Below are 461373 nucleotides of genomic sequence, written 5' to 3'. Positions count from 1 at the left end.
AGGGAAATCTCGTGGGTGAAGAGGGGTGGGGTCAGGCCACGGACTTGAAGGTGGCGGGTTGCGCGGCCGTGTCCACCGCCTGGCGCTTGCGCGCACGCAGCGCCTCCAGCGTGGACAGGGCCTCGCGCGCTTCGGGGGTGGTGGCCAGGTCCTTGAGCGCGTGCAGCGCCTTCTCCAGCGCCAACGCCTCGTCCGCCTCGCGCTGGCGGATGCGGTCCACCGCTTCGCTGAAGCGCGCGAAGAAGGCGCGCAGCTCGTCCTTGCGCCGCAAGGGGCGCAGGCGCGGATAACGGCCCGCCGCGAGCGCCGCGACGTAGAGGCTCATGACATGCACCGGGCCCGCCACACGGTGCGTGAAGAGCAGCCCGAACAACCCGAGCGCGATGCCCAGGCCCACCGTGGCGACGCCGGTGAGCCACCAGAGCGTCTCCTCGCCGGACAGGCCCCCTTCGGCGGCCATCCGGTGCACCTGCTGGGCGAGCACGCCGAACAGCAACATGCTCCCCGCGCCCATGCCGGTGAGCAGCAGGATGTATTTGAGCTGGAATTCTCGGTCGAGCAGGTACGTGCGGCGCATGATGGTCGGACGCGACGCGTTACGACTGTCTTCGGCAGGGGCCATGTCGTTGACCAGCGTACCCCAGGAGGTGGGGGAGGTTTGCGTCCTTCGTCAGGAGAGGTCTACACCCGACGAAAGCCCAGACGTTCGGACGCAAAGGAGCCCCATGTCCCGCTCATTCGTCGCCCTCTCACTGGCCGTGTCCTGCCTTGCCCTGGGGGGCTGCAAGAAGGAGGACCCCAAGACACCGGAGTACTGGCAGTCCAGTCTGGAGGGGGCGAAACGGCCCGACGACAAGGTGCGTGTGATTGAGTCCCTGCGCACGTCGGGCAATGTCAATGAACAGTTCCTCCCCTTCCTGCACGCGCGGCTGTCCTCGGAGCGCAGGCCGGAGGTGAAGGCGGCGGTGGCCCGGACGCTGGGAGACCTGCACCACCCCTCCTCGCTGGAGCCGCTGACGGCGGCGCTGGACCCCGGGGCGTCGGACGTGCCCGCGCAGCAGGTGAACAAGGCGGTGGTGGGGGCGCTGGGGCGCATTGGAGATGAGCGCGCGGTGCCGTCGCTGGTGCCGCTCTTGCGCAGCAAGGACAACTACACGCGCATCGAGGCCATCCAGGTGCTGGGCGCGCTGAGGGCGAAGCCGGCGGTGGAGCCGCTCATCCAGCTGGCCACGGACGAGGCCGCGGAGCCGTTCCTCAACAAGAAGGCCATCGAGGCGCTGGGGCAGATTGGAGATCCACGCGCGGTGCCGGCGCTGATGCGCACGCTGACGAAGGAGCGCCGGGGCGTGTCCTTCTACGTGGAGAGCAGCTTCGCGCTGTTCCAGCTGGGCGCGCCCGCGGCGGACGCGCTCCTGCCGGTGCTGGAGGGCAAGGACGCGGAGCTGCTCACGTGGGCGAAGGCGCAGGGGGTGAACCCGGCCAGCTATCCGATGAAGGCCGCGCAGGTGCTGGGCGACCTGCGGGAGAAGCGCGCGGTGCCGTCGCTGTTGAAGCAGCTGTCGTTCACGCACTCGGATCCGCAGATTCAAGCGCTGGTGCGGATGCAGGCGGCGGATGCGCTCGGGAGGATGCGCGCGCCGGAGGCGGTGAAGCCGCTGGCGGGGCTCGTGGGTGAGCCGGATCCGACGGTGCGGGACGCGTACGTGCGGGCGCTGTCGCTGCTGGGCAGCCGCGATGCGATTCCCGCGCTGGAGAAGGCGGCGGGCACCGGGGACTGGTACGCGCGCGAAATCGCGGTGAAGGGCATCGCGCTGCTGGGGGATGCGCGGGAGCAGCCGCTGCTCGCGAAGCTGGCCGCGGCGGAGCCGGCGCGCACGGCGGCGGACTGCAAGGAGACGGGCGAGGAGGGCTGCGAGGACGCGGCGGCGCTGGGCAGGAAGCGCGCGGACCAGGTTCAGGGGTACGGCGCGGTGCTGGAGGCGGCGCAGGCGTGCAGCGGGGATGCGGGCTGCTGGTCGCAGCGGCTGTCCAAGGCGAGCGCGGCGCTGCTGCAGCGCGCGGCGCTGGAGCTGGGGCGCTCCGGCGCGGTGGACCACGGCCCGGCGCTGGCGACCCGGCTCAGCGAGCGCGACACCGAGGCGCGCGCCGCGGTCATCCAGGCGGTGGACTGGCTGGCGGACGCCCCCGGCGCGGCGAAGAAGCTGCGCGAGGCGTCCCTGCCCGCGCTGAAGAAGCAGCTGGAGGACGAGCGGGGCAACTCCAACTTCGTGCGCGTGAACGAGGACCTGCGCCGGCTGATGGTCAAGCTGGAGCGGGCATAGCGCCGTCCTCCGAAGAGCGCAGCGCGGGTGGCATGCGCTCCACCGCGTGGTGGAGCACACGCAGCTGGCGCACCAGCCGCTCCACCTGCGTGCGCGCCAGCGCATCGGCGTCCCCGAAGTCAGGCGCCTCGCGCTTGAGCGCGGACGGCACGCGGCGCGATACCAGCGCCGCGGACAGCTCCTCCAGCGCGTCCGACACGTAGCGCACCACCGGGCCCAGGTCCGCCCCCGGATGCCAGGCTCGGCTCGCCGCCAGCGCCGTCACCGCCGCCGAGAAGCGCCGGGCGTAGGTGATCAACGCCATCCCCGGCTCCAGCTCCTTCGCCGGTCCCTTCCATTCGCTGAGCAGCCGCTGGAACGACGCCTCCGCGGACAGCAGCGCCACGCCCACCTTGCGCCGGGCCTCGCGCAGCGCCACCTCCGAGGACACCGGCGTCCGCGCCACGTCGCGCAGGTAGGCCTGGTCCGCCTTCAGCACGCACGCCACCTCCTCGCCGAAGCGCGCGTGCTCGGGGCTGGGCCAGAGCAGCCGGATGCCCAGCAGCGCCAGCCCCCCGCCCAACAGCGTGTTGAGGATGCGCACGCCCGCGAGCCGCCAGTCCCCTGTTTGAATCTCCGCGAGCAGCACCAGCGCCGGTGCCAGCAGCACCTGGTACACCGTGAAGTTCAGGGGCCGCACGCTCACCGACACGCAGACCAGCAACACGATGGCCGCGAACATCATCCACCGCTCGGGCAGCACGTGCGCCAGCCCCATGGCCATCACGCTGCCCAGGAACGTCCCCGCCACGCGCTGAAGCCCCTTCTCCGTCGTGAGCCCCGCGTACGGCTGCAACACGACAATCACCGAGATGGTCACCCAGTACCAGTGGTTGAGCCCCAGCCCCTCCGCCAGCGCCGTCGCCACCGACGCGGTGATTCCCAGCCGCAGCGCGTGCCGGAAGACCACCGACTCCGGCGTCAGGTGGTCGCGCAGCACCGCCCATGCCGAGCGCTTGCGGCGAGCCCCCTGCCCCAGCACCTCCAGGTCGCGCTCCGGCAGCGGCTTGCCGCTCTCCAGCCGCGCCGCCACGTCCAGCGCCACCGCGCTGTACTCCCGCAGCCGCCCGAGCAGCCCCGCCACGTGCGAATACTGCGAGCGCGCCGGCTCCGGCAGGCCGCCGTCCACCTGGAGCACGCGCGTCACCCGCTCCGCGTCCCACGACGTCGGCGCCGGCACCGAGCCCCGCGCCAGCGCGCCCACCACGCCCCGCAGCTCCACCGCCAGCGCGCCCAATGCATGCTGCGCCTCGATGCGCGCCGCGCGGCACGCGCCCTGTCGCGGCGCCTCGTCCAGCGCCTCCGACATCGCCGTGAGCAGGAGCGACAGCGCGTCCGCGTCCTCCAGCAGCACCAGCAGGTGCTCGCCCCGGCCGCTCTCCTCCTGCCGCCCCTGGCGCGTGGCCCCCAGCATCGCGCGCGCCGCCTCCAGCGACTGCCGCATGCGCGCGGCCCGCTGCACCGACTCCCACGTGCCCACCCGCGAGGGCCCCTCCATGGGCCAGCCCGCCACGGCGTCCGCCAGGTCCGCCAGCTCGTCGTAGCAGGCCGAGATGGCGAGCCGCGCCGGGCGGTACGGCCGCAGCGGCCACAACACCAGCGCCAGGAACATGGACCACAGGCCGCCCGCCACGAACCAGGCCGCCTGCACCAGCGCCGCCGCCGGTCCACGCTGCGGCAGGGCCAGCGACACCACGAACAGGTTGGCCAGCAGCATGCCGACGATGCCCGGCGTGTCTCCGAAGCTGCGCGCGAAACCGCACGCCGTCACCCAGAAGAGCGTCAGCGCCACGTCCACCCAGAAGGGACTGGGCAGCACGATGAGCAGCCCCACCCCCGCGCCCAGCACCGTCATGGTCCCCATGGAGCGCGCACGCGTGCGGTACGGCCCGCCCTTGTCCACCAGCGCGACGAAGAGGCCCGCCATGCCCGCCCACGACGCCGCCGGGTTGCCCAGCAGCGCGGAGACCATCAACGGCACACCCAGCGCCAGCGCCGTGCGGAGTCCCGCGGCGACCGCGGGCCGGCCTGGCTGGAAGCGGAAGAGGCCCGCGACATGGCGGGGCAGGTGTCCCCGCGCCGCCCGCCCCCGGGGGGCCACCCACCCCTCCGCCGCCGTGTCGCCTCCGTCCTCGCGCATCCCCGCTCCTTCCTCCCGTGAACCTCCCTGAAGAATGAAGATGGGGTGCGCGAGCGCCGGATTCCGCCCCTGCCCCCCGGCATGCATGGCGGGCGGGCAGCAGCGGCCGGGCGGGCGTCCAGACACGGGGTGTGGGTGGACGGCCGTGCACAGCCCGGGTGAAAATGAACGGAAATACAACCCCACGCACCTGCCAACCTGCGGGTCGGAATGTGCTTCCGGGGCGGATGTAGGACGAAGACTTCACCTGTGAATTCATGAGGTTGACTCCACTCATGACCGTGTAAGCAGGCACCCACACGCAACAACGGGACGGCTGACACGAGAATCAATTTGTCCGCTTCACCTTCCCCTGAAAGCCCCCCATGGCCCTGCGCACCGACCTTTCGAAGCCCGTTGTTGCCACCCAGAACCGCACCGACACGAAGCCGGTGAACACCGTGAAGCCCCAGGGTCCGGTGGGCATGAGCTCGCAGTCGAGCTTCAGCACGGGCGCGCCGTCCAAGGCGAAGGCCACGGTGGCGCTGAGCGGCGTGGGCCAGAAGCTGACGCCGGGCCCGGTGGACCTCTCCAGCCCCCAGGCGCAGCAGGCCGTGCAGCAGACGGTGGCGTACGTGAACCAGAAGAACCCGCAGCTGACCGGCATCACGGGCGGCACGTCGTTCTCGCCGCGCTCGGTGGAGCGCGACCAGCTGGGCATGACGCACGTGCGCATGGACCGCATGCACGAGGGCCTGAAGGTCGCCGGTGAGCAGATCATCGGCCACCTGGACGCGAAGGGTCAGTTCGACAGCCTGACGGGCGACGTGTCCAACATCCCGGTGGGCCTGGGCAAGGCGCCCACGAAGCTGACCGCGAAGGACGCGCTGGCCGTGGCGCAGAAGGACTTCAACGGCGACACGTCCAAGGCCCCCACCTCCGAGAAGGTCATCGTGAAGGGCAAGGACGGCCAGTACCACGCCGCCTACCACGTGACGCTCACGGACACGTCGCTGTCCAACGGCAAGGAGCCGCGCTCGATGAACTACTTCATCGACGCGAACACCGGCGAGTCCGTCAAGCAGTACAACACCCTGGGCCACCTGAGCCGCGAGGCCACCGCCAAGCGCGGCGGCAGCACGCCCACGCCCACGCCGAAGCCCACCACGCCGGCGCCGACGACGCCCACCAAGCCGGGCACGGGCCGCGTGGCGGATGACCAGACGATGTACAGCGGCAAGGTCGACCTGCAGACCACGAAGAACAAGGACGGCACGTACTCGCTGGAGGACAAGACGCGCGGCAAGGGCATCGTGACCTACGACGCGAAGAACAAGCCCGAGGCGTCCGGCACCACGGCCTTCACGGACAAGAACGACGTCTGGGGTGAGAAGACCGACCCGTCGCGCGCCGCCGCCGCGGTGGACGCGCACTACGGCGCGGAGATGACCTACGACTTCTACAAGGACATCCTCGGCCGCGACTCCATCGACGGCAAGGGTGAGAAGCTCGTCTCCTACGTGCACACCGACGTGAACCTGGTGAACGCGTTCTGGGACGGCGAGAAGATGCAGTACGGCGACGGCGACGGGAAGGAGTCCGGCCCGCTCACCACGCTGGACATCGCGGGCCACGAAATCACCCACGGCCTCACGGAGCGCACCGCGGGCCTGGAGTACGAGGGCGAGTCCGGCGGCCTCAACGAGTCCTTCAGCGACATCATGGGCACCGGCGTGGAGTGGTACGCCAGCCAGAAGAACAGCGCCGTGAAGTTCGACTGGTCCGTGGGCGAGGACGCGTGGACGCCGAAGAACGGCGACAACACGGACGCCCTCCGCTACATGAACGACCCGAAGTCGGACGGCTACTCCATCGACAACTACAAGGACTTCCCGAAGATGACGGAGGTCCACGGCTCCAGCGGCATCGCGAACAACGCCTTCTACCTGCTCACCGAGGGCGGCAAGAACCGCACCTCCGGCATCGAGGTGAAGGGCGGCATCGGCATGGAGAAGAGCCTGAAGATCTTCGGCCGCGCGCTGACCACGTACATGACGCCGCAGACGAACTTCTCCCAGGCCCGCGCCGCCACCATCAAGGCGGCCACGGACCTGTACGGCAAGGACTCCACCGAGGCGAAGAAGGTCGCCGAGGCCTGGACCGCCGTCGGCGTGACCAAGTAATCCCGCGGAAGTTCCAGGCCCGGAGGGGAGCCCCCTGCTCCCCTCCGGGCCTCTTGTCTTTCACTGCTTCGCCAGGGCGACCTTCTGTTCGGTCTTCGTGTCCCGGACGTACTGGCCGGACACATCCACCGTCACCTCGTAGAGCGTGCCGGTGAACTCGAAGGGCGCGCGGTAGCGCTGGCTGACGGAGGAGCTTTCGTCCCGGCCGCACGTGAGCCCGTCGCCCAGGCTGATGGCCAACGGCATGGTCGCGTCGATGGGGCTCTGCGCCACCAGGTCGCCGTTGATGTAGAGTCGGCCACGTCCAGGCGCGCCCCGCCCCACCTTCAGGTCGGGCTTGCCGGTGGGCTCGAACTCGAACTGCAGCGTCGAGTGCCCCTGGGGCACCTCCACCGCCGATTCGATGTGGAACTCCTGTTCGCCGACGAAGTTGTAGACGTAGTGCAGCTTTCGGTCCTGCATGAAGAACGTGTAGCCGCCGGTGAGGCCCCCGTGGGACAGCAGCACGCCCTCCGCGCCGTCCCGCACCTCCACCTGCGCGGTGATGGTGTGGGGGCGGTTGAGCACGTGCACCGCCACGTTCTCCGGTGCGGGTGACGTGTGCGGACGGTAGACGTAGCGCGTGCGGTCCTTCGTCAACTGCGGGCGCTCCAGCGCGAACACCTCGCGCGTCGGCGACGCGAGCGGCAGCACCTGGTAGCGCCCGGCTTCGGCGTACCAGAGGGCGATCATCTCGATGAGCTTGCCCCGGTGTTCCTGCGCCACGTTCTTCGTTTCGGAGCAGTCCTCCGCCACGTGGTACAGCTCCCAGCCGTGCGCATCCAGTTCGCGCAGCCGGTCCTCGTCGAGCATCGACTCGCCGAAGCCCTCTCCGGCCTCCGCGAAGGACGGGCCGGGGAAGGGGCACACCGCGCGCCAGCCGTCATGGTAGATGGCGCGCGAGCTGAACATCTCGAAGTACTGCGTGCGGTGGCGGCTCTTCGCGTTCGCGTCGTTGAACGTGTGCTTGAAGCTGACGCCCTCGATGGGTGACTGGGTGACGCCGCGGATCTCCGCCAGCGGCTCCAGGCCCAGGCAGTCCAGCACCGTGGGCACCATGTCGATGGCGTGCGCGTACTGCGTGCGCACCTCGCCCTTCGCCTGGATGCCCCGGGGCCAGTGGACGAGGAAGGGGTCGGTGGTGCCGCCGCGATACGTCTCCCGCTTCCAGCGGCGGAACGGCGTGTCCCCCGCCCAGGCCCAGCCCCACGGGTAGTGGTTGAAGTACTTCGGGCCGCCCAGGTCCTCCAGCGCCGCCAGGTTCTGCTCCAGGGACTCCGGCACGTTGTTGAAGAACTTCAGCTCGTTCACCGAGCCGTGCGGCCCGCCCTCGGCGCTAGCCCCGTTGTCGGACAGCACCATGATGAGCGTGTCGTCCAGCTCGCCCGTGTCCTCCAGGAACTTGAGCAGCCGGCCGATGTGGTGGTCCGTGTGCTCCAGGAAGCCCGCATACACCTCCATCATCCGAGCGTAGAGGCGCTTCTCCTCGGCGGGCAGCGAGTCCCAGTCCTGCACGTCGGGGTCGTGCCGGGACAGCTGCGTCCCCTTCGGGAGCACGCCCAGCTCCAGCTGCCGCTGGAACACCTTCTGACGGTAGGCGTCCCAGCCGTCGTCGAACTGGCCCGCGTACCTGTCCGCCCATTCGCGGGGGACCTGGTGGGGCGCGTGCATGGCGCCCGTGGCGAAGTAGAGGAAGAAGGGCTTGTCCGGCGCGACCTGCTTCGTGTCCGCGACGCAGTCGATGGCCCGGTCCACCAGGTCCGGCGTGAGGTGGTAGCCCTGCTCGGGCGTGGCGGGCGGGCGGATGGCGTGGTTGTCGTGGATGAGGTCCGGGTAGTACTGGTGCGTGTCCCCGCCCAGGAAGCCATAGAAGCGCTCGAAGCCGCGGCCCAGCGGCCAACGCGAGTACGGCCCGGCGGCGCTCGTCTGCTCCGCGGGGGTGAGGTGCCACTTTCCAATGGCATACGTGTTGTAGCCGGCCTGCATCAGCATCTCGGAGAGGAAGCCGTTCTCGAAGGGGATGGTGCCGTTGTAGCCGGGGTAGCCCAGCGACGTTTCGGTGATGGTGCCCATCCCGTTGGAGTGGTGGTTGCGGCCGGTGAGGATGCACGAGCGCGTGGGCGAGCACAGCGCGGTGGTGTGCATGTTGTTGTAGAGCAGCCCGCCCTTCGCCAGCCGGTCCAGGTTCGGCGTGCGGATGGGCGAGCCGTAGCAGCCCAGGTGCCCGAAGCCCAGGTCATCCAGGATGATGAACAGGACGTTGGGCGCGCCGGGCTTCGAGCGCAGGGGCGAGGGCCACGCGGGTGACGACTGCTCCCAGGTGCGGCCGATGACGCCGGGGAAGGGACTTCCGGGCTTGTATTCCTTGAGGGACATGGGCGAGCGGGCCTCCACGCGGAGAGAAAAGTTCTCGTGCATGAGGTGCATCGTCCGGAGGGGCGGCGGACCTGCCCCCGGGACGGAGGCGCCGGACCCAGGCCCCGGCCGCCTCCCGCTTCACGCCCCGCTCACGTCACGGGGAACGGGTTGCGCTCGGAGAACTGCCGCTGGTGGAAGTACGGGTATGGCCAGGGCACGGTGCTCGCGGCGTCCAGCCTGGCCACCTGCGCGGGCGTGAGGTTCCACCCGATGGCGCCCAGGTTCTGGCGCAGCTGCTCCTCCGTGCGCGCGCCGATGATGACGTTGGACACGGTGGGCCGCTGCAGGACCCAGTTGAGCGCCACCTGCGGCACCGTCTTCCCGGTCTCCTCCGCCACGGCGTCGAGCGCGTCCACGACCTTGAAGAGGTGCTCCTCCGGCACCTGCGGGCCGCCGGCCGCGGTGGCGGGGTTGTTGAGGCGGCTTGTCTCCGGCTTCGGCGCGCCCCGGCGCAGCTTGCCGGTGAGGCGGCCCCAGCCCAGCGGGCTCCACACCACCGCGCCCACCTTCTGGTCCAGCGCGAGCGGCATCAGCTCCCACTCGTAGTCGCGGCCCACGAGCGAGTAGTACGCCTGGTGGGCCACGTAGCGCGCCAGGTTGTAGCGCTCCGACACGGCGAGCGACTTCATCAGGTGCCAGCCGGAGAAGTTGGAGCAGCCGATGTAGCGGATCTTCCCCGCGCGCACGAAGCCGTCCAGCGTGTTGAGCACCTCCTCCACGGGCGTCATCGCGTCGAAGGCGTGCAATTGGAACAGGTCGATGTAGTCCGTCTTCAGCCGGCGCAGCGCCGCGTCCACGGCGCGCGTGAGGTGGAAGCGCGAGGAGCCCACGTCGTTGGGCCCGGCCCCCGCGCGGAAGGTGGCCTTGGTGGAGATGATGGCCTTGTCGCGTCGGCCCTCCAGCGCCTTGCCCAGGATCTCCTCCGCGAGCCCGGCGGAGTAGCCGTCCGCGGAGTCGAACATGTTCACGCCCGCGTCCAGCGCGATGTCCACGAGCCGCGTGGCCTCCTTCACGTCGCTGGAGCCGAAGCCCTTGAAGAACTCACCCGAGCCACCGAACGTGCCCGTGCCCAGGCTGAGGACGGGGACCTTGAAACCAGAACCACCCAGCTGCCGGTATTCCATGTCGTTCACCTCGTGACGGAGTGTGCGGGGAGGCGGCCCACCTAACGGGCCCTGGCGCGGCGCGCAACCGCCGTTTCACGACGCGCGTCGTGCTTGAAGTGGTACTGACGGGCGCCCATCATGCGCGCGCCTTCCCGGGCGGGGAGGCAGGAGTCCAGGTCTTCCGTGAGCACGTCCGCGCCACCCGCATCCGGCCGTCCGCCCATCCTGCGGGCATTGGGTTATCTGCGCCGCTACCGCGTGGATGCGGTGGGCGCGCTCCTGTCGCTGCTGCTCGTGTCCGTGGCGAACCTGGGCGCGCCGCAGATGATCCGCATCGCCATCGACCAGGGGCTCGCGCGCGGGGAGATACGACCCGTCTGGCTGGCGGTCGGAGGCCTGGTCGCCATCGCGCTGGGGCGCGGCCTGTTCAACTTCCTGCAGGGCTACCTGGCGGAGCGCGCCTCACAGGGCGTGGCGTTCGACCTGCGCGACGCGCTCTTCGCGCGCATCCAGCGGCTGTCCTTCAGCTACTACGACCAGGCGCAGACGGGGCAGCTGCTCACGCGGCTGACGAGCGACGTGGAGGCGGTGCGCACCTTCGTGGGCAGCGGCGTGGTGCAGTTCGCCGCGTCGGCGGCGATGCTGGTGGGCTGCGCGGGGCTGCTGCTCTACATGGATCCGGTGCTGGCGCTGGCGGAGCTGAGCTCCGTGCCGCCCATCCTGTGGGTGCTTCGCCGGTTCATGATGCGGATGCGGCCGCTGTTCGGCCAGCTGCAGGCGCTCCTGGGCCAGCTCAACACCACGCTGCAGGAGGACCTGCGCGGGCTGCGCGTGGTGCGCGCATTCTCCGGCGAGGCGCGGGAGCTCGCGCGCTACGGGAAGACCAACGCGGAGCTGAAGGAGAAGAACCTGCGGGTGGTGGACTCGCTGGCCGACAGCTTCCCCTTCGTCGCCTTCTTCTCCAACCTGGGCCTGCTGATGGTGGTGGGCGTGGGCGGCTGGCGCATCCTCCACCAGCGGCTGACGCTGGGAGAGCTGCTGGCCTTCAACAGCTACCTGGCCTTCCTGTTGATGCCCCTGATGACGCTGGGCTTCTTCGCGGCCGGCATGGCGCGGGCGAGCGCGTCCGCGCAGCGCCTCTTCGAGCTGCTCGACACGGCGGTGGAGGTGGCGGACCGCCCGGGCGCGGTGGCGCTGCCCCCGTTGCAGGGCCGCATCGAGCTGCGCGACGTGCGCTTCCGCTACGCGGGCAGCGACCGCGAAATCCTGCGCGGCGTGAGCGTGACGCTGGAGCCCGGGCAGCTGGTGGCGGTGCTGGGCACCACGGGCTCCGGCAAGAGCACGCTCATCAACCTGCTGCCCCGCTTCTACGACGTCACCGGGGGCGCGGTGCTGCTGGACGGGCACGACGTGCGGGACGTGACGCTTTCGAGCCTGCGCTCGCAGATGGGCGTGGTGCTCCAGGACGCGCTGCTGTTCTCCGGCACGGTGCGGGAGAACATCGCCTACGGGCGCCCTGAGGCGACGCAGGCGGAGGTGGAGGCCGCGGCGGAGGCGGCCCAGGCGGCGGAGTTCATCCGCGAGCTGCCCCAGGGCTACGACACGCTGGTGGGAGAGCGCGGCGTGGGGCTGTCCGGCGGACAGCGGCAGCGGCTGGCCATCGCGCGGGCGCTGCTCACGGATCCGCGCCTGCTCATCCTGGACGACAGCACGTCCGCGGTGGACGCGCGCACGGAGACCGCCATCCAGGGCGCGCTGGACGCGCTGATGCGGGACAAGCGGCGGACGGCGCTCGTCATCGCCCAGCGCATCAGCACCGTGCGGGACGCGGACGTCATCCTGGTGTTGGACGAGGGGCGCATCGCCGCGATGGGCCGCCACGAGGAGCTGAAGGCCACCAGCGAGCTGTACAACGACATCCTCGGGTCGCAGCTGTTGCCGCCGCGCCAGGAGGAGGTGGCATGAGGCGCCCGGGAAGCATCGAGGCGATGGCGGAGCTGGAGGGTGGCCGCGCGCGCAATCAGGGGAAGGTGCTGCGCCGGCTGCTGGGCGAGCTGCGTCCGCACGCGCGCACGCTCACCGCGGCGTGGGTCTTCATCCTGGTGGGCGCCGCGTGCCAGGCCCTGGGGCCCTATCTGATGAGCCGGGCCATCGACCGGGACATCGGCTCGGGGGATGGCTGGGGTCTGCTGCGGACGCTGACGTTGCTGTTCGTCGTCTACGCCGTGGGCCTGCTGTCGCAGCGGGCGCACACGTGGCGGGTGGGCCACACGGGACAGCACGTGCTGTCGGAGCTGCGCCAGCGGCTCTTCGAGCGGCTCCAGCAGCTGCCGCTGTCGTGGTTCGACCGCCGGCCGCTGGGCGACCTGATGAGCCGCCTGCTCAGTGACGTGGACACGCTCAACCAGCTCTTCGCGCAGGGGCTGACGCAGCTGTTGGGGTCCGTGCTGGGGCTGGTGGGTGTGCTCGTCGCGATGTTCGCGATGAACGCGCGCCTGGCGCTGGCGTGTTTCTCCCTCATCCCGGCCATCCTGCTGACCACGTGGTTCTTCGCGTCGCGGGCGCGCAATGCCTACCGCAAGACGCGGCAGACGGTGGGCGACGTGACGGCGAATCTCCAGGAGGAGATTGGGGGCGTGCGGCAGGCGCAGGCGTTCAACCGCACGGAGAAGAACATCGAGCGCTTCCGCGACCGCAACGCGGCCAACCGCGACGCGAACGTGGCGGCGGTGGGCATCACGTCCGCGTTCTCGCCGGCCATCGACCTGCTCTCCACGCTGTCCACCGCGCTGGTGATTGGCTACGGCGGCGCGCTGGCGCTGAGCGGCCAGCTCACGGTGGGCGGCGTGGCGGCGTTCCTCATCTACGTGCAGCAGTTCTTCCGCCCGGTGCAGTTGGCCGCGTCCGTGGCCGCGCTGATGCAGTCCGCGCTGGCGGGGGCGGAGCGCATCTTCGCCATCCTCGACGAGGCGCCGGAGCCGCCGGACGTGGCGGGCGCGGTGGAGCTGGGGCCGCTCCAGGGGCAGGTGGTGTTCGAAGGGGTGTCCTTCGGCTACGACGCCGCGCGGCCGGTGCTGCGCGACGTGTCCTTCCGCCTGGAGCCCGGCCAGACGCTGGCGCTGGTGGGGCGCACGGGCGCGGGCAAGACGACGGTGGCCAGCCTGGTGCCGCGCTTCTACGACGTGACGGGGGGCACGGTGCGCGTGGACGGCGAGGACGTGCGCCAGGTGACGCGCGCGAGCCTGCGCCGTCAGATGGCCATGGTGCTCCAGGAGCCGTTCCTCTTCAGCGGGAAGGTGGCGGACAACATCGGCTACGGGAAGCCGGACGCCACCCGCGAGGAGGTGGAGGCGGCGGCGAAGGCGGTGCACGCGCACGACTTCATCACCCGGCTGCCGCAGGGCTACGACACCGTGCTGGGTGAAGGTGGCGCGACGCTCAGCCAGGGCCAGCGGCAGCTGCTCGCGTTCGCTCGCGCGGTCATCGCGAATCCGCGGGTGCTCATCCTGGACGAGGCGACGGCGAACATCGACACGCGCACGGAGGCGCTCATCCAGCTGGCGCTGGGGCAGCTGTTGTCGGGCCGCACGAGCATCGTCATCGCGCACCGGCTCAACACCATCCGCCACGCGGACCTCATCCTGGTGCTGGAGCACGGCGCGGTGGTCGAGCGGGGCAACCACGCGGAGCTGCTCGCCAAGGGCGGGCTCTACGCGGAGCTGTACCATCAACAGTTCCGCGACGTGCCGGAGCTGGCGGTCAAGGCCTCGGGCTGAGCGCGCGGAGGGAGCAGGCCCCAGCGTTTTGATTCCCGGAACGTGCGGTCCGGCTTGCACGTCCGGCCGCCCTTCGTTACCCAGCGGCCGAGGGTGCGGCCCCGGCGGCGTGCGCTTCGCAGCGACAGTCGCCATCTCCAGCATTCATGCGTGGGTGACGGGAGCGCCCCCTCTTCACCCATCCAGGAGCAGGCATGGCAGGCAGTCGAGGGACAGCATTGGTGACGGGCACGTCCGCGGGAATTGGCGCGGTGTATGCCCGGAGGCTGGCGGCGCTGGGGTATGACCTCGTCCTCGTCGCCCGGCGCGAGGAGCGGCTGAAGGCGTTGGCGGCGGAGCTGACGGCGGCGCATGGCGTCCGCGCGGAGGTGCTGCGGGCGGACCTCACGCAGCACGGGGACCTCCAGCGGGTGGCCGGGCGCGCGGCGGGCGAGGACCTCACCCTGCTCGTCAACAACGCGGGCGTGGGCGGCTACGGCCCCTTCGCGCAGGTGGAGGCCGCGGCGCTGGAGGGGCTGGCGAACCTGCACATGATGGCGCCGATGCTGGCCACGCGCGCGGCGCTGCCCGGCATGCTGGCGCGCGGCAAGGGCGCGGTCATCAACGTGGCCTCGCTGCTCGCCTTCTCTGGCGCGATGCCGCCGGGTCCCCTGCCCTACCGGGCCACCTACGCGGGCGCGAAGGCGTTCCTCGTCCACTTCACGCGCACGCTCTCGGGGGAGCTGCGCGACTCGCCCGTGGTGGCGCAGGTCGTCTGCCCGGGCATGACCTTCACCGAATTCAACGGCGGCTATCCCGGCACCATGTCGCCCGAGGACGTCGTCACCGCGTCGCTCGTCGCGCTGGAGCGCCGTGAGACGGTCTGCGTCCCGGGGCTGGAGGCCGCGGAGGCGCTCGTGGCCCTGGAGAAGGCCGAGGCGGGGCTGCTGCGTGGGGCCACCCACAGCCTGGCCGGGCGGTACCGGACGGCCTGAGGCGCGGGAAACCCATTTCCTGCACCTGCATCCATTGGGGCATTCATCTGCACGGAGGAAGCACTCATGAGCGGAACCTCGACACGACCCGCGGAGAAGAGCGGCACCTTCAAGCTGGGCGGGGACCTGCCCATCCACCGGTTGGGCTACGGCGCGATGCAGCTCACCGGCCCTGGCATCTGGGGTCCGCCCAAGGACCGGGCGGAGGCGGTGCGCGTGCTGCGCCGAGCGCTGGAGCTGGGCGTGGACTTCATCGACACGGCGGACTCCTACGGCCCCTACTACAGCGAGGAGATCATCGCGGAGGCTCTGCACCCCTACGCGAAGGGCGTGGTGGTGGCGACGAAGGCGGGCCTGGTGCGCACGGGCCCCAACGAGTGGCACCCGGTGGGCGCGCCGAAGTACCTGCGTCAGGAGCTGGAGATGTCGCTGCGCCGGCTGAAGCTGGAGCGCATCGACCTGTACCAGCTGCACCGCATCGACCCGAAGGTCCCGATGGAGGAGTCGCTGGGTGAGTTGAAGGCGCTGCAGAAGGAGGGGAAGATCCGCCACATCGGCCTGTCGGAGGTGTCGGTGGAGGAGATCGAGCGGGCGCGCAAGGTGGTGGACGTCGTGTCGGTGCAGAACCGCTACAACCTGACCGACCGCGTGCACGAGAAGGTGCTGGACTACTGCGAGAAGCAGAACCTGGGCTTCATCCCGTGGTTCCCGCTGGCGACAGGCGGGCTGGCGAAGCCGGGGAGCACGCTGGACTCCGTGGCGAAGAAGCACAACGCGACGCCCGCGCAGATCGCACTCGCCTGGCTGCTGGCGCGTTCGCCGGTGATGCTGCCCATCCCGGGCACGTCCTCCGTGAAGCACCTGGAGGAGAACCTCGCGGGCGCGGAGGTGAAGCTCACGAAGGACGAGCTGGCCGCCGTGGACGCGCAGGCGTCCGGGCGGTGAAGCCGGGCGTCACTTCCGCCTCAGGTAGCGCAGGAGGAGCGTCACCAACTCCTCCTGGAGCAGCCCCTGGGACAGGGACTCGGGGCGCTCCACCACCGCGCGGTGGATGACCGCGTGGGACACCGTGTCGATGAGCCACAGGGCCAGCTCCGGATCCGGCACGTCCGTCTTGAAGCTGCCGAGTGCCTCCAACATGGGCGCGTCCTCCGCGTCCCACCTCCTGGCCGGTCGCGCGGGCAACTCCTGCGTCAGCGCGTGGTGCAGCTTTGGATTCACCGCGTGCGCCGCGAAGCCCATCGCCACCAGCGTCCGGATGAGCTCCTCCAGCGTGCGGAACTTCCGCGTCGCCAGCACCTCCCTCACGGCGGCGCGCTGCTCCTTCGCGTGCCGGCGCGCCACCTCCGCCACCAGCGCCTCCTTGCCGGGGAAGAACTGGTACAGCGAGGCCACGTTGACGCCGGCCCGCTCCGCGATGCGGTTGGTGGTCAGCTTCGCGGAGCCGTCGCGCACCAGAATGTCAGCAGTCGCCTGCACCAACGCGTCCACCGTCGCTCTCGAGCGCTCCTGCGTGGGCATCTTCCGAGGGGAAAGCTTCGCGCGCGGCATGCCGGACTCCTGGGGTGGGAACGCAAGCTGACAACATAAGCAGTCCCTTACATTCTTGTCTCCGTCGCTCGCGAGCCACCTGCGTCCTCGCGACAGGAGACCATCCATGTCCCATGCCACCTTGCCCGTGCTCGTCATCGGCGCCGGTCCCACCGGCCTGACGCTCGCGTGCGACCTTGCCCGCCGGGGCGTCCGCGTTCGCATCATGGACGCGGCCCCGCATCCCTTCGTCGGCTCTCGCGGCAAGGGCCTTTCGCCTCGCACGCTGGAGGTGCTGGACGACCTGGGCGTGCTCGACGCCGTGCTCGCCGCGGGCAATCCCTATCCCAGCCTCCGCCTCCACTGGCGGCGCTTCGTCGTGGGGCGCTGGACCATGATGGCCCGCCGCGCCGCGACCCCGGACGTGCCCCACGCCAATCCCTGGCTCGTGCCGCAGGCTCGTACCGAGGGAATCCTGCGCGACCGGCTGGCATCGCTGGGTGTCACGGTGGAGTTCGGCGCCGCCCTCACCCGCTTCACCCAGGACACCGCCGGTGTCACCGCCACGCTCACCCGCGACGGCGCGGAGGAGACCGTCCGCGCGGAGTACCTGGTCGGCGCGGATGGTGGACACAGCCGCGTGCGCAAGGAGCTGGGCCTGGCCTTCAACGGCGTCACGCTCGAAGAGGAGCGCATGGTCGTGGGCGACGTGCGCGTGGACGGCCTGGACCACACGCACTGGCACATCTGGCCCTTCGCGAAGGGCGGCGTGGTGGCGCTGTGCCCGCTGCCCGGCACGAACCACTTCCAGCTCGCCCTCCAGGTGAAGCCCGGTGGCGTCATGCCGGAGCTCACCGAGGCCGCGCTCCATCAGCGCATCCAGGAGGCCGCGCGCCCGGGCCGGGCCGTGCGCCTGCATGACGCGAGCTGGTTGTCCGTGTACCGCCCCAACGTGCGCATGGCGGACCGCTACCGCGTGGGCCGCGTGTTCATCATGGGCGACGCCGCGCACGTGCACCCTCCCACTGGAGGCCAGGGGCTCAACACCGGCGTGCAGGACGCCTACAACCTGGGCTGGAAGCTGGGCCACGTGCTCCAGGGCGCGACTCCAGCCCTGCTCGACACCTACGAGGCGGAGCGGCTGCCCATCGCCGCCCGGGTGCTCGGGCTGTCCTCGAAGCTGTTCGACGGCATGCGGCAGGGACGCATGAAGGCCCTGAACCGCGGCGACGAGCTGCGGCAACTGGGCTTGAGCTATCGAGGCGGCCCGCTCGCCCCGGCAGTCCCCGGCGACACGGCCCGCGTACAGGCGGGAGACCGCGCCCCGGACGCGCCCTGCGCGGAGGCACACGGAAAACCTGTCCGACTGTCGGACAGGTTTCGCGGCCCCCACTGGACGCTGCTCGCCTTTGGAGCCGCGCACCCGGAGGTCGAGGCGTGGGCCCACGAATCCGTCCGCGTCGTCCGCATCCTCGGGAAGGGCGCGGCTCCCATCCCCGGGGCCCTGTCCGACAGGGACGGCCACGCGCACCACGCCTACGACGTGGTCCCTGGAAGGGATGCGCTCATCCTGGTGCGCCCGGACGGCTACGTGGGACACGCGTCCCGGCCAGGCGACCTCGCGGCGCTGGTGCAATTCCTGACGCCCCTCCTGCCCCGCCCCACCGCGCGGCCAATCCCATCCGCACCGGACGTAACCGCCAACAGCCCCAGCGCGTAGAGGGAGCAATGCCGGGCTTCGCATTTCCGCGAGGCCCATGGAGACTCCGTCCATGTCCATCCGCTCCTTCCGTGGTGGCGCCGCCTGCGCCGCGCTGGGCCTGCTCACCCTGTCCGCCTGCAACTCCGGCGACGACACCGACCCGTCCTCCCGGCGCTTCCGCGTGCGCATCGAGAACGTGGCGCCCTTCCAGAACCTCAAGTCCGGCCGGTTCGACACGAAGGTGAGCGGCACCTCACCAGGCCCGCTCGCCCCGGGCGACACTTACGAGTTCAGCTTCACCGCGGGCCGCACCCACCGGCTCTCCTTCGCCGCCATGTTCGCGGCGTCCAACGACTGGTTCTTCGGCACGGAGCCCCGGGGCATTCCGCTCTACTCCGCCGACGGGCAGCCGCTGGCCGGCGACATCACCTCACAGGTCATCCTCTGGGACGCGGGCACGGAGGTGGACGAGGAACCCGCCGTGGGCGCGCACACCGGCCCGAAGCAGGCGACCGCCACGGATGGCCCGGGCCTCAAGGACAGCACGCCCAGGGTGCGGCGCGTGGGCACGCAGCCCGTGCTCAGCAACGGCCAGACGTTCACCCTGCCCGCGCTCGCGTTGATGATCCGCGTGCAACTGGCCCACGACGCGGCCACGCACCGCTTCACGGTGCGCATCAGCAACGTCTCCGACGACCGCAACACCCTCAGCACCTCCGAGGGCATCAAGCCCGTCCGCATCTCCCCGGGCGTCTGGGTGGTGGGCGCGGGCAACGAACCCCTCTTCACGGAGGGACAGGAGGACCGTGGACTGGGCTTGGAGGCGCTCGCGGAGACCGGAGACCCCACCGCGCTCCACACGTGGCTCACGCCGCTCAATGGCGTGGCCACGCCGCTGTCACCGGGCGTCTTCGCCGTGCACCACGCCGCCGCGCCGCTCTTCACGGAGGGCGCGCCGGACCGGGGACAGGGATTGGAGGCACTCGCGGAGACGGGCGACACGGCCCGGCTGGCCAACGCCCTCGCCTCGACGCCGCCCAACGGCGTAAGCGCGTCGGGCACCTTCACCACGCCCGTGGATGCGTCCTCGCCCGGTCCCCTCCTGCCGGGCCACGCCTACGAGTTCACCGTGACGGCGCGCCCCGCGGACCGGCTGTCCTTCGCGACCATGTTCGGCCAGTCCAACGATTGGTTCTTCGGCACCGACGAGCAGGGCATCGCGCTGTTCGACAAGGCCAACGCCCCCGTGACGGGCGATGTCACGTCCAAGGTGTACCTGTGGGACGTGGGCACGGAGCTGGATGAAGAGCCCGCCGTGGGCCCCCACCAGGGCGCCCCCGAGTGGACCCTGGACACCGACAAGACCGTGCGCCGCGTGCCCCCGTCCCGCTACGGCACGCCCCTGTCCCAGCACCTCCGCGTCACCCTCACCGAGGCGAACTGAGGCGCGAGGCGTCAGACGGCCTCGCGCTCCAGCGTGTCCTCGTCGTCGGAGTCCACCGGGGGCTCGTCCTGGAAGGCGCTGGGCAGCAGGCTGAAGGGCAGCACCTTGGCCAGCGCCGCCAAGAGCAGGATGCCGCCCGGCGCGGCGAAGATGGCCAGCGCGGGGATGGCCTTCGCCACGTCGATGAGCTGGGCGCGCATGCGCTGGCGCTCGTCGTCGGTGAGCTTCTGGCGCCGCGCCGCCTTGGTGAGCAGCACCGCCAGGTCGCCCGTCTCGCGCGCCTCCTGCATGAGCCGGTGGAAGTTCTTCTCCAGCGTCTCCTGCATGCCGCCCATGAGCTCCTCGCCCATGGCGCCCGCCGCGTCCGACACGGTGAAGACATCCACCAGCGAGCGGTGCCGCGCGTAGAACTCCGCCATCTCCAATTCCAGACGGCGCAGCTCCGCGTGGGGCACGTGCAGCGCGCCCGCCAGCGTGTCGATGAAGGCCCGCTCCCGCCGCGTGCGCCGGCCGTCCACGAGCGCCGCCAGCAGCGCCTGCTCCAGGAGCAGGTGGCGCATGTCCACGCTGCGCACGCGGCGCACCACGTCCCGCACGTCGCGCTTGCGCTCGAAGGACTGACGCACCGCGGCCTTCACCTCGCCCTCCAGCGCGTGTGGAAGCTTCAGCCCCTCCACCTGCCGGAGGATGGCGCGGCGCGCGGGCGGGCTGGGTTCGCGGTCCACGCACGCGAGCGCCGTGAGCACGTCCACCAGCAGCGCCTTCTGCTTCGCCGCGAAGTCCCGCCGCCGCTCCACGGCCACGCGCGACAGCCGGCCGGTCGAGAACAGGTCGATGGCCTGCCGGCAGAACAGCTGCGCGTCCGCGTACTGCGCGCCGTTGTGCAGCACCAGCCCGTACACCGGGTCTCCGGCCAGCGACGGCGCCCGCTTGTCGAGCGCATCCTCCACCCGCCCCACCATCCGCCGGGGCACCGGCAGCCCCGCCGCGAGCCGCGCGTCCAGCGCCATGGCCAGGTCCAGCTCGCCCGCCAGCACCGCGAAGAGCACGAGCAGCTGCTCCACCCGAGGGCCTTCCGGCGCATCCATCACCCGCGCCAGGTCCAACGCCATGCGCGCCAGCGTGCGCACCACGGCATGGAACAGCTCGTCCTCCACGGCGCGCGCGGGGACATCCACGGGCTCACCGCCGTCCACCGGCGGGGGCAGCGGTACGGGCGTGCCATAGACGAGCCCCGAGGCCCGCAGCGTGCGGCGCAGGAAGGCGCGGCCCCGGGCGCGGCCGGAAGCGGAGTCCAGGAGCGGCGGCGTCGTGACAGGCGCGGGGGAGCGCGCGTGCGCGGCCACCACGTCCGCCAGGAGCGTGGCCAGCCAGGTCCCCCTTCCAAAAACCAGCACCGACACCGGTACACCCCTCGAGCGCGTGCGGCCGGAGCTTCCCTCTCGGGCACACCGTGCGGGGAATAACCCAGTCGCTTCCGGGATGCCACCCGACCTCGGGCCTCCGCTCGCGTCCGGCAACAGCGGCTGATGGGTGGCGGAAAAAAATGCGCGCGCGTCCACCCAGGGCGGACGCGCGCGCAGGTGCCTCTCGCCAGGAAGGACTACAGGCGGGTCGCCTTGCCCGGCTCCAGGGTGAGCACCTTGGTGGTGGCCCGGCCCTTCTTCAGTTCGGTGGTGAGCGCCTCCGGGGTGCCGGCCAGCGCGGGGAAGGTGCCGTAGTGCATGGGCACCACGGTCTTCACCTTCAGGAGCTTCGTGGCGACGGCGGCCTGCGGCGGGTCCATGGTGAAGTGGCCGCCAATGGGCAGCATGGCCACGGTGGGCTTGAACTGCTCCGCGATGAGGGCCATGGACTGGAAGGCCCCGGTGTCACCCGCGTGGTACAGCGTGGGGCCGTTGGCGATTTCAATGACGAAGCCCAGCGGCGCACCGGCGTACTGCGACGCGCCCTTCGGGTCCGCCTGGTAGCTGCTGGAGTGGACCGCCTCCACCAGGTGGATGGTGGCGTCCTTCACCGTGAACGTCCCGCCCGCGTTGGCGCCCACGGCCTGGGCCTCCGGCAGGCCCAGGAGGTTCACCAGCTCGAAGGAGCCGTACACCTTGGCGTTGGTCTTCTGGGCCAGGGCCTTCGTCTCACCCACGTGGTCGAAGTGGCCGTGGGACACGAGGATGGCGTCCACCGCCTCCGGCCAGGTGGCGCCCTGCGGCGCCTTGGGGTTGGTGAGCCACGGGTCGATGGCGATGGTCGCGCCGCCCGGCGTCTTCACCACGAAGGCGGCGTGGCCCCACCACGTCACCTCGGTCTTGCCCGCCGCGGGGGCCTTGGCCGCCTTGGATTCCGTCTTGGGAGCCGCCGGCGTCGTCGGCGTGCCCTGCGCGAAGGCCGCGCCCGCGACACCCAGCACCGCGCCCACCACCACTGCCTTCAGCTTGTTTCCCATCGTTGTCCGCTCCAGGAGGGAGGAAAAAAGACGACATGTCGCCGTGCCGCCCGGGGGCGCCGCACGGCTGGGGCGCCACATACCACCCCATCAGGGAGGCGGAAGGGGGCTGGCGCGTCCGGCTGCCTGGGAGAGGACACAGAGGCCTTCATCCCCCCACGGCGGGGGTTTGTGACCCCGGGGGAGGATGCAGCGCGCTACGCTCGACGGCCGCGTGGACCATCGATTCCAAGTCAGCCTCCGTGGGGTCATCGACCTCCTGTCCCACCACCTGTACAGCTCGCCCGGGGTCTACGTGCGGGAGCTGCTCCAGAACGCCACGGACGCCATTCGCGCCCGCCAGCAGTTGGAGCCCCGGGCCACGGGAACGGTGGGGCTGGAGCTGCGGGAGAAGCAGGACGGCGGGCCGCCCACCCTGCTCTTCACGGACGACGGCGTGGGGCTGACGGAGGAGGAGATCCACCGCTTCCTGGCCACCATCGGCGAGTCCTCCAAGCGCGAGCAACTGGAGGCCCGCCGCAAGGACTTCATCGGCCAGTTCGGCATCGGCCTCTTGTCATGCTTCATGGTGTGCGACGAGCTGTTGGTGGTGACGCGCTCGGCGAAGGGGGACGGGAGGACGCTGGAGTGGCGGGGCCGGCACGACGGCACCTATGACGTGCGCGTCTCCGAGCACCCGCTGGACGCCCCCGGCACGCACGTCTACCTGGTCGCCCGTCAGGACATGGCGGAATGGTTCACGCCGGAGCGCGTGCGCCAGCTGGCGAAGCACTACGGCGGCCTCCTGCCCTTCCCCGTGCGGCTCACGGTGGAGGGGCGGACGGAAGCGCTGACCCCGGACGGCCCGCCCTGGCGCCGCTTCTACGAGACGCCAGGGGACCGGCGGCAGGCGCTGCTCGCCTACGGGCGCGAGGTGTTCGGCACGGACTTCCTGGATGTGATTCCGCTGCGCTCCGAGGCGGGGGACGTGGACGGCGTGGCGTATGTGTTGCCGGCGTCGCCGCACTTCAATGCCAGACAGAAGCACCGCGTGTACCTGAAGCAGATGTTGCTGTCGGAGAGCGCGGAGAACCTGCTGCCGGAGTGGGCTTTCTTCGTGAAGTGCGTGGTGAACGCGAACGGGCTGAGGCCCACCGCGAGCCGCGAGTCCTTCTACGAAGACACGGTGCTTTCGAAGGCGCGCGAGGCCCTGGGGCAGTCCCTGCGCAGGTATCTGATGGATCTGGCGCACGACGACCCTCGGGCGTTGCAGCGGTTGATTGCATTGCACGGGCTGTCGGTGAAGGGGCTGGCGCTGGACGACGATGACTTCTACCGGCTGGTCATCCACTGGCTGCCTTTCGAGACATCGCTCGGGGTGATGACGCTCGCGGACTACCGGCGGTCATGGCCGGTGGTGCGCTACACGCCGACGCTGGACGGGTTCCGGCAGGTGGCGCGGGTGGCGGGGGCGCAGGGGCTGTGCGTGTTGAACGCGGCGTACACGCATGACACGGCGCTGTTGGAGAAGCTGCCGCACGTGGTGCCGGAGGCGCAGGTGGCGCCGTTCTCGTCGGCGGACCTGCCACAGAGCTTCGAGGAGCTGACGCTGGACGAGCGCGAGGCCACCTATCCACTGCTGCGTCTGGCGGAAGGCGTGCTGGCGCCATTCCGCTGCGGGGTGGAGGTGAAGAAGTTCTTCCCGGCGGAGGTGCCCACGCTCTACAGCTCGGACGCGGAAGGGGCATTCCGGAGGGACGCGGAGCGGGCACGGGACGAGTCGGACGACCTGTACGCGGGAGTGCTGGACGGGGTGATGGCGGGCACGGGCGGCCAGGACCGCGCGCTGCTCTGCCTCAACCTGCACAACCCGGTGGTGCGAAGGTTGGCGGCGGTGGAGGGGCGGGAGCTGCTGAAGCTGTCGGTGGAGATGCTCTACGTGCAGGCGCTGCTGTTGGGACAGCACCCGCTGAACGCGCAGGAGATGGCGCTGCTCAACCATGGACTGCTGGGGCTCATCTCGGCGCGGTTGGATGAAGGTGGCGGAGGGGGCGGTTCGTCCGGTCCGGGCTCGAGGGGGATGCACTGATGGCCGCGGACTGGCAGCAGCAGGTGGAGGCGTTGCGCGCGCAAGCGGACGCGCTGCCGGAAGGCGACGCGAAGGTGCGCGCGCTGGAGGAGGCGGTGCGGCTGGTGGACGTGCACGGCGACGTGCCGCTGGGGTACGAACTGCGGGACGCGCTCATCGACGCGGCGACATTCGGGGGGTATCCGGACAAGGCGCTGGTGGCGTTCGCGTGGTGCCGGGGCCAGCAGAAGAAGGACCCGCAGCGGTTCGACCCGGAGGACATGCTCTGGAAGCAGAAGTGGGTGGTGGGCCGGCTGGACGAGTTCCCGCACATCAGCCGCAAGCAGATCGCCGACGCGCTGGATGACGTGGAGCAGAGCTTCGCGAAGCTGGACGCGGGCAAGCGCGCGGCGCTGAAGCTGCGCTACCAGATGGCGCGCGACATGGGAGACACGGAGGAGGCGGAGCGCCTGTGGGAGGCGTGGCTCGTGACGCCGAGGGACCACCTGACGGACTGCCGTGTCTGCGAATTGGACGACGAGCTGGACCACCACGTGGACAAGGGCGAGTGGGAACAGGCCATCCAGAAGGCCAGGCCCATCCTGGATGGAAGGCAGTCCTGCGCGGAGATTCCGCACCTGACGCTGGGCACGCTGCTGTATCCGCTCTTCAAGCTGGAGCGGATGAAGGAAGCCAGGGATTGCCACCTGCGCGGTTACGCGATGGTGGCGAAGAACCGCGAGTTCCTCGCCACGGTGGGAGAGCACCTGGAGTTCCTGGCGCTGACGGGCAACCTGTCGCGCGGGCTGACTTTGCTGGAGAAGCACCTGGGCTGGGCGTTGGAGCACTCCAGCTACCGGGACCGGTTCAGCTTCTACACAGCGGCGGCGTTCCTGATGGGACAGGTGGCGGCGGACGGCCGGGACGAGGTGAGTCTGCGCTTGCCGCACGCGTTCCCGCTGCACGCGGTGGACGGGGGCTATGGGACGCGCGCGCTGAAGGACTGGCTGGAGTCGCAGGCGAGAGACATCGCGGCGCGGTTCGACGCGCGGAACGGGACGAAGCGGTTCTCGGGGTTGCTGGCTCGCAATGAGGTGCTGGCGACGGAAGCGCGGTTGTTTCCGTTGGACTGAGTCCTTTGGCCATTCCGTCCAGATACAAAGTGCTCATCGCCCTGGCGGCAGGCATCGCGCTGGGACGGTTTCTCCTGCCCATCCTCGAGGGCCGTGTCGACTACGGCATCCAGGTCCGCCAGGACAAGTCCAGGGGATGTGCCCTGTACGTCTCCGGCAACAAGGAGATATTGGGGCGCCACGTTCAACGAAACGAAGGGGCGGACTTCGTAGACTGCGGGAAGGCCAAGGAAGTAGCGCCTGGAGCGTGGCTCGTGTGTGACTGCTCTGCTTTTCCGGCCAGATGATCAAGGCTGTGCAAAAGATGAAGCAATCGATTCGTCGGGAACTCAGACTGCTGCTCGGCCTGACGATCTTCATCGTGCTCGCAGTCATATGGTTCGACGCCCCACGGAAGCGATTCGTAGAGGGGTTTTTGGAAGCCGCCTTCCGTTAAATCCGGGTCGGAGAGTCGGAGGCGGAGGTCATCCGGAAGCTTGGGCAACCTCTCGCCAGGATCTCCCATGAAGGCGCATCAGGTCACGAGCAGGTGCTGCGCTACTCCGACCAGCGTGGCCCGACCGACAACTACGAAGCATTCCTGGTGATATTAGATGAAGAGGGGCGAGTGCGGGCTACCGAGCAGTTCCTGTACTGAGATTGAGCCGGAAGCAGCCGCGAAGACCATCTCCGCGACAGGCTCGGAGGCACCACTTCGACCACGAGACGCTTGGTCATCTCCTCACCGCCCGCGCCCAGCATCCCTCATCCCAAACGTGTCTCCAATCTTGGACCTGAGCGATGCCCCTCGGCCTGCCACTCGCATCTAGCAGCCAGGCCCATCCAGTAGCTCCCAAGGAAGCAAGCCAGGGAAGTTGGCTTCGAAGGCTCGAACGTCCTTGACGAGCGGCTGGACAGACGCGCCGCGCAGGTACCTCCCCCGTATGACAGGGGGTCTTCACACCGGAGAAGCAACCACTCGATGTCCCCCATGGGGACGCCTAACCTCTTCGAAAGCCCGAAAAGAACTCCGGCCACGTCGCGAACCCATCTGTCCTTCTCACTGCCCGCCATCTCGCATCCAACCCGTGAGCATCCTCACCCACCCACCTCATGCCACCAGCCGCATCCGCAGCGACAAGGCCATGGGTATGCCGAGGTGGCAGGTGGCCCCCCAGGCCGCTCACCGGCTCTGCGATGCCGTCCGTGGCTGAAGCGACATCGCTTAGGCTCCGCACGTGCCCAGGCGCACGCTGACGCGCGCCTGGGCACTGGAGCAAAACCCTGGGACCAGTGCCTCCTGCGTCCCTGGGAGAAAGGAGGCTGGGCACGACGCGGAGGGAGTAACCAACTATAGCCGCCCCCTCATTGAGGCCGCATTCGAGAACTACGAACTGATGTCATTCCACGAGCAGCGCTCGAAGAGCCAGCGCTGAGCAAGATCCACGATGTACTGCTGAGTACCTCCACGCCGACCGTCGAGATCGAGTGACTGGTCGGCGTTGCCGAACTCTCCAAGCAACACCTCGAACTCCCAAGCGCCAAGCGGGTCTTCAACTGGAGTGATGCGGAGGTAGCGAGTCACCCCTTGGACTTCGCGCGAGATCTCCAGGCGTTCGATTCCCGCCAGACGAATGTTTCCGATTCGCGATGGGTTGCCAAATTCGAGCCGTTCGGACAACGAACGCAGCGTTTTCTCCAGGGCATTCAGATTCGACATAGCTCACTCTGTCAGCGGCGAAGGACAACTTCGGCATCCTTATTGAATAGGAGCACATTCTTCAAATGCTGCGCTTGCTCTTGCGCAGCCGCAGCAACTCGGCCGGCTTGGGTCCGCAGGTCTGCTGCAATCCGACTGGGATCGACAGTTCTCAAGTCGAGCCGCATCACCTCCGTACCGCGCCTTCTTGCGAACTCCTCTGCGACCTCGAGCGATGACGTCCAGCTCTCGAATGCGCTGCCCGGTAGATGCGCACCGCACCGGACTGTTGAGACGCCAGATTGGTGTTAACCAGGCCGCCTGCCTCAACTGCATCAGCACTCGCCGGGCCCTGCCTCGGCGAGAGGAGGTTGCGGCGCTCGAGCAGCCAGTGCTCGTTGTACCGGTGAGACTACTCCAGCAGGGCCTGCCGCAGTTCCTCCACGACGGAGGAGGTGTGCATCAAACCCAGGGCTCGATTGATGGGATCGTCGAATGGTGGAGCAAGTCCCGCCGGACGCCTGGGTGCGTCTATCCGCGGGCGCGGGCACCAAGGGCCTACGCGTCTACGACTGGGCGCGCATGCGGCTCAATCGGCACCTCGGATTGTCACGCTGGCTGCTGTTTCGCCGAAGCCTCGCGGACGGGAAGGTGGCCTTCTACGTCGTGCATGCCCGGCGCAATGCCTCGCTGGAGTCGATGGTGCGTGCAGCGGGCAGCCGGTGGGCCTTCAAGGAGGACTTCGAATCCGCCAAGAACGAGGTGGGCCTCGCCGACTATAAAGTGCGCACGTGGACGGCCTGGAATTGGCACATGACGTTGTGCCTGTTGGCCCACGTCTTTCTTGCCGCCGCCTGTGCCGTGGCCAATTCGCAACTCCAGGAGGGCCTGCCCCCAAAAGCGCTCGGCCTGCCGAGGCGCAGAAACCCCATGCGCGCGTTTCTCGCCCGGCGCGGCATCTACGGACGCCCTTCGTCCGCTACTCCGTCCAGGAGGGGCGGGCGCTCCTGGTAGCGCTTCTGCGCCGTGTGGCAACTCCGATTGCGCATGTGCTGGTGTGGAGTCGCTGGCGACGCCACCACCAAGCCGTGGCCATGCAGTGCCACTACCGACCCCGAAAGGCACGGCTCAAACTCCAGCTGTAGGACTAGGGGCTGTCCCTGATCTCGTGTTCACGAATCGACCCGACGGGCCGGTCCTCCGGCACGTTGGGGCTGGGCCCCGAGTCGGAGTTACTGGCTGGGGCCAAGTATGATCAACGCAGGCTGTGCGCCGACATGAACTGAGCGATGCCGAGTGGAGCCGCATCGGACCCCTGCTGGGCTCCAGGAGCGGCCCTCGCTCGAAGCGAGGGGACCGTGACTTCATCAACGCCGTGGTGTGGCGCGTGAAGACTGGGGTGCAGTGGCGGGACTTGCCCGAGCGGTTCGGTCACTGGAAGACGGTCTACAATCGATTCCATCGCTGGGCGAAGACGGGGCGCTGGGAAGCCATCTTCAAGGCGCTTCGGCTCGATGTGGATGAACTCGGCTCCCTCGCTGACGCATCTGTCGTCCGGGCGCATCAGGACGCCGCGGGCGGAAAAGGGGGATCCGAAGCAATGCTTTGGGGCGTTCTCGAGGAGGCTTTTCAACGAAAGTTCACGCCGTCACGACGACGGGAGGTAAGCCGCTCCACGTCGCGCTGACGCCAGGCCAGCAGCACGAGTCCACAATGGCCGAAGAACTTCTGGCGCACGCCGAGGGCGCCGCTTTCATCGCGGATACCGGCTATGACGCCGACCGCATTCGCGCCAACGTTCGAAAGCTCAGGATGAAGCCTGTCATCCATTCAAACCCGAGCCGCAAGCGGGCGTTGCCGTTGGACCGCACCCTGTACCGGCTGCGCTACCGGGTGGAGTGCTTCTTCCACGACCTCAAGCGCTTTCGTGCTGTCGCCACCCGCTATGACAAGACGGCGACCAGTTACCTCGCCGTCCTGCACGTCGCATCCATGCTTCTTTGGCTGCGCTAATCAGGGACAGCCCCTAGTTCCAGGTCGACGTAAAACCGCCCGCGGTGACAGCCTTCCAACCCCCCATGCCCTCGACGGGCCGCGCGTGCTCACTCGCGGCCCGTCCCGGGCTACTCGGCGTCCGTCAGGTCCAGGCCCTTGCGGATTTCCCTCGCCAGATCATACGCGTTGCCCCTCTTCAGCATGTGATCGAAGTAGAGCTGCGGGCGTTCGTCCGTCTCCTGGTTGTAGAGGCAGCCCTGGAACCACCCCTTCTTCAGCAGCATCAGGCGCACCACGGGGTCGGTGAGCGTCAAGGTAGTTGTCGCGTGAGAGGGTTCAGCCGATGTGCTTCAGCTCCTGCACTTCCGATGAGGGGTTGAGGCGCACGGGGCCTGCTGGAGTCCAGTCGCGCGTGTCGCGGCTCCAGCGCTCGGGGTGACGGGCGCGGGCGCGCTGGTACACCTGGTGGCGCTGGGCGAGCAGCGCGGCGTCGAGGCCGAAGTGTCTGGCGTCCGGCGTGACGAAGCGGATGGCGGAGTGCTGGTGCTCGGTGTTGTACCAGGCGACGAAACGCACCACCCATGTGTGCGCAGCCTGCGTCGACGTGAAGGCTCGTTGGGGGAAGCAGGGGTGGTACTTCAGCGTACGGAAAAGGGCTTCGGAGAAAGCTTTGTCGTCCGAGACGCGGGGCCGGCTGAAGGAAGGCGCCACGCCCAGCCATTGCAGCGTGGCCAGCATCGTGGCGCCCTTCATGGGGCCGCCGTTGTCCGAATGCAGTACCAGGCCCTCGGGGCAGCCCGCCTCGCGCCAGCTGTCGCGAATGAGGGCCGCGGCATGCGCGGACGACTCCTCCTCGTGGACACGCCAGCCCATGATGCGGCGGCTGAAGACGTCCACCACGAGGTAGAGATAGAGGAAGGTGCCCTTCACCGGCCCCTTCAAGTAGGTGATGTCCCAACTCCACACCTGGCAGGGGGCGCTGGCCGTATGCTCGGCCTTGGGGCGCGGCGTGGGTGGCTTCGCGGGGCCACGGTGCGCCAGCTGTCCCGCCTCGCGCAGCACCCGGTAGAAGCTCGCCTCGCTGGCCAGGTACTCGCCCCGGTCGGCGAGTCTGGGCACCAGTTGCTTGGGCGAGACGTCGCGGAATTCCTCGCTGTTGGCCACCGCCAGCATGCGGCGCTTCTCGCCTTCGGAGAGTCGGTTGGCGGGTCGGGTGCGCGGTCCGCACCGCCCGTCCTGGGCCGTTTCCGGCTTCCTCCAGCGTTGAATCGTGCGCGGAGCCACCCCGAGCCGCTCGCAGACGGCCTCCAGCCGCACGCCTTGCAGGAGGGCCGCTTCCACGTGCGCGAGCGTCATTTCCCGCGCTTCTCGTCCGCTGCGTCGTCCTCGTCGTCCACGTCCTTCTCGTCCCAGCCCATCGCCTGAAGTTTTTTTTCGAGTACCAGCAGCGCCGCCGTCTCCGCCAGCGCCTTCTCCTTGCGGCGCAGCTCCCGCTCCAGCTCCTTCACCCGTTTCTCCGACGAGGCCAGCCGCCGACGCTGGCTGGCCGTCAGGGCCCCGGCGGCAGCCGTCTGCGCGCCTTGGGAAAGGGCTCCAGCGGCTGCGGCCCGCCACTCCCCCAACTGCTCTTCATGCAGCCCTTCCCGGCGCAGAAGCGCTCCCAGCGTCTCGCCCTCCAGTCCGTGCGCTTCCGCCAGCACGCGCAGTTTCTCCTCGGGCGTCCACTTCTTCGGACCGGCAGGCTTCTTCTCCTCGGACGGGGGCGTCATTGCCGCCAACTTATTCGCCTCGCGCAACCACTGCGACAACGTCGGCTGCGAGACGCCCACCTGGCGGGCCAGCGCCGCGGCACTTACCGCGCCCGGGCCCACCATCCGCTTCACCATCTGCGCCTTGAATGCATCCGTGTACGGCACTGCGTCCTACCGGCTCTCGCCCCCAGGGCGTCGTCAGCTCGGCACGTCAGCCGAGGCGACAACTTCCCTGACACAGGGGGGATCGCATTTCAGGACACTGGAGGACTGCGTCCTGGAACTCCATGGGCGGCACGTACTCGTGCGCGTCGATGTAGTGGACGATCATCGTCGGAGCGATGAAGACCTGCGTCTCCCCGGGGATGAAGACGTTCGCCGTCCCGGTGGCGCCCCCCGCACCGAAGTAAGACGTGCCCTTGAGCCTCCCCGCGAACTGGCAAAGCGAGCACACATGGAAGCCCGCAGACACCACCGGCGGCTGCCAGGGATTCGCACACAGGCGGAGAAGCGCCGCGAAGAACTTCTCTTCCACGGCGCCCCGGGGATACGCGTGCCCCCTTTCAAGCCAGCCTACCGCCAGCGACGACTGCTCCCACTGGCGCATGTAGCTGCAATGGGTCAGGTCTTGAAAGTGGGCCACGTGCGTCAGCGCTTCAACTTCGAGAACGGGTTGTTGAACGGCTCCGGCTTCTTCTGCGGCGGAGCCGGGTTCGCCGGCTTCTGCGCCGGACGCTGCGGAGCCGGTGAACTGACGGGCTTTGCCTGGGCCGGCCGCCCGGACGGCTGCGGCGCTCCACCCTCCAGCACCGCGCGCACGGACAACGCCAGACGCTTGCGCGCCAGGTCCACGGACAGGACCTTCACCGTCAGCCGGTCGCCCACCTTGGCCACCTCCGACGGATCCTTGATGAACCGCGCCGCCAGCTGCGACACATGCACCAGGCCGTCCTGATGCACGCCCACGTCCACGAACGCTCCAAACGCTGTCACGTTCGTCACCACGCCCTGCAACACCATCCCCTCCTTCACATCCTCCAGCGTGCGCAGATCATCCCGCGTCGCGTGCGCCGTGAAGTCACCTCGCGGGTCGCGGCTCGGCTTCTCCAACTCCGCCAGGATGTCCTTCAGCGTCAGCTCGCCCAGCTCCGGCCCCAGGTAGCGCTTCGCATCAATCTGACGCACCAGCGCCGCGTTCCCCACCAGCGACGCCACGTCCACGCCCAGGTCCTTCGCCATCCGCTCCACCACGGCGTAGCGCTCCGGGTGCACCGCGCTCGAATCCAGCGGCTCTGGCCCGCGCACCCGCAGGAAACCCGCCGCCTGCTCGAACGTCTTCGGCCCCAGGCCGCTCACCTTGAGCAGCTCGCGCCGCGTCGTGAAGCGCCCCTTGGCCGCCCGGTGCGCCACCAGCTTCTTCGCCAGCGACGGCCCCACGCCGGACACGTGCTCCAACAACTGCGGCGACGCCGTGTTCACGTCCACGCCCACCGCGTTCACGCACGAGTCCACCACCTCGCCCAGCTTCTTCTTCAACAGCCCCTGGTCCACGTCGTGCTGGTACTGCCCCACCCCGATGCTCTTCGGGTCGATCTTCACCAGCTCCGCCAGCGGGTCCTGCAAGCGCCGTCCAATGGACACTGCTCCGCGCAGCGACACGTCCAGCTCCGGGAACTCTTCCCGCGCCACCTCCGACGCGGAGTAGATGGACGCGCCCTGCTCGCTCACCGACACCACCGGAATCTGCACGCCCATCGCCTTCAGCGTGTCCCGCGTGAAGACCTCCGCCTCGCGGCTGCCCGTTCCGTTGCCCACCGCGATGAGCTCCGGCTTGTGCTTGCGCACCACCGCCTCCAGCAGCTTCGCCGCGCGCGCCCGCTCGTCCGCGCTCCGCTCCGAATAGAGCGTCGCCGTCTCCGCCACCGTCCCCGTCGCGTCCAGCATCACCAGCTTGATGCCCGTGCGCAGCCCCGGATCCAACGCCAGCACCGCCCGAGCCCCCGCCGGCGCCGCCAACAGCAGGTGCCGCAGGTTCTCTCCAAACACACCAATGGCGCCCTTGTCCGCGCGCTCCTTCAGCTCCGCGCGCAGCTCCGACTCCAGCGACGGCCCCATCAGCCGGTCCCACCCGTCCTCTACCGCCGCGCGCAACTCGCCCGCGAACAGCGACTGCGGCCGCGTCACCACGCGCGAGGTGAAGAGCCCCTTCACCTCGTCGTCCGGCAGCCCCAGCTTCACCTTCAGCACGCCCTCCTCCTCGCCGCGCAGCAGCGCCAGCACGCGGTGGGACGGGGCCTGGGACAGCGGCTCCTCATGGCCGTAGTAGTTCTCGAACTTGGTCGTCTCGCCCTTCTTCGCGGGCACCACGTCCGAGCGCAGCGTGCCCCGCCGCGTGCACAGGTCGCGGGCCTCGCGGCGCAGCTTCGCGTCCTCCGCCACCCGCTCCGCGCAGATGTCCCGCGCGCCCGCCAGCGCCTGCGCCACGTCCGCCACGCCCTTGTCCGCGTTCACATAGGGCTTCACGCGCGCGTCCAGGTTCTCCCCGCGCTGGCCCTCCTGCTTCCACACCAGGTCCGCCAGCGGCTCCAGCCCCTTCTCCCGGGCGATGGCCGCGCGCGTGCGGCGCTTGGGCTTGTAGGGCAGGTACAGGTCCTCCAACTCCGCGCGCGTGCGCGCCGCCTGGAGCGCCTTCGTCAGCTCCGGCGTCAGCTTCCCCTGCTCCTCGATGCTGCGCAGGATGGTGTCGCGCCGCCCGTCCAGCTCCGCGCGCTCAGACGCCTTGTCCAGGATGGCTTGAATCTGGACCTCGTCCAGGCCTCCCGTGGCCTCCTTGCGGTAGCGCGCGATGAAGGGGACCGTGCCTCCCTCCTCATGAAGCGCGAGGGTCCGGTCCACCTGCTCCGGCTTGATGCCCAGCTCCTGGGCCAACGCAGCGGCATAGACGTGCATGGCGCCCGTCTATACCCCGGCCCGCCAGCGCCTCCCAGAGACGCGCCGCCCGCTCGTTCCCCAATGAAAAGGGCCGCGCGGGAAGCACTCCCACGCGGCCCTTCGCTTCACATGCTCAACGTCCGGCTCAGGCCGGCTGGATGTCGCTGTTCTTCACGCGGAAGGTCTTCGAGGTGAACTTCGCCTCCAGCTCGCTGCCCGCGCGCTTGGAGTAGTCCTTCGCCACCTCGGCGGCGGGGATGAGGTGGAAGGTGGCGAGCGTCTCGTCCGCCTTCACCTCCATCACCACGAAGCCGTGCGAGTCCGCGTCCGCGAAGCGCAGGTTCGGGTTGGACGCCTGGAGCGTCTTCTCCATCTCCGTCACGGCGTGCTGGTACACCGGCGCGCCCGTGGCGTAGCCCGCGCCAATCAGCGCCAGGCTCGCCAGGCTCTTGATGGAGCCGGAGGTGATGCCCGGCGCCGTCAGCGTGGGCACGCCCTCCTCCACCGACGCGAACGACGCGTGGATGTCGCCGGAGATGAACACCGCGTTGGACACGCCGGCCGCCTTCAGCGTGTTGAGCATCACCTTCTTCTTCGTGGGGAAGCCGTCCCACTGGTCCACGCTGAAGTAGAAGCGCTGGCGCAGCGTCGGGTCGGTGATGTCCGCCTGCTGCCGGAAGTCCCAGATGAGCGCCGACAGCGACGTGGAGCTCACCACCATCTTCCAGGTGTTCGTCGCCGTGGTCAGCGTCTGCTGGAACCACTTCTCCTGGTCCGGACCGAACACGTCCTCGCTCTTGCCCCCGGTCGCCTGGTAGTTCACCGCCGCGAACAGGTCGAAGGTGTCCTTCACCACCACGTAGCGCGAGCCCTGGATGTTGAAGAGCGCCGCCTTGCCCATGTGCGCGTACGCCAGGCCCCGGGGCTTGCCCGCCGGCGAAATCACCAGCTGCGCGTTCACCGCCTTCAGCACCTGGTTCACGTAGTAGAGCGCCAGCGGGCCCTTCACCCACTTGGCGGCCTTCTGCGCGGCCTCCGCGTCCGTCAGGCCCGCGGCCTTCGCCTGGCTCAGGTACACGCCCAACAGCACCTGCTTGTGGTTCGCGTACGCCGCGTCGTCGATGTTCACGTACGCGAACGTGTCCGCCTGGAACGTCTGCTTCACCGCGTCCGGCTGGCCCTGCAGCGCCGCACTCAGGAGCGCCTCGTCCAGCGCCACGGCGCCCGGATACGCGTCCTCCGGGATGAGGTGGTCCGGCCGGAAGCTGCGGTAGTCCGTCACCAGGAGCTTCAGGTGCTTGCCGTACTCGAAGTCACGGTAGATGCGCGAGTGGGGGAAGCGCGGCTCCTTGGCCACGTCGATGGCGCCCTCGGGCGACTGCATCGTGTCCAGCGGGATGTACTCCAGGAAGGCCTGCTCCGCGTTGAGCTTGCGGTCCAGTTGCGTCTCGTCCCGCTTGCCGTCCTCGTAGGTGGCCACGTCCTGCCAGCAGTCGTCGGAGAACTCGTGGTCGTCCCAGACGATGATGAACGGGTAGCGCTCGTGCACCGCCTGCAGCTGCTTGTCGCCGCGGACGGTCTTGTACAGGTCGCGGTAGTTGGACAGCGAGTTCGCCGCGAGGAACGCGGTGAGCCCCGAGCCCTGCGGCAGCGCCTCTTCCGGCGCGCTGAAGCGCACCGCGCGGCCCGCGCCGTCGGACTGGAAGGACGAGTCGCCCGTCGTCTCATAGACGTAGTCGCCCAGGAACACGACGAAGTCCAGGTCCGCGTCCAGCTGCGACAGCCGCTGCCAGGCGTTGTAGTAGCGGCCAATGAAGTCCTGGCAGCTGGCGAACACGAACTTCACCGGCACGTCATCCCCCGCCGCCGGCGCGGTGCGCGTGCGCCCGATGCGCGTGGTGTGCTTCTGGCCGTCCTTCTCGTAGGAGAAGCGGTAGTAGTACGTCGTGCGCGCGGACAGCCCCGTCACCTTCACCTTCACCGCGTGGTCATGCTCCGCCAGCGCCGTCAGGTCCTTCTTGTCCAGCACCAGCGTCTTGAAGTCCTCCGTGGGGGAGACCTCCAGCCGCAGGGGCAGGTCCGCCCCGCCGCGGGCCGTGTCCTCCACGCGCACCCACAACACCACGCTGTCCGGACGCGGGTCTCCCGACGCCAGCGACTGCGGGAAATAGGGCGAGCCATCCGAAGGCGCCGTCGCGTCGTCGTCGGAGCATCCAAAGGTCGTCGTCGCCGCGACAGCAACCACGGCTTGCAGGAACGTGCGGCGTTTGAAGGGGTTGAACAAGGCGATGGACTCCAGCGGGGAGCAGGGGTGAAGGGGCTCCCAGGCCGCGAAGTCTAGAGGCGCTCCGTCCTCCACACGAAACATCCCGGCGACAGCCCGGTGATGACCCCGCGCGTCACGCTTCCGCCACGCGCCTCAATGCCTCTCACGGCGAAGAAAAAAGGGCCGGCCCCAGCACCTGGGACCGGCCCCTTCTCCACTTCACCCGCCACGCCGCTCCCCCCGGAGGTGCGCGACGGGCCCTTCCAGTGGCTTCGAGGGCTACTTCACGGCCTTCACGCGCGGGCGCTTCTCGCCTTCCGCGGGCTCGGAGGCCTCCGCCGCGGGGGCAGCCGCCGCGCCGGCGGCCTTGCCGATGCCGTACTTCTCCAGCACCAGGCCCTCCACCTCCTTGTAGGTCTCCGGGTGCTCGCGCAGGTACTCCTTCGCGTTCTCCCGGCCCTGGCCGATGCGCTCTCCCTTGAAGGAGAACCAGCTGCCGCTCTTCTCGATGATGTTCTCGTTGGAGGCCAGGTCGATGAGGTCGCCCTCACGCGAGATGCCCGCGCCGTACATGATGTCGAATTCCACTTCCTTGAACGGCGGCGCCACCTTGTTCTTCACGACCTTCACGCGGGTGCGGCTGCCCACCACGTTCTCGCCGTTCTTGATGGCGCCCACGCGGCGGATGTCCATGCGCTGCGACGCGTAGAACTTCAGCGCGTTGCCGCCCGTCGTGGTCTCGGGGTTGCCGAACATCACGCCAATCTTCATGCGGATCTGGTTGATGAAGATGACGCACGTCTGGCTCTTGGAGATGGTGCCCGTGAGCTTGCGCAGCGCCTGGCTCATGAGGCGCGCCTGCACGCCCATGTGCGCGTCGCCCATCTCGCCTTCCAGTTCCGCCTTCGGCACGAGCGCGGCCACCGAGTCCACCACCAGCACGTCGATGGCGCCGGAGCGCACCAGCATCTCCGCGATCTCCAGCCCCTGCTCACCGGTGTCCGGCTGGGACAGGAGCAGGTCGTCGGTGCGCACGCCCAGCTTGCGCGCGTAGCCCACGTCCATCGCGTGCTCCGCGTCGATGTAGCCGCACACGCCGCCGCGCTTCTGCGCTTCCGCGACGATGTGGAGGCACAGCGTCGTCTTACCGGAGGACTCCGGCCCGAAGATTTCGATGATGCGGCCGCGCGGCACGCCGCCCACGCCCAACGCGATATCGAGTGAAATCGAACCCGTCGAAATGGCCTGGACGTCCTTCATCATGGGCTCGTCGTTGCCGAGCCGCATGATGGACCCCTTGCCGAACTGACGCTCCACCGCCGCCAGCGCCAGCTCGATCGCCTTTTCCTTCTCCTGATTCACGGCCATTTCTCGTCGCTCCTTGGAAGAGTGGACCACCCCGGTCCACCTGAACGCGCTTTTAGTACGCGATGGGTAGACCCTAGTCCACCCCTCTGACATCCGTTTCGGGTCCTGGCGGTCAGCTCTTGCGCAGGGCAGCCAGGAAGGCGGCCACCAGCCCGCCCAATCCGGCCGCCCAACCCGCCGGAACGTCCGGCACCAGCACCATCCCCAACCCGAGCCCGGACACCACCGTCAGCAGCGCCAGGGCTCCGCGATACAGGGGAGTGCCCACGGAGGCAACCGTCAGCAGGGTCAGCGACAGGAGGGTCAAAAGCCCCTGCAGGATGAGCAGCCCGCCGGGCATGACGACGCCGGTGAGTCCCAGGACCACCTGGAGCGCCAGCGCCCCCAGGCCCACCGCCAGGGCCGGAAACGGGCCGCCCGGGGGCGGTGTCAGCCGGGCGCCCGGGACGGGGGCATTCTTCAGGTGCTCCAGGTCCTCCGGGCGCACCTCCAGGGCGTAGGGGAAGCCCAGCGCCAGGAGCGCCTCCACCGCCGTGGCGCGGCAGGAGCGCCCGTCGGAGTCCACCAGCCCGTCCAGGCTGCCCCCCTCCAGGAGCCGGTGGAAGGCGTCCGCCTCCGTCCGGCCCCCGCCCTGCGCCCCCAGCTCCTCCAGGAGCCGGTTGAGGTTCCAGGCCAGGCGCTTCTGCTCGTCCCCTTCCGCGCGCCGGGCCTGCTGCGCCAGCAGGAACATGGGCAGCGGCGAGTCCGTGGGCGGGGTGGGTGAGCCGCCCCGCGCCGGAGCCTCCGCCGAAGGCTCCCAGGGCGCCAGGTCCGACGGAGGCTCCACCTCCCCTCCCGGGTGGGGAGCCGGTGTGCGCGAACGTGGGCGGAAGGCATCGGACACGGTGAGGAAACTGTAACCGGGGCGGTGCGTGGGGTTCAAAGTGGGAGGGCCCGCGACTTCCAGCGGGCAACGGGGCCCGGCGCCGCGGATGCCGGAAACGAAGAAGCCCGGGCCCCCAGTGAAGGGCGTCCGGGCTCTTTCGCTGCTCAGGCTTGGAGGCCGGGAGGCGCTACTCGACGGTCACGCTCTTGGCCAGGTTGCGCGGCTGGTCCACGTCGTTCCCGCGCATCTCCGCCACGTGGTACGCGAGCAGCTGCAGCGGGATGGTGGCCACCACCGGCGCGAGCAGCGCGCAGGCGGCGGGGATGCGGATGACGTGGTCGGCCAGGGTGTCCGCCTGGTTGTCGTCCTCGTCCAGGATGGCGATGACCTTGCCGCCGCGTGCGCGGACCTCCTCGATGTTGCCGATGATCTTCTCGTAGGCGATGTGCGGCTGCTTCGGCGCGATGACGACGACGGGCATCTTCTCGTCGATGAGCGCGATGGGGCCGTGCTTCATCTCACCGCCCGCGTAGCCCTCCGCGTGGATGTACGAGATCTCCTTCAGCTTGAGCGCGCCCTCCAGCGCCACCGGGTGCATGGGGCCGCGGCCGAGGAAGAGGAAGTCCTGCGCGTTCATGAACTCGCGCGCCACGCGCTTCACCTGCGGCTCGCACTTGAGGACGTCCTCAATCATCTTCGGCACCTGCGTCAGGTGCGTCAGGTGCTCCTGCGCGCCCGCCACCGACAGCGTGCCGCGCATGCGGCCCAGCTTCACCGCGAGCAGGTACAGCGTCACCAACTGCGTGGTGAACGCCTTGGTGGACGCGACGCCAATCTCCGGGCCCGCGTTGGTGAGGACGTGCAGGTTCGCCTCACGCGTCATCGCGCTGCCGATGACGTTGCAGATGGCCATGGTGTGCGCGCCCAGCCGCTTGGCCTCCTTGAAGGCCGCGAGCGTGTCCGCCGTCTCGCCGGACTGGCTGATGGCGATGACCAGGTGGCTCTTCTCCACGATGGGGTCGCGGTAGCGGAACTCGCTGGCGAGCTCCACCTCCACCGGCAGCCGCGCCAGGGACTCGATCATGTGCTTACCGGCCACGCCCGAGTGCCAGGACGTGCCGCAGGCCAGGATGGTGACCTTGGTGAAGGACTGGACCTGCTCCGGGGTGAGGTTCCAGGTCTCGAAGTGGACGTCGCCTTCGGTCAGGAGCATCCGGCCGCGCAGCGTGTCCGCGATGGCGCGGGGCTGCTCCCAGATCTCCTTGTGCATGAAGTGCTTGTAGCCGCCCTTCTCCGCCATCATCGGCGTCCAGTCGATGCGGCGCGTGGGGCGGTTCACCAGCTTCCCGTCGCGGTTGAAGATGTCGATCTTCGCGGCGGTGACGACGGCGAGGTCGCCCTCCTCCATGTAGACGAAGTCGCGCGTGTGCTCGAGCAGCGCCGGCACGTCGCTGGCCACGAAGTTCTGGCCCTGGCCCAGCCCCAGCACCATGGGCGACGCGTCCTTCGTGCACACGATGCGGCCCGGATCATTGGCGCACACCACCACCAGGCCGTAGGTGCCCTTCACCTGCTTGATGGCCGAGCGCACCGCGTCCGGCAGGTCCACGCCGCGCTCCACCTCCGCGGAGATGAGGTGCGCGAACACCTCCGAGTCCGTCTCCGAGGAGAAGACGTGCCCGCGCGCGCGCAGCTCCGCCTTCAGGGCCAGGTGGTTCTCGATGATGCCGTTGTGCACCACCGCCACGTTCTTGTACGTGTGCGGGTGGGCGTTCTCGTCGGAGGGACGGCCGTGCGTGGCCCAGCGCGTGTGGCCGATGCCGGTGGTGCCCCTGGGCAGGTCCTGCACCACGCGGTTCTCCAGGTTGCGCAGCTTGCCCGTCGCGCGCACCACGTTGAGCTGGTTGCTCCCCACCACCGCGACGCCCGCGGAGTCATAGCCCCGGTACTCGAGCTTCTTCAGGCCCGACACCAGGATGGGAGCAGATTCCTTGTCACCGACGTAGCCAACAATCCCGCACATGTTCTTCCTGCCTCTTTCTCGTCCCGTGGCCGCCGGAGCAAACCACGGGCAATCCGTTCACGCCCAACCCCGCCCCGCCGACCGAACGGCAGGCGAGCACCCGACCTACCCCGTCTTCACCTTCGTCTGTCGTGCCTTCCTGGCCGCCACCCAGCCCTCCTTCACCACCTGTGGTGCACGGGACACAGCGAGGCTCCCAGGAGGCACATTTTTCGTCACCGTGGTGCCCGCGCCGACATAGCCGCCGTCACCCACCTTCACCGGAGCCACCAGCTGGCTGTCCGAGCCGATGAAGACGCCGTCGCCCAGCTCGGTCAGGTGCTTGTTCACCCCGTCATAGTTACAGGTGATGGTGCCCGCGCCGATGTTGCAGCCCGCACCGATGACGGCGTCGCCCAGGTAAGTCAGGTGGTTGGCCTTGCTGCCCTTGCCGATGCGGGCCTTCTTCGTCTCCACGAAGTTCCCCAGATGCACTTCCTCTGCCAACTCCGTGGCGGGGCGCAGCCGGGAGAACGGACCGATGATGCAACGCGCGCCGACACGCGCCTCCTCCAGCACGGAGTAGGGCTTGATGTGGGTGCCGTCCGCCACGACCGAGGCCGTGAGCACGCTGCCCTGGCCGATGGTGACGCCCTTCCCAATCACGGTGCCGGCGGTGAGCGAGACCATGGGGCCGACCTCCGTGTCGGTCCCGATGGTGATGCCCTCTTCGATGTACGCGGTGGCGGGGTCCTGGATGGACACGCCCGCGCGCATGTGGGCCTCGTTGATGCGCTGCTGGAGGACGCGGGCGCGCGCCGCCAGCTCCACCTTGTCGTTCACGCCCGCGGTCTCCGTGGCGTCCGCGTCCACCGCGCCCACGGGGCCCACCTTCGCGGCCATCTCCACCAGGTCGGTGAGGTAGTACTCGCCCTGCGCGTTGACGGGCTTGATCTCCGCCAGCGCCTTCCAGAGGAAGGCCGCGTCCACGGAGTAGATGCCCGCGTTGCACTCCTTCACCGCGCGCTGCTCCGGGGTGCAGTCCTTGTGCTCCACGATGCGGGCGACCTTGCCGCCCTCGCGGATGACGCGGCCGTAGCCGGTGGGGTCCTCCAGCGTGGTGGACACCAGCGCCAGCACCCCGCCCGCGGCGTCGTGCGCGGCGAGCAGCGCCTGGAGCGTCTCCTTGCGCAGGAGCGGCACGTCTCCATAGAGGATGAGGACGCGGCCCTCATGGCCCTTCAGCGCGTCCTCGGCCGCCTTCACCGCGTCCGCGGTGCCCTTCTGCTCCTTCTGGAGCGCGAAGCGCAGGGGCGCGTCCGGGAAGTGGGCGCGGATGGACTTCTCCACCTCCGAAGCCTGGTGGCCCACCACCGGCACCACGTGCGAGGCGCCCAGTTCCAGGGCCCGCTTCAAGGGATAGGCGCAGAGGGGACGGCCGAGGATGGGGTGAAGGACCTTGGCCTTCTCCGACTTCATCCGCGTGCCCTTGCCCGCGCAAAGCACAACCGCCGCCAGAGCTGTCATATGCGGCGGAGAATTAGGGACCGCCGATCAACTCGTCAACCGCGCCCGGCCACCAACGCTGATCGCGGAGCCTCCGGGGAGGGGCGTACGCTGACTGCTACACACAACGTGTTGCATTGGACCGTGATGCCGAAGCGCGGCTTCAGGAACGTCGTCAGCCGCGCCGGGGTGGGGGCCGCGGTCGGAACCAAAGCCGGGCTTTCCACGGGGTTCGGAGGACTCATGAACACCACCCGTTGCTGCACATGAGTAAAGATTGCTCCTGTTGCGCTCACAATCCAAGGAAAAAAATGTCGTCCTGTTGAAACCCTGGCCCGGGTGCGGCCCCTGGTGCATTAGGGAACGGCCGGAAATCACAAGGAAAGGCGTCCACAGGTGGGGAAAGCACACATGGGAGCCGCGGGACGGAAGTCGCTCCGCGCGCTGGGACTCGCGGTGTTGCTGGTGGCGACTCAGGCGGGTGCGGCACGTCCCTACCGGGGAGGTGCGGTGGCCACGGCGTATCCGCCCGCGAGCGAGGCCGCGCTCCAGATGCTGGACAAGGGCGGCAACGCGGTGGACGCGGCGGTGGCGGCGGCGTTCGTGGCGGCGGTGGTGGGCCCCTACCACTCCGGCGTGGGCGGCGGCGGGTTCGCGCTGGTGCACGACGCGAAGTCCGGTGAGACACGGGCGCTGGACTTCCGCGAGGTGGCCCCGAAGGGCGCGTCCCGCGACATGTACCTGAAGGACGGCGCGCTGGTGCCGGGGCTGTCCACGGACGGCGCGCTGAGCGTGGCGGTGCCCGGCGCGGTGGCGGGCTACCTGGAGCTCCTGGCGAAGCACGGCAGGCTCAAGCCCGCGGTGGTGCTGGCCCCGGCCATCCGGCTGGCGAAGCAGGGCTTCTGGGTGACGCCCAAGTACCAGCAGATGGCCAGGGGCCGCACGAAGTGCCTGGCCCAGGACGCGGAGGCCGCGCGCATCTTCCTTGTGCCCAACGCGCAGGGGACGCCGGACGTGCCGCCGCTGGGGCACCTCATCAAACAGCCGGACCTGGCGCGCACGCTGGAGCGCATCGCGAAGGGCGGCGCGAAGGCCTTCTATTCAGGCCCGGTGGCGCAGGCGCTGGTGAAGACGGTGCAGGACGCGGGCGGGCTGCTCACGCAGGAGGACCTGACGAGCTACCACACGCGCAGCCCCGCGCCGCTGGAGACCACCTACCGGGAGCACCGCATCCTCACCATGCCGCCGCCCAGCGCGGGCGGGCTCGCGGTGGTGCAGGTGCTGGGCATGCTCCAGCAGCTGCGGCCCCAGGGCCTGCCCTACCGCGATCCGGAGTCGCTCCACCTCTATGTGGAGGCCGTGCGGCGCGCGTACGTGGACCGCGCGAAGTACCTGGGCGACCCGGCCTTCGTGCAGGTGCCGCTGGAGCGGCTGACGTCGCCCGGACACATCGCGGACCTGGCGGGCAGCATCGACCCGAAGAAGGCCACCCCCAGCGCGTCGCTGCTGGCGCCGCTGCAGGGTGGTCCGGCCTCCACGCTGAGCAGGGACGCGCAGCCCCTCACCCCGGAGCCGGAGAAGAAGAACACCACGCACATCTCCGTCATCGACAAGGACGGCAACGCGGTGGCCATGACGACCACGGTCAACTACAGCTTCGGCTCGTGCCTGGTGGCGAAGGGCACCGGCGTGCTGCTCAATGATCAGATGGACGACTTCGCCGCGCAGCCGGGCGTGCCCAACGCGTACGGGCTCGTCACGGGGGAGCCCAACGCCATCCAGGCCGGCAAGGTGCCCCTGTCCTCCATGTCGCCCACGCTGGTGTTCGCGAAGGAGGACCCGAAGCGGGTGATGCTGGCGGTGGGCAGCCCCGGCGGCTCCACCATCCCCACCACCGTCATCCAGGCCATCAGCAACGTGGTGGACCAGGGCATGGACGTGACGCGCGCGGTGGGCGCGGGCCGACTGCACCACCAGTACCTCCCGGACGAACTGTGGGTGGACAAGTGGGGCCTGGAGCCGGCGACGCTGTCCGTGCTGGAGGCCAAGGGCCACAAGATTCGCCGGGTGGACGCCTGGGGCGACGCGGAGGCCGTCTACAGCGACCCGCGCACCGACCTGCGCTATTCCTCCAGTGACCCGCGCAACGAGGGCGCCGCGACGGGCCAGGACTGAAGCGAAGGAGAACCGCTGCCCGTGGCCGAGCCCATCCCGCTCTTCGATGCGCACCTCCACCCGGAGGCCCTGACGGACCAGGACCTGGAGTCCATGCGCTTCTTCGGCGTGGAGCGGGCCCTGGTGGTGGCGCACCACTTCCCGGAGCCCACGGCCAAGGGGCTGCGCCAGCACTTCGACGCGCTGGTGGAGAAGCAGCTGCCGCGCCTGGAGCGGCTGGGCATCCGCGCCTGGGCCGCCCTGGGCGTGCACCCGCGCTGCATCCCGCGCCGGGGGCTGTCGGAGGTGCTGGGCCACCTTCCGGACTACTTCGAGGGCGGCCGGGTGGTGGCCCTGGGCGAGACGGGGCTGCACGTGGGCGGCGAGGAGGAGGAGGAGGCCTTCCTGGAGCAGCTCGCCCTGGCCCGCCAGCTCAAGCTGCGCGTGGTGGTGCACACGCCGCTGAAGGACAAGGAGCGCCACACCCGGCGCATCCTCACGCTGCTGCGCCAGTCGGGGCTGCTGCCGTCGCGCGCGCTGGTGGACCACGCCAACGCGCGCACGGTGCGGACCATCCTGGAGGTGGGCCACTGGGCGGGGCTCACCCTGCACCCGGAGGCGCTCCAGGCGGACCGGGCGGTGGCCCTGGTGCGGCGGCTGGGCAGCGAGCGCCTGGTGCTGGACTCGGACGCGGGCGACGGCGCGGGGGACATCCTGGGGCTCGCGCGCACCGCGAACCTGCTGGGCAAGGCGAAGCTGTCCGAGCGCATCGTGCGGCGGGTCACCCGGGACAACGCCGCCCGCTTCTTCCAGATCCACGACTGAGCGCGCCATTCGCGCGCCGTGCGGGTGGCGCGCGGTGCGTTGAAAAGTGGACGCCCGCCCGCTCCTGTCAGCGCTGTAAATGCAACGGGCCCCGCGCGGTGAAGCGCGAGGCCCGTGGCTTTACACCTTCACCCCTGGGGAGGGGCCTAGTTCACCGTCATGGAGACCGGCTCCTCCGGGTGCAGGGTCAACCCCTGCGCGTCCGGCGCCAGCCGCACCTGCACGGGCACGCCCTGGGAGCGGTACTCCGCGAGGGAGTCCGCCGCCTCGTCGAGCAGCTGCTGATAGCGCTCCTCCAGCTCCACCGCGATCAGGAGCATGGTCTCACCGGCGTCCGTCACGCCCGGCCGGTACACCTGGCACCGCTGGAATCGCGCCCAGCGACCATTCTGCATCTTCACAAGCTCGCCGTCGTAAGCCATGCGCAGGACCCTCTTGAGTGAAATCCGACGGTCGCAATGTAGAGATGAATCCCCCCGCTGTCATCCCCCCACTTGAAAATTCGTAAACCCCTCGGGATTCCGAGTGGTTGCCAACGCTCACGGGCGTGCGCAGGGGCGCCCCGGCGGGCCGGCCGGCGCAAAATGTAAAGTGGTGCACTGTCAACGCGGTTAACCCCGGGCCGGGGCGCATGCCGCGTCGCGCTGTCAACACTCCGTGACCCCCGGGTCCGATGGGGAGGGGCGGCCAGGGGACGGGGCCGGAGTGACGCGTGGCAGCCGCGGGGGGCATCCCTTAGATTCCAGCGGATGAAGTTGCCCCTGCCGTTCCGTCGCGACCGCCCCATCATTCCGTCCGCCAATGCGCAGGACCACGCGGAGCGGTTGATCGCCGAGTCCCTGCGCATGCTCGGCCAGGTGTGCTCGAAGGTCGCGGACGCCATCGAGGCGCAGCGGCTGGAGCGCCAGGGCTACGCGCACAACAGCTACCTGCGGCGCCTGGACGAGGAGGACGCGAAGAAGCCCTCCGGACCGGGCACGGGCGGATGACGCCCCCCCAGACGCCCCACGCCGAGCACGCTCCGGACGAGCACACGCACGGGGACGCCGACGCGCCGGTGCCGTGTCTGGCCTCCTCGCCGGCCGCGACCTGGCGGGAGCGGGGCATCCAGATGCCCATGCCCGCGCTGGCGGACGAGGAAGGGCCCCGCGTGGACCCTGGCCTGCCGCCCGTCGTGGACGCGCACGTGCACCTGTTCCCGGACCGCGTCTTCGAGGCGGTCTGGCGCTGGTTCGACCGGTACGGCTGGCCCATCCGCTACAAGCTGCACACGCCCGACGTGGTGTCCTTCCTGCTGTCGCGGGGCGTCCAGCGCGTGGTCGCCCTGCACTACGCCCACAAGCCGGGCATGGCGCGCGCGCTCAACGCCTTCGTGGCGGAGGTGGCGAAGGCCGAGCCCCGCGTCATCGGGCTCGGCACCGTGTATCCGGGCGAGCCTGGCGCCGTCGGCATCCTGGAGGAGGCGTTCGCCCTGGGACTGAAGGGCGTGAAGCTGCACTGCCACGTGCAAGCCTTCGCGCCGGACGCGCCCCAACTGCACGAACTCTATGAGGCGTGCGCCCGGGCGGGGAAGCCGCTGGTGATGCACTCGGGGCGGGAGCCGTCCAGCGCCCAGTACCCGGTGGATCCATACCAGCTCTGCGCCGCGGAGCGCGTGGAGCGCGTGCTGAAGGACCACCCCACGCTCAAGCTGTGCGTGCCGCACCTGGGCGCGGACGAGTTCGACGCGTACGCGCGCCTGCTGGAGCGCCACGACACGCTCTGGCTGGACACCACCATGGCGGTGGGCGGCTACTTCCCCGTGCCCCTGCCCAGGAAGGCGCTGGAGGCGCGGCCCGAGCGCGTCCTCTACGGGACGGACTTCCCCAACATCCCCTATGCGTGGGACCGGGAGCTGCGGGCGCTGGCCGGGCTGGGGCTGGACGAGGCCGCGCTCGCGGGGGTGCTGGGCGGCAATACACTGCAGCTCTATGGCGAGGGCGGATCACCGTCCCCCGGCGCGTCGAGATGTTGAAAAGAAACGAAGGCCCTTCCGCAATGGAAGGGGCATTCCCATCTTCGTCCCCATAGAATCGCGGTCCCCAAGCAGACGCCGCCACTCCAGAGGCTCAAGCCCATGTCGAACTTCATCCTGGTCGTCGACGACGACGCGAGTCACCGCACGCTCATCTGCGATGCCCTCCAGGAGATGGGCTATGCCACCACCGAGGCCAAGAACGGCCGCGAGGCGCTGGACCTGCTGGAGGACGACATTCCGGGCGCCGTGCTCCTGGACCTGCGCATGCCCGTCATGAGCGGCTGGGGCCTCCTGGACGCGCTCAAGAAGATGCCGCGGGCGCGCAACCTGCCCATCATCATCATCTCCGGCTACGGCTTCGAGTGGGAGGCGGAGCTGGTGGGCGCCGCCGGCTACATCTCCAAGCCGGTGGACCTGGACAAGGTGCGCGCCACCGTGCAGCAGATCGTCGGGCCGCCGGAAGTGGCCATGGTGCACTGAGTCGGAAAGCGCCCGGCGGGCCGCACCCTCCGTCAACCCGAGGATTGTGAGCGGCCCCCCGAGCCATGGTGTGATGGCGTCCTTCATGACGCCCCCTCCTGCTGAACCGGCCGAGCTGGCCATCGACGCCCGCGGCCTCGTCAAGCGCTTCGGAACCTTCACCGCGCTGGACGGCCTGGAGCTGCGGATTCCCCGGGGCGCCTTCTACGCGTTCCTCGGCCCCAACGGCGCCGGCAAGTCCACCTCCATCGCGCTGCTCACCGGCGTGTACGGACCCGACCAGGGCACCATCCGCATGCTCGGCGTGGACGCCGTGGCAAAGCCCCTGGAGGTCAAGCAGCGCGTGGGCGTGGTGCCGGAGGAGCTGAGCCTCTTCGAGCGCCTCACCGGCCGCCAGTACCTCACCTTCTGCGCGCGCATGTACGGGCTGGACGGCCCGGAGGCAGCGTCCCGCGCGGTGGAGCTGCTGGAGCTGACGGAGCTGACCTACAAGGCCGGTGCGCTGGTGGCCGAGTACTCCAAGGGCATGCGCCGCAGGCTCGCCATCGCGGCGGCGCTCATCCACGCGCCGGAGCTGGTGCTCCTGGATGAGCCCTTCGAGGGCATCGACGTGCTCGCCGCGGGCGTCATCCGCGAGCTCTTGCGCGAGCTGTCCCGCAGGGGCGTCACGCTGTTGCTCACCACGCACGTGCTGGAGATCGCCGAGCGGCTGGCCACGCACGCGGGCGTCATCCGGGGCGGGCGCATGTTGGATCAAGGCCCGGTGGAGGCGCTCCGCCAGCGCCACGGCGTATCCACGCTGGAGGCGGTGTTCGAGAAGCTGATCGCCGTGCCGGCCGCGCGCAACGCGAAGCTGTCGTTCTACGGCGAGCCCGCGGCGAACGTGGTGCCGCTGCGCCAGGAGTCCGCGTGAGCCGCCCGCGTCCGAAGGTCCCCGGCTTCTTCCAACACCTGCTGCTGCTCTGGGGCCTGCGCCTGCACCTGGGCCTCAACCAGGGGCCGGGCAAGAGCCGCCTGCTCGCGGTGGCGGCGTTCGCGGGCTCCAGCGCGCCGGGCGTGCTCTTGGGCCTGAGCTTCTTCAAGCTGATGCGGCTGCCGCTCATCGTGCACAGCAACGTGTGGCCGTACTTCATCCTCAACCTGCTGTGCTTCGTCACCGCCGCCACCTGGGTGACGTGGCCGCTGTTGTCCGCGGGCGTGGATGACCACTCGGAACTGTCGCGCTACGCCGCGTTCCCCATCTCGCCGTTCCGGCTCTTGATGGGCTCCACGGTGGCCAGCCTCTTCGAGCCGCGCGCGCTGGTGTTCTACGCGCCGCTCACCGGCGCGGCGGTGGGCTATGCGTCGCGCCACCGGCTGGCGTCGCCGTGGCTGGCGGTGGTGCTCTACGTGCTGTTCGCGCTCTGCTGCGCGGCGTGGAGCCGGGTGGGCCTCTACACGGTCATCAACGTGCTCCGCGAAAAGCACAGCGCGCGCATCATGGGCGGCGGCATGGTGGCGTTCCTCGTCGCCGCGTCGTTCATCCCGCCCATCGACACGTCGTGGCTCACCAGCGTGGGCGAGGCGGGCGTGGGCGCGCTGGACATGAGCCTCATCATCAACGCCGCCGTGGCGCTCAGCCAGGTGCCGCCGGGCTTCTTCGGTGACGGGCTGGGACAGCTGGCGCACGGGCGCGTGGGCATCGCGATGCTGGAGGCCTTCGGGCTCCTGTTCTTCACCGGCATGGGCATGGGCGTGGCGTACGCGCTCCTGATGCGCTTCCACCGGCAGGCGGGCGGCCGCTCCGGCGGCGACCGGGGGGATGGCAGGGACCACGACCCGTTCGCCACCACGGGCTCGCGCTTCGACACGCTCCTGCGGCGCGAGGTGCTGGACCTGTGGCGCAACCCGCGCGCGCGCCTCCTGGCGGCGGTGCCCTTCATCCTGGCCATCCTGCTGAAGCTGCTCTCCGGCCGGGACCTCTTCGTGTTCCTTGTGGGAGGCAGCGCGGACGCGTGGGTGATGGGCGGCCTGAGCATCTACGGCGCGGTGGTCATCGCGTCCACGTTCTCGCAGAACACCTTCGCCTACGACGGCCACGGCTTCGCGGTGTTCCTGGCGGCGCCCATGAACCTGGCGGACGTGCTGCGCGCGAAGAACCGGGTGCAGGGCGTGGCCGCGCTGGGGATGGCGGTGATGGTGGGCGCCTTCTACCGGGTCTACTTCGGCGCGGGCTCGTGGGTGGACTTCCTGTGCGCCATGGCCGCGGTGGCGGCGGTGGTGCCCATGCTGCTGGCCGCGGGCAACTTCCTGTCGCTGTACTTCCCGGTGAAGTTCCACGCGAGCCTGAAGCGCCGCGACCGCATCCCCCTCACTGCGTCCATGCTGGGCATCCTCGCGGCCAGCGTGGGCTGCATGCCCTTTGGCCATGCGCTGCGGACCGCGGGGAAGGACGGACCGGGCTGGCAGTCCGTGGCCTTCATCCTCGGGTGCGCGGTGCTCCACTTCGGCGTGTACCTGGCGACGCGGCCCTGGGCGATGCGGCTGTTGGATCAACGCCGGGAGCTCGTCCTCCGGGCGGTGACCCGCGAGTAGCCAGGCTCAGTAGGCGACGCCGAACTTCGCGGCCTGGGCCTTCACGCTCCGCATCACGTTGGCGTCGAAGGCGTCCTCCCTGGCGGGGGCGTTCTTCGTGAGCCACTGGTCGCGCTCGGCGGCGAGCTTCGCGACCTTCTCCTCCAGCGCCCTTCGCTCGGCGGCCAGCTGCTTCACCTTCGCGGCCTGCTCCTCCTTCTTGAGGCCCTTGAGCTCCTGGGGCAGCTCGTCGTCCTTGAGCTTGTCGAGCGCGGCCGGCTCCTCCAGCAGATCCACGCCGCCCGCGACGGCCGCGGGCGCGCTGCTCACCGCCGCGGCCCTGGGGGCGCTCATGCCCGCCCCCCGGCTCTTCTTCATGTAGCTGATGCGGTCCGCGACGGCCTCCGCCGCCATGCCCTTGGTCGCCTCCGCGCGGGCGACGTTCATGGCCCGGGCCTCCTCGCGGCCGCCGTAGAGCGTCTTCGACGCCAGCTCCGCGTTCACGCGCGACAGCTCCGCGTCATAGGGCGTGGCCACCGCCACCATGCCGCCCGACGCGTCGATGGAGTCGAAGGTGCCGTCCGTCAGCTTCGCCACGTAGCGCCAGGACTCCTCGGTGGTGGGGTCCGAGCCGCAGCGCACCGTGTTCACCACGATGTGGCGCTCCTTCGCGCGCTTGGACCAGAGCTTGAAGTCCCAGGCGGCCTCGCGCTGGGCGGGGGGCGCGTCGCCCACCAGGAAGATGACCTTCATCACCTCGCGGTCCTGGCTCCACTTGAGCAGCGACACGGCCTCCCCCAGACCGCGCCCCACGTGCTCGGGGAAGTCCCCGCCCCCGTTCGCATCGAGCTTGCGCAGCTCCGCGAACATGGCGTCCATGTCGTCGCTCAGGTCGAAGCGCTTCGTCACGTAGTCGTCGCCCTGGTCGCGGTACGCCACCAACGCCACCTTCAGGTGGGGCGTGGGCTTGCCCTTCGCGATGCGGGACGCGATGGAGAAGATCTTCTGCTTCGCGCCCTCCAGCAGGCCGCCCATCGAACCCGTCGTGTCCAGCACGAACGCCACCTCGATTTCAGGCCGTGGCCCCTGGGCCTGCGCCTGCGCGTCCTGCCCCTGGGCCTGCGTGCCCTGCGCCGTGGACGCCTGCGTCCCGGCAGCGGGCGTGCCCGTGGGCTTCGAGGGCTCGCCCTTCACGGAGGGCTTCTCGGCCGTGGGCTTCGCGGTGGTGGGCGACGTCGCGGGGACGGGCGTCACGGCCCAGGCGGAGGTGGCGGACAGACCGGTGGCGAGCGCGGCCGTCAGGACGGCCCGCGAGAGGGGCTTCAGGTTCATGGGTGGGCTCCGGAAAGACGGACCTGCGGGGCGGGCACATCCGCGCCGCCTGCTCCTGTAACGGACAGGCCTTCCGGAAGTTCTACGCCCCCGGTTGCACCCCTCCAGAACGGGAGTTACGCCCTGGGGCCGTGCGCGTCTTCCACATCGACCGGTACTCGGTCCCCCTGCCCGACGGGCACCGCTTTCCCATGGAGAAGTACCGCCTGCTGCGCGAGCTCCTCCTCGCGCGCGGCGTCCTTGCGTCCACCGTCTTCCACGAGGCGCCCCGCGCGGAACGCAGCGAACTGGAGCGCGTCCACACCGCGCGCTACCTGGACGCCTTCTTCGGCGGCACCCTCAGCGACGCGGAGCTGCGCCGGCTGGGCTTCCCCTGGTCGCACCTGCTCGTGGACAACGCGCGCGCGTCCGTGGGCGGCACGCTGGCCGCCGCCCGCGCCGCCCTGGAGGACGGCTTCGGCGCGAACCTGGCCGGCGGCACGCACCACGCGTTCCCCGACCATGGGGAGGGCTTCTGTGTCTTCAACGACATCGCCGTGGCCATCCGCGTCCTCCAGGCGGAGGGCGCCATCCGCCGCGCGGTGGTGGTGGACCTGGACGTGCATCAGGGCAACGGCACCGCGGCCGTCTTCGCGGGCGACCCGTCCGTCTTCACCTTCTCCATGCACGGCGAGAACAACTTCCCCTTCCGCAAGCAGCCCTCGCACCTGGACCTGGGGCTGGAGGACGGCGTGGGGGACGCGGAGTACCTGGCGGTGCTCGACGCCCACCTGCCCCACGTCCTGCAGTCCGCCCACGCCGACCTGCTCTTCTTCCAGGCCGGCGTGGATCCGCTGGAGGAGGACACCCTGGGCCGGCTGTCGCTCACCCACGCGGGGCTGCGCGAGCGGGACCTGCGCGTCATGCTGGCGGCGAAGGAGCGCGGACTCCCCGTGGTGCTCACGCTGGGCGGCGGCTACGCGCGGCCGCTGACGCCGACGCTGGAGGCCCACGTCGGGACTTATCTCTCCGCCTGTTCGTTGTTCCGCTGACGCCCGTCTTCCCCGGAGCCGCTTGCGGGCCCGCGCGCTCCGGCTCCATGCTCACCCCCTGCTTCGCTGCGCCAGGAGCCCCTCATGCCGCGTTCCCTCCCCCGTCTCGCCGTCCTCGTCAGTGCGCTGGCCCTGGGTTGTGGCGGCAACGTCCCCTACTACCACCTGGAGTGGGGAGGCGAGGACACCGCCACCGCCGCGCCCGGCGACTCCGTCCCCTATGACATCGCCATCCAGCGCATCGCGGACAACCTGGGGGAGGTGCGCGTGAGCGTGGCGACCGCCCCCCGGGGCGTCACCTTCGGCCCGGACTTCTCCCTCCCGAAGGGCGAGACCATCGTCAGCACCACCGCCACCATCACGGTGGCCCCCAACGTCACGAGCTACGGCGTGAACGCACTGCAGCTCATCGCGGAGGACCCGGCCAACAACGTCACCACCCGGGGCAACCTCTCCCTGGTCATCCTGGAGCCCCCCGAGCCCAACGCGTCCTTCGCCATCGCCGTGGAGCCCCGCCAGGTGAACGTGACGCCTGGCCAGTCCGGCCAGACGACGGTGACGGTGACGCGCGCGGAGGGCTTCACCGGCGCGCTCACCATCTCACTCGAGTCCCCCACCAAGCGACTCGCCGTCGACCCCATCACCCTGGCTCCGGGAGAGACGACCGCGCAGGTGCGCGTCACCACGGATCGCTCCCTCAGCACCCTGCCCTATCCGGTGAAGTTCGTGGCCACCGACGAGACCGGGCGCACCGCCAAGACGGGCTTCACCTTCAACCTGAACCTCCGCTGAGCCGCGAAGAGCCCGGGGGCCCTGCTCCCGGGTGTCAGGCGCGGGGTACCAGCGGCGTCCCGGCGGCGCTACCTTGAGGACCGCCATGACGCCGCCGACCACCCCCATTGCTCCCGCACGACGCCAGGCCGCCCGGGAGGCCCTCGCCCTGGATGACGAGGCCCTGCTCAAGGTCTGCGACGTGGAGTTCTTCATCGCCTCCGGCCCCGGCGGCCAGCACCGCAACACCACCGCCAGCGGCGTGCGCCTCACCCACCCGCCCACGGAGCTGTCCGTCACCGCCACCGAGCGCCGCAGCCAGTCCCAGAACAAGGATGCCGCCGTGCGCCGCCTGCGCGCCGGCCTGCAGGCCCTCACCTTCGTCCCCAAGGTCCGCAAGGCCACCCGGCCCACCCTGGGCTCCAAGCGCAGGCGCCTGGAGGACAAGAAGCGCACCTCCGAGAAGAAGGCCGGCCGGGGGAGCCGGCTGGGCGACTGAGTGTCCGCCGCTATGCAGGAGGTGCGGACCTCGCAACGTTTGCGTAGTCGCTGATGCAGGCCGCCCACAGCCACACGGTTTCTTTCCAAGACGCTCCCCCGCACGGAAGGCCCCCACGCCGGGGCATACGATGTGCACACGCCGAGGGTAGACCCGGACCCCGACCGGGTCCCTTGAGTCCCCAACCCCCGGTGAACCCTTGGCCCCCTTCTCCTCCAGAGCTTCCGCGGCGCGGCGAATCCTGTTGGGACTGGCGCTGCTGACGGCGCTGCCGGCGTCCGCCACGGACATCGTCACCTTCAGTCAGGGCGCGCTCATCATCCCGGAGCAGGCCACCTTCCAGCAGGGCTGCGGAAGCCTGTCGGCCTACGGCCTGGTGTGGCGCCTCCTGCAGTCCAACGAGGCCGGCGGCTTCAACGCCAACCACCCGGTGACGGTGTACCTGGCCATCGACGACACGAAGCAGTCCCCCAACCGGTGCGTGCCCACCAACAAGCACCTGCCGCCCTCGCCGAACAACGGCCGGTGGAACGACCCCAGCTGGAATGACGGCTGCGACTTCCACATCTCCCGCGCGGACGCGGCGCCCGTGGTGCCGGTGCCGCCCATGCAGACGCTGCCCTCCGGGGGCCTGTTCCCGGAAGCGGCCGTCGACAACTTCGCCACCAGCACGAACGACGCGCGGCCGAACTTCGCGAGCGCGACGCTCACCAGCGCCAACGGCTTCCGAGACGTCCAGTACATGGGCGGCGCCTTCATCATCGACGCGAAGGACGCGAAGAACGCGCTCGACTTCCTGAACTCCTCCGCCGGTCCGGACGCGCCGAACAAGTTCCGCAGGCAGTGCAACTGCGCCACGTTCACCAACGGCAGCGGCTGCTTCTACGTGCGCATGCACCAGGCCACCATCGAGTTCAACGCGCCCATCGGCCGGCGCCTGAACCGCGTGCCGCCCAAGATCGCGCTGCTGGACCGGGACGACCACAACGCCACGGACAGCTCCTACGTGAAGGGCGGCATGCTGGACGACTACCTGCGCAACGCGGGCCTGGACTTCCCGGGCGCGGGCGGCTGCCCCCAGGGCAGCACCAGCGGCTGCACCCTCAACGGCGGGCGCCCCGGCCTCATCTACGACGCGCTCCACGCCAACGCGGACCTCATCTCCACGGCCGCCTTCCCCCACGGCCTGCTCAACGCCGAGGACCCCGCCACCCAGCGCCCGCGCTACCGCGTGTTCTGGGCGCCGCACTGGGAGCTCGGCAACAGCACCCGGCCCGAATACCGGGCCAACGGCGACGGCGCCGCCAACCAGGCGGAGAACGTCCTCAACAACATCGCGTACTTCACCAACCAGCGCGGCAACGGCCTGTTCGCCGAGTGCGCCAGCATCTGGTCCTATGAGCACACCGAACGTCCGAACGGCACGCTGGTGCAATCCTCGCGCTTCCAGGGCGACGGCACCTTCGAGAAGAACCTGCTGTCCGGCGGCGCCACCTGGAACGGCCGCAACTGCACGGACCCGGACTACCGCAACGAGTCCTCGCCCCGCCCCGCGTGCATCCTCTACCCCAACCCGGGCGACCCCTTCTCCCAACTGGGGGACTTCCGCTTCAACAACGTGTCGGGCCACACGGAGAACTACCGCACGACCTTCAAGAACGGCGTGCGGCGGCTGGCGGTGAGCTGGAAGGACTACGCCCCGGGACACCAGTACGACAACCCGGCGCAGGTGGCGGCGAACAACCAGCGCGGCCACGACTTCTTCTCCTTCAACCAGAAGGACAATGATCCGCAGAAGGCGACCATCGTCTACCTGGCGGGCCACGACTTCAAGGGGAGCGTCGCGGGCACGCGCATCGTGCTCAACACGCTGCTCAACCTGGGCAGCGAGCCGCTGCAGAGCGAGCGCACCGTGTCGGCGCCCGTCGCGCTGGACGACACCAACGGCAGCGACAGCAACGGCTCGCGCGCCCTGCTCTTCAAGACCTCGTACAACGCCGTGACGGGCTACCCGCCCGGCGCGGACACGTACACGCCCGCGCAGGGCTCGCACTGGGTGTTCCCCTACTACCCGGGCACGCTGCGCGCGCACTCGCTCATTGGCGGAGACGCGCTCTCCGCGGGGGAGAACTCGCTGTCGGACGGGACCCTGTGGAACGCGGACTCGCGCATGCCCGCGCCCGGCGACCGCAACCTCTTCACCTACTTCGGCGGAGAGGTGACGGAGAACCCGCCCCTGGGCGCCAACCGCACGGCGCCGCACGGGGTGCTGCAGGTGGGCTGGCAGCCGGAGGAGGTCTCCGGCACGCGCATCAACCGCAACTACGGCTCCTCGCCCAACCCCGGCTGCGTGGACGTGCTGAAGCTGGGCCGCGCCACGACGCGCGACGGCAGCTTCCGCTACGACTTCGTGAAGGGCTCGGACGGCATCTGCGACCTGCAGCAGGCGACGCAGTACTCGCCGCAGCTGGCCGGCCCGGACTTCGGCCTCACCAACGAGTTCATCAACAAGACCCAGCTGTCCGTGGACTTCAACGCGGTGGCGATGATGCTCCAGCGGGTGCGCGGCTACTGCTACGCCACGGTGTCCGGCCGGGACGGCGCGGGCGAGACGCCCATCCTCCAGCCCACCACCAGCCAGTGCAACAACGACGCGGCGGACAACAAGGCGCACCTGGGCGGCTTCATCCACTCGTCGCCGGTGGTGGTGACCGCCAGCCCCTACGTCAAGGACCAGGGCGCCGACCGCCCCACGGTGGCGTACGCGGCGGGCCTGGACGGCCAGGTCCACGCCTTCTACGTCTCTGGCGGCGCGCGCTACGAAGGCCCGCTGGAGAACCTCCAGTTCCCCAACCCGGACGCCACCGCCCGCTTCAAGACGGACTTCGCCCAGCGCTTCCGCGCCGGTACTCCGCCCCTGCCAGGCACGGAGCTCTGGAGCTTCCTGCCGGCCACGCAGCTGGCCGGCCTGCGCAACAACACCGCGCGGGTGAACAGCGCGCCCGTCGTCTTCGACGTGTTCGCGGACTTCGTGGGCACCGGCCGCCGCGAGTGGCACACCGTCCTCGTCGCCAACGTGGGACAGACGGGGCGCGACCTGTTCGCCCTGGATGTGACCAACCCGCTCAAGCCCTCGCTGCTGTGGCACCTGGTGGGCAGCCACTACGCCACCTCCGGCGCGCAGTACTCGGCGGTGTCGCTGGCGGACAAGCCCCTGGGCGGCACGGACTGGACGTACACCTGGGACGAGGACTCCAGCCTCTTCCTCCTGCCACCGCGCGCGGACCCCGGCCGTCAGGCGAGCGGCCTCTATGACTACAGCGGCCTGGGCGGCTCGCGCGGGCTGTCCGTGGGCGTGGGCCGGCTGGGCATGGAGCCCGTGTACGCCGTCTTCGTCGCCTCCAACAGCTCCGGCGCGCCGGCGGTGCCGGGCTCGCCGGCCTCTCCCGCCAAGGGCGTGCAGGTGTTCGCCATCGACGTGGCCACCGGCCAGAAGCTCTGGCAGTGGCAGCAGGCCTACAGCAGCAGCGTGGACAACAGCGCGCCCGCCGCGCCCACCGTGGCGCAGGACTCCAGTGGCGCCGCGCGCCTCTACGTGGGGGACATGGAGGGCCGGCTCTGGGAGCTGGACGCGTCCACCGGCATGAACGTCAACGTGGCGCGCATGGGCCCTGTCTGCACGGAGTCCACGCCCTGCAAGTACTCGGCGATGAACATCGGCGGGCTGCCCGTCACCAGCCAGCCCATCAGCACCAACGTCGGCCTGGCGCGCATCCCGCGCGACGCGGCGGACACCTCCGCCTTCGGGCGGTACAAGGGCAACGTGGTGGCCCTGGTGGGCACCGCCGGCATGGACTGGGTGCCGGACACCGTGGGCGGCCGCTTCCACGCGCTGCTGCTGGACGCGGGCCTGCGGCTGCCGCTGGGCGCGGACGGCAAGCGGCTGGACGGCTCGCCCATCGGCGCGAACACGGCCCACACGGAGTCCACCACCTACGGCGTGCTCCAGGAGCCCTCGCCCTTCCCGCTCATCTTCGCCGCGCCCGAGCACGTCTACGGCAACATCACCATCGCCGGGCGCACCGCGTACTTCAGCACCGCCGAGGAGTCCGTGAACGACCCCATGCTGCTGAGCGCGTCCGTCCGCGGACACACGTACAGCATCGACCTGGGCAACACGGCGGCGTCGCAGCAGAACATCCAGCCCATGAGCGGCGCGTCGCTGGCCAACTACGGCGGCGTGGCCGTCTACCACCGCGACAACGGCGGCGCCTCCACGGACTACGTCGTGGGCGCGGAGGTGAGCGCGCTTCGCGTCACGCGCATCGACAACGGCGGCAACACCGGCGCCTCCAGCCCCAACGCGAAGGACTCCGTGGACGGCGAGAACGGCGTGCTCTACCAGCTCCTCAACTGGAGCCAGAGGTTGCTCGAATGAGAACCCTCCCTCGTTCCGCCTCGCGGCGGGGCAGCGGCATCCTGGAGGTGCTCATCTCCATGAGCATCCTGGCGCTGGCCGCCGTGGGCGCGGTGATGGGCATGGTGGCCGCCACGCGCGACGTGAAGGACGGCCAGGTGCTCCAGGGCCGGCGCATGTTGCTGGAGGCGCGCGTGCAGCGGCTGTGGCTCGCGTCCAAGGCGGACCTGGCCGCCCAGGCGGTCACCCGGCCCGCGCTCTTCCCGCCGGACCTGGCCCTGGGCACGGCGCCCTGGACGCTGGACCCGAGCGCCCCGGTGGCGGGTGACGTGGGCACCGGCGCCTACTTCCGCGTGCGCCCCACCGGGCAGGTGGAGCCGGCGCTGGACGTGCCTGCCGGCACGCCCTGCACGGCCGCCACCCCGGACTCGGTGCTGCCCCGCGACGTCTACTGCCGCGAGATACTGGTGACCCAGGGGCTGCCCAAGGACCTGTCTCCCGCGGCGCAGGCGCTGGTGCCCGCGGGCGCCCTGCCCTTCACCTTCTGGACGCGCGCGTACCGCAAGAACGACAGCCCGGAGCGCGCCATCGTGCACAGCGAGGTGTTCGTCCTATGAGCCGCCAGACGAGGGCCCTCGCGAAGGCGCGCGGCATGACGCTGCTGGAGACGATGGTGGCCGCGGCGCTCGCCACCATCATCCTCGCCGCGGCCACGGCCCTGCTGCTGGCGGGCGGGCGCGTGGTGCACAACACGGAGCACGTGGCGGACAGCCATGACAACGCGCGGCTCGCGGGCGAGACGCTGCTGTCCGCCGTGCGCCAGGCCGGCGCGGGCATGTCCGAGGGCCTCTGGGTGGTGTCCGGCGGAGTGCCCCAGCGCATCAACCCCATCTTCGGCGGGGACGGCGGGGGCGCGGGCGTGCTCGCCCCCACCACGACGGGCAACGTGCCGGGCGTGGACGGCAGCGACGACCTGTGGCTGGTGGTACCGGACCGCAACTACCTGGGCCGCGACTGCGCGCCGGGCGCGGCGATGACGGTGGTGAAGCCGGGCACCGGCGCCCTGGAGGTCAACTGCGTGGGCGTGCCCAGCGGCGCCGCGCCCGCCAACCGCATGCTGGTGGCCAGCAACATGAAGAGCGCCGCGCTGCTCACCCAGGCGGCGGTGGCGAGCACCCCGCCCACGGCCACGGTGACCTACCTGGAGACCGGCGTGCCGGGCTTCTCCAACGCGCCCCACAAGGGCGGCTTCCAGCGCGGAGACCTGGTGTTCCCCGTGCGGCTGCTCCATTTCTTCATCGGGACCAACGCCAACACCGGCCGCAAGGCGCTGATGCGCGCCGAGGGCAGGCCCGGCAACGACGCGGCGGGGCGCCCCTTCGTGGACATGGGCGACCCGGTGGTGGTGCAGGACTACGTGGAGGACTTCCAGGTGGCCTTCGGCCTGGACGCCTCGAACACGGGCGACCCCGCCCACTATGCCTTCCAGAACGGCCTCAGGCCGGAGTTCACGCCGGGCCTGCGCTCCGTGCGCGTCAGCGTGGTGGCCACCGGCCGCTCGCCCCGGCGCGACAACCGCAACGAGGCCGTCCTCTCCGAGGACCTGCCCCTCGCGGTGGAGAACCACGCCCCGGCCCCGGGGGCCGCGGACGGCTACTTCCGCAGCCTCTTCTCGCGCCGGGCGGAGTTGCCCAACCTGGCCTCGGCCAGCCTGTGAGCCCGTCTTCCATGAGGACCTCCGCCATGTCCCCGCGCCCCTCGTCCCGCTCCGCCCGCGGCGCCACGCTGCTGCTCGTCGTGCTGCTCGTCACCGTGCTGTTGGGGCTGGTGGCGGGCGTGATGGCCTACGCCAGCAGCGAGCGCACGCGCGCCGTCACCTTCAGCCGCACGGGGCAGCGGCAGGGCTGCGCGGAGAGCGGCCTGCAGCTGGCGCGCGGCTACTTCGGCCGCAACTACGCAAGATGGAACACCTTCCTGGGCCTGCCGGGCGTCTACGACCCCATCCACTCGCCCACCAACCCGGCCCCCGCCGACCCGCGCACCGCCGCCGGACGCGCGGCCATCAAGATGGCCAACCCCGCGCTGTTCGCGGACCTGGACGGCGACGGCAAGGACGACGTGTACATCTACATCCGGGACAACGAGGACGAGTTCAAGCCGCTCGCCCCGGCGTGGGACCGCGACAATGATCAGCAGGTGGTGGTGGGCGCCCTGTGCATCAGCGAGACGCTGATTCCGCGCCGCGGCGACAGCAACCAGCAGGACCCCAACGTGCTCTCCGTGGAGGGCATCCTCCAGTACAACGGCGGCGGCCACGCCTACACGGCGCAGTCCGCGGGCGGCACGGGCTCCGGCAATCTCAACCACTGAGCCGCCCGCCGGGCGTGCGAAGCTCTGGTCCATGCCCACGCTCGAAGACGCCATCGCCCTGGCGGTGGCCGCGCACCAGGGTCAGCGCGACAAGGCAGGACAGCCCTACATCCTCCACCCCCTGCGGGTGATGCTGCGGCTGTCGTCGGACGCGGAGCGCACCGCGGCCATCCTCCATGACGTGGTGGAGGACACGCCGTACACGCTGGAGCGCCTGCGCGAGCTGGGCTACCCGGAGGACGTCCTGTCCGCGCTGGACTGCCTGACGAAGCGCGAGGGCGAGACCTACGAGGCCTTCATCGAACGGCTGCGCCCCCACCCCCTGGCCCGCCGCGTGAAGCTGGCGGACCTGGAGGACAACATGGACGTGCGCCGGCTGAAGGACGTCACCCCCAAGGACGCCGAGCGCCTGTCGCGCTACGTGGCCGCCTGGACGCGCCTGCGCGCGGAGTAGCCGGGATGAAAGACGACGGCCCGGCGACCCTCCCATGCAGCGAGGGCGGCCGGGCCGCGAACCACCGCGTGACGTCCGCGAGGTCTACGCCTTGGCGAGCTGGCGGAGCACGAACTGGAGGATGCCGCCGTTGCGGTAGTAGTCGAGCTCGTTCGGCGTATCGATGCGGCACAGCGCGGTGAACTCGCGGGTGCCGTTCTCACCGGTGGCCTTCACGGTGAGCTTCTTCTGCGGCGCCAGCCCGTCCGCGATGCCGGTGATCTCGAACGTCTCGTGGCCGGTGAGCCCCAGCGACTGCGCGTCCTGGCCCGCCTCGAACTGCAGGGGCAGCACGCCCATGCCCACGAGGTTGGAGCGGTGGATGCGCTCGAAGCTCTTGGCGATGACGGCCTTCACGCCGAGCAACTGCGTGCCCTTGGCCGCCCAGTCGCGGCTGGAGCCCGTGCCGTACTCGGCGCCCGCCAGCACCACCAGCGGCGTGCCGTCCGCCTGGTACTTCATGGACGCGTCGTAGATGCTCATCCGCTCACGCGTGGGGATGTGCACCGTGACGCCGCCCTCCACGCCCGGGACCAGGAGGTTCTTCAGGCGGATGTTGGCGAAGGTGCCGCGCACCATCACCTCGTGGTTGCCGCGGCGCGCGCCGTAGGAGTTGAAGTCCTTGGGCTCCACGCCCTCCGCCATGAGGTACTTCGCCGCGGGGCTCGTCTTGGCGATGTTGCCCGCCGGGGAGATGTGGTCCGTCGTGACGGAGTCCCCCAGGAGCGCCAGCACGCGCGCGCCCTTGATGTCCTGCACCGCCTTGGGCTCCTTCGGGAGGTTCTCGAAGAAGGGCGGCTTGCGCACGTAGGTGGACTTGTCATCCCACTTGAACGTGGAGCCCTTGCTCACCTGCAGCTGCTGCCAGAGCGTGTCGCCCTCCATGGCGTTGGCGTACTGGCGGCGGAACTGCTCCGGCTTCACGGCCGTGCGGATGGTCTCCTTGATCTCCTCGTTGGACGGCCAGATGTCCTTGAGGAACACCGGGCGGCCGTTGGGGTCCGTGCCCAGGGGCTCGGTGTCCAGGTCGCGGCCCACTTCACCGGCCAGCGCGTACGCCACCACGAGCGGGGGGCTCGCCAGGTAGTTCATGCGCACGTGCGGGTTGATGCGGCCCTCGAAGTTGCGGTTGCCGGACAGCACCGCCGCCACCACCAGGTCGCCCTCCACCACCGCGTTGGACACGGACTCCGGCAGCGGGCCGGAGTTGCCGATGCAGGTGGTGCAGCCGTAGCCCACGACGTGGAAGCCCACGGCCTCCAGGTAGGGCAGGAGGCCCGCGTCGCGCAGGTACTCGGTCACCACGCGGCTGCCCGGGGCCAGGGACGTCTTCACCCAGGGCTGCGGCTTGAGGCCCTTCTCCACGGCCTTCTTCGCCAGGATGCCCGCGGCCACCAGCACCGCCGGGTTGGACGTGTTGGTGCAGGACGTGATGGACGCGATGACCACCGCGCCGTGGCCCATCTGGTAGCTCTGGCGGCCCGCCTTCACGGTGACGGCCTGGGCCAGACGCTCCGGGGGCACCGGGGCCGCGGGGGCCTTGGCGCCGCCCTTGGGGCCCTCGTCGTCCTCACCCTTGCTCTTGCCGGCGGCGAGCATCTCCACCAGGGACTTCTCGTAGCCGGACTTCATGTCCTTCAGGGGCACGCGGTCCTGCGGACGCTTGGGGCCCGCGAGGCTGGGCACCACGGCGGCCAGGTCCAGCTCCAGCGTGTCGCTGAAGAGGGGGTCCTGCGCGCCGGCGTCCAGCCACAGGCCCTGCGCCTTGGCGTACGCCTCCGTCAGCGCCACCACGTCGTCCGGGCGGCCGGTGAAGCGCAGGTAGTTGCAGCTCTCCTCGTCCACCGGGAAGAAGCCGATGGTGGCGCCGTACTCCGGGGCCATGTTCGCGATGGTGGCGCGGTCCGGCAGCGACAGCCCCTTCAGGCCCTCGCCGTAGAACTCCACGAACTTGCCCACCACGCCCTTCTTGCGAAGCATCTGCGTGACGGTGAGCACCAGGTCCGTGGCCGTGGCGCCCGCGGGCAGCTTGCCGGTGAGCTTGAAGCCCACCACCTGCGGGATGAGCATCGTGATGGGCTGGCCCAAAAGCGCCGCCTCCGCCTCGATGCCGCCCACGCCCCAGCCCACCACGCCCAGGCCGTTGATCATCGTCGTGTGGCTGTCCGTGCCCACCAGCGTGTCCGGGTACACGGTGCTGCCCTGGCGGAACGTCACCTGCGCCAGGAACTCCAGGTTCACCTGGTGGCAGATGCCGATGTCCGGCGGCACCACGCCAAAGCCCTTGAACGCGCTCTGGCCCCAGCGCAGGAAGGCGTAGCGCTCGCGGTTGCGCTCGAACTCCAGCTCCGCGTTCTCCTTGAAGGCCGCGGTGGTGGCGAACGAATCAATCTGCACCGAGTGGTCGATGACCAGGTCCGCCGGGTTGCGCGGGTTGATCTTCGCGGGGTCACCGCCCATGGCGGCCAGGGCCTCGCGCATGGCGGCCATGTCCACGACGGCGGGCACGCCGGTGAAGTCCTGGAGCAGCACGCGCGCGGGGTGGAAGGAGATCTCCGTCTCCGGGTTGGCCTTGGGGTCCCAGGCGAGCATCTTCTCGATGTGCTCGCGCTTGACGACGCGGCCGTCCTCGTTGCGCAGCAGGTTCTCCAGCAGGACCTTCAGCGAGAACGGGAGGCGGTTGACCGCCGGGTGGGCCTTCGCCAGCGTGGCCAGGCTGAAATAGTCGTAGGTGGCCGAGCCCACCTTGAGCTGGGCCTTGGTGCCGAAACTGTCCGTCATGTGCGTTGCCGTCCTTCCGTGCCGGAATGACGCAACTTCTAGGCGTGTCCCCCCCGGCATGCAAAGGGTTCCTGCACCGCGTTGAAGGCGGTGGACGGTTGGTTCGAACCCCGGACTTACAGACCCGCTCAGAGCACCTTGCGGAAGAAGTACAGCACGCGCTCCACGGCCTTCTGCCAGAGGGGGCGGCGGCGGAAGACGGACAGGTCCACCTCGCGGCAGTTGCCGCAATCCAGGCGGAACGAGTCCTCCAGGTCGCGCCCCAGCCGGGGGTCCGCGAAGACGGCGTTGACCTCGTGGTTGAAGGCCAGCGACAACCGTTCCAGGTTGAACGACCCGATGGTGCCCCACACGCCGTCCACCACGGCCGTCTTGGCGTGCAGCACGCCCCGGCGCCACTCGAAGATGCGGATGCCGGCGCCCATCAGGGGCTCGTAGAAGGCGCGCGTCGCATGCTCGAGGAACGGGTGGTCGCTCTTGCCCCCGTTGAGCAGCAGGCTCACCTCCACGCCCCGCTTCGCCGCGTCCTTGAGCGCGGCCACCATGCGCCGGTCCGGCACGAAGTAGCCCGCGGCGATGAGCACGCTCTTGCGGGCGCGCCGGATGGCGTGCAGGTACGCGCGGTGGATGCTGCGGCGGCTGGACAACACCGCCAGGCCCACGTCGCCCTTCCGGGGCGGGGCGTCCAGCGTCCGGGCCGCGCCGCGGATGCGCCGGCGCAGCCGGCTCAGGCGGTCGCGGAACATCATCCGCCACGTGGCCAGGAAGCGCCGCTCCAGCTCGTGCACCGCCGGGCCTTCGATGCGCAGCACGTCGTCGCGCCAGGCCACGCCCTGCCCCTCCGGGGCCCAGTGCGCCGCGATGTTCACCCCGCCCGTGAAGGCCACCGTGCCGTCCACCACCAGAATCTTGCGGTGGTCCCGGCGCAGCAGGTGGCGCAGCCCGCGCTGGAGGCTGAAGGGCTTGAACGCCCGCACGTCCACGCCGCGCTGGCGCAGTCCTTCGAAGAAGCTCTTGCGGCTGGTCCACGAGCCCACCGCGTCGTAGAGCACCTTCACGTGCACGCCGCGCTCGGCCGCCTCCGCCAGCGCCTGGCCGAAGAGCTCGCCCACCGCGTCGGTGACGAACATGTACGTCTCCAGGCGGATGGAGCGGCGCGCCCGGCGGATGGCCTCCAGCATCTCCGGATAGGCCTCCACGCCGTCGCGCAGGAGCCGGCACGCGTTGCCCTGGAGCAGGGTGTGCTGCTGCGGCAGGTAGTACCGCGCGAGCAGCCGCCGCGACACCCCGGCGCTCCACACCGGAGCGTGCTCGGGCACCGGCCCCGGCGAGCGCGCCGCGGGAACCCAGCCTTCTGTCCGACCCTCCTCTCCCACCCGCTCACGCATCACCCCCTTCAGGGTGGGAACGGGGGGAGGCACCGGCAAGCCGGAGGGGCCCCACCTGCCTCCCAGGCGGGGTTGCACCGTCCGCTAGCGGACGGCTTTGGCTACAGGCCGTACTCGATGCGCTTGTTCTCCGCGCGCGTGGCGCACGGCTGGTCGTACTCGGGGAAGTACTCGCGCATGTGGTCCAGCGTGGAGGCGGCCTGCTTGAAGTGGCCCTGGTTGTAGTAGCCCTCCACCTCCAGCAGCAGCTTGGAGCAGGTGCGGTCCAGCTCCTGCTGGGCGCGCTTCATGGCCTCCTGGGATTCGTAATAGAGGTCCGGCTTCGGATCCGGGTGGGCCTCCAGCATCAGCCACGCCTCGCGGAACGCCTTCCAGGCCTCGTAGCGGTTGCGCGCGCCGATGTCCGGCGTGTCGAAGTTCTTGCGGCCCTTCTTGAAGAGCTCGTTGGCGTTCTGGATGAGCTGCTGCGTGGAGAGATCCTCGGGCAGCAGCGCGCGCTCCACCCAGACGTTCCAGATGCGCCAGGTGTCCTCGCCCGGCGGGTTGCGGGTGTTGTCGAAGATGATGCGGTTGGGCTCGCCCTTGCGCAGCTGCTGGGGCGGGATCATCAGCTCCAGCGAGCGCTCCTGGCTGGCCAGCGTGTCCGGGGGCACCTTGCCCACGTCCACGCCGTTGACGCTCACCACCACCTCGTCCTTGGAGATGCCCTGGGCCTGGTAGTGGAGGATGACCACCGCGCGCGTCGCGGCGACGAACTCCCACTCGAAGACCTTCATGTCCGGCCGGCTCCAGGTGACGCCGTCACCCAGGCCGAACGAGTCCGTGATGGGCTGGTTGGACAGGCGCACGGGCTCCTCGCCCTTCTGCACCTTCTCCTCGCCGCCCAGCACCAGCCAGTACATGAGGGCGAAGAGGCCCAGCACCACCACGCCGCCGCCGGCCATCACGCCCGCGCGGACCTTGGAGTTCGCCTCCGCCCAGAACAGGCGCAGGTTGGCCATCAGGCCCGGCGTCTCGCGGCGGATGCGGGCGCGCTCGGCCGCGGACAGGCCGCCGCCGCTGGAGGCCCCGGCGCGAGGCGTGCGGGCCACGGCGCGCGAGGACTGGGAGCCGGTGCGGCGCGCCGGCGGGGGCGCGGGGGCGGGCTTCTCGAGGGCGGCCGGAGCGTCCTCTTCCGGGGGCGGCTCCTGCGGCACCGCGCGCTGGGCGGAGGAGGTGGGCCGGCGGATGGCGCGCATGTTCATGCGCGTGGACTCCGCCCGGATGCCCTGCAGGTCCTCCTCGTCCGCGCCTTCCGGCACGAGCGCGGCGGCCTTCTTGTTGCGCGACTTGCGCACGGAGTCGATGGAGACGATGCGCGTGCTGTTGGCGCCGTCCTCCGCCGGCTTCTCGTCCTCGCCGGTGGTCGCGTCCTCCGCCGCGAGCGCGAAGAGGAACGTCACCGGGCCCAGCGTCAGCGTGTCGCCGTCCTTGAGGAGCTGCTTCTGCACGGCGGCGCCGTTGACGACCGTGCCGTTGGCGCTCTTCTGGTCCTCCACGGCGTAGCCGTCCGCGTCCCTGAAGATGCGGCAGTGGCGGCGGGAGATACCGGGGTCGTACAGCACCACGTCGCACTCGGAGGTGCGCCCGATGAGAACGGAGTCCTGGTCGAAGACGAACTCCTTGCCGGCGTCTTTTCCCTCGGAGATCGTCAGTTGGAAGGCCATGGGGTCCTAGGAGCCTATCGAGGCATGTACGGCTCGGGCAACGGCGGCGCGCGCGCTCGCCGGCTCCAGCACTTCCGCCTCTCCCCCGAAGGATAGCACCCACTGCGTGAGCCAGCGCTCACTGTCTCCGGCCACCCGCACCTCCACCCCTCCGTCAGCAAGCGGGCGGGCGTCCTGGCCGAAGCGCTCCTTCACGTACGGGGCCGCCGTGGGCGTGAAGCGCACCCGGACGGAGGCCTCGCTGGCGCTCCGGGCCGGGTTGGGCACGTCCGCGCGGGCATCCGGCGGGGGCTGGAAGGCGGTGGTGGTGACGGCCAGGTCCTCCATGCGGTCCAGGCGGAACAGGCGCGCGTCCTGGCGGGTGTGGCAGAAGCCCTGGAGGTACCACTGGCCCCGGTGGCTGAGCAGCTCGTAGGGGCGCACCCGGCGTGGCTCCGTGGGGCGGCCGGGGCTGGCGTAGCCGAACGTGACCTCCAGCCGCTCCAGGATGGCCCGGGTGAGGGGCCCCAGGGCCGGGGGCGCGTCCGCGGAGGCGTCGATCTTCCGGTACATGTCCCGGAAGCGCTCGCGGGCCGCGGGCGGGATGATGCCCTCCAGCTTGGTGAGGGCGCTCTGGAGCGCGTCGCCGGTGGCCGGGCGCAGCAGCTCCGCCGCGGCGGCCAGGGCCGCGGCCTCGCCCGCCGTCAGCCGGGGCGGCGCGAACAGGCGCTGATCCAGGTCCACGTAGACGCGGTCGTTGTCCACGTAGATGTCGATGTAGTCGTCCGGGTTGAAGGGCGGCCGGCCCACGCAGGTGAGCAGGTCCAGCTCCTCCAGCAGGTCCTCGCGGCTGATGTTGAGGGCCCTGGCCAGGGCCTCCACGGTGACGCCGGGGTGCTTGGAGACGTAGGGGACGAGGAACAGCAGGCGGCGCAGCCGCTCATGGACGTTGCTCATGCGCTCACCCGCTGACCTTCCACCGGCGCGTGCTTCGCCAGGATGTTCGCGGCCATCCGCTCCAGGCGCTCGCGCGCCTCCGGCGGCCCCTCCACGCGGCAGTCCTCCCCCAGGGACAGGACGAAGCGCGTCAGCCCGTCCAGGAACGTCACCGGGAAGCGGACCCGCACCACGCCCTCCGACACCGGCTCCAGCGCCGCGCCCGGGAACAGCGAGCCCGCGCGCGAGGCCTGCGGCCCGGTGAGCCGCAGCGTCACCTCCAATGGCTCGTGGAAGCGGTACTGCCAGGGGAAGTACGCCACGTGGGCGTCCAGCGAGAAGTCCGCCGGCACCTCGAAGTCCGGGGTGCGCGGCCGGGCGGTGTTCACCTTCAGCTCGCGGATGCGGTGGACGTGGAAGGTGCGCAGGCCCTGGCGCAGGTGGCAGTAGCCCACCAGCGTCCAGACGCCGCGCCTGAGCGCCAGGCCATATGGGTCCACGCGCCGCTCCGTGACGCCGTCCTTGCGGGGGCTGCCGTAGGTCAGCTGCACCCACTTGTGCGCGGAGCACGCATCCCAGAGCTGCTCCAGGCGGGCGGAGACCTCCTTCTCCTGGCCCTGCTGGCCGGTGCCCAGCTCCATGCGCACGCGCGGGGTGGGCAGGGATTCACCGGCGAAGAAGCCGATCTTCCGGAGCGCGTGCGCCAGGTCGTCGCGGCCGGGGAACGCGCCGGACGCGAGCGCCGCGGAGCCGGCGGCGTAGAGCACGGCCAGCTCCTCCTTCGTGAGGTCCGCCTCCGGCAGGTAGTAGACGTTGCGGTCGACGAGGTAGCCGTCGCGCCGCTCGTCGTCGCCCTGCACGTAGCTCAGCGGGAAGCCCAGCTCGACGAGCTCCGCCTTGTCGCGCTCGAACTTGCGCTCGGCGGCGTCGTCCGAGCCGCCGTAGTCCGCGGGGAAGTGCTCACGCAGCTCGGCCCACGAGATGGGTTCCCGCGCGTCGAGCAGCAGTGCCACGAGATCAAGGATGCGTTCCGTGCGGTCCATTCAGGTGATCAATGACCATGGCGGACAGGACCCGGGAGATCAAGAGACCGGGGACTTCCGGGGTGGGAGAGGGGAGCAGGGCGTGAAACGAACAGAAAAGGAACACGGGAGGGGCGCGCCTCCGTCCAAGGGGGGATAGCCGCCCTCACCTGAACAGGCAAGCAGGTATCGCCATGTACCCCTCGTTTCGTCCGCAAGCCAGCAGACAACCCCCGGCGTGGGGCTCGCACTCGGGCCGCGTCTGGGTTATTCCTTGGACCTTGTCGATTTGGGTGAGAAGCGACAGCGGGCTTCCTGGAAGCTCCGCTGGCCGCCGTGGGGCCGACGCGGCGGACGGAAGCTTTGACGAGGGCTCGACCATGGACCGCACCTCCCTGCTGAAGAAGTGGCTTCCCGGGCTGGCGCTGGTGCTGCTCGCCTTCGTCTCCGCCCCGGCGCACGCCCGCAACGAACCGCTCTACTTCGCGCTGGAGGTCCGGCGCGACGGCCGGCTGATCGCCCAGCCCAAGCTCCTGGGTGAGGCGGGCCGCACGCTGCGCGCCGAGCGCCGCCGCCCGGGCTCCACGGTGCCGGACTACCGGCTGGTGCTCACGCCCAAGGGCGAGGGCGACACGTTCCAGCTCCAGGTGGACCTGTCCCTGCCGGAGGGGGAAGGCCACTCGCAGCTCGCGCTGCTGCACGGCCAGGAGCGCAAGCTCCAGCTGGGCCGGGTGCCCGGGGAGCTGGAGGTCTCGCTGCTCCTGATGAAGGTGGACTCCCCGGAGTTCCGCGCGCTGATGCGGCTGACGGATGAGGCGCCCGGCACGGTGAAGTCCGTCTCCTGCTCCATCTAGCGAAGGCGGCTTTGCCCGGACCGCGGCTACAGCACCGCCAGGTCGTCGCGGTGCACCGCTTCATCCAGGTAGCGGTATCCCAGCACCGCCTCGATGTCCGCGCTGCGCCGCCCGGCGATGCGCTTGAGCTCGTTGGCGTCGTAGGTGGACAGGCCGCGGGCGAACACCGTCCCGGCCGCGTCCGTCAGGTCCACCGGGTCTCCCCGGCCGAACTCCCCCTCCACGCCCGTCACGCCGCTGGGCAGGAGGCTGCGCTTGCCGGTGACGATGGCCTCCTTCGCGCCCGCGTCCACCACCAGCCGCCCCCGGGGCCGCAGGGCGTGGGCGATCCACGCGGTGCGCGCGCTGCGCCGTCCGGCGGGCTCGAAGAGCGTCCCCACGGCCTCGCCCTGGAGCACGCCGCGCAGGCGGCCAGGCACCGCGCCGGACGTGATGACGCAGGGGATGCCCAGCTCCGCGGCGCGGGCGGCGGCGCGCACCTTGGACGCCATGCCTCCGGTGCCCACCGCGCTGGTGGCATCGCCGGCCAGGGCCAGCACGTCGGGGGTGACGCGCGGCACGGCGGGCATCAGGCGCGCATCCGCGTCCTTGCGCGGGTCGGCGGTGTAGAGCCCCTCCACGTCCGACAGGAGGACCAGCGCGTCCGCCTCCACCACGCCGGCCACCAGGCTCGCCAGCGTGTCGTTGTCGCCGAACTTCAGCTCGTCCACGGACACGGTGTCGTTCTCGTTGATGACCGGCACGACGCCCGCGGCCAGGAGCCGCTCCAGCGTGTGCTTCACGTTGAGGTAGCGCCGGCGCTCCTGCACGTCCTCGTGGGTGAGCAGCACCTGGGCCACCGTGCGGGGGGCGTGGCCGAAGGCCTCCTCGTACGCCTGCATCAGGCGGCTCTGCCCCACCGCCGCGCACGCCTGCTTGCCGGGGATGTCCCGGGGGCGCGCGGGCAGCCCCAGCCGCTCCATGCCCAGCGCGATGGCGCCGCTGGACACCACCACCAGCTCCCGGCCCCCGGCGGCCCACAGCAGGTCCTGCCCCAGCGCCTCGAAGTGGGCGCGGTTGAAGCGGCCCGTGGCGCTCGTCAGCGCGTTGGTCCCGATCTTCACCACCACGCGGCGGGCCTCGCGCAGGGCGTTGCGTGCGGTTTCAGTCACGGGAAGCAGCGTAGGCTGGAACGGGAAAGGACGCGCGGCGGCTGGCTGTTCACCAGGCTTCGCGGCGGGCGGACTTGGAGGCCTTTGTCATGAAACGCGGAAGGCCCCAGTCCATCCAATGCCCTGAATGCGGCGCGGGCCGTCCGATGCCCGCGCCAGGAGAAACGGTTTGAAGGAAATCTACGGCAACACCCTGGGCCTGAAGTCGAGCGAGCAGCAGCGGCTGCGCAACACCTTCCGCCGCCGCGTGGATCCGCGCGAAATCGTGTCCGCGGAGCTTGCCCGCCACCTCACCGAGCTGTCGCACGAGCTCAACCGCCAGGTGGGCGTCCTCATCAACCGCAAGGGCGACATCGAGCACGTCGTGGTGGGCAACGCACACAAGCTGGAGCTGCCGGACATCGGCCGTGCGCGCGCCGGTCAAATCCGCCTGCGCGGCCTGCGGCTGGTGCACACGCACCTCAAGAGCGAACCCCTGACGAAGGACGACCTCACGGACCTCGCGCTCCTGCGCCTGGACTGCGTGGCGGCCGTGGGCGTGGGCCACGAAGGCCTGCCCGGCGTGCTGCACTGGGCCTACCTGGTGCCGGAGAACGGCACGGGCGAGTTCTGGCACGTGTCCACCCTGCCCTCCGTGCACGGCGAACAGCCGGACCTCCTGTCCACGCTGGACGCGCTGGAAGAGGAGTTCAACCGCAAGGCCGCCGCGCGCACGGTGTCCGGGAAGGAGCGCGCCATCCTGGTGGCGGTGTGCCTGGACGGCAACCGCGCCCGGGCGGAGTCGTCCCTGGCGGAGCTGAAGGAGCTGGCGCGCACCGCGGGCGTGGAGGTGGTGGACACCGTGCTCCAGATGAAGCGGGAGGCGGATCCGCGCTACCTCATCGGCCGGGGCAAGCTGGAGGACCTGAACCTGCGCTCCATGCAGTCCATGGTGGACCTGCTCGTGTTCGACAAGGACCTCACCCCGTCACAGGGGCGGCACATCGGGGACGCGACGAGCCTGAAGATCCTGGACCGCACGCAGCTCATCCTGGACATCTTCGCGCAGCGCGCGCAGACGGCCGAGGGCAAGCTGCAGGTGGAGCTGGCGCAGCTGAAGTACCGGCTGCCCCGGCTGGTGCAGGGGGATGACTCGCTCAGCCGCCTCATGGGCGGTGGCGTGGGCGGCCGCGGCCCCGGTGAGACGAAGCTTGAAATCGACCGCCGCCGCGTGCGCGAGCGCATCACCAACCTGGAGCGCCGCATCGACGTCATCAGCCGCGAGCGCAGCGTCCGCCGGGCGCAGCGCAACCGGCGCGAGGTGCCGGTCATCTCCATCGTGGGCTACACCAACGCGGGTAAGTCCACGCTGCTCAACGCCATCACCAACGCGGAGGTGCTGGCGGAGGACAAGCTGTTCGCCACGCTGGACCCCACCAGCCGCCGGCTGCGCTTCCCGCAGGAGCGCGAGGTCATCATCACGGACACGGTGGGCTTCATCCGGGACCTGCCCAAGGACCTGGTGGCGGCCTTCCGCGCCACGCTGGAGGAGCTGTACGACGCGAGCCTCCTGCTGCACGTGGTGGACGCGAGCGACCCCGCGCGCGACGACCAGGTGGAGGCGGTGGAGAACATCCTCGACTCGCTGGGCCTGACGGAGAAGCCGCGCCTGATGGTCTGGAACAAGGCGGATCAGCTGTCCGCGGAGGAGGTGGAGTCGCTCCTGCGCTCCAAGGGCGGCGTGGCCATCAGCGCGGTGAAGCGCGAGGGGCTCGCGACGCTCCTGGCCAAGGCGGACACCACCCTGTTCGCCGAGGGTGCGTCCGAGTCCATCGGCGTGGTGTGACGGCGGGCGGGTTGTCGGCGCGGGGGCCCTCCCCGTAGAGTCGGGGGGCCTTGGCTCCCGCGCTGAAACTGCTCATCCCGCTGTTGACGGCCCAAATCGAAGGTCTGCCCGGACAGGACTCCGGGCCGGACTACGACCGGCCCGTCTCGTCCATCACCACCGGCTACATCGAGCTGCTCGAGAAGAACAGCCACATCGTCTACCCGGTGCTCGCCGTGGTGACGCTGCTGCTCATCGGCTGGGGCATCCTGTCCTCGTGGCGGTCGCAGGACCTGGACGGCCTGCAGAAGAACGAGTTCAAGCGCGCCATCATCAACGAGCTGCGCCACAACCTGAGCGGCATGCCTGGCGACCTGCTGGGCCGCAGCATCGGGCTGGACCGGCTCAAGACGAACCGCCTGCTGGAGGAGATGCAGACGGAGGGCCTGGTGCTGAGCCACACCAACTCCGAGCGGCTCACCGTGTGGCGCGTGCGCGGCGCCGCCCCTGAAGCGAAGCCGCGCCGCTACTGAGCCCCGTCCGCCGCGCCCTCTTCAGCCGCCGGACAGCTCCGACTTCGGCTGGCGCGTCATCAGGTCCACCACCGCCATCCTGGCGTTCTTGCCCTCGTAGGCGATGAGGTAGACCTGCTCGCAGATGGGCAGCTCCACGCCCGTCTTGATGGACAGGTCGCGCGCGCTCTTCGCCGTCTTCACCCCCTCGGCGACCTCCTTCATCTCCGCGAGGATGTCCGGCAGCTTGCGGCCCTTGCCCAGCTCCATGCCCACGTGGCGGTTGCGGCTGAGCTCGCCCGTGCAGGTGAGCACCAGGTCACCCATGCCGGACAGGCCGGAGAGCGTCAGCGGGTTGGCGCCCTTCCTCACCGCGAGCCGGGTGATCTCCGCCAGGCCGCGCGTGATGATGGCCGCGCGCGCGTTGTGGCCCATGCCCAGGCCGTCCGCCATGCCCGCGGCGATGGCGATGACATTCTTCAGCGCGCCGCCGTACTGCACGCCCACCACGTCCGTGGACGTGTACGAGCGGAAGGTGTCCGTCTGGAGCGCCTTCTGGCAGCGCTGGGCCACCTTGTCCCAGTGCGACGCGATGGTCACCACCGTGGGCATGCGCCGGGCCAGCTCCTTGGCGAAGCTGGGGCCGGAGAGCACCGCGATGTACGGATGGAACTCCTCCGGCAGGCAGTCCTCCAGGAGCTCCGTCATGGTGAGCAGCGTGCCGTTCTCGATGCCCTTGGACACCGTGACGAGCGGCACGCCCTTGGGCAGGAAGTCCCTGGCGCGCGCGAGCACCTCACGGGTGGCGTGGCTGGGCGTGGCGAGCACCACCATCTCCGAGCCGGCCAGCGCCTCCTGAAGGTCCGTGGTCGCGCGCACGCGCTCGGAGAGGGGGATGCCCTTGAGGTAGGTGGCGTTCTCGTGGCGGGTGTTGATGGCCTCCACGGTGGAGGGCTCGCGGCCCCACAGGCGGACCTCGTCGCAATTCACCGCGAGGACGTTGGCGAGCGCCGTTCCGAACGAACCTGAACCAATGACACTGCCGCGCATGGGATGACCTCGGATCGAGACGTGTGAGGGGGATTTCAGAACAGGGTGGACACCACGCCCACGGACACCGTGGGCATGAACTCCGCGTCGGTGGAGCGGCTGCGGAAGTCGCCACCCAGCGAGACAGCGTAGGACGTCTTCTCTCCCACGGGAATCTCCGCGCCCAGCCGGATGAGGACGGCCGCATCCAGCTTCCACGCGGGCGGCCTGCCGCCCAGTGGATCCCGCTGGACGGGGTCCATGTCGAAGGCCATGAGCGCGCGGACATCCATGTACGGCCTCCACGCGCGCGGGCTGTCGCCCTGGAAGGACATCACCAGCCCCGGGGCCACGTTCCAGTCGCGCCGGCCGCTCAGGTAGCGCGCGCCCCGGTCCTCCGTGTCCGCGGGACGCAGGAAGAACGCGTGGCCGCCGTCCACCACGAAGGCCAGGCTGGCGTTGTCGCTGTCCATCAGCGTGAGGCGGGCGCTGGCCCGCAGCTCGGTCATCAGGCCGTAGACGGTGTCCACGCCCAGCCCCAGGTCCAGGGGCTCCAGGACGCCGTACACGGCGCGCGCGGACACGAAGGGGAAGCCCAGCTCCATGCCCACGCCGATGTGTCCGGAGCCCAGTGAGCGCCCGCCGTAGAGCCCGTAGCGGTTGGGGGCCAGCGGCGGTCGTGGAGGACGGGGGGCCTTCACGCGGCGGGACGGGCGCGGGGGCTCGGCGAGCGGCGGCGCGTCGAACGACGGGGGTGGCGGGGCCCTGGACGGCGGCGGCGGAGGCGACGCGGGGGCCGGGTTGGAGGCGCCGGGGAAGGCCTCCCAGCCCTCGGCGTCGGGGATGGGCGAGGGGACCTCCTCCGCGGGTGCCGCCTGGGGGCGGGGGGGCGCCGCCGGCGCGGGGGGCGGCTCGGCGGCCGGTTGGCCGGGTTCGCTCCAGGACTCGTCAGGGACCGCGCTCCGGGGAGGCGGGGTGGGCGTCTGGGCCCGGGCGGGCATGGCCGGCGCCAGGGCCAGGAGCGTCAGGCTGAGGAGACCGGAGAGGCGCATGGTGGAGGACGGCAGGCAGCCTAGCCCACGCTCCGGCCGTGAACGAGGCCGGCCTGCCCCCCATCCCTCCCGCCATCCGGTCGCGTCAAGAAAGCGGCAGCCCCTCCACAATGCTGATGACGAAGGACGGGCACGGTCTACCATCCGCGCCCGCGCGCATGGCGTCGGTGAGGAGAGCCAACGGGATGAGGGTCGGACGGGGTGCACTGCTGATGGCGCTCGCCCTGGGCGCGTGCACCAGGCCCGGTGCGGGCACGGACGCGTCGGACGCGGGGGGCATCGGGCTGCCAGGGCGGCCGTCCACGCTGGCCATGCCTTCGTGCGAGGAGCTGCTCCCGGCGGACCTGCGCGACCTCACGCTGAACGGCTTCACGATGAAGGAGGAGCGGGCGTGTCCCACGTGCGGACCGGTGTGCTCGCTGCGCTCGGCGGCGCAGGCGGACCTGTCCGTGTCGGTGGCGTATGACTGCCAGCCGCACTACGCGAAGGCGGATGCGCGCGCGTTGCTCGCGCCCATGCTGGACGCGGACGGCGAGGAGATTCCGGGGCTGGGCCGGGCCGCCGCGCGCCGCAACCCCGTGCAGGGCATGACGCAGGTGGTGGCGTGGGATGACGACACGCCATGCGTCGTCGTCGTGACCTGGCTGGGGGATGACCCCGACCGCGCGATGGACGTGGCCCGGCTCGCGGTGACGTCGAATCACGGCGGGGTGGATCCAACGGCGGACGCAGGGACGGAACCTCCGGGCGACGCGGGGGACCACCTGCACCTGGATGCGCCGCTGGAGCCGATGAACAGCCTCACCGCGCCGCGCACGGGGACGACGGATCAGCTCTCCGCGCCTTCGCCCACGGGCACCTTGTTGCCCCCGCCCGTCGCCGCTCCGCGTCCCGCGAACGTGCGGCCCGTGGCGCCGGCTCCGCGGAAGCCCGCGCCTTCGGCGCAGTAACCCGAGACGCGCTCCCCCATCCCCGCCCTTCCCTTCGGGTCCCACGGCGGCGTGGAGGAGACCGACCGGACTTCATCGACCGGCACGACCCGCGCTGACCGCGGGCGGGGCACGGGCGCCGTCGGGCCCGTGCCCCCTTCCCCGCTACAGCGTCTCCAGGTACGCGACCAGGTCGTCCATGTCCGCGTCGGACAGCGTCGACGTCATGCCGTGCAGGTTCGTCTCGCGGCCCTTCATCAGGCGGGCCTTGAGCGTGGGGGCGCTGCCGTCATGCAGGTACGGCGCGGTGCGGCCCACGCCCAGGAGCGACGGCGTGTTGAGCCCCGAGCGGATGACCGCCACCGCGTCCTGCAGCACACCCGAGCGCACGAACGTGCCCACGTCCACGTTGGTGTTGTTCGTGAACGCCGCGCCCGAGTGGCACGTGTCGCACTTCGCCTGCGCGAAGAGCGCGGCCCCGTGCGCCTGCTGCGCCGTCAGCGGCTCGCCCTTGAACGCGTTGTCCGGCGCGGGGATGGCGTCGATGAACGCGCCCAGCTTCGCCACCGTGTCCGTGTCCAGCTCCTGGCCGCCCATGCGGTCCTTCACCGTGGCGCTCATGAAGTCCCCCAGCGCGGAGAACTCGCCGCTCCAGTGGAAGGGCGCCGTGGCCGTCGTCATGCGCCCCGCCAGGCTGGGCGTCTGGCGCGGCCCGTCCGGGAAGCCCCACACGTGGCCGTCCTCGCGGCCCTCCAGGTGGCACGACGCGCAGGACACCGCCACGGAAGGGCGGGTCATCCGCTCATCCACCGCGCTGAAGAACATCCGCCGGCCCGCCGCCGCCATGGGCGACAGCGTGTCGCCCGCGATGGCCAGGCGCTGGCCCTCCTCGCGGATGCCGCCCAGCTCGTTCCCGGAGGACACCAGCGTGCTCACCGTGTGGTCGAACGCGTTGTAGACGTACGCCTTGCGCCCGTCTCGCGTGAGCGCGATGCCGTTGGGCCCCGCGCCCACGTCCACCAGCTGGCGCACCGGGCTCAACGTGCTCTCCAGGTCCGAACCGGAGCGGCGCCACGAGGGCACGACGGCCACGTTGTTCGAGCCCTGGTTCACCAGGAACAGCCACGCGCCCGTGGGGTCCACCACCGCCGCCGCCGGCCCCTGCAGGGACTTCGTGAACGACGGGCTCGCGATGAGCGACGTGGGATAGTCCGGCTTCTCCTCCGGCGGCGGCCTGCACTCGTCCAGGTCGTCCACCACCGGCCGGGGCGATTCGCCCTCCGCGTCGAAGGTGATGAGGCCCGCGGCCACCACGCCGCCGCCCGCCGCCGCGCCGCACGGCGTCCCGCCGCCGTACATGGAGTCCCCCAGCGCCGGATCGCTGCCGTCCACGGGCCCGCCCAGGGGGTCCTCGCGCGACCACAGCACCGGCGCGAAGAGGCGCCGTCCGTCCGGAGCGCCCAACAGGTCCACCATGCCGCGCGACCGGAAGGAGCGCGGACCCGCCTGGGAAGACGGGGGCAGCGGCGCATCGGAGTTCGAGCGAGCCCCGATGGCTCCCGCGGCCAACGGCCGGTTGGCCTTCGCGAGCAGGTCCGTGCCGTCGCGCATCACCCGGGGCTGGTCCGCGTTGGACAGGTCCACCGTCATCACGTCGCCCTGGCGGAACAGCGTCACCGCCGCCTTGCGGCCGTCCTCCAGGAGCGCGATGCCGCGCGGCTCCTCGCCCAGCGGCAGCTCCCAGCGCGCGGTGAGCGAGTCCGTGTCGATGGCGGTGAGGCTGCCCCGCGCGGCGGACTCACGCGTGGCGCTGTTCACCACGTACAGCGTGCGGCCGTCCGGCGACACCGTGAGCCCCGTGGGCTCCACGCCCACCGGGATGCGCGCGGCCTCCACCGCTTCTCCCTTGCGGATGACGGACACGCTGCGTCCGCCCCGGTTCGTCACGTACACGGTGTCGTCCGGGCCCACCGTCACGCGCTCCGGACGCGGGCCCACCCGCACCTCGGACACCTTCTCCCGGCGCTCGGTGTCCACCACGGCGAGGATGCCGTTGTCCGAGTCCACCACGTAGAGCAGCGAGTCATCCCGGCTGAGCGCCACGGATCCGGAGGCGTTGCTCCAGGTGCCCGCCACCTCGCGCTCCTTGCAACCCGACAGCACCAGCGTCGTCACCGCGCACAGCGCGGCCCATCCCTGCCGTCGCATCGGAACTGCCCTCCCCGCGAAGGCGTCGCGCGCTCCTCCGGCCCCAGCATGCGCGCAAGCCCCACGGCCTGTCGGGAGCGTGCCGGCCCAGCTCACACGCCTTCCCGCGGGCCGCATGCTCCCCCAGCCGCCCCCCGGAAGTCGAACCCTTCCACACCCGCCGTGTGTCCCCCGACAGTGTCGGGAAGCATCCCCCTCCCCCCAAAAGCCGCGAGCACCCGGCCGCCGTCGCGTGTAGACACTCAGGAGTCGTGACCCGTCCCGCGCCCGTCATCCTCAGCTTCCGGCGCACGTTCGCGCTGCTCATCCTGCTGGTCGTGCTCCCCTCGGCCGGCCTGTCGGGCTTCGGCGTCGTGGCCATCATCAACGAGCGCGCCGCGGTGGAGAAACGCCTGGAGTCCGCGTGGCGGGGGACGCTGGCGGACCTGTCCGCGGAGGTGCCGCGCGCGCTCAACAGCGGGCGCCTGGTGCAGGGGGGCGACCGGCTGGCGTTCCTCCTGCCGGACGACCAGGAGCTGTCCGACCCCGAGGGCACCTTCCACGTGGAGAACGGCCTGGTGCGCACGAAGGACCCGCAGCTGGCGGAGGCCCTGGCGGCGCTGGTGCCGGAGGCCGCTTCGCTGCCCACGGTGCCCACCGTCTTCTCGCTCGCCACCAGCGGCCGCGCGGTGATGGTGGCCGCCGAGCGCCAGGGCGCCACCGTGCGGGGCGTGCGCCTGTCGAACGCGGCGCTGGACGCGCTCCTGGCGGACAAGGCGCAGGTGCGGGCCACGTCGGAGCCCGTGCGCTTCACGCTGCTGCCCGTGCCGCGCGATACGTCCGGTGAAGGCGGGCTCGTCAACCGGCTGATGTCGGAGGTGGCCCAGGCGCGGCAGAACGCGCTGGGGCCGCCGGTGCTCGCGGAGCGGGTGCTGTCCGCGCCGCTGCAGGACTTCCGCCTGGTGGTGCTGCCCACGGGCGAGGACCCCGTGGCGAGCGCCTCCACGCGCAACCGCGCCGTGTACGGCGTGCTGCTGGGCCTGTTCTACCTGACGCTCACCTTCGGCGTGGGCTACACCGCGCGAGTGCTCTACCGCGAGGCGCGCCTGTCGCGCATGAAGACGGACTTCGTGTCGCTGGTGAGCCATGAACTGCGCACGCCGCTCACCTCCATCCGCATGTTCATCGAGACGCTGGCCCTGGGCCGGCTGAAGGACCCGGCGCAGACGCAGGAGGTGCTCAACCTGCTCACGAAGGAGACCGAGCGGCTGTCGGACCTCATCGAGCGGGTGCTGGACTGGGCGCGCATCGAGAGCGGCCGCAAGGTGTACCAGCGCGAGTCCCTGCCGGTGACGGACGTGGTGGACGCGGCGGTGGCGGCCTTCCGCACGCAGCGTCACGGCGACGGCATGGAGTTCACCGTGGTGGTGGATGACGGGCTGCCCGAAGTGGACGTGGACCGCGTCGCGGTGGCGGGCGCGCTGCTCAACCTGTTGCAGAATGCCTACAAGTACAGTGGGCCCACGAACCGCAGGATCGCCCTCCGGGCATGGAGAGAGGGCGGCCACGTGAATCTGTCGGTGGAGGACAACGGGGTGGGAATCGCCAGGAAGGACCGGAAGCGCATCTTCGAGCGCTTCTACAGGGTGGACAACCTGCTCACGCGCAAGACGGAGGGCAGCGGCCTGGGGCTCGCCATCAGCAAGCGCATCGTGGACGCGCACGGCGGCCGCATCACCGTGAGGAGCGAGCCCGGCCAGGGCAGCTGCTTCACCATCCAGCTGCCGGTGGGCCGCGCATGAGCACGTCCGTCCCTTCCGAGGAGAAGCCCCAGCGCATCCTGGTCGTGGAGGACGACCTGTCCATCCTCACCGGCGTGTCCATGAACCTGCGCTTCGAGGGCTACGAGGTCCTCCAGGCCCAGGATGGCCGCACGGGCCTGGCCAAGGCGCTGGACGAGGCGCCGGACCTGCTGGTGCTGGACCTGATGCTGCCGGAGCTGAACGGCTACGAGGTCATCCGCGAGCTGCGCCAGCGCGGCCGGGACACGCCCGTGGTGGTGCTCTCCGCGCGGGGCCAGGAGGCGGACAAGATATTGGGCCTCAACCTGGGCGCGGACGACTACGTGGTGAAGCCCTTCGGCCTCCAGGAGCTGCTCGCGCGCATCAAGGCGGTGCTGCGCCGGAGGTTCGGGGCCACGGGCACCACGCAGCCGCCGGTGACGTTCGGGGACGTGAAGGTGGACCTGGCGCAGCGCACGGTGGCTCGCGACGGGCAGCCGGTGGAGTTGACGGCGCAGGAGTTCAAGCTGCTGGCGCACTTCCTCGCGCACCCGGGCCGCACCTTCACCCGCGAGGAGCTGTTGTCCGGCGCGTGGGGCTACCACTACGAGGGCAGCGCTCGCACGGTGGACAACTTCATGCGCCAGCTGCGGCTGAAGTTCGAGGCCGACCCGGAAGCGCCCCGGCACTTCCTCACGGTGCGCGGCCTGGGCTACCGCTTCGAGCGCTGAAGCAGCGGCTCACGTCCCGGCGACGCCAATCTGGCGCAGGTCCTCCAGGTCGAAGGGCTTGCCGTCGAAGCGGCCGTAGCGCTCGCGCAGCGTGAGGCCGCTGGCGACGAGGGCGTTCTCCAGCTCCTCGGGGAGGAAGTGGCGCAGCTTGAGGCGGCGGATGGGGCTGGGACCTCCCGCGGTGCGCCGCTCGCGCAGGTGCAGGGCGAAGAGGGGGCGGCGGGGCTCCACCGCGGAGCCGGGCTCGTCGTCATCGCGAGGCAGCACGGGCTCGCGCGGGGCGTTGAGCACGTCGTAGATGAACGTTCCGCCCGGAGCCAGGTGGTGGCGCACGGTGGCGAGGAACGCCTCCAGGTCATCGCGGCCGGCCATCAGGCCCAGCGCGTGCTGTGGGGCGAGCACCAGGGGGAACTGCTCCGGCAGCCGCAGCGCGCGCGGATCCGCGGCGATGAGGCGCGTGCGCTCGGAGACGTCCGGGGCCTCGGAGGCGCGGCGCTCCTCGGCGGAGCGGATCATCGCCTCGGAGGGATCCACCCCCACGGTGGTGAAGCCGTGGCCCGCGAGCGCCCAGGGCACCCGGCCATTGGCCGCGCCCAGCACGAGCACGGGCCCGCCGAGCTCCGAGGCCTGCCGTGTGTAGAAGACGAGGTCCGGCTCCTGTCCCACCAGGGACAACGGGGTGCGGCCGCGTGAGTCGTTCCCAGCCATTGCCCAGGCCCTAGCACGGTTGGGGGGCACACCGGGACTCTGGCGTTCACACAGTGGGTACAAGGTTGCCCACCCCCTGCCGCTCCACGGGCGCGCACTGCCGGTGTTCCGACGGTTGCCGGCCTCCGGGGGCTGGCACCCTCCTTGCCTTGATGCCGGCGAACAATGGGTTCGCGCCGGGGGACCTTCCCCCGGACCGGGGTGAGGTGGCCGTCGATATGAAGCAAGGGTTGCGGTGGGGGGCGCTCCTCCTGGCAGGGGCGCTGGGCTGGACGGGGTGTGGTGGGGACGACAGCGGAACGGGGCGGGTGGACGACCCGGTGGTGCCGGTGACGCCCGTGGAGGACTCGCAGCTGCCGGACGCCGGCACGCAGGTTCCCGATGCGGGCACGCAGGTTCCCGATGCGGGCACGCAGGTTCCCGATGCGGGCACGCAGGTTCCCGATGCGGGCACGCAGGTTCCCGATGCGGGCACGGACGCGGGCACCGGCACGGATGCGGGCACGGGCACCGACGGGGGCACGGGCCCGGCAGAGAAGGTGCAGACCTATCCCCTCCCCTCGGCTCCGGGGTGGACCTTCTACAACCAGGAACAGGGCGCGCCTCGCTACGTGTATGGCATCACGGCCGACCAGGGCGGCAACGTCTGGGTCGCGGGCGGTGAGGAGGGCCTGTTCCTCATCAAGAAGGGCTCCCACACGATTCAGCGCTTCACGATGTCCGAGGGCCTTCGTCCCTTTGGCCGCATGCGCGACGGCGTGGGCGGTGCGCCTCCGGGCGTTCCGTACCTCAAGGTCATCTCCGTGGCGGGCGGCCCCGCGGGCACGGTGTTCGTGGGCTACGCGGGCAAGCCGCCCAAGGCGGGCATGCCCACCTGCGAGGACGAGTGGGATCAGGCGGAGAATGACCACCGCGAGCCGGACGCGAGCGTCTACAAGAGCGGTGACGCGGACAAGGTGACGCTCAAGGCCGACGGCAGCATCGACGTCGTGCACTACGACATCCACACCGGGCCCAAGAAGGTCAGCAACGAAATGCGCGGGCGCGAGAAGCTCTGCACCATCTACCGCATCGCTTACGACCCGGTGAAGGAGGTCGTCTGGTTCGGCGGCAACCACGGCTTCGCCATGGGCAACGCGAAGTTCAACGGCATCGTTCCGTCGTACTGCTGGGATCCGCGGCCCTGGACCACGGAAGGCTTCAAGTGGGAGTTCGAGTGCGCGGGCCTCTACGAGCACGTGCACCCCGCCATCGCGGGCTCCAAGGGCGAGCTGCTGTCGGACCGCTACTTCGGCATCTCCATCACCGAGAACCACGACGTCTTCTTCGGCGGGCAGATCCGCTCCACGCGCTTCCGCTATGGCACCAACGGGGACAACTACTGGCAGGCCCAATCCGAGACGGAAAACAAGGGTTACGACTGGAACCGCTTCGACATCTGGCCTGACGCCGTGCCGAACTACCCGACCGAGGCCCAGCGCGTGGATGACAACGTCTCCGGCATGGCGCCAGCGGCCAACGATGGTGTGTGGGTCAGCTCCTTCTACTACGGCCTCGCGCGCCTGAGCGCCAACGGCACCGTGGAGACCAAGGTGATGAAGGACCTGGTCAACTACATGCCCGCCAACGGCAACACCCCCGCGATGGCGCCCACGTCCGCCGTGGCGACGGACCCGTGGGACGGCAGCCTCTGGGTGGGCGCCAACTGGTGGGGCGGCATCACGCGCCTCAAGGGTGGCAGCACCGTGAAGTACAGCACCGAGGTCTTCGGCAACGTGCTCACCTCCTCCAGCAGCGTGTCCGACATCCAGTTCGACCGATCCTCCAGCACGCGCCGCGTCCTCGTCTCCTTCGAGGGCCTCAAGAACACGAAGACGGGTGTCGTCACCCCGGGCCTCATCGGCATCTACGAAGGCGACTGACGGCGCCTCCACACCGAAGCCCCGACACGGCCGTCCTTCCCATCATGGGGAGGGCGGCCGTTGTCTTTGATGGAAAGGCGGAGGAGGTCTCCAGCACCCACCAGGGCTCGCGCGATGCTTTCATCCTGAAGTACCCCAATCAGGGGTCGCAGCCGTCCCTCTCGCACCGCGAGAAAACCATCTGCCACACACGCTTTTGACGCGCCGAGCCCGGCCGCCCTCCGGGCGGGCACGGTGTGCACCGAGAGACAGCCCGCGCGGGCAAGAAGCCGTCTAGAATCCCCGCCCGCTCATGCCCCCCGTGCCTCCCGCCCCCATTCCCACGCACACCGTCGTCGCCGCACGGGCGCAGGGAGAACGGCTGTCCGCGCAGCGCTTCCACCTGGTGCTGCTGGATACCGAACGCGCCGGCACCGTGTACCCGCTCGCGACGGAGGACCTGCGCGTCGGCAAGTCCACCGACAACGACGTCGTCATCGACCACCCGACCGTCAGCCGCAACCACCTGGTGGTGCGCCGCCAGGGTGACCGGTTCCTCGTGCAGGACCTGGGCTCCACCAACGGCACGTTCCTCGACGGCGCCCAGGTGCGAGAGGCCTACCTGCGCCCCGGCGCCCTCCTGGAAGTGGGCGACGTGCGCCTGCGCTTCAGCCCGCAGATGGCGCCCGTGCAGGTGGAGCCCACCGCGGAGGACCGGCTGGGCGACCTCGTGGGCCGCAGCGTGCCCATGCGGCAGATCTTCGCGCTCCTGCAGCGCATCGCCCCCACGGACTCCACCGTGCTGCTGGTGGGCGAGACGGGCTCTGGCAAGGGCGCGGGCGCCAAGGCCATCCACAAGTTGAGCCCCCGCGCCGCCGGGCCCCTGGTCGTCTTCGACTGCGCGAGCGTGTCCGACTCGCTCATCGAGTCCGAGCTGTTCGGTCACGAGAAGGGCGCCTTCACCGGCGCGGTGGGCCAGCGCATCGGCTGTCTGGAGCGAGCCCACGGCGGCACCCTCTTCCTGGACGAAATCGACGACCTCGCCCTGGACCTGCAGCCCAAGCTCTTGCGCGCCATCGAGGACCGCGAGTTCCGCCGCCTGGGCTCCTCGACGCCCATCTCCTTCGACGCGCGCATCGTCGTGGCCAGCAAGAAGGACCTCTGGGCGGAGACGCAGGCGGGCCGCTTCCGCGAGGACCTCTACTTCCGCCTGTCTGTCTTCACCGTCAACCTGCCGCCCTTGCGCGACCGCAAGGAGGACATCCCGCTGCTCGTGGATGCGTTCGCGGGCGAAGGCCTGTGGCCCCGGCTGCCGGAGAAGATCCAGGAGCAGTTCCTGGGACACACGTGGCCGGGCAACGTGCGCGAGCTGCGCAACGCCCTGGAGCGCGCGCGGCACATGGTGGACATCCCGGGCCTCGCGGGAGACAACCTCCTGCGCGAGTTCACCCGCGACGTGCCCGCGCCCGCCGGCGACTTCCTGCCGGTGGAGTTCACCGGGCCGTTCAAAGTGTGCAAGGACGAACTCATACGTGCCTTCGAGCGCGAGTACCTCACGCGACTTTTGGGCCGTGCCCGCGGCAACATCGCCCGCGCCGCCAGAGAGGCGGAGCTGGACCGCAAGCATCTCTATTCGCTGCTGCACAAGTACGGACTGGTCCAGAGCGAGTCTGATTGATCCTTCATGGCATGGTGCGGCCGCTGTCAGGCGTTGCCCCATTCCCAGGAGAGATTTCAATGCAGATGCGTTCGTCCCGTTGGCTTGGCGTGCTGTGCGCGGGTGTTCTGATGATGCACGCCACGGGCTGCTTCGGCTCGTTCAAGCTCACGCAGAAGATCTGGCAGTTCAACAAGGGCGTCTCCGGAAACAAGTTCGTCCAGTGGCTGGTGTTCCTCGTCTTCGTCATCATCCCCGTCTATGAAATCGGCGCGCTGGTGGACTCGCTCGTCGTCAACAGCATTGAGTTCTGGAGCGGGAGCAACCCGGTGGGCAGCGTGGAGGGCGAAGACCCGAACACGCGCATCGTGAAGCTCAGCCCCACGGACACGCTGAAGATGACCCGCGACCCGGAGTCCGGCGTCATGCGTCTGGAGTTGCAGCGCGAGGGCAAGGAGCCCGTGGTGCGCTACTTCGAGCCGCTGGAGGATGGCATGGTCGCGCGCGACGACGCGGGCGCCCTGCTCATCCGTGCCCAGGGCCAGGCGGACGGCGCGGTGAAGGTGACGGACGCCCGCGGCTCCACCGTGACGGTGCACGCGCGGGACGCGGTGGACACCGCGCGCCAGCTCTTCCAGGACGGCGGCGCTCCGGCGCTCGCGCAGTTCGCCACGCACCAGGGAGAGTTCTCCCAGGGCATGGCCTCGCTCGACGCCTGCACGCCGTGAAGTGAACCAGCAGGGCTTCCGGCAACGCTCGTTACCGGAAGCCCTGGGGCGGACTCAGGGCGCGGGCTTGTCGACCACCACGTCACCCAGGTCCGGCCCGAAGCCCGCGTCGAGCGCCTCGGCCTTGAACGTCCCCTCCATGCTGCGCCCGGCGCCGTAGCCATCACCCTTCTTGAAGGACAGGGAGAAGTCCCCGCGCGTGAGCTCACCCGGGTTGCCGCCCTCGTCCAGCACCAGGTCGCCGCGCTCCACCTGGGTGAAGACGCGCGCCGGTTCGCCCGCGGCCACGTGCACCACCGACGCGCGGTCGCGGCCGGACGGTGTGGTGCCGCCCAGCTGCACCTTCGCGCCCGGCTTCAGGTCCACGCCTTCCGTGTCCACCGTGAGCCGCGCCACCAGGTCCACGTCCAGGCCGCTGTTGCGGAAGTAGCTCACCTGGAGCGCCTCCGGGTTGCGGCGGATCTCCACCCGCGACACGTCGGTGACGGGGAACAGCTCCGACACGCTGCCGGACAGCTCGTTGTCGCCCCGGCACGCGACGGCGCCCGCGCCGCACAGCAGGCCCGAGAGCCCCAGCGCCGCCACGGCGCGTCCCGCGAGGCTCACCGCTCCACCGCCAGCGTCAGGACGCCCGTCGTCGGCACGCGATAGAGCACCACCCGCTGGCCCGTGGACAGGAACGCCAGCTTCGGCGACCAGCCGCCCGCCGTGTCCACCGTCACCTCGCGCCACTGGTCCTCCACGCGCGTGGCGATGACGAGCGCGTCGTCCGACGGCGAGCAACTGCCCTCGTTGCGCCCGGACTCCAGCGAGCAGATGTGGAACGCGATGGACGGGTCGTGCGTCTTCGGATCGAACGCCAGCGACGGATACCAGCCGCCAGAGCCCGTCTGGTACACGGGGTCCGGCGTCGACCAGTCCCCCGCCGCCGCGCACTTCGTCCCCGTCGTGCCGGCGCAGGTGATGAGCGTGAGCCGGCTGTTGGAGCGGTCCACCGCCGCGATGCCGAAGCCCACGGTGGAGTCATACGCCAGCGACGCGCCCAGCATCGTGTTACCCACCGCCTGCACCTGCACCGGCGGCGTCCAAGTGATGCCGTCCGTGTTGCGGCGCTGGAAGTACACGTTCTGCCCCGGTGCGTCCGCGGCCCCGAAGGCCTGGTCGAACACCAGCGCCGGCTGGCTGTCCGCCATCAGCATCTGGAGATGTCCGCCGTACGCGCCCTTCTGGTCGCCACCCGACGCCACCACCCGGTGCTGCCACGCCGTGGGCCCGCCGCTGGCCAGTTCCACGTCGCTGCCCGCCCAGTCCTGCTGCGGGAACTGTCCGTTGTGCCCATCGCGGTAGACGACCAGCGCCTGATTGCCGCTGAAGACGATGGAGGGATTGAGCCCGACGAGGAAGCCCGTGTCGCTCACCGGGTTGCCCGCCACGGCCTCGTCGCCCTTCGTCACGGCGATGTGCTCGGTCCAGGTGCCGTTCGTGTTGCGGTAGGACACCGCCAGGTCGCTCTGGAGCCAGAAGACGGACTTGTCACTGCCGCCGCCCAGGTAGCTCACCGCGGGCTGCCCGGACGGACTGAACGCGAGCGACACACCGTACACGCGCTGCACGGTGGCGATGGTCTCCGCCGTCGCCTGCACCTGGCCATCCTTCACCTCCCGGTAGCGCAGCTCGGAGTCCGTGTCGTTCACCTTCACGAAGTACGCAATGCCGATGCGGTCGTCCGGGCCCACCGCCATCGCGATGTTGGAGATGGCCGTCTGCTCGCTCGGCTCGGTGTCCACCCTCAGCCGCGCGAAGGGCGTCTCCGTCGTTCCGCCATCGTCCTGCGGCTTCGAGCCCGCGTCCGGGTTGGCCGGCTTGCCGCCGCCACATCCCAGCGCGAGCGCCGCCCCCAGTAGCCACGCGTGCCGTTTCATGCGGTTCTTCTCCTTGATTCAGTCGGCCTGGTTGAGGGCGCCATCCTATGTCAGCCGCGCGCGTTGTCCGTCACGCCTCGGGGTGCATTCGCATCGCACGCGGTGGGCGGCCAACCGACCCCGGCGCCATCTCCGGTGCCGTGAAACACTGGCACCTGGGTTAGGCTCGCGCGCCATGGCTCGCGCGCGTTCGCTCCCCCCGAAGCTGTCCCGGCGCACCTTCATCCAGCGGCTCACCTTCTTCGGCGGTGGCGTGGTGCTGCTGGGCGGCGCCGCGTGTAAACGTTCGAAGGAGGCGGAAGCGCCCAAGCCCGCCGAGCCCACCGGCACCACCGCCACCGGGCAGGCGCTGCGCACCTTCTCCGCCTTCGAGTACGCCGTCGTCGCCGCGGCCACCGAGCGGCTCATCCCCCGCGACGAGGACCCGGGCGCCCAGGACGCGGACGTGGCGCTCTACATCGACCACATCCTGGAGACGCAGGGCCTGGAGTCCATGCACCGCGACTTCCTGCAAGGCCTGTCCGCGCTGGAGCACCGCGCGCAGCGCATGTTCCAGAAGGGCTTCGCGCAGGCCACGCCCGCCCAACAGGACGAGCTGCTCACCCTCTTCAAGGACAGCCCGGCCGGCAGCGGCGAGGCCCACTTCTTCGAGCTGCTGATGACGCTCAGCCTGGAGGGCTTCCTGGGCGACCCGTCCTACGGCGGCAACAAGGGCCGCGTGGGCTGGCGCCTGATGGGCTTCGACACCGTGGGCACCATCGCCATGGCGCCCCCGGAGGGCTACGACGGACCCAAGTGCCTGCGCGAGTGCGGAGGTCACCACCCGTGAGCCTCTCCCAGGTGGACGTGTGCATCGTGGGCAGCGGCGCGGGCGGGGCGCCGCTCGCGCTGGAGTTGGGGCGCGCGGGCTTCAAGGTCGTGGTGCTGGAGAAGGGCCGCCACTACCAGCCCAAGGACTTCGTCCACGACGAGATCCTCAACAGCCGCCGCAACTTCTTCATGCCGCTGCCCTGGGAGGAGCCGCACCTGGTGCGCCAGGGCGCCAAGGGCCGCTACGAGCGCAGCAACGCCGCGTGGACCGCCAACTGCGTGGGCGGCGGCACCGTGCACATGAGCGGCTTCTTCTACCGCCTCAAGCCGGTGGACTTCCGCCTGCGCTCCACGCTGGGCGCCGTGCCCGGCACCACCGTGGCGGACTGGCCCATCTCCTACGAGGAGCTGGCCCCCTTCTACGACAAGGCGGAGGCGGAGCTGGGCGTGTCCGGACAGGCCGTCCCCCACCCCTTCGCCGAGCCCCGCAGCGGCCCCTACCCGCTGCCGCCCCTGGACGTGCACCCGGTGGCGGCCGAAATCGACAAGGTGTGCGCGGCCCTGGGCTGGCACGCGACGCCCACCGCGCGCGGCATCATCAGCAAGGCGTACAAGGGCCGCGCTCCGTGCGCCTACTGCGCGCTGTGCGGCAGCTACGGCTGCGAGACGGGCGCCAAGAGCAGCACGCTCGCGAGCCTCATCCCCAACGCCCTCGCCACCGGCAACGTGGAGGTGCGACCGGGCTGCATGGCGCGCTCCATTGAAGTGGACAAGCAGGGCCGCGCGAAGAGCGTGGTGTACCTGGACCCGGAAGGCGTCACCCAGGAGCAGCCCGCGAAACTCATCATCGCCTCCGCCACCGCCGTGGAGAGCGCGCGCCTGTTGCTCAACTCCACCTCCAGCCGCTTCCCCAACGGGCTCGCCAACGGCAGCGGGCTCGTCGGCAAGAACCTCCTCTTCAGCTCCTTCGGCGGCTCGCGCGCGCACTTCCGCGTGTCCAGGCAGAAGGACGCGCGGCCGTGGCTCACGGACCCGGCGCCCTTCGTCAACCGCAGCCTCCAGGACTTCTACGTGATGCCGGACGCGCGCCACGGCTTCCGCAAGGGCGGCACGCTGGGCTTCATGTGGGCGCACCCCAACCCCATCTACGCGGCGGTGGGGCTGGCCGGCAGCGGCAGGTCCGGCGTGTTCGGCAAGGAGCTGAAGGACCGCATGCGCGCGTACCGCGACTCGCGCATCCTCGAGTTCGAGATCTACGCGGAGTTCCTCCCCACGCCCGGCACGTCCGTCACGGTGGAGCCCGGGGTGAAGGACAAGTACGGCATCCCCGTGGCCGCCATCACCCTGGACCGGCACCCGGCGGACTTCGCCGCCACGCGCTTCCTCGTGGAGCGCGGGGAGGAGGTGCTGATGCGCCTGGACCCGGACCGCGTGGAGCGCGTGGGCACGCAGGGGGAGACGACCATCCTCCAGCACGGCACCTGCCGCTTCGGCGACGACCCGGCGGCCTCCGTGCTGGACAAGCACTGCCGCGCGCACGAGGTGCCCAACCTCTACGTGGTGGACGGCAGCTTCATGCCCACCGGCGGCAGCGTGCCCTCCACGCTCACCATCGCGGCCAACAGCTTCCGCGTGGCGGACCATCTGGTGCGCACGCTGAAGGGCTGAGGGCGCCCACACGCCGCTCGCGCTACTGGAGGCGCAGCGGCGTCACGTCCACCTTCATCACGTAGCGCGCCTGCATGTCGGAGTCGAACTCCACCAGGTGGTCCCCCACGCCGGTGACGTCCGCCTGCTGGGTGAAGACGCCGAACTTCTCCATCTGGTCCAACGCCGCGCGGCCCGTGGAGGCCTTGCGCTGGCGGGCGCGGCAGCCCTCTTCATGCACGGTGATGGCCGTCTCCTCGCCCGCCGCCGTCACGTCCTCCAGGAAGAAGCTCACCTTGATGGTGGACGCCTCCGGCACGCGCACCAGCACCTGGCCGCGGCCGGGGAAGCGGCCTTCGGAGTAGCTCTCCGGCCCGAGGATGCAGCCCGCGTATTGATTGCACACGGGCCAGGACGCGTTGCAGGAATCCAGCACACGCGCGCCGATGAAGTCGTCGCGCGAGCCGCCGCACGCGAACAGCATCAATCCCATCACCGCGCACGCCAGTCGCGAGACATTCCGTGTTACAACACCAGACATTCTTCTAAACCTCACCGAGGAGTGGATGTCCATGCGCCTGCGCAACCTGTGGCTGCCCCTCACCATCATCGCCCTGGCGGGCTGCGGGGGCGAGTCCGAGGACCTGCCCAACACGCCGCAGCTGCTCATCGACCGCACGGAGCTGAGCTTCGATACGGAGTTCTCCGCTGGAACCTACGTGGGGACGACGACCTTCAACACGCTCTACATCGAGAACCGCGGCCTCCAGACGCTTGAGATCAAGGAGGCCTCCCTCTCCGGTCCCAGCGTCTTCACCATGAAGAAGCCGGACACCTGGCCGGAGAACGGCCCCATGAAGCTGGAGACCTTCCAGCGCACCTTTGTCGAGGTCGCCTTCAAGCCCAACGCCGCCAAGGAGTTCACCGGCACGCTCACCCTCAAGACCAACGCCCCCAACGGCGAGACGCGCGAGCTGGCGCTCAAGGGCAAGGGCATCGCGCCGTAGTCCCGGCGGTGCCCCGGGAGGCGGCGGAGGCGTGAAGCCCCGCCGCCCGCCCGGCGCAGCTACCGGGTGAACTGGCAACCGCCCACCCACGTGCCGCCATCCTGCGTGGGCGCCGGGCACGCCGTGGGCGAGCCGCCATCCGCCGCCGTGTAGCTGCGCGGGTAGTCGCCGTAGGCGGTGCGCAGCGTGTAGTTCACCGGGGTGTAGTCCGTGCGCTCGGTGGCGCTCACCGCCACCTTGAGCGTGCCGCCCTTGATGAAGCGGCGCTCCAGGCAGGAGCACGCGTAGGGCGCCACCGTGACGCGCGTCGTGGAGGCCGTCTTCTCCAGCTGGTACAGCGCCTGGTAGCTGCTGAGCGGGGCGCTCGCGGAGGTGTGCCACGCGCGCATCACCGAGGAGCTGTAGGCCAGCGTCAGCGCGCCGCCCGTGCTGGTGGCCGTCACCGGCGTGCAGGCGCCGCCGTCCGTGGCGTTGCCGTCGCAGAAGGTCAAATCCAGCGCCAGCCCGTGCGGCGTGCCGCCGTCGGGCAGGTTGTCCACCTCCCACTGCACCAGCCACGCCGCGTCCTCCGGCGCGCTCAGCGAGGGCAGCTGGTACTCGAAGGTGTCCGTGTCGGAGGGCACCGCGTCGTAGTCCGTGGGGCCGCGCACGCCCAGGCCCGTGGCGCGGTCGTTGCCGCGCAGCCGGCCCAGGCCGTAGGACAGCTGGCCCTTCGCTTCGAAGGTGGCGTTGCCCGGCGCCGGCAGGTTGCCCGCCCCCACGCCGTTGAGCACCTTGGCGCGCGGCTGCTCCACGCCTCCGCTGTAGGCGGCGACCTCCTCCGCGTCGTCGTCCGCCCAGGACACCTCCAGCCGGTAGTCGCGGTCATCCGCCCAGTTGTTGCCGTCGTCCTGCACCACGAAGTGGTACGTCACCGTCGCGGCGTGCGCCGGCACCGGCAGCGCGCCCTGGAAGTTGCTCAGGTTGGGGAAGCGCGCGGGGTCCGACTCCTCGCGCAGCGACTGGAGGCACAGCACGGCCTCCGCGTTGTTGCAGTACGCCTGCACCAGCCCCGGCGCGTCGGGGAACTCGCGCACGTCGCGCGGGCACACCTTGGCATCGCTGGAGCAGGTGGCGCGATTCTCCGCGGTGACGGACGTGCTCACCGTGGTGAACACCAGCACCTGCCGGTCCGCCATCTGGCCCAGCGGAAGGGGCAGCGGGTCGAAGCGGGTCGTGGTGGGCACCTCCACCAGCCGGTAGCGCAGCACGCTGGGCTTCGCGTACGCGGGCAGCGTCAGCGCGAACCAGTCGCGGTCGGACACGTAGCCCAGGCGGCCGGTGAAGGACGTGGACGTCCCCGGCGAGCCCACCAGGCTGCGCGAGAAGGCGCGGGCGTAGGCGTCGTTGTCCCCGGACTGGTCGTTGGGGTCCGCCTCGTCCACCACGCGCACCTCCACCTCGTAGGGCTGGCGCAGGTCGCCCGCGGGCACGGGCTCGTTGTTGCCCCGGTAGCCCTTCACCACCAGCACCCAGGTGCCCGCCAGCTTCACCTTGCGCGCGGTGGCCAGCACGCCCGGGTGCACCTTGGGCAGCACGTTGCCCTCGGACTCCTTGTCCGTGCTGTTGGGGCGCAACAGCTCATAGGACAGGCGGAAGTTGGGCACGAAGCCCTGGTCCGGCGCGGTGATGCGCACGTAGGCGATCTTCCCCGCCGTCAGCGGGAAGCTGAAGCGGTCCACGTCGCCGTCCGTGGCCAGGTACCCCTTCGCGGTGCCCACCTGCACGGCGCCCTGCGCCGCCAGCGCGATGGGCGTGGGCGTGACGTCGTTGGGCTCGTTCGTGTCCGGGTTCTCCAGGAGCTCCACGGTGAGGCGGTAGCGGTTGCGCGCATCGTAGTTGGGGCGCGCGGGGTTCGTCGGCGCGTCGCGCACCACGACGATGAGCTGCGTATCCGGCGTGCCGTACGGCAGCACGATGTCCACCGGCCCCGGAGCGCCCGCGCCGTGCTGGTCCGACTTCGCCACCAGCGCGGTGTTCTTGTCCTTCTCCTGCACCGTGATGGACAGGTTCACCGGCGTGCTGGACGCCAGGTACGTGCCGGTGATGTGCACCAGCGTGCGCGCGTTGGCGGACGCCGGGATGCGGATGCTGTACCAGTCCTCGTCGCCCGCCTTCACGTCGCCGGTGAGCGCCAGGAAGCGCTCCAGCGGCACGCCGGGCTTCAACTCACAGTCCGCGTTCGTCAGGGCCTCGTCGCGGCTGTTGCAGAGGTCCTCCACCACGCCCGTGCCAGCGTCCGGAGTGTCGTCCCCGCCGGAGGAACAGGCGGCCAGGAGCAGGAGCGCGAACGGGAGCAGTCGGGTGCGAAGGCGCATGGGGGACCCAGGAGGCAATCAGGGGACGGGCGAGAGGGTCGGGACGACGCCGGGGCAGCCGTCCACGAAGTCCTCGGGGTTCACGCGGACCACGCCATCCGGAGGCGACTTGATGCCGCCCACCGGGTAGCGCACGGAGTCCACGCGGAAGGTGCGCACCAGCGTGCGCGCGGTGGGGTCATCCGCGGGCAGCATGGCCACGGAGAGGTAGATGTCGTTGTAGCCCGCGCCGCGCTGCACCGTGCCGGCGTCCACGCCCCCGTCCACGCCGCCGTCGGCGATCATGGCGATGGTGGGTGCCAGGAGCACGTTGTCCACGCGGAAGCGGTAGCACTGGCGGCCCTGCGCATCCACCGGGCCGTCCGCCTGCATGCTGTAGCGGTACGCGTCCGAGGCCAGGTTCGCGGTGTCCACCTGCAGGGGCCGCATGTGCATGCGCACCTCGCTGCGGTTGACCAGACCGTCCGTGTCCGGATCCTCGTCCAGGTCCTTGCTGGAGCCCTGCGTGCCGCCGCGCCACTCCATGCCGTCCGGGATGCCGTCGCCGTCGCTGTCCTGGAGCGTGGCGTTGGTGCCGATGAACTGCTCGTCGCAGTCCAAGAGGCCGTCGCAGTCGGTGTCCACGCCGCGCAGCGCGGGCGGGCAGCCCTTGTCCAGGCCGCCGCCGTCCGGGAGCGCCACCTGCGTGGGATTGAAGTCCACGCCGCGGTCGCGGAAGTACACCTCCACGCCGTCGCTGAAGCCGTCGCCGTCGGTGTCGCGCAGGTTGGGGTTCGTGCCCAGCTCGTACTCGCGCGCGTCGCTGAGGCCGTCGCCGTCGGTGTCCGCTTCGCCCAGCGGGCTGCCCGGGGGCGCGGAGAAGTTGGAGGCCACGAACTCCTTCACGATGAAGGCGCGGCGCACCTGGCCGAACTGGAAGTTGAGGAAGTTGATGGGCTCGTTGTTGCGGAAGTCGCGGAAGTTGCCGCCGCCCAGCGTGGCCATCTTCTCCAGGCGGTCCGCGTTCTGGTTGATGATGAGCAGCGGGCAGCCGCCGTCCCCGAAGCCGCCGTCCTCCGACACCAGGTCGCACACGGACGGCACGGGCTGGGTGGGGTTGAAGACGTGCACGGTGTTGAAGCGCACGTCCTCCACCAGGTCGCGCAGTTGGCGGATGCGCACCACCGCGTCGCCGCGGATGAGCTCGTCGTCCTGGTTGTTGGTGGGCTTGCCGTCCGACAGGAAGATGACCGAGTAGCGCGCCTGCGCCAGCGCCTCGCCCCCGCTGGGCTGCTGCCGCGCCCGCGCGATGTCCGTGTTGATGAGCGAGTAGATGTCCGACAGCGGCTTGACGAAGTCCGTCGAGTCGCGGTTCGGCGACGTGTCCGTGTTGCGGAAGGTGAGCAGCTTCTCCGTGAGGATGGCCTTCGCGGTGGCGTCCAGCTTCGACACCTGCACGAAGCCGTCCTCCAGCGGCGGTCCCGGGTTCTGCGTGAGGAACGCCGTGGTGCTGCCCGCGAAGAGCATCACCGCGATGGAGACCTCGTCGTCCTGCGGGAGGTTCTCAATCAGGTCCACCAGCGCCGTGGCGCGCGTGCCGTCCGGATCGCTCACGCGCATGGACTGGCTGGCGTCCATGGCGACGATGATCTTGATGGGCCGGACGACCTCATTGGCGCCCAGCGTGCAGAAGCGCCCCTCCAGCGACACGGCCCGGTCCGCGGGCACCTCCGTGTCGCGGCGCGGGTCGAAGAGGTACGTATCCGTACAGGCCACCACCACGACGAGCCCCACCAGGGTGAGGAGCCACCAACGTCCCGCGCGGCTCACGGCGACGCGCCTCCCTGCGACGGCGACACGCCGACGCAACTGCCCTGGGTCTTCCAGGGGTCCACCAGTTGATCCGGCCGGCGGAAGTCACCGTCATCCAGGGCCAGGTCGGGCCCCAGCGGCACGCGCACGCTGGGCGGCGCGTACTGGGCCCACGCGCACGCGGTGCGCCAGACGCCGTAGTCCGTGGCCACGCCGCTCTCCGGCGCCTCCGCGAACCACACCTTGAACAGGTTGTAGCCCTGCTTCACGCCCGCGCGGTCCGGCGGCGTCACCAGCTGCAGGTTGGACACGGTGAAGTCGTAGCAGACGCCGTCCGTGTCGTTGCCGCCCTCGACCTTCTTCACCTCGTACTGGATGCCGTACTTGTCGTGGAAGAGCCGGTCGCGGCGGGTGGGGTCGCTGCCGGCCCGCAGCTCCTCGTCATCCGGGATGCCGTCGCCGTCGGTGTCCAGGCCGGCCACGTTGGACTGGAGCGGGTTCAGGCCGTACTTCGCCTCCAGCCCGTCCGGCGCGCCGTCGCCGTCGCTGTCCACGATGCCCTGGCGCGTCTTGAGGTAGTCCTCGGCGAACTGCGACAGCCCGTCGCCGTCCGTGTCGCGGCAGACGCAGTTGGGCGTCAGCGGGGACTTGGGGTCGCAGCCGCGCGCGTCCAGGTCGTTGCCCGGCTTGAAGCCCTGGTCCATGCGCCGGTACTCGAAGCCGTCGCTCAGGCAGTCCCCGTCGCTGTCCATGATGAAGGGGTTCGTCTTCAGGGTGAAGCTGTTGTCCAGCGCGTCCGGCACGCCGTCGCCGTCGCTGTCCAGCACGCGGCCGTCATCCCCCGGCGCGGAGCTCAGGGGCTCCACCAGCAGCGTCTTCATCACGTTGGGCGACGCGAATGAGGAGTAGTCCAGCGCGCCCAGGCCCAGCTCGGAGATCTCCGCCGTGTCGCTGAACTCCTGGTACACGCCGTTGCCCATCTCCGCGAAGCGCTTGAGCAGGTAGGAGGCGATCTTCTTCGCCGCGGCCGGGTACTGCGCCTCCGGGACGCCCGGGTAGGTTCCGTAGATGTCCTGGCAGATGGGGCCGCACGCGCGCACGGCCTCCTCGTTGAAGAGCAGCACCGTGTGCATGCGCACGTCGCCCACGTTGTACTGCGTCTTGAGCTCCATCAGCCGGCGCACGTAGCTGAAGAGCTGGTAGTTCTGGTTGCGGTCCGTGCCCACCTCGAAGCCGTTGATGGCGTCGGTGGTGCTGGTGGCGTTGCAGAAGCTGCTGATGGAGTCGCGCCAGGTCAGGTCCGGCGTGTCCGGCCCCGCGTAGACGGACAGGTTGTCGTTGGCCGAGCAGCGCGGGTACGGCGTGCCGTCCGTGAGGAACACGACGACGTAGCGCGTGCGCGGCAAGAGCTCCGGCGTGGACTGGGACACCGCCTCGATGTCACTGGCGATGAGGCTGTACGCGTACGCGAGCGCGCCCTGGTAGTCCGTGCCCTTGCCCAGCTGGGACTGCAGGCCTTCGATGTAGCCGTTGATGTTGCCCGGCGGCGCGAAGCGGTCCCCCGTGGAGGCCGGCGGCCAGGTGTTCTTCACGTTCGTCTCGAACGGGGCGATGGCGATGCTGATGTTGCCCTCGCGCCGGTCGTTGATGCGCTTGAAGCCATTGACCAGGTTCTTCAGGGCGCGCACGCGCGCGGGCTCGGTGACGCCCGGCGGGATGATGGCCTGCACCTCCGCGCGCTCGCAGAAGCCGCTGCCCTCCTGCGAGCCCGGCGGATCCGACACGCACATGCTGCCGGACTCGTCCACGACGAGCACCACCTTCACCGGGAAGCCGGTGGGGTTCGCCGGGCGCGTGCACACCCGGCCGGTGAGCTTCAGCCGGTCATCCAACTGGGACTGCTCCTGGGCGCGCGGCTCCAGGAGCGTGTCGGAGCAGGACAGCACACCCAGGGCCAGGAGGCCGGTCGCAAGGAGCGGGACGACGAGCAGACGGCGCATGCGATGCGGGCCTCCTGGCATGGGGGACATCCTTCTTACGCCTTCTTGCGGCGGCGCAGCAGCAGGCCGAGCACGCCGGCGCCCAGGGCCGCGGCGCTGCCACCCGCGGGCAGCGACGTGCAACCGCCGCCGTCGGAGTCCTGCTTGCCCACCGTCACGAAGAGGCTGGACACGGAGCTGCGCTGGTCGGGGAACACGCGGTCCGCGAAGGCCAGACGCGTGGAGACCTGCAGTTCGTACTCACCCTCCTTGTCCGGCTTGAAGTTGGGCACGCTGCCATCCACGTACTGGTACTCCCAGTGGCGGCTGTAGGTGACGGCGCCCTTGGGGTTCTCCACCACCGCGGTGGAGCCGGAGGGACGCTTCACCACCGTCCACGTGTACTCGATGGCCGCGCCGTTGCGGTTGGCGAACAGGGGCGGGCGCACCGCCATGCCCGTCTTCTCCACGTTCAGCAGGCCGCCGGTGCCCACGCTGAAGGGCGCCTTCGGGTCGAGGCAGTCGTTGGGGCGGTCCTTGTTGAGCACCACGCAGTAGCGCGTGTCGCACGCGTCACCCAGACCGTCGCCGTCGTCATCCGCCTGGTCGCGGTTGGCCACCAGCGGGCAGTTGTCCACGGCGTTGAGCACGGAGTCGTTGTCCATGTCCGGGTCGCACGCGTCGCCAATGCCGTCCCCGTCCGCGTCCTTCTGGTCCGGGTTGGGCAGGCCGGGGCAGTTGTCCAGGTTGTCGGAGATGTTGTCGCCGTCCGCGTCCACGCGGCACAGGCTCACGTCCTCCGGCAGCTTCTGGTCCGGGTTGGCGATGAGCGGGCAGTTGTCCACGCCGTCCTTGTACCCGTCGTTGTCATCGTCGTCGTCGCAGACGTCGCCGATGCCATCGTGGTCGTTGTCCGCCTGGTTGGCGTTGGGGATGGAGGGGCAGTTGTCCTCGCCGTCCAGCTTGCCGTCGTTGTCGTCGTCCGGGTCGCACGCGTCGCCGATGCCGTCACCGTCGGTGTCCAGCTGGTTCGCGTTGGAGACGGCCGGGCAGTTGTCGCACGCGTCGCCCGCGCGGTCGCCGTCGCCATCCGCCTGGTCGCGGTTGGACGTGAACGGGCAGTTGTCCTTGTCGTCCGCCTTGCCGTCGCCGTCCGCGTCGTCCGTGTACGACAGCGTCTTGCCGTCGTCCGTGTACGCCACCCAGATGGAACAGCCACAGCCACAGCCGCAGCCGCCACCCTCCTCCTTGGGGCGACCGCACTCGTCTCCGAGGCACTCCGGGTTGTCCGGGTTCTGCTGCTGGGCCTGCACGGTGCGGGGGCTCAGCACCAGGAAGGCGCCGAGCGCCAACAGGGGGGCAATGCGACCGTTCATCATGGTGACTCCTTTCACAACCCGACGCCCTAGCAAGAGGCGATCCCGCGTCTGTAGGAGTTTCAGGGTCAGGAACTTCAAGGGGTTGCGCGTTCGCAAGGGACTGCTACAGGATGGGTGTGGGGGGGACACCCCATTGAGACTGTGGGGGACACCCCACGCCCGGGGCCTGACTCAGGTGCCCACGATGAAGTCGTTGGAGACGAGGGGGACCATGCCCGCGGGGGTGCGGCCCGTGTCCGGGTCGTAGTGCATCTCCTGGATGAAGAGGGAGCCCACGCCGGCGCCGCGCGGATCATTGTCCCGGCCCACCTGGAGGTAGAGGTAGACCTCGTTGGTGCCCGCGGGAATCACCTCGCCGGGAATCAGCGGGTGGGGGCGCTCCAGGGTGGGGACCAGCGAGACGTTCTCCACGCGCGTGCGGTAGCAGGCGCGGCCGCTGGTGCCGGTGGGGGGCAGCGGGACGATGGAGTAGCCGTAGCCGCGCTCGCGGTGGAAGTCGAGGTCGGCGCTGAGCGGGTCGCCGTGGGCCTCCACCTCCTGCACGTTGGAGAGGCCGTCGCGGTCGCTGTCGAGCAGGTCCTCGGCGACGAGCGGGTTCGTCTGGGACAGGGCCTCCACGAGGTCCGGCAGGCCGTCGCCGTCGGTGTCTCCCACGCAGGGGTCGGTGCCGAGCACGCGCTCCTCGCAGTCGTTGAGCCGGTCGCCGTCGGTGTCCTGCACCACGCTGCAGCCGCTGATGACGTCCACGGCGAGCGGGTCCAGGCCCATGCGCAGCTCGACGCCGTCCATGAGGCCGTCCTGGTCGGTGTCGGGGACGGTGGGGTCCAGCCCCATGGCGCGCTCGTCGTCATCCCCCACGCCGTCGCCGTCGCTGTCGATGTACATCTGGCCGTTGCGCACCTGCACGTTGCGGTTGAAGGCCAGGAAGCGCTTGAGCTTGAGCGCGTTGCCGAGCGCGCCGTAGTCCAGCCGCGCGAGCGCGTTGGGCAGGCCCGCGAAGTCCGTCTCCACGGGCGCGCTGCCGCCCGCGTTGGCGATGGCGGCCACCTGGAGGCGGGTGACGGGGTCCGGCGTCTGGCCCCGGACGTAGACGGGCTGGACGCTGACGTCGCCCGCGCCCAGCTGCTCCACCAGCCCCTTGAGCTCGCCCACCACGGCGGTCAGCTCGCACTGGCTGCACGCGGCGTTGCACCCGGCCTGGGCCTCCGGGGTCGCGTTGCAGCCGGCCGCCTGGGACAGCGCGGAGCAGCGGCGGTCGATGCCGATGTTGTACGCCGGGTTGTCACAGCTCACGTCGGAGCTGCGGATGACGGGCGCCACCACGTAGCGCGTGCGCGCGACCTCGCCCTTGCAGGAGGCCTGCATGTCGCCGGACAGGAGGCTCTTGGAGAGCCGCAGCGCGGAGCGGATGCTGATGGGGCCCTGCTGCTGGTAGCTGGCGTAGCGGGGCAGGACGGACTGGAAGGCGGCCGCGTCCGTGAAGCTCCCCTGCAGGCCGGTGGCCACCGAGTGGAAGGCCACGAGCCCGAAGCGCACCTGCGGCCCGGTGAAGCGCGAGGCGAGCGTGGTGAGGCCGTCCACCGCGGAGCCCACGACCTCCGGCTCGACGCCGGTGCCGCCCTGGAGCGCGAACACGACCTTCACGGGGAACGCGTCGCCGGTGGCCTCCGGGACGCAGAGGTCGCCCGCGAAGTTGACGCGGTCCCTGGTGCCGCCCGCGCGGTCGTCAATCGAATAGAGACCCGAGTCGGTGCACGACAGGCACAACGTTGGAATCAGGAACCAGGCGACCCGGGGGGAGGAACGCATCCGTCGGATTGTAGACCTCAGCTCCCCCACCTGACGCAAGCGACGCGAGGGATGGCTCCGCACGAAGTCACGCCCCCGGGCCCACACGGCCCTGCCCGAAGAAGAACAGACGCCGCCAGCCACGCTGGAATGTCCACATCCTGCCTGGAACCAGCTTCAAACAGATTCCTGGTCTTACCGGGATGGTTCCGATTCCTCGAAAAGGAAAGACATTGCCCATGCAGTCCAATCCCCAAGGAGCAAGCCATGAAGAAGACGCACATGAAGGTCGGCGGGACCGTGGCGATGTTCGTGCTGGCGCTGGGCGCGACGGGCGCGATGGCGCACAACCGTGAGGTGAAGAGCCACGACCCGCGCATGGCGGTATCGATGGAAGAGGTCGTCATGGTGTCGAAGACGGGCCCGCTGGCGGGCGGCTCCGGCTCCGGCTGCGGCTGCGGCTTCTTGAGCAACATCCTGGGCAACACCACCGGCGGCCTGCTGGGGAACACGACGGGCACCCTGCTCGGCATCCTCGGCAACGTGCTCGGCGGCGGCACGACCGGCAACTGCGGCTGAATCGGCCCGCCCTCACAACCCCCTGAAGCCATGTAGCGGCTCATTCAAGACACCCCCGACGCCGGAGGCCCATCTCCGGCGCTCGACATTGGAGCCCCCATGCGACACCCCCTGACTCCCAGGCACGGGTTGTTGACCGGCCTTGCCGCGGCGCACCTGCTGCTGGTGGCCTGTGGCGCGTTGCACGTGCCCTTCCTGCAGGTCTCGGACGCGGTGAAGCCCTGGGCGCAGGCGTATGCGCACTGGACGGGCGCGAGCAGTGGCTTCAGCTTCTTCGCCCCCGGGGTGAGCCCCGCGGTGCGCGTCTCCTTCGACCTGGAGGGTGCGTCCGGCGAACAGCTGCACGACGACTTCCGGTCCGACAACGGCGCGGTGAACGTGCGCATCCATTCCATGATGTTGCGCTTCGGCCTGCCGGAGAGCCGGGACGCGCTGGCCCGCGCGTGGGCGGCGGCGATGTTCGGCCGGCACCCGGACGCGCGCTCCGTCACGGTGCGCGTGGACTCGCTCCAGCTGCCTGGCATGGAGGCGCACCAGCGGGGGGAGCGGCCCGTCTGGTCGGAGGCGTACCGCGCGGTGTTCGAGCGCCGTGTGCCCGCGTCCGCCGGGGAGGTGACGCCATGAGCGCCCCGTCCTGGAGGTCCGCCGTGAGGGCCCGGCTGGCGGCGTTCGTCGGCGAGCCCACCTCCCCGCAGCCGCTGGGCGTGCTCCGCATCGGCGTGGCGGCGCTGCTGCTCATCCAGGCGTGGAGCCTGTCGGAGAGCCTGCCGGAGCTGTTGAGCAACCGGGGCTGGGTGCCCTGGAGCGTCTCGGAGGCGCTGGCATCTCCCGCGGTGCCCCGCGTGGACGCGGTGGTGGCCGCGCTGGCGCCGCTGGGAATCTCCCAGGTGGCCGGCCTCCAGGGCCTGGCGTTCGTCTACGTGGTGGCGCTGCTGGGGCTCCTGCTGGGCCTGCACACGCGGGTGTCCGCGGTGGTGGCCTGGGTCATCCATACGGTGCTGCTCAACAGCATCAGCTTCTTCTCCTATGGCGTGGAGACCTTCGCGCACATCAGCCTGTTCTATTGCGTGGTGATGCCGGTGGGCACGGCCTTCTCCCTGGACATGCGGGCGGGGCGGCTCTCCGGCGCGCCGTCCGCGCTGGCCACGCTGTCGCTGCGCGTGTTGCAGTTGCACCTGAGCCTCATCTACCTGTCCACGGGGCTGGAGAAGCTCCTGGGCCCCGTGTGGCGGGACGGGACGGCCATCTGGGAGGTGCTGATGCAGCCCCAGTATGGCCAGTTCGACTTCGCGTGGCTGGCGGCGGTGCCGTGGCTGGTGAAGCTGTCCACGTGGGGCACGCTGGCGGTGGAGGTGGGCTACGCGTTCTGCATCTGGCCCCGGCGCACGCGGGGGCTCTGGGTGGCGCTGACGCTGGGCATGCACCTGGGCATCGCGGTGATGATGGGCCTGTGGATGTTCAGCGGGATGATGGCCGTGCTCACGTTCGCGGCGTTCGGCTGGCCCCTGCTCCACGAAGCGATGGTCACGCGGGTCCGGGCCGCGGTGCTGCTGCCGTTCCACTCCGGCTCCGCGCGCTAAGCCAGCCAGGCCCATCCATCAGTTCCGGCGTGCGCGGCACCCAGGAGCGCCCGGGCGAGGGGCTGCTGCATCCGAAGCCCTCTTCACAGCGTGAGCAGGTACGCGAGCAGGTCGTCGCGCTCCTCCGGGGTGAGGTCCTGCGCGGCGCCGTGATTCAGGCCCGGCGTCTCCAGCAGCGTGCGCAGCGGGAAGCGCGAGCCCACCACGAGCCGGTCCTCCTGCACCGCGTAGCCAGCCGTGGCGCTCGTCAGGAGCGGCCACACGTCCCAGGTTCCCACCAGCGACGGCGGCGCCGCTCCCGTCACCAGCTGCTGCTGCTCCAACCGCAGCGGCAGCGCGATGGGCGTGCCGACGTCCTGGTACTGGCCCCGCGTCGAAGGGTCCTGGTCCAGGGTGAAGAGGGGCGCGGGGTGGCAGGCCATGCACTTCGCCTTCCCTTCGAACAGCGCCAGGCCCCTCGCCGGATGGCCGGTCCTTCCGTCCGGCAGCGTCACCGACTCCAGCGGCGCTCCGTCCGCGCCCCGGTAGGGGTTGGGCGGCGTGGGCAGCAGCGCGGTGTAGAGCGCCAGGGCCTCCACCTCCGATGGCAGCGGATCCGGGTTGTGGTAGCGATTGCGGCCGCCCACCGTCTCCGCCGTCTCCGCGAGGCTGCGCGTGCTCGCGGGCGTGAAGTAGGGCGGCGTGTCCCGGCTGCCCAGCGCCGTCGTCGAGCGGTAGATGCGCATGGGGCGCGTCTTCTCGAAGAAGACGCCGCCGGTGTGGCCTTCGATGTGGCACGCGTCGCAGCTCATCCCGGTGCGACCCACGTCGGTGAAGTAGAGCACCTGGCCCAGCCGGCGCTGCTCGCGTGAGTGCACGTCCACCACCGGCCACTGCCGCACCACGCGCGCCTTGCCCGCTTTCGCCTCGCTCACGTCCACCAGCGCCACCGTGCCCGTGAAGCGGTTGAGCACGTAGAGCGTGCGCCCGTCCGGGGACAGCGCCAGGGAGCGCGGCCCGGAGTGCAGCTCCAGCCCCGCCCGGCCCTTCGTCCCCAGGTCTTCCGCCGGGCGGATGAACGGCGTGCCCTCCGGCGCGGGCACGGGCAGCGTCTGCAGCACCGCCTCGCGCGACGCCGCGTCGCCCTTCACCAGCGCCTTCGCGTCCAGCACGCGCACCTGCCCCAGGCCCACGTCCGCAGCGTAGAGCAGCCCGGCGCGGTCATCCAGCGCCAGCCCCTCCGTCACGCCCGCGCCGAAGCCCCGGTGCCGCACCACCTCCTGCCGGTCCAGGTCCAGCACCGCGACGCCGCTGTTCGCGCTCACCTCCATGCGCTGGGCGTTGGGGCCCACGTTCGGCCCCAGGCTCGACATGAAGAGGCGCTTCAGCCGGTCGCTCGCGACGAGGGCGCGCGGCGCCTTGCCGCCCATCACCTGCGCGGAGAAGGCCTCCGTCGCGCCTCCGATGATGGGGACGCCCGGCTTCGGCACCACGGGCGCCAGCTCGCGGCCATCATCCTGGCGCAGCAGCACCACCTGCCCCGTCTGGAGGCTGCCCACCGCGAGCAACCCCTTCCACCGCGCCATCGCGCGCGGGTTCGGATCCACTGCCGCGCTCCACTGCTCGCGGCCGTCCTCCAGCGCGAGCGCGCGCACCGTGTCGCGGAGGTGCTCGGCGACGAAGGCCACGCCCTTCGCTCCGTCCACCTCCAGGCCCCATACGCCCGCGGGCGCGGGGACGACCCGGGGCTTCCGCTCCGGCGCGTCCAGCGCGTACAGCCAGAGCCCCGCCTCATATTGATGGGCCACGCCCAGCCACGGGTGCCCGCTGGCGTCCCTCCACGTCGCGAGCGCCGACGGCCCGTCCCCCACCGGCATCGCCTCCACGCGCCCCGACGCCACGTCCAGCGCGAACACCGTGTCCGTGGGCGGCGACGCGACGAAGAGCGTGCGCCCGTCCGGGGACAGCGCCAGCGCCCTCAGGTCCGGGAAGGCCGCGTCGTTGACCACGGTGAGCCGCGCGGTGCCCGTGGGCCGCGGGCCGGTCGTCGCCGCGAGCGACAGCTGCACGTCCGTCTGGAAGATGCCCTCGGGGAGCGCGAGGTCCGCCGGAAGCCTCGCGTAGGCATGGCGCGCGTCCGTCACCGTGAGCGGCACCTCCCTCGACAGGGGCGCGCCGAGCACCAGCCGGAGGCCCGGCACCAGGTTCTCACCGTAGAGGGAGACCGGCTGCGAGGTCTGGTTGCTGGTCAGCTTCGGGCCCACGGCATGGAGGATGGAGCGCGGCGCGGCGGGCGCGGCGGGACGCTCGGGAGTAGGCGGCGGGGGCGCGCTCCGGGGCTTCAGCGCGACGACCCCGAGCCCCAGGATGACTCCGATTCCGAGCCCGGCCGCGATCCATCCCCGCTTGCGAGTGACACCCATCACGCGTGTGCATGCCTCCGCGCGCGAGCATCCTCCATTCGCCCACCGTGTCACGATGACTTCGCACCACGTCTGCTCGCATGCTCGGGAGGCTCCGCGCGGAGGGAATCTCACGCGACGTTTTCAGCGTACCGGCACGAATCAGCTCAGGGCGTGGAGTGCCCGCCCCAGGTGAGGTGGACTGCCCCCCACACTTGATCTCCACAGGCCGCGCCATGTGGCCGGAGTGTGCGTTGACAGGTCGGGGCTCGCATCGCTTAACCTGTTGATGATGCGACGTTTCCTCCTCTTCTGTGCCGTCGCCAGCGTGCTCGGCTTCGGTCCCCTCTCCCCCGCGAACGATGCCTTGGCCCAGGGGCGGACACGTGCCCCCAAGGCGAAGGCCGCGAAGCCGACGACGGCCAAGGCCAAGAAGGGCTCGAGCAAGGCGCCGCCGCGCATCGAGACGAAGTCGAGCACGGCCGTGACGGATCCGGTGACGGGAGATGCCTCGGCCACCGCGTCGTCCGCGCCGCCGCAGCGCGGCCCGTCGCGCATCGACTTCGATGACCGTCTCATCCAGGGCCAGACGAACAAGTCCGGCGCTGTGTACTTGTATGACCGCAAGGAGCTGAAGACGCGGTCCATGCTCCGCGAGCGCGACAGCTTCCGCTCGGAGACGCTCGCCACCGTCTACGATCAGTAGGGCCGTACCGCCCATCACCCTTCGAAGGGAGCGTCACCGTTGAGCGGCCAGCCCAGCGTCCTGCAAGTCGTCATCCTCCGCGACGGCCTCCTGGTGGGGACGGAGGTCTTCGTCCCCGGCACCTACGCGCTCGGCTCCGATGCGTCGTCGGATCTGCGGCTGGATGACGCGTCCGTGTCGCCGCGCCATGCGTTGCTGTACTTCCAGAACGGCCGCACCGCGATCCAGGACGCGGGCGGCGGGACCAGCGGCGTCTTCGTCAACGGGCACCAGGTCACCGCTTGTGAGATCCGCTCCGTGGACGAGGTGCTGTGCGGTCCGTTCGTCCTGAAGACGCGGATCCTCAACCAGCGTCCCGTCGAGACCAAGCCGCAGCCGCCGCCCGAGGTCGCCGCGCTCCTCGGAGGTTCCGGGGCTCCGCCCGCCGCGCCGAACGGGTTCGCGCAACAGCAGGCTCAGCAGGCCGCACACGCGCAACAGCAGGCTCAGCAGGCTGCATACGCGCAGCAACAAGCGCAGCAGGCTGCGTACGCGCAGCAACAAGCGCAGCAGGCCGCATACGCACAGCAACAGGCTCAGCAGGCCGCGCTCGCGCAGCAGCAAGCGCAGCAGGCCGCATACGCGCAGCAACAGGCTCAACAGGCCGCGCTCGCACAGCAGCAGGCGCAGCAAGCCGCGCTCGCGCAGCAGCAGGCACAACGCGCCGCGCAGGCTCAGCAGGCCGCGCTCGCGCAACAGCAGGCCCAGCAGGCTGCATACGCGCAGCAGCAGGCCGCGCAGGCGCAGCACGGTGCGCACGCACAGCCCGCGGCGCGCGGTCCGGCGGGCCATGCTCAGCCATCGGGTCACCCCCAGGCCGTCAATGGACACCCCGGAGCCCAGGGCGCGCACGCGCAGCCCGGTGCTCGCGCACAGCCCGCTGCCCCGAAGGCCGCCCCGGCCCCCGCCGTTCCCGCGGGCACCGTCCCCTCCGCCCGGCGCCGTCCTCCTTCGGAGGCCATGCCCAGCCTGCTCGTCGCGGACGACCTGCTCGCGGGCGTGGACACCGACGTCGCCGCTTCCGACTCCGGCCCCCTCGTCCTCGACGCGGCCCCGGCCAGCCGCCCCACGCACGCGCCGAAGATCGGCCCGGGCAAGGGCGCGGCCCAGCTCTACCTGGAGCTTTACTGGGGCGCCGTGCGCCGCGACGCGCGCCGCTTCGCCCCGGACGCGAAGAAGCCCGTGAAGGCCGCCCTGGAGGAACAGGCCCCCATGCCGCTGTGGGGCTTCACCCTCCCGGAAGGCGATGCCTTCACCCTCGCCGAGTCCGTCAGCGGTAACTACCGCCTCTTCGTGCCCCCCGGCACCGACGTGGAGAAGGCCAACGGCGACGGCCGCTTCACCCCCGTCACCACCGCCGCGCTCGAGTCCGACGGCAGCCGCCGCTTCGTCACCCTGCGCGACGGCGCCGCCGCCCGCCTCACCCAGGGCAAGATGTCGCTCGTCGCCTACGCGGCCCCCGCCCCCGAGCGCGTCTTCGTCAACCCGCTCAAGGGCCTGCCCTGGCTGACCCTCTTCTTCCTCGCCATCTTCGGCGGCGGCCTGGGCTGGTTCATCGCCACCCGGCCGCAGGGGCCCGCGACCGCGGACTTCACCCAGAAGAACCTGCCGCCCGTCGCGCTGCGCCTCATCGCCCCCGAGCCCAAGAAGAAGGAAGAGGCCAAGAAGAAGCTCGAGGCGCTCAAGCAGAAGGAGCCCGTCAAGGAGAAGCCCGCCGTCGCGGAGAAGGCCCCGCCCAAGCCCGTCAAGGAGGTCCAGGTCCCCAAGGCCGTGGCCGCCGCGCCGGAGAGCAAGGCCCTCAAGGCGCTCGCGAAGCTGTCCGCCGCGGGCCCCGCCGCCAACGACCTCCTGGCCGCCGTGGACAAGCTGGGCAGCGGCCCGGGCAGCAAGAACGTCAAGCAGACCAACTACAAGCTGTCCGGCCTCATCGGAAAGGCGCCCATCGCCAACGCGGGCCTGGGCACCTTCGGCCTGGGCGGCGGCGGCAAGGGCGGCGGCGCCACCCTGGGCGCGGAGCTCTTGCGCGGCAAGGGCGGCGGCGGCATCGGCGCGCTGGGCGCTGGCAGCGTGGGCAAGGGCGCGGTGGGCGGCACCGTCACGCGCGCCACCGCGCGCAGCATCTCCTCCACGCAGGGCACCGTGGACCGCGAGGCCGTGGCCAAGGTCATCAACAGTCACCTGAATGAAGTGCACGGCTGCTACGAACGCGCGCTGCTCAAGGACCCCGGCCTCGCTGGCAAGGTGGTGCTGGAGTGGGCCATCGGGCTCAACGGCCACGTCGCCTCCGCCAAGACCAAGTCCTCCACCCTCCGCAACGCCTCCGTCGAGGCGTGCATCCTCAGCAGCCTGAAGGGCTGGCAGTTCCCCGCCCCCAAGGGCGGCCTCGTCATCATCACCTACCCGTTCCTCTTCAACTCGGTCGGCTACTGACGCGGGGACTCACCCCCACCCTCGCGTCCGCCCCCGCCTCCTGACAGGAAAAAGTCCCCGTGCGATTCCTCCTGCTCTCCCTCCTGTGCCTGGTGCCCGGCCTCGCGCGCGCCCAGGCCGAGGAACTCGAGAACCCCGGCACCGTCTCCGCGGTGCAGGACCGGCTGTACCGCATGCACCATGAGCTCTCGCTCGGCGTGGGCGTGCTGCCCGCGGACGCCTACTACAAGGGGCTCATCGGCACCGTCGGCTACGCGTACCACTTCAGCGACACGCTCGCGTGGCAGGTGGCCCGTGGCACGTACAGCTACAACGTGCAGACCAGCCTGCGCCGCCAGCTGGAGCGCGACTTCGACGTGTCCCCCGTCTCCGCCGCCTTCGAGGACCAGGTGCAGTGGATGGTGGGAAGCGACCTCATGTGGAGCCCGCTGTACGGCAAGACGTCGCTGCTCAACACGAACGTCATCCACTTCGAGGTCTTCCTGCTGGCCGGCGGCACGGTGGTGAAGGTGGACCGCAGCGACGGCTTCCGCCCCGCCGTCAACCTGGGCCTGGGCGTGCGCGTGTTCTCCAGCAAGAACGTGTCCTTCCGGCTGGACGTGACCAACAACACCGTCTTCGCGGGGGCGTCGCGCATCATCAACGTGCCCACCTTGCAGATTGGGACGGCCTTCAACTTCGGCGCCACGGAATGACGTCACGCCCGCTCATCGCCGCCGCGCTCGCCAGCGCCGCGCTCCTCGTGTCCCCGACGGTCGCCCGCGCGGCGCCGGACGCGGGCACGTTGCCCATGCCTCCCCCACCGGCCGCCGCCACCGCGAAGGCCGCTGGCGCCCCCACGGACGCCGGCACCGCCGGTCCCACGGACGCCGGCACCGCCGCGGGCACGCCCGCCCCCGCCAGGGCCGCCGTCGCGGAAGCGCCGCCGCCCCCGCCGCAGAAGGTGGCGCCGGAGACCTTCGACAAGGCGCTCAAGGCGTACTTCGACGGCAAGCCGCGCGACGCCGCCGGCCCGCTGTACGCGTGGCTCGAGACCACGCCCCGCACGGACGACAACTACGCGTGGGGCCAGTACTTCCTCGCCAGGAGCCTCATCGACCTGGGCCTCACGCACGCGGGCGCGACCTACCTGGCCCGCATCGCGCGTGAGCGCACCAACCCCCAGGTGCTGCCGCGCGCGCTGGACGCGCTGAAGGGGCTGACGGACCGGCCGCACGACGAGGTGATGATCGACGAGCAGGTCTTCGGCGCGCTCGACCTGGGCTTCCTCCCGGACGAGACGGGCGCCTACGCGCACTACCAGCAGGGCCTGGTGGACCTGCGCGTGGGCAACGAGCGCTGGGCGAACACGCACTTCTCCAAGCTGCCGGAGACCAGCGCGGAGGCGAGCCGCGCGAAGTTCGCGCTGCTCGTCACCCGGCTCAAGCAGGTGAAGGATCCGCCGGAGGAGATGGTGAAGGACTTCCTCACCCTGTCCGAGGACGAGAAGCTCACCCGCGAGGCGCGCAACGAGGCGGCGCTCGCGGTGGCCCGCCTGCGCTACGAGAAGAAGGACTTCCCCGGCGCGCTGGACGCGTACGGCAAGGTGAAGCTGCCGGAGCTGGACCCCGGCCGCGCCAGCCTCTACCTGGAGGAGGCGTGGACCCGCTACAAGCTGGGGGACCTGCGCGCGGCGCTGGGCATCCTCACCACGCTGGACGCGCCGTCCTTCCGCGATGAGTTCATGCCGGACAAGTACCTGCTGCGCGCGCTCATCTTCCGCGACCTGTGCCACTACCTGCCCGCCAAGCGCGCGGCGAAGGAGCTGACGCGCCGGTACGCGGACTCGCTGGAGGCCGTGCGCAACCGCGAGGACCTGAGCCAGGACATGCGCCTGCGCCGCGCCGCCAACGCGCACGGCGGCACCCAGCGCGCCGCGAAGTTCGTGTCCCTGCTGGACCTGGAGGGCGAGCGCCTGGGCCGCTACGCCGGCAGCTTCGGCGAGCGGCTCTTCGGGCACCTGACCCGCATGTATGACCTGTCCCACGCGGAGGCCGTGCGCGTGTACGACGCGCGGCTGCAGGACGCCGTGCGCCAGGAGGCGGACACGCTCCTGCGCGCCGCGGAGCAGGTGCGCCTGATGGAGTACGAGGTCGGCCTCAAGCTGTACGAGCGCGTGAAGAAGGGCGCGCAGGTGGTGGCGGCGGAAGAGGAAGAGCTGCTGTCGCCCGCGCAGGTCGCCTTCAAGTTCGACAACGAATACTGGAACGACGAGCTCAAGTCCTACCGGGTCCGCATCGAGAGCCGTTGCATCGAGGAAACCCCATGACCGGCCCGTTCACCGGCCTCATCACCGCCGCGCTGCTCGCGGCCGCGGCCCCTGGCCCCGGCGGCCGTATCGGGCCCAACGCCAACCCCATCGTGTCCAAGGCGAAGGAGCGCGAGGAGCTCATCGCCAAGCTGAAGCGCGACATCTTCAAGGTGGACCGCGCCATCGGCGAGACGGAGAAGCTCATCTCCAAGAGCCGCAACGCGCCGTACCTGCCGGACCTGCAGTTCCGGCTGGCGGAGCTCTACGTGGAGAAGAGCCGCTACGTGTACTACCTCCAGGCCGAGTCCCGGCCGGAGGGCGCCACGGGCGCCATCGTCTCCCCGGAGACGCGCCTGATGAAGCAGAAGGCGGTGCAGATGTACTACCGCCTGCTGCGCGAGTACCCGGACTTCAAGGACGGGGACCAGGTGACGTTCTACCTGGCGCACGAGCAGCGCGAGCTGGGCCAGTTCGACGAGATGCTCAAGACGCTGGGCGACCTGACGCGCAAGTTCCCCAACAGCCCGCTGCGCCTGGAGGCCGAGCAGATCCTGGGCGACCACTTCTTCGACAAGGCGGACCTGGTCGAAGCGGAGAAGCACTACCAGGCCATCCTGGAGCTGCCGCCGTCGCCGGTGCACGACCTGGCCCGCTACAAGATGGGTTGGATCCGCGTGAACCAGGCCAAGCACGCGGAGGCCGTCACGTTCTTCGAGGCGGCCGCCGCCAGCGCGCCCCTGCCCGGCGTGGACGTGAAGAAGGCGCTCAACGTCAAGCGCGAGGCGCTGCTGGACCTGGTCTACAGCTACACGGAGGCCAAGCCGCCCAAGGGCGCGCTCAACTACTTCGAGAAGCTCAGCGACAGCCGCGCCACGTACGCGCTCGCGCTGGACAAGCTGGGCAACCGCTACTTCATCAAGCAGCAGTACGAGTGGGCCATCCCCGCACTGCGCAAGCTGATGGAGGTGCAGCCCGACCCGGAGATGGACCTGGAGCGCGGGCAGAAGCTGTACGACTCGCTCAAGGCCGCCAAGGGCAAGGTGATGCCGGAGCCCGAGGACATCCGCTTCCTCGTGCGCGCCGCGGTGGAGAGCAAGACGGACCCGGAGCTGGCGGAGTCCGAGCGCAAGAAGCAGCTCGCGGAGCTGGAGGAGATGGCGCGCGACCTGTCCACGCAGGTGCACCTGGCCGCGCAGAAGGCGGACTCGCGTGATCTGTACGTGAAGGCCGCGGACGCCTACCGCGAGTACCTGGGGCTGTTCCGGCCGGAGCAGTACGTGCGGCCCATCATGAAGAACCGCGCGGACGCGCTCTTCGCCGCCAAGGAGTTCCCGGAGGCCGCGCGCCAGTTCGAGGAGCTGGCCCGCTACGAGGACAAGGCCAAGGACGAGAAGGCCGTGGACTCCGCCATGTACGGCGCGCTGCTGGCCCACTTCTCCACGCTCAAGCCGGAGGAGGCCCAGAAGCGCAACGCCTTCGAGGTCGCCGACGCGCGCCAGGCGCTGAAGCTCCTGGGCGCGAGCTACGTGTCGCGCTACCCGCAGAGCCCGCACGTGCTGGACGTGAAGTTCAACATCGCGCGCGCCTACTACGAGGACGGCGAGTACCCGAAGGCGGCGGAGCTGTTCACCGCGTTCGCGCTGGCGCATCCGCAGTACAAGGACGCGCCGGTGGCGGGCAACCTGGCCCTGGACAGCCTGCGGCAGGTGAACGACTTCAAGAAGCTGGACGAGACGGGCCGCAAGTTCCTCGCGTCCGCCCTGCCCTCCGGCTTCCGCGGCGAGGTCCAGAAGATCCTCACGCAGAGCAAGGCCGAGGCCCTGGACGAGCTGGCCCTGCAGAGCGCGCAGGAGACAGGCGACGTCATCGAAGGCCTGATGAAGGTCGCGGACGAGAACAAGAACAGCGACATCGGCGAGAAGGCGCTCTACGGCGCGTTCACCGCCGCGCGCGAGAAGCGCGACCTGCCGCGCGAGCGCGAGCTGGGCACGAAGCTGGTGCAGTCCTACCCGAAGAGCCAGTACCTGTCGGACGTGCTGCTGACGCTGGGCCGTCACGCGGCGGAAGCCGCGGCCTTCAACGAGGCGGCCGGCTGGTTCGAGCAGGTGGGCCAGAAGCTGGCGGGTGACGTGGCCTCGGTGGACGGCTGGATGGCCGGCGCCCGCCTGCGCATCGCGCTGGGTGAGTACCCGGAGGCGTCCCGCAACCTGGAGACGGCCGCGGAGACCGCGGGCGCGCGCAAGGGCGAGGTGCTGGCGCTGCTCGCGGAGACGCGCCTGAAGCAGAAGGACTACTCGCGCGCGAAGACGGCGGCGGAAGCCGCGCTCAAGCTGGACAAGAACAACGTGGCCGCCGCGGCGGTGCTCGCGGAGGTGCAGGCCACCACCGCGCCCACGGCCAGCCCGGACGCGCTCATCTCCACGCTCACCACCGCGGTGCAGGGCCCCAACGGCCAGACGGAAGAGGCGGCCAAGGGGCTCTGGTACCTGGGTGAGATTTTGTACCGCGGCTACAAGGACCTGCCGGCGGACAAGGTGGAGGAGAAGGTCGCCGCGCTCCAGGCCATGGAGGGCGTGTACACGCAGGCCGCGTCGCTCGGGTATCCGGAGTGGGCGGTGGCGTCGCTGTGGAAGATCGCCCTCGCGTACGGCCACATCGCGGACGTGGTGGACCAGACGCCGGTGCCCGGCGGGCTGTCCGCCGCGGAGACGAAGCAGTTCAACGACGCGGTGAAGCAGCAGGTGGCGCCGCTCAAGGCCCGCTCCGACGAGGCCTTCAAGGCGTGCCTGTCCCGCGCGGAGTCGCTGGAGGTCTTCAGCGCGGCGGTGATGGGCTGCCGCAACCGCACGGACGTGGCCGCGCTGCCGGTGCCGCAGCCCGGCGCGCCCACGCATCCCGCGGCGCTGGAGGACCTGCGCAAGAAGGCGGAGAAGGTGCTCACCGCGGAGGCGCTGGAGGCCCTGGGCATGGGCTACCTGGACGCGCACCAGTACGGCATGGCGCAGCTGACCTTCGGGCGCGTGACGGAGCTGCAGGACACGCGCGCGTCCGCGCACGCGGCGCTGGGCTGGGCCATGCTCAACCTGGGTGACCCCATGGGCGCCCGCGAGGCATACGCCAAGGCGCTGGAGGCGGACCCCACCTACGACAAGGCCCGCCTCAACCTGGCCGCGCTGCGCTGCCGCTTCGGCGACACGGACGGCGCGCGCCGCGAGCTGGCCGTGCTCAAGGACATGGGCACGCTCAACGGTCCGGACGTGGACGCGGGGTGGAAGGCATGCAAGTGAGCGCGCCCTTCCGCCGCATCGCCCCGGTGCTGGCGCTGCTCGCCGCCTCCGCGTGTGGGGAGGACGGCAGCGGCCGGCTGGAGGGCAGCGTGACGGAGCTCATCGACCTGCGCTACCAGCGCACGGAGGCGGCGCTCGCGGAGGGCACGCTGGCGGTGAGCTTCGTCAACGCGCAGGGCACCGGACAGGACGTGGTGCTGAAGGTGAGCGCGCGGGTGGCGGACATGCTGCCGGACGCCGAGTACGCGGGCTCGCTGGACATCGACCTGGCACAGGCGCTGGCGGACGGCTCGCAGCGGGGCAGCGTGGACCGCAGCGTGCTGGATGAGCCGGTGCGGCCCTTCCCGCTGCTCCAGCGCGGCAACCTCTTCGTGAAGTCCCTCCCGAAAAACCCCGGGGACCGGGTGTCGGGCGAGTTCAACGTCACGTTCGCCAACGGCACCGACGTCTACTCCGGGCGGACCATCTTCAGCCGTTTCGAGGCCACTGCTCCATGAAGCGCCCCCTGCTCCTCAGCCTGACCCTCCTGACCGCCGCCTGCGGCCCGAGCTACGGCATGCGCGTGCCGGACGCGCTGGTGAAGAAGCTGCCGTACGAGACGCGCATCGAGCTGCTGGAGGCGGAGAACGACCTGGCGCTGGCCATCGACCGGGTGGACGAGGCGGACAACGAGGTCAACCGCGCGCGCGACAACATCCGCCGCGCGAAGAGCCGCCAGGCCGCCGCCGAGGACGAGGAGGACCGCGCCCCGGACGCGTCCTCCCGCGAGGTGGCGAAGCTGGCCATCGCGGAGTCGGAGGCCCGCGTGGAGTTCCTGCGCGCGCACCAGCGGCTCAACGTGGGCCTGCGCGAGGTGGAGAAGCTGTCGCTGCGCTGCGCGTTCGCCCGCTTCGAGCTGGCGCGGCTGACGGCGGCGCGCAAGGCGAAGGTGCCGGGCAGTGAGCGCCTGGAGCCGAAGGCGTTCGAGGAACAGGTGTCCAAGTGCGAGGCCGCTGTGAAGGAAGAGCGCGCGAACCTCTCCGGTCACACGAAGGAAGCGCAGACGGCGAAGGAGGCGTGGGAGGCGAAGAAGGCCGCCCTGGCCAAGAAGACCTTCGACGCGCGCGCCAGCCCATACGTGGAGAACCTGTGATGACGAAAGCCGGCGTCCTCCTCCTCCAGTTGTTGACCGCCCAGGCGCCCGCTCCGGAGGCACCTCCGGCGGAGAAGCCCGCGGCGGCGCGCGCGGACAAGCTCCCGGACGACCCGGACGCGCTCTACAAGCTGGGCACGGCCTTCCTGGCGCAGAACCAGCCGGGCCGCGCGGTGGCCCCGCTGACGAAGCTGGTGGGGCTCACGCCCGACGGCGTGCCGGCGAAGGTGGCGCTGGCGCGCGCGCTGCGGCTGTCCGGGGACGCGCCCAAGGCCAAGGCGGTGCTGGACGCGGCGCTGGCGGCCTTCCCGGAGGAGGCCACGCTGCGCTCGGAGCGCGGCCTGCTGGCGCGCATCCAGGACGACACGGACGAGGCAATCACCCAGTACTCCGTGGCGACGGAGCTGGCGCCCAGGGACGCGGAGCTGCGCTTCAACCTGGGCGAGGTGCTCCAGCGCGCCAACCGCACGGACGACGCCATCGAGGCATACCGGGAAGCGCTGAAGCTGGACGGCGGGCTCCAGGTGGCGCGGGTGAACCTGGGCAAGGCGCTGGCGGAGAAGGGGCTGTCGGCGGAAGCGAAGGAGACGCTGCGCGAGGCCATCCGCCAGAAGGACAACGACGCGGAGGCCCACTACAACCTGGGCGTCGTGCTGATGCGGGAGAACGACGTCACGGGCGCGTTCGCGGAGTACCAGGCGGCGCTCAAGGCGGACCCGAAGCACGCGCGGGCACAGAACAACCTGGGCGTGGTGCTGGACGGCCAGGGCAACGCGCGCAAGGCGGCGGACGCGTTCCAGAAGGCCATCACGTTGGATCCGAAGTACGCGGAGGCGCACTTCAACCTGGGCCTCGCGTGCTTCCAGCTGGGGGAGAACGCCCGGGCGACGAAGGCCTTCGAGAAGGCGCTGCTCTTGGAGCCCCGCCGCGCGAGCGGCCCGTACACGCAGCTGGGCCAGCTGTACCTGGCGCAGGGCAAGAAGACGCAGGCGGTGTCCGCGTTCCAGAAGGCCATCGAGAAGAGCGCCGACGACGGCAAGAAGACGACGGAGGCGTACCAGGGCCTGGCGCGCGCGTACCTGGAGCTGGGCAAGGTGGACGACGCGCTGGCCACGCTGAAGACGGCGGTGGAGACCTTCCCGGACGAGCCCGGCGTGCGCGCGGGCTACGGTGACGCGCTCAAGGCCAAGGGCGACCTGGACGGCGCCATCGCGCAGTACTCGGCCTGCGTGAAGCTCCAGCCCACGGTGGACAACCGGCTGATGCTGGCGGACGCGTACGCGAAGAAGCACGTGGGCGCCCAGGCGCGGCCGCTCTATGAGGCCGTGCTCAAGGAGGATCCGAAGCACCGCGCGGCGAAGCTGGGGCTGGCGGACCTGCTGCTCTCGATGGGCGACTACGTCGCGGCGGAGAAGCTGCTGACGCCCGCCGAGGGCGATGAGGCGGACACGGCGGCGCTGGCGCGGCTGGGCATCCTGCACTCGCGGCGCGGCCGGCCGGAGCTGGCGGTGCCGGAGCTGGAGGCGGTGGTGGCGAAGGACCCCGCGCAGCTGGAGGCCCGCGCGGAGCTGGGCTTCCTGTACATGCGAGGCGGTGACGACGCCAAGGCGATGCGGGTCCTGAGCGACGTGCTGGCGGTGGAGCCGCGCAACTCGCTGGGGCTGCTGTACCTGGGGCACACGCTGTACCGGCAGGGCAAGTTGCAGGAGGCGGAGAAGGCCTTCCGGGGCGCGTCGCAGGTGGACGCCAGCGCGGGAGAGCCGCACTACGCGCTCGCGCAGCTGCTGGAAGCCGTCAACCGCAAGGCCGAGGCGAAGAAGGAGTACGAGGCCGCGGTGCAGCTGCAGCCGGACCACGCGGACGCGAAGGCCGCACTGCAGAAGCTGGCCGTGGACACGCCGTAGTCAGGCGACGCCCGCGGCGCACCGCGCGGACCTGTCCGACAGTCGGACAGGTCCGGGCCGCGTCGGCGGCGGCAGGTGCACCGCGGGGATGTTGGGGCTTGGGCCTACTCGCTCGAGCGCATGAGGGCGTCTGGCAGCGGAGGCCCTGTGGGCGTGGGCCGCGGTGGTTCCGCGAGCGCCCCACCGAAGTGGTAGCGGGCCTCCGCGTGGACTCCGAAGGCCCCATCCCCGGCGCTCGCCAGCAGCACGAGGTCGTCATCGGGGCCGCCGCCCTCGGGCAGCCCCAGGGTCCAGGGCACTTCGCGCGTCTCGCCGTCCAGGACGACGGGCGACGTGGGGCCTTCCCGGAGGACTGTTCTCGGCGGCACGCGCAGGGAGACCTGCACGGGCGCGGTGAAGCCCGGGCTCCGGTCCAATCGCGCGACGAGCCGCACCGTGTCCGCGCTGGCGTCCACCACCCTCCAGGAGACGTGCAGCGGCGCGGGGATTCGCGCCGTGGCGGGAAGCACCGTGGACGGTGACCACGGGCTGTCCGTCGCGGTGACGCCTTCCTCCGGGCCCTGCGTGGGCGCGATGGCGCGGGCGGCCGTCGCATCCAGGGGCTGCGCTTTCGCTGGCGTGGCCCGCGAGCCCTGACGCTCGCGCGACTTCAGGCTCCACGCGTCCCTTCCCTCCGCGGGAAGCGCCACCGACCGCGCTGACGCGAGGAGCGTTGGCGAGGACATGGGGCCGGAGTGCTCCTGGGCCCGCGGAGGTGGCTCGGAAGACCGTGGCGGCTTCTTGCGCCGCACGCGCTCCACGCTGGACGCCATGCTCGCGGAGAGTGCACCGACGAGCGCCAGCGCCAGCACGGCCCCTGCCACGCGTCTCCGCATCCAGGGGCGCAGGAGGGACCGCCGGCTTCGCTGCATTGGACGGGGAAGCTTCATGGGCACAGGGGCGCGTGGCTGGGGTACGGGAAGGCGGTGGCGGGTTCGGTGGCCGCGTCCACCAGGGTGCTCGGGAAGCCCCGGCACCTCAGCGCGTCCAGGAAGTCCGCGAGACACGGCGACGGTTTGCCCGTGTCCAGCACGTCCGTGAGCGCGCCCTGCTCATCGCGCTTCCACGTGTGCCGCGTGTAGCCGCGGGCCCAGGGCGACCGGTTCATCGCGGGCGCGGCGAGCGCGTCGTAGAGCGGCTGGCTCGACGGTGTGCCCGCCGCCGTGCGGTAGAGGATGGCGGCCACCTCGTTCTCGTCCACGGTCTGGAGCAGGCCGTCTTCCGCGCGAGGCCGCGTCCAGGGACTGACCGAGGAGGCTCGCGCGGACAGGTCCACCCAGAACATCGTCCCGCCCTGCCGGTCGAAGTAGCGGGGACTGCGGCGCGCGTCCGCGCTGAACCACGTGGCCCAGCCCTCGCTCCAGGCCTGTCCCGGGAGGGTGGGCACGCCCACGTAGTGCGGACCGCCCTCCTCCGGGCTGGTGCCCCGGCTGGCCATCACCCAGTGCCCCAGCTCATGCATCACCATCGCGTCCGACCACCACGCCGCATCCGAGTCCCCCGGCAGCCACACCTGTGACTCCCAGCTCCGGCCCACCGTCGTCACCGGCCAGGGCGCGAAGCACGCGCCGCAGGACCACGTCGTCCCGAAGCCCAGCCACGCGACCACGGACATGCCGTCGCGTCCGTCGTAGCGCTCGCGCATCCGGCGCCACGCCGTGCCCAGCACGTCGAACACCGCGGCCGCGCCGGCGCCCTCGGACTCCGCGAGGTTGAACACGGGCTGTTCGGACAGCTCTCGCGTCGTGCGGGACCAGCTCCAGATGCGGGCCGCGTCCCCCGGCGCCGTCTTCACGGACTGCGCGCCCGGCAGGCCGGGGTCCGCCACGGCGTAGGCCACCGCGCCATCCCGCCCCCGCCCGGCGGCGTAAACGACGACGCGGTCGTCCTCGCCGGGAGAGGCCGACACCGTCAGCGTGAAGCGGCCGGCTTCATCCGTCACCTGCGAGTCCAGCACCTTCGTGCCCTGGAACGACACGATGAGGAATCCACGCGCGGGCACCGGCTCCACGTCCGGCGTCCACGCACGGAACTCCGCATCCGGGAAGCGTCGCGCGTAGCGCACCAAGCCGCTCAACGTGGGCCCGGGCCGTCCACAGAAGCCCCGGCCTGGCGCGGCTTCACAGGCCACGTCACAGGCCCGAGCGGCCCACCGGCCATTCGTGCACACCTGCAACGCGCGCGACTCCGTGCACCGCGAGACGCCGTCGACACACGCCGTGCCCGCGACACAGGCGCCCCCGGGAGATTCGACACAGGTCGTGTCCTCCGCGCAGTCCTCCCGGTGCACGGCACCGCCCTCACAGCGCTCCAGCACCCGGGGCCCCAGGCACCGCGAGGGCGCGGGAAGCTGATCACACGCGAGCGCGGGCCGGGCGGTCTCTTCAGGAAGGGATGTGACACAGGCCGCGCAGGCCGCGCCCTCGCAGTCAGCGGCACAGGGCGTCAGCGCCGCGCCCGAATCGCAGCCCGTGAGCACCCACGCCACGAGCGCCCCGCACCACGCCCAGAACCCACGTCCCACCTGGAGGAAACCTCGTTCGAGCCAGCACCCCACACCGGGGCCGGATGCGGGCGAAAGGACAGCACGCGCGCTCCGACTCCAAGCAGAGCCAGGAGGACGACGGCTCTCCCGCTCGCCCGCCCTGCCAGCCGCGCCGCGGACAGACCTGTTCGACTGTCGGACAGGTTCGGCCGACGAGGCATCAGCCCATAAGTCCACCGTGAGAGACCGGGAGCGGCGGATTCCCGACACGCGTATTCAAGGAGATTGTCGATGAGCGAAGCCCCCAGTCGCCGCAGCTTCTTGTCCACGGTCGCCTTGCTGGGCGTGGGAGCCACGGCCAGCGACGCCCTCGCCGCGGCGCCCAAGCCCCAGAGCAAGTCCAAGCCCGCGGAGGTGAACGCCACCGAGGACCTGATGCGCGAGCACGGCATCATCCGCCGCACGCTCCTGGTGTACGAGGAGATTGCTCGCCGCCTCGGCAGTCCTGACGAGAAGGCTCCCGTGGAGGTGCTCGTCCAGGCCACGCGCCTCATGCGCCGCTTTGGCGAGAACTACCACGAGAAGACGGAGGAGACGGAGGTGTTCCCCCGGCTGGTGAAGGCGGGCCAGCAGCAGGAGCTCGTTCAGGTGCTGCTCGAACAGCACGCCGCCGGGCGCAAGATCACCGAGTCCATCCTCGCCACGACCTCGGGTCGGGACGCCCTCACGAAACCCGAACCCAGGGCCGCGGTCGCGATGCAGCTCACCCAGTTCAGCGACATGTACCGGCCGCACGCCGCGCGCGAGGACACGGTCCTGTTCCCCGCCTTCCGCGACCTCTTCGATGCGAAGCAATTCAAGGAGCTCGGCGAGCGCTTCGAGGAGCAGGAACACAAGCTGCTGGGGAGCCATGGCTTCGAGAACGCGCTCAAGGAGGTGGCTCAATTGGAGCGTGCGCTCGGAATCTTCGAGCTCGCCCGGTTCACGCCTTCGGAGCAGTAGGCTCCGTGCGCGCGAGGAACGCAGCCAGCAGGGCCCGCCGTTCCTCCGCCCCCAGCACCCCATCCAACGCGGGGAACAGGTACGTCTCCTCCCGCAGCGAGTGGTGGTGTTCCAGGTGCTTGAACGTGCTCTCCATGTCGAACACCCGGAGCACCGCGCGGCGGTAGTCCGGGGCGCCCGGGTCCAGCGCGTCCACGGCCTCCTGGCACTTCGTCAGCAACTCCCGCATGCGCTGGTGCTCGCCGGTGAAGAGCTCGGGCGCCGCGCCTCGGATCCGTCCGGCGCGCGGCAGCTCCGGTAGCAGCAGGGCCTCCTCCGCCTCCAGGTGCCGCGTCAGCTCGTCCCGATACCTCGCCAGCCGCTCGCGCGCGGCGGCGAGGTCCATGCCCATCAGCGCCTCCTGGTGCTGGAGGAACAGCTCCTCCAGCTCGCGGTGGAGCGCGCCGAGGCTGACGAAGTCGGTGGGCCCGGACATCCCAGGCCCCTCAGTGCACCTTGTCGTCGCGCACGTGGGCCTCGCGGGCCACGCGCGGACGCGGCGTCACCATGCGGGCCACGCCGGAGTAGAGCTGGTCCTCCGTGTAGACCTTGCGCACGCGGCGGTGCGACGCGCGCGGGTGATAGGCCGGGCCCGGACGCTCCAGCCACTGGAGCACCCGCACCTCGCCCGTGTAGGCCAGGTCCGCGAGCAGCGCCTCCGGGCACAGCTTCAGGTAGCGGCGCACCAGCGGCCGCAGGCGGCGCCCGAACTCCGCGCCCAGCTTCGCGTGGCGCCGGCCCGCGTGCAGCGTGCCGTCGAAGCGCAGCGAGATGTGGAAGAGCTCGTGCATCAGCGTCTCCAGCCGCGACTTCGCGGTGGAGCCCCGGAAGAAGAGCGGCCTGAGCGTGATGCAGTACAGGATGCGGCGGCCCCGGATGCGCACCACCGGCTTGCGCCGCCCCGCCTTGTCGATGCTCTTGCCCCCCTTGAAGCACAGGGGCTTCACCGTGCCTCGCGACGCGCGGCGGGCCTCACCGGCGACGACGAGGATGCGGCCCACCTTCACGTGGCTGAACTCGGGCATGCGCGCGGCGATGTCCCGGATGAGGGAGCGCAGGGTCCGGTTGAAGTTGGGACGTCGGGGAGCCACGGTTGGTGGACAGTCTAGCGGAAATCCCCTTGGGACCAGCGCCTGCCCTCCCCAATATGTCCTTTGTGAATCGCTCGACCTGCCTGCTGGCCCTGGTGTCCGCGCTGTTCGCCCTCAACTCCGGGTGCGCCTCCGCCCCGGTCCGCTCCGGGGGCCCCCCTGCCCTGACGGCCCAGGAGACCGCCGTCGTCTCCCAGGGGCTCACCGACGCCTCCGTGCGCTACACCGGACAAATCACCGGGACCGCCAACGGCGTCGTGGAGCGCGCCGACTACGAGCTCGTCGCCGACGGGAAGGTGGTGAAGACGGGGTCCTCGAAGCTGGGGGTGCCGTTCGCGCCGGGCACGCCCGCGAACTTCTCCATCGAGGAGAAGTCCGCCTACGTGAAGAGCCCCGAGGACCTGGCCCGCCTGAGCGCCCAGGGCGGCACGGTGCTCATCGCGCTGCGCGGCACCCTGGTGGTGCGCACCGACGGCAGCGAGGACACCCTGCCCTTCGCCGCCAGCCGCGCCGTGCGGGTGCCCCGGCTGCCGGAGGTCATCGTGGAGAGCCTGGACGCCGCCCGCTATTCGCCGGAGGAGGTGCAGATGAACCTGCGCCTGGGCGTGCGCAACCCGAACCCCTTCCCGCTGCGGCTGGACTCGCTGACCTACCAGGTCGCCGTCTCGGACCGGCCGCTGGAGGAGGGCACCACCGCCCAGGCGGACACGGTGGATGCGTCCGCCACGGGCGTGTACCCGGTGGAGGTCGCGGTGACGGCCCAGTCCTGGGGCCCGGGCGTCAAGGCGCTCATCTCCAAGGGCGTCCTGCCCTACAGCGTGAAGGGCGAGCTGAAGGGTCCCCTGTTGCAGGTCCCCTACGTCCTCAAGGGTGAAGTGAAGCTCAACGTGTCCCGCTAGACTGGCGCGCACGCGTGCCCATCTACCTGCTGAGTGACGACGAGCCCGAGCTGTTCCCCCCGCCCTCCAAGGCGGACAAGAGCGGCCTGCTCGCGGTGGGCGGCGACCTGCGCCCGGAGCGGCTGGTGGCCGCGTACTCGCAGGGCATCTTCCCCTGGTACAGCGAGGGGCAGCCCATCCTGTGGCACTCGCCCGACCCGCGCTTCGTGCTGGAGCCGGCCAGGATTCACGTGGGGCGTTCGCTGCGCAAGGTGATGAACCGGGGCACGTACACGGTGCGCTACGACACCGCGTTCCCCAAGGTCATCGACGCGTGCTCGCGCGTGCACCGGCCGGGGCAGGACGGCACCTGGATTACGGACGCGATGAAGCAGGCGTACATCCGGCTGCACGAGCTGGGGCTGGCGCACTCGGTGGAGGCGTGGGACGGCGAGGTGCTGGTGGGCGGGCTGTACGGCGTGTCGCTGGGCGCGGCGTACTTCGGGGAGAGCATGTTCGCGCTGGCGCCGGACGCGTCGAAGGTGGCGTTCGCCACGGCGGTGGAGCGCTTCAAGGGCTGGGGCTTCCAGCTCATCGACTGCCAGGTGGAGACGGAGCACCTGGAGCGCTTCGGGGCGGAGTCCTGGCCGCGCAAGCGCTTCCTCGCGGCGCTCGGGCAGGCGCTGCGGGAGCCCACGCGGCGGGGGCCGTGGACGGAGTAGGCTTCCGGGGATGGACATCCACTACACCTGGATTGGTGCTCCTCCGGCGGACCGGAACCGCGACATCAACGGCCCCAAGGCCCTGGCGGCCCGCTGCGCGGGCCAGAGCGTCAAAATCTATTTCTGGTGCCTCGACGCGCAGGTCGCGTCGTACGAGCGGGACTTCGCCGCGCACAAGAACGTCACCGTACGGGGCATGGAGGCGTTCCTGAGGACGGCGGGAGGGAAGGCGTATCGCTGGTACTACTGGTACCAGGAGTCGGACGACTGGGCCGTCGCGGCGATGACGGACATCCTCAATTGGGGTCTGGCGAACGGGACGCCGACTTCGTACCGGGCCTTCGTGAAGGACGCGTGGTCGCTGTTCCTCATGTACACGTGGGGAGGCTACGTGCTGGACGCGGGCGTGGGGCCGCACGGTGCCGGCGCGTTCGCACTGCCTGAGCCCACGGCCTTCATGGCGCCGTCGCTGACGCGGGTGGACGCGCTGATGATGCGCCGCTTCCAGTTCTCCCGGCTCGCGGGTTGGCAGGCGCAGGGTGACGTGACGCTCAACGAGATGCGCGCGGACGAGGTCTGCGCGGCGATGCACTACGGCGCCGCGGACGACGGTGGCACGGAGATGTGCCCGCAGCTGGAGGTGTGGATGCTGGCCAGCCCGCGCTACTCCAAGGGCGCCTGGGCGGCGCTGAAGCAGTACTGCGTGGTCTGGAAGGAGATGCAACAGAACAACGAACTGGTGACCGCGGAGGCGCCGCAGGTGTTCCGCTACCTCATCGCCGGCTCCGTCTACAACGGCGTGACGCGCACGCAGAAGGGCGGCGTCCAGGCACCGCACGATTCATTCTGGTACTGCACGGACAACCAGGACGGCACGGTGGACGTGTCGGACTTGAAGCTGCGCAAGACGTATCACGGGTCCAGCGCGCACTAAGCGGGCTGGAGTCCCAGGGGAAGCTCCGGGAAGGCTTCCGTCCAGACCTTCCGGATCGCCTCCACCACCTGGGGCCCGGTGGCGATCTGCTCCCGGCTGATCTACCGGGCGTATGGCTCGTTGAGCACCGGGTAGAAGATGGGCTGCTCCGGCAGACGCGGTGGAAACCGCCGCATGCCCGAGCGGTAGATCAACAGCAACTCTTGAAGCCCGACGGGACGATAAAGGCGCATGGCGAATCTTGCGATGGGTGACGTCACTTCACGAGCAGCGTGGGGGCTCGGAAAGAAACCACCCGCTCTGCTGGGTAGATCTGCAGGTCTTCCACGGGGAGAGCCTCTTCCCCGGCAACCAGCAACCGTGCACCGAGCCGGGCGATTTGAGCCTCCATGTCGTCCAGAAGGGACAGCACCTGCTCGTTCACCAGCTCCTCGAATTCAGCGAAGAGCGACACGATGCTCGGTGCAGCGCCGTTGAGGTCGACCTCTCCCGACCAACGGCCGCCTTTCGCTGACACACGCACCCTGCCGATGAGGTTGCCTTGTGCATCGACCAACTGCCCTTCGAGGCTGGAGCTTGCCATCACGGGCCTCTCTCCTTCCGGAGCGCTTCACGCGAAAAGCCCCTGGATGCTGTTAGCAGCGTACAAGGGCTTATGAACCCACTGTCTCCTTCACGTTGACAGGTCCCGAAGTCGCAGCAGTTCGTGAGCGCAATGGAGACCTGCCGAGGTGCGCGAGAATGGAGCGAGGCAGGAACAGGGAGTTCGTCGAGAAGTACGTTTAGACCAGGGGGTGCGGTCGAAGAGATGTACGCCTGCCACCGAACACCGTTGCTTTCACGGGCGTCGTGGAGTGGCACGACGTTCGAGGGATGAGGTGCCGCTCATGAGCGTCTCCGGAGATACGTCGCGCGGGGAACGACCGCATCCTCCGGCGCGAGCTGAGCGTACAACTCGTGGAGTTTGGCCCGCAGCAGCTCCTTGGACGGCAGGAATGTCTGGTACTCGGCGACGAGCGTGGGCGCCGTCGTCCGCGCGAGCGCGTACTCGACGACCTCGTCGTCCTTCGTCGCGCAGAGGAGTACGCCTATCGAGGGCCGCTCGTGGAGCTTCTTCACGTCGCGGTCAAGCGCCTCGACGTAGAACGAGAGCTGACCGAGATCGGCGGGCTTGAACTTGTCGACCTTCAGCTCGAAGGCGACGAGGCACTGAATACCTCGGTGGAAGAACACGAGGTCGATCGCGAAGTCCTGGCTACCGACCTGCACCGGGTACTGCGAGCCGACGAAACAGAAGTCGCGCCCCAACTCGGTGAGGAAGCGGCCGAGGTTCCGGAGAAGCGCATCGTGGAGGTCGGCCTCGGAGTGTTCGGCGGCGAGGCCGAGAAACTCAATGCTGTAGGCGTTCTTGAACTCGTCGATTGCCGTCGGGTGCGTTTGTCTCGCCGTTGGCGAGACTTTCTTCGTGGAACGCGCCTCGCGAAGGACGGCGCCCGTTCGGATCTGCCGTTCGAGCTCCCGCTTGGGCCAGCGCTCCTTGATGGCGGCGAGGATGTAGAACTCGCGTGTCTCGACGGGCCTGGCCTGACTGAGGATGATGAGGTGATGCGTCCACGGCAATTGTCTCACCAGCGGTGAGACTTTTCAGTTCGACCGGTATGCCTCGTAGAACTGGCGCATCCGAAAGAGGTTCGGGCGCGTGTAGCCCCGGACACCCGGGTAGCGCCTCGCGAGATCGGCGGCGAGCTCCTAGACGATGCTGTCGCCCCACTCGGCGGTGGCGATCTTCCGGCTGATGTACTCGCCCAGCTCCCAGTAGTGGGCCACCAGCTCCGTGTTCACCGCCTGGTGCGCGCGTCGTCGGGCCGCCTCGATGAGCGCGATGATTTCGGCGAACCGCATGTCTCCGCCGTCGACGATCGCCCGCTTTGCTCGAGGCACGGCGAGCGCCGTCGCCTTGGTCGCGGCGGACTTCGTGCGCGTGAGGCGCTTCTTCGCGGAGGACTTCTTCATCCGAGGACAGGGGCCTTGGCTTCACAGCCTGAGCGCGGCTACTTCCTGCACGGAGACAGCGAGCGCTTCGCGTGGATGAGGTCCTCTTCCGTCGGACTCCCGTAGCGCACGGCCTTCGGCGCGGCCTTCAGCTTCTGGTAGTCGTACGCGTAGAGCACGCCCATCTCCCGGCTCAGGATGTAGCGCGGGCCGCTGAAGTCCCAGAGGCCCCCGAAGAGCTGCCCTCCCGGCTTGAGCGGCGTCAGCGCCGTGCCCTGCGGCGTGCGCACGAACAACATGGACAGGTCTTCCGAGGTCCAGTTGCACGGGTTGCTGCCGTTCTTGTGCAGATAGGACACCGTCAAATCGAACGCGCCCTCGCCCTCGTCGCCCGTCACGCCGAAGTACTCCCACAGCCGCGCGCACTCCGGCGACGCGCAGTCCTGCGGCGGGATGTGCTCCGCGTAGTCCGGCGGAATGCCGTCCGTCTCCTTGCCCGTCAGGCTCCGGTTGGGCCGGCGCAGCACGCAGCCCGTGGGCTCCTCCTTCTGCCGGAGCGCGATGGGCGTGCCCGCGAGCCGCCCGGGCGGCAGCACCTCGCACTCCGTCGCCAGCTCCGCCATCAGGTACGTCTGGCGGTCTTCATCCGTGCCCATCCGCACCGCCCAGTACGCGATGGGCGTGCCCTTGCAGGCCTTCGACTTCTCCTTGCCGAACACCCAGATGGGCGCCTTCGTGGTGTCCAGCGCGCCCAGCTTCTTCGCCTGGTCCATGGGCACCGGCTTCACCCCGGAGCGGCTTCGCGCCCCCGCCTGGAAGAACTTGTCCTTCGAGGACGGGATGATGGCCTGGTGCACCAGCCACCCCAGCCGGTCGATGCCCACCTGCCCCATGGGCGTCATCGGCAGGAACTCCGGCTTCGCCGGGCAGCCCCGGTCCGGCTCCGGCATGTCAATCACCACCGCCGAGCCGTCATCCACCTGCGCCCACGCGGCCCCCGGCCCCACCGTCAGCGCCAACACCAGCGCGAACCCCGCGCGCTTCACTCCGTTCGTCATTCCGTCGGACCTCCACCCACGGTCATACCGCAAGCGGATGCCCTCCGGCGTGCCCCAAGCTCAGCGCGGCTTCTTCGGAGCCGCCTTGCGCTTCACCGGCGGCGGCGCCGGCGGCACCCCGGCGTCCACTGGCACGTCCGACACCGTGGCATCCAGCGCCTCCTGCGTCGCGGCGTCGGCCGGCTTCGGCTGTGGCGCCTCCACCTCCGTGCGGTCCTCCAGCGGCACGCGGCCCACCGCGCGGTTGAACAGCTCCCACAGCGCCTTGCGGTGCCCCTCGCGGTCCGTCTTCCCGGACAGCACCAGCCCCGCGCCGCTGTAGCGCACCGTCAGCCCCGGCGGCATCCCCGCCGCGAAGTCCTCCAGCTGCGCCTGCAGCTGCGGCACCGCGAACGTCAGGTCCAGCTCCTTCGCCAGGTACGCGTGCGTCTTGAAGAACGCGCGCAGCGCCAGCCGGCACGCGTTGTCGTTCACCGTCGCCGTCAGGCTCCGCTCCACGCCCTCCGTGGCCTTCAGGTCCGGACACGCCTTCTTCGCCGCCGCGAGCTGGGCGGCGGTGTTCTGCAGCTCGATGGGGCCCACCATCACCCGCCACACCGCGAAGCGCCCCTCCGCGTACAGCAGCACCCGCGCGATGCCCTCGGTGTGGGGCGTCAGCAGGAGCTCGCCGCTCTGGGACAGCGCCTCCGCCGTCACCACGTTGGGCGCGTCGGACTCCGCCCAGTCCACCGCGGTGAGCTTCTGGAAGGTCTCCCTGCCGGGCTCCAGCGTCAGCGCCTGGTCCACCGGCCAGGCCCAGGCCGACGAGGGCGCCGAGAGCGCACCCAGCAGTCCGCCAATGACGTACATCCGACGTCCCCGCATGGTGCCTCCCGCCAGGGTGGTATGCCCCTCTAGCACGGGTTAAGAACCTTCCCCTATGCCTACCTGGACCCTCTGGGTCGCCTGCCTGGCCCTCTGCTTCATGAGGTCCCTGGTCGCCGCCGCGGAGTCCGCGCTCTACGGGACGTCCGAACTGCGCGCCCAGGAGCTCGCGGAAGAGAGCAGGAGCGTCGCCGCCCGCCGGGTGCTCCGTCACAAGACGGACCGTGAACCCGCCGCCACCGCCCTGCGCCTGGGCATGGTGCTGTCCGGCTTCCTCGCCGCCGCCATTGGCGCCTTCGTCCCGCCGCGCCTCCTGGACTTCAGCCAATACGCCGAGGCCGCCTGGGTGCCCATCGCCACGGTGTGCGCGGGGGCCCTCTTCGTGGGCGTGCTCGCCAGCCTCATCGAGGTGACGCTGCGCGGTCTGGCCAACGGCAACCCGGAGCGCTGGGCCCTGCGTCTGTCGGGGCTCGTGTCCCTGCTGGTGGCCGTGCTCTACCCGCCCATGCGCCTGATGCTGGGCCTGCTCAACCTGGGCGCCCGCACCATGGGCCGGACCCTGCGCTTCGAGCCGCCCCCTCCGCCCCTGGAGGAGCTGGAGAAGCTGCTCGCCGCGCAGGCCGCGCGCAACGAGGTGGACAAGAGCGCCCCGCAGCTCATCCGCTCCATCTTCGAGCTGTCCGACAAGCGCTGCCGCGACGTGATGGTCAACCGCACGGACGTCGTCTCCGTGGACGTCACCACGCCGCCGGACGAGGTGCTGCGCATCCTGGCGGAGGAGAACCACTCGCGCATCCCCGTCTACAAGGATGACGTGGACCACATCGTCGGCGTGCTGCACGCGCGCGACCTCATCCCGCTGCTCCAGCACCCGGAGCTCATCGTCCTGCAGGACATCATCCGCCCCGCCCACTTCGTGCCGTGGATGAAGCCCGTGGGCGACCTCTTGCGCGACATGCAGAAGCGGAAGATCCACATGGCCATGGTCGTCGACGAGTACGGCGGCTTCATGGGCGTCGTCACCCTGGAGGACATCCTCCGCGAAATCGTGGGCGACATCGGCGACGAGTTCGAGGTGGAGGAGAAGCTCGTCGAGAAGCTGGCCGACGGCAGCTCGCTGGTGGACGCCGCCATGGAGGTGGATCAGTTCACCAAGCTCTTCGGCTTCCCGCTGCCGGAGGGCGACTTCGACACGCTGGGCGGCTACCTGTCCTCGCTCGCGGGCCACCTGCCGGACGTGGGCGAGCGCTTCACCTACAACGGCTGGCAGTTCGTCGTGGCAACCAAGGAGGGCGCCCGCATCGACCGCGTGCGGATGTCCCGCCTCAAGAGCACCGCCCCCGGCGCCGGGGATGGCCAGGCAGGCCCGCCGCGCCCCACCGCCGACTCCGGCTCGGCTCCAGACGCGAAGGGCTGAGGCCTTCAGGGCGCCGGGCTGGACTCCCCGCCCGGCAGCCACGCGATGTCCAGCGAGCGCGCGTCCTGGAAGGGCGCGCGCCGCTCGGAGCCTCCGAAGCGCAGCACCACGCCCCCCTGCACCCGCACCCCGTGCGAGCCGCCCTCCGGACGGCCACCGCCGCGCGCCACGGCCAGCGGGAAGCGGACCTCCAGGGGAACTTCGCCGTCGCCATCCACGGGCACGCCCAGCACCTGCTCACCGGTGGCCAGGCGCCGCCCGTCCACGCGCAGGTCGAAGTCCACGCGGACGAGCGTGGCCGCGTCCGAGGACGGGTTCTTCACCTGGAGCTTCAGCGTGAGCGCCCCGGAGCCCTCCCGCGTGAACGTCACGTCCACCGCCTCCACCCGCACCGCCTCGTCGTAGGCGCGCGGGCGGAAGGGCACCGCGCCCAGGCAGCCGGTCAGGCCCAGCGACAAGCCCAGCCCGAGCACCGCCCGCCGCGAGCGCATCAGCCGCCCAGCAGAGGCTGCAGCGCCTCCACCGTCAGGGGCCAGCCCGCGCGGCGCGCCAGCACCTCCAGCGCCTTGATGAACTCCGCCGCGGTCTGGAAGCGGCGGGCCCGGTCCGCGAACAGCGCCTTGCGCGCCACCCGCGCCGCGTAGTCCGGCAGGTCCGGCGCCAGCGAGGACAGCAGCGGCACGCGCGCGTCGCGCACCTGGTGCATCAGCTGCGCCTCGTTGTCGCCGTTGAAGAGGCGGCGGCCCGCCCACAACTCCCAGAGGATGACCCCCACCGCGTACAGGTCCGTGCGCGCGTCCACCGCCTGCCCCAGCACCTGCTCCGGGCTCATGTACGGCAGCGTGCCGCGCAGCGCGCCGGAGTCGCCGCGCATCATCCCCTCCACCTCCGCCACGCCGAAGTCGGTGAGCTTCACGTCGCCCTGGACGCCCAGCAGCACGTTGGCGGGGTTCACGTCGCGGTGGACGATGGTGGCGCCGTTCTCCCCCACCTTGGCGCGGTGGATGTAGTCCAGCGCCTTGAGCACGCACCACGCGATGTAACAGGCGGACTCCGGAGGCATCGCGGCGCCGGCCTTGATCAACAGCTCCTGCATGTAGCCCAGCGTCCGGCCGCTCACGAGCTCCTGCACCATGAGGTAGTCCGGCCCGGCGCGGAACAGCCGGAACGTCCGCACGATGTGCGCGTTGCGCAGGCGCACCGTCAGCTTCGCCTCGTCGACGAAGGCCTTCACATACGCGGGGTCGTTGCGGAAGGACGGGTGCAGCCGCTTGATGACCACTTCCTCGGGCTCGCCCGGGGAACGCTGGGTCGTCTCACGGGCACGCGCCTGATACACCTCGGCCATGCCACCGACCGCCAGCCGGCCGACCACTTCATAGCCACCCAGGTCCGGAGCTTCCGCCACGGCCGCAACTTTAGCGCGGATCCACCAGGGGCCCCACTATTCATCCACCAGGGAGCGGAAGAGGGCTTCGTATTTCCGGGCGGACGCGGTCCAGGAGAAGTCCTTCCCCATGCCCCGCACCCGGAAGTCCCCCAGCCGCCCGGGGTCCGCGTACAGGGAGAGCGCCCGGCGGATGGCCGCCAGGAGCGCCGAGCGGTGGAAGGCCTCGAAGAGGATGCCGTTGCCGTCCAGCCCGCCCTCCACCGTGTCCACCAGCCCGCCCGTGGCCCGGACGATGGGCACCGTGCCGTAGCGCAGTGAATACATCTGGTTCAACCCACATGGCTCGTAGCGGCTGGGCATGAGGAAGAAGTCCGACCCGGCCTCCACCAGATGTGACAATTCCGGGTTGAACCCGATGTGCACGCCCACCTGTTTCGGATAGCGCGCCTGCAACGCCCGCAGCCCCTCCTCCAGCGCGGGGTCGCCGTTGCCCACCGCCACGAACCTCAGGTCCGCCTGGAGCGCCGAGGGCAGCGTCTCCAGGAGCAGGTCCACGCCCTTCTGCCACGCCAGCCGGCTGACGATGCCGAACACCGGCGCGTTGCCCTCCGTGGGCAGGCCGAAGCGCTCCAGCAGCGCGCGCTTGCATACGGCCTTGCCCGTCATGTCCTCCGGGTCGTAGCGCGCCGGCAGGAAGAAGTCCGTCCGGGGGTTCCACTCGTGCGCGTCGATGCCGTTGATGATGCCGGTGAGCGCGTGCGAGCGGCGGCGCAGCAGGCCATCCAGCCCGTAGCCCTGCTCCGGCGTCTGGATTTCACGCGCGTACGTGGGCGACACGGTGGTGAGCGCCTCGGAGTAGACGAGCCCCGCCTTGAGGAAGTTGACGTGGTCGTAGAACTCCACGCCCTCCGGCGTGAAGAGGTCCCACGGCAGCCCCAGGTCCTCCATGGTGTGCTTGGGGAACTGCCCCTGGTAGGCCAGGTTGTGGATGGTGAAGACGCACTTCGCGCGGGCGAGCGGCGTGCCCTGGAAGCCGCGGCGCAGGGCCACGGGGACCAGGCCCGTCTGCCAGTCGTGCAGGTGGATGATGTCCGGGAAGAAGCGCAGGCGCTGCGCGGCCTGGAGCGCGCCCACGCACAGGTAGGCGAAGCGGCGGGGGTTGTCCGCGAACTCACCGCCCGCGGTGCCATAGAACCCCTTGCGGCCGCCGTAGAAGGCCTCGTTCTCCAGGAAGAGGACCTCCAGCCGTTCGGAGAGGCGCGCGGACAGGATGGGGCCGCCCGTCTCACCGAAGGGGAAGCGCAGCACCAGGGACTGTCCCGTGGGCAGCAGCTGTCCGGTATTGCGCACGTCCTGGTAGCGGGGCGTGACGATCTTCACGTCGTGTCCCAGCCCGGCCAGCGCCGTGGGCAGGGCCCCGGCCACGTCGCCCAGTCCCCCCGTCTTCGAGAAGGGGGTGACCTCCGAGGCGATGAAGAGGATCTTCATGAGACCTGCCATTGCGTGCGAGTCCCGACAGGGAGTCAACCGCGAACGTGCGCGGGGAGGCGCGGTTTCCTATGGTGCGCCGCGTGACGACGATCCCTCCCGACCCCATCCAGCGCTTCGCGGACCTCTTCGCCCAGGCGAAGGCCGCAATCCCCGTGGACCCCAACGCCATGGTGGTGGCCTCCGTGGACGACCAGGGCCGCCCCAGCTCGCGCGTGGTCCTGCTCAAGGACTTCGATGCGCGCGGCTTCGTCTTCTTCACCAACTTCCACAGCCGCAAGGGGCAGCAGCTCCGGGCGCACCCGTACGCGGCGCTGTGCTTCTTCTGGCAGCCCCTGGAGCAGCAGGTGCGCATCGAGGGCCGCGTGGAACAGGTGAGCGACGCGGAAGCCGACGCGTACTTCCAGAGCCGCGCGCGCGGCAGCCAGATTGGCGCGTGGGCCAGCCTCCAGAGCGAGGAGCTGCCCTCGCGAGAGCTCCTGGCACAGCGCGTGGCGGAGGTGGAGGCGCGCTTCCAGGGGCGCGCGGTGGAGCGCCCGCCGCACTGGAGCGGCTTCCGCGTGGTGCCGGACCGCATCGAGTTCTGGCACGCGCGCCCCAGCCGGTTGCACGAGCGCAACGTGTACCTGCGTGACGGCGCGGGCTGGAAGACGCAGCTGCTCTTCCCGTGAAGCAGGGGCTCAGGGCACGCGGTGCTCGCGGAAGGTGACGCGCAGCGTGTACGTGCCCGCCTTGGCCTCCACGCGCACGAAGTCCCGCGCGTGCGGCGTCTGCTGCGTGAGCGTGCCGCCCGTGGCCTGCTTCTCCCAGGCCACCAGCGCCAGGTCGTCCACCGCCGTCACGCCCTCGCCGGACTTCGGGGGCGCGGTGTTGAGCGTCAGGTCCAGCGCCCAGGGCGCGTTCCACAGGTCCGGCTTCAGCGGATCCGCGGGGAAGTGCAGGTCCTCCGCCACCAGCGTCCAGTCGTAGGTGCCGCCGTCGTGGCGCAGCAGCGTCTGCTCGCCGAAGAGGGTGTACGACTCCACGGGCAGGTACTGCACCTTCGCAAAGAACGCACCGCCGCCCTGCCCCTTCAGCCACGCCACCGCCGTGAGGTCGCGGTTGGGCGGCCCTTCCGCGAAGCCCGGCGGACGGAAGCGGTTGACCAGCTTCACCGCCGCGCCGCGTGAGTCGCTGGCCGCTCTCCGCTGACAGAGCGCCGCGGCGCCCCGGTGCGGCCCGTCCTGGCACACGTAGCCGGCGTTCGGGCCCACGCTCCAGCGGGCCGCCTCGTTGGCGTCGTCGTCCACGTCGTGGTCCTCGAAGTCGCCGTGCAACAGCACGTCGCGCCCGGCCTTGAGCTTCACGCCCGTCACGTCCGCGCCCGTGAGCGTCGCCACCGCCACGGACTCCCCTTCGTGGCGCAGGGGCCGCAGGTCCACCGTGGCGCGGCCGCTTCCATCCACCGTCACCGGCACGTCCACGGTGCGCTCGCTCACGGACGCGTGTCTGTCTTCAGGGAGCAATTCGCCCCAGGAGGACTGGGGCACCAGCTCCACGGCGCCCTCGCGGGACAGCTCCGCCAGGTTGCGCAGGAAGCTGTCCGCCAGGTCGCCCGCGACGGGCCGGGGGCGGTAGTCCTCGATGTAGACGGGCACCGCGCGGGCGCGGTCCACGCGCGCGCCCGTGGCCTCCACCTCCGCCATCAGGCCCACCATCGTCTCCATGCGGTCCTGGTCGAAGGCGAAGTTGCCCAGCGACTGCGCCATCAGCACGCCTTCGTGGCGCGCGAAGCCCTGCGGGATGTGCGGGTGGTGCGCGATGACGAGCCCCGCGCCCGCGTCCACCAGGTCGCGCATCCGCTGCGCCGTCGGGGTGGAGGGCCGGACGCTGTACTCGACGCCGGTGTGCAGCACCGCCACCGGCACGCGCCCCTGTGCCTTCTCCGCGCCCAGCAGCGCGGACACCCGCGCCATGTTCCGCGCGTCCGCCGCGCCGCCCTGGTTCGGGCCCGCGACGTACTGCTGTTCGTGCGCGCTGCCGGTGATGGAGCACATGGACACGAGGCTGTAGTTCGCCCCCGAGAGCGACACCTGCGCCGGTACGAAGGCCTCGTTCTCGTTCTGCCCCGCGCCGCTGTAGGCCATCCCCGTCGCGGCCACGTGCGAGAGCGTGTCCGCCAGCCCCGGCGCCAGGTAGTCGTAGACGTGGTTGTTGCCCAGGCTCACGTAGTCCACGCCCAGCCATGGCAGCGCGGGCAGCGAGCCGGGCAGCGTGAAGAACGCATAGGCCTTCTCGTCATGCGGCGTCGCCGGGTGGTCCGTCACCGGCGTCTCCAGGTTCACGGCGCGGAAGTCCGCCGCCTGGAAGTAGGGCCGCACGTGCGCGAAGACAGCCTTCGTGCCCGGCAGCGGCTCCGACACGCGGATGAGCGCCGCAGGGTTGTCCCGGGGAAGCTGGTTGCGCGGCGTGGCGTCGTCTGGATCCAGGAAGCGCCGGCCCAGCGACACGTCACCCGCGAAGAGCATCCGCACGCCGTCCTTCGGCGACAGGCGCACCGGCGGCAGCGTCACGCGCGTCTCCGTGAGGCTCTTGCGCAGCTCCACCGCGACCACCGCCGGACGGAAGCCCTCCGCCTCCACCGTGAGCAGCCGGTTGTGCCGGGGCAACACGGGGAAGCGGAAGTGGCCGCTCGCATCCGTGCGCGCCTGAGCGTCCCCCACCTTCACCACGGCATTCGCTACCGGCCTGCCTACCGTCGAGACCAGTGAGCCCTCCAGCGCGATGCCGGTGCAGGCGTAGTCGTGGCGGGCCGCGCGCTCGGACTCGGGCACGGAGGCGTCCGCCGCGGGCTCCGGCGCGCAGGCCGTCAGCACCGGTGGCACCTCCTCTTGCGGGGGCGGCTCCTCCGCCGTCTCGTCGGGAGGCGGAGCCTCGTCCGGTGGGGGCCCGGGCGGCGGAGACGTTTGCTCTTCGGGTGGAGGGGCCGGCGGCGTCACGGGCGTCACCGGAACGTCGTCCGGCGTCACTGCGCCCTGCTTCGGCGTGGACGCGCCCGGACCACACGCCACGAGACACGCCGCCACCCACGCCGTGGGCCCCCACCGCCGCCACGCCATTCCACCCCTCCCCCGCGCACGTCCCCGCGACGAGATGGGGATGAAGGCAGGCAGGCGCCAGCACGGGCCTCACACCCCGGGGCTGCCTGCCTGCTCCCAGGAGCAGGCGGGTGTTCATCCGAGGACAGTGACCCTGTCCCCGAGGAGCACTACCAGGGCACCTCGGCGCCCTCGTAGTCGAAGAAACGGCCGGAGTGCTCCAGCGAGATGCTGTCGATGACCTGCAACATCCCGCGCACGGACTCCTCCGGTGGCAGCGGCGCGTCCTGGCCGCCCATGTCCGTCTGCACCCAACCCGGATGCAGCAGCACGAACGCGAGGCCCTCGCGGCGCAGGTCGTTGGACATGGAGCGCACGCCCATGTTCAGCGCGGCCTTGGACATGCGGTAGGCGTACGCGCCGCCCTCCGTGTTGCTGGAGAGCGACCCCATGCGCGAGGTGACGTTCGCCACCTTCCGCCCCATCCCCTGGCGCAGCGCGGGCAGCAGCGCGGAGGTGATGCGCAGCGGCCCGAGCGCGTTCACCTCCAGGGTGCGCGCCAGGTCCTCGTAGTCCAGCTCATGCAGCCCCGCCCACTGGCCGGCCACGCCCGCGTTGTTGATGAGCACGTCCACCGGCTCGCGGCAGATGCGCTCCGCGAACGCACGCACGCTGTCCGCGCGGGTGACGTCCAGCGTGTGGATCCGCAGGCGGGTGCCTGCCTCCAGCAGCAGCGGCTCCAGCCGGCGCGCCAGCTCCGGAGCCCGCACACCCGCATCCACGGTTTCTCCCCGCCGCAGCAACTGCTGCACGAACTCGAAACCAATGCCACGGCTTGCTCCCGTGATGACATAGCGCATGCCTTTATTAACGCGCCCAGAGGCGCTCCTTGGCAAAGCTCTTGCCTTCGCACTATGGCGCCCAGACTTGCTCACCCCAGGACAAGGGTGGGAGTCGCCCACGACACAGGCAGGAGTCGGATGACATGACGGTCGCGGTCATTGGAGGAGGAATCACCGGGCTCGCCTTGGCCTATCGATTGCGGGCCAGCGGTACTGATGCCGTGGTGCTGGAGTCGACGTCACGCGTGGGTGGAAACGTGCAGACCCATGCACGTGGGGGCTACGTGATGGAGGCGGGGCCCAACAGTTTCCTGGACCGGGAGCCCACGATGCGTGAACTGGCGGAGGCGCTCGGAGTGTCAGCTCGCATCCGTCCGGCGGATGCGGCGGCAAAAAACCGCTACGTCTTCACGCGCGGCGCGCTGCGAGCCCTGCCCACGTCGCCACCGGCGTTCCTGAAATCCGACATCCTCCCCCTCGCCTCCCGCCTGCGGGTGGTGGCGGAGCTGCTCAGCGGGCGCAACCCCACGGGTGCGGACGAGTCCCTGGCGCAGTTGGGGCGGCGCCACCTGGGACGTGAGGCGACGCAGGTGCTGCTGGACGCGATGCAGACCGGCACCTACGCGGGTGACGTGGAGCAGCTCAGCGTGGAGGCGACCTTCCCGCAGCTGGTGAAGTTCGAGCGCGAGCACCGCAGCCTCATCCTGGGCGCCATCCGTGCGCAGCGCGCGGCGCGCCAGGCGAAGACCCCGGGCGCGGCGGAGGCCGGCCCCCGGCTCACCGGGCAGATGAGCACGTTCGACGGGGGCCTGGGCGTGCTGGTGGACGCGCTGGCGAAGGCGCTGGGCGACAGCGTGCGCACGGACGCGAAGGTGGAGGGGCTGGAGCGCTCGGCGGACGGCGGCTGGCGGGTGCGCTTCCAGGAGCGGGGGCAGCCCGCGGAGCTGAGCGCGTCGCACGTGGTGCTGGCGGTGCCCGCGCCCGTGGCGGCTTCACTCGTGCGGCCGCTGGACTCGGAGCTGGCGGCGAAGGCGGACGCCATCCCGTACGCGCCCATCGCCGTGGTGCACCTGGGCTTCGCGCCGGGGACGGTGCCGAAGCCGGACGGGTTCGGGTTCCTGGTGCCGGCGGTGGAGGGCAAGGCGGTGCTGGGCACCATCCACGTCTCCACCACGTTCCCCTTCCGCGTGGAGGGCGGGCGCGTGCTGCTCACGTGCCTGATGGGTGGCGCGCGCAAGCCGGAGGTCGTCGCGCGGGACGAGGACGCGCTGGTGGCGCTGGCGCGCGAGGAGCTGAAGTCGATGGCCGGCCTCACCGCGACGCCGGAGCTGACGGAGGTCATCCGCTGGCCGCGCGGGATTCCGCAATACACCGTGGGTCACCTGGAGCGCCTGGCCGCGATGGAGGAGCGGCTGAAGCGCTGGCCCGGCCTGCACCTCGCCGGCAACGCGTACCGGGGCGTGGGCGTCAACGACTGCATCCGGGAGGCGGCGCGGCTGGCGGACATGTTGGGAGGGCCAGCGGGACAAGCCACCCGGAGCACCTGAGCGACCGCTCACCCCGGCCCCTCGACGGCCGGGGCAACCCTCCCAGCAAGGGCACCAGGTCGCTGCCAGAGTGCGTGGGCATGTTTCACGGACACTGGAGGCGCCCCTCATGTTCTCACTGCGCTCGCCGCTCTTGTCCATGCTTGCTGTCCTCTTCTTCCCCGCGGTCCTCGCCGGGACGTTCGTCCTGGAGTTCGTCCCCGCGACCGTCCCCCAGCGGTAGGACGCGGGGCGGTGTAGCATCCGCCTTCCGCATGCCGGAGACGTCGTCGGAAGGCTCCATCGTTCGCGCCACGCTGCGCGCGCTCGTCGCGCCGTGGCGGTTGGTCCCCATCGTCCTGGTGTCCTTGCCGCTGCTCGCTGCGCAGGTGCGCTGGAGCCTGGATCCGCGCGCGTTCTGGCTCGGGCTCCTGCTGTGCCTCCTGTGCGTCGCGGTGGCGCCCGTGTCGTACCGGGTGCTGTTCCCGGAAGGGCTGGACCTGAGCCACGGGGGCATCCGCCTGCTTCTCTATGCGGCGGTGGGCAGCGGCGTGGTGCTGTCCGTGGGCTACGCCCTGCCGCGCGTCACGCAGATGCAGCCCACGTTCCTGTCGGAGCCATACAACCTGGCCATCTGCGGCGGCCTGTTCCTCGTCGCGGGCTGGGGGCTGGGGCGGGACATCGGCTTCGAGGAGACGCTGGCCCGCGAGCGGGCCCGCGCCACCCGCTTCGCCTGGGAGGCGGAGCAGGCGCAGCTGCTGGCGCTGCGCAGCCACCTGGATCCGCACTTCCTCTTCAACACGCTCAACGCCATCGCGGAGTGGTGCCGCGAGGACGGCGCGGTCGCCGAGGCCGCCGTGCTGCGGCTGTCCACGATGCTCCGCTCGGTGCTCGCGGGCGTGCGCAGCGTCTCCTGGCCGCTGTCGCAGGAGCTGGAGCTGATGCGCACGCTCTTCGACCTGCACCTGTTGCGCGACCCGGACCTGTTCCAGCTGCGCGTGGACGTGGCGGACGGCCTGGCGGACGTGCCCGTGCCGCCGCTGGTGCTGCTGCCGCTGGCGGAGAACGCGGTGAAGCACGGCCCGGCGGCCGGCCACCGGGGCCCGTTGAGCGTGGGCGTGGTCGCGCGCGGGGGGGCGGTCATCGTCTCCATCGACAACCCGGGCGCGTCCAAGGGCCCTCGCGAGGGCAGCGTGGGCCTGCCCATGGTGGAGCGGCGGTTGGCGCTGGCGTATGGCGGCCACGCGCTCCTGTCGCTGGAGAGCGCCGACGGACGCACCCGTGTCACCGTCACCCTGCCCCGCCAGGGCCCCCAACCCGGAGTCCTCACGTGAGAGAGCCCCTGCGCGTCCTCATCGCCGACGATGAACTGCTGGCCAGGAGGCGCCTGGCGCGCCTGCTGGCCGCGCTGCCGGACGTGAGCGTCTGTGGCGAGGCGGTGGACGGCGACTCGGTGCTCGCGGCGGTGCGCGCGGGCGGCGTGGACGTGGTGCTGCTGGACATCCACATGCCGGGCCTGAGCGGGTTGGACGCGATGGCGCTGCTGCCGGAGGGAGGGCCGCATGTCATCTTCTGCACCGCCCATGCGGAGCACGCGGTGAACGCGTTCGAGCACGGCGCGGTGGACTACGTGCTCAAGCCCGTGGAGGCGGCGCGGCTGCAGAAGGCGCTGGAGCGCGCGCGGGCGCGGCTGCCCACGCGGGTGAAGCCCGCTCCGGTGACGGCGCCGGTGGCCTCGGCGGAGAAGCCGGCGCTGACGCGGCTGCCCATCCCGACGCGGCAGGGGCTGGTGCTGGTGTCGCCAGACGCCATCTCCCACGCGTCGCTGGAGGACGAGCTGGTGACGGTGTTCACCGCGCAGGGCGACTTCCTCACCGACTTCACGCTCAACGAGCTGGCGGACAAGCTGCCCGCCGAGCACTTCCACCGGGTGCACCGCCGCGCGCTGCTCAACCTGGCGCACGTCACGCGGCTGGAGCCACTGGAGACCGGTGGCTACCTGGCGCGCACGGCGCGAGGTCACGCGGTGGAGGTGAGCCGCCAGTCCGCGCGCGAGCTGCGCCGCATGCTGGGCCTGCGCAAGGGCGCGGAGGACGAGGGCTGAAGAAAACCAAGGCACAGAATGGCATACTCGGCAAAACAAGGCCATCCATACAGCAGCCCCCAAATCAAGGGGTACTACCACCAAAAGCGCGCATCAACCAAGCAAAGTCGCCCATTACATTCAACACCATCACCCACCCGACCGCCGCCCCCAAAAGCCAATACCACCCAACACAGCCCCCTTCGCCAAAGCCAAAGCGCTCTACACCACACAACAAATCACTCCGCCACCACAAGGCAAGAACACCCCCTAGACTCCACCGCACAGCCAACACTAAAATTCCATCCTCCCCAAAGCGCCCTCACCCCTCGACAAATCAGCCCAATGCACATTCTTGTCGACTTCGACAACATCGCACCTTTGACTCGCAGCGGACCGCTGCTCAAAGCCGTTGACACAATATTTGACGCCGCCAAACCGACACTCTCCACAACAACACGAGTACAGGTTCGTCTTTACGGCGGTTGGTATGAAGAACAAGGCCCTACCCGCCGAGCCCAACAACTGGCAGCCGACGTAGCAGCCAACTTCCCGCACGCCATTAACATCGACACAGCCCCTCAACCGCTAAGGGTCCAAGTCGAACTAGCCTATAGCCTTCTAGCAGAACCCAAAAGGCATCTACTCCATACATATCGCGAGAAAAAACCTCCGCAAGCATTACGAAGCAGGGAACCCACTGAAGCTGGTTGCATGGACTCAAGTTGCGCGCTCTCAGGAATCGCCAAGCTCATCAAGAGCGGAAGATGTCCCGCAACCACATGCACAATCAAAACAAAAGACTTACTCTACAAAGCGGAACAAAAACTCGTAGACTCAATGATCACCGCAGACCTAGTATATTTGGCCACACATGGCGACAAAGAACCAACCATCGTGGTCTGCTCGGATGACGACATTTGGCCTGGAGTCCGAACTGCAATTCAACTTGGCGCAGCAATACTGCACATACGCTCCCCAGACAATGCCAGCCAAGCGGACTACCATTCCGATCTCGGCGCCGGATACCAATCAACCTGGATGAAAAACAATGGACATTGAATCGTTCAAACGAATCGCAACCACATTCGCAGACACGAAGTCCGACATTGAATTTCACAAAGGACATATTGCCATTCAACACGGCGATGACCTCATAACAGGCAAGATGCTTATGCGAGAGGGGCGCCTCCTAATTGAAGAAAACGAATACCAACAACCGGCAGAGCGATGGATCGTACATAGACTCGCAAGACTACCCCTGCTAGCAGATCGCATCCTCTCTCAAATACCACCCGAACAGTTTTTCGTCACACCATCCGCGCGACTGCTTGACCGCCTTGAGCGAGCTCCGGAGCAGAATCCGCAATCAATCGACAACGCCCTAGACGTTACGACCGAGGTGCTTTCTGAACGCCCTGCGGGAATGTGTTCCATACTCTACCTCACTTCCGACGCAGGAGAAGGAAAGACAACCTTAATCAGTCAACTCGCACGCAAACAAGCCCACGCCTTCAAAACCAAAACGGCAGACTGGCTTTTAATACCTGTCTCACTGGGTGGGCGTTCATTCCTGCGCCTTGACGACGTAATCGTAGCCTCATTAGTTAACAGACTTCGATTTCCCGGTCTGTTCTTCGAAGGATTCGTCGAGCTAGTCAAAATGGGCGTACTTGTTCCTGCCCTAGACGGCTTTGAAGAAATGTTTGTTGAGAGTGCATCTGGCGAGGCAGTTTCGGCCCTTGGCAATCTTCTTCAAACATTCTCAGGCTCAGGCTCTGTGCTTGTAGCAGCAAGAAAGGCCTATTTCGAGTATAGGAGTTTCGAAACACAAGGTCGCCTATTTGACGCATTGGGAAAAACGCAGGTTTCGTTCGCTCGGCTTGACTTGATCCGATGGGACAAACAAAAATTCTTAATTTATGCTCAGGAACGCAATATCCCCAACGCCGACCGTCTTTATGACGACGTGAGTGTCGCATTGGGTGCGGATCACCCATTATTAACCAGGGCAGTGCTTGTACGCCGACTTCTGGATGTGGCCTCTTCAGTTGAAGAGCGCGACGAGTTGTTAAAACAGATCAGCCCAAGCGAATATTTCTCACAATTCGTCCGCACAATCGTCAAAAGAGAAGCTGAAGAAAAATGGCTAGATCGAAGCGGCGAGCCACCTCGTCCTCTCCTGACCATACCAGAGCACGAAGAATTACTCTCAATGCTTGCCCAGGAGATGTGGGAAAACCAAGTAGACATTCTCCGGCACGATCTAATCGAAACAGTTGCAGAGGTGTTCTGTGAAAACAAGAATAAAAACCTAACAACCACACGCCAAATTATCGACAGAACAAAACAACACGCATTGCTTTCACAACCAGACTCCTCAAAGCTCGCATTCGGGTTCGACCATGAGGAATTCAAGAACTACTATCTAGGTCGCGCTCTAGCCCAAGTCCTATCCAGCGGTTCAGACGCGCAGATTCGCTCAGTGCTGCGGGCCGGCACGCTTCCCGCACTCGCCGTGGAGACTTGTGTTGGCCAGCTTGCCGCAAGCAACGATCGGGTCGGAATACTCGGCAAGCTACAGACAACGACCAACCTTGAGACACGCGCATCGTTCGTGAGAGAGAATTTCGGAGCACTCGCAATGCGCTTGGTTCAAAACAAAACCGGCCCATTGACTCTTGAGGGGGCTACATTTCCTCAAGATAGCTTCATCAAGTCGCACATCAATCAAATTGACTTCAGAAACTGCACATTCCTTGGCTCATCCCTGCGCGACGCCAAGATCGAAGATTGCCATTTTACGGAATGTGAGTTCGAACGACTTGATATAGACATCGGACTGGTTGTGAAGGGCACCACGCTCGTTTCGTGTCGTATTCATGTCATAGGCCATACTGGAGCGGAGACATCTATTTTCAGCCCAGTGCGCATCCAGCAGGAACTCGAACGGATTGGCTTCACATTTCCTCAAGCACCTCTTCAGCAGACATCTTCTACAGAAGTGCATGACGACGATGAGGAGATCATTCTCATCACCAGGATGTTGCGACTGTTTCTGCGAGCAACGGAGGTCAATGAAGGAGTGTTTCGTGCAAAAATGGGGAAGTCGGGCGGCATATTCTTTGACGAAATTCTACCTGCCTGCTACCGGACAGGTATTCTCCAAGAAGTCACATATCAGGGAGGAGGCCAACAGCGCCGTTTTCGGCTTGGACGCCGCCTATCCGAAATTCAAGACGCACTAACAAAGAGTGGAGGTTCTTTTAAGCAATTCCTTGAGTTCATGCACGCATAACTCAAGAATTCTTGAGCGGCCCATGCGGCGTCGGCTCGCGATATTCCTGCACCAATGCTCCGCTGTATCACAGCGGAGCTTGAAGAAGGTGAACATCTGGGAATGCCCCCTCAAGGGAGGCAATTGACAGCAAAGACTGACCAATCCAGTCGGGACCGCATCATCACAGTCAATGGAGCGCCCACATAGCCACAGGGTGGTTGCTCACTGCGGTCACCCTGTCGTTCAACCTGCATGTGCTACGCACTCAGTTCCAGACGAACAACTGGTGCACCAGCGCCGCGTCGTCGCCCAGCTCATCCCGCAGGGCCTGCTTCGCGGGGCCGGGCAGCTCCACGCCACCTCGCGCGCAGCGGGCCGCGTCCTCCACGGCGAAGGTGGGCGCCTTGCAGTACGCGTCCTGCCAGCGCTCGATGAGCGAGGCGAAGAAGACCTGCTCGTAGCCGCGCAGCTGGCCGTCCAGCCAGTTCTCCTTGTCGGGCCGCTCGAAGCGCTGCGGCCGCACGCCGCCGGGCTCGAAGGTGATGTTGTGCTCGTAGCCGGAGGCCTCCAGGGACCGCTCCGCCTTCACCGCCAGCGGCGCGTGCCGCTCCTGGAGGAGGCCCTGGGCCACCACGGCGAAGTGGTACTCCACGCCCCGGCGCTGCGCGTGGTAGTCGAACGAGCGCTCCACGTCGCGGTACTTCGTCACCTCCACCGTCGTCGTGTACTCCACCTTCTTCGTCTGGTGGACGAGGCGCTTCTTCATCACGCCCTTGTCCTCGTAGGACTCCTCCACCGTGTACGGGACGTCCGCCGTCGCGGTGCGGTCCTCATGGTCCGTGTACGGCACGCGCTCCGTCCACGGCGCCGTCAACGTCACCGGCTCGCTCATGCGCCGCTCGCTCAGGCTGCCGGAGATGGTCAGCGGCGCATGGCGCTGGGACGCCTCCGAGTACCAGGGCGAGGCCTCGAACGCGCCCGACAGCCGCGTCGTCAGGTACTGCACCACGTCGTTGCTGATGCCATCCACGGACACCTGCCACGTGGGCACGCCCAGCGCCTCCGGGAACATGCCCGCGCGGGGCGCTGGCTGCTGGTAGTGCCCGCAGTAGCGCGACACCAGCTCCGCCCAGTGCTGCGCGCCGCCGGGCAGCGACTCCTTCAGCTTCGCGCACGTCGCCACGCCGCCCTGCGCCACCGCTTCCTCCATGTCGCGGCGGATGGGCACCATCTCCGAATGCGCCAGCAGCGCGCGCTTGCGCACCAGATGCGACTCCGCGGTCAGCGCGTTGCCCCGCCTCGCGGGCTCGATGATGAGCTGGCGCAGGTGCTGGTGCGTGCCCGCCATCTCCTCCAAGAGCGAGCTCTCCATGCCGCCATCCAGCTTGGAGTTCCACTTCACCTTGTAGGCGAGGAACTGCTCCAGGTTGCCCTCCGCGTCCTCGTCACGCCCCTCCACCCGCGCCTGGCGCGCCTGGGTGAGCAGCTGCGACAGGCCGCGCCAGCGCAGGTCCTCCAGCGACGCGCGATACTCCGGGTTGTTGGGCTCGTCCTGCAACAGCTTCACGTAGACCTCGGCCGCCTCGACGAAGCGGCCCTTCTCCGCCAGGTCGTTGGCTTTGCCCCGGATGGTCGAGCACCCGGACAGGACTCCCGCGCACAGGAGCGCCGGCACGAGGAGGGACCTCCGGCGGGCGCCGGAGCGGAACGATGAGAGGAGCGAGGCAATCACGGGAACGGAACCCTTCAACACGAGGCGTGTGGCCTCACAGGCTGACCCACGGAGGGCCGCGATTATTCACCGCGCCCTCCCCGTCCCGACAAGGCCCCCGGGCCACGTCAGCGCTCCACCGGCCAGGTGTGCACCGGCAGCCCCTCCTCCGACAGCTCCAGGTAGCGCTCCAGCATGGCCGCCAGCGCGTCCTGACGGGGCATGTGGGCCTCCAGCCGCGCCAGCACCGCCCGCTGCCAGCGAGCCCCCGTGCGCTGGAGCGCCGCGCGCTGCGCGATGATGTCCAGCAGCCCTTCCGCCTCCGCGGCCTCCACCCCGGCCGCCACCAGCCCGCGCCGCGCCACCGGCAGCAGCTGCTTCACCAGCTCCACCGCCGGCATCACGCGGGGGCTGGGCGCGGTCTCCGCCGGCCACAGCAGCGTCGCGCCCAGGCCGTGATGCGCCGCCTGCTTGAAGTTGCGCCGCGCCTGCCAGAAGGGCAGCGCCGGGAGCAGCGCGTCCACCCGCTCCGCGAGCCCCAGCGTCAGCCCCAGCAGGAACGCGCCGTTGGCCACCATGTCCACCGTCGTGGGGCCGGAGGGCAGCGCGCGGAACTCGATGCGCACGTGGCCCTCCCCGCTCGGGTCATAGATGGCCCGGTTCCACGACCAGACCGTCCCCTGGTGCAGCCGCAGCTCCTCCAGCTTCGGCAGGCCGCCCGCGGCCACCACCTCCAGCGGGGACTCCTGCCCCATCACCGGCAGCAGCGTGGGATAGAGCGCCACGGCCTCCGCGAACAGCTCGTGCAGGCCCTCGCGCACCCAGCCGTGTCCGAACGTCACACGCGGGTGCAGCTGCGCGGCCTCGTCGCTCTCGCCGCGGTCGTCGGTGGCCTGCTGGAAGAGCGCCACGCGCGTCTCCTCCCACAGCCGCTTGCCCAGGAACACCGGCGAGTTGCCGCTCGCGGCCAGCACCGGCGCGGTGGCCAGCTGCGCGGCGTTGTACACGCGCGCGAAGTCCCCGGGCGCCACGCGCAGGTGGAGCTGGAGCGACGTGTTCGCCCCCTCCAGCGTCACGTCCTCCCACGCGAGGTTGAGCGTGTCGTCACCCGCGATGGCCACCTGGAAGGGCCCGGCGCGCCGCTTGCGGATGGCCGCGGACAGCGCCCGGTAGCGCGGCTGCGGCGTGAGCGCGTTCTTCCCCAGGTCCGCCTGCCGCAGCGTGGGCAGGATGCCCACCAGCGCCACGCGCGCGCCCTCCGTCGCCGCCGCGCGCCGCAGCTTTGTCAGCAGCTCGTCCAGCTGGGCCTGGAGCCCGGTGAACGGCCGCCCCGCCAGCGGCGAGGGGCGCAGGTTCATCTCCATGTTGAAGCGGTTGAGCTCCAGCGTGAGCCGGTCGTCCTTCGCCTTCGCCAGCACCTGCTGGTTCACCGGCAGCGGCGAGCCCGCGCCGTCCACCAGCGCCACCTCCAGCTCCGCGCCCATCGTCGCGGGCCCCACGCCAAAGCCGGGACGCTGGAGCACCTGCCTCAGCGCCTCCAGGCTCTCCCCGAGCCGCGCCACGAACCGCGCGTGCTCCTCCGGCGTGAACTCCTCCTGCTGGATGGCCAGTCCCATAGGCCCTCCACGATTGGCACGGCGCGGCGCGCTCGCACGCGAGGTGTCACCCGCTGGACGCCGCCACGTTCCAGGGGAGGCGCCAGGCCTCCACGCTCCCCCGTCCGCCCTCCAGGCCGGCGGACCCGGGTGCTCGAGCTTCGGGTGTGTTATCCCAGGTCCCGTCATGCCGGACGCCACCGTCAACCTCTACGACCTGCCCCGCCCCGCGCTGGACGCGCGGCTCGCCGGCTGGGGCTTCAGCCCCCAGTACCGTGAGCGCGTGTGGACGGGCCTGTACCGCGACGGCGTCAGCGCGCTGGGCGACATGGCGGGCCTGCGCCCGGACCTCCAGGCCGCGCTCCAGGAGCGCGCGCACCTGGGCACGCTCGCCACGCACCATGAGAGCTTCAGCAGCGACGGGCTCACCCACAAGCTGCTCCTGCGCCTGCACGACGCGCAGACCATTGAAACAGTGCTGATGCGTTTCAAGGGCCGCGCCACCGTGTGCGTGAGCACGCAGGCCGGGTGCGCCATGGGCTGCGTCTTCTGCGCCACCGGACAGATGGGCCTGTCTCGCCACCTGACGCCGGGCGAAATCGTGGGCCAGGTGCTCCACGTCACGCGCCTCCTGCGCGCGCAAGGAGAGGCCCTGCGCAACATCGTGCTCATGGGCATGGGCGAGCCCCTGCACAACTACGAGCACACCATGGCCGCGGTGGACATCCTCGTGGACCCCAAGGGGCTGGCGCTGGCGCCGCGCTTCATCACCCTGTCCACCGTGGGCGTGGTGCCCGGCATCCTCCGGCTCGCGGACGAGGCGCGCCCGGTGCAGCTCGCGGTGAGCCTCCACGGCGCCACCGACGCCGAGCGCGCCGCGCTGGTGCCCGCGGGCCGCCGCTGGCCGCTGCAGGAGCTGATGGACGCGTGCCGCTACTACGTGGCGAAGCGCAAGCGCCGCATCTTCTTCGAGTGGACGCTCATCTCCGGCCGCAACGACACCGCGGAGCACGCGCACCACCTGGGGCAACTGCTTCACGGGATGGACGCGCACGTGAACGTCATCCCGCTCAACCCCACGGTGGGCTACGACGGCGGACCCAGCGTCCCTGACGCGGTGCGCGCGTTCCAGGACGTGCTCACGTCGCACGGCGTGCCCAGCACGGTGCGCCAGCGTCGCGGCATCGACATTGACGCGGGCTGCGGCCAGCTCAAGGCCGCCGTGGAGCGCAAGCCCCGCCGCTCCCTCCCCGTCACCTCCTGAGCAACGCGCGGGGTCGCGCGGCACACCCCCCGACCTGCCATGTCACCCCGCGGCGCTAGTGTCCGTTGCGCCGATGCGCGCGCGTCACGAGATGTGCGCGGGACGCGGATGTTCGTGGGCCCTTGCGTGGCATGGGCTCGTGGGCACATTCTTTACGACGGCTTCCACGCAACCCCAACGGCTTCTCTGGCGGAGGTGGGCAATGCTTTCCATCCAGGAGCACGGCACGGTGGAAGAGGCGAGCAGCAACCTGCTCGACTTCATCCTGATCCCCGATAACTGGCTCGAGCAGGCGCCCCCGCAGCCCGAGGGCTCCGCCACGTGGCCGGCGCAGGACACCCAGTACCAGCGGCGCGTGGGCCCGCTGCGCATCTGCGCATCGGTGGATGTGGCGCCATCGCTGGACGTGACGCTCCACATCGCCTTCCGCGCGCCGGGGCTCACGCCGCTCAAGGCGGCGGACCACCTGGAGAGCTTCCTCAAGCAGCGCCTGCCGCTGACGCCCAACAGCGAGTGGCAGGTGGAGGTGGACGAGCGCCGGTGGATCCACTTCTCCCGCCGCTACGCGGGCACGCACCTGCTGGCCTGACGGCTACGGCAAGAGCCGGTAGTGGCGCAGCGGCTGCGCCACGTTCTTCACCGGCGATTCCGTGAGGGGGCCGAACTGGAGCTTGCGCACGAAGGGCTCCCGTGACTGCTTCAGCGCCTCGTGCACGCTCTCCATCACCAGCGTCTCACGGAAGCCCGCCAGCGACTGCAGGCGCGCGGCCTGGTTCATGCCGCTGGAGAACGCGGTGTAGCTGCGGTTGGGCCCGAAGAGGCCGCAGTTGGCGGTGGCCAGGTTCACGCCCACCGCCACGCCCAGCCCCGGCAGCTTCACCCGCCGGCACAGCGCGGCCACCTCTTCACGTCCGCTCAGCTCCGCGGTGAAGGCCTGGATGCCCTGCGCCGCGCGCACGGCGGCCTCCGCGCGGCGCACGCGGTCCGTCTGGAAGAAGGGCGGGCCAAACAAGCCGATGACGCAGTCGCCCACCATCTTGTCGAAGACGCCGCCGTGCGCCCAGATGCAGTCCACGGCGCGCGCGCTCCACTCGTCCACGAAGCGGCCGATGCTGCGCGCGCTGTCGAAGCCCTGCTCGCAGATGCGGGTGAAGCCGTTGATGTCCGCGAACAGGATGCCCACCTCCTGCTCCTGCGCGCGCAGGTGCCGCGCGTAGTCCGGGTCCTCCAGCAGCGCGTCGATGGCGTCCGTGGGGAAGAACTGCGACAGGTGGATGCGCTCGCGGTTGTAGTCCAGCAGGCGCTGGCTCAGCGTGGAGGCCAGCACGCGGATGAGGTCCATCGCGTACGCGGAGAAGCCCTCGTTGCTCCAGACGACGATCTTCCCCAGGGGCTCGCTGCGCGTGGCCGCGGAGATGAGCACCGCCTCCGTGGTGCGCCCGTCGAACAGGCGCTTGAGCGCGCCCGCGTCTCCGTTCAGGAGCCGCGCGCCGTGCTGGTGCAGCAGCGCCTCCAGCTGCGCGCCCGGCTGCTCTCCGCTCTCGTACTCCAGCTGCCCATGGCGGTACGTGCGGTAGTGCAGCACCTGCGGCTGCACGGCGTCGCGGTACAGGAGCAGGAAGCCCGGCAGCCGCACCCGCTGCGTCAGCGTGCGCACCGCCTGGTCCATGCCCGCCTCGAAGACGGGGTTGGCCAGGTGCTCGTTGCACTGGAGGATGAGCTGGTGCTTCTCCGACGCGGTGTGGACCAGCATCAGCACCGTGTCCAGCTCCTCCGCGACCACGTCCAGCGCGCGCAGGCGCTTCGCGGTGGTGCCCGCGTCGCCGGGCGGCCCCGCGTAGAGCACGCCCAGCGTGCCCACCGGTGAGCCCGCCACGTCCAGCGTCTGCGTGAGCAGCGTGCCCGTGTCATGGACGCTCATCCCCACGGTGCCCGCCAGCAGCCCGCCGGGGAAGACGCCGCCCCAGTCGCCCTCGCTCCACGTCTGCTCCACCAGCTCCTCGTCGCGCGTGGTGAGGGCGATGGCGCGCGCCCCCAGGCGCTGAAGCAGCGTGGGGAAGCAGCGCAGGAAGCACTGGGTGAGCGTCTCACGCTCCCGAAGGCTCTCCTCCAGGAGGTCGTCCGTGACGCGGCCCAGCTCGCGCAGGAAGCGGTACTCCTCCAGGGACAACTCAGCGGGTGGGGACGGGAGCGCTGGGGTCATGTGCGCCCCTTGTACCGCCGCCCGGGAGAACTGTCACAACGCGGGCACGTGCTGGGTGCCCCCCACCACGAGGCCGTCCTGGACCTCGATGAGCCAGTAACCCTCCTTGCCTGCCTGCGTGGAGGAGCCCGCGCCGAACAGGTGGGGCCGGTCCGCGGTGGCCGGGTGGTGGTAGCGCTGGTGGATGTGGCCATGGAGCACCGCGAAGCGCGGGCCGGGCAGGAGCTTCAGGAGCGCGTCCGCGTCATGCAGGCCGTGATGCCAGCCATCCGCGTGGTTCGCGGCGCTGCGCGGCGCGTGATGCACCACCACCAGGATGGCGCGGCCGTCCAGCCGGGCGTCCTTCAGCAGGGCCGCCAGGCCTTCGAGCTGCGCGGGGCCCACGGTCCCGTAGGACAGGCCGGGCGTGGGCAGCGGACGCGCGGAGCACAGCCCCACCACCGCGGCGCCTCCGCCCACCAGGCGCACGAAGGGGAACGCGCCCTCGCGGCGGTACTCCGGCAGGTCGCTTTCGAGCAGGTCCCCGAAGTGCTTCGCGAAGCGGCCCTCACGCGCGGCCCCGGGCGTGAAGACGTCGTGGTTGCCGGGGATGACGGTGCAGCGCGCGGGCGTCGGGGACAGGGGTGAGAGCGCGGCGCGGGCGGCGCGGAACTCGCCCTCCAGCGCGTAGGCGGTGAGGTCGCCGGAGAGGATGAAGTGGTCCACGCCGTGCGTGCCCGCCTCGCGGGCGATGGTGGAGAGCGTGGCCTGCGCGTCGCGGTAGGCCTTCGCCCGGCCTCCCGCCGTCAGCTCGACGAGCGCCACCCAGCGGCGCCAGCCCAGCTTGTGCAGCGGCAGGGCGAAGTAGTCCCCGGTGATGTGGACGTCGGAGCAGTGCAGGAAGCGCATGGAGGCAGTCACACCCCAAGCAACGGTGGGAAGCAACGGGGCATTCTCTCCCTGCCCCACGGGCGGGGACGTTATGGTTCCCGCCACGATGCGAGGACGCTTCGCCCCCAGCCCCACCGGCCGCATGCACCTGGGCAACGTGAGAAGCGCGCTCCTGGGCTGGCTCCAGGCACGGGCCGCGGGCGGCGCGTTCCTCCTGCGCATCGAGGACCTGGACCGCGCCAGATGCCGCCCCCAGTTCCTCCAGGACCTCTACGAGGACCTGCGCTGGCTGGGCCTGGACTGGGACGAGCCGCCGCTCATCCAGAGCGAGCGCGACGGCGTCTACCGCGAGGCCCAGGCGAAGCTGGAGCGCGAGGGGCTCATCTATCCGTGCTTCTGCACGCGCGCGGAGATTGCCCGCGCGGCGAGCGCGCCCCATGGCCTGTCCGACGAGGGCCCGCGCTACCCGGGCACCTGCGCGCACCTCACCGCCGCGCAGATTTCCGAGCGCGCCCGCACGCGCGCCCCCGCGTACCGCTTCCGCGCTCGCGAGGGCGAGGTGCGCTTCGTGGACGAGCTCATGGGCCCCTACGCCCAGGACGTGCAGGCGCTGGTGGGGGACTTCGTGGTGCGCCGCAACGACGGCGTGGCCAGCTACCAGCTGGCGGTGGTCGTGGACGACGCGGCCAGCGGCATCACCCACGTGCTGCGCGGGGACGACCTGTTGCCCTCCACGCCCCGGCAGCTCCAGCTCTACGCCGCGCTGGGCCTGCCCGCGCCCGCGTTCCTCCACGTGCCGCTGGTCATGGGCGAGGACGGCAAGCGGCTGGCGAAGCGCGACGGGGCGTTCGCGCTCGGGGAGCTGCGGGCGCGCGGCCGGCCTCCCGAGCACGTCCTGGGCCTGCTCGCCGCATGGAGCGGCCTGGGTGACGGCGGCCCGGTGACCCTGCCCGCGCTCGTCGCGCGCTACCGCGCGGACGTGCTTCCGCGTGCGCCGGTGGTGGCGCGCGAGGCACAGCTCCTCGACGCGCTCGGCCTGCGCTGAGGCGCCCCTGCCGTCCACCCCACCCTCCGGCACGGGGCGACCGTGAGGCAGTGGAAAGAGGGGGCGCGCAGTGTGCACACCTTCATCCAGACACGTCCGTCCCGGCTGTGCCCGAGCGCGGCCGGACGGCACACGGGAAGCGAGGGTGAAGTCCAATGGCAGCCATTGTCGAGAGCGAACGCGCCGGCATCATCCCAGCAGTGCCGGGGAGTGCGTACAAGCTGAGCTGGGGCGCCATCTTCGGTGGCACCTTCGCCGCGCTGGGCGTCTGGATCCTGCTCTACACGCTGGGGCTGGCACTGGGCCTGTCGTCGGTGAACCCGGCCAACCCGGGGAGCGCGAAGTCCGCGGGTACCTTCACCGGCATCTGGAGCGTCATCGTCCCGCTCGTCGCGCTCTTCGTGGGCGGCATGGTGGCCGCGCGTAGCGCGGGCATCGTGGACAAGGGGGGCGGCGCGCTGCACGGCCTGGTGCTCTGGGGCCTGACCACGCTCACCGGCGTGGTGGTGGTGGGCATGCTGGTGTCGAACGTGGTGGGCGCGGTGTTCAACGTGGGCAAGGCGGCGGTGGGCGCGGGCGGCGCCGCGGCCGTGGGCGCCGTGACGGGCGGCGGCGAAGCGGCGAAGGCGTTCGGCCTGGACGCCAACGACGCGCTCGGGCCGGTGAACCAGCGCCTCCAGCAGCAGGGCAAGCCCCCCGTCACCGCGAACCAGTTGGAGGCCGCGACCAAGGACATCGTCACCCAGGGCGTGCGCCAGGGTCACATGGACCGTGAGACGCTGGTGAGCAACATCGCGAAGAACACCAACCTGTCGCGGCAGGACGCGGAAGGGGTCGCCGACCGCGTGCAGCAGCAGGTGGACCAGGCCAAGGCCAAGGCCAGCGAGGTGGGCCAACAGGCGCAGCAGGGCGCGCTGAAGGTGGCGGACCGCTCCGGCCGCGTCTTCTGGGGCATCTTCGTGGGGCTCGCGCTGGGGCTCATCGCGTCGGTGCTCGGCGCCACGCTGGGGGTCAGCCGCAGGCAGCGCATCCGCGCCGAGGGCGCGGTGGTGACGCCGCCGACGACGCCCACGCCCACCACGCGGCGCGAGGTGTATCCGTAGCATCGGGCGCTCGCGTGCATCCCCGCTTCACGCTCCCCCCGTGAGGCGGGTATGACACGCGGGCTCCCGGCCCATGGCGTCCTCGAACCGCACCCTCGTCCGCTGGCTCCTCATCCCCGGCCTGAGCCTGGGCCTGTTCCTGCTGTTCACGCTGGGCGCCGCGTGGCTGACGCACTTCATGGACGTCCCACGGCCGCCCGAGCCCGCCCCGCCGCCGCGAGCCCTTCCCCCCCGGGAGGCCGCTCCCATCGCGCCCGAGCTCCCCCGGTCCCCCGCCCCCACCGAGCCGCCCCCGCGCCCCGCCGCGCCCGTGCGAGCGCCGCCCCGCGCCCCGCCGCCCCGCGACGACTTCGACGCGCCGGATCCGCGCCGCGTGGAGGTGGTGGAGCCGGTGGTGGAGTCCTCCGAAGGCCGCATCGACGCAGAGGACCTGCGCCTGGCCATCCAGTCGGTGACTCCGCTCGTGCAGCAATGTTTCCAGGACGCCGCACAACGCAACCGGGGCACACACGAAGTGAAGCTGCGCTTCACCGTGGAGGGCGAGGGCTCCGAGGGAAAGATGAACCGGGGCGTGCTCGTCTCCAGCACCATCCCGGACCCCATGGTGCAGGCGTGCGTGCTGGATTCGCTGCTGGACGCGCGCTTCCCGGCGCCCCACCTGGGCGGGTCCGCGACGGTGCTCTACCCGTTCCGTTTCACGGTGCCTGGGGACGCTGGCCCGTGAGGTGGGGTTGCGCGTAAGGTTCAGGCCCCTTCCGGCTCCCCCGCGCATGCCCGTCACCGTCGAACAGCTCGCGCCTTCCCACACGGACGCCCTGCGCGCGCTCCTGGCGAAGGACCCCGTGCACAACCTCTACCTCCTGGGGTTGCTGGAGGAGTTCGGCATCGCCGCGCCGGAGCGCCAGGCGGCCTTCTCCTTCCACGGCCGCTTCGACAGCGGCGTCCTCACCGCGGCCGTCTTCGTGGGCGGCGAGGGCGGGCTGGTGGTGCCCAGCGCCAGCGACGCCAGCGCCACCGGCGTCATCGCGGACGCGCTCGCCCCCAGCCTCAAGCTGCGCGCCACCGTGGGGGACAAGTCCTCCGTGGACGCGCTGGTGCGCAGCCTCTGTGAAGGCAAGCCGCGCCTGTCTCGCACCCAGCGGCTGTTCAGCGTCTCCGCGGACGACCTGGGCCCCTTCACCAACCCCACGCTGCGCCTGGCCCGCGAGGAGGACGTGCCCCGCCTGCTCCCCCTGGCCCAGGGCTACGTGCGGGAGATCCTCGAACGCGACCCGCTGGCGGAGGACCCCGCCCACTACGAGGCCCGCGTCCTCCAGCGCGTGCGCCAGCGCCGCACCTACGTGCTGGAGGAGGGCGGCGAGCTGGTGTTCAAGGTGGACATCGGCTGCCGCTCGCAGTTCGGCGCGGAGCTGGAGGGCATGTACACGCCCCCGTCCCGCCGCCGCCAGGGCCACGCCACGCTGTGCCTGGGACAGATTTCCCGGCACCTGTTGTCCTCGCTGCCCCGGCTCGCCATGCGCGTGGACGAGCGCGACGAGAGCACCGCCCGCATCGCGCGCAAGGTGGGCTACCACGCCGGCCGCACCCAGCGGCTCGTGCTGGTGGAGTAGCCCCCGGAGCAACACAGGCAACACCGGTTGTTGCTCCCGGAACAACTGGCATTCACCCAAAGAAGCGTAAACAACTGAAAACTCGTCTTCTCGGACGAGGGCATGGTGCTTGCTCCCAGGCGGTGCGGCGCGCGCGTTCGCGTGCCCGGCGGCCCCAATCACCGCCGCATCTCCAGGGAGCAGGTTCGATGAAGGGTTTCCAGACGTTGGCGAAGGTGTGCGCGTTCGGCGTGGTGGCATTGAGCGCGGGGACCGCGGCCGCGTGGCAGTACTACCCGGGCGCCGCGTTCAAGGCCGCCTATGCCTCCGACGCGTCGTGCTTCAACGTGAGCAGCTACTCGGCGCTGACCAACAGCTGTACGACGACGCGTCTGGCGATCGCCACGGTGCCCATGTGGACGGTCGGCTACCACCCGACGACGGTGCAGATCTACGGCAACAACAGCTGGTGCGAGACGACCACGGTCAACGGCGTGGGCAACGGCGCGAACCTGGGCGCGACCACGTACACGGTGGCCGGCCCCATGGCGTGGCAGACCCTCAACACGGGCGACCGCTACGTGTGGGAGGACTTCGCCATCGTCTTCCGCTGCGGCCTGCAGTCGGGCGGCATCATCGGTGGCTTCACCATCGACTGATGCACGCCTCCTGACGTGCGCCGGGTGAGGTGCCCGGCGCACGACGCGGTCCCGATGCCTGGGTCGCGCGAGGGCAGCATCCTTCCTCCCCTTCGCGCGGCCCGTTCCTCCTCCCCGCCTCTTGCGTGAGCGTCCCATGTCCTCCCGGCTCCAGACCGTCCTCGCCCTCACCAATACGGCCGCCATCGCCGGCGTGCTGTTCGCGCTCGTGAGCCATCAGCAGTCGTCCGAACAGGAGCTGGAGGACCTGCGGGCCCAGGTGCGCAAGAGCGCGGCGAGCACGGACGCGAACCAGGCCGAGCGCCGCGCCGCCGCGGAGACCGCGATGCGGCTGTGGGCGATGCAGGCCGCTCAGCCCTCCTCTTCGCGCGCGCAGGCCCCGGCCGCGGCGAAGGCCCCCGGTGCCGCGGAGGCGGACGGCGCGGAGGCTCCGGACGAAGTGCCTCCGCCGCCGCCCATGCGCCCGCCGCCCCCGTCCTTCGAGCAGTCGCGCGCGCGGGTGATGACCGCCTTCTCCGAGGAGCCGGTGGACAGCGACTGGAGCGGACGGGCCACGCAGACGCTCAACGAGACCCTGCGCCAACACCTGCCCTCCAGCTCGCACGTGAAGGCGCTGGACTGCCGCTCCACGCTCTGCCGCGTGGAGCTGGTGCACCGGAGCGCGGCCGACAGCGCGCCCTTCCTGATGGAGGGCCTGCGCGCGTGGCCGGGCTCCATCTTCGTGGCCAGCGAGGTGCAGGAGGGCACGGACTACGTGGTCACCCTCATCGCCGCGAAGGAAGGCACGCGCCCGCCGCTGTAGCCCGTCCGGGTGCGGTGGGCGGCCCCCCACCGTGCCCGGGCTGGCACGTCCCGGGAGGAGGCAGGCCGGGAGGCCCCCGCGACTCGGACGCGCACGGCGCCCGGCGGATGCCCTACAGTCCGCGCCCGAAATGAGCAGCCGCCCCACGCCCTCCCGCCGTCCCCTCTCCGGAGCGGGCCCCGTCATCCTCCACGCGCCCACCGACCCCGGCTGGCTGCCGCTGGCGCTCGCCAACTTCGACGCGGTGCTGGTGGACCACGCCCACTGCGAGAAGAAGGCCGCCGCCAACGCGCTGTCCATGCTCCAGGCCTACCCGGACCTGCCGGGCCTGCCGTCGCAGATGGCCCGCCTGGCGCGCGAGGAGAGCGCCCACCTGGCGCGCGTGCTGGACCTCATGGCCGCGCGCGGCCTCACCCTCACCAAGGACGCCGGCGACCCGTACGCGCAGGGCCTGCAGAAGCACGTGCGCACGCCCGCCCTGGAGCGGCGCGTGGACCGCCTGCTCGTGGCCGCCATCATCGAGGCGCGCTCGTGCGAGCGGCTGTCCCTGCTCGCGGAGGGGCTCACCGACCCGGCGCTCGCGCGCTTCTACGGAGAGCTGGCCCAGTCGGAAGATGGCCACCAGTCCCTCTTCCACCGCCTGGCCGTGACGGCCTCCAACGGGGACGAGGCCGCCGTGGACGCGCGCCTGCGGTACCTCCTCGAGCAGGAGGCGCGCGTGCTCGAGGACGTGGGGCTGCGCGCGGCCATCCACTGAGGCTCACGCCTTAGTGGAAGGGCCACACCACGGGCACGGCGAAGACGAGGAATACCACCACCACCGCGGTCAGCGGCGTGCCCAGCCGGAAGAAGTCGGTGAAGCGGTAGTGCCCGGGCCCGTAGACGAGCACGCAGCTGGGCTCCAGCGGCGTGATGAAGGAACAGCTCGCCGCCAGCGTGACGCCCATGGCGAAGGGGCGCACGTCCACGCCCAGCTGTGACGCCGCGTTGAGCGCCACCGGCAGCACCACCAGCGCCGCGGCCTGGTTGCTCATGGGCGCGGACAGCACGATGGTCAGCACCATCAACAGCGCCAGCACCATGCGCGGCCCGCCAAACGCGCCCAGCCGGGCCACGTGGTCTCCAATGAACTTCCCCGCGCCGCTCACCTCCATGGCCAGCCCCAGCGCCATCATCGACCCGATGAGCAGCACCACCCGCCAGTCCACGCGGAACGCGGCGCGCGCGTCCACGCACCGGGTGGCGATCATCAGCAGCATGCCGGTGAGCCCCGCCAGCGACAGCGGCATCCACCCCAGCGAGCCCGCCGTCAGCGAGCCCAGGAAGATGAGCACCGCGAGCAGCGCCTTCGCGTAGCGCGGCGGCTCGTACTCGTGGCCCTCCAGCACCATCAGCGCATGGCCCGGCTCCAGCTCCGCCACCTTCTGACGCGGGCCACGCAGGAGCAGCACGTCCCCCACGGACAGGGGCAGCGTGGACAGCGAGTGCTCGTCCCACGCGCGCCCCAGGAGCTGCAGCTTGGTGAGCCGCTGGATGGCGGGCCGGCGGTGCAGCCCCAGCGCCAGGAGCCCGTAGCGCTCCACGAACAGCGTCTCCCGCAGGCTGCGCCCCACCAGCGGACTGTCGGGCGGCACGCTCGCCTCCACGAGCATCGACTCCGGACCCTCCAGCTCCGCGTCCGACAGCCGCACGTCCGGCCGCAACGCGAGCCCCCGCAGGTCCTTCACCCGCAGGATGTCCTCGCGCTTGCCCTCCACCAGCAGCCGCTCCTGGCCCGTCAGCACGTAGGACGGCTTCGCGTTGAGCGTCTCGCCGCCGCGCACCACGCCAATCACGCGCAGGCCCAGCCCCTTCGTGAGCTCCGCCAGCGGCTGGCCCACGTAGCCCGAATCCCCGGGCACCACCGCCTCCGTGAGGTAGTCGCGCAGCGCGAAGCCCTCCGTGCCCGGCTTGCCCTCCCTCGAGGGCAACAGCCACCGCCCCAGCACCACCACCACCGCGATGCCCAGGAGCACCACCGGCAGCCCCACCGGCGCCAGCTCCGTCACGCCAATGGGCCGCATCCCGTGCCGCTTCAGCGCCGCGGACACCACCAGGTTCGTGGACGTGCCGAACAGCAGCACCGTGCCGCCCAGCATGGACGCGTACGCCAGCGGCAGCAGCACCTTGCTGCGCGGCACCCTCGCCCGCTGCGCGGCGCCAATGGCCACCGGCAGGAACGCCGCCGTCGTCACCGTGTTGGAGATGAACGCGGAGAACACCGCCACCACGCCCATCATCGCCACCAGGAACACGTGCGGACCGAAGCGCGCGAAGACGGCCATCCGCTGCCCCACCCACTGCACCACGCCCGTCGAGGCGAGCCCCTGCGTCATCGCCAGCAGGGTGAAGATGAAGATGACCGTGTCGTTGCTGAAGCCCTCGAACGCCTGCGCCGGCGTCAGCACCCCGGACAACGCCAGCAGGCACACCACCGCCAGCGAGGTGAACTCGATGGGGATGGAATCCATGGAAAAGAGGACCAACGCGACGACGATGACGGCCAGGACGAGGGCGATGGACATGGGCGCGGACGCCCCCTCAACCTGGGCACGGCACGGTGCGCTGCCAGCATGTGCCGCACCGCGCCGTTTACTGATGAGCGCCCGGGCGCTGATAAGTGGAATTAGGCCAAAGCGGTCGAAAGTCCGGTTGACTGCCGGACGTCAGTTGCTTTTGGGCCCCCGGTCCAGAAGGTTTGGTGTTCCTTCCGCTGTAGGGTTTCCCCCCCTCGCACGACGCGGAATGCGGGAAGACCCCACGCAATGAAACACCCCGAGGAGACCTCCATGGCTTCGACGCAAGCGGCCGCCGCCACCGAGCAGGCGCCCACGAAGAACCCCACGCTGCTGGCCTGGGTGGCCAAGATGGCCGCGATGACCCAGCCGGACCGCATCGTCTGGTGCGACGGCTCCGAGGCGGAGAAGCAGCGCCTCACGGAGCAGGCGGTGAAGGACGGGACGCTCATCCCGCTCAACCCGCAGAAGCGCCCGGGCTGCTACCTGCACCGCTCCAACCCCAACGACGTGGCGCGCGTCGAGCACCTCACGTTCATCTGTACGCCCAACAAGACGGACGCCGGCCCGACCAACAACTGGATGGATCCGGAGGAGGCCTATACGAAGCTGGGCCACCTGTTCCAGGGCTGCATGAAGGGCCGCACCATGTACGTGGTGCCCTACGCCATGGGCCCCCTGGGCAGCCCCTTCACCAAGATTGGCGTGGAGCTGACGGACAGCGACTACGTGGTGCTCAACATGCGGATCATGACCCGCATGGGGAAGGCCGCGCTGGACATGCTGGGCGACAGCGACGACTTCAACCGCGGCCTGCACTCCACGGGCGACGTGAACCCGGACCGCCGCTACATCTGCCACTTCCCCCAGGACAACACCATCTGGAGCTTCGGCTCCGGATATGGCGGCAACGTGCTGCTCGGGAAGAAATGCCTCGCGCTGCGCATCGGCAGCTACCTGGGCCGCGAGGAGGGCTGGCTCGCCGAGCACATGCTCATCCTGGGCGTCACCAGCCCCAAGGGTGAGACGACCTACGTCGCCGCCGCCTTCCCGTCCGCGTGCGGCAAGACGAACTTCGCCATGATGATCCCGCCCAAGGAGTACGCGGGCTGGAAGATCGAGACCGTGGGCGACGACATCGCCTGGATGCGCCCGGGTCCGGATGGCCGCCTGTACGCCATCAACCCGGAGGCCGGCTACTTCGGCGTGGTGCCCGGCACCAACAACAAGACCAACCCCAACGCCATGGAGACCATCTCCAAGGACACGCTCTTCACGAACGTGGCGCTCACCGCCGACGGCGACGTCTGGTGGGAGGGCAAGGACGGCGAGGTCCCCGAGGAGCTCACCGACTGGCAGGGCCGCCCCTGGAAGAAGGGCAGCGCGGAGAAGGCGGCGCACCCGAACAGCCGCTTCACCGCGCCCATGAGCAACAACCCGGTGCTGAGCGCCAAGGCGAACGACCCCATGGGCGTTCCCATCAGCGCCATCATCTTCGGCGGCCGCCGCTCCACCACCGTCCCGCTGGTCATCCAGGCCTTCAACTGGACCCACGGCGTGTTCCTGGGCGCCACCATGGGCTCGGAGACGACCGCGGCGGCCACCGGCAAGGTGGGCGTCGTGCGCCGCGACCCCATGGCCATGCTGCCCTTCTGCGGCTACCACATGGGTGACTACCTCCAGCACTGGCTGGACATGCAGAAGTCCATCCCCCAGCTGCCGAAGATCTTCCAGGTCAACTGGTTCCGCCAGGACAAGAACGGCAAGTTCATCTGGCCGGGCTTCGGCGAGAACATGCGCGTCCTGGAGTGGATCGTGAACCGCGTGCAGGGCCGCGTCCCCACGCAGGAGACGCTCCTGGGCTGGGTGCCGCGCCAGGACCAGGGCCTCAACCTGAAGGGCCTGGACCTGACCGAAGAGGCCGTCCAGGAGGCCACCTCCATCAAGGAGGACGAGTGGAAGACCGAGCTCAAGAGCCAGGAGGTCTTCTTCGAGCAGCTGGGCACCAAGGCCCCCGAGGCCCTGATGCTCCAGCGCAAGCTGCTCATCGCGCGCCTGGACGGCTGAGCGCCGTCTGACGCCAGGGAAGGCCCTGTACGGGGCCGCTTCCGCTCCGGGTGATACGGAGCCGGGGGTGGCCCCGGTGCTTTTTCAAGGGGCCAGTGCTTCGACGGCCGGAATGTTCGGCGGTAGGCTTCCGGCCCCATGAGACTGGTTTTCGTGTTGTCGCTTGCGCTGGCGCTGGCGCCAGGGTCCGCCCTGGCGCAGCGGGGTGGCTCCAAGGTCAACGTGCAGGCCCTCCTGAAGGAGGGCAAGCGCCTCTATGACGCGGGCAAGTACCGCGAGGCGGCGGAGGCATTGAAGCAGGCCAACGAGGCACAGCCGCACCCGCGGCTCGTCTACAACATCGCCGTGGCGCTGGAGTACGCGGGCGAGCCCCGCGAGGCGATGACCTACTACCGGCAATACGTCACGTCCTCCAGCGAGGACACCGACCCCACCCTCCTGAAGAACAGCAACCGCGCCATCGACCGGCTCCGCGTGCAGCTGGACCGCGAGGACCAGGCGGCGGCGGCGGCGGACGCGGAGAAGAAGCGCCTGGAGGCGGAGGCGGACGCCGCGCGGCAGCGGGCGGAGGAGGAGCAGGCCACGGCCCGGCGCGCGCAGGACGAGAGCGAGCGCCAGCGCCAGGCGGAGCTGAACCGGGCCATCAAGTCCTACCGCAACCAGCGCATCGCGGCGTTCGCCACGGGCGGCGTGGCGGTGCTGGGCGTGGGCGCGGGCGTCATCTTCGGATTGCAGGCGCGCGACCAGCGCGAGCAGTTCGACAACGCGAAGACGCTCGCGGACAAGCAGCGGCTGTCGGACAGCACCAAGAGCAAGGCGCTGCTCGCGGACATCGGCTTCGGCGTGGGGCTCGCGGGGGCCATCACCGCCATCATCCTGTACCCCAAGGAAGGCCCTCCCGCGCAGGGCGAGGTCCGCGTGACGTTCGCGCCGCGTGGCACCGGCATTGGCATGGAGGGACGTTTCTGATGCGCGCGCTGGGAATGATGACGTTGGGTATGGCGCTGCTGTCGTCCGGGTGCAGCTTCACCACGGCGGGCGGCCTCTCCGAATGCACGACGAGCAGTGACTGCGGCGCCAACAGCGTCTGCACGTCCGGCTACTGCCTGCCGCAGCCCGCGGGGTGCGACCAGGTGGTGGGCGCCACGTCCGCGGCGAACCCCATCGTGCTGGGCGCGGCGCTGCCGCTCACCAACGCGAGCGGCAACGCGGAGATTGAACAGCAGCGCTTCAACGGGCTGAAGCTGGCGCTGGATGAGATCAACCAGGCGCAGGGCGTGGGTGGCCGCCAGTTCGTGATGTACGTCTGCGACACCGGCGCGGACCCGAACCGGGCCGTGACGCAGGCCAGCTGGATGGTGAACGACAAGGGCGCGGTGGCAATCATCAGCGCGGGCAGCGCGCAGACGCTCGCCCTCTCCGAGGTCACCACGCCCAAGAACGTGCTCTTGATGAGCCACACGGCAACGAGCTCCGCGTTCACCACGCTGTCGGACAAGAACGGCGGCACGGTGGGCCTGGTCTGGCGCACCACGCCCTCGGACGTGCTCCAGGGCCGCGTCATCGCGAACGTGCTCCAGGGCGTCACGCCCATCAACGACCCGGGCGTGACGTTCACCCCTCCGACCAAGGTGGGCGTGGCGTACGTGAGTGACTCGTACGGCACGGGCCTGTTCGACGCCATCCAGAACCGCATCCCCAACAAGGACAACGTCACGGGCGCGCAGTACACGCGCAACGAGTCCGTGAGCGGCGCGGTGACCCGGCTGGTGTCCTTCAAGCCGGACCTGACGGTGCTGGCGGGCTTCCCCGAGGACAACTCCCGCCTGCTGCTGGAGGCCATCGACAAGAAGGTGGGCATGGCCTACGGCAACCGCTGGTTCCTCACCGACGCCAGCAAGGACCGCACCCTGCTGACCTCGCGCAAGGAGGTCGAGACGGAGCTGTCGGGCACGTACGGCACGGCGCCCGCGTCCGCGCGTCCCAGCGACTCCACCTACAAGCTCTTCGCGGACCGCTTCATCACGGCCTACAGCACGGACCCCGGGCAGTACTCCTTCGTCACGCACGCGTACGACGCCATGTACCTCGTGGCGCTGGGCGCGGCGTACGCGGTGGGCGGTGACAACAACAACCCGCAGCCGGTGACCGGCCCCCGCATCGCGGAGGGGCTCACGAAGCTGACGCCCGCCTCCGGCCAGACAGCGACCGTCTATCCCCTGGGCCCCACGCAGTTCACCGCGGCGCGCGAGGCGCTGCGCGCGGGCACCGTCATCGACGTCAAGGGCGCCAGCGGCGAGCTGAACTTCAACAACGAGACGGGCGAGGCGCCCTCCCCCTACGAGCTGTTCAAGGTGACGGGCACCACCTTCAAGACCGTGCAGCTCATCGACCCGCCGACGGACTGAGCACGCGCGTCAGCGGCTCCAGGGCGGCGGTGAAGACCTCGGGCGTCGGCAACAGGGACAGCACGAGGTACGCACCGCCGCCGAAGTCGTGGAAGTACCCTGGCTGCACGCGCACCCCCTCCTCCAGGAGCTTGAGGCAGGTGGCCTCCTCTCCGGGGTGATGGGGGATGCGCAGCACCGCGCTCCAGCCGCCGTGCGCGGGCACCACGTCCCACGCGGCGTCCACCGGGCGCGCCTGCATCAACCGCTCCCGGTTGCCCCTCACCCGCTCCAGCAGCGCCTGCTGGAAGCGCGGCGCGTGGGCGAGCAACCGGGGCAGCGCGAGTTGCACGGGCGTGGCCACCGACAGCGCCGCGTCCGCCACGTCCTCCAGCCGGGCCAGGGCCTCGTCGCGCGCGTGCGCGGGGCCGCCCACGTGCAGCCACGCCAGCTTCATGCCGGGCAGGCCCGCCACCTTGGACAGGCCGGAGAGCGAGAACGTCAGGCACGGCAGGCTCCGCCCCGCCACGCTCGTCACGCGCCCCGGCTCCGCGTCCCACGCGAAGTCGGAGAACACCTCGTCGCAGACGAGCGCCAGCCCGTGGCGCGCGCACACGTCCACAAGCGCGTGGAGCTCGTCCTCGTGCAGGAAGTGGCCGGTGGGGTTGCCGGGGTTCACCACCACCACCGCGCGCGTGCGCGCGTCCACGGCGGCCTCCACGCGGGACGCGTCCAGGCCGAAGCCGTGCACGGCGGGCAGGCGGTAGGAGCGCGTGTGGACAGCCTCCAGGCGCGCCAGCACGTCCACCAGCGGGTAGCCGGGCGCGGGGACCAGGACGGTGTCGCCCGGGTCGCACAGCAGCTTCAGGAGCCAGCCGTAGGCCTCGCTGGTGCTGGCGGAGAGGACGACGTGCGCGGCCTCCGCGGGCGCATCCCGCCGGGACAGGTGCGCGGCCACGGCCTCGCGCGCGGACGCGAGGCCGAAGGGCTCCGGCGCGTAGCTGAAGGGCGAGGGCGCCGCGCTGCCACCTTCTCCTGGCGGAGCCGGCAGGGCGCCGTCACGGGCCTTCGACGGCGCCGGGCCGCCGCGTCCAGCGACGGGCTCCGGTGGATGGGGAGAGGCCGCGCCCGCCAGCAGGAGCTCCGCGCCGGGCAGGGGCAGCCCCACGCGCGTGGGGTTGGTCTCCGCCAGGTCCAGCAGGGGCAGCCCGCGCGCGTGGCGCTCGGCGACGGCCTGGGAGAGCGGGTTGAGGGTGCGCGGGAAGCCGGTGCGGAGCGAGAAGCGGCTCACAGCCCCGTCTGGAGCATGGCGCTGGCCACGCGGCGGATCAGCTCGCGGCGCAGCTCCAGGCGGCAGTGCTCGATGGCCTTCTCGTGAGGCGCGGGCAGCTCCGGGTTCCGGGTGCGGACCGCGGTGCGCAGGACCAGCTCGACCTTCGACGGCTCAATCTGGAACAGCCGCGGACCGTCTTTCTGGAGGAAGTAGGACAGCCCGCGCTGTTCAATGAGCTTCTGGAAGAAGCGCCGGACGTCCGCGAGGAGCGTGATGTCGATGATGTCCGCCATTCGTGCCCGGCTTTCTCGCGCGGAACAAATGTCACGTCCAGATCACGGCCACCACCACGCGAAAACTTGCGCGGCCTGTAGCACGCGGGCCCGGTGGCGAATGCGCCGGAGGCCGATTTATCGGCCCTGCGCGCGTTCGGGCACCAGCGGCGCCAGCGCCCGCCGGAAGGCCTGCCGGCGCTTTCTCGGGTCCTCCACATACGGCACGGGCCCCAGCACCTCCACGCCGTGGCGGGCCTCGAGGTAGCGGCGGTTGTCCCGCTCCGCCAGATCGCGCCCGGGCACCCCGCGCGACAGCACCACCGCCCGCACGGACACCCTCCGCGCCGCGAGCGCCTCCAGCGACAGCGCTACATGGTTGAGCGTGCCCAGCCCCGCGCGCGCCACCAGCACCACCGGCAGGCGGAAGGCCTGGATCAGGTCCACCACGTCGCGCTTCGAATCCACCGGCACGAACAGCCCCCCTGCCCCCTCCACCACCACGGATCCGCCCTTCAGCCGCTTCCACGCGTCCAGCGTCACGCGGAAGTCCGGCTCCCTTCCCAACCGGGCCGCGGCGATGCCCGGGGCCAGCGGCGCCTTGAAGCGGTGCGGACACACGGCGTCCACCGGCAGCGTGCTGCCCGCGGCCTCGCGCATGGACAGCGCGTCCGCCGGGGCGCGCAGGGACGCGCAGCCGCTCTCGTAGGGCTTGAAACCCTGGGGCGCATGGCCCGCGTCCTTCAGGAGCGACAGCAGCGCGCACGACACCTGCGTCTTGCCCACGCCCGTGTCCGTGCCGGTGACGAAGAACTGGAGTGCCTCAGGTGCCACGGGAGACTCCCACCCGGCGCAGGGCCTCCAGCGCCAGGTCGATGTGGCCCGTCGTGTGGGCCGCGGAGAGACAGAAGCGAAGCCGGCTGGTGCCGTCCGGCACGGTGGGCGGGCGGATGGCCTTCACCAGGAGGCCCGCCTCGCGCAGGCGACCGGCCGCATCCAGCGCGCGGGACGGCTCGCCCAGGATGACCGGGAAGATGGCGCTCCGGGGTTCAGCGGGCAGTCCCAGCGCCCGCAGACCCTCGGTGAAACGACGGATGTGCCCCCACAGCCGCTCACGCGGAACGGGGTCGTGCTCCACCAGGTCCACGGCGCGCTCGGCGGCGGCGCACAGGGCGGCGGGCAGCGCGGTGGAATAGACGAAGGGCCGTGCGCGGCTCACCAGCAGGTCCGCCACCGCGCGCGAGGTGGCCACGTACGCCCCCAGCCCGCCCAGCGCCTTGCTCAGCGTGCCCATGCGCAGGTCCACGCGCTCCTCCACGCCCAGCGCCTCGCACAGCCCCGCGCCGCGCGCCCCCAGGACGCCGGTGGCGTGCGCCTCGTCCACCATCAGCGCGGCGCCGTGGGCCTCGCACGCGGCCACCAGCTCGCGCAGCGGGGCCACGTCCCCATCCATGGAGAACACGCTGTCGGTGACCACCAGCTTGCGCCGCGCGGGCGTCTGCGCGAGCGCGTGGGTGAGCGCGGCCACGTCCGAGTGCGGATAGACGACGACGCGCGCGCGCGACAGCCGGCAGCCGTCCACCAGCGAGGCGTGGTTGAGCGCGTCGGAGAACACCGCGTCGCCGGGGCCCACCAGCGCGGGCAGGATGCCGGTGTTGGCCGCGTAGCCGGAGTTGAAGAGGCGCACGGCCTCCGCGCGCTCGAAGCGGGCGAGCCGCGCCTCCAGCCGCTGATGCGGCACCATGTCCCCCACGACGAGGCGGCTGGCGCCGGTGCCCACGCCGTAACGCTCCAGCGCGGACGCCGCGGCGGCGCGCACGGCGGGCGACGCCGCGAGGCCCAGGTAGTCATTGGAGGAGAAGTTGACCAGCCGCTCGTCCCCCAGGCGCACCTCCGCGCCCTGGGGCGAATCGAGCGGCTCCAGCGCGCGGCGGAGGCCCCTCGCGGACAGGGCCTCCAGGTCCTCGCGCGCCCAGCGGTCCGCGACCTGCGTGACGGAGCTCACCGGTCCTGCCGGGGCTCCAGGGGGCGGATGCCCGCCTTCTCCAGGAGCGCCATGTCCTGGGTGTACTCGGGGTTGCCGGTGGTGAGCAGCTTCTCCCCGAAGAAGAGCGAGTTGGCGCCCGCCATCATGCAGAGCAGCTGCGCCTCTTCGTTCATCTGCATGCGGCCCGCGGACAGGCGCACCATGGACTGCGGCATGAGCAGGCGCGCGGTGGCGATGGTGCGCACCATGTCCACCGTCTCCACGCGCTGCTGGTCGGACAGCGGCGTGCCCTCCACGGCCACCAGCGCGTTGATGGGCACCGACTCCGGGTGCACCTCCTGGTTGGCCAGCGTGCGCAGCAGGTTGCAGCGGTCGTCCACGGACTCGCCCATGCCGATGATGCCTCCGCAGCACACGGAGATGCCCGCGTCGCGCACCCGGTTGAGCGTCTTCAGCCGGTCGTCATAGGTGCGGGTGGAGATGATGTCGCCGTAGTGCTCCGGAGAGGTATCCAGGTTGTGGTTGTACGCGGACAGCCCCGCCTCGCGCAGGCGCTTCGCCTGACTGTCGGTGAGCATGCCCAGCGTGGCGCACGCCTCCATGCCCAGGGCCCGCACGCCCTTCACCATCTCCAGCACGCTGTCGAACTGCGGGCCGTCCTTCACCTCACGCCACGCGGCGCCCATGCAGAAGCGGGTGGCCCCGGCGGCGCGCGCCTGGGACGCGGCGGCCAGCACCTCCGGCACCGCCATCAGCTTCTCCGCCTTCACGCCCGTCTTGTAGCGAGCCGCCTGCGGGCAGTACGCGCAGTCCTCGGGACATCCCCCCGTCTTGATGGAGAGCAGCGAGCACAGCTGCACCTTGTTCTCCACGAACACCTGCCGGTGCACCGTCTGCGCCTTGTGCACGAGGTCCAGCAGCGGCAACTGGTACAGCGCCTTCACCTCCGCGAGCGACCAGTCGTGCCGCACCGTCACCCCTTCCGGGACGGGGGCGGCGTGGTGGGCGTGGCCGTGGAAGGACTCGGCGGTGTCGGACATGCGGGCTCCTTGGGGAGGCGTCAGGGGGCCGACGGTGCGTGGCCCGGAGCCTATTGTCAACGCTCTCGCGACATGGGGTTGACGAGTCGCCCTCCCCTCTTGGGGCCCGCCCGGAAAGGCCCGCGAAAACAGAAAGGGACGTCCGCTCCTCACGGACGTCCCCAGGCTGTCTCCCGCCTCATCGGCCGGGGAGCCTCGTGCGGCTAGACGTGGACGCGACGTCCGCGGCCAGCGAAGCCCACGAGGAACAGCACGACCAGTGCGCCCAGGACGGAGAACAACAGGCCCGTGGGGTGCAGGTCGAAGACCCGGCCGTCACTGGAGAACAGAGACCCGATGAAGCCGCCCACGAACGAACCGGCGATGCCCAGCAGCGTGGTGGCGATGAGCCCCATCGACTGGTTGCCCGGCATGATGGCTCGAGCGATCAGACCCGCGACCAGACCAATCACCAGAAAAGCGATAATCCCCATGGCACTCTCCCTGTGTGGGGGGCGCGCTTCCCGCGTCGCCCGTGGTCCAGAAAGTGGGTTGCCCCGCCCTGTAGGGCAACTCGCTACCTGATCCACGGCATGTTGCTTGCCTGCCCTGCTGGCATGGCGCGCGCATGAGGCGGGGAAACGTCAGGGGTCTGGGGTAGACACTCCAACCCATGGCGAAGGCGAAGACGCACTACACCTGTCAGGCCTGCGGCTACCAGACGGCGAAGTGGCTCGGGAAGTGTCCGGACTGCGGGGCCTGGAGCTCGCTCCTGGAGGAGACCGAAGCGAAGGTGGACGACAAGCGCCCGGCGTGGGGCGCTTCGGGGGGCTCCTCCCGGCCGGTGAAGCTGCAGGACGTGACGGCGGAGACGGAGGTGCGCCGCAGGACGGGCATCACGGAGTTCGACCGCGTGCTGGGCGGCGGCGTGGTGGGCGGCTCGCTGGTGCTGCTGGGAGGCGACCCGGGCATCGGCAAGTCCACGCTGCTGCTGGCGGCGCTGGACAAGCTGTCTCGGCACGGGCCGGTGCTCTACGTGTCGGGTGAAGAGAGCCTGCGGCAGACGAAGATGCGCGCGGAGCGCCTGCGGGTGGAGGGGGACGCCATCCACCTGTTCGCGGAGACGGACGCGGAGCGGGTGCTCCAGGCGGCGGAGGCGCTCAAGCCGCAGGCGCTGGTGGTGGACTCCATCCAGACCATGTACCTGCCGGAGCTGGGCAACGCGCCGGGCAGCATCACCCAGGTGCGCGAGGTGGCGGGCCGGCTGATGGCGTTCGCCAAGCGCAGCGGGGTGCCCACCTTCCTGGTGGGGCACGTGACGAAGGAGGGCTCCATCGCGGGCCCCCGCGTGCTGGAGCACATGGTGGACACGGTCCTCTACTTCGAGGGCGAACGGGGCCACCCGTTCCGGCTCCTGCGCGCGCACAAGAACCGCTTCGGCAGCACCAACGAGATTGGCGTCTTCGAGATGAAGGGCGCGGGGCTGGTGGAGGTGGCGGACCCGTCCGCGCTGTTCCTCTCCGAGCGTCCGCAGGGCAAGTCCGGCAGCGTGGTGACGAGCACGCTCAACGGCACGCGGCCGCTGCTGGTGGAGGTGCAGGCGCTGGTGGCGCCCACCGGCTACGGCACGGCGCGGCGCACGGCGATTGGCGTGGACGGCAACCGCGTGGCGCTGCTGGCGGCGGTGCTGGAGAAGAAGGAGGAGATTCCGCTGGTGGGCTGCGACCTGTTCGTGAACGTGGCGGGCGGCATGCAGTTGAGCGAACCGGCGTGTGACCTGGCGGTGTGCGCGGCGCTGGTGAGCAGCCTCCAGAACCGGCCGTTGGACGCGAAGACGCTGGTGCTGGGTGAGGTGGGGCTCGCGGGCGAGGTGCGCGCGGTGGGCCAGGTGGAGCCGAGGCTCGCGGAGGCCGCGAAGATGGGCTTCCAGCGGGTGGTGCTGCCCGCGGGCAGCGCGCGGCGCGTGGAGGCGACGAAGCTCCAGGTGGTGGGCGTGGAGACCCTGAGCGAGGCGCTGGCGGCGATGTTCGACTGACGGAGGGACGTCAGCGCGTGTGCAGCATCCAGGACACGTCTGGCGCGCGCGTGGGCTTCGTGAGGGGGGCAGGTCGAAGAAGGCCTCGCGGCCCGGAGTGTCGACGAGCTGGCCTTCCGCAGCGTCGCTTCAAGGAAAGGACCGGACGTTGGCACGGTTCATTTGCTTGAGCTCCTCGAGCCGCGCATCCAGCGGCGCCGTGAGTCGAATCGCGCCCTCGGGATGTCTGGCGGAACGGATCCAGAGCTCGATGGAGCCACCATACCGCTTCACATACTCCAGCATGGCTTCCAGGTTGCCGGTGAGCGCCAGCTCCTTGCGCCCAATCACCTCGACGAAGTCGTAGGCGCTGCCCCAGACCAGGTCCCCCTCGTGACCTGACACCGCGTCCGGAATGAAGCCCTGGGCCTTGCTCCCCGGCGGCGGCAACAAGGGGTCCGTGTTCTTCGGCAGCTTCCGGCCCTGGAGCACGGACTGTTCGAACGCACCACCCGCGCCCTTGTTCTGGATGACCGTCTGGAAGAGCCGCTCCCACTCCGGATCCACGGCGTAGCTGAAGCGCGGGTACTTGCCCGGGTGGCGGAACTGGTAGTCCACCCACGCCTGCGCCAGGTGCTCCGCGCTGCCCGGCACCAGGCTCGCGCCCTCCGCCGTCGCCCGTAAGCCCACCCGCGCCACGCGGTCGCCCCGGGCCAGCACCCGGCCCGCTTCCGCGAGCGGCACCTCCAGCCGCTTCGCCAGCGCCCGCAACTTCTCCACGTCCTCCGCGGACACGGGCTCACCGCGTCCCGCCGCTCGCAGCACCTCTCTCAACTCCTGCGCCTCCTTCGGCGACAGGTGCTGCACCACCCGCTGCAGCACCCGCACCTCGCGCAGGCTCCGGCCCGTCAGGAGCGCCACCTGCTCCACACCCTGCGCTCCTTCCGGCAACAGGCGCCCCGACACCACCGGCAGCGCCACGCTCACCGCGCACAGCAGCCGCTCGCCGTCCGTCAGCGGGTAGCCCAGGAGGCTCTGCCCCAGCACCGCGCCGCTCACGTCCGACACCTCTCCGGTGACGGGCAGCAGCCCCAGGGCGATCTCCAGCACCAGCTCTTCCGGCGCGATGCCCGGGGGCTCGCGGGCCGGGTCCCAGGTGGGGGACGCGAAGCGGCTGGCCTCCACCGCCGACGCCAGGAAGCTGTCGCGCGCCAGCAGGTAGGCCGCCACCTCGCTGGGGCCCTTGCGCGGGAAGTCCGGGTCCTCCGTGTGCGTGTAGGCCCAGTCCAGCACCGCGTCCAGCAAGGCCTGCTGCGTCTCCTCGTAGCGCGCGCTCTCGGTGAGCAGCCCGTCGCTCCCGAGCCTCCGGAAGTGCGCGTCCGCCAGGACCTGACGGCGCGCGTCCGCCCAGCGGTGGAACTCCTCCAGCTTCGCCTCCACCCGCGCGGAGCGCCTGGCGTCGTCGAGCAGGGCCTGCGCGTGGCGGGCCTTCAGCCGCAGGTACACCTCCAGCGGCTCGTCCTTCGCGAGCTCCTCCTCCGTCCGCGCGGAGGCCCAGAGCAGCAGGTCATCGAGCGCGGCCTGCCCTACCTGACGCTCCGTCTCCAGTTCGGAGAGCTGCTTCAGGGCGGCCCGCTTCTCGCGGATGAACGCGAGGTAGCGCCCCAGCTCCTCACCACTGACCGCGCCGCCCGGACCCGCGTTCCGCCAGTCCATGTCGCGCGTGAACGCAGCCGGTGAAGCGCTGTGATAGCGCCCGTAGCCGTGCATCCCCACCGGCATGGCCCGCGAGCCCGGCGTCCCACAGGCCGTGAGCGACAGGACGCCCATCAGCCCCGCGCTGAATCCTCCCAGCCACCCTGTTCGCATGGCGCGCCCCCTCAATCCCTCTCATCTAGCAGTCGGGTCTGACGCGTTTCGCGAACCCCTTCCTGACGCGCGCGTCCCTGGCATCCGAGGGCACCCGCTCCGGCGCGGAACAAGGACTGGCCAGCGACGGGGGCATGCCGTTTGATGCGGGGGTGCGAGGAGCGCCGCCCGGATGAAGCAACGCCCCCATTCCTCCCGCCTGCGGGACGCGCTGGGCTCGCTGTCCGCGCGGCTCCTGCTGGCGTTCCTCCTGCCCACGCTGCTCTTCCTCACGCTCGCGGGCGCTTCCGTGTACGCGCTCGCCCGCGCGAGCCTGGAGGACGAGCTGGGCGCGAGCCTGTCCGCGCTCGCCGCCGCCACCGCCAGCCAGGTCAGCGGCGAGCGCATGCTCACCATCGAGCCCGGCGACGACGTGTCCGGCACCCGCACGTGGAAGAACCTCGTGCGCCTGCTGGACGGCGTGCGCGCCGCGAGCGGCGTGCGCCGGGTGTACGCCGTGGACGCGCGGGGCCGCGTGCGCGCGGACGCGGGCGGCAACCTGCCCGTGGGCACCGAACTCCCCGACCTCGCGCGCGACCGGCTGGAGCTGACGCGCGTCCTCGCCGGCAAGCGCGCCGCCAGCCAGGTGCTCTTCACCGGCTCCGACGGGCTGCTCTACAAGACGGGCTACGCGCCCGTGGTCCAGGACGGTCAGGTGGTGGGCGCCATCGGCGTGGAGGGCAGCGCGGCCTTCTTCGGACCGCTGCGGCGGCTGTGGCGCACGTTCGTCATGGCCAGCGCCGTGGCGCTCGCCGTGCTCGCCGTCATCGCCGTCCTCACCGCCCGGGGGCTGGCCGGCCCGCTGCGGCGGCTGATGGACTCCGCGCTGCGCATCGGCCGGGGCGACCTGACCACCCCCGTGCCGCCGGAGCCCACCCGTGAAATCGGCGTGCTCGCGCGCGAGCTGGAGGTCATGCGCGGCGCGCTGGAGAGCCGGGACCGGCAGCTCAAGCTGATGCTCGCGGGCGTGGCCCACGAGGTGCGCAACCCGCTGGGCGGCATCGCGCTCTTCTCCGGCCTCCTCCAGGAGGACCTGCGCGCGGGCGCCCACGCGGACGCGCACGGCCACGTGGAGCGCATCCAGCGCGAGGTCGCCTACCTCCAGCGCATCGTCGAGGACTTCCTCGCCTTCGCCCGCGAGCAGCCGCTGGCGCGCGCGCCCATGGAGGCGCCGGTTCTGGTGTCCAACGCGTGCGAGCTGCTCTCCGCGGAGGCGCACGGCAGGGGCGTGGGCCTGGACGTGGCCGCCGCGCCCGCGCACCTGGAGGCGGATGGCAGCCTGCTGACCGCCGCGCTCGTGAACCTGGTCAAGAACGCGGTGCAGGCCGCGCCCGCGGGAAGCCACGTGCGCATCCGCGGCGAGGTGCGCGACGGGCGCTACACCATCGACGTCCAGGACGCGGGCCCGGGCGTGCCCGAAGCCGAGCGCGAGCGCATCTTCGAGCCCTTCTTCACCACCCGCGAGCAGGGCACCGGCCTGGGGCTGCCGCTCGCGAGGAAGATCGTCCGCGCCCACGGCGGCGAGCTGTCCCTGCGCTCCACGCCGGGCGAGACCGTCTTCACCCTGTCTTTGCCATGCCCTGTTCCCGAACCCGGGGCGGCACCGGCACGCTGACGGACTCCGCGTCCTGGACGTCGAACTGCAGCGCCATCTGCCCCACCTCCCCGGAGACGACCTGCAGCGTCCGCGTGGCCTCCTGCGTGGAGGACAGCCGGTGCAGGGTGCTGTCCATCAGCTGCGACAGGTCCGCGATGGCGGTGGTGATCTGCGAGAAGGCGGCGTTCTGCCGCGTCACCGCGTTGGCGATCTTCCGCGCGGCCTCGGAGCTCTCCTGCGAGCTCTGAGACAGCGCGCGCAGGGACTCGCCGGAGGCGCGCATCTGGTCCAACCCCGCGGCCACCTGACGCCCGCCCTGCTCGCTCATGGACGCCGCGTCGCGGATGCCCTGGCTGATCTCCGCGAGGATGTTGCGGATGCGCCGGGTGGCCTGGACGGACTGGTCCGACAGCCCTCGCATCTCCTTCGCCACCACCGCGAAGCCCCGCCCCGCCTCGCCCGAGCGCGCCGCCTCGATGGCCGCGTTGACGGCGAGCAGGTGGGACTGGTCCGCCAGGTCCTTCACCGCGCCGGTGATTTCACCAATCTGGGCCGTGCTCTCCTCCAGGCGTGACAGCCGCTGCTGGATGCCGGACACCGCGCTCCGGATGGCCGCCAGCCCCTCCAGGCTCAGGACCACCGCGGTCTCGCCCTGCTGCCCCAGCGCCTCCGCGCGACGGGCCACGCGCAGGACCTCCTCCGCGGAGTCCGCGGCGACGCGCGACGCCCGCCGCAGCTCCTCCGACGTGACCTGCGCCTCGTGCAGCGCCGCCGCCTGCCGGGTGAGCCCCTGCCGCTGCTCTTCGTTCGACACGCGCAGCTCGGTGCCGGCCTGGCCCAGCCGCTGCGCGGAGGTCTGGAGCAGCCGGGGAAACCTCCGCAGCCGGGACAGCGCGTCGTTCATCCCCGACGCCAGGTCGCCCATCTCGTCCGTGGACACCCAGCGCGGCGAGCGGATCCGCCCGGACGCCAACCCGGAGATGGCCTCGTGCACCGCGCGCGCGCTCGTCGCCTGCCGCCTCGCCAGCATCCACGTGGTGAAGGCCGGCAGGATGAACACCAACGCGCCCACCCAGGGCAGCGCGAAGCCCAGGTCCGCGAACAGCGAGCTGCCCACGTCATCCAACCGGGCCACGGCCTGCTTCGCGCCGTCCGCCAGCAGCACCTCCTTCAGCAGGTTGCGCACGTTCAGGAGCTTCACCACCACCACGCACGCGCTCAGCGCCACCGTGGCGAAGATGGTGGACAGGAACGTGAAGGGCAGGAACCACGTCTGCCGCGGCCAGAAGGGGCCCGAGCCCGCTGGCGCCAGCTCCGGATGCGCGTCCTGCTCGCGCAGCGCCCACGGCAGCGCCAGCCGCTCCAGCCCCAGCGCGATGGGGAACGCCACCACCACGCCGAAGCAGAACGCGATGAGCGTGCCCAGCCCCAGCCGGAACCAGTCCTTGCCGAACCACAGGCACACCGGGAGGCTGAAGAAGAAGCCGCCCAACGTCCACGCCGCGCAGGTGGTGAAGACCATGGAGCGCCAGGGCAACTCCAGCACGCGCCGCAGCCGGTCCCCCGGGCCGTCCCCGGCGTGGTTCCGCAGGGCCCAGCGCGCCAGCCACCGCAGCGTCACGTAGGGATGCAGCAGCCCGAACACCAGCACGATGAACGGCAGGACCGTGGCCGTGACGAGCAGCCCCTCCCGGCTCGACAGCCCCATCGCCATCGCGATGAGGTAGGCACAGACGATGGAGGGCGGCAGGACCCACCGCAGGAACAACCACATCCCACGCCAGGCCAGCTCCCGGATGTCTTCTGTCTCATTCATGTCTCTATGCCCCCCTCCGGTCCAGCGAAAGGCCGGACCGGCATGCCTCGCGACTGCGACTGCGACTGCGACTGCGACTGCGACTGCGACTGCGACATCACCGCCAATGAAGCGGCTGCTTCAGCCCGCGCGGGGACTCACACCTCGCAGCAGGACTCGAAGACGCGCGCCAGCAACGTCAGGGACCGGTGCGCCGCGGTCTCCACGCGCACCGGCTCCCCCGCCGTCACGTCGATGGACAGCTTGATGATCTCCAGCGCCTCGTCCGGGTGCGCGTCGTCGTAGCGGGCGTGCGCCCGGAGCCAGCGCAGCGCGGCTGCGTCCATGCGCACGCCGTCCCGGGCATACGCGGTGAAGGGCTCCACCACGGCGCGCGTCCAGACGCCGGTGACCCCCTCGATGGCCCAGTTGCACGCGGCGATGCCCTCCGCCAGCGACCCATCGCGGCAGGTGGCCAGCAGGTGCTCGTGGAGCGCCTGGACCTCGGGCCTCCACGGCGACTCGAAGGCGCTGGAGGCGTCCACGCCCGACGCCTGCATCCAGTCGATCCACCACTCGGCGTGGCGGGCCTCCACGCTCAGGTTCTGCAGGAGCCAGCGGCGGATGCTCGCGTCGCCCGGACGCACGCCATAGGTCGTCTTCGCCAGCGACAGCCCCATGTACTTGGGGAAGTTCTCGACGATGGGGAAGCAGTGCACCAGGAACCGCTGCCAGGCGTGCAGGGGCGGATGCCGTCCTTCCGCTGTCTCCCGGAACAGCGTGGGCATGCACGCCGCGTCCCACGCGGGCTTGAGCGTGCTCAACATCGTCTCCATCCAGACAGGATGGGGCGTGAGCTTCAAGGCGGCGGGCTGATAGGGCCGGGATGCACTCTCATTTTTCGAGGATGCGTAAGAGAATTCTTCCACGGCGGTGCCATGCGACACGGCGTCCGGCGACGACATGAAACGTGCTCCTGCTCCTGGGTGGACGACAAGCCGTCATGGCCGCCCCCCCTCCACCCAGCGTGTCCCCAGGTTGCCGGGGTGTCTGTGTTTCATCCATGCCCCCCCGGGACATGAAGCCGTCTCAAGCCGGTTTCTGTCTCAAACCCCGCGAACTCCCCGCGCGTGAATCAGGAATCTGGCGCTTGGACATTCATCCAAGAGACACTCATCCGACAAGGGTCATTGACGTTCCGGGCGAGCAAGCGAGCGCGCCTTGAGCAGCATGCGGCGCAGCGGCGCCTCATCCGCGCGCGCCAGCGCCTCGTCCCAACCCAGCCACTGGATGCCGAACGACTCCGCCGGATCATGCGCAAGTGCCTCCGGGTCCTCCGCCACCACCAGGTAGCGGACATCCAGGTGGCGGTGCTCGGGCTCGTCCTTGCGCGCGGGGATGACGTGCACGTCCACGTCCAACGGCCGCGGCGCACTGGGGTGCAGGTGCACACGGCACCCCGTCTCCTCGCGGGCCTCGCGCAGCGCGGTGGCCTCCATGTCGCCGCCGTCCCCGGCCTCCGCGTGCCCGCCGGGCTGCAACCACCGCTTCAGCTTCGCGTGGTGCAGCAGCGCCACCCGTTCCCCCGTCGCGTCCACCACCACCGCGCTGCCGGTGAAGTGCGCCTCCGCCTGCGAGCGGGAGAACGGCGACTCCAGCGACGTGGCGAAGTCGCGCATGCGCGAGAGGTCCTCGCGCTCCTTGTCGTCCGTGGGGACGTGGCGCGCGAGCAGGGCAACGAGGGCAGCGGGGGCATGGGCCATGCGCCGGGATAGACACCCGCCCGGCCCGGGACGCCAGCGCTTTCACGGGGCCGCGCATCCATCCCGGCAGGTCCGGTGTAGGGTGGCTTGGCGTGTGCATTCCGCCGCCGGCCCCTCAGCGGCACCCCACCCTTCCCACCCGAGCAGGCGCATGGCCCGCATCCTCGTCATCGACGACCACGACACCCTCCGCGAGGGCATGACCGTCACCCTCACCCGCTCCGGCCACACCGTGTCCGCGGTGAAGAGCGGGGCGGACGGGCTCGCCGCGTACAAGAAGGGCCCCTTCGACCTGGTCGTCACGGACCTGAAGATGGACGGCCTGGACGGCATCGCCGTGACGCGCGCCCTCAAGCAGGCGGACCCTGGCGCCGTCGTCATGGTGGTGACGGCTTTCGGAACCATCGAGACGGCCGTGCAGGCCATGCAGGAGGGCGCCTACGACTTCATCACCAAGCCCTTCCCGCCGGAGGTGCTGCGCGCCAAGGTGGACAAGGGGCTGGAGCTGTCCGCCACGCGCCGCCAGGTGGAGCGCCTCACCGCCCGCACGGACGCGCACGACGCCGACGCCGCCCTCACCCACCGCGACCTCGTGGGCGACAGCGAGCCCATGCAGAAGCTGCTCGCGCAGGTGCGCAAGGTGGCCGCGAGCGACGCCACCGTGCTGGTGCGCGGCGAGAGCGGCACCGGCAAGGAGCTGGTCGCCCGGATGATCCACCAGCGCTCCCCGCGCAAGGACGGCCCCTTCGTCGTGGTGCACTGCGCGGCCCTGGCGGAGACGCTCCTGGAGAGCGAGCTGTTCGGCCACGAGCGCGGCGCCTTCACGGGCGCGGTGAAGCGCAAGCTGGGCCGCTTCGAGCTGGCCGACGGCGGCACCCTCTTCCTGGACGAGATTGGAGAGATTCCCGCCTCCGTGCAGACAAAGCTCTTGCGCGTGCTCCAGGAGAAGGAGCTGCAGCGCGTGGGCGGCGAGGAGACGCTCAAGGTGGACGTGCGCGTGGTGAGCGCCACGCACCGCGACCTCCAGGCGGAGGTGAAGGCGGGCCGCTTCCGCGAGGACCTCTACTACCGGCTGCACATCGTCCCGCTCACCCTGCCGCCCCTGCGCGAGCGCCCCGAGGACCTGCCCGCGCTGGCGCGCCACTTCGTCGCCAAGCACGCGCCGAGGGTCAACCGGCGCGTCACCGGCATCGACGACGCGACGCTGCGCGCCCTGGCCCGCCACGCGTGGCCCGGCAACGTGCGCGAGCTGGAGAACGTGATGGAGCAGGCGCTCGTCTTCGCCGAGGGCGACACGCTCACCCCGCAGGACCTGCCCCCGCACCTGGCCGGCCAGACGCCGCGCATGGACGCGGGACTGCCCGTGCCCCAGGGCGACCGCCCCCTGCCGGAAATCCTGGAGGACCTGGAGCGCCAGCTCATCGCGCGCGCCTACGAGAAGGCCGGCGGCGTGAAGACGGAGACAGCCCGCCTGCTGGGCATCAAGACCTCCGCGCTGTACTACAAGCTGGAGAAGTACGGCTTCCTGCCCCGCGGCGAGCGCCCCGAGGAGGGATAGCCACCCACGCGGTGCGCGTGGGCCCCGGCGCTTCAGGGCCTCGGAAATCCGTCACCTCCGCCCCGGCGCCATGACTTTCCACCGTCCGGCCCACCCACCCCACCCCACCCGGCCCGTGCAGGTGTCCGGAACCAGGGCGCTTTCCGTCGGGCCCGGGAACGGGGTAGGAGGGAAGGACTGGCATCCGCCTTGCTGACGGTGTCCCCTTGATGATGTCGCGTGTCCTCCCCCTCCTCCTGTGCCTGTTCGTGGCGGCTCCCGCCGGGGCGATGTCCGGCCTGGAGCAGGCGCGCGCGAAGGCCCAGGCGGCGCGCACGGAGGCACGCACCCTGCGCACCCGGCAGCAGGGGCTGCGCGACGAGCTCAACGGCCTGGCCGCGCGCATCGAGTCCCTCAAGGCGCAGCGCCAGGGGAAGCTCACGCCCGGCGGCGAGCTGGAGGCCGCGCTGCGCCGCTCGCAGGAGCTGAGCGGGGAGCTGACGGGGCTGGCGCAGTCGGTGTCCGGCGCGGACGGAGAGGTGGAGCGCGCGCACCTGGCGCTGCACGGCGCGCTGTCCCAGGAGCTGACGCGCCTGCGCGCGGCGTGGGACGCGACGACGGACCGGGCGGAGCGGGCGCGGCTCTTGGAGCAGATGCGCTCCGTGCGCGGCGAGCGGGAGGCCGTGCGCGCGGCGCTGCCCGCCTCGCAGGTGCCGGCGCTGGATGGCGCGGCGCGCGGGGATGATCCGGAGGACCTGCTCGCGCAGGCGGACGCGCTGCGCGACACCCAGGACAAGGTGCGCCAGCGGCTCCAGGCGCTGAAGACACGCATCACCGAGGTGCGCGAGGAGCGCGACCTGGACCGCCGCATGAACGACTTCCTGGGGGAGGAGTCCATGTTCGACGACCAGGACCGCCGCCTGCGCATGCGCACGTCGGGCGACCGGGGCCTGCAGCTGGCGCCCACCCAGCGGGGCAGTGGCCGCCTGCCGTGGGTGAGCGCGGGCGAGTCGGACCAGGCGCCGAACTACGCGGGCGGCCCCGCGCCCGGAAACGGGGGCGAGGTCTCCGCGGGGGGGACACCGCCCTCCGTCACCGCCAGCGACCGCCGTCCCCAGGTGGACCCGGTGCGCGCCCAGGCGCTGGCCGCGGGCGGCGCGGAGGACGTCGGCTTGATGGAGCAGGAGGCCGCGCGGCTGGAGTCCCTGGAGCACGAACTGGACGGGCGCGCGGGCGCGCTGGAGCAGCGCGCGAAGACGCTGGCGCCCTGAGGCCGCGCACGGCGGCCGGCTACAGCACGCCGCCCTCCACCTCCAGCACCACCGTGGCCTGCACGCGCACCTCGCGCTCCGGCAGGCGCCCCGTGCCGCGCAGGATGATGGCCATGCTGGGCGCGGCCACGTAGGACCTCAGGTCCAGGCTGCCATCCGTGTTCAGCTCCACCGTGGGGTTGGGAGGATTCAGGCCAAGCCCCGCGATGCCCGCCCGGGAAGCGAAGCGAGACTCGGAGTTGCCCGCGCGGGCCACGGCCTCCAGCGAGTCCAGGAAGCCGAAGTCCTGGTCGTTGGGGCTCAGGACCTTGAGGGTCATCTTCTTCACCTGCACGCGCGTCACCTCGTCCTTGGTGACGTCGCGGTTCTTGAAGTCCTGGTTCTCGTTGAAGTCCAGCGCGGAGAAGCTGCTGATGGCTGGAAAGGCGTTGAGCAGCGTGGCGGTGCCGGCGGGGCTCGCGGGCACCGTCGCCTCGCCCCGGACCTCCGTGGTGAAGGACGAGGGGGAACAGGCGGTGAGCGACAGGCCGGCCGCCACCGCGAGGAAGGACGCGTAAGACATGGCGGCAATGTACCGGGCGGCCGGGTGTGCCGTCACCGACCGTGGGCGCCCCCCGGATGTCCCCGGGGCGACGCGGTCGGCCGGGACACTTGCGAGCGTGGGGATGCCCTCGGGAAGGGGTATGGTGCGCGCGTCTTGGACCGCCGCCTCCTCCCGCTCCTCGTCGCCCTCGCGTTGCCTTGGGGCGGACGTGCGCGCGCGGCCGAGTGGCAGGGCTCGCTCCGGGGCACCGGCCGGCTGCTCGTGGACAGCAACGCCCCGCGCGACTTCTCCGACCGCCTCACGCCCGGTCCCGGCTCGGACCTGGCCCTGAGCGTGCTGGGCGTGGCGGAAGGCAAGGGCACCGGCGAGCGCGCCCAGGTGGTGGGCCGCTACGAGCTGGGCGCGCGCAAGTACGTGGAGTACGAGAGCGAGGACACGCTGGTGCAGGCGGGCGCGCTGGAGGGCTCGCTCGCCCTGGGCACCGAGTGGGGCGTGGGCGCCGAAGGGCACGCCAAGGACCGGCGGGGTGGCAGCCGCGCGTACTCGGACCTGGGCGCGAGCCTCTTCGCAGAATACGCTCCGGACGTGCGCCTGGCCCTGCGCCTGCGCGCGGGCGCCCGCCGCTTCGTGTACCGCCCGGACCCCACCGCCGACTTCGGCGGCCCGGAGCTGGGGGTGCTGGGCCGCTACCGGCTGACCCCGCGCCACACCCTGAGCGTGTTTGGGGAATGGGGCTCGCGCCGCTACGGCCCCCTCGCCCGTCCCTTCCCGGGCCACACCACGTCCCCGGGGCGCAGGCAGGACGGCGCGCTGGTGGCGGGGGCGGGCTGGGCGTACCGGGGGCCGGTGAAGCTGTCGCTGAGCTACGCCTTCCAGGAGGTGAGTTCCAACAGCTTCGGCGAGACGGCGATGCGCCACCGGCTCACCGCCAGCGCCGGGGTGCGGCTGCCGTGGCGGCTGACGCTGCTGGCGCAGGGGACGCTGGGCTTCTCGCGCTATCCGGATGGCATCTACCTGTCGCCGGAGATCATCCTGGTGGACGAGGACGAGGGGCAGAACTCGCTGTCCCTCAAGCTGGCCCGGCCCGTCTCCGCTCGCGTGGACCTGGAGCTGTCCTGGGGCCTCTGGAGCACGCGCCTGCCGCGCAATGACTTGCACTACACACGCCAGGTGTTCGGCGTGGGCTTCACCTGGCGGGACACGGACTAGGCGCGAAGGCCCGTCAGTCCAGGTCGGCGATGCGCTCGTCGATCTCCTCCGCCAGGCTGGGGTGCTGCTGGGCGAGCGCGTGGTCGCGAGCGGTGGTGAGCACCTCCTTCGCCTTGTCCGTCTTGCCGGCCCCCGCGTAGGCGTCCCCCAGGGAGACGAGGGCGGCGGCGTATTTCGGGTCCAGGCGGACGGCGTTCTCCAGGCTCTGGATGGCGCTGTCGTACTCCTTGCGCTCCAGGTGGAGCTTCCCCAGGGAGAACCAGGCCATGGGGGCGTCGGGGAACTGGACCGTCATCTTCTTGAATTGTTCCAGGCGGGCGTCGCTCATGGACGGATCCCCTTAGAGGAGCGCTGGAAGCTTGCCAAGGGTGCGATAGGGTAGCCGCCACATGGCCACGAAGAAGAAGACCCCTGCATCCAAGGCGAAGGCGAAGACCGGCACCCGGGCTCCGGCCCGCAAGAAGACGGCCGCGAAGAAGGCCGCGAAGACCCGCCTGCGTCCGGCGGCGCGCAAGAAGGCCCCCGCGCGCAAGAAGGCCGCGAAGGTCGCCGCCCCTCCCGCGCCTCCCAAGCCCGCGGAGAACGCGAAGGCGCGCGAGCTGGCGCGCCGCATCGGCAACCTGCTGCTGGACAAGAAGGCCACGGACGTCGTCATCCTCGACATGCGCGGGATGACGTCCTACGCGGACTACATCGTCATCGCCTCCGGCGAGAGCGACCGCCAGGTGAGCGCCATGGCGGAGAACGTCCAGGTGCAGCTCAAGCAGGACCCGCAGCCGCTGCGTCCCATCAGCACGGAGGGCTTTGAGACGGGCCAGTGGGTGCTCCTGGACTACGACGACGTCGTGGCCCACCTGTTCAACGGCGACGTGCGCGCCTTCTACGACCTGGACGGCCTGTGGGCGGACGCGCCCCGGGAGAAGCTGTCCTAGTCCCGTGAAGGTCCGCCTCCTCTCCATCGGAAAGGACCGCTCCGGACTGTTCGAGCCCGCCGTGCAGGAGTACGCGCGGCGGCTCGAGCACTACACGCGCTTCGAGCTTTTGGAGCTGAACGAGGCCTCGGGCCGCAAGCTCAAGCCCGGCGAGGCGAAGTCCGCGGAGGCCGCCGCCATCCTCGGCAAGCGCAAGCCGCAGGACTGGCTGGTGGCGCTGGACGAGCGCGGCACGCTGCTGGATTCGGTGGAGCTCAGCCGCTACGTCGCCAAGGCGCAGACGGGCGCGAAGGACCTGCTCTTCGTCATTGGTGGTGACGAGGGGCTGGATGACTCGGTGCGCGGCGCGGCGCATCAGGTGATGTCGCTCTCGCGGATGACGCTGCCCCACCGGCTGGCGCGGGTGGTGCTCATCGAGCAGCTCTACCGCGCGTTCACCATCCTGAAGGGCGAGCCCTACCACAAGTAGGCGGCCGGGCAGGCGGTCCCGGGGCGTCAGGGCGTGGAAAGGGTCCGCGTCGGGAGCGGCCATCATGACCACACCCTCTTCTGAAACCTCCACGGCCGCGACCGTGCGCATCATCGCCTCGCCCCAGTCCTGGGTGGAGGGCGAGGCCGTCCGCCAACTGGAGGCCGTGTCGCGGCTGCCGGGCATGAGGCTCGCGGTGGGACTGCCGGACCTGCATCCCGGCAAGGGCGCTCCGGTGGGCGCCGCCTTCGAGTCCGAGGGTTTCCTCTATCCCTACCTCGTGGGCAGCGACATCGGCTGTGGCATGGGCCTGTGGGACGTGGACCTGCCGACGCGCAAGGCGAAGGCGGAGCGGTGGGCGGCGAAGCTGGACCTGGAGGGGCCGTGGGAGGGGGACACGGGCGCGGTCCTCGCGGAGCACGGCGCGCAGAGCACGGGCTTCGAGGCGGCGCTGGGCACGGTGGGCGGCGGCAACCACTTCGCGGAGGTGCAGCGGGTGGAGGAGGTGCACGACGCGCGCGTCTTCGAGGCGCTGGGCCTGCGGGAGGAGCGGTTGCTGTTGCTCGTGCACTCGGGGTCGCGCGGGCTGGGGGAGGCCATCCTGCGCAAGCATGTCGACCGGCATGCGGCGGGCGGACTGGCGGCGGACTCGGACGAGGCGCGCGCCTATCTCACGCGGCACGACGGCGCGGTGTTGTGGGCGAAGGCGAACCGGGCGCTGGTGGCGCAACGGGCGTTGGAAGGGATTGGGGCGACGGGGCGGCGGGTGTTGGACGTGTGCCACAACAGCGTGACCGCGCGACACTCGGGCGGGCGCGTGGGGTGGTTGCATCGAAAAGGCGCGGCGCCCTGGGACGAGGGGCCGGTGGTGATTCCCGGCAGTCGTGGCGCGCTGAGCTATCTGGTGTTGCCGGTGGGCACGGGCGAGCAGAGCGCGTTCAGCCTGGCGCACGGCGCGGGGCGCAAGTGGACGCGCTCGGCGGCGCGGGACCGGATGAAGGAGCGCTTCACGGCGGAGTCGCTGACGCGCACGTCCTTCAAGAGCCACGTGGTGTGCGAGGACCGGGACCTGCTCTTCGAGGAGGCGCCGCCGGCGTACAAGGCCATCGACCGTGTGGTGACGGACCTGGTGGAGGCGGGGCTGGTGCGGGTGGTGGCGACGCTGGCGCCGGTGCTCACGTACAAGACGCGGAGCCGCACGGCGGAGTGAGCGGCACGGGGCTCGCATGAGGGGCGCGCGGATGCGCTGCCCCTGGGAGTCCCGGTGATGTGGAAGGCCCTGCTGGATTTGATTTACCCGCCCATGTGTCTGGCCTGCGCGAAGGTGCTGCCGGGCGTGGGCGCGGTGTTCTGCGAGACATGTGACACGGCGTTGGAGCGGCTGCCGCCCGCGTGTTGCCGGACATGCGCGGAACCAGGCGCGTTCCCGAGGAACACCTGTCCCCGTTGCCGGACGGTGCCGCCGCCGTTCAGCCGGGCGTGGGCGCCGTTCGCGCATGAAGGCCCGGTGGCGAGGGCCATTCACCGGTTCAAGTACGAGGACCATCCGGACCTCGCGGCGCCGCTGGGCGTGCTGCTCGCGGACGAAGCGCGGCGGTTCCTGAGGAGCGCGCCCGGGTGCGTGGTGGCGCTGCCGCTGCATGTGCGGCGCTTCCGGAAACGGCAGTACGACCAGGCGCACCTGTTGGCGGGCGAGTTGGCGAAGGCCTCGGGGCGGACAGCACCTGCGGGCTGGCTGGAGCGCACGCGGGAGACGCGAAGGCAGGTGGGGCTGAGTGAAGCGGAGCGCGCGGGCAACGTGGCGGGAGCGTTCGCGGCGTCGCGAGCGGTGAAGGGGCAGGAGGTGCTGCTCGTGGACGATGTGTTCACCACGGGGTCCACTGCGCGAGCCGCCGCCATCGCCCTGCGGGACGCTGGGGCCACGCGCGTGGAGGTGCTGACATTGGCGAGGGCGTTCACCCTCGCCTGAGGTCCGCGGGTTCAGCCTTGGGACTTCTTCAGCCGGGCGAGCTCGGCTTCGAGTTCCTTGAAACGGCGTTCGGCCTCGTCCGCGCGCCGGGATTCCTCATCCGCGCGCCGGGATTCCTCCTGGGCACGCCGTTGCAGGGTCATCGTCTGATCTTCCAGGCGTTCGATGAACTCCTCGGAGACCAGCAACGGCGCGTTGCCTGCCCAGAAGCGCACGTCCTCGCCTTCGACCTGGAGGTCGAGCCCCAACACCTCAGAGGTGAAGCGACCATTCCGGGACTCCATGCGCGTGTAGACGCGCGCATCCGGTGTTGCCAGCCGGTAGCCCTCCAACGCGAGCCCTCCCCCATCGAAGATGAAGTACTCGGGGATTCCCAGACGGGCATACCGGCTCACGTTGTACTCGGCATCCTTCTTCCGATCGCCTCCGGCGTGGATCTCCATCACCCAGTCGAGCCCGTGCCCCTCGTGACTGACCAACCACTTCTTCCGTCGGTGGTTCTCCACGTCCAGCACGACCAACAGGTCCGGCGCGAACCGTCGCTCCGCCGGGTAATACACGGGCAATTCCGAGCCTACGTAAGCCTTGCGCCCGCGACGCTTGAAGTAGCCCCGGAGCGCTTCGCGGGCGAGCAACTTGGGCTCCTGATGGTCGTCCCCCTCGGGCATCGCCATCTCTTCGTACGTCACCTCATTCGGCAGTGTTGCCACCACCCGGTCCCGCTCCTCCTGCCCCATCCGATCCCATTCTTCCTGCGAAGGCGCCCGGGGAAAGGCATCTCCAACCTTGTCGGTATGACGTCCCATGACCGTCAGCCTGCGTCGGGCAGGCTTTCAGGTCAATCGCCCCGCGCGGGCGATGAGCAAGCAATGCGCCAAGGAATTCCCAGACCGTCGTCTATGCTTCGCGACGAATGACCTCCACGCTGGCTCCCTGGCGCGTGCGACGACCAGCAACGTGTGGGCGTTCATCGTGCTGGCGGGCTTCGCGCTGGGCCTGGGTTGTGGCGTCGCGGCATTCATCCTGGAGCGGAGCCGCCTCCGCCCCGGAATCGTCGTGCCCGCCGTCATCGGCCTCGTGCTCAACACCCCACCTTTCCTCCTCATGCAGCTGACCGTGCTGTTCATCATCTTCGACAAGCGGTGAATCAGCGCGTCTTCGCCGCCTCCAGCGCGAGCGCTTCCCCACGCAACTTCGCGTCCAGCCAGAACGTCCCGCCCGGCACGACCGAGGCCACGACAGCCACGGCGATCCGCTTCGCGCCCCAGCGGTATTCGATGGCCGCCATCATCAACGTGTAGAGGTACCCCATGAACAGCAGGCCGTGCGCCATGCCCGCCACGCGCACGCCCAGGGGCATGTGCAGCACGTACTTCAGCGGCATGGCGATGAGCAGCAGCACCAGGAAGGACAGGCCTTCCCAGAAGGCGACGACGCGGAAACGGCCCAGGGCGGTCTTCAGCATGAGGTCCTCTCTCCTCCGCCCCTTCCCTCGCCGTCAAGGCATCCGGCGGTGCCTGCCGGGCCTGCCCGCTCCAGGTCCGGCCTGACGTCACGACCTCCGGAACCAGGCGCCGGATGTCGGGCGCATCACGCCTGACGCCTTCGTCACCCCGTCCACCCCTGGAGGCTGTTATCCCCTGCGCGTGGACCCCACCCTGAAAACCCCATCCCTTCCCGCGCTCGCACGGGAGGCCGCCCAGGCTCCGGACGCGGCCCGCCGCCAGCTCGAACGCTGCCGAGAGACCTTCGCCTACCTGGGCGCTCGCCTGCGCCGCACGCCACCCCGCTTCGTCGTCACCTGCGCGCGAGGCAGCTCCGACCATGCGGCCGTCTATGGCAAGTACCTCATCGAAACCACGCTGGGCCGCGCCGTCGCATCGCTCGGCCCCAGCGTCGCGTCCGTCTACAACACGCGCTCCCTGGACCTGCACGACGCGCTCTTCATCGCCGTCTCCCAGTCCGGCCGGAGCCCCGACCTCCTGCGCATGACCGAGGCCGCCCGCGCGGGCGGCGCCGTCGTCCTGGGCTTCATCAACGACGAAGCTTCGCCGCTGGCCACGCTGTGCGACGTGGGCATCCCGCTGTCCGCCGGCCCCGAGCACAGCGTCGCCGCCACCAAGTCCTATCTGCTCTCCGGGCTCGCCTTCCTCCAGCTCGTCGCGCACTGGTCGGACTCCGCGGAGCTGCATGAGGCCGCACGGCGCTTCCCGGACGCACTGGAGGCCGCGGGGAAGCTCGACTGGTGGCCGGCGCTCGCGACGCTCAAGGATGCCCACAGCCTCTATGTCGTCGGACGGGGCAGTGGCCTGGGCGCCGCGCTGGAGATGGCCCTCAAGCTCAAGGAGACCTGCCGCCTGCACGCGGAGGCCTTCAGCGCCGCGGAGGTCCTCCACGGTCCGCTCGAGCTCGTGCGTCCGGGCTTCCCCGTGCTCGCGCTGGGCCAGGACGACAACGCCGCGCAGGGCACTCGCGACGTCGTGCAGCGCATGGTCGAGCTGGGCGCGAACGTCCACTCCGCCCTGCCCGTCACCGGCGCTCGGGCCCTGCCCACGCTGCCGGGCCTTCCCGCGGCGCTCGCGCCGCTCTGCCAGGTGCAGAGCTTCTACTTCGCGGTGCACCAGCTCGCGGCAGCACGTGGGCTGGATCCGGATGCACCCAAGCACTTGCGCAAGGTCACGGAGACCGTGTGATGCCCACCGTCCTCCAAGGCGCACGCGTCTTCACCGGGGACCAGCTCCTCGAAGGGCATGCCGTCGTCATCGGGGACGGCACCGTTCACGCCGTCGTGCCCTCGTCCGAAGTCCCCACTGGCGCCACCGTGCACACGCTGCCCGGTGACACGCTGCTGGCCCCAGGCTTCGTCGACGTGCAGGTCAACGGCGCGGGCGGAGTGCTCTTCAACGACACACCCACCGAGGAGGCCGCGCTCGCCATCGCCTCCGCCATGCGGACGTGCGGCACCACAGGCCTGCTGCCCACCTTCATCACCGACGACGCCGACCGCATGCGCGAAGCCTGCGAGGCCGCGCTCTCCGCTACCGCGCGCCCCGACAGTGGAGTGCTCGGCATCCACCTGGAGGGCCCGTTCATCAGCCGTGAGCGCGCCGGTGTCCACGCACCATCCTTCATCCGCGCGCCCGACCCTCGCGACCTGGACTACCTCACCACCCTGCCCCGCCGCTTCGCCGCGCACGGAGGCCGTGTGCTGATGACGCTCGCGCCCGAGTGCGTGGACGACGCCACGCTGCGCCGCCTCGCGAGCTCCGGCGTGGTGCTCAGCGCGGGCCACACCGCCGCCAGCAGCGAGCGCACCACCCAGGCCCTGAAAGCCGGCGTGCGCGGCTTCACCCACCTGTTCAACGCCATGCCCCCGGTGATGAACCGCCAGCCCGGCCCCATCGTCGCCGCGCTCAATCACGACGACGCGTGGTGCGGCGTCATCGCGGACGGCGTGCACGTGCACGCGGACAACCTGCGCCTGCTCCTCAAGGTCAAACCGCCCGGCAAGGTGTTCCTCGTCACGGACGCCATGCCGCCCGTCGGCACGCCCGTCACGTCCTTCACGCTCCAGGGCCGCACCATCCTGCGCCGCCATGGCCGCCTGGAGACGGAGGATGGCACGCTCGCGGGAGCGGACATCGACCTCACGGCGGCCGTGCGCCATTGCCTCCACTCGCTCGGGGTTCCGCTGGAGGAGGCGCTGCGCATGGCCTCGCTCCATCCCGCCACGTTCATTGGCGTGCACGGCCACCGGGGCCGCATCGCCCCCGGACACCGCGCGGACCTCGTGCTGTTGACGCCGGACCTTTCCGTTCACAGCACATGGGTGGGCGGACAGACAAAATCCAAAGCCAGCCATTAACCCGGAAAAATGGGCGCGTGACTCCTTCCGCGTGTACCGCAGGCGAGGAGAACACGAATGCGTCGTAGCAACTGGATTGTGGGCCTGGTGGCGTCCGCGCTGACCGTCGCCGGTTGTGGCCAGGAGTCCTTCGCTCCCGAAGCCGGAGGCCCGGGCAGCGTGATGAAGGCGCCGCTGGATGCCGCATGGGCCGTGGGCGTCGCCTATGCCGTGGGCACGCGCGTCACCTATGAAGGCCGCGTCTACCAGTGCCGTCAGGCCCACACGTCCCAGGCGGACTGGACGCCCGTGGCCGTGGCGGCACTGTGGCTGGACCTGGGCCCCGTGACGGGCGGCGGCGACACCACCGCCCCCGTCGTCACCGCGTCGAGCAGCACGACGAACGTCACCGCCGCGGGCTCCATCACCATCTCCGCCAGCGCCACCGACGACACAGGCGTGACGAAGATTGAAATCCTGGAGAACGGCACGCTCGTGGCCACCGCGTCGTCCTATACGCGCAGCTTCTCCGGCGCCGGGCAGAACGGCACGTATACGTACACCGTGAAGGCATACGACGCCGCCGGCAACGTGGGCTCGAAGACGGTCACCGTCACCGTCGCCATCCCCTCCAACGGCGACGTCACCCCGCCGGTCGTCACCGCCAGCGCCAGCGCATCGCGCATCACCGCCGCGGGCTCCGTCACCATCTCCGCCAGCGCCACCGACGACACGGGCGTGACCCGGATTGAAATCCTGGAGAACGGCACGCTCGTGGCCACCGCGTCGTCGTTCACCCGCGCGTTCTCCACGTCCGCGCAGAACGGCACGTACACGTACACCGTGAAGGCGTACGACGCCGCCGGCAACGTGGGCACGAAGACGGTGAGCGTCGTGGTGGAGCTGCCCGGCACGCCTCCGCCGGGAGGCAAGCGGCTCGTCGGCTACTTCGCCGCGTGGGGCATCTACGCGCGCAACTACCAGGTGTCCAACGTGCCGGCGTCGAAGCTCACGCACATCAACTACGCCTTCTCCAACATCTCCCCGGACGGCAAGTGCATCCTCGGAGACTCGTTCGCGGACATCGACAAGGGCTTCGGCTTCCCCGGTGAATGGGACCCCGGCGCGCTGCGCGGCAACTTCCGCGCCTTCAAGGAGCTGAAGAAGGCCTACCCGAACCTCAAGCTCCTCATCTCCATTGGCGGCTGGTCCTGGTCCAAGTACTTCTCCCAGGTGGCCGCCACCGCCGCGTCGCGCAGCGCGTTCGTGAAGTCCTGCGTGGACCTGTACGTGAAGGGCCAGTTCCCCGGCGTCACCCCGGCCAACGGCGTGGGCGTCTTCGACGGCATCGACGTGGACTGGGAGTACCCCACCGGCGGCGGCCTGCCGGACAACATCAGCAGCCCCGCGGACAAGCAGAACTACACCCTGCTCATGCAGGAGTTCCGCACCCAGCTGTCCGCCGTCACCGCGCAGACGGGCCAGCCCTACCTGCTCACCATCGCGTCGGGCGCGTCGCCGGACCTGCTCGCCAACAAGCAGGAGACCGTGAAGCTGGCCGGCATCCTCGATTGGATCAACGTGATGTCCTACGACTACCACGGCGCCTTCGAGAGCACGGTCAACTTCCACTCCGCGCTCGACCGCGTGACGGGCGACCCGGGCGCCAACGACGGCTTCTACACGGACGGCTCCATCTCCAAGATGCTCCAGTTGGGCGTGCCCGCGTCCAAGATCGTCGTCGGCGTGCCGTTCTACGGCCGCGGCTGGGGCAACGTGCCCAACGTGAACAACGGCCTGTTCCAGTCCGGCGTCCCCACCAAGGGCACCTGGGATGATGGCCAGTCCGGTCTCACCGGCGTGTTCGACTACAAGGACCTCAAGGCCAACTTCGAACGCGCGGGCTCCGGCTACACGAAGTTCTTCCACCCGGAGGGCAAGCAGGCCTACGTCTACAGCCCGTCCACGAAGGTCTGGGTGGCCTACGACGACGTGCAGAGCATGAACGCCAAGTCGGACTACATCCTGGCCAAGGGCCTGGGCGGCGCGATGTTCTGGGAGCTGAGCGGCGATGACGGCAGCCTCGTCAACGCCCTCTACAACAAGCTCCACTGACGCCTCCCCCAGGGGACGCACACATCGGGGCCGGCCCGGGCACTCCAAGCCCGCGCCGGCCCTGTGCGTTTTCGCGCCCTCGCCTTCACGGGCCCACCCCGCCCCACACCGGTCCGGCATAGAGTGGGGCGCGAACTGGCTGCCTGCCCGCCGTCCGGGGCCGCATGCAGGGGAAGGCCATGACGGGTCCGCCTGTTCACTGGCGTCACCGCCCCCTGCCTGCCCCCGGGCGCCGTCGATACTCGAGGAGAACGGATGTCGCGTTTCACATCGCTGGCCGCACTTGTCGTGCTCACCTGTCCCGTGCTGGGGCTCGCGAAGCCGAACGCGGACGACCGGGCCCGCGAGTACGCGGCCGAAGCCGTCAAGGCCGCCAACTCGCCGCGCGGCGGCGCCGCCCTGCTGCGCATGCACGCGCTGGTGGATGACGTGGAGGACCTCACCCCGCTGGTGAGCACCTACCAGCAGATCGCGTCGCGCCGCACGTCGGATGCGAACACGCGCACCACCGCGCAGCTGCTCCTCATGGACGCGGAGCGCTCACGCGGCCGCATGGTGCGCGCCAACGAGGTCCGCCAGTGGCTGGGCTTCATCAACGACTACTACGTCGTGGGCGGCTTCGAGAACGAGGGCAAGGCCGGCTGCGACACGGACTTCGGTCCGGAGGCCGCCAACCTGGACCTCACCGCGCGCTACCCCGGCGCCAAGGGCCACGAGGCCACCTGGCGCAAGCTGTCCGTCACGTCCGCGGATGGCTACGTGGACCTGGCCACCGCCGTGCGCCCCAACAAGGAGTCCGTGGCGTACGCGCTCACCTGGCTGGAGGTGCCGCAGGACTCGCGCGTGGCGCTGGGCCTGGGCACCTCCGGCGGCTACCGCCTGTGGGTGAACGGGCAGCTCGCGTCCAAGGAGGACCGCTACAACCTGCCCCGCCCGGACCAGACGCGCGTGTCCGTGAAGCTCAAGAAGGGCCTCAACCGCGTGCTCTTGAAGGTGTGCCAGGAGTCCGGCCCGCTGGGCTTCTACCTGCGCTCGGAGTCCGCGTCCGCCCGCGCCTCGCTGCCCGCCAGGGCCCCCGCCCTGGAGCGCATGCCCGCGCCCGCGCCGCAGCCCCTGCCCACGCTGACCTCGTCGCTGCGCACGCTGGTGGAGAAGAACCCGGACGACGCCCAGCTGCGCGGCGACTACGCCCAGGTGCTGGCCTTCTTCCGCGCGTATGACGAGCGCGAGCACACCGCCACCGCCGAGGCCGCGCTCGCGGCGGAGAACGCCCCCAGCGACGCGCGCCTCCAGGTCCTGGCCGCCAACACCCAGACGGACGACCTCAACGAGCGCCGCCGCTTCCTGGAGGCCGCCGTGAAGGCGGACCCCACCTACGCCCCCGCGCGCCTCGCGCTGGCGGACCACGAGCTGGACCGCGGCCACCCGGAGCGCGTGCAGCCGCTGCTCACCCCCATCCTGGAGGTGGAGGACGGCCGCAACGTGCCGGGCGCGCGGCTGCTGCTCGCTCGCGCGGCGGAGGCCCTGGGCGAGCGCGCCCGGGCGCACGCGCTGGTGGAGGAGGCCTTCCGTCAGCAGCCGCGCGTGCCCCGCGTGGTGCGCGTGGCCGCCGCCGCGTCCCGCCAGCTGGACCGCGACCAGGAGGCCATGGACCGCATGCGCGTGGTGCTGGCGCTGCGCTACGACGACACGGCCACCCGCCGGCAGCTGGCCGCCATGCTCGCGGACGCGGGCAAGGTGGACGCCGCCGAGCGCGAGTACGCGAAGCTCACCGACCTGAACCCCTTCGACAACGGCAGCCGCGTGCGCCTGGCGGAGCTCAAGGCCGCCAACGGCGCCGTGGAGGAGGCCGCCGTCCTCTTCACGGAGGCCAAGGCCCTCTCCCCGGACGAGCCGGAGGTGTATGAGCGCGAGGGCCGCGCGCTGCTCGCCGCCGGTCTGCGCGAGCCCGCCCTGGCCGCCTTCGAGAAGTCGCTCGCGCTGCGCCCGCAGAACCCCGGCCTCAAGGAGGCCCTGCGCACCCTCAAGGGTGAGTCCGAGAGCGCGGGCACCCAGTACCTGGTGGACGCGAAGCCCCTGTCCAAGGAGGCCGAGGGCTACATGAACGAGGACGCCCTGTACCTCGTGGACAACAGCTACGTGCGCGTGCAGAAGAGCGGCCTGGCCAGCCGCCTCCAGCAGGTGGTGGTGCGCGTGTACAACCAGCGCGGCGTGGACGCGTTCCGCAGCGTGCCGGTGACGTACTCGCCGGACCGCCAGGAGGTGCGCGTGCTGCGCGCCCGCGTGACCAAGCCGGACGGCTCCGTGGTGGACAGCTACGGCGACGCGGACCGCAACATCAACGAGCCCTGGACGGGCATGTACTACGACGCCCGCGCGCGCATCCTGTCGTTCCCGTCGCTGGCCCCCGGTGACACGCTGGAGCTCACCTACCGCCTGGACGACACCGCGCAGGACAACCTGCTGTCGGACTACTGGGGCGACGTGGAGAGCGTGCAGGGCGTCTACCCGAAGGTGCGCTTCCAGTACGTCGTGGACATGCCCAAGGAGCGGCCGCTGTACTGGAACAAGAGCCGCCTGGCGGGCGTGGAGCAGCAGCAGGAGTCCCCGGAGGCCGGCCGCACCGTGTACCGCTTCGGCGCGAAGCACGTCTCCAAGGTGGTGCCGGAGCCGGGCATGCCGGGCTGGGCGGAGGTCGCCCAGAACCTGCACATCTCCACGTACAAGACGTGGGACCAGGTGGGCCACTACTGGTGGGGCCTCGTGCGGGATCAGCTCCAGCCCAACGCGGAGCTGAAGTCCACGGTGGACCAGGTGCTCACCGGCGTGGACCGCAAGGACCAGCTGGCCGTGGTGCGCGCCATCTACGCGTTCGTCGTCACCAACACCCGCTACGTGGCGCTGGAGTTCGGCATCCACGGCTTCAAGCCGTACCGCGTGGACCGCGTGCTCGCGCGCCGCTTCGGCGACTGCAAGGACAAGGCGAGCCTCATCCACGCCATGCTGAAGGTGGCGGGCGTGGACAGCCGGCTGGTGCTGCTGCGCATGCGCAACCTGGGCTCGCTGGACGCGGAGCCCGCGTCGCTGGCGGCCTTCAACCACGCCATCGCGTACGTGCCCAAGTTCGACCTGTACCTGGACGGCACCGCGGAGTTCCACGGGGCCAGGGAGCTCCCCAGCGCGGACCGCGTGGCCAACGTGCTGGTGGTGGACCCCAACGGCACCAGCAACTTCCTCACCACCCCCGAGGCGAAGGCGGACGACAACAAGACGACGCTGAGCATGGACGTGGCGCTGCGTCCGGACGGCAGCGCGGAGGTGAAGGGCGTGAGCAGCGTGTCCGGCCAGTCCGCGCCGGACTACCGCCGCGCGTACCGCCCGGAGTCCACGCGCAAGTCCACCTTCGAGCGCGCGTGGGCGCAGAGCTTCCCCGGCCTCACCGTGCGCGAGGTGAAGCTCAGCGACACCACCCGCCTGGACGACGACGTGACGCTGGACTTCGCCATGGGCATCCCGCGCTACACGGAGGTGCTGCCCGGCGGCAGCCTGCGCTTCCTGCCCTTCGGCACGGGGCGCACGTACCAGCAGGCCTACGCGTCGCTCGCCGAGCGCCGCTTCGACCTGGTGATGCAGAGCCCCTGGGTGAACACCTTCAAGCTGCGCTACACGCTGCCCGGCGGCTACACCGTGGCGGAGATGCCGCAGGCGGTGGAGGAGACCACCCCGTTCGGCCGCGTGAAGCTCAGCTACCGCGTGGAGAACGGGGCGCTCATCGCCGACGGCGAGGTGGCCCTCACCGTCGCCCGCATCAAGGCGGACGAGTACCCGCAGTTCCGCGAGTTCCTGGGCCGCGTGGACCGCGCCTTCGGCCGCCGCATCCTCCTCCAGGGGCCGGGGCAGAAGACGGCTTCGCGGTAATCGCTGACATTCGGCGCGCCTGCCTGCCGCCGAGTCGCACGGAGGGCTTGACCCGGACTCGGCCCTCCGTGCTTTAGCAGGGGCATGCACCCTGTACGCGCGCTCGTCCTTGGCTGCCTGCTGGTGGCGACGGTCGCCACCGCCGCTCCCGTCGTCCAGGTCCCCGAGGGTGGACGGGCGGTGGAGGTCATCCCCAAGGGCGTGCTGTGCGGCCCCGTGCGCGGAGGCTGGGTGATGGGGCCGGAGGGCCGCACCCTCAAGCCGCCCGCGCGCGCGGATGAGACCAACCGCACGCTGGAACTGAAGGTCGCCGCGGACGAGGCCTCCTGCGCCACGACCACCGACACCGTGGTGGTGCTGGCCACCGGGCCCTTCCCGCGCATCGACAGCGCCTCCACCACGTTCTACCCGGACGACGGGCGCCTGGAGCTCAGGGGCACGGGCCTGAAGAACGTGGCCATCGCCTGGTCCGGAACACCGCGCGGCGTGGATCCGAAGACGGGCTCCCTGGACGGACAGGACGTCTGTCTGGAGCCCAACGGCCCCAACGAGTGCGCCGTCCCGCTGGCGCCCGGCCTGCCCACGGACGCGACGCTGTCGTGGGTGCCGCCCTTTGGCCGCAGGGGCGCGGACGTGACGACGTACGACGCCAACGGGCGCTTCCTGGATGACGAATACTTCCACCTGCGCCCCGGCCGCACCGTGCTCACGCGGCCCCTGGTGCAGTCCTCCGGCGTGGACCTGTCCAAGGGCCCCGGCTACGCGGCGGTGACGCACTCGGAGGCCATCGCGTCCGTGGACTGCGGCAGCGCGCGCTGCGAGGTGGCGGAGGGCGCCGTGTCCATCCGCAACGTGCCGGGGCTGAATCCCACGGTGACGCTGCGCCTGCGGCTGGTGCCGCGCGTGTTCTTCGCGAAGGGCGACGCGCTGGAGACCTCCTTCACGGAGACGCTGCCCGTGCTCGCGTGTCCCCTCGCCGCGGTGGAGGGCACGGTGCTGCGCGACGCGGAGAACTCCGGCCTGGTGATGCGCCTGGACCCCTCCTGCGCGCACGACCCGCGCGGCCTCTTGTGGACGGTGAACGGCGCGCGCGTGCGGGTGGAGCGCGTGGTGAAGGCCCAGGACGGGACCTACGTGCTCCTGCGCACCAGCGGCACCAACGAGCCGCAGGTGACCGTCACCGCCATCACCTCGCGCGTGGACGGCACGGTGGTGGCGTCGGAGACGTCGGACACGCAGGCGGCGCCCGTCCCCCGCGCGACCCTGGAGTTGCCCGGCCACGGCCCCATCGACTTCGTGCCCACCAACCGCCCGGCGGAGGTGACGGTGGCGTCCAACGGCGGCCTGGGCCGCTTCGTGCTGCGCCCGCTGAGCGGGGCGTACACCGTGACGATGCGCGAGTCCGCCACGCTCGTCCAGGGCGAGGCCACCGCGGGCGGCTTCGTGTCGCTGCGCTTCGGCTACCGGCTGCCCACGCTGCCGGCGGAGCTGGCCACGGCCGACCTGTTCATCACCGACGAGCGCGTGCAGCGCGCGGTGCGCGAGGCCAGCGTGCCCACCAACGTGGAGAACCTGGTGGACTTCGTCTGCGCGGACAAGGAGGGCAACGACGAGAATCTCACGCCCAGCCGCCCGCACCGCATCGAGTACGCCATGCGCAACACCTGCCGCGTCATCATCCACCGCGAGCGCCTCACGCCGGAGGAGGGCAACCAGGAAATCACCCTGCGCATCACCGTGACGAAGTCGGACGGCTCCACGCGCGGCGAGAGCGGCGTGGATCAGCGCCTGTTCCTGCGCCCCAAGGGGGAGATGCGCGTCATCCCCGTGCAGGGCAACCTGGGCCAGTACGACCGCATCCTCGTGCAGGTGTCGCACGTGGCGGACGAGTCCCGCTACGCCCTCTCCACGGTGGACCGCACGGGCCTGCCGTCCGCGCAGTGGACCGCCATCGTGCGCGGCGGCATGTTCCGCCTCTACACCATGGCCACCATCCCCGCGGGCCTCTACCGCGCGACGCAGCCGTCGGGACAGCTGGCCATCAACTTCGGCGTGCTGTCGCGCCTGGCGCTGCTCAACAACGAGGGCCAGGAGCGCCTCCTGGGCATCGAGATGGGGCTGATGGGCCTGGGCCTGGTGCCGCAGTCCGGGGAGATCCAGTTCCCGCCCACGCTCGCGGCCGTGCTGGGATTGGGCCTCCGGGTGCCCATTGGCCCGGGCGCGGCGGTGGGCGCCCAGGCGTGGATTGCCCGCGAGTTCCGGGGCGACATCACCCGGCGCACCAGCGGAGACCCCAGCACCGACACCGTGGTGCCCTCCAGCAAGTGGTCCTTCATCTTCGGCCCCAGCATCTCCGTGGGCAACGTGGGCTTCAACCTCTGACGCCCACGCCGCGCCCCGCGGCTACTTCCCGAGCAGCCCCTTCAGGAAGCGCCGCACCTGCGGCGGCCCCTCCACGCGGTACGCCGCGCGCGTGTGCTTGTTGCCCGCGTGAATCGTGATGCCGCCCGCGGGCACGGCCGCGAAGAGGTCCTCGTCGGTGACGTCGTCGCCCAGGGCCACCACGCGCACGTCCGGCGCCTCCTGCTTCAACACCTCCGACACCACGCGGCCCTTGTGGACGCCCCGGGGCCGCACCTCCACCACCCGGTCGCCGGGCAGGATGTGCATGGGCTCCTGGGAGAACTTCTCGAAGAGCAGCAGGCGCAATTCACGCGCCTGGAGCGCGCCGAACTCCGCGTCCACCTTGCGGTAGTGCCACGCGAGCGACGCCGTCTTCTCCTCCACGAACGAGCCCGTCACCCGCGCGGCGAACGCGTCCAGCACGGGCTTCACCTTCGGCTTCCACTCGAAGGACACGCCCGGCAGCGCCTGCCACGGCTGGCCGCGCCGCATGCGCGACCACAGGCCGTGCTCCGCGTGCAGGCCCACGGGCAATTCCCCGAACCACGCCTCCAGCGTCTCGCGCGGGCGGCCGCTCACGATGTGCACGGACAGGTCCGGCCGGGCGCTCAGCTCGCGCAGCAGCGTCATCAACTCCGCGTCCGGCGCGGCCAGCTCCGGCGTGGGCGCGAAGCCCACGAGCGTGCCGTCGTAGTCCAGGAACAGCACCTTGCGCCCCGGCCCCTTCAGCGCATCCAGCGCGGCCATGCCGTCCGGCAGCGGCGGCCTCTCCGCCACGGAGGGCAGGCCCTGGAGCCGGTCCAGGAAGCGCTCCACCCACCAGTGCACGTCCCGCGACTTCACGCTCGCGCGCAGGTTGCGCATGCGCTCCTGGCGTTCCGGCCTGGGCATCTCCAGCGCCTGTTCAATGGCGTCCGCCATGTCCTCCACGTCGTAGGGGTTCACCAGCAGCGCGTCGCGCATCTCCGCCGCCGCGCCCGCGAACTCGCTGAGCACGAGCACGCCGTCCTCATCCGGGCGGGCCGCGCAGAACTCCTTGGCCACCAGGTTCATGCCGTCGCGCACGGGCGTCACCAGCATCACGTCCGCGCCGCGGTAGAGGCTCACCAGCTGCTTCTCGTTGAGCGCGCGGTAGAGGTAGTGCACGGGCGTGCTGTGCACCGTGCCGTAGAGGCCGTTGATGCGGCCCACCAGCTCGTCCACCGTCTCGCGGTACTCGGCATAGGCCTGCACCTGCGTGCGGCTGGGCACGGCCACCTGGATGAAGCGCAGGCGCCCGCGCAAGGCGGGCGCCCGCTCCAGCACGCGCTGCACCGCGAGCAGGCGGCGGGGAATGCCCTTGGTGTAGTCCAGCCGGTCGATGCCCACGAGCAGCCGCTCGCCGTGGGAGCGCTCGTGCAGCGTCTTCACCTCCTCCAGGACGCCGGGCTCCTGCGCCAGCGCCTCGAAGGCGGCGGCGTCGATGCCCATGGGGAACGCGCCCACGCGCACCTCGCGCCCCTGGAAGAGGACGCGGTCGATGTCCGTGTCCAACCCCAGGTGCCGCAGCAGCGTGCCGGAGAAGTGCCGCACGTAGCTCACCGCGTGGAAGCCGATGAGGTCCGCGCCCAGCAGGCCCTTGAGCAGCTCCCCGCGCCGGGGCAGCGTGCTGAAGATTTCCGACGACGGGAACGGGATGTGGTGGAAGTAGCCGATGCGCGCCTGGGGCAGCCGCTGGCGCAGCATCCCGGGCACCAGCATCAGCTGATAGTCGTGCACCCAGATGGTGTCGCCCGGCTGGTAGTGCTTCGCGGCCAGGTCGGCGAAGCGCTCGTTCACCTTGCGGTACGCCTCCCAGTCCCGGTCCTGCCGGGGGATGCGGTCCAGCATGTAGTGGCACAGCGGCCAGAGCACCCGGTTGGAGTAGCCCTCGTAGAAGCGGCTGACCTCGCTGGCGGACAGGTACAGCGGCACGCAGCGCAGGTCCGACAGCTGCTTCTCCACCTGCGCGCGCTGCCCATCCGTCAACCGGGAGACATCCCCGGGCCAGCCAATCCACATGCCGCCAGAGCGCTCATGCGGCTGGCTGAGCCCGGTGGCGAGCCCCCCCGCGCTGCGCACCACGGAGACGGCATCCTTCTCCGCCTTGACGGTGACGGGAAGACGGTTCGAAACGAGCAGGAGTCGAGCCATAGACCCACTAGCTCTATTCACCCCTCCCGGGAATGGCTACCACCTTGTGTGCCTGGCTGACGTTTGCAGCCTCCTGGCCCGCCCGCGCCCAGCCGAGCCGGGCCAGCAGCGCGGGCTCCTTCCCGGCCTTCCACACGAACGCGTCCAGCACATAGTGCGTGGCCTGCGGCAGCGCAAGCAGCGGCACCACGAGCGCCAGCACATCAGCCTCCAGGGCGGGGCCACCGTCGCCGAACAACACCGGCCGGTCGTGCCACACCAGCACGTCCCACAACCCCTCCTCCACCAGCGCCAATCCCACGAGCAACAGCAGGAAGCCGGGCAGTCCCGCGCGCAGGAGCACGCCCAGGCCGCCGAAGCCGCCTTCCGCGTGGCGCCCGCGCGCGTAGCGGAACAGGAGCGCGAAGTACGGCACGCCGTGCAGCACCACGTTCATCACCGTGAACGCGAAGTCGTCCCGCGCGAGCACGATGCCGCCGAACCACGCCACCGACGTGGCCACCACCAGCAGCACCTTGCCGGCCTGCACGCCCTCTCCCCGCGCGATGCGCAGGGCCTGGAAGCCCGCCCACAGCGTGAGCACCGCCGCGTGCGCGCCCAGCGCCACGGTGCCCATCCACGGCGGCAGGCCGGCGATGAAGTCGCCCTCCACGAACCACCAGAAGGCGCGGGGCAGGTTCGCGTGCCACCAGACGACGGGGCCCAGCGTGGCGGCGTAGATGGCCGCGGCGTCCAGGCGCCGCTCGAAGTCGGACGCGCGCGCCTTGCGGTCGTAGAGCGCCACCCAGCCGTACTGCTGGCGGACGAAGTGGAACAGCGCCACGTACGCGAACAGGCTCCAGAACGCGCCAGGCGACACCAGGTACGCGAAGACGCCCGCCACGTACGCGGCGAGCGGTGCGCCCACGTAGAGCCCCGGCCGGCGCGACACCTCCTCGCCATCCAGGTACGTGCGAAACAGCGTGGACCAGACGTGCGCCACGTCCACGCCCACCACGAACAACAGCCACGCCCACACAGGCGTATCCCCCTCCGCGCCCAGCCACGGCGCCCCGAGCACGAAGGCCACGGAGGCGAGTGCGCTGCCGGCGAACACGGCGAGGTCCACGCGAGGGCCGAACAGCCAGGCCTGCGCGGGCGAGAAGAGGCGGGGCATCAGGCCCGGGAGCCTACCAGCTGGCCCTCCCCGGCACCGGCCCGCCCCGGGCGGCGCGCCTCCGGCAGTGAGGCCCGGACGTGCCGCGGGTACGGGTTTCGCGCGGGTCCGCTATCACCACCCGCTTTTTATCTGATCAGAAAATGCGGCCGGGAGCGGCCCCTGCGGACAGCCGTCGCGGAATCTTCCTGAGACAAAGGTATGACTCAAAGACAACAACCCGACACGTGCGACTAACTTGCAAGGATTTCAAACCTCGGCGTTATCATGGCTGTAGACACACCGCTGCCCAGCCGACCCGTGGAGGCTTTCATGTCCGGAATGGCGATGATGGATGGAATCATTCACACCGCGGACCTCGAGTGGAAGCCGCTCGGTCCTGGAACCGCCTACCGCCTGCTGCGCGTGAGCGCGGAGACGGGCGTGTGGAGCGCCATCCTGAAGATGGAGAAGGGCGCCGTCTTCGCGCCGCACAAGCACCTGGGCCCGGCGGAGATCTTCATCCTCTCCGGCTCGACGCACGACCGCCTGGGCATCACCCGCGCGGGGGACTACGAGTTCGAGCCGCTGGGCGCCGAGCACCCGGCCACCACCGCGCTGGAGGAGTCGCTCATCCACTTCACCGCGCACGGCCCCATCGCGTTCCACGACGACCAGGGCCGCATCGTGATGCTGCTGGACTCGGAGTTCTTCCTGAAGGCGCAGTCGCAGGAGCCGCAGTACAGCATCAAGAAGGCGGCCTGACGCGGCGCCGCCGTGCTGTTTTTCACACGTCGGGTGTCTGACTTTGACACCCGACGTCAGCGCTGGCGGCCCGGTATCAGGCCGCCTCCAGGATGCGCAGGAAGGCCCTGGCCGCGTCCGCGTCGCTGATGTTCTGGAGCCCCTCGCTCACCTGGAGCTCCGTGGACACGACGCCGGGCACGCGCGTCTGCCCGAAGCCCCACGCCACCCAGACGCGGTCCTCGCGCGCGATGCGGTCGCGCTGCTTCGCGTAGGCCTGGGGTGAGCCGCGCAGGAACACGTGGAACATGTTCGTCTGCACCGGCTGCGGCAGCACCGTGACGCGCGGATCCGCCGCGATGAGCGCGGTGAGCGACTTGGCGCGCTTCACGTAGCCGGGGATGGCGGCGAGCGCCCCGTCGAAGCGCATGGCGGCGGAGGCCACCAGCGGGGCCAGGTGATACAGGTTGCCGCCGTGGCGGTGGCGCCACACGCGCGCCTCCTTGATGAAGTCGCGGCTGCCCGCCAGCACGGCGCCGCCGATGCCGCCCACCATCTTGTAGAAGGACACATAGACGGAGTCGAAGCCCTTGCAGATCTCCGCATAGGAGCGGCCATAGAAGGGCTGGCTCTCCCACAGCCGCGCGCCGTCCATGTGCAGCTTCACCTTCTTGTCGCGGCAGGTGCGCTTGAGCTCCTGGAGCTGCTCCCACGTCTGGAGCTGCCCGCCCAGCCAGCGCACCGGCAGCTCCACGCTGACGGTCCCCAGCGTGTCGCGGGCCTGCGCCACGTCCTCCGCCAGCAGCGGCCGTGTCCACGGGCCCAGGTACACCGCGCGCAGCTGGTGCAGCACGGAGTAGGCGTCGTCCTCGTGCAGCACGTGGTGCGACGACGGGTGCACGCCCACGGTGCGCACGTTGCTGGAGTCCGCGTAGACGCGCAGCGCGATGAGCTGCGCCATGGTGCCCGTGGGCATGAAGCACGCGTCCTCGAAGCCCAGCAGGTCCGCGATCTTCTTCTCGAAGGCCTGCACGAAGTCGCCATTGCCGTAGACGTCGCTGGACAGCTTCTGGCGCTGCATCCACTCGCCGATGCGCACGTACTCCGCGCCGTCGTCGGACGTGGAGGTGACGGGCAGGGACGCGGTGCAGCTCCGGTACAACTGCTCCACCTCGGCCGGTGAAGGCGCCCCCGGCTTGGGGGCGGCGGTGCCCGGGCTCGCCGCGGGGGCGCTCACGAGCCCCGGCGACTTGACGGTGCGCAGGGACGGTGTGCCCCCGTCCGGGGCCGCCTCGCCGCGTCCGGGGAACAGCGTGGAGCCCGCGAGCAGGCTGGTGAGACCCAGGAACTCCGCGCGGCTGAAGCGACTGTCCTTCATGTGCCCTTCCCTCCCGCTTCCAATGACTACAACCAACTGGCGCTCTTGAGCCCCATTCCCGCCAGGGCCCGCTCCGCGGCCTGCACGCCGAACCAGTTGGCCTCCTCGAAGAGGGCCATGCCGCCCAGGTCCGTGTGCGCGAAGTGCAGGTGCCGCCCCAGGCTCTGTTGCGCGGCGCGGCGAGCCTCGCCCCAGATGAAGCCGGGCTGGGGCCGCACCATGGCGTGGCCCCAGCGCTGCACCTCCAGCCGCTGCGCGAGCGCGCCCACCCCGGGGTGCGCCGGCAACAGGTCCGCCATCACGAGCGCCTCCCAGTCCGCATACGTCGCGGAGAGGGCGTGATTGCGTTCCGCCTTCACGTCCGCGCCGGCCATGGGCAGGTACCAGGTGAGCACCGTGGGCCCGCGCGCGTCCTGGCGCAGCGCCTGGTGCGTGGCCACCACGTAGCCCAGGCTGCGGCTTTCGTAGAAGACGTTGTCCCAGGCCAGCGGGAAGCCGCGCGACGCCGGCGGCTGGGACACCGTCAGGTTCGCCACCACCCACGGGCTGTAGGCGAACGCGTCCATCCACCCGGGCCGGGCGTCGCGCCACGGCGCCACCACGTGCGCGGCGATGAAGCGCGGGCACGCCAGCACCACCTGCCGCGCCTGGAACGCCCGGGGCGCCCCGGTGCGCGCGTCCAGCGCGTGCACGCGGCAGCCGTCGTCCCCCGGCTCCACCGTGTGCACCAGCACCTGCGTCTCCAGCTGACGCGGGCGGAGTGACGACGCCAGCTGCTTCACCAGCCGGCCGTTGCCCTCGGGCCAGGAGAGGAAGCCGTCGCTGCGCTCGCCCTGCCCGTTCTGCCGCGCGGTGAAGTACCAGATGCCCGCCCAGGCGGAGACGTGCTCGGAGGTGGCGCCGTAGTCGTCGCGGCACGCGTAGTCCACGAACCACTTCAGCCGGGGCGAGCGGAAGCCCTCCGCTTCCATCCACTGCGCCATGCTGAGCCGGTCCAGCGCGGTCCACTCCGCGTCGTCGCTGGAGAGCGCCCCCGGCACCGCGAACGCCTTGCGCCCCTTCGCGTCTCGCGCGGCGGCGAAGGCGTTCATCCGCGCGTCGAAGCGCTCCAGCTCCGCCAGGTCCTCCGCGCTCGCGCCCGGGCGCAGGTACAGCCCCTCGTACCAGTGGCCCCTGTAGAAGATGCGCTCGTCGGGCTCCTGGATGAGCAGCTCCTCCGCGAACGACGGGTGGCCTTGCGCGTCCACGCCGGTGACGGCGTCCATCTCGCGCAGGAGGCGCATCACCGGCCCCCGGTCCTCCAGGGGCGACGGCAGGTAGTGCGCGCCCCACGGGAACGCGGACACGCTGTTCCTGCCCGAGCGCGACGTGCCCCCGGGCTCCGCCTCCAGCTCCACCACGCGCAGGTCCTTCACGCCCGCCGCTGACAGGCGCCACGCGGCGGACAGCCCGGCCGCGCCCGCGCCGACAATCAGCACTTCCACCGGCTCGAGGTCCTGCGCGCGAGGCAGCGGTCCGCCGCGCAGCTTGTGGCCGGTGTCCACCACCCGGTCCACGATGGCGCCCGGCACCGGCGCGCGAGCGGCCTGCCGCGCGCAGGCGCTCGCCACGGAGGCGCCCAGGAACGCGGCCACCAGCTCGCGCCGCGTCAGTTCCACCGCCGCCACTCCTCTTCGTAGTAGTGCACCAGCACCTGGTTGTTCAGCCGGTTCACCTCCGCCGGCAGCGGCCCCATGTCCGGGGAGAAGCGCGTGAGCCCCTCCAGCGTGTCCTCGTCCAGGAACGCCAGCCCCTCCGGCATCGGGCGGTAGCGGCCGGGCCGCTCGTGCGCCACCAGCACGTAGCCCCATTCACCAAAGGACGGCACCAGCGCATGGTACGGCTGCGTCCAGAAGCCCGCGGCCTTGAGCGTGCCCTCCACGCACCAGAACGAGCGCCGCGCGAACAGGGGGCTCGTGCTCTGGATGACCGCCACCCCGCCCGGCGCCATGCGCTTCTTCAAGATCTTGTAGAAGCCCGTCGTATAGAGCTTCCCCAGCGCGAAGTTGTTGGGGTCCGGGAAGTCCACGATGACCACGTCCCAGGTGTTCGTGCCCTCGGCCAGGAACTGCATGGCGTCCGTGTTGATGACGCGCATCTTCGGGTGCGTCATCGAGTGGTGGTTGAGCGCCGCCAGCTCCTTGTAGTTCACGGCCAGCCCGGTGATGGCGGGGTCCAGGTCCACCAGCGTGATGGACTTCACCTCCGGATACTTCAGCACCTCGCGCGCCGCGAGCCCGTCCCCACCGCCAAGAATCAGCACGTGCTCCACCTTCTGCGCGCGCACCATGACCGGGTGTACCAGGGACTCGTGGTAGCGGTACTCGTCGATGCTGGCGAACTGGAGGTTGCCGTTGAGGAACAGTGAGAAGCCCCGCTTGCCGCGCGTGACGATGATGCGCTGGTAGGGGGAGCTCGTGGCGTGGACGACCTCGTCCGCGTAGAGCTGATCCTCGTAGAACGTGGTGAGCCGGTCCCCCAGCGCGAAGCACACCAGGAGCCCCGCGCACAGCGCCACCGCCTTGATGCGCAGGCGCACGGGGTTGGCCAGCACGGGGGCGAGCAGCCACGTGCTCCACAGCCCCACGCCCGCGTTGAGCAGCCCGAAGAGCAGCGACGTGCGCACCAGCCCCAGCTTGGGCACCAGGAGCAGCGGGAAGGCCACGCTGGCGGCGAGCGCCCCCAGGTAGTCGAACGTCAGCACCTGGCTGACCAGGTCCTTGAACTTGAGCTGGTCCTGCAGGATGCGCAAGAGGAGGGGAATCTCCAGGCCCACCAGCGTGCCAATGGCCAGCACGCTGCCGTACAGCACCACGGGGAACACGCGGGTGAGGGAGAAGGTGAGGAACAGCATCGGCGCGCACAGCCCGCCGACGAGCGCCACGGCCAGCTCCACCTCCACGAAGCGCTGGGCCACCCCGCGCTCCACGAAGCGCGACAGGTAGCTGCCAATGCCCATGGCGAAGAGGTAGCCACCGATGACGGTGGAGAACTGGGTGATGCTGTCCCCCAGCAGGTAGCTGGCGAGCGTCCCGACGATGAGCTCGTAGATGAGCCCGCACGTCGCGATGACGAGGACGGTGAGGAAGAGCAGCGTCTTGTTCAAGGCTTCACGTGTTTCAGCCGCTGATGGCCGCCGCGATGATGATGGACAGCCCCAGGATGAACGAGCCGATGACGATGCCCAGCGAGGTGTTCTGGTCGACCTCGATCTCCTTGTGCACGTCGTACGGCAGGATGAGGCGGATGACGTAGAAGCCGGCCACGAACACCGCCAGGCCGATGAGCGAATAGATGACGCTCGCGAGCACTCCCTGCAGGGTGACCACCACTCCAAGCAACAGCATCACTTGCCTCCCATGAATCCACCGGTCCACAGCAGCACGCCGCCGGGACCGCGCTTCACGTCTCCGGTCACCTTGCCGCGCTCTTCGTCACTGAAGGGAGCCCACCCCGAATAGGTGGCCCACGCGTACGCCACGAGCACCAAGCCGCCCAGGTACTTCATCGTCCACCTCCGGCCCGCGGGCCTCGAGCGCTACAGGTTGCTTTCCTTCCAGCGCTCGGTTTCGAAGCTGTTGGCGCTGAAGAACGACAGCGCCGGGATGAGGATCAACAGCACCAGCGCGATGATGAACCAGCTCCCGTTGGGCGTGTCGTGGATGAGCACCACCTTGTAGGCGACGGGCGGCTGTCCGGCCCGGGCCTGGTTGGCCAGCACCGGGTCGAACGACGTGGTCGTCCGCAGCACGTACCGGCCCTTGGGCAGGGTGGACAGGTACACGCTGCCACCCTGGCCGCCCTCGCTCCAGGAGCCGTCGCTGTCACGCCCATGGTAGTAGCTGACCTCCTCGTAGAAGCTCGCCACGTCCTGCGTGTCCTGGTTCACCAGGTCGCCCTGCACGCCCACCCATGAGTTGTCGAGCGGGGTCGACACGGTGATCTGCGCCAGCACGTTGCCGTCGCGCAGCAGCTCGAAGGGCTCGCTGAAGTGCATGGCGCTGGGAGTGCCGGACGCCGCGCCGGGGCTCACCGTCACCCGCAGGTCCAGCACCTGCGCGTTGAGGGCGCGAACGTTGAAGTAGGCGGCCAGGGCGAACAGGCCCACCAGCCACACCAGCGACCAGAGCATCGTCCGCTGCATGGCCGCGTTGCGCGCGTTGGGCTGACTCGGCGCGATCCCTCGGGGCCTGGGCAGCGGCTCCTTCAGCTTGAACGCGTCGCGCACCTGCTCCGGCGTGAGGTACTCGCCGTGCGTGTAGGTGACTTCGTTGTCGGTGGCGTCCTCGTTCAGCGAGTACGGCGGCGCGACGTACTCCGTGGCCCGCGCCTTCTCTCCCTGGAAGACCTTCCAGTAGAACTCGCCCACCACGGCGTCGGTGACGGCGGTGACGGACTGGAAGGCCTTGTAGCGGCGGCCTTCGTAGAACGCGGACCTCCGCGGCACGACGTTCGCGTCACCGGCGGCCAGGGGCTTCAAGAACACCCAGTGGCCGTTGGACTCCATCAGCCAGGTGAAGCCGCGCGCCCGGTGGTAGAGCAGGTACTCCATCCACGGGTAGCGCGTGCCCTCCACCACGCACGAGCGCTCCTGGTAGCCGATGCAGATCCACTCCGCGCCGTCGAGCGTGCCCTTCTGGCCCAGCGCGATGGCCGCCGGCAGCGCCGGCTTCTGGAGCAGCTTGAGGAAGGACAGCTTGCCCTGGGACGCGTTCATCAGCGCGCCGCAGTACGGGCACGCCACGCGCATCGTCTGGTCCGGCGCGCGCAGCTCCAGCGGGCCGTTGCACTGGGTGCAGCGCGCCTGCTGGAGCTGGACCTGGCGCGCGCGCGGGCGCATCTCCCCCACGGGGATGCCCAGCTGCGCGAGCTCCAGCTTCTGCCCCAGGAACACCTCCGGATCGCGGTCGCGCGTGCCGAAGTCCAGCGTGACGAACAGGCCGCGAGGACCGGTGGCGTCCACGTAGGAGCTGTCCGCCGTTGGATCCACGTCGCTGGGGAGCTGCCCCTCCGCGGCGGTCACGCGCCCGTGGCCGCGCTCCTCCACCACCAGCGGGCGGTTGCGCAGGCGCAGCCGGTCCCCCGGGTGGAGGCGCTCCAGCTCGATGCCCTCCTCCACGCCCGCGGCGGAGAGCAGGTGGAAGGCGCCCTCGGACTCGCTGAGCCAGCCGGTGCGGCCGTCGGACATCTCCACGTACCACTCGTCCCAGGGGCCGGCGCCGTGGTCCTTCTGAAGGCGCCCGACGATTTGATACGCGGTGCCGTTGACGCGGCCTTCCAATCCCAGGCGCAGCGGAGAGTCCGTCTCCACGACGCGGGCCACCTTGCCGTGGGCCTCCAGCTCCGCGCCGACGCGGGCGACCATCGTCTGGCAGTGGCCGCACACCACCACCTGCGCGGATCCGACGGAGAACTCCACGCTCGCGCCGCACGACGGACACGCCCCCTGCGTCACGCCTCCGCTCCTCTCGACAGCTCGCGCACACGGCACGACGTGGCGCCCAGGTGCTTCGCCGCCAGCGCTTCGAAGTCCGGGCACGCGCGGGTGCGGCAGCAGTAGACGTTGAGCGCCGCGAAGCCGTGCTCCGGGAAGGTGTGGAGGGCCAGGTGGCTTTCGGCGAGGAGCGCCAGGCCGGTGACACCGCCGGGCTCCGGGAAGACATGCCACTGCGGCTGGCCCACGACCTTCAGGTCCATCAAGACAACCAGCTCCTCGAAGAGGGCCGCCAGCGCGGCCGCGTCCTTGAGCCGCTCCGGCGCGCAGCCGCTCGCGTCAACCAGCCATTCCTGTCCGGTTGTCACAGGGGAAACCTCCGGGATGAAGCCTCTCTTTAACACGCTGGAGCCGGGTCGAAAGCCGCTAGGATGCGCGCCCCATGCGCACCCGATTCCTGACCGCTGGACTCCTCTGCCTCGCCCTGACCGCGTGCTCCAAGGACAAGGAGCAGCCGCCCGCGGCGAAGGCCCCCGCCAACTCCCAGCCGGCCCCCCGCACGGTGAGCCTGCAGACGGACCCGGCCGCCGCGACGGGCTTCCAGAAGAAGGCCCTGGAGGGACAGGACCTCTGGGCCACGATGGAGACGAACCAGGGCACCATCGTGCTCAAGCTCTTCTCCAAGGACGCGCCCAAGACGGTGGCGAACTTCGTGGGCCTGGCCACCGGCGAGCAGCCGTGGATCGACCCCAAGACGGGCGAGCCCGTGCAGGGCAAGCCGCTCTACGACGGCCTCATCTTCCACCGCGTCATCCCCGACTTCATGATCCAGGGCGGCGACCCCACGGGCACCGGCCGGGGCTCCCCGGGCTACCGCTTCCAGGACGAGTTCAAGAGCAACCGCGACTTCGACAAGAAGGGCCTCCTGGCCATGGCCAACGCGGGCCCGGGCACCAACGGCAGCCAGTTCTTCATCACCACGTCCACGCCGCAGTTCCTCAAGGGCCGGCACACCATCTTCGGTGAGGTGGTGAAGGGCTACGACGTGGTGGAGAAGATCGCCAACACGCCGCGCAACGCCCAGGACCGCCCGGACACGGACATGGTCATCCAGCACATCACCATCAGCGACGCGCAGCCGTGAGCCTCCGTCCGCGCCACGTGCGCACGAAGCTGGGAGAGCTGACCTGCCACGTGGTGGACGCGCTCCCCGAGGGCGCGGCGCCGGGGCTGGTGGTGGTGCTGAGCCACGGCTTCGGCGCGCCGGGCTCGGACCTGGTGGCGCTGGCGCCGGAGCTGATGGTGGCCGCGCCCCGGCTGGCCCAGGCCGTGCGGTTCGTCTTCCCGGAGGCGCCGCTGTCGCTGGACGCGCTGGGCATGCCCGGCGGCCGTGCGTGGTTCGAGATTCCTCCGGCCATCCTGATGGGCCAGGGGCGCGACTGGGCGCAGTACTCGCAGGGCGTGCCGCCGGGGATGCCCGCCGCGCGCCGGGCGTTGATGAGCGTGGTGGCGGCGCTCCAGGTGCCGCTGAATCGCGTCGTCTTGGGAGGCTTCAGCCAGGGCGCGATGATGGCCACGGACGTGGCGCTGCGGCTGGAGGAGTGCCCCGCCGGCCTGTGCCTGCTGTCCGGGGCCATGGTGGCCGGGAAGGAGTGGGAGCCCAAGGTCCGCGCGAGGACGTCGCTGCCCGTGTTCCAGGGGCACGGCCGGCAGGATCCGGTGCTGCCCTTCCAGGAGGGCGAGCGCCTGCGCGACCTGCTGACAGGCGCGGGGCTGCCGGTGGAGTTCCTACCCTTCGATGGCGGGCACACCATCATCACCGACGAACTGGAGCAGCTGGCGGCGTTCCTGGTGAAGCGGCTGGACGGGCGCTGACCCGCGGGATGGAGGCTTGGGGTGTATCAGGCGAAGGAGCTGACGGTGTCCACGCGAGGCCGGGGCCTGGTGGACATCACCGGTGAGGTGCAGCGGGCGGTGAAGGGCACGGGCATCCGCGAGGGCCTGTGCACGCTGTTCCTGCACCACACCAGCGCGTCGCTGATCATCGGGGAGAACGCGGACCCGGTCGTCCAGCGCGACCTGGAGGCGTTCTTCTCCCGGCTGGTGAAGGACGGGGACCCGCTGTTCCAGCACGACGCGGAGGGGCCGGACGACATGCCGGCGCACGTGCGCACGGTGCTGACGCAGGTGTCCCTGAGCATCCCGGTGAAGGACGGCGAGGCGGACCTGGGCACGTGGCAGGGCGTCTACGTCTGGGAGCACCGCACGTCGCCGCACCGCCGCCGCGTCACGGTGTCCGTGCTGGGCGGTTAGAGGTCCCGGACGGCGGCGACGACGGGGGCGCCCTTGCGGCGCTTCTTCGGCGCTTCGTGGGCCTGGCCTCGGATGCGCACCCAGGTGCCGGGGTCGTCCGGCATGGCGTGGGCCATGGACCAGCCGGCGGGAACCTCGGGCGTGGTCCACCCGTAGAGGGCGCGCGCGTCCTTGGGGGCCAGGTTGATGCAGCCGTGGCTCACGGGTTCGCCGAAGCGGTCGTGCCAGTAGGCCGTGTGCAGGGCGAAGTCGCCCTCGAAGAACATGGTCCACGGCACGGTGGCCACGCGGTAGCTGGCCTTGCCCATGCTGCCCGTCATGTCCGCCTCCGCGAACTTCACCCAGATGCGGAAGAGGCCCTCCGGCGTGTCGGTGCCGGGTTTGCCGGAGGAGATGAGCGTGGCGTAGACGGGGCGGTCCCCCTCGTAGGCGATGAGCGTCTGGGCCTCCAGGTCCACGTCCAGCCAGCGCGCGCCGGGCTCCACGATGGAGGGAGACGCCAGCGGCCACGCGACGTGCAGGTCGTCGCGGGCCACCCAGTGGTCCTCGGCGATGCGGACCCACTGGCCATCGGGGGACAGCTCGCGCACGGACACGAGCGTGCGCGGCGGGAGCTCGGTCTCGCGTTCCGCGCGCGCGTCCGGGGCCTTGCGCACCACCACGTCGGCGCGCGGGGCGGCGCGCGACTGGGCCCAGGCGAAGGGCATGGGCAGGGACGCGAGCGCCTCCGCGTCCAGGCCGCTGAAGTCGGAGGGGCGGTGTTCGCGCAGCACGCGCGCTTCGAAGTACTGCCCCTCGGAGGTGCGCCAGAAGGTGCGCCGGCCGACCTTCACCTGGCCCAGGAGCTTCACGGTGACGGAGCCCTTGAGCAGCACGCCCTGCTTCCTCTTCCGGGCGAGCGCGAGGCTCGGATACGCGCGCACGCGGTGCCCCACGACGCGGGCGTAGATGCCGGGCGTGAGCGCGCCCTCCGCCACCCGGGGCAGCGGGCGGACCCGGGGCTCGCGGAAGTTCTGTTCCAGGTAGCGCTCGCAGACCCAGCCACGCGGTTGCAGTTGCACCCAGGTGTCGCAATCCGGTCCGCGCATCGCGCCCTGCCACATCACGCGCATGTCCTGCGCGACGGTGCCCAGCGAAGGCGAGTCCTGCCGGGGCTCGGAGCGCACCGCGATGGAGCGACGCACGCGCAGCGAGCCCGCGTCCGGTGCGTACGGAATGGCGTAGGGCTCCATGCCTGCGTCGACATCCGTGAGCGGTGCTTCGGCGACTGCGTCCTCTTCGCCATCGGTGCCACCGGTCCCGGACGGAGAACTCGGGATGACGCCCCCGTCCAACGCATCCGCATGGCCTTGCGCGAGGGCATCCGCCCCGGACTCGATGGCGTCCTCCACGTCGACCACCGGCTCGCCATCCGGCCCCAGCTCCAGCACGGGGACCTCGGACTCGGTGATGACCTGCGGCTCCTCTTCTCCGGGCAGGGCCTCCGTGTCCGAGCCGACGGAGGCGGAGCGCGACAGCACGGGATCCACCGACAACGACAGCGAGCTGCCCGCGTCGTCCGCGCCCTCCACCACGCCCAGCAGCGCCGACGCGGTGGCATGCCTGACGCCGCCGTCATCCGAAGGCTCCGGCGCGGTGGCCTGCCATGCGGAGCGCAACGCCTCCACGGACTCCGTCGGTGCGCCCTCTGCTTCGGGCGTGACGGCCTGCGCGGTGACGGTGCCCGCGTCCACCGGAGCGGTGGAAACGGGAGGCTCCACCGGAGCGCACGCGAAGAGAACCAGGGGGAGTCCGAGGGGCAACCAGCGGCGGCGCATACGAGCCGGAACGCTACGGGTCCCCGCCGACATCCTCAACGTCGGCCCAGGTGCGATCACCTGCGCTCGCAAGCGCGTGGGTGGGCAGGGCTTGCGTCCTGAGCGGTGATTGCCACGAACGGCGGAAAGTGCCCCCGCGGCTCAGCTCCGCCCCTCCGCGGGCGGCATCCCTTCGGGCGACTCCTGCGCCTCCAGGAGCTTGTAGAGCGTCTTGCGGTCCACGCCCAACAGGCGCGCGGCTTCGCTCTTGTTGCCCCCCACGTGCTGGAGCACGTGCGCCGCGTAGCGCCTCGACAGCTCCGCGAGGCTGGGCAAATCCCCCGCGAGACCAATCAGCCGCTTGGGCGCGTCACCGATGGGCTCCGGGAAGTCCGGCGGCCCCAACACGCCCGTCACGTTCAGCGCGAGCGCCCGCGCCATCACGTTCTCCAACTGCCGCACGTTGCCCGGCCAGTCGTACACCGTGAGCCGCGCCATCGCGTCCGCCGTCACCACGGGCCGCACCCCGCCCCGCGCATGCAACGCCGCGAAGTGCTCGACCAGCGCCGGGATGTCCTCGCGCCGCTCACGCAGGGGCGGCAGGTGCAGGTGCACCACGTCCAGCCGGTACAACAGGTCCTCGCGGAACAGCCCCTCCGCCACCCTCGCCTTCAAGTCCTTGTTCGTCGCCGCCAGCACCCGCACGTCCACCTTCACCGGGACGCTCTCGCCCACGCGGCGGATCTCCCCCTCCTGGAGCACGCGCAAGAGCTGCGACTGGACCTTCATCCCCACGTCGCCAATCTCGTCCAGGAACAGCGTGCCGCCGCTGGCCTCCTCGAACAGGCCCCGCCGCGCGCCGGACGCTCCCGTGAAGCTGCCCTTCGCGTGGCCGAAGAGCTCGCTCTCCATCAGCGACTCGGTGATGGCGCCGCAGTCCACCGGGATGAACGGCCCCGAGGACCGCGCCGAGCGCTTGTGCAGCGCCCGCGCCACCATCTCCTTGCCCGTGCCCGTCTCTCCCGTGATGAGCACGGGCACGTTGCTCGTCGCCGCGCGGGCGACCTGCTTGTAGACCTCCAGCAGCGCCTGGCTGCGGCCCACCAGCGACGTGCGCTCCACCTGCTTGCGCAGCGTGCGGTTCTCCTCCACCAGCCGCTTCTGCTCCAGTGCGCGCTTCGCCACCCGCATGATGGCGTCCACGTCGAACGGCTTGGACAGGTAGTCGAAGGCGCCCTGCTGGATGCTGTCCAGCGCGCCCTCGATGTTGCCGAACGCCGTCACGACAATCACCGGCGTGTCCGGCAGGTTCGACTTCACGAGCTGGAGCACCTTCAGGCCGTCGCCCGGGTCGGGCATGGCCATGTCCGTGAGCACCAGGTCGAAGGACTGCTCGCTCATCCGCTCCGCCGCGCCCTTGGGGTCCGGCGCCTGCGTCACCGGCCCCAGCACGCCCAGCAGGCGCTGGAGCAGGTCCCGCGCATGCGGATCATCATCGACGACGAGGATTCGGGCTGTGCTCATGAGGCCTTGCGGATGGAGGAAGCGTCACGCTGCGCTCCCGACTCCACCACAAGCGGCGCCGGAGTGCGCGCCGCTCGCGCGAACCGCACGCGGATCCGCGTGCCCTTCCCCTCCTCCGAGTGCACCGTGAGCGTGCCGCCGTGCGCCTCCACCACGCGCCGGGTGGTCGCCAGGCCCAGGCCGTGCCCCGGGATGCCCCGCGCCTCCGCGGCCCGGAAGAACGGCTGGAACAAGGACGCCTGCGTCGCCGCGCTCATCCCCATCCCGTTGTCCGTCACCTCCACCACCGCGTCCGCCCCCTCCGTCGCCACCCGCACCTTCACGCGCGGATCCGGCCGCCCCGCCGTGTACTTCACCGCGTTGGACAACAGGTTGCGCGCCACCACCTGGAGCAGCTGCGCCGGACAGTCCACCAGCACGCCCGGCTCCAGCTCGCGCTCCAGCGACACGCCCAGCGCCGTCGCCGTCTGGCTCACCTCCAACAAGAGCGTGCTCACCGCCGTGTCCAGCTCCCCCATCGTCCCGTCGCCCCGCGTGCCCGCGCGGCAGAAGCGCAGCAGCGCCTCGATGAGCTCCCCCATGCGCACCGCGCTGGATTCGCACTGTGAAATCATCTCCAGCGCGCCCGGGTCCTTCACCGCGCCGGAGCGCCGGATGAGCGTCAGGTAGCCCTTGAGCGGCGACAGCGGCCCCATCAGGTCGTGCGCCACGCGCCGGGTGAACGCATCCAGCTCCTGGTTGTGCCGCCCCAGCTCCTCCAGCTGCCCCTGGATGGTGGCGTCCTGGCGCTTGAGCAGGGAGATGATGTGCCAGCCCACCAGCATGGACAGCAGGATGGCCAGCAGCGTGGTGGCCGCGCCCAGGGCGGTGTTGCGCACCCGCAGCGTGCCCAGCCGCCCCACCAGCACGCGCGCGTCGGCCGCGTTCTCCGTGGCCAGCTGTCCCGCCAGCTGGTCCACCTCCGCCGCCAGGGGACGGATGCTCTCCACCAGGTGGCGCCGGGCGCGCTCCGCGTCGCGCTGGCGTGAGAACACCGCCGCCGCGCGCACCTGATCCGCCAATCCCTGGCACGCGTCGTTGAAGCGCAGCCAGACCTCCTTCTCCCCGGGCGGCAGGTGGCGCATGTACGCCTCCGAGGACTGGCGGATGCTGTTGAGGATGTCCTCCATCACCGCGTCGGCTTCCTTGCGCTCGGCGTCGCCGCTGGCGCGCACGTGCGCCTCGATGGCGGACTCCAGCGACATCACGTCCACGCGGATGCGGCCGATGAGGCTCGCGCGCTCCAGGGCCTCCAGCACCAGCGCGTCCACCTGATGCCCGGTGCGCACCTCCGTCCAGAGCATGAAGCCGGTCACGCCCGACAGCAGCATCACCACGAAGAAGAAACCCGCGCGGTATCCACGGATGGGGGTCCGCGAGTTCATCGCCACGGGCACGCTCCTTGGGTCGACAACAGAAGAAGAACCAGGGAGCGCCGCCGCGCGGACGCCCCCGCGAAACTCACGGCACCGGCCTGGTCGCCTCGGTGGGAGGGGCGCCCGGAAGGGGCGGCTGGGTGCGCCGCCGCGCGCGCTCCAGCGCGGACTCGTACCACACGTCCGACAGCTCCTCGTGCAGCGCCGCCAGCTCACGCTGCCGCGCCAGCAGTTGCGCGTTGTGCTCCTCCAGCGTGTGGCGCTCCGCCTCCAGCCGCGCCAGCTCCTCCAGCGCGGTCGCGCGCGCCTGCTCCGCCTCCACCCGCCCCTGCTCCGCCTCCGCGCGCTCCTGCGCCAGCTCCTCCAGCGCGGACTCCAGGGCCGCCAGCTTCGCCGCCAGCGCCTCCGTGCGCTCACGCTCGGCCTGGTACTCGCGCTGCCAGCGCTCCGTCTCCGTCACCTGGGCCTGGAGGCGCTCGGGGGGAATGGTCGCGGCGCATCCCACTCCCAGCCACGCCACACTCCATGCCACCAACAGGTGCCGCATACGCCATCTCTCCCGACGCCTGGTCGCGCGACATGCACGACGAGGACATCCGGGCTCCGTGCTCCCCTTCATGCCCCGGCGCGTGGCGCTCGGAACGGAAGGTTGCGGCGCAGCTTGCAGAAGAGCGCCGTTGCCGTCAAAGCAACGTGCGCCTGCCTGGGGAGCTTGCACCCATTGTTTCAATTGCAACTGAGGAGATTCTCCCCATGGCGGATCCACTCCCACCCGGAGAACCCCGCGAAGTTGCTCAAAACCCGCGCTGGCACGGCGGGTGCTCATGGCCCTGGCAACAGCCGATGCAATTCCGCGTCGGCGTGTCGTGCCCGGAGTCATCCATGAAGACCGTCTTCGTCGCCGCCCTGTTCGCCGCTTCCGCCGCGTTTGCCAACACCCCGGCCCCCGCCGCCGCCCCCGCGCAGCCGGCTCCCGCCGCCGAGGCGAAGACCGAGGCCGCCGCCCCCGCCCCCGAGGCGCAGGGTGAGATGAAGGCCGAGTCCAAGACCGAGACCAAGCACGAGACCAAGGCCGGCAAGAAGGGCACCAAGACCAAGACCGAGAAGAAGACCACCACCGAGACGAAGTCCGAGGGCTGATCCCTCTCTTCGCTCGCGCCCTGCCGTCTCCAGGGGACGGAACAGGACGTGGTGCCCGGCAGGGGCGCTCTCTTCGCGAGGGCGCCCCTGTTGTCGTCTCTGGCGCGCAGTCGGAGCGGAAATCGCTGACGTGACAGGACAACGGGTGAATAAACAAACCCCAGGCTCCATCTAGAGGCGCGATGACGATGATGCCTGGCGCACTCCCGCACCGGCCGCCGTCATGTGAATCCGAGCCCATCACCATGAAGACCTTCCTCGTCGCCGCCTTGTTCGCCGCCTCCGCCGCCGTCGCCGCCCCGCCCAAGCCGCCCACCGAGACGAAGCCCCCGGTCAAGACCCCCGCGACCGGCACCCTCGAGACCCCCACCGGCGACATCCAGGCCGACCCCAACGCGCCTTCGAAGCACGAGGCCAAGACCGATGCGGAGCCGGAGCTCAAGGCTTCCGGCCGCGCGGAGGCCGTGCTGAAGAACAAGGAGGGCGCCGGCACCCAGCAGAAGCCCCTGAAGAAGCCCGCTCCCGCCCCGAAGAACGCGCAGTAGCCCGTTCACCCGCCTCCAGGGGATGCACCACACGCCGTGCCCGACAGGGGCGCTCTCTTCACGAGGGCGCTCCTGTTCGCGTTTCGCGAAGTCCGGCTCCACCCCAGCTCACTTCTTCTTGGGTTTTCAGTAAAACCACCATTTGACAGGAACAAAGGAATCGCGCATAACAGGACATGTGTGGATGACAGCTCATCCACGACAGGAAGGGGTGCCCCCCTCCCCCCCTTCAAGCGAGACGGTCATGGTGGAAGCGTTCACGAAGGTGTCCGAAGCGTCGCGGTTGCTCCTGGACAAGGGCCTGTGCCCGGCCACGGGTTCGGATGCGCTGGGCATGGTGGCCCGCCCGCTGAAGGTGGACCGTGCGTGCCTCTTCGAGAACCGCACCACGAACCTGGCGGGCCGGTTCCTCACGGACCTGCGCTACGCCTGGGCGGAGCCGGGCGTGGTGTCCCCGCTGGCGCACCCGGTGCTGCGCTCGCTGCCCCTGCGCGACTACGCCATGGCGTGGACGGACATGCTGGAGGCGCAGATGACGGTCTCCTGCCTCGCCAAGGACGCGCCGCCGATGATGCGCGAGCTCCTGGAGCGCCAGGGCGTGCAGTCCGTGCTGCTGTGCCCCATCGTCCCGGCCAAGCAGTGGTGGGGGTTCGTGGCGTTCGAGGATTGCCGCCAGGCGCGCATCTGGCGCCCGGAGGAGATCTCGCTGCTCAAGTCGCTGGCGCGGGCCGTGGGCGCGTCCGTGCGGCACGCGAGCATGCGCTCCTCGCTGTCGCAGGTGCGCACCAACCTCACCAGCGTGCTGCGCCCCGTCGCCGGGGACACCTGAGCCGACACCGGAGCCTCCCTGTGGGAGCCTCCTGGGGGCTCCACCCGGGTCATGGACGCCCGCCCACCCGGCGAGCGGGAGGGGGCCGGAGGGGCAGTTGGGGAGCGCTAACGCGGCGCCCCGTTTCTGCTAGCCTCGCCGCCCTGTTCCCCGCCCATGTCCTCGTTCGAGCCCACCGCCATCAGTCGTTCCCGGCCTCCTGATCTCGTCAGCGGCTACCGCCTGGAGAAGCTCGTCGGCGCTGGCGGCATGGGAGAGGTCCACAAGGCCACCCAGCTGTCGCTCGGCCGTACGGTCGCGGTGAAGCTGCTGAATCCGGAGCTGGCCAAGGACCCGTCGTTCATCGCGCGCTTCCAGAAGGAAGCCGCGGCGCTGGCGACGCTGAGCCACCCCCACGTCGTCGCCATCGTCGACAAGGGGAAGACGGACACCACCTACTACCTGGTGATGGAGTTCGTGGACGGGCCGTCCCTGCGCGAGCTCATGCGCAGCCCGTCCATGGAGACGCCGGTGCTGCTGCGCCGGATGCTCGAAATCTGCCGCGCCATCGAGTACGCGCACGGCCGGGGCGTCATCCACCGCGACCTGAAGCCGGAGAACATCCTGCTGGATCAGCAGGCCGGCGGCATCGCGAAGGTGTCCGACTTCGGGCTGGCGTCCTTCCTGGATGACGCGTCCGCGGCGTCGCGCTTCGCGCTCACGTCCACGCACGTGTCCATGGGCACCATCTCGTACATGGCGCCCGAGCAGCGCGTGGACGCGAAGAGCGCGGACGAGCGGGCGGACATCTTCTCCCTGGGCGTCATCCTCTACGAGACCTTCACCGGCGAGGTGCCGCTGGGCACCTTCGATCCGCCCTCGCGCAAGCGCCCGGGGCTGGATCCGCGCGTGGACGCCATCGTGATGCGGTGCCTCAAGCCGGATCCGGACGAGCGCTATCCGTCCGTCACCGCGCTCATCGCGGAGCTGGAGCCGCTGGTCCCCGGAAGCCTCCTGTCCATGCCGCCCCTGCGGCTGACGCGCTGGCAGCGGGCGAAGGCCGCGATGCGCCGCGCGGTGCGCGTGACGGCGCAGACGGCCGCCGGGCTGACGGTGCTGGCCGCCGTGGGCGTGCTGGGCGTGGCGTGGCACCGCAGCGGAGAGGTGCACGTCTCGCTGCCCCTGCCGGGCAGGGCCATCATGGGGGAGCTCGGGCCGGTGAAGACCCTCAAGGGCCCCGGCCGGGTGGAGGATGTCACCCCGGACAAGCGCCGCGTGACGATGGGCGAGGGGCCGGACGCGCCGCAGGTGGTGGCGGCCGGCCGGACGCTGAGCTTCGACAACAAGGCGCTCGTCTTCCCGCCGCTGGAGGATGGCGAGCCCCGCGTGGGCCGCGCGCGCGTGGACGTGGTGGGGCTGGTGGGCGGCGTGGCCCGGCTGACCGCGCGGGTGCGCGCCGAGGCGCCCCCGGCCACGTGGCAGCGCCGCCTGAAGGAGCTCTGGAACGGCCCGCCGCCGGAGCCGGTGGCCTCGCTGGGCCTGATGGGCCGCGACGGCCGCTACGTGACGCTCGTGCACCACGGCGCGGGAGTGCCGCTGTCGCTGGAGTGGTCGCTGGGCGAGCGCAGCGGCGCCATGCTGGGCCTCGCGTCCCCGGAGGGCGAGGTGCGGCTGGAGCTGTTCATCACCGAGGACGGCGTGCTGCAGGCCTTCGTGGGCCACGGAAAGGACCAGCGCCCCATCGCGGAGCCCCTGAACCTGGGCCCGGACTGGCAGGCCCAGTTCGGCGAGCCCCCCGCGCCGGCCGTCGGCTGCATCGAGGGCACCTGCGTGGTGGAGGGGCTCACCTACGCGGTGGACTGGCCCCAGGCCGTGGAGACCCCGGCCTCGCCCGTGGTCCTGGTGCCGCAGCAGCCGGTGCGCACGGTGGCCGCCAACACGGTGCCGGCGAAGGCGGTGGCGCCCAAGAAGCCCGCCCCGCCGCAGCCCCCGCCCAAGCGCCCGCCGGTCAAGGCGCCCCCCGCGAAGCCCGCCACGAAGCGCCGCTAGGGAAACAACCAGGGGCGGCCCGGGACCAAGCACCTCAAGGGGAATATGGCCTCTCCGGGGGGATTGCATTATCCCTCGACACCCCTATGCGCACCTTCCGCCGCGGCCTGACCGCGCTCGCACTCGTCGCCGGCCTCACCGGCTGCCCCCGGCCCTCCTCCGTCGTCGCCCCCCACGTGCTCGAGTCCGCCGCCGAGCGGGCCGGCCAGGGTGACGCGGAGGCGCGCACGCTCGCGTTCGCGGGCTTCCACGCATACCTCGTCGCGGGCGACGTGAAGCTCGCGCAGGAGCGCTTCGACGCCGCCGTGAAGAAGGACCCCGGCGACCCGTACGCCCTGGAGGGGCAGGCGCTGCTGGCCCGGCGCAACGGCCAGTCCGATCGCGCCCTCATCGCGTCGCTGGAGCTGGTGAGGCGCAGCCCCCGCCACCCGGTGGCCGTCATCGCCGCGCGCTACGTGCTGGACCGCGTGGGCACGTCCCGCGCGGAGGACGACCGCATCCTCCAGGGCGTGGACGCCGCGCTCGCCGCGGGCGCCCGGGGTGAGACGGCCTACCTGCTGCGCGCCGCGCGCCTGTCCGTGGCGAGCCTGCGCGCGGACTCGGCCGCGCAGGCCCGGACGCTCCAGGACCTGGGCGGCGCGAGCGAGGCCACGCTGGTGGGCCCCTTCTCCCCCTTCCACGTGCTGGCCATCGACGAGCCCATCGCGCCGGAGAAGGACGGCTCCTTCGCGGGCCCCTTCACGGGCGCGTATGGCCCGCTGACGGTGCGCACGCTGCGCTCGCCGGACGGACGGCTGGCCCTGGGCGGCGAGCCCGGCCACGGGGACATGTACGCGCTGGGCATCGACGCGGAGGTGGCGCAGGACGGCGTGTACGTGCTGCGCACGGTGAGCCAGACGTCGCACCGCGTGATGATGGACGGCGCGCCCGTGCTGGAGCGCCGCGACTGGGCGCACACCGCGTCCACGGTGACCGTGCGCGCGCTGGAGCTGCCCGCGGGCAAGCACCGCTTCGTGGTGAAGATGTCCCGCGACAACACCCAGGGCGGCCTGTCCTTCGCGCTGGTGAAGGCGGACGGGAGCCCCTCCGGGGTGCGCCTCACCGCCGCCACCGGGCCCGCGCCGCGCTGGAACGCGAGCGCCCCGGGCCAGGTGGAGGCCCCGGACATGTACCCGGGCGCGGAGGACCTGGCCCAGGCGCTCCAGGGCGAGGCCGGTGAGACGCTGAGCACCTTCCTCGCGGTGCGCGACGGCCTGGCGCGCGACCTGGACGGCACCCAGCGGCTGATGGCGAGGCTGGAGGCGACGACGCCCGCGCTGCTCACCCTGCGCGCGGAGCAGGCCGCGCAGGACCGCCGCATCCCGTCCAAGGTGGCCCGCGGCCGGGCCACGCGCGACCTGGAGGCGGCGCTGGCGAAGGACCCGGGCAACGTGGCGGCGCTGCTCCTGCGCGCGGACCTCTTCCTGGATGACGGCCAGCCGACCTCCGCGCTGGACACGCTCAAGACGGCGCGCGACGCGGTGAAGCCCGCGGGCTTCCCGGTGCACCTCCTGATGGCCCGCGCCGCGCTGGCGCTGGACGTGGACGCGCAGGCGGAGGTCTCCCTGGCCTCGGCGCTGGAGGCCCAGCCGGGCCTGTGCGAGGCGCTGGGGATGCAGTACTCGCTGGCGCGCCGGCGCGACGCGGTGGCCCGCTCCGACGAGCTGGTGAAGGCGCAGGAGGGCTGCCCCAGCGCGGAGGCGCGGCGGGTGGACCACCTGCGCACGCGCGGCGACCTGGAGGGCGCGGCGCAGGGCTACGCGCAGCTCCTGTCTCGGGACCCGGACAACCTCACCACCGCCGCGGCGCTCTCCAGCGTCTACGTGAGCCTGCGCCGCTACGACGACGCGGCGAAGGTGCTCCAGGGGCAGTCCACCGTGTGGCCGCGCAACGCGGAGGTCCTCAAGCGGCTGGCGGACGTGCGCGAGTACGCGGGCCAGCACGCGGAGGCGCTGAAGGTGCGCGAGCAGGCGCTCAAGCTGGACGGCACGGACCTGTCGCTGCGCCGCGCGGTGGAGCGCGCGAAGACGGGCAAGGAGCTGCTGGCGGCGTACGCCATCGACGGCAAGGAGGCGCTGAAGGCCTACGAGGCGGCGCCCGTCACCGGCGGCAGCTCGGCGGCGTACGTGCTGGACGCGGCGGCGGTGCAGGTCAACCCGGACGGCTCGCTCGTCAACCGCATCCACACCATCCAGAAGGCGCTGGAGCAGTCGGGCGTGCAGGACATCGCGGAGGTGAACATCCCCCGCGGCGCCCAGGTGCTGGCGCTGCGCACGCTCAAGGCCGACGGCCGCGTGCTGGAGCCGGAGAACATCGAGGGCAAGGACACCATGAGCCTGCCCGGCGTGCAGGTGGGTGACTCCGTGGAGGTGGAGTACCTGCTGGCGGAGAGCGACCGCGGCCCCGCGCAGCCGGGCTTCACCGCGTCCGCGTTCTACTTTCAAATCGCCAACCAGCCCAACGCGTGGAGCACGTACACCGTGGTCGCGCCCAAGGGCAGCGGCATGAAGGTGGACGCGCACGGCATGAAGGCGCCGCCGCCCGAGGTGAAGGGCGACGTGGAGGTGTTCCACTACGACGCGCGCCGCGTGCCGCCGTTCATCCCGGAGCCGGACGCGCCGCCCTCCGGCAACGAGTACCTGCCCTTCGTGATGGTGGGCGCGGGCGAGACGGGCAACGACGGGCTGGCGCGCGTGTACGGCGACGCGTTCCAGGACCGGTGGCTGCGCACCTCGGAGGTGGAGGCCTTCGCGCGCCAGGCCACGGAGGGCAAGAAGGGCCTGGAGGCGGTGAAGGCGCTGCACGCCGCGGTGATGAAGCGCTTCTCCGGCCGCGACGCGAGCCTCGCGCAGTCCGCGGCGTCCACCGTGGCGCAGGACCGCGGCAGCCGGCTCACGGTGATGAAGGCGGGCCTGGAGGCGCTGGGCATCCCGTCGCGCCTCGCGGCGATCCGCACCTTCAACACCGACCCCGCGCCCTACCTCTTCCCGGCGGACGCGCTGCTGCCCTACGCGGCGCTGCGCGTGGAGGTGCCGGGGGAGCAGCCGGTGTGGCTGGACACGTCCGTGCGCTTCGGCCCCTTCGGCGAGCTGCCGGAGACCGCCATGGGCGAGCGTGAAGCTTACCTGCTGCCGGAGCCCGGAAAGCCCCTGCAGAAGGTGAAGACACCGCCGCTCAAGCCGCGCGCGGGCAAGGACGTGAAGCTCAACCTGGAGCTGGGCGCCGACGGCAGCCTCAAGGGCCAGGGCGAGGAGACCTACTCCGGCTTCGAGGCCGCGCAGATCGCCGAGGCCTTCGAGCAGCTCTCCGCAGAGAGCCGCAACCAGGCGCTCCAGGGCGCGGTGGCGCGCTACTTCGGCGGCGCGGAGCTGTCGTCCGTGAAGCTGGAGCGCCAGGAGCAGGTGGGCGCGCCCTTCGTGCTGCGCTACGCGTTCACTGTGCCCCGCTTCGGGCGCATGGAGGGCGACAGCCGCATGGCGCTGGGTCCCCTCACCTTCCCCGCGCTGCTGGGCCGGCGCTACGTGCAGCTGTCCACCCGCACCACGCCGCTCTTCATCGACGACACGGAGGCCAGCCGCACCAACGTCACCGTCACCCTGCCCCAGGGCTGGAAGCTCAGCGACCCGCAGGCGGGCCTGAAGGTGGACAGCGAGTTCGGCCACTACACCCGCTCCGAGAAGCAGGAGGGGCGCACGCTCTCCATCGCGGAGACCTTCAACCTGCCGCGCGCCCGCATCTCCCCGGCGGAGTACGAGAAGTTCTCCGCCTTCGCCGGTGACGTGGACCTGCTCCAGGTGCGCGAGCTGTTCCTCGTGAAGCAGTAGCCCGCGCACCGCTTCCGCGCGCCCGTCAGTGGTGCGCGGAGCCGGGCTCGGACAGCTTGCGGTGCTGCCCGGCGGAGACCGGGGCCGGCAGCACCGTGGCGGCCGCGGCCCACGTTGCGCGCCACCATGTCCTTGAGCACGAGCTTCGCCACGTGGACGCGCGCGAGGCCATGGCTCTCTCTCGGCATGGGACAGCGGGGCCCGCGCGCCGGGCTCGGCCGCCTGCCTAGGGCTTGAAGATGGCGACGGTGGGCGTGCCGTCCTCGCCGATGTAGCCGCGGTACATGCCGCTGGAGTTGAAGGGCATGGCCACGTGGCCCTGGCGGTCCATGGCGATGACGCCGCCCTCGCCGCCAGCCTTCACCAGCACGTCGTTGACGACGGAGTTGGCGGCCTCAGGCAGCGGGAGGTCCTGGTACTCGACGCGGGCGCAGATGTCGCGCGCCACCGTGTAGCGGATGAAGAACTCGCCGTGGCCCGTGGCGGACACGGCGCAGCGCTCATCCGCGTAGGTGCCCGCGCCGATGATGGGCGAGTCCCCCACGCGGCCGAAGCGCTTGTTGGTCATGCCGCCCGTGGACGTGCCCGCCGCGAGGTTGCCCTCCTGGTCCAACGCCACCGCGCCCACCGTGCCGAACTTGTGGTCCCCGGTGATGGGATCCACGCCCGGCGTCAGCGACGAGCCTGGCTGCGGCTGCGGCTGCGCGGGCGGTGCCTCCTTCGCCCGCTCCTGCTCCAGCGCGCGCTGGAGGCCCTGCCAGCGCTCCTCCGTGTAGAAGTACTTCGCGTCCACCAGGGGCATGCCCTGCGACCGCGCGAAGGCCTCCGCGCCGTCGCCCACCATCATCACGTGCGGCGACTTCTCCATCACCAGCCGCGCCAGGTCGATGGGATTCTGGATGTGGTGGACGCCGGCCACCGCGCCGGCCATGCGCGTCTTGCCGTCCATCACCGCCGCGTCCAGTTCGTTCACGCCGTCGTGGTTGAACACCGCGCCCTTGCCGGCGTTGAAGTACGGCGAGTCCTCCATCACGCGGATGGCCGCCGTCACCGCGTCCAGGCTGCGGCCCCCCTTCGCCAGCACCGCGTGCCCTGCCTGGAGTGCCTCCGTGAGCGCGGCGCGCATCGCGGCCTCGCGCTCGGGCGACAGGTTCTCACGCGAGATGACGCCCGCGCCCCCGTGGATGACCAGCCCCCACCTCGGCTTCACGCGCGGCGGCGCCTCCGTGCGCAGGGCCGCCTCGTCACGCGCGGCGCCCGCCTGCGATGACGTGGCGCAGCCCAGGGGGACCAGCAGCAGCGCGGTGCTCGCGAGCAGGCCGCGGTGCATCCGGGGAGAGAACGAGGGGGACATGCCGTGCGCCTCCAGAAAAGGGCCTGTGTCGTAGAGCCGTTCTCCGGAGGCGTCCAGCGCCGCCGCATGCCGCGCCGCACCACTCCAGCGGAGGACCTCATCCCGGCGCCCCCCCGAGCGCCCGCCTGCCCGCCTGCCCCCCGCTTCCTCTCCCGGCGGGGCATGTCCACCGTCTCTTTTCGGGTCGTGGGGACATCCATGGACACGGGGAGGACGTGGCGATGAAGAGGCTGAAGGGGATGCGGGTGGCGGTGCTGGCGGCGGATGGCTTCGAGCAGGTGGAGCTGACGCGGCCCGTGAAGCGCCTGGAGCGCGAGGGGGCGTACGTCACCATCGTCTCCCTCCACAAGGGCCGCATCCGGGGCATGAACCTGCTGGTGCCCGGCCGCAAGGTGCGCGTGGACGCCACGCTGCGCGACGTGAAGGCCGCGGACTTCGACGCGCTGCTCCTGCCCGGCGGCTTCATGAACCCCGACTTCCTCCGGCAGAGCGCCCTGGCGCTGGACTTCGTGAAGGACGCGGACCTGTTGGACCAGCCCATCGCGGTCATCTGTCACGGGCCGTGGCTGCTCGCGTCGGCGGGCCTGCTGGAGGGCCGGCACCTGACGTCCTGGCCGGGCATCCGCAACGACCTGGAGAACGCGGGCGCGCACTGGACGGACGAGCCCGTGGTGCGCGACGGCAACTGGGTGTCCAGCCGGGGGCCGCACGACCTGCTCGCCTTCGAGCACGCGATGGTGGAGCTCTTCGCGGAGCGCATGTCCCCCGCCATCGCCCGCCGCGCTCCCACGGAAGCCGCGCCGCGCTGGCCCCGATGGCTCGCGGGCGGGCTCGCCGCCGCGGCCACGCTGGGCCTGGTCGCACGGGGGCGCAAGGCCCTGGCCTGACGCCTCAGGGCCCGAAGCAGCCCGGAGACGTCACATCCAACCCAACTGGAGCCGCGCCACGTCCGACATGCGGCTCTGGTCCCACTGCGGTTCCCACACCAGCTCCACGTGGGCCTCCTTCACGCCGGGCAGCGCGGACACCTTGGAGCGCACGTCCTCCACCAGCACCTGCCCCATGCCGCAGCCGGGCGCGGTCAGCGTCATCTCGATGTCCACGCGCTGCCCGCCCTCGTCCAGCGGCGTCGCCTTGCACGTGTACACGAGCCCCAGCTCCACGATGTTCACCGGGATCTCCGGGTCGTAGACCGTGCGGAGCTGCTCCCAGACCTGCTCCTCGTGGAACTCACCGGGTGTGACGCTCTCATCGGGAGTCTTCGCCTTGGCGGCGTACTCCTCGCCCAGCACGTCCGCGTTCTTCTCGTCGATGCGGAAGAGCTGGCCGTACGGATCCTGCACCGTGACGTTGCCGCCCAGCGTCTGCACCACCGTCAACTCCGAGCCCGCCGGCAGCAACACCTTGTCCCCGCTGGGGATGAGCATCGCGTCCACGTCGCGCTCGATGACCGTCATCGCGCCTCGCATGTCGCCTCCCTACTCCGTCGACACCGACGTGGTGCGGCCGTCCAGCGCCGCGTTCAGCGTGTGCCACGCCAGGCTCGCGCACTTCACCCGGGCCGGGAACTCGCTCACGCCCGACAGCACCGCGAGCTTGCCCAGCGACTCCACGTCCACGTTGTCCGGCCCTTCGGTCACCAGCGCGTGCACGCGCTCGAAGAGGGCCTGCGCCTCTTCCCGGGTCTTGTCCTTCACCGCGCCCGTCATCAGCGACGCGGACGCCTTGGAGATGGCGCACCCCTGGCCCTGGAAGCCGATGTCGCGGATGACGCCGTCCTCCAGCTTGAGCGTCACGGAGAGCTGGTCGCCGCACAGCGGGTTGTAGCCCTCCGCCGCGCAGGTGGCGCCCTCCACCACCCGGAAGTTGCGCGGGCGCTTGGAGTGCTCCAGCACCACCTCCTGATACAGGTCCTTGAGGTCCGAGCTCACGCGAACACCTCCCTCACCTTGTTCAGGCCCTTCACCAGCGCGTCCACGTCCTCCGGGGTGTTGTAGAGCGCCAGCGACGCGCGCGCGGTGGCCGCCACCCCGAAGCGCTGCATCAGCGGCTGGGCGCAGTGGTGCCCGGTGCGGATGCAGATGCCCTCCTGGTCCAGGATGGTGCCCACGTCGTGCGGGTGGACGTCCTCCAGCGTGAAGGACAGCACGCCCGTCTTGTGCGGCGCCGTGCCAATGAGCTTCAGCCCCGGCACCGACTGGAGCGCCTGCGTCGCGTACGCGAGCAGCCACTGGTCATGCTGGGACACGTTCTGCATGCCCACGGACTCCAGGTAGCGGATGGCCGCGGCCAGGCCCACCGCGCCCGCCATGTCCGGAGTGCCCGCCTCGAAGCGGTGCGGCACCCGGTTGTAGACGGTCTTCTCCATCGTCACGGAGAGGATCATGTCCCCGCCGCCCTGGTACGGCGGCAGCGACTCCAGCATGGCCAGCTTGCCGTACAGCACGCCAATGCCCGTAGGCCCGAAGAGCTTGTGCCCGCTGAACGCGAAGAAGTCACAGTCCAGGTCCTGCACGTCCACCGGGAAGTGCGTCACCGACTGCGCCCCGTCCACCAGCACCGGGATGTTCTTCGCGTGCGCCTTCGCCACCAGCTCCTTGATGGGGTTCACCGAGCCCAGCGCGTTGGACACGTGGGTGATGGCCAACAGGCGCGTCTTCTCCGTGAGCAGCGCGTCCACGGCGTCCATGCGCAGCTCGCCGCTCTCATCCACCGGAATCACGCGCAGCTTCGCGCCCGCCGCGTCGCACACCATCTGCCAGGGCACGATGTTGGAGTGGTGCTCCATGGCGGAGATGAGCACCTCGTCGCCCGGGCCCACGTGCTTGCGGCCGTAGGTGGCGGCCACCAGGTTGATGGCCTCCGTGGTGCCGCGCACGAAGATGACCTCGCGCACGTCCTTCGCGTGGATGAAGCGGCGCACCGTCTCGCGAGCGTCCTCGAAGGCCTGCGTGGCGCGCTCGGAGAGGATGTGCACGCCGCGGTGCACGTTCGCGTTGTCGTGCGTGTAGTAGCGCGTGATGGCGTCCAGCACCGCCTGCGGCTTCTGCCCCGTGGCGGCGCTGTCCAGGTACACCAGCGGCCGGCCCCGCACCTCCTGCCGGAGGATGGGGAAGTCCGCGCGCACCCGCGCGAGATCGAATCCAGGCCCGCTCATCCCATCACCTCCGCCGAACCCGGCAGCTTTTCCGCGAGCAACTGCTCCACCCGCGCGCGCACCGGCCCCTCCGGCACCGCGCGCACCAGCTCGCTCGCGAAGGCCTGCGTCAGCATGCGCTCCGCCGCCCCCTTCGGGATGCCGCGCGAGCGCAGGTAGAACAGCGCGTTGTCATCCAACCGGCCCACCGCCGTGCCGTGGGCGCACTTCACGTCGTCCGCGAGAATCTCCAGCTGCGGCCGGGCATCCACCTGCGCGCCCTCGGAGAGCAGCAGGTTGCGGCTCTGCTGGCTGGCGTCCGTCTTCTGCGCGTCCTCGCGCACGCGGATCTTCCCGTGGAACGTGCCGCGCGCGCGGTCGTCCAGCACGCCCTTGTAGAGCTCGCGGCTGGAGCAATGCGGCACCGCGTGGTCCAGGTCCGTGCGGTTGTCCAGGTGCTGCGTGCCCCGGCCCACGAACAGGCCGTTGAGCACGCACTCGCCGCCCTCGCCCGCGAAGGCCGCGTGCACTTCATTGCGCGAAAGCAGCCCGCCAAAGGAGAACGCATGCGACTGGAAGCGGCTGTCGCGCCCCTGCCGCGAATACAGCCCGCCCAGGTGCAGCGCGGCGTCGCCCTCCGCCTGGAGCTTGAAGTGGCGCAGGCTGGCGTTGTCCCCCAGCGACACCTCCGTCACCGCGTTGGTGAACGTCGCGCCCGTGCCCAGGCCCGCGTACGTCTCCACCAGCGTCGCCTCGCTGCCCTCGCCCGCCACCACGACGACGCGCGGGCTGGCCAGCACCGGCCCGTCGCCGCCACGCGCGAGGAACAGCAGCTGCACCGGCACCTCGCTCAGCGCCCGGGGCGCGAGCGTGAGCAGGGCGCCCTCTTCCAGCAGGGCCGCGTTGAGCGACGTGAAGGCATGCGCCGAAGGCCGTGAGGTCCGGCCCAGCGTCTCCTGGAGCAGCGCCCCGTCCTCGCGCAGCGCCTGCGACAGCGGCTTGAGCACCACGCCGCGCGGCAGGCCCGCGAGCACCGACAGCGCCGGCACGAACCGCCCGTCCACGAACACGAGCCGGGGGCCGGGCAGCGCCAGCCGCTCCACCGCCCGCGCCACGTCCTCGCCCGCGGACACGTCCCGCATGGGCTGGAACGGATGCGACGACAGCGTGGAGACGGGCGTGTACTTCCACTCCTCGTCCTTGGACGTGGGCAGGCCGCGCGCCTGGAACCGGCTCAGGCCCTCCTCGCGCAGCGCCTGGAGCCACGCGGGGACATCCGCCCGCGCCTGGAAGGCCCGGGCCACGTCCACGTAGTGCGAGAGGCTCACGGCCGGGCCTCCTTCGCCTTGCCGGCCCCCTCCCCACCAATCCAGCCGTAGCCCTTCTCCTCCAGCTCCAGCGCCAGCTCGCGCCCGCCCGAGCGCACGATGCGGCCCGCGGACATCACGTGCACGTGGTCCGGCACGATGTAGTCCAGGAGCCGCTGGTAGTGCGTGATGACGACCATCGCCCGGTCCTTCGAGCGCAGCGCGTTCACCCCGCCCGCCACGATGCGCAACGCGTCGATGTCCAGGCCCGAGTCCGTCTCATCCAGCAGCGCCAGCCGGGGCTGGAGCACCGCCATCTGGAAGATCTCGTTGCGCTTCTTCTCTCCGCCGGAGAAGCCCTCGTTCACGGAGCGGTTCATGAAGGCCGCGTCCAGTTGCACGAGCTTCGCCTTCTCCTTGGCCAGGGAGAGGAAGTCCATCGCGTCCAGCTCCTCCTCGCCCTTCGCGCGGCGCTGCGCGTTGAGCGCCGTGCGCAGGAAGTGCAGGTTGCCCACGCCCGGAATCTCCACCGGATACTGGAAGCCCAGGAACACGCCCGCCTTCGCGCGCTCCTCCGGCGGCGTGCCCAGCAGGTCCTTGCCGTCGAAGGTGACAGAGCCCTTCGTCACTTCATACGTCTCACGCCCGGCCAGCACGCCCGCGAGCGTGCTCTTGCCGGAGCCGTTGGGCCCCATGATGGCGTGCACCTCGCCGGCGCCCACCTCCAGGTTGATGCCCTTGAGGATGTCCTTGCCGGCCACGCGGGCATGCAGGTCCTGGATGCTCAACAACGACGCCATCACCCCACGCTCCCTTCCAGGCTCACGCCCAGCAGCTTCTGCGCCTCCACGGCGAACTCCATGGGCAGCTCCTTGAAGACCTGCCGGCAGAAGCCGTTGACAATCATTGACACCGCGTCCTCCTGGGAGATGCCGCGTTGCCGGCAGTAGAAGAGCTGGTCCTCGCCAATCTTCGACGTGGACGCTTCGTGCTCCACCTGCGCGGTCGCGTTCTTCACCTCGATGTACGGCAGCGTGTGGGCGCCGCACTCGTCGCCCAGGAGCAGCGAATCGCACTGCGTGTAGTTGCGTGCGTTCGCGGCGCTCTTGAGCATCTTCACCTGGCCCCGGTACGTGTTCTGCCCGCGGCCCGCGGAGATGCCCTTGGACACGATGGTGGACCGGGTGTTCTTCCCGATGTGCACCATCTTCGTGCCCGTGTCCGCCTGCTGCCGGTGGTTGGTGAGCGCCACCGAGTAGAACTCGCCCACCGAGTCATCCCCCTTGAGGATGACGCTGGGGTACTTCCAGGTAATCGCCGAGCCCGTCTCCACCTGGGTCCACGAAATCTTGGAGCCCTTGTGCGCGATGCCGCGCTTGGTGACGAAGTTGTAGATGCCGCCCCGGCCTTCCGCGTCACCCGGGTACCAGTTCTGCACCGTGCTGTACTTGATGGACGCGCCGTCCAGCGCCACCAGCTCCACCACCGCCGCGTGCAGCTGGTTGGTGTCGCGCATGGGCGCGGTGCAGCCCTCCAGGTAGCTCACGGAGGCGCCCTCGTCCGCGACGAGCAGCGTGCGCTCGAACTGGCCCGTGTCCGCCGCGTTGATGCGGAAGTACGTGGACAGCTCCATGGGGCACTTCACGCCCTTGGGCACGTAGCAGAACGAGCCGTCGCTGAAGACCGCGGAGTTGAGCGCCGCGAAGAAGTTGTCGGAGAAGGGCACCACCGTGCCCAGGTAGCGCTCCACCAGCTCCGGGTGCTCGCGCACCGCCTCGGAGAACGAGCAGAAGATGACGCCCGCCTTGTAGAGCTTCTCCCGGAACGTGGTGGCCACCGACACGGAGTCGAACACCGCGTCCACCGCCACGTTCTGAAGGCGCTTCTGCTCCTCCAGCGGGATGCCCAGCTTCTCGTAGGTGCGGAGGATTTCGGGATCCACCTCCGCCAGGCTGTCCTTCTTCGGCTTCTGCTTGGGCGCCGAGTAGTAGCGGATGGCCTGGTAGTCGATGGGGTTGTACTTCACCGCCTGCCACGAGGGCTCCTTCAGGGTGAGCCAGTGGCGGTACGCCTTCAGGCGCCACTCCAGCATGAAGGCCGGCTCGTGCTTCTTCGCGGACAGGACGCGGATGACGTCCTCGTCCAGCCCGGGCGGCAGCGTGTCCGCCTCCACCTGGGTGACGAAGCCCGCCTGGTAGCCCCTGCGGGTGAGCTCCTGGATGGTTTCGGTGCTGCTCATGAACGGACTCCCGTAGCGGAAGAAGGAGCGCCGACGGACGCCGGCAGGCCCAGGCCCACCAGCCGCTCCGGCATGCGGGGCGCGGGCGCGCGCAGGTCCGCGAGCGTCAGCTTCCCCAGCGCTTCCTGGATGGCTTGATTGATGAGGCGCCAGTGGCTGCGCACCTGGCACACGGATTCCAACTCACAGGGGCCCGCGGGCGAGCCCTGGTGCTGGCCGCACTCCGTGAGGGACACCGGCCCCTCCAGCGCCGTCACCAGCTCCGCCAGCGAGATGGCCTCCGCTTGGCGGGACAGGCCGTAGCCGCCGCTCGCCCCGCGGTGCGAGACCACCAGCCCCGCCTGCAGCAGGCCCTTCAGGACCTTGCTCGCGGACGGAAGCGGGACACGCGTGCGCGCCGCCAGCTCTCGCGTGGTGCGGGTCTCCCCGTCCGCGCGCGCCAGCTCGGCCATCAGCACGATGCCGTAGTCGGTCATCTTGCTCATCCGGAGCATGAAGGGGTGTCTCCTGTGGCTGTCACGGGCCCGATGCCCGCGACGGCCTCTTATGTAATGTGGACCTCTTCAGTCCACATTCAAATCCAAAGCGCTCCCCCGCCCGTTACGTCGGGTGCGGGTTCGCCGCACTCCGCCGGGCAAGCTAGGGTGGAGCGGTCCTCTTTCCGTACCCGCCTGCCCTCCGAGGAGCCTCACCGATGCGCCGTTCCCTCCCCCTCCTGCTCACCGCGCTGGCCATGGCCCTGGCGGGCTGTGAGAAGAAGTCCGCCCCGGCCCCCGCGCCCGCGCCCGCCACGCAAGAGGGCGGCGCCACCGCCGCGCCTCCGGGGCCTCCGCCGGAGGGCAGCATCCTCATTGGCGAGGTGGGCAGCCTCACCGGCTCCGAGGCCACCTTCGGCATCTCCGCGCGCAACGGCATCGACCTGGCGCTGCAGGAGGCCAACGCCGCGGGCGGCGTGCGCGGCCAGAAGCTGGTGGTGCGCGTCTACGACAGCCAGGGCCGGCCGGAGGAAGGCGCCCAGGCCGCCACGCGGCTCATCGCCCAGGACAAGGTGGTGGCGCTGCTCGGCGAGGCCGCGTCGTCCGTGTCCATGGCCATGGCGGACAAGGCGCAGGCGGCGAAGGTGCCCATGATCACGCCCACCTCCACCAGCCCGGAGGTGACGAAGAAGGGCGACTACATCTTCCGCGTCTGCTTCATCGACCCGTTCCAGGGCCTGGTGATGGCGAAGTTCGCGCGGGAGAACCTGAAGGTGTCCAGGGTGGCGGTGCTCACGGACAACAAGAGCGCCTTCTCCGTGGGGCTGGCGGACGTCTTCAACCAGAAGTTCAAGGAGTTCGGCGGCACCATCGCCGGCAACGAGAGCTACTCCAAGGGCGACACGGACTTCCGCGCGCAGCTCACGTCCATCAAGAACATGAAGCCGGAGGCGGTGTTCGTCCCGGGCTACTACACGGATGTGGGCATCATCGCGCGGCAGGCGCGCGAGGTGGGCCTGCGCGTGCCGCTGTTGGGCGGTGACGGCTGGGACTCCGACAAGCTGTACGAGTTGGGCGGCTCCGCGCTGGAGGGCAGCTACTTCTCCAACCACTACTCGCCGGACAACCCGGACCCCGTCGTGCAGAACTTCCTCGCGAAGTACAAGTCCGCCTACGGCAGCGTGCCGGACAGCGTGGCGGTGCTGGCGTACGACGCCGGGCGCCTGCTGGTGGACGCGATGAGGCGCGCGCCGGATACGTCCGGCCCCGCGCTGCGCGACGCCATCGCGGCCACGAAGGACTTCCCGGGCGTGGCGGGCACCATCAACCTGGACGCCAACCGGGACGCGGTGAAGCAGGCCGTGGTGATGAAGGTGGAGGGCGGCAAGGCGGTGTTCGTCACCACCGTGAAGCCCTGAGCCGCCTCACCCGCTCCGGCCGCCCGTCCCCACGTCAGGGGATGGGCGACTGGATGACGTAGTAGATGGACTGGAAGTAGGTGTTGAGGGCGCGGATCAGCTGGACGAGGAACGGCCAGCTCATCACGGTGAAGCCGAAGAACGCCGCCGTGATGACGCCATACTCGGCCATGGCCTGGCCGCGCTGGAGCCGCGACAGGACCCGGGGCGCCTTCATTCCCCCTCCTCCGGAGGAGGCGAGTCGTCCTTCGAGGGGTTCTTGCACTCCTTCAGGCACATGTCCTTGACCTTCGTGAACATCTGCACGCACTCGACCTGCTTCTTCGAGCGCTCCTTGCAGAGCTGCTTGTTGCGCGCCAGGTCGTCCATGCACACCTGGGCGCAGTCCTTGGCCCAGGCCGAGGGGGCGACGAACAGCACCGCGCCCACGGCCAGTCCCCAACCCCATTGCGTCTTCATGTCCTCGCGTCCCTTTCGCGCGGTGCTCATGGCAAGGCCTCCGATTTCTGCATCAGCGACAGGTGGAACTCCACCTCGTCGCTGCCCGTCGCCTGCTTCAGGATGACCTGCCCGCGCATGCCCGTGTTGCTCACCACGAACTCGCGCTGCTGGAAGCCTGGAGAGCTGCCAGGCTCCGCCTTCCAGCCCATGAGACGCAGCGTGCCGCGGTAGGCCAGCTCCGCCTCCTCCACGCTTTGCGCCCCGACCCGGCCCCTCACCGCGGTGTTCTGGAGGCCCTCCATGTTCAACGTCAGCGTGGAGGCCTCCCGCAGGTTCGGCGGCACCGGGACCCAATCCGGAATCTTCGCGGCGCTGCGCTGGAGCATGTTGCCCATCTGCCCGGCGGAGACGAAGGCCATCGTCTCGCCGCCCTGCTGGAGCGTGGAGACGAGGCGGATCTCCTCCGCCTCCGGCTCCCAGTACCCCACGTAGCCCGCGTTCTCGCTGAAGCGCACCCCGATGACGGGCAGGCCCTGCTCCAGGATGACCTTGCGGTAGTGCTGGAGGACCTGATCCGACGAGTCCTTCGTGGTGAAGAAGGCGACGGCGATGGGCACGTCCGGCCCCAGGTAGTCCGCCGCCAGCGCCGCCGGACGCCCCGCGTTCGGGTAGGGAGGGAAGTACGTCAGCGAGCGCGCCAGGATGGCCTCTTCCCGCTTCGAGCGCTGCACGCCCTCCTGCTTCGCCTCCATCGTTTCGGCCTGGTCCTCCATGCGCTCCAGTTCGGACTCCACCTTGCCGTAGGTGGCGTCCTCCCAGGCCACGCCCAGCAGCACGCCCACCACGGCGACGGAGAACAGCAGGACCCCCGCGCGGAAGGCGGGGTGATGGGCCAGCTCCTTCAGCACTTCTCCGCGTCCTTACAGCCCATGTACCACTCGCCGCGCTGCCCGTGCTTGTAGATGGCCTCGCTCTTGTTGCTGTCCCAGTCCTTCCACTCGGTGGTGAAGTAGTTGGCCTTGCCTCCACCACGGCCCTCCTGGGCCATGCTGATGGAGGGCGTGGGCGTGCGGCCGTCGTGGGGCTTCACGGCCAGGTTCGGCTTGAGCGGGCTGTCGCCCATCACCAGGGCCAGCGGCGAGAGCAGGTCCTGGGTGATCTTCTGGCTGAAGGTCGCGTAGGCCTGCGCCATGGTCGCGTACTTCGGGCTGCGGCTGTAGACGAAGTCGACGCGGGAATACATCTCGCCGCCGCCCTTGTCCCCCGGCTCCCGGTCCGCGTTCTCCGTGATGGCCCAGGTGTCGGTGATGATCGCCAGCTTCTGCTCCTTGAGGAAGTAGGCGTTGCCATCCTCGCCGCCCACGCCGGCCTCGGCGTTGCTGTGGACGTCGCCCTCTCCCTTCCAGTTCTTCTTCACCAGCTTCGGCTCCTTGCCGAACTGGGGCAGGAACGTCTCCGGCAGCATGTAGTTCTCCACCACCGCGCGGGCCGAGCACTTCACCAGGCCGCCCTTGGTGTACTCGTTCTGGTACATGCGGTGGCGGGGCTCCACCGAGCTGCCCGCGCCCCTGTCGGGCGCTTCGCACGTCACCTGCTTGGCGTTGCTGTTCATCCAGCAGACGTGGGCCACCACCGCCTTGTGGTGGTCCGGATCACTGCAGTCCAGGTACGAGCCGTCCCCGCCCTGCCGGTCCGTGCGGTCGATGCCGGACTCGTGGTCGCAGAAGGTCAGGCGGGAGAAGTACTGGATCTCCGTGCCGGCACTGCCTGACCTGTTCTGCGGCAGGTCCTTGCTGTAGTCCTGCGTGGTGTAGTCCCAGACGGTGGACAGCGCCGCCTCCTGGGCGTCCAGTGAGTAGCGCAGCAGGTCGTCCAGGAAGATGGCGTAGAGGAAGATGGGGATGAGGACGATCATCGACAGCGCCATCTCCACGGAGGCGGCGCCGCGGTGGCCCCTGCGAAGTCGGATGCTCATAGGGTCAGGTCCTCCGCGCCCGTCGCGATCTGCCCGGCTTCCGAGTTGCCCGCGGCGCCGAGCACCCGGGCCGCCTCCGGGGCCTTGAACGGATGGAGCTTGGCGCGCCAGTAGGGATTGAAGAGGCTGGGCGCCTCCTTCCAGCCGTCCTTGCCCAGCCGGTGGTAGTAGACCAGCGCCTTGGACAGGGCGGCGCCCTCTCCGGGCGCCAGCCGGAGGTCGCCCTCGCCCTGCGCCCCGTGGGAGAAGCGCATCGTGCCGGAGCTGTTGAGCTCCCAGGGCGCCTTGGTCCCGCCACCGACGAAGAACTGCTTGGTGACGTAGCTGTAGACGTGCGGCTGGCCCCAGTCCTCATCCGGGTCGGCGATGCCGCGGAACTTCATGAAGCAGTTCCCCGAGTTGGCGCACGAGGACAGCTGCTTGGTGTTGATGCCCGAAAATTCGGTGTGCTGCCCGCTGTGCGCCCCGCCCGGCTTGTGCTCGCTGCCGCTCTGCGCGCTGCTGAGGGTGGCCTTGTAGGGGAAGGCGGAGAAGCCGTCGCGCCACTGCTGCATCAGCGTGCCGTGCTCGTCGGCGCCCACCATCTTGCCGGTGTTGCCGCCGTACTGGCCGTTGCCATGGATGCCGCTCATGGACTCGACGACCTTCGCCGTGCCGGAATGGCCGAGGCCCATGTGCGTGCCCCGGCTGGGGATGTCCTTGAGCAGGGACTTCTGGAAGGTGTTGTTGAGGTAGGTGGGGATGCCGTTCATCAGCACCGGGATGCTCCGGTCCGCCGCCCAGCTCGGGCGCGTCGCGTTGGAGACCTCGGTCATGGAGCGGGCGCGCGCCTTCACGTCCGTGCTGGGCGCCTTCTGGCAGTCCATCCCGTCCACCACGCAGTCGAACTCCTTGATGTTGAGCCCCCCCACCCCGGCGCTCACGTTGCTGGCTCCGGGCGCGTTGTAATCCGTCAGGTCGTCCAGGCCGGAGCCGCGCAGGGCGTTGCGCGTCGCCATGTGCACGGTGGCCTGGGAGGAGTGCAGGGAGTCCGTCATGTCATTGAGGTTTTTGATGACCTTGTTGAACGCCGACTCCAGGTTCTTCACCTTGTTGTTGTAGGTGTTCGCCTTCTGGCTGTACTTGCCCGCGATGATGCCCGCCTCGATGGCGTGAGCACAGTGCGACAGGTTGGGGTAGCACTGCGCCAGCTCCTCGACGGCGATGATGCCGAAGTTCCAGGCGCCAGCGGTCATCATGTCGCCGGTGACGCTGGCAGCCACCATGTAGCCGTGCACGCTGGTCATGGCCGCGTAGGAGGCTGCGATGGCCCGGTTGGTGACGGCGTAATAGTTGAGCGAGCGCGCCTCCAGCACCGCCATGGAGTACGCCATCGTGTCGCTGTGCTGCTGCAGGCTCATCTTCTCCCGCAGGGCGTGGCTCAGGTTGAAGCTGAGCGTCGTCATCAGCGCGAGCAGCAGGAACGACAGACAGGCGAGCACCAGCGACTGGCCCCGGCTCCGTCTTCCACGAGCATGACGGGTCTTCATTCGGTCACCCCAGGGAGTCGAACGTGAACGTGCACTTGTTCGTGAGATACGAATCCGGCAGGTTCGAGTTCGACAGGTACAGATTGGACTGCATCCGCATGATGTACGTGGCGCGGATGGGCAGGATGTAGATCTTCTGAGCGGCGGCCGCGTCGTTCTGATCGATCTTGTACTTGACGTATGACAGCTTGGTCTGGTCCTCCTCCTTGCCCAGACGCAGCACCCAGGGGAGCGTCCTCTGCCCCCGCGCGATGTTGTAGATGACGACGTCCGCGAAGGGGATGGGCAGCCGGTAGTTGAACGTCACCTGGATGCTCAGCTTGGTGCGGAGGCTCTTTCCCCAGTCGCCCTGACCGCCCCCCGAACCGTTGCCGGAGGCGATCCTCGCGTCATCAAAGTCCGCCTCCCTGTTGTCGTGGGTGTCGGAGGTGATCAGGTTCTTGGAGGGGCCGCAGATCTGCACCTCCGCGTACTTGAGGTTCACCTCCGGCATCTTGTTCTTGGAGACGGCGTTCCACTTCTGGTTGAACTCCGAGGCGCCGTTGACGGGGGTGATCTTCTCCGCGCCACCGCTGCCGGCCTGGCTGATCATGGGCAGCAGCACGGCGAGCGCCGCGCGCTCCATCATCTCCACGTTGCCGTTGTGCAGGGAGCCGGCCCGCACGGCCTTGTAGGCCGCGTACTTCGTCAGCAGGCGCGCCTGGTGCATCAGGCCCAGTTGAAGGATGCCCAGCAGCAGGAAGATGAACAGGGGAAGAACGATGGCGGTCTCCACGGCCACCTGCCCTGATTCGTATCTGGACCGCATGACCATCCCCAGGAGTCACATGAGGTAAGCGTCTTCCCGACCCCAATCTTCTCCTACCTTATCCCCCACCCGCGCCGCTGGACACCATCCGTCAACTGGACCGGTCCGGGTGGAGGGTGACCTGGCGTGTTGTCGGGTAGCGGGAGGGCCCGGGTCACGGCGCTTGACGCTGCGCTCCATGCATGGTCTCGAACGGGTGCGGTGTTGAAGCAATCGGGCCGGGCAAGGCAGTCATCAGAGGAGTGGCAATGAACTGGCGATTGGCATGGCGCGCGGCGTTGGTCGCGACGACGGTGGCTCTGGCGGCGTGCGGCGGCGACGACGACGAGAAGGACGGGGGCGGCGGCGACCCCATCGTCGAGGGCCGTCCCGGCCTGGGCCGCAACGAGTCCGCGCCGGAAGGGGCGACGTTCACGCTTCCGCAGGGCCTGGAGTTGGAGCAGCCCATCCATGGCTACAATGACTCCGACCCCACGGACTGTGACAACAAGTACGAGGACGAGGCGAAGGGGCAGGGCGAGAACGTGCGCCTGTGCCTCATCTTCCGCAACACCACGAACGGGCCCATCACGCTCCAGCTGCCGCCGGGCCTCATCTTCGTGTCCCGCAACCGCGCCGTGCAGAACGGCATGCTGGCCCAGCGGGTGTCCATCGAGGTGCCGGCGGGTGAGCGGTTCTTCCAGCCCCTGTTCCTCTACTGCGTGAACAGCGAGCGCCACGGAGCCAGGCCGGAGGAGAGCTTCGAGCTGGGCCCCGTCACCCAGTACAAGGACTTCCAGGAGCTGTTCCGCCTGCTGGAGACCAAGACCATCACGAGCACGAACTTCCCCATCGTCGACCAGGCGATGACGGACCTGTCGGACGGCGTGGGCCTGTCCTCGAGCCTCCGCGCCCAGCTCGACGCCCTGTAGTGCCCGGGCCCTTCCGGCGGCGGGCGTTCACCGCCGCCGGGCGATCTCCTGGATGAGCGCCACGTAGCGGCGCTGCTGGGGGTTCAGCTTGAAGGCCTTGCGCAGGGCCTCGTCCGCGAGCGCCCACTGGCCCTCGCCCCGGGCGACGTCCCCCAGGAAGGCCCAACCCTCCTCCAGGCCGGGCTCCTGGCGGGTCAGCTCCTGGAGCTCCTGGAGCACCAGCCGGCCATGGGCCTCTGGCCTCATGAGGTAGCGCGCCCAGGCGCGGTGGGCCTGGTACAGCGGCTTGGGGTCGATGTCGCACGCGTATTCGAAGTACTCGAAGGCGCCCGCGAAGTTGCGCGCCTCCAGGCGCCTCTTGCCCTCGTCGAACTGGCTGGTGGCGTCCAGGAGGTCCGTGCGGATGCGGAACTGCTCCGCGGTGGAGGGCCGGCCGGTGGCGTTGCGCGCCTTCTCCCGGTGGGCCTGCCGGCGCTTCTTCCAGATGGCGTTCTGCTCCGGCTCCGACAGCGAGCCGTAGGCCCGCGCGTACGCGGCCAGCAGCCCTTCCGCCTTCTCCTTCAGCTCCGCGGTCTGGAAGCGCAGCGGGGAGAAGCGGTCCGCGGCGGCGAGGAACGCCTTGCGCAGCGCCACCGGCTGCACGTCCTCCGGCACGTCCAGGAGCGCGAACGGATCCAGGCTGCGGTGGTTGAGGAACGCGCCCACGAGCGCGTTGCGCGCGGCCTCGTCCTCGTCCGAGAAGGGCGTGCCCGACGGTGTCTGGGACGGCACGGGCACCGGCGTGGAGACGGGCACCGGAGCGGGCGCGGGGATGGGGGCGGCGGGGGCCTTCCGGGCCAGCTCCTCCGCGCGCGCGTCCACGTCCTCCACGAAGCCCGCCACGCCCAACAGGCACAGGGCGTAGAGCCGGCGCAGCACGGAGTCCATGTCGAAGCCGGTGCGCTCCAGCAGCTCGTTGAAGTTGGGGCGCTGGCGCAGGGCCTGGAACAGGCGCGCGTCCTTGGAGGAGAGCTTGGGGGCGGACTCCACGCCAGGCATCTGTCCGAAGCGGCGGTCGTCCGTGAAGGTGAAGTGCGTGGCGACGGTGTCGAAGGGCAGCTGGGTGGAGACGCCGGTGAGGATGAGCTGCGCGCTGTTGGCGCGCACGGTGGCGTCCGGGGTCTCCACGTCCGCGATGAGGCGGTACTTCGCGTCCGTCCAGCGGAAGCAGTCCAACAGCTTGTGCGCCAGGTTCGCCTGGAGCTGCTTGTAGAGGTCGAAGGGGCTGATGAGCCCCTTCTGCACGAGCAGCCCGCCCAGCTGCATGCCCGAGGACACGCTCTCCGCCAGGGACTTCTGGTAGTCCGCCTCCGACAGGCGGCCCTTCTCCACCAGGTACTTGCCCAGCGTCTCGTGCAGGAGGTTGGACTGGCACGCCACCGGGGCGCCGTCCTCGAAGGTGATGCGCTTCTCGCGCTGGCGCACCTTGAGCTCCAGCGTGCAGGTGCGCTCCTCCACCATCAGCGCGTGCAGGAGCAGCGGGAAGGGCGTGTCCGCCAGCAGGCCCTCGCGCTGGCGCAGCACCTGGGACGGCGGGGGGAACATGCGCGGAAAGCCTACTACTCCGCGTCGTCGCCGCCCATGTCGTCCGCGGCGTAGGGCGCAGCCTCGAAGGCGCCGTAGGGCCCGGAGGTGTCGTGCGTGGGCAGGTAGCGGGTCAGGTACGCCCCCACGCCCATCAGCACCAGGGCGATGGCGGCGTACGCCAGCGGGCGGGACGGACGGGCCCGGTACGCCCACCAGCGGTCGCGGCGCTTCTGGAAGCGGGGGGCGGCGGCGTACTCGCGCCAGGCGGCGTCGCGGGCCTCCTTGGCCTCCACGTCCAGCCCCTCCTTGTCCAGCGCGCGCGCCAGGAGCACGCGCCCCTCCACGGAGCCCTGGCGCACCTGGAGGAAGCGCTCCAGGGCTTCGCGCGCGCCCTTCAGGTCGCCGCGCTGGAGGCGGAAGCGGCCGCGCTCCAGGTCGATGGCGCCCTGGCGGTAGTCGGCGTCCAGGCGCTCGGCCTCGGTGAGCAGCAGCTCGCCCCGGGGCGCGTCGCCGGCGCCCAGGTAGGCCACGCCCAGCAGGTAGAGGGTGTCCACGTCGTCGTCGCCCGCGTCCAGGTTGGGGCGCAAGAGGTCCACCGCCTCCTGATAGCGCTTCTGGCCCACGCGGATGTCGGCCAGCTCCGCGCGGGCGCGGCGGTCGTGGGTGTTGGTGAGGATGGTGCCCGCGAGCTCACCGGCGCGCTGCCAGCGCTTGAAGATGCGCATGGGGCTGGGCAGCACCTGGAGCGTGAAGCGGTCCGCGGCGAACAGCAGCACGGCCACCAGCCCGAGGGACAGCAGCGGGCTGCCCGTCAGCATCGTGAGGCCCATCCACAACAACCACTTGGTCAGCACGGTCGAATCGTCCTTCCTGGAGCCGCCTACAACAGCCGTGCGCAGATGGCGCTGTGCACGTCCGCCCCCCGCTCCGTCAGGGCCAACCTGCGGCCCTGGCGCGTGGCGAAGCCGTGGGCCACGAGTCGCTCGACTTCCGCGCGCCGGGGCTCCACGGGCTGGCCGTATCGCTCACAGACGGCCTCCCAGTCCACCCCCGACACCAGGCGCAGGCCCATGCTCAGCCGCTCGGCGAAGAGCTCCTCGGGGCCCAGGTCCTCGCGGCTCGCCTCCGGCAGCCGCCCCTCCTCCACCGTGCGCAGGTAGGCCTCCGGGCTGCGGAGGTTCACGTAGCGGTGGGGCGCGGGGGACAGGAGCATGCCGGTGGCGCCCACGCCCAGCGCCAGGTACTCGCCGCCGGTCCAGTACAGCGCGTTGTGCCGGGAGCTGAGGCCGGGGCGCGCGTGGTTGGAGACCTCGTAGCGGGTGAGGCCGTGCGCGCCGTACACGTCGCGCACCACGCGGGCCATGGCCACCACGGCGTCGTCGTCCGGAAGGAACAGCTCACCTCGGTCCAGCTGCTTGGACAGCGGCGTGGACTCCGCCAGCACCTCGCGCTCCACCGTCAGCGCGTAGGTGGAGAGGTGCTCGGGCTCCAGGGCCACCGCGCGGCGCGCGTCCGCCTCCACCTGCGCCACCGTCTGGCCGTGCACGCCGTAGATGAAGTCCAGCGCCACCACGGGGAAGTCCGCCTCGCGCGCCGCCGCCACCGCGGCCTCCACCATGGCGGCGTCGTGCGCGCGGCCCAGCGCCTTCAGCGTCTCCGGCTGGAAGGACTGCACGCCCAGGGACAGGCGGTTGATGCCCGCGGCGCGATAGCCGGCGAAGCGCTCCGCGTCCGAGCGCTCCGGGTTTCCCTCCAGGGAGACCTCCAGGCCCGACGCGAGCGACATCCTCGCGGCGATGCCCTCCAGCACGCGCGCCACGTAACGCGGGTGCCAGAGGGACGGCGTGCCGCCGCCGAGGAAGAGCGACTCCAGCGGCTTGGTGCGCAGTGACGGGTTGGCGGCGAGGCGCGCGTCCAGCTCCGCCAGCACCGCGTTCGCGTACCGCTCTTCAGGAACCTGGCGCGCCACCGCCACCGCGAAGTCGCAGTAGGGGCACTTGGCCAGGCAGTACGGGAAGTGCAGGTACAGCCCGAAGCGGGCCGCCTGCATGCCCGTCAGCGGATCCGTGGGCGCGGCGAAGGACATGGAGGTCCAACCTCTACTTCAGGGCCTTCAATTGCGCTTCCAATCGCGCCACCTTCGCCTTGGTGCTGGCAGCCGATTCGAGCGCTGCCTCGGCCGCCATCAGCTTGCGCTTCATGGAGGCGACGTCCGCCTTGAGCTGCTCACGCTCCGCCGCCCAATCCGCGGGCACGTCCGCGCCCGCCGCTGGCGCCGCCGCGACCTTCGCTTCGAGCGCCTGACGCGCCGCCTGCTCCGCCTCGAGCGCGGCGCGGGCCTCCTCGAGCTGGGTCTCCAGCGCGGCCCTGGCGTCCTGCTCCGCTTGAAGCGCGGCGCTGGCCTCCGCCAGCCGGGCCTCCAGCGAGGTCCGGCTCCCCTGCTCCGACTGGAGCGTGGCGCCGGACTGCGCGAGCTTCGCCTCCAGGTCCTTCACGCGGGCCGCCTGCGCTTCGGCGACGCGGCGCTTGGACTCGGAGACCTCCAGCGCGCCCTCCACCATCTTCACGCGCTGCTGGAGCCGGTCCACCTTGTCCGCTTCCGCGCGGGCGGCCTCCAGTTGCTCGTTGAGAGAGGCAAGCTCCTCGCGCTGGTCGTCATGTCCCGCGCTCAGCGCCTCGGCGCGGCCCTCGGCCTCGGCGGCCTGCACGCGGGCGTCCGCGAGCTCGGCCTCCACCGCCTCGCGCCGCGCGCGCTCCAGCGACAGCTCCTCCTGGGCCTTGGCGACCAGGGCCTGCTGACGCTGCAGCTCCGCCTCGCGTTGGCCCGCGGCGGTCTCCAGCATGGACACGCGCGCGGAGAAGCCCACGCGCTCCGCCTGGGTCGTGGCGAGCTTGCGCTCCACGGCGGCGAGCTGCTGCTGGTGCGTTTCGCGCTCGGTCTGCACGGCCACGGCCTGGGCGGTGAGCTCCGCCAGCTGGGCCTCCAGCGCGGCGACCTTGCCTTCCGCCTCGTGCACCCGGGCCTCGGCCTCGTGCACCGCCTCGCCGAGCGCCGCCGCGTCCGACTCCATGCGGTCGCGCAGCGAGACCTGTTCGACCTCCGCGGCCTCCAGCACCTCGCGCAGCGAGGCCAGCTCCGACTCAAGCGTGCGCGCGCGGACCTCCGCGTCCTCCACTTCGGCGCGCGCGGCTTCACGCGCCTGGGCGACCTCCGCCTCCAGCTCGCGCACGCGCGCGTGGATCCGGACGGCCTCCGCGGCGCGGCCCTCCAGGGCGCTCCGGAGCGCCGGCAACTCCGCGGCCTCCGCCGTGCGCGCGGTGAGCGCGGCGCGCAGGCCCACCGCGTCCGCGTCCTTCAGCGCGAGCGAGCGCTCCAGCTCCGTCACCTGCGTCTGGAGCGTCTTGAGCCCGTCCTCCACCACCGCGAGCTGCCGGCGCGCGGCGTCCCGCTCGCCCTCCATCACCTTCGCGTGGGCGTGCGCCTCCTCCAGCGAGCTGCGCGACCAGTCGCTCTCGCTCTCCAGGGCCCCCATGGCGCCCCGGGCCTCCGCGAGCGCCGTCTCCAGCTGGCTGATGTTGAGCGCCTGCGCGTCGCGCTCGGCGGTCAGCCGCTCCACGTCCGCGAGCGTGGCCTGGTACTGCTCCTGGACCGCCTCCAGCGCGCCCTGCGCCTCGGACTTGCCGGACGCCAGCTCCGCCACGCGGTCCTGCGCGAGCCCCAGCGCCTCCTTCGCGCCGACGAGCTCCTCCGCCATCGCCCCGCGCGACTCGCGCTCCGCCTGGAGCTCCTCCGTCAGCCGGGGGAGCTCCGCCTCCACCTCCGCCAGCGCGCGCGTGAGGTCCTTGCGGTCCGCCTCCGACGCGGCGAGCTCCGCCTCCAGCGACGCGATGCGCGCCTGGGCCTGCTTCAGCCGCTGCTCGTCCTGCGCGGACGGCCCCGCGGCGCCGCCGCCCTCCTTGCGCGCCTTCTCCAGCGCGGCCTTGAGCTGCGCGACCTCGGACTCGCGCTCGGCGTAGAGCGCGCGCGCCCGGGCCAGGGTCTCCGTCTTCTGCTTCAGGATGCCCCGGAAGAACTCCAGCTTGTCCTCCGGAGAGCCGCCCATGGGCAGCCGGGGCTCGGCGGGCTCCGCGAAGGGGTCTCCCTTGCCGGGACTGCGCGCCGCGGCCGCCGGGGACGGAGGCGTGGTCGTGGGCAACCCTCCACCGCCGATGGGCGCGGGGGTCGTGGGCACCCGGGCGACGGGCACGGCGGCAGGCTTCAACGCCGGGTCGGCGGGCAGGCCCGTGGCAGGCCGCCGGGGCGGCAGGGGAGGAGGCGCGGAGGGGGGAGGCCTGGGAACCGCGAGCGGCCTGGTGGGGGCCGGAGCGGGCGCCGCCACGGGGGCGTCGCCGTCATCCAGCAGTTCCTTCAGGTCCGCGAGCGGATCCGCCTCGTCCGGGGGAGACGGCATGTGCGCGCCCCAGGTTACCGGCCACGGGGGGTTTCCACCAGTTGCGCGATGGCGGCGATGGCGCTTCGCCTGCCTGGTGGGAGGCGGGCGGCACGGTCCGCTCGACGTGGCGGGGGCGGGACGTTAGCCAATGGAGCAAACATCACACCTCGCCTTGCCTCTCCTCGGGAGGGGATGACAGCTTCGGACCACTCCTATGGCCATCCGCTACACCCTGCCCAACGGGCTCACCGTCGTCTTCGAGGAGCAGCACGCCGCCAAGGTCGCGGCCTTCCAGGTCTGGGTCAAGGCCGGCAGCGCGGACGAAAGGCCGGACCAGGCCGGACTCGCCCACCTGCACGAGCACATGCTCTTCAAGGGCACGGAGCGCCGGGGCCCCGGTGAGATTGCCCGGGACATCGAGGCGCACGGCGGCGAAATCAACGCCTGGACGTCCTTCGACCAGACCGTCTACCACATCGTCATCGCCAGCCAGTTCGCCCGCACGGGCCTGGACATCCTGGGGGACGCGGTGCGCCGCTCCTCGTTCGACAAGGACGAGCTGGCGCGCGAAATCGAGGTGGTGTGCGAGGAGATCAAGCGCAGCTACGACTCGCCGTCGCGCAGAGCGTCTCGGGGGCTGTTCTCCGCCGCGTTCCAGACGCACCCGTACCGGCTGCCCGTCATCGGCACCGAGGAGAGCGTGCGCAGCTTCACGCGCGAGAAGGTGCTGGAGTTCTACCACCGGCACTACACGCCCAGGAACCTGGTGCTCTCCGTCGCGGGCGACCTGAACGAGGCGCAGCTGCGGCAGTGGGTGGACGAAATCTTCGGCGGTGACTGGGGCCGGCCCTACGCGGGTCCGGTGCCGCGTCCGCGCGATCCGGCGCCCGCGGGCCGCCGCGTGCACATCGAGCAGGAGGACGTGAAGGAGGCCTACGTGCACCTGGCCTTCTCCATCCCGGAGCTGGAGCACCCGGACGTGCCCGCGCTGGACGTGCTGGCGATGATCGCCGGCCAGGGCAACTCGTCGTGGCTGGTGCGCGAGGTGAAGCGCCGCCAGCACCTGGTCAACGACGTGCACGCGTCCGCGTACACGCCCAAGGACCCGGGCATCTTCTCCGTGTCGCTGACGCTGCCGCCCGAGAAGGCGATGAAGGCGCTCACGCAGACGGCGCGCGTGCTGGAGGCGCTGCGCACCACGGGCGTGCCCGAGGACGAGCTGCGCACGGTGCAGGCGGTGGTGGAGGCGGAGTCCGTCTACCGCAAGGAGACGGTGCAGGGCACCGCGCGCAACATGGGCTCGTACCAGACGTCGCCCGGCGGCCTGGAGTCGGAGGCGCGCTACCTGGAGGACATCCGCAACCTGAAGCCGGAGGACCTGCGCCGCGTGGCCCAGAAGTACCTGCGGCTGGAGCACGCCATCGTCACCGCGCTGGTGCCGCACGCGTCGGAGCTGACGGAAGGCCAGGTGCACGCCGCGCTGGACGAGGCGGCGAAGAGCCCCGGCCTCGCGCCCCCGGAGCGCGCCGCCCGGCGGCCGCCCCCGGAGGCCCCGCCGCGCGCGGCCCGGAGCGCCGGGGTGTCCGCGCGCTCGGAGGTGGTGCAGGAGAAGCTGCCCTCCGGCGCCACGCTCATCATCCGCGTGGAGCCGCACGTGCCGCTGTTCTCCATGCGCGCGGCGTTCCTCGGCGGCGCGCGCTACGAGACGCCGGAGAACAACGGCATCACCACGCTGCTCAGCCGGGCCCTCACCAAGGGCACCACGACGCTCGGCGCGGATGACATCTCCCACCTGAGCGACCTGTACGCGGGCAACGTCACCGGCCAGGGCGGCCGCAACTCCGTGAGCCTGAAGGCGGACTTCCTGTCGCGCTACTTCGAGCCGGGCTTCCGGCTGTTCGCGGACGTGCTGCTCAACCCCGCCTTCCGCGAGGAGGAGGTGGCCCGCGAGCGCGCGCTGCTGCTCCAGGACATCCTCACCCGCGAGGACAAGCCGTCGGGCCTGGCGTTCGAGCTGTTCTCGCGCGCGCTCTACCAGCAGCACCCGTACCGGCTGTCGCTGCTGGGCGAGAAGGCCTCCGTGGAGGCGCTGGGGCCCGAGCAGCTGCGCGCGTACCACCGGGCGTACATGGATCCGTCGCAGATGACGCTCAGCGTGGTGGGCGACGTGGACGTGGACGAGGTGCGGGCGCTGGCGAACGAGTACTTCGGCAAGTCGCGCGGCGGGGCGCTGGCGTCTCCCCAGGTGCGGCCGGAGCCGCCGCCGTCCTCGCCGCGCACGGAGAAGAAGGTGCTCGCGCGCGCGCAGACGCACCTGGTGATGGGCTTCCAGGCGGCGCGGATGAGCGACCCGTGGCGCGTGGTGCTGGACGTGCTGTCCACGGTGCTGTCGGGCCAGGGCGGGCGGCTCTTCATCGAGCTGCGCGACAAGCGCTCCATGGCCTACAGCGTGAGCAGCTTCTCCATGGACGGGTTGGACCCGGGCTACTTCGCCGTCTACATGGGCACGAGCCCGGAGAAGGTGGAGGCCGCCGTGGAGGGCATGCGCCGCGAGCTGCAGCGCATCCGCGACGAGCCGATTCCGGCCGCGGAGCTGGAGCGCGCCAAGCAGCACATCATCGGGACGTATGAAATCGACCTGCAACGCAACAGCGCCCGCGCGACGCTGCTGGCGCTGGACACGTGCTACGGCATCGGGCTGGACAACTTCCTGCACTACTCCGAGCGCGTGGCGAAGGTGACGGCGGAGGACGTGCGGGAGGTGGCCCGCCGGGTCATCGACTTCGACCGCGTGGTCACGGCCGTCGTCGGCCCCTGAGGTCCCGCGGTTTCTTCGCGAGCGTGGAAGCGTCACGACGACGACGCTTCCACGCCGCACCGGGTGCGGTAGAAGGGGCGCCATGTCCCAGACCTACTTGTCACTCACCGTGGATATCGCGGAGGAGTCCTCCGAAATCCTCCAGGACCTCCTCCATGAGTCCGGCGCCCTGGGCCTGGAAGTCCGTGACGCGGAGACGCCCACCATGCCGGGCGTGCGCGCCCCCGCGAAGGGCGAGGCCATCGTCGTCGCCTACTTCGAGGACCGCGAGAGCGCGGAGGAGGCGCGCGACGCCGTGGCGGAGAGCCACCCCACCGCGCGCCTGTCGCTGGACGAGCAGCCCCAGCAGGACTGGAGCAACGAGTGGAAGTCGCTCATCAAGTCCGTGCAGGTGGGCCGCCTGTGGGTGGGCCCGCCCTGGGACGTGGCGAACGCGCCGGCGGACAAGGTGAAGCTGGTCATCGAGCCGAAGATGGCCTTCGGCACGGGGGACCACCCCACCACGTCGCTGTGCCTGGCGGCGGTGGATGACTTCATGGCCACGCACCCGGGCGCGAGCGTCCTGGACGTGGGCACCGGCACGGGCGTGCTGGCCATCGCGGCGAAGAAGCTGGGCGCGGGCCAGGTGGTGGGCACCGACAACGACCCCACCTCCGTGGAGCTGGCGAAGGAGAACTGCACCGACAACCAGACGCCCGACCTGGACATCTCCGGGCGCGAGCTGACGGAGGTGCCGGGCACCTTCGACCTGGTGCTCGCGAACATCCTGGCCAACACGCTGATCGAGCTGGCGCCCCTCATCGTGCCCAAGGCGAAGGACCGGCTGGTGCTGGCCGGCGTGCTCGCGCACCAGCGCGCGGACGTGGAGGCCGCGTACCGCGCCCTGGGGTGCACCGTGCTGGAGGGCGCGCAGCAGGGCGAGTGGGTGCGCATCGACTTGAAGCGCTAGGAACAAGAGGGGGTCGGGCAGCGAACGCGCTCGCTCGCTCACCCGACCCCATCTGGACTCGCGAGGCTTTCCCCCTTGGCGTCAGGACCTCGCGAGTCCCGCCGTGTGCGCGAGAGGCATTGCAGTCCGCGTGCCTGCCGCCGTGTCCCTGGAGGGCGGTCGGCGCGCCGCCGCGGTTGTAGCGGGGCCGGTTACAGATGACGCCGCGCGTGTGACCTTCCGCGCCACAGCGGGCGGCTTCCGGGGACTCAGGTGAACGCGAGCGCTCCGGCCGCGCGCAGGGAGCCCACGACTTCATTGCGCGTGTCGAGGATGCGTGGCTCCGCGTGGTGGTCCAGGCCCGTCATGGGCAGGGACAGGCCCTGTGATTCCGCGAGGAGGCCCAGGACGGCGAGGAGCGCGGGCGCGGCGCAGCGGGCGTCACCGTCCTCCACCTTGAGGGCCACGCCCAGGCGGGCGCGGGGCAGCGCGGCGCAGTAGACGCCCTCCGCGCCAATCTTCACCACGGCCTCCCCCTTGAAGGCGGTCATCAGGTCCGTGCACGCGCGGCCCTTGCCCGCGACCAGCTCCGGGTGCGCGAGCATGGCCTCGCGCAGGCGCCGGGCCGCGGGCGCTTCGGAGACGCCGAAGCGGGCCCACGCGGTGGCCATGGCGCTGAGCGGCAGGCCGAAGCAGACGGCGAGGCAGCCATCCACGGCCTTCACCAGCGCGTCGCGCGGCAGGCCCGTCCACCTGGCGATTTCATCCTGGATGCGCTCCTGCACCGGGTGGCCGTCGCTGGCGTAGCCGTGGAGGTCCCAGCCGTGGTGCCGGGCCAGCGCGAGCATCCCCGCGTGCTTGCCGGAGCAGTTGTTCCACCGGGGCGTGAGCACCACGCCCGCCTTGAGGGCCTCCTCCGCGACCGCGGGCGACAGCGGCGGGTGCGGGCCGCACGCGAGGTGGCGCTCCTCGCAGCCGCTCGCGTTCAGCATCCGCATGGCGAGCGCGCGGTGCACGGGCTCGCTGGAGTGGGACGCGCACGAGAGCGCCAGCTCACGCGGACCGAAGCCGTACCGGTCCGCCGCGCCGTCCTGCACCATGGGCAGGGACTGGAAGGGCTTGGCCGCGGAGCGCCAGAAGGTGACGCGCTCCGGGTCTCCCGCGTACGCGACGCGCGTGCCCTCCGCGCTCACCACCGCGACGGACACGGTGTGGAGGGATTCGACGAAGCCGGAGCGGGTGGACTCGATGACGAGGGTGGCCATGGGCGTGGGGCGCCATAGCAGGAACAGGCAGGCGCCGGGCGTTCGTGGAGCGTGGAAAGGACACGCCTGGACGCCTGGGGGGCTATCCTCGCGGGCGCCCTCCCCTTCAAGGAAAGCCGCCGTGGTCCGCCTCTTCGTTCCCCTGCCCGACCCCGCCCCCGCCGACGTGACGCTCACGGGCGAGCGCCGCCACTACCTCGTCCATGTGCTGCGGCTGGAGGACGGCGACGCGCTGGAGGTGTTTGACGGGAAGGGGCGCGCGTTCGAGGCGCGCGTCACCGGACTGGGCGCGGAGTCCGTGCGGCTGCTGCTGGGGGCCGTGCGCGTGACGCCGCCCGCGCGCGAGATGAGCGTGCTGCAGGGGCTGCCCAAGGGGGACAAGCTGGAGCTGGTGCTGCAGAAGGGCACGGAGCTGGGCGCCACCGCGTTCCACCCGGTGGCCACGGTGCGCAGCGTGGTGAAGCTGGAGCCGAAGCGCGCCGGGGAGCGCACGCAGCGGTGGGCCAAGATCGTCGAGGAGGCCGCGCGCCAGTGTCGGCGCGATGACGTGCCTCACGTGCATCCGCCCCAGCCGCTGTTGGACGCGGCTCGCGCGTTGACGCCGGGCACGCTGCTGCTGGTGCTGGATGAAGAGGAGTCCGCGGTGCCGCTGGGCGAGGCGTTCCGGAGCGTGGCGCCGGGGACGCCGGTGGCGCTGGTGATTGGCCCCGAGGGCGGGCTCGCGCGTGAGGAGGTGGACGGACTGCGGGCCATGGGCGCGCGGCCGGTGACGCTGGGCTCGCGCATCCTGCGCACGGAGACGGCGGCGCTCGCGGCGCTCGCGGTCATGCAGCACCTAGACGGGTCGCTCGGTTAGTAGTCGAGCGGACGGCCCCTGCTCGCATCCCTGGTCACGGATCCCTGTGCCCATTCCTACGTTTCTCCCACTCGGGACCTCGCGGGTCCCTCACACGGGAGAGACTCTCATGGGGATCATCACCTTCATCATCATCGGCCTCATCGCGGGCCTCATCGCCCGGGCCATCCTGCCGGGCAAGCAGAGCATGGGCCTGTTGGCCACGACCCTTCTGGGCATGGTGGGCTCGCTGGTGGGTGGTCTCATCGGCTCGCTCTTCGAGCGCAACGGTCGCCTGTTCGAGCTGCGTGCCTCGGGCATCATCATGTCCGTCGTGGGAGCCATCATCGTGCTTCTCCTCGTGGGAGCAGCGGGACGGCGCCGCATCCACGCCTAGCGTGAGGCATCCCATACGCGCCGTCCCCACGGGGAGGGTTGCGATTGGCGCGGCCGAGCCCCTGACGGTTCCTCGGGCGAGGGACCGCCGGGGGGCTTGCCCTTTTCTTGCTACAGGCCTGAATGCGGCCTTTCATGGCGACGGTTGTCCGCGTCACCGGGAGGATCCGTTGTCCAAGTGCCTGAAGTGCGGCGCCTCGCTGCCGCCGGTCGGAGATTGCCCCGCTTGCGCCGCGAATGCCGCGCGCCCACCCGCGGTGGCCCCCGTCCCGAGCCTGCTCGACCGGGACATCCACATTGATCGCCGGGCAGGAAGCCGCGCGGCCCCGGCTGCGGGCAGCGAAGACCCCATCACGCTGAACAACGAGCCGGAGACGTTGCGTGGCACGCCGGCCTTCGCGATGGAGCCACCTCGCGGACCCGTCACCCCGCCGGGCATGACCCCTTCGGTCCGTCCGGGGATGGCGCCCGTGCCTCCCGGCGCGCCCCGGCCCGCGCAGGCTCCGGCCGCCGCGCCTCGCGCCGCCGTGCCGCCTCCCGCCCCCGGCGCGGCGAGCCGCGCGCAGGCTCCGGCCGCCGATGCGACCGTGCGAGTGCCCGCGCCCCAGGTGAATCCGGCGGCTCGCGCCGCGATGCCCCAGGGCGACGTGGCAGGTCATGCCGCGGCACCCAACCCGGCTCGCGCCGCGCAGGCTTCCGCGTCCCCCGCGGATGCGACGATCCGCGCCGCGGCTCCGGTGGCCCGCCCCGCGCCGCAGGCCGATGCGACGCTTCGCGCTCCCGCGCCGCACGCGGATCCGGCGGCCCGTCCCGCGCCGCACGCGGAAGGTCCGGCCGTCCGCGCTCCCGCGCAGCAGGCTGCTCGTGCCGCGGCTCCCGTGCCTCCTCGCGCCACGCCGCCTTCGGGGAACGCGCCTGCCGGTGCCGTGGCGCCCCCGCGCCCCGTCGCGCCGCCTCCGAGCGTGGCGCCGATGACCGCCGCGCCTCCGGGCGTGGCTCCGATGGCCGCCGCCGCGCCCGTGCCTCCGCGTGCCGCGCCCACCGCGGCCCTGTCGGAGCCGGGCTTCCAGAATCCTGGCGTCGCAGTTCCCCGCGCCGCGCAGCCTGCGATGGAGCCCCGCCCGGGCTCCGCGCCCACTCCGGCCTACGGCACGGAGCCGCACATTCCGCGCCCCCAGGCCGCCGTGGCTCCGCCGCATGGCAACGCCGCCCACGCGTCCCCCGGACTGCCTCGCATGGAGGCTCCCGCCGCAGGGCTGCCTCGTCCGGCCGCGCAGGCCCAGGCCTCCGGTCCGACGAGCGGAGCCACTCCGGGGCTGCCCCGCATGGGCGCGGCCGCGCCGCCGGCTCCGTCCGGATTGCCTTCCATGGACGGTTCCGCCTCCGGACCGTCGACCTCCGAGCACTGGGATGCACCGCGGGCCTCCTCAGGCCTGCCCTTGATGGATGCTCGCCGGGACGCCGCTCCGGGCCTGCCCGTCATGGACGACCCGGCCATCCTGCCTCCGCTGGAGACGCCGGCCTTCGCCACGGCTCCCGCGACCGCTCCGGGAGTGTCCCGCATGGAAACCTCGCCCGCCCCCGCCGCCGCCCCCGCCGCCCCCACGAAGTCGAAGGTCTCCGCGGTCCCGGCCGCCCCGGCCTCGGGTGAGGTCCACGCCCGGCCCGCGTCGCTGTGGCGCCGGCTGCTGTCCTTCACCGTCGACACCGCGGCCATCGGCGCCGTTGCGGCGGCCTACATCACCCTGGCCTCGTCCATTGCCGGCGTGAAGGGGCCGCAGCCGGGGTTGACCGGCCTGGACGCGTTCGTCGCCTGGCTGCGCGCGCTGCACACCGTGCTGCTGCCGGGCGCGGTCCTGGTGGTGGTGCTCGCCACCGTGTACTGCGCGGTCGCCGCCTTCCTGTGGAATGGACGCACCCTGGGACGGTTGCTCCTGGGCCTGCGGCTGGTGGACACCCATGGCATGGCGCCCACCCCGGGCCGGGCCATCTTCCGGGCGCTGCTCGCCGGGCTTTCCTTTGTTCTCTTCCTGGGCGGCTTCTGGATGGCGCTGTTCGATCGCCGCGGGCAGACGCTCCATGACAAGCTGACGTCCACCTTCGTCGTCCAACCGAGCTGAAACCGGCTCATTGTGCCTTGCGGCCGCGGCCGTAAGATGCCGCGGCCTTCATGCCTTCGCGTCTTGCCCAGCACCTCGTCTCGCGCGCCCTCCTCACCCAGGAGCAGGCCGGGGAGTTGTTGCGTCAGCATCAAGCCCTGGGAGGCCACCTGGACACGGCGCTCCTGGAGCGCGGTCTCTCCGAAGCGGACGTCCTCGCGATGTTGGGCGAGGCCTCCGGCTTCCGGCCCGTGAACCTGGTGGACTTCGAGCCGAACCTCGACGTCGCCAGCTTCATCCCTCCCAAGATCGCCGAACGCCTGAGCGTCGTCCCGCTGTCGCTGGACGGCAACACGCTGCATGTGGCGTGCGCCTATCCGGTGCCCAAGAAGGAGCTGGACGAGGTCGGCTTCCTGCTGGGCAAGCCGCTGGAGCTGTGGGTCGCCATCGAGCTGCGGGTGCGCGAGTGGATCTCCGTCATCTACCGCCAGCCGCTGCCGCCCCGCTTCGTCCAGTTGGCGGAGGCCCTCGCCCGGCAGGCCGGGTCGCTCACGCCGCCCCCGCCTCCGCCGCCGGATGACGAGTCGATGACGGTGGACATGGTGGAGCAGCTGGCGCGCTCCGTGGCCCAGGAGCCCGTGCCCGCCGCGCCCCGTCCCGCCGCCGCGCGTGGGCCCGAGCCCGCGGACATCCCGCCCCCCGCGTACGTGCGCGAGCCGCTGCGCCTGAACACCTCCGCGGGGCCGGTGACCACGGCCCGCGCGGTCCAGCGCCCCACGCCGCCGCCGGTGGCCGCGGACATCCCGCCGCCCGCGTACACGCGTGAGCCCCTGCGGCTGAACATGCCGGCCACCCCGCCCGCGCAGGCGCCGAACCGGGGTGCGTCGGGCAATGCCGCGCCGCCGACGCTCTACCCGCCGGGAGAGCGTCCCGTCCCGCCGCCACAGCCCATCCCCGTGCTGTCGCCCGTGGGACAAGCCAACACGCCCGCCTCCGCACCGCAGGGTCCCGCCCAGGGCGGCCGCCCCGCCGCGCCCGGTGCGTACGCAACGCCGCCGCAGACGGCTCCAAGCCGTCCTGGAAGCACCGTGCAGCAGGCTCCCGCGGCCGCGCAGGGCCTCGGCGGACCGGGGCCCGTGACGCAGGGATTCGGCGGGCCGGGCCCCTCCGCGACGACGGCACAGCCGCCCCGTCCGGGCACCACCGCGCCGCAGGCCACGCAGGGCTCCGAGCGACCGGGCACCACCGTCCAGTCCGCGCCGGCCTCACAGGGCGCGCCGGCGACCGGTCCCCAGGCCGCGGCGAACCGCGCGGGCGCCCCCGCGCAGCCCCCGGGAGCCCGTCCCGCGGTGTGGCCTCCCGCGCCCGAGCCGCAGGCCCGCGCGCCCCAGGCCGCCACGCCGACCTCGCCGCCCATTCCCCCCGCGCCGCCCCGGGGCGAGCCGTCGTTCATCATCTTCAGCAACCCCGCGTCCACCCCGGGCGCGAACCGGCCTCGCGCGCCGGAGCCCACGTCCGTCCCGGGTGCCTCCAGCGCGCCGGACGCCGCCGTGCCGGAGTGGACGCTGCCGCAGGCCCGCTCCGCGCTGCGGGAGGCGACGCGGGACCTGGACCGGCTGCTGGACGTGGCGCTGCGCTTCGGCCGCCGCACGTTCGACTACGTGGCCGCCTTCGCCGTCGTGCGCGGCGCCGCCGGTGGTTGGGACTCGCGCGGCGAGGGCTGGGACGCGAACGCCCTGGCCCAGGTCTCCATCCCGCTCGACGCGAGCAGCGTCTTCCGCACCGTCGCGGTCACGCGCGGCAGCTATGCGGGCCCTCTGCCGCCGGACGCGCTCACGCGGCACTACCTGGAGCTCTTCGGCCGTCAGGCCCCTCGCACCGTCTTCCTGTACCCGGTCGAGGTGAAGGGCCGCCTCGTGGCCATCCTCTACGGCGACTGCGGCCAGAAGCCCATGAGCCAGCGCCGGCTGAGCGACTACATCCTGTTCTGCCAGGACCTGCCGGCCGCCTTCCAGGAGCTCATCCTCTTCCGCAAGCAGCGCGTGTCCGAGCTGCGCGCGCCCGAGGAGGACATCACCATCGACGTGGACGTGCCCGGCTTCCCGGCCCCGGTCCAGCCCGCGCCCGCGCCCGCCGTGGTCGCCGGGCTCGGATGGAACCCCGTCTTCGGCCGTGGCGGCGTGGCCAACCTGGGCCGCGCCGCCGCGCTGCCTCCGCGGGTGCTGTCTCCCGAGGAGCGCCCGCCCCCGGACTTCACGCCGCTGTTGCGCCGGCTCACCGGTCCGGATGCGTCCCAGCGCTCCAGCGCCATCGCGGAGCTGGCGCGTTCGCCGGAAGCCAGCGCGCGCGTGCTCGCGCAGCACTTCCCCGGTCCCACCGCCTGGAGCCGCCTGCCCGTCGTGGAGCTGCCGGAGGCGGACGAGCTGGGCCCCATCCCCGCGGCGCTGTCGCGCCTGGGCCGTCCCGCGGCCGTGGCGCTGGCGCCGCTCCTGGATTCGAACGACGCGGATACGCGCTACCTGGCGCTGCTCACCGCGGGCAACCTGCCCTACGCGGAGCTGGTGGACGGCGTGCTGCGCGGTCTGTTCGACATGGAGCCGGACATCTCCAGCGCCGCGCGCGTCGCCGCCGCCGCGCTCAAGCACCTGCCTCGCCTGGACGCGTCCCTGCGCGACCTGCGCCAGGAGATGGCCAGCCGGGACGCGCTGCGCCGCTCGCTGGCGGCCCGCGCGCTGGGCACGCTGCACGACCGCGACGCCATCGAGGGCCTCATCAACCTCACCGGCAGCGACGACGCCATGTGCGCGCAGGCTGCCGCGGAGGCGCTGCGCGAAGTCACCCGCGCCACGCTGGGCCTCCAGCCGCGCCAGTGGTCCGCGTGGTGGGCGGAGAACCGCAGCCGCCGTCGCGCGGACTGGCTGGTGGCCGCGCTGCGCCACCGGGAGCTGGACGTGCGGCTCGCCGCCATCGAGGAGCTGAGCCGCGCCCTGCACGACACGCTGGGCTACTACGCGGACGCGCCCGACGTGGAGCGCGAGTCGGCGGTGCGGCGCTGGGAGTCCGCGGCGGTCGACCCCGCCAACGCCCGCCGGCTGGGCATGCTCTGAGCGCGGGAGGCGCGCGATGACCGGCGCCATGTGGGTCAGCCTGCTGGCGTGCGCGGGGCAGCTCGCCCTCGCCGGCATCGCGCTCGCCCGCGTGGGCAAGAGCCCCCTCGCGCTGCCGCTGTCGCTGCTGTCCATCGCGCTGTCGTCGTGGAACTTCTCCGCCTTCGGGCTGGCTCGCTCGGGGGACTCCGGCTGGCGGCTGATGGGCTTCGCCGCGGCGCTGATGACGCTGCCGTGCGCGGTGCACTTCATCCTCGCGTTCGTGGGCCGCCGCCGCCGCTCCGCCCAGGTCCTGTACGGCACCTACGCGGTGATGGGCGCGCTCGCGCTGACCATGCTCATCGCCATGGGCGTGCCCGCGCTGGAGGCGCGCATCAACACCTTCGGCTTCGGGCTCGCCGTCGCGGTGGGCGTCATCCCCATCCTCACGACGGGCTTCGTGCTGCTCACGCGCCACCTGCGCCGCACCCGCGCGGAGGACTCGCAGGATGAGCGGGCACGAGCGGGGCTGATGCTGCTGGGTCTCACGCTGCTCGTCGCGCTGCTGCTCACCGACCTGGCGGCGGACATGGCCCTGCCCGTGCCGAGGCTGGGCAGCATGGGCACGCTGCTGGGCCTCCCGGTGATGGCCACCGCGTCCTTGCGCTTCCAGCTCTTCGGCAAGGACGCGCGGGCCACGAGCGCGGCGGTGCACGCCGTCGTCCTCGCGCTGGTGGGCGTGCTCGCGTACCTCACCCTCTTCCGCGTCTTCGCCGCCGAGTCCGGGGCGCTCGTCGTGGGCACCACCGCCATCACGTTCTCGTTGCTCGCGGCGGCGCGGCGGGGCGTCACCGCGTTCGTCACCCAGCGCGAGCGCCTGGAGCAGTTGGCCACGCTGGGGCGCTTCTCCGCGCAGATGGCGCACGACCTGAAGAACCCCATCGCCGCGCTCAAGGGCGCCGCGCAGTACCTCAAGGAGGAGCACGCGCGCGGCCACTCGTGGGACGCGCACGGGGACTTCCTGGACCTGCTGCTGGAGCAGGTGGAGCGCCTGGACCGCGTGGCCGGCACGTACCAGCGCCTCGCGCGAGTCGAACCGCTGCGGCGGCCGTTGGACCTGAACCGCCTGGTGGAGGGCGTGCTGTCGCTCCAGGCCTTCGCGACGCCCGGCGCGGTGGTGCTCCAGAAGGAGCTCGCGCCCGGCCTGCCCGGGTGCGCGGGGGACGAGGACCTGCTCGCCAACGCGCTGGAGAACCTGGTGCGCAACGCCTTCGAGGCCATGCCCGAGGGCGGCACCCTCACCGTGCGCACGCAGCGGGACGGCGACGCGGTGGTGGTGGAGGTGCAGGACACCGGCAGCGGCATGGACGCGCGCACGCGCGAGCGGGCCTTCGACGATTTCTTCACCACCAAGGCGGCGGGCAGCGGCCTGGGGCTGGCCTTCGTGCGGCGCGTGGCGGAGGCGCACGGCGGCACCGCGTCCCTGACGAGCGGCGAGGGCCGTGGCACCATCCTCCGCCTGCGCCTGCCGGCAGCCTCCGTCACCCCAGCCCCGGCATCCGAGGGAGAAGCCGCGTGAGCGACGCACTGAAGGGCCACGTCCTGGTGGTCGATGATGATCCCGCGCTGCTCAAGGTGTTGGGCGCGCTGCTCACGCAGGCGGGCCTCACCCCGCATCCGGCCTCCAACGCGAGGGACGCGCTGGCGCACCTGTCGCGCCGGCCCATCGACGTGGTGCTGAGCGACGTGCGCATGCCGGGCATGAGCGGCATGGAGCTGCTCGCGGAGGTGGGGCGCGGCTGGCCGGACGTGCCCGTGCTGCTGATGACCGCGCACGGCACGGTGCCGCTCGCGGTGGAGGCGATGAAGGCGGGCGCGGCGGACTTCGTGCTCAAGCCCTTCGACCGCGAGGAGCTCCTCTTCACCCTGAAGAAGGCGCTGCTCCACGCGAGCCAGGATCCGGAGCCCGCGCGCGGCACGGGCAAGGCGCCGGACGGCCTGGACCACCTGCTCATGGGCCAGAGCCGGGCGATGGCGGAGGTGAAGGCCCTCATCGCGAAGGCCGCGCAGGGCACCGCCACGGTGCTGCTGCGGGGCGAGTCCGGCACGGGCAAGGAGCTGGCCGCGAGGGCCCTGCACGAGGGCAGCCCCCGGCGCTCGGGGCCGTTCGTGAAGCTGCACTGCGCGGCGCTGCCGGACACGCTGCTGGAGAGCGAGCTGTTCGGCTACGAGAGGGGCGCCTTCACCGGCGCGGCGACGCGCAAGCCCGGCCGCGTGGAGCTGGCGCACGGCGGCACGCTGTTCCTCGACGAGATTGGCGACGTGTCTCCCGCCGTGCAGGTGAAGCTCCTGCGCGTGCTCCAGGAGCGCGAGTTCGAACGGCTGGGCGGAACCCAGACGGTGAAGGTGGACGTGCGCTTCGTCGCGGCCACGCACCAGTCGCTGGAGGACGGCGTGCGCCGGGGCACCTTCCGCGAGGACCTCTTCTATCGCCTCAACGTGGTGCCCCTGTGGCTGCCCACGCTGCGCGAGCGGCCAGAGGACATCGCGCTGCTCGCGCGCCACTTCCTGGTCGTGCACGCGAAGACCAACGGCCGGCCGCCCTTCGCCTTGAGCGAGGACGGCCTGCGCGCGCTCCAGGCCCAGCCGTGGCCCGGCAACGTGCGCCAGCTGCAGAACTTCCTGGAGCGCCTGGTGGTCCTCTCCGATGGGCCCGTGCTCACCGGCGAGGACGTGGCGCGCGAGCTCTCGCGCCAGCCGGGACTCGCGCCGGTCGCCGCGCCCGCGCCTCCGTCGCCACCGGACTCCGTCACGTTGGAGTCACGTCGCAAGGACGTGGAGAAGGCGGCGCTGCTGGAGGCGCTGAAGCGCGCGGGGGACAACCGCACGTTGGCGGCGCGGCTGCTCGGGGTGAGCCGGCGCACGCTCTACAACAAGCTGGAGGAGCACGGTCTGCCGTAGAGGTGACAGCAGAACGTGCCGTCACGAAGCGCTTGCGTGTGCAACCCGACTTCCGGGTCTATGCTGTCTCGCGCAATTGGCTGACCCAAAGGAGCCACGCCCCATGACCCAGTCCCTTGCCGACCGCGTAAGCGGTCCTGTCTACACGCCCAACGACGCGGGCTATGCCCCGGAGTGCGCGGGCTTCAACGTCGTGGTCACGCACTCGCCGCAGTACGTGGTGGCGGTGAAGTCCACGCACGATGTGGCGGAGGCCATCCGCTTCGCCCGGGAGAACCACCTGCCCGTCTCCGTGCAGGCCACGGGGCACGGGACCTACGCGTCCGTCACCTCCGGCGTGCTCCTCTCCACGAAGGCGCTGAACCACGTGAGCATCGACCCGGCGACGCGCATCGCCACCATCGGCGCGGGCGCGCGCTGGGAGCCGGTCGTCGCGGAGGCCGCGAAGCATGGCCTGGCGCCCATCGCGGGCTCGTCCACGAACGTGGGCGTGGTGGGCTACCTGTTGGGCGGCGGCCTGGGGCCGCTGGTGCGCAGCCACGGCATCAGCTCCGACTATGTCGTGGGCTACACGCTGGTCACCAGCGACGGGGAGACGGTGGAGGCGAGCGCGGACCATCACCCGGACCTGTTCTGGGGCCTGCGCGGCGGCAAGGGCGGCTTCGGCATCGTGACGGAGGTGAAGCTGAAGTTGGTGGAGCTGCGCTCGCTCTACGCGGGCAGCCTCTTCTTCGCGGAGGAGCACATCGAGGCCGTGCTGCGCGGCTGGGTGAAGTGGACGGCGGAGGCGGACGCGCGCGTGTCCACGAGCATCGCCGTCATGCGCTTCCCGCCGTTCGACTTCATCCCGCCGCCGCTGCGCGGGCGCACGGTGCTCAGCCTGCGCTTCGCGTATCCAGGCCCCATCCCCGAGGGCGAGAAGCTGGCGGCCCCGCTGCGCGCGCTGGCCCCGGTGTACCTGGACATGCTGGGCGAGCTGCCCGCGTCCCAGATTGCGCGCATCCACAATGATCCGGACAAGCCCAGCCCCGCGTGGACCAACGGGCTGATGCTGACGCACGTGGATCAGGACTTCGCGACCGCGGTGCTGCGCCACGTGGGCGCGGGCGTGCAGACGCCGTTCTTCATGCTGGAGGTGCGGCACCTGGGCGGCGCGTGCAGCAACGACGTGGCGGGCGGCTCGGCGGTGGGTGGGCGCGGCGGCAACTTCGTCGTCGGGCTGGTGGGCATGCACCCGCCGCTGTTCGAGACGGTGCTGCCCGGCGCGCTGGAGGGCCTGCGCGCGGAGCTGAAGCCGTGGCTGTCGCCGGAGATGACCATCAACTTCATGGGCAAGATCCGCTCCGCGGAGCACTTCGACAGCGCGTGGCCGGAGGCCATCCGCGCGAAGCTCAAGGAAGTGCGCGGCAAGTACGACCCGCACAAGCTCTTCGCGAAGTAGCGCTCAGGGGGCCGGCGTCTCCAGCGCGTCCAGCTCCTCCTGGAACGCGGCGACGAGGGCCCCCGGGTCGGGCACGCGCGACGCATCCGAGGCCACGCCCACGGTCACCTGTCCCGCGTAGCTGAAGAGGCTGATCCCCAGGCCCACGTGGCCGGCCTGGGGAACCCAGAACGTGAGCCCCGCCAGCCGGCTGCCCGCGAGCGACACCGGCTGACGCGGCCCCGGCACGTTGGAGGCGACGAGCGACGCCTTGGTGCCCATCACGTCCACGAGGGCGCGCTCCAGCGCGGCGGGGGCGTGGCTCAGCAGCTCCAATGTCCCGGACGTCAGCACGGCCTCCGGCGAGCGCTTGAGGTGCTCCATTCGCCTCGCCACCTCCCGGAGCCGGCGGCGCGGCTCGGCCAGGTGCACGGGGAGCCGCAGGAACACCACGCCGAAGCGGTTGCCCAGCTCGCGAGGCACCGGCGCATCCAGGGGCCGCAGGTTCACCGGCACCAGCGCGTGCACGTCCTCCAAGAGCGCATCGTGCGCGGCCAGGTAGCGCCGCAGCGCGCCCGTCACCGCGGTGAGCAGCACGTCGTTCACCGTGCCGCCCAGGGTCCGGCCCACGGCCTTCACCCGCTCCAGGGGAATGGGCTCCGACCACGCGGCGAGCTTCCGGACGCCCAGCGGTCCTCGCAGGGACGTGCGAGGGTCGGGAGGAAGCACGAGCAGCTTGCCCAGCGCCGCCGCGCCCTTCGCGCCCTCACGCACGAGGTCGCCCGCGAGGATGGGCTCGCGCACCAGCTCCGCGCCCCGGTGCAGCGCCGCGCGGGCGCCGCGGGCGAACCTGAGCCAACGAGAGCCGCCCGGCCGCTGAACCGCCGTGGAGGGCATCACCGCTTCGGAGTCCTCAGTCCGGGCTGCCCGTGGCGCGGGCGGGCGCTCATCCGTCCGTATCGCGATGGCCTCCGTCTCCGGCTCCGTCGCGGCGGCCGGTGACCCGCTGACGTCAGCCTCCGGCTCGGCGATTCGCGGCGCGTCGGCCCCTGCTTCGGACGCGACGACCCGCGATGCTTCAGCGTCCGCAGCTGGCACGTCCGCGCGTGACGCGTCGGCGACCTCCTCCAGCACGGCGGCTCGCGACACGCTGGACTCCGCCTCCAGCACGGCGGCCAGCACGGCGTCCGAGCTTGCCGCCGCCCCAGGCTCCACCGGATCCGTCAGCGACAGCAGCACCCGCGCCAGCGCGATGCCGTCCGCGATGCAGTGGTGCAGCCTCGCGAGCAGCACGTCCCCGCCCGGCGCGCCCCGCACCAGATGGAAGTGCCACAACGGACGGGAGCGCTCCAACGGCACGCCCAGCCAGTCCCCCACGAGCGCCTCCAGCCCCGCGCGCCCCACGGACTCCGGCAGGCGCAGCGTGGACAGGTGCTCATCCACGTTGAAGTCCGGCGCGTCTTCCCAATGCGGCGCGCCCAGGGGGCCGGGCACCACCCGCTGCCGGAAGCGCGGGTAGCGCTCCACCAGCCGCTCCCGCACCACCGCGCGCAGCCGCTCCAGGTCCACGGCGCCGTCGAACCAGAGCACCGCGGTGATCATCATCAGGTTCGCGGGCTCCTCCATCTGGAGCCACGCCGCGTCCATGCTCGCCATCCGCTCGCGGCCTGCCATGGCGTCCTTCTCACCCGTGCACCCCGGTGGGGGCAAGGCCCTCCTCAAGGCTTCGGAGGCGGCTCCGGCGCCTCGGGCTTCTCGCGCTCGAACTGGAACGTCTGCCGCGTGGCCCCCGGCACGGTGAGGATGAGCGAGTCCTTCGCTTCAATGACATACGTGAACTCGCCGCCCTTGAAGCGGCCCTGGGACAGCGGCACCACGCGCTCCTTGCCGCACACCGGGCCCACCGCCTGACCGTCCTGCGTGCGCAGCGCCAGGTGCTTCTTGTCCGTCACCTCCAGCCGGCCCCACGCACGAACATCCAGCATGCTGCCGCGCCCGAGCGTCGCGTCATCCAGCGTCGTCCGCAGCACGAAGCACCCGGTGGGCGTCACCTGCAGCGCCCGCGCGTAGTCGGACCGGGGCTGCACCTCGATGCGCTGCTCCTCCCCCGGCTTCACCGTGTCCGGGATGCTCGCCGCGGACAGCACCCACGTACCCACCAGCTCCTTGGGGACCGCCGTGCCCTTCGGCGCGTTGGCGCCCTCGCACGGGTTCGTCACCAGCTTCTCCGGGCTCTTGGGCGCGGGCTCGAAGGAGCGCTCACAGGTGAGCCCGCAGGACTTCGCGGCGCACGCCGTGTCGTCCGGCGCGCACTCCGCCTTGCTCGTGCAGGCCTTCAGCCGCTTGAGCGCGTCCTCGCACCCCTCGCGCAGGCACTTGTCGACGCACTCGGCGTCGATGCACTCCGCCACGCAGACCCAGTTGGTACGGCCGCACACGCCCGCCACGGTGCGCGGGGCCTGGGCCGCGGCGGGCAGCGCGGCACCGGAGACGAGAAGCAGGACGAGGAGTCGGAGCGGGCGCATGCGGAATGCAAGCTAGGCAGTGCGCCCCCCCGCGGCGACACCCGGAGACAGGAAGCCTGTCCACCGGGCATCACTCCGGCCTCCGGCACTGCCGTCAGGTGAACTGCCACCGCCAGGTGCGCGGGTCGGACGGATTGGGCAGCTCCAGCTCGAACTCCAGCGTGTCGTAGCGGCTGAACTCGCGCGGCTCCACGCGCAGGAGCGTCATCGACGTGGTGTTGCGCTCGCGCATGGGCGACACGTCGTAGGCCAGCTCCGCGTCGAAGGCGACCCGGTAGAAGAGGCAGAAGCCGTCCACCCGCCCGTCCTCCTCCACCGGCCGCTGGATGCGCACGCGCGAGGGCAGCCCCTCCGCGCGCATCGTCTCCAGGTCGAACCCGAACGCGGGCTCCGGCTCACACAGCAGGTGGTCGACTTCATACGAGCGCACCAGCCGCGTGAAGTACGACGGGCTCATCGCCTCGCGCAGCGACTGGAGGCAGCGGAAGTCCACGTGGGGCAGGTGCTGCGTCCAGATGAAGGGGACGCACGCCTCCTCGCGCAGCTGCACGGGCTCCACGAAGACCTCGAAGCGGTTGGGGAGGATGCGGCCGCCCGGCTTGAGCAGGCGCGAGCGCAAGTCCAGCATCCGGGGCACGAGCCCCGCGTCGAGCAGCGCATCTCCCAGCAGCTCGTGCAGCAGCACGTCCGCCTTCTCCGGCGGCTGGAAGTGCCAGGTGGGCTCGCGCACGAAGGCGATGCGGTCCAGGCCGTTGCGGCGGGCCACCCACTGCGTGGTGTCCAGCAGGCGAGAGTCATCCACCGAGTACAGCTTGCGCGGGTTCTGGTGCGCGGCGAGGAAGGTGCGCAGGCCGGTGCCGGCCTTCACGTCCACCACCACCTGGTTGGGGCGCACGTAGCGCTCCACCGCGCGGCGCCACGCCTCCACGCGTTGTGGATCCGCCAACACGGAGTCTTGCGGCGCCGGGCTGGACAGGGCCAGGCTGTTGGGCGAGCGCCGTCGGTGGAGATGAGACACGAGCGGCAGGTGGCTGATGCGCGAGCGCAAGTCCATCAATGCCTGACGCGGCAGGTCGAGCAGGTTCGACATGGCTTCCCCCCGGAAGGCCGTGACGGTCCCGACAAGAACGCGGCGGACCACCGCTGTCCCCCGGAACCCGGACCCAGAACGATGCGGCAGATTGTAGGTTCAATCCCATCCGTCCAGAGGGCCGCACACTGTCCCCACCTGAACACCTGCCCCCTCCCGCGGGCCCCGCACCACGCATACCGCCTCACGACAATCCTTCAAGGCAGCAAGACACCGGGACTCCCCGGTGACCTCTCGCCGGCGGAGAGACCGGCGCCGGCGAGAGGCTTTTCCCACCTGCCAGGAGTGTCCTCGCATGACAGTCCGAGCATCCCCGGGGGCGGGGCAAGAAAGCAGGCACAAATCGTTATTCCATGGAAAGCCTTCCATCCACGAGCCCTGTTCGTGGACGGGAGGAGGAATGCCGGTCACGCCCGTAGAGGGACCCAGGTCTCGTTCGAAGAGGGGGCACGGATGATGCGAGCGATGCAATCGCGGGGGCAGTACGGGCGGGAGCAGGGAGCGAACGGCGGGGCGCGGTGGAGGGCGCAACCGCGGCGGCTCCAGCTGCGGGACACGCGGGAGCGCGAGCACCGGGTGACGCGGTCCGCGCTGGTGGCGGCGCTGCTGGCGGAGGGCTGCTCGGCGGAGGCAGAGGTGGCAGGGTTCGCGGGGGCGCTGGAGGACCAGGTGTCGCTCAGCATCGAGCAGGTGCTGCGGTTCGTGGACAGCCTGCGGGTGCGCATGGCGCTGGCGCACACGGATGACGAGGTGTTGCAGCTGGCCTACCTGCGCCGCAACGCGGAGGAGCTGGCGGAGCGGATGATTGACTGGGCCAACACGGGGCGCCTGCCGAAGTAGGGCGAGCGGGCGTTGATGGTGGGCGTCCCGGGTGGGAGTGCCTTGACAGGGGCGGTGTGGCGCTCTCAGGTGGGGGCATGCTCGCCCTCGCACTTGCCGCCACGCTGGCGGCCGCACCCACGCCCCGCGTCGCCGCCTCCGCGGTGACGGTCCTCCACCTCCCGCGGCTGGACCAGGCGCAGGGGTTGAACGCGTTCTTCACGCGGGCCGGAGCGTCCTCGCAGATGCTGAACCCGGAGGCGTGGCGCGGCGAGCTGCATCCCCTGCTGCCCCTGGACCTGGGGAAGCCGGAGGCGATGGAGGCGCTGGGCATCGACGCGACAGGGCCGCTGACGGTGTCCATGCGGCAGGACGGCCGCATCACGTGCACGCGGGTGAAGGACGCGAAGGTGTTCCAGGAAGCGACCGCGAACGTGCTCGCGCGCAACGGCGACGTGAAGGCGGGCACGGTGAAGGGCGTGACGACGCTGCGAGCGCCGAGCGCCACGGGCGGCTACGGCGGCTACGTCCTCAAGGGGCAGGAGGCGTGTGCCTTCCTGAGCACGGATTCGGACGAAGCGCTCCGCAAGGAGGCCGCGAAGCTGGTGGCGCTGAAGGCGCCGGCCGCGGACGCGAGGATGGCCACGGTGCCGGGTGTGCTGTACGTGTCCACGAAGGACGGCGTGCTGGCGCTGGACGGCACGGCGACGGGGCTGAAGGTGGAGGGCACGGCGGCGAAGCTGCCGCTGCCGCCCTTCCAGCCCCAGGGCACCAGCCCCTACGGCGCCATGTCCCCCACGGGCCTGCTCTTCGCGAGGGCGCAGGTGGCGCCGACAGGCGTGGCGCAGGCGGTGGGGTCGGTGGCGGACGCGGTGCGGACGGTGTGTCCCGCGTGCCCGGCGGCGGACGTGAAGGCGGTGACGGACGCGCTGGCGAAGCAGCTCACGGGGCAGGTGTTGTTCGGCGTGGACTCGGTGGCGGTGAAGGGGTCGCTGCGCAAACCGGAGGTGCGCTTCTTCGCGGCGAAGCAGGCGCTGGCGGCGGAGGTGGCGGACGCGGCGGCGGTGAAGGCGGCGCTGGCGCCCATGGCGAAGTTCCCAGGGGCCAAGGCGCTGGAGGACGGCTACGCGATGGAGGCCAAGGGTGGCAGCGTCTACGTGCGGCTCAAGGGCAAGCAGTTGGTGTTCGGCAACGACTCCACGGTGACGCAGGCGCTGCTGGCGTCGCTGACGGAGAAGGGTGCGCCGCTGAAGCGCGCGGTGGAGTTCACGTTGGATCCGAAGAAGCTGGCGCGAGGCCTGTCCCAGGTGTCGCTGATGGACGTGATGGGCGACGAACGCCTGGCCGCGTTCTTCGGCGCGAGCACGGAGCTGGGCCCCCTGCTCGCCAAGAGCGACAGCATCACCGGCTGGCTGGACAGCGCCCCCAACGGCGCGCACCGCTTCCAGATGAACTGGTCGCTGCCGGAGAAGCCTTGAAGAACGGTCATGCGCCTTCTCACAGCCACCGCGCTCCTGCTCTTCCTGTCCGCCTGTGCGGCGTCGCCGCCACGGCTGAAGGAGTCAGCAACTCGGGAGTCACGACTCACCAATCTCCAGAGGGCGGCGACGCTGCCCTGGCGGGACGGAGGGAAATGCGTCGTCCGGGAAGCCTCCCAACCGTGGGCCATGCTGGTGGAGCGGTGCTTTCAGTCGCTTGACTCCAGAAGGATCCGCTTCGAGGACTCCGAGCATCGCTGTCCCGTGGCCTCGGCGGACGCGGCGGCCCTGCAAACGATGGTGGGGGTCTGCCTTCTGACCATCCGGAGATCGCCGTGGGCGCGGTGATCATCATCGGTGCGGTGGTGGTTGCGGCCGCCATCCACGCGGAGCTGGAGGCATACGAACTGCGGCACGCGTATCCAGACGAAGCTGCGCCCCGGACCCGGCCACTCACGCGGCAGTCCATGTCGGAGCACACCCCGAAGGAACCATCGTCCTCATGGCTTGGTGCAGGGATGATGAAGCGGCGGAATGATCTCGTCATGATTGCCTATGCGCCCGCGCTCACAGGCAATGATCGTCGCCCCCTGGACGTCGTCCACGGCCTGGAGCGCGCCCTCCCGGGCATGCACCTGGACTGGGCCATTTCCAGCGAGGGGAATCCCTACCCTCTCCCCCAGCGCGATGCCTGGGTCCTGGGAGGCAGGCCGGATGGGCCAGGGTTTCCTCTTGTCTGCAATGGCCCCAACGAGAGCGAACTCGTGACGGTCTACGGGCTGGGGATCTCCGCGGACTCCGGGCCAGGAGGCCAACCGCTGCTCGACGTCCACGCCGAGATGCCGATGAGTGCCGGCAACCTCGCGGCGGCAGAGGACCTGCTGGTAGGCATGGCGGAGGGAGCGCGCGCGTTCTGGGGCCACGCGACACCTTTCCCCGCTGGGGTGGAGATCGCGCGCCAGACCAAGAATCAGGCAGCGAACCCCAAGCCTCCGCCTCGTGGGCTGCCAGCACTCAAGCTCACACGGGAAATCCCTTCGCCGGAGTGCCCCCATCGCCTGGGCTGGCTCAACTACTGGTCGGCCGCTGCCGCACGACACATCGGGTTCCCAGACCCGGCGCGCGACGCGGAGCTGCTGTCACGCGCCCGGCGCACCGCGACCGGTGGCTGGATGGTTCGTCTCACCGCGGCCCCCCTCGACCTCGACAATCCCGCCCATCTCGAAACGCTCCTGCGAACCTATGAGCGCTTTCCGGCCATCGGTGGACGCATGTCCCCTTGAACGCGGTCCCTACGCCGGCCGCTCCCGGGGCCACCCCGTCCGCGACCGCTGGCGCTCCGCCTCCTCCGCGCGCATCAGCCCCCGCTGGAGGTCATTCCAGTCCAGCGTCCCCGCGAGCAGCCCCTCCTCGTCCACCACCGCGGCCATGGGCACGCGCGCCTCCGCCATCCTCCGGAGCACCGTCCACCCGTCCTCGCGCAACTCCGCCACCACCCCGTCCTCCATCGCGTCGCGCACCAGGCGGCTTCCACGCTGCGGCTCCGGCACCGCCTGCACCGCCACCCACGTCACCCGCCCCACCGGACGCCCCGCGCTCGTCACCGGCAGCATGCCCGCGTGCTCGCGCCTCAGCGCCCACTGCGCGTCCTGCAGGGTCAGGTCCAGGTCCACGCCCACCATCCGCGGCGTCATCAGCGCCTCCACCTTCACCCGCTCCAGGAGCGCCTTCATCCGCACCTGCCGGGACTCCCCTTCCGCGCCCATCAGCACGAAGAACGACACCACCAGCGTGAACGGGTTCAGCGTCATGAGGCCCCACACGCCAAACGCCAACGCGAACAGCCGCCCCAACCACGCCGCCACCTGCGTCGCCCGCACCACCCCCATCCGGGGCGTCAACGCCGCGCGCACGATGCGCCCCCCGTCCATGGGGAACGCCGGCAACAGGTTGAAGCCCCCCAGCACGACGTTGAGCATCGCCAGCGTGAAGAGCGCGAACTGCACCTGGAACAGCCCTAGGCCGTGCGCGCCCCACGTCAGCACGCCCAGGAACGCCGCCAGCCCCAGGCTCGTCAGCGGCCCCACCAGCGCCATCAACGCCTCGTCCCGAGGCCGCCTGGGCGCCTCCCCCAGCTCCGACACACCCCCGACAATCATCAGCGTGATGCCGCGCACCTCGCCGCCATGGCGCAGTGCATAGAAGGTGTGCGCCATCTCGTGCAGCAGCACGGACACGAACAGCCCCACCGCCACCGCCAGCCCCCACGCCCACGGGTGCCCGCCCAGCGCGCCCGGCGGCACGTCCGCCGTGTCCGCCGCCCGCTGGAGCGCCCCTCCAAACGACAGCGCCAGCAGCGGCAGCGCTATCAGCAGGGAGAAGTGGACCCGGATGGGCACTCCCCGGAACGTCCCCACCCGCAGTGCCCCCGGCCTGTCACGCATCGCGAAGCCTCCCTGCCCGCCTTCCCCCCGGAAGACGCGGTGTCGGAAATCCTGAACTTCCGTCTCCTCCCCGCCCCGCGCACCCCCAGCCCGGAGGGCCGCCCACCCCTCCAGGGGCAAGGGAAGCGCTGCCACCGCCCGCCAATCGTGTTAGAGCGGCCCCCCATGGCCACGACCCCCGAGAACGATCCCTTGCGCGCACGGCTCCAGCAGATGGAGCAGCAGGCCGAGCAGGGCGGCGGCGCCGAGCGCATCGCCAAGCAGCACGAGGCCGGCAAGCTCACGGCCCGCGAGCGCATCGACCTCCTCCTCGACCCCGGCTCCTTCAGCGAACTGGACAAGTTCGTCACCCACCGCAGCCACGACTTCGGCATGGGTGACAAGAAGATCCTCGGCGACGGCGTCGTCACCGGCTACGGCACGGTGGAGGGCCGCCAGGTCTTCGTCTTCGCCCAGGACTTCACCGTCTTCGGCGGCTCGCTCTCCGGCGCCTACGCCCAGAAGATCTGCAAGATCATGGACCTGGCCACCCGCGTGGGCGCGCCCGTCATCGGTCTGAATGACTCCGGCGGCGCGCGCATCCAGGAGGGCGTGGAGAGCCTCGCCGGCTACGCGGACATCTTCCTGCGCAACACGCTGGCGTCCGGCGTGGTCCCCCAGATTTCCCTCATCCTGGGCCCGTGCGCGGGCGGCGCGGTGTACTCGCCCGCCATCACGGACTTCATCATGATGGTGAAGGACACGTCGTACATGTTCATCACCGGCCCGGACGTCATCAAGACGGTGACGCACGAAGAGGTCTCCAAGGAGGCCCTGGGCGGCGCGCTCACGCACAACCAGAAGTCCGGCGTCGCCCACTTCGCCGCGGAGAACGAGCAGGCCGCCATCGCCATGACGCGCGAGCTGCTCTCGTACCTGCCCTCCAACAACCAGGAGGACCCGCCCGCGCAGCCGTGCGACGACGACCCGTTCCGCGCCGAGGAGTCGCTCAAGTCCATCGTCCCGGCGAACCCGAACAAGCCCTACGACATCAAGGAGATCATCCGCGCCATCGTCGACTCGAAGCACTTCTTCGAGGTGCAGGAGCACTTCGCGAAGAACATCGTCGTCGGCTTCGCGCGCATGAACGGCAAGAGCGTGGGCATCGTCGCCAACCAGCCCGCGGTGCTCGCCGGCTGCCTGGACATCGACGCCAGCGTGAAGGCCGCGCGCTTCGTGCGCTTCTGCGACTGCTTCAACATCCCCCTGCTCACCCTGGTGGACGTCCCCGGCTTCCTCCCCGGCACGGACCAGGAGTGGGGCGGCATCATCACCCACGGCGCCAAGCTGCTCTACGCGTACGCGGAAGCCACCGTCCCCAAAATCACCGTCATCACCCGCAAGGCCTACGGCGGCGCGTACGACGTCATGGCGTCCAAGCACATCCGCGCGGACATCAACTACGCATACCCCACCGCGGAAATCGCCGTGATGGGCCCCGAAGGCGCGGTGAACATCATCTTCCGCAACGAGCTCTTGAAGGCCCAGGACGCCAACGCCGAGCGCAAGAAGCTCACGGACGACTACCGCGACAAGTTCGCCAACCCGTTCAAGGCGGCGGAGCTGGGCTACATCGACGAGGTCATCCGTCCCGAGGAGACCCGCGCCAAGGTCATCCGCGCGCTGGAGATGCTCAAGGACAAGCGGCAGGAGAACCCGCCGCGCAAGCACGGCAACATCCCGCTGTAGAAGAAGTCCCTGCCCGCGCCCGCACGTCCCCCGTCGCCCTGGGGGGCAGGCGGGCGTGGCGCGTTCCGGAAATTCGCGGGTAACGCCGAGGCTTTCACGGGGCCACTCAAGGAGCCCCCGTGTCCCAGCAGCGCAGACTCGTCCTGTTCCTCTCCGACGTCGAAGGAAACCTCACCGCCCTGCGTCAGACGCTCAAGGGCGTGTGTGAGGGTCTGGACCTGCCCACTCCCGAGGTGAAGTGGGTGGAGCCCCGTCCGGAAACGCTCACCGACAGCGGCTGGCACGTGGCGGAGATTCCCCTCGTCTCCGGCAAGGCGTCCGGCAAGGTGCCCTCCCCCGAGGAGCACGTGGACGCCATGACGCAGGCGCTCTCCCGCGACTTCCGCGACCGTGCCATGGGCATGTACGTGGACCGCGAGCACAGCTATGCGCGCGTCTGCATGGCCGCCCCCAGCCGCCCGCCCCGCGCCATGGAGGGGGAATACCTGGACGTCCTGCGCCAGGCCGCGCGCTGGCTGGACGTGGAGACGACCGCGCTCGCCCGCCTCTTCAGCGGGAGCGCGGCGCGCAACCTGCTGGCGGCCGCGGTGGACTTCGGCACGGACGGCAAGCCCGTGGAGGCCCCCTCGCGCCCCGCCCCGCCCCCGGAGCCGGACGAGGACGACCGCTTCGTCGAGGCGAAGCTCGCCCAGGCCCGGCAGCTGATGGACCAGTACCTGAACCTGCGCAAGTAGAGGCAGGCAATCCCGGGCGCCCCATGCTAGACGGGCGCCCATGCCCAAGATCCGCAAAGTGCTCGTCGCCAATCGCGGCGAGATCGCCATCCGGGTGATGCGCACCTGCAAGGACCTCGGCATCGCCACGGTGGCGGTGTACTCCGAAGCAGATCGCTCCGCGCTGCACGTGCGCACCGCCGACCAGGCCTACTTCGTCGGCCCCCCGCCCTCGCGCGAGAGCTACCTCGTGCAGGAGCGCATCCTGGAGGTCGCGAAGCAGTCCGGCGCGGACGCCATCCACCCCGGCTATGGCTTCCTCTCCGAGAACGCGTCCTTCGTGCGCGCCTGCGAGAAGGCCGGCATCACCTTCATCGGCCCGCCGGCCTCCGCCATGGACGCCATGGGTGAGAAGACCCGCGCCCGCGCCAACATGATCAAGGCGGGCGTGCCCGTGGTCCCCGGCACCACGGAGCCCATCGCCACCATCGAGGAGGCGCGCGAGTACGCGCAGAAGATCGGCTTCCCCATCATGCTCAAGGCCGCCGGCGGCGGCGGCGGCAAGGGCATGCGCCGCGTGGAGGGCATGGCCGACTTCGACTCCGCCTGGCGCTCCGCCAAGAGCGAGGCGATGAGCTCGTTCGGCAACGACGCGGTCTACATCGAGAAGTACCTGGAGAAGCCACATCACGTGGAGATCCAGGTCTTCGCCGACCAGTACGGCAACACCATCCACCTGAACGAGCGCGAGTGCTCCGCGCAGCGCCGTCACCAGAAGGTGGTGGAGGAGACGCCCAGCCCCATCCTCACGCCGGAGTTGCGCGCGAAGATGGGTGAGGTCGCGGTGAAGGCGGCCAAGGCCGTCAACTACGTGGGCGCCGGGACGGTGGAGTTCCTGGTGGACGTGCACCGCAACTTCTACTTCCTGGAGATGAACACCCGCCTCCAGGTGGAGCACCCCGTCACGGAGTGGGTCACCGGCCTGGACCTGGTGGCCATGCAGAGCAAGGCCGCCGAGGGCGAGAAGCTCCCCCTCTTCGAGGCCCCCGCGCCGCGCGGTCACGCCATTGAAGTCCGCGTGTACGCGGAGGACCCGTCCCGCAACTTCATGCCCAGCCCCGGGAGAATCCAGGCGCTGCGCGTGCCGGGCGGCCCGAACGTGCGTGATGACTCGGGCGTGTACGCGGGCTTCACGGTGCCCAACTACTACGACCCCATGATTTCGAAGCTGTCCGTGTGGGGCGCCACGCGCGAGGAGGCCATCGCGCGGGCCAAGCGCGCGCTCTCCGAGTACGTGGTGAAGGGCATCACCACCAACATCCGCTACCTGCACGGCATCCTGTCCCACCCGGAGTTCGTGGGCGGGGACTACGACACCAGCTTCCTCACCCGCGAGCACACCGCGCTGCAGGGCGCGGAGGATCCCAAGCTCAGCGAGGTGGCGCTGCTGGCGAGCACGCTGCACGCCTTCCAGCGCGACCAGAAGCGCGCGAAGACGCTGCCGTCGCGCGCCGGTGGCTCGGACCCCAGCGGCCGCATCAGCCCGTGGCGTCTGGCGCTGAAGACCCGCCGCCGCTGAGACCTTCTTCCTCCCGCCAAGCCTCCCGGAAGGACCTTTTCCCATGCGTTACTTCACGAAGCAGCAGGGCCAGAAGGAAGCGGTGCCGGTGGACCTGGAGTCCCTGGGCCAGGACCGCTACCGGCTCACGGTGAACGGCAAGACGTTCCAGGTGGACGCGCTGTCCGTGGACCAGGGCACGCTGTCGCTCCTGGTGGACGGCCAGTCGTACAACGTCGAGTTCGAGGAGAACGGCGACGAGATCGGCACGCTGGTGCGCGGGCAGGTGAACCGCACCGACGTCGCGGACGAGCGCAAGCTGCGCATGCGCGCGGCGGCGAGCAGCTTCTCCGTGGAGGGCCGCCAGGTCGTCCTCGCGCCCATGCCCGGCAAGGTGGTGAAGGTGCTGGTCAAGCCAGGTGACGAGGTGAAGGAGGGCCAGGGGCTCGTGGTCGTGGAGGCCATGAAGATGGAGAACGAGCTCAAGAGCCCCAAGGCCGGCAAGGTCACGGAGGTGCACGCGAAGGAAGGCACCGCCGTGGAGAACAACGCCAAGCTCGTCGTCGTGGAGTAGCCCGCCCCATGGAGATGCTCTGCACGCTGCGCAGCACCACCGAAGCGCAGCGCCAGGCCCTGCGCGAGGCGCCCGAGTCGCTGGAGCCCTTCCTGGAGGACGAGGAGGACTTCGGCGACCCGAAGGGCGCGGCGTTCCTGGAGCTGGACATCGGCGAGGCGTGGCACGGCCTCCAGTACCTGCTCACCGGCACGGCGTGGGAGGGCCAGCCGCCGCTGGACTTCCTCGTGCGCGGCGGCGACGAGGTGGGCGACATCCCCTCGGATGAAGGCACCGCGCGCGTGTTCGACGCGGCCTCGGTGAAGGCGCTGGCGGAGGCGCTGAAGCAGACGCCCGTGGACGCCCTGCGCGAGCGCTTCGACCCGGCGCGGCTCCAGGCCGAGGACATCTACCCCGGCACCTGGGACGAGGAGGAGCCCACGGACGACGTGGATCCGCTGGAGGAGCTGCTCTCCTACTTCGTGGAGCTCCAGAAGTTCACCGCCGCGGTGGCGAAGCGGGGCTTGAGCCTGCTCGTGCACATCGGCTGAAGGGCCGGGCGGCGGCGCGCCTGTCTCAGGCCGCCCAGCCCAGCCACACGTCGCGCCCCAGCTTCAGCACCAGCGCGGCCACCACGCACAGCACCACCCCGCGCACCAGCCGGTCGCCGCCCTTCACCGCCATGTGCGCGCCCAGCCACGCGCCGGTGAACTGCGCGGCGGCCATGGGCAGCGCCACCTTCCACAGCACCACGCCCCGGACCGCGAAGAGCGTCACGGACGCCAGGTTGGAGGCGAAGTTCACCACCTTCGCGTCCGCGGACGCGCGCGCCAGCCCGTGACCCAGGAGCGACGAGAACGCCACGATGAGGAAGGTGCCCGTGCCCGGCCCGAAGAAGCCGTCATAGGTGCCGATGCAGAGCGCGATGAGCGCGCCGATGGCCTGCGCGCGCGGCCGGGGTGAGGGCTCCACGCCGTCGCGCTTCGGCGGCGTGCGGCGGAAGGCGAGGAACACCGCCACCGCGATGAGCAGCACCAGCACCAGCGGCTTGAGCACCTCCGGCTTGAGCAGCAGCACCAGCGCCGCGCCGCCGAACGCGCCCATCAGGCCGAAGGGGAACGTCACCCGGGCCAGGTCTCCGTCCACGAGGCCCGCCCGCGCGAAGCGCACCATGGCCGCGCCCGAGCCGAACACGGACTGCCCCTTGTTGGTGCCCAGCGCCACGTGCGCCGGCAGGCCCGCCGTCAGGAGCGCGGGCAGGGTGATGAGCCCCCCGCCTCCCGCGATGGCGTCCACGAAGCCCGCGCTCAGCGCGGCGACACACAACAGCACCAGCTTCACTGCGCTGACGTCCAGGTCCACGGTGGCGCCCGCTTATCACCCGGACGGCGCGCCGTCCCGGCCGGTTGCTTGCGTCGCGGGGAAGCTTGGGGGTCAATGCGGTTCATGCTCGCGACCCTGATGACCGTGCTGGCGCTGACGCTGGCGGCGCCGCCCTCCCCGCCTGACGCGACCACCGCCACGTGCCGCGCCATCGACGGGCACGTGTCCTGTGGCTATGCGTGCAAGTCGGATGGCCAGCGCGTGCGGTGCGCCCAGACGCTCCAGGGCCGCTGTACGGTCATCGACGGGCAGGCCGTCTGCTTCGACCCGCCGGCCTACGTGGTGAAGGCCTACGGCGCCGGGCTGCCGGACTCGGAGTGCAAGACCATCGACGGGGTGGTGGGCTGCGGCTACGGGTGCGTCACGGACTTCGGCAAGGTGCAGTGCGCGAGGACGCCCGCGGGCGTGTGCCGCAGCCAGGGCGGCAACGTGACGTGCTTCGACCCGCCCGCCGCGGTGTTCGCGGTCTTCGGCCGGCAGGCGCCGCGCGCGCAGTGCGTCAGCAACGGCCTCCAGGTGGCGTGCGGCTACAACTGCGTGAACGCCTCCGAGGGCGTGCGGTGCGCGAAGACGCCCCTGGGCGTGTGCAAGGCGCAGAACGGCCACCTCACCTGCTTCGACCCGTCGCCCGCGGCGCTCTGCGCGTGGGGCAAGGACCTGCCGGCGCCCCAGTGCAAGCTGAGCGAGACGGGCCCGGTGTGCGGCTACAACTGCACCACGGCGTACGGGAAGGTGGCGTGCTCGGGGACCCCGGCGGGCCTCTGCAAGGTCTTCGACAGCGAGGTCTACTGCTTCGACCCGCCCGCCCAGCAGCAGGCCGACGCGGCGTGCCTGGCCAACGTGGGGCTGGCGGCGATAGAGGGCGCCACGCCCTGAAACGCCTGCCCGCCTGCCCGTGAGAGGTCGTCTGCTTGGAGGTGGGCACGGGCGGCGATAAAATTCCCGCTCCCCGGCGGTCCAGGGAGTGGGAGCAGAACGGCACATGGCGGAGGGCGAGGTCCGGCAGTACTGGGTGCGGAACGATCGGGGCACCACCTGGGGCCCCCTGACGGGTCCGACCATCGAGCTGCTCATCGACAGCGGCTCCATCCAGGGCAAGCTCCAGGTCTCCACCGACGGGCTGCAGTTCGCCTTCCCCTGGCGCTTCCCGGAGGTGCGGGACGTGTTCCCCCGCGAGCTGTGGGGGGACGGAGCACCCGCGTCGCTGGTGCAATCCGCGCCGGCCGCCATCGCGCCTCCGCCGCCCGGGCCTGGCGCCGCGCCCGCCGCGGGCCCTGGCGCCAGACCTGCTGCGCCCGTCGCCGGTCCTGGCGTCCCCGTCGCGGGTCCTGGCGCCGTGCCCATGGCGGGTCCTGGCGCCGCGCCCATGGCAGGTCCGGGCGCGATGCGAGGCCCCCCTCCCGGCGCGGCGCGTCCGCCCGTCGACGCGGCGGGACGTCCTGTCGCCGCGCGGCCTCCGGGTCCTCCTGGCGCGGTGGCGCGTCCTGCCGGAGCCCCTGGAGCGGGAGCCCCTCCGGGTGCGGCGGCCCGTCCGGCCGCGACCGCGCAGGCGCCACAGCCCGCGCCGACGCCAGAGGATGACGGGACCAACACGGTGCCGCCGCAGGGACAGCTCCAGCAGTACTCGCCCCTGCAGCTGTACGGCCGCATCGCCGCGAGCGAGCAGACGGGGCTCCTGATGCTGGGGCTTTCGGACCGCACGCTGTCGGTCCACTTCCGCAAGGGAAGTCCGGAGTTCGTGGACTCGTCGCACGCGGAGGACGCGCTGGGCGTGTCGCTGCTGGGGGCGCGGCTCCTGACGGCGGAGCAGTTGCAGCAGGCGGAGGGCGCGAAGGAGCGCTTCGGAGGTGACCTGCTCGCGGCGCTGTTCGGGCTGGGGCTGCTGCAGCCGGCGACGGCGTTCACGCAGCTGGCGCAGCGGGCGCTGGGCCTCCTGAGCAAGGCCCTGCGCGCGGAGTCCGGGACGTTCACCTTCGAGGCGAAGGACCTGCCCGCGCAGAAGGCGATGCCGCTGGGCAACCGCTGGGCGCTGCTGAGCGACCAGGTGCGCCGCATGCCGTCCGCGGACCTCAAGCGGCGGCTGGCCTTCGTGCTGCCCATGCCCATCATGAAGTCCGGAGGCCGGGTGGCCTCCAGCGACCTGCGCCTGACGCCTCACGAGGTGCGCGCGCTCTCCTTCATCGACGGCGTGCGTTCGCTGGGGCAGCTGCTCCAGGACTTGCCGCAGGACACGGACCACCTGCTGCGCGTGGCGTTCCTGATGAAGGAGCTGAACGGCGTCTCCTTCGCGGCGGTCTCTCGCGCGCAGGGGGCCCCCCCGCCGCCGGCCTCCGGGCCTGCCGTTGTCGCTGGAGCCACCGGTCCGGACGTGCCCGCCGCGGGTCCGGGGACCGCGAGCGCGGGAGCCCGGCCCGCCGCGCCTGTCGTGGGCCCCGCGGCCCCGCCGGTGGCCGCCCCCGGTGCGCCTGTCGCGGGTCCGGGCGTGCCCGGTGCGCCCGCTGGAGCCAGGCCCGCCGCGCCGGTGGCCGGCCCTGGTGCGCCCGTCGCCGGTCCAGGTGCCGCGCCTCGTCCCGCCGGCGCCGCTCCCGTGGCGGGCCCAGGTGCAGCGCGTCCGGGCACCGCGCCTGTCGCGGGCCCGGGTGCCATCCCGCGTCCTCCGGCTGCGTCCCCTGCCGGTGCAGCCCCCACCGCCGGCCCCGGTGCCCGGCCTCCAGGTGCTCCCGCCGGCGCCGCTCCCGTGGCGGGCCCGGGTGCCCGGCCCGCTCCGCCCGTCGTCGCCGCTGCGCCGGCCCCCGCCGCCTCGGGCCCCGCCCCTGGCTCGGACGAACTGCCCGCGCTGCGCCAGCTCGCCGCGACCATGAAGGGCCAGAACCACTTCCAGCGGCTCGGGCTCACCGAACAGACCGAAGGCAGCGCGGTGAAAATCGCCTACTTCCGCCTGGCCAAGCTCTACCACCCGGACACCCTGCCCCCGGGCGCCCCGCCGGAGCTGGAGAAGCTCAAGGCGGAGGTGTTCGCGTACATCGGCGACGCCTACCGCGCCCTCTCCGACGACAAGAGCCGCGCGGCCTACCTCGAAGAGCTCAAGAGCGGCGGCGGCGACGGCGTGGACGTCCAGGCCATCCTCCAGGCGGAGGAGTTCTTCCAGAAGGCCTGCATCCTGGTGAAGGCGCGCAAGTACCCGGAAGCCGTGAAGATGCTCAACGACGCCATCGCCCTCAACGCCGAGGAGCCGGAGTTCTTCGCCTGGCGGGGCTACGCGCGCTTCCTCGCCGCTCCGGACAAGAAGGCCGCCCAGCCGGAGGCCTTCCGCGAAATCCAGGCCGCCATCAAGCGCAACGAGCGCTGCGCCCCCGCCCACTACTTCCTGGGCGTCATCGCCAAGGTCTGCGGCGACGCGGCCGGCGCCCTCAAGCACTTCAAGCGGACGGTCGAGCTGCAACCGGACCACATCGATGCGATGCGAGAGGTCCGCATGGCGTCGCAAAAGAAGTAGGGTGCGCGCCTTTTCAAGGAGACACCCCCCATGCCCCTCACCGGGAAAGAACGCCGCCACCTGCGGGCCCTCGGCCACCACCTGGAGCCGGTGGTCATCGTCGGCTCGTCCGGCGTCACCGAGGGCGTCATCGCCGCCGTCGAGCAGGCGCTGAACGACCACGAGCTCATCAAGGTGAAGATCAACGAAGGCCCGGAAGGCCGCCACGAAGGCGCCGACAGCATCGCCGCGGCCACCGGCTCCGAGCTCGCGCAGCTGCTGGGCCGCACCGCCCTCTTCTTCAAGCGCCGCAAGCAGAAGTCCCGCTTCGAGGACATCCTCAAGGGACCCCATGAGCCCCGGCCGGCCCCCAAGCCGGACGAGGACAAGAAGCCCCGCCGTCGCTGAAGCGGACACTGTTTTCCAGGGTTCACGACGAAATCGGCCCCGCCCGGGCATTTTGTGCGGGTCCGAGAGCAGGCGAGCCCTCGTACCGGGTTCAAAATGTCCCTACGCTGGGGGTCTCCCCCCCCCGCGGAGGTGATGTGCAGACTCCCTCGTCCTCCCCCTCATCCGCCCCTGGATGGCATGACGTGCTGATGCATCACCTGGAGCCACTCCTGGGTGACTTCACCGCGAAGATGGCCATCCACACCGCCGCGCTGCGGGCCCTCAAGCGTCCACCCGAACAGGTGGGCGTGCAGGACGTGCCGCAGGTGCTGGAGGGGCTCAAGCCCATGCTCAACGTCTTCATCGGCGCGGCGCGCACGACGAACACCCTCACGGAGCTGTCGAAGGCCATGGAGAAGCTGCGATGAACGCCCCCCGTCCCTCTTCGGGTCGCGCGCTCGCGAAGGTGGCGCCCTGGCTGGGCGCCGTGCTGGTGCTCCAGTTGGTGCACCTGACCGCGGTGGCCACGTCGTTCCAGGACGCGCGTCAGCTGGCAATGGTGGGCGACGTTGCGGGCTGGGCCGTGGGCCTGCTCGCGGTGCTGGGCACGGCGGCGGCGGCGAAGTCGTTCGGCGCGGGGGACTACCTGCGCCGCGTGTGGGGCCTCCTGACGGTGGGCGCGCTCCTGTCGCTCGTCAGCACGGCCCTGCGCAGCTACTGGATGCACGCGGTGCCGGACGTGCCGTTCGCGCAGTCGCCGCTGTTGCCCGTGCGCATGGGCGTGGTGGTGCTGGCGAACGTGAGCACCACGTTCGCGCTGGTGCTGCTGGCGCGCACCTACAAGCAGTCCGGGCTCCAGCCGCCGTCCAGTCCGCGCGCGACGCTCCTGTGGGCGGTGGCGGCGGTGGCGGCGCTCGCGGTGGGCGGGCCCGCGCTCATCGCGGCGGTGAGGCACCTGGGCGAGGACTTCGCGGCCACGTGCACGGCGGTCATCGCGCTGGCGTCCAGCCTGGGGGACATGACGACCATCCTGCTCGTCGCGCCCATCCTCCGCGTCGCGTACATGCTTCGCGGCGGGCGGCTCGCCTGGGTGTGGTGGGCCATGGGCATCTCCGGCGCGGTGTGGCTCTTCTACGACGCGCGCGAGTGGCTGGCGCCGGTGCTGCCCGGCAATCCCGCGGAGGCGGTGGAGCTGCTGCGCACGCTGCGCACCTCGGGGCTCGCGATGCTGGGGCTCGCCGGGTGGTTGCAGCGCTCGGCGCTCACGTCGGCCCAGCGCCGGGAGAGCCCGAGCGTCGTCGTCCCCACCGCCTGACACGGCCCGTCGCGTCGAGCCGACGCGCGAGGCAGGAACCGGCCCGCTCCGTCTTCCGGGGCGGGCCGTCGTGTTTTCAGGCGTGCGGGGCTGCGGGAGACTGCGGCTTCCCCTTTTCTCCGGAGGCTTCACGTCCATGCGACCATCCCTGAGCTCCCTGCTGTTGGCCACCTGTCTGCTGACCGGGTGCCGGACGACGCGCGAAGCCCCCGTGGCGCCCGTGAAGGCGGACTGCGGTCCGGTGATTCCCGGCATGGAGGCGGTGCTCAAGCCCGCGGCCTTCGTCGTGCTGGGAGAGGTCCACGGCACCCAGGAGGCGCCGGCCTTCGCGGGGCGGCTGGCATGTCACGCGGCGGCGGCGGGACAGCCGGTGCGGTTGGCCCTGGAGCTGCCCGTGGAGGAGCAGGCGAGCCTGGATGCGTTCGTCGCGGGGGAAGCCGAAGGCCCTCTCGACAGCGCCTTCTGGCGGCGCGAGGTGCAGGATGGCCGCAGCAGCCAGGCCATGCGTCAGCTGCTGGAGCGCGTGCGCGGATGGAAGCACGCGGGGCTGCCGGTCCGGGTGGTGGCGTTCGACGCGGGTGGCAAGGACCGCGACGAGACGATGGCGGCACAGCTCCGTCAGGCGCGGAGCGAAGCGCGCGGGGACACCTTCATCGTGCTCGTGGGCAACCTGCACGCGCGCCGTGACGTGGGCGCGCCCTGGGACGAGAAGCTCCAGTTCATGACGCACCGGCTGCTCGAAGCGGAGCCCGGCCTGGTGTCGCTCGACATGGTGAACGCCGGAGGCTCCGCGTGGATCTGCCGTGGAATGACGGCGGACGCCTGTGGTCAGCATTCCCTGCGAGGCCGGGGGGAGGTCCAGGCCCCGGGCATCACCCTCCAGAAGAACGCGGAGGATCCAGACGGATACGACGGCACGTACTCCGTCGGAGCGCTGACCGCCTCTCCGCCCGCGTTCAGCGCCCCGAGCACCGCGACACCCGCGCCGCGCTGAGCCCCGGTCAGCTCCGGGCACGGCGCCGCGACACGGCCATCGCGGCGCCCAGCGCGCCCAGCGTGAGCGCGCCCAGGCACAGCCCGGGGACGAGCCCCGGCGTCCGGTAGCGCATCACCACCGTGTGGCGTCCCGCCGGCACCGGCACCGCGCGCACGGCCACGTTGGCGGCGAGGATGGACACGGGCGCGCCGTCCAGCGTCGCGGTCCAGCCGGGTTGGTATGCGTCGTTGATCACCAGCACCGACGGCGCTGGAGCCTCCACCTCCACCGCGAAGTGCTCCGGCGACTCGCGCGTCACTTGCACTGTGCCCGTGCCGGACGCGTCCTCCACCGGCAGCGGCGCCGCGCACTCCACGAGGACGGCCCCGGACGCCATGGGCTCGGGCGCCGTCATCCGCGTCAGGGCGTCATCGAACGTCGCCACGCACTCGGGGCGCGCCAGGTGGATCCGCGCGGGCGCGCCGGGGTGCGCCAGCAGCGTCGTCCCGAAGAGCGGCTCCTGTGCCAATACCCGCGCTCCCGGAGGCGGCCCTTCGGCCAGCTCCTGCGTGCGCGTCACCGTGAACGGAGTGGACAGGCGCGGCGCCAGCTCGAAGTTCCAGCGCTTCGCATCACCCATCAACCGCAGCACGCGCGAGCTCCGTCCCGGCAGGTAGCCTTGCGCGCTCTCGATGTCCCAGAACACCGACGTGTCCGGCGCCAGCACCGCCACCTGCCCCAGGCTCAACCGGTCCTTGAAGTCGTAGCCGGGCAGGGGCGGCGCCCAGTAGCCCTTCACCACCGTGTTCACCCGCACCGGCTCCTCCGGCGGCGCGGACGCGCGGATCCGCTCCGCGAACGGAGGCGGCGTCTCCAACATCTCCGCCGGGGACACCTGGTAGAGCGGCCCGTTCTCCAGGAAGAGCGCCGCGCCTTGCAGCACCACCAGGCCCACGCCCAACCGGGGCCGCCACGCCAGGACCGCGCACAGGAGCGCCAGCCCCGCCGCCATGGCCCCCATGCGCACCACGTTGTCCGACAGGCCCTCGACGGCCGCCGCGGGCGCATCCGGCCAGTGCGGCGACACCCAGCCCCGCGTCCACAGCCCGCCCACCGCCTCGCCCAGCGCGACCGCCGCGCACAGGGCCGCCACACCGATGCCCGAGAGGATGACCGCGCGCGGCGCCCCACCCGGCCCCAGACAGCGCCGCCAGCCCAGGCCCGCGCCCACCGCGAGCCCCAGCACCAGGAAGGACCCCAGCTTCTCCGGGTAGCGGAAGGGCCGCCACAGCGGCAGCAGCCGGTACACCCAGCCGTACACGGGCAGCGACGCCCCCAGCACCAGCGCCAGCAGCAGCAGCCACCCGGCCACGAACACCCAGGTGCGCCGCTGGCGCCACGATGCCCCCAGGCCCGCCAGCGCCAGCACGCACGCGGGCGTCCCCACGTAGAGCGAGTCCACCCACGCGCGCGTGAAGCCGCCCACGCGGATGAGCTTGCGCACCACCATCTCCGGGATGCCGCGCACCCCGACCGGCTCCGTCAGGAACGGGCCCAGCACCAGCTCTCCCACCCGCAGCGGGTGCAGCGAGAAGTACTGCGCTTCCACAAGCGACCGGGCACCGGGCTCGCCCGTCATCACCAGCCCCGCGGCGGGGAGCAGCTGCGGCGCGGCCAGCAGCCCGCCGGTGAGCACCAGCAACAGACACGCGCCCACGCGCCGGGCCCATGTCCCCGTCGCGGTCACGGGCTCCGTCAACGCCACCAGGATGCCCAACGCCTGGGTGACGGCGAACGCCTGCGCATCCCCGCCGAACGCGACCAGCGCCAGCAGGCCACCGCCCACCGCCAGCCGCGCGGCCGAGGGACGCCGCACGAAGCGCAGCACGCCCCACAGCGCGGCGGGCACGGTGCTCGCGGCCAGCAGGTACGTGGGGTTGTTCGTGATGCAGACCAGGTAGCCGCTGAAGGTGAACGTCAGCGCCCCGAACAGCGCGCCCGCGCGAGGGACGCCCCACTCGCGCAGGAGCGCGGCCGTGCCCAGCAGCGCCACGGGGAAGCACAGCAGCACCGTGAGCTTCACCGCCACGCCCAGAGGCAGCACCAGGTGCAGGAGCGCCGTGGGGTGGAACACGCCGGAGATGAAGATGGCGGGGAAGGACTGCCCGAAGCCGTCGTAGGGGAACCAGTCGGGGAACTCGCCACGAGACACGCGCGAGGCCCAGTAGGCCCGCATCGGATAGAAGGCTCGCAGCGTGTCGCCCGCCAGGAAGACGTCGCGCGTGAACGTCGCCCGGAAGAAGAAGAGCGCGGGCAGCACCAGCGACAGGCCCCCGAGCATCCCGCGCCAGCCGGGCCGGGCCTCGTCCACCGGCAGGGAGTCCGTCGCGGGAGTCGGTGCGCCAGGGTTCGCGTCCACGTGCGCGACATCGTCGGTGACGCACGCCCCCAAGCCAAGTGTCGTCTGCCCACGCGCGGACCACGGCGGGGTGGCCCCTGCCCCACCCGGCGCGCTACATGCGGGGCTCCCCCTCTTCCTGCACGAGGAACCTGGAATGCTCGCACGCACCTGGCGCGGAGTAACGAAGGCGGAGGACGCGGACGCGTACCTCGCGTATCTCCACCAGACGGGCCTCACGCACTACCGGCGCACGCCGGGCAACCTGGCCGCGTACTGCCTGCGCAAGGTGGCGGACGGGCGCGCGGAGTTCCTCCTCGTCACCCTCTGGGAGTCCATGGACGCGGTGAAGCGCTTCGCGGGGGACGCGCCGGAGCGCGCCATCTTCTTCCCGGAGGACGACCGCTACCTCATCGACCGGGACCTGCACGTCACCCACTACGAGGTCCCCTTCGCGGAAGGCCAGGCCTTCCAGCCCCACCGCGTCCGCTTCGACGACTTCCGCGTGGCGGGGCCCGCGGGCGACCTGCGGCTGGTGGACACCGGAGGCGGAGGCAATGCGCTGCCCGTCGTCTTCGTGCATGGGGTCGCGGGCAACGCGTCCCACTGGCAGGCGCAGCTGGAGCACCTGGCCCGGACGGGCCGCCGGGGCATCGCGATGGAGCTGCGCGGGCACGGGGGCTCGGCCGCTCCGGATCCGGAGGACTACACGCTGGAGGCGCTCGCGACGGACATCGCCGCCGTCGTGCGGGCGCTGGGGCTGCGCCGCTTCGTGCTGGTGGGGCACAGCATCGGCGGAGGCGTGACGCTGGCGTACGCGGGAGAGAATCCCCGGCAGGTGGCGGGCCTGTTCCTGGTGGATCCGCTCACGGACGCGCGCCAGTACTCCGAGGAGCACATGACCGCGTACCTCGCTTCACTGGATGCCCCCGACGTGGCGCAGGCGATGCGGAAGGACTGGGCGGAGATGGCGGGGTCGCGCGCGGACGTGCGAGACCGGCTCCTGGCGGACCTGGACGCCACGCCGCTGTCCGCCGTCACGGCCGTGCAGCGCTCCAGACTGGGCTTCGACCTGAAGGCCGCGCTCGCGCGCTACCCGGGGCCGAAGTTCTCGCTCGTCGCGCCGGACAACGACCTGCCCCGCAGCCTCCACCGGCTGGGAGAAGGCGTGGCGCACCAGGTGGTGGAGGGCGCCAGCCACTGGATCCAACTGGATCATCCGGACGCGGTGAACGCCGCGCTGGACGCGTTCCTCACGAAGTCAGCACCAGCTTGACGAGCTCCGGGGGGCTGCCCAGCCGCATGGGTGCAAGACTCGCGCGCCTTGGACCCGTGCGCACCTGAATCCGCGCTCGCCCGGCAGCCCGCCGCCAACGGCGAACGCGAGCGGGCGCGGCACTCAGCCCCATTCGTCCCAGAGCGCGCCGAGCTTCAAGGCCACGGCCTCGAAGGGTTCAGCGAACACAGGCCCAGCTCCCGAGTGGGTCGCCAGGTGCACGTACTGCCCCGCCTCCCACCGGAACACCTCCAGGGTGCGAAGGACCGGGTCGATGAACCAGACATGCCCCACCCCTTCGCGCGCGAACACCGGCAGCTTCACTTCGCGGTCCAGGAGCCGCGTCGAGGGAGAGAGCACCTCGCAGACCCAGTCTGGTGGAAGGGCAAGGGCCGCGCCCCTCGGCGCCTTCGGGAGTCGCTCGCGCCGCCAGCCGGCCAGGTCCGGAACGAGGACATCGTCCCCCATCCGGAGTTCGGGCTCGACCACGATGTACCAGCCTCCCGGGCCTCCCAGTCCGAAGACAAAGGGATTGCCCAGGAGCGCCATCAGGAACGAAGCCGCCGTGAGGTGGGGGAATGCCGGCCGCGGACTTGCATACAGCTCCCCCGCGACAATCTCCCCCACGACCCCCTCCGGGAGTGCCTCCAGGTCCGCGTAGGTCGCGGGTTTCTTTCCCATGGATTCCCTCCAGTCCTCGCCGCCCATCACTCTATCCATGACGGCGAGAGGTAGCACGCCCGTCTGACGTTCCAGGGCGGACGGTTCCTCCTGGACCCTGGAGGTCCCATCAATCGCTCGCCGACGCCCTCAGGTGAACGCGAGGTCCAGCGCCACCGCATCGAAGGTGTTGGACGTGAAGGACGCCTGACGCTCGCTGGCCAACGCCGCGAACGAACGCCACCGGACACAGCCGCCGCCTTGCGTCCTGCACCTCCCAGACACGCCACGTAAGGCGTGCGGCCTCCACCGCGTCCGGCACCCTGCGCGCCCCCTTGAAGGAGGTGGCGCGGTGACCTCACAGAAGCAGCCGGACGCAGTGCATGTGGATGAGAACAGCAAGGACCAGCAGCTCGCGCGGGACCGCTCGGAGCCCACGGGCAACTTCCTCACCACGGACCAGGGCATCCGCGTCGAGCACACCGATGACTCGCTCAAGGTCGGCGCTCGCGGCCCCACGCTCCTGGAGGACTTCCACTTCCGTGAGAAGATCACCCGCTTCGACCATGAGCGCATCCCCGAGCGCGTCGTCCACGCGCGCGGCGCGGGCGCCCATGGCTACTTCCAGGTGTACGAGTCCCTCGCCAAGTACACCCGCGCGAAGTTCCTCCAGGACCCGTCCAAGAAGACGCCCGTCTTCGTGCGCTTCTCCACCGTCGCGGGCTCGCGAGGCTCCGCGGACACCGCGCGCGACGTGCGCGGCTTCGCGGTGAAGTTCTACACGGAGGAAGGCAACTTCGACCTCGTGGGCAACAACATCCCCGTCTTCTTCATCCAGGACGGCATCAAGTTCCCCGACATCATCCACGCCGCCAAGCCGGAGCCCCACCACGAGATTCCCCAGGCGCAGACGGCGCATGACTCCTTCTGGGACTTCGTGTCGCTCGTCCCGGAGACCCTGCACATGATCATGTGGATCATGTCCGACCGCGCCATCCCGCGCAGCTTCCGGATGATGCAGGGCTTCGGCGTCCACACCTTCCGCTTCGTGGACGAAAAGAACACCGCGCGCTTCGTGAAGTTCCACTGGAAGCCGCTGTTGGGTACGCACTCGCTCGTCTGGGACGAGGCCCAGAAGCTGGGGGGCAAGGACCCGGACTTCCACCGCCGCGACCTCTTCGAGGCCATCGAGCAGGGCGACTTCCCCGAGTACGAGCTGGGCATCCAAATCCTGGAGGAGAAGGACGCGCAGGCGCTGGGCGTGGACCTGCTGGACGCCACCAAGCTCATCCCGGAAGAGGTCGTCCCGGTGCAGCCGGTGGGCAAGCTCACGCTCAACCGCAACCCGACGAACTTCTTCTCTGAGACGGAGCAGGTCGCCTTCTGCGTGGCCAACGTCGTGCCGGGCATCGACTTCACGGACGACCCGCTGATGCAGGCGCGCCTCTTCTCGTACCTGGACACGCAGCTGACGCGCCTGGGCGGCCCGAACTTCGCGGAGATCCCCATCAACCGCCCGGTGGCGCCGGTGCACAACCACCAGCAGGACGGCTTCAGCCGACACACGAGCAACGTAGGCCGCGCCAACTACTTCCCCAACTCGCTGGGCGGCGGCTGCCCGTTCCTCGCCTCCCAGAAGCAGGGCGGCTACGTGCATTACCCGGAGCAGGTGGACGGGAAGAAGGTCCGCGAGCGCTCCGCCTCCTTCAACGACCACTACAGCCAGGCGGCGCTCTTCTTCCGCAGCCTCTCCGAGCCGGAGCAGCAGCACCTCATCGACGCGTGCCGCTTCGAACTGGGCAAGGTGGAGACGAAGGCCATCCAGGAGCGCATGCTGGAGCACTTCGCGAAGATCGACGCGCTGCTCGTCTCCGCCGTGGCGGAAGGGCTGGGCCTTCCCGCCCCCAAGGCCACGCCCGTCACGCCCAAGGGCCCACCCGCGTCCAAGGCCCTGAGCATGGAGGCGATGAAGATGGCCATGAAGCCCTCCATCAAGACCCGCAAGGTGGGCGTGCTCGTCGCGGACGGCGTGGACGCGGACGAACTGATGGCGCTGCGCAAGGAGCTGGAGGCGCAGGGCGCGCGACTGACGGTCATCGCCAGGCGCCTGGGCTCGGTGAAGGCGTCCAACGGCAAGGACGTGCCGGTGGACAAGAGCGCCATGACCACCGCCTCCGTGGAGTACGACGGCGTCTTCATCCCCGGCGGCGCCAAGAGCGTGGAGACGCTGAAGAAGGACGGCGAGTCGCGCCACTTCGTGCAGGAGGCCTACCTGCACTGCAAGACGGTGGGCGCGTCCAAGGACGCGGAGGACGTGCTCAAGGCCTGTGAAATCGACCCGGCCGCGCCCGGCGTCGTCGCGGGCTCCAAGGCGGGTGCGGGGGCGGCGCTGGCCACCGCGTTCGCGCAGTCGCTCGCGAAGCACCGGCACTGGGACCGCCAGGACAACACCCGCGTCCCGGCCTGAGGCCCGCCAGGGCGAACGTCACCGCGTCCGCCGTGACGCGGTGACGCGCCGCCAGCCGGGAGGACCTCCCTCGCGCAGCACCTGCGCGGCCGCCAGCGCGCAGGCGTAGCTGCTCGTGAGGGGGCGCTCGCACCAGGCTCCGTCCGAGTACAGCCGCACCGAGGCCGCGTGTTCGACGTGGTCCACGACGTCGCCGCGGCGCAGGGCGTGGGCCGTCGCCGCGTCCGCCACCGTCACCACCGACGGCATCCCGGACGGAAGGCCGGCCACGGGCCCCGCGGCGCAGAGCACCAGGCTGCCCTGCTCCACCGCGCGGTCCAACAGCGCGGTGAGCGGAGCCTCGAAGGCGCGTCCCACGGTGCCCAGGCTCAGGTTGATGAGGTCCGGCCGCACGTCCCGCGTCAGCCACTCCAGCGCTTCCAGCAGGCACAGCGAGTCGCCGCGCATCCGCCCATCCAGCACGCGCGCGACGTACCACGCCACGTCGTCAGGAGGACGGCCCTGTCCCCGCAGGATGCTCAGCACCGCGGTGCCGTGGCCGTGCGTGTCCTCCAGGTCCTCCAGCACGGAGCCGCCGTCACACCACGCGGCCAGCTCCTCCCGCGAATGGACCCGGGACTCCAGGCGCCGCGCCTCCCGGTCCACCGTGAAGCTCGCGGCCCCGGCGAGCGACAGCCCCGCCCCGCGAAGGAAGCCCACCGACACACCGCTGTCCACGATGGCGACCTTCATGGGAGGCAGGGCCTTGAAACACCGCCTAGCAGGAGCTGCTCGAGTCCTCGCCCACCGGATACTTGAGCTCCGGGAAGTAGGTGCCCACCCACTGCGTGCCATTCCACGTGTAGTGCTGGCCGTTGAGATACGACGTGGCGCAGGCGTACCCGATGAGGTCCTCGGATCCGCTCACTTCGTCCAGCAGCTTCGACACGTCCTTGCTCGTGAATTTCAAGGGAACACTCCCGGCAGTGGATTGATGGGAAAACCGGTCAGGAAGCCTAGGGGGCCGGGGAGTGCGTCGCAACGATGTGGGGCATCCCGCGGACGGGAACACGGCGCGGGACCCGCGAGGGGGTTGGGGTCCGCGGACCACCGCCGCGCTGTCCGAAGGCAAGATGCCCCAGGTCAGCTTCTTCGCGGGCCTGCTGGGCTTCGCGCTGGTGAAGCTGGGAGAGCACACCGCCCGCACCTATCAACCCGCTGCGCTTCTTCCGGGGCGCGCCGCGCCGGGCATGCAGGTGGCGTTCGTCGGCGCCTCCAGCTCCGCGTCCATGCCGGCGGCCCTGCGCAGCGTCACGGGCACGGCGGTGGTGATGACCACCGTCGTCCTCCGCGCGTCCGGCAACGTGGGGCTGGAGGAGCCCCAGCCCCCGTCGCCGGCCGCCTGAGCGCTACTTGCAGGTCTTCGGCGTCATGGAGTCGATCCAATCCGCGATGAGCTGCGAGCCCTCCTTGTGGTGAATCGTCCGGCCAATCTGCGGCATCATCTTGCCGTCCTCCTCCGTGTGCAGCCGGTACCAGAGGATGGACTCCGCGTGGTTGCCGGGGAGGATGTCGAACTCACCGCCCACGCCGCTGCCCGCCGAGCCCGGGCGCTTGCACTCGCCCAGGTTGAACACGCTGGTGTTGTCGAAGTTGAGGAACAGCTGGCTGGTGACGCCCGCCGTCCCCTTCGGGTTGTGGCAATGCGCGCAGTTGATGTCCAGGTACGTGCGCGCCCGCGTGGTCAGGTCCGCGGCCTGCGGGTTGAACGCGTCCGGCGCCTTCGGCAGGTCCACCGCGGCCGGCAGCCTGTCCAGCTTGCCCAGTGATGCCAGGTACTCCAGCTGATCATGCTCCACACCGCCGTAGGTGTTCGTGCGGTGCAGGTAGCGCGCCTTCACGCCAATGGGGTGCATCACCTGATTGCCCTGGCCGTCCAGCAGGTGGTGGCACTGCTGGCACTGGTTCTTGGAGGGCACCGGGTAGCGGAACGACCGCGTCTCCCCGTCCAGGTCGGTGAACGTCACGTCGCGCGTGCGGCCGCCGGTGGCCAGCGTGGCCTCCGTCTGCTCCGCGTTCCAGACGTAAGGCCACGCCTCCCAACCGGAAGGCTGGTGCACCAGGACGCGCGTCTCGATGAGCCGCACGTCCTGGTCCGGCTTCCGCAGGTCCGCCGGGAAGGCGAACGTCTTCGTGATGAGCGTCCCCACCGGCAGGTCCAGCGCGGCCACGGGCTCGTAGTGCGCCGTCTTGCCAGGGGGGATGTAGAGGGTGCGTGACTTCACCGCGTAGTCGGAGAACAGCGCGGTGGACAGGGTGTAGGGCACGTTGCCCTCCACCGGGACCAGCCCCCCGTTCGCCGGGCTTCCGGTGAACAGCCCGAAGCCCGACAGCACGTTGGGGATGGCCAGCGAAGGCCCCGCATCCCCGGGGCCGGCGTCCGGTTCGCCCGCATCCGGCGCTCCGGCATCCGTCCCCGCGTCCACGGGACCGGCGTCCGGTTCACCCGCGTCCGGGCCCCCCGCGTCCCCGGTTCCAGCATCCGGCACGGTGCCCGAGTCGGGTGTGGGCCCGGGGACTTCCGGGTCGGAGGACCCGCAGGCCGCCAGCGACAGCGCCAGCAGCACCACGGAGAGACGGGGATTCACGAACGACGTCGACATGGGTGTCACGCTCCCTGACCGCGGTTACCGGATGTTGTCGCCAATCGTCAGCGCGGGGCTGAAGCCCGAACAGGCGAACTCAGCCTTCGTGGCCGGGTAGTGCCGCGTGAGGGCCCACCCGCCCGCGAAGTTGCCCTTGGCCGCGAGCTCCCCCGCCGCCACCAGGTCCAGGTCCGCGATGGCGTTGACGGTGCCCGCGGGCAGCGTGTTGTCGGCGAAGCAGATGTTGATGGGGTTCACCTCCGCGCGGGCATGGTTGTAGGGGTCCACGCCGTCCCACACCAGGTGCTCCACGCCCTTCGCGCCCTGCTGCTCGCCGTAGGTGTAGAGCGCCGCCAGGGCCGCGCCCAGCGGACGCAGCTGCGGGCTCAGGTTGCCGTTGTCCACGTTGTCGCCGCTGCCACCCTGGAAGGTGTTGCCGTGGATGAAGACGTCGGAGCTCGCGAAGTTCCCGCCCGCCGCGTCCCACAGCGCCGGGTTGGGCTCGATGGTGAGGCCGCTCAGCACCGCCACGTCCACCGTGTTGTTGTTGCCCCAGGTGTTGCCCGTCAGCTCCACGCGGCGCGACGCCAGCATGAACGTGCCCGTGCCCGCCGGCACCTGCGACACCGTGCTGCTGCTGGCCGCGACGGACGCGAAGTTGTTCCGGTTGTTGCCGGTGATGATGTTGTTCTTCACCCGGATGTCCGTGCCCCGGATGGGGTTGCCCGGCAGGTCGAACACCACCAGGCCCGTGGTGTTGTCCTGGGCCGTGTTGCCCAGCACGTAGGCGTACTGCGTGTTTTCAATCTCGATGCCCGCCACGTTCTGCTTCGCCACGCTGTTGCGCACGACGGCGTACTGCGTCTGCCCCACGTAGATGCCCGCGTCCGCGGCGTTGTAGGCCTCGCAGTCCTCGATGACGACGTACTTGGACTTCACCGGGTACAGGCCGTACTTGCCGTTGCTCTCCTTGTCGGCCTGCGCCCACTCGGTGCGCACGCGGCGCATCACCACGTCCATGGAGGACTCCACGCGGATGGCGTCCTTCTTCGCGTTCCACACCGCCAGGTCGCTCACCGTGAAGCGGTCACCCACCACGTCCAGGCCGTTGGAGTTCGCCGCGGCGTTGGTGAAGACCAGCACGGTGCTGCTCGCCCCGCCCGTGCCCTCGCCCTTGGCGCCCTTGCCCGCGCCCACCAGCGTGATGCCCTTCTGGCGGATGGTGATGGCGTTGTCGAAGGTGTACGTGCCCGCCGCCAGTTGGATGGTGGTGCACTCGGCCAGCGTGTTCACCTGGTCCTGGAGCGCCTCCTCCTGGCCCGGCGCGAAGTTCAGCGTCGCCTGGGCCTTGCCCTCGCAGGAGAACGTCCCCGCGCTGCCGCCGTCCCAGGGGATGCCCGTGTCCACGCTGCCCGCGTCCGTGCCCGCGTCCGTGTTCGTCCCCGCGTCCGTGCCCGCGTCCGTATTGGTACCCGCGTCCACTTTCACGCCCGAGTCCGGCGTGGTGTTGTCGTCGTCCGAGCAGGCGGTCAGCGAAAGGGCCCCTACCAGGGCCAGAAGCGTCGCGCTCGTCGCGCGGGTCCACTGCAAACGGGGCATGTCTTTCCTCCGCGAGGCCGCTCCACCTGGGCCACGGGGAAGCACCCGCGACCCGCGAAGCAGCGGGAAGGCGGCATGCTCGGAGCAAAGACACACTGACGACAAGCACAAGTTTCACGTTTGTGTTTTGACGCGGCGCCCCTTTGGCCGTGCTTGAAAAGCACGTGCACGCGGTAAGCCTATTGTCCGCAATGTGTCCGAAATGCGAATGACGCACGGCTTCATGACTGGCGCGCAAGCAGGCCAGGGAGCAGTGCGAGGCGCTCGCCGGAGCCCACCCGCGCGGTCATCTTGAGAAGCAGGTCGCGGCGCGGTTCCCTCTCCCGCGCCCCAAGGAAGGAGGTTCCCATGCGCACTGGCACCCTGGTGACCCTGGCAGTGGCGCTCGCGTCCGGTCCGGCCATGGTCCTGGCGCAGCAGGACGAAGTGGTCGTCCCGGAGGGCAATGACTCACAGCGCCCGGACAACGCGCAATCACTGACAAGTGAATCCGGCGACAACACCTTCTGGAACAATTACTGGTATCAGCCGCCCGCGGAGAGCGGGTTCCAGCAGCCGCTCGCGGGCGCGTATCAACTCCAGCAGCCGCTCGAAGGGACGTACGAGCTTCAGCAGCCGCTCGTCGGCACGTACCAGCTGCAGCAGCCGCTCATCGGGACCTACGAGCTTCAGCAGCCGCTCAACGGCACGTACCAGTTGCAGCAGCCGCTCAACGGCACGTATCAGCTCCAGCAGCCGCTCATCGGCACGCAGCAGCAGCGCCTGCCGTCGATGCACGGGCCAGGCGCCGCGCGGGCGCGCTGAGGCTCTTCGCGCCCCTACCGCCGGGCGTTGAAGGTGTCACACGCCTCCAGCGTCCCCTGCTCCAGGCCGCGCTTGAACCAGGTCATGCGCTGCGCGGCGGAGCCGTGGGTGAAGGACTCGGGGACGACGTAGCCCCGGGCGCGCTTCTGGAGCGTGTCGTCGCCCACGGCGCTGGCCGCGCCCAGGCCCTCCTCCACGTCGCCCTGCTCCAGGATGTCGCGCTCCTTCTGGGCATGGTGGGCCCAGATGCCGGCGAAGCAGTCCGCCTGGAGCTCCGTCAGCACGGAGAGCTGGTTGGCCTGCTCCTCGCTCGTGCGGTTGCGCAGCGACTGCACCCTGCGGGAGATGCCCAGCAGGTTCTGCACGTGGTGCCCCACTTCGTGCGCGATGACGTACGCGCGGCCGAAGTCACCCGGCGCGCCGAAGCGGCCCTCCAGCTCGTCGAAGAAGCTCAGGTCCAGGTACACCTTCTGGTCGCCCGGACAATAGAAGGGCCCCACCGCGCTCTCCTGCATCCCGCACGCGGACTGCACCGCGTCCGTGAAGAGCACCAGGTGCGGCTGCACGTAGCGGATGCCCTGGGGCTCCAGCAGGCGGGGCCAGGTGTCCTCCGTGTCCGCGAGCACCACGGAGGCGAAGTCCTTCAGCTGCTCCTGCCGGGGGTCGACGTTCCCGGAGCCGCCCGTGCCCGGCTGCGAATACGGAGCGGTGCGCGTGCCCACCTGCACGTCGGATGGGTCGCCGCCCAGCAACATCACCAGCAGCGCCACCACCAGCGACGCGGCGCCGCCGCCCACCGCGAGCGGGCGTCCGAAGCCACCGCCCCGCCGGTCCTCGATGTTCGAGCTGCGACGTCCGCCTTCCCACCTCATCCCGTGCCCCCTCCCGCGAATCCGACGATCCGAGGACCAAGGTAGGCAGCGGGCCCTCCGTCAGCGACGGTGCCACCTCACGGCGGCCGGACGTCAGGAGGTCCCCAGGGCAGGCAGGCGGGCGGGCCTCCGCTCCCGCCTACCTCCCGGGGGAGAAGCCCACCGCGCCGGAGGCCACGCGCGCGGCGGCATCCAGGCGCTCCAGCAGGGCGGGGCCGTAGTACTGGCGCCGGGACTCGCCCTGCGCCGCGCGCACCTGCTCCGGCGTGTCCACGTAGCCCACGTAGCCGTTGGCGAGCCCCAGCACGTGCGAGGCCCCGGACGCGTCCGCCAGCGCCCGGCCCGCGCCCACGGTGGGCTCGCCGGGGATGGACAGCAGCTCCAGCGGCCCCAGCACCAGCGCGTCCACCTCCGCCTCGCGCGGCGACGAACCGCACAGGAAGTTGTCCCCCGCCGCCCGGGTGAGCGCGGGCACCAGCCGCGACGCGTCCGGCCGGGGCAGCGCCGTCCGCACGCGCGCGAACGCCAGCCGCGCCGGCTCCGCCACGGAGGCGGGGGCCGCCGTGTCCGCGAGCGCCGCCAGCTTGCGCGCGAAGCCCAGGGCGCGCTCGGGGCCCTGCCCTTCGTTGAAGGCCACGGATGCATTGCCTTCGCTGCCCTGCACGAACAGGGAGACGCCAGCGCCCGCCTCCTCGCGCAGCGCGCTCAGCCGCCCCGGGTAGTCCGGATCCACCAGCGCCCGCTGCCGGGGGATGAGCGTGGCGTGTCCGGCGAACACCAGCACCTCCGCCACCCACCCCGCCTCCCCGCGCAGTCCCACCCGCGTCAGCCGGCCGTCCGGGACCTCTCCGCCGGAGCGGGAATAGACGAGCCCCGCGTCCGCCGCGCCGCCCACCTCCAGGGTCACGTCCGCCAGGGAGGCCGCGGCCTTCTCCAGCGCCTCGCTCGCGCCCGCCACCACCGCGCTCACGGAGGCCTCCCGGTAGCGCCCCATGGCTGAGAGCTGGGCCACCCACCGTGCGTCGTAGCCTCCAAATGACGAGTGCGTGTGCGTGGCCACCACCAGCACCTCCTCCACCCCCGCCTTCGCCGCGCGCTCACGCACCCGCGCCGTGATTTCCGGGGTCACCAGGAGCAGCTCCAGCGACACCACGCCCACACGCGCGCCGCCGGCCTCCAACACCAGGGCCCTCGCATGGACGGGAAGCTCGGCCTGGCTCGCCTCGGGGTGCGGCGGGACGTAGCCCGCCACCACCACCGGGAAGGGCGGGGAGAGGGCCACCTTCGCCGCGCCCGCCTTGAGGGCGCCCTCGCCACGCACCTGTGACAGCACCTCGGGCGTGCGCTCCTCCCACCTCCCACACCAGTTCCAGGAGGCGAGCGCATAGGCGGCCCCGGCCGTTAGCAAGGCGAAGGGCAGCAGGGAGCGGAGGAAGGAGCGCCGGAAGGTGGACATGCCGGCGGGGAGCGTAACCGCTCGGGGCATCCCGGCGGCTCCTACCTTTCAGGCGACGGCACCTTGGCTGGCCTACAAGGGCCGACGTCGGCTGATGGTGGAATACCCACCGTCGAGGCGTGCGTTCCTGTTCCGCTTCGCGGTCGAAAGGGGTAAGGCAGCGCGCCATGTGCGGCATCTTCGGAATCGTGGGTCACGGAGAGGCGTCCAACCTGACGTACCTGGGGTTGCACGCCCTGCAGCACCGCGGACAGGAGTCCGCAGGCATCGTCGCGTCCGACGGGCACACCCTGCGCGCGCACCGGCAGATGGGCCTGGTGGCCGACATCTTCACCGCGCCGGTGATTGAAGGGCTCCCCGGCAAGGCGGCCATTGGCCACGTGCGCTACAGCACGGCGGGCGGCAGCGGCATCAAGAACGCCCAGCCCCTGTTCGTGAACTACGCGGGCGGCCAGTTCTCCATCGCGCACAACGGCAACCTCGTGAACGCGGTGGAGCTCAAGGCGGAGCTGGAGGCGGAGGGCGCGCTGTTCCAGTCGGACGCGGACACGGAGGTGGTGATGCACCTCCTCGCCCGCTCCAAGCAGCCTGGCTTCGAGGCGCGCCTCGTGGAAGCGCTGCGCCGGGTGGAGGGCGCCTACAGCATCCTGCTGCTCACCGAGGACAAGCTCATCGCGGTGCGCGACCCCAACGGCTTCCGGCCGCTGGTGCTGGGCAAGATGAAGGAAGGCGCGTACGTGCTCGCCAGCGAGACGACGGCGCTGGACCTCATCGAGGCGGAGCTCGTGCGCGAGCTGGAGCCCGGGGAGCTGGTCGTCATCGAGAACGGCGTGCTGCGCTCCAGCATGCCCTTCAAGCCCGCGCCCCGGCTGGGCCGCTGCATCTTCGAGCACGTCTACTTCGCCAAGCCGGACTCCGTCCTCTTCGGCAGCAGCGTCTACGAAGTGCGCAAGCGCCTGGGCATGCAGCTGGCGCGCGAGCAGCCCGCGGAGGCGGACCTGGTCATCGCGGTACCGGACTCCGGCGTGCCCGCGGCCATCGGCTTCTCGCAGGTGAGCGGCATCCCCTACGACGTGGGCCTCATCCGCAGCCACTACGTGGGCCGCACCTTCATTGAACCTCAGCAGTCCATCCGCCACTTCGGCGTGAAGCTGAAGCTGTCCGCCGTGCGCCAGGTGCTCAAGGGCAAGCGCGTGGTGGTGGTGGATGACTCCATCGTGCGCGGCACCACCAGCCGCAAGATTGTCAAGATGCTCAAGGCCGCGGGCGCCGTGGAGGTGCACCTGCGCATCTCCTCGCCGCCCACGCAGTGGCCCTGCTACTACGGCATCGACACGCCCAGCCGCACGGAGCTCATCGCCGCCAGCCACTCCACGGAGGAGATCGCGAAGTACGTGACGGCGGACTCCCTGGGCTACCTGTCGCTGGAGGGACTGGGCACCGCGGTGGACGACCCGAAGCGCAGCACCTACTGCACCGCGTGCTTCTCCGGGCAGTACCTCACCGACAAGCTGTCCCAGGGCGCGGGTGTCGCCACCAAGCTCAGCGCCTGAGACGCCGGCCCCGCCCCAGGGCCGGCCCGGGCTCGCGCAGGCGGAGCGGCAGTTCGTCCGCTCCGTCGTCGCGGGCCTCGTGCTGCTGGGCGCGGTCGCCGTGGCCGGGCCGCTGCTCTCCTATCGCGGCGACGTCGCCGTGACTCGCGCGGAGTTCCAGTCCCGCATGACGCGCGAGGCGCGCGTCTACGCGGAGGCGCTGGGCCTGCACCTGAAGCTGCTCCAGACGGAGCTTTTGCGCGTGTCCGAAGGCGTGGGCCCGGACGTGAAGCGCGAGCTGCCCACGGAGGACCTCCAGGACCTCACCACGCCCCGCGCCGGCCTCTTCCACGCGGGCGTGATGGTGCTGGACGCGCAGGGCAAGCTGCGCTGGAGCGACCCGCCCCTCGAGGAAGCGCAGGGCCAGGACGGCTTCGCCGCGCGCCCCTGGTTCCAGCAGGTGCTCGCGCGCCAGACGTCGGTGGTGGACGCCATCGCGCCGGGCGCGTCCCTCTTCGTCGTCGCGGTGCCGGTGGTGCGCGCGGGGAAGACGACCGCGGTGCTCGCGGGCCTGCTGGACACGGAGATGGCGCTGCCGGGCGGACGGCCGCTGAGCAACGACCTGGAGCTGCTCGTCCTCAACGCCTCGGGCGACCTCTTCCTGCCCAGCGAGCCGCCCTCGTGGGCCAACGTGTCGCGCGCCTCCGGAGAGCTGCGCGACTTCATCCGCGAGGGCGTCCGTCCCCCTTCGCTGGACGTGAGGCCGGAGACCTTCCTCACCGCCACGCCCGTGCCCGGCACGGGGCTGCACCTGGTGCTCGCCGCGGACGAGTCGGCGCTCCTGTCCGGCCTGCGCGACCGCTTCCTCGTGCAGCTCCTGGTGCTGGCGCTGCTCCAGGTGGGCACGCTGGTGCTCTTCACCGTCCACTGGCGCCGCGTCTACGGCCTGTTCCGCGAGGTGGAGACCCGCTCCGCGCAGCAGGAGAAGATGGCCGCGCTGGGCAGCGCCGCCAGCCTCATCGCGCACGAGGTGAAGAACTCCCTCAACGGCCTCAAGGCCGCCGCCGGCCTCGTCTCCCCGGAGGGCGAGGGCGGGCTCGTGGTGCGCACCCTGCACGGACAGATCGACCGGCTGGCGCACCTGGCCACGTCGCTCTTGAACTTCGGCAAGCCGCCCGTCGTGCGCCGCGTGGACGTGGACCTGTCCCGGCTCGTGCGCGACGTGGTGGAGGGCCTGCGCTCGCTGCCGGAGGCCGGCGAGGTGCGCGTGGACGTGGACGTGCCCCCGGACGCGGCGCCCCTGTCGTGCGACCCGCTGCTGCTCACCACCGCGCTGGACAACCTGGTGCGCAACGCCATGGAGGCCACCGTGGCGGCCAAGGACCTGGGGAAGGTGGCCGAGCCCCGGGTGGACGTTCGCGCCCGCATGGACGCGGACGCCGCGGTGGTGACGGTGGAGGACAACGGGGGCGGACCGACGCAGGACATGGAGGGGCACCTCTTCGAGCCCTTCCACACCTCCAAGCCCAAGGGCATCGGCCTGGGGCTGGCCATGACGCGCCAGGCGCTGGAACATCAGGGCGGACAGCTCACCTTTGAACGCCTCCCCGGCGGCAGCCGCTTCCTCCTCCGCCTTCCCCGAGTGCCCCGGCCATGAGCCTCCCCGCCCTCTTCGTGGACGACGACCGCGCCTTCTCCTCCATCGCCGCGGTGGCGCTGCAGCGCGAGGGCTTCAGCCTCACGGTGGCGCACTCGCTGCACGAGGCCCGCGCGTCGCTCGCGAAGGCCACGCCCGTGCTGGTGGTGCTGGACCGCCGCCTGCCGGACGGAGACGGGCTCGCGTTCCTCCCGGAGCTGAAGGCGCACGCGCCCGGCGTGGCGGTGGTGATGGTGACGGCGCACGGCGACATCGCCAGCGCGGTGGACGCGGTGCGCGCGGGCGCGGCGGACTACCTGGCCAAGCCCGTGGAGCTGGCGGACCTGGTGCTGCGCGCGCGCCGGGCCGTGGACGCCAGCCGCCTGCGAGACCGGCTGGAGACGGCGGAGGCCGAGCTGTCCGGCCGCCGCCGGCTGGTGCCCCCCGCGTCCGCCGCCATGCAGCGCGTGTTCGCGATGCTGGAGCGCATCGCCGCGTCGCCGCGCAGCCCCGTGCTGCTCCTGGGTGAAACCGGCGTGGGCAAGGAGCAGCTCGCGCGGCACCTGCACGCGCTCGCGTCCAAGGACGGCGGCGCGCCCTTCGTGCACATCAACTGCGCGGCCCTGCCGGAACAAACGGTGGAGAGCGAGCTGTTCGGCCACGAGAAGGGCGCCTTCACGGACGCGCGCACCGCGCGGCGCGGGCTGGTGGAGGTGGCCCACGGCGGCGTGCTCTTCCTGGATGAGGTGGGCGAGCTGCCGCTGCCGCTCCAGGCGAAGCTGCTCACCTTCCTGGACTCGGGGCGCTTCCGCCGGCTGGGCGGCACCACGGAGCAGACGAGCACCGCGCGCATCGTGGCCGCCACCAACCGGGACCTGCCCAAGCAGATGACGGGCGGCAACTTCCGCGAGGACCTCTGGTTCCGCCTGGGCGTGTTCCGCATCGACATCCCCCCGCTGCGCAACCGGCGCGAGGACGTCCTCCCGCTGGCGGAGGGCATGCTCGCGGACCTGGGCCGCGAGCTGGGCCGGCGCGACGTCACCCTGGGCCCGAAGGCCCGCGCGAGGCTCGCCGCCTATGCGTTCCCGGGCAACGTGCGCGAGCTGCGCAACATCCTGGAGCGGGCGCTCGTGCTGGAGCCCGGACCGGAGCTGGAGCTGGAGGTCATCAGCGGCACGCCCTCCTCCACCATCGCCGCGCGGGCGGAGGCACCCGCCGCGGCACCGCCGCCGCCGGGAGCCTTCAGCGTGACGGAGCCCGTGCCCATGGAGGACCTGGAGCGCGCCTATGTGCGCTGGGTCCTGGAGCGGCAGGGCGGCCGGCGTATGGAGGCGGCGAAGGCGCTCGGTTTGTCCTATCCGACCTTCCTCAAGCGCCTGGGCGACACGTGAAGGGATTTGCAGTGCCCGCGCCGGGGCGATGAAAGGATTTTGAAGTCGGCCGGGACTGAAAGTTTTTTGAAGTCCCGAAGTGGCACATCCCCTCGGATTTACTGAGGAAAACCCAGGCACGCGGCTTGCGATGGGGGCCCTCCGGATTCTCACCGGAGCCTGCCGCTTGCGCCGTTCCTTCCCCGCTCTCATCGCCCTGGGCACCCTGCTCGGTCTCACCGCCAGTGCCGAGCAGCGCCCCTCGTCCTCCGCCTCGCTGCTGCTCTCCAACCTGCCGGACGAGGACGGTCTGGCGGAGCTCCTCTGGGAGCACTCCGCGGACTTCGCGGACGACCGCGCCCGCGTCGCCGCCTCGCGCGCGGACCACCAGCGCACGCACCTGCTGCCCAACCCGGAGCTGGACGTGTCCATGAACACCATCCCCCTTGGGGCCACCAACCCGCCGGGGCTGCGCCGGTTGACGGACGTGCCCAACTACGTCGTGGGCCTGTCGGAGCTGGTGGAGCTGGGCAAGCGCGGCCCGCGCCAGGACGCGGCGAAGGCGGCGCTGTCCGCCACCACGCTGGACGTGCACGCCGCGCTCCGGGCCCGCACCTACGACGTGCTGGAGCGGGCCGCGGACGTGGCCTCCACGGAGGTGCGCATCGCGGAGCTGACGAAGCTCGCCGAGGACGCGCGCAAGCTCACCGACCTGCAGCGCGCCCGGCAGCAGCACGGCGACGCCGCGGGCCTGGACGTGGACCGCTCCACGCTGGAGGCGCAGACGCTGGAGACGTCGCTGGGCGAGGAGCAGGCGAAGCTGACGGACGCGCTCCTGGCCTGCGCGCAGCTCGCGGGCATCCCGTGTGAGCCCTTCGGCAGCCACGAGCGGGCGATGTCCTTCCTCCAGGCGCGGCTCGACAAGGCGCCCGCGCCCGCCGCCATCGAAGCGCGTCCGGACCTGCGGGCCCTGAGCGCGCAGGAGGAATCCGCGCGGTCCTCGCTGAAGCTCGCGCGGCGCCGCTGGATTCCGGATCCGACGGTGCGCGCCGGCTACACGCGGGACCAGTTCGTCATCGCGGGCAACCAGCAGAACTCCCTCTTCGTGGGCATGTCGATTCCCCTCCCCTTCTTCGACCACGGCCAGGCGGACGCGCACGCCGCCAGCGTCAGCGCTCAATCCGCGAGGACCGCCCGCGAGCAGCTCACGGCCCAGGCCGAGCGGGAGACGGCCACGCTGAACCAGCAGCTGCGCACGGTGCAGGAGCGCCGCCAGAAGCTCCACACGCAGACGCTGCCCCTGGCCCAGGGCGTGGTGCAGCGCCTGGACGCGGCGGTGAAGGCCGGGGGCGCGGCGCTGCAAGACCTGCTGCTCGCGCGCCGCACCTACGGAGAGCTGGTGCTGCACGCGGCGGACCTGGATCAGACCGCCTACCACCTCACCATCGCCATCGCCCGCGCCAGCGCCGCCGGTCCGCGCGCGCCGGACACGCTGACGGCTCCCCGCTCCTGAACGTTCCCAACCCCTTTTCTGAAAGCCCCACCATGAACACGCCTGACACCTCCGCCGCCCCGACGACCCCCTCCACCTCTTCGCGCCGCACCCCGGTCTGGATGGCCTTCGCGGGAGCGGGCCTCCTGGGCACCGGCGTGCTGCTCTACGTGCTGGCCCCCACGGACTCCGTCGCGGAGAGCGAGACCGCCATCCGCGGCCCCACCGTGAACGGTGAGACGGTGCACCTGCCGGACGGCGCCCCCCAGTGGCACTACGTGCAGCTCGCCGTCGCCACGGAAGGCAACGCCCTCACGCCGCTCCCCTCCCCCGCGCGCGTGCAGTTCGACGAGGCGCGCACCGCGTCCGTGGGAGCCCCGCTCGCGGGCCGCGTGGAGGAGGTGCGCGTGCACCCCGGCGACCGCGTGAAGCAGGGCGATGATCTCTTCAGCGTGCGCTCCGGCGCCTTCGCGGAGCTGCTGCGCGAGCTGCGCGGCGCGGAGGCCGACGTCGCGGAGAAGCGCCGCACCGCGGAGCGCCTCAAGGAGCTGGTGGCCCTGAGCGCCGCGCCGGAGAAGGAGCTGCTCGCGGCGCAGACGGAGCTGCGCCAGGCCGAGCTCTCCCTGGAGGCCGCCAAGGCGAAGCAGGGCAGCCTCCGCGTGTCCTCGCAGGGGGAGAACCTCTTCTGGGTGAAGGCCCCGCGCTCCGGCACGGTGGTGGACCTGGACGTGGTGGCCAGCCAGGAGGTGACGCCGGACCGCGACAAGCCGCTCGTGCGGCTGTCGGACCTGGATCAGGTGATGGTCATCGCCGACCTCCAGGAGGCGGACGCGCTGGACATGTCCCCCGGCCAGGACGTCACCGTCACCACGCGGGACGGCATCGTCCGCGCCGGCAAGGTGGACCGCGTCTCCGAGGTGGTGGACCCGCTGCGCCGCACCGTGGAGGTGCGCGTGCGCGTCCCCAACAGCGACCGCCGCTTCCGCCCCAACGCCTTCGTGGAGGTGACGCCCACGGCGCCGGAGGGCATCAAGCGCGTGCGCGTCCCGGACAGCGCGGTGGTGACGAACGGCTCCCGCTCCGTGGTCTTCGTCGCCCGGGACTCGAACCGCCTGGAGCGCGTCCCCGTGACGCCGGGCCGCCGCCGCGACGGCGAGGTGGAGCTGCGCGCAGGCCTGTCCTCCGGTGACCGCTTCGTCGCCCGGGGCGCGCTGCTCCTGGAGAACCAGATCGAGTTGGCGGACTGAAGCCCCCCACCGCATCGAAAGACGCCCATGTTCGAAAAGCTCGTCGACTTCAGTCTGAAGAACCGCGCGGCGGTGGTGTTCCTCACGCTGCTGGCCGCCATCTGGGGCTACTTCTGCTTCCGCGACCTCACCGTGGAGGCCTTCCCGGACCCCACCGACACGCAGGTCAACGTCATCACCCTCTACCCGGGCCAGCCGTCGGAGGAGGTGGAGCGCCAGATTGGCCTCCCGATGGAGCGCGCGCTCAACGGCATCCCGGGCCTGACGCGCCTGCGCAACCTCTCCATGTTCGGCCTGTCGTTCGTGACGTTGAGCTTCAACGACAACACGGACGTGCTCTTCGCCCGCGCGCAGGTGCTGGAGCGCCTGCGGGACGCGGAGCTGCCGGAGGGCATCACGCCCTCCCTGGGCCCGCTGGCGACGCCCATCGGTGAAATCTACCGCTACACGCTGAAGGGCGCGAAGGGCGACCCCATGAAGCTGCGCACCCTCCAGGACTGGGTGGTGCGCCCCAGCCTCCTGCGCGTGGACGGCGTCGCGGACGTCGTCAGCTACGGCGGCCTGCTCAAGGAGATCCACATCCAGCCGGACCCCGCCCGGCTCGCGGCGTTCGGCCTCACGCTGGACACCCTGGAGGACGCGCTGAAGGAAGGCTCGGAGAACGCCAGCGGCGGCGTGCTGGAGCGCGGCTCCGAACAGTTCGTCATCCGCAGCGAGGGCCTCTTCCACACGCTGGACGACATCCGCGACGTGCGCGTGGCCACGCATGAAGGCACGCCCGTGTTCCTCAAGGACGTGGCGGACGTGAACGAGGGCTGGTCGCCCCGCCAGGGCGTGGTCAGCCGCGACGGCGACGGCGACGTGGTGCAGGGCATCGTGCTGATGCGCCGCGGAGAGAACCCGTCGACCGTGCTCGCCCGGGTGCGTGACGCGGTGGAGGCGGTGAACGGCCGCCTCCAGACGGACGACGCGCGCATCGACCCGTTCTACGACCGCACGGACCTGGTGAACACGACGCTGCGCACGGTGGGCCACAACCTGCTGGAGGGCGCGCTGCTCGTCACGCTGGTGCTCTTCATCTTCCTGTTGGACCTGCGGGCCGCCATCGTCGTGGGCGTCCTGATTCCCCTCTCGCTGCTCGCGTCGTTCATCTACCTGAAGATGCGCGGCATGTCGGCCAACCTGCTGTCCATGGGCGCGGTGGACTTCGGCGTCATCGTGGACGGCGGCGTGGTCATCATCGAGAGCATCCTGGCGCGCATGTCCGGCCACCAGTACGAGGGCGAGACGCCGATGGAGCGCATCCAGCGCGCGACGAAGGCGGTGGTGCGCCCCACGGTGTTCTCGCTGCTCATCATCATCGCGGCGTACCTGCCCATCTTCATGCTCCAGCGGGTGGAGGGCCGCATCTTCGCGCCCATGGCGAACACGGTGGTGGCGGCGCTGCTGGGCGCGCTCGTCTTCTCCGTCACGCTCATCCCGGTGCTGGCGTCGTTCGTCTACCGCAAGCCGGTGAAGCACAAGGAGTCGCCGGTGCTGCGCGCGGCGGACAAGGCCTACGGCCCCGTGCTGACCTGGAGCCTCAAGCACCCGGGCATCGTGGTGGCGCTGTGCACGGCGGGCCTGCTCTTCGCGGGGGCGCTCATCCCGCGCATGGGCAGCGAGTTCCTCCCGGCGCTCAACGAAGGCAGCCTCTATCTGACCTTCACCATGCCCTCGAACATCTCCCTGTCGGAGGGCCGCAAGATGGTGCCGCGCATCGAAAGCCTGCTGCGCCAGGCGCCGCAGGTGGACGGCGTGCTCAGCCAGCTGGGCCGCCCGGAGGACGGCACGGACGCGAAGCTCACCAACAACCTGGAGTTCTTCGTGAAGCTCAAGCCGCCCGCGCAGTGGCCCAAGAGCACGCCCAAGCTGGACGACGTGTTGGACGTCCTCCAGAAGTCCGTGTCCGAGGTGCCGGGCATGGAGGTGAGCTTCAGCCAGCCCATTGGCGACAACGTGAACGAGAGCATCAGCGGCCAGCAGGGCCAGCTCGCGGTGAAGCTCTTCGGCGACGACCTCCAGGTGCTCCAGGAGTACTCGCAGAAGGTGAAGCGCACGCTGTCGAAGGTGGACGGCGTCGCGGACCTGGGCATCGTGAAGAGCGGCGAGGTCCCCAGCATCCAGGTGACGCCGGACCGCAAGGCGCTGGCCCGCCACGGCATGTCGCTGGGCGACTTCCAGCACGTCTTCCAGACGGCGGTGGGCGGCCGGCCGCTCAGCGAGTTCTGGGAGGGCGAGCGCCGCTTCGACGTGGTGATGCGCCTGCCCATGTCCAGCCGCGACGACGTGGAGAAGATCTCCCGCCTGCGCGTGCCCGTGGAGGGCGGCGTGCTGGTGCCGCTGAGCGAGCTGGCCCAGGTGAAGACGGGCTTCGGCCGCGCGTCCATCAACCGCGAGAACGGCCGGCGCTACATCGGCGTGCGCATGAACGTGCGCGGCCGGGACCTGGGCTCCTTCGTGAAGGACGCGCAGGCGCTGGTGGAGAAGGAAGCCCCGCCCCCCGCCGGGACGAGCGTCGAGTGGGGCGGCGAGTTCGAAAGCAAGGAGCGCGCGATGGACCGGCTCCTCACGGTGCTGCCGGTGGCGCTGGTGCTCACGCTGCTGCTGCTCTTCAAGGCGTTCAACTCGTTTGGCCGCGCGGTGGTGACGCTGCTCAACGTGCCCTTCGCGCTGATGGGCGGCGTGTTCGGCCTGTACTGGGCGGGCATGCCGCTGAGCGTGGCGGCGGCGGTGGGCTTCATCGCGCTCATCGGCCAGGCGGCGCTCAACGGCGTGCTGGTGATGAGCGCCATCGCGGAGCGCCGGGAGGCGGGCGAGTCGCTGGATGACGCCATCCTCCACGGCAGCCGGGAACGCCTGCGTCCGGTGCTGATGACCGCGGCGCTGGCGGCGCTGGGCCTGGTGCCGGCGTGCTTGAGCAACGGCATCGGCTCGGAGATGCAGAAGCCGCTGGCCATCGTCATCGTGTCCGGAACGATCTCCGCGTGCGCGCTGACGCTGGTGCTGCTGCCGGTCCTCTTCCGCATCTTCGCCCGCTTCACGGAGCAGGTCGTGGACCGGATGCCTCCGCAGCTGCTGCGCGTGGTGCCCGGAGCCAAGAGCCTCCGCAAGGCGGGCTGAAGCGGGGCCTGCCCCGGCTGCGCGAAATGGCGCTTCCCTTGCGGAGCCGGGGCAGGCAGGAACAGGCGCATGACGCCCTGGATGAGTGGAGTCTGCGAAGCGAACGGCATCAACCTCCACTACCTCCGGACCGGAGGCGCCCGCCCTCCCGTCATGCTGCTCCATGGGTTGATCGGGAGCGGCGCCTGCTGGACTCCCGTGGCGCGCGGGCTCGAAGGTGAGTTCGACGTCATCATGCCCGACGCCAGAGGGCACGGCGGTTCGAGCACGCCGCCCCACGGCTACCGGTACGACGATCACGCCCGCGACGTCGAGGGCCTCATCCGCGGCCTGGGGCTCTCGCGTCCGGTCCTGATGGGCCACTCGATGGGCGGCATGACCGCCGCGGTGGTGGCGAGCCGACGGACCGCGGGCCTCCGCGGCCTCGTCCTGGTCGACCCGACGTTCTTGAGCCCCGAGCGCCAACGCGAGGTGCACGACAGCAACGTCGCCGGGCAACACCGCCAGCTCCTCGGAATGAGCAAGTCGGACCTCGTGGCCCAGGCCCTGGCCCGGCAGCCGCATCGCCAGCCTGAGCTCATCGAGCTTCTTGCCGAGGCGAGACTGAAAACCCGCCTAGAGGCCTTCGACGTCCTCACGCCGCCCAACCCCGACCCTCGCGACGTGGTGGGCGCGATTGACGTCCCGACCCTGCTCGTCATCGGAGATAGCAGCCCCGTCGTCACGCTGGAGATGGCAACGGAGCTGCGGAGCCTCAACCCACGCGTGCGAATCACCCAGGTCCGGGACGCCGGCCACGGCCTCCCGTATGACCAGCCCGAGCGCCTGGCCGAAGGGGTCGCGTCGTTCTTGCGTGAGCTGGCCTAGCGGCTCGCCGCCGAAGCCTTCCCGGCGATGAAGTCCTTCAAGTCATCGGGGAGCGGCGACGTGAAGGTGACGGCCTCCCCGGTGCCCGGATGCGGGAACGTGATGCGCTCCGCGTGGAGCGCATGCCGGGGCAACCGCAGCCGGGCCCACGCCTCCGGCTCCAGCGTGTGCTTGCTGAAGCGGTCGAAGTAACCCGGGTCCGGCCCGTACATCTTGTCCCCCACCAGCGGGAAGCCCGCCTCGCGCAGGTGGACGCGGATCTGATGCTGCCGCCCCGTCTCCGGAAAGCAGCGCAGCAGCGCGAACGGCGCGCCGTCATGCGTGAAGCGCTCGAGCACCTGGAAGCGGGTGCGGCTGGGCTTGCCCGCCACCGCGTCGATGCGCACCGCGATGCGGATCAGGTCCGTCCCCTCCGCGATGGGCGCATCCACCACGAAGGTGTCCTCGGGAGGCTGCCCCTCGCACAGCGCCAAGTACTCCTTGTGCACGTCGCGCGACAGGAACAGCCCGCCCAGCACGCGACAGGACTCGGTGGTGCGGCCGCACACCACCAGCCCGCTCGTCTCGCGGTCCAGCCGGTGCGCGGGCTCCGCGAAGCGCTCCCCGAACCGCTCGCGCAGCAGCGTCACCAGCGTGCCCTTGTGGTAGCGCGCGGTGGGGTGGATGGGCAGCCCCGCCGGCTTGTCCAACACCAGCAGCCAGTCATCGGAGAAGACGACGGGCAGCTCCGTGGGCGTCACCGGCTCCTGGCTCGCGGGGCGGCGGATCCGGAAGGTGAGCCCCGGGTACACGGGCGTGGAGGGCTTGAGCCGGTACTCGTCGCACAGCACGCCGCGCAGGATGATGCCACGCACGCGCTCCAGGTCCATGCGGCGGATCTTCTCGCAGAGGTAGCGGTCCAGCCGCCACCCCGCGTAGTTCGGCTCCACGACGAACGGGATGTCGACGTAGCCGTCGGGCAGGTCCGGAGCAGGAGCGGAGGCGGCGTCTTCACGCATGGCGGACCCGACGCTCTACCACGCTTCGGAACGAAGGAGGCCGCCCGGCCCCCGCGCACGAAGACGCGAGCACCCGGCGGCCTGACTGCTCCACGCGACCCGTCCGGCTCACCCGAAGGCGCGCTTCGACTCCACGCCCAGGAAGCGCGCGTACAGGTCCGCGATGCGCTCGCCCGTGCGGCCGTCCCACAGCTCCGGCACGCGGCCCTTCTTGAAGTTCCCGGCGAGCACGCGGTTCGCGGCCTCGCGGATGCGCGCGGGGTCGGTGCCCACCACCTCGTTGGAGCCTACCTCCACGGTGATGGGGCGCTCGGTCTGCTCGCGCATGGTGAGGCACGGCACGTTCAGCGCCGTGGTCTCCTCCTGCAGACCGCCCGAGTCCGTCATCACCAGCTTCGCCTGCGACGTCACGGACAGGAACTCCAGGTAGCCCATGGGGTCCACCAGCTTGAGCCCCGGCGTCTTCTCCAACTGGGCGCCCAGCCCCTGCTCGGCGATCATCTTCCGGGTGCGCGGGTGCACCGGGAACACGACGGGCAGCTCCTTCGCCACGTCCATCAGCACGCCCAGGAGGCCCGACAGCAGCTTCGGGTTGTCCACGTTGGACGGACGGTGCAGCGTCGCCACCACGTAGCCCCTGGGCGTCAGGCCCAGCTGCTTCAGCGTGGGCAGCTGGTCGGCCTTCTCCTTGGACGACAGGAGCGAGTCGATCATCACGTTGCCCACCAGGTGGATGTACTTCGGGTCGATGCCCTCCTTCAAAAGGTTCGCGTCCGCGTCGCGCGACGGCGTGAGCAGCAGGTCTGAGAGCCGGTCGGTGACGACGCGGTTGATCTCCTCCGGCTGGTGCCGCTCGAAGCTGCGCAGGCCCGCCTCCACGTGGGACAGCGGAATGGCCAGCTTGGACGTGACGAGCGCCGCGGCGATGGTGCTGTTCACGTCGCCCACCACGGAGACCAGGTCCGGCTTCTCCTGGAGGAAGACCTTCTCCATCTCCACCATCATCCTCGCCGTCTGCTCGGCGTGGCCCCCGGAGCCGATGCCCAGGTGGATGTCCGGTGGAGGCAAGCCCAGGTCCGCGAAGAAGACGTCGCTCATCTTCGCGTCGTAGTGCTGGCCGGTGTGGAGGACGAGCTGCCGCAGGGACGTACGCGCGCAGATGGCCCGGTGAATGGGTGCCACCTTCATGAAATTGGGACGCGCGCCAACAATGTGGATGACCTTCTTCATGTCGCCCGGAAGCTAGGCATGGCGCGATTTCCCGCCAGTGGTGGGAGCAGGGCAGACCCGCCCCGGGCGCGGCGGGACGTCCTGAATCTGATAGATGCCGCCCCATGCCCGCCTCCCGCACCGTGGCCGTCATCCCCGCCCGCCATGCCAGCACCCGCTTCCCTGGCAAGCCGCTCGCCCTCATCGCCGGCCGCCCCATGGTCGAACACGTCTGGCGCCGCTGCCAGGAGGCCCGCGCCTTCGACGAGGTGTGGGTGGCCACGGATGACGCGCGGATCCGCGACGTCGTGGAGGGCTTCGGCGGCAAGGCGGTGATGACCAGCCCCGCCTGCCCCACCGGCACGGACCGCATCGCGGAGGTCGCCCGCGCCCGCCCGGACGTGGGGGTGTGGGTGAACGTGCAGGGGGATGAGCCGCTCGTGGACCCCGCCGCGCTCAAGGTGCTCGCGGACCTCTTCCAGGACGCGTCCGTCCACATGGGGACACTGGTGCGCCCCCTGGACCCGGAGGAGGTGGAGAACCCCCATGTGGTGAAGGCCGTGCTCGCCCTCAACGGCGACGCGCTCTACTTCAGCCGCGCCGCGGTGCCGCACGCGCGCGACGCCGGCGCCCCCGTGCGCCGCTGGGCCCACCTGGGCCTCTACGGCTACCGGCGCGACACGCTGCTCCAGCTCGCCTCGCTCAGCCCCACCCCGCTGGAGGAGGCGGAGAAGCTGGAGCAGCTGCGCGCCCTGGAGCACGGCCTGCGGATCCGCTGCGCGAGCGTGTCCTGGCGCACCGTGGCGGTGGACGTGCCGGAGGACGTGGCCCGCGTGGAGGCCGTGCTGCGCCAGCGCGGCTGACCGCGCTCAAATCACCGGCAGCTCGTCCGGCGCGTCGCCCCTGGGGAAGGCCGCGTCGATGCGCTGGAGCTCCTCCTTCGTGAGCTTCAGCGAGGCCGCGCCCGCGTTGTCGCGCACGTGCGCCACGTCGCTCGCCTTCGGGATGGCGAACACCGCCGGCCGGCGCACGAGGAACTGGAGCGCCACCTGGAAGGGCGTCACGCCATGCGCCTTCGCGATGGACGCCAGCACCCTGCCGCCCGCGCTGGTCGGTGACGGGAACCGGCCGTTGCCGAACGGACTGTAGGCCACCACCGCGACGCCCTGTGACTCGCACCACGGGAGGACCTCGTGCTCGATGGCGCGCTCCTCCAGGTGGTACAGCACCTGGTTGCACGCGATGCGCCCCCTGCCCGCGAGGGCCAGCACCTCCTCCAGGTCCTCCACCCCGAAGTTGCTCACGCCCCAGGAGCGGATCTTCCCCGCCTCCACCAGCTCCTCGAAGGCCGCCACCGTGCCCTCCAGCGGGTGCGAACCGGGCCAGTGCAACAGGTAGCAATCCAACCGGTCCGTGCCGAGCCGCTTCAGGCTGCGCTCACAGGCGGCCACCGTGCCCTTCCGCGTCGCGTTGGAGGGCATCACCTTGGACACGAGGAACACCTCGTCGCGCCGGCCCTCGATGGCCTTCGCCACCAGCTCCTCCTCCACCCGCCCGTGCCCGTAGAGCTCCGCGGTGTCCAGGTGGGTGAGCCCCAGGTCCAGCCCGGCGCGCAGGGCCTGGATGACGGCCTTCGCGTCGTCGTCCTCCATCTGCCAGGTGCCCTGTCCGATGACGGGCACCGCCACCCCGGTGTTGCCAAAGACGCGCTTCTCCATGGCCCCTCCTCGCGTGGAACGGCCCTGGAATAGCACCCAGGCCTCCCGCCTGCATCCCGGCCCTGCGGACGCCGTCCGGGCTGCACGTCCCCCGACAGTCCGGTACGCTCCGCCGGTGCCTCCCTCCGTCACCGCTCCAACACCTCCACGCCCCTCCAGGGTCACCCTGCGCCGCCTGATGGCGCTCGCCCGCCCCGAGCTGGGCACGCTGCTGGTCGCCACCCTCTTCCTGTTCATCAGCAGCGCCGCGAGCCTGGTCTACCCCCAGGGCGTCCGCATCCTCATCGACGAGGCCCTCAACGCGAAGAACCGCGCCCTCATCGACAAGGCCGCGCTCGTCATGCTGGCCGTGTTCCTGGTCCAGGGCGTGGCCACCGCCCTGCGCTTCTATCTGTTCGCCAACGCCGGCGAGCGCGTGGTCATGCGCCTGCGCCATGACTTCTTCCGGAGCCTGATGAACCAGGAGGTGGCCTTCTTCGACACGCACCGCACCGGAGAGCTCACCAGCCGGCTCGCCTCCGACACCACCGTGCTCCAGAACACGGTGAGCGTGAACATCTCCCAGGGGCTGCGCAACGCCGTGCAGGCCCTGGGCGGCATCGTGCTGCTCTTCTACACCTCGGCGTCGCTCACCTTCCTGATGCTCGCCATCGTCCCGCTCGTCGCCGTGGGCGGCATGGTCTACGGCCGGCGCGTGCGCGGGCTGTCGCGCAACGTGCAGGACGCGCTCGCCAAGGCCAGCGAGGTCGCCGAGGAGAGCCTGTCCGGCATGCGCACCGTGCGCTCCTTCGCCGCGGAGGCGTCGGAGGTCGCGCGCTACGGAAACACCGTGCGCAACGCCTACGAGGTCGCCCGCCACCGCGCGCGTCAGTCCGCCGCCTTCATGGGAGGCGCCTCCAGCGCGGGCTACATCGCCGCGGTGGTGGTGTTCTGGTACGGCGGCCGGCTGGTGGTGAACGGCGAGCTCTCCGTGGGCGCGCTCACCTCGTTCCTCATCTACACGATGCTCGTGGCCGTCTCCCTGGGCTCCCTGGCGGACCTCTGGGCGGACTTCATGCGCGCCTCCGGCGCCGCCGAGCGCGTCTTCGAGCTGATGGACCGCGCGCCCGCCATCCCCGTCAACGAGGGCGAGCGCCCCGCCACCGTCGAAGGCAGCGTGGAGCTGCGCGGCGTGCACTTCGCCTACCCCACCCGCCCGGACGTGCCGGTGCTCCAGGGCATCGACCTCACCGTCAACGCCGGCGAGGTCGTCGCCGTGGTGGGCTCCTCCGGCGCCGGCAAGTCCACCCTCGCCGCGCTCCTCTCCCGTTTCTATGATCCGCTCCAGGGCCAGCTGCTCCTGGACGGCCGCCCCCTGAAGTCCCTGGACCCCAGCTGGCTCAGGCGCCACGTGGGCATGGTCGCCCAGGAGCCCCTGCTCTTCTCCTGCTCCATCGCGGACAACATCCGCTACGGCCGCCCGGACGCCACCGACGCGGAGATCGAAGCCGCCGCCCGGGCCGCCAACGCGCACGACTTCATCCAGCGCTTCCCGGACGGCTACCGCACGGAGGTGGGCGAGCGCGGCGTGCAGCTGTCCGGCGGCCAGAAGCAGCGCGTGGCCATCGCGCGGGCCGTGCTCAAGGATCCGCGCATCCTCATCCTGGACGAGGCCACCTCCGCCCTGGATTCAGAGAGCGAGCACCTGGTGAAGGACGCCCTGGACCGGCTGATGCAGGGCCGCACCACGCTCATCATCGCCCACCGCCTGTCCACCGTGGCCAACGCCCAGCGCGTGCTGGTGATGGAGCACGGCCGCGTGGTGCAGAGCGGCACCCACGCCACCCTCATGACGCAGGACGGCCTGTACCGCCGCCTCGTGGAGCGCCAGGTCGTCGCCGCCTGAACGCTCGTTCCCTGGCCGAGCCCGCCCACCCCTCGGGTTCCATGGCGCGAAATGAAGACGCGCATTATCTCTGCTGCCGCAAGAAAGGAGGTGATGCCTTGAACGACAGCATGATCAAGGCGTCTGCCTCCGTCGCGGTGGCCTGCTAGCGCAGGTTGGCCCGGCGGAAAGCCGACGCTCGCGGTAACGAGTCGCCCCCGCCCTTGCCGGCGGGGGCGACTTTTTTCGTCCCCCACCCCACCGGGAATGTCCTGTCCACCCACCGGTTCGTGGCCGCCGGGGGGAAGCACCATCCACGACCGTCGGGGTCGCCTGCCGGAGATACTCCCGTGTCCATCACGCCGTGCCCCATCCCACTGCCTTCCGCCCTCCGTGACGAAGAGATGGTGGACGACCAGCGCAATCTTTTTTGTCCCAACTACGACGCCTGCCTGCACCAGGTCGTGAAGAAAGGCTGGGAAGGCTGGAGTTGCCGGGGATGTGCCCTGCGCCAGTTCCGCGTGGGCCAGCCCACCGCCCAGCAGTTCGCCGTCGCCCGGCCCGGGGGTTGGGACGCACAGTGAAGGACGGACCTCGTGGGTTGAGGCCAGCCGGCCGTCCGTGCGTCAGAGAATATTTGACGCCTCCTGGCCCTCTTGGCAGGAAGGGACATGCGCTCCAAGAAAACCAAGTTCATCTTCGTGACGGGCGGCGTGGTCAGCTCGCTGGGGAAGGGACTGGCCTCCGCATCCATTGGCGCCCTCCTCGAGAACCGCGGGCTGGACATCACGCTCATCAAGCTGGATCCGTACATCAACGTGGATCCGGGCACGATGAGCCCCTTCCAGCACGGCGAGGTCTTCGTCACCGAGGACGGTGGCGAGACCGACATGGACCTGGGCCACTACGAGCGGTTCACCCACGCGAGGATGAGCCGCCTCAACAACTTCACCTCCGGCCGCATCTACAACGCGGTCATCACCAAGGAACGCCGCGGCGAGTACCTGGGCAAGACCGTCCAGGTGATTCCGCACATCACGGATGAGATCAAGGCCAGCATCCGCCAGGCCTCCCAGGACGTGGACGTCGTCATCGTGGAGGTCGGCGGGACGGTGGGCGACATCGAGTCGCTGCCCTTCCTCGAGGCCATCCGCCAGATGCGCTACGACGTGGGCAGCCAGAACGCCGTCTACATCCACCTGACGCTGCTGCCGTACATCGGCGCCGCGGGTGAGGTGAAGACCAAGCCCACGCAGCACTCGGTGATGAAGCTGCGCGAGATTGGCATCCAGCCGGACTTCCTCCTGTGCCGCACCGACCGGGAGATCTCGCGCGAGCTGAAGGACAAGATCGCCATGTTCTGCAACGTGGACAACGGCAACGTGTTCACGTCCCCGGACGTGCGCAGCATCTACGAGCTGCCCCTGGAGCTGCACCGCCAGGGCCTGGATGAGCGGCTCGCGGAGGTGCTCAACATCTGGAGCCGCGCGCCCCACCTGGAGAAGTGGGAGACCATCACCCGGAAGATCTACGAGCCCGCGCGCGGCGAGGTCACCGTCGCCATCGTGGGCAAGTACGTGAACCTCACGGAGAGCTACAAGAGCCTCAACGAGTCCCTGCTCCACGGCGGCATCGCCAACGACGTGCGCGTGAAGCTGCGCTTCGTGGACAGCCAGGACGTGGAGGCGCAGGGGCCGGAGAAGACGCTCGCGGGCGTGGACGCGGTGCTCGTGCCCGGCGGCTTCGGCGTGCGCGGCACGGAGGGGAAGATCGCCGCGGTCCGCTACGCGCGTGAGAACAAGCTCCCCTTCTTCGGCATCTGCCTGGGCCTCCAGATGGCCGTGGTGGAGTTCAGCCGCACCGTGCTGGGCCTCAAGGGCGCCAACAGCCTGGAGTTCGACGAGCACACCGCCCACCCGGTGGTGACGCTCATGGAGAGCCAGGTGAAGGTGCAGGACAAGGGAGGCACCATGCGCCTGGGCAGCTACGCGTGCGCCCTCAAGCCCGGCACCGTCGCGCACAGGCTCTACGGCCAGGACTCCATCCAGGAGCGCCACCGCCACCGCTACGAGGTCAACAACGCCTACCGCGGCCGCCTCCAGGAGGCCGGGCTCGTCATCTCCGGCCACAACCCGGAGCTGAACCTGGTGGAGATGATCGAACTGACGGACCACCCGTACTTCGTCGGCTGCCAGTTCCACCCCGAGTTCAAGAGCAAGCCCTTCGCCCCCCACCCCCTCTTCTCCGGCTTCATCGGCGCGGCGCTCGCCCAGCGGGACGCCACCCGGAGCCAGGGCCCGGTGCGTTCATGAGCAACACCCCCTCCATCGAGCTGTGCGGCCACAAGGTCGGCCCCGGCCAGCGCCTCTTCGTCATCGCCGGCCCGGACAGCATCGAGTCCGAGGAGATGGCCCTGCGCCACGCCCACCTCCTCAAGGGCATCACCACCCGGCTGGGCGTCCCGTATGCCTTCAAATGTTCCTATGACAAGGCCAACCGGACCAGCGGCAAGTCCTTCCGTGGGCCGGGTTTGAAGGAAGGTCTGAGAATCCTGGACCGCGTGCGACGGGAGGTGGGAGTGCCCGTTCTCACGGACGTCCACGAAACCAGCCACGTCGGGCCTGCCGCTGAAGTCGTGGATATCATCCAGATACCGGCGTTCCTGTGCCGGCAGACGGACCTCGTGGAGGCGGTGGCCCGCTCGGGCAAGGGGGTGAACTTGAAGAAGGGACAGTTCGTGGCCCCCAAGGACATCGTCCACTCGGCGCGCAAGGCCGTGGAGGCGGGCAACCCCAACGTGCTCGTCACCGAGCGGGGCTCCTCCTTCGGCTACAACAACCTCGTCGTGGACATGCGCGGCTTCGCCCAGATGCGCGAGGCCGGCCTCGTGGTCTGCATGGACGCGACCCACGCGGTCCAGCTCCCCTCCTCCAGCGACGGAAAGACGGGCGGTGAGCGGAAGTTCGTCTCGCTGCTCGCCCGCAGCGCCGCCGCCGCCGGGATTGACGCTTTATTCACAGAAGTCCACGAAGACCCCGATCGTGCCCTGTGTGACGGTCCGTGCTCGCTCAATCCACAGATGTTCGAGGACGTGGTACGAGATGTGCTCAGCATCCGCCGCGCGCTGGGTCACGAAGCCAGTTGATGGACGCGAAAGGTGGGGAGGCCATGCAGACGGAAGCGCCTTCCAAGCCGGGCAAGGAAGAGCTGACGTCCCGTGCGTCGCGCGTGCGGCTGCTCGTGTTCGACGTGGATGGCGTCCTCACCGACGGCGCCCTGTACTACGGCGACAACGGCGAGGTGATGAAGCGCTTCAACGTGAAGGACGGCCATGCGCTCGTCATGGCCCGGCTGGTGGGCCTGCCCGCCGCCATCCTCACCGCGCGCTCGTCCCGCATCGTGGAGGCCCGAGGCCGAGAATTGGGCCTCGCCGCCATCTTCCAGGGCCGCAAGGAGAAGGGTCCCGCACTCCTTGAATTGCTTGATCAGCTCCAAATACCCGCGAACCAGTGCGCGTACATGGGAGACGACCTCAATGACCTGGACCCCCTGTCGCTCTCAGGGCTTTCCGCCTGTCCCGCGGATGCCGTTCCAGAGGTGCGCCAGGAAGCGGACTTCGTTACCCAGAACGTGGGCGGTCACGGAGCCGCCCGGGAGCTCGTGGAGCTGTGCCTCCGTGCCAGTGGTCGTTGGGAAGACGCCGTCGGACTGATGAGAACCACAGGGAAACGCAGCACTTCGTAGGGTGGGTTGATCAAACCCCGCATTCAAGGTAGGTGTTTATTTCCATGGCTAGTGGAACGATGCAGTCCGAGGGGAGTACGGCGATGACGGACCAGCTCTACACGACGCACGACATCAGTCGGTTGCTTCAGGTGGACCCGTCGACGGTGAGCAAGTGGATTGACCGCGGCATCCTGATGGCCTTCCGGACTCCGGGTGGCCACCGCCGGGTGCGTTCGACGGACCTGCGCACCTTCCTGGTCACCCACCAGATGCCCGTGCCCGAGGAGCTGGGCAGCAGCACGGTGCGCCTGCTGGTCGTGGACGACGAGCGCCCGGTGCTGGACGCCATCAAGCGCGCGTTCAAGCCGCACGCGAACCAGGTGGAGCTCCAGACGACCACGAGCGGCGTGGAGGCGCTGCTGCTGGTGTCGGAGCAGAAGCCGCACGGGATGATCATCGACCTCAACATGCCGGACATCGACGGCATCGAGGTCTGCAAGCGCATCCGCGCGCGCAAGCAGATGGAGGGCGTGCGCCTCATCACCATGACGAGCAATCACACGCCCGACGTCGTGGAGCAGTCCAAGCAGGCCGGCGCGGTGGCGTGCCTGGCCAAGCCGCTGGACGTCACGCAGGTGATGGAGCTGTTCCGGGTGCCGCTGGCGCTCAACACCAGCGCTGCTCGCAAGTAAGGGGACGGGGGCTTCCGCCGGCCACCGCGGAAGCCCTCGGGTCGCAGGGCTGCTTGCGGGAGTCGCCGCGCCTCGCCGCAGCGAGGGCAGCGGCCTCCCTGATGGGGTGTTGATGCATGGGCATCAACCCTGGACCTTCACCTCGACGACGCGGGGCTTGGTCTCCTCGCGGCGCGGCAGGGTGAGGGTGAGCACGCCATTGTCGTAGCGGGCCTCCACGCGGGCCGCGTCCACCGTCTCCGGCAGGCGGAACTGGCGTGCGTACACGCCCGAGGCGCGCTCCTGGCGGCGCAGGGTGCTGCCCTCCGGCAGCGTCTCCTCCTTGCGCTCGGAGCGAACGGTCAGCACGCCGTCTTCCACCTTCACCTGGATGGCCTTGGCGTCATGGCCCGGCAGGTCCACGCGCAGCGTGATGCCGGACTCGGCCTCCACGATGTCCGCCGCGGGCGTGACGGTGCGCTCGGCGTCGTTGCGGACGCCCGGCGAGGCCAGCTCGCGGAAGAGGAAGTCGAAGTCGCGCAGCAGCGGGTGGGTGATGGCGGCGTTGTTGAAGGGATGGCGAGCGTTCAGCATGGTCTTCTCCTGTTCGTGACGCCCCTGGGGACGCACGTTGTGCGGGTTCACGGTCGTTGTTGAAGCGGGCGGCCGGGACCTCGTTTCCGAGGGCGCCCGGCAGCGCCTCACAAGACTCAAGAGAACCATGCTTCGGGACGTGTCAAGCAACGCCCCCGCGCGGCCTGGAGCCTTCGTAAAGCGGCTCCGGGCCCGCCTGCCTGCCCTCCTGCCAGCGGGCCACGGTCCGGCCGCTCAGTCGTCGTCGCGGCCGAGCGTGACGAGGGCGCCGTCCTCGTCCCGGGTGACGCGCACCTGCCAGGGCCGGCAGCAGACGGGGCAGTCCTCCACGTAGGACTCGGAGGAGGCGCCCAGCGAGTCCACGTCGACTTCGACCTCTTCACCGCAATAGGGGCACAGCTGGGTGGCGGCGTCCGCGAACGGCTGCATGGTCCAGGCCTCCTTGCCCTCGAGGCATGGTCCCCACGCCTTCCAGGCATGTTCAGTGACGTGGACTGAGCGTCCGCGCCATCAGACGCTAGAATCCCCACCCCATGGCTCCCCCTTCCCGGAATCGCATCGCGGACATCCTCGTCAAGGCGCGCGTCATCGACGAGTTGCAGCTACGCAGCGCGCTCGCGTCGTTGGACCAGTGGGGCGGACGCGTGTCCCGCGTCGTCGCGGACCTGGGGCTGGCGTCCGAGGAGACCATCACCCAGGCCATCTGCCAGGGCCTGGGAATGCCGCGCGTGCAGCTGGGCAACCTGACCAAGGACCCGGCCGCGCTCGCGCGCGTGGACGTGGGCCTGGCGGAGCAGAAGGGCATCTTCCCCGTGCAGCTGAAGGACAACGGGAAGACGCTGGTCCTGGCGATGTCCGACCCCACGGACCTGGCCACGCTGGACCAGGTCGCGGCGCGCAGCCGCGCCCGTGTGGTCCCCATGGTGGCGGGCGACCGAGAAATCGAGCACGCCATCCTGCGCCACTACCGGGGCCAGGAGCCGGTGGAGAAGAAGCGCTTCAAGCCCGACACGGCGAAGCAGCAGGACGCGGGCGAGCTCCCCGAGGAGGAGGAGTTCAAGGTCGTGGACATGAGCGGCAAGACGGTCGTCAAGCGCATCAGCGACATCGTCGACCCGAACGCCGCCCCGCCTCCCGCCGCCGCCCCGGCTCCCGCCGCGCGCGCCGCCCCCGCGCCCGCCGCCGCGAGCTCCAGCGCCGCGGACATCCTGGATGAAATCCTCGCGGGCGGCACGCCCACCAGCGAGTGGACGGAGGAGGACCTGGCCCGCCTGCAGACGGTGCAGCAGAACCAGGAGAAGAGCTCGAAAATCCTCCGCGCCCTGCTGGAGCTCGTCTTCGAGAAGGGCCAGGTGCAGCAGCGCGAGCTGGCCGCGCGCATGCGCCTCTGAAGGCCTGACGGCCGCCTTCAGCCACCCCCGCCCGCGGCGCCTACCGCTGGGCCACGGGGATGACGAGCTTCTCCGCCGTGTACGTCTCGGAGAACTTCGCCACCTTCACCACGGTGAGCCCGCTGGCCTTGGCGGCGCGGAGGACCTCCCCGTCGGACAACCGGGACGCCTTGCCCTTGGGCCGGATGATCCAGATGGCTCCGTCGCGCTTGATGCCCTGCTGAAGCGCCGTCAGCCGCTCCAGGTCCTCCGCGGTCTCCACCGCGAAGAAGAGCAGGTCGCTGTCCTTGAGCACCCGGTTGGACGGGGCAGCCCCCAGCTTCGCCGTCAACTCCTCCCGGAAGGCCGCGTCCTTCACCCCCAGCGTGCAGACCTTCTGCCCGGCCTTGACCCCCAGTTTGTCCAGGAGGCTCCGGGGATTGAGCAGCTTGTGGGCCCACTTCTCCGCCAGCTCCTGCCCCAGCTCGAGACTCGCCACGCCCTCGGCCGTGGTCACCTTCAACGCCCCCGCGACCACGTGCACCTTGAGCACGCTCTTCACGGGGATGTTGAAACGCACGTCGCCCCTGAAGCTCAACCCCTCGCTCTCAAGGTAGGCCCGTCCCTCACCGGACTGCCCCTGGAAGGAAGCTTCGCACCTCGCCTCGGACCCCATCTGGACCTCCCACCGCATCAAGCGGGCTGCACGGCCTCACCAAACCTGCGGCCCAGCTCCTTCAGGTACGAATCCATGTTGCGGTGATGCCCCATCACGAAGCGTGACACGAAGCGGAAGACGGGGTTGGACACCGAACCATTCTCCGTGATGGACACGCGACAGCCCTCCCCTTCGGGGGCCACCGTCCACGTCCACGTCCCTCCGAAGGGCAGGTCGGGGTCCGCGATGCGCGTCACCAGCATCGCGCCCGGCGGAGGGGTCACCTGCAGCACCTCGGAGGGCAGCGCGCCGTTCGAGTCCTCCACCAGATAGACCGTCCGGCCCTCCCTGTCCGCCAGCCGCTCCACGCGCTTGAGATTCTTGTTCCAGGAGGGCCACTCCGCGATGTCCGCGACCACCGGCCACACCTCACCCGGCCGCTGCTTCAGGACGATGCTCCGCGTAGCGACATGTTCGCGAGGCAAGGCCATTCCAACGACAGCCACGATGCCAATCAGGCCCACCAGCGAGCCCAGCACGCCAGCAATCCACATGACAGTCCTCTTGTTCACGAAAGGCAGGAATAGACCAACCCAACCTGCAACGTCAATCCAGACAGGGAGCACCTCACCGGGCATCTCCGCCATGGATGCCATGCTTTCGCATCAGCTCGAAGAAGGCCCGCCTGGCTTTTCCGCTGGCCCGGGCCGCCTGGGAGATATTGCCGCGGTGCCGCCGTAGCGCCTCGGTGATGTAGCGCCGCTCGAAATGGTCAATCAGGTCACGTTTGGCGCGCTGGAAGCTCAAATCCAGACGGATTCCAGGCAGTTCGTCCTGCGGGCCGGACTCCGGGTCCAACAGGTCCACGTCGCCGGGCTCCACGGGCCTGTCCAGCTGGAGCGCCGTGAGGTAGCGGACCACATTCTCCAGTTCGCGTGCGTTTCCGGGCCAGGAATACTCATGGAACCACTTCATCGTGCGCGGCGAATACTCGACGGCGGAGAGCCGGTAGGCCCGTGCGTAGTGTTCGGTGAAAGCCCTCAGCAGGGGAAGAATGTCGGCAGGCCGCTCCCGCAGGGGCGGAACCCTGACGGGCACCACCCGGAGCCGGAAGTACAGGTCCGAGCGAAAGGCCCCCTTGCGGACGGCCTCCAGCAGGTCCCCGTTGGTCGCCGCGACGATGCGCACGTCCGCGCGCCGCATCCGGCTCTCCCCCAGCCTGCGGTACTCACGCTCCTGGATGAAGCGCAGCAATTTCACCTGACTCGCCAGGGCCAGCGAATCCACCTCATCCAGGAAGAGCGTTCCGGCCTCCGCGCTCGCCACCAATCCCTCGCTGGTGGGCCGCGCGCCGGTGAAGGCCCCTGACACATGTCCGAACAGCTCGTTCTCCAGCAACTCCGAAGGCAGGGCCCCGCAGTTGATCGCGACGAACAAGCCGCGCTGGTGGCTGCGCTCGTGCAGGTAGCGCGCATACCGCTCCTTGCCCACTCCCGTTGGCCCGGTGATCAACACCTCCGTCTGGGTGGGGGCGACCTTCGCCAACTGCTCGAGCACCCGCAGGTGCTCCGGACTGCGACCAACCATTTCCATGAGGCTCTTCGATTCGGCGTTGCCCGAGCTCTCCGGCACCCGCGCCGGGCGTCATTGCCAGAGCGTTTCTCCCCAGCCATTCCCGTGCCGGGTTGATACGAGGAACTTCCCGCCGCGACCTGGAGCCGCGCCAGGAGCGCCTCCCCCGCGGCCGCTCACGGCGCGGGAGCGCGCTCCACGTCCACCTTCAAGGCCTTCACGGCGGACAGCCGCCACGCCTCGCGCAGGCTCCGGATCCCGGGTCCAACCGGTCCCTCCCCCTGGCGCGGGAAGCGCTCGGGACCCACCCGGAAGTGCGCCATCATCCCGCCCGGATAGCGCCCCGCGTTCGTCACGTGCGGGGAGGCGTGACAATGCAGCGGCCAGTCCCCCGGGTTGTTCGCCACGAAGACGATGTCCACCCGCTCCCCAGGCCCCACCGTCACCGTGTCCATCAGCGCGGGGTCGGTCAATGGCTGTCCATCCTTGTGCGTGACCAGGAACTCATGGCCGTGCAGGTGCATGGAGTGGGACAGGGCCCCGGCATTGATGAAGCGCACCCGCACGACATCCCCCACCCGCACCTGGAACGACTCCGTCTCGGGATAGGAACGGCCATTGAGCGTGAAGATGTCGTAGTGGCCCATGTCCCTCGGCTGCCCCGGGACGCCCAGGTCCGCGAAGTCCCGGTTCCACTCGTCGAGGAGCAGCACCAGGTCCTGGTCCACTGGCGGCTCCGCCGTGCGGGGCAGGATGATGAGCGCCCCGCTCATCCCCCGGTCCAGGTGCTCGTTGGTGTTGACGTGGCAGTGATACCAATGCGTGCCAGCGGGCCGCGCGATGTATTCGTACGTATAGCTCTGCCCCGGAGGCACCGGGTTCGCCCAGGGGGGCAGCTCCGGCTCCTGGTGCGAGTGGCCCGGCGGATGCGGATGCGGGGCACCATCCATCCGGTGCGGCACCCACAGTCCGTGGGAGTGCAGGGAATGGGGGTTGGAGGTCTCGTTCACCAGGCGGATCCGAACCCGGTCTCCCTCCCGTGCCACCAGCGTGGGCCCGGGGATGCTCCCGTTGAAGGCCCAGACCTTGTACGGGGTCCCGTCCACCAGCCGCAGCTTGCGCTCGCTCACCACCAGCTCGTATTCCCAGACGGGCTGACCGTTCTCCAGCTTGGGCTTGAGCTTCGTCCGCAGCAGGTCCAGCCGGGCGGACGGGGGCGGGAGGGTCTCCTCCAGGGACTCTTCCAGCACCGGAGGATTGCTGGGAGGAGGCTGGGCGGACGCAGGGGCCCGGCCCCCCAGCGCCCAGAACGTGGTGCACACCAGCAGCACGGCCTTGACGAAGTGGGAGCGCATCGCCTCAGACCGCCGCCATGACCAGCGCGGAATGGATGCCGGAGAAGCCATTGCTCAGCTTCACCAGATGGGCGCATGCCGCGGGCCGTCCCCGCCGCGCCAGGTAGTCCAGGTCGCAGCCCTCCCCTGGCTCATCCAGGTTGAGGGTGGGGAAATGGAATTGGTGGTGCAGGGAAAGCGCGCAGGCGCTCACCTCCAGCGCGTTCGAAGCCCCCAGGGCATGGCCCAGCATCGACTTGAGCGAATTGACCGTGATGGCGTGAGCATGGGCCCCCAACACGGCCTTGATGGCGTTGGTCTCGCACAGGTCGTTCTGGGGGGTGGAGCTGCCATGCGCGCTGACGTGGTCCACGGCGTCCGGCGGCAGGTTCGCGTCCGCCAGCGCCAGGCGCAGACAGTGCGCCAGGGACTGACCGTCAGCCGCCAGGTTTGTCATGTGATAGGCATTGCTGGAGGAGGCAAAGCCTGTCACCTCCGCGAGGATGGGAGCGCCACGCGACAGGGCGTGCTCCCGCTCCTCGAGCACGAGCAGGGCCGCCCCTTCCGCCAGGACGAAGCCGTCGCGGTGGCGGTCGAAGGGGCGGGATGCGGCGGTGGGAATGTCATTGCGGCGGGTGGTGGCGCCAATGACGTCGAAAGACGCGAAGACCATGGGCGTGAGGGGCGCCTCCGCGGAGCCCGTGAGCGCCACGTCCGCGACGCCCGTGCGCACCAGGTCGTACGCCGCGCTGATGGCATCCAGCGAGGCCGTGCAGCCCGTGGACACGGTGAGCACGAGCCCCTCGCAGCCACAGCGCGCCGCCAGCTCATCCGCGACGGTGTGGAAGGACAACCGCCGGTGCAGTGCGGCGGGCGGCTCATGGGCCGCTTCGCCACGCGCCCTGCGCAGGAAGGCGGCCTCGACGTCGATGGGGGCTCCCACCGCGTTCCCCATGACGAGCGCGGAGCGGAGGCCTCGCACGTCGCGCAGCCGGGCGTCCGCCAGCGCCAGGTCCAGCGCCACCTCCGCCAGGAGCCCGCGGCGGTCGGTGTGGCGCCGCGCGTCCTCCGGCAACAGCGCATCCGGAATGCGCCCCACCACCCGCGAGCGCAGGGTCTCGACGGGGAAGGCCCCCGGCAAGCCGGTCAGCGCGGTCGTTCCGCTGCGGCCCTCGCGGATGCTGTTCCAGAAATCCCGCCGCCCCACGCCCACCGGGGAAACGGGCCCCACTCCTGTGATGACGACGCGACGACGCTTCGGGTTCATGGCTGGGTGTCTTCTCCCGGGAGGGGGGTCCCCCCGCTCAACTTCATGACGTAGTCCGCGAGCCGCTCGATGTCGGGCCGGTCCAGGACCGAGCCCCAGGCTGGCATCAGGGATGACTTGCCCACCGCGCTCCCCCCGGAGCGGATGGCGGTGATGACGCCCTCCCGGGTGAGCATCTCCATCTCCTGCTTCGAGCGGTGGTTGCGGGGCGGGACGAACAGCTGGCGTGCATTGATGCCCCGCCCATCTCCACGCACGCCGTGGCACTGCGAGCACAACAACCGGTACAGCCTGGCCGCGCGCCCCTTCGGCTCGGGCACGGCCTCCGCCGCGACCCGCGCTCCGGGCGGCTCGGGGGACAAGGTCGGCGCGGGGGAGGATGGCTGGACAAGGTAGTCGACGATGGCGGCGATCTGATCACCGCGGGCATCCGCTCGCGGCATCAGGGTCCGCAGCCAGTAGCCGGGCTCGGAGATGTAGGCCTCCATCCACTCGCGCTCCAGCCGCGCCCCCGCGGAGAACAGCTCCGGCCCGGAGACGCCCCCCTGTCCGGGTCTTGCCTGGTGGCACCCCCCGCATGGCAGCAGCTTGTAGAAGTGCACCTGCGCGCGGATGGCGCCGTTGGGCTCCGCGACCGGGTGTGGATTGAGCTCGCGCTTGAGGCCCGCCAGATACGTGCTGACCGCCTTCGCGTCCGCCGCCGACAGCACCGGGTGCGCGGGCAGCAGGGCCGGGTCCACCCGGTCTCCGTCCGCGGTGGGCACCACGTAGCGGTAGGGCAGCCAGCCAGCGGGGCGCACGCGCGTGGGCGCTTGCAGCCAGGACTCCACCCACGCGGGCCGCAGCCGCGAGCCCGCGTGGGACAGGTCCGGCCCCTGGGTCCGCTCCACGTCGAGCAGGTCCCCCGTCCCTGGAGGCCGGGGCACGTGGCAGCCCTGGCACCGCTCGCGGTACAGCGCGGCGCCTGCCCCTGGTGCGCTGCGGGTCGCGTCCTTGGCGCCGGCCTGCGCCGCCCCTGACAGCCATGCGCCCACCAGGAGCGCGAGCATCCCCCTGGAGTTCATGGCGCATCCACCGGCTCCAGGAAGGCCACGGGGCGCACCCACCCCGCGCTCCCCCGATGCACCTTGATGGGGAAGCACGCGACCCGGAAGCCCGCCGGCGGCAGGTGCTCCAGGTTGCACAACTTCTCCATCACGCAGAACTCCAACTCGCGCCCCACGAAATGGGCGGCCCAGACGGACTCCGGACCCAACCTCGCCAGGCGCTGGCGCATCACGCCGTAGGGCGGATCCATGCTCCACGCATCGGTGCCGAAGACGCGCACGCCTCGCGCCACGAGCAGGCGCACCAGCTCCACGGACAGCCCCCGCCCCCGGTCCGAGTAGCCCTCCTGTCCGAAGTGCGCGCCAGCGCCGGTGTGGAACAGGACGATCTCCCCCGCGCAGACCGGGCGGCCCTCGCGCGCCTCCCAGGCGAGCAGCTCTTCCGGCGAGACCAGGAGCTCGGAGCTCCCCGCCTCGACGCGGACACAGCAGCCCTCGCCCCAGAACCAGTCCAGCGGCATCTCGTCGATGGTGCGCGCGGGCCGGCCCTCCACCGTGGGGGCGTAATGGAACGGCGCGTCCATGTGCGTTCCCGAGTGGGTGATGGCGGTGATCCGCTCGCTCGCCCAGGCCCGGCCTCCCTCCAACAAGCACGGGTCCATGCCCACGAGCTGCGCGAGGTGCGTGCCCCCCGCCTCGTGCGACAGTCGCTCCAGGAGCACCGGCACCCGCTCTCCGGGGTTGGGACCGAAGGGGGCGCTCAGGTCCAACAGCTGCTTCAGCGCCCTCATGGCCTCCCCACCTTCACCGCCAGCACCGCGTCCGGGGACTCCGGCGCCCGGACCACGTACTGACCGGGCTGCTCGAACGTGAAGGAGAAGCGGTCCCCGGACTTCAGCACCCCCGAGGACAACGTCCTTCCTTCCGCCTCGACCGTGACCACGTGCGTGGCGGTGGAGACCGTGTGGCCGGTGTTGGGCGAGTCATACAGCCACCGCACACTGTCCCCCGCGCGCAGCACCAGCTCCTTGCGGTCGAAGTAGGGGGGCGCGTCGAGCACGCGGACCTCCACGTGGCCGGCGGAGGTCCTTCCCATGGAGTCGACGAGCGCCTGGTACGCCCCCTGCGGAAACGGCTGGAAGCGGCCCGCCTCCTCCCGCAGGGTGCGCTGGATGCGCGCCAGGCCGTCGCGGACGTCCTGCTCTCCCAACTGCTCCGCCTCCGCGACGAGCCGGTCCTGGACCCGCTTGCCTTCCAGGTCCCGGGGCGTCAAACGCGCGAGGGCGTAGCGGAGCGCGAGCCGGCCCGGGCGATACTCGAAGCGGGACTCGGCCATGGCGGCCTGCCCTGCCCCATCCGTGGCATGGACGGTGAGGGTATGCGCTCCTGGCTGGAGCGACACCAGCTCCAGGAAGCCCTGCACGGGCGTCACCCGCTCCCCATCGATGCGGTACTCGACGTCACGCACCCCGGAGACGCGGTCGGTGATGCGCACCGACAGCATCGTCCGGCCGCCCTCCGCGACGCCGGCCGGAGAGAGCACCTGGATGGAGGGCGGCGCCAGGTCCAGCACCCCCAGCTTCCCGGCGTACTGCTCCGAGAACCAGAGGTTGCCCTGCTTGTCGAAGCCCAACCCGAACGGCCGCGCGCTCCGGGCCGCGGGAGGCACGCTGGGCTCCACGTCGGGCGCGCCCGTGGGGAGGGGGAACATCGTGAACGCGCCCGTGGCGGGCCGGTAGCGCAGCGCCAGGTTCCCATCCAACGCGAGCGTCCAGACATCCCCCGAGGGCGCCACCGCGATGCCGGCCGGCCGCCGCGCCTCCGCGGGCACGTCGATGATGCGGGGCACCTCCGCGCCTGGCGCCAGGTAGCCCAACCGGCCCTCCAGCTTGGCGAACCAGACGCCTCCCTTCGCGTCCACCGCCAGCCCCGCCGGACCACTGACCACCCCCGTGCTCTCCGTGCCCAGGCGCCATTCACGGATCTCCCCCGTCGCCGGGTCCAGGCGCCCCACCGTGTCGGTGAAGCCCTCGGTGAACCAGACCACGCCGCTGCGCGCGTCCACCGCCAGCCCCGCGGGGCCTGCCTGCCGGTTCGGCAACGGATAGTTCCGGACCGTCCCGGTAGAAGGCTCCAACCGCCCGACCTGCCCCGCGAAGCGCTGGGTGAACCACACCGTCCCGTCCGGTCCCAGCGCCACGTTGAAGGGCCAGGTGTTCTTCCCCTCCAGGGGGAACTCCTTCTTCTGCCGCGTCGTCCGGTCGAAGCGGATGAGCTTGTTGTCGTAGCTCGCGGCCACCCACACCGCGCCCTCGTGCGCAGTCCCCGGTGCGCCCACCGCCACGCCGACCGGGCGGCTCTCGGGGCCGAACGGGAACACCTCCAGTGCCCCGTTCGAAAAGCGCGCGAGCTTGCCCGTCTTCGCCAATGCCACCCAGACCGCGTCCTGCTCATCCACGGCGACAATGGCGGGACCGCTGCCGGGGTGGTCCAGCGCGAACTCCTGGAAGTAGGGAACGGGCAACTCCGGAGCTGTGCGCGGCTCCGTCTTGCGCGAGCCCTCCCCGCACCCCAGCCCTACCGCCAGCGCCCAGAGCACCGCGGCCCAGGTACCGCCTCGACTCTTCATTCGCGTGCCGCCCATGCGTTCGCCCTCCGCTCCAACGTCTTGCTCGGTGACTCGAGGTGTTCCAGCAGCCAGTCCGCCGCGTGCGGCAGCCACTCGTGCACACGGCTGGTTCCCACGTGCTCCGCGTTCCAGGCCCACACGTCCACGTGCGCGCGGCCCCAGGAGGAGAAGGCCTCCGCGTGCTCGGGCCCGAAGAGCCGGTCCTGCTCCATGTGGAGCAGCAGCAACCGCCCTTCCGGCACCGGCAGCCCGCCCAGGTGGACGCGGGCCGCCAGTGCCTCCAGCTGGTGCCCGTCGCGAAGGTTGAACGACAACGCCAGCATCCGGCGCATGCGCTCCACCGCCATGAGCGTCCCATCGAAGACGGCGTTGGGAGACACCGCCACGCCCGCGACGAATCGCGGCTCCCCCGCCAGCGCCCGCGCCACCAGGTGTCCGCCGAAGCTGACCCCCAGGGCCCCCAGCCCCCCCCGGGCATCGAGCCCGGGCTGACGCGCGACCCAGTCCGCGAGCGCCGGCGCCACCTGCTCCACTTCGAACAGCGGGGCGCGGGGCCGCACCCCCAAGGCCGCGGGAAGGTCCACCGCGAGCACCGCCAGTCCTCGCGCCAGCAGCGGCTGCGCGAAGGCGTGCAGCTCCACCTCGCAGACCGAATCCAGCCCGTTGAACAGCACCACCACGGGCGCGGGCGCGGGCCCGGGCCCCGGCAGGCGCAGGTAGCCCCCCACCGGTCCCCGCGGCGTGGGAATGCGCACCGCGCGGCCCAGCCGGGGCTCCAGCGCGAGCGCCCGCCGGTACGCCATCCGCGCCCGGTGCCGCAGCCGCAGCGCGCCGGACCACCAGGGCATGCCCTCCGCCGCCAGGTGCAGCCCCAGGGACGCCGCCTGGTACGCGCTCGCCGTCCACAGCCAGGCCTGGGCCGCGGACTGGCCTCGTCCTTCGAGCGCGGCCTGGGTCGCCAGCCGCCGCAGGTCCATCGCGGCGCCCAGCAGGGCCGGGGTCCACCCCACGCCCTCCTCCATCCTCAGGGTGGCCGCCTCCAGGGCTCCGTAGGGGACCCCCGCGAACGCGGCGCGGAACACCATGAATCGCCGTGGCTCCATGGTGCCTACCGCCCCGCGGACAGGCTGGAACCGGGCGTCGCGCCAGGGCCCAGCTTCACCTGGGAAACACCCTCGATGCACAGCCGCCCGAGCTTGTTGGCGAACTGCTCGGAGAACCACAGACACCCCTGGCTGTCCCGATCGAGCCCGCCCATCCACGCCCCCTCCGCGGGAATCTTGTAGATGGACACCACCTGCTTCTGGGCGAGGTCGAAGCGCAGGATGGCGTTGTAGAAGACCGTTGACACCCAGATGGCGTTGGAGCGCGGGTCGTAGTTCACCTTGAACGGCGCGGACTGCACCGGCAGCGCGTACTCGGTGATCTTCTTCGTCTTGCGGTCGAACATGCCCAGCTTGTCGCTGCGCATCTCCGCGAACCAGATGTTGCCGTCCGCGTCCTCCATCAATGACAGCGGCCATCCCAGACGCGTGGGCAGCTCCCACGTCTCCACCGTCCATCGCTCCTTGTCGAGATGCCCGATGCGATTGCCCGTCTTCTGGGCGAACCAGACCTCGTTCTTGCTGTCGACGAAGATGGTGCGGGGCTCCGCCTTGGGGTTGGGCATGTCGAGGAAGCGCCACTGGCCCTCGGGCGTCATGCGTCCCAGCTTGTTCGCATCGCTCAAGGCGACCCACACGTTGTGGTCCAGGTCGACCGCGATGCCCACGGGCAACGCCCCCGGCACCGGGATGGAGTACTCCGTGATGCGGAAGTCCCGGATGCGGGCAATCTTGTTCGCGGTTCGCAGCGTCACCCAGACATCGTCGCCACAGGGGTCCAACGACATGGACGTGGGGCCGGACTCGGGCGTGGGCGTCTTCAGCTCATGCAGGGCCCCGTCCTTGTAATAACCAATGGCGCTCCCGCCGGGGCCCGGCGGAAAGCCCGGACTCACCCAGCCGCCGCCCATCTGCGTGAACCAGACGGTGTCGCGTGCGTCCACCGCGACGATGCCCGGCACCGACTGCGGCGTGGGGACCTCCATCTCCACGAACTCATGGCGTGCATTGACAATCCTTCCGCCCGGGCCCGCGGCCGGCGTCTCCCCCGCCAGGTAGGACAGGTCCGTGCGGACGATGACGCCCACGATGTTCGCGCCCTGCTGCGCGAACCAGACGTTCCCCTTGGAATCCAGCGCGATGCCCGCCGGAAAGGCATCCTTGCCCGGCAGCGCGAAGTACTCGAACGTGCGCGCCTTCGGGTCGAAGCGCCCCACCCGGTTGGAGAACAGCTCGCTGAACCAGATGTCCCCGCGCTTGTCCGCCGCCAGGATGAAGGGGCCTCCATGGCGGTCGTCCGTGGCGAACTCCTGGATGGAGCCGTCCTCGCGGATGAGGCCCAGCTTCCCGGCGTTGCGCATGGAAAACCAGACCTGCCCGGCCCCGTCCACGACCAGGCCGCAGGGCTTGGCGTCCGCGGTGGGCAGCTTGAACTGCTCGAACGCGCCCGTGCGCGGGTCGTAGCGGCCCAGCGTCCCCACGTCGCGCATGGCCACCCATACGCGGTCTTGCTTGTCCACGGCGATGCCGGTGGATTTGGTCTTGGCCGCGGGCAGCGGCACCTCCGTGATCTGCCCTGTTTTCGCGTCGATTCGCGCGAGCTTGTCCGCCATCGTCTCCGTCACCCAGGCGTGGCCCTGGGAGTCCAGCGCGATGGCGGTGGGCCATGCGTCCGGCGTGGGAATGTCGTAGTGGATCAGCCGGGAGCCATCGGCGCTGCGGCGCGACACGCGGTTGGCCAGGCGCTCGGCAACCCACATGTCCCCGTCCGGACCGAACAGGATGCCCATGGGGCTGGAGCCCTCCGTCCCGGTGGTCCACTCGGTGATGGTGCCGGCCTGGTCCAACCGCGCGACCTTGTTGACCGCGGGCACATCAATGAAGTTTCGCGCGAAGCGGCCTCCGCTCTCCGTCACCCAGATCCGGTCCTTGTCATCGATTGCGATGATGTGTGGCACGGCGTGAGGGGTGGGCACGTCATACGTGAACAGCGAGAAGGGCCGCTTCGCGCTGGAGCGCAGCTGGTGGAGGCGCGCCTGCACCTTCGTCACCGCGGACTGCGCATAGGCGTCCTGCCCGGGCGCGCCGCCGGCGGGCTGTCCCGGCTCGGAGGCCTCCGCGGCCACGGCCCTGTCCGGCGCCTGCTCCGCCCGCGACGCGGAGCACCCGACGCCCAGCCCCATGAGCAGCAACGCCCCCAGCCTAGCGAGCCGCATGGGTCACCTCCTGCGAGCCTTCCATGCGGCGCTTGAGCCCCAGCATCGTCTGGAGGCTGTTGTTGCGGATGAGCTCCAGCATCTGCGGGACGACGGCCCCGCTCCCCAGGTCCGTCGCGCCCGTCTCCGCCAGGTAGCGCTGGGCCACGTCCAGGTGGAAATCCACCTCGTGGCGGCTGGTGATGATGGTGGCGTCCGCTTCGCTGGCCACCTCCCACCAACCGTAGTGCCTGCGCAGGAACGGCGGCGGTTCAGGCTGGTAGTAGAAGATGGCGTTGCCTTGCAGGATGCGCACGGTCTTGAAGACATCCGTGCGGCCGCGGCTCTGGACGGTCATCCGCAGGACCTGCACCTGCGCGTCCTCGTAGAGCATGTCGATCTTCAGCACGTGTGGCGCCACGGTGGGCCACGACTCCAGCCGCCAGAAGGCGTCGAGCACGGTGCGTGCATCACGGGCAATGCGAACACCTACGGAGAAGTTTTCCATTGTTCAGTGACCTTGAGAGGGAATGCGGGAGAGAAGGTTTGCGTTCTGCTGCGTGAACCAGATGTTTCCGTCCGCGGCCGCGAGGATTCCGCGCGGCTTGGCACCCGCGGTGCGCATGGGGATGAGGTCGAAGGAGCGCGTGGCCGGGTCGAACACCGCGATGCGGTTGCCTCCCACGCCCCCCAACCCGCCGCCGTCCGTCAGCCAGATGCGCCCGCGCGAATCCTTGGTGAGCCGCACGGGCTCCGCGTCATGGGCCGGCACGGTGAACTCGTCCCAGCGCCGGGTGCTCAAATCCAGCCGTGCGAGCTTGCCGGCCCCGCCTTCCGCCACCCAGACCGCCGCGTCATCCACCAGCACCCCGATGGGCGAGCTGTCCGGGGTGGGCATCGCATGGACCTCGAAGGCGCGGTGCGCGGTGTCGAACCGCGCCACGTAGTTTCCGGCCTCCTCGGACGCGGAGATCCACAGGCCACCCCGCCGGTCCGCCGCCAGGTGGAGCGGGCTGCTGTTTTCACGGGGCATCTCGAACAGCTCGAAACGGCTTCCCACGCGGTCGAACCGGGCGATGCGATTGGCTCCCAGCAAGGTGAGCCACACGTCGTCGTGCTCATCCACGGCGACGCTGGAGGGCAGCGCGGCGTCGATGGGCAGCGGGAACTCGTCGACCTGGCCGGTGCGTGGCACCAGCCGGGCCAGGGCGTTGGTGCGGAACTGGGCAATCCAGAACTCGCCCGCGCGGTCCATCGCCATGCCGGAGGGCATGCTGGAGACGCTGGGCAGCGCGTACTCGCGGAAGTGGCGCGTGCGCGGATTGAAGGCGCCAATGCGGCTGCCGTAGAGCTGGTTGAACCAGAGCACCCCTTCGGCGTCCTCGATGAGCTCGTTTCCCGGGCCGCTTCCAGGGTGCGGCAGCGGGAAGTCCTCCTGTCCCCGCTGCGCGTGTGGCGCCCCCTGGGGCGAAGGGGGGCGCTCCGCGGGCGGGCCCTCCCGCCCTCCTGGAGGGGCGCTGGACGGCGCCACCGGCTCCGTGCCCTGGCCCGGGTCCCTCACCGGCCGCAGGGACGGCCCGGGAATGGGGTCGGGGTGGCGCGCCAGTTCCTCCGGCACCACCATGCCGATCTTGTTGCCCGTCTGCTCGGTGAACCAGACACGGCCCTTGCGGTCCACGGTGATGCCACCGGGACGGCTGTCAGGGGTTGGAATCTTGTACTCGAGGATCTTCCCGGTGCGCGGGTCCATCATCCCGATGGCGTTGCCGAACACCTCCGTGAACCAGAGCCGGTCCTTGGCGTCCGCGACGATCTTGAACGGCGCGGCGAACCGCGTGGGCAGCGCGTACTCGACGATCTGCTCCCCCACGACCTTGGCGAGCTTGTTGCCCACCATCTCCACGAACCAGATGGTGCCGTCACTCGTCTCGGCGATCCCCGTGGGCCGGGCGTTCTCCGTCGGGATCTTGAGTCGTACGAAGCGGCGGCGCGCCGGCTCGTAGTAGCCAATCTCGTTCGCGGTCCGGGCCGTGTACCAGACGCGCTGCTTGCGATCGACGTAGACCGTCCGCGGCTCGGAGTCCTTGCCCGGCAGTTCCACCTCCGTCACCTTGCCGTCCGGGGTGATGAACCCGATGCGGTTCGCGTACCGCTCGGCGAACCAGATGCGTCCCTTCGCATCCAGGTCGATGCCCAGCGCGTAGCCCTTGGGGCTCGGCAGCGGGAACTCCCGGATGGTGCCCTGGGGGTCGAGCCGGCCGATGCGGTTGGTGAGCCGCTCGGTGAACCAGACGGCGCCAGAGCCATCCATCACCAGCGAGTCGACCCCCACCGTGCTCCCATCACCGCCGGGCGTGGGCGTGGCGAACTCGACGATGCGCCCGGCATCATCCACCTGGCCCAGCTTGTTGTTCGCGGGGATGTTCTCGAAGCCGTAGAAGTCCCCTCCGCCCTCGGTGAACCACAGGGTGTCATCCGTGCGGCTGGGGATGATCATCCGCGGCACGGCGCGCAGCGTGGGGATGACGAACTCCCGGAACGCCGCGTGATAGGCGAACTCCGGCGGCGAGTCCGTCGTGCCATCCGCGTTCTCCACCGTCACCGTTCCACGCATGAAGTGGTGGCGGAAGCAGACGTAGGGGTACACCCCCGCGCGCTTGAACGTGTAGCTCCACGTCGCGCCCACGGCCAGGTCGCCGGAGAAGAGGATGAGGGCGTCGTCGGTGATGGAGTGAACCATCTCCGGCCCGTGGTTCTTGAACGTGAGGGTGTCCCCCACCCGGACACGCAGCGACAGCGGCGTCATGTACGGCGGCGCGTCCGTGAGGTCCACGACGTGCGTCTGCCCCGCGCGGGCCCAGGGCGCGAACAGCACCCCCACGAGCAGGCTCCACGCGAACCATGCGGATGAGTGCCTCAAGGCGACGACTCCGTGTCTCCACGGCCCTCATGCAGGAGCGGCCGGATGCGCGCGGCGAGATCCGCGACGGTGCGCACGTCACGCACGTCCGCGCTCACCCGCGGCGGCAATCCCAATCGCTGACAGACGATGGCGGACAGCTCCACGGTCTCCAGCGAATCAATGCCCAGGTCGTCCTGGAGCTGGGTGGAGGCCTTCACCGCGGCGGGCGGGTACCCCAGCGTGTGCAGGGCCTCGAGGATGGTTTCGGTCACGTCGGGAGGTTGGGGGACCATGGTCGTTCCTCAGGTGTGAAGCCACAGCAGGTCGGCGCACTGATGCCCCAGGGAGAAGGCAATCACCGAGCGACCGGGTGGAAGGGATTGGAGAACCTCACAGGCGAGCGCCGCCGCGAGCGCGCTGCCGGCGCCCAGCGCGTCCCCCACCGCGCGGCCCACGGCGAGCAACCGAGGCGTCGCGCCGAGGATGCGCCGTGACAGCGCATGCACGGCCTGCTCCGCCGCGCTCCAGGGCGGGGCGTCACACACCACCGCCTCCAGGGGCAGCGCATGGGGGAGCCGCTCCAGAAAGGCACGCAGACGCTCCTCGGTGGCGTCCTCGCTGGAGCGGCGGAAGCTCACATGGGCACCGATGATGGGGGCTCCCGCAGGCGCGGTTCCCGCGCGCAGCAGCAGGAAGGCGGAGGCCTCCGCGAGCCGTGAGGACCGGTCCGCGTCCTCCTGCGCCGCGCACACCAGGGGCGTCACGGGTGCCTCCACGCCCCCCGCGAGCATGACTTCGCCCGGCGGCCCGTGGCGGAGCCGGTGGTAGGCCATGCCAATGGCCTGACCTCCGGAGCAGCGGTCCGTGGTCACCGTCTTCGCGATGCCATGCAGGCCCAGCGCGATGGTGACGTGCCCCTGCGCCGCGGCGGGAAACCACGCCGTGGCCAGATAGGCGCTGACCGCGCCTGGTCCCTGGGTGTGCAGGGCGTGGATCTGGGGCTCGGTGAAGGTCCAGCCCGCCAGCATGTTGCCCACGAAGAGGCCGCACGCGGCGCGCTCTCCGGGCGAGAGCCTGGCGACCAGGGGACGAACCGCCGCCAGCGTCAGAAGCGAGAAGCGGTCCATCTTGCGGGACTCTCGCGGTGGGAGGTTCGCTCCCACCGCGAGGTCTGTTTCTGCAATCAGGCGATCCCGCTCCGCGTCGAAGCGGGACTCGCTCCGCACGGCGGCGTGGATCTCCCCCAGCGTCCTCCATCTCGAGGTGCAGGCGGCTTGGGCTTGAACAAAGACAGGGCATTCACCGCCCTGACGGGAGATGTCGGAAGTGGACATGGTTGGAGCGTGACGAGCTCAGCGGTGCTTGACGCGGCCCTGCCGGGAGTTCGAGGAGGTGGGCCCGTAGTTGTCGACGACACGGAAGATGTAGAAACGGGCGGGCACCTGGAGCGAGCCGTAGAACACCCGCGCGAGCGCGGCGATCTTCGGGTCCTCGACGGGACCGTGACGGCGCACATACGAATTCTCCGCGTCCTCCAGGGAGTCGTATTCGCCGTAGTTGATCGACATCCGGGCGGCCTCGGTGGCGCGCGGCGAGTACGGCGTCTGCTGCTCCGGAACGGGAGCGGACGTCTCCACGAGCACGTCATCCCCCAGGAAGCCCGCCGGCTTGCGGCCACGCGTGACGGTCTTCACGTCATCGAGCGCCTTCTCGTATTGCTCCCAGTACTTGGGAAACGGGATGAACATGCCCAGGTGGGCCACCTGCTGGACCTTGCCTGGAGCGAAGTCACGCCCCGTCGGGTTGCGCACGATGGCGTCCGGCGTGAACGCGCTCGTCAAGACGGCCAGGTGGACCTCCGGAGCCCGGCGGACGAACGGTGCCACCGCGTCCAGCCTGCGCTTGAGCATGTTTTCCGCCGCGACCGCGTTGGAGAACCGGGCGTAGGTGGCGTACTTGAGGGCCAACGGATCCAGGCTGTCGAGCACGCGTTCATTGATGAAACCGGGCTCGCGTTGGTAGAGGGCCCGCGTCGACTCCAGGGCCTGCTTGAACTGCGGCTCCGACTCTGGGGCCACGTCGTAGACGATGACCTGCGCGACCGGCCCCTGGGCATTGGGGGGCTGGGCGGCGCCCGGCGTGGACACCGCGAGCGCGCAGGCGAAGACAAACAATGGAATCAGCTTTCGCATGGTTGGCATTTCCAGTTCGTGTTCGGGGAGGGCGTCAGCGCGCCATGTAGTTCTCGATGACGACGCCAGTGGCCGCGCCGGCGACGCGGCCCGCGGCGCGGCTCAACTTCGCGGTCTTCAGCGTTGAAGGCAGCTCGTAGTATTCGGTGTAGGCCGCGTAGCCACTGCCATCCGAGAGGGAAAGGATGGCGGTCCCCGACATGCCCGGCCGCCCCGTGATGGCCTTGCGGATGTCATCGAGCGGCGTCTTCGCGTCGAAGAACTCCACGCTGGCCGTCTGGCCCACGTAGCCGATCTTCATGAAGTTGAGCGAAGCGGTGTACTCCTGGAACACCTTCGAGTCCTGGTACGGCATGGCGCGCACGAAGGTGTTGGCGGCCTTCTTCAGCCCCTTGGCGTGGTTGTGCTCCCAGCTCCAGTCGCTGAGAATGACATCCACGAGCTTGCCCTGCAGCCGCGTGGGCGAAGTGCTGGTCAGCGCATCCGTCTTGGTCTGCCGGTACCGGGTGATGGACGCCCCCATGTCCGGATCGAAGTAGCGTCCCAGGACGATGTAGGTTGAGTCCGCGTCCCGTTGCGTGGGCAGGACCTCGACGATCTTCTCACTGCCAAAGCCTGTCGCGATCCGGTCGTAGGGCCCCGAGCGCAACGACTGCGTGAGAAAGGCACTCTCCCCGCCCTTCTTCACGGTGTAGATATCGACGGTGAAGTAGCTGGCCAGCGCCGCGGCTTCCATCTCGTACACGGGCTCGTCCGCGTGCACGAGTGGCCCCCACAGCAGGGCTGGCGCCATCAACAGCCACCGCAGCGCTCCTCTCCAGGTGGGACTGCATGTCTGCCTCATGGTCCATGACCTCCAGGTGGTTGGAACTGCGTTGCGCGAGCGGGCTGTACGGGCTGTCTGGCCATGAGCAATCGCGGGGCCAGCGCGGGCCACACCGCGAAAGCAAGTAATTACAACTCCTTGGATTACCCGGAACCGCCGGACAAAACCCAAGAGGTCGGATATTTTTGTCCAGCTCGGGCGTGGCTCCGCCTGCGCGCCTAGGATGTTTTTCGCCTGGAATGGCAAGGCATTCAGGCTCCGGGAAACCCCTTACATTCCGGCACGACGAAGACGCAGGGCCACCGCGCGAGGCGCTCCCTGGAGCTGCCAATCATTGGCGCCACCAGGGACCCGCCCACCGCACGGGATGGCGGCGATTGAACGGACCCATGGCGGTACGGCCGCCTGGCGGCGCCGCGCGGCTTCGGGGGAGGCGAAGGGGTGCCGGGCCAGGGGCGCGCGCATGCGCCCCTGAAAGCCCGGCGGCCTTCGTTTCAGCCCACCTCGCGCAGCTCGCGCGCGGTGAGCCCCAGCAGCGTGAGGATGGTGTCGAGCCCGCCGGCGGAGATGGAGGTGTCGGCGGCCTCGCGCAGCTTCGGCTTGGCGCGGAAGGCGATGCCCAGCCCCGCCTTCTCCAGCATCAGCAAGTCGTTGGCTCCGTCGCCCACGGCGATGACCTGCTCCAGGAGGATGCCCTCCTGCTTCGCCAGCGTCTCCAGCAGCTCCGCCTTGCGGCGCGCGTTGACGATGGTGCCCACGGTGCGGCCGGTGAGCTTCCCGTCCCGCACCTCCAGCGCGTTGGAGTACGCGAAGTCGATGCCCAGCCGCTGCTGGAGCGCTTCGGCCGCCACGGAGAAGCCGCCGCTGATGACGGCGGTGCGGTAGCCCAGGCGCTTGAGCACGCGGATGAGCGTCTCCGCGCCCTCCGTGAGCGGCAGGTTCGCGGCCAGCTCGTGCAGCACGCGCGCATCCAACCCCGCGAGCAGCGCCACGCGCTGGCGCAGGGACTCGTCGTAGTCCATCTCCCCGTGCATGGCGCGCTCGGTGATGGCGGCCACCTTCGCGTGGACGCCGTACGCCCGCGCCAGCTCGTCGATGACCTCGATGCGGATGAGCGTGGAGTCCATGTCCATCACCACCATCCGCTTGCCGCGCCGGTAGAGGCTCTCGCGCTGGAGGGCCACGTCGAACGTGGGGCTCGCCATGGACAGCGCCAGCAGCGCGCGCTTGAGCGCGGAGGGGTCCGCGTCCGGCGGCAGCGTGACGTGCAGCTCCACCGCCGCGAGCGGCGTCTCACTCAGCCGGGTGATGCGCTCCACGCGCGCGTGCCCCTCCGCCAGCCGTTGTGTCAGCGCGTGCACGTCCTGCACGCCCAGCGCCTTGCCCGCCGCGGTGACGACGTAGCGCAGCGGCTCCGCTCCTGGCGGCGCGACGGCCGGGGGAACGGCGAGCACGTCCACCGTGACGCCCAGCTCGCGGGCCAGCTCGGGGAGCAACGGGAGGGACGCGCCGTCCGGCAGGCGCACCCACAGCGCCAGGGTGAGCAGGCCCTGCACCACCACCTGCTCCACGTCGAGCAGCTCCGCGCCCGCTTGCGCGAGCAGGCCGGTGAGGCGGGCGGTGGTGTCGGGGCCGTCCTTGCCGGTGACGGTGAGGAGGACGCTGTCGGAGGGGCGCGTGAGCATGACGCGCCGCACTCTGACAGGTCCAAGCGGGGACGGGCGAGCCTCGCGAAGAGGCCCGCCTGCCCGGCCGACCGCTACGACTCCTGCGGATCCGACGACAGGATGAGCGCGCCGCGGTCCAGGTACTCGCGCTCCGGGAAGGCCTTGTAGAAGTCCGCCAGCATCGCGTCCACGTCCGGGTAGCGCTGCTCGCGCCGGTCCTGCGTGGCCTTGTCGAAGAGCTGATCCAACCCGCTGGGCGCCTCCGGGTTCACCTCCGAGGGCAGCGGCGAGCGGCGGCCCGGAATCTGCCCGGTGAACATCTCGTAGAGCAGGATGCCCAGCGCGTACACGTCCGCGGCCGGGCCCGCCTCCTGGACGCCCTTGTTCATCAGCTCCGGCGCCATGTAGACCATGCCGCCCGTGCCCACGAACACCTGGGGCATGCCCTTGGTGGCGTCCACCTCCACCACGCGGCTCATGCCGAAGTCCGCGAGCTTCGCGTTGCCGTAGGCGTCGAAGAGGACGTTCTCCGGCTTGATGTTGTGGTGGGTGAGCCCCGCGGCGTGCGCGGCCTTCAGGCCGTACGCCAGCTGCAGGAAGGTGCGCAGCGCGTGCGGCACGTCAATGCCCTTGCCGCCGGACGCCTCCAGCCGCTCCTTCAGGCTGCCGCGCATCAGCTCCACCACGAAGTAGGGCCGAGCCGAGTCCACGTTCTGGTCGATGACCTGCACCACGCCCGGGTGGCGCACCTGCGCCTGCGCGCACAGCTCCTTCTTCAGGCGCTTGAGGACCTCACCGCGCTGCAGGAAGGAGAAGTAGCCGAAGATGTCCTTCAGCTCCTTGATGCAGATGTCCAGCCCCAGGGCGTTGTAGCGGCCCTTGAAGACCGTCCCCAGCGGCCCCGTACCGATGGGGTCGAACTTCTGGTAGCGCAGGTCCAGGTCGCTGGCGCCCTTCGCGGCGGCCGCTGCGGCGGCGGCGTGGGGAACCGGGGCTGCGGGAGCGGGGGGCGTGGCGGGAGGGGGCATCGGAGCGGGCGCGGCGGCGAGCGGAGGGGTGATGATGAGCGGTTGGGACGCGCTGGGAGCCGGCGCGGTCACCACGGGCTGGGGCGCGGGCGCCGGCGGCAGCCCGATGAAGGTCTCCCGGCGTCCTTCCGCCGGACCTTCCGCGCGCACCGGCTGGGGCGGCGGCGTCGCGATGGGCCCGGGCTGGGCCGCGGGCTGCATCTGCGTCGCGGCCTGCGCCAGGTCCAGCGCCGGCATCGCCACGCGCTGCGTGCGCGACGGCGGCATGGGCGGCGGCGCCACCGGGACCGGGGTTGCCGCCGCGGCCGAGGAGGACGGGTCCACCTCCGTCTCATCCAGGAGCAGCTCCGGCGGCGGCGGCGGGACGCTCATCGGTTCGTCCTCGTCCAGCGGACGGCCGATGTGCGTGGCGTCCTCCGCCGGCAGGAGCTGATCCGCGAAGAAGTCGTCGACCTCGGACGCGAACCGGTCCTGCAGGTCCCCCTCCACCACCCGCTCACCCTGTTCGGTGAGCTTGAGCTGGGCCTCGCGGTCCATGGCGATGTAGTGGAACTTGCGCAGGAAGAAGAAGTAGCTGTCGAACTCCAGCGAGACGGACGGTTCGAGGGCGGCCTTCACGTCAGCCAGCTTGTTCGAGCGTCCCAGGCGGCCGTTCTCCCGCAGATTCTGCAGGATGAGCAGCGCCTCGCCACTGACGGTGTCACGATGGATGGCGGGCTTCGTCATGGGTGCGCGGGACTCTACGCGGCACCCGCCCGGCGCTTCAACGTCCGGCGCGTCGAAGCCGCGCCAGGCCCCGCGGCCCTACCGGATGCGCAAGAGCTGCTTCACCGTCTCCAGCACTTCCACGAACCGCACGGGCTTGCGCAGGTAGATGTCCACGCCCAGCTGCATCGCCCGCTCCTGGGCCTCCTTGCCGCCCGCGGAGATCGCGATGACCGGGATGCCCTTGAGCTCCTCCTCCTCCCGGATGCGCTCCACCAGGGCGAAGCCGTCCATCACCGGCATGTAGAGGTCCAGCATCACCAGGCTGAAGCGGTCCTCGCGCAGCCGCAAGAGGGCGTGGTGGCCGTCCGGGGCGAAGTGGACCTCCAGCGGGACCTTCCCGTGCAGGTCGTTGCTCGCGAGCTTCTTCAGCACGTAGCTGTACATCTCGATGATGTGGGGGTTGTCCTCGACGATGAGCACACGGTACCCGTCCTGCTCGGAAGGGGTCGCCGCGCTGTCGTTGGGTCCCGCCGCACTCAAGATGTCACCCAGTCGCCGCCGGTCCTGCTCGCTCTCCACACGGATGCCCACGCCACCCGGCTGATCCGGGGCGGCGATGCGCACCCACGCCACCGTCCCCGCGACTTCTACCGGATCCAGCAGTCCCGGGAAAGAAAGAGCAAGCCGCAGCTCATCCCCCACCGCGAACAGCTGCTCGGTCTGGACGAAGAACCCTCCGGCGGAGAGGTTCTCCGTCACGTCCCGCAGCGGCCGACCGTGGGCGTAGTCCACCCGGAGGATGGTGGGGACACGAGGGTGCTGCCGCTGGTCCGCAGGGTCCAAGCTCATAACAAGGGGTTGAAATCGCTCGGTAATTTGCTGAGGGCGGCCCAGTCTACCGCCGAGGGTTTATGTTGACAACGAAGCCATTGCGGCAATACGTACCGGCCCGCCATGGCGGAGCCCCTGTTCACTCCTGAAGAGCAGAAGAAGTTCGACGCGGGGATCGCGGAAATCCTCTCGCACTACCCCTCTGATCGCAAAAGCGCCGGCATGCTTCCCGCGCTGCGCCTGCTGCAGGACCTCAAGGGGTGGTTGCCTCCTGAAGGTCTGCGGCTGGTGGCGAAGAACCTGGAAGTCACGCCGGAGCGCGCCTACGAGGTCGCCAGCTTCTACGTGATGTACCACCTCAAGAAGCCGGGCAAGTACGTCATCGACGTCTGCACGAACCTGTCCTGCTCGCTGTGGGGCGCGGAGAAGATGCTCGCGTACCTGGAGCAGAAGCTGGGCCTCACCGCCGGGGAGTCGAACGACAAGTTCACCCTGCGCGAGACGGAGTGCCTGGCCTCCTGCGGAACGGCGCCCTGCCTGCAGATCAACGAGGATCACCACGAGCGCCTGAACCAGGCGAAGCTGGACGCCATCCTGGCGAAGCTGACGTGAGCCGCCCCTCCTCCCCCTTGCTTTCCTAGGACGTTCATCCATGGCCTCTACGGCAAAGGCGGTCGAACCCGTCATCTCGGCGGCCTGGGGCAAGCCCCAGTCCTGGACCCTCGACAGCTACCGCTCGCGCGGCGGCTATGACGGCCTCAAGCGCGCGCTCACGATGGAGCCCGCCGCCATCATCGACGAGGTGAAGAAGTCCAACCTCCGCGGCCGCGGCGGCGCGGGCTTCCCCACGGGCATGAAGTGGAGCTTCGTCCCCAAGGACAGCCCCAAGCCCAAGTACCTGGCCGTCAACGGCGACGAGTCCGAGCCGGGCACCTTCAAGGATCGCTACATCCTGGAGAACGACCCGCACATGATGCTGGAGGGCATCGCCATCGCGTCGTACGCGCTGGGCGTGCACACCTGCTACGTGTACCTGCGCGGCGAGTTCAAGTTCCAGGCGCAGCGCACCCAGGCCGCCATCGATGAGGCCTACAAGGCCGGCATCTTCGGCAAGTCGCTGATGGGCAAGGAGGGCTACGAGCTCAACTGCTACCTCGTGCGCGGCGCCGGTGCGTACATCTGCGGCGAGGAGACGGCGCTCCTGGAGTCCCTGGAGGGCAAGAAGGGCTGGCCCCGCCTGAAGCCCCCCTTCCCCGCGGTGGTGGGCCTGTTCGGCAGCCCCACGGTGGTGAACAACGTGGAGACGCTCGCCAGCGTGCCGCCCATCCTCGCCCGGGGCGCGGAGTGGTACGCGAAGCTGGGCACGGAGAAGTCCGGCGGCACGCACCTGGTGTGCCTGTCCGGCTCCGTGAACCGCCCCGGCGTCTACGAGGTGGGGATGCACACCACCATCCTGGAGCTGATCCACGACGACAAGTACGGCCAGGGCATGCCCAAGGGCCGCAAGGTCAAGGCGGTCATCCCGGGCGGCTCCTCGGCGCCGGTGCTGGGCGCGGACGAGCTGGACGTGGCGCTGGAGTTCGAGGCGCTGAAGATGAAGCAGACGATGGCCGGCTCCGGCGGCGTCATCGTGATGGACGACGCCACCTGCATGGTGCGCAGCCTCTGGCGCGTGGCCCGCTTCTACGCGGAAGAGTCCTGCGGCCAGTGCACCCCGTGCCGCGAGGGCACGCCCTGGCAGACGCGCCTGCTGCGCAAGATCGAGGAAGGCCGCGCGGAGATGAGCGACATCGACCTGCTGTCCGGGGTCGCCTCCTCCATCGCGCCCTACCCGCCCATCGGCCTGGGCAACACCATCTGCGCGCTGGGCGACGCGGCGGCGCTGCCCACGCACTCCTTCCTCATGCGGTTCCGGGACGAGTTCGAGGCTCACGTGCGCGAGCACCGCTGCCCGTACGGTGACCACCCCTGGGGTTCCTTCGGAGACTGGTCTTGAACATCGAATTGGTCCTCTTCGGCGTTTTCGCCGTCATGACGCTGCTGTCGGCGGGGCTGGTCATCACCGCGCGGAGCCCCATCAACTCCGCCATGGCCCTGGTGTCGACGTTCTTCTTCCTGGCCGGCATCTACGTGCTGCTCTGGGCGCACACGGTGGCCGCCGTGCAGGTGCTCGTCTACGCGGGCGCCATCATGGTGCTCTTCCTCTTCGTCATCATGCTGCTCAACCTGGGTGACGCCCCCCACCGTGGGAAGCCTTCCGCGACGCGGCTGTTGGGCGGCGCCTCCGCGCTGGGCCTCCTGGCCGTGCTGGGCGTGACGCTGGGCCGGCTGAACGCGCAGCCCGCGGCGCTGGACGCCAAGAGCCAGGCGGCGTTCGGCACCATGGCGTCCATCGGCGAGACCATCTTCACCACCTGGCTGCTGCCCTTCGAAGCGGTCAGCCTGCTCCTGCTGGTGGCCATGGTGGGCGCGGTGGTGGTGGCCAAGTCCCGCATCTGACCCTCGCGACCTTCCGGACAACCAATGGTCCCCATCACCTACTACCTCCTGCTGGCCGCGGCCCTCTTCTGCATGGGCATGTTCGGTGTGCTGGTGCGCACCAACGCGCTGGTCGTCTTCATGTGCGTGGAGCTGATGCTCAACGCGGTCAACCTCACGTTCCTGGCCTTCGCGCGCATGCACGGTGAAGGCACCGGGCACGTTTCCGCTTTCTTCGTCATCGCCGTGGCGGCCGCGGAAGCGGCCATCGGTCTGGCCATCGTCATCGCGGTCTTCCGCAGTCGCGGGTCCGTGAACGTCGACGACATCCGGACGATGAAGCACTAACGCCCCGTCACCCCTGAGCCCATCCATGGACGGAATCGTCGAATTCTTCAGAACGGCACCCATCCCCCCGGAGGTGTTCTCGCCCTCGCTGGGGTTGATCATCCTGCTGCCTCTTCTGGGCGCGTTCGTGTGCGGCGTGTTCGGCAAGTGGCTGGGCCGGGCCAACGTGCACCTGGTGGCGTGCTCCGCCATCGCCGGCGCCTTCGTGCTGAGCGTGCTCGCCTTCTGGGCCACCAGCGACGCGGCGGGCGGCCGCGTGGTGAGCATGGCCAACCCGTTCGGCATCGAGCGGGACACCATCCGCTACGCCATCGCGCACGACTACGGGACGTGGTTCGCCGCCGGTGACTTCCGGGTGAACTTCGGCCTGCTGGTGGACCACCTGTCCGGCATCCTGCTGCTCATCATCACCGGCGTCGGCTTCCTCATCCACCTGTACTCCACCAGCTACATGGAGCACGACGACGGGTACTGGCGCTTCTTCGCGTACCTGAACCTCTTCGTCGCCGCGATGCTCACGCTGGTGATGGCCGACAACCTGGTCCTGCTCTTCGTGGGCTGGGAGGGCGTCGGCATGGCCAGCTACCTGCTCATCGGCTTCTGGTACACGGACAGCGCGAAGGCGTGGGCGGGCCGCAAGGCGTTCGTCACCAACCGCATCGGTGACTTCGCGTTCCTCATCGCCACGTTCCTGCTCATCCTCACGGTGGGCGCCTTCAACCGCCAGGCGGATCCGCGCGACTACAACGCCGCGGGCAGCAGCCGGGACCGCTACGCGCTGGGCCTCTCCCAGAAGGGCCCCGTCACCTTCAAGGGCCTGGAGAAGATGGCCCTGGCCCTGCCGGAGGGCACGGGCGGCTCGGTGTCCCTGGCCACGCCCATCGAGTCCGGGCCGCTGGCCGGCTACACCTTCGGCGGCGTGATGACCACGGCGCTGCTGCTGTTCCTCCTGGGCGCCGCGGGCAAGAGCGCGCAGCTGCCGCTGTACGTGTGGCTGCCGGACGCGATGGCCGGCCCGACGCCGGTGTCCGCGCTCATCCACGCCGCCACGATGGTGACCGCGGGCGTGTACCTCTTCTGCCGCATGAGCTCGCTGCTCGTGCTCTCCCCCACCGCCATGGCGACCATCGCCATCGTGGGCGCGCTCACGTCGCTCCTGGCGGCGCTCATCGCCTTCGCGCAGGACGACATCAAGAAGGTGCTCGCCTACTCCACGGTGTCCCAGCTGGGCATCATGTTCATGGGCGTGGGCATGGGCGTCTTCTGGGCCGCCGAGATGCACCTGATGACGCACGCGTTCTTCAAGGCCTGCCTCTTCCTGGGCGCCGGCAGCGTGATGCACGGCAACGGGGACGAGACGGACATCAAGAAGCTGGGCGGACTGTGGAAGGAGATGAAGTGGACGCACGCCACGTTCCTCGTCTCCACGCTGGCCATCACGGGCATCTTCCCCCTCATGTCCGGCTTCTTCTCCAAGGACGCCATCTTCCACGGCGTGCACCACAACCACCTGCACGGGCTGGAGTGGGTCTCCACCTTCGTCTACGTGATGGGCCTGCTCATCACCGCGTCCACGGCGTTCTACATGTCGCGCGTCTACCTGCTGACCTTCACGGGCAAGCGGTCCCCGGAGGCGAAGCTGGCGCACGCGCACGAGAGCTCGTGGCACATGACGCTGCCGCTGGTCATCCTGGCGTTCCTGGCCTTCGTGACCTTCGTCTACGCCCTGCCCCTGATGCCCCGCCCGGGCGGCGGGACGCAGCCGGTGTTCGAGAACTTCCTGTCCCCGGTGCTGCGCCCGGCGGAGACGGTGGCCCGCGTGGCGGAGACGGTGCACCTGGACACCAGCTCGCCGTCCGTCGGGGACTACGTCTTCGCGTGGATGTGGGCGCTCGCGGGCGGCGCGGCGGCGGCGTTCGCCTACCTGAAGTTCTTCCCCTCGCGGGTGGGCCAGCCCGTGCCGGCGTTCGCGCGCGCGGTGCGCCGCACGGCGCAGAACAAGTTCTACGTGGATGAGCTCTACGAGTTCATCCTCATCCGGCCGGTGAAGTTCGTGGCCTACGTCCTCTTCCGCGTGGTGGACGCGCTCGTCATCGACACGGTGCTGGTGCGCGGCACCGCGTACGTCACGGAGAAGGTGGGCCTCGGGCTGCGCCGGCTCCAGACGGGCGACGCCCAGACCTACGCCGCCATCATGGCGCTCGCCATCCTGAGCGGCGCGGTCTACGCCCTCGTGCAGGTGCTTTCATGAGCTTCTTCGACACCCACCTGTTGAACGTCGTCATCTACCTGCCGCTCGTCTTCGCGGCGCTGGTGCTGATGCTGCCTGCCAGCGAGCATGGCCAGGTCCGCGCCATCACCTTCGTGGGCATGCTGCTGGACCTCGCGTTCGGCGTCTGGGCGTACTTCCGCTTCGACCCGTCCGGCGCCGAGTTCCAGATGGAGTACCGCGTCCCGTGGTTCCAGCAGTTCGGGATGAGCTACCACCTGGGCGTGGACGGCCTGGCGGTGAGCCTGCTGCTCCTGACGGTGTTCCTGGGCCCGCTGGTGGTGCTCGCCTCCACCACGTACATCCAGCACCGCATCAAGGAGTTCCACCTGGCGCTGCTGGTGCTCCAGACGACGATGCTGGGCGCGCTGGCGTCCATGGACGTCCTGCTCTTCTACATCTTCTTCGAGGCCATGCTCATCCCCATGTACCTGATGGTGGGTGTGTGGGGCGCCGAGGATCGCCGCATGGCGGCGGTGAAGTTCTTCCTCTACACGCTGGTCGGCTCGCTGCTGATGCTGGTGGCCATCGTGGCCGTGTACTTCATCAGCGGTCCGGCGGGGACGCGCTCGTTCGACTACGGGCAGCTCTACAACAACCTGCTCGCCGCCAACCAGCAGCTGGCCGCGTGCACCAACGGGGCGGCGGGCGACTGCGCGTCGCTCACGGGGCTGGCCGCCACGCTGCACACCTACGGGCCGTGGATGTTCGCCGCGTTCGCGCTGGCGTTCGCCATCAAGGTCCCCATGTGGCCGGTGCACACCTGGTTGCCGGACGCGCACGTGCAGGCGCCGGTGGCGGGCTCCATGATCCTGGCCGGCGTGATGCTGAAGATGGGCACCTACGGCTTCTGGCGCTTCGCGATTCCGCTCTTCCCGGTGGCGGCGCACGCGGCCCGTCCGTTCCTCGCGGTGCTGGCGGTGATTGGCATCGTGTACGGCGCGCTGATGTGCCTGGCGCAGCGGGACATCAAGAAGCTCATCGCGTACTCGTCCGTCAGCCACCTGGGCTACTGCATGCTGGGCCTGCTCGCCGTCACCGGCGAGGGCGCCACGGGCAGCGCGTACCAGATGCTCAACCACGGCATCTCCACGGGCGCGCTGTTCCTCCTGTTCGGCTTCCTCTATGAGCGCCGCCACACGCGCCTGATGTCGGACTACGGCGGCATCGCCAAGGTGATGCCGGTGTTCACCGCGGCGTTCGTCATCATCACCTTCTCGTCGGTGGCGGTGCCGGGCACCAACGGCTTCATCGGCGAGTTCCTGGTGCTGATGGGCACGTTCAAGAGCAGCCTGGGCCTGGGCTTCGGCGCGTTCGCCACGCTGGGCGTCATCCTGGGCGCGGCGTACATGCTGTGGATGGTGCAGAAGGTGTTCTTCGGCAGCATCACGCACCGGGAGAACCAGCACCTGCGCGACATGAACGTGCGCGAGATGCTCACCGTGGCCCCCTTCATCGTGCTGGTGGCGGTGATGGGCCTGATGCCGCAGCCCTTCCTGGACCGCATCGCTCCGTCCACGGACCGCTACGTGGCGCGCGCCAGCGTGGGCGCTCCGGGCGCCACCCCGGCGAAGGACGCCCAGCTGCGCGTGGAGGTGATGTCGCTGCCCTCCACCGCCGCCGCGGCCCGCCCCTCCGTTCCCGCGCCGCTCGCCGCTCGCGAGTAGGCCTCGAAAGACTCCATGAACCTGCCAAATCTCACCCTGGCGGATTTCCTTCCCCTGCTGCCCGCCATCATCATGGTGGTGGCGGCCTCCGTCCTGCTGTTGTCGGAGGTGTTCCTCTCCGCGACGGCGTCCCGCGGCTACCAGGCGGTGCTCACCGTCGTGGCGGCGGTGGCCAGCAGCGCCGTGGCCGTGGGCCTGATGTTCGAGCCGCCCCACGAGGTGTTCCTCGGCTTCGGCGTGCTGGACCCCTTCTCCAGCTTCCTCACCCTGGTGGTGAGCGTGGGCCTGGGGCTGGCGGCGCTCAGCGCGGTGGGCTTCCTGCGCCGTCGTGGCGCGGAGCGCGGTGAGTTCTACGCGCTGATGCTCTTCGCCTCGGCGGGCATGAGCCTGCTGGCGATGTCGTCGGAGTTCATCACCATCTTCGTCAACATCGAGGTGCTCTCCATCGCGACGTACGCGCTGACGGCGTACCTGCGCCGCGGCACGCGCCCCAGCGAGGCGGGCTTCAAGTACTTCATCCTGGGCGCCTTCTCCTCCGCCATCCTGCTGTACGGCACGGCGCTCCTGTACGGCGCCACGGGCACCACGAAGCTCAACGACATCGCCGGGCCGCTGCAGCAGGCGCTGTCCACCACGCCGGCGCTCGTCTACGTGGGCGCGGTGCTCATCGCCGCGGGCTTCGCGTTCAAGGTGGCGGCCGTGCCGTTCCACATGTGGACGCCGGACGTGTACGAGGGCGCCCCCACCCCGGTGACGGCCCTCATGAGCGCGGGCGTGAAGGCGGCCGCGTTCGCGTCGCTGGTGCGCGTGTTCGTCACGGTGGGCAAGGGCATGGACCCCAAGCTGCCGCTGATGCTCTTCGCCACGCTGGCGCTGCTCACGATGATCGCCGGCAACCTGATGGCCATCCCGCAGCGCAACGTGAAGCGCATGCTGGCGTACTCCTCCATCGCGCACGCGGGCTACCTGCTCTTGGGCGTGGCGGCGCTGTTCGTCGCGGCCCCGGGCGAGCACTTCCGCCTGCTGTCCGCGTCGTCGCTGTCCGGTGGCACGCCGCTGGACGTGGCCCGCTCGGACGCGCTGCGCGGCATCCTGTACTACCTGCTGGCGTACACCTTCAGCGCGGCGGGCGCCTTCGCCATGGTCTCCGCGCTCGAGCGCCGTGAGGACGAGGAGAAGGGAACCGCGTGGGACCTGGAGCGCTTCGCGGGCCTCGCGCAGCGCCGTCCGGGTTGGGCGTTCGCCATGGCGGCCTTCATGCTGTCGCTGGGCGGCATCCCCCCCACCGTGGGCTTCATGAGCAAGCTGCTCATCTTCCAGGCCGCCATCGACGTGGGCCTGGTGGGCCTCACCGTGGTGGCGGTGCTCAGCAGCGCGGCCGGCGCGTATTACTACCTGCGCGTCGTGGTCTACATGTTCATGCACCCCGTCCCCGAGGGCGCCCAGCCGCTGGAGCGCAACTGGGGCACGGAGGCCGCGCTCGTCATCGCCACCGTCGCCGTCGTGCTGCTGGGCATCCTCCCCGGCCACGTCACCGACTGGCTCGCCCAGGCCGGCACGCTGTTCGGCCAGTAGTCCCCACCGCCGGCAGCGCGCTGCCGCCCGACGCCCGCCTCGGCCCCCGGCCCTGGCGGGCGTTGTCGTTGCGGGGCATGGCTCACGGCGTCATGGCCGCCGGGCATTGCAGAAGTGAAATGGGCCCGCGCCGCGTCATGCGGGCCCGGGCCGTGCGGCGGACGATGCGGGGAGCGGAAAAGAAGGCGGCCCGGCACCCGTGAGGGTGTCGGGCCGCGGGTCTTCTCAAGGTGACGCACCGGAAGTGCTGAAAGGGTGGGGGGGAACCACTTTCAGCCTCGCTTCGATGCGTCCCGGGCCAACCTTTAGCAGGTGCCATGCCAGCGCCCGCTCGGGACGAAACTCCAGAGTTCTCAAGGACTTGGACGAGCGCCCAACACTCCCACCCCCGCCCTTCCCCATTGCAGCCCTGAAATCGCGTTTCATGGATGAAAACAATCAACGAATTCAGGAGGTTGGTTTTTTCATCCCTGAACGGGGGTGATTTCGGATCTGAACTCGTCCCCGAAGGCAGGTGCGGGTTCGCTGGGAGGCTATTCGCGGGCCCCGGCGGGAGGCCGCAGGTTGAGGCGCTTCATCTTGCGCCACAGCGTGGTGGAGGACACGCCCAGCTCGTCCGCCACGCGGGCCAGGTCCACGCCGTGGCGCTCCAGCGCCTGGAGGATGGCGCGGCGCTCCGCGTCCTCCACCACCTCCGCCAGCGTGGGCCCCGAGGCCTCCGCGCCGCCAGGACGCGCGACGTCGGTGGGGGGCAGGCCCGTGGATTCAGGCGCGGGCGCGGCGGCGGGGAGCACGCGGCCCTGGGGGCGCAGCGGGAAGTCCTCGGGGAGCAGCTCGTCCCCTTCCGCCAGCGCGGCGGCCTGCTCCACCAGGTTCTCCAGCTCGCGCACGTTGCCGGGGAAGCGGTACGTCATCAGGTGCTCCACGGCGGCTTCGGACAGGCGCCGGGGCCGGGGGCTGCGGGCGTTGGCGCGGTCCAGGAAGTGCTGCGCCAGCGCGGGCACGTCCTCCAGGCGCTCGCGCAGCGGGGGCACGCGCAAGAGCACCACGTTGAGGCGGTAGTAGAGGTCCTGGCGGAAGCGCTTCTCCTTCACCTCCAGCTCGATGTCGCGGTTGGTGGCGGCGGCGATCCTCACGTCCACGCGCAGCGCGGTGGACTCGCCCACGCGGCGCACCTCGCCGTCCTGGAGCGTGCGCAGGAGCTTGGACTGGAAGGTGGGGCTCGTCTCCGTCACCTCGTCGATGAAGAGCGTGCCGTTGTCCGCCTCCTCGAAGAGGCCGCGGCGCGCCTTCACCGCACCCGTGAAGGCGCCCTTGGCATGGCCGAAGAGCTCGGTCTCCAGCAGCGTCTCACTGATGGCCGCGCAGTTGACGGGCACGAAGGGCTGGCGGCTGCGGCGGCTGTGCGCGTGGAGGGCGCGGGCCACCAGCTCCTTGCCCGTGCCGCTCTCGCCCTGGATGAGGACGGTGGCGTCGCTCTGGGCCACGCGCAGCAGGCGCGTGGTGAGCTCGCGCATGGCCTGGCTGCGGCCCACCAGCGCGGACAGGCCGTGGCGCTCGTTGAACTCCGTGGCGAAGTTGTCCACCGCCGCCTGGAGCTTGGCGCGCTCCAGGGCCCGCTCCACGCGGTAGCGCAGCTCGCCTTCCTTGAAGGGCTTGGTGACGTAGTCGTACGCCCCCATGCGCATGGCCTCCACCGCGCTCTCGATGGAGCCGAAGGCCGTCATCATGATGACCTGGAGGCGCGGGGCCACCTCCACCGCGCGCTTGAGCAGCGTGAGCCCGTCCATGGGCTCCATCTTCAGGTCCGTGAGGAGCAGGTCCACGCGCTCCCTCGCGAGCAGGATGAGCGCCTCCTCGCCGGTGGCGGCTTCGGAGACGGTGTAGCCCTCCGCGCGCAGGAGCAGGGCGGTGGTGGCGCGCATGTTGCGCTGGTCGTCCACCACGAGGATGCGTCCTCGGGGAACCGGTGTGGTCGCGTCGGTCATGAGAGGGACTGGGGCTGCGTGAGCGGCAGCCAGAAGGTGAAGGTGGTTCCGCGTCCGGGAGCGCTCTCCACGGCGATTTCACCGCGGTGCTCCTCCAGGATGCGCTTCACCACCGCCAGCCCCAGGCCGGTGCCCTGGGCCTTGGTGGTGAAGAAGGGCTCGAAGACGCGGTGGAGCAGCTCGGCCGGGATGCCCGGCCCCTGGTCCATCACGTCGATTCTCAGCTGCTCGCGTCCTCCGTGCGTGTCCCGGCGCGCGCGCACCCGGACCTCGCCCCCCTGGGGCATGGCCTGGATGGCGTTGACGGCCACGTTGAACAGGGCCTGGCGGATCTGCCGCCGGTCCATGGGCACCGCGGCGAGCCCGGGCTCCACCTCCACGGAGACGTACACCGGGCGCTCCGTGAGGGCCTGCGCCTTCGCGGCCTCGAAGGCGTCCTGCAGCACGCGCAGGAGGTCCTCCGGCTGGAGCACCGGGTCGCGCGGGCGGGTGAAGTCGAGCAGGTCCGCGACCATCCGGTTGAGGCGGTCGCTCTCCTCCGCGACGATGTCCAGCAGCATGGCCGTGTCGCCGCTGGGGTTCATGATGCGCCGGAGCGTGGCCACGGCGTTGAAGATGACGCCCAGGGGGTTGCGCACCTCGTGGGCGACGATGGCGGACAGCTCGCCCAGCGCGGCGAAGCGCTCGCGCTTCACCATCTCCGCGCGGGTGGCGGCCAGCTCCGCGTAGCTGGCCCAGAGGGATTCGTAGAGGCGCGCGTTGGCGATGGACAGCGCCAGCTGGCCGCACGTCGCCTCCGCCAGCTCGATCAGCTCCGGGCCGAAGGGGCGCGGGCCGCGCACGTCGTCCACCAGCACCACGCCGATGAGCTCCTCGCGCGAGGTGAGCGGCAGGCCCAGCAGGGCCTTCTCCCCCAGCCGGTCGATGAGCACCGCGCTCACGGAGATGCTCGCGGACGTCAGGTCCTCCACGGCGATGGGCTTGCGCGCCTGGGCCACGCGCGCGGCCAGGTCGTCGCTGTCCAGCGGCACCACCACCGTGCGGAACAGGTCGCGGTGGGCCGCGGACGCCGCCGCGCCGCGCAGCACCTTGGCCTGTTCGTCGTGGAGCAGGATGAAGCAGTTGGACACGTCCAGCAGGTGCACCAGGAAGTCGGACGCGACGTCCAGGATGCTCGCCGTCTCCAGCACGCCGGACGTGGTGCGCGCCAGGTCCAGCAGCAGGCGCGTCTCCGTGAGCTGACGCGCGGACTCCGCGCGCAGGCGGCGCTGCTCCAACAGCGTCACCAGCAGCTCCGCGAGCGTGGACAAGAGCCGCGCGTCCCGTTCATCGAAGGGGCGCTCCTTCGCGCGCAGCGCCTGCACCACGCCCAGGCTCTCACCGCCGCGGGTGAGCCGCGCCGCCGTCCCGCTGCCGAAGCGGCCCTGGGACAGCGTCTCCAACGCGCGCCCCTGCGACTCGGACGACAGCACGCCTCCGCCCTCCCGCAGCGACGCGGCCAGCAGCACGCCGGTGGCCTGGACGGCGTCCGCGTCGCTCCCCTGCTCCAGCCCCACGTGGGCGACGAGCCCCGGGGGCTGCCCCGGTGCGGAGGCGACGTGCAGCGCCACCGCTTTGGCCTGGAGCAGCTCCGCCACGCGCGCGAGGAACATCTCCGGAGGCGGGGGCACGGGCTGCGCCACGAAGCGCGCCATCTCCGCCACCGCCTCCACCTCCCAGCGGCTGCGAGCGCCGTCCGCCTGCAGGCTCGAGTCCGCGAGCGCCGCGCCCACCACCTTCGCGAACAGCGTCAGCACCGAGCCATGCCGGGGCGCCACCCACGGGCCGGCCACCCACAGCACCTCCGACTGGGGGCCGCCCACCGGCAGGTACGCGTGCGTGGGCTGCGCCTGGTCCGCGCCACCGAACACCGGCCGCCCGTCCGACAGGGCCTCCAGCGCCAGGTGCGAGTCCGCCGGCAGCGACACGCCGTCGCGCACCACCAGCCGCGTGCCGTCCCAGCGCAGGATGCGCGCGCGGAAGCCCGCGGCCTCCAGGCCCGCCAGCGCCACGCGCCGCACGGCCTCCTCCGAGCGCGCGGACACCAGCCCCGCGGACGTGTCCACCAGCTGCTCCGCCACCCCCAGCTCCATGGGGCGGTCCGTCAGCACCATGCAGCTGACCAGCAGGGCGAAGCGGCCATCCTCCAGCCGCAGGTGGCTGGCCTGCACGAACACCTCGCCCGGCGTGCCGTGGACGCTGAGCACCTTGTAGAGCTGCGGACGCCCATCCAGCTGCGCGCCGGTGGCCAGCCGGCGGAAGCGCTCCGCCATCCGGCTGCGCTCCTCCGGCTGCACGAAGTCCAGGAAGGAGCGGCCCTCCACCTGGTCCAGGGGCAGGCCCAACAGCCGCCCATACGCGGCATTGGCCACCCAGACGCGCCCCTCCGACTCCAGCACCAGCATGGGCTGGGTGAAGGGCTCCACCAGGGCGCGCAGGTCCTGCTCGTTGTAGGCCTTGGAACTCATCCGCGACGCAGCACCCGTTTGTCCCCCACCCGCAGCGTCACCTTCTCCCGGTCGAAGTACTCCGACAGGGGGATGGTGAACTTGCGGCTCTGGCCCACGAGCTCCTTGAAGCCCTGGGTGGTGATCTCCTTCTGGCCCTTCAGATACGTCACCAGCCGGGCGCGAAGGTCCTCCAGGGCGCCCGCGTCGAAGCACAGCTCCTCGCTCACCCGCACGCCCGTGCCCGACGCCACCAGCACCTTCAACAGCTCCTGCAGCTTCGCGGGCGGCAGGCCCAGCTTCTGCGACAGCTCCGTGACGGTGGGCGGCGCGAGCCCCGCCGCGGCCAGCTCCGCGCCCAGGCGCGTGCGCGCGGCCTCGTCGCCCAGGGTGAGCGTGCGGCCCCGGCCCTGCAGACGGACCCAGTCCTTCTCCGCCTCCACGCTGCCGGAGTCCACCAGCGCCTGCACCACGCGCTGGAACAGGCGCGCGTCCAGCTGGCCGGAGAGCCGCTGGCGGAGCTCCTCGCGCGACAGGCCCTCGCGCATGGGCTCGCGCTCATGGAACGCGGCGAGCAGCGCGAGCGAGCGCTGGCGCAGTCCCTCGAACACGTCGTGCGCCACGTAGAGCCGCCGGTCGCGGTCCACCAGCAGCACCTGCCCCTTCGCGCCCTGAAGCTCCAGCGTGCGCGTGAGCACCTTGGGCGCAAGCCCCGAGCGCCCGAACAGCTCCGTCTGCGTGAGCCCCGCGTAGCCCGCCTGCCGCAAGAGCCACGTCACCAGCCCGGCCGCGTCCGCCTCCAACAGCGGCCGCACCACCTCGGACGCGCCCCGGCGCCGGCGCGGCGGCGTGATGGACAGCACGCGCCCTCCGGCCAGCGTGGCGCCCCGCCCCGGCAGCGCGCGCGAGCCGCGCAGGATGAAGCGCTGACCGACGAGCGCCCCCACCGGCGACTCCAGCCGCAGCTGCGCGAGCGCCGTCTCCCCCGGCGCGAGCGAGCCCAGGTCCAGCAGCGCCACCGTGGCCTCCACCTGCGCCGTGCCCAGGTGCAGCAGCAGCTTGCGGCGCCCGGGCAGGGGGGCTTCCGCGGCCGGCAGCAGCGTCAGCTCCACGTCCAGCATGGACGTCTCCGGCAGCTCGCCCGCGCGCGTGAGCACCATGCCCCGGTGCACGTCCTCCGTCTGCACGTCCGCCACGTTCACCGCCGCGCGCTGCCCCGCCTCCACGCTCGCCACGGACCGGCCGTGCACCTGCACGCCGCGGATGCGGAAGGGGCCCGGGCGCGCGCCGGCCGCCGCGGGGAGCAACGACACGGAGTCATCCACCGCCAGCGCGCCGGACAACAGCGTGCCCGTCACCACCGTGCCGAAGCCCTTGATGGTGAAGGCCCGGTCCACGGGCAGGAACGCGGGGCCCTCCGAGGGGCGCCGGGGCAGCGCCGCACCCGCGCGGGCGAGCGCCGCCTTCAGCTCCTCCAGGCCCGCGCCCGTGCGCGAGGACACCGGCACCACGGGCGCGCCCTCCAGAAAGGTGCCGGCGGTGAGCGCGGCCAGGTCCGCCTCCACCAGCGCGCGCCAGTCGTCGCCCAGCCCCTCCAGCAGGTCCGCCTTGGTGAGCGCGACGACGCCCGCCTTCACTCCCAGCAGGCGGCAGATGTCCAGGTGCTCGCGCGTCTGGGGCATGACGCCCTCGTCCGCCGCCACCACCAGCACCGCCAGGTCCACGCCGCCCGCGCCCGCGGCCATGGCCTTCACGAAGCGCTCGTGGCCGGGCACGTCCACCACGCCCGCCACCCGGCCGTCCGGGAGCGCCAGGTGGGCGAAGCCCAGCTCCAGGGTGATGCCCCGCCGCTTCTCTTCCGGGAGCCGGTCGGTGTCGGTTCCCGTCAGCGCCTTCACGAGGGACGTCTTGCCGTGGTCGATGTGGCCCGCCGTCCCGATGATCATCGCCGCGTCAGCGCCCTTGCCGCGGGACTCAGGCCCCGGCCTTGTCCGGGTCGTCCTCGAGGTGCGCGTCGCCCATCACCGGCTGGTAGTCCCACGGGAAGACGAAGAGCGCGTCCGTGGACAGCCCCACGTGGTCCGGCGTGAAGCCCTCCGGCCGCGCAATCAGGCACGCGGTGCGGATCTCCGTCGCGCCCATCTTCTTCGCGAGCGCCGAGGCCAGCTCCAGCGTGTCCCCGCTGGACGCGATGTCGTCCACGATGAGCACGCGGCGGCCCTTGAGCTCCCGGGGCATCTCCTCGCTCACCTGCGGCTGGCCGCGCTCCTGGGGGCGCTCGGCCTTGTCGCGGCTGCGGCGGCTGATGCGCACGGGGAAGAACTCGCAGCCGAGCGCGCCCGCGAGCGCCCCGCCCACGAACACGCCGCCGTGGGCCACCCCCACCACCGCCTGCGGCTCCCAGCCCTGGCGGATGGTGCGCGCCAGCGCCTGCACCCGCCGGTCGAACTCCGCCCACGACAGCTCCACCACGCCCGTGGACTTGTGCCGGGACTGGTCGCGGCCGGTGGGTTGGCGCGGGGCCTCCACCTGGGGCGCGAGCACCATGTCATTGGGAATGGAGACGATCTTCTCCGCCCCTGCCTTCTGGGAGGCGGAGGGCACGGACTTCGAAGAAGGGGTGCGAGGGTCCTGGGACTTCGGCGGCGCTGCCCGCTTGATGGCCACGACGAAAGCTCCGGGTGAAGTGCGGCGGCCCTGTCATATCCCGAGCACCGCGACCCCGCCACAACCGCCGCGCCTGCTTCACCGGGGGATGTGAGGCGCTGAAACATCCCCCCGGTGCGAAAAGGATGTCTGTCTTCAAAACAGCGTCCCTGTCCCCGAGGGCAGGTTCAGGCGCTGCCCTCCGCGAGCATCCGCTGAATCTCCCCGCCGGGGATGACATAGCGCGTCGTGCAGAACTGGCAGGTGGCCTCCGCCTGGCCCTCCTTCTCCAGCAGGTCCTGGAGCTCCTCGCGGCCCATGGCCAACAGCGCGAGCTTCACGCGGTCGCGGCTGCACGAGCAGGTGAAGCGCAGCGGATAGCGCGACATGACCTCCAGGTCCGCCTCCGGCACCAGCGAGCGCAAGAGCGTGAGGGCCCCGTCCTTCGCGTGCGCCTGCACGGCCGTCTGGAACTGCGCCTTGAGGCGGGTGCCCAGCGCGCGGAAGGCCTCCCGGTCCCCGTCGGGCAGGGGCTGCACCAGCAGGCCCACCACCGTGGCCAGCGGATCCTCCTGGCCGTCCACCGGGCCCGGCAGCTGCGTCATCAGGAGGTGGGAGGGCACCTGATCCGACTGGTGGAAGTAGCGCTCCAGGTCCGCCACCAGGTCGAAGTGCTCCAGCTCCACGGACGAGCGGTAGTACTCGCCGCCGCCCTGGTCGCGCAGCACGGACAGGAAGCCCTGGTTCCCCAGCACCGGGCGCCAGTGGTAGCGCCCCTCCGCTCCCGAGTACTCCACCAGCGTGTTCTTCACGTAGCCGCGCACGACGCCGTTCGCGTCGCCGTCCACGAAGAGGCCGCGCAGGGGGCCGTCGCACTCCAGTTGCAGGTTGATGCGGGAGTCCGTGCCCTTCCGGAGCGAGCCCATGAGGGCGGCGGCGGTGAGGCCCTGGGACAGGAGGGCGGCGGAGGCCGGCATGCTCTGGTGCGTGGCGCGGGCCTGGCGGGACAGGTCCCCGGTGGTGGCCAGGACCAGGCGCAGGTCCGACGCCTTCAACAATCCACTGACAAGCTCATCAGGCATAGGGCTGGTTAGCGTGCCCCACCCGTTCGCGCCCGCCAATGGAAGAGGGACGGAGACAGGACGCCCGCCTGGAGGCCAGCAGTCAGGGCGGGGGGCTCGCATCGCGCGGGCTTATGAGTCGGTGTTCCCCGGCTGCCACGGGTGGGGCCAGCGGATGCGGAAGAAATCCAGCCGGCGAGACGGAACGGCTATAAACCGCCTGCTGGCCGTAGCACCCAGGCCCTGACTTGGGCTCGCGGGGGTCTTCCACCCCACCCATCCGCGCGCCCCGCTGGAGACTCGATGAGCACCCAAGCCACCGCCGAAGCCATCACCGACCGGACGCCCCTGCTGAAGTCGCGGCTGGGCTCGTTCCTCGCCGTGGTGCCCCTGAGCATCTGGGTCATCAACCATCTGTGGGACAACCTGTCCGCGTTCTACGGCGCGACGGCCTGGGAAAAGTCGGTGACGGAGTACGCGAACCCGTTCGCCCAGGCGTTCACGTTCATCATCGTCATGCTGCCGCTGCTCATCCACGCCGCGTGGGGCGTGCTGCGCATGTTCAGCTTCAAGCCGAACAACCTCGCGTACAACAACTACGGCAACCTCAAGTACCTCGTGCAGCGCGTGGCCGGCCTGGGCGTGCTCGCGTTCCTGGGCGCCCACATCTGGCTGGCCTTCCTGCACCCGCGCCTGGTGGAGGGCCACGCGGAGCCCTTCATGGAGATCGCCCGGGAGATGCACTTCCACGGCCCCACGCTGGTGGTCTACCTGCTGGGCACGCTGGGCACCGCGTACCACCTGGCCAACGGCCTGCAGACCTTCGCCATGGGCTGGGGCATCTTCGCGAGCGACCGCTCCATGCGCCGCTTCGAGCCCATCTCCATCCTCATCTTCCTCGTCCTGCTGGCCATGGCCTGGGGCACCATCTACGCCCTCTACACGGCGGGCGCGGCGTACGGCCCGGCGGGCCTGGACGTCGGCTGAAGCGGGCCTGGGTCCATCGCCGGGACCGAGAGGTCCCGGCGCCTGAAAACACGACCGGCCGCCCCTGGCATCCAGGAGCGGCCGGTTCGCTTTTCAGGGGAGAGGCCCCAGGGCGTTAGAACGGGATGTCGTCGTCCGCGCCGCCGGGGTTGCCGCCCATGCCGCCGCCGTCGTCCATGCCCATCGGGGGCGGCTGGCCGTAGTCGTCGCGTCCCTGGGAGTAGCCGCCGTTGCCCTGCTGCTGCCGGCGCCCGCCGCCGCTGCCGCCGCCGTAGCCCTCACCGGCGTCACGGCCGCCGAGGAAGGTGACGGAGGTGGCGACGACCTCGGTGGTGTAGTTCTTCTTGTTCTCCTTATCCATCCACTCGCGCGTCTGCAGACGGCCTTCGACGAAGCACTGCCGTCCCTTCTTGAGGTACTCGCCGCACAGCTCCGCGAGCTTTCCCCAGACGACGATGCGGTGCCACTCGGTGCGCTCCTGCTTCTGGCCATTCTTGTCGTTCCAGCTCTCGCTCGTCGCGATGCGGAAGTTCGCCACGGCCTGACCGCCCGGGGTGAAGCGCACCTCGGGGTCCGCCCCGAGGTTGCCGATGAGAATGACCTTGTTCACGCCTCCAGCCATGTTTCCTCCCGAAACCAGGCCCACCAAGGGCCCGGCACAACCCGCGGGGCTACACGCCCCGACAGGTTCTTCAGCCCATAGCATCCACCACTGACATTCCCCTGGCGAGAAACCGGCCGGGGGTGTCAGGGCGCACGTCCGCCTGCTCCCCGGGCGGGAAGCCTCAGGGATTCCAGGGCGTTGGGCGTGGAGGGAGCGGGAGGAGCGGTGCGCCCGCCCGGACGCCTGCGGTCCGGGCGGGGGAGACGTCGCGGGAAGCCTACCCGCCCGGGCGGAGGACGCCGGAGGCAGGGACCACGTTGGGCGTGGCGGAAGCCGGCGCCACCACCTGGACGGGCTGGGCGCGCTGGGAGGCGCGGGCCTCGGCCGTCTTGGTGGTGAGCGTGGAGTCCAGCCCCCTGGCGAAGGCGACGAGCTGCGGATCCGCCCCGCCGGAGCCCAGCTTGCGCAGGGACTTCCAGAACGGGTGGGTGGTGTCGCCGGTCTTCAGCAGCCCCTGGGCGAGCAGCGGCACGCTCGCGTCGCGCTCGGCGGGGCTGGCGGCGCGCAGGGCCGCGACCAGCTCGTCCGGGGCGGTGCGGGCCACTTCCCCCAGGCCGTCCACCAGCTCCTCCTGGGCCTGGGGGTCCTGGGCGGCGCCGGCCGCGCGGCACAGCTCCAGCACCCGGGCCAGGGCCTCCGTGTTTCCGCCGGAGGCCAGCTCCACCATGCTGCTCACGCCGGGCACGCCCACGGACAGGGCGCGGGCCACCTGGCGCAGGCGGCCGTAGACGTCATCCGTGGCGGAGTAGCTGTCCAGCAGCGTGCGGGTGCCCAGGTAGTCGTGCGGGTTGGACTGGTAGAGGCCTTCGGCGAGCACGGCGCGCACGGCGGGGTCGCGCTCGCTGCGCCACGCGGTGCGCAGGAAGCCGATGTTGCGTTGATCGCGCTGCTTGCCCAGCTCCAGGTAGGTCTTCACGCGGTTGGCGATGTCCGGCAGACCGCCCTGCGCCTTCTGGCCTTCATTGAGGGCGGCCAGCGCGTTGCCCGGCCCCAGCGTGGAGCCGGTGGCGGCCACGGCGGCGCCCAGGGCGTCCATGCCCGCGACGACGGGGCCGGCGCGGCCCGCGTAGTCGTTGACCATGATGGAGAAGGAGAACTTCTCTCCGCCCGCGGACTGCACGTAGCCGCTGAGCGCGGAGACGCCCTCCAGGGTGCCCGTCTTGGCGCGCAGCCGGCCCACGGCGTCCGTGCCGTCGAAGCGGTATTTGAGCGTGCCGTCCTTGCCGGCGATGCCCAGCGAGGACAGGTACTCCGGGGCCAGCGGGAAGCGCTCGTACATGTGGCGCAGCAGCCGGTCCACCTGCGCGGTGGAGAAGCGGTTGGCGTCATTGAGGCCGCTGCCGTTCTTCATCACGAAGGTGCCGCGCGGGATGCCCACGTCGCGGTCGAGGAACTCCTCCACCACGTCGATGCCCTTGGCGAACGAGCCCGGCGCGCCGCGCAGCTCCGCGCCCATCGTCTTGAGGAGCGTCTCCGCGATGAAGTTGCTGGACAGCTTGTTGAGGCGCTTGAGGACGATGTCGAACGTGTCGGACTGGGCCACGTACACGACCTTCGCGCGGGACGGCGTCAGGCCCAGCTTCACCTTGCCCTTCACCTTCACGCCGCGCGACACGAGCAGCTGCTTGAGCGTCCCGCCGAAGTACATGGGCGGGTTGTCGATCTTCTTCCAGACGCTCACGGCGCCGCGCTCGTCGGGGACCTGGCCCTTGACGATGATCTTCTGCTTTTCGCCGGACCCGTCGGACTTCACGGACACGCGGCGCGCGCGGCCGGGGCCGCTGGTGACGGAGCTGTCCACGACGAAGTAGTCGCTGGGGGGCTCCATGTCGACCACGGCCTTGCCGCCGGGGGCGGAGCGCACGTAGACGGCGACGGCGTTCCAGTTGAGGCTCACCGCGCCGGTGGGCGCCATGTACGCGCGGTCGGAGTCCTCCTGGTCATAGCCGGGCGGGGTGCGCTCGGCGTCGAACCAGGAGTCATCCACGACGATGTCCTGCACCTCCTTGAGGCCCGCGTGGAGCAGCTCGGAGGTCATGCCGTAGAGGCGCTCGGTGGTGATGGTGGGGTCGCCCTTGCCGCGCACGTAGAGCGTCTTGACCTTGCCGTCCGCGGGCAGCTCCTGGTCGACGAGGAACTCCGTCTCGTAGCGGTACTCCGGCCCCAGCGAGACGAGCGCCGCGGAGGACGTGACGAGCTTCACGTTCGAGGCCGGGTTGAGCAGTTCGTCCGCGTTGTGGCTGAACACCACGGTGCCGTCGTCCAGGCTCTGCATGTGCACGCCGACGCGGCTGCTCTTGAGCGCGGTGCGCTGCATCACCTGTACGAGCGCGTTCTTCAGCGCCTCGCGTTCGGCCTTTTTGTCAGCGGACGGCGACGCGGCCAGCGTGGCGGAAGGAAGCCACAAGGCAATGGCGGTCGCTGCCCAGAAGGGTCTGGTTCGAAAAACCTGCACGCACGCTCCAGGGAAGTCGCGATCCATTATGAAGAAGGGACGAAAGGGGCGGCAAGGGAGGGGGGAGGATCCACGTTCGTCATGACCCTGCCCGCCTGCCTGCTTCCTGGAAACAGGAAGGAGGCTGTCGCAGCATGGACGTCCCGCCTGACATCCACCCCGTGACAGACGCCATGCCTCCCCTGCCCTTCCGTGCCGTCCGGGTGTTCGCCCTCGCGCTGATGCTGGTGCTGGGCGCCGGCTGCCGCGAGCCTGCGCCCCCTGCGGGCATCACGGTGTTGTTGGAGGCCCCACCGGACAGCCTGGATGACCGCTTCGCCCTGACGGCACACGGACAGCGGCTGGCGCAGCTCATCAGTCCGGGGCTCATCACCTTCGATGACGCGAGCCGGCCGGTGCCCCAGCTGGCGGAGTCCTTCCGTGACGTCTCCGCAACGGTGGTGGAGTTCGTCCTGCGGCCGGGGCTCACCTTCCACGACGGGAGCGCCCTCACCGCCGAGGACGTGAAGGCCACCTTCGATGCCCTGCGCGACCCGAAGCTGGGCAGCCCGAAGCGTGAGCGGTACGAGCCGCTGGAGCGGGTGGAGGTGGTGGATGCCCGCACGGTGCGCTTCCATCTGAAGCGGCCGTACGCGCCGCTGCTCGCGGAGCTGTCCGCGGCCATCCTGCCCTCGGAGCGCGCGGGGCCGCAGGGCATCGAAGCGCAAGCAGCCCATCCGACAGGCGCGGGCCCGTTCCGGTTCGAGTCATGGCCGGATGAGGAGCACCTGACGCTGGTCCCCTTCGAAGGCTGGTACGCGGGCAAGCCCGCCGTGTCGCGGCTGACGTTCCGCGTGGTGCGGGACGAGACGACGCGGGTGCTGGAGCTGCTCAAGGGCCGGGCGGACCTGGTGGTGAACGGCGTGTCCCCGGCGGTGCTGCCCGCGCTGCGGCAGGCGCCCCACCTGCGCGTGGTGACGAAGCCGGGCACGGGCTTCACGTACCTGGGGCTCAACCTGCGCGAGGGGCCGCTGGCGGACGTGCGCGTGCGACAGGCGCTGTGTCACCTCATCGACGTGCGCCCGCTGGTGGAGCACAAGCTGCACGGTCTGGCGGAGCCCGCGTCCAGCATGTTGCCCCGTGAGCACTGGGCCTTCACGTCCACGCCGGGGTGCGGCTACGCGCCGGAGGAGGCGGCCCGGCTGCTGGACGCTGCGGGGTATCCGGATCCGGACGGGCCTGGGGGACGGCCGCGCATGACCTTCACCTTCAAGACGAGCACGGACCGCTTCCGGCGCGCGGTGGCGCTGGTGCTCAAGGAGCAGTTGGCGAAGGGCGGCATCGCGGTGGAGGTGCGGGCGCTGGAGTTCGGGACGTTCTTCGAGGACGTGCGCCGGGGGCGCTTCGAGCTGTTCACGTTGAAGTGGGCCGCGGTGATGGAGCCGGACCTGCTGCGGGGCGCGTTCCATTCCGCGAACATCCCCGGACCGGAGAACCACTGGGGCGGGTTCAACCGGGGCGCGCTGAAGGACCCTGCGCTGGACCGGGTGCTGGACGCGGCGACGCAGGCGCCCCGGGAGGAGCGGAAGGCGTTGTATGCGGAGGCGCAGCGGGAGCTGGACGCGGCGCTGCCCGTCATCCCGCTGTGGCATGAGGCGAGCGTCGCGGTGGTGTCCACGCGGCTCGCGGACTTCGAGCCCAGCGCGCACGGACTGCTGCTGCCCCTGGCGAAGGCGCGGGAGGTGACGCCGTGACCCGGAGGCTCGTGTCCGCGGTCATCGCGATGGTGGGCGCGCTGCTGCTCGTGTCGCTGTTCCTGCACCTCGTGCCTGGAGATCCAGTGGACGTGATGCTGGGGGAACAGGCGACGCAGGTGGACCGCGCGGCGCTGCGGCAGGCCGTGGGGTTGGACTTGCCTTGGTACGCGCAGCTCTGGACGTTCGCGCGCGACCTGGCGACGGGAGAGCTGCGCACGTCGCTGCCTCCGTTCCAGCGCAAGGTGCTGCCGGCCCTGGGCGCGGCGCTACCGTACACGCTGCTGCTCACGGTGGCGGCCCTGGCGGTGTCCCTGGCGCTGGCGCTGCCCCTGGGCGTGACGGCGGCGGCGCGGCGAGGGACGGCCGTGGACGCGGCGGCGATGGGCGTGTCCGTGGCGGGTGTCGCCCTGCCCCGCTTCTGGCTGGGGCCGGTGCTGATCATCCTCTTCGCGTTGAAGCTGGACTGGCTGCCCGTGTCGGGCGCGGAGTCGTGGCGGCACCTGGTGCTGCCCGCGTTCACACTGGGCACCGCGCTGGCCGCGTTCCTCGCGAGGATGACGCGCGCGACGATGCTGGAGGCCCTGCGCGAGGACTACGTCACGGTGGCCCGGGCCAAGGGTCTGTCGCCTCGCGTGGTGCTGTGGAGGCACGCGTTCCGCAACGCGCTCCTGCCGCTGGTGACCGTGCTGGGCCTGGAGTTCGGCGCGCTCTTGGGCGGCGCCATCGTGACGGAGAAGGTGTTCGCGTGGCCGGGCATGGGCACGCTGCTGCTCACCGCCATCGAGAAGCGCGACTACAACACCGTGCGCGCCACGGTGCTCCTCTTCACGTTCTGCTACGTGCTGGTCAACACGCTCACCGACCTCACCTATGCGTGGGTCGACCCGCGCGTTCGGAGGCGCTCATGAGCGCGGCCCCTCGCTTCCGGCTGCATTCGTGGGGTGCCCGCTTCGGGTTGGTCGTGGCGTGCGTCTGGGTCTTCACCGCGCTGTTCGCGCCGTGGCTCAGCCCCCACGCGCCGGACGCCATCGACCTCACGCGTGAGCTGTCGCCTCCCACGTCCGGGCATCTGCTGGGCACGGCGGAGAACGGCATCGACGTGCTCACGCACGTGCTTTACGGCGCGCGCGTATCGCTGGAGGTGTCCTTCTTCGCGGTGGTGCTGTCGGCCGCGGTGGGCATCACGCTGGGCGGCATCGCGGGCCATGCGGGCGGGCTCGTGGACGAAGCGCTGATGCGGCTGGTGGACGTGCTGCTCGCGTTCCCCGGCATCCTGCTGGCGCTGTTCATCACCGCGGTGCTGGGGCCCAGCCTCGCCAACGTGGTGTTCGCGCTGTCCTTCACCGGGTGGACGGGCTACGCGCGGCTGACACGCGGACAGGTGCTCACGCTGCGCGAGCGTGACTACGTGCAGGCTGCTCGGGCGCTGGGCAGCGGGCCGGGCCGCATCCTCGTGCGGCACCTGCTGCCCAACGCGGCGGGGCCGCTGCTCGTGCAGGCGACGTTCGCGCTGCCGGGCGCCATCGTCGCGGAGGCCTCCCTGAGCTTCCTGGGGCTGGGCGTCCCGCCGGGCACGCCATCGTGGGGCGCGCTGGTGGACCAGGGGACGCAGTACCTGCTGGTGGCACCGCACGTGGCCCTCTTCCCGGGCATCGCGCTGGCGCTCACCGTGCTGGGCTTCAACCTGCTGGGCGATGCGCTGCGCGACGCGATGGATCCACGCCACGAGGGGCGGTGACTTGAAGGCCCCGGGCGTCCCTGGCAGGAAGCAGGCACGGAGGTGACGAAGACATGAAGGCCGTGGTGCAGCGGGTGCTGGAAGCGTCGGTGACGGTGGACGGGAAGCGCGTGAGCGAGATGGGCCCGGGCCTGCTCGTGCTCCTGGGCGTGGGCAAGGGAGACACCGACGCGGACCTCACGTGGATGGTGGAGAAGCTGGCCACGCTGCGCATCTTCGAGGACGCCGACGGAAAGATGAACCTGTCGCTGGAGGACACGTCCAAGCACCTCATCGTCGTGAGCCAGTTCACGCTCTATGGCGATGCGCGCAAGGGCCGCCGGCCCAGCTTCATCGACGCGATGGAGCCCGTCGCGGCCAAGGCCCTCTACGAGCGGGCCTGTGAAGCGCTGCGCCAGCGCGGACTCACCGTGGGCACCGGCATCTTCGCCGCGGACATGAAGGTCGCGCTCGTGAACGACGGGCCCGTCACCATCCTCCTGGAGAGCCCGCCGAAGGCCGCGCCTCCGGCCTGAGTTCCCGAGCATCCCTGCGCCCCCCGCCTGGCACGGTCTTCAAAAACCTGTCCGACTGTCGGACAGGTTTCCGCAGAGCGCCGCCGACGGGGCGCCCCCGCAGGATTCTCTCTTTCTCATCCAACCGGACGGACCTCAGGTGTCGGGGTCTGGCTCGTCACGGGGTGGGAAGCGCTGAAGCTGTACCCGCAGGGACCCAGAGGCCCGCCTCAACGCAACCGCGTCGAGCGCGAAGTCCGCGTGCACCTTCGCCCCGAAGGAATCGATGGCTGGCCGGGGCCGCAACTCGCCCCTCACCTGAACCCGCACGTGGACTTCCCTCCCGTCGCCAGCGAGCCGCTTGAACACCAGGTTGGGCTCGGTGAAGTGCAGGGACTCCTGCGTGGGCGCTTCCGCCGCGAGCCCCTCGAGCCAGTCCGCCAACGCCGCGACCTCGAAGGTCTCGAGCGCCGGGTCGGTGGCCCTCCACGCGACGGAGGCGAAGACCGCATCGATCTCGATGTTCAGCCAGTTCAGCGCGTCATCCCCATCGGGGAACTGGTAGCCCACGAGGCGGAGCGCGAAGCGCTCTCCACGCTTGTTCTCGAACAGCATCAGTGCACGTCGAGCGTGCGGCGGAAGAAGGCCACGCCTTCCGCGTTCGTCCGTGCGTGCGAGGCCGGGCGCGTTCCCGCCACCGGGTCACGGCACAGCATCGCGATGACGTCGAAGCCCTTCGGGTAGCACTCAGGCAGGAAGGTGAAGTGTCCCGCGTCGTCCAGGACCACCGTCGTCGTGGTCGCGGCTGGCAGCAGCCCGGACAGGTGCATGCCGTGTGCCTCATGCGGCATCAGCTCGTCGCCCTTCGCGAGCACCAGCTCCACGGGCTTCTGGATGTCCGCCGTGTCCCGCGCTTCGAACGAAGCCGCCATGCCCGGCGCCATCGCGAACGCGGCCTTCACTCGCGGATCCAGATACGACGCGCGCGCGTGCTTCATGTCGATGCGGCTGTAGTCCACGTCGCGCAGCGCCTCGCACCCAATCTCCTCTCGAGTGCCTGGCGTCTTGCAGCGCTTCTCGATCCACTCCAGGTTCAGGTTCAGGCCCACCAGCGCCAGCGCCGTGTAGCCCCCCATGGAGTGTCCCGATGCACCGATGCGCTCCGGATCCACTCGCGGGCCCCACTTCGGATCCTTCAGCAGGTGGTCCAGGATGACCGTGAAGTCCTGCGGACGCTCGTAGGCGCGTGCGAAGCCCTCCGGGCTCGTGTCTCCGTAGGTGTTGCCCGGGTGGTTCACCCCCACGACGATGAAGCCGTGCGCCGCCAGGTTCGAACCGAACCAGGACAGGTCCATCACCGAGCCACCACTGCCGTGTGACAGCAGCACCACCGGCCAGCGCTCCCGCGCCTCCGCCAACGGTGCGTCCTTCGCGCCGTAGAAGGGCTTGAACAGGTCCGACGGCGCGCGGTTGTCCATCGGCGTGCCGGGCGCCACCGGGTACCAGACCACCGGCTTCAACGTGCGGTGACGGACCGCGTCCTCATAGGTCAGCGCCTGCGTCACCCCCACCGCGTAGACCGCGTCCGCCCCGTAGAGCGACGTGTGGTCCGTGCGCGGAGCCTCCGCCTTCTTCGAGGAGGAACAGCCGCCAGTCAGCACCGCGGCGGCGACGAGGAGCAGGGGACCCACCGGAGACACGAAGCGACGCATGGCGCCGGATCATTGCCGGAATCAACGGAACAGGGAAACCCTGGAAGCACCGGCCAGGGACCTGGCCGTCAGGTCACAGCCGCACGGTGGTCCCGCGCGTCACCAGCGCGGCCAGGCCCTGCTTCGTCTGCGCGGCGGTGCGCAGGTGCAGCGTGAGCGCGCCCAGCTCGCGGATCCACGTGGCCGCGCTCGGCCCCAGGCCGGAGAAGAGCACCGACAAGGGCGGCGGCTGGGGCAGCTTCCCCGTCCAGTAGCCCAAGACCTCGTCGCGCTCCGGCAGCATCGGCAGCTTCAGGCGCTCCTGCTCGCGCGCCAGCAGCCGCTCCAGCTTGCGCGGCAGGTTCACCTGCCAGTGCAGCACCGTCTTCGCCGGCCGCCAGGCCCAGTCCGCGAAGGCGAACCGCTCACGGACCGCGTACTCGCCCCGGCCCTGCGTCACGAAGACGCGGTCCGGCGGGAACTCCGGGAAGGGCTCCCACTGCCCGGCCAGGAGCGACGCCAGCCCCTGCTCTCCCGGGGGACGCCGGCGGAAGTTGTCGCGCACCACTCGCGCCGCCTTCACGTCCCAGTAGGGATAGGCCGGGTCCTCCACCATCAACGCCAGGTTCAGCGCCTCGTCCCACTCGTCCGCGTAGCCACCGGGGGCGCCGCCCACCTCCCAGCCGCCGGGCGCCTCGCGCCAGGGCTGGAACACCAGCCGGTCCACCAGGTCCATCCACCCATCCGAGTCCACCGACCCCACGCCCCCCGGCAGCGCCGACGAGGCCAGCCGCTGGCAGAGGGTGAACGCCTGCGCGTCCCCCAGGTGGTTGGCGAGCTCCTCCAGCGCGCCGGACGCATCCCCCATGGCGCGCGTGAAGAATGGCAGCACCTGCTCGTGGAAGAAGCGGTCGTTGATGGGACGCAGGACGACGTCCATGTGGGGCGCCTCCTGTCAGGCCCTCAGGGCCGCGCGTCTTCCTGGACGATGAGGGCGTGGATGTCCGCGGCCGTGGGCGCCTCCAGGATGGCCGCCCGGAAGCGCGGGTTCTTGAAGAGCCGCGAGATGCGCGCCAGCGCCTTCAGGTGCACCCCCGCGCTGTTCTCTGGCGCCACCAGCGCGAAGAACAGGTGCGTGGGCTTGCCGTCGATGGACTCGAAGTCCACCCCCGCGCGCGACACGCAGAAGGCCGCCTGGAGGCTGTCCATGCCCGCCAGCTTGCCGTGCGGAATGGCCACGCCTTCACCAATGCCCGTGCTGCCCAGCTTCTCGCGTTCCTGGAGCACCGCCACCAGCCGGTCCTCGCGCAGCGTCGGGTGCGCCCGGGCCAACGTGGCACTCAACTCGCGCAGCACCTCCGGTTTCGTCTTGGACTGCATGTCCGCGACGACCGCCTGGGGGCTGAGGAAATCGGCGATTCTCAATGGCGCTCCCGCACTGGCGCTCCGGGCCGGCAATGATTCCTCGGCCGGCAATTACTCCTCACACTGGATTCGCGCAAGGGTCGCCTGGGCGGTCACAGGCGCTTCGCTCACTGCGCGTCAGCCCGGGCCGCTCCCCCACCCCGGGCCCCGGGTCCGGGGATGCTCCCGGACCCAGGCCCCAGCCTGGCTGTCAGGTGCCGGTGGCGGCCACCGGCGCGGCGGGCAGGTGCGGCTCGATGAGGCCGAACCCCCCTTCCTTGCGGCGGTAGACGATGGACAGCGCCTGGGACTGCTGGTTCTGGAACACGTAGAAGTCGTTGTTCATCAAGTTCATCTGCATCACCGCGTCATCCACGGACAGCGACTGGATGGCCAGATGCGTGGTGCGCACCAGGCGGGCGACGCCCGACTCGGCCACCGGCGCCTGGGCGACGGGCGCGGCCTGGGCCGCGGGCCTGGCCTCTTCGGGGGCGGCCTCGGCGGCCTCGGCGTCGTGGACCTCGAAGATGTCGTGGCGCACCTTCACCAGGTCCTGGCGGTGGTGGACCTTCTCACGGCCGTGGTGCGACTTGAGCTTGTCCCGGTAGCGGCGCAGCTGGCGTTCGATCTTGTCCATCGCCAGGTCGATGGACGCGTACATGTCATCGCTCTTCTCACGCCCCCGGAGGATCCATGCGCCGGAGTGGATGGTGATGTCCGCATGATGCAGGTGCCGCTCCAACGACAGCACCACGTGGGCCTCACCAGCCCGGTCCAGCAGTCGGTTCACCCTTTCGACCTTTTCACGGGCGTACTCCTTCAGCGAATCCGACGCTCCGAACTGACGGAAGGTGATGTTGAGCTGCATGCGTGGCTGCCTCCTAGGGAGAGAGGTAAGCTCCGTCACAGATCAGAAACGGAGCCCACGCCGAAAGCAACCCGGCCCCCCAGGTTGGAACTTCCCGTACACGGCTCGCGCTCGCGCAAGCGACCGCAATAGGACACGTCTTGTGTCCGCTGGCGGGCACGTGGTGGGGGCTGCGACCCGGGCCTCATTTTCCGGCCGGGAGTCCCCCACCCCGAGTGCGTGGTGCGCAGGCCAGCAACATGCCTCCGGTGACGCCCGGGATGTCTCCGGTGACGAAGCGCGACTCGCCGCACGCGAGGAACACGTACGAGGGCGCGAGCTCCGCGGGACGTCCCGTGGGCGAGTTCTTGCCGAACTCCTTCACCTTCTCCCCGTCATGGGACTGGGGAATGAGCGGCGTCCACACGGGGCCCGGCGCCACGGCGTTCACGCGGAGGCCCCGGCCGATGAGCTCCTGCGACAGGCCCTGTGCGTCAGGGCACCACGGACAGCACGAAGTCCTGCGCGTGGTAGATGGCGCCGGAGCACGAGGCCACGCCCGTGCACTCGGTCACGGCGCCCACCAGGTCCGCGCCCAGCGTCAGGGTGTGGTTGGCCTGCGGGGTGCCCGCGGGGATGGGGAGGGTGACCTTGTTGCCGTCCTGCGTGACGGCGAGCACGCCGGGCGCGCGCCCCCCCTCGCGCAGGAGCAGCGCCTCCACGGGGCCGGGCACCTCCGTGGACGGCTCCCAGAGGAAGACATAGGACTGCCCCACGCGCAGCTTGTCCGGAGCGCCCTCTCCCTGGAACGTGAACTTGCGCTTGGCCTTGGCGTTCTGGACCACCAGGCGCACGGTGCCGCTCGAGTCCTTCAGCTGCACGACGATGTCCTCCACCGGCTCGCGGCCCCAGGCGGCCGGGTCGTAGTTGAAGTAGGCGCGGCTGTTCTCACACGCCTCCGAGCGTCCGCCCACGTCCGACGCGCTGCCCGGCACCAGCGTCATGGGCTGGCCGTTGAGGGTGGCCGTCACGTCGTCCGCGAAGCGCGAGCAAGGGCCGTCCGCCTTCACGGAGTAGCTGACGGTGAAGCGGTGCGCGCCCTGCGCGTCCGGCGTCTCCGCGTCGTCCACGTCCGTCAGCGCGTACGTGAGCGAGCGGTCCGAAAGCTCCGCCAGCGTCATCACCTTCGTCTCGCCGCCGCCACAGCCGGTGAGCGCCACCAGCGCCCCCAGGGCAGTGAGGCAGGAGAAGGTTCGACGCGGGCTCGGGAAGAGAAGGGTCATGGCGGCCGGCACCCTATCACTGCCGCGCCAGCAGTCCTTCGAGCCGCGCCTTCACGCCGGGCCACTCCGTGTCGATGAACGCGTAGTACGCGCTGTCCCGCACGACTCCGCCGCGCACCAGCATGTGGTTGCGCAGGATGCCTTCGAAGGAAGCGCCCAGCCGCTCGATTGCCGCCCTGGAGCGCGCGTTGCGGCTGTCCGTCTTGAGCTGCACGCGCATCACGCCCAGCGTCTCGAAGGCGTGCGTGAGCAGCAGGAGCTTGCACTCCGTGTTCACCCGCGTGCGCCACGCCCGGCGGCCCAGCCAGGTGGAGCCAATCTCCAGCGTCCGGTACTCGCGGGAGATGTCCATGTAACGCGTGGTGCCCACCACGCCCCCGCTCGCCCGCTCGATGATGGCGAAGGGCCGCTCGGTGCCCGCCGCGGCCGCCTTCAGCGCGGCGGTGACGTAGGCCGCGACGTCGTCTTGCGTGCGCAGCACGCGCGAGAAGTGGGTGAAGATTTCAGGTTCGCAGACCGCCGCGAGCGCGGGCACGTGGTCCAGGCTCAGCGGCTCCAGCCGCGCCGCCCTCCCCTCCAGGGTGACGGGAGGCACGACGAGCGGCACGCCTTCACGACGGGGAACGCCGACATCGGTGGGGAGCACGGGGTCCATGGACCCGCTTTATGCCCCATTTCCGGCCCTGATGATTGGACGCTCAGGGCCGGAGGGCGGCGCACGGCTCAGAAGTACTTCTTGCGCTTGCTGCTGGGGAGGATGCCCAGCACCTCGCGGTACTTGGCCACCGTGCGCCGGGCGATTTCCGTGCCCTGCGCGCGCAGCAGCTCGACGATCTTCTGGTCCGAGTACGGGTTGCGCGGGTCCTCCTGCGACACGAGCTGCTTGATGTGGTGCTTCACGGCCTCGCTGGCCGTGTCCTCGCCGGACACGCGCGCGATGGACGAGTTGAAGAAGTACTTCAGCTCGAAGATGCCCTGCGGCGTGTGCACGTACTTGCTCGTGGTGACGCGGCTGACGGTGGACTCGTGCATGCCGATGTCCTCCGCCACGTCGCGCAGGATGAGCGGCTTCAGGTGCGCGATGCCCTTGTCCAGGAAGTCCCGCTGGAACTTCACGATGCTCTCGGTGACCTTGTAGATGGTCCGCTGCCGCTGGTGGATGGAGCGGATGAGCCACATCGCGCTGCGCAGCTTGTCCTGGATGAACTCCTTCGTCTGCCCGGGGCTCACCGCGCCCGTCTTGAGCGCGTTCCGGTACATGCCGGAGATGCGCAGCTTGGACAGGCCGTCGTCGTTGAGCACCACCGTGTAGTCGTCCCCCAGCTTGTAGACGAAGACGTCGGGGGTGATGTACTGCGCGTCGTCCCCGCTGAAGTTGCGGCCCGGCCGCGGGTCCAGCTTCGGGAGCAGCTTCGCCGCCGCGACCACCTCTTCCAGGGAGACCTTGAGGTCCTTGGCGATGGCCGGCAGGTTCTTGCTCTCCAGGTACTTCATGTGCCGCTTGATGATGAGGCCCAGCAGCGCCGCGTTCGGGTCCTTCATCGCCTGCAGCTGGATGAGCAGGCACTCCTGCAGGTCGCGCGCGCCGCAGCCCCGGGGCTCCAGGTTCTGGATGCGCCGCAGGGTGCGCTCGGCCACGTGCATGGGCACGTCCGCCTCGTTGGCCAGGCGGATGAGCGGGTCGCCCTCCACTTCCGGCAGCTTGAGGTAGCCGTCGTCGTCCAGGTTCCCCAGGATGAGCACGCCCACGCGGCGCTCGGCCTCGTTGAGCCGCAGCGTGCCCAGCTGCTCCTGGAGGTGGTCGACCAGGTCCTCCTTCTTCACCATGTTGGCTTCGAACGACGGCAGGTCGTCCGTGGCCACGTTGCCCTTGTTGGAGGCGGTGGTGGGCTCGTTGAACTGGTAGCTGTTGAGGTAGGACTCCCAGTCAATCTCCGGGGGACCCTCGCCGTCCGCCTTGAACTCCTGGGCGGTCTCCGGCGTCGCCGACGGCAGGTCGATGTCGCGCGCGATTTCCGTGTTGTCCGCTTCGAGCGAGGCCTCGCCGGGCTCCTTGTCGGCGACCTCGCCGGGCATGCCCTCCTCGGGCTGCTCCAGGAGCGGGTTCTGCTCCATCTCCTCGCGCACCTGGTCCAGGAGCTCCATGCGAGAGAGCTGGAGGAGCTTGATGGCCTGCTGCAGCTGGGGCGTCATCACCAGCTGCTGGGCGAGCTTCAGGCTCTGTTTGAGTTCCATCGCCATGCGGGGGCGTCTCCAGAAGGCTAGCGGGCCACTTGATTGGGAACTCCAATCAAGGACCGTGCCAACCTAACAACAACCCCCCGCCGCGTCCAGTGTCCCAGCGCATGGTTTCTGATTTGCATCGTCAAAAATCCGCTGGAAATCCGACAGGTTGTCGCAACCCCCGCCTGCCTGGCAGATGTTCAAACGTCGACGCAAAAGTGAGGCCAACTTCACCCCAGGCATCTGGAGGCATACCGGGAGAGCGGCTCTTCACGGAGCCTGGAGACGGAACCGGTCTCCCAGGTAGACGGCTTTCGCGCGGGCCGAATTGGCGATCTGCGCGGGCGTCCCCTCTTCGAGGATCTGCCCCTGTGCGATGATGTAGGCCCGGTCGCAGATGCCCAGGGTGTCCTGGACGTTGTGGTCGGTGATGAGGATGCCCAGGCCCCGCTCGCGCAGGAGGTGGATCTGACGCTGGAGGTCGCCCACGTTGATGGGGTCCACGCCGGCGAAGGGCTCGTCGAAGAGGATGAAGCCGGGGGCGGGGATGAGGCTGCGGGCGATCTCCGCGCGCCGCCGCTCGCCGCCGGAGAGGGTTTCGCCCCAGGACTCGGCGACGTGGGAGAGGCCGAACTCCTCCAGGAGGGCGTCCGCGCGCTTCTTGCGGTCCTGGGCGGTGAGGCCCTTCTCCAGCTCCAGCACGGCGAGGAAGTTCTCGCGCACCGTGAGCTTGCGGAAGACGGAGGCTTCCTGCGGCAGGTAGCCCACGCCACGGCGGGCGCGGCGGTGCATGGGCAGGTGGGTGAGGTCCTCGTCGCCCACGCGCACCCGGCCCGCGTCCGGCGTCACCAGACCCACCACCATGTTGAAGCTCGTCGTCTTGCCGGCGCCGTTGGGGCCCAGGAGGCCCACGACTTCACCGGGGGCGACGTTGAAGGACACGCCCCGCACCACCTGACGGCCGCGGAAGGACTTCTGGAGCCCTTCGGCGAACAGCTTCGCGCCGCTCACGGGGTCACCCCCGTGGCCTTGGGCACGGGGGCCTTCTTGCGGGTGCCGGGGACGACGGTGGAGGCCGGGGAATCCACGAGGATGCGGGCGTTCTCCACCTCCAGGCGCTCGTTGCCGAGGATGAGGCGCACCTTGGTGCCGGTGAGGTAGGTGTTGCCCTGCCGGGCCTCCGGAGACCCCGTCACCACCAGCACGCCCGAGGGCACGTCGTAGTCGGCGCGCTCGCCCCGGGCCTGCCGGTCGCCGTCCACGGCGCGCACGTTGCCGGCGCACACCACGCGCGTCACCTGGCGGGTGGCGTTGTAGTAGCCGGTCATCTTGTCGCAGCGGATGTCCATGGTCTGGTGCTTCACCACCACGTTGCCGGTGAGCACCGCCTGGTTGCGGTCGCCGGTGACGTGGTCCGCGGACAGGTCCACCGGGTTGCGCAGGCCCGTGGGCGCCAGGGACGTGCCCGGCGGGGGGGCCGGGGTGCCCGGGGCCGGCGCGGCGGGCGGAGCCGGGGCGGCGGCACCGGGCTTCGCGGCCGGCGTGGCCTGCGCGACGGCCGGGGCGCCGGGCGTGGGAGGCGCGGCGGCCTGGGAGGACGCGGGCTGCGCCAGGAACAGCGCCATCACGAGGAACTCAATCACTCCGTCGCTCCACCCAGCACGGCTTGGACCGTGCCCTCGAAGGTGAACGTCTGGTCCGCGGCGGACAGCGTGAAGCGGTCCGCTCGCATCTGGTAGTCGGGGCCCTTCATCGTCACGCCCTCCTCGCCGTGGGCCCGCCGCGCATCCGCGTCGTAGGTGAGGCGGGGGGTGTTGGCCACCAGGCCCTCCCCCGTGCGCACCACGACGCCGCCCGAGCCCACCCACGTCTTGGACGCGAGGCTTCCGTCCATATTCGGCGCGGCGATGGTGGTGCCCGCCTGCTGTGACGCGGGCGAGCCCTTGCCGGGAGGCAGGCTGACGACGACGTCGGTGGCCTGCACCTCGCCGCCCGCGCGCCGGTAGAGGACGCGCGCGGCGGTGCCGGAGACCTGGAGCGTGTCGCCTTCATAGGAGCGCAGGTGCGCGCCCTCCAGCACCACGTCCGGGTGCGGCTCGTTCACGGCGCCCGGAGCCGGACGGCGCGGCGAGCAGCCGGTGGCGAGGAGTCCCAGGAGGCTCAGGGCAAGCAGGCGCGGCACGAGGTCTTCCTTATCACCGTGCCGGGGCGGACGGCGCGTCAGGTAGGGCTGGGGGAACGTCCTCGGGAGGACGCGTCTTCCAGCGCTGATGCATCCACACCCACTGTTCGGGCGCGCGGCGGATGGCCGCCTCGATGCGCTGCGACAGCGCGGCGGTGAGGGCCTGCACGGCCGCTTCACGCTCCGTCGCGTCCGGGTGCGGCACCTCCTCCATGGTGAGCCGGTAGCCCTGCCCTTCGCGCTGACAGAAGCCCACCACCACCGCCGCGCCGGTGCGCAGCGCCAGGTCCGCCGCCGCGCGCGGGGTGGCCGCCAGCTCCCCGAAGAAGGGCACGAAGACGGACTGCACCTTGGTGTCCTGGTCGATGAGGATGCCCAGGATTTCGCCGCCGCGGAGCGCTCGGAGCATGGCCCGGGCCGCGCCCTCCTGGCCGCGCCAGATGCTGCGCACGCCGCCCCTGGCCCGGAAGTCCTCCACCAGCGCGGTGAGGCGCGGGTCGCTGGTCTCCTTGGCGATGCTCTGGCTGGGGTAGCCCGCCTTCGCCACGCGCCGGGCGAGCAGCTCCCAGTTGCCCACGTGTCCGGACACGAAGACGACGCCCTTCCGCTTCGCCAGCGCGGCCTCCAGCACGCGGCGGTCCTCCTCCGGCCAGGCCACCAGGGCCTCCAGCCCGGCCTCCAGCGCGCGCGAGGAGGCCACCTCCAGGGCCGCGGCGGCCAGGTGGCGGAAGGCGCCCCGGGCGAGCGCGTCACGCTCCGCCTCCGTCCTTTCCGGGAAGGCGCGGGCCAGCGACTTGAGCGCCTTCCTGCGCTCCCCTCCCGCGAGCGCGTACGCCCAGCCGCCCAGCGTCATGCCCAGGGCCCGGGCCGTTCCCAGGGACAGGAACTGGAGCACGCGCAACATCCCGGCGATGAGCAGGTAGCGCAGGTAACGCTTGAGGCGCTTTGTTAAAGGGGGACGCTCCACGACGCGTCTCCATATCCCATGCGCGAATACAACTTCGACGGCCTCATTGGCCCGACCCACAATTACGCCGGCCTCTCGCCGGGCAACCTGGCGTCACAACACCACGGCGGCCAGCCCAGCCACCCCCGCGAGGCGGCGCTCCAGGGGCTGGAGAAGATGCGCTTCGTGTCGGAGCTGGGGGTGGGCCAGGCGGTGCTGCCGCCCCAGCCGCGCCCGTCCCTGCGCACCCTGCGCGCGCTGGGCTTCACGGGCTCCGACGAGGACGTCATCACCCGCGCCGCGCGCGACGCGGAGCACCTGCTTCGCCTCACCTCCAGCGCCTCCGCCATGTGGACGGCGAACGCGGCCACGGTGGCGCCGTCGGCGGACACGGCGGACGGCCGGGTGCACCTGACGCCCGCGAACCTCACGCAGATGTTCCACCGCGCCATCGAGGCGGACACCACGCACGCGGTGCTGCGCGCCATCTTCGCGGACGCGAAGCACTTCCAGGTGCACGCCCCGCTGCCGGGCGGCTCTCACTTCGCGGACGAGGGCGCGGCCAACCACACGCGCCTCTTCACCCCGGGCCACAAGGCCGTGCACCTGCTCGCCTGGGGCCGCAGCGCGTGGCAGGACGTGAAGGGGCCGCAGCGCTTCCCCGCGCGCCAGACGCTGGAGTCCAGCCAGGCCCTGGCGCGGCTGCACCGGCTGGCCCCGGAGCAGGTGCTGCTGCCGCAGCAGCACCCGGACGGCATCGACGCGGGCGCGTTCCACACGGACGTGCTCGCGGTGGGCAACGAGCGCTTCCTCATGCTGCACGCGCTGGCGTTCGTGGAGCACCCGAAGCTCCTCCAGACGCTGCGCGAGAAGCTGGGGGACGCCTTGCGCTTCGAGGTGGCGACGGACGCCGAGCTGCCGGTGAAGGACGCGGTGCGTGCGTACCCGTTCAACTCGCAGGTGCTGTCGCTGCCGGACGGCACCATGGCCATCATCGCGCCCATCGAGAGCCGCGAGACGCCCACCGCCCGCGCCTTCCTGGAGCGCGTCGTCGCCGGGGACAACCCGGTGAAGGCGGTGCACTACCTGGACGTTCGACAGTCCATGAACAACGGCGGTGGCCCGGCGTGTCTGCGTCAGCGCATCACGCTCACGGACGCGGAGCGCGCGGCCATCACCGCGGACGTCTTCTACTCGCCGGCCCTGCACGAATCGCTGGCGGCGTGGGTGCGCAAGCACTACCGCGACGTGCTCAAGCCGGAGGACGTGCGCGACCCGGCGCTCGCGCGAGAGACGATGACCGCGCTCGATGAGCTGACGCGCCTGCTCAAGCTGGGCAGCGTGTACGACTTCCAGCAGTGACGTGAGCATGCCCGCCTGCCTGCCCTCCGGCGCACCGGATGAGGGCAGGCAGTCACGGCCGCCTCGTCTGGGTGACGAATGGCCACCCGCGTCGTCCGGACACACCTTGAACGCGAAGGAGGTGATGTCCCCCATGATCCCGAATGCCATCCAGAGCTATCTGCGGCGGCACCGCGTCCCCTTCGAGCGGTATGCCCACGCCCGGGCAGTCACGGCGATGGAGCTCGCGGATGCGCTCGACGTGCCCGGCTGGCGCGTGGCCAAGTCCGTCATCGTGATGGCGGATCGGCAGCCCTGGATCGTCGTCGTGCCCGCGATGTCGGCCGTGGACCTGCGGCAGGTGCGCCACACGTTGGGTGTCCGCACGGCGAGGCTCGCCGCGGAAGCCGAGTTCGTCGACCACTTCCCGGACTGCGAGACGGGCGCCGAGCCTCCCTTCGGAGAGCTGTACGGCCTGCCTGTCGCGATGGATGAATCCCTGAGCGTCAACGAGCGGCTGCTGTTCCGGGCGGGCTCGCACGAGGAGGCCCTGGAGATGCGCTTCCAGGACTTCGCGCGCCTGGAGTGGCCCCTGGTCGCGTCTTTCACCCAGCCCCTGGCGAAAGAAGAGGAGGAGGCGGAGCAGAGGCCCTCATACAGAGCGCCCCTGGAGGACTCCAGCGCTCCCGCCTGAGGCCATCACGGCGCGGGAGCGTCGCTGACCGCCGGGGAGCCCGGCGGCTCCGGGTCCCGCGCCTGCGCATCCTCCAGCAGCGTCTTCTTGTGTGCGTCCCGCAGCGCACGCTCGTGTTCCTCCAGCCGCGCCGCCCACGCCTCTCCCTCGGCGCGACGTGCGTCCTCGAGCGGCATGAGCCGCAGGCCCTCGTGCACCGAGCGCGCCGCGGCGTCGTAGCGCGACAGCAGCTCCTGCAACCGGGCCACCGCGAAGTGGCTCTCCGGACCGGGCAGCAGCCCCACGACCGAGCGGCGCTGCTCCAGCGCGCGGGCCAGCAGGCCTTCCTTTTCGAAGCTGTCCGCCTCCAGTGACAACAGGCGCGCGCGCTGGCGCAGGTCCGTCAGGTACGGCGCCACGGCGGCCAGCGTATCCCGGGACTTCCGCGTGAGGCCCGCCTCCTGCTGGCGAGTGGCCAGCGTGAAGGCCAGCTCGACGTCCCGCGGGAAGCGCTTCGCGAGCGCCTCCAGTACTTGGAGTGCCTCCGCCCCCCTCCCCTGCGCACGCCACACGTCCGCGCGCAGCAGGTGCGTGGCCAGCGCGTCCGGAGCGCGCCGCTCCACCTCCGCGCAGGCGGCTTCCGCCGAGGCAGGTTCTCCCTGGGCCAATCGTCCGCGGGACTCCTGCATCCACAGCGCGGTGGCCTCGGGCCGGCCCTCGAAGTGCTCGCGCGCCCAGGCGAGCCATCCGAGCCCCAGCGCGCGGCGCGCGGGCACGGCGAGCAGCGCCTCCGCCAGCTCCACGGCCTGTCCAGGCGCTTCGGGCGTGAGGGCCTTCAGCTCCTCGACCGTGCGGGCCCGGGGCATCGCTTCGCTGATCAACACGCGCGGATCCCCGGCCTCATGCGCGAGCCGGTACTCCAGGAACGCCTGTTCGCGCCGGCCCAGGTGCAACAGGGCCCGCGCGGCCACGCGGTGCGCGGGCGCATCCAGGGGCCGCAGGTACAGCGTGTCATTGACGAGGGCCAGGGCGTCGTTCGCACCCGCCGCGCCGCTCGACACGGAGGCCATCGCCAGCAGCCGGTACAGCAGGTAGTCCGCCGGGTGTACGTCGATGAGCTGGAGCCCCAGCGCGCGCACCTCCGCGCCGGGTGCACGGGATGCCACGCGTTGCGCCAGCAGCGCCTCCGCGTCCGCCATCCTCCGCCGCCCCGGCACGAGCGCGACGAGCATCACCACCGTGAGCCCCGCCGCCAGCATCAGCGCGGGGCGGGCGGACAGGGTCTCCCACCGCGTGCGGCGCACGGCCATCCGCTCGGCCTCGCGGGGCCGGGACACCGCGCCCAGCACCACCGCGACCGCGACCGCGCACGCGGGCAGCTCCAGGCTGAAGTCGAAGAGGTTGTGCAGCGCCAGCGCCGCCACGCCGGACAGCACCGCCAGCTCCACCGGCCCGTGGTCCTCGCGCCGCACGCGCTTCACGAAGGCCCAGACGCCCAGCCCGAGCAGCAGCAGTCCCGGCACGCCCCACTCCGCCGCCACCTGCAAGACTTCGTTCTCCGGGTGCGTGAAGGTGTTGGGGTTGGGCTCGGTCTGGTAGCGCGGGAAGGCGGCCTCGAACGCGCCGCGCCCCATTCCCGACACCGGGAAGGCACGGGCCGCGCGGGCCATCATCGGCCAGGGCTCCATCTTGCCGTGGCGCAGGGACTCCACGCCGTCCACGGTGCGCGCCTCGGCCCACAGCTGATCCGCCGCCAGGTACGCGCCCACCGACAGCGTCGCCAGCAGCCCCAGCAGCACCGCCGCGCCCCGGCCCCACGCGGGCCTCGCGGGAGTGCGTGCTTCACGCCGCTGCTTCATCAGCCACGCGGCGAGCAGCACCTGCCCGAAGACGAAGAACACGATGCCCGCGCGCGACAGCGACAGCATCACGCCCGCCCCGGAGACGAGCGCCGCCATCGCGAAGGGCCACGCGCGCGCACGCGGCTGCTTCGACAGCGCGAGCCCCACCGCCACCGTCGAGCACAGCCCCAGGAAGCCCGCCAGGTGGTTGGGGTTGCCGAACGGCGTCACCAGCGGCGGCCGCGCATGCACGTACGCCCGCAGCCCGAAGAGCGTCTCCACGCCGGACAGCGCGTGCCCCAGCCCCACCGTCGCCACCGCCGCGCCCGTGAACGTCAGCACCGCGAGCAGCCGCTGCCGCGACGCCCGCGCACGGCACACCTGCACCGCCGCGACGAACGTCAGCAGGTAGGCCACGTGCTTCGCCAGCTCACGCCAGGTGGCGGAGGGCTCCAGCGATACCGGGCGCCAGCCCGTGAGCCCCAGCGGAACGAGCACGTCCTCGCGCAGCGCCGCGGCCTGCGGGCTCACCCACGAGAGCAGCCCCGGTGGCAGCGGCACCAATTGCAGCGCGCACAACACCGCGCCCCCCACCAGCGGCGCGGCCAGGAGCGGCACGCGGAGGGTGTCTCCCTGGCGCCGGGCCCCGACAACGGCCAGCACCGCCGCGGCCCCGGACAGCACGCCCAGCGGCCAGGACACCCAGTGCGCCGCGCCGCCGAGCGCCACCGGCCCCAGCACCACCAGGGCCGCGAGCGCCACTTCCGCGGAGACGGTGTACCGGGAGACGCGGTGGGAGCCAGGAGCCATGCGCGGCGCGGGAGTATGTCACGCTCCTCGGGGACCTCCGTGGACTGTCCCGCCGGACGGCGGAGGTGACGCCTGGACGACTGCTCCCCGGGCACGTCCGTCCAGGGACCGGGCCCGCGAATGAACGTGCCCCCGGGGACACCGCTTGCATCCGGGGAACCATCTGGCATCTTCGCCCGACCCCATGCGTCGCCTCCTGCTCACCGCCGCCGTCCTCTGCGCCTCCCTCTCCGGACTCACCGCGTGCAAGACCGCCTGCCGCGAGCTGTCCGAGAAGCTCTGCGAGTGCGCCTTGAACTCGGTGGAGAAGCAGGCCTGTCAGCAGCGCGCCGCCGAAGAGGAGGGCCGCGTGGAGCCCACCGCCGAGGACGAGATGGTCTGCGAGGCGAAGCTCGACGGCTGCGACTGCCGCGCCATCGAGACCGAGGAAGGCAAGAAGGCCTGCGGCCTCGCCCGCTGAAGGGACGGTGCCCGGTCCCTCCCGCGAATCAGGCGCCCGGCGCCACGCGCGCCGAAGCCGACGGCGCGGGCGTGCCCTCCACCCACGGCTGAAGCCCGCGTCGCACCCGCGTGCGCCACGGCGTCTCCACCCACCGGTGCACCGCCACCGACGCGGGCACCAGCAACACCAGCAGCACCGCCAGGAAGCGCGTGGGTGACGACAGGTCCACGAACCGCTCCATCCAGTGCACCAGCTCGCTGACCGGGTACTGCAGCAGGTACAGCGCGTAGCTGGCCCCGCCCAGGTGCACCAGCCACGGCCGCGCCAGCACCTGCCCCAGCGGACCACCGCCGCGCGCCAGCCCGTACACCAGCAGCCCGGACGCGGGCGCCAGCAGCGCGTTGTGCATCAGCGGATACGGAACCGCCGCGCCCTGGGAGAAGCCCACCATCAGCAGCGCCGCGCCCGCCAGCGCCATCACCGCGCCGGAGCGCCGGGACGTCGCCGCCGCCCGCTCCCGCACGAAGACGAGCCCCAGCAGCACGCCCAGGAGGAACTCCGGCAGGCGCATCAGCGGATTGAACTTCACCACCGCCAGCCAGGCGCCGCCGAACGCCGCGTTCAACGTGCCCGGCCCGTCCGGCCGCAGCACCAGGTAGAGCACCGGCGGCAGCAGCCCCAGAAGCCACGCGCCCGCCAGCGCCAAGGTCATGCGCGCGCCCCGGAAGCGCTCCAGCCGCCCGGCCAGCGCGGGGAACACCGCGTAGAAGAACGCCTCCACCGACACGGACCAGGACGGCGGGTTCCAGTACAGCGCCAGCTTCGGCACCCACGACTGGAGCAGCATCAGCGTGGTGAGCCCCGCCGTGCCCAGCTTCGCCATGGACACCGGCACGGAGTTCGCCGCCAGCGAGCCCTGCGCCGTGGGCACCGCGGACAAGAGGAACATCAGGAGGAACACCGGATAGACGCGCGCCACCCGCGCGCTCCAGAAGGCCCGGGGCGGGGTCTGCATCCTTCCGGCCGTGTCCACGTAGTTGTACGCGAGCACGAAGCCGGACAGGAGGAAGAAGACCCCCACGGACGCATAGCCGGAGGCCACCCCCTGCACCATCCACTCCGGCGCCACGCCCTGGATGCACGGGGTGCCGAAGTGGAACAACACGACGTGCAGGGCCGCCAGGAAGCGCAGCCCTGTCAGTGCATCCAGCGAACCTCCGGACTGCTGCTTCATTACTTCCGGCCGATGCCGAAGTAGGTGAAGCCCAGCTCGCGCATGCGCTCGGGCTGGAAGATGTTGCGGCCGTCGAAGACGACCGGCGACTTCATCAGCTTCTTCATGCGGTCGAAGTCCGGGTGGCGGAACTCGTTCCACTCCGTCACCACGAACAGGCCGTCCACGCCCTCCAGCGCGTCGTACGGCAGGTCCGCGTAGCGGATGCGGTCGCCGAAGACGCGCTTGGACGCGTGCGCCGCCACCGGGTCGTGCGCAATCACGGACGCGCCCTTGCCGATGAGCCCCTCGATGACCTCGATGGAGGGAGCCTCGCGCATGTCGTCCGTCTTCGGCTTGAACGCCAGGCCCCAGACGCCGAACTTCTTGCCCTCCAGCGACCCGTAGTGCTTCACGGCCTTGTTCACGAGCAGCTTCTTCTGCCGCTCGTTGGTGCGCTCCACCGCGCGCAGCAGGTCCAGCTCCAGGCCGTACTCACGCGCCGTGGTGACCAGCGCCTTCACGTCCTTGGGGAAGCAGGAGCCGCCGTAGCCCACGCCCGGGAAGAGGAACGGGTAGCCGATGCGCTTGTCCGCGCCCAGGCCCTTGCGCACGAAGTCCACGTCCGCGCCCACCTTCTCGCAGAGGGCGGAGATGTCGTTCATGAAGGAGATGCGCGTGGCCAGCATCGCGTTGGCCGCGTACTTCGTCAGCTCCGCGGAGCGCGTGTCCATGAACAGGATGGGGTTCTCCGTGCGCACGAACGGCGCGTAGAGCTCTCCCATGATCTTCCGCGCGCGCTCGGTGTTCGCGCCGATGACGACGCGGTCCGGCTTGAAGAAGTCGTCCAGCGCGGCGCCCTCCTTGAGGAACTCCGGGTTGGAGACGACGTCGAACTCCACGTCCGTCACCTTGGCGATGGCGTCGCGAACCTTGTCCGCGGTGCCCACCGGCACGGTGCTCTTGTCCACCACCACCGTGTACTGCTTCATCGCGCGGCCCACCGCCTGCGCCGCCGCCAGCACGTACTGGAGGTCCGCCTCGCCGCTCTCCCCTTCCGGGGTGCCCACGGCGATGAACACGGCCTGCGCGTTCTGCACGCCCTCGGCCAGGTTCGTGGTGAACGTGAGGCGCTTCTCCTTCACGTTCTTGCGGATGAGCTCCTCCAGCCCCGGCTCGTAGATGGGAACCTGCCCGTCCTGGAGCATGCGGATCTTCCGCTCGTCGATGTCCACGCACGCGACGTCGTTGCCCGAGTCCGCGAAGCAGGTGCCCGCGACGAGTCCGACGTAACCCGATCCGATAATGGCAATGCGCATTCTTTCAGTGTCCTGGTTTCGACAGGTGGCGTCATGGACTCATACGCCGACCCGCGCACCGAAAGAAAGCCCGGGTCCACGGCACGCCGAGCGACCAGACAGCCTTATCGTCCCGTGAGGATGCGCCGCAGTCGGTCCACACCCCGCAGGGCGGAAGAGCGCCCGGGGGTGCTCACCGGACCCACCACCCCACGGTCCAGAAGCTCACGCGTCGCGCGGCGCAGCGGCGGGAAGGCGGCGGTGGCCTGCGCTTCGGCTTCCGGGAACAGACGCGCCACGATGGCCAGCGACGTGTAGAGAGCGCGCTCCAGCCCGAACGCCTCCGCGCGCGACAGGAGCGCGGGCACGTCCAGCGGGCGCGAGTACACGCCGCCCATCCAGGTGGCGCCGGTGATGAGCTCGCGCAGGTCCACGAACGACAGCCACGGCACGTCATACCCGTGATGGGCCTGGTCCAGCGCGGTGAGCAACAGCGCGTCCTCCAGCTCCGGACGGAAGACGGACTGGCCGTAGACCTTCATGGGTCGGGCGCGCTCGAAGATGCCGGCCAACTGCTCACGGCGGTTCGCGCCCAGCACGTCCGCGTAGATGTGGATGGGGGTGCGGCCGTCGGACACCACGCGCGCCGCGCCGGTGTTGCCGGTGTCCGGCTCCGGGACGAACTCGTGGTTGGACAGGTAGCCGGCGAAGCCGTCCACGTCCATGCGGCGCACCAGCACCTGGATGTCCAGCACGGGCCGGAAGCCCACGTGCGGATAGAGCGCCTCCGCGAAGGCCGCGCCGCCCAGCAGCAGCAGCTTGCGGCCCTCCAGCTGATCCACGATGCGCTTGAAGTGGACCAGCTTCATGACGTTGTCGTTCACGGAGCCGGTGTAGATGGACATCATCCGGTCGCGGGCCCACTCCGGCGCCTCGCCACCGCCCATCCGGTACTCCAGGTTGTACGCCGCGAGCGGCGCCAGTCCCTGGGAGATGGCCCAGTCCACGTAGGCCTCCCACGGCGCGCCCTTGAGCTTGCCGCGCGGCGGGTCGAACGAGGACAGGACCCTGAACATGTCGAGGAGGCCAGGCGCCATGGTGCGGCACCTTTAATGGGACGGGCCTGCCCGCCGCAATCACCGTCTTCCAGCGGGCGAGCGGACGGGCCGTGGCGCCCCTGGCTCCGCCCCCGTCTCGAGAGGGGGCCGGGCGCCGCGCAGCCGCCGGAGCGCGTACCGCACCATGGGCCGGGCCCGGGGTGCCAGGGCCAGCTTCGCGGCGACCCAGGCGGGCTTGTTGCGGGCCAGGTCCGCGCCCACCAGCCGGGGCCCGGAGAACAGCCGCGTCGCCAGCGCGCGCTGCCACCGGGGCGGTGAGAGCGCCTTGAGCACCCACGGCGGCACGGGCGCGTCGAGCAGCCGCCAGGCGGCATCCCATGCGTACCAGACCAGGTGGGGCAGTCCGGTCCGCCGCGCGCGCGTCACCACGCGGTCCCAGTCGAGCCCCGGGTGCGCCCGCGCCAGCAGCTTCAGGTCGAACAGCCACGCCAGCCGCTGCAACAGGTGGTTGCTCGCGTGCAGGGCCAGGTACACGGCCTCGTCCTCGGGGCTCAGGTAGCGCACGGGGTGGCCGTCCAGCGTCGCGTCCATGGCCCGCGCCACCAGCGCGTCGCCCTCCAGCGCCTGGCCGTAGCCCGCGAGCGCGCGGTAGTGCAGCTCCACCAACCCCTCGGGGCCGGAGAGCTCCACGTGGTGCGCGTCGTCCCGGTCCACGTCGCCGGCCCGGGCGGTGAGCCCCATGCCCTCCAGCGCGTGCACGGCGCACAGCACCCGCGCGCGGGGCACCAGCAGGTCCACGTCATGTGTCGCGCGCTGGAGCGGCTCCGGGTAGAGCCTGCGCGCCAGCCCGTAGCCCTTGAGCAGCACCGGCGTCACGCCCAGGGTCGTCAGCGCCGCCAGGCTGCGCGACAAGAGCGACCGCACGCGCAGGCCCCGCGCCGCGGCGGAGCGGGACTCGCGGGTGAGGAGCGCTCCCGCGTCCGGGGTCAGCGTCCAGCCCGCCTTCATGAGCGCGTGCTCGACGAAGCCCGCCAGGCCGTGGCGCACGGCGGCCTTCACCAGCGCGTCGCAGGCGTCCGCGTCCAGGAGCACGGGCGCGGCCGGCGCATCGGGCCACGCCCGGAGCAGGGTCAGCAGGGCCGGAGCGTCGCGCATGGGCTCACCGCCGGAGCGCGATGATGCGCTGGGGCTCCGCGGCCTCCAGCGCCACGAGCTGCCCCACGCGCTCCGCCACCGCGTCCGCCACCACCTCCAACGCCAGCTCCTCGTCCCGGTCGATGGCGGCCCGGCCGTCGCGCCAGACCAGGCGCAGCGCGCCGTACAGGATGTCCGCCTCCTTCACGTCCAGGCGCACCTCCCACGCGGCCGCGGCGCCGGCATCGGGATGCTGGGACTCGAAGACGACGCCTCCGTCCAGGTCCTCGTGCGGGCGGCGCAGGCGCAGCTCCAGCGCGGACAGGCTCAGCCCCGTGGACAGCGGGCGCACGGCGTTCCACACCTCCTGGAGCGAGCCGGCGTCGCGCACCGCGCCGATGACGGAGCGCACCAGCGAACGCAGCTCCAGGTTGCGCTGGCGCGTCTGCTGGACCACGTCCATGTGGCGCAGCATGTCCAGGTAGCCCAGCTTGCGCATCAGCACCATGATGACCACGCCGATGCCGCTGAGCAGCAGCGCGCTCTGCACACTGTTGGCGAAGTTGAGCGCCAGCGCGGTGACCATGAACAGCGTGCACAGCGCGTAGAGCACCAGCACGGTGGTGCGGTGGGACAACAGCAGGCGGCTCATCAGCCGGTGGTGGATGTGCTCCCGGTCCGCGCTGAACATGGGCCTGCCCAGCAGCGAGCGGCGCACCATGGCCAGCAGCGTGTCCATGATGGGCAGGCCCAGCGCCATCACCGGCACGAGCAGCGCCACCGCGGTGCCGCTCTTCGACGACGTCTTGATGGACACCGCCGCGAGCACGAAGCCCAGGAACATGCTGCCCGTGTCCCCCATGAAGATGGACGCCGGGTTGAAGTTGAACACCAGGAACCCGAGGATGGCGCCCGCGAGCGACACCATCAGCAGGCACAGCAGCACGTCCCCGCGCATCAGCGCGAGCAGGAAGTGGGTGCCCACGCCGAAGAACGCGACGCCGCCCGCCAGCCCGTCCAACCCGTCAATGAGGTTGAGCGCGTTGATGACGCCCACCACCCACAGCACCGTCAACGGCAGGCTCAAGAGCCCCAGCGTCAGCTCCGCGCCGAAGGGGTTGGCCAGCACCTCGATGCGGAAGCCCAGCGCGTACAGCCCCAGCGCCACCGCGAACTGCACGGAGAACTTCAGCTTCGCGCTCGCGCCCCGGAGGTCGTCGTAGAAGCCCAGCCCCGCGATGATGGCGCCGCCCACGAAGAGGCCGACGATGAGCGTGGTCTGCGCGAGGAACTGATCCCCCACGCCCGAGTCCACGAGGAACAGCGCGCACAGCGGCGCGAAGAAGCCCCCCACGATGCCGATGCCGCCCAGCCGGGGGACGGCCCGCACGTGCACCTTGCGGCTGGAGTTCGCCTGATCCAACCAGCCCCACGCCAGCGCACGCTCACGCACGCGCCACGTGAGCACCAGCGCCACGAGGAGCGACACGAGGAAGGCGACGAAGAAGGTGACCATGCGAGCGGAGCGTCCGCCCTGCATCGTGACGGCCACCCGAGGAGCGCGTCAACGTCCTGGCGTGGCAGGTGCGTCACGACTCGCCTGCCTACCTGCTATCAGCCCTGACTCGCAGGACTTCTTCGTAGAGCGCCTGGGTGCGGGCGGCGATGTCGGGCCAGGTGAGTCCCTGCACCTGCGCCTGGGCCGCGCGGCGCAGGGCGTACCGCCGGGACGGCTCCGCCGCCAGCTCGCGCACCGCGGCCACCAACGCGTCCACGTCTCCGATGGGGAAGAGCAGCCCCGTGCGCCCGGGGTGCACGACGGAGGGAGCCACCCCCACCGGAGTGGAGACGGGCACGAGCCCGGAGGCCATGGCCTCCACCAGCGCCATGCCGTAGCCCTCCGTGCGGCTGGCGAAGAGGAGCACCTCCTCGCGCGCGAGCAGGCCGGGCAACGTCGCATTCGCATAACGGGGGACGACGTGGAGCTGGGGCTGGAGTGGCGCGGGGAAGGCGGCGCGGACCTCGGGCTCGGGGGTGCCGGTGCCATAGAGGGTCAGGGTGAAGGCGAGCCCCTGGGCCTGGAGCCGGGTCGCGGCGGCGATGACATCCTCGCGGCCCTTGGTGGGCAGGAAGGAGCCCACCATCGCGAGGCGCAGGGGGCCTTGCGTGGGCGGCGGAAGGGAGAGGCCGTGGAAGGCCGCGTCGAGCCCGTGGCCGATGACGCTCAGCTTCGCGGCGGGGACGCGCAGCTGTTCGCGCGCGAAGACGGCGTCGCCTTCGTTGAGGAGGATGGAGTGATCCGCCAGGTGCAGCGTCCGCTCCACCTCCCAGAGGCGGAAGCCGCCGTGGTACAGCGGGTACTTCCAGCTCAGGCGCAGCCGGCCCTCGCGCGCGTCGGCGCGGATCCGCCGGGAGAAGGAGTGCTCCAGGCCGTGGCTGCGCGTCACCAGCGCGTGACGGCGGGCGGCGCCGGGGCGCCCCGCTTGCGCCCAGGGCCACGCGTCCCCGGTGGTGACATCCAGCACGTCATAGCGGCGCGCCACGCGGGCCAGGTGCGCGGAGAGCACCCACGGGAAGCGCAGGTTGTGGAGCGCGCTGAAGTGCTCCACGCCGGGGAAGGCCTCCCCGTAGCTGTAGAAGTCCACGGTGCAGCCCCGGGCCTGGAGCGCGCGGCCCAGCGCGAGCGTCACGCCGGGAGCGCCCAGGTCCTGGGACAGCGGGTGGTGGATGGCCAGGAGCACGCGCATGCGCGCGCTTCATAGCTCACATCCGCGGGCCGGCGAGCAGCGCCGCTCCGATGGCGCCGGACAGGTCCCCCAGCTCCGCGATGAGCATCGAGGGCTTGCGCTCCGTGATGAAGAGGTGCGGGTGCATGGCGTCCTCGATGTGGCCCAGGTACAGCGGGCCCAGCCGCGACCCCAGCCCGCCCCCGATGATGACGGCCTCCACGTCCAGCAGGTTGATGACCGAGGCGATGGCCACGCCCAGCATGTCGATGGCCCGCTCGATGAGCCGCGTCGCCAGCGGATCCTTCTGCTTCAGCGCGCTCTCCCAGACGCCGCTGGACAGGCGCGTGCGCTTCTTGTCGCGCATGATGTCGAAGAGGACGGTCTTCTCCCCCTTCTCCACCGCCACATGCGCCTTGTGCTCCATGCGCGCGCGCCCCGCGTAGGCCTCCAGGCAGCCGCGCCGGCCGCAGCCACAGCGCGCGCCGTTGGGCTTCACCACCATGTGGCCAATCTCTCCGGCGGAGCCCTGCCCGCGCCACGGCACGCCGTTGAGCACCAGGCCGCCGCCCACGCCCGTGCCCCACCACACGCCCAGCACCGAGCGGAAGTCGCGCCCCGCGCCCAGCTTGTACTCGGCCGCGACGGCCACCTGGACATCGTTGCCCAGCACCACCCTGCTGCCGCCGCCCACGAGGTCGCCCAGGTCCGACGCCAGGGGATACGGTGCGTCCCAGCCGCCCGCGACATTGGACGTATGCGACAGCGTGCCGGTGTTCGCGTCCACCGAGCCCGGCACGCCCACGCCCACGCCCGCGAGCTTCACCGGCTTCACCCCCGCGGTCTGCGCGGCCTCGTCCAGCGTGCCGTACAGCTCCTTCACCACCTCTCCGGGACCGCCCATCACGGGGGTCGGGTGGCGGGCGCGGCCCAGCACCTCGCCGCGCGCATCCACGATGACGGCTTCGATCTTCGTGCCGCCCAGGTCGATGCCTCCCCAGATGCCGGTCTTGCCGTTGCGTGCCCCATTCCCCGCACGGTGTCCGTTCTTCGTCGCTGAAGCGTCGGCCATGTCGCCCCCGTGGTTCGCGGCTTCCATGGGCCGCACGCGGAACAATCTGCGCAGCGCGGCGCCAGCCCACGGCATCGTGCCGGGCACCCCGCGGTCGGCCGCCCGCCCCACGGGGCTGCATGCGGGCCCTCCTTCCGGGACGTGGAGAGGCCCTCCCGCGCGTGCCCCTGTTCGCCGGAGGCGGGGGCGCATATAGGCTCCGGAGGAGGTCCCTTCGTGGAGCGCCCCGTCTTCCCATGAGCAGCACTTCCCCTTCCGCGCCGGACGCCCCTGACGCCCAGCCCCTGGGCACCTCGGACGTGAAGGTCCGCGCGCAGCGCTCCATCATCGCCCTGGGCCTGCGGACGCTCGGCTCGCTGGGCCTGCGCGTGGTGAGCTCGCTCGCCCTGTCGCGCCTGCTGTTCCCGGGGGACTACGGCGCGTTCGCCATCGTGGCCTTCACCGCCGCGATGGGCGCGTTCCTGGGGGACCTGGGCCTCAGCGCTTCGCTGGTGCGCCAGCAGCACGAACCCACGCAGGATGAAATCAGCACCGCCTTCTGGAGCCACCAGGCGTTCACGGTGCTCATCGTGGGCGTCATCCTGCTGCTCGCGCCGTGGCTGTCGCGCTCCTATGAGCTGGGCCCTTCGGGCGCGGCCATGGTGAGCGTGATGGGGCTGGGGCTGTTCTTCCACTCGCTGCGCGTCATCCCCATCATGATGCTGGAGCGGCAGCTGCGCTTCCCGACGCTCGCGCGCATCGAGCTGGTGGAGAGCATCGCGCAGACGGCGAGCACCATCCTGCTGGCCTGGCTGCACTGCGGGGCGTGGTCGCTCATCGGCGGCGGGCTGGTGCGGGGCGGGTTGGGGATGGTGATGTTCTGGGCGGCGGCGGGTTGGCGGCCCCGGGGCGCGTTCCGGTGGGACATCGTCAAGCGGCTGTTGTCCTTCGGCATCTGGTTCCAGCTCACGGGCATCATCCCCGCGGCGCTCCAGGGTTGGATTCCGCTGGTGGTGGGGCGCATGGAGGGCAAGGACGCGGTGGGCCTGGTGAACTGGGCGAGCGCCCTCGCCTCCGTGCCGCTGGCGCTGAGCAGCGTCCTCACCCGCGTGGCGTATCCGGCCTACAGCCGCATGCAGCAGGACACGGTCGCGCTGGCGGACTACCTGCGCACGTCCATCCGGCGCGTGAGCGCGCTGTTGTGCCTGGCCATTCCGTTCGGCGTCATCGCGCTGCCGCCCTTCATCCCGGTGGTGTTTGGCGAGCGGTGGAGCCTCGCGTCCGCGCTGGTGCAGTGGTTCACCATCGAGGCGTCGATGCAGGCGGTGCAGGGCCTGCTGCACTCGCAGCAGCACGCCAGCGGCCACGCGAAGGAGCGGATGTACGTGGCCACCACGTCGAGCGTCCTGCGCTTCGGCCTGGGCGCGCTGGCGGTGATGCACTGGGGCATTGTCGGCGTCGGCGTGAGCGCGACGGCCGTCACGTTGACGGAGCTGTGGGTCACCGCGCGGCTGGTGTCGCGTCGCAACCCGCACCTGTCGCGGCTCGAGTTCGAGGTCATGGAGCCGTTCCTCACGGTGGGCGCGCTGCTCGCGTTGGCGCTGGGCTTCTCGCGGCTCGCGACAGGACAGGGCGGGCTGCTCGTGCAGGCGCTGGTGGCGGCGGGGGTGCTGACCGCGTTGGTGCTCGCGCGCGAGGCCTCGCGGCGGGGCCTGTCGCTGTTGGGTGAGCTGCGCGCCGTGGTCCAGCACCTGCGCGCAAGGCGGGCTCCGTGAGCCGTGCGTGGCACCTGTTGACGGGGGAGTATCCGCCCGCTCCTGGCGGCGTCTCCGACCATTCGCGGAGCATCGCCCACGCCCTCTTGAAAGAGGGTGAGACGGTGCACGTCTGGACGTCCGGGGCGGAGGGCGTCACGGATGATCAGGGTGTGACCGTGCACCGGTGGCCCGGCATCTTCACGCCGAAGGGGCTGGTGCGCCTGACGCGCGAGCTGGATGCGATGCCGGGCCCTCGGAGGCTGCTGCTCCAGTACGTGCCGCATGCGTTCGGCATGAAGGCGATGAACGTGCCGTTCTGCGCCTGGTTCGCGGCGAGGCGGCAGGACGAACGCGAGCTGTTCATCCATGAGGCGGTGTACCCGTGGAGTCCCCGCGCGCCGTGGAAGCATCAGGTGCTCGCGGGGGTCACGCGGGTGATGCTGCGCACGCTGGCGCTCGGCGTGGAGCGCGCCTACGTCTCCATTCCCGCCTGGGCGGATCATCTACCCGAACCGCTGCGCTCACAGGCCCTGTGGTGTCCCATTCCCAGTCCCCTGCCGCTCGACGTACCGGCGGAAGCCGTGAGCGCGGTGCGTGAAGCGCTGGGAGGTGGCCCGACGGTGGCGCACTTCGGCACGTATGGCGGGGCCATCGCGGGAGTGCTGGAGGCGGTGCTCGTGCCATTGTTACAGCGGGACGAGCGGCGGCAGGCGCTGCTGCTGGGACGAGGCAGCCAGGGCTGGTGTGAGGCACTCGCGCGCAAACATCCCGCGATGGGCCGCAGGCTCCATGCGAGGGACGGTCTTGCACCGGAGGCCGTGGCCGCGCACCTGCGCGCGGCGGAGCTGATGTTGCAGCCCTACCCGGATGGCATCAGCGCCCGGCGCAGCAGCGCGATGGCCGGCCTGGGACTGGGCATGCCCATCGTCACCAACAACGGGCATTTGAGCGAACCGCTATGGCGTGGCCTGTGCCCCGTGCAACTCGCGGACGATGCGTCCCCCGCCGCGCTGCTGGCGCTCACGGAACATCTGCTGGCGCACGAGGAGGAACGACGGGCCCTGGGGAAGCACGCGGCCCGCGTCTACCGTGGGCATTTCGCGCTGGAGCACACGGTGGGGCACCTGATGCGTCGAACTGGGCGCGACACATCCCTGACGCCAGAACAGCGTGACGCCGCGCTGAAGGCCATCCTGGGAGACGACCGCACCGCGATGTACAAGGCGTCGAACCTGCTGTGCTACGACAAGTCGACCACCTCCACGCTGCTCCGCTTCCTCGAAGGGGAGACGCGTGTCGAGACACGGCACGCCCTCCTCTACGCGCTGACCTGGCACGGTGATCTCGCGCAGTGGGACCTCATGGTCGGCCTCCTCAAGGATGTTCAGGAGACGCCCCTGATTCGCGGCCAGGCAGCCGAATACCTGTCGTACAACTTCGCGAAGGTGAGGACGGACTCTCCGGAGTTCGACGTCGCGGTCAAAGCCCTCCTGGATGCGCTGAAGGACCCTTCGCCCGACATGCGTTACTGCGCCGTCAACGCGCTGGGCACCACGGGCCATCTGCCGCTCATCCCGGTGCTCGAAGAGATGCGCAAGGACACAACCCCGGCCCCGCGCTGGGTGGGCACCGTGAGCGATGAGGCCTCGCGGGCGCTGGAGTGGATCGTGGGCGAGCACGAGATGCGCATCAAGAACGGCATCCCCTGACCGGAGGCGTGACTTGCGGTTGAAGGTGCTGATGGATCCGCGCGAGGAGGGCTGGCCCAGCATGGACCTGGTGGGCGAAGCGCTCGTGGACGGACTCGCGGCGTTCTCCGCCGAGGTCGACGTCACGCGCGTGCGCCCGTCCATTCCCCATGCTGTGCGCGCCCTGCCCCGCGTGGGCAGCCGCAAGGCCGCCTTCAACGCGGATCGGCTCCTCACCCGCTTCGGCCTCTATCCCGCGCGACTGCTGAGGGAGCGCGGGGGCCACGATGCATTCCACGTCGTGGATCACACCTACGCGCAACTCGTCCACGCGCTGCCCGCGGAGCGCACCGGCGTCTACTGCCATGACCTGGATGCCTTTCGCTCCATCCTGGAGCCCCACCGCGAACCGCGTCCCACGTGGTTCCGCATGATGGCGAGAGCCACGCTCAAGGGCTTGGAGCGCGCGGCCATCGTCTTTCACAGCACGCAGCAGGTCCGCGACGAACTGCTCGCTCACGGCGTGGTTCCTCCCGAGCGGCTCGTCTGGGCGCCTTACGGCGTGTCACCTGAGTACCGGCTCGAGCCCGTCCCGGGCGACAACAGCGACGGGATACTCGCGCCGCTGAAGGGCCGGCCGTACCTGCTGCACGTGGGCAGCGCCATCCGCCGCAAGCGCCTGGACGTGCTCTTCGACGTCTTCGCGACGCTGCGAGCCCGGCACCCGGACCTCATGCTGGTGCAGCAAGGCGGCGAACTGGACGCGGCCCAACAGGCGCAGGTGGCACGGCTCGGATTGAAGGACGCGCTGCTGCAACCGCCCCGGCAGGAGCGGGCCACGCTCGCGGGCCTGTACCGGCGCGCCCGCGCGGTGCTGGTGCCCAGCGACGCGGAGGGCTTCGGCCTGCCCATCATCGAAGCGCTGGCGTGCGGTGTCCCCGTGGTGGCCAGCGACCTTCCGGTGCTGCGCGAGGTGGGCGCGGAAGCGTGCACGTACTGCCCGGTGGGCGACGTGGCCGCATGGGCCGAGACGGTGGATGCACTGCTCACGGGTCGCGTGCCCGCGCCATCTCCGGAGACGCGGCGTGCACGCGCCTCGCGCTTCACGTGGAGCGCCCATGCGCGCACCGTGCTGGATGCGTACCTGCATCGCCTTGACCGACCCGGGCGGGTCTGATTCGGTCCTGTCCGCGTGCGGATCCTGTTTCTCAACCCCGTGGGTATCCTGGGCGGTGCCGAGCGCGCACTCGTGGATCTCCTCGCGTGCCTGCGCACGCTGGAGCCCGGCCTGTCGCTGCACCTCATCGCGGGCACGGATGGGCCGCTCGTGGAGATGGCTCGGAGGCTCGGGGTGGAAGCGCGGGTGCTCGCCCTGCCCGACCGCCTCTCCGCGCTCGGAGACAGCGGCCTGCGTGAACAGGGCCGCGCGGGGCTCTGGCGCTTCGCTCGTGAGCTGGCCCCCACGCCCCTGCTGCTGACCCGCTACGGTCTCGACCTGAGGCGCGCGGTACGCGACGTGGCTCCGGACCTGCTGCACTCCAATGGCATCAAGACGCACCTGCTGAGCACGGCCACCACGGGACTGCCCGTGCCGCGCGTGTGGCACGTGCACGACTTCCTCGGCGAGCGTCCGCTCGTGAGCCGCGCGCTCTCCGGCCTGCATCCGCTGGCCTCGGCCGCCATCGCGAACTCCCAGGCCGTGGGTGACGACGCGCGCACGGTGCTTGGGAACGTGCCCGTGCATGTCGTGCCCAACGGCGTGGACGTGGAGCGGTTCTCTCCCGCGCCCGGTGACGGCGCGCACCTGGATGCACTGGCCACGCTCCCGCCCGCGCCTCCCGGCACGCTGCGCGTGGGGCTCGTGGCCACGTATGCGCGCTGGAAGGGACACGACGTCTTCCTGGAGGCCGCGGCCCGTCTGACGCGTGAAGCCCCCTCCCTGCCCGTGCGCTTCTACCTGGTGGGCGCGCCGCTCTACCGCACGGCCGGTTCGCAGTTCACCGACGCGGAGCTGCGCGAACAGGTCGAGCGCCACGGCCTCACGGGCCGCGTGGGCTTCGTGCCGTTCCAGCCCGAGCCCGCCCGCGTCTACCGCGCCCTGGACGTCTTCGTGCACGCGAGCACACGCCGCGAGCCCTTCGGACTCACCATCGCGGAGGCGCTCGCCTGCGGCCGGGCCGCGGTCATCTCCAAGTCGAGCGGCGCGGCCGAATCCCTGCGGGATGGCGAGGACGTCCTGGCCATCGAACCCGGCAACGCGAACACGCTCGCGTCGGCCCTGCGCCGGCTACTGGAGGACACCGCCTTGCGAGACACCCTCGCCCGCGCGGCCCGCGACACCGCCGTGCGCCGTTTCTCCCGCGAGCGCTATGCCCGGGACATCCTCGCCGTGTACCGGAGCCTTATCCCCGCCCGAGGGCACTCATGATGCGTCCCCGGAAGCTCGTCACCGTCTCGCACTCCTACGTCGTCACCCTCAACCGGAGGCTGGCCAACGAGATGTCCCGCGTGGGCGCGGGCCGCTGGGACGTCACGGCCGTGGCGCCGAAGTCCTTCCACGGAGACCTGAGCCCGCTGGTGCTCCAGCGCGACCCCAACGAAGCCGTGAACCTGGAGGGCGTGCGCGCGTTCTTCAGCCGCTCGCTGCACGGCTTCGTCTACGGACCGGAGCTGCGAGCACAGCTGTCGAAAGGCGTGGACCTGGTGCACCTGTGGGAGGAGCCGTACGTCTTCTCCGGTCTGGAGGTGGCGCTCCTGACGCCGCGCAATGTGCCGCTCGTCTTCTGCACGTTCCAGAACCTGGCCAAGCGCTACCCGCCGCCCTTCGCGCAGGCTGAACGCTTCGTCGTACACCGCGCCACGGGGTGGATCGCCTGGGGCCAGACGGTGCACGACAACCTCCTCACCCGTCCCGGCTACGCGCAGCGGCCCTCGAGCTTCATCCCCGTGGGCGTGGACGTGGAGCACTTCCGTCCGGATCCCGAAGCAGGCCGGGCATTCCGCGAGGGCCTGGGCTGGCAGTCCGAAGGGCCGCCCGTGGTGGGCTACCTGGGCCGCTTCGTCCCGGAGAAGGGCCTGCGCCTCCTGATGGACGCGCTCAACGCATTGCAGACGCCCTGGAGAGCCCTCTTCGTCGGCGGCGGCCCGCTGGAGTCCGACCTGCGCGCATGGGCCGCGCGCCATGGAGACCGCGTGCGTGTCGTCACCGGCGTGAAGCACGCGGAGGTGCCGCGCGCGCTCAACGCGATGGACGTGCTCTGCGCGCCCAGTCAGACGACGCCCGCGTGGAAGGAGCAGTTCGGCCGCATGCTCGCGGAGGCGTTCGCGTGTGGCGTGCCCGTGTTCGCCAGCGACTCCGGAGAGATTCCACACACCGTGGGCGATGGCGGGCGCATCCTGCCGGAGTCCTACGCCCCCGCATGGACCACCGCGCTCGCGGAGCTGCTGGAGAGCCCCGCGCAACGCCAGGACCTGGCCGCGCGAGGCCGGGAGCGCGCCGTGTCCCGCTTCGCCTGGCCGGTGGTCGCGAAGGCACACCTCGACTTCTTCGACCAGGTGCTCCAGCGCGGAACCTGAGTGAGGCTCAGGCCTCCAGCCGAGCCACCACCGCCGCCGCCATCGCGTCCCACGTCCAGGCGCGCAGCTCCGAGGACAACGCGGCCACGGCGGGCATCCAGTCTCCGCCCCGCGCCCGCCATTCCCTCAGGCGCCGCACCAATTCGCCCGAGTCCTCGGGGTCGTCCAGCAGCAGCTCGTGGAGCGAGGAAGGGAAGCGCTCCGCCACGCCCGCCGAGCGGCTCACCAGCGCGGGGATGCCGACGCACAGCGCTTCGTGCACGCCCAGGCCATAGGACTCGTAGCGCGTGGGCGACACCAGCAGATCCGCGGCGGCCAGCAGGCGGGGTACGTCGTCGCGGAAGCCCAGGAAGCGGATCCGCTCGCCCAGCCCCTGCTCACGCGCCGCGCGCTCCCAGCTCTCTCGCTGCGCGCCCGCCCCCACCACGAACAGGTCCACGTCCCACTCGCGTCGCGCGCACAGCTGCGCCCACGCATGAAAGAGCGTGTCGAAGCCCTTGCGCCGGTCGCCCAGCGCGCCCACGAACAGCGCCACCCGCCGCTCTTGAGCCCAGCCCAGGGATGCCCGTGCCTCGCGCCGGAGCGAGGGAGACGTGGCAGGAAAGCGCGCCGGGTCTCCCCCCAGGTACACGACGTGGACGCGGGACTCTTCCACGCCCGTGGCGGCCAGCAGGTCCTGCCGCGTGCGCTGCGAGTTCGCCAGGATGATCCGCGCGCGGCGCAGCGCACGCAGCTCGCCGCGCAGGTGCATGCGGTGGCTCACGTGGCCCTTCAGCCTGCGCAAGGGGCTGCCCACGGGCTCGGGCGCATGCGCGGCGTGGACGTAGTGGACCCAGTTGGCGGCGGCCACCTCGCAGTTGCCGCCGTTGGCCACCACCTGTCCGCCTTGCGCCAACGTGCGCGCGGCCCAGAAGCGCCCCACGGCATCGAGCAGGGGCTCGCCCAACAGGTACGCGTTCGCGGGCTTGGGCACGCGGACGAAGTGCACGTTGGGATAGCGCAGGAGCGAATCCTCCACCCGGTGCGCCACCAGCCGCACGGGCCCGCCCTGGCGCGCGAGCCAGTCCGCCAGCGCGAGGTTCGCGCGGTCCATGCCTCCGGTGGAGACGAAGTCACCGCTGATGAGGGTGTACGGCCGCATTCCGGTTCCAGTACGCGCTGAAGAAGGCCGCGTTGAGCAGCCAGAACTCCATGCCCATCTGGCTCATGAAGAACTGATAGCTGAAGGTCTGCGCGAACGCGCCCAGGTCATACGCGAAGAGGAGGCTGCCCCAGAGCCAGAACTCGCCCGCGGAATCATCGCGGCGCCGCGCCACCTGGAAGCCCCACCACAACGTCGCCAGCAGCGCGAGCGGATAGCAGACGAGCCCCAGCCATCCGCCGTCATAGGCCCAGGCGGTCCACTGGATTTCAGCCCAGAGCGGAGGGCTCGTGCGGTCGGTGTTGTCGCCGAAGTACGCGTTGGCCATGCCGTAGCGGCCCAGGCCCGCGCCCAGGGGGAACTCCGGGAGCACCTCGTCGAAGGTCTCGTCGAGGAAGCGGCCGCGGTTGGACTGATACACCTGCGAGGGGTCGGACGCGGTGAGCGTGCTCCACCGGGAGAGCACCGCGTCGCCGCCGACCGCGACGGCCCAGCCGAACGCCACGACGGCGAAGCCCCCCACGACCGCGGCCAGCGTCACCAGCCGCACCCACCGGCCGCTCACGGTGAGCACCAGCGCCATGGCCGCCATGCACACCAGCAACGTCACCGCCGCGACGCGCACCTGTCCCAGGTAGAGGCAGATGAGCCCGGCGCCGATGCCCGCCGCACCCAACACCTTCCGGGCCATGCCCTGGCGGCTGAGGAGCAGGGCCCCACCGAGCAGCACGGAATAGAAGGCGCCGGTGGAGGCGCCACCCGGGACGTCCGTCAGGCCCATGGGGCGGAACACGCGCGCGCCGCTCGCGGTCTCGAACTGGAGGCTGCGCACGTAGCCCTCGCCCTGGCTTTCGACCATGGCGGACAGCGCGGGCTGGAAGCGTCCGGGGAAGGTCACCTGCAGGATGCCCAGCGAGGCGCTCGCGACGTTGAACAGGAAGAGCAGCAGGACGACGCGACCGAACATCTTCGCGTCGATGCGCAGGCGGCTCGCCCAGAAGAGGGGCGCGAACACGGACACCTGGACGCCCAGCTGCGCGGCCGCCGCGAGCGGGGTGTTGGTGCCGGGGTGGAAGAAGTTCAGCGCGGTGAGCCCCGCCGACGCGAGCAGGAAGGGCATCGCCGGATGCTTGAGGCGCGGGCCCTTCACCAGGAACAGCAGGGCCAGGCTCGTGCCGAATGACAGGATGCGGAACACCACGCGCACCGGCGCCAGCGCTTCGATCAGCAGCGCGAGCTGGCAGACGAAGAGCAGCGCGATGAACGCCACCACCACGTGGCCCGACCCCAGCAGTCCTGGTGACGCGGGCGCGTTAGCGGGCACGGCCTGCGTCGTCGAGGGTTGCGGCGCGCGGCGCACATAGCGCCGGTGCAGCACCCCCGGGCCCTGGAGCTGGGGACGCGGAGAGGACGCGGAGCGGGCCTCCTTCACGGAACAGCTCCCCGGAGCACGGAGCGCACCGCGTCCTCCACTCCCTCCAGGAACTCCGCTGGATCACTCAGCACCCGCGCGCGAGCGGGTCCGCCGCTGCCCAGCCTCCGTCGAACCGCTTCATCGTCGATAAGTGAGCGCAGCGCCCGGGCCAGGGCCTCCGGCGTCGGTGGCACGAGCACGCCGCAAGACGCGTCGACGATCTCCAGGGGGCCCCCCAGCGCGGTGGTGACCACGGGAAGACCCGCGTAGAGCGCCTCCACGAACGCCAGACCGAAGGGCTCCGGCCCGGTGTTGGGCTGACAGTGCACCTCCGCCGCGCGCAGCAGCCGAGCCACATCCGAGCGCTGTCCCAGGAAGCGCACGCGGTCCCCAAGGCCCAACGCGGAAGCCTGGGCCTTCAAGCCCTCTTCGTAGGCGGCCTCTTCCGAGCGCTGCGCGCCGCCAGCGAACCACGCCGTCCAGCGTGGCACCTGGCGCAGCCGGCCCAGCGCTTCGAGGAGCAGCCGCTGGCCCTTCCACTCCTGCATGCGGCTGGCATGAACGATGACGACATCGGACGCGTCCGCGCCCAGCTCGCTTCGGAGCGATGCGCGCTCGGAGGCAGTGAGGTCAGCGCCTCCGTCCCGGACGGGAGGATGGAGCACGCTGAACGGCGTACGCGGATACACGCTCGAAAGCGTGCTCGCGGTGTAGCGGCTGTTGCACAGCACCAGGGCCGGAGAGGTGACCCGGGCCCACCGCTCCACCCAGTGCGAACCGGTGAGCGCATCGTGCTGGAAGAAGATCAACGGAACACCGGCCGTGCGCACCACCGGCCCGAAGAGGGCCTGAGGCCACGCCGCGTGACACACCACCGCGTCGAACGCCTCCCGCTGGAGCAGCGCCGCCAACGAGCGCCGCGCCTCCCAGACCCGCCAGGGACGGCTCACCTTCGCCGGCCCCAGCAACGTCAGCGGCGCGCCCGCCGCGCGAAGCTCCTCCGCGATGCGTCCCTCGAAGCAGAGCGCGAACGCATGCACCGCGCCGCCCGTCCGGCCCGCGCCAGTGAGCGCCACCGTGCGCAGCAGCGTCTCGACGCCACCGTACAGGTTGCCGCTGGACACGTGCAGCACGCGAAGCGGCGCGCCCGCCTCCGCGCCATCACCGCGCTCGCCGCTGGACTCGCGTGACCCGTGCATGCGCGGACCTTCAGCGCCCACCCGCGACGTGCCGGACGGAAGCCTCGCCCCGGTCCTCCGCCACGGGCCGGCGCCCGAGCGCCTCCGCGTACAACTCCAGGCTGCGCGCCGCCATCACGTCATGGGCGAACTCCGCCCGCGCACGCTCCTGCGCGCCTCGCGACAGCCGCTCCCGCAGGCCCGGTTCCTCCACCAGCCGGCGCGCCGCCGCGGCCAGCGCGCGCGCATCCCCGACGGGGACGGTGAGCCCGGTGCGCTCGTGCACGCTCACCCACGCCACGCCGGAGTCCGGCACGGCGGTGTTGAGCACGGGCAGTCCGCTCGCCAGCGCCTCCACCTGCGACAGGCCATACGACTCGCTGCGCGCGTTGCTCGGGAACCACAGCGCCGTCGCGGCCCGGTACGCGCCCGCGAGCGCCTCCGGCGACAGATACCCCGCCCACGTCACCCGGTCCTCGATGCCCAGCGCCTTGGCCCGCGCGCGTCCCTCCGCGGCCAGCGGCCCCTCGCCCACCACCACCAATCGCCCCGGCGCGTGCACCAGCGCCTCCAGCGCCGTGAACAGCCCCTTGTAGTAGACGAGCCGGCCCACCATCAGCCACAGCGGCCCGCCCGCCGCCTCCGCCGTCCACCGCGCCTGGGCCTCGCGCGCTTCCACGGAAGGATGCAGGTACGGCTCCAGCTCGATGCCCAGCGGCAGGATGCGGACCTTCGACTTGAAGGTGGACAGCAGCGACGAGCCGCGCACGTACGCCTCGCTCGTGGCCAACAGCCGCGCCGCGCGCGAATACAGCATCCACTCGAAGGGGCGGAACAGCGCGCCCGCGACCTTCTGCCGGATGACGTCGCTCTGGTGCGTCACCACCACCGCGGGCAGGCGAGGCACCGCGTCCAGCGCGAGCACCATGCTCGGGTTGGGCACGTGCAGGTGCACCACGTCCACGCCCCGCGCCAGCGCCCGCTGGAGCACGAACGGCAGCGACGGCATCACGTCCATGCGCGCCACGGACGCGAGCCGCCCCAGGCGCACCACGCGCACCGGGCCATCCCAGTCCTCGCGCGTGGGGCTGCGCCCGTGGAACTCGTGGCTCGTGCCGGTGCCGTCCACCGAGTGGTTCGCGCACAGCACCTCCACCTGCGCGCCCAGCGCCGCCTGCGCCAGCGCCAGCGTGCGCACGTGCGCCTCCATGCCGCCGGAGGCCGGAGGGTAGAACTTCCCCAGGTGCAGCACCCGCAGGCCCGCGCCCTTCACGACGGCGCCACCCCGCCCTTGGGCTCGTCCTGCGTGGGGCCATAGCCCTGGTAGCCCAGGTACGTGTCGCCGTAGCGCGGCTGCCGCAGGTCCACGTCGTTGAGGATGGCGCCGAACATCCGCGCCTGCACGTCCGCCAGCGAGCGCAGCGCGCGCTTCGCCGCGCCCCGGTCCGTGCGCCCCGCCTTGAGCACCATCACCACGCCGTCCGCCTGCGTGGCCAGCACCGCCGCGTCCACGACGGCATTGAGCGGCGGGCTGTCCAGGATGATCCGGTCGAACTTCTCCCCCGCCGCGCGCAGCAACTCCCTGAAGGCGCGCGTGTGCAGGAGCTCCGCGGGATTCGGCGGCAGCGGGCCGCACGGCAGCACGAAGAGGTTGGGCACCTCCGTGCTCTTCACCGCCTTGTCCAGCGAGCCCTCGCCCACCACCAGCGAGCTGATGCCCAGGTCATTGGGCACGCCGAACGCGCGGTGCAGCCGGGGCCTGCGCATGTCCGTGTCCAGGAGCAGCACGCGGTTGCCGCTCTGGGCCATGGCCACGCCCAGGTTGATGCACGTGGTGGACTTGCCCTCCTGGGGGCCGCTGGACGTCACCACCAGCGTCTTGCACGGGTGGTCCGGCGACATGAACAGCAGGTTCGTGCGCACCGCGCGGCAGCACTCCGCCACCGCCGAGCGCGGCGCGCGGTGCACGTACAGGTCCCGGTCGCCCGGAGACTTCGTCGCCTCCATGCGCGGCACCACGCCCAGGAACGCCAGGCCCAGCACGTCCTCCACGTCCGCCTGCGACGTGACGCTGTTCTCCAGCATCTCCAGGAACAGCGCCACGCCCAGCCCCAGGAGCAGGCCCATCACCCAGCCCACCATCAGGTTGCGGCGCGTGTGCGGCCGCACCGGCACCATCACCGGCTGCGCGGCGTCCAGCACGCGCACGTTGCTCGTGCGCAAGAGCCCCGACAGCTCGATGTCCTTCAGCCGCTTGAGCACCAGCTCGTACAGGCGCTGCGTGTTGTCCGACTCGCGCTGGAGCCGGCCGTACTCGATGGCCTTCTTGTTCACCTGGAAGGCCTCCGCCTTGGCCTCGTCCAGGAGCTTGTTGAGGTTCTTCTCCTCGCCCTGCGCCTCCGCCAGCTGCGTCTCCGCCGAGCGCACCACGTTGGTCAGGCTCTTGAGCAGGTCCGCGCGCACGACCTCCAGCTTGCGGTTGCATTCCAGGAGCTTCGGGTGCTCCGGCAGGTAGCGCTCGCTCAGCTCCGCGCACGCGGCCTTCTGCTCGCCGTAGCGCGACTTCAGGTCCTGGATGGGGCCGTCCTTCGCTCCGGGCACGGCCTCCGCCCACGTCTCGTCGTTGCCGGCGTCCTTGCGCAGCCGGTGGATGGCGTCCACGCGCGCCTGCTGCGCCGCGATGCGCGTGCGCACCTCGGTGAGCTTCAGGTTGTACGAGTTGATCCGCTCGCTGACGATGGACAGCCGCGACTCCAGCGACGTGGACAGCATGTCCGCGTCCTTCTTCAAGTCGTAGACGGCCATCTCTCCCGCCTTGGACTGGCGGCCCAGCTCGTCCAGGCGCCCCTCCAGCCACGTGCGCGCCTCCTCCGTGGTGCGCAGCTTGAGCGCCAGGTTCTCCGCCATGTACGCGGCGGCCACCTCGTTGGAGAGCAGCGCCGCGCGCGCCGGGTCCGTGTCCTCCACCCCGATGTTCATCACCCGCGAGTCCTTGCCGGGCACCACCAGGATGCGCGAGCGCAGAAGCCCCACCGCGTCCGCCTCCTCCAGCGCCTTCGCGCGCTCCGCCGGGTCCTGGTTCGCGGGCAGCCCCAGGAAGGCCGCGTCCTTCGCGAGCCCCAGCCGGTCCACCACGCGGCTGGCCACCGCGCGCGAGGTGATGATCTCGCTCTGCGTGGCGTAGTACTCCTTGTTGAACCAGTAGTTGCTGCGCTCCTCCCCCATCACCTCCTTCACCTCGCCGTCCAGGATGCGGGGCGCGGTGACGTCGATGATGAGCGAGGTGCTGGCCGAGTAGATGCGCGGCTGCCGCAGCGTCCACGCCGCCGTGAGCGCGGTGACCCCCAACGCCACCCCGAGCATCACCCACCGCCGGCGCCAGACGCCCCGCAGTCGGTGCATCATGCTCGCGGACGTCGCACCGGGAGCCCCACCGGCCGGGTCCAACACCGTTCCTTCCACGTCGCGTCTCTCCGGAAGTGGCTGCCGCGGGCGGTCTCCACCGGCCCGAATGTCTCCGGACCCGACCTGCACCCACATCGCGCTGGGGGAAACAACGTCCGGAGCGTGCAACGGGAGGGGCGGGTTGTCCATCCAACGGACGCCGCCTGGATGCCCCCCTTCCATCCGTTCCGGGCCGGTCCGTGAACGCGCACCCCGGAAGAGCCTGTGGTAGTGAGCGGCGCCATGGTTCCAGCTCTTTCCGTCGTCCTGCCCTTCAGCCCCGCCACCGCCGACGCCGCCGCCCGGTTCGCCAATGCGCTGTCCGGTCAGGCCCAGGTGGTGCTCGCGGGCGAAGGCTCCGTGGACGTCGCGCCCGGACCCAATATCCACATCCTCGCCGCCCAGGGCGGCAAGGGAGCGGCCATCCGCGCCGCGCTGCCCCACGTCACCGGCACCCACACGGTGCTCCAGGATCCGGACGCCGCCTACTCGCCGGACACCTACGACGCCCTGGTGCAGCCCCTGCGCGACGACACCGCGGACGGCGTCTTCGGCCGGCGCCCCGGCATGTCGCCGGAGATGGTGGCCGAGCGCGCGCTGGGGGGCATCACCCGCTTCGTCACCGACGTGCCCCTGGCGGATCCGCTCACCGGCCTGCGCGCCTTCCGCACGGACGCGCTGCGCTCCATCCAGCTCACCAGCGACGACGACTCGGTGGACGCGGAGCTGGTGGTGAAGATGGCCGCGCAGCTCTTCCGCCTCACGGAGGTGACGCTGCCGCCGCTGCAGGCCGTGCCGCGCCGCCCGGCCTCCGCTCACCTGGCCCGCCTGCGCACGCTGGTGCGCTACGCCACCGTGCGCGATGACGCGGACAACCAGCACGAGGGCTACTCCACCCTGGAGCGCATGGACGGCGCCATCCACTACAACCAGTGGCTGGGCCGCCGCTTCCGCGAGCACATGGGCCGCCGCGTGCTGGAGATCGGCGCCGGCATCGGCACCATCACCCGCGAGCTGGAGGGCGGCGCGGAGCACCTGGTGGCGCTGGAGGTGGAGCGCTTCTACGTGGACCGCCTGAAGAACATGTTCCGCGGCAAGCCCCACGTGCGCCCCTACCTTTCCGACGTGGCGCTGGCGGACTGGGAGTCGCTGAAGGCGGAGAACCTGGACACCATCGTGCTGTCCAACGTGCTGGAGCACATCCCGGACGACGCGTCCGCGGTGCGCCGCTTCCGCCAGATCCTGCAGCCGGACGGCCGCGTGCTCATCCTCGTGCCGGCGCTGCCGCAGCTGTTCGGCGCCATCGACGAGGCGGTGGGCCACTACCGCCGCTACACGCCGGAGTCCCTGCGCGCGGTGCTGGAGGAGAACGGCTTCCGCGTGGACACGCTGGAGTGGATGAACCTGGTCGGCCTGCCGGGCTGGTTCGTCAACAGCCGCATCCTGCGCCGCCGCGCGGTGCCCAAGCTCCAGCTCAAGCTCTACGACACGCTGGCGCCCCTGTTCGCCCAGGCCGAGCGCCAGGTGAAGCTGCCCGTGGGCATGAGCCTGTTCGCCGTCGGCCGCGCCGTCTGACGCCCGCGTGAGCGCCGCGCCCGACTCTCCCCCGCCGCCCGTCGAAGCGGCCCCGGCGTCACCCGGCGTGGCGCCCCTGCCCCGCGCCACCGGCCTGCCGAAGGCGCTGTGGGCCGCGATGGTGGCGCTCTACGTGCTCCTCTTCCCGTACCACCCGGGCCTGCGCTCGCCCAACGAGCTGTGCCGCCTGTGGCAGACGCGCGCCCTGGTGGAGGACGGGACGCTGGAGATCAACCGCGCCCTGCGCGACTACGGCCCGGTGGGTGACCTGTCGGTGATGGACGGGCGCTACTACCCGTCCAAGGCGCCACTTTTGTCCTTCGCCGCGGTGCCCGTGTACGCGGCCCTGCGGGCCGTGGGCGGCGGCCACCGCTACGCCGTGCCGGAGGTGCCGCTCGTCTTCTTCAGCCGCCTCTTCCTCACGGTGCTGCCCACGCTGGGGCTCCTGTGGCTGGTGCGCCGGTTCCTCTCCGCGTTCCTGTCGCCCGTCGTCGCGGACGGCGTCACCGTGACGTACGCGCTGGGCTCGCTCGCGTTCAGCTACTCGCTGCTCTTCATGAGCCACCAGACGACGGCGGTGCTGCTCTTCGCGGGCTTCTACGCGCTCTGGCGCCTGTCGCGGGGCGAGTGGCGCGAGCGAGGCTACGTCGTGGCCGGAGCGTGCGCGGGCGCCACCGTCGCCGCCGAGTACACCGGCGCGCTGGGCGTGCTGGGCCTCATCCTCTACGCCGTCCTCACCGTGCTGGGCACCCCGGAGCCCTGGGCCGCAAGGCTCAAGAAGCTGGGCCGGGCCACGGGGCTCGCCGTGCTGGGCGCGCTGCCCTTCATCGTGGCGCTGGGGCTCTACCACCAGGCCACCTTCGGGCACCCGCTGGAGACGGGCTACAAGCACCTCAACGACGCGGCCTACCAGCCGTGGCACCTGGGCGGCTTCCTGGGCATCCGCACGCCGGATCCGCGCGCCTTCACGCTGTCGTTCTTCTCCCCGCTGCGGGGCCTCTTCACCCTGTCGCCGTTCCTCTTGCTCGCGCTGCCCGGGCTGGTGCTGCTCAAGCGCCTGGGCCGCACGTCCCCGGAAGGACGCGCCCTCTTCTGGATGTCCGCGGCGACGCTCGCCGGCTACACGTACTTCACCTCGTCGTTCACCTACGACTCGTGGGGCTGGACGACGGGGCCGCGGCACCTCACGGGGCTGGTGCCCTTCCTGCTCCTGCCCGCGGGCCTGGTGCTGGAGCGGCTGCGCGGCGCGGGCCGGCCGGTGCTGTCCGGCATCGCGGCCATGCTGTGCGCGGCGTCCGTGGTCGTCACCGGCCTGGCCACGTTCGTCAACTACATCCCCGACGACGTCTCCACCCCCGTGCTCGCGCTGGCCCGGCCGCTCCTCGTGGATGGCTACCTCCCGCCCAACCTCCTCGCCTTCGCAGGGCTGCCCACGGCGCTGGCGGGCGCGGTGTTGTTCGCGGCGCTCATCGCCGTGGCGGCCTGCGTCTTTGTCGCGCTGGGCCGCGACGCGGATGGACGCGCGCTGGCGCCCGCGGCCTGGGTGGCGGGGCTCACCACGCTGGCGGTGCTCGCGAGCGCGCAGGCGCTGTTCACCCGCAACGACCGGGCGGACCAGAACGCGGTGCGCTTCCTGGAGTCCGTCTGGCTCCAGCCCCCCGGCCGCCCCACCGTGGCCTTCTGGCCCCGGGCGGGGTCCTGAGGGCGTGGCTATACTGGCGTCCCCCTCCCCTGGAGACCGTGCATGACCTCGCGGTGGTTCCTGCTGTCCACCCTCCTGCTGTGTGCCCCCGCCGTCACCCACGCCGAGGACGCCGCGGCCCTCTGGGACAAGAGCTGCAAGAACTGCCATGGCCCGGACGGCCGCGCCCAGACGCGCATGGGCCAGAAGGAGTCCATCCCCGACATGAGCCGGGCCACCTGGCAGAAGGCGGAGTCGGACGCGGAGCTGCGCAAGGTCATCGCCCATGGCTCGCCCCACAACCCCAAGATGAAGGCCTACAAGGACCGGCTCACCGCGGAGCAGATCGACGCCCTGGTGGGATACATCCGCACCTTCAAGGCGAAGGAATAGCGCCTGTGAATAACCCTCCGCGTCCAGGCGTCGTGGGGATTGGGAGAATTGGAGCCGCCATGAAGACCCTCACCGTCGCCATCGTGTTCTGCCTGTCGCTGGTCAGCCTCTTCACCTCGGTGCGCGCCGACGCCAATGCCTTCCCCCGCCTGGAGCCGGGCATCTCCCAGCCGGTGGCGCTGATGCCCAAGGGTGGCGACGGCAAGGGTGGCGGCAAGGGCGGAAAGGGCGGCAGCGACGGCGGCAAGGGCGGCGGCGAGGAGGACGAAGAGGAGTACCGCCAGCAGACCCGCGCCATCTCCCAGAGGGCCGCGCTGGAGCTGGTGGACCCCGGCGTCCTGGACGACATGATCCGCCTGCGCGCCGCCATCCGCGCCGGCCAGCGCTGAGAGCCGCGAGCCCGCCTCGCAAGAATGAGGGGGCTCGCAAAGTTTGCGCAGCCGGTTGACGTCAGACGGCACCCCCCCGGATGAGGGACATCCCTTATTCCGGCGGGTTGAGCCTCCGACCTCCAGGCACGAAGATTGCTAAATCGGGCTTCCCAAGACGTGCCTCCCCCCAGAGGCACGTGAAGGAGCCCCCGATGGTGCGTCGCCCAACCCCCCGCCGTCAGTCCCGTGGCTTCACGCTCCTGCTCGCGCTGGGCGCGGTCATGGTCGTGACGATGGCGGTGATGCTCAGCTACAGCGTGGTGGGCCGCGAGGCCGACACCCAGGCGGACACCCGCCGCCAGAAGCAGGCGTTCTTCGCCGCCGAGGCGGGGCTGGCCGAAGGCCGTGAGGCAGTGCGCCTGCTGATGGCGAAGAACAGTGGCCAGGCCCAGCTGGCGTTGCCCGCCGCACTGGGTGGGGCCACTCCGGTCAACGACATCCCCGGGCTCGCCGGCGCCAATCCCCCCTGGTTCGAGCTGCTGCCCGGAGCGGGGGCTGGCAAATGGAACTACTACACCGTGCTCAAGTCGGGCCTGGCTCCCACGGAAATCCCCGACGGCGTCGACTTCCCGGAGCAGAACAACGTGCGCTACCGCGTCTTCGTCCGGGATGACGTGGATGACGACTCGAACACCGTGGATGTCAACGACCAGCTGTGGATCCTCGCCGTGGGCGAGGTGACCACCCCGAACGGCCGCCCGACGCGCTCCATGGTCCAGGCCCTGGTGACCAACGCGGATGGCGACTCCCAGTTCATGCCCGGCTGCGGCCAGTCCCGCTGCGGCTCGACCAAAGATTCAAGCTCCAACTCGGACGAGAAGCCGGTCGAGAATCGCTCCACGACCGAGATCTCCCAATACCCCTGACCTCGCATTCCCTACGAGCCCCCATGCAACGCCTGACGCTCATGCTGCTCCTGATCCCGGCGCTCGCCAGCGCCCAGGAACGAGGCGAAGTGGCCTTCAACAAGGCCTGCGCGCAATGTCACCAGGCCCGGACCCCGACGGAGAAGCCGAGGAGCATGCTCGGCATCCGCCCGCCGGTGGGCCCCTATATGGACCAGGTGCTGCGCAAGAAGAGCCTGGCGGAGGTCCGCACCTGGGTGGAGTCTCCCCACCGACTCAACCCCAAGACGGACTGCGACACGCGCCTGCTGAGGCCTGATGAGCTGGATGCTCTCACCAGCTACCTGGCCACCGTCGTGGTCGAGCCTCCGCAGGAGACGCGCCGGATGCGGCTGCGCCGGCAGATGGAGGAGCAGGCCGCGGCGCTCCAGAAGGCGGATGTTGAAGCGAAGGCGAACTCCCAGCCGAAGAACCAGGGGAAGAAGTGATGCGCACGTTCTTTCAACGAACCCTCACGGCGCTGGTGCTGACGGTCGCGACCCCCTCGCTGACCACCGCGCAGCAGCTCTGCCAGGACGACCTGTCCAACGACAAGCAGGGCGACTTCAAGCTGGGCCCAGACGGTCTCACCGTCGCCAACAACACCATCATCCTGCGCCCCGACGGCCGGCTCCAGCTCAACACCAACCTCAAGAAGCTGGACTCGGAGAACATCTCCTTCCCGTTCGACCAGACGGTCACCATCGACTACGTGTACGAGTCCGCCGGTGCGTCGCACTCGCTGGGCTACATGTACATGGATGACGTGGTGGCGCGCGGCTACGCGGATCCCGTCACCCACGAGCTGGTCGACAAGAACAACAACGGCATCCTCGACCTGCACGAAGCCATCTACAACATGACGCCGGACGACGACACCGTCCTGCCCATCAAGTACGTGGGCCAGTCACGGCGTTGCAACGTCACCTTCACGTCCGGGGGCAAGAAGTACAACGAGCCCGAGCTGGCGATGCGCAACACCTGCGCCAAGACCTTCGCTCATAAGAAGGACGTGACGGACGCGCGTCCAGGCCGCGCGGACTCCAGCGCCTACAACATCGAAAACGACTGGGTCGGCGTCAACGAGGTCGACACCGGCACGGGCGATCGCGGCCTGTTCAACTACATCCCCAACCTGCTGGAGCCGGCCGCTCCGGAGAACAACAACCTGGGCCTCGGCCGCATGGTGTTCCTGCTGGTGGATGACGACAGCGACAAGACCGTCCACCGAAACCTCGCCCCCGTCGCGGACGTCAGCGACACCTACGACGGTGTGCCGGACTACAACGTCTCCCAGTACGACTTCCGCGGCATCAAGCTCCCCCCGCCCCCGGTCGGTGATCCCGAGTACACCAACTACAACCAGATCAACACCGGCGACCGCCGTGTGAACCTGGGGCTCGTCCAGGGCGGCAAGGAGATCGTCTTCTTCGCCGTCGTCTACTACGACGCCCGCCACAACACGGACAACGACACGGTCGCTCCGTGCCTCAAGCGCCAGCCCTACACGGGCAACGCCGCCGAGGACGGCAAGTGCCTGCTGCACCTGCAGACATCCGTCTCCGTGTTCTTCTCCAAGGCCACCTGGAACATGGACCAGAACTTCAAGGCGCCCGCGGACAACAAGGTGGCGGAGCGCAACATCGGCTGCAGCTACAACGAGAGCTGCAGCTCGCCTACGTCCGCCTCGGCCTGCACCATCGCGGGCACCTCCCAGAAGGCCTGCGGCTGGCTGGAGCAGGACACGCTCAACCGCCTGGACACGGTCGCCTACAAGAACCTGAAGATGCCGAAGGAGCGCGTGACCATCATGCGCCCTGGCACGGAGCCCGGCAACCTGAAGCCCGCCATCGACCGGATGAACTTCATGCCCCACGTCATCGTGGGCGCGCCGACCACGGACCCCTTCCGGTGGATCCTCGGCTTCGAGGACCTCAACGGCGGCGGTGACCGCGACTTCAACGACATCGTGTTCATGATCAACAAGGAGAACGGCGGTGGCGCCAAGTCCACCACCATCACCTCGGACGTCATGAGCGACACGGGCGACAAGCTGGGCCCTGACTTCACCATCACCAAGGTCCGCTTCCGCCGCCAGGACGACGTCGCCCCGTACGCGACCCCGGGCAACCCGCCCAAGAACATCCGCCCCAACTCCGGCTGCACGAAGGCCCCCTGCTGGACGGAAGAGGTCGCGGGCGCCTGCACCGCGAGCGGTGTGAAGCCCACCATCACCTATTCCATCGCCGTGGACTGCCGCGTGCTGGGCACTGACGGCAAGTACCAGAAGAACGAAAACCCCACGTGGGTGCCGGTGCCGCTCGACAACAACAAGCAGTACCCGGACCAGGAGGTGGAGATCGACATCCTGGCGCTGGGCCTCACCGGTTCGCAGCTGTGCTGGAAGGTGGACATCAGCAGCCCCAGCGAGCTCTGCCGTCCCATCATCGACGACGTCGACATCGGCTATCAGGCGGTGCGCTCGGGCGCGTATGCGCGCTCCAGCCCCAGCACCATCGGCAACGTCGCCGTCTGGGGCGTGAACGAGACGCCGGGCCAGAACTGGGGCGTGGGCTGGAACACCCCGGGCGCCCTGCCTGCTCCGGGCAACCGCGCCTATGACGGTGGCAAGGATTACTCCATCCGTGGCCGGCTCTTCCTGCAGTCGCTCTACAACCCGGAGAACCCCAAGGCGACCGAGCCGAAGCTGCGCTGGGAGGCCGGACGTGTGATGGCGCTGTCGCTGGCCGCGTCCAATCCGCTCAACCGCAAGCTCTACACCATCAACACCTCGGGAGACCGCAAGGACGTCAAGGACAACGACGTGGCCAACACGCTGATGCCCGCCTCCCTGTGCAACACGTACAGCGAGATCGACGGTCGCTACCTCTACGACCTGAACCACGACGGCATCTGCACCGTGGCCGCGTCGACGTCGCCCTACAGCGACCGGCAGTTCCTCATTGATTGGCTGTATGGCTACGAGAACGCGAACGCGGCGATCGCCACGGACAAGTTCCGGCCCTGGCCCTTCGGCGGCATCAACATCTCCACCGTGGCGCTGGCCGTGCCCCCGTATCAGGACCCCTGGTTCCTGAACACGAAGCCCGCCGAGCGCGACCTCTTCCGTGCGAACTTCCTGGAGCCCCTGAAGACCCGGAGCACCCGGGCCTTCGTGGGTACGATGTCGGGCGTGCTCCACTCCTTCGACGCGGGCGACTTCCGCAACGACGTGACCGACCCCTGCACCCCGGGCAGCAGTCAGTACCGCGGCTACTTCGTCCCGAAGTCGTGCCCCAACAACGGCACCCCGGCCCCCCGTGAGTACGGCTCCGGCAGTGAGGCGTTCGCCTACATGCCCAACCTGTTGCTGAGCCAGTACCGCAACCAGTACGTGCGCTTCCGTGGCTCGGGCACCCTGCCCAAGCCGCAGATGGACGCGTCACCCAGCATCGCCAACATGGACTTTGGTGACCGCAACGACTGGGACGCCTCCATCAAGTACACCTGGAAGCCCGAGACCACGGCGCAGAAGAAGAAGGGCGCCAAGACGGTGCTCGTCTCCGCGACGGGCAAGGCCAGCCCGGTGGTGTTCGCGATGGACATCACGAATCCCACGGACAGCTGGTACCCGCTGCCGCTGTGGGAGTTCAGCCTGGCGGACAACGACGTGGCGTCCGCCTTCACCGCCGCCGTCGCGGCCAACGTCCCCAACGCCCCCAATCCCGTGCTGATGCCGGACAACTCGGGCTCCCGGCACTCGCCGTCCCTGGGGCGCATCTCCTGGGGCTCCTCGGACGACAAGGACCGGCGCTGGGTGGCGGTGGTGGGCACCGACTACGACCCGGGCGACCTGCGTGCGGGCGCCGTCTACCTGCTCGACATGAAGACGGGCAGGCCGCTCGAGTACGGCTCCGCCAAGTACGCGGGTGTCCTCACCTTCGAGCAGGGTTCCGGCATCGCGGCGGAGACGCCGCTGGTGGACCTGGACCAGGACGGCTCCTACGACGTCATGTACGTGCCCACCACGGCCGGCAGCGTCTGGCGCGTGAACCTCAAGGACGTGGCCACCTCCAGGAAGCTTGGCAGCCAGGTGAAGAAGTGCATGGTGGCCCACGCGGCCTCCGCGCTGAAGAACCACCCGGACGCGAGCCAGAAGGAGCTGGACCTGCAGGAGCTCTACTCCAACGTGGCCGTGAAGGTGGTCAGCACGGACGCGGGCCCGGCGGTGCGCCTCTACTTCGGTACCAGCGACAGCCCGGACAAGTACACGGACGGCTACAAGGAGCCGGACCCCGCGCACCCCACGTACCAGTACCACCTGCTGGCCTTCGAGGACCCGGATCCCACGGGCAGCAAGCCTTGCGCGGAGCTCAAGCCCCTCTGGGTGCAGAAGCTGTCTCCGGGCCAGAAGCTGTGGGGCGGCGTGGCCATGAGCGCGAACAGCATCTACGCCGCGACCGCGGTGGGCACGGCGGCGGACATCTGCAGCCTGGACGCGAACGCGCATGGCGAGGCGTATACGGCCAACCAGTTGAGCGGTGTGTTGGCCGGCGGTGGCCCGGCGGCGCTGGAAGGCCACGCCATCTCCGCGCCGGTGGTCCACGACGAGCACCTCATTGTGCTCACGGCCACGGGTAAGATGAAGGTCACGGGCGATCCGGAGAGTTGGAACAACAAGGCAGGCACGAAGGGATCTTCCCGCTCGCAGATCATGCTCTGGGAGCCGCTGCCCGACGGGAGACTGCCGCAATGAAGCAGCGCGCATCACGGGGTGTCACCCTGCTGGAAGTCATGGCCACCATGGCCGTCATGCTGCTGGGAGTCGCGGCGGCGATGACCGTGGTGAGCCAGACGACCCGCTCGAACCGCCGCACCCTGACCGCGAACCAGGCGCAGCTCATCGCGGAGCGCACGCTGGAGAACATCCTCCAGCGCGGTTGCCAGGGCTCGCCGACCTGCGACACCGTGAGGGACCAGACGTTCAACGTGTGGCAGACGGCGGATGGACTCCTGCGCGACGCGGCGCCCACGGACCCCAAGGTCGTGGCGCGCATGTACACGGTGAACGTCGACGTGGACAATCCACAGGTCCCCGGCACGATGGAGGCAGGCGGCGGCACGGGTGAGCCGTCCCTCACCCGCAACCTCGCCGCGGGCAGCACAGGCACGGTCGTGAATGTGCGCGTGTCCGTGAATTGGAACGAGCCGGGCATCCGCGCGGACCGGCAGATGGTCGTCATGCAGAGTCGGATGGCACCGTGAAACACTCTTCATTCCATGGTCGGGGCTTCACGCTCCTGGAAGTGATGATCGCCAGCGCCCTGGGGGTCATGGTGCTCACCACCGGGCTGGTGGTGGGCGCCCAGATGCAGAAGCGGGCCCTCTTCGAGGAACAGACGATGACCGCGCAGGTCACCGGGCGCGCGGTGAAGGAGATGCTGACGCTGGACATCTCCCGGGCGGGGACGGGCATGGGCAACGCGCCCATCTCCTTCTTCACCGGCGGCGTCGTCGACGAGCGCTCGGCCATCACGGTCTGGCGTCAACCGGACCTGACGACGGGCGTGGGCACGCCCTTCGGCGCGGACCCGACCTTCGCGATGCCGCCCGCGGGCTTCCCGGCTTCGGACGCCATCCAGTTCTACTGGGGTGACACGAACGGGATGATCACCCTGGCGCCGTGCGCCTCGGGGAAGGTCCGCCAGTCCAAGACCGAGTTCTGCGCCAGGCCCAACGCCTCGACGGCCATGGTCACCCCCAGCGGCCCGGCTTCCGCCGTCATGGTCAGCGGGGGCAACCGGCCGGCCTGCCCGGTCAGCATCGTCGGCATTGCGTCCAACGCGGCCGCGAACTCCATCATCACGGTCAACGGAGGGCTCGCGGAATCCCCCAAGTGCGAGGACTTCGGCACCGCCACCAGCATCTGGACGCCCAAGGACCCCTCGGACGTCGTGAACTGGCTGGCGATGCGGCTGAGTGGCGCGGCCTACCGGGTGAACTGGAAGGGTGGCATCCCCACGCTGGAGTACCGCGCGCCGGGCGCCGCGGCCTGGTCCGTGGTGAGCCGCGACGTGGAGCAGATGACCGTGCGCGAGGGCGTCGTGGACTTCGACAAGGACCTCAAGGGCGACCCCACCCGATACTACGCGCTGGAGTGGTACCCCAGCGTCGCCGGTGAAACCAACCACCGCAACCCTGGCGTGCCCCACCCAGCCATCTCCGACTGTGACGAGGCGAAGTACATCCTCAAGGCCTGCATGACGGACGACCTGGACTCCGAGGGGAAAGACCTCCCGAAGCTGACGCTGCTTCCGGCCGCGGACCGGAAGAAGGAAGTCATCAAGCGCCTGCGCCAGCGGGTGCGCGAGCTGGAGGTGACGCTGGTCATCCGCACGCGGCGCATCAACCGGGACGCGGACATGACGGGCACGGATGAGGAGGGCCTGGCGAAGGACGGCTACACGCGCCGGCGCTACACCTTCCGCGTCGCGGCGCGCAACATGACGGTGGGCCTGCAGCGGCCGGTGGACCCGGCGGGTAAACCATGAAGCACACGCGTGGCATGACGTTGTTGGAGATGATGGCCGCCCTGGCGGTGGTGGCCGTGTGCATCACCCTGGCGGTCGCGGGGATGCAGGGGAGCATTGGAGGACAGAAGGAGAACACGGCCACGCGCGAGCTGTGGTCGAGCGCGCTGCGCGCGCGCCAGCTGGCCATCAGCACGAACCAGCCGGTGCGCATCGTGGTGGAGAACAACGTCCTCCAGCCGGACGGCCAGCAGCACACCGTGGCCCGCTGGGAGCGGCTGAAGTGCGGTCCCAACGTCAATACCCCGGATGACTGGGGCACGGGCCAGTGCCCCATTGACACGTGCATGGGCAGGACGTGCCGAACCATGCCCGCGTGCTGCACCGAGACGGGGCCGGACATCATCATCCCGGCCACGATGAACGCCTCGAACATCAACAACCTGTGCTTCCTGCCGGGCTCCGGCCGGCCAGCGTTCAACAGGATGGACTGCATGCGGGGGGTGCTCAACGATCCCGTGGCCGTCACCGCGGCGGCCCCGGCGGACAGCTCCATCCAGTTCCGCTTCACCTCCAACCGCGCCAAGAGCGTGCTCATGGTGGAGCCGCTGACGGGCCTGTCCAACGTGATGGATTGCGACTCGCTGGCGGCCACCACCAGCGACGCCAGCCGCAAGGACACGCGGCTGGCGGCGGCGTGCTCGGTGCCCTGAGCAGGTGAGACCGCGCGCCCGGGGACCTTCCCATGTCCCGGGCGCGCGTGAGCCTCCCCGCCCACCGGCCGTCCCGCTGCGCTCCTGCACACGACAGGAGTCCGCATCCAGCGTTGATTTGGGAGAAGGCGCACCCTAATTAGCCGAGGGCCCCACACGGGCCCCCGAATGGATACCTCCCTCTCCCCGAAGTCCGACGGCACGTCCTGGCCCGGCGGCGCTCCCCCCTCCTCCGGCGATGCCTTCGCCCGACTGCTGGCCTCCCTGCGCGCGGGACACCGCGCGCGGACACAGGGGGTGAAGGGCGCGGCGCGTGGCCACCTGCTCGCCCGCCTGCACCGGGAGCTGCGCGCGCCCCTGGTGTGCGTGGCCGTGGATGAAGAGGCGGCGGACGCGCTCGCGCACGACCTGGCCTTCTTCCTGGGAGGCACCGGCAGCCTGCTGGAGCCTCGCGTGCTGCGCCTGCCCGCGGACGAGGTGCTTCCGTACGACGAGCTGTCACCGGAGCCCGGCCCCATCACAGAGCGGCTGGGCGCGCTGTTCCACCTGGCGCGCGGCACGCCGTTCCCGGCCCTGGTGCTGTCCCTGCGCGCCCTGCACCGCCGCGTGCTGCCGCTGGCGGTGATGGAGGGGCTGGCCCAGCGCGTGGAGGTGGGCCAGGACTTCGACCGCGACTCGCTGGCGCGGAAGCTGGCGCTGATGGGCTACCAGAACAGCCCGCTGGTGGAGGACAAGGGCACCTTCAGCGTGCGCGGCGGCCTGCTGGACGTCTTCAGCCCCCTGTACGAGCGGCCGGTGCGCCTGGAGTTCTTCGGGGACACCATCGAGTCCATCCGCGTCTTCGACCCGGAGACGCAGCGCACGGTGGACGCGCTCAAGGCCGTGGACCTGGTGCCCTCGCGCGAGCTGCTGCTCACCGACGACACGCGCCCTCGCGCCGAGGCCGCTGCCCGCGCGGTGGCGGACCGCATCAACCTGCCCACCATCAAGCTGCGCGAGCGGCTGGACGCGCTGCGCGAAGGGCTGCCCGGCTTCGGGCTGGAGGGCCTGCTGCCCGGCTTCTTCGAGGGCGGGCTGGCCTCCGTGTTCGACTACCTGAACGCCTGGACGAAGGAGCCCGTCGTCTACCTGGACGACCCGGTGGGGCTGGACCGCGCCCAGGAGGAGCTCCAGGCGGAGCTGGCGAAGGGCGTGGAGGAGGCGGACGCGCGCCAGGACCTCACCTATCCACCGGAGCACCACTTCCTCACGCGCGACGGCGTGGCCGCGGGCCTCAAGGCCCTGCGCGTGGTGGAGGGCGGTGGCCTGTCACTCACGCAGTCCGAAGTGCCCGTGGCCTTCACCTTCGGCACGACGCAGGACCTGCGCGAGGCCATCCTCGCGCACCACGGCGAGGAGGGCGCGCTCACCCCGCTGGTGGAGCGGCTCCAGCGCTGGCGCGACACCGGCGTCGCGTGCGCGGTGGCGTGCGGCACGCTGAGCCAGGCGGACCGGCTCAAGCGGCTGCTGCTGGACCGCTCCGTGATGGTGAAGGTGCACACGGAGCCCATGCAGGATCCGGCGAAGCTCTATGAGCCGGCGGTGTGGGCGCACCTGTTCACCGGCGAGGTGAGCCAGGGCTTCATCGACCCTGAAGGCCGGCTGGCGGTGCTCGCGGACGAGGAGATCTTCGGCGTCCGCTCCCGCCGCCGCGTCAAGCGCAGCAAGAAGCTGGATGCGTTCGCCGCGGGCTTCAAGGACCTGAAGGAAGGCGACCTCATCGTCCACACCGACTTCGGCATCGGGCGCTACGCGGGCCTGACGAAGATGGAGGTGCAGGGCGTGCCGGGGGACTTCCTCGTCCTGGAGTACGCGGGGCGGGACAAGATCTACCTGCCGGTGGGCCGCATGCGGCTCATCCAGAAGTTCACCGGCGGAGACCCGGAGAAGGTCCAGCTGGACAAGCTGGGCACGACGAGCTGGGAGAAGACGAAGAAGCGCGTCAAGGAGCAGCTGCTCAAGATGGCGGCGGAGCTGTTGCAGATGGCCGCCGCGCGCAAGGCCCACCCGGGCTACGCGTTCGCCGCGCCGGACCGCTACTTCGCCCAGTTCGAGGCGGACTTCGAGTTCGAGGAGACGCCGGACCAGGCGAAGGCCATCGAGGACGTGCTCGCGGACATGCAGAAGCCGCAGCCCATGGACCGGCTCGTCTGCGGCGACGTGGGCTACGGCAAGACGGAGGTGGCGATGCGCGCCGCCTTCAAGGCCACGCTGGACCGCAAGCAGGTGGCGGTGCTGGTGCCCACCACGGTGCTGGCGCAGCAGCACTTCCACTCGTTCAAGAAGCGCTTCAAGGACTACCCCGTCACGGTGGAGGTGATTTCCGGCATCCGCAAGCCGCCGGAGATCCGCGACATCCTCCGCCGCGCCAAGGAGGGCAAGGTCGACATCGTCATCGGCACGCACAAGCTCCTGGCCGGTGAGGTGGCCTTCAAGGACCTGGGGCTTTTGGTGGTGGACGAGGAGCAGCGCTTCGGCGTGAAGCAGAAGGAGGCGCTCAAGCGGCTGCGCACGCAGGTGGACGTGCTGACGCTGACGGCGACGCCCATCCCCCGCACGCTGCACATGAGCATGTCCGGTGTGCGCGACATGAGCATCATCGCCACGCCGCCGCAGGACCGCCGGGCCATCCGCACCTTCGTGATGAAGTACGACGACGCCGTCATCAAGGAGGCCGTGGAGCGCGAAATCGCGCGCGGTGGACAGGTCTTCTTCGTGCACAACCGCGTGGAGTCCCTGCCGTCCATGGAGCAGGAGCTGAGGAAGCTCCTGCCGAACGTCTCCATTGGCGTGGCGCACGGCCAGATGGGCGAAGGGCAGTTGGAGAAGGTGATGCTCCAGTTCACGGAGCACAAGTTCCAGGTGCTGCTGTGCACCAGCATCATCGAGAGCGGCATCGACATCTCCAGCGCCAACACGATGATCGTCAACCGCGCGGACCAGTTCGGTCTGGCGCAGCTCTACCAGCTGCGTGGCCGCGTGGGCCGCAGCAAGGAGCGCGCGTATGCGTACCTGCTGGTGCCCACCCGCCGTCCGGTGACGAAGGACGCGCAGCGCCGGCTGGAGGTGCTCCAGAACTTCACGGAGCTGGGGGCGGGCTTCTCCATCGCCAGCCACGACCTGGAGATCCGCGGCGCGGGCAACCTCCTGGGCGAGAAGCAGTCCGGCGCCATCGCGGAGATTGGCTTCGACCTGTACGCGCAGCTGATGGAGGAGGCGGTGGCGGAGCTGCAGGGCCAGCCGCCGAAGGTGCACGTGGAGCCGGACATCAACCTGCCCATGCCGGCGCTCATCCCCGACGACTACGTGGCGGACGTGCACCAGCGGCTGGTGTTCTACAAGCGCTTCAGCCAGGCCAGCCACCCGGACGAGGTGACGGACCTGCGCGCGGAGCTGGTGGACCGCTACGGCGAGGCGCCCGACGAGGTGGACGCCCTCTCCGAAGTGACGCTCCTCAAGATCGACATGCGCGAGCTGCGGCTGCGCGCGCTGGAGGCGGGCCCGGGCCGGCTGTCGCTGGCGCTGGGCGGCGACGCGCTGCTGGACGGCGCGAAGGTGGCGGGGCTGGTGCAGCGCTCCAAGGGCTTCTACCGGCTGACGCCGGACATGAAGCTCATCGCGCGCGTGCCTCCGGAGGTGAAGGGACACGCGCTGCTCGCGGAGGCGCACAAGCTGCTGCGCGACGTGGGCACCTGCGCCCTGCCCCGGCACTGACGCACGTCCGGGGACTTCAGGTAGGCTGCGGCGGCTCATGGCCATTGAGAAGGCGCTGTTGCTCATCGCGGACATCGGTGGCTACACCCGCTTCATGCGGCAGCACCGCTTCGGGCTGGCGCACGCGCAGGACACGGTGGCGCGGCTGCTGGAGGCCGTCATCGACGCGTCCGGCCGGTTCAAGCTGGCGAAGCTCGAAGGGGACGCGGCCTTCTTCTACGCCGTGGGCGAGGACGCCGCGCCCGTGGCGAATCAGGTCGCGGCCATCCGCCGGGCCTTCCTGGAGCGCCGGGAGCAGCTCGCGCTGGACCGGATGTGCTCGTGCGACGGGTGCACGCAGGTGGGCGGCCTGACGCTCAAGTTCGTGGCCCACGCCGGCGAGGTGGCCTTCCAGAAGGTGAAGCACCTCACGGAGCTGGCGGGGGTGGACGTCATCCTCGTGCACCGGATGCTGAAGAACGACGTGCCCGTGCGCGAGTACGTCCTGATGACGGACGCGGTGCACCAGCGGCTGGAGCCGGAGCTGCGCCAGCTCAGCCAGGGGCTGGAGCACGACTTCGAGGGCATGGGCCGCACGCCGACCCACTACATCGACCTGGGCGCGCTGGTGACGAGCGTGCCCGCGCCGCGACCCAGCCTGCTGCGCAAGCTGTGGCACAAGCTGACGATGGAGCTGCGCTCGCTGAAGTACGTGCTCGGCTTCCAGGAGGCGTGCCAGGGCTTCCGCAACGTCGAGGTCGTCGACGCTGCTTCAGAGAAGCCCTGAAGCGCGTGGGCCGTCAGCCGCCCGTGCAGAAGCGGGCCACGGCCTGCGTGAGGGCGGCCTCGCAGCGGACCAGGTCCTCCATGGGGACGAACTCGCCCGTCTGGTGCGCGACGCGGATGTCGCCGGGGCCGAACACCACGGCCTCCGCGCCCAGCTCCGTGAGCTGCGGGGCCTCCGTGCCGAAGGACACCGTTTCGGACGCGTTGCCACTGACCTGCTCCAGGAAGCGCACCACGTCCGCGTCGCCGCGCGTGTGGACGCCCCGGTCCATGCGCAGCACCTTGATGCGCGCCTCGTAGGCGGGCTCGTCGCGCGTGAGTTCCTGGCGGATGTGCTCCATCAGCTCGGGGACGCGCTCGGCGGCCTGGCCGGGGATGGGGCGCCATTCCACGGTGAAGCGGCAGGAGCCGGGCAGGACGTTCTTCGCCTTGCCGCCCTGGATGAGGCCCACGTTCACCGTGGTGAAGGGCGGTTGGAAGCCCTCGTCGCGGTCCTCGCGCAGGACGGTGTTCGCCAGCGTCTCCAGCTTCTGGAGGAAGCGGCCGGCGCGGAAGATGGCGGACGCGCCCAGCTCCGGGTACGCGCTGTGGCCTTCCTTGCCCAGCACCTCCACCTCCGCCAGGCAGTAGCCCTTGTTGGCGCGCACGGGGATGAGGCGCGTGGGCTCGCCGACGATGGCGTGCCTCGCGCGGCCCAGGCCCGCCGACACCAGCTTCTTGGCGCCCACGAGGCCCACCTCTTCATCCGCGGTGAGGATGACGAGCAGGGGCGCGTCCAGCTTCGGCAGGTCCTTGCGGGTGGCGGTGTGCAGCGCGCACGCGATGAAGCCCTTGGTGTCACAGGCGCCGCGGCCATAGAGCTTGCCGTCGCGCTCGGTGAGGCGCAGCGCGTCCGTCCAGGCGGCGTCGTAGGGCACGCAGTCGGAGTGGCCCACCAGGGCCAGCGCGGCGCGGTCAGCGTCGCCCTTCCGGGCGATGAGGTTGACCTTCGCCACGCCCGCGTCGTCGGTGTAGTGCTGGCGCTCGGCGGTGAAGCCCGCGGCCTCCAGGCGCGCCTGGGCGTAGTCGATGAGGGGCGCGTTGGGGCGCGAGGACGTGGTGTCCAGCGCCACCAGTTCCGCCAGGGTGGCCCGCAGCGCGGGCAGCGTGTCGCTCATGGGACGGCCTCCAGTCAGGCCACCTCCATGCCACCGCCCGCGCCGCGACGCCAGTGTGGCCGTGCCCTCAGCGTCGCGCGGAGGCCTCTTCGGACGACAGACTCGACGCAGGCTCCTGCGCGGGCGCCGCGTCTGGGTTCCCCAGGCCCTTCTGGATGGCGGGTTCGGACGCCGTCACGTGGCCCACGTAGAAGACCCCGTGGTAACCGTCCGGATTGGTCGAGCCCCAGGTGTGCATGAAGAAGCGGTCTCCGTTGTCCTTGCCCTTCGCTTCCTTCACGCCGCAGTCCAGCTTGCTGGTTTGCGTGTTCGCCGCGCAGATCCACGCGGTGCCGCTGTCGTAGGCCATGTCCAACGCTGCGACGTCGTCGAGCTGGTCCTTCAGCAGGTAGCCCATGGGCTTGTACTGCTTGTCCCACGGCAGCCCTTTCACTGTGCGCGAGTGGATGTTGCCGCTCACCACCAGATGGAAGCGCCGCGGTGTCGCCTTCACCTGCTCGAGCACCGTCTTCGTCAGCGCGTCCTCGCGCGACTGGCCGGCGAGCTTCGGGTGGTCATAGACGAACACCGCCACGTCCAGGCCCTGTGCGCGCAGCTGGCGCAGCTGCTCCAGCATGTTCGCCACGGCTTCGCTGCCTCGGCCGTCCGGATACGGGCTGCGCCAGAACGGGGCTTCCATCAGCTTGAGCCAGTCCACCTCTCCGCCCGGACTCTGGAGGAAGGCGTGGATGCGCTCCTCGTTCTCCACCGGCAGCTCCAGCCCCACCGTCACCGGCATGCCGGCCGTGACGAGCTGGCACACCGACTGCGCGATGAAGCGCGGCACCTCCTGCGTGCCGTGCAGTTCCCCCAGCAGCAGCACCCCGCCCTCCTTCGCCACCTTCTTCAGGCCGAGGATGGACTGGCCGCACTCGGTGAACGTCGCCGCGGCCTTCGCCACCGGCTGCGCCTCGCTCGCCGGCTGCTTCTTCGCCAGCTTGGGCATGATGCCCCAGAACACGCGCCACTCCATGGTCAGGTCGCGCGTGCCCTGCCCCGACTCCATGTAGAAGGCATTCTCTCCCACCGGGAAGGCCAGCCGGTCCCCGTCGTCCTCAGCGCTCAGGCTGAGCCCGTCCCCGCCTCCAAGCGCCCGGGAGACTCCCCAGTCCAACTCCTTGCCAGGCTGCGACAGCGTCTTGTTCACCGACTTGGTGATGCGAGTAATCCAGAGCTTGCTCCGGGTCGGCGTCTCCCGCTTGCCCATGACCATGTAGCGGTGCCAGTAGCCAGCGACCTTCGAGCCACCGAACTCCTGCTTCCACTCGGTCTCCAACACCATGCTGCCCCGGTCTTCCCGGTAGGGCAGATGCGCCTCGGTGAAGTATTCACGGACCGACGGCCACATCTCCTCCAGGGGCACGTCGTAGATGGCCTCGTAGTCCGGCGTCTCCAGGTCCTGCCGCCCGGCGCAGCCCACCGCCAGGAGCAACGCCAGCCATCCCATCTTCAGCTTCGTGCGCATTCGCTGTATCTCCATCACATTCCCTGACGTGATGGACAACGCTGCGCACGGAATGGATATATCGCGTCCCCACAAAAGCCAGAGGCCGCGCGGGGCACCGTCTCCGGTGACTCGCACGGCCCCTGTCGTCCCCCTGGGTGTTGATTACGGAGCGGACGCAGGCTCCTGCGCGGGCGCCGCGTCTGGGTTCCCCAGGCCCTTCTGGATGGCGGGTTCGGACGCCGTCACGTGGCCCACGTAGAAGACCCCGTGGTAGCCGTCCGGATTGGTCGAGCCCCAGGTGTGCACGAAGAAGCGGTCTCCGTTGTCCTTGCCCTTCGCTTCCTTCACGCCGCAGTCCAGCTTGCGTCCCTGTTGATCCGCCGCGCAGATCCACGCGGTGCCGCTGTCGTAGGCCATGTCCAGCGCGGTGACGTCCTTGAGTTGGTCCTTCAGCAGGTAGCCCATGGGCTTGTACTGCTTGTCCCACGGCAATCCCTTCGCCGTACGCGGATGGACGTTGCCGCTCACCACCAGGTGGAAGCGCCGCGGTGTCGCCTTCACCTGCTCGAGCACTGTCTTCGTCAGTGCGTCCTCGCGCGGCTGGCCGGCGAGCTTCGGATGGTCATAGACGAACACCGCCACGTCCAGGCCCTGTGCGCGCAGCTGGCGCAGCTGCTCCAGCATGTTCGCCACGGCTTCACTGCCTCGGCCGTCCGGATACGGGCTGCGCCAGAACGGGGCTTCCATCAGCTTGAGCCAGTCCACCTCTCCGCCCGGGCTCTGGAGGAAGGCGTGGATGCGCTCCTCGTTCTCCACCGGCAGCTCCAGCCCCACCGTCACCGGCATACCGGCCGTGACGAGCTGGCACACCGACTGCGCGATGAAGCGCGGCACCTCCTGCGTGCCGTGCAGTTCCCCCAGCAGCAGCACCCCGCCCTCCTTCGCCACCTTCTTCAGGCCGAGGATGGACTGGCCGCACTCGGTGAACACCGGCGCTTCCTCCGCGCCCGGCGCCTTCGCCACCGGCTGCCTCGCGCTCACCGGCTGCTTCTTCGTCAGCTTGGGCATGATGCCCCGGAACACGCGCCACTCCATGGTCAGGTCGCGTGTGCCCTGGCCGGAGTCCACGTAGAAGGCGTTCTCTCCCACGGGGAAGGCCAGCCGGTCCTGATCGTCCTCGATGGAGACGCCGTAGGCGCCGCTCGCGGTCGAGGACGGATCCCCCGGCGCCCCCGTGTCGCGGTCCCCGAGCGCTCCGCCGAGCCCACGCCCCACGCCCCAGTCCAGCTCGCGCCCCGGCAGGGCCAGCGCCTTGTTCACCGTCTTGGTGATGCGGATGATCAACAGCTTGCTCTTGGTCGGCGTCTCGCGCCTGCCGACGACCATGTAGCGGTGCCAGTAGCCGGCGATCTTCGAGCCGCCGAACTCCTGCTTCCACTCGGTCTCCAGCACCAGGCTGCCCCGGTCCTCGCGGTAGGGCAGATGCGCGTCCGTGAAGTACTCACGGACCGACGGCCACATCTCCTCCAGGGGCACGTCGTAGATGGCCTCGTAGTCCGGCGTCTCCAGGTCCTGCCGCCCGGCGCAAGCGCCCAGGGCCAACCCCATCATCAGCAGCAGCGACAGCCCGATTCCAGAACGCATCCGCGACCTCCCACACCGCCAACGACCAGGCGGCCCCTGCATATCGAACCGCGTCCCAGACCTACGGGTAGAGGCGCCGGGCGAGCTGCTGGAAGGCCCGGCCGCTCTCCTCCGTCAGCGGATGGCGGCCGTCCCGGACCACGAGCCGGCCCGCCACCGCGACGTCGCGAACCGCCCCACCCGCCGCCCCGAAGACGATGCCCGGCAGGAGCGACGTGGGCCCCGCGCCCACCAGCGACGGATGGTTCACATCCACCGTGAAGAAGTCCGCGGACGCGCCCGGCGCCAGCGTGCCCGTGCCCATCCCCAGACTCCGTGCGCCCTGCACCGTGGCCATGTCGAAGAGCCGCGCCGCCAGTCCGTCCAGCGTCCCCGTCCCCGGGTCCAGCACCGCGCGGCGCAGCCGCACCAGCCGCAGGTGCTGCTCCAGCTGACGCGCCTCGTCCAGCAGGTCCACCACCGTCTGGCTGTCCGAGCCGAAGCTCACGCTCGCTCCGGCCTTCACCAGCGCGTCCGCCGGAACGATGCCGTCCCCCAGGTTGCGCTCCGTGGACGGGCACGCGCACACCGTGGCCTCCGCGCGGCCGAGCAGCGCCACCTCGTTCTCCGACAGATGCACGCCGTGCACGGCCGTGAAGCGCGGCCCCAGGAGGCCCACGTCCGACACCAGCTCCACCGGACGGCAGCCGTGCTCCGCGAGGCACGCCTCAATCTCCTTCGGCTGCTCCGCCACGTGCATGTGGATGGGCATGCTGGCAGGCGCGGCGCGAGCCACCTGCGTCAGCCAGTCCCGCGACACCGCGCGAATGCTGTGCGGCGCGAACCCGACGTTCACCCGCGGGTCGCCGCGCACCGCGTGGGCCAGCGCCTGCGTGGTGGACAAGAACGCGTCCACGTCCGCGTCGATGAAGCGGCGCTGGCGCGGGTTCGGGGGCACGTTGAAGCCCGCGCGCGCGTAGCCCACCCGCAGCAGGCAGATGCGCAGGCCCACGTCCGTGGCCGCGCGGATGACCGCGTGCGCCAGCGCGTTGCGGTCCGCGTAGGGCGTCCCGTCCGGCTGGTGGTGCAGGTAGTGGAACTCGCCCACCGTGGTGATGCCCGCGAGCACCATCTCCAGGAACACCTGGCGCGAGGCGACGTGGATCTCCTCCGGCGTGAGCGCCTCCGCGGCGCGGTACATCGCCTCGCGCCAGGACCAGAAGTCGTCCTGTCCGCCGGCGGTGGCCACGTACTCGGTGCGCCCGCGGATGAGCCGCTGGAACGCGTGCGAGTGGCCGTTGACCAGTCCCGGCAGCAGCGCCCGCCCCGCGAGCCGCTCCACGCGCGCGCCCTCGGGTACCTTGGCGAGGATCCGGCCATCCGCGCCCACCGCCAGCGCACGGCCTTCGTGGAAACGCCCTTCCACGAAGAGCAAGTCGGGTTGGTAGACAGTGATGTCGCTCACGCGCGGCAGCGTATGCCAGTTCCCCGCGACGCGCGGTAGCGGCTTCAGGCGCCCATTTCGGCGGTGTCCAGGAAGGAGGGAATCCGGCGCTCCGCCCAGGGACGGGTGCGCACCGCGTCGCGGATCCAGGTCCCGTGGCGCCGCTCGTCCTCGCGGTGCCGGCGGATGAGGGCCTTCACCTCCGGAGACCACTCGAACTGGAGCGCCAGCTCATAGGCCCGGTCGAACAGCTCCTCGTTGCCGAGCATGGCCCACAGCGTCGCCTCCGTCCCCATCAGCCCCGTCATCGCCGTCAGGCCCTTCATCGCCGAGCCCTTCAGGTCCGGGCGCAGCGTCACCGGCTCCGCCCCGAAGTGCAGGATGAGCGCGTTGAGGTCCTGCACGTGACGCAGGTGGTCCGCACGGAAGCTGTTGAGGCGCTCGCGCACCAGCGCGGGGCCGATACGGGCAATGGCCACGTCGTACGCGCCCACGGCGTCGGCATCGAGCTGCGCCAGGCTGTGCAGGCGCGCCACTTCGGATTTGTCAGCCATGGGTGCCTCCTCCAACCGGGTGTGATGACTGCTTGGGCCCGAACAATGTGGGAATTCATCCCCCCGGAACCAACGGCCCTTCCCAGCACCCATCCCTCCTCCGCACCCGGGGCAGGCGGACGGACGGGGCCTCCGTCGCGGCGTGTGGCCGGAAAATCCGGTGCCGGGTCCGCGCGGAGCGCCTGCTCTCCCGCCTGCCCACCAACCGATGGGAGGAATTGCGCGCCCGCCCTCCTGTGCAGAGCGTTGGAGGGTGAAGACCTCCGACACGCAGAGGCGGCTGCGCCGCTACCGGACGAAGCGCGACTTCCAGCTCACCCCGGAGCCCTCTCCAGACAGGGTGGCGCCAAGGTCGGAGGCCCCCCTCTTCGTCATCCACAAGCACGACGCCACGCGGTTGCACTACGACCTGCGGCTGGAGATAGGCGGCGTCCTGGTGAGCTGGGCCATCCCCAAGGGTCCCAGCCACGACCCTTCCGTGAAGCGGCTCGCGGTCCAGACGGAGGACCACCCACGCTCCTACGCGGACTTCGAGGGCCACATCCCGGACGAGCAGTACGGCGGCGGGGATTCACTGCTGTGGGAGTCCGGCACCTTCGAGGTCGTGCCTCCCGGCGACGCTGAAGCCCAGCTGAAGCGCGGGCACCTGGAGGTCGTGCTGCACGGCGCGAAGCTCCAGGGGCGCTGGCACCTCATCCGCACCCGTCCGCGCGGCGGCAAGGCGCAGTGGCTCTTCTTCAAGGCGAAGGACGAGTACGCCCGGGCCAGCTACGACGTCACCGTGGAGCGCCCCGAGTCCGTGAAGAGCGGGCAGGTGGAGACGCATGGGCCCCACAAGCCCGGGGTGCTGCGCAACAAGAAGCCCGCGGCGCCCGTGCGCACGGTCCCCGGGCCCCGCCTGCGCAAGAGCGTGCGCAAGCCCGCGAAGGCGGCCCGTCCACCGGCCACGCCGGAGAAGCTGCTGGAGCGCGTGTGGCCCCCCATGCTGGCGCGGCTGGCGGTGTCCGACGAGGTGCATGACGAAACGCACGCCTACGAGGTGAAGTACGACGGCTTCCGCGCGGTGTGCGCCATCACGCACGGGAAGCTCGCCTTCCAGAGCCGCCGGGGCAATGACCTGTCGGGCCGCTTCGCCCGGCTCTCCGCCGCGCTGCGCGAGCTGCCCGTGAAGGACGTCGTCGTGGATGGGGAGATTGTCGCGCTCGACGCGAAGGGCCGCTCGCGCTTCCAGATCCTCCAGAACACGGAGGAGGGCGCGGAGCAGCGCTTCATCGCCTTCGACCTGCTGTGGCTGGACGGCGAGGACCTGCGCGAGCGTCCCTACACGGAGCGCCGCGCGCGCTTGGAGCAGTTGATGGCCGGGGCTCGGCTGCCCCTCCAGCTCTCCGAGAAGGTGGACCTGCCGCTGTCGCGCGCCCTGCTGGAGGCGCGGCGCAAGGGATGGGAGGGGCTCATCGCGAAGCGCAAGGACTCGCCGTACACGGGCACGCGCTCCGGGGACTGGCTGAAGCTGAAGGTGGTCGCGGGCCAGGAGGTCGTCATCCTGGGCTACCTGCCCATCAAGAACGAGAAGGCGAAGTCGGAGATTGGCGCGCTGCGCGTGGGCGTGCGCGGCAGGGACGGCTTCCACGACGTGGGCAAGGTGGGCACGGGCTACACGTCGAAGGACCGCCGCGAGCTGCGCTGGCTGCTGGATGCCACTCGCACGAAGGAGCCCGCCGCCGTGGACGCGCCCACGAACACGGACACCGTCTGGGTGAAGCCGAAGTACGTGGCCCAGGTGAACTTCACCGAGTGGACGAAGGATGGCCGCCTGCGCCACCCCGTGTTCCAGGGCCTGCGCAGCGACAAGGTCCCGCAGGAGGTCGTGCGCGAACACCCCGCCCCCATCGAGGGCGCCGCGCGCCGGGGCTCACGCCGCGCGCCGGTGCAGGCCTCCGCGCGCACCGCGGCCCGGAAGGCGCCCGCCGCGAAGACGGCGACGCGTGGAAGGTCCTCCCGCGCGCCGGCAGTGGAGCTCACGCACGGCGACCGCGTCCTGTTCCCGGAGTCCGGGCTGACGAAGGCGGACGTGTTCGCGTACTACGAGCAGGTGGCGCCGCTGCTGGTGCCCGTGCTCGAGGACCGCCCCCTGGCCCACCAGCAGTGGCCCGCGGGCATCCAGGCCCCTGGCTTCTTCCGGCACGAGCTGTCCGGCATCCCGTCGTGGATGCCCACGCTGCGCGTGCGCCACGAGGACAAGACGCTGCGCCACGTGAACGTGAAGAACGCGTCCGCGCTCCTGTGGCTCGCCAACCAGTCCGCGCTCACGCTGCACATGTGGCTGTCCCACGCGCCCCGGCTGGCGCAGCCGGACTTCGTGGTGTTCGACCTGGACCCCGGTGAGGGCGGCTGGAAGGACGTGGTGAAGGTGGCCACCCTGCTGCACGCGCGCCTGGACGAGCTGGGGCTCAAGGCCTTCCCGAAGACGTCCGGCAAGCGGGGCCTGCACGTGCTGGTGCCGCTGGCTCCGGGCCACACGTACGCGCGCACGCAGGCCTTCGCGGACGCGCGGGCGCGCGAGCTGGCGGAGGAGCTGGGCGACATCGCCACCACGGAGCGCTCCATCCGCGAGCGCGGCGGGCGGCTCTACATCGACGCGGGGCAGAACGCGCGCGGCAAGACGGTGGTGGCGCCCTATTCCCTGCGCGCCGTGGAGGGCGCGCCCTTCTCCGCGCCGCTCGAGTGGAGCGAGGTGAACGGCCGCCTGGACCCGTACCGCTTCCGCCTGAAGACTCTGAAGAAGCGCCTGGACGCCGTGGGGGACCTGTTCGCCCCCGTGCGCCGGGTCAAGCAGGTGCTGCCAGACGGGTGAGCAGGCGGCTGACACGGCCCGCACTGAACGGCTGTTTCCCAGAAGGGCGGCGCGTGCTAGTGCCCGCGCCGTTATGTCGTCCGTGCTCGTCGTGACCCCGGCCGTGAAGTCCGCGCCGCGGTGGAAGGTGTCCCTGGCCTACGCCACCTGCTTCCTCCTCTGGGGCTCCACGTGGGCCGCCGTGAAGGTGGGGCTGGAGGACCTGCCGCCCCTGCGCTTCGTGGGCACGCGCATGCTGGTGGCCGGGCTGGCGTTGCTGCCCTTCGCGCGCTCGCGCGGGACGGCGCTGGGGGGTGGCACCGGGTGGCGCATCGCGGGGCTGGGCGTGCTCCAGTTGGCGGTGCCCTTCGGGATGCTCTTCGTGGCGCAGCAGTGGATCCCATCCAGCTGGTCCGCGCTCCTCTTCTCCACCTTCCCCGTGTGGCTGCTGCTGGTGGGCCGCATCGTCTTTCCGGAGCAGCTCCTCACCCCGCGCAAGCTCCTGGCCGCGGGGCTGGGCCTGGCGGGCGTGGTGGCGCTCCAGCACCGGGAGCTGGTGTCGCTCAGCTTCTCCGGGCAGGTGGTGCTGGGCTGCGCGATGACGCTGTTCGCGGCGTCGGTGGTGGCGGTGGCCAACGTGCTGGTGCGCCGGCACATGACGCACGTGCCGCCGCACCTGCTCGTGCTGGTGCAGTCGATGAGCAGCTCGGTGCTGCTCCTGTCCGCGTCCGCGTTGCTGGAGTGGAACCAGCCGGCGCACTGGACCCTGAAGGCGGTGGGCGCGTTGCTGTACCTGGCGCTGGGCGGGACGGTGCTCACCTACCAGTGCCTGTACTGGCTGCTGCCGCGCATCTCGCTGGCGGCGCTGGGCGCCATGGCGCTGCTGGACACGCTGGTGGCGGTGACGCTGGGCGTGGCCTTCCTGGGTGAGCCGCTCACGCCGTCCCTGATGACGGGCGGCGTGCTCATCCTCACGGCGGCGGCGCTCGCCAACCGCGACGAGGCTCCGGAGGTGAAGGCACCTCCAGAGGCCCCTCCCGCGGCGTGACTCAGAACGGCAGGGGCAGCGCGTACGCCGTGCCGTTCTGCGTGCCGGTGCGGTAGCTCCTCGGCGCGCCAATGATGACCGACGGCGGCGAGCCTCCGGAGCCGGGGGTGACGGCGATGGACTGGCCCAGGAAGGAGCGCTCGGCGCCGTCGCCCACCACCAGCAGGAAGGGAGACAGCGCACCGGTGGACTTCGCGCCACCGGCGAAGAGGAACGCCGCGCCGTCACCGTCCGAGGCCACCGACGCGTTGGGCGCGCCCACCCACAGGTCCGGCACGCCGTCGCCGGTGAGGTCCCTGCCGCCCGACAGCGACGTGCCGAAGCTCACCGCGCGGGCGCGGTAGGTGAGGTTCAGCGGCGCCAGGTTGACCAGGTCCAGCACCGTCTCACCGGAGGCCGGAGGGGTGAGCTTGGAGGTCTGGATGAGCAGCACCGCCTGCTGGCTCACGCCGTCCACCAGGTAGTTGTTGGCGCTGACCGCGAGGTAGTCCGCCCCGGAGGTCCCCAGGAACTTCCCCGCGCGCGTGGTGGCCACGCCCAGGTTCATCAGCGAGCGTCCCACCTCCGCATCCGCGGCGATGCGCACGGTGGAGCCGACCGTACGGCCAGCGCACCTCGTGCCGCCCGTGTCGAAGCCGTAGGCGATCACGATGCCCGAGTGCGCGCTGTCCGAGTAGCGCCACGCCACCTCGTCGCAGCCGTCCCCGTTGAGGTCTCCCACCGAAGCGATGGCGGAGGTCGTCGGCAGCGAGGTGGTGTTCCACTGCGTGGGCGGCCAGACGATGGGGATGGCGGGCCAGGACCAGGCCGGGTCGCACGCCAGCGTCATCTTCGCGAGCGACGTGTCCTCGGGCGCGCGGCCCAGGAAGACGTCCATGCCGCGGTCGCGCAGCACGGCCACGTCCTGCTTGCCGTCGCCGTTGAAGTCGAAGCCGCCCACCACCCCCCGGCCAATGGTGGTGCGCTTGCACTTCGTGGCCGCCGGGTCGTCGCAGGTGGCGACCACGGACGGCGCGAACACGCGGTAGGCCGGCTTGAAGGTGCCGTCCGCCTGGCCCAGCGACACCAGCAGTCCGCCCAGCGACTGCGTGGCCGTCGTCATGCAGGCGTTCTGCACGTAGGGGTCCCGCTCCGTGGCGGCGGAGTTCGTGGCGGGGATGACGAGCGCCGTGGCGCCGGCCACCATGTCCGGCCGGCCGTCGCCGTTGAAGTCCGTGAACGCCACGTCCACGCCCACGTTGCGGCCGCCGTACCACGGGGAGCTGGCGCCCTCTCCGGACACGATGGCCTTGCCCGGCTCCGCGGTGTCGAAGGTGTACGCGCGGCCCACGGTCATGTCCGCGCCGTCGTTGTTGGGGCCCGGGCCGGAGAAGCCCGGCGAGCCCACCAGCGCCATCACCTTGCCGTTGAGGCGCGTCACCGCCACGGCCTCGCCGAAGCGCTCCACGCTGGCCTTCGCCGTCACGTCCATGCCGCTGCGCGACCACTCCGCGATGGAGGCACCGGCCCTGTTGAAGACATCCACACGCCCGACGAAGGCGCCCGCCGCGGAGGTCGCGCGCCCGGAGAAGCCCGCCAGCACCGGGCCGGACGGCAGGTTCCACGTCGCGAGGCCCGCGCCCAGCACCTCCGCCTTCGCCGCGCCGCCCAGCGCCGCGAGCGGCTTGTTCATCACCGTGTCCTTCGACAGGCCGGTGAGCGGATACACCAGCACCTTGCCCGCGTTGCCCAGCGTGGCCGTGCCCGCCGTCACCGACGCGTACGGCGCGCCCAGCAGCAGCTCCGGCCCGGGCGTACCATCCACGTCCATCACCGCCCAGCTGCGCGCCGCGGTGATGCCGCGCGCGTCGCCGTAGAAGCGCGCGAACGCGCTCGTCAGCGGCACCGTCGCGGGCTTCACCTTCGCCGGCTCATCCACCAACGTCGCGCCCCGCAGGTCGAACAGGTACGCGCCGCCCGCGTCCTGCGCCGCCGCCACGCCACCCGACGTGCGCAGGTCCGGCGCGTCCGCCTTGTCCGCCATCACCACGAGGAGCGGAGGCCGGTTGCCCTCGCCGGGGATGGCGCCCAGGCGGAAGGTGCCCTCGTTGGCCAACGTCTCCACGGCGCTGTTGGACACCAGCACGTACTCATCCGGCGCGGGGCGATAGCGCGGCGCCGTGGCGCGCGCGAAGTACACCGCCACGGCCATCTGCTGTCCGTTGATGGTGCCGTCCGCGTTGAAGCGGGTCAGCCGGTTCAGCGCGGCCAGGTCCGGACGGCCGTCGTCGTTGAGGTCCGCCACGACGAGGGCCCGGCCCAGCTCCGTGGTGCTCTTCAGGTCGAACTCGCCCGTGAACTTCAGGTCCTGGCCGCCCAGGCGCACCGCCGGCAGGTCCGGGACGGGCTGTCCCTTGGTGAGGAGGAAGATGTCGATGACGCCGCGACGGCTGATGCCGGGGAGGGTGGACAGGTCCGCGCCGGGCGAGCCCACGAACAGGTCCATGTCGCCATCGCCATCCGCGTCCGCGATGGCCATGCCCGTGCCGAACCCGCCGCGGCCCAGGCCGGTGAGCGCGCCCCGGAGCAGCGTGGGCCCCTGCCCCGCCTTGAACGTGTAGAGGTACACCGCGCCCGAGTCACCGATGGTGACGTCCGCGGCCGGCGAGGACACCGCCAGGTCCGCGATGCCATCGCCGTCCAGGTCGCCCGCGGCCAGCATGTCGCCGAAGAGCGCGCCCTCCGTCTCGCCCGTCAGCACCCAGGTGGGCTTCGTGGGCAGGCCGGACGCGGTGCCCTTGTAGATGAACACCGCGCCGCCCGTGGGGCGCGACAGCTCGCTCTCGCGCTGGCCCACCGCCAGGTCCTGGATGCCGTCGCCGTCGAAGTCCGCCGTCACCAGCGTGGCCGCGTCCGACAGCTTGCCGTGCGGCAGGAGGGGCCGCGTCAGCTCGTCCAGCACGCGCACCATCACCGGGGCGGTATCTCCCGTGAAGGCGTCCTTCGCCTCCAGCACGACCGTGCCCGTCGCGCCCGCCTCCAGCACGATGCGGCCGTTCACCACGGAGCCGGGGCCGGACTTCTTCGTCCACGTCACGGTATCCGAGCCGCCCGCCGCGCTCAGCGGCGCGGAGGAGCCCGACGGCACGCCCAGGTACTGCGGGTCCCCCACCAGCTTCGCGGCCTTGGTCACCGTGTACTGGAGCACCGCCGTGTCACCGGACTTCGTGTCGCGCACGGTGATGACGTCCGGCGCCTCCACCTGCCCCGCCGTGTAGAGGCCCGTGTCGCTGAGCGTGGCGCCGGAGCCATTGGTGGTGAGCGCGAAGGTCGCCGTGCCCACCAGTCCGTCGATGCGGATTTGAAAGGACGTGCCCGGCCTGAGCATCGCGCGCGCGGGCGCCACGCCGAAGCCGGCAATCACCTTCACCCGCACGCTGGTGGAGCCGCCGCACTGCTCGTCCACCACCGTCAGCGTGTCCTCCGCGGGCGTGGAGCCCGCGACGAAGCGGTTGCCGCGCACGTCGCCGGAGGAGCCGCCCGCCTCCACGCGGTAGGAGTAGTGGCCGCTGCCGCCGCGGGCCGTGAGCGTGGCCACGTCCCTGGCGCGCACCGTGGTGGGCTCCGCCGACAGCGTCAGCGGGGCGAGGCCCTCGCAGGGGCCCACGTAGGGAAGCTGCTCGGCGGGCTTGAGCTCACCGTCACAGGCCAGGGACAACAGCGCGGCGAGGGGGGCCGCGCGGAGAAGGCGTTTCATGGAGCTGTCTCGGAAGGGCGCGTGCACGGAAGGGGAAGCCATCGTGGAGAAGGGATGTCAGGGCAGCGCGCCGGAGGACACCCACCGCTGGATGAGGGCGATGCCCTGCTGGTCCAACGGCCCGTCCGCGGGCATGCGCAGGTCGCGCACCGCCGCGTTGATGAGCTGGGCGTTGGACTTCCACAACTCATAGGTGTTCAGCGGCCGGCCGGGGCTGGTGGTGTGGCACTTGGCGCAGCGGGCCTCGTGGATGGGCCGGATGTCGCGCGCCCAGCTGGGGACGGTGGAGATCGGCTGGTAGGTGAAGTGCAACTGCCGGCGCGCCTCCGTGCCGTCCTCGAAGCGGGACACGACGCTCAGCGCGTGCCCGCCCGACGTCAGGGAGGAGAAGGAGAACGCCTTGAGCGTCTCGCCGTCCGCCTCCAGGCCGCCCATGCTGAACGCGGGCCCGGCCGCGGTGATCTCCTGGCCCTCCAACTGGAAGACCACGCTCTTGGGCGGGGTGCCCGGCGGCAGGCGGGCCTGGACCACGAGCCCGTCCTCCACCACCACCATGCCCTGGTGCATGCCCGTCACGCGCGGGGCGGGGGTCTGGCTGATGGCCAGGGCCTGGTCGCCCACGCGCACCCACGCGCAGCCGCTCTCGTCCGCGGCCAGCAGCGTCACCGCGCCGGAGGGCAGCCCCTGCGCGGAGCCCCACACCTTCGCGTCCGCGTCGTAGGTGAAGAGCCGGTCGCCCGCGCGGGCCCAGAGGTAGCGCCCCGAGCCCAGGAGCTGCTCGGGCAGCGCCGGCAGCGACACGGGGGTCCAGCCGTTCTTGTTCCTTTGCAGCAGGCGCGTGCTGGTGAGCACCCAGACCTCGCCCGCCGTGCCCGTGCCCGCGCTCAGCCCCGCGAGCGCCCGCACCGTCTCACCGCTGCCGAACGGCGCATCCGAGCCGCGCACCTGGTAGACGCCCGGCGCGGAGGCCACCACCACGTTGAGCCGGCCCTCGCGAGCGAACCACAGGCCCGCGAGGCCGTCCTCCGCGGGCGCGGCCGTCATGGCGGTGATGCCGGTGAGCGGCTGACCGGACAGCTTCAGCGACGCGAGCGCGCCGCCCTGGATCTGGAACAGCCCCTTGGGGTGGGCAATCCACGCGGCGCCGTCCGCCGTCTGCGCGGTGGCGATGATGCCGGTGCCCAGCACCTCCTGCCAGAGCGGCTCGATGAGCCAGCCCTGGTCCGCCAGGAACAGGCCGCTGTCCGTCTCCACCAGGGCGCTGTGCGGCCCCAGGCGGAAGGTGGCGCGAACGGCGCCCAGCGGCGCCTTGTTCTGCGGGTGGGGGGCGAGCGCGGCCTTGGTGCCGTCCAGGCGCAGGCGCACGGCCTCACCGGTCGCGGTGGCGAAGATGCCGCCGCCGGACTGGTCCGCGAAGCCGGGCGCCGCGGCCAGGGACTGCGCCGTGGAGACCTGCGTGGCCGTGAATGCCGCGGGCTTCGCCGGGTCGCTGCCCGGCGGTGCGTCCTCGCCGCACGCGGAGAACAGCACCGCGGACAACAGCAGGAGCGAGGGGGAGAGGAAACGCGCCACGGTGGGGGAACCGTGGCGCGGCCGGAGACGCGAGAGGGAGGTGCTCATCAAGGTTCAGGCAAGGATGAACCGCAGCGGGTCCACCCGCGTGATGCTGTAGTCCAGCTTCGCCGAGGCCAGCACCGTCGCGATGATGTGCTCGGGGAAGATGTTGGAGCCGTTCGGATCATTGGCGCCCGTGCGCAGGTCCACCGTGCCCGGCGACATGCCGATGTCACCGCTGCGGCCCACCACCAGGTTGTGCTTGATGCCCGCGCCCATCAGCAGGCAGCTGTTGGACAGGTGGTGGTCGCGGCCGCCCGTGGCGTTGATGGTGGGCGTGCGGGCGAACTCGCTGAACACCAGGATGGTGGTGTGGTCCATGAAGTTGCCGCCGCCGGGGTGCGCCGTCTGGCGGAGATCATTCACCAGCAGGTTCAGCGCGTCGAACCCCGCCCGCTGGTTGGTCGCGTGCGTCTGCTGCGTGCCGAAGTGGGTGTCCAGGCCGCCGGCCATGTTGATGGACACGCACTGGCTGATGCCCTTCTTCAGGGCGGTGGCCACCATGGCCGCGCGGCCCGCGGCGCTGTTGTACGGGTAGGACTGGCCGTTGAGGCCGTAGAAGTCGCGCACGGCCTGGTTCGCCGCCAGCTGGAAGCGGAACGAGTCCGACAGCTTGTTCTCCATCACCGACTGCATCTGGCCGCGGCTGCTCTCATAGGCGGTGCCCACGCCCCGCGCGGTGAGCGCCTGCTCCTCGCAGGTGATGGGCATGCCGTTGAGGTCGATGAGGCTCTTCTCGATTTCGCTGTCCAGCTGCCGCGCGGCGGTGGGCGGATCCAGCGTGAGCACCAGGTCCGCCAGGCCGCTCACGCGCAGCGCGTTGGCGTAGCCGCCGTAGCGGTCGTTGTAGGACTCCACGCCCTGGGCGATGGACGGGATGGGCACCGTGGGCTTCATCTGGCCCACGATCTCCGTGGCCGTGGAGGAGCCGCGCGCCGCGCTGCCAATGGGCATCTTCCCGGTGAGGAAGTAGCGGTAGCCCACCTCGTGGGTGAGCGTGCTCATGTTGATGCCGCGCACCACCGTCATCAGGTCGTAGTGGTCCGCCAGCGCGCCCACCGCGGGCCCGAAGGTCATCGTCGGGGCCTCGGCGCCCGCGCGCGTCTTGGGGAGGATGGGCGTCTGCTGGAAGCGCGAGTCCGTGAGCAGGTTGTAGCCCGGCATGATGCGCGTCTCGCTGACGCGGTCGGCGGTGAACACCGCCGGGTCACGCGGGTCGAACGCGAGCAGCTGGTCCCACCCTCCGTTGAAATACACGAAGACGAAGCAGCGGTCGGGAGGGGCCAGGTTCGTCGCCTGGGCCACGGCCTTGAAGGGGATGCCTCCCAGGAGCAGGGAGCCCATGAAGCCGGCTCCGGCCTTGAGGAAGGTGCGGCGCTCGGGGCAGCAGAGGTCGTCTTGGCGCGTCTTCTTCATCGCGGGCACCGTGAAGGTCAGTAGGTGATGAAGCGCGAGTCCGTCAGCATGGCGATGCACACCACCGCCAGCGCCTGGTCGCGCTTCTTGAGGGTTTCGGCCCGGGCGGCGGCCTTGCGGAAGAACGCGGCGTAGCGGGCCAGCTCCTCACCGGCGAGCGGCGCGCCCCAGAACCGCGTGGACAGGTACACGAGCGTCTCGTTCACCTGCGAGTCCGTGAGCCTGGTCAAGTCGCTCATGGGCGAAGGCAGCGTGCGCCCCAGCGTGCGCAGGCTCACGTCCGCCTGCGCGATGTCCTTCTGCGCCTGGGCGATGCAGACCTTGCGCGCGCCGTCGTCCAGGAAGCGCGCGAAGACGAGGTTGGGCTCCGTGTTCTCCGACGTGATGAGCGCGTAGTCGGCGCGGCCCAGCGACTGGGCGCGCGACTCCAGCTCGTCCCACTCCATGCCCACGGCGATGCGGATGGACTCCTTGAGCTGCGCGACGGTGAGCCGGCGGGGCGCGCGGCCCACGCTGCCGCCCTGGGCCTCCGGGTCCGGCAGCGGATCGATTGAGTCCGTGTTCCCGTGCGGGTTGGGCACCGGGTCCAGCTGGGCGTCCAGCGGGACGGGCTTGGCGGGGGCGTCCACGGAGCCCTGGGTGCAGCCCGTGGCGAGCGCGAGCAGCGCGGTCAGCAGAAGGCGGCGCATCAGTCGATCCTCCGGTACGCGTCGGACATCACCACCTGCTCGATGAGGCCCTTGAGGCTGTGGTTGTTCTTGGCGAAGTCCTGCGACATCTGCTGGAGGTACAGCCGCTGCTCCTCGGCCGTCATGGCGCGGCCCAGGAACTCGTTCCAGATGCGCTTGACGGTGCAGCGCTCCAGGTCGCCCGTCTCCATCATGCGCTTCACCAGCGCCTGCGGACCGCCCTCGATGTTCTTCTCCTCATCCGCGGTGCGGTAGAGGTAGGTCTTCAGGAGGCCCAGCGAGCTGGCGCCGTCGCCGTCGAAGGCCTGCATCACGTACTGGCTGCACTCGCCGCCGCAGTTGGTGTCGCCGTTGATGGCGCAGTCGCGGCACTTCACGTCCAGGCGGGGGAACTGATCCGGGGACAGGAACAGCGCGGAGCGCTCCGCGTAGCGGCCCCAGTGCGCGCCCGTGGGCTCGATGGTGGCGTGGCAGTAGTTGCAGCCGCAGCGCTTGGCCAGGTTGTTCTCGCGGTTGCAGGCGTCGTCCGGGGGCGGCAGGTTCGCGTCCGCGGCCGGGGCGAAGTGCTTGCAGAGGAACGCCTCGTAGAACTCGTTGACGCGGGCGCGCTGCGTGGGGAAGCGGTAGAGGAACTCGGGCGTGGTGAGCACGCCGGAGTGCGTGTTGTCGCGGACGTACTCGCTCCACTGGGTGGCGTTCGCGTACGTCACGTCGGGCAGCGCGGCGGAGTCCACGGGGGACTTGATGCTGAAGACGCCCACGCCCTGGCGCTGCCGGTAGAACTCGGACAGCGGGCCGTTCATGAAGGAGCGGCGGGTGGTGAGGATGTTGAAGTAGGGCTCGTCGTTCCGCACCACGGAGTCCGTGATGTAGAGCGGCTCCTCGTTGAAGGCGGCGACGCGCGCGGTGTGCACCTCGGCGATTTCGCAGCGGCGCATCTTGTCGCCGCAGCCGCAGGTGCGGTCGCCGTTGAAGCGCGCCGTCTCACAGGACTCGCCGGTGTACGGGTTCGTCGGGCGGTTCTGCGCCTCCACGGCGCACACCTTCACGGCCTCCGTGGTGGTGGACCAGTAGGGCTGCACCGTCGTGGTGACGTAGCCCTCGCGCTGCACGCAGCCCTGCTGCGGCACCCAGGTGCCCTCGACGCCGTTGCGCCGCGCCATGGTGAAGCCGCAGCGGCTCAACGTCAGGGTGCCGGTTCCGCCCGGCGGCTGCACCCACGCGGTGATGACGCCCGTGGAAGGCGACGGCACCAGCACGTTGGTGGTGTTCTTGTTCGGGTCCGGCAGGCACAGGTAGCCCACGGACTTGCCCGCGGACGCCAGGAAGCGGTTGTCGCAGAAGTTCACGTACTTGCCGTACGTCGCGTCGGCCTTCAGCGCGTTGCAGTCCGCGAACTTCAGCTCCGGCGACGTGGAGGCCACGTCCAGCTGGCGGCACTGGTAGTAGTTCGTGTCGTAGTCGTAGCTGACCGGCAGCGGCACGCCCTGCGCGTCGCGGCAGGCGGGGGGCGTGGAGTTGTCCTGGTGCGCGTCCTGCGGGTTCGCCTTGCAGTTGTCCTGGGCAATCTCCCCGTCACAGCGCTGGCTCTGGCCGCCGCGAAGGCTGTTGGAGTTGTTGCCCGCGAAGCTCAGCGGCGTGCCGGACACGCGGTAGTCGCCGTTGCCCTGCACGCTCCCGTTGATGTTCGAGCGCAGCAGCGCGCGGTGGTACTCGCGCATCCGGGCGTAGAAGGACTCGTCCTTCATCATCGCGCGCACGTCTTCCGCGGTGACGGAGCCCTTCGCCTGGAACGCCTTGTACTCCTCCATGGTCGGAGGACGTCCCAGCAAATCGAGAGAAAGCTGCCGAAGATGCCGCTCCAAGGGAACCTTCGCCACGGGCGCGCACACCGCTTCTTCAGCGGCGACGGGCAAGGCGAACAGGAGGGCGGCGCCCGCCAGGGGGGCAAGGCAACGCACGCTGAACACGGGGAACCTCCGAGAGGGGGTCGGGGGTGACGCAGTGTTCAGAAGTATGAAGGAATTTCCGGTTTGAGATCCAGTTGCCCTAACCGATTCCATTCAACCGACATGTAGGCCCGGGCAGGCCTCCATCTGGCGGCCCTGTTGCAAGTGGGAGCGGACGCGGGCCACAAGGGGAGGCATGTCCAACGCCGCTTCCGGGTTCTCTCCCTCTCCTTCGTCCACCCAGGACCGCTCCTTCTTCATCGCGATTGGCGTGGTGTCCGCAGGCGCGCTGTCGCTGTTGGCGTGGCTGCTGCTCATCCGGCGCGGGGGCGCGGGGATGGGCGTGGACCTGCGGTTCATGCCGGCGGTGAACGCGGGGCTCAACGCGACGGCGGCGGCGCTGCTCACGGGCGGCTGGGTGGCCATCAAGCGCGGCGCGCGCAAGGTGCACCAGAACCTGATGGTGAGCGCGTTCATCGCGTCCTCGCTGTTCCTGGTGGGCTACCTCGCCTACCACTTCGTGCACGGGGACACGCGCTACGTGGGCGACTTCCGCGGGCTGTACCTGACGCTGCTGGCCAGCCACGTGCTGTTGTCCATGCCGGTGCTGCCGCTCGCGCTGGTGGCGTTCTACTTCTCCTGGCGGCAGCAGTTCGCCCGGCACCGCAAGGTGACGCGGTGGCTGGCGCCCATCTGGCTCTACGTGAGCGTCACCGGGGTGGTGGTGTTCTTCATGCTGCGCGGCGGCGTGCCCGCGGTGCCCTGAGGCGCCGCGCTACGACGCGGGCTGCACGGGGCCGCCGCTCGCGGGGGCAGGCACCTGCGTGGGCCCCGCGGTGATTCCCGCCCCCCGGGGCAGGCGCACGGTGAAGGTGGAGCCCTGTCCCTCCACGCTGTTCACGGCGAGCGTCCCGCCGTGCAGCTCCACCATGCGGCGCGCGCTGGCCAGGCCCACGCCGCTGCCGGACACCTCCTGGGACACGTTGCCGCCGCGGTGGAAGCGCTCGAAGACGAAGGGCAGGTCCACCGTCGGGATGCCGATGCCCTGGTCCGTCACGGCGAGCAGCACGAACTGCTGCCCCTCGCCCTCCTCCACCGACAGGCGCACGGTGACGGTGGAGCCCGCGGTGCTGTACTTCACCGCGTTGCCCATCAGGTTCTCCAGCACGCGCTCCAGGGCGTGCGCGTCCCACTCGCCGGTGAAGTCGCGCCCCTCCGGCGCCTCCAGGACGAAGGGGTGGCGGGACGCGTTGGCCTCCAGCTCCCGCACCTTGCCGCGCACCATGGCCAGCAGGTCCATGGGCTCGCGCTTGAGCGGGCGCTCCTGGCCGCGCGTCACCTCCAGGAAGTGGTCGATGAGCTCGCCCATGCGGTGGGCCGCGCGCACGATGTGGCCCAGGCGCGTCTCCAGCGCGGGCGTCATCGCGGAGGCGGGAATCTGCCGGCGCAGCACCTGGGCGTTGAGCGTCATGATCTGCAGCGGGCCCTTGAGGTCGTGCGTCGCCAGCGAGAAGAGCTCGTCGCGCACGGCCAGGGCCTCGCGGGCGGCGGCCTCGGCGCGCTCGGCGCGCAGGCGGCGCTCCTCCAGCTCGCGCGTCATGCGCACCGTCTCCACCGCGGCGCGCAGGCTGAGGCGCAGGCGCTCCGGGCTGAAGACCTCCTTCACCAGATAGTCCTGGGCGCCGGCCTTCATGGCCTCCACCGCCACGCGCTCGTTGCCGCTGCCGGTGAGCACCACCACGGCCGGCACCCGGGCCAGTCCCAGCTCCCCCAGTTGCCGGAGCAGGGTCACGCCGTTCATGCCGGGCAGGTGGTAGTCCAGGAGCATCGCGTCCACCGCGTTCGCGGACAGGTACGCCAGCGCGTCCTCCGCGTTGGACAGGGACACCACCTCCCACTGCATGTCCGGGTCACGTGCCAGGGCGCGGCTGACCGCGAGGCGGTCCGCCATGCCGTCATCCACCAGCAGCACTCGCAGGCTCATGCCTCCGGCTCCTGCGCCGCTGGCAGGCGCGCGGCCTTGAACCAGAAGGCGTGGAGCGCTTCGGCGGTGGCCTGCAGCTGGGGGCCAATCTCCGGCTTGAAGAGGTAGCTGTTGGCGCCGTCCGCGTAGGCGCCCTCCACGTCCCCTGTCTCCAGGGAGGAGGAGAAGATGATGACGGGGATGGAGCGCAGGTCGGGGTCCGCCTTCAGCGTGGCCAGCACGTCGCGCCCGCTGATGCCGGGCATGTGCAGATCCAACAGGACGAGGGCCGGGCGCTCCGCGTCCGCGTGGCTGCCCCGCCGGTAGAGGTAGTCCAGCGCGTTCTCGCCGTCGCGCACGCGCACCACGGGCACGGGCAGGGGCAGCCGCTTCGCGATGCGCATCAGCGCCTCCGCGTCCGGGTCGCTGTCCTCCACCAGCAGCAACGGGTTCATGGCCGCGGTCCCTTGCCCAGCGTGAAGGAGAAGGTGGAGCCCTGCCCCGGCGCGGAGTCCACCCAGAGCGCGCCGCCATGCAGCGACACCAGCCGGCGCGCGATGGCGAGCCCCGCCCCCGAGCCGCCGCCATAGGCCTGCGCGGGATGCAGGCGGCGGAACAGCTCGAAGATGGCCTCGTGGAACTGCGGAGCGATGCCGATGCCCGGGTCCTTCACGTAGAAAAGGTAGGGCGCGTCAACGTGCCGCGCCGCCTCCGGTCGCGCTTCGCCCGGCCCCACGAAGCCCACCTCCACCCAGCGGGGCTCGGCTGTCTGGTACTTGGCCGCGTTGCTGATGAGGTTGGCCCACACCTGGCGGATGCGGACGGCGTCACAGGCCACGGTGGGCAGGCGGCGGGGCAGGCGGACCTCCACCCTGCCCTCCTCCAGCCTCGCGCCCAGGGTCATGAGCACATCCTCCACCAGGGCCTGCTGATCCGCCTCCGCCCAGGACAGCTCCAGCCGGCCCAGGCGGCTGAATTCGAAGAGGTCGTCGAGCAGGCCGTAGGTGCGCTTCGCCAGCCACGCCAGGGCGTCCAGTTGCTGCCGGCCGTCCTCGCCCAGCGTGGCGCCGAAGTCCTCCTGGAGGAAGGAGCTGTACTGGAGGATGCCGCGCAGCGGCTCCTTGAGGTCATGCGCCACGGTGCCGCCGAACGCGTCCAGCTCCGCGTTGGAGCGGGCCAGCTCGCGCGACAGCCGGCCCAGCTCCTCCGCGTGCCGCAGCACCACGCCCACCAGCGCGCCCCTGAGCGCGCGCGCGGCCTCCAGGTCCTGCGCGGACCACGGCATGGAGGCGCCCCGCACCTCCTCGCGCCACGCGTCGAAGGACGCGCGGGGGCGCAGCCGCTCATGGCCCGGCTCCGGGCGCACGGGCTTGTTCGGGTTGCCGGCCCACGTCACCGTGCGCGCCACCTCCGGGCGGAACCACAGCGCGTAGTGCGGCACGGATGGGTCCAGGCGCACCGCCAGGAGTCCCGCGGCCACGTCCGCGCGAGAGGCCAGCGGCGGGTACACGGCTCCCAGCCGGTCCACGTGGAAGGGCTCATCGGACGGCGTCCGCTGCGCAAGCCACGCCACCAGGGCGCGCACCTCCTCCGCGGAGGGCGTGGTGCCGAGCAGCAGGGGCGAGGCCTCCGGACCCGCGCTCACGCCCAGCACGAGCGCGATACCGTGAGCGCCCGTCAGCTCCATCAAGAGCGGGGCCTGGGCCTCCAACGCCTTCGCGGGGCTGCGCTCCCCCAGTCCCGGCAGGACCAGCGCGTTGAGCAGCGCCGCGCGGCGCGCCTGGCCCGCGGCCTCCAGGCTCCGCTCCTCCGCGGAGAGCTGGAGTGACAACAGCCGCGCCAGCACCTCGCACGCCTGACGACGCGCGGCGGACACCGTCCGGGGCGTCAGGTGGTGACAGGCCATCAGCCCCCAGAGCTGCCCGTCCTTGAGCAGCGACACGCTGAAGGACGCGCCCACGCCCATGTTGCGCAGGTACTCCAGGTGGACTTCCGACACGCCGCGGAGCGCGGAGCCGGACAAATCCAACGGGCGCCGGGTGCCGGGCAGTACCGGCGGCACCAGCCCCACGACCTTCGCGTTCACGTCCGCGATGAGGCGCACGGGGTTGCGCGTGTAGAGGGCGCGCGCCTGCGCGGGGATGTCGCTCGCCGGGTAGTGCAGGCCCATGAAGGAGTCCACGCCCTCGCGCACGCTCTCCGCCACGACCTCGCCGTGGAAGTCCGCGTGGAAGCGGTAGACCATCACCCGGTCGTAGCCGATGAGCTCGCGCACCGCGTCCGCGGCCTCCTGGAGCAGCGCGACCGTCCCCTTCGCGCGCGCCAGCGGCGACACCAGCCGCTGCACCGCGCCCAGCGCGGTCTCCTCCGCGCCCACGTCCCCGGCGGCCAGCGGCTCCAGCTCCAGCACGCGCAGGCCGTCACTCTCATGCAGGAGCGCGGAGCAGTGCTGTCCGGACACCTCCACGACGACGGGCCCCGGCCCCGCGTGCGCCTCCACGCGCGCGAGCAGTCCGTGCGGCAGCACGCCGGAGAGGGGCTTGCCCAGCAGCGCGTCCGGCCCGGCGCCCAGCAGCGCGTCCGCGTTCGCGCTCACGACCGCGACGGCCTGCGTGTCCCGCTGGAAGGCGACGAGCACGCCTCGGGGTTGGATGCCGCCCAGCAGGTGGATGGGCTCACGGTCGCAGACGCTGAGGTCGGCATCAGAGACGGACGGGGGCATCGTGCTCTCGCGTCATCCAGGCAGCGAATGCGTCGAAGGTGTCGCGGGCGCCTTGAACGACGGCCGCGTCGAAGGTGTCGGAGGCGGCCCGCTGGGACGCCTGGGTGAGGACCGCGCCGAAGGCACGCCACATGGGGCCCACCCGGTCGCCGTAGGCCCGGACGAAGGCGAAGGTCCCCACGCCCGCGTCCGGACCGAAGTGGCGCCGCAGGTGGCGCAGGATGAGCTGGCCGCCCAGCGTGGAGCCCTCCAGCACGTACGCGCAGCCCAGGGCCTCCGCCAGCCCCGTCAGCGACGGCAACGGAGCGGCGCGCGGCAGCCGCGCGATCGACCCCGCGTCGTGCCCCATGGCGCGCAGGTCCTCTTCCAGGAGCGGCGTCTTCCAGCGCGACGCCAGCTCCAACGCCGGCTCCAGGGAGGACAGGGGCCCGGCGAGCCGCGCCTCCAACGGCAGGTAGAGCCCGTGGAAGTCCTCCAGTTGGCGCCGGTAGTCCGCGGGCGTCAGGTGCGCGTCCATCAGACGCAACACGCCCTCCGTGCGCTCATGGTGGGAGCGCGTTTCCGTCTTCAGCCGCTGCAGCAGGTCCAAGGTCTCCGGAGGATGGGAAGCGGAGGGGCGGCTGGAAAGAACCCATTGCGGCGAATGTTGGCCGTTCATCGCAGGGGACTGTTCGCCGTCCACCCCCGCACGTGCGGGAAGACGCACGCGCCGTGGGGGCTCGCGAAGGGCCTGTTTCCCCGCCACCACTCCGCGCGGTGACTCGACCCCCTGAGTCACCCTGTCTTTACGGGCTGCGACACACCGCGTTAGCCTGGAAGCTCAACAGCTTGGCTTCCCGCGTCATGCGGGAAAAGGGGTCTCGACGATGCCGTTCACCCTTCCTCCGCGCTACGGGCTGTACGAGCCGGAGACCGAGCACGACGCATGCGGTGTGGGCTTCGTGGCCCACATCCGGGGACAGCGCTCCCGGGGCATCGTGGAGGACGCGCTGGAGCTGCTCAACCGGCTGAGCCACCGCGCCGCGGCGGGGCGAGACCCGGAGACGGGCGACGGCGCCGGCATCCTGGTGCAGCTGCCGCACCGCTTCTTCAACCACGAAGCGCCGCGGCTGGGCTTCGAGCTGCCGCCGCGCCGCCAGTACGGCGTGGCGCAGGTGTTCCTGCCGCCGGAGCCGGAGGCGCGCCGCGCGTGCGAGGCGCTGTTCGAGGACGTGGTGGAGGAGGAGGGGCAGCGGCTGCTCGGCTGGCGCGACGTGCCGGTGGCGCCGGAGGAGCTGGGGCCGCTCGCCCGGGAGGCGGCGCCGGTCATCCGGCAGCTCTTCATCGCGCGGCGGCGCGTGGTGCCCAGCGCCTTCGAGCGCAAGCTCTACCGCATCCGCAAGCTGGTGGAGAACCGCGTGCTGGCGCGCGGCGTGGATCCGCGGGGGCGCTTCCACGTGGCCAGCTGTTCGTCGGAGACGCTCATCTACAAGGGGCTCCTGCTGCCCCGGCAGCTGCCGCGCTTCTACGCGGACCTGCGGCACCCGGAGTTCGTCAGCGCGCTGGCGCTGGTGCACTCGCGCTTCTCCACCAACACCTTCCCCACGTGGGAGCTGGCGCAGCCGTTCCGCTTCATCGCGCACAACGGTGAAATCAACACCCTGCGTGGCAACCGCAACTGGATGACGGCGCGGCGCGGGCTGCTCCAGACGGCGAAGCTGGGCGGGAGCCTGGAGCCGCTGTGGCCCATCATCGTCCCGGGCAAGAGCGACTCCGCGCAGTTCGACAACATGGTGGAGCTGCTCTACCTGGGCGGCCGCACCCTGCCCCACGCGATGATGATGATGATCCCGGAGGCGTGGGAGGGTCACAAGCAGATGGGCGACGAGCGCCGCGCCTTCTACGAGTACTCCGCGTCCCTGCTGGAGCCGTGGGACGGCCCCGCGGCCATCGCGTTCACGGACGGGCAGCTCATTGGCGCGACGCTGGACCGCAACGGCCTGCGCCCCGCGCGCTACCTGGTGACGGAGGACGACCGCATCATCCTGGCGTCGGAGACGGGCGTCATCGACGTGCCCTCGTCGCAGGTGCGCCGCAAGGGCCGGCTGACGCCGGGCCGCATGCTGCTGGTGGACACCACCGAAGGGCGCATCCTGGAGGACGAGGAGGTGAAGCGCGACATCACCTCGCGCTGGCCCTACCGCCGCTGGCTCCAGCGCAACGTCTTCACCTTCGAGGACCTGCCCTCGGTCCCGGCCCCCGCGCGCGTGAAGGGCGAGGCGCTGTGGCGGCTTCAGCGCGCGTTCGGCTACACGGACGAGGACGTGCGCACCACGCTGGTCCCCATGGCGGAGACGGGCAAGGAGCCCACGGGCTCCATGGGCACGGACACGCCGCTGGCGGTGCTGAGCGACCAGGCCCCCACCCTCTTCAACTACTTCCACCAGCTCTTCGCGCAGGTGACCAACCCGCCCATCGACCCGCTGCGCGAGGCGCTGGTCATGACGCTGGCCACCGCGCTGGGCCCGGAGGGCAACACCTTCGAGGAGACGCCGGAGCAGTGCCACCGGCTGTCGCTGCCCGGCCCCATCCTCACCAATGGACAGCTGGCGCGGCTGGCGAACCTGCGCGGCGACACCGGCCTCTTCGAGCCGCGTCCCTTGAGCCTGCTGTATCCGCACGCGGGCGGCGCGGCGGTGGCGCTGGAGGTCGCGGTGGAGCGGCTGTGCACCGCGGCGGTGGAGGCGGTGGACGCGGGCGCGAGCATCCTCGTGTTGAGCGACCGGGGCGTGGACTCGGCGCACGCCGCCATCCCCGCGCTGCTGGCCGTGTCCGCGGTGCATCAGCGCCTGGTGCGCGACGGCACGCGCATGTACACGGGCATCGTGCTGGAGACGGCGGAGGCGCGCGAGGTGCACCACTTCGCGTGCCTGTTCGCCTACGGCGTGTCCGCGGTGAACCCGTACCTGGCGCTCGACACGCTGCGCGCGCTGGCGGACGCGGGTGAGCTGAAGGTGGACGAGGACAAGGCGCAGGCGCAGTACCTCCACGGCCTGGAGGAGGGCCTGCTCAAGGTGATGTCCAAGATGGGCATCTCCACGCTCCAGTCCTACCGCGGCTCGCAGCTCTTCGAGGCGGTGGGCCTGCAGCGAAGCCTCATCGAGAAGCACTTCACCGGCACGTCGTCGCGCGTGGAGGGCGTGGGCCTGCCGGAATTGGGGCGCGAGGTGGTGGAGCGGCACGCGCGCGGCTTCGGCCCGGCCGCGGACGCGGAGGAGCACCTGTTGCCGGTGGGCGGGCAGTTCCGCTGGCGCCGCCAGGGCGAGCGGCACAAGTGGAACCCGGCCACCGTGGCGAAGCTCCAGGCGGCGGTGCGCGCGAACGACGCGGCGCTGTTCCAGGAGTACTCGAAGCTGGCGGACGATGAGACGCGCGAGCACAGCAACCTGCGCGGCCTCCTGGACGTGGTGACGGACGGCTGCACGCCGGTGCCGCTGGAGGAGGTGGAGCCCGCGCGGGAGCTGGCGCGGCGGTTCGTCACCGGCGCCATGTCCTTCGGGTCCATCAGCGCGGAGGCGCACGAGACGCTGGCCATCGCGATGAACCGGCTGGGCGGCCGGTCCAACAGCGGCGAGGGCGGCGAGGAGTCCCGCCGCTACACCAAGGACCCCAACGGCGACTCGCGCCGCAGCGCCATCAAGCAGGTGGCCAGCGCGCGCTTCGGGGTCACCGCCGAGTACCTGGTCAACGCGGACGAGCTTCAAATCAAGATGGCCCAGGGCGCCAAGCCCGGCGAGGGCGGCCAGCTGCCGGGCCACAAGGTGGATGAGCGGATTGCCCGCGTGCGCTGGAGCACGCCGGGCGTGACGCTCATCTCCCCGCCGCCGCACCACGACATCTACTCCATCGAGGACCTGGCGCAGCTCATCTACGACCTCCAGTCCGTGAACGCGAAGGCGCGCGTGAGCGTGAAGCTGGTGAGCGAGGTGGGCGTGGGCACCATCGCCGCGGGCGTGGCCAAGGCGGGCGCGGGCTGCGTGGTGGTGGCGGGCTACGAGGGCGGCACGGGCGCCTCTCCCCTCTCCAGCCTCCAGCACGCGGGCCTGCCGTGGGAGCTGGGGCTGGCGGAGACGCAGCAGGTGCTGGTGCACAACGGCCTGCGCTCGCGCATCCGCGTGCAGGTGGACGGCGGGCTGCGCACCGCGCGCGACGTGCTGGTGGCGGCGCTGCTGGGCGCGGAGGAGTTCGGCCTGGCCACCGCGAGCCTCGTGTCCGTGGGCTGCATCATGCTGCGCAAGTGCCACCTCAACACCTGCTCGGCGGGCATCGCCACGCAGGACGCGGCCCTGCGCGAGCGCTACCAGGGCACGCCCGAGAACGTCGTGAACTTCTTCCTCCTCCTGGCGGAGGACCTGCGCCGGTCCATGGCGCAGCTGGGTGCGCGCACGCTGGATGAGCTGGTGGGCCGGGTGGACCGCTTGCGCCAGCGCGAGGCGGTGGACCACTGGAAGGCGCGCAAGGTGGACCTGTCCGCCCTGCTCACCGCGCCGGCCGCGCCGGCCACCGAGCCGCGCCACTGCCAGACGCCGCACCGCAAGGACGTGTCGGACCACCTGGACCACGAGCTGCTCACGAAGGCGCAGTCCGTGCTCGCGGGCGGGCCGCCGCTGATGCTGTCCATGCCGGTGGCGAACACGCACCGCGCGGTGGGCGCCATGCTGTCCGGTGAGATTGCCCGCCGCCACGGCGCGCAGGGGCTGCCGGACGGGAAGCTGCGGGTGAAGCTGAAGGGCTCCGCGGGCCAGAGCTTCGGCGCGTTCCTCGCGTCCGGCGTGACGCTGGAGCTGGAGGGCGACACCAACGACTACCTGGGCAAGGGACTGTCCGGCGGACGCATCATCGTCTACCCGCCGGAGGGCAGCCGCTTCGCGCCCGAGGAGAACGTGCTGGTGGGCAACACGGTGCTCTACGGCGCCACGGCCGGCGAGGTGTACCTGCGGGGCCTCGCGGGCGAGCGCTTCGCGGTGCGCAACAGCGGCGCGCAGGCGGTGGTGGAGGGCGTGGGCGACCACGGCTGCGAATACATGACGGGCGGCGTGGTGGTGGTGCTGGGCCAGACGGGCCGCAACTTCGCGGCCGGCATGAGCGGCGGCACCGCCTACGTGCTCGACCGCGAGCGCTCCTTCCGCGAGCGCTGCAACCTGGAGATGGTGGAGCTGGAGTCGCTGGTGGACGAGTCGGAGATCTGGCTCGTGCACGGGATGATTGAGCGCCACCTGCACCACACCGGCAGCGCGCTCGCGCGGCGGGTGCTCGACAACTGGGAGCTGATGGTGCCGCAGTTCATGAAGGTGATGCCGTCCGACTACAAGCGGGTGCTCCAGGCGCGGAGAGCCGCGCGCAGGCCGCCACCGGCCTCGGGTGTGCAGCAGCTCCACGTCGTTGGCGGGGGGGCCTGAGCCATGGGCAAGCCCACGGGTTTCATGGAGTGGCAGCGCGTCCACGCGCCCAAGCGGGACAAGGTGGAGCGCCTGGAGGACTGGCGTGAATTGCACCTGCCGCTGCCCGCGGACGAGGCGAAGCGGCAGGCGGGGCGCTGCATGGACTGCGGCGTCCCCTTCTGCCACCAGGGCTGTCCCCTGGGGAACCTCATCCCGGACTTCAACGACGCGGTGTACCGGGGCCAGTGGAAGGAGGCGTACCAGGTGCTCAGCCGCACCAACACCTTCCCGGAGTTCACCGGACGGCTGTGCCCCGCGCCGTGCGAGGCCGCGTGCGTGCTCGCCATCGACCGGGACGCGGTCACCATCGAGCAGATGGAGAAGGAGATCTCCGAGCGCGCCTTCGCGGAGGGCTGGGTGAAGGCCCGGCCTCCGGCGCGGCGCACGGGCAAGCGCGTGGCGGTGGTGGGCTCCGGGCCCGCGGGCCTGGCGGCGGCGGCGCAGCTCAACGCGGCCGGGCACAGCGTGACGGTGTACGAGAAGGACGCTCGCGCCGGAGGCCTGCTGCGCTACGGCATCCCGGACTTCAAGCTGGAGAAGGCGGTGCTGGACCGCCGGCTCGCGCTGATGGAGGCGGAGGGCATCGTCTTCCGCACCGGCGAGGACGTGGCGGTCACTCCCGGTTGGCGCGCGCTGCGCGAGCAGTACGACGGCGTGGTGCTGGCGCTGGGCGCGCGCAAGGCCCGCGAGCTGGACGTCCCGGGCCGCGAGCTGTCCGGCGTGGTGCAGGCCATGGACTACCTGGAGCACCAGAACCGGGTGGTGACGGCGGGCGCGCCGCCGGACGCGCGCCTGGAGGCCCGGGGCAGGCGGGTGATCATCCTGGGCGGCGGCGACACGGGCTCGGACTGCCTGGGCACGGCGCTGCGCCAGGGCGCGGTGAGCGTGACGCAGGTGGAGCTCCTGCCCGCGCCGCCGCAGGTGCGCTCGAAGGACAACCCGTGGCCGCGCTGGCCGCTGGTGTTCCGCACGTCGTCCAGCCAGGAGGAGGGCGGCGAGCGCGCCTTCGCGATGATGACGAAGCGGCTGGAGGGCGCGGACGGTCAGCTCGAGCGGCTGCACGCGGTGCGCGTGGAGGTGCAGCGCGAGCCGGGCGGCGCGATGAAGCTGGTGGAGGTCCCTGGCTCCGAGCAGGTGTTCGAGGTGGACCTGCTGGTGCTGGCCATGGGCTTCACCGGGCCGGACACGGACCGGCTGGTGGAGGAGCTGGGCGTGACGCTGTCTCCACGCGGCACGGTGCAGGTGGACGCGAGGTTCGCCACCTCCGCGCCGGGCGTGTACTGCGCGGGCGACGCCAGCCGGGGCGCGAGCCTCATCGTCTGGGCGCTCGCGGACGGCCGCGAGGCGGCGCGCGCGCTGGACACCTGGCTGTCCGGCGCCGCCTCCGCGCTGCCCACGCGCGGCCAGGACTGCGCGTTCTAGCGCCGCGTCCCGTCAGTGCACGCGGGCCGCGGGCGGCTGGAGGAAGTCGAGCGGCAGCTCCTGGGGCTGCGTCCTGAAGCTGGGGCGCAGCTCCAGCAGTCGCTGCACCACGCCGATGTCGCGGATGGGGCTCACCGTGAGCGCCGGCCGCGGTGCGCCGGGTGGCACGTCCAGGGGCACGCCCCCAGCGAGCGACGCCAGCTGGTCCAGGAAGCCCGCGTCCGGGCCGAGGAACCATCCGCAGGTGGTGCAATAGGCCAGCTCCTGGAGCCGCTGGTGCCGGCGCAGCAGCTCCGCGTACGGCCACGATGCCACCGGGCCTCCGAACTGGGCGTCCGGCACGACGAACATGGAGCCGCTGCCCCCGCCCGTCAGGAACTTCGACAGCCGGGCCGGAATGCCTGACGTGGGACTGACGTGCGTGAAGGCGAGGTTGTCCACGCCCGAGAAGTCATTCGTGCCCGTGTCCGCGAAGTGACAGCCGTTGCAGGTGTTCAGGGAGAACTCCTTCCGCGCGCAGACCTCCGCGGCGTCGGTGGAGACGGCGTTGACGGCCCGCCAGTGGGTGGGGGGCCCCACCAGCGTGTTGGCGCCCAGGAAGGGTCTGCCGTTGACGGTGCGGGGCAGCGTGAAGTGCGCGGCGCAGCGCGCCGGAAGCGTCACGGGCTGCTCGACGCTGTTCTTGACGACCGTGCGCACGAAGAGGTCCACGTCCGGGTCGGTCTGGGAGTCGTGGGTCGCGTCATCCGGGGTCAACGCCATCGTGTGGACGCGCAGCAGCCCGTTGGAAGGGGTGTCGATGCCGGTCACGGGGTGCTCGTCCGCCAGATGGAACTCCCGCATCTCCCACGGCAGCGCCAGGGCGGCCTCGTTGGTGCGCAGTTGGTTGAGCGCGTTCTTGTTTCCCTTCCCCGGAGCCTGCCCCCGCTGGACGACGCTCTCCGTCATCTGCTCGAGCCGCGCCCGATAGGTCGCGTCGAGGAAGGGAGATATCCCCAGCGCGGTCCACTGCCGCGCCCACCCAACGACCGACTGGCATCCATCGCCCGGCACGCCGTATTCGAAGTTGGCGGTGAAGGGCTTGAGGTTGCAGGTCGCCTCCGTGCCACGTCCCCAGGGCGAGGGGCGCGTCAGTCCGAAGATGAAGCGCAGCTCGCCCGGGTTGGACGGCTTGCCGGAGTCGCTCGAGGTACCGGCCAGGTCGATGCGGTTGACGATGGCCAGCAGCCGGAAGGGCGCGATGTCCAGGTCCAGGGGCTTGCTCAACGCCACCTCCCAGCGCCCCGTGGCGGCATTGAACTGGAGGGACGAGGACGCGCCGCTGGCGGCGGCCCAGGGGGCAATCACCTCGTCATACATCGTGCGGCGCGCGGGCACCGTGTCGCCGTTGGCCTGGAAGTCATTGAGCCAGAGCGACAGCCAGCTCAGCACGAAAGCCTCCGGGCGCGAGCCGGAGCCATGCGCCATCTCCCGCATGAGGTGCGCGAACGTCCAGACCCCGCCCTTCTTCCCCGCGCCCGTGCACGGGTCCCACGTGCGCGCCGGGTCGAGCACCACGGCCGGGTCGCGGATCACCTGCGTCCGGTCCCACCAGGCCTGGGTGGAGGCCGGCATCCACGGACAGATTGTCTGGGGCACGAGCGCGCCCTGCGCGAACGCGTTGGCGTCCAGGGGGAGCCCTTCGCCACGGGCAACCGGGTGGCGGCCGTTGAACAGGACGGTCTCCCGGGTGGGCATCCCGAACTCGCCCGCGGCCAGCCGTCGCTCGTCTTCCTGACGACGCTCCAGTTCCGAGTCCGGGACCCGCGAGAAGAAGGTGAAGAAGTCGGGGCCGGGGCTCGACTGAATCGCGCCCAGCCGGACCAGGGTGTCGGAGTGAAACAGGACCGTGGGTCGCGCCGGGTCTCCGACCACGCGCACGAGGCTGCCCGCGAGCGCCGCGTTGGCCGGGGGTGGCAGCTTCACGTGCACGGCCATCGTCTCCCCCAGGGCCGTGGGCTGTTCCAGCTTCTGCGCGAAGACTCCGGCGACGGACAGGCCCGGCACGACCGGCAGCTCGTCCAGGCTCCGAGTGTCGCTCCGCGCCTCCTCCAGGGAGCCCTCTTTCGAAGGCACCTGCACCGGCTCCTTCGCGCAACCGCAGATCAACAGCACGGCTCCCACGGCGGCGACTCTCCATTCCTCGCACTTCCGAAGCATGCACTTCCCCTCAGTCATGCCAGCCGTTTCGCGGGATGGCTGGCATTGAGGGAACGCCGCGAGCACGAAGTGTCTGAGGAGACGTCGCCCCCATGACGGGTCGCAGTCAGGCCCCGAACAGGGAGCTGCCCGCGCGAATGAGCCGCGAGGACGCCACGCATCCCCTTCCCGACAGATTTCCTGCCTCGCGGGGCCTGTACGCTCGGAGCCCCAACGCACCACGGGGCCCACCCGCGTGAAGCGAGGGGCCCCGTGCGCACGGCATTGACTGGGGAACGATGTTACGCGGGCACGGGCTCCGACGGGGCGGCAGGCTCCGGCGTGCCAGGCGCGCTCGCGGCGGGCGCGGGCGGGGCGAGCGTCACGGTGGGGACCTCGCCCACGGTCTCGCCGTGCTGGCTCAAGTCCAGGCCCTCCTCCTCCTGCTCACGGGTGACGCGCAGCGGAACGATGCGGTCCACGATCTTGTAGAGGATGAACGACCCCACGAAGGAGAAGACGGAGACGATGACCAGCGCCAGCATGTGCATCAGGAAGGTGTGCGTCTGACCATGGATGAGGCCCACGTCCTTCGCGAGCACGCCGGTGAGGATCATGCCGACGATGCCGCCCAGGCCGTGGCAGGGGAAGACGTCGAGCGTGTCATCCAGCGCGGTGCGGCTCTTGAAGTGCACGGCGGCGTTGCTGACGAAGCTGGCGACGAGGCCCACCACGATGCTCTGCCCCACGGTGATGAAGCCCGCGGCGGGCGTGACGGCGACCAGGCCCACCACCGCGCCCACGCAGGCGCCCATGGCGCTGGGCTTGCGGCCGCGCAGCCAGTCGAACGCAATCCACCCGAGCATCGCGGAGGCGGAGGCCGTGTTCGTGGTGGCGAAGGCCAGCGTGGCCAGGGACGACGCGGACAGCGCGGAGCCCGCGTTGAAGCCGAACCAGCCGAACCACAGCATGCCCGTGCCGAGCATCACGAAGGGCACATTGGCGGGAGCATGCGTGGCGTGCGTCAGGTGCACCTGACGGCGGCCCAGGACGATGGCACCCGCGAGGGCGGCGAGGCCCGCGGACATGTGCACCACGGTGCCGCCCGCGAAGTCGAGCACGCCCCACTGGCGCAGGAAGCCCTCCGGGTGCCACGTCCAGTGGGCGAGCGGCGCGTAGATGAAGAGGCTGAAGAGCACCATGAAGAGCAGGTACGCCTTGAAGCGCACGCGCTCCGCGAACGCGCCGGTGATGAGCGCCGGGGTGATGATGGCGAACTTGAGCTGGAAGAGCGCGAAGAGCAGCAGCGGCACGGTGGGCGCCAGGTCCGGGTGCGTCTCACCGCCCACGCCGCTGAACATGAAGAAGGTGCGCGGATCCCCGATGAGGCCGTGGAAGCTGTCGCCGAAGCAAAGGCTGAAGCCCACGACGACCCACAGCACGCTGATGACGGCCATGGCGATGAAGCTCTGCATCAGCGTGGAGACCACGTTCTTCAGCCGCACCATGCCGCCGTAGAAGAACGACAGGCCGGGCGTCATCAGCAGCACCAGCGCCGTGGCGGTGAGCAGCCAGGCCGTGTCCGCCGCGTTGATGGGGCCGCCCTGCTTCACCTGCGCCGCCGGGGCCACCACCAGTCCCGCCACCCCCACCGCCACCAGCAGGACCACCGCCATCCACTTCTGCATCGCCGCACCTCTCCCAAGAGCTGACGCAACGCAACATAGACCTGGTGCGGGCTAACTTCAATTGGACGTTGCCTAGTTTCAATCGAAATAAGTCTAAATCTGAAGAGATGGAGTCCAATTCACCATAAGCCAGTGCCTCTAGCAGCAGACTTCAGGACAAGGGCCCGGCAGCATCCCCGGGTGCAGCGAGGCGCGACCGGGGCGCACTGCACGAACCTGTCCGACTGTCGGACAGGCCTGGAGGCCTGCCGGGGCGGCGGCTCAGGGCAGTGCGGACAGCCGGTACACGTGGCGAAGCAGGAACGGCTCCCCGGGACGCCGTGTCAGCCGGCTGAGGGAGAGGACGGCGCCGCGCCGGAGCAGCACCATTCGTACCTCGACGGGTGCTCCGTTCTCGTGTCCCGAGCCCTCCGCCACCACGGTCAGCTCGCGGGCGTCAGGTCCTCCGCGACGTTCGAGGATGCGCATGGCCTGGGCCGCGTCGCCTTCTTCACTTTCGAGCACGCCGCCGTCCGCGCGGATCCACAGGACCTGCGAGGTGCGGACGGTCTTGTGGGGACCGTCATCGAAGGTGAAGGCGAGGTGGACCTCGTCTCCCTCCCCCGTCGAGGTGAGCAGCGTGGGGAGGACGACGCGCCTGTCACTGCCGAAGTCGCGGTAGTCGAGCGTGCCGCCCCAGTTCCCCGCCAGCACGGACGCAAGCGAGGGGACGGCGAGCGGCGTGGGAGCCTTCGCGACTTCGGCCACGCGGTCCCGTCCTGACTCGAAGTCGAGGAGCGTGGGGATGACCGTCTCGTCCACGGGGACGCCGCGGCCCGCGAGGAAGTGGTCGACGTTCGTCTGGTTCCACGCGATGGGGATGCGGATCCGCAGGCCGCTGTGGGGCAGCGTCAGCAGGAAGATGCGGCCGGCCGTGGGACCCTCCGCGCTGCCGGCGCTCTCCTCCCCCACGAGCCGCACGCTGCCCTTGTCCTTCAATTGCGCCAGCGTCATCGTCGCGCCGGAGGCATTCATGGGCCCGGCGAGGACCGTGATGCGTCCGGTGAAGCGGTCCGGCGAGGGGGACTGGAGCTGCCGTGCGGAGTCGTCCGGGCGAGGCAGCCGCTCCCAGGCGCCCTCTTTCGTGCGCCGGAAGTCCTCCAGCGGCGGCTCGAAGAACTCCTGCCGGTTGCCCCAGCTCTCGATGTGCTGGGAGAGGTCTCCGTAGCGGATGGACTTGAGCAGCGCGGGCTTCAACCAGACGAAGGGCTCCGGGAGCAGGTAGCGCAACAGCGCGACCGCCACCTCATCCGAACCCCCGCCGCTCTCCCGGAGGTCGAGCACGAGGTGCTCCACGCCTCGGGTCTTCAGCGTCTTGAAGAAGCTCCCCAGGAAGGACTCGGGGTCCACGGGGTTGCGGTAGTTCACGAAGGTGTCGATGCGCAGCGTGGCGACCTTGCCGTCGAGCCGCCAGCGGATGGCCTTGTAGAACTCGTCGCGATAGGGGCTTCCCGGCCAGGGCAGCGCGGTCCATCGCGTGAACGGGATGGGCTCCAGGGTGGCATGCGTGAGCTGGCGCTCTCCCGGGCGCTTCCAGTCGAGCTCCCAGCGCGAGGAGAACCCATGGAAGGCGGGCCAGGCTTCGTTGAAGTCATCTCCCATGAGGTCGCTGTCCGACCCCAGCTTCGCGGCGATGGCCTGGTCGGTGCTCCCGTCATAGGCAACCGTGCGGCCCAGGGTGGGCAACACACGGGGCACAGGCATGCCGTTGATGGCGACGAGTTCGGCGCCGGGCGGTGGAGCGCCGGGCTGACCATCGTTCGAGACGACGATCATCCGGCCTTCGATGAGTTTGAAGCGCAGCGGCAGGTGAGAGGGCTGGGTGCGACGCCAGGCCTCCAGCGCTTCTGGGAGCTCCACCTTCGTGTGGTCGCAGTGGATCTCCGCGATCAGCAATGAAACCTCCCGCCAGAGCACCAAGTCCGTGATGGGACGGGACGCCGCTGCCTCCAACCGGGCGAAGGCAGCCTGGGCCTCTGCCCTGGTGCGATAGCGGTAGAGGCCTGGATGGATGTTCTCCAGCGCGCGACGGAGGAGCGCGACGTCAGCGCGTGCCTTCGCTGCGTCCAGGGTGTTGGAAGGAGGCGGAGGAACCGCGAGGAGCAGGGTCAGGGCCAGCGCAGGGAGCAGCATGGCCGGAGAGCTATGCCGGCACGTCCCCTTCCGTCGTCTCAAGTCCTGGCTGCGCGCGGTTTTTCGTTTGTTGAGCCGTCCGCCAGGCCGTGGGGCTGAGGCCGGTGTGCTCGCGGAAGATCCGGTTGAAGCTGGCCTTGGACGCGAAGCCTGCCTCCAGCGCCATCGTCAACAGGGGCGTGGGATCACCGGAGCACAGGCGTTCCTGCACGGCGGCCACGCGCATGGCGTTGATGACGGCGTTGAAGTTGCGGCCCAGTCCCCGGTTGAAGGCTCGCGAGGCATAGCTCTCATTGGTCCCCAGCCGGCGGGCGACCTCGGAGAGGGTCAGGCCCGGCTCGCGCCACCATCCCGCGCTCCGGATGCGTGCTTCCCAACCGGCGGCCAGGGCGGACCAGTCGCGGTCCGGAACGGGAGCACCGTCAGTGCGGAGTGCCCACTGAGGGAAGCGATGTCCGGCATGGCGCCAGCCCTCCAGTCCCAGCCAGAGGACGATGGCCGCGAAGAGCAGGTACTGGGGAAACCGGTCGTAGTAGCTCAGGGGCGTCAGGAACCGGTCCACGAACGCGAAGCCCACGGTCGCGGTCCAGCTCAGCTCCAGCGACACGAGCACGGTCGCGATCCACGGCTGGCGGTGCGAGTCCTGGTCGCTGACATGCTCCAGGAGCCAGCGTTGATAGCGGCCGTGGAAGCGGACCGTGGCCACCAGGTACGCCGCGAGCGAGACCATGTTCGCGGCGGATTCGATGGGAGCAATCCAGGGCTCGTGGATGGAGTCATTCCAGCGCAGCTTCTGCTCAAGAGGCAGCGCGAACGCGCACAGCGTGTAGCCGAGCATGACGCCCGCGGGAACGAAGTGCCGCCACGCGCGAGCGGGCAGCCTGGGCGTCACGAGACGGCGGACGTAGAGGTAGAGCAGCGGTCCGGTCGCGAGGCCCAGGTCGAACGGCGCGAACGACAGCCAGGGATGCGCGTCATAGAAGCCCGCGAAGCCCAGCACATAGGGCATCAGCCGCAGCACGGAGACGCCGAGCAACGCGGCCAGGAGCCGGTTCGCCGGGCGGTTCCCAGCGGCCGTCAGGAGCAGCACGGAGACCAGCGTGCCAAAGCCCGCGGCCAGCCCCAGGGTGGTGCTCCACGGTCCGAATCGAATCACCGATACCTCCAGTCCAGGCTGGGCTCATTCAAGCCGCTGCGCGATGGGTTCGGGGAGAACCACACGAAGAACAGATCGTATCCGTCCGGCCAACGACGTGCTGAGAGGCGTTGAGTGAGGCGTCGGCGCGGTGGACCCTGGCGAGCATGTCGAAGCCAGTGGGGAAGCCGGAGTGGGCGCGCGTCGCGGAAGCGTTCGAGGCGAGCGGGCTTACGCAGAAGGCTTTCTCAGCGCAGCGAGGCGTGAGGCTGAGCACGTTGCAGTCGTGGGTGTACCGGGCACGACGTGCCGCGACGAGCCGAGCCGAGCCGGTGAGACTCTTGCCGGTGCAGGTGGCGAGGAGTCCCTCGGCGACGGAGTCCCTGCTGGAAGTGGTGGCCGCGAGCGGGGCGCGGGTGCGATTCGCCGTGGGCACCGACGTCGGCTACGTGGCCCGGCTCGTCGCGGCGCTGGGGCGGTGAGGCGGTGTTCGCCCTGCCGGCCTCGGTGCGCGTGGTGCTGGCGGTGGAGCCGGTGGACATGCGCAAGTCGATTGATGGCCTCATGGCGCTGGTGCGCGGTGCATGGGGAGAGGACGTCTACTCGGGCCACCTCTTCGCCTTTGTCTCCAGGCGGGGTGACCGCATCAAGGTGCTGACGTGGAGCCGGGGCGGCTTCGTGCTGCTGTACAAACGGCTGGAGGCGGGCCGCTTCCGGCTGCCGCCGGTGGACGCGGGCGCGCAGGCGGTGCACCTGGACGCCACGCAGTTGGCGATGCTGCTGGACGGCATCGACGTGGCCCAGGTGAGGCGCCAGCCCGCCTGGACGCCTCCCGGGCGCACGGGCAGCTGACGCACCTGTCCCGGGACGCCTCCGCGCCATGGCGTGTTCCCCTGGCGTGCCCAGAGTCCTCCCTCTCGACCACCATTGCCCCTGGCGCGAGGAAGCCGAGGAGCTCAAGGCCGAGGTGAGCCGCATTGGCGGGGAGGTGGACGCCCTCAAGGGGCAGCTTGCGGCCCTGCAGCGCCACGTCTTCGGCCAAAGGGCGGAGAAGCTGCCGACGGTGGCGGCTGAGTTGCGAGGGGACGCGGATTCGACGGCGGCCCGGGCCGAGGCGGCGAAGCAGAAGCGGCAAGAGAGGGCCGCGCGCAAGGCCGAGGAGGCCCCGGCGCGAGAGATTCGCCACGCGGTTCCCGCCGAGGAGCGCCACTGCCCGGCGTGCGGCGGCGAGGACTTGAAGCCGCTGGGAAAGGGCCGCACCTCGGTGGTGTACGAGTACGTGCCCGCCCGCTTCGAGAAGCAGGTGCACGTGCAGGAGGTGCTGGCGTGCGCGTGCGGCCGGGGCGTCGTCACCGCCCCGCCTCCGGCCCGGGTGGTGGACAGGGGCGAGTACGGCCCGGGCTTCCTCTCCCACGTGGTGACGTCGAAGTGCGCGGACGCCATGCCCTTGCACCGACTCGCCCAGCGGGTGGAGAGAAGCGGCGTGCCCATGAGTCGCAGCACGCTGACGGACCTCTTCCACCAGGCCGCCTCGGTGCTGCTGCCTCTTTCGCAGCACCTCCTGCAGTGCATTGCGTCCGCGGACGTGGTGTGGGCCGACGAGACGCCCATGCGCGTGCTGGACGTGAAGAAGACACGCCAGGGCTACCTCTGGACCTTCCTCACCCAGACGCCCACGGGCGAGTGGCTCATCGGCTACCGCTTCAGCCTCGGCCGGGCCAGCACGACGCCCAAGGACGTGCTGGGCGGCACCCGGGGCGCCCTCGTCGTGGATGCCTATACCGGCTACAACGCGGTGACGCCGCCCGAAGGGCGCGTCCGCGTCGGGTGTTGGGCGCATGTGCGGCGCCGCTTCTTCGAGGCGCTGCCCACCGCGCCCGAGGCCCGCGAGGCCTTGGACTTCATTCTGGCCCTCTACCGGGTGGAGGCGCTGGCTCGCGACGCGGGCGTCGTGCGCACGGACGCGCACCAAGCGCTGCGCCAGCAGCAAAGTCTCCCCGTCCTCACTGCGCTGCGTGCGTGGATGGAATCCCAGGCCCCACGCCACCTGCCCAGGGGCCCCATGGGCCAGGCCCTCTCCTACGCGCTGAAGCAGTGGGACGCCCTGACGCGCTTCTCTTCCGACGCGCGTCTGCCCTTGGACAACAACCGAAGCGAGGCCGCGCTGCGCAAGGCCGCCCTGGGCCGCAAGAATTTCCTCTTCGTCGGCCATGAGGCCGCGGGCGCGAACCTCGCGGGCCTCTACGCCCTCGTCGCCACCTGCGAGGCCAACCAGGTCAACCCCGAGGCGTACCTCGCGGATGTCCTGCTGCGGGTGCAGACGCACCCGAATGCGCGCATCGGTGAACTGCTACCCCACGAGTGGATGCGGCGACGCACCGCCGACCCGCCCGCTTCGCCCCTCCAGCCCAGTCCCTGAACAACTCACGCTCCTCGCGGCGCCCGCTGAGCACGGTCGTGGTCCGTCTTCAATCCTTCCAGCACGTCACTGGCCGGACGGTTACGTTGCAAGCGAGCAACGAGAATTCCCAGCCGCTCACTCCCGGGCGAAAGCTTGACCCGTGCATCGAAAGCCTCTCGTGAAAGGTAGGAGTCCACCTTGTCGCTCGAGGCCAGCTCCTCAAGTGCTTGCCTCGCGTGTTTATCTTTCAGAAAGACCAGTCCGTCGATGGCAGCTCTAATCTGGAAGGAGTCCCCATCGTCCCCGGATCTCGCGGCCTCCTTCACGAGCCGCTCGAAGAACGTCACGGCCTTCTCGCCATGTTTTCTCAAGAAGGCTTCAAAGTTGTCGCGCCCGGCATAGATGTCACTCACCAACAGCGCATCGGCATCAAGGGCACGCTCCAGCTCATCTCGTAGTTGAAGCGACTCTTCCGCGCTCACGTGCCTGCAGGCGCTGCCCAGGATGAGCAGCCACGTCAGGCCGCAAAGGGTCCTCTTGAAACGCATGCGTGGTCCACCGCTCTCCGAGCGTCGTGCCGAAGTCGCCCCTTCGGAATCCTACTCACGATGCCCGGCGCGCCCCAACCCCGCCCGGGAGTCAGTTCACCTGCGCAAGCGTTCCATCGACTTCCGCGTCCTCGTTCTCCGACGCGTCCTCCACTGCGTCCACGCCCTGCGGAATCCCATCCACGTAGGTGACGACGTTGTTCGGCAGCGCGGCCACGCGCGGGCCCGGCGTCACCACGCCCGTGAGGTTCAGCGGATCCACTCCGGACAATTGGACGCGCATGCCTGACGGAGGCGCGCGTCGCACCGCTCGCGCCATGTCCACGGCTTCCGGCAGCGCGAACTG

General features: G+C 70.7%; 373 protein-coding genes and 2 pseudogenes (1 of these 375 cut by a window edge). 181 read left to right on the top strand and 194 right to left on the bottom strand.

The window, feature by feature from the left end:
• Nucleotides 1-31 precede the first annotated feature (31 nt).
• On the bottom strand, nucleotides 32-622 hold the full coding sequence (locus KYK13_RS06335; RefSeq protein ID WP_370645299.1) for a signal protein: 591 nt from the start codon (nucleotides 620-622) through the stop codon (nucleotides 32-34).
• Between the two features lie 103 nt (nucleotides 623-725).
• Between KYK13_RS06335 and KYK13_RS06330 the strand changes: the two genes are divergently transcribed.
• Nucleotides 726-2321 carry a HEAT repeat domain-containing protein gene (locus KYK13_RS06330; RefSeq protein WP_223642747.1) on the top strand — a complete coding sequence of 532 codons (1596 nt, stop codon included), beginning with the start codon at nucleotides 726-728 and terminating at the stop codon, nucleotides 2319-2321.
• Here the strand turns inward: KYK13_RS06330 and KYK13_RS06325 are convergent.
• Nucleotides 2302-4500, bottom strand: coding sequence for an FUSC family protein (locus KYK13_RS06325; protein ID WP_223642746.1), 2199 nt, complete (start codon nucleotides 4498-4500; stop codon nucleotides 2302-2304). The genes KYK13_RS06330 and KYK13_RS06325 overlap by 20 nt on opposite strands.
• A gap of 365 nt (nucleotides 4501-4865) precedes the next feature.
• On the opposite strand from KYK13_RS06325, the gene KYK13_RS06320 reads away from it, so the two are divergent.
• Nucleotides 4866-6662, top strand: a complete 1797-nt coding sequence (locus KYK13_RS06320; protein WP_223642745.1) for a M4 family metallopeptidase — start codon at nucleotides 4866-4868, stop codon at nucleotides 6660-6662.
• A gap of 60 nt (nucleotides 6663-6722) precedes the next feature.
• Here the strand turns inward: KYK13_RS06320 and KYK13_RS06315 are convergent, their stop codons facing one another.
• Nucleotides 6723-9077, bottom strand: coding sequence for an arylsulfatase (locus KYK13_RS06315; RefSeq protein ID WP_223642744.1), 2355 nt, complete (start codon nucleotides 9075-9077; stop codon nucleotides 6723-6725).
• Nucleotides 9078-9208: 131 nt separating this feature from the next.
• A complete protein-coding gene (locus KYK13_RS06310) occupies nucleotides 9209-10243 on the bottom strand; it encodes an aldo/keto reductase (protein WP_223642743.1) in 1035 nt (344 codons plus the stop codon).
• A gap of 165 nt (nucleotides 10244-10408) precedes the next feature.
• Here KYK13_RS06310 and KYK13_RS06305 point away from each other — a divergent pair, with 165 nt between their 5' ends.
• The 4 genes from KYK13_RS06305 to KYK13_RS06290 all read left to right on the top strand — a co-directional run bounded on the left by KYK13_RS06305 (nucleotide 10409) and on the right by KYK13_RS06290 (nucleotide 15920).
• A complete protein-coding gene (locus tag KYK13_RS06305) occupies nucleotides 10409-12190 on the top strand; it encodes an ABC transporter ATP-binding protein (protein WP_223642742.1) in 1782 nt (593 codons plus the stop codon).
• Nucleotides 12187-14001, top strand: coding sequence for an ABC transporter ATP-binding protein (locus KYK13_RS06300; RefSeq protein ID WP_223642741.1), 1815 nt, complete (start codon nucleotides 12187-12189; stop codon nucleotides 13999-14001). Before KYK13_RS06305 ends, KYK13_RS06300 begins: the two co-directional genes overlap by 4 nt.
• Nucleotides 14002-14195: 194 nt before the next feature.
• Nucleotides 14196-14975 carry an SDR family oxidoreductase gene (locus tag KYK13_RS06295; RefSeq protein ID WP_223642740.1) on the top strand — a complete coding sequence of 260 codons (780 nt, stop codon included), beginning with the start codon at nucleotides 14196-14198 and terminating at the stop codon, nucleotides 14973-14975.
• Nucleotides 14976-15041: 66 nt separating this feature from the next.
• Nucleotides 15042-15920, top strand: coding sequence for an aldo/keto reductase (locus tag KYK13_RS06290; RefSeq protein WP_223642739.1), 879 nt, complete (start codon nucleotides 15042-15044; stop codon nucleotides 15918-15920).
• Between the two features lie 9 nt (nucleotides 15921-15929).
• Here the strand turns inward: KYK13_RS06290 and KYK13_RS06285 are convergent, their stop codons facing one another.
• Nucleotides 15930-16526 (bottom strand): TetR/AcrR family transcriptional regulator, encoded by a 597-nt coding sequence (locus tag KYK13_RS06285; RefSeq protein ID WP_223642737.1) that lies wholly within the window; start codon nucleotides 16524-16526, stop codon nucleotides 15930-15932.
• A gap of 106 nt (nucleotides 16527-16632) precedes the next feature.
• Here KYK13_RS06285 and KYK13_RS06280 point away from each other — a divergent pair, with 106 nt between their 5' ends.
• A complete protein-coding gene (locus KYK13_RS06280; protein ID WP_223642736.1) occupies nucleotides 16633-18225 on the top strand; it encodes an FAD-dependent oxidoreductase in 1593 nt (530 codons plus the stop codon).
• Between the two features lie 52 nt (nucleotides 18226-18277).
• Complete coding sequence (locus tag KYK13_RS06275; protein WP_223642735.1) at nucleotides 18278-19651, top strand: spondin domain-containing protein; 1374 nt, start codon at nucleotides 18278-18280, stop codon at nucleotides 19649-19651.
• Between the two features lie 11 nt (nucleotides 19652-19662).
• On the opposite strand, the gene KYK13_RS06270 is transcribed toward KYK13_RS06275, so the two are convergent.
• Together KYK13_RS06270 and KYK13_RS06265 are read right to left on the bottom strand one after the other, a co-directional pair.
• Nucleotides 19663-21054 (bottom strand): TerB family tellurite resistance protein, encoded by a 1392-nt coding sequence (locus KYK13_RS06270; protein WP_223642734.1) that lies wholly within the window; start codon nucleotides 21052-21054, stop codon nucleotides 19663-19665.
• 200 nt (nucleotides 21055-21254) lie between these two features.
• Complete coding sequence (locus KYK13_RS06265) at nucleotides 21255-22094, bottom strand: metal-dependent hydrolase (protein ID WP_223642733.1); 840 nt, start codon at nucleotides 22092-22094, stop codon at nucleotides 21255-21257.
• Nucleotides 22095-22308: 214 nt separating this feature from the next.
• Here KYK13_RS06265 and KYK13_RS06260 point away from each other — a divergent pair, with 214 nt between their 5' ends.
• Nucleotides 22309-24162, top strand: a complete 1854-nt coding sequence (locus KYK13_RS06260; RefSeq protein WP_223646540.1) for an HSP90 family protein — start codon at nucleotides 22309-22311, stop codon at nucleotides 24160-24162.
• Entirely contained in the window at nucleotides 24162-25274 is a 1113-nt protein-coding gene (locus KYK13_RS06255; RefSeq protein WP_223642732.1) for a hypothetical protein, read from the top strand. The genes KYK13_RS06260 and KYK13_RS06255 overlap by 1 nt, the downstream gene beginning before the upstream one ends.
• Before the next feature lie 1366 nt (nucleotides 25275-26640).
• Here KYK13_RS06255 and KYK13_RS06250 read toward each other — a convergent pair.
• Nucleotides 26641-26973, bottom strand: coding sequence for a hypothetical protein (locus KYK13_RS06250; RefSeq protein WP_223642731.1), 333 nt, complete (start codon nucleotides 26971-26973; stop codon nucleotides 26641-26643).
• Between the two features lie 474 nt (nucleotides 26974-27447).
• Here KYK13_RS06250 and KYK13_RS06245 point away from each other — a divergent pair, with 474 nt between their 5' ends.
• Complete coding sequence (locus KYK13_RS06245) at nucleotides 27448-27966, top strand: hypothetical protein (protein WP_223642730.1); 519 nt, start codon at nucleotides 27448-27450, stop codon at nucleotides 27964-27966.
• Between the two features lie 280 nt (nucleotides 27967-28246).
• A pseudogene (locus KYK13_RS39200) lies at nucleotides 28247-28965 on the top strand (IS5 family transposase); the annotation flags it as partial.
• A gap of 110 nt (nucleotides 28966-29075) precedes the next feature.
• Here the strand turns inward: KYK13_RS39200 and KYK13_RS06235 are convergent.
• From KYK13_RS06235 to glmU, 9 genes are all read right to left on the bottom strand, one after another.
• Nucleotides 29076-29261 (bottom strand): hypothetical protein, encoded by a 186-nt coding sequence (locus tag KYK13_RS06235; RefSeq protein WP_223642728.1) that lies wholly within the window; start codon nucleotides 29259-29261, stop codon nucleotides 29076-29078.
• Between the two features lie 22 nt (nucleotides 29262-29283).
• Nucleotides 29284-30833, bottom strand: a protein-coding gene (locus tag KYK13_RS06230; RefSeq protein WP_370645402.1) for an IS3 family transposase whose coding sequence is annotated in 2 segments (ribosomal slippage) — nucleotides 29284-30372 and nucleotides 30375-30833 — 1548 coding nt in all. Because the reading frame shifts where the segments join, the coding sequence is not laid out codon by codon here.
• A gap of 76 nt (nucleotides 30834-30909) precedes the next feature.
• Nucleotides 30910-31341, bottom strand: coding sequence for a hypothetical protein (locus KYK13_RS06225; protein WP_223642726.1), 432 nt, complete (start codon nucleotides 31339-31341; stop codon nucleotides 30910-30912).
• 5 nt (nucleotides 31342-31346) lie between these two features.
• On the bottom strand, nucleotides 31347-33647 hold the full coding sequence (locus tag KYK13_RS06220) for a Tex family protein (RefSeq protein WP_223642724.1): 2301 nt from the start codon (nucleotides 33645-33647) through the stop codon (nucleotides 31347-31349).
• Nucleotides 33648-33774: 127 nt separating this feature from the next.
• Nucleotides 33775-35913: an alkaline phosphatase gene (locus KYK13_RS06215; RefSeq protein ID WP_370645298.1), complete on the bottom strand. Its 2139-nt coding sequence runs from the start codon at nucleotides 35911-35913 to the stop codon at nucleotides 33775-33777.
• Nucleotides 35914-36174: 261 nt separating this feature from the next.
• Nucleotides 36175-37263 carry a recombinase RecA gene (recA, locus tag KYK13_RS06210; RefSeq protein ID WP_223642720.1) on the bottom strand — a complete coding sequence of 363 codons (1089 nt, stop codon included), beginning with the start codon at nucleotides 37261-37263 and terminating at the stop codon, nucleotides 36175-36177.
• A 112-nt stretch (nucleotides 37264-37375) separates the two neighbouring features.
• A complete protein-coding gene (locus tag KYK13_RS06205; protein WP_223642719.1) occupies nucleotides 37376-38089 on the bottom strand; it encodes a hypothetical protein in 714 nt (237 codons plus the stop codon).
• Between the two features lie 226 nt (nucleotides 38090-38315).
• Entirely contained in the window at nucleotides 38316-40151 is a 1836-nt protein-coding gene (gene glmS, locus KYK13_RS06200; protein ID WP_223642718.1) for a glutamine--fructose-6-phosphate transaminase (isomerizing), read from the bottom strand.
• 105 nt (nucleotides 40152-40256) lie between these two features.
• Complete coding sequence (glmU, locus tag KYK13_RS06195) at nucleotides 40257-41657, bottom strand: bifunctional UDP-N-acetylglucosamine diphosphorylase/glucosamine-1-phosphate N-acetyltransferase GlmU (RefSeq protein ID WP_223642717.1); 1401 nt, start codon at nucleotides 41655-41657, stop codon at nucleotides 40257-40259.
• Between the two features lie 390 nt (nucleotides 41658-42047).
• Here glmU and ggt point away from each other — a divergent pair, with 390 nt between their 5' ends.
• Both ggt and KYK13_RS06185 read left to right on the top strand, forming a co-directional pair.
• A complete protein-coding gene (gene ggt, locus KYK13_RS06190) occupies nucleotides 42048-43811 on the top strand; it encodes a gamma-glutamyltransferase (protein ID WP_223642715.1) in 1764 nt (587 codons plus the stop codon).
• A gap of 21 nt (nucleotides 43812-43832) precedes the next feature.
• A complete protein-coding gene (locus KYK13_RS06185; RefSeq protein ID WP_223642713.1) occupies nucleotides 43833-44615 on the top strand; it encodes a TatD family hydrolase in 783 nt (260 codons plus the stop codon).
• 146 nt (nucleotides 44616-44761) lie between these two features.
• Here KYK13_RS06185 and KYK13_RS06180 read toward each other — a convergent pair whose 3' ends face one another.
• Nucleotides 44762-45037, bottom strand: coding sequence for a hypothetical protein (locus KYK13_RS06180; RefSeq protein WP_223642711.1), 276 nt, complete (start codon nucleotides 45035-45037; stop codon nucleotides 44762-44764).
• 327 nt (nucleotides 45038-45364) lie between these two features.
• Here KYK13_RS06180 and KYK13_RS06175 point away from each other — a divergent pair, with 327 nt between their 5' ends.
• From KYK13_RS06175 to KYK13_RS06155, 5 genes are all read left to right on the top strand, one after another.
• Nucleotides 45365-45604 carry a hypothetical protein gene (locus KYK13_RS06175; RefSeq protein WP_223642709.1) on the top strand — a complete coding sequence of 80 codons (240 nt, stop codon included), beginning with the start codon at nucleotides 45365-45367 and terminating at the stop codon, nucleotides 45602-45604.
• A complete protein-coding gene (locus tag KYK13_RS06170) occupies nucleotides 45601-46629 on the top strand; it encodes an amidohydrolase family protein (RefSeq protein WP_223642708.1) in 1029 nt (342 codons plus the stop codon). Before KYK13_RS06175 ends, KYK13_RS06170 begins: the two co-directional genes overlap by 4 nt.
• 102 nt (nucleotides 46630-46731) lie before the next feature.
• Nucleotides 46732-47112, top strand: a complete 381-nt coding sequence (locus KYK13_RS06165; protein ID WP_223642707.1) for a response regulator — start codon at nucleotides 46732-46734, stop codon at nucleotides 47110-47112.
• 85 nt (nucleotides 47113-47197) lie between these two features.
• Nucleotides 47198-48025 carry an ABC transporter ATP-binding protein gene (locus KYK13_RS06160; protein WP_223642706.1) on the top strand — a complete coding sequence of 276 codons (828 nt, stop codon included), beginning with the start codon at nucleotides 47198-47200 and terminating at the stop codon, nucleotides 48023-48025.
• The gene (locus KYK13_RS06155; RefSeq protein WP_223642705.1) at nucleotides 48022-49686 is read left to right on the top strand and encodes a hypothetical protein; all 1665 of its coding nucleotides are present in this window, start codon (nucleotides 48022-48024) and stop codon (nucleotides 49684-49686) included. The genes KYK13_RS06160 and KYK13_RS06155 overlap by 4 nt, the downstream gene beginning before the upstream one ends.
• A gap of 6 nt (nucleotides 49687-49692) precedes the next feature.
• On the opposite strand, the gene KYK13_RS06150 is transcribed toward KYK13_RS06155, so the two are convergent.
• Nucleotides 49693-50997 carry a VWA domain-containing protein gene (locus KYK13_RS06150; protein ID WP_223642704.1) on the bottom strand — a complete coding sequence of 435 codons (1305 nt, stop codon included), beginning with the start codon at nucleotides 50995-50997 and terminating at the stop codon, nucleotides 49693-49695.
• Nucleotides 50998-51128: 131 nt separating this feature from the next.
• Between KYK13_RS06150 and KYK13_RS06145 the strand changes: the two genes are divergently transcribed.
• The 8 genes from KYK13_RS06145 to KYK13_RS06110 all read left to right on the top strand — a co-directional run bounded on the left by KYK13_RS06145 (nucleotide 51129) and on the right by KYK13_RS06110 (nucleotide 60539).
• Nucleotides 51129-52028: a histone deacetylase gene (locus tag KYK13_RS06145; protein ID WP_223642703.1), complete on the top strand. Its 900-nt coding sequence runs from the start codon at nucleotides 51129-51131 to the stop codon at nucleotides 52026-52028.
• Between the two features lie 84 nt (nucleotides 52029-52112).
• A complete protein-coding gene (locus tag KYK13_RS06140; RefSeq protein ID WP_223642702.1) occupies nucleotides 52113-52820 on the top strand; it encodes a hypothetical protein in 708 nt (235 codons plus the stop codon).
• Nucleotides 52821-52905: 85 nt separating this feature from the next.
• The gene (locus KYK13_RS06135) at nucleotides 52906-53298 is read left to right on the top strand and encodes a peptide chain release factor-like protein (protein ID WP_223642701.1); all 393 of its coding nucleotides are present in this window, start codon (nucleotides 52906-52908) and stop codon (nucleotides 53296-53298) included.
• Nucleotides 53299-53542: 244 nt separating this feature from the next.
• A complete protein-coding gene (locus KYK13_RS06130) occupies nucleotides 53543-57736 on the top strand; it encodes a hypothetical protein (protein WP_223642699.1) in 4194 nt (1397 codons plus the stop codon).
• Complete coding sequence (locus tag KYK13_RS06125) at nucleotides 57733-58332, top strand: type II secretion system protein J (protein ID WP_223642697.1); 600 nt, start codon at nucleotides 57733-57735, stop codon at nucleotides 58330-58332. Before KYK13_RS06130 ends, KYK13_RS06125 begins: the two co-directional genes overlap by 4 nt.
• Entirely contained in the window at nucleotides 58329-59432 is a 1104-nt protein-coding gene (locus KYK13_RS06120) for a PilW family protein (RefSeq protein ID WP_223642695.1), read from the top strand. The genes KYK13_RS06125 and KYK13_RS06120 overlap by 4 nt, the downstream gene beginning before the upstream one ends.
• Before the next feature lie 26 nt (nucleotides 59433-59458).
• Nucleotides 59459-60085, top strand: a complete 627-nt coding sequence (locus KYK13_RS06115) for a hypothetical protein (protein WP_223642693.1) — start codon at nucleotides 59459-59461, stop codon at nucleotides 60083-60085.
• A 31-nt stretch (nucleotides 60086-60116) separates the two neighbouring features.
• Entirely contained in the window at nucleotides 60117-60539 is a 423-nt protein-coding gene (locus KYK13_RS06110; protein WP_223642691.1) for an HD domain-containing protein, read from the top strand.
• Nucleotides 60540-60623: 84 nt separating this feature from the next.
• Here the strand turns inward: KYK13_RS06110 and acnA are convergent, their stop codons facing one another.
• The 5 genes from acnA to KYK13_RS06085 form a co-directional block, all read right to left on the bottom strand.
• Nucleotides 60624-63359: an aconitate hydratase AcnA gene (gene acnA / locus KYK13_RS06105; protein ID WP_223642689.1), complete on the bottom strand. Its 2736-nt coding sequence runs from the start codon at nucleotides 63357-63359 to the stop codon at nucleotides 60624-60626.
• Nucleotides 63360-63487: 128 nt separating this feature from the next.
• Complete coding sequence (locus tag KYK13_RS06100) at nucleotides 63488-64747, bottom strand: phosphatidylserine/phosphatidylglycerophosphate/cardiolipin synthase family protein (protein WP_223642687.1); 1260 nt, start codon at nucleotides 64745-64747, stop codon at nucleotides 63488-63490.
• A 101-nt stretch (nucleotides 64748-64848) separates the two neighbouring features.
• Nucleotides 64849-66453 (bottom strand): FHA domain-containing protein, encoded by a 1605-nt coding sequence (locus KYK13_RS06095; RefSeq protein ID WP_223642685.1) that lies wholly within the window; start codon nucleotides 66451-66453, stop codon nucleotides 64849-64851.
• Between the two features lie 6 nt (nucleotides 66454-66459).
• Nucleotides 66460-67389, bottom strand: a complete 930-nt coding sequence (locus KYK13_RS06090) for a YafY family protein (protein WP_223642683.1) — start codon at nucleotides 67387-67389, stop codon at nucleotides 66460-66462.
• Nucleotides 67386-68411, bottom strand: coding sequence for a YafY family protein (locus tag KYK13_RS06085; protein WP_223642681.1), 1026 nt, complete (start codon nucleotides 68409-68411; stop codon nucleotides 67386-67388). Before KYK13_RS06085 ends, KYK13_RS06090 begins: the two co-directional genes overlap by 4 nt.
• A 359-nt stretch (nucleotides 68412-68770) precedes the next feature.
• On the opposite strand from KYK13_RS06085, the gene KYK13_RS06080 reads away from it, so the two are divergent.
• The gene (locus tag KYK13_RS06080) at nucleotides 68771-69244 is read left to right on the top strand and encodes a hypothetical protein (RefSeq protein ID WP_223642680.1); all 474 of its coding nucleotides are present in this window, start codon (nucleotides 68771-68773) and stop codon (nucleotides 69242-69244) included.
• A gap of 26 nt (nucleotides 69245-69270) precedes the next feature.
• Here KYK13_RS06080 and proB read toward each other — a convergent pair whose 3' ends face one another.
• On the bottom strand, nucleotides 69271-70395 hold the full coding sequence (gene proB, locus KYK13_RS06075; RefSeq protein ID WP_223642679.1) for a glutamate 5-kinase: 1125 nt from the start codon (nucleotides 70393-70395) through the stop codon (nucleotides 69271-69273).
• A gap of 169 nt (nucleotides 70396-70564) precedes the next feature.
• On the opposite strand from proB, the gene hflX reads away from it, so the two are divergent.
• Both hflX and KYK13_RS06065 read left to right on the top strand, forming a co-directional pair.
• The gene (gene hflX / locus KYK13_RS06070) at nucleotides 70565-72220 is read left to right on the top strand and encodes a GTPase HflX (RefSeq protein WP_223642678.1); all 1656 of its coding nucleotides are present in this window, start codon (nucleotides 70565-70567) and stop codon (nucleotides 72218-72220) included.
• Nucleotides 72221-72270: 50 nt separating this feature from the next.
• On the top strand, nucleotides 72271-72732 hold the full coding sequence (locus KYK13_RS06065) for a hypothetical protein (protein WP_223642677.1): 462 nt from the start codon (nucleotides 72271-72273) through the stop codon (nucleotides 72730-72732).
• A gap of 21 nt (nucleotides 72733-72753) precedes the next feature.
• On the opposite strand, the gene KYK13_RS06060 is transcribed toward KYK13_RS06065, so the two are convergent.
• On the bottom strand, nucleotides 72754-73761 hold the full coding sequence (locus KYK13_RS06060) for an NAD(P)H-dependent glycerol-3-phosphate dehydrogenase (RefSeq protein WP_223642676.1): 1008 nt from the start codon (nucleotides 73759-73761) through the stop codon (nucleotides 72754-72756).
• 35 nt (nucleotides 73762-73796) lie between these two features.
• Nucleotides 73797-74792, bottom strand: a complete 996-nt coding sequence (locus KYK13_RS06055; protein ID WP_223646975.1) for a hypothetical protein — start codon at nucleotides 74790-74792, stop codon at nucleotides 73797-73799.
• A gap of 185 nt (nucleotides 74793-74977) precedes the next feature.
• Here KYK13_RS06055 and KYK13_RS06050 point away from each other — a divergent pair, with 185 nt between their 5' ends.
• The gene (locus tag KYK13_RS06050) at nucleotides 74978-75742 is read left to right on the top strand and encodes a hypothetical protein (RefSeq protein ID WP_223642675.1); all 765 of its coding nucleotides are present in this window, start codon (nucleotides 74978-74980) and stop codon (nucleotides 75740-75742) included.
• 144 nt (nucleotides 75743-75886) lie between these two features.
• Here the strand turns inward: KYK13_RS06050 and KYK13_RS06045 are convergent, their stop codons facing one another.
• Nucleotides 75887-77929: a c-type cytochrome gene (locus tag KYK13_RS06045; RefSeq protein ID WP_223642674.1), complete on the bottom strand. Its 2043-nt coding sequence runs from the start codon at nucleotides 77927-77929 to the stop codon at nucleotides 75887-75889.
• Nucleotides 77930-78180: 251 nt separating this feature from the next.
• Between KYK13_RS06045 and KYK13_RS06040 the strand changes: the two genes are divergently transcribed.
• Together KYK13_RS06040 and KYK13_RS06035 are read left to right on the top strand one after the other, a co-directional pair.
• Nucleotides 78181-79710, top strand: a complete 1530-nt coding sequence (locus tag KYK13_RS06040) for a cell wall metabolism sensor histidine kinase WalK (RefSeq protein WP_223642673.1) — start codon at nucleotides 78181-78183, stop codon at nucleotides 79708-79710.
• The gene (locus KYK13_RS06035) at nucleotides 79707-80420 is read left to right on the top strand and encodes a response regulator transcription factor (RefSeq protein ID WP_223642671.1); all 714 of its coding nucleotides are present in this window, start codon (nucleotides 79707-79709) and stop codon (nucleotides 80418-80420) included. Before KYK13_RS06040 ends, KYK13_RS06035 begins: the two co-directional genes overlap by 4 nt.
• A 9-nt stretch (nucleotides 80421-80429) precedes the next feature.
• Here KYK13_RS06035 and KYK13_RS06030 read toward each other — a convergent pair whose 3' ends face one another.
• Nucleotides 80430-81128, bottom strand: a complete 699-nt coding sequence (locus KYK13_RS06030; protein WP_223642669.1) for a bifunctional 2-polyprenyl-6-hydroxyphenol methylase/3-demethylubiquinol 3-O-methyltransferase UbiG — start codon at nucleotides 81126-81128, stop codon at nucleotides 80430-80432.
• A 218-nt stretch (nucleotides 81129-81346) separates the two neighbouring features.
• On the opposite strand from KYK13_RS06030, the gene KYK13_RS06025 reads away from it, so the two are divergent.
• From KYK13_RS06025 to KYK13_RS06015, 3 genes are all read left to right on the top strand, one after another.
• Entirely contained in the window at nucleotides 81347-83050 is a 1704-nt protein-coding gene (locus KYK13_RS06025) for a hypothetical protein (RefSeq protein ID WP_223642666.1), read from the top strand.
• A 292-nt stretch (nucleotides 83051-83342) separates the two neighbouring features.
• The gene (locus KYK13_RS06020; protein WP_223642664.1) at nucleotides 83343-84707 is read left to right on the top strand and encodes a sigma 54-interacting transcriptional regulator; all 1365 of its coding nucleotides are present in this window, start codon (nucleotides 83343-83345) and stop codon (nucleotides 84705-84707) included.
• A gap of 65 nt (nucleotides 84708-84772) precedes the next feature.
• Nucleotides 84773-85414 carry a DUF3332 domain-containing protein gene (locus KYK13_RS06015; RefSeq protein ID WP_223642662.1) on the top strand — a complete coding sequence of 214 codons (642 nt, stop codon included), beginning with the start codon at nucleotides 84773-84775 and terminating at the stop codon, nucleotides 85412-85414.
• 54 nt (nucleotides 85415-85468) lie between these two features.
• On the opposite strand, the gene KYK13_RS06010 is transcribed toward KYK13_RS06015, so the two are convergent.
• On the bottom strand, nucleotides 85469-86020 hold the full coding sequence (locus KYK13_RS06010; protein ID WP_223642661.1) for a hypothetical protein: 552 nt from the start codon (nucleotides 86018-86020) through the stop codon (nucleotides 85469-85471).
• Nucleotides 86017-87336 carry a hypothetical protein gene (locus tag KYK13_RS06005; protein ID WP_223642660.1) on the bottom strand — a complete coding sequence of 440 codons (1320 nt, stop codon included), beginning with the start codon at nucleotides 87334-87336 and terminating at the stop codon, nucleotides 86017-86019. The genes KYK13_RS06010 and KYK13_RS06005 overlap by 4 nt, the downstream gene beginning before the upstream one ends.
• A 175-nt stretch (nucleotides 87337-87511) precedes the next feature.
• On the opposite strand from KYK13_RS06005, the gene KYK13_RS06000 reads away from it, so the two are divergent.
• Nucleotides 87512-88165, top strand: a complete 654-nt coding sequence (locus KYK13_RS06000; RefSeq protein WP_223642659.1) for a gluconate 2-dehydrogenase subunit 3 family protein — start codon at nucleotides 87512-87514, stop codon at nucleotides 88163-88165.
• Nucleotides 88162-89814, top strand: a complete 1653-nt coding sequence (locus KYK13_RS05995; RefSeq protein ID WP_223642658.1) for a GMC family oxidoreductase — start codon at nucleotides 88162-88164, stop codon at nucleotides 89812-89814. The genes KYK13_RS06000 and KYK13_RS05995 overlap by 4 nt, the downstream gene beginning before the upstream one ends.
• Nucleotides 89815-89836: 22 nt before the next feature.
• Here KYK13_RS05995 and KYK13_RS05990 read toward each other — a convergent pair whose 3' ends face one another.
• A complete protein-coding gene (locus KYK13_RS05990; protein WP_223642657.1) occupies nucleotides 89837-90286 on the bottom strand; it encodes a hypothetical protein in 450 nt (149 codons plus the stop codon).
• A 79-nt stretch (nucleotides 90287-90365) separates the two neighbouring features.
• On the opposite strand from KYK13_RS05990, the gene KYK13_RS05985 reads away from it, so the two are divergent.
• A complete protein-coding gene (locus KYK13_RS05985; protein WP_223642656.1) occupies nucleotides 90366-90800 on the top strand; it encodes a hypothetical protein in 435 nt (144 codons plus the stop codon).
• 59 nt (nucleotides 90801-90859) lie between these two features.
• On the opposite strand, the gene KYK13_RS05980 is transcribed toward KYK13_RS05985, so the two are convergent.
• The 5 genes from KYK13_RS05980 to KYK13_RS05960 form a co-directional block, all read right to left on the bottom strand.
• Nucleotides 90860-93157: a hypothetical protein gene (locus KYK13_RS05980; RefSeq protein ID WP_223642655.1), complete on the bottom strand. Its 2298-nt coding sequence runs from the start codon at nucleotides 93155-93157 to the stop codon at nucleotides 90860-90862.
• An 18-nt stretch (nucleotides 93158-93175) separates the two neighbouring features.
• Nucleotides 93176-94966 carry a vWA domain-containing protein gene (locus KYK13_RS05975; protein WP_223642653.1) on the bottom strand — a complete coding sequence of 597 codons (1791 nt, stop codon included), beginning with the start codon at nucleotides 94964-94966 and terminating at the stop codon, nucleotides 93176-93178.
• Nucleotides 94963-96948: a vWA domain-containing protein gene (locus tag KYK13_RS05970; protein ID WP_223642651.1), complete on the bottom strand. Its 1986-nt coding sequence runs from the start codon at nucleotides 96946-96948 to the stop codon at nucleotides 94963-94965. The genes KYK13_RS05975 and KYK13_RS05970 overlap by 4 nt, the downstream gene beginning before the upstream one ends.
• Nucleotides 96949-96983: 35 nt before the next feature.
• Nucleotides 96984-98306 carry a thrombospondin type 3 repeat-containing protein gene (locus tag KYK13_RS05965; protein ID WP_223642649.1) on the bottom strand — a complete coding sequence of 441 codons (1323 nt, stop codon included), beginning with the start codon at nucleotides 98304-98306 and terminating at the stop codon, nucleotides 96984-96986.
• 171 nt (nucleotides 98307-98477) lie between these two features.
• Nucleotides 98478-100115: a calcium-binding protein gene (locus tag KYK13_RS05960; RefSeq protein WP_223642647.1), complete on the bottom strand. Its 1638-nt coding sequence runs from the start codon at nucleotides 100113-100115 to the stop codon at nucleotides 98478-98480.
• Between the two features lie 246 nt (nucleotides 100116-100361).
• On the opposite strand from KYK13_RS05960, the gene KYK13_RS05955 reads away from it, so the two are divergent.
• From KYK13_RS05955 to KYK13_RS05945, 3 genes are all read left to right on the top strand, one after another.
• Nucleotides 100362-100673 (top strand): hypothetical protein, encoded by a 312-nt coding sequence (locus tag KYK13_RS05955; RefSeq protein WP_223642645.1) that lies wholly within the window; start codon nucleotides 100362-100364, stop codon nucleotides 100671-100673.
• 99 nt (nucleotides 100674-100772) lie between these two features.
• A complete protein-coding gene (locus tag KYK13_RS05950) occupies nucleotides 100773-101297 on the top strand; it encodes a hypothetical protein (protein ID WP_223642643.1) in 525 nt (174 codons plus the stop codon).
• Nucleotides 101294-102253, top strand: coding sequence for a hypothetical protein (locus KYK13_RS05945; RefSeq protein WP_223642641.1), 960 nt, complete (start codon nucleotides 101294-101296; stop codon nucleotides 102251-102253). Before KYK13_RS05950 ends, KYK13_RS05945 begins: the two co-directional genes overlap by 4 nt.
• Before the next feature lie 83 nt (nucleotides 102254-102336).
• Here KYK13_RS05945 and KYK13_RS05940 read toward each other — a convergent pair whose 3' ends face one another.
• The gene (locus tag KYK13_RS05940; protein WP_223646538.1) at nucleotides 102337-104655 is read right to left on the bottom strand and encodes an MtsA protein; all 2319 of its coding nucleotides are present in this window, start codon (nucleotides 104653-104655) and stop codon (nucleotides 102337-102339) included.
• A 268-nt stretch (nucleotides 104656-104923) separates the two neighbouring features.
• Here KYK13_RS05940 and KYK13_RS05935 point away from each other — a divergent pair, with 268 nt between their 5' ends.
• The 8 genes from KYK13_RS05935 to KYK13_RS39040 are packed head-to-tail and all read left to right on the top strand — an operon-like array spanning nucleotide 104924 to nucleotide 116422.
• Nucleotides 104924-105340 (top strand): hypothetical protein, encoded by a 417-nt coding sequence (locus tag KYK13_RS05935; protein WP_223642639.1) that lies wholly within the window; start codon nucleotides 104924-104926, stop codon nucleotides 105338-105340.
• Nucleotides 105341-105379: 39 nt separating this feature from the next.
• Nucleotides 105380-107809: an AgmX/PglI C-terminal domain-containing protein gene (locus KYK13_RS05930; RefSeq protein WP_223642637.1), complete on the top strand. Its 2430-nt coding sequence runs from the start codon at nucleotides 105380-105382 to the stop codon at nucleotides 107807-107809.
• A gap of 59 nt (nucleotides 107810-107868) precedes the next feature.
• Complete coding sequence (locus KYK13_RS05925) at nucleotides 107869-108504, top strand: outer membrane beta-barrel domain-containing protein (RefSeq protein ID WP_223642635.1); 636 nt, start codon at nucleotides 107869-107871, stop codon at nucleotides 108502-108504.
• The gene (locus KYK13_RS05920) at nucleotides 108501-110117 is read left to right on the top strand and encodes a tol-pal system YbgF family protein (protein WP_223642633.1); all 1617 of its coding nucleotides are present in this window, start codon (nucleotides 108501-108503) and stop codon (nucleotides 110115-110117) included. Before KYK13_RS05925 ends, KYK13_RS05920 begins: the two co-directional genes overlap by 4 nt.
• On the top strand, nucleotides 110114-113386 hold the full coding sequence (locus tag KYK13_RS05915) for a tetratricopeptide repeat protein (RefSeq protein ID WP_223642631.1): 3273 nt from the start codon (nucleotides 110114-110116) through the stop codon (nucleotides 113384-113386). Before KYK13_RS05920 ends, KYK13_RS05915 begins: the two co-directional genes overlap by 4 nt.
• On the top strand, nucleotides 113377-113883 hold the full coding sequence (locus KYK13_RS05910; protein WP_223642629.1) for a hypothetical protein: 507 nt from the start codon (nucleotides 113377-113379) through the stop codon (nucleotides 113881-113883). Before KYK13_RS05915 ends, KYK13_RS05910 begins: the two co-directional genes overlap by 10 nt.
• The gene (locus KYK13_RS05905) at nucleotides 113880-114518 is read left to right on the top strand and encodes a hypothetical protein (protein ID WP_223642628.1); all 639 of its coding nucleotides are present in this window, start codon (nucleotides 113880-113882) and stop codon (nucleotides 114516-114518) included. The genes KYK13_RS05910 and KYK13_RS05905 overlap by 4 nt, the downstream gene beginning before the upstream one ends.
• A complete protein-coding gene (locus KYK13_RS39040) occupies nucleotides 114518-116422 on the top strand; it encodes a tetratricopeptide repeat protein (protein WP_223642626.1) in 1905 nt (634 codons plus the stop codon). The genes KYK13_RS05905 and KYK13_RS39040 overlap by 1 nt, the downstream gene beginning before the upstream one ends.
• 104 nt (nucleotides 116423-116526) lie before the next feature.
• Here the strand turns inward: KYK13_RS39040 and KYK13_RS05895 are convergent, their stop codons facing one another.
• Together KYK13_RS05895 and KYK13_RS05890 are read right to left on the bottom strand one after the other, a co-directional pair.
• The gene (locus tag KYK13_RS05895) at nucleotides 116527-117285 is read right to left on the bottom strand and encodes a hypothetical protein (RefSeq protein WP_223642625.1); all 759 of its coding nucleotides are present in this window, start codon (nucleotides 117283-117285) and stop codon (nucleotides 116527-116529) included.
• Nucleotides 117286-117347: 62 nt separating this feature from the next.
• Entirely contained in the window at nucleotides 117348-118985 is a 1638-nt protein-coding gene (locus KYK13_RS05890) for a hypothetical protein (protein ID WP_223642624.1), read from the bottom strand.
• Nucleotides 118986-119237: 252 nt separating this feature from the next.
• Between KYK13_RS05890 and KYK13_RS05885 the strand changes: the two genes are divergently transcribed.
• Complete coding sequence (locus KYK13_RS05885; RefSeq protein WP_223642623.1) at nucleotides 119238-119948, top strand: hemerythrin domain-containing protein; 711 nt, start codon at nucleotides 119238-119240, stop codon at nucleotides 119946-119948.
• On the opposite strand, the gene KYK13_RS05880 is transcribed toward KYK13_RS05885, so the two are convergent.
• Together KYK13_RS05880 and KYK13_RS05875 are read right to left on the bottom strand one after the other, a co-directional pair.
• Nucleotides 119929-120423, bottom strand: a complete 495-nt coding sequence (locus KYK13_RS05880; RefSeq protein WP_223642622.1) for a hemerythrin domain-containing protein — start codon at nucleotides 120421-120423, stop codon at nucleotides 119929-119931. The genes KYK13_RS05885 and KYK13_RS05880 overlap by 20 nt on opposite strands.
• Before the next feature lie 10 nt (nucleotides 120424-120433).
• Nucleotides 120434-121078 (bottom strand): hypothetical protein, encoded by a 645-nt coding sequence (locus tag KYK13_RS05875; protein WP_223642621.1) that lies wholly within the window; start codon nucleotides 121076-121078, stop codon nucleotides 120434-120436.
• A 56-nt stretch (nucleotides 121079-121134) separates the two neighbouring features.
• Between KYK13_RS05875 and KYK13_RS05870 the strand changes: the two genes are divergently transcribed.
• The 3 genes from KYK13_RS05870 to KYK13_RS05860 are packed head-to-tail and all read left to right on the top strand — an operon-like array spanning nucleotide 121135 to nucleotide 123612.
• On the top strand, nucleotides 121135-121977 hold the full coding sequence (locus KYK13_RS05870; protein ID WP_223642620.1) for an LEA type 2 family protein: 843 nt from the start codon (nucleotides 121135-121137) through the stop codon (nucleotides 121975-121977).
• 14 nt (nucleotides 121978-121991) lie between these two features.
• Complete coding sequence (aat, locus tag KYK13_RS05865; RefSeq protein ID WP_223642618.1) at nucleotides 121992-122678, top strand: leucyl/phenylalanyl-tRNA--protein transferase; 687 nt, start codon at nucleotides 121992-121994, stop codon at nucleotides 122676-122678.
• Nucleotides 122679-122688: 10 nt separating this feature from the next.
• Nucleotides 122689-123612, top strand: a complete 924-nt coding sequence (locus KYK13_RS05860; RefSeq protein WP_223642617.1) for a hypothetical protein — start codon at nucleotides 122689-122691, stop codon at nucleotides 123610-123612.
• Between the two features lie 101 nt (nucleotides 123613-123713).
• Here the strand turns inward: KYK13_RS05860 and KYK13_RS38800 are convergent, their stop codons facing one another.
• The 6 genes and pseudogenes from KYK13_RS38800 to KYK13_RS05835 form a co-directional block, all read right to left on the bottom strand.
• A complete protein-coding gene (locus KYK13_RS38800; protein ID WP_255654221.1) occupies nucleotides 123714-123845 on the bottom strand; it encodes a hypothetical protein in 132 nt (43 codons plus the stop codon).
• 23 nt (nucleotides 123846-123868) lie between these two features.
• On the bottom strand, nucleotides 123869-124195 hold the full coding sequence (locus KYK13_RS05855; RefSeq protein ID WP_223642616.1) for a hypothetical protein: 327 nt from the start codon (nucleotides 124193-124195) through the stop codon (nucleotides 123869-123871).
• Nucleotides 124196-124497: 302 nt separating this feature from the next.
• On the bottom strand, nucleotides 124498-125034 hold the full coding sequence (locus tag KYK13_RS05850; protein WP_223646536.1) for a PDDEXK nuclease domain-containing protein: 537 nt from the start codon (nucleotides 125032-125034) through the stop codon (nucleotides 124498-124500).
• Nucleotides 125035-125118: 84 nt separating this feature from the next.
• Nucleotides 125119-125514: pseudogene (locus tag KYK13_RS05845) on the bottom strand (DUF1016 N-terminal domain-containing protein); the annotation flags it as partial.
• Nucleotides 125515-125663: 149 nt separating this feature from the next.
• Nucleotides 125664-126662, bottom strand: coding sequence for a hypothetical protein (locus KYK13_RS05840; RefSeq protein ID WP_223642615.1), 999 nt, complete (start codon nucleotides 126660-126662; stop codon nucleotides 125664-125666).
• Nucleotides 126663-126722: 60 nt separating this feature from the next.
• The gene (locus KYK13_RS05835) at nucleotides 126723-127526 is read right to left on the bottom strand and encodes a hypothetical protein (RefSeq protein WP_223642614.1); all 804 of its coding nucleotides are present in this window, start codon (nucleotides 127524-127526) and stop codon (nucleotides 126723-126725) included.
• 55 nt (nucleotides 127527-127581) lie between these two features.
• Between KYK13_RS05835 and KYK13_RS05830 the strand changes: the two genes are divergently transcribed.
• Nucleotides 127582-128943, top strand: coding sequence for a hemolysin family protein (locus tag KYK13_RS05830; protein WP_223642613.1), 1362 nt, complete (start codon nucleotides 127582-127584; stop codon nucleotides 128941-128943).
• A 5-nt stretch (nucleotides 128944-128948) separates the two neighbouring features.
• On the opposite strand, the gene KYK13_RS05825 is transcribed toward KYK13_RS05830, so the two are convergent.
• The 3 genes from KYK13_RS05825 to glgA are packed head-to-tail and all read right to left on the bottom strand — an operon-like array spanning nucleotide 128949 to nucleotide 131821.
• Nucleotides 128949-129434, bottom strand: coding sequence for an LEA type 2 family protein (locus KYK13_RS05825; protein WP_223642612.1), 486 nt, complete (start codon nucleotides 129432-129434; stop codon nucleotides 128949-128951).
• The gene (locus KYK13_RS05820; protein ID WP_223642610.1) at nucleotides 129434-130351 is read right to left on the bottom strand and encodes a serine/threonine-protein kinase; all 918 of its coding nucleotides are present in this window, start codon (nucleotides 130349-130351) and stop codon (nucleotides 129434-129436) included. The genes KYK13_RS05825 and KYK13_RS05820 overlap by 1 nt, the downstream gene beginning before the upstream one ends.
• A 36-nt stretch (nucleotides 130352-130387) precedes the next feature.
• Entirely contained in the window at nucleotides 130388-131821 is a 1434-nt protein-coding gene (gene glgA, locus KYK13_RS05815; RefSeq protein ID WP_223642608.1) for a glycogen synthase GlgA, read from the bottom strand.
• A 71-nt stretch (nucleotides 131822-131892) separates the two neighbouring features.
• On the opposite strand from glgA, the gene pdxH reads away from it, so the two are divergent.
• The gene (pdxH, locus tag KYK13_RS05810; protein WP_223642606.1) at nucleotides 131893-132492 is read left to right on the top strand and encodes a pyridoxamine 5'-phosphate oxidase; all 600 of its coding nucleotides are present in this window, start codon (nucleotides 131893-131895) and stop codon (nucleotides 132490-132492) included.
• Between the two features lie 9 nt (nucleotides 132493-132501).
• Here pdxH and KYK13_RS05805 read toward each other — a convergent pair whose 3' ends face one another.
• Both KYK13_RS05805 and KYK13_RS05800 read right to left on the bottom strand, forming a co-directional pair.
• Complete coding sequence (locus KYK13_RS05805; RefSeq protein WP_223642605.1) at nucleotides 132502-134919, bottom strand: CapA family protein; 2418 nt, start codon at nucleotides 134917-134919, stop codon at nucleotides 132502-132504.
• Nucleotides 134920-135068: 149 nt separating this feature from the next.
• A complete protein-coding gene (locus KYK13_RS05800) occupies nucleotides 135069-135758 on the bottom strand; it encodes an SDR family oxidoreductase (protein WP_223642604.1) in 690 nt (229 codons plus the stop codon).
• 125 nt (nucleotides 135759-135883) lie between these two features.
• On the opposite strand from KYK13_RS05800, the gene hemG reads away from it, so the two are divergent.
• From hemG to KYK13_RS05780, 4 genes are all read left to right on the top strand, one after another.
• Nucleotides 135884-137287, top strand: a complete 1404-nt coding sequence (hemG, locus tag KYK13_RS05795; RefSeq protein ID WP_223642603.1) for a protoporphyrinogen oxidase — start codon at nucleotides 135884-135886, stop codon at nucleotides 137285-137287.
• A gap of 254 nt (nucleotides 137288-137541) precedes the next feature.
• The gene (locus tag KYK13_RS05790; protein ID WP_223642602.1) at nucleotides 137542-138600 is read left to right on the top strand and encodes a sensor histidine kinase; all 1059 of its coding nucleotides are present in this window, start codon (nucleotides 137542-137544) and stop codon (nucleotides 138598-138600) included.
• The gene (locus KYK13_RS05785) at nucleotides 138597-139370 is read left to right on the top strand and encodes a LytTR family DNA-binding domain-containing protein (RefSeq protein WP_223642601.1); all 774 of its coding nucleotides are present in this window, start codon (nucleotides 138597-138599) and stop codon (nucleotides 139368-139370) included. Before KYK13_RS05790 ends, KYK13_RS05785 begins: the two co-directional genes overlap by 4 nt.
• A gap of 1030 nt (nucleotides 139371-140400) precedes the next feature.
• The gene (locus KYK13_RS05780; RefSeq protein ID WP_223642600.1) at nucleotides 140401-142647 is read left to right on the top strand and encodes a hypothetical protein; all 2247 of its coding nucleotides are present in this window, start codon (nucleotides 140401-140403) and stop codon (nucleotides 142645-142647) included.
• Nucleotides 142648-142894: 247 nt separating this feature from the next.
• On the opposite strand, the gene KYK13_RS05775 is transcribed toward KYK13_RS05780, so the two are convergent.
• Both KYK13_RS05775 and KYK13_RS05770 read right to left on the bottom strand, forming a co-directional pair.
• Nucleotides 142895-144304, bottom strand: coding sequence for a hypothetical protein (locus tag KYK13_RS05775; protein WP_223642599.1), 1410 nt, complete (start codon nucleotides 144302-144304; stop codon nucleotides 142895-142897).
• 164 nt (nucleotides 144305-144468) lie between these two features.
• Nucleotides 144469-145956, bottom strand: a complete 1488-nt coding sequence (locus KYK13_RS05770) for a glutamate--cysteine ligase (RefSeq protein WP_223642598.1) — start codon at nucleotides 145954-145956, stop codon at nucleotides 144469-144471.
• Between the two features lie 166 nt (nucleotides 145957-146122).
• On the opposite strand from KYK13_RS05770, the gene rlmN reads away from it, so the two are divergent.
• Both rlmN and KYK13_RS05760 read left to right on the top strand, forming a co-directional pair.
• On the top strand, nucleotides 146123-147199 hold the full coding sequence (rlmN, locus tag KYK13_RS05765) for a 23S rRNA (adenine(2503)-C(2))-methyltransferase RlmN (RefSeq protein WP_223642596.1): 1077 nt from the start codon (nucleotides 146123-146125) through the stop codon (nucleotides 147197-147199).
• 202 nt (nucleotides 147200-147401) lie between these two features.
• Nucleotides 147402-147788: a hypothetical protein gene (locus KYK13_RS05760; RefSeq protein WP_223642594.1), complete on the top strand. Its 387-nt coding sequence runs from the start codon at nucleotides 147402-147404 to the stop codon at nucleotides 147786-147788.
• Between the two features lie 3 nt (nucleotides 147789-147791).
• Here the strand turns inward: KYK13_RS05760 and KYK13_RS05755 are convergent, their stop codons facing one another.
• Nucleotides 147792-149402: an adenylate/guanylate cyclase domain-containing protein gene (locus KYK13_RS05755; protein WP_223642592.1), complete on the bottom strand. Its 1611-nt coding sequence runs from the start codon at nucleotides 149400-149402 to the stop codon at nucleotides 147792-147794.
• Between the two features lie 33 nt (nucleotides 149403-149435).
• Complete coding sequence (locus KYK13_RS05750) at nucleotides 149436-150290, bottom strand: metallophosphoesterase (RefSeq protein ID WP_223642591.1); 855 nt, start codon at nucleotides 150288-150290, stop codon at nucleotides 149436-149438.
• Nucleotides 150291-150378: 88 nt separating this feature from the next.
• On the opposite strand from KYK13_RS05750, the gene gluQRS reads away from it, so the two are divergent.
• The 7 genes from gluQRS (at nucleotide 150379) to KYK13_RS05715 (ending at nucleotide 156227) form a co-directional block, all read left to right on the top strand.
• Nucleotides 150379-151317, top strand: coding sequence for a tRNA glutamyl-Q(34) synthetase GluQRS (gluQRS, locus tag KYK13_RS05745; RefSeq protein WP_255654218.1), 939 nt, complete (start codon nucleotides 150379-150381; stop codon nucleotides 151315-151317).
• A 155-nt stretch (nucleotides 151318-151472) separates the two neighbouring features.
• On the top strand, nucleotides 151473-152420 hold the full coding sequence (locus tag KYK13_RS05740) for a hypothetical protein (protein ID WP_223642589.1): 948 nt from the start codon (nucleotides 151473-151475) through the stop codon (nucleotides 152418-152420).
• Nucleotides 152421-152493: 73 nt separating this feature from the next.
• Entirely contained in the window at nucleotides 152494-153144 is a 651-nt protein-coding gene (locus KYK13_RS05735) for an AgmX/PglI C-terminal domain-containing protein (protein WP_223642588.1), read from the top strand.
• A gap of 46 nt (nucleotides 153145-153190) precedes the next feature.
• A complete protein-coding gene (locus tag KYK13_RS05730) occupies nucleotides 153191-154030 on the top strand; it encodes a DUF4081 domain-containing protein (RefSeq protein WP_223642587.1) in 840 nt (279 codons plus the stop codon).
• Nucleotides 154031-154218: 188 nt separating this feature from the next.
• A complete protein-coding gene (locus KYK13_RS05725) occupies nucleotides 154219-154668 on the top strand; it encodes a hypothetical protein (RefSeq protein ID WP_223642586.1) in 450 nt (149 codons plus the stop codon).
• 136 nt (nucleotides 154669-154804) lie between these two features.
• Nucleotides 154805-155470, top strand: coding sequence for a hypothetical protein (locus KYK13_RS05720; protein WP_223642584.1), 666 nt, complete (start codon nucleotides 154805-154807; stop codon nucleotides 155468-155470).
• Nucleotides 155471-155600: 130 nt separating this feature from the next.
• Nucleotides 155601-156227 (top strand): tRNA-(ms[2]io[6]A)-hydroxylase, encoded by a 627-nt coding sequence (locus tag KYK13_RS05715; RefSeq protein WP_223642583.1) that lies wholly within the window; start codon nucleotides 155601-155603, stop codon nucleotides 156225-156227.
• A 10-nt stretch (nucleotides 156228-156237) separates the two neighbouring features.
• Here KYK13_RS05715 and KYK13_RS05710 read toward each other — a convergent pair whose 3' ends face one another.
• Nucleotides 156238-158034 (bottom strand): SLC13 family permease, encoded by a 1797-nt coding sequence (locus KYK13_RS05710; RefSeq protein WP_223642582.1) that lies wholly within the window; start codon nucleotides 158032-158034, stop codon nucleotides 156238-156240.
• Nucleotides 158035-158298: 264 nt separating this feature from the next.
• Between KYK13_RS05710 and KYK13_RS05705 the strand changes: the two genes are divergently transcribed.
• The 3 genes from KYK13_RS05705 (at nucleotide 158299) to KYK13_RS05695 (ending at nucleotide 162500) form a co-directional block, all read left to right on the top strand.
• Complete coding sequence (locus tag KYK13_RS05705) at nucleotides 158299-160092, top strand: phosphoenolpyruvate carboxykinase (GTP) (RefSeq protein WP_223642581.1); 1794 nt, start codon at nucleotides 158299-158301, stop codon at nucleotides 160090-160092.
• A 138-nt stretch (nucleotides 160093-160230) separates the two neighbouring features.
• Nucleotides 160231-161061: a hypothetical protein gene (locus tag KYK13_RS05700; RefSeq protein WP_223642580.1), complete on the top strand. Its 831-nt coding sequence runs from the start codon at nucleotides 160231-160233 to the stop codon at nucleotides 161059-161061.
• Nucleotides 161061-162500, top strand: a complete 1440-nt coding sequence (locus tag KYK13_RS05695) for an ABC transporter substrate-binding protein (RefSeq protein WP_223642579.1) — start codon at nucleotides 161061-161063, stop codon at nucleotides 162498-162500. The genes KYK13_RS05700 and KYK13_RS05695 overlap by 1 nt, the downstream gene beginning before the upstream one ends.
• Here KYK13_RS05695 and KYK13_RS05690 read toward each other — a convergent pair.
• From KYK13_RS05690 to KYK13_RS05665, 6 genes are all read right to left on the bottom strand, one after another.
• Nucleotides 162478-163770: a pyridoxal phosphate-dependent aminotransferase gene (locus KYK13_RS05690; RefSeq protein WP_223642578.1), complete on the bottom strand. Its 1293-nt coding sequence runs from the start codon at nucleotides 163768-163770 to the stop codon at nucleotides 162478-162480. The two genes, KYK13_RS05695 and KYK13_RS05690, sit on opposite strands and share 23 nt — an antisense overlap.
• Complete coding sequence (locus KYK13_RS05685) at nucleotides 163767-164045, bottom strand: hypothetical protein (RefSeq protein WP_223642577.1); 279 nt, start codon at nucleotides 164043-164045, stop codon at nucleotides 163767-163769. The genes KYK13_RS05690 and KYK13_RS05685 overlap by 4 nt, the downstream gene beginning before the upstream one ends.
• A 117-nt stretch (nucleotides 164046-164162) precedes the next feature.
• Nucleotides 164163-164858: a dethiobiotin synthase gene (gene bioD / locus KYK13_RS05680; RefSeq protein ID WP_223642576.1), complete on the bottom strand. Its 696-nt coding sequence runs from the start codon at nucleotides 164856-164858 to the stop codon at nucleotides 164163-164165.
• Nucleotides 164848-166029 (bottom strand): 8-amino-7-oxononanoate synthase, encoded by a 1182-nt coding sequence (gene bioF / locus KYK13_RS05675; RefSeq protein WP_223642574.1) that lies wholly within the window; start codon nucleotides 166027-166029, stop codon nucleotides 164848-164850. The genes bioD and bioF overlap by 11 nt, the downstream gene beginning before the upstream one ends.
• Nucleotides 166026-167051, bottom strand: a complete 1026-nt coding sequence (gene bioB / locus KYK13_RS05670; RefSeq protein ID WP_223642573.1) for a biotin synthase BioB — start codon at nucleotides 167049-167051, stop codon at nucleotides 166026-166028. The genes bioF and bioB overlap by 4 nt, the downstream gene beginning before the upstream one ends.
• Nucleotides 167052-167254: 203 nt before the next feature.
• Nucleotides 167255-167524 (bottom strand): GlsB/YeaQ/YmgE family stress response membrane protein, encoded by a 270-nt coding sequence (locus KYK13_RS05665; RefSeq protein ID WP_223642571.1) that lies wholly within the window; start codon nucleotides 167522-167524, stop codon nucleotides 167255-167257.
• Between the two features lie 179 nt (nucleotides 167525-167703).
• Between KYK13_RS05665 and radA the strand changes: the two genes are divergently transcribed.
• Nucleotides 167704-169065, top strand: coding sequence for a DNA repair protein RadA (radA, locus tag KYK13_RS05660; protein WP_223642569.1), 1362 nt, complete (start codon nucleotides 167704-167706; stop codon nucleotides 169063-169065).
• Between the two features lie 129 nt (nucleotides 169066-169194).
• Here radA and KYK13_RS05655 read toward each other — a convergent pair whose 3' ends face one another.
• A complete protein-coding gene (locus tag KYK13_RS05655; protein ID WP_223642566.1) occupies nucleotides 169195-170913 on the bottom strand; it encodes a hypothetical protein in 1719 nt (572 codons plus the stop codon).
• A gap of 172 nt (nucleotides 170914-171085) precedes the next feature.
• Between KYK13_RS05655 and KYK13_RS05650 the strand changes: the two genes are divergently transcribed.
• Complete coding sequence (locus KYK13_RS05650) at nucleotides 171086-172567, top strand: HAMP domain-containing sensor histidine kinase (protein ID WP_223642565.1); 1482 nt, start codon at nucleotides 171086-171088, stop codon at nucleotides 172565-172567.
• On the opposite strand, the gene KYK13_RS05645 is transcribed toward KYK13_RS05650, so the two are convergent.
• From KYK13_RS05645 to KYK13_RS05635, 3 genes are all read right to left on the bottom strand, one after another.
• Nucleotides 172512-174365, bottom strand: coding sequence for a methyl-accepting chemotaxis protein (locus KYK13_RS05645; protein WP_223642563.1), 1854 nt, complete (start codon nucleotides 174363-174365; stop codon nucleotides 172512-172514). The genes KYK13_RS05650 and KYK13_RS05645 overlap by 56 nt on opposite strands.
• A 137-nt stretch (nucleotides 174366-174502) precedes the next feature.
• Nucleotides 174503-175171 (bottom strand): TenA family transcriptional regulator, encoded by a 669-nt coding sequence (locus tag KYK13_RS05640; RefSeq protein WP_223642562.1) that lies wholly within the window; start codon nucleotides 175169-175171, stop codon nucleotides 174503-174505.
• Between the two features lie 360 nt (nucleotides 175172-175531).
• A complete protein-coding gene (locus KYK13_RS05635; RefSeq protein WP_223642561.1) occupies nucleotides 175532-176107 on the bottom strand; it encodes an NUDIX hydrolase in 576 nt (191 codons plus the stop codon).
• A gap of 151 nt (nucleotides 176108-176258) precedes the next feature.
• Here KYK13_RS05635 and KYK13_RS05630 point away from each other — a divergent pair, with 151 nt between their 5' ends.
• A complete protein-coding gene (locus KYK13_RS05630) occupies nucleotides 176259-177665 on the top strand; it encodes a sigma-54 dependent transcriptional regulator (RefSeq protein WP_223642560.1) in 1407 nt (468 codons plus the stop codon).
• A 209-nt stretch (nucleotides 177666-177874) separates the two neighbouring features.
• Complete coding sequence (locus tag KYK13_RS05625; RefSeq protein ID WP_223642558.1) at nucleotides 177875-178915, top strand: TetR family transcriptional regulator; 1041 nt, start codon at nucleotides 177875-177877, stop codon at nucleotides 178913-178915.
• A gap of 19 nt (nucleotides 178916-178934) precedes the next feature.
• Here KYK13_RS05625 and KYK13_RS05620 read toward each other — a convergent pair whose 3' ends face one another.
• Entirely contained in the window at nucleotides 178935-179477 is a 543-nt protein-coding gene (locus KYK13_RS05620; protein WP_223642556.1) for a hypothetical protein, read from the bottom strand.
• 135 nt (nucleotides 179478-179612) lie between these two features.
• Between KYK13_RS05620 and KYK13_RS05615 the strand changes: the two genes are divergently transcribed.
• A complete protein-coding gene (locus KYK13_RS05615) occupies nucleotides 179613-180668 on the top strand; it encodes a hypothetical protein (protein WP_223642554.1) in 1056 nt (351 codons plus the stop codon).
• Between the two features lie 13 nt (nucleotides 180669-180681).
• Here the strand turns inward: KYK13_RS05615 and KYK13_RS05610 are convergent, their stop codons facing one another.
• The gene (locus tag KYK13_RS05610; protein ID WP_223642552.1) at nucleotides 180682-180996 is read right to left on the bottom strand and encodes a tetratricopeptide repeat protein; all 315 of its coding nucleotides are present in this window, start codon (nucleotides 180994-180996) and stop codon (nucleotides 180682-180684) included.
• Between the two features lie 61 nt (nucleotides 180997-181057).
• Here KYK13_RS05610 and rsfS point away from each other — a divergent pair, with 61 nt between their 5' ends.
• From rsfS to KYK13_RS05590, 4 genes are all read left to right on the top strand, one after another.
• Nucleotides 181058-181600, top strand: coding sequence for a ribosome silencing factor (rsfS, locus tag KYK13_RS05605; protein ID WP_223642549.1), 543 nt, complete (start codon nucleotides 181058-181060; stop codon nucleotides 181598-181600).
• A gap of 4 nt (nucleotides 181601-181604) precedes the next feature.
• Nucleotides 181605-182069, top strand: coding sequence for a 23S rRNA (pseudouridine(1915)-N(3))-methyltransferase RlmH (locus tag KYK13_RS05600; RefSeq protein ID WP_223642547.1), 465 nt, complete (start codon nucleotides 181605-181607; stop codon nucleotides 182067-182069).
• A 64-nt stretch (nucleotides 182070-182133) separates the two neighbouring features.
• Nucleotides 182134-183279 (top strand): RNA ligase RtcB family protein, encoded by a 1146-nt coding sequence (locus tag KYK13_RS05595; protein ID WP_223642546.1) that lies wholly within the window; start codon nucleotides 182134-182136, stop codon nucleotides 183277-183279.
• A gap of 57 nt (nucleotides 183280-183336) precedes the next feature.
• Nucleotides 183337-184038: a ComF family protein gene (locus tag KYK13_RS05590; protein ID WP_223642544.1), complete on the top strand. Its 702-nt coding sequence runs from the start codon at nucleotides 183337-183339 to the stop codon at nucleotides 184036-184038.
• Between the two features lie 11 nt (nucleotides 184039-184049).
• Here KYK13_RS05590 and KYK13_RS05585 read toward each other — a convergent pair whose 3' ends face one another.
• Complete coding sequence (locus KYK13_RS05585) at nucleotides 184050-184844, bottom strand: Uma2 family endonuclease (RefSeq protein ID WP_223642542.1); 795 nt, start codon at nucleotides 184842-184844, stop codon at nucleotides 184050-184052.
• Between KYK13_RS05585 and KYK13_RS05580 the strand changes: the two genes are divergently transcribed.
• Nucleotides 184843-185184 (top strand): hypothetical protein, encoded by a 342-nt coding sequence (locus KYK13_RS05580; RefSeq protein WP_223642540.1) that lies wholly within the window; start codon nucleotides 184843-184845, stop codon nucleotides 185182-185184. The genes KYK13_RS05585 and KYK13_RS05580 overlap by 2 nt on opposite strands.
• A 1-nt stretch (nucleotide 185185) precedes the next feature.
• Here KYK13_RS05580 and KYK13_RS05575 read toward each other — a convergent pair whose 3' ends face one another.
• Nucleotides 185186-185503, bottom strand: a complete 318-nt coding sequence (locus KYK13_RS05575) for a DUF3817 domain-containing protein (protein WP_223642539.1) — start codon at nucleotides 185501-185503, stop codon at nucleotides 185186-185188.
• Nucleotides 185504-185684: 181 nt separating this feature from the next.
• Here KYK13_RS05575 and KYK13_RS05570 point away from each other — a divergent pair, with 181 nt between their 5' ends.
• The 5 genes from KYK13_RS05570 (at nucleotide 185685) to KYK13_RS05550 (ending at nucleotide 196297) form a co-directional block, all read left to right on the top strand.
• On the top strand, nucleotides 185685-186731 hold the full coding sequence (locus tag KYK13_RS05570; protein WP_223642538.1) for an SIS domain-containing protein: 1047 nt from the start codon (nucleotides 185685-185687) through the stop codon (nucleotides 186729-186731).
• Nucleotides 186731-187903 carry an N-acetylglucosamine-6-phosphate deacetylase gene (nagA, locus tag KYK13_RS05565; protein WP_223642537.1) on the top strand — a complete coding sequence of 391 codons (1173 nt, stop codon included), beginning with the start codon at nucleotides 186731-186733 and terminating at the stop codon, nucleotides 187901-187903. Before KYK13_RS05570 ends, nagA begins: the two co-directional genes overlap by 1 nt.
• Before the next feature lie 57 nt (nucleotides 187904-187960).
• Nucleotides 187961-189997, top strand: a complete 2037-nt coding sequence (locus KYK13_RS05560) for a glycosyl hydrolase family 18 protein (RefSeq protein ID WP_223642536.1) — start codon at nucleotides 187961-187963, stop codon at nucleotides 189995-189997.
• A gap of 255 nt (nucleotides 189998-190252) precedes the next feature.
• A complete protein-coding gene (locus KYK13_RS05555; RefSeq protein WP_223642535.1) occupies nucleotides 190253-193915 on the top strand; it encodes a DUF3857 domain-containing protein in 3663 nt (1220 codons plus the stop codon).
• A gap of 84 nt (nucleotides 193916-193999) precedes the next feature.
• Entirely contained in the window at nucleotides 194000-196297 is a 2298-nt protein-coding gene (locus KYK13_RS05550; RefSeq protein ID WP_223642532.1) for a hypothetical protein, read from the top strand.
• Nucleotides 196298-196318: 21 nt separating this feature from the next.
• Here the strand turns inward: KYK13_RS05550 and KYK13_RS05545 are convergent, their stop codons facing one another.
• Both KYK13_RS05545 and KYK13_RS05540 read right to left on the bottom strand, forming a co-directional pair.
• Nucleotides 196319-198490: a bifunctional alpha,alpha-trehalose-phosphate synthase (UDP-forming)/trehalose-phosphatase gene (locus tag KYK13_RS05545; RefSeq protein ID WP_223642525.1), complete on the bottom strand. Its 2172-nt coding sequence runs from the start codon at nucleotides 198488-198490 to the stop codon at nucleotides 196319-196321.
• Between the two features lie 13 nt (nucleotides 198491-198503).
• On the bottom strand, nucleotides 198504-199646 hold the full coding sequence (locus KYK13_RS05540) for a hypothetical protein (protein WP_223642523.1): 1143 nt from the start codon (nucleotides 199644-199646) through the stop codon (nucleotides 198504-198506).
• A gap of 312 nt (nucleotides 199647-199958) precedes the next feature.
• On the opposite strand from KYK13_RS05540, the gene KYK13_RS05535 reads away from it, so the two are divergent.
• Nucleotides 199959-200390: a cupin domain-containing protein gene (locus KYK13_RS05535; RefSeq protein WP_223642521.1), complete on the top strand. Its 432-nt coding sequence runs from the start codon at nucleotides 199959-199961 to the stop codon at nucleotides 200388-200390.
• A gap of 76 nt (nucleotides 200391-200466) precedes the next feature.
• Here the strand turns inward: KYK13_RS05535 and KYK13_RS05530 are convergent, their stop codons facing one another.
• From KYK13_RS05530 to speD, 7 genes are read right to left on the bottom strand one after another with little or no spacing between them, the layout of a single operon-like run.
• Nucleotides 200467-201747, bottom strand: coding sequence for a low specificity L-threonine aldolase (locus KYK13_RS05530; RefSeq protein WP_223642519.1), 1281 nt, complete (start codon nucleotides 201745-201747; stop codon nucleotides 200467-200469).
• Between the two features lie 26 nt (nucleotides 201748-201773).
• On the bottom strand, nucleotides 201774-203405 hold the full coding sequence (locus tag KYK13_RS05525; RefSeq protein ID WP_223642518.1) for an FAD-dependent oxidoreductase: 1632 nt from the start codon (nucleotides 203403-203405) through the stop codon (nucleotides 201774-201776).
• Nucleotides 203396-204892: a polyamine aminopropyltransferase gene (locus tag KYK13_RS05520; protein WP_223642517.1), complete on the bottom strand. Its 1497-nt coding sequence runs from the start codon at nucleotides 204890-204892 to the stop codon at nucleotides 203396-203398. Before KYK13_RS05520 ends, KYK13_RS05525 begins: the two co-directional genes overlap by 10 nt.
• Nucleotides 204893-204905: 13 nt before the next feature.
• Nucleotides 204906-205133 carry a DUF350 domain-containing protein gene (locus KYK13_RS05515; RefSeq protein ID WP_223642515.1) on the bottom strand — a complete coding sequence of 76 codons (228 nt, stop codon included), beginning with the start codon at nucleotides 205131-205133 and terminating at the stop codon, nucleotides 204906-204908.
• Nucleotides 205133-205294 carry a hypothetical protein gene (locus tag KYK13_RS05510; protein ID WP_223642514.1) on the bottom strand — a complete coding sequence of 54 codons (162 nt, stop codon included), beginning with the start codon at nucleotides 205292-205294 and terminating at the stop codon, nucleotides 205133-205135. Before KYK13_RS05510 ends, KYK13_RS05515 begins: the two co-directional genes overlap by 1 nt.
• A 30-nt stretch (nucleotides 205295-205324) precedes the next feature.
• Nucleotides 205325-207241: a DUF4178 domain-containing protein gene (locus KYK13_RS05505; RefSeq protein WP_223642512.1), complete on the bottom strand. Its 1917-nt coding sequence runs from the start codon at nucleotides 207239-207241 to the stop codon at nucleotides 205325-205327.
• Nucleotides 207238-207588: an adenosylmethionine decarboxylase gene (speD, locus tag KYK13_RS05500; RefSeq protein ID WP_223642510.1), complete on the bottom strand. Its 351-nt coding sequence runs from the start codon at nucleotides 207586-207588 to the stop codon at nucleotides 207238-207240. The genes KYK13_RS05505 and speD overlap by 4 nt, the downstream gene beginning before the upstream one ends.
• A gap of 74 nt (nucleotides 207589-207662) precedes the next feature.
• Between speD and KYK13_RS05495 the strand changes: the two genes are divergently transcribed.
• Genes KYK13_RS05495 through KYK13_RS05485 form a run of 3 tightly spaced genes read left to right on the top strand, consistent with a single transcriptional unit; the run spans nucleotide 207663 to nucleotide 209533 of the window.
• Entirely contained in the window at nucleotides 207663-208364 is a 702-nt protein-coding gene (locus tag KYK13_RS05495; RefSeq protein ID WP_223642508.1) for a peptidylprolyl isomerase, read from the top strand.
• Nucleotides 208361-209095: an alpha/beta hydrolase gene (locus KYK13_RS05490; RefSeq protein ID WP_223642506.1), complete on the top strand. Its 735-nt coding sequence runs from the start codon at nucleotides 208361-208363 to the stop codon at nucleotides 209093-209095. Before KYK13_RS05495 ends, KYK13_RS05490 begins: the two co-directional genes overlap by 4 nt.
• A gap of 21 nt (nucleotides 209096-209116) precedes the next feature.
• Nucleotides 209117-209533 carry a secondary thiamine-phosphate synthase enzyme YjbQ gene (locus KYK13_RS05485; RefSeq protein WP_223642504.1) on the top strand — a complete coding sequence of 139 codons (417 nt, stop codon included), beginning with the start codon at nucleotides 209117-209119 and terminating at the stop codon, nucleotides 209531-209533.
• Here the strand turns inward: KYK13_RS05485 and KYK13_RS05480 are convergent.
• The 4 genes from KYK13_RS05480 to KYK13_RS05465 form a co-directional block, all read right to left on the bottom strand.
• On the bottom strand, nucleotides 209530-211293 hold the full coding sequence (locus KYK13_RS05480; RefSeq protein WP_223642503.1) for a L,D-transpeptidase family protein: 1764 nt from the start codon (nucleotides 211291-211293) through the stop codon (nucleotides 209530-209532). The genes KYK13_RS05485 and KYK13_RS05480 overlap by 4 nt on opposite strands.
• 198 nt (nucleotides 211294-211491) lie before the next feature.
• Nucleotides 211492-212853, bottom strand: a complete 1362-nt coding sequence (locus KYK13_RS05475) for a sigma-54 dependent transcriptional regulator (RefSeq protein WP_223642502.1) — start codon at nucleotides 212851-212853, stop codon at nucleotides 211492-211494.
• Nucleotides 212850-214277 (bottom strand): ATP-binding protein, encoded by a 1428-nt coding sequence (locus KYK13_RS05470; protein WP_223642501.1) that lies wholly within the window; start codon nucleotides 214275-214277, stop codon nucleotides 212850-212852. Before KYK13_RS05470 ends, KYK13_RS05475 begins: the two co-directional genes overlap by 4 nt.
• Nucleotides 214278-214353: 76 nt before the next feature.
• Nucleotides 214354-214788, bottom strand: coding sequence for a hypothetical protein (locus tag KYK13_RS05465; protein ID WP_223642500.1), 435 nt, complete (start codon nucleotides 214786-214788; stop codon nucleotides 214354-214356).
• Between the two features lie 362 nt (nucleotides 214789-215150).
• Between KYK13_RS05465 and KYK13_RS05460 the strand changes: the two genes are divergently transcribed.
• The 5 genes from KYK13_RS05460 to KYK13_RS05440 all read left to right on the top strand — a co-directional run bounded on the left by KYK13_RS05460 (nucleotide 215151) and on the right by KYK13_RS05440 (nucleotide 222673).
• On the top strand, nucleotides 215151-215408 hold the full coding sequence (locus KYK13_RS05460; RefSeq protein ID WP_223646973.1) for a hypothetical protein: 258 nt from the start codon (nucleotides 215151-215153) through the stop codon (nucleotides 215406-215408).
• 245 nt (nucleotides 215409-215653) lie between these two features.
• Nucleotides 215654-215953 carry a hypothetical protein gene (locus tag KYK13_RS05455; protein ID WP_223642499.1) on the top strand — a complete coding sequence of 100 codons (300 nt, stop codon included), beginning with the start codon at nucleotides 215654-215656 and terminating at the stop codon, nucleotides 215951-215953.
• Between the two features lie 244 nt (nucleotides 215954-216197).
• Nucleotides 216198-216782, top strand: coding sequence for a GAF domain-containing protein (locus tag KYK13_RS05450; protein WP_223642498.1), 585 nt, complete (start codon nucleotides 216198-216200; stop codon nucleotides 216780-216782).
• A 156-nt stretch (nucleotides 216783-216938) separates the two neighbouring features.
• Nucleotides 216939-218810, top strand: a complete 1872-nt coding sequence (locus KYK13_RS05445) for a serine/threonine-protein kinase (RefSeq protein WP_223642497.1) — start codon at nucleotides 216939-216941, stop codon at nucleotides 218808-218810.
• Between the two features lie 86 nt (nucleotides 218811-218896).
• Nucleotides 218897-222673 (top strand): tetratricopeptide repeat protein, encoded by a 3777-nt coding sequence (locus KYK13_RS05440; protein ID WP_223642496.1) that lies wholly within the window; start codon nucleotides 218897-218899, stop codon nucleotides 222671-222673.
• Nucleotides 222674-222899: 226 nt separating this feature from the next.
• Here KYK13_RS05440 and KYK13_RS05435 read toward each other — a convergent pair whose 3' ends face one another.
• Nucleotides 222900-224027, bottom strand: coding sequence for an isoaspartyl peptidase/L-asparaginase family protein (locus tag KYK13_RS05435; protein WP_223642494.1), 1128 nt, complete (start codon nucleotides 224025-224027; stop codon nucleotides 222900-222902).
• A 221-nt stretch (nucleotides 224028-224248) separates the two neighbouring features.
• On the opposite strand from KYK13_RS05435, the gene KYK13_RS05430 reads away from it, so the two are divergent.
• Nucleotides 224249-224914, top strand: a complete 666-nt coding sequence (locus tag KYK13_RS05430; RefSeq protein ID WP_223642492.1) for a type 1 glutamine amidotransferase domain-containing protein — start codon at nucleotides 224249-224251, stop codon at nucleotides 224912-224914.
• A gap of 30 nt (nucleotides 224915-224944) precedes the next feature.
• Here KYK13_RS05430 and sufT read toward each other — a convergent pair whose 3' ends face one another.
• From sufT to KYK13_RS05395, 7 genes are read right to left on the bottom strand one after another with little or no spacing between them, the layout of a single operon-like run.
• A complete protein-coding gene (gene sufT, locus KYK13_RS05425) occupies nucleotides 224945-225496 on the bottom strand; it encodes a putative Fe-S cluster assembly protein SufT (protein ID WP_223642491.1) in 552 nt (183 codons plus the stop codon).
• Nucleotides 225497-225505: 9 nt separating this feature from the next.
• A complete protein-coding gene (sufU, locus tag KYK13_RS05420) occupies nucleotides 225506-225958 on the bottom strand; it encodes a Fe-S cluster assembly sulfur transfer protein SufU (protein ID WP_223642490.1) in 453 nt (150 codons plus the stop codon).
• Complete coding sequence (locus KYK13_RS05415) at nucleotides 225955-227184, bottom strand: cysteine desulfurase (RefSeq protein ID WP_223642489.1); 1230 nt, start codon at nucleotides 227182-227184, stop codon at nucleotides 225955-225957. The genes sufU and KYK13_RS05415 overlap by 4 nt, the downstream gene beginning before the upstream one ends.
• On the bottom strand, nucleotides 227181-228491 hold the full coding sequence (gene sufD, locus KYK13_RS05410) for a Fe-S cluster assembly protein SufD (RefSeq protein ID WP_223642488.1): 1311 nt from the start codon (nucleotides 228489-228491) through the stop codon (nucleotides 227181-227183). Before sufD ends, KYK13_RS05415 begins: the two co-directional genes overlap by 4 nt.
• A complete protein-coding gene (gene sufC / locus KYK13_RS05405; RefSeq protein ID WP_223642487.1) occupies nucleotides 228488-229270 on the bottom strand; it encodes a Fe-S cluster assembly ATPase SufC in 783 nt (260 codons plus the stop codon). Before sufC ends, sufD begins: the two co-directional genes overlap by 4 nt.
• Nucleotides 229270-230709, bottom strand: a complete 1440-nt coding sequence (gene sufB, locus KYK13_RS05400) for a Fe-S cluster assembly protein SufB (protein WP_223642486.1) — start codon at nucleotides 230707-230709, stop codon at nucleotides 229270-229272. Before sufB ends, sufC begins: the two co-directional genes overlap by 1 nt.
• Entirely contained in the window at nucleotides 230706-231203 is a 498-nt protein-coding gene (locus tag KYK13_RS05395) for an SUF system Fe-S cluster assembly regulator (RefSeq protein ID WP_223642485.1), read from the bottom strand. The genes sufB and KYK13_RS05395 overlap by 4 nt, the downstream gene beginning before the upstream one ends.
• A 200-nt stretch (nucleotides 231204-231403) precedes the next feature.
• Here KYK13_RS05395 and KYK13_RS05390 point away from each other — a divergent pair, with 200 nt between their 5' ends.
• Nucleotides 231404-232603, top strand: a complete 1200-nt coding sequence (locus KYK13_RS05390; protein WP_223642484.1) for an ABC transporter substrate-binding protein — start codon at nucleotides 231404-231406, stop codon at nucleotides 232601-232603.
• Nucleotides 232604-232637: 34 nt separating this feature from the next.
• Here the strand turns inward: KYK13_RS05390 and KYK13_RS05385 are convergent, their stop codons facing one another.
• Genes KYK13_RS05385 through KYK13_RS05360 form a run of 6 tightly spaced genes read right to left on the bottom strand, consistent with a single transcriptional unit; the run spans nucleotide 232638 to nucleotide 237356 of the window.
• Entirely contained in the window at nucleotides 232638-232820 is a 183-nt protein-coding gene (locus KYK13_RS05385) for a hypothetical protein (protein ID WP_223642482.1), read from the bottom strand.
• A complete protein-coding gene (locus tag KYK13_RS05380) occupies nucleotides 232817-233092 on the bottom strand; it encodes a hypothetical protein (protein WP_223642481.1) in 276 nt (91 codons plus the stop codon). The genes KYK13_RS05385 and KYK13_RS05380 overlap by 4 nt, the downstream gene beginning before the upstream one ends.
• Nucleotides 233089-233952, bottom strand: coding sequence for a hypothetical protein (locus KYK13_RS05375; protein WP_223642479.1), 864 nt, complete (start codon nucleotides 233950-233952; stop codon nucleotides 233089-233091). Before KYK13_RS05375 ends, KYK13_RS05380 begins: the two co-directional genes overlap by 4 nt.
• On the bottom strand, nucleotides 233946-235019 hold the full coding sequence (locus KYK13_RS05370) for a TadE/TadG family type IV pilus assembly protein (RefSeq protein ID WP_223642477.1): 1074 nt from the start codon (nucleotides 235017-235019) through the stop codon (nucleotides 233946-233948). Before KYK13_RS05370 ends, KYK13_RS05375 begins: the two co-directional genes overlap by 7 nt.
• Nucleotides 235016-236548 carry a hypothetical protein gene (locus tag KYK13_RS05365; RefSeq protein WP_223642475.1) on the bottom strand — a complete coding sequence of 511 codons (1533 nt, stop codon included), beginning with the start codon at nucleotides 236546-236548 and terminating at the stop codon, nucleotides 235016-235018. The genes KYK13_RS05370 and KYK13_RS05365 overlap by 4 nt, the downstream gene beginning before the upstream one ends.
• A 4-nt stretch (nucleotides 236549-236552) precedes the next feature.
• Nucleotides 236553-237356, bottom strand: a complete 804-nt coding sequence (locus tag KYK13_RS05360; RefSeq protein WP_223642473.1) for a TadE/TadG family type IV pilus assembly protein — start codon at nucleotides 237354-237356, stop codon at nucleotides 236553-236555.
• Nucleotides 237357-237604: 248 nt separating this feature from the next.
• On the opposite strand from KYK13_RS05360, the gene KYK13_RS05355 reads away from it, so the two are divergent.
• The gene (locus tag KYK13_RS05355; RefSeq protein WP_223642471.1) at nucleotides 237605-238267 is read left to right on the top strand and encodes a hypothetical protein; all 663 of its coding nucleotides are present in this window, start codon (nucleotides 237605-237607) and stop codon (nucleotides 238265-238267) included.
• Nucleotides 238268-238294: 27 nt separating this feature from the next.
• Here the strand turns inward: KYK13_RS05355 and KYK13_RS05350 are convergent, their stop codons facing one another.
• From KYK13_RS05350 to KYK13_RS05335, 4 genes are read right to left on the bottom strand one after another with little or no spacing between them, the layout of a single operon-like run.
• On the bottom strand, nucleotides 238295-239851 hold the full coding sequence (locus tag KYK13_RS05350) for a DUF4388 domain-containing protein (RefSeq protein ID WP_223642469.1): 1557 nt from the start codon (nucleotides 239849-239851) through the stop codon (nucleotides 238295-238297).
• A gap of 14 nt (nucleotides 239852-239865) precedes the next feature.
• Nucleotides 239866-240684 carry a lipopolysaccharide assembly protein LapB gene (locus tag KYK13_RS05345; protein ID WP_223646534.1) on the bottom strand — a complete coding sequence of 273 codons (819 nt, stop codon included), beginning with the start codon at nucleotides 240682-240684 and terminating at the stop codon, nucleotides 239866-239868.
• Nucleotides 240685-240713: 29 nt separating this feature from the next.
• Nucleotides 240714-241919 carry a radical SAM family heme chaperone HemW gene (hemW, locus tag KYK13_RS05340; protein ID WP_223642468.1) on the bottom strand — a complete coding sequence of 402 codons (1206 nt, stop codon included), beginning with the start codon at nucleotides 241917-241919 and terminating at the stop codon, nucleotides 240714-240716.
• A 13-nt stretch (nucleotides 241920-241932) separates the two neighbouring features.
• Nucleotides 241933-244284, bottom strand: a complete 2352-nt coding sequence (locus KYK13_RS05335) for a plectin 1 isoform 8 (RefSeq protein WP_223642467.1) — start codon at nucleotides 244282-244284, stop codon at nucleotides 241933-241935.
• Between the two features lie 196 nt (nucleotides 244285-244480).
• On the opposite strand from KYK13_RS05335, the gene KYK13_RS05330 reads away from it, so the two are divergent.
• Nucleotides 244481-247084 (top strand): pitrilysin family protein, encoded by a 2604-nt coding sequence (locus KYK13_RS05330; RefSeq protein ID WP_223642466.1) that lies wholly within the window; start codon nucleotides 244481-244483, stop codon nucleotides 247082-247084.
• An 82-nt stretch (nucleotides 247085-247166) separates the two neighbouring features.
• Nucleotides 247167-248033: a 50S ribosomal protein L11 methyltransferase gene (locus tag KYK13_RS05325; RefSeq protein WP_223642465.1), complete on the top strand. Its 867-nt coding sequence runs from the start codon at nucleotides 247167-247169 to the stop codon at nucleotides 248031-248033.
• 248 nt (nucleotides 248034-248281) lie between these two features.
• Here the strand turns inward: KYK13_RS05325 and KYK13_RS05320 are convergent, their stop codons facing one another.
• Nucleotides 248282-249277, bottom strand: a complete 996-nt coding sequence (locus tag KYK13_RS05320; RefSeq protein ID WP_223642464.1) for an asparaginase — start codon at nucleotides 249275-249277, stop codon at nucleotides 248282-248284.
• A gap of 121 nt (nucleotides 249278-249398) precedes the next feature.
• Between KYK13_RS05320 and KYK13_RS05315 the strand changes: the two genes are divergently transcribed.
• From KYK13_RS05315 to KYK13_RS05285, 7 genes are all read left to right on the top strand, one after another.
• Complete coding sequence (locus tag KYK13_RS05315; RefSeq protein WP_223642462.1) at nucleotides 249399-250133, top strand: 16S rRNA (uracil(1498)-N(3))-methyltransferase; 735 nt, start codon at nucleotides 249399-249401, stop codon at nucleotides 250131-250133.
• Nucleotides 250134-250242: 109 nt separating this feature from the next.
• Nucleotides 250243-250509 (top strand): GlsB/YeaQ/YmgE family stress response membrane protein, encoded by a 267-nt coding sequence (locus tag KYK13_RS05310; RefSeq protein WP_223642460.1) that lies wholly within the window; start codon nucleotides 250243-250245, stop codon nucleotides 250507-250509.
• 169 nt (nucleotides 250510-250678) lie between these two features.
• Nucleotides 250679-252628 (top strand): RDD family protein, encoded by a 1950-nt coding sequence (locus tag KYK13_RS05305; protein WP_223642458.1) that lies wholly within the window; start codon nucleotides 250679-250681, stop codon nucleotides 252626-252628.
• A 50-nt stretch (nucleotides 252629-252678) separates the two neighbouring features.
• A complete protein-coding gene (locus KYK13_RS05300) occupies nucleotides 252679-255714 on the top strand; it encodes a FrgA protein (RefSeq protein WP_223642456.1) in 3036 nt (1011 codons plus the stop codon).
• A gap of 16 nt (nucleotides 255715-255730) precedes the next feature.
• A complete protein-coding gene (locus KYK13_RS05295; protein ID WP_223642454.1) occupies nucleotides 255731-257272 on the top strand; it encodes an ATP-binding protein in 1542 nt (513 codons plus the stop codon).
• Nucleotides 257269-258654: a sigma-54 dependent transcriptional regulator gene (locus KYK13_RS05290; protein ID WP_223642451.1), complete on the top strand. Its 1386-nt coding sequence runs from the start codon at nucleotides 257269-257271 to the stop codon at nucleotides 258652-258654. The genes KYK13_RS05295 and KYK13_RS05290 overlap by 4 nt, the downstream gene beginning before the upstream one ends.
• A gap of 103 nt (nucleotides 258655-258757) precedes the next feature.
• Entirely contained in the window at nucleotides 258758-260095 is a 1338-nt protein-coding gene (locus KYK13_RS05285; RefSeq protein ID WP_223642449.1) for an FAD-binding oxidoreductase, read from the top strand.
• Nucleotides 260096-260098: 3 nt separating this feature from the next.
• Here KYK13_RS05285 and KYK13_RS05280 read toward each other — a convergent pair whose 3' ends face one another.
• The 3 genes from KYK13_RS05280 to KYK13_RS05270 form a co-directional block, all read right to left on the bottom strand.
• Entirely contained in the window at nucleotides 260099-261748 is a 1650-nt protein-coding gene (locus KYK13_RS05280; protein WP_223642447.1) for a WS/DGAT domain-containing protein, read from the bottom strand.
• Nucleotides 261749-261792: 44 nt separating this feature from the next.
• Nucleotides 261793-262599, bottom strand: a complete 807-nt coding sequence (locus KYK13_RS05275) for a hypothetical protein (protein WP_223642445.1) — start codon at nucleotides 262597-262599, stop codon at nucleotides 261793-261795.
• 94 nt (nucleotides 262600-262693) lie between these two features.
• Nucleotides 262694-263689 (bottom strand): class I SAM-dependent methyltransferase, encoded by a 996-nt coding sequence (locus KYK13_RS05270; RefSeq protein WP_223642444.1) that lies wholly within the window; start codon nucleotides 263687-263689, stop codon nucleotides 262694-262696.
• A 453-nt stretch (nucleotides 263690-264142) separates the two neighbouring features.
• Between KYK13_RS05270 and KYK13_RS05265 the strand changes: the two genes are divergently transcribed.
• From KYK13_RS05265 to KYK13_RS05255, 3 genes are all read left to right on the top strand, one after another.
• On the top strand, nucleotides 264143-264529 hold the full coding sequence (locus tag KYK13_RS05265; RefSeq protein WP_223642443.1) for a hypothetical protein: 387 nt from the start codon (nucleotides 264143-264145) through the stop codon (nucleotides 264527-264529).
• Between the two features lie 77 nt (nucleotides 264530-264606).
• Nucleotides 264607-265986: a hypothetical protein gene (locus KYK13_RS05260; protein WP_223642442.1), complete on the top strand. Its 1380-nt coding sequence runs from the start codon at nucleotides 264607-264609 to the stop codon at nucleotides 265984-265986.
• A gap of 521 nt (nucleotides 265987-266507) precedes the next feature.
• The gene (locus tag KYK13_RS05255; protein WP_223646533.1) at nucleotides 266508-267269 is read left to right on the top strand and encodes a DUF5953 family protein; all 762 of its coding nucleotides are present in this window, start codon (nucleotides 266508-266510) and stop codon (nucleotides 267267-267269) included.
• Between the two features lie 9 nt (nucleotides 267270-267278).
• Here the strand turns inward: KYK13_RS05255 and KYK13_RS05250 are convergent, their stop codons facing one another.
• Nucleotides 267279-268430 carry a site-2 protease family protein gene (locus KYK13_RS05250; protein ID WP_223642441.1) on the bottom strand — a complete coding sequence of 384 codons (1152 nt, stop codon included), beginning with the start codon at nucleotides 268428-268430 and terminating at the stop codon, nucleotides 267279-267281.
• Nucleotides 268431-268595: 165 nt separating this feature from the next.
• Between KYK13_RS05250 and KYK13_RS05245 the strand changes: the two genes are divergently transcribed.
• The 5 genes from KYK13_RS05245 to KYK13_RS05225 all read left to right on the top strand — a co-directional run bounded on the left by KYK13_RS05245 (nucleotide 268596) and on the right by KYK13_RS05225 (nucleotide 273533).
• The gene (locus KYK13_RS05245) at nucleotides 268596-270158 is read left to right on the top strand and encodes an acyl-CoA carboxylase subunit beta (RefSeq protein WP_223642440.1); all 1563 of its coding nucleotides are present in this window, start codon (nucleotides 268596-268598) and stop codon (nucleotides 270156-270158) included.
• 119 nt (nucleotides 270159-270277) lie between these two features.
• Complete coding sequence (locus tag KYK13_RS05240) at nucleotides 270278-270892, top strand: hypothetical protein (protein ID WP_223642439.1); 615 nt, start codon at nucleotides 270278-270280, stop codon at nucleotides 270890-270892.
• 40 nt (nucleotides 270893-270932) lie between these two features.
• Nucleotides 270933-272450 carry an acetyl-CoA carboxylase biotin carboxylase subunit gene (gene accC, locus KYK13_RS05235; RefSeq protein WP_223642437.1) on the top strand — a complete coding sequence of 506 codons (1518 nt, stop codon included), beginning with the start codon at nucleotides 270933-270935 and terminating at the stop codon, nucleotides 272448-272450.
• Between the two features lie 43 nt (nucleotides 272451-272493).
• On the top strand, nucleotides 272494-273003 hold the full coding sequence (locus KYK13_RS39035) for a biotin/lipoyl-containing protein (protein WP_304504095.1): 510 nt from the start codon (nucleotides 272494-272496) through the stop codon (nucleotides 273001-273003).
• Between the two features lie 8 nt (nucleotides 273004-273011).
• Nucleotides 273012-273533 carry a YfbM family protein gene (locus KYK13_RS05225; RefSeq protein ID WP_223642435.1) on the top strand — a complete coding sequence of 174 codons (522 nt, stop codon included), beginning with the start codon at nucleotides 273012-273014 and terminating at the stop codon, nucleotides 273531-273533.
• A 25-nt stretch (nucleotides 273534-273558) separates the two neighbouring features.
• Here the strand turns inward: KYK13_RS05225 and KYK13_RS05220 are convergent, their stop codons facing one another.
• Complete coding sequence (locus tag KYK13_RS05220; RefSeq protein WP_223642433.1) at nucleotides 273559-274344, bottom strand: TSUP family transporter; 786 nt, start codon at nucleotides 274342-274344, stop codon at nucleotides 273559-273561.
• A gap of 84 nt (nucleotides 274345-274428) precedes the next feature.
• On the opposite strand from KYK13_RS05220, the gene KYK13_RS05215 reads away from it, so the two are divergent.
• The 6 genes from KYK13_RS05215 to KYK13_RS05190 all read left to right on the top strand — a co-directional run bounded on the left by KYK13_RS05215 (nucleotide 274429) and on the right by KYK13_RS05190 (nucleotide 280539).
• Entirely contained in the window at nucleotides 274429-275241 is an 813-nt protein-coding gene (locus KYK13_RS05215; protein WP_223642431.1) for a hypothetical protein, read from the top strand.
• Nucleotides 275242-275347: 106 nt separating this feature from the next.
• Nucleotides 275348-277861, top strand: a complete 2514-nt coding sequence (locus tag KYK13_RS05210) for a DnaJ domain-containing protein (protein ID WP_223642430.1) — start codon at nucleotides 275348-275350, stop codon at nucleotides 277859-277861.
• A gap of 30 nt (nucleotides 277862-277891) precedes the next feature.
• On the top strand, nucleotides 277892-278248 hold the full coding sequence (yhbY, locus tag KYK13_RS05205) for a ribosome assembly RNA-binding protein YhbY (RefSeq protein ID WP_223642429.1): 357 nt from the start codon (nucleotides 277892-277894) through the stop codon (nucleotides 278246-278248).
• Nucleotides 278249-278439: 191 nt separating this feature from the next.
• Complete coding sequence (locus tag KYK13_RS05200) at nucleotides 278440-278658, top strand: hypothetical protein (protein ID WP_223646531.1); 219 nt, start codon at nucleotides 278440-278442, stop codon at nucleotides 278656-278658.
• Nucleotides 278655-279545: a hypothetical protein gene (locus tag KYK13_RS05195; RefSeq protein ID WP_223642428.1), complete on the top strand. Its 891-nt coding sequence runs from the start codon at nucleotides 278655-278657 to the stop codon at nucleotides 279543-279545. Before KYK13_RS05200 ends, KYK13_RS05195 begins: the two co-directional genes overlap by 4 nt.
• Before the next feature lie 136 nt (nucleotides 279546-279681).
• Entirely contained in the window at nucleotides 279682-280539 is an 858-nt protein-coding gene (locus KYK13_RS05190) for a hypothetical protein (protein ID WP_223642427.1), read from the top strand.
• 7 nt (nucleotides 280540-280546) lie between these two features.
• Here the strand turns inward: KYK13_RS05190 and KYK13_RS05185 are convergent, their stop codons facing one another.
• Nucleotides 280547-282940: a YfhO family protein gene (locus tag KYK13_RS05185; RefSeq protein ID WP_223642426.1), complete on the bottom strand. Its 2394-nt coding sequence runs from the start codon at nucleotides 282938-282940 to the stop codon at nucleotides 280547-280549.
• A 136-nt stretch (nucleotides 282941-283076) separates the two neighbouring features.
• Here KYK13_RS05185 and KYK13_RS05180 point away from each other — a divergent pair, with 136 nt between their 5' ends.
• Nucleotides 283077-284195, top strand: coding sequence for an alpha/beta fold hydrolase (locus KYK13_RS05180; protein WP_223642425.1), 1119 nt, complete (start codon nucleotides 283077-283079; stop codon nucleotides 284193-284195).
• Nucleotides 284196-284318: 123 nt separating this feature from the next.
• Here the strand turns inward: KYK13_RS05180 and KYK13_RS05175 are convergent, their stop codons facing one another.
• Complete coding sequence (locus tag KYK13_RS05175; protein ID WP_223642424.1) at nucleotides 284319-284876, bottom strand: Uma2 family endonuclease; 558 nt, start codon at nucleotides 284874-284876, stop codon at nucleotides 284319-284321.
• Between the two features lie 331 nt (nucleotides 284877-285207).
• Between KYK13_RS05175 and KYK13_RS05170 the strand changes: the two genes are divergently transcribed.
• A complete protein-coding gene (locus KYK13_RS05170; protein ID WP_223642422.1) occupies nucleotides 285208-287322 on the top strand; it encodes a catalase in 2115 nt (704 codons plus the stop codon).
• Between the two features lie 18 nt (nucleotides 287323-287340).
• Here KYK13_RS05170 and KYK13_RS05165 read toward each other — a convergent pair whose 3' ends face one another.
• Both KYK13_RS05165 and KYK13_RS05160 read right to left on the bottom strand, forming a co-directional pair.
• The gene (locus tag KYK13_RS05165) at nucleotides 287341-288054 is read right to left on the bottom strand and encodes a S8/S53 family peptidase (RefSeq protein WP_223642421.1); all 714 of its coding nucleotides are present in this window, start codon (nucleotides 288052-288054) and stop codon (nucleotides 287341-287343) included.
• A gap of 25 nt (nucleotides 288055-288079) precedes the next feature.
• Nucleotides 288080-288271 (bottom strand): hypothetical protein, encoded by a 192-nt coding sequence (locus KYK13_RS05160; protein WP_223642420.1) that lies wholly within the window; start codon nucleotides 288269-288271, stop codon nucleotides 288080-288082.
• Nucleotides 288272-288332: 61 nt separating this feature from the next.
• Between KYK13_RS05160 and KYK13_RS05155 the strand changes: the two genes are divergently transcribed.
• Nucleotides 288333-288707, top strand: a complete 375-nt coding sequence (locus tag KYK13_RS05155) for a hypothetical protein (protein WP_223642419.1) — start codon at nucleotides 288333-288335, stop codon at nucleotides 288705-288707.
• 3 nt (nucleotides 288708-288710) lie between these two features.
• Here the strand turns inward: KYK13_RS05155 and KYK13_RS05150 are convergent, their stop codons facing one another.
• Both KYK13_RS05150 and KYK13_RS05145 read right to left on the bottom strand, forming a co-directional pair.
• The gene (locus tag KYK13_RS05150; RefSeq protein ID WP_223642418.1) at nucleotides 288711-289964 is read right to left on the bottom strand and encodes an SO2930 family diheme c-type cytochrome; all 1254 of its coding nucleotides are present in this window, start codon (nucleotides 289962-289964) and stop codon (nucleotides 288711-288713) included.
• Nucleotides 289965-289988: 24 nt separating this feature from the next.
• Nucleotides 289989-291545, bottom strand: coding sequence for a parallel beta-helix domain-containing protein (locus KYK13_RS05145; RefSeq protein WP_223642417.1), 1557 nt, complete (start codon nucleotides 291543-291545; stop codon nucleotides 289989-289991).
• A gap of 348 nt (nucleotides 291546-291893) precedes the next feature.
• On the opposite strand from KYK13_RS05145, the gene KYK13_RS05140 reads away from it, so the two are divergent.
• Nucleotides 291894-292349, top strand: coding sequence for a hypothetical protein (locus tag KYK13_RS05140; protein ID WP_223642416.1), 456 nt, complete (start codon nucleotides 291894-291896; stop codon nucleotides 292347-292349).
• A 14-nt stretch (nucleotides 292350-292363) separates the two neighbouring features.
• Here the strand turns inward: KYK13_RS05140 and KYK13_RS05135 are convergent, their stop codons facing one another.
• A complete protein-coding gene (locus KYK13_RS05135) occupies nucleotides 292364-293221 on the bottom strand; it encodes a neutral zinc metallopeptidase (protein ID WP_223642415.1) in 858 nt (285 codons plus the stop codon).
• A gap of 139 nt (nucleotides 293222-293360) precedes the next feature.
• Complete coding sequence (locus KYK13_RS05130; protein WP_223646529.1) at nucleotides 293361-294677, bottom strand: neutral/alkaline non-lysosomal ceramidase N-terminal domain-containing protein; 1317 nt, start codon at nucleotides 294675-294677, stop codon at nucleotides 293361-293363.
• A 167-nt stretch (nucleotides 294678-294844) separates the two neighbouring features.
• Here KYK13_RS05130 and purF point away from each other — a divergent pair, with 167 nt between their 5' ends.
• From purF to KYK13_RS05095, 7 genes are all read left to right on the top strand, one after another.
• Entirely contained in the window at nucleotides 294845-296230 is a 1386-nt protein-coding gene (gene purF / locus KYK13_RS05125; protein WP_223642413.1) for an amidophosphoribosyltransferase, read from the top strand.
• Nucleotides 296205-297866: a sensor histidine kinase gene (locus KYK13_RS05120; RefSeq protein WP_223642412.1), complete on the top strand. Its 1662-nt coding sequence runs from the start codon at nucleotides 296205-296207 to the stop codon at nucleotides 297864-297866. Before purF ends, KYK13_RS05120 begins: the two co-directional genes overlap by 26 nt.
• Nucleotides 297863-299236, top strand: coding sequence for a sigma-54 dependent transcriptional regulator (locus tag KYK13_RS05115; protein ID WP_223642410.1), 1374 nt, complete (start codon nucleotides 297863-297865; stop codon nucleotides 299234-299236). Before KYK13_RS05120 ends, KYK13_RS05115 begins: the two co-directional genes overlap by 4 nt.
• Before the next feature lie 166 nt (nucleotides 299237-299402).
• Nucleotides 299403-300728 (top strand): TolC family protein, encoded by a 1326-nt coding sequence (locus KYK13_RS05110; RefSeq protein ID WP_223642408.1) that lies wholly within the window; start codon nucleotides 299403-299405, stop codon nucleotides 300726-300728.
• Between the two features lie 32 nt (nucleotides 300729-300760).
• Nucleotides 300761-301954 (top strand): efflux RND transporter periplasmic adaptor subunit, encoded by a 1194-nt coding sequence (locus tag KYK13_RS05105; RefSeq protein ID WP_223642407.1) that lies wholly within the window; start codon nucleotides 300761-300763, stop codon nucleotides 301952-301954.
• Between the two features lie 27 nt (nucleotides 301955-301981).
• The gene (locus KYK13_RS05100; RefSeq protein ID WP_223642406.1) at nucleotides 301982-305116 is read left to right on the top strand and encodes an efflux RND transporter permease subunit; all 3135 of its coding nucleotides are present in this window, start codon (nucleotides 301982-301984) and stop codon (nucleotides 305114-305116) included.
• Between the two features lie 69 nt (nucleotides 305117-305185).
• Nucleotides 305186-305983, top strand: coding sequence for an alpha/beta fold hydrolase (locus KYK13_RS05095; RefSeq protein ID WP_223642405.1), 798 nt, complete (start codon nucleotides 305186-305188; stop codon nucleotides 305981-305983).
• Here KYK13_RS05095 and KYK13_RS05090 read toward each other — a convergent pair.
• Both KYK13_RS05090 and wecB read right to left on the bottom strand, forming a co-directional pair.
• Nucleotides 305980-306981, bottom strand: a complete 1002-nt coding sequence (locus KYK13_RS05090) for an RluA family pseudouridine synthase (RefSeq protein ID WP_223642404.1) — start codon at nucleotides 306979-306981, stop codon at nucleotides 305980-305982. The two genes, KYK13_RS05095 and KYK13_RS05090, sit on opposite strands and share 4 nt — an antisense overlap.
• Before the next feature lie 108 nt (nucleotides 306982-307089).
• Nucleotides 307090-308211, bottom strand: coding sequence for a non-hydrolyzing UDP-N-acetylglucosamine 2-epimerase (gene wecB / locus KYK13_RS05085; protein ID WP_223642403.1), 1122 nt, complete (start codon nucleotides 308209-308211; stop codon nucleotides 307090-307092).
• 104 nt (nucleotides 308212-308315) lie between these two features.
• On the opposite strand from wecB, the gene kdsB reads away from it, so the two are divergent.
• Nucleotides 308316-309053: a 3-deoxy-manno-octulosonate cytidylyltransferase gene (gene kdsB / locus KYK13_RS05080; protein WP_223642402.1), complete on the top strand. Its 738-nt coding sequence runs from the start codon at nucleotides 308316-308318 to the stop codon at nucleotides 309051-309053.
• A 6-nt stretch (nucleotides 309054-309059) separates the two neighbouring features.
• Here the strand turns inward: kdsB and KYK13_RS05075 are convergent, their stop codons facing one another.
• Nucleotides 309060-309908: an aldo/keto reductase gene (locus KYK13_RS05075; protein WP_223642401.1), complete on the bottom strand. Its 849-nt coding sequence runs from the start codon at nucleotides 309906-309908 to the stop codon at nucleotides 309060-309062.
• Between the two features lie 178 nt (nucleotides 309909-310086).
• Here KYK13_RS05075 and KYK13_RS05070 point away from each other — a divergent pair, with 178 nt between their 5' ends.
• The 6 genes from KYK13_RS05070 (at nucleotide 310087) to KYK13_RS05045 (ending at nucleotide 316190) form a co-directional block, all read left to right on the top strand.
• Nucleotides 310087-311793 (top strand): ABC transporter ATP-binding protein, encoded by a 1707-nt coding sequence (locus KYK13_RS05070; RefSeq protein WP_223642400.1) that lies wholly within the window; start codon nucleotides 310087-310089, stop codon nucleotides 311791-311793.
• A 329-nt stretch (nucleotides 311794-312122) separates the two neighbouring features.
• Nucleotides 312123-312356, top strand: a complete 234-nt coding sequence (locus KYK13_RS05065) for a hypothetical protein (protein WP_223642398.1) — start codon at nucleotides 312123-312125, stop codon at nucleotides 312354-312356.
• 87 nt (nucleotides 312357-312443) lie between these two features.
• A complete protein-coding gene (locus tag KYK13_RS05060) occupies nucleotides 312444-314084 on the top strand; it encodes a CTP synthase (protein WP_223642396.1) in 1641 nt (546 codons plus the stop codon).
• Entirely contained in the window at nucleotides 314081-314917 is an 837-nt protein-coding gene (gene kdsA, locus KYK13_RS05055) for a 3-deoxy-8-phosphooctulonate synthase (protein ID WP_223642394.1), read from the top strand. Before KYK13_RS05060 ends, kdsA begins: the two co-directional genes overlap by 4 nt.
• Nucleotides 314918-314940: 23 nt before the next feature.
• Nucleotides 314941-315516 (top strand): HAD family hydrolase, encoded by a 576-nt coding sequence (locus tag KYK13_RS05050; protein WP_223642392.1) that lies wholly within the window; start codon nucleotides 314941-314943, stop codon nucleotides 315514-315516.
• Between the two features lie 44 nt (nucleotides 315517-315560).
• A complete protein-coding gene (locus KYK13_RS05045) occupies nucleotides 315561-316190 on the top strand; it encodes a response regulator (protein WP_043321054.1) in 630 nt (209 codons plus the stop codon).
• 123 nt (nucleotides 316191-316313) lie between these two features.
• Here the strand turns inward: KYK13_RS05045 and KYK13_RS05040 are convergent, their stop codons facing one another.
• Together KYK13_RS05040 and KYK13_RS05035 are read right to left on the bottom strand one after the other, a co-directional pair.
• A complete protein-coding gene (locus KYK13_RS05040; protein WP_223642391.1) occupies nucleotides 316314-316763 on the bottom strand; it encodes an Hsp20/alpha crystallin family protein in 450 nt (149 codons plus the stop codon).
• Nucleotides 316764-316997: 234 nt separating this feature from the next.
• Entirely contained in the window at nucleotides 316998-317192 is a 195-nt protein-coding gene (locus tag KYK13_RS05035; RefSeq protein ID WP_223642390.1) for a CPXCG motif-containing cysteine-rich protein, read from the bottom strand.
• Between the two features lie 104 nt (nucleotides 317193-317296).
• On the opposite strand from KYK13_RS05035, the gene KYK13_RS05030 reads away from it, so the two are divergent.
• Nucleotides 317297-318154, top strand: a complete 858-nt coding sequence (locus KYK13_RS05030) for a general secretion pathway protein GspE (protein WP_223642389.1) — start codon at nucleotides 317297-317299, stop codon at nucleotides 318152-318154.
• 40 nt (nucleotides 318155-318194) lie between these two features.
• Here KYK13_RS05030 and KYK13_RS05025 read toward each other — a convergent pair whose 3' ends face one another.
• The 19 genes from KYK13_RS05025 to KYK13_RS04935 all read right to left on the bottom strand — a co-directional run bounded on the left by KYK13_RS05025 (nucleotide 318195) and on the right by KYK13_RS04935 (nucleotide 340109).
• Nucleotides 318195-318731 carry a DUF3052 family protein gene (locus KYK13_RS05025; protein WP_223642388.1) on the bottom strand — a complete coding sequence of 179 codons (537 nt, stop codon included), beginning with the start codon at nucleotides 318729-318731 and terminating at the stop codon, nucleotides 318195-318197.
• 95 nt (nucleotides 318732-318826) lie between these two features.
• On the bottom strand, nucleotides 318827-319345 hold the full coding sequence (locus KYK13_RS05020) for an SRPBCC family protein (protein WP_223642387.1): 519 nt from the start codon (nucleotides 319343-319345) through the stop codon (nucleotides 318827-318829).
• A gap of 73 nt (nucleotides 319346-319418) precedes the next feature.
• A complete protein-coding gene (locus KYK13_RS05015) occupies nucleotides 319419-320378 on the bottom strand; it encodes a sigma 54-interacting transcriptional regulator (protein WP_223642386.1) in 960 nt (319 codons plus the stop codon).
• A 161-nt stretch (nucleotides 320379-320539) separates the two neighbouring features.
• Nucleotides 320540-321718, bottom strand: coding sequence for a multicopper oxidase family protein (locus KYK13_RS05010; protein ID WP_223642384.1), 1179 nt, complete (start codon nucleotides 321716-321718; stop codon nucleotides 320540-320542).
• 4 nt (nucleotides 321719-321722) lie between these two features.
• Nucleotides 321723-322964, bottom strand: coding sequence for a beta-ketoacyl synthase (locus tag KYK13_RS05005; protein WP_223642382.1), 1242 nt, complete (start codon nucleotides 322962-322964; stop codon nucleotides 321723-321725).
• Entirely contained in the window at nucleotides 322961-324028 is a 1068-nt protein-coding gene (locus KYK13_RS05000; RefSeq protein ID WP_223642380.1) for a cytochrome c, read from the bottom strand. The genes KYK13_RS05005 and KYK13_RS05000 overlap by 4 nt, the downstream gene beginning before the upstream one ends.
• Nucleotides 324025-324801, bottom strand: coding sequence for a cyclase family protein (locus KYK13_RS04995; RefSeq protein WP_223642379.1), 777 nt, complete (start codon nucleotides 324799-324801; stop codon nucleotides 324025-324027). The genes KYK13_RS05000 and KYK13_RS04995 overlap by 4 nt, the downstream gene beginning before the upstream one ends.
• Nucleotides 324798-326639 carry a hypothetical protein gene (locus KYK13_RS04990; RefSeq protein WP_223642377.1) on the bottom strand — a complete coding sequence of 614 codons (1842 nt, stop codon included), beginning with the start codon at nucleotides 326637-326639 and terminating at the stop codon, nucleotides 324798-324800. Before KYK13_RS04990 ends, KYK13_RS04995 begins: the two co-directional genes overlap by 4 nt.
• The gene (locus tag KYK13_RS04985) at nucleotides 326636-327742 is read right to left on the bottom strand and encodes an alpha/beta hydrolase (RefSeq protein ID WP_223642375.1); all 1107 of its coding nucleotides are present in this window, start codon (nucleotides 327740-327742) and stop codon (nucleotides 326636-326638) included. Before KYK13_RS04985 ends, KYK13_RS04990 begins: the two co-directional genes overlap by 4 nt.
• A 5-nt stretch (nucleotides 327743-327747) precedes the next feature.
• A complete protein-coding gene (locus KYK13_RS04980; RefSeq protein ID WP_223642374.1) occupies nucleotides 327748-329958 on the bottom strand; it encodes a hypothetical protein in 2211 nt (736 codons plus the stop codon).
• Nucleotides 329945-330397 (bottom strand): hypothetical protein, encoded by a 453-nt coding sequence (locus KYK13_RS04975; RefSeq protein ID WP_223642373.1) that lies wholly within the window; start codon nucleotides 330395-330397, stop codon nucleotides 329945-329947. The genes KYK13_RS04980 and KYK13_RS04975 overlap by 14 nt, the downstream gene beginning before the upstream one ends.
• Nucleotides 330398-330448: 51 nt before the next feature.
• Nucleotides 330449-332857, bottom strand: coding sequence for a hypothetical protein (locus KYK13_RS04970; RefSeq protein WP_223642372.1), 2409 nt, complete (start codon nucleotides 332855-332857; stop codon nucleotides 330449-330451).
• A complete protein-coding gene (locus KYK13_RS04965; protein WP_223642371.1) occupies nucleotides 332854-333132 on the bottom strand; it encodes an acyl carrier protein in 279 nt (92 codons plus the stop codon). Before KYK13_RS04965 ends, KYK13_RS04970 begins: the two co-directional genes overlap by 4 nt.
• A 9-nt stretch (nucleotides 333133-333141) precedes the next feature.
• On the bottom strand, nucleotides 333142-334065 hold the full coding sequence (locus tag KYK13_RS04960) for a beta-ketoacyl synthase N-terminal-like domain-containing protein (RefSeq protein ID WP_223642370.1): 924 nt from the start codon (nucleotides 334063-334065) through the stop codon (nucleotides 333142-333144).
• Nucleotides 334066-334191: 126 nt separating this feature from the next.
• Nucleotides 334192-335031, bottom strand: coding sequence for a hypothetical protein (locus KYK13_RS04955; protein WP_223642369.1), 840 nt, complete (start codon nucleotides 335029-335031; stop codon nucleotides 334192-334194).
• 34 nt (nucleotides 335032-335065) lie between these two features.
• Nucleotides 335066-335875, bottom strand: a complete 810-nt coding sequence (locus KYK13_RS04950) for a hypothetical protein (protein WP_223642368.1) — start codon at nucleotides 335873-335875, stop codon at nucleotides 335066-335068.
• Nucleotides 335876-336351: 476 nt separating this feature from the next.
• A complete protein-coding gene (gene serB, locus KYK13_RS04945; RefSeq protein ID WP_223642366.1) occupies nucleotides 336352-337542 on the bottom strand; it encodes a phosphoserine phosphatase SerB in 1191 nt (396 codons plus the stop codon).
• Nucleotides 337543-337616: 74 nt separating this feature from the next.
• Entirely contained in the window at nucleotides 337617-339278 is a 1662-nt protein-coding gene (locus KYK13_RS04940) for a serine/threonine-protein kinase (RefSeq protein WP_223642364.1), read from the bottom strand.
• Nucleotides 339279-339356: 78 nt separating this feature from the next.
• Nucleotides 339357-340109 (bottom strand): TIGR02266 family protein, encoded by a 753-nt coding sequence (locus tag KYK13_RS04935; RefSeq protein WP_223642362.1) that lies wholly within the window; start codon nucleotides 340107-340109, stop codon nucleotides 339357-339359.
• Between the two features lie 105 nt (nucleotides 340110-340214).
• Here KYK13_RS04935 and nuoE point away from each other — a divergent pair, with 105 nt between their 5' ends.
• From nuoE to KYK13_RS04900, 7 genes are read left to right on the top strand one after another with little or no spacing between them, the layout of a single operon-like run.
• Nucleotides 340215-340703 (top strand): NAD(P)H-dependent oxidoreductase subunit E, encoded by a 489-nt coding sequence (gene nuoE, locus KYK13_RS04930; protein ID WP_223642360.1) that lies wholly within the window; start codon nucleotides 340215-340217, stop codon nucleotides 340701-340703.
• Between the two features lie 40 nt (nucleotides 340704-340743).
• A complete protein-coding gene (nuoF, locus tag KYK13_RS04925) occupies nucleotides 340744-342087 on the top strand; it encodes an NADH-quinone oxidoreductase subunit NuoF (RefSeq protein ID WP_223642359.1) in 1344 nt (447 codons plus the stop codon).
• Nucleotides 342084-342590, top strand: coding sequence for an NADH-quinone oxidoreductase subunit J (locus KYK13_RS04920; protein ID WP_223642357.1), 507 nt, complete (start codon nucleotides 342084-342086; stop codon nucleotides 342588-342590). Before nuoF ends, KYK13_RS04920 begins: the two co-directional genes overlap by 4 nt.
• Before the next feature lie 24 nt (nucleotides 342591-342614).
• Nucleotides 342615-342917: an NADH-quinone oxidoreductase subunit NuoK gene (gene nuoK / locus KYK13_RS04915; protein ID WP_120527355.1), complete on the top strand. Its 303-nt coding sequence runs from the start codon at nucleotides 342615-342617 to the stop codon at nucleotides 342915-342917.
• A gap of 25 nt (nucleotides 342918-342942) precedes the next feature.
• The gene (gene nuoL / locus KYK13_RS04910; RefSeq protein ID WP_223642355.1) at nucleotides 342943-345168 is read left to right on the top strand and encodes an NADH-quinone oxidoreductase subunit L; all 2226 of its coding nucleotides are present in this window, start codon (nucleotides 342943-342945) and stop codon (nucleotides 345166-345168) included.
• Nucleotides 345165-346853 carry a NuoM family protein gene (locus KYK13_RS04905; protein WP_223642353.1) on the top strand — a complete coding sequence of 563 codons (1689 nt, stop codon included), beginning with the start codon at nucleotides 345165-345167 and terminating at the stop codon, nucleotides 346851-346853. Before nuoL ends, KYK13_RS04905 begins: the two co-directional genes overlap by 4 nt.
• A 15-nt stretch (nucleotides 346854-346868) precedes the next feature.
• Nucleotides 346869-348428 (top strand): NADH-quinone oxidoreductase subunit N, encoded by a 1560-nt coding sequence (locus tag KYK13_RS04900; RefSeq protein ID WP_223642352.1) that lies wholly within the window; start codon nucleotides 346869-346871, stop codon nucleotides 348426-348428.
• Between the two features lie 533 nt (nucleotides 348429-348961).
• Here KYK13_RS04900 and KYK13_RS04895 read toward each other — a convergent pair.
• The 5 genes from KYK13_RS04895 to KYK13_RS04875 form a co-directional block, all read right to left on the bottom strand.
• Complete coding sequence (locus tag KYK13_RS04895; RefSeq protein ID WP_223642351.1) at nucleotides 348962-350416, bottom strand: sigma-54 dependent transcriptional regulator; 1455 nt, start codon at nucleotides 350414-350416, stop codon at nucleotides 348962-348964.
• Nucleotides 350413-352923: an ATP-binding protein gene (locus KYK13_RS04890; RefSeq protein ID WP_223642350.1), complete on the bottom strand. Its 2511-nt coding sequence runs from the start codon at nucleotides 352921-352923 to the stop codon at nucleotides 350413-350415. Before KYK13_RS04890 ends, KYK13_RS04895 begins: the two co-directional genes overlap by 4 nt.
• The gene (selB, locus tag KYK13_RS04885) at nucleotides 352920-354848 is read right to left on the bottom strand and encodes a selenocysteine-specific translation elongation factor (RefSeq protein ID WP_223642349.1); all 1929 of its coding nucleotides are present in this window, start codon (nucleotides 354846-354848) and stop codon (nucleotides 352920-352922) included. The genes KYK13_RS04890 and selB overlap by 4 nt, the downstream gene beginning before the upstream one ends.
• Nucleotides 354849-354876: 28 nt before the next feature.
• Nucleotides 354877-355569: a phosphoribosyltransferase gene (locus KYK13_RS04880; protein WP_223642348.1), complete on the bottom strand. Its 693-nt coding sequence runs from the start codon at nucleotides 355567-355569 to the stop codon at nucleotides 354877-354879.
• A 167-nt stretch (nucleotides 355570-355736) separates the two neighbouring features.
• The gene (locus KYK13_RS04875; protein WP_223642347.1) at nucleotides 355737-356630 is read right to left on the bottom strand and encodes an Hsp33 family molecular chaperone HslO; all 894 of its coding nucleotides are present in this window, start codon (nucleotides 356628-356630) and stop codon (nucleotides 355737-355739) included.
• A gap of 282 nt (nucleotides 356631-356912) precedes the next feature.
• Between KYK13_RS04875 and KYK13_RS04870 the strand changes: the two genes are divergently transcribed.
• Nucleotides 356913-357596 (top strand): succinate dehydrogenase, encoded by a 684-nt coding sequence (locus KYK13_RS04870; RefSeq protein ID WP_223642346.1) that lies wholly within the window; start codon nucleotides 356913-356915, stop codon nucleotides 357594-357596.
• 115 nt (nucleotides 357597-357711) lie between these two features.
• On the opposite strand, the gene KYK13_RS04865 is transcribed toward KYK13_RS04870, so the two are convergent.
• Nucleotides 357712-358218, bottom strand: coding sequence for a single-stranded DNA-binding protein (locus tag KYK13_RS04865; RefSeq protein ID WP_223642344.1), 507 nt, complete (start codon nucleotides 358216-358218; stop codon nucleotides 357712-357714).
• Between the two features lie 259 nt (nucleotides 358219-358477).
• Entirely contained in the window at nucleotides 358478-360715 is a 2238-nt protein-coding gene (dacB, locus tag KYK13_RS04860; RefSeq protein ID WP_223642342.1) for a D-alanyl-D-alanine carboxypeptidase/D-alanyl-D-alanine-endopeptidase, read from the bottom strand.
• Nucleotides 360716-360849: 134 nt separating this feature from the next.
• Here dacB and KYK13_RS04855 point away from each other — a divergent pair, with 134 nt between their 5' ends.
• From KYK13_RS04855 to dtd, 4 genes are read left to right on the top strand one after another with little or no spacing between them, the layout of a single operon-like run.
• Complete coding sequence (locus KYK13_RS04855; RefSeq protein ID WP_223642340.1) at nucleotides 360850-362448, top strand: ABC transporter substrate-binding protein; 1599 nt, start codon at nucleotides 360850-360852, stop codon at nucleotides 362446-362448.
• On the top strand, nucleotides 362445-363359 hold the full coding sequence (locus KYK13_RS04850; RefSeq protein WP_223642338.1) for an ABC transporter permease: 915 nt from the start codon (nucleotides 362445-362447) through the stop codon (nucleotides 363357-363359). The genes KYK13_RS04855 and KYK13_RS04850 overlap by 4 nt, the downstream gene beginning before the upstream one ends.
• Nucleotides 363356-364189 carry an ABC transporter permease gene (locus KYK13_RS04845; RefSeq protein WP_223642337.1) on the top strand — a complete coding sequence of 278 codons (834 nt, stop codon included), beginning with the start codon at nucleotides 363356-363358 and terminating at the stop codon, nucleotides 364187-364189. Before KYK13_RS04850 ends, KYK13_RS04845 begins: the two co-directional genes overlap by 4 nt.
• Nucleotides 364190-364242: 53 nt before the next feature.
• Nucleotides 364243-364704 (top strand): D-aminoacyl-tRNA deacylase, encoded by a 462-nt coding sequence (gene dtd, locus KYK13_RS04840; protein WP_223642335.1) that lies wholly within the window; start codon nucleotides 364243-364245, stop codon nucleotides 364702-364704.
• Nucleotides 364705-364839: 135 nt separating this feature from the next.
• On the opposite strand, the gene KYK13_RS04835 is transcribed toward dtd, so the two are convergent.
• From KYK13_RS04835 to KYK13_RS04775, 13 genes are all read right to left on the bottom strand, one after another.
• Nucleotides 364840-365298, bottom strand: coding sequence for a hypothetical protein (locus tag KYK13_RS04835; RefSeq protein WP_223642333.1), 459 nt, complete (start codon nucleotides 365296-365298; stop codon nucleotides 364840-364842).
• Nucleotides 365298-366395 (bottom strand): alpha/beta fold hydrolase, encoded by a 1098-nt coding sequence (locus KYK13_RS04830; RefSeq protein WP_223642332.1) that lies wholly within the window; start codon nucleotides 366393-366395, stop codon nucleotides 365298-365300. The genes KYK13_RS04835 and KYK13_RS04830 overlap by 1 nt, the downstream gene beginning before the upstream one ends.
• Nucleotides 366396-366468: 73 nt before the next feature.
• On the bottom strand, nucleotides 366469-367314 hold the full coding sequence (locus KYK13_RS04825) for a hypothetical protein (protein WP_223642330.1): 846 nt from the start codon (nucleotides 367312-367314) through the stop codon (nucleotides 366469-366471).
• Between the two features lie 23 nt (nucleotides 367315-367337).
• Entirely contained in the window at nucleotides 367338-367799 is a 462-nt protein-coding gene (locus KYK13_RS04820) for a PTS sugar transporter subunit IIA (RefSeq protein WP_223642328.1), read from the bottom strand.
• Between the two features lie 190 nt (nucleotides 367800-367989).
• Nucleotides 367990-368646 carry a ribosome hibernation-promoting factor, HPF/YfiA family gene (gene hpf, locus KYK13_RS04815; protein ID WP_223642326.1) on the bottom strand — a complete coding sequence of 219 codons (657 nt, stop codon included), beginning with the start codon at nucleotides 368644-368646 and terminating at the stop codon, nucleotides 367990-367992.
• Nucleotides 368647-368830: 184 nt separating this feature from the next.
• Entirely contained in the window at nucleotides 368831-369109 is a 279-nt protein-coding gene (locus KYK13_RS04810; RefSeq protein WP_370645400.1) for an SDR family oxidoreductase, read from the bottom strand.
• A gap of 10 nt (nucleotides 369110-369119) precedes the next feature.
• Nucleotides 369120-369908, bottom strand: a complete 789-nt coding sequence (locus KYK13_RS04805) for a hypothetical protein (protein ID WP_223642324.1) — start codon at nucleotides 369906-369908, stop codon at nucleotides 369120-369122.
• A gap of 16 nt (nucleotides 369909-369924) precedes the next feature.
• A complete protein-coding gene (locus KYK13_RS04800) occupies nucleotides 369925-370563 on the bottom strand; it encodes a GNAT family N-acetyltransferase (protein WP_223642323.1) in 639 nt (212 codons plus the stop codon).
• A 68-nt stretch (nucleotides 370564-370631) separates the two neighbouring features.
• A complete protein-coding gene (gene rpoN, locus KYK13_RS04795; protein ID WP_223642321.1) occupies nucleotides 370632-372149 on the bottom strand; it encodes an RNA polymerase factor sigma-54 in 1518 nt (505 codons plus the stop codon).
• Between the two features lie 252 nt (nucleotides 372150-372401).
• Entirely contained in the window at nucleotides 372402-373142 is a 741-nt protein-coding gene (gene lptB / locus KYK13_RS04790) for an LPS export ABC transporter ATP-binding protein (protein WP_223642320.1), read from the bottom strand.
• Nucleotides 373139-373774, bottom strand: a complete 636-nt coding sequence (locus KYK13_RS04785) for an LptA/OstA family protein (RefSeq protein ID WP_223642319.1) — start codon at nucleotides 373772-373774, stop codon at nucleotides 373139-373141. Before KYK13_RS04785 ends, lptB begins: the two co-directional genes overlap by 4 nt.
• Nucleotides 373771-374313: a hypothetical protein gene (locus tag KYK13_RS04780; RefSeq protein WP_223642318.1), complete on the bottom strand. Its 543-nt coding sequence runs from the start codon at nucleotides 374311-374313 to the stop codon at nucleotides 373771-373773. Before KYK13_RS04780 ends, KYK13_RS04785 begins: the two co-directional genes overlap by 4 nt.
• A gap of 13 nt (nucleotides 374314-374326) precedes the next feature.
• Nucleotides 374327-375280 (bottom strand): lysophospholipid acyltransferase family protein, encoded by a 954-nt coding sequence (locus tag KYK13_RS04775; RefSeq protein ID WP_223642317.1) that lies wholly within the window; start codon nucleotides 375278-375280, stop codon nucleotides 374327-374329.
• Nucleotides 375281-375298: 18 nt separating this feature from the next.
• Here KYK13_RS04775 and astB point away from each other — a divergent pair, with 18 nt between their 5' ends.
• Both astB and KYK13_RS04765 read left to right on the top strand, forming a co-directional pair.
• A complete protein-coding gene (gene astB, locus KYK13_RS04770; protein WP_223642316.1) occupies nucleotides 375299-376621 on the top strand; it encodes an N-succinylarginine dihydrolase in 1323 nt (440 codons plus the stop codon).
• A 133-nt stretch (nucleotides 376622-376754) separates the two neighbouring features.
• The gene (locus tag KYK13_RS04765) at nucleotides 376755-377294 is read left to right on the top strand and encodes an aminoacyl-tRNA deacylase (protein WP_223642315.1); all 540 of its coding nucleotides are present in this window, start codon (nucleotides 376755-376757) and stop codon (nucleotides 377292-377294) included.
• Between the two features lie 5 nt (nucleotides 377295-377299).
• On the opposite strand, the gene KYK13_RS04760 is transcribed toward KYK13_RS04765, so the two are convergent.
• Nucleotides 377300-379924, bottom strand: a complete 2625-nt coding sequence (locus KYK13_RS04760; protein WP_223642313.1) for an O-antigen ligase family protein — start codon at nucleotides 379922-379924, stop codon at nucleotides 377300-377302.
• 184 nt (nucleotides 379925-380108) lie between these two features.
• On the opposite strand from KYK13_RS04760, the gene KYK13_RS04755 reads away from it, so the two are divergent.
• Nucleotides 380109-380384: a hypothetical protein gene (locus KYK13_RS04755; protein WP_223642311.1), complete on the top strand. Its 276-nt coding sequence runs from the start codon at nucleotides 380109-380111 to the stop codon at nucleotides 380382-380384.
• 28 nt (nucleotides 380385-380412) lie between these two features.
• Here KYK13_RS04755 and KYK13_RS04750 read toward each other — a convergent pair whose 3' ends face one another.
• From KYK13_RS04750 to KYK13_RS04720, 7 genes are all read right to left on the bottom strand, one after another.
• Nucleotides 380413-381600, bottom strand: coding sequence for an acyltransferase (locus KYK13_RS04750; RefSeq protein ID WP_223642310.1), 1188 nt, complete (start codon nucleotides 381598-381600; stop codon nucleotides 380413-380415).
• The gene (locus tag KYK13_RS04745) at nucleotides 381600-382898 is read right to left on the bottom strand and encodes a UDP-glucose/GDP-mannose dehydrogenase family protein (protein ID WP_223642309.1); all 1299 of its coding nucleotides are present in this window, start codon (nucleotides 382896-382898) and stop codon (nucleotides 381600-381602) included. The genes KYK13_RS04750 and KYK13_RS04745 overlap by 1 nt, the downstream gene beginning before the upstream one ends.
• Nucleotides 382899-383002: 104 nt before the next feature.
• Nucleotides 383003-383974: a nucleotidyltransferase family protein gene (locus KYK13_RS04740; protein WP_223642308.1), complete on the bottom strand. Its 972-nt coding sequence runs from the start codon at nucleotides 383972-383974 to the stop codon at nucleotides 383003-383005.
• Nucleotides 383975-384013: 39 nt separating this feature from the next.
• On the bottom strand, nucleotides 384014-385090 hold the full coding sequence (locus KYK13_RS04735) for a nucleotidyltransferase family protein (protein WP_223642307.1): 1077 nt from the start codon (nucleotides 385088-385090) through the stop codon (nucleotides 384014-384016).
• A gap of 4 nt (nucleotides 385091-385094) precedes the next feature.
• A complete protein-coding gene (locus KYK13_RS04730) occupies nucleotides 385095-386585 on the bottom strand; it encodes an MraY family glycosyltransferase (protein WP_223642306.1) in 1491 nt (496 codons plus the stop codon).
• An 88-nt stretch (nucleotides 386586-386673) separates the two neighbouring features.
• Nucleotides 386674-387816, bottom strand: coding sequence for a glycosyltransferase family 4 protein (locus tag KYK13_RS04725; RefSeq protein WP_223642305.1), 1143 nt, complete (start codon nucleotides 387814-387816; stop codon nucleotides 386674-386676).
• A gap of 16 nt (nucleotides 387817-387832) precedes the next feature.
• The gene (locus KYK13_RS04720; protein WP_223642303.1) at nucleotides 387833-388867 is read right to left on the bottom strand and encodes an ROK family protein; all 1035 of its coding nucleotides are present in this window, start codon (nucleotides 388865-388867) and stop codon (nucleotides 387833-387835) included.
• Nucleotides 388868-389103: 236 nt separating this feature from the next.
• On the opposite strand from KYK13_RS04720, the gene KYK13_RS04715 reads away from it, so the two are divergent.
• Genes KYK13_RS04715 through KYK13_RS04695 form a run of 5 tightly spaced genes read left to right on the top strand, consistent with a single transcriptional unit; the run spans nucleotide 389104 to nucleotide 395867 of the window.
• Nucleotides 389104-390621: an oligosaccharide flippase family protein gene (locus KYK13_RS04715; protein WP_223642301.1), complete on the top strand. Its 1518-nt coding sequence runs from the start codon at nucleotides 389104-389106 to the stop codon at nucleotides 390619-390621.
• The gene (locus tag KYK13_RS04710; RefSeq protein WP_223642300.1) at nucleotides 390618-392312 is read left to right on the top strand and encodes a hypothetical protein; all 1695 of its coding nucleotides are present in this window, start codon (nucleotides 390618-390620) and stop codon (nucleotides 392310-392312) included. The genes KYK13_RS04715 and KYK13_RS04710 overlap by 4 nt, the downstream gene beginning before the upstream one ends.
• A gap of 31 nt (nucleotides 392313-392343) precedes the next feature.
• A complete protein-coding gene (locus KYK13_RS04705; RefSeq protein WP_223646527.1) occupies nucleotides 392344-393468 on the top strand; it encodes a glycosyltransferase family 1 protein in 1125 nt (374 codons plus the stop codon).
• Nucleotides 393469-393483: 15 nt separating this feature from the next.
• Entirely contained in the window at nucleotides 393484-394719 is a 1236-nt protein-coding gene (locus KYK13_RS04700) for a glycosyltransferase family 4 protein (RefSeq protein ID WP_223642299.1), read from the top strand.
• Nucleotides 394716-395867, top strand: a complete 1152-nt coding sequence (locus tag KYK13_RS04695; RefSeq protein WP_223642298.1) for a glycosyltransferase family 4 protein — start codon at nucleotides 394716-394718, stop codon at nucleotides 395865-395867. The genes KYK13_RS04700 and KYK13_RS04695 overlap by 4 nt, the downstream gene beginning before the upstream one ends.
• A gap of 7 nt (nucleotides 395868-395874) precedes the next feature.
• On the opposite strand, the gene KYK13_RS04690 is transcribed toward KYK13_RS04695, so the two are convergent.
• Genes KYK13_RS04690 through KYK13_RS04670 form a run of 5 tightly spaced genes read right to left on the bottom strand, consistent with a single transcriptional unit; the run spans nucleotide 395875 to nucleotide 403062 of the window.
• Entirely contained in the window at nucleotides 395875-396960 is a 1086-nt protein-coding gene (locus KYK13_RS04690) for a glycosyltransferase family 4 protein (protein WP_223646525.1), read from the bottom strand.
• Between the two features lie 19 nt (nucleotides 396961-396979).
• Nucleotides 396980-398440, bottom strand: coding sequence for an O-antigen ligase (locus KYK13_RS04685; protein WP_223642297.1), 1461 nt, complete (start codon nucleotides 398438-398440; stop codon nucleotides 396980-396982).
• A complete protein-coding gene (locus KYK13_RS04680) occupies nucleotides 398437-399621 on the bottom strand; it encodes a glycosyltransferase family 4 protein (RefSeq protein WP_223642296.1) in 1185 nt (394 codons plus the stop codon). The genes KYK13_RS04685 and KYK13_RS04680 overlap by 4 nt, the downstream gene beginning before the upstream one ends.
• A 10-nt stretch (nucleotides 399622-399631) precedes the next feature.
• Nucleotides 399632-400873 (bottom strand): glycosyltransferase, encoded by a 1242-nt coding sequence (locus KYK13_RS04675; protein ID WP_223642295.1) that lies wholly within the window; start codon nucleotides 400871-400873, stop codon nucleotides 399632-399634.
• A complete protein-coding gene (locus KYK13_RS04670) occupies nucleotides 400870-403062 on the bottom strand; it encodes a polysaccharide biosynthesis tyrosine autokinase (RefSeq protein ID WP_223642294.1) in 2193 nt (730 codons plus the stop codon). The genes KYK13_RS04675 and KYK13_RS04670 overlap by 4 nt, the downstream gene beginning before the upstream one ends.
• A gap of 225 nt (nucleotides 403063-403287) precedes the next feature.
• Between KYK13_RS04670 and KYK13_RS04665 the strand changes: the two genes are divergently transcribed.
• The 12 genes from KYK13_RS04665 (at nucleotide 403288) to KYK13_RS04610 (ending at nucleotide 419770) form a co-directional block, all read left to right on the top strand.
• Nucleotides 403288-404619 carry a bifunctional glycosyltransferase/class I SAM-dependent methyltransferase gene (locus KYK13_RS04665; protein WP_223642292.1) on the top strand — a complete coding sequence of 444 codons (1332 nt, stop codon included), beginning with the start codon at nucleotides 403288-403290 and terminating at the stop codon, nucleotides 404617-404619.
• 118 nt (nucleotides 404620-404737) lie between these two features.
• Nucleotides 404738-406321 carry a hypothetical protein gene (locus tag KYK13_RS04660; protein ID WP_223646523.1) on the top strand — a complete coding sequence of 528 codons (1584 nt, stop codon included), beginning with the start codon at nucleotides 404738-404740 and terminating at the stop codon, nucleotides 406319-406321.
• Between the two features lie 42 nt (nucleotides 406322-406363).
• Nucleotides 406364-406693, top strand: coding sequence for a cytochrome c (locus KYK13_RS04655; RefSeq protein WP_223642290.1), 330 nt, complete (start codon nucleotides 406364-406366; stop codon nucleotides 406691-406693).
• A 59-nt stretch (nucleotides 406694-406752) separates the two neighbouring features.
• On the top strand, nucleotides 406753-407082 hold the full coding sequence (locus KYK13_RS04650; RefSeq protein WP_223642289.1) for a hypothetical protein: 330 nt from the start codon (nucleotides 406753-406755) through the stop codon (nucleotides 407080-407082).
• Nucleotides 407083-407276: 194 nt separating this feature from the next.
• The gene (locus KYK13_RS04645) at nucleotides 407277-407990 is read left to right on the top strand and encodes a hypothetical protein (RefSeq protein WP_223642288.1); all 714 of its coding nucleotides are present in this window, start codon (nucleotides 407277-407279) and stop codon (nucleotides 407988-407990) included.
• Between the two features lie 23 nt (nucleotides 407991-408013).
• On the top strand, nucleotides 408014-408457 hold the full coding sequence (locus tag KYK13_RS04640) for a c-type cytochrome (RefSeq protein ID WP_223642287.1): 444 nt from the start codon (nucleotides 408014-408016) through the stop codon (nucleotides 408455-408457).
• Nucleotides 408457-412764 carry a DUF4114 domain-containing protein gene (locus KYK13_RS04635; RefSeq protein ID WP_223642286.1) on the top strand — a complete coding sequence of 1436 codons (4308 nt, stop codon included), beginning with the start codon at nucleotides 408457-408459 and terminating at the stop codon, nucleotides 412762-412764. The genes KYK13_RS04640 and KYK13_RS04635 overlap by 1 nt, the downstream gene beginning before the upstream one ends.
• Nucleotides 412761-413273 carry a type II secretion system protein gene (locus KYK13_RS04630; RefSeq protein WP_223642285.1) on the top strand — a complete coding sequence of 171 codons (513 nt, stop codon included), beginning with the start codon at nucleotides 412761-412763 and terminating at the stop codon, nucleotides 413271-413273. The genes KYK13_RS04635 and KYK13_RS04630 overlap by 4 nt, the downstream gene beginning before the upstream one ends.
• Entirely contained in the window at nucleotides 413270-414559 is a 1290-nt protein-coding gene (locus KYK13_RS04625) for a PilW family protein (RefSeq protein ID WP_223642284.1), read from the top strand. The genes KYK13_RS04630 and KYK13_RS04625 overlap by 4 nt, the downstream gene beginning before the upstream one ends.
• Nucleotides 414556-415251, top strand: coding sequence for a Tfp pilus assembly protein FimT/FimU (locus tag KYK13_RS04620; protein ID WP_223642283.1), 696 nt, complete (start codon nucleotides 414556-414558; stop codon nucleotides 415249-415251). The genes KYK13_RS04625 and KYK13_RS04620 overlap by 4 nt, the downstream gene beginning before the upstream one ends.
• A 168-nt stretch (nucleotides 415252-415419) precedes the next feature.
• Nucleotides 415420-419004 (top strand): transcription-repair coupling factor, encoded by a 3585-nt coding sequence (mfd, locus tag KYK13_RS04615; protein WP_223642281.1) that lies wholly within the window; start codon nucleotides 415420-415422, stop codon nucleotides 419002-419004.
• Nucleotides 419005-419041: 37 nt separating this feature from the next.
• Nucleotides 419042-419770 carry a DUF2652 domain-containing protein gene (locus KYK13_RS04610; protein ID WP_223642279.1) on the top strand — a complete coding sequence of 243 codons (729 nt, stop codon included), beginning with the start codon at nucleotides 419042-419044 and terminating at the stop codon, nucleotides 419768-419770.
• A gap of 13 nt (nucleotides 419771-419783) precedes the next feature.
• Here the strand turns inward: KYK13_RS04610 and argE are convergent, their stop codons facing one another.
• The 5 genes from argE to KYK13_RS04585 form a co-directional block, all read right to left on the bottom strand.
• Nucleotides 419784-420926: an acetylornithine deacetylase gene (gene argE / locus KYK13_RS04605; RefSeq protein ID WP_223642277.1), complete on the bottom strand. Its 1143-nt coding sequence runs from the start codon at nucleotides 420924-420926 to the stop codon at nucleotides 419784-419786.
• 67 nt (nucleotides 420927-420993) lie between these two features.
• Nucleotides 420994-422430, bottom strand: a complete 1437-nt coding sequence (locus KYK13_RS04600; RefSeq protein ID WP_223642276.1) for a hypothetical protein — start codon at nucleotides 422428-422430, stop codon at nucleotides 420994-420996.
• A 144-nt stretch (nucleotides 422431-422574) separates the two neighbouring features.
• Nucleotides 422575-424056 carry a hypothetical protein gene (locus tag KYK13_RS04595; protein WP_223642275.1) on the bottom strand — a complete coding sequence of 494 codons (1482 nt, stop codon included), beginning with the start codon at nucleotides 424054-424056 and terminating at the stop codon, nucleotides 422575-422577.
• Nucleotides 424057-424117: 61 nt separating this feature from the next.
• Complete coding sequence (hutF, locus tag KYK13_RS04590) at nucleotides 424118-425500, bottom strand: formimidoylglutamate deiminase (RefSeq protein ID WP_223642274.1); 1383 nt, start codon at nucleotides 425498-425500, stop codon at nucleotides 424118-424120.
• Between the two features lie 44 nt (nucleotides 425501-425544).
• Nucleotides 425545-426033 (bottom strand): PA2169 family four-helix-bundle protein, encoded by a 489-nt coding sequence (locus KYK13_RS04585; protein ID WP_223642273.1) that lies wholly within the window; start codon nucleotides 426031-426033, stop codon nucleotides 425545-425547.
• Between the two features lie 253 nt (nucleotides 426034-426286).
• Here KYK13_RS04585 and ligD point away from each other — a divergent pair, with 253 nt between their 5' ends.
• Entirely contained in the window at nucleotides 426287-428887 is a 2601-nt protein-coding gene (ligD, locus tag KYK13_RS04580; protein ID WP_223642272.1) for a DNA ligase D, read from the top strand.
• Between the two features lie 73 nt (nucleotides 428888-428960).
• Nucleotides 428961-429914: a DMT family transporter gene (locus tag KYK13_RS04575; protein ID WP_223642271.1), complete on the top strand. Its 954-nt coding sequence runs from the start codon at nucleotides 428961-428963 to the stop codon at nucleotides 429912-429914.
• A gap of 1 nt (nucleotide 429915) precedes the next feature.
• Here KYK13_RS04575 and KYK13_RS04570 read toward each other — a convergent pair whose 3' ends face one another.
• The 5 genes from KYK13_RS04570 to KYK13_RS04550 are packed head-to-tail and all read right to left on the bottom strand — an operon-like array spanning nucleotide 429916 to nucleotide 439180.
• On the bottom strand, nucleotides 429916-433650 hold the full coding sequence (locus KYK13_RS04570) for a VCBS repeat-containing protein (protein WP_223642270.1): 3735 nt from the start codon (nucleotides 433648-433650) through the stop codon (nucleotides 429916-429918).
• Nucleotides 433651-433707: 57 nt separating this feature from the next.
• Nucleotides 433708-435222, bottom strand: coding sequence for a hypothetical protein (locus KYK13_RS04565; RefSeq protein WP_223642268.1), 1515 nt, complete (start codon nucleotides 435220-435222; stop codon nucleotides 433708-433710).
• Nucleotides 435223-435276: 54 nt separating this feature from the next.
• Nucleotides 435277-436680, bottom strand: a complete 1404-nt coding sequence (locus KYK13_RS04560) for a DUF1501 domain-containing protein (RefSeq protein ID WP_223642266.1) — start codon at nucleotides 436678-436680, stop codon at nucleotides 435277-435279.
• A gap of 17 nt (nucleotides 436681-436697) precedes the next feature.
• Entirely contained in the window at nucleotides 436698-437369 is a 672-nt protein-coding gene (locus KYK13_RS04555; RefSeq protein WP_223642264.1) for a hypothetical protein, read from the bottom strand.
• Nucleotides 437369-439180: a DUF1585 domain-containing protein gene (locus KYK13_RS04550; protein WP_223642262.1), complete on the bottom strand. Its 1812-nt coding sequence runs from the start codon at nucleotides 439178-439180 to the stop codon at nucleotides 437369-437371. Before KYK13_RS04550 ends, KYK13_RS04555 begins: the two co-directional genes overlap by 1 nt.
• Nucleotides 439181-439514: 334 nt before the next feature.
• Here KYK13_RS04550 and KYK13_RS04545 point away from each other — a divergent pair, with 334 nt between their 5' ends.
• The gene (locus KYK13_RS04545; RefSeq protein WP_223642260.1) at nucleotides 439515-440084 is read left to right on the top strand and encodes a DUF420 domain-containing protein; all 570 of its coding nucleotides are present in this window, start codon (nucleotides 439515-439517) and stop codon (nucleotides 440082-440084) included.
• 9 nt (nucleotides 440085-440093) lie between these two features.
• On the opposite strand, the gene KYK13_RS04540 is transcribed toward KYK13_RS04545, so the two are convergent.
• From KYK13_RS04540 to KYK13_RS04525, 4 genes are read right to left on the bottom strand one after another with little or no spacing between them, the layout of a single operon-like run.
• Nucleotides 440094-441302, bottom strand: a complete 1209-nt coding sequence (locus KYK13_RS04540) for a hybrid sensor histidine kinase/response regulator (RefSeq protein ID WP_223642259.1) — start codon at nucleotides 441300-441302, stop codon at nucleotides 440094-440096.
• A complete protein-coding gene (locus tag KYK13_RS04535) occupies nucleotides 441299-441736 on the bottom strand; it encodes a response regulator (RefSeq protein ID WP_223642258.1) in 438 nt (145 codons plus the stop codon). Before KYK13_RS04535 ends, KYK13_RS04540 begins: the two co-directional genes overlap by 4 nt.
• Nucleotides 441733-444003, bottom strand: a complete 2271-nt coding sequence (locus KYK13_RS04530) for an ATP-binding protein (RefSeq protein ID WP_223642257.1) — start codon at nucleotides 444001-444003, stop codon at nucleotides 441733-441735. The genes KYK13_RS04535 and KYK13_RS04530 overlap by 4 nt, the downstream gene beginning before the upstream one ends.
• A complete protein-coding gene (locus tag KYK13_RS04525) occupies nucleotides 443984-444592 on the bottom strand; it encodes a biliverdin-producing heme oxygenase (protein ID WP_223642256.1) in 609 nt (202 codons plus the stop codon). The genes KYK13_RS04530 and KYK13_RS04525 overlap by 20 nt, the downstream gene beginning before the upstream one ends.
• A gap of 277 nt (nucleotides 444593-444869) precedes the next feature.
• On the opposite strand from KYK13_RS04525, the gene gltB reads away from it, so the two are divergent.
• Nucleotides 444870-449441, top strand: a complete 4572-nt coding sequence (gltB, locus tag KYK13_RS04520) for a glutamate synthase large subunit (RefSeq protein WP_223642255.1) — start codon at nucleotides 444870-444872, stop codon at nucleotides 449439-449441.
• A gap of 3 nt (nucleotides 449442-449444) precedes the next feature.
• Complete coding sequence (locus KYK13_RS04515; protein WP_223642254.1) at nucleotides 449445-450905, top strand: glutamate synthase subunit beta; 1461 nt, start codon at nucleotides 449445-449447, stop codon at nucleotides 450903-450905.
• Between the two features lie 12 nt (nucleotides 450906-450917).
• Here KYK13_RS04515 and KYK13_RS04510 read toward each other — a convergent pair whose 3' ends face one another.
• The 4 genes from KYK13_RS04510 to KYK13_RS04495 all read right to left on the bottom strand — a co-directional run bounded on the left by KYK13_RS04510 (nucleotide 450918) and on the right by KYK13_RS04495 (nucleotide 458099).
• Nucleotides 450918-453068 (bottom strand): hypothetical protein, encoded by a 2151-nt coding sequence (locus KYK13_RS04510; RefSeq protein WP_223642252.1) that lies wholly within the window; start codon nucleotides 453066-453068, stop codon nucleotides 450918-450920.
• A 317-nt stretch (nucleotides 453069-453385) separates the two neighbouring features.
• Nucleotides 453386-454771, bottom strand: coding sequence for an ammonium transporter (locus KYK13_RS04505; protein WP_223642250.1), 1386 nt, complete (start codon nucleotides 454769-454771; stop codon nucleotides 453386-453388).
• 261 nt (nucleotides 454772-455032) lie between these two features.
• Nucleotides 455033-456943, bottom strand: coding sequence for a S41 family peptidase (locus tag KYK13_RS04500; protein WP_223642248.1), 1911 nt, complete (start codon nucleotides 456941-456943; stop codon nucleotides 455033-455035).
• Between the two features lie 10 nt (nucleotides 456944-456953).
• Nucleotides 456954-458099: an AraC family transcriptional regulator gene (locus KYK13_RS04495; protein WP_223642246.1), complete on the bottom strand. Its 1146-nt coding sequence runs from the start codon at nucleotides 458097-458099 to the stop codon at nucleotides 456954-456956.
• A gap of 146 nt (nucleotides 458100-458245) precedes the next feature.
• Here KYK13_RS04495 and KYK13_RS04490 point away from each other — a divergent pair, with 146 nt between their 5' ends.
• From KYK13_RS04490 to KYK13_RS04480, 3 genes are read left to right on the top strand one after another with little or no spacing between them, the layout of a single operon-like run.
• Nucleotides 458246-458560 (top strand): IS66 family insertion sequence element accessory protein TnpB, encoded by a 315-nt coding sequence (locus tag KYK13_RS04490; protein WP_223642244.1) that lies wholly within the window; start codon nucleotides 458246-458248, stop codon nucleotides 458558-458560.
• Between the two features lie 4 nt (nucleotides 458561-458564).
• Nucleotides 458565-458930, top strand: coding sequence for an IS66 family insertion sequence element accessory protein TnpB (gene tnpB / locus KYK13_RS04485; protein ID WP_223642242.1), 366 nt, complete (start codon nucleotides 458565-458567; stop codon nucleotides 458928-458930).
• Nucleotides 458931-458976: 46 nt separating this feature from the next.
• The gene (locus KYK13_RS04480) at nucleotides 458977-460497 is read left to right on the top strand and encodes an IS66 family transposase (RefSeq protein ID WP_223642240.1); all 1521 of its coding nucleotides are present in this window, start codon (nucleotides 458977-458979) and stop codon (nucleotides 460495-460497) included.
• A 5-nt stretch (nucleotides 460498-460502) separates the two neighbouring features.
• Here KYK13_RS04480 and KYK13_RS04475 read toward each other — a convergent pair whose 3' ends face one another.
• Together KYK13_RS04475 and KYK13_RS04470 are read right to left on the bottom strand one after the other, a co-directional pair.
• A complete protein-coding gene (locus KYK13_RS04475; protein ID WP_223642238.1) occupies nucleotides 460503-461027 on the bottom strand; it encodes a hypothetical protein in 525 nt (174 codons plus the stop codon).
• A 91-nt stretch (nucleotides 461028-461118) separates the two neighbouring features.
• On the bottom strand, nucleotides 461119-461373 hold the final stretch of the coding sequence (locus tag KYK13_RS04470; protein WP_223642236.1) for a DEAD/DEAH box helicase. It continues 4089 nt past the right edge of the window; the window shows 255 of its 4344 coding nt (coding positions 4090-4344); the start codon falls outside the window, past its right edge; the stop codon is at nucleotides 461119-461121.

The sequence above is a fragment of the Corallococcus sp. EGB genome, from assembly GCF_019968905.1.
Classification (GTDB): Bacteria; Myxococcota; Myxococcia; order Myxococcales; family Myxococcaceae; genus Corallococcus.
Note: the sequence above shows the minus strand (reverse complement) of the source record. Positions and strands in the feature narration are given on the sequence as shown.

Coding starts and splice junctions, on each gene's coding strand:
- KYK13_RS04610 (WP_223642279.1), top strand. CDS start 419,042: ATGGCCATTGAGAAGGCGCTGTTGCTCATCGCGGACATCGGTGGCTAC.
- KYK13_RS04805 (WP_223642324.1), bottom strand. CDS start 369,908: ATGACCCTTCTCTTCCCGAGCCCGCGTCGAACCTTCTCCTGCCTCACT.
- KYK13_RS05700 (WP_223642580.1), top strand. CDS start 160,231: ATGAGACTGGTTTTCGTGTTGTCGCTTGCGCTGGCGCTGGCGCCAGGG.
- KYK13_RS04585 (WP_223642273.1), bottom strand. CDS start 426,033: ATGGCTGACAAATCCGAAGTGGCGCGCCTGCACAGCCTGGCGCAGCTC.
- KYK13_RS06045 (WP_223642674.1), bottom strand. CDS start 77,929: ATGCGACGGCAGGGATGGGCCGCGCTGTGCGCGGTGACGACGCTGGTG.
- KYK13_RS05575 (WP_223642539.1), bottom strand. CDS start 185,503: ATGCTGAAGACCGCCCTGGGCCGTTTCCGCGTCGTCGCCTTCTGGGAA.
- KYK13_RS04905 (WP_223642353.1), top strand. CDS start 345,165: ATGAGCTTCTTCGACACCCACCTGTTGAACGTCGTCATCTACCTGCCG.
- KYK13_RS05260 (WP_223642442.1), top strand. CDS start 264,607: ATGCTCGCCCTCGCACTTGCCGCCACGCTGGCGGCCGCACCCACGCCC.
- KYK13_RS05255 (WP_223646533.1), top strand. CDS start 266,508: ATGAAGCGGCGGAATGATCTCGTCATGATTGCCTATGCGCCCGCGCTC.
- KYK13_RS04825 (WP_223642330.1), bottom strand. CDS start 367,314: ATGGACGTCGTCCTGCGTCCCATCAACGACCGCTTCTTCCACGAGCAG.
- KYK13_RS04650 (WP_223642289.1), top strand. CDS start 406,753: ATGAAGACCCTCACCGTCGCCATCGTGTTCTGCCTGTCGCTGGTCAGC.
- KYK13_RS06150 (WP_223642704.1), bottom strand. CDS start 50,997: ATGAACCTGAAGCCCCTCTCGCGGGCCGTCCTGACGGCCGCGCTCGCC.
- KYK13_RS05905 (WP_223642628.1), top strand. CDS start 113,880: ATGAAGCGCCCCCTGCTCCTCAGCCTGACCCTCCTGACCGCCGCCTGC.
- KYK13_RS04600 (WP_223642276.1), bottom strand. CDS start 422,430: ATGCGCACGAAGCTGAAGATGGGATGGCTGGCGTTGCTCCTGGCGGTG.
- KYK13_RS06335 (WP_370645299.1), bottom strand. CDS start 622: ATGGCCCCTGCCGAAGACAGTCGTAACGCGTCGCGTCCGACCATCATG.
- KYK13_RS05625 (WP_223642558.1), top strand. CDS start 177,875: ATGATGTCGCGTGTCCTCCCCCTCCTCCTGTGCCTGTTCGTGGCGGCT.
- dtd (WP_223642335.1), top strand. CDS start 364,243: ATGAAGGCCGTGGTGCAGCGGGTGCTGGAAGCGTCGGTGACGGTGGAC.
- mfd (WP_223642281.1), top strand. CDS start 415,420: ATGGATACCTCCCTCTCCCCGAAGTCCGACGGCACGTCCTGGCCCGGC.
- KYK13_RS05705 (WP_223642581.1), top strand. CDS start 158,299: ATGGCTTCGACGCAAGCGGCCGCCGCCACCGAGCAGGCGCCCACGAAG.
- KYK13_RS05455 (WP_223642499.1), top strand. CDS start 215,654: ATGAAGACCTTCCTCGTCGCCGCCTTGTTCGCCGCCTCCGCCGCCGTC.
- KYK13_RS06085 (WP_223642681.1), bottom strand. CDS start 68,411: ATGGACCGCACGGAACGCATCCTTGATCTCGTGGCACTGCTGCTCGAC.
- KYK13_RS04550 (WP_223642262.1), bottom strand. CDS start 439,180: ATGGAGGAGTACAAGGCGTTCCAGGCGAAGGGCTCCGTCACCGCGGAA.
- KYK13_RS05915 (WP_223642631.1), top strand. CDS start 110,114: ATGACCGGCCCGTTCACCGGCCTCATCACCGCCGCGCTGCTCGCGGCC.
- KYK13_RS05010 (WP_223642384.1), bottom strand. CDS start 321,718: ATGCGCTCCCACTTCGTCAAGGCCGTGCTGCTGGTGTGCACCACGTTC.
- rlmN (WP_223642596.1), top strand. CDS start 146,123: ATGCCGGACGCCACCGTCAACCTCTACGACCTGCCCCGCCCCGCGCTG.
- KYK13_RS05035 (WP_223642390.1), bottom strand. CDS start 317,192: ATGCAGCCGTTCGCGGACGCCGCCACCCAGCTGTGCCCCTATTGCGGT.
- KYK13_RS05460 (WP_223646973.1), top strand. CDS start 215,151: ATGAAGACCGTCTTCGTCGCCGCCCTGTTCGCCGCTTCCGCCGCGTTT.
- KYK13_RS05245 (WP_223642440.1), top strand. CDS start 268,596: ATGGCCACGACCCCCGAGAACGATCCCTTGCGCGCACGGCTCCAGCAG.
- KYK13_RS04640 (WP_223642287.1), top strand. CDS start 408,014: ATGCAACGCCTGACGCTCATGCTGCTCCTGATCCCGGCGCTCGCCAGC.
- serB (WP_223642366.1), bottom strand. CDS start 337,542: ATGCTCACGCGCCCCTCCGACAGCGTCCTCCTCACCGTCACCGGCAAG.
- KYK13_RS05445 (WP_223642497.1), top strand. CDS start 216,939: ATGTCCTCGTTCGAGCCCACCGCCATCAGTCGTTCCCGGCCTCCTGAT.
- KYK13_RS05355 (WP_223642471.1), top strand. CDS start 237,605: ATGAACTGGCGATTGGCATGGCGCGCGGCGTTGGTCGCGACGACGGTG.
- KYK13_RS06165 (WP_223642707.1), top strand. CDS start 46,732: ATGTCGAACTTCATCCTGGTCGTCGACGACGACGCGAGTCACCGCACG.
- sufB (WP_223642486.1), bottom strand. CDS start 230,709: ATGAGCAGCACCGAAACCATCCAGGAGCTCACCCGCAGGGGCTACCAG.
- KYK13_RS05655 (WP_223642566.1), bottom strand. CDS start 170,913: ATGCGAACAGGGTGGCTGGGAGGATTCAGCGCGGGGCTGATGGGCGTC.
- KYK13_RS05285 (WP_223642449.1), top strand. CDS start 258,758: ATGACCCAGTCCCTTGCCGACCGCGTAAGCGGTCCTGTCTACACGCCC.
- KYK13_RS04555 (WP_223642264.1), bottom strand. CDS start 437,369: ATGCGCCGCCTTCTGCTGACCGCGCTGCTCGCGCTCGCCACGGGCTGC.
- KYK13_RS04875 (WP_223642347.1), bottom strand. CDS start 356,630: ATGCCTGATGAGCTTGTCAGTGGATTGTTGAAGGCGTCGGACCTGCGC.
- KYK13_RS05430 (WP_223642492.1), top strand. CDS start 224,249: ATGAAGAGGCTGAAGGGGATGCGGGTGGCGGTGCTGGCGGCGGATGGC.
- KYK13_RS05335 (WP_223642467.1), bottom strand. CDS start 244,284: ATGCCGTCTCCCCCGGACGAGGCGGATCCGCTCGCGGACCTGAAGGAA.
- KYK13_RS06290 (WP_223642739.1), top strand. CDS start 15,042: ATGAGCGGAACCTCGACACGACCCGCGGAGAAGAGCGGCACCTTCAAG.
- sufC (WP_223642487.1), bottom strand. CDS start 229,270: ATGGCGTCGTTGTTGAGCATCCAGGACCTGCATGCCCGCGTGGCCGGC.
- KYK13_RS05725 (WP_223642586.1), top strand. CDS start 154,219: ATGAAGGGTTTCCAGACGTTGGCGAAGGTGTGCGCGTTCGGCGTGGTG.
- KYK13_RS05210 (WP_223642430.1), top strand. CDS start 275,348: ATGGCGGAGGGCGAGGTCCGGCAGTACTGGGTGCGGAACGATCGGGGC.
- KYK13_RS04730 (WP_223642306.1), bottom strand. CDS start 386,585: ATGGTCACCTTCTTCGTCGCCTTCCTCGTGTCGCTCCTCGTGGCGCTG.
- KYK13_RS05510 (WP_223642514.1), bottom strand. CDS start 205,294: ATGAAGTACCTGGGCGGCTTGGTGCTCGTGGCGTACGCGTGGGCCACC.
- KYK13_RS05200 (WP_223646531.1), top strand. CDS start 278,440: ATGCATCACCTGGAGCCACTCCTGGGTGACTTCACCGCGAAGATGGCC.
- KYK13_RS06080 (WP_223642680.1), top strand. CDS start 68,771: ATGGACCGCACCTCCCTGCTGAAGAAGTGGCTTCCCGGGCTGGCGCTG.
- KYK13_RS05045 (WP_043321054.1), top strand. CDS start 315,561: ATGGCTAGTGGAACGATGCAGTCCGAGGGGAGTACGGCGATGACGGAC.
- KYK13_RS06330 (WP_223642747.1), top strand. CDS start 726: ATGTCCCGCTCATTCGTCGCCCTCTCACTGGCCGTGTCCTGCCTTGCC.
- KYK13_RS06220 (WP_223642724.1), bottom strand. CDS start 33,647: ATGCACGTCTATGCCGCTGCGTTGGCCCAGGAGCTGGGCATCAAGCCG.
- KYK13_RS05825 (WP_223642612.1), bottom strand. CDS start 129,434: ATGCGCTCGCGGCGGGCGGTGCTCGGGCTGGGCTTGTCGCTGGGCCTG.
- KYK13_RS05830 (WP_223642613.1), top strand. CDS start 127,582: ATGCCTACCTGGACCCTCTGGGTCGCCTGCCTGGCCCTCTGCTTCATG.
- KYK13_RS04800 (WP_223642323.1), bottom strand. CDS start 370,563: ATGGACCCCGTGCTCCCCACCGATGTCGGCGTTCCCCGTCGTGAAGGC.
- KYK13_RS04845 (WP_223642337.1), top strand. CDS start 363,356: ATGAGCGCGGCCCCTCGCTTCCGGCTGCATTCGTGGGGTGCCCGCTTC.
- KYK13_RS05920 (WP_223642633.1), top strand. CDS start 108,501: ATGACGTCACGCCCGCTCATCGCCGCCGCGCTCGCCAGCGCCGCGCTC.
- KYK13_RS04715 (WP_223642301.1), top strand. CDS start 389,104: ATGAGCAGCACTTCCCCTTCCGCGCCGGACGCCCCTGACGCCCAGCCC.
- KYK13_RS05225 (WP_223642435.1), top strand. CDS start 273,012: ATGGAGATGCTCTGCACGCTGCGCAGCACCACCGAAGCGCAGCGCCAG.
- KYK13_RS39035 (WP_304504095.1), top strand. CDS start 272,494: ATGCGTTACTTCACGAAGCAGCAGGGCCAGAAGGAAGCGGTGCCGGTG.
- KYK13_RS04560 (WP_223642266.1), bottom strand. CDS start 436,680: ATGAAGAAGACGCGCCAAGACGACCTCTGCTGCCCCGAGCGCCGCACC.
- KYK13_RS05770 (WP_223642598.1), bottom strand. CDS start 145,956: ATGGGACTGGCCATCCAGCAGGAGGAGTTCACGCCGGAGGAGCACGCG.
- KYK13_RS05760 (WP_223642594.1), top strand. CDS start 147,402: ATGCTTTCCATCCAGGAGCACGGCACGGTGGAAGAGGCGAGCAGCAAC.
- KYK13_RS06310 (WP_223642743.1), bottom strand. CDS start 10,243: ATGGAATACCGGCAGCTGGGTGGTTCTGGTTTCAAGGTCCCCGTCCTC.
- KYK13_RS05530 (WP_223642519.1), bottom strand. CDS start 201,747: ATGAAGGACAGTCGCTTCAGCCGCGCGGAGTTCCTGGGTCTCACCAGC.
- nuoF (WP_223642359.1), top strand. CDS start 340,744: ATGGCCTCTACGGCAAAGGCGGTCGAACCCGTCATCTCGGCGGCCTGG.
- KYK13_RS04645 (WP_223642288.1), top strand. CDS start 407,277: ATGGTGCGTCGCCCAACCCCCCGCCGTCAGTCCCGTGGCTTCACGCTC.
- KYK13_RS04955 (WP_223642369.1), bottom strand. CDS start 335,031: ATGCGAAAGCTGATTCCATTGTTTGTCTTCGCCTGCGCGCTCGCGGTG.
- recA (WP_223642720.1), bottom strand. CDS start 37,263: ATGGCCGTGAATCAGGAGAAGGAAAAGGCGATCGAGCTGGCGCTGGCG.
- sufT (WP_223642491.1), bottom strand. CDS start 225,496: ATGCGAGGCGCGATGACGGTCATCGAGCGCGACGTGGACGCGATGCTC.
- KYK13_RS05265 (WP_223642443.1), top strand. CDS start 264,143: ATGATGCGAGCGATGCAATCGCGGGGGCAGTACGGGCGGGAGCAGGGA.
- KYK13_RS04990 (WP_223642377.1), bottom strand. CDS start 326,639: ATGAAGAGTCGAGGCGGTACCTGGGCCGCGGTGCTCTGGGCGCTGGCG.
- KYK13_RS05310 (WP_223642460.1), top strand. CDS start 250,243: ATGGGGATCATCACCTTCATCATCATCGGCCTCATCGCGGGCCTCATC.
- KYK13_RS05695 (WP_223642579.1), top strand. CDS start 161,061: ATGCGCGCGCTGGGAATGATGACGTTGGGTATGGCGCTGCTGTCGTCC.
- KYK13_RS05325 (WP_223642465.1), top strand. CDS start 247,167: ATGTCCCAGACCTACTTGTCACTCACCGTGGATATCGCGGAGGAGTCC.
- KYK13_RS05145 (WP_223642417.1), bottom strand. CDS start 291,545: ATGCCCCGTTTGCAGTGGACCCGCGCGACGAGCGCGACGCTTCTGGCC.
- KYK13_RS05020 (WP_223642387.1), bottom strand. CDS start 319,345: ATGTGGATTGCTGGCGTGCTGGGCTCGCTGGTGGGCCTGATTGGCATC.
- KYK13_RS05300 (WP_223642456.1), top strand. CDS start 252,679: ATGCCTTCGCGTCTTGCCCAGCACCTCGTCTCGCGCGCCCTCCTCACC.
- yhbY (WP_223642429.1), top strand. CDS start 277,892: ATGCCCCTCACCGGGAAAGAACGCCGCCACCTGCGGGCCCTCGGCCAC.
- KYK13_RS04965 (WP_223642371.1), bottom strand. CDS start 333,132: ATGGTCCCCCAACCTCCCGACGTGACCGAAACCATCCTCGAGGCCCTG.
- KYK13_RS05710 (WP_223642582.1), bottom strand. CDS start 158,034: ATGTCCATCGCCCTCGTCCTGGCCGTCATCGTCGTCGCGTTGGTCCTC.
- nuoE (WP_223642360.1), top strand. CDS start 340,215: ATGGCGGAGCCCCTGTTCACTCCTGAAGAGCAGAAGAAGTTCGACGCG.
- KYK13_RS05015 (WP_223642386.1), bottom strand. CDS start 320,378: ATGGTTGGTCGCAGTCCGGAGCACCTGCGGGTGCTCGAGCAGTTGGCG.
- KYK13_RS05780 (WP_223642600.1), top strand. CDS start 140,401: ATGGACATTGAATCGTTCAAACGAATCGCAACCACATTCGCAGACACG.
- KYK13_RS06050 (WP_223642675.1), top strand. CDS start 74,978: ATGAGGGTCGGACGGGGTGCACTGCTGATGGCGCTCGCCCTGGGCGCG.
- KYK13_RS05980 (WP_223642655.1), bottom strand. CDS start 93,157: ATGCGCCTTCGCACCCGACTGCTCCCGTTCGCGCTCCTGCTCCTGGCC.
- radA (WP_223642569.1), top strand. CDS start 167,704: ATGGCGAAGGCGAAGACGCACTACACCTGTCAGGCCTGCGGCTACCAG.
- KYK13_RS05275 (WP_223642445.1), bottom strand. CDS start 262,599: ATGCGCCCGCTCCGACTCCTCGTCCTGCTTCTCGTCTCCGGTGCCGCG.
- KYK13_RS05590 (WP_223642544.1), top strand. CDS start 183,337: ATGTGGAAGGCCCTGCTGGATTTGATTTACCCGCCCATGTGTCTGGCC.
- KYK13_RS06315 (WP_223642744.1), bottom strand. CDS start 9,077: ATGTCCCTCAAGGAATACAAGCCCGGAAGTCCCTTCCCCGGCGTCATC.
- KYK13_RS04515 (WP_223642254.1), top strand. CDS start 449,445: ATGGGCAAGCCCACGGGTTTCATGGAGTGGCAGCGCGTCCACGCGCCC.
- accC (WP_223642437.1), top strand. CDS start 270,933: ATGCCCAAGATCCGCAAAGTGCTCGTCGCCAATCGCGGCGAGATCGCC.
- KYK13_RS04725 (WP_223642305.1), bottom strand. CDS start 387,816: ATGCGCGTGCTCCTGGCCATCCACCACCCGCTGTCCCAGGACCTGGGC.
- KYK13_RS05610 (WP_223642552.1), bottom strand. CDS start 180,996: ATGAGCGACGCCCGCCTGGAACAATTCAAGAAGATGACGGTCCAGTTC.
- KYK13_RS05215 (WP_223642431.1), top strand. CDS start 274,429: ATGCTCGCGACCCTGATGACCGTGCTGGCGCTGACGCTGGCGGCGCCG.
- KYK13_RS05095 (WP_223642405.1), top strand. CDS start 305,186: ATGACGCCCTGGATGAGTGGAGTCTGCGAAGCGAACGGCATCAACCTC.
- KYK13_RS05840 (WP_223642615.1), bottom strand. CDS start 126,662: ATGACGAACGGAGTGAAGCGCGCGGGGTTCGCGCTGGTGTTGGCGCTG.
- KYK13_RS05140 (WP_223642416.1), top strand. CDS start 291,894: ATGCGCACTGGCACCCTGGTGACCCTGGCAGTGGCGCTCGCGTCCGGT.
- KYK13_RS05360 (WP_223642473.1), bottom strand. CDS start 237,356: ATGCGGTCCAGATACGAATCAGGGCAGGTGGCCGTGGAGACCGCCATC.
- kdsA (WP_223642394.1), top strand. CDS start 314,081: ATGAGCAACACCCCCTCCATCGAGCTGTGCGGCCACAAGGTCGGCCCC.
- KYK13_RS04950 (WP_223642368.1), bottom strand. CDS start 335,875: ATGAGGCAGACATGCAGTCCCACCTGGAGAGGAGCGCTGCGGTGGCTG.
- KYK13_RS06250 (WP_223642731.1), bottom strand. CDS start 26,973: ATGTCGAATCTGAATGCCCTGGAGAAAACGCTGCGTTCGTTGTCCGAA.
- KYK13_RS06280 (WP_223642736.1), top strand. CDS start 16,633: ATGTCCCATGCCACCTTGCCCGTGCTCGTCATCGGCGCCGGTCCCACC.
- nuoL (WP_223642355.1), top strand. CDS start 342,943: ATGGACGGAATCGTCGAATTCTTCAGAACGGCACCCATCCCCCCGGAG.
- KYK13_RS05740 (WP_223642589.1), top strand. CDS start 151,473: ATGGCAGCCATTGTCGAGAGCGAACGCGCCGGCATCATCCCAGCAGTG.
- KYK13_RS05645 (WP_223642563.1), bottom strand. CDS start 174,365: ATGAATGAGACAGAAGACATCCGGGAGCTGGCCTGGCGTGGGATGTGG.
- KYK13_RS04535 (WP_223642258.1), bottom strand. CDS start 441,736: ATGAACCCGTTGCTGCTGGTGGAGGACAGCGACCCGGACGCGGAGGCG.
- KYK13_RS05735 (WP_223642588.1), top strand. CDS start 152,494: ATGGCGTCCTCGAACCGCACCCTCGTCCGCTGGCTCCTCATCCCCGGC.
- KYK13_RS04995 (WP_223642379.1), bottom strand. CDS start 324,801: ATGAGGGCGCTGAAGCAGCTGTTGGACCTGAGCGCCCCCTTCGGTCCC.
- KYK13_RS05440 (WP_223642496.1), top strand. CDS start 218,897: ATGCGCACCTTCCGCCGCGGCCTGACCGCGCTCGCACTCGTCGCCGGC.
- KYK13_RS04505 (WP_223642250.1), bottom strand. CDS start 454,771: ATGCAGAAGTGGATGGCGGTGGTCCTGCTGGTGGCGGTGGGGGTGGCG.
- KYK13_RS04540 (WP_223642259.1), bottom strand. CDS start 441,302: ATGAGCCTGCGAGTGCTGCTGGTGGATGACGGCATGGCGGACCGCCTC.
- KYK13_RS04855 (WP_223642340.1), top strand. CDS start 360,850: ATGGACGTCCCGCCTGACATCCACCCCGTGACAGACGCCATGCCTCCC.
- ggt (WP_223642715.1), top strand. CDS start 42,048: ATGGGAGCCGCGGGACGGAAGTCGCTCCGCGCGCTGGGACTCGCGGTG.
- selB (WP_223642349.1), bottom strand. CDS start 354,848: ATGATCATCGGGACGGCGGGCCACATCGACCACGGCAAGACGTCCCTC.
- KYK13_RS05320 (WP_223642464.1), bottom strand. CDS start 249,277: ATGGCCACCCTCGTCATCGAGTCCACCCGCTCCGGCTTCGTCGAATCC.
- KYK13_RS06115 (WP_223642693.1), top strand. CDS start 59,459: ATGTCCCCGCGCCCCTCGTCCCGCTCCGCCCGCGGCGCCACGCTGCTG.
- KYK13_RS05950 (WP_223642643.1), top strand. CDS start 100,773: ATGCGACACCCCCTGACTCCCAGGCACGGGTTGTTGACCGGCCTTGCC.
- rpoN (WP_223642321.1), bottom strand. CDS start 372,149: ATGGCGATGGAACTCAAACAGAGCCTGAAGCTCGCCCAGCAGCTGGTG.
- KYK13_RS05150 (WP_223642418.1), bottom strand. CDS start 289,964: ATGTCGACGTCGTTCGTGAATCCCCGTCTCTCCGTGGTGCTGCTGGCG.
- KYK13_RS05650 (WP_223642565.1), top strand. CDS start 171,086: ATGAAGCAACGCCCCCATTCCTCCCGCCTGCGGGACGCGCTGGGCTCG.
- KYK13_RS06090 (WP_223642683.1), bottom strand. CDS start 67,389: ATGAGCAACGTCCATGAGCGGCTGCGCCGCCTGCTGTTCCTCGTCCCC.
- KYK13_RS04690 (WP_223646525.1), bottom strand. CDS start 396,960: ATGGACCGCGCGAACCTCGCGCTGGCGGACTGGCTCGCGCGCCAGGGC.
- KYK13_RS06170 (WP_223642708.1), top strand. CDS start 45,601: ATGACGCCCCCCCAGACGCCCCACGCCGAGCACGCTCCGGACGAGCAC.
- KYK13_RS06060 (WP_223642676.1), bottom strand. CDS start 73,761: ATGCGCGGCAGTGTCATTGGTTCAGGTTCGTTCGGAACGGCGCTCGCC.
- KYK13_RS05730 (WP_223642587.1), top strand. CDS start 153,191: ATGCCCGTCACCGTCGAACAGCTCGCGCCTTCCCACACGGACGCCCTG.
- KYK13_RS04575 (WP_223642271.1), top strand. CDS start 428,961: ATGTCGTCCGTGCTCGTCGTGACCCCGGCCGTGAAGTCCGCGCCGCGG.
- hemW (WP_223642468.1), bottom strand. CDS start 241,919: ATGTCCTTCGCCGCGCCCACGGATCCGCTGACGGGCATGCAGGCGGCC.
- KYK13_RS05030 (WP_223642389.1), top strand. CDS start 317,297: ATGGCTCCCCCTTCCCGGAATCGCATCGCGGACATCCTCGTCAAGGCG.
- KYK13_RS04475 (WP_223642238.1), bottom strand. CDS start 461,027: ATGCGTTTCAAGAGGACCCTTTGCGGCCTGACGTGGCTGCTCATCCTG.
- KYK13_RS04830 (WP_223642332.1), bottom strand. CDS start 366,395: ATGCGTCGCTTCGTGTCTCCGGTGGGTCCCCTGCTCCTCGTCGCCGCC.
- KYK13_RS05715 (WP_223642583.1), top strand. CDS start 155,601: ATGAGCAGCCGCCCCACGCCCTCCCGCCGTCCCCTCTCCGGAGCGGGC.
- KYK13_RS05435 (WP_223642494.1), bottom strand. CDS start 224,027: ATGTCCCCCTCGTTCTCTCCCCGGATGCACCGCGGCCTGCTCGCGAGC.
- KYK13_RS05860 (WP_223642617.1), top strand. CDS start 122,689: ATGGACATCCACTACACCTGGATTGGTGCTCCTCCGGCGGACCGGAAC.
- KYK13_RS05005 (WP_223642382.1), bottom strand. CDS start 322,964: ATGAACCCGAAGCGTCGTCGCGTCGTCATCACAGGAGTGGGGCCCGTT.
- KYK13_RS04985 (WP_223642375.1), bottom strand. CDS start 327,742: ATGGAGCCACGGCGATTCATGGTGTTCCGCGCCGCGTTCGCGGGGGTC.
- KYK13_RS05385 (WP_223642482.1), bottom strand. CDS start 232,820: ATGAAGGCGCCCCGGGTCCTGTCGCGGCTCCAGCGCGGCCAGGCCATG.
- KYK13_RS05350 (WP_223642469.1), bottom strand. CDS start 239,851: ATGTTCCCCCCGCCGTCCCAGGTGCTGCGCCAGCGCGAGGGCCTGCTG.
- argE (WP_223642277.1), bottom strand. CDS start 420,926: ATGAGCGACACGCTGCCCGCGCTGCGGGCCACCCTGGCGGAACTGGTG.
- KYK13_RS04745 (WP_223642309.1), bottom strand. CDS start 382,898: ATGCGCATTGCCATTATCGGATCGGGTTACGTCGGACTCGTCGCGGGC.
- KYK13_RS05105 (WP_223642407.1), top strand. CDS start 300,761: ATGAACACGCCTGACACCTCCGCCGCCCCGACGACCCCCTCCACCTCT.
- KYK13_RS05115 (WP_223642410.1), top strand. CDS start 297,863: ATGAGCCTCCCCGCCCTCTTCGTGGACGACGACCGCGCCTTCTCCTCC.
- KYK13_RS06275 (WP_223642735.1), top strand. CDS start 18,278: ATGTCCATCCGCTCCTTCCGTGGTGGCGCCGCCTGCGCCGCGCTGGGC.
- KYK13_RS05965 (WP_223642649.1), bottom strand. CDS start 98,306: ATGATGAACGGTCGCATTGCCCCCCTGTTGGCGCTCGGCGCCTTCCTG.
- KYK13_RS04720 (WP_223642303.1), bottom strand. CDS start 388,867: ATGGCCGACGCTTCAGCGACGAAGAACGGACACCGTGCGGGGAATGGG.
- KYK13_RS05370 (WP_223642477.1), bottom strand. CDS start 235,019: ATGAGCATCCGACTTCGCAGGGGCCACCGCGGCGCCGCCTCCGTGGAG.
- KYK13_RS06015 (WP_223642662.1), top strand. CDS start 84,773: ATGCGTTCGTCCCGTTGGCTTGGCGTGCTGTGCGCGGGTGTTCTGATG.
- KYK13_RS04750 (WP_223642310.1), bottom strand. CDS start 381,600: ATGAAGCAGCAGTCCGGAGGTTCGCTGGATGCACTGACAGGGCTGCGC.
- KYK13_RS04740 (WP_223642308.1), bottom strand. CDS start 383,974: ATGGCGCCTGGCCTCCTCGACATGTTCAGGGTCCTGTCCTCGTTCGAC.
- KYK13_RS04940 (WP_223642364.1), bottom strand. CDS start 339,278: ATGACGAAGCCCGCCATCCATCGTGACACCGTCAGTGGCGAGGCGCTG.
- KYK13_RS04755 (WP_223642311.1), top strand. CDS start 380,109: ATGCGTCGCCTCCTGCTCACCGCCGCCGTCCTCTGCGCCTCCCTCTCC.
- KYK13_RS05380 (WP_223642481.1), bottom strand. CDS start 233,092: ATGAGCACCGCGCGAAAGGGACGCGAGGACATGAAGACGCAATGGGGT.
- KYK13_RS04705 (WP_223646527.1), top strand. CDS start 392,344: ATGGATCCGCGCGAGGAGGGCTGGCCCAGCATGGACCTGGTGGGCGAA.
- KYK13_RS05470 (WP_223642501.1), bottom strand. CDS start 214,277: ATGAACTCGCGGACCCCCATCCGTGGATACCGCGCGGGTTTCTTCTTC.
- KYK13_RS06030 (WP_223642669.1), bottom strand. CDS start 81,128: ATGGCTGGGAACGACTCACGCGGCCGCACCCCGTTGTCCCTGGTGGGA.
- KYK13_RS05955 (WP_223642645.1), top strand. CDS start 100,362: ATGAAGAAGACGCACATGAAGGTCGGCGGGACCGTGGCGATGTTCGTG.
- KYK13_RS05685 (WP_223642577.1), bottom strand. CDS start 164,045: ATGGCGGACATCATCGACATCACGCTCCTCGCGGACGTCCGGCGCTTC.
- KYK13_RS06160 (WP_223642706.1), top strand. CDS start 47,198: ATGACGCCCCCTCCTGCTGAACCGGCCGAGCTGGCCATCGACGCCCGC.
- KYK13_RS05790 (WP_223642602.1), top strand. CDS start 137,542: ATGCCGGAGACGTCGTCGGAAGGCTCCATCGTTCGCGCCACGCTGCGC.
- hpf (WP_223642326.1), bottom strand. CDS start 368,646: ATGCAGCTCAACATCACCTTCCGTCAGTTCGGAGCGTCGGATTCGCTG.
- pdxH (WP_223642606.1), top strand. CDS start 131,893: ATGGTGCGCCGCGTGACGACGATCCCTCCCGACCCCATCCAGCGCTTC.
- KYK13_RS06180 (WP_223642711.1), bottom strand. CDS start 45,037: ATGGCTTACGACGGCGAGCTTGTGAAGATGCAGAATGGTCGCTGGGCG.
- KYK13_RS06295 (WP_223642740.1), top strand. CDS start 14,196: ATGGCAGGCAGTCGAGGGACAGCATTGGTGACGGGCACGTCCGCGGGA.
- KYK13_RS06245 (WP_223642730.1), top strand. CDS start 27,448: ATGGTGGAGCAAGTCCCGCCGGACGCCTGGGTGCGTCTATCCGCGGGC.
- KYK13_RS06025 (WP_223642666.1), top strand. CDS start 81,347: ATGAAGCAAGGGTTGCGGTGGGGGGCGCTCCTCCTGGCAGGGGCGCTG.
- KYK13_RS04935 (WP_223642362.1), bottom strand. CDS start 340,109: ATGAGCTTGGACCCTGCGGACCAGCGGCAGCACCCTCGTGTCCCCACC.
- KYK13_RS04900 (WP_223642352.1), top strand. CDS start 346,869: ATGAACCTGCCAAATCTCACCCTGGCGGATTTCCTTCCCCTGCTGCCC.
- KYK13_RS05395 (WP_223642485.1), bottom strand. CDS start 231,203: ATGCTCCGGATGAGCAAGATGACCGACTACGGCATCGTGCTGATGGCC.
- KYK13_RS05415 (WP_223642489.1), bottom strand. CDS start 227,184: ATGAGCGGGCCTGGATTCGATCTCGCGCGGGTGCGCGCGGACTTCCCC.
- KYK13_RS06140 (WP_223642702.1), top strand. CDS start 52,113: ATGCCGCGTTCCCTCCCCCGTCTCGCCGTCCTCGTCAGTGCGCTGGCC.
- KYK13_RS05175 (WP_223642424.1), bottom strand. CDS start 284,876: ATGGGAAAGAAACCCGCGACCTACGCGGACCTGGAGGCACTCCCGGAG.
- KYK13_RS05805 (WP_223642605.1), bottom strand. CDS start 134,919: ATGGCGTGGCGGCGGTGGGGGCCCACGGCGTGGGTGGCGGCGTGTCTC.
- KYK13_RS05540 (WP_223642523.1), bottom strand. CDS start 199,646: ATGCCCCGCCTCTTCTCGCCCGCGCAGGCCTGGCTGTTCGGCCCTCGC.
- KYK13_RS04680 (WP_223642296.1), bottom strand. CDS start 399,621: ATGCACGGGTCACGCGAGTCCAGCGGCGAGCGCGGTGATGGCGCGGAG.
- KYK13_RS04620 (WP_223642283.1), top strand. CDS start 414,556: ATGAAGCACACGCGTGGCATGACGTTGTTGGAGATGATGGCCGCCCTG.
- KYK13_RS05580 (WP_223642540.1), top strand. CDS start 184,843: ATGACCGTCAGCCTGCGTCGGGCAGGCTTTCAGGTCAATCGCCCCGCG.
- KYK13_RS05720 (WP_223642584.1), top strand. CDS start 154,805: ATGTCCTCCCGGCTCCAGACCGTCCTCGCCCTCACCAATACGGCCGCC.
- KYK13_RS05190 (WP_223642427.1), top strand. CDS start 279,682: ATGCGACCATCCCTGAGCTCCCTGCTGTTGGCCACCTGTCTGCTGACC.
- KYK13_RS04545 (WP_223642260.1), top strand. CDS start 439,515: ATGTCCAACGCCGCTTCCGGGTTCTCTCCCTCTCCTTCGTCCACCCAG.
- KYK13_RS06135 (WP_223642701.1), top strand. CDS start 52,906: ATGACGCCGCCGACCACCCCCATTGCTCCCGCACGACGCCAGGCCGCC.
- KYK13_RS04570 (WP_223642270.1), bottom strand. CDS start 433,650: ATGAAACGCCTTCTCCGCGCGGCCCCCCTCGCCGCGCTGTTGTCCCTG.
- KYK13_RS05475 (WP_223642502.1), bottom strand. CDS start 212,853: ATGAGCACAGCCCGAATCCTCGTCGTCGATGATGATCCGCATGCGCGG.
- KYK13_RS04530 (WP_223642257.1), bottom strand. CDS start 444,003: ATGCCCCCGTCCGTCTCTGATGCCGACCTCAGCGTCTGCGACCGTGAG.
- KYK13_RS38800 (WP_255654221.1), bottom strand. CDS start 123,845: ATGCGCCTTTATCGTCCCGTCGGGCTTCAAGAGTTGCTGTTGATCTAC.
- KYK13_RS06095 (WP_223642685.1), bottom strand. CDS start 66,453: ATGGCCTTCCAACTGACGATCTCCGAGGGAAAAGACGCCGGCAAGGAG.
- KYK13_RS05545 (WP_223642525.1), bottom strand. CDS start 198,490: ATGGCTCGACTCCTGCTCGTTTCGAACCGTCTTCCCGTCACCGTCAAG.
- KYK13_RS06255 (WP_223642732.1), top strand. CDS start 24,162: ATGGCCGCGGACTGGCAGCAGCAGGTGGAGGCGTTGCGCGCGCAAGCG.
- KYK13_RS04500 (WP_223642248.1), bottom strand. CDS start 456,943: ATGCTGCTCCCTGCGCTGGCCCTGACCCTGCTCCTCGCGGTTCCTCCG.
- KYK13_RS05585 (WP_223642542.1), bottom strand. CDS start 184,844: ATGGGACGTCATACCGACAAGGTTGGAGATGCCTTTCCCCGGGCGCCT.
- KYK13_RS05630 (WP_223642560.1), top strand. CDS start 176,259: ATGGCCCGCATCCTCGTCATCGACGACCACGACACCCTCCGCGAGGGC.
- KYK13_RS05935 (WP_223642639.1), top strand. CDS start 104,924: ATGATGCGACGTTTCCTCCTCTTCTGTGCCGTCGCCAGCGTGCTCGGC.
- KYK13_RS05555 (WP_223642535.1), top strand. CDS start 190,253: ATGTCGCGTTTCACATCGCTGGCCGCACTTGTCGTGCTCACCTGTCCC.
- KYK13_RS05910 (WP_223642629.1), top strand. CDS start 113,377: ATGCAAGTGAGCGCGCCCTTCCGCCGCATCGCCCCGGTGCTGGCGCTG.
- KYK13_RS05855 (WP_223642616.1), bottom strand. CDS start 124,195: ATGGCAAGCTCCAGCCTCGAAGGGCAGTTGGTCGATGCACAAGGCAAC.
- KYK13_RS05195 (WP_223642428.1), top strand. CDS start 278,655: ATGAACGCCCCCCGTCCCTCTTCGGGTCGCGCGCTCGCGAAGGTGGCG.
- glgA (WP_223642608.1), bottom strand. CDS start 131,821: ATGAAGATCCTCTTCATCGCCTCGGAGGTCACCCCCTTCTCGAAGACG.
- KYK13_RS05960 (WP_223642647.1), bottom strand. CDS start 100,115: ATGCGTTCCTCCCCCCGGGTCGCCTGGTTCCTGATTCCAACGTTGTGC.
- KYK13_RS05365 (WP_223642475.1), bottom strand. CDS start 236,548: ATGAAGACCCGTCATGCTCGTGGAAGACGGAGCCGGGGCCAGTCGCTG.
- KYK13_RS05990 (WP_223642657.1), bottom strand. CDS start 90,286: ATGGGATTGATGCTGTTCGCGTGCGGCGGCTCGCGCGACGACTTCATC.
- KYK13_RS04665 (WP_223642292.1), top strand. CDS start 403,288: ATGGTTCCAGCTCTTTCCGTCGTCCTGCCCTTCAGCCCCGCCACCGCC.
- KYK13_RS05050 (WP_223642392.1), top strand. CDS start 314,941: ATGCAGACGGAAGCGCCTTCCAAGCCGGGCAAGGAAGAGCTGACGTCC.
- KYK13_RS05560 (WP_223642536.1), top strand. CDS start 187,961: ATGCGTCGTAGCAACTGGATTGTGGGCCTGGTGGCGTCCGCGCTGACC.
- KYK13_RS05640 (WP_223642562.1), bottom strand. CDS start 175,171: ATGTTGAGCACGCTCAAGCCCGCGTGGGACGCGGCGTGCATGCCCACG.
- KYK13_RS04865 (WP_223642344.1), bottom strand. CDS start 358,218: ATGGCTGGAGGCGTGAACAAGGTCATTCTCATCGGCAACCTCGGGGCG.
- KYK13_RS05940 (WP_223646538.1), bottom strand. CDS start 104,655: ATGGGTGTCACTCGCAAGCGGGGATGGATCGCGGCCGGGCTCGGAATC.
- KYK13_RS06325 (WP_223642746.1), bottom strand. CDS start 4,500: ATGCGCGAGGACGGAGGCGACACGGCGGCGGAGGGGTGGGTGGCCCCC.
- KYK13_RS06055 (WP_223646975.1), bottom strand. CDS start 74,792: ATGCGCCTCTCCGGTCTCCTCAGCCTGACGCTCCTGGCCCTGGCGCCG.
- KYK13_RS04890 (WP_223642350.1), bottom strand. CDS start 352,923: ATGAGTTCCAAGGCCTACAACGAGCAGGACCTGCGCGCCCTGGTGGAG.
- KYK13_RS04760 (WP_223642313.1), bottom strand. CDS start 379,924: ATGGCTCCTGGCTCCCACCGCGTCTCCCGGTACACCGTCTCCGCGGAA.
- KYK13_RS04835 (WP_223642333.1), bottom strand. CDS start 365,298: ATGCTGTTCGAGAACAAGCGTGGAGAGCGCTTCGCGCTCCGCCTCGTG.
- KYK13_RS05750 (WP_223642591.1), bottom strand. CDS start 150,290: ATGCGCTTCCTGCACTGCTCCGACGTCCACATCACCGGGGACTACTTC.
- KYK13_RS05635 (WP_223642561.1), bottom strand. CDS start 176,107: ATGGCCCATGCCCCCGCTGCCCTCGTTGCCCTGCTCGCGCGCCACGTC.
- KYK13_RS05330 (WP_223642466.1), top strand. CDS start 244,481: ATGGCCATCCGCTACACCCTGCCCAACGGGCTCACCGTCGTCTTCGAG.
- KYK13_RS05040 (WP_223642391.1), bottom strand. CDS start 316,763: ATGCTGAACGCTCGCCATCCCTTCAACAACGCCGCCATCACCCACCCG.
- astB (WP_223642316.1), top strand. CDS start 375,299: ATGCGCGAATACAACTTCGACGGCCTCATTGGCCCGACCCACAATTAC.
- KYK13_RS05450 (WP_223642498.1), top strand. CDS start 216,198: ATGGTGGAAGCGTTCACGAAGGTGTCCGAAGCGTCGCGGTTGCTCCTG.
- nuoK (WP_120527355.1), top strand. CDS start 342,615: ATGGTCCCCATCACCTACTACCTCCTGCTGGCCGCGGCCCTCTTCTGC.
- KYK13_RS04735 (WP_223642307.1), bottom strand. CDS start 385,090: ATGCGCGACGCTCCGGCCCTGCTGACCCTGCTCCGGGCGTGGCCCGAT.
- hemG (WP_223642603.1), top strand. CDS start 135,884: ATGACGGTCGCGGTCATTGGAGGAGGAATCACCGGGCTCGCCTTGGCC.
- KYK13_RS05870 (WP_223642620.1), top strand. CDS start 121,135: ATGTCCTTTGTGAATCGCTCGACCTGCCTGCTGGCCCTGGTGTCCGCG.
- KYK13_RS05755 (WP_223642592.1), bottom strand. CDS start 149,402: ATGACCCCAGCGCTCCCGTCCCCACCCGCTGAGTTGTCCCTGGAGGAG.
- acnA (WP_223642689.1), bottom strand. CDS start 63,359: ATGACGGACAGTTTCGGCACCAAGGCCCAGCTCAAGGTGGGCTCGGCC.
- KYK13_RS06110 (WP_223642691.1), top strand. CDS start 60,117: ATGCCCACGCTCGAAGACGCCATCGCCCTGGCGGTGGCCGCGCACCAG.
- KYK13_RS06035 (WP_223642671.1), top strand. CDS start 79,707: ATGAGCACGTCCGTCCCTTCCGAGGAGAAGCCCCAGCGCATCCTGGTC.
- KYK13_RS04980 (WP_223642374.1), bottom strand. CDS start 329,958: ATGCGGCTCGCTAGGCTGGGGGCGTTGCTGCTCATGGGGCTGGGCGTC.
- KYK13_RS06005 (WP_223642660.1), bottom strand. CDS start 87,336: ATGAAACGGCACGCGTGGCTACTGGGGGCGGCGCTCGCGCTGGGATGT.
- KYK13_RS05070 (WP_223642400.1), top strand. CDS start 310,087: ATGGCGCTCGCCCGCCCCGAGCTGGGCACGCTGCTGGTCGCCACCCTC.
- KYK13_RS04490 (WP_223642244.1), top strand. CDS start 458,246: ATGTCGAAGCCAGTGGGGAAGCCGGAGTGGGCGCGCGTCGCGGAAGCG.
- KYK13_RS04895 (WP_223642351.1), bottom strand. CDS start 350,416: ATGACCGACGCGACCACACCGGTTCCCCGAGGACGCATCCTCGTGGTG.
- purF (WP_223642413.1), top strand. CDS start 294,845: ATGTGCGGCATCTTCGGAATCGTGGGTCACGGAGAGGCGTCCAACCTG.
- KYK13_RS05535 (WP_223642521.1), top strand. CDS start 199,959: ATGTCCGGAATGGCGATGATGGATGGAATCATTCACACCGCGGACCTC.
- KYK13_RS05000 (WP_223642380.1), bottom strand. CDS start 324,028: ATGAACTCCAGGGGGATGCTCGCGCTCCTGGTGGGCGCATGGCTGTCA.
- nagA (WP_223642537.1), top strand. CDS start 186,731: ATGCCCACCGTCCTCCAAGGCGCACGCGTCTTCACCGGGGACCAGCTC.
- KYK13_RS39040 (WP_223642626.1), top strand. CDS start 114,518: ATGACGAAAGCCGGCGTCCTCCTCCTCCAGTTGTTGACCGCCCAGGCG.
- KYK13_RS05495 (WP_223642508.1), top strand. CDS start 207,663: ATGCGCACCCGATTCCTGACCGCTGGACTCCTCTGCCTCGCCCTGACC.
- KYK13_RS05835 (WP_223642614.1), bottom strand. CDS start 127,526: ATGCGGGGACGTCGGATGTACGTCATTGGCGGACTGCTGGGTGCGCTC.
- KYK13_RS06320 (WP_223642745.1), top strand. CDS start 4,866: ATGGCCCTGCGCACCGACCTTTCGAAGCCCGTTGTTGCCACCCAGAAC.
- KYK13_RS05135 (WP_223642415.1), bottom strand. CDS start 293,221: ATGAGGTGGGAAGGCGGACGTCGCAGCTCGAACATCGAGGACCGGCGG.
- bioB (WP_223642573.1), bottom strand. CDS start 167,051: ATGTCCGACACCGCCGAGTCCTTCCACGGCCACGCCCACCACGCCGCC.
- KYK13_RS06120 (WP_223642695.1), top strand. CDS start 58,329: ATGAGCCGCCAGACGAGGGCCCTCGCGAAGGCGCGCGGCATGACGCTG.
- KYK13_RS05620 (WP_223642556.1), bottom strand. CDS start 179,477: ATGTCTTACGCGTCCTTCCTCGCGGTGGCGGCCGGCCTGTCGCTCACC.
- glmS (WP_223642718.1), bottom strand. CDS start 40,151: ATGTGCGGGATTGTTGGCTACGTCGGTGACAAGGAATCTGCTCCCATC.
- KYK13_RS05090 (WP_223642404.1), bottom strand. CDS start 306,981: ATGCGTGAAGACGCCGCCTCCGCTCCTGCTCCGGACCTGCCCGACGGC.
- KYK13_RS06000 (WP_223642659.1), top strand. CDS start 87,512: ATGGCTCGCGCGCGTTCGCTCCCCCCGAAGCTGTCCCGGCGCACCTTC.
- KYK13_RS04655 (WP_223642290.1), top strand. CDS start 406,364: ATGACCTCGCGGTGGTTCCTGCTGTCCACCCTCCTGCTGTGTGCCCCC.
- KYK13_RS05130 (WP_223646529.1), bottom strand. CDS start 294,677: ATGTCCACCTTCCGGCGCTCCTTCCTCCGCTCCCTGCTGCCCTTCGCC.
- KYK13_RS05180 (WP_223642425.1), top strand. CDS start 283,077: ATGCTCGCACGCACCTGGCGCGGAGTAACGAAGGCGGAGGACGCGGAC.
- KYK13_RS05880 (WP_223642622.1), bottom strand. CDS start 120,423: ATGTCCGGGCCCACCGACTTCGTCAGCCTCGGCGCGCTCCACCGCGAG.
- KYK13_RS04635 (WP_223642286.1), top strand. CDS start 408,457: ATGCGCACGTTCTTTCAACGAACCCTCACGGCGCTGGTGCTGACGGTC.
- glmU (WP_223642717.1), bottom strand. CDS start 41,657: ATGACAGCTCTGGCGGCGGTTGTGCTTTGCGCGGGCAAGGGCACGCGG.
- gltB (WP_223642255.1), top strand. CDS start 444,870: ATGCCGTTCACCCTTCCTCCGCGCTACGGGCTGTACGAGCCGGAGACC.
- wecB (WP_223642403.1), bottom strand. CDS start 308,211: ATGAAGAAGGTCATCCACATTGTTGGCGCGCGTCCCAATTTCATGAAG.
- KYK13_RS04660 (WP_223646523.1), top strand. CDS start 404,738: ATGGTGGCGCTCTACGTGCTCCTCTTCCCGTACCACCCGGGCCTGCGC.
- KYK13_RS06175 (WP_223642709.1), top strand. CDS start 45,365: ATGAAGTTGCCCCTGCCGTTCCGTCGCGACCGCCCCATCATTCCGTCC.
- KYK13_RS05060 (WP_223642396.1), top strand. CDS start 312,444: ATGCGCTCCAAGAAAACCAAGTTCATCTTCGTGACGGGCGGCGTGGTC.
- KYK13_RS06020 (WP_223642664.1), top strand. CDS start 83,343: ATGCCCCCCGTGCCTCCCGCCCCCATTCCCACGCACACCGTCGTCGCC.
- KYK13_RS04695 (WP_223642298.1), top strand. CDS start 394,716: ATGATGCGTCCCCGGAAGCTCGTCACCGTCTCGCACTCCTACGTCGTC.
- KYK13_RS05280 (WP_223642447.1), bottom strand. CDS start 261,748: ATGGCAGGCCGCGAGCGGATGGCGAGCATGGACGCGGCGTGGCTCCAG.
- KYK13_RS05665 (WP_223642571.1), bottom strand. CDS start 167,524: ATGGGGATTATCGCTTTTCTGGTGATTGGTCTGGTCGCGGGTCTGATC.
- KYK13_RS05165 (WP_223642421.1), bottom strand. CDS start 288,054: ATGAAGGTCGCCATCGTGGACAGCGGTGTGTCGGTGGGCTTCCTTCGC.
- kdsB (WP_223642402.1), top strand. CDS start 308,316: ATGCCCGCCTCCCGCACCGTGGCCGTCATCCCCGCCCGCCATGCCAGC.
- gluQRS (WP_255654218.1), top strand. CDS start 150,379: ATGCGAGGACGCTTCGCCCCCAGCCCCACCGGCCGCATGCACCTGGGC.
- KYK13_RS05390 (WP_223642484.1), top strand. CDS start 231,404: ATGCGCCGTTCCCTCCCCCTCCTGCTCACCGCGCTGGCCATGGCCCTG.
- KYK13_RS05250 (WP_223642441.1), bottom strand. CDS start 268,430: ATGCGTGACAGGCCGGGGGCACTGCGGGTGGGGACGTTCCGGGGAGTG.
- rsfS (WP_223642549.1), top strand. CDS start 181,058: ATGGCCACGAAGAAGAAGACCCCTGCATCCAAGGCGAAGGCGAAGACC.
- KYK13_RS06125 (WP_223642697.1), top strand. CDS start 57,733: ATGAGAACCCTCCCTCGTTCCGCCTCGCGGCGGGGCAGCGGCATCCTG.
- KYK13_RS06285 (WP_223642737.1), bottom strand. CDS start 16,526: ATGCCGCGCGCGAAGCTTTCCCCTCGGAAGATGCCCACGCAGGAGCGC.
- KYK13_RS04870 (WP_223642346.1), top strand. CDS start 356,913: ATGAGCACCCAAGCCACCGCCGAAGCCATCACCGACCGGACGCCCCTG.
- KYK13_RS05100 (WP_223642406.1), top strand. CDS start 301,982: ATGTTCGAAAAGCTCGTCGACTTCAGTCTGAAGAACCGCGCGGCGGTG.
- KYK13_RS05595 (WP_223642546.1), top strand. CDS start 182,134: ATGACCACACCCTCTTCTGAAACCTCCACGGCCGCGACCGTGCGCATC.
- KYK13_RS06300 (WP_223642741.1), top strand. CDS start 12,187: ATGAGGCGCCCGGGAAGCATCGAGGCGATGGCGGAGCTGGAGGGTGGC.
- KYK13_RS04595 (WP_223642275.1), bottom strand. CDS start 424,056: ATGCGTTCTGGAATCGGGCTGTCGCTGCTGCTGATGATGGGGTTGGCC.
- KYK13_RS06265 (WP_223642733.1), bottom strand. CDS start 22,094: ATGGGAAACAAGCTGAAGGCAGTGGTGGTGGGCGCGGTGCTGGGTGTC.
- KYK13_RS05885 (WP_223642623.1), top strand. CDS start 119,238: ATGAGCGAAGCCCCCAGTCGCCGCAGCTTCTTGTCCACGGTCGCCTTG.
- KYK13_RS05800 (WP_223642604.1), bottom strand. CDS start 135,758: ATGCGCTATGTCATCACGGGAGCAAGCCGTGGCATTGGTTTCGAGTTC.
- KYK13_RS04630 (WP_223642285.1), top strand. CDS start 412,761: ATGAAGCAGCGCGCATCACGGGGTGTCACCCTGCTGGAAGTCATGGCC.
- KYK13_RS05270 (WP_223642444.1), bottom strand. CDS start 263,689: ATGTCGAACCTGCTCGACCTGCCGCGTCAGGCATTGATGGACTTGCGC.
- KYK13_RS05985 (WP_223642656.1), top strand. CDS start 90,366: ATGCGCCTGCGCAACCTGTGGCTGCCCCTCACCATCATCGCCCTGGCG.
- KYK13_RS05515 (WP_223642515.1), bottom strand. CDS start 205,133: ATGCTGTTGCTTGGAGTGGTGGTCACCCTGCAGGGAGTGCTCGCGAGC.
- KYK13_RS05075 (WP_223642401.1), bottom strand. CDS start 309,908: ATGGAGAAGCGCGTCTTTGGCAACACCGGGGTGGCGGTGCCCGTCATC.
- KYK13_RS05970 (WP_223642651.1), bottom strand. CDS start 96,948: ATGCGCCGTCTGCTCGTCGTCCCGCTCCTTGCGACCGGCCTCCTGGCC.
- KYK13_RS05295 (WP_223642454.1), top strand. CDS start 255,731: ATGACCGGCGCCATGTGGGTCAGCCTGCTGGCGTGCGCGGGGCAGCTC.
- KYK13_RS04765 (WP_223642315.1), top strand. CDS start 376,755: ATGATCCCGAATGCCATCCAGAGCTATCTGCGGCGGCACCGCGTCCCC.
- KYK13_RS05550 (WP_223642532.1), top strand. CDS start 194,000: ATGCACCCTGTACGCGCGCTCGTCCTTGGCTGCCTGCTGGTGGCGACG.
- KYK13_RS05945 (WP_223642641.1), top strand. CDS start 101,294: ATGAGCGCCCCGTCCTGGAGGTCCGCCGTGAGGGCCCGGCTGGCGGCG.
- KYK13_RS06100 (WP_223642687.1), bottom strand. CDS start 64,747: ATGCGTGAGCGGGTGGGAGAGGAGGGTCGGACAGAAGGCTGGGTTCCC.